Origin of the sequence: Dietzia sp. B32 (genome assembly GCF_024732245.1) — a bacterium.
In the GTDB taxonomy this organism is placed as follows: Bacteria; Actinomycetota; Actinomycetes; order Mycobacteriales; family Mycobacteriaceae; genus Dietzia.
Genome location: NZ_CP093845.1, coordinates 1,425,675 through 1,885,265 on the forward strand (window position 1 = coordinate 1,425,675; position 459,591 = coordinate 1,885,265).

Genomic DNA, 459,591 nt, shown 5'->3' on the forward strand with positions numbered 1-459,591 from the left:
AGGTAGGTGCCGGCGCCTCCCTCCCCGGAGCGAGTCCGGGCGTTCTTGCGGGCGCCGGAGCCGGGCAGGCCGATCTCGGCGCCGGTCAGGGTGCCCGCAGAGAGGGCGGCACCGATGCCGAAGGCGGTGGTCGGGGTCATCGGGACTCCTCGGGGGAAGCGGCGCCCGGCGCCGACGAATCGGGATCAGGTTCGGCGACGCCGGTGGTGGCGGGCCGGTCGGAGGTGGCGGCGCTCGTCGTCGTCGTTGTCGTCGTCGTTGTCGTTGTCATTGCGGGGGTGTCCTTCGCCCGCCGACGCCGCATCACGAACAGCGACGCCAGGCCACCGGGCAGGAACCCCACCACCACGATGAACAAGATCCCCTGCAGGTAGGTCCACTGCGACGGGTAGGCCTCGGAGAACGCGGTCTGCGCCCACGCCACCCCGATCGCGCCGAGCACCGGGCCGAGCAGGGTGGCGCGGCCGCCGATCGCGACGCCGATGAGGAACGCGATCGAGGGCGCGATACCGATCGCCGACGGCGAGATGATCCCGACGATCGGCACGAACAGCGCCCCGGCGAGCCCCGCGGCGAAGGCGGCCACGGCGTAGGCGAACGACTTGACCATCGCCGGGTCGTAGCCGAGGAACCGCACGCGCTCCTCCTGGTCACGGACGGCCACGAGCAGCTCGCCGAACCGGGAGTTCATGAGCTGGCGCACCAGCAGCACCACCAGGAGCAGCGCGCCGCCGGCGAGGAAGTACAGCATCCGCCGGTTGGCAGGGTCGGACAGCGCGAACCCGAAGAACCCGGTGAAGCGGTTGAGCCCGTTGGACCCGCCCAGCTCCGGCCGGCTCACGAGGAAGATCGCGGCGGCCGCGGCCAGGGCCTGCGAGAGGATCGCGAAGTAGGCGCCCTTGACCTTGCGGTTGAACACCAGGTAGCCGAACCCGAACGCCAGCAGCGGCGGCACCAGCAGGATCACCGCGAGCGTGAACCCGGGCGAGGCGAACGGCACCCAGTACCCGGGCAGCGCGCGCATCCCGGCGATCTGCATGAAGTCGGGCAGTGCGTCGGCGCCGCCGCGGTCGCGGGCGTCGGAGATCTTGAGGAACATCGCCATCGCGTACGCGCCCACGCCGAAGTACACGCCCTGGCCCAGGGTGAGCATGCCGCCGCGCCCCCACGCCAGACCGATGCCGCTGGCGACGATCGCGTAGCAGAAGAACTTGGCCAGCAGGCTCAGGCGGAAATCGGACAGCAGCGCGGGCGCGAGGCCGAAGATGATCAGCGCGGCCACCGCGAGCGCGGCCCAGAACGTCCACCGTGGCCGCTCGGCGTCGCCGGTGAGCAGGCGCCGGGCGCGGGTGCGCCGGGGCGGCGCGGCGGCGGGATCGGCGGCGGTGGTGGCAGCGGAGTCGGCGGAGTCGGCGCCGCCAGCCGCTCGGGTGACGGAGATGGTCTTGGTCATGCCAGGCTCCTGGTCTTGACGGCGAACAGGCCCTGCGGGCGCACCTGCAGGAAGATGATGATGGCGACAAAGACGAGCACCTTGGCCACCGACGCGGTGGTGGAGTACTCGAAGAACGAGTGCAGGACCCCGAGCGCGAACGCCGCGATCACGGCGCCCCGCAGCTGGCCGAGGCCTCCCACGACCACCACGAGGAACGCGTCGATGAGGTACGACTGGCCGATCGTGGGGCTGGTCGAGCCGATGAGCGTGAGCGCCACCCCGGCGACGCCGGCCAGGCCGGAGCCGATGAAGAAGGTGGTGATGTCGGTACGGCGGGAGCTGATGCCCGACGACTCGGCGAGGTCACGGTTGAGCGTGACCGCACGGATGCGGCGGCCCATGGGCGTAAACTTCATTGCGGCCATGACCGCGGCGACGCAGGTGATCGCCAGGACGAAGATGAACACGCGAGTCAGCGGCACCGACGCGCCGAGCAGTTCGACACTGCCGCGCAGGAACTCCGGCACCGCCACGTTGACGGCCGGGGCGCCCCAGATGTCGCGGGCGATCTGCTGCAGGACCAGGCCCACACCGAACGTCACGAGCAGAGTGTCGAGTGGACGGGCGTAGAGACGCCTGATGAGCGTCACCTCGAGCAGCACGCCGAGCAGGCCGCCGACGACGAAACCCAGAACCAGGGACAGCAGCAGGCTCATCCCGGAGGCGGCGGTGATCTGCTGGACGACGTAGGCGGTGTAGCAGCCGGCCATGATGAACTCGCCGTGGGCCATGTTGATGACGCCCATCTGGCCGAACGTCAGGCTCAGGCCGAGGGCGGCGAGCAGGAGGATGGAGCCGATGCTCAATCCGGTCGCGAGTTGTCCGATGAGGATGTCCACATCGGCTCCTTTCTCCGGGTCCCGCCCTCCCCTCCGCCGCTCCCGACTGACGGGCCGGGAGCGGGGTGGGTCGGGCGGGATGGGCGGGGCTGGGTGATCCGGGCTGACGGTCGGGCGTCAGTTCCCGGATAGATCGCCGGCCCAGTCGTAGGACTCGAGGAACGGGTCGGGCTCGATCGCCTCGCCGGAGCTCCACACCTCGTAGATCAGGCCGTCGGGGCGGATCTCGCCGACGATCGCGGTCTTAGAGATGTGGTTGTTCTCGCCGTTGATGGTGACGGTGCCCTCAGGGGCGTCGAAGCTGACGCCGTCAGCGGCGTCCTGGATGGCGTCGACGGCGAAGGAGTCCGCCTTCTCGACCGTGTTCTTCCACAGGTAGACCGAGGTGTACGCGGCTTCCATCGGATCGGAGGTGACGCGGTTCGCGCCGTACTTCGCCTTGAACGCCTCGACGAACGCGGTGTTCTCCGGCGAGTCGATCGTCTGGTAGTAGTTCCACGAGGTCAGCTGCCCCTCGATGTTCGCCGCGCCGATGCCCTGGACCTCCTCCTCGGCGATCGACACGCTCACCACCGGGGTGTCCTCGGCGGACAGGCCGGCGTTGGAGTACTCGCGGAAGAACGCCACGTTGGAATCGCCGTTGAGCGTGTTGAACACGGCGTCCGGGTTTGCGGTGCGCACCTTGTTGACGATGGTCGAGAAGTCGGTCGAGCCCAGCGGGGTGTAGTCCTCGCCGAGGATCTCGACCTCGTTCGCCTCGGCCCACGCCTTGATCACGCGGTTGGCGGTCTGCGGGAAGACGTAGTCCGAGCCCACCAGGTACATGGACTTCACACCCTGCTCTTTGAGGTACTCCAGGGCGGGGACGATCTGCTGGTTGGTGGTGGCACCGGTGTAGAAGATGTTCTCCGACGCCTCGAGGCCCTCGTACTGCACCGGGTAGTAGAGCAGCGCGTTGGCGTCCTCGACCACCGGCAGCATCGCCTTGCGGGACGACGAGGTCCAGCCGCCGAAGATCGCCGCCACGCAGTCACTGGTGATGAGCTTCTGCGCCTTCTCCGCGAACACGGCCGGGTCGGACGCGCCGTCCTCCACCACGGGGACGATCTGCTTGCCCAGCACGCCACCCTCGGCGTTGATCTGCTCGATCGCCAGGGCGACCGAGTCACGCACTGTCTTCTCGGAGATGGCCATCGTCCCGGACAGCGAGTGCAGCGAACCGACCTTGATGGTGTCGCCGGAGGTGTCCACACAGGACTCGGCGGCGGCCGCGGCGGTGTCACCGGTCCGGCTGCCGCAGGCGGTGAGCGCTCCCGCGCCCAGGAGCACGAGGCCGGCGGTGGCCAGCGCGCGCCGGGTGCGGGTCGTGCGCGGCGTCTGGCCCGGGCGCGCTGACTTCCCAGAGGAGAGAGAGGTGGAGTTCACGTGGTTGACCTGACCTTCACTGACCGGCTGTCGAGGCCTCCCGCGGGCTGCGGGTCTCGAAGCGCGATGCGGATAAAGGTATGGCCATGATGTGAGTCAGCTGAGTCGCCGGTGTTTCGCCGCCGTTGCCTCTACCGACGTTGTGTGAACGCTGTGTGACGCAGAGTCTGGAGCCGCCGGGCGCGGAGCGCGGTCAGTTCTTGCGCAGGTCCGGCGCCGGGGCGCCCAGCAGGTGCACGCGCGCGGCGGACCAGACCGCGCGCACCGCTGCCTCCACGTTCTCCTGCCCCCGGCCCAGCACCCGCAGCCAGGCGCCGCAGCCGTCCGGCAGGGTGCTCACCCCGCACCGCACCGCCGCATCGGGGTCATCTGAGCCCCGGGCCGCGGCCCCGGCTGCCGCGTCAGCCGCCGCGTCAGCCGCGGCCCGCATGACCGCCGCGAGCGCGTCGGCCGGGCCGGGAGCCACCACGAACAGGGTCCCGATCGCGTCGGCGTCGCCGGTGACCAGCGGATGGCCGGCCTCGGCGCGGGTGATGTGGGTGGTGTCCACGGCGAGCAGGGTGCCGTCGGGGCGGGAGATCTCCACGGCCGAGACGTAGGCGTTCACGTCCCAGCTCTCCCCGCGGGCGACGCGTCCGGCGGTGAGGACGTCAGCCGCGATGAACACGGCGTCGTCGGGGACTTCGGCCCGCAGCCGTTGCTGGAACCGGCTGCCGCCGTACGGGATGAGCGGATCCGGCAGCCACTCGCACACCGCGCCCGCGCCCAGCGTCAGGGAGACGTTCTGGGTGGCATAGCCGACGTCCATCCGGTGCACGCGGTTCGCGGCCTGGGTGGTGACCAGGGCGTGCGCGCCGGCGGCCACCCGGACGTCCATGTCGAGTCGGTCGCCGCCGACGATCCCGCCGCCGGTCGACATCACGTACACCGTCGGCATCTGGCGCAGCACCGGGTCGATGTACAGCGGCCGCATCACCTGCAGCGGGGACTTCTGGAACCGCTCGGCCAGAACCGTCCGCCCGGCGGGGTCGCAGCCGTCGAGACGGAACGCCAGGTCCAGCACGCCGACCTTGCCGGGCGAGCCGACTGGGAGCGCCCCGGGCCCGGTCTGCGGTCCGGCCGCGACCGAGGGCCACACGAACCCCGGGTCGGCGGCGCGGGTCAGCCGGTCGCTCACCGTGCGGGCAGCAGTTCCACCCGGCGGGACTCGAAGTAGTCGAGCACCTCGTCGATGCCCGTCCCGGAGAGGCAGTCGGTGAGCGCGACGGGCTTGCCCGAGCGGACGCGGTCGGCGTCCGAGGACATCACGCCCAGGTCGCAGCGCACGTACTGGGCGATGTCGATCTTGTTGATCACCAGCAGGTCGCACTCGGTGATACCCGGTCCGCGCTTGCGGGGCATCTTCTCCCCCTCGGCGGTGTCCAGAACAAATACGAACAGGTCGACCAGCGCCGGGGAGAAGGTCAGCGTCAGGTTGTCCCCGCCGGACTCGTAGATGAGGGTGTCGACGTCAGGGTGCTCCTCGAGCATCTCCGCTCCCACCGCGAGATTCATGGTGGGGTCATCGCGTACCGCGGTGTGCGGGCACGAGCCGGTCTCCACGCCCACGACCCGGGCGGGATCGAGGACACCGGCCAGGGTGCGGCGGACGTGCTCGGCGTCCTCCTGCGTGTAGATGTCGTTCGTGATCACGGCCGGGGTGCGGCCCCGCGCGATCAACCCCGGAACCAGTGCCTCGATGAGCGCGGTCTTGCCCGAGCCCACCGGCCCGCCGATCCCGATCCGCAACACCTGCTGTGCCTCTGCCATGGACGAGACGCTAATGCAGTCGTGTTTCGATCCTGTTGCGCGCGCTGCTCTAGTTCCTCGGCAGGACCAGCGCGGCCAGCAGGGTCGCGGCGGCGGTCAGGCCCAGCACCATCGCGACGGTTCCCGGCCATCCCGCCACGTGCAGGAAGATCCCGCCCACGAACCCGAACAGCGACGAGCCTCCGTAGTAGCCCAGGTTGTACAGCGACGAAGACTGGGAACGTCCCGCAACGGCCGAGGCCCCCGCCCAGCCGGACGCGACCGCGTGAGAGGCGAAGAACCCCACGGTGAGCACCACCGTCCCGGCGATGATGACCCACGCGTTGGGCACCAGGGTGAGCGCGGTGCCGGCCATCATGGTCAGGTTGCCCGCGATGAGCACCGGCTTCCGGCCGAACCGTGAGGCCATCACACCGGCCCGGGGCGCCGAGAAGGTGCCGGCGAGATAGGCCAGGAAGATGAAGGACACCAGCCAGATGGGCATCGAGAACGGCGGGTCCGCCAGGCGGAAGCCGAGAAAGTTGTACACGGCCACGAACCCGCCCATCGTGAGGCAGCCCTGCAAATAGATCACCAGCAATGCCGGTGATCGCAGGTTTCCCACGAGCGCCCCGACCGCTACCGACAGCCGGGTGACCCGAGGGGTGAAGTTCTGGGCGCGCGGGGCGGTGCGCAGGAAGATGAGCACGCAGAGCACCGCGAGTCCCGTGACCGAGAGCATCCCGAGTTCCCAGCCGATCGCCTGCCCGATGGGCGCGGCGATGATCCGCCCGGCGAGTCCGCCGATGGTCGTGCCGGACACGTACGTGCCCGCCGCGATCGCGGCGACCTTCGGGCTGACCTCCTCGCTCAGGTACGCGACGGCCAGGGCGGGCACCCCGCCCAGCATGAGGCCTTCGACGAACCGCAGGGCGAGCATCCACCAGAACCCGGGCATGATCGTGATCAGCGCCGCGCAGAGGCAGGCCAAGGCAATTGCGGTGAGCATCGCCTGCTTGCGGCCGACCGCGTCGCCGACATACGACCACGGGATCACGCCCAGTGCCACGCCGAGAGTGGCTGCGGAGATCATGAGCGCGGCCCGGTCCGGACTGACCTGCTGCTCGGTCGAGATCAGCGGCAGCAGACCCTGGGGTGAGTACAGCTGCGCGAACGTGGCCACCCCGATGAAGAAGAGCGCGGTCAACAACCGTCGATACGGCGGGGTCCCCGCCTGCAACCTCTGCGACTCCACGTCATCGCTACTCACCATGCGCACACGCATTCCGACTGCACTCGGTCCTTGACGCCCACCTGTACAGGCCCTCCCGCTTCCTCGCGAACGCGGCCAGAGTAGGCCCTCCGCTCGGATGCCTCGACGAGCGCTCCACCCAGTGGGACACCCTGACCCGGGCTGCCCTGGAGGGGGTGTTCAGGGCAGCCCAGGTCAGAGCGGTGCGGGCGGGCCGGCGGACCAGCGGGGTCAGGACGCGAACAGCCGCGCGTCGGCCCGCTCGTGGTGGCAGGAAGCCAGGTCGAGCACCGGCGCGAAGCCGCCGAGCTCCTCGAGTGACCGACTCACGGCGGCGTCCGCGACCTCGGCGATCACCGGGGCCGCACCGCGGACGAGGGCCTGCGCACTGCGGTGATCGGCCAGGCGCAGCCGCAGCGCGGCGCCCGAGAGGCTGATGACCAACGCGGTGAGGTCCGCGGCCACGGCCTCCCGCTGGCTCAGCCCGCCGCGGGCGTAGACCACGCCCATGACCACCGACTGCGAGCCCGGCGATCGGCGGGCCCGGACGTGGCCGTTCCACGCGGACACCACCGGGTCGTCGAGGAGTTCGGCGGCGAGGTCGAGGACCTGCTTGCCGGTGCGGGTGGCGCCGTCGCGGAACTCGCGGGTCAGTCGGGTGGCGTGGAGCCGCCGATCGATGCGGGTCAGCGCGGCGAGCAGCGCGGCGGTGTCAGCGGAAGCAGAGTCAGTGCAAGCAGGATCGGCGGCCGCCGGGTCGCCGGCGTGCTCGCGGGTGGCCGCCCAGGCGAGGGCCAGCGCGGTCGCCTCGGCCGGGCCGGCCGAGTGGCGCAGGATCCCGTGCACGGCCTCGGCCACGGACCGCGCCCCAGTTCCGGCCCCGGCCCCTGCGTCGACGGCGCCCAACTGCCGCAGCCCCTCGAGCCCGTGCGAAAGCGTGTACATGCCCGACGGGAACGACGAGTCCGTGAACTGCAGCGCCAGGAGCAACTGCGAGAGGCCCGGGGTGCCCATCACGCCAGGTAGTGGAGCTGGGCCAGCGGCAACGTGGTGGCGGGGGCGATGGTGGCGGGCTCGCCGTCGACGGTGACGACGTATGTCTCGGGATCCACCTCGATCGTCGGGCAGCGGTCGTTGCGGACCATGTCCTTCTTGCCGATCCCGCGGCACCCGCGCACGGGCAGGCACGGCGAGGTGAGGCCCAATTCTTCGGGCACGCCCGCCTCGATCGCCGCCGCGGACAGGAACGTCACCCGCGTGGACTGCAGCGCCCCGCCGTACGCGCCGAACATCGGGCGGTAGATCACCGGCTGCGGCGTGGGCAGCGACGCGTTGGGATCACCCATCGGCGCCCACACGATCATCCCGCCCTTGATGATGAGCGACGGCTTGGCCGCGAACGAGTCCACGGGCCACACCACGAGGTCCGCGAGCTTGCCGGGTTCGACCGATCCGAGGTGGTCGGCGATGCCCGCGGCGATCGCGGGGTTGATGGTCATCTTGGCGACGTAGCGCAGGACGCGCTCGTTGTCATTGCGGTCGCTGTCCTCGGGCAGCGGACCCCGCTCGACGCGGCAATGGTGGGCGGTCTGGAACGCCCGTTGCCACGACTCCCCGATCCGGCCCATGGCCTGGGAGTCCGAGGAGAAGATGGAGATGATCCCCTCGTCGTGCAGGACGGTCTCGGCGGCGATCGTCTCCGCGCGCACCCGGGAGTCGGCGAAGCTCACGTCCTCCGGGATGTCGTGCGACAGGTGGTGGCACACCATCACCATGTCCAGCAGTTCGTCGACCGAGTTCACGGTGTACGGCAGCGTGGGGTTGGTCGAGGCGGGCAGGACGTTGGGCTCGCCGCACACCCGCAGGATGTCCGGCGCGTGGCCGCCGCCGGCGCCCTCGGAGTGGAAGGTGTGGATGGTGGAGTCGCCGAACGCCGCGCGGGTGTCCTCGTAGAAGCCCGACTCGTTGAGGGTGTCGGTGTGAATCGCGACCTGCACGTCGTACTCGTCAGCCACCTCCTGCACGCAGCGGATCGCCGCGGGCGTGGTGCCCCAGTCCTCGTGGATCTTCAGTCCCGCCGCGCCGGCCACGATCTGCTCGACCGCCGACTCCGGCTGCGACGTGTTGCCCTTGCCCAGCACTCCGATGTTCACCGGCAGCCCGTCGGCGGCCTGCAGCATCCGCCCGATGTTCCAGGCACCCGGCGTGCAGGTGGTGCCCTTGGTGCCCTCGGCCGGCCCGGTGCCGCCGCCGAACAGGGTGGTCACGCCGTTGCTCAGCGCCTCCTCGACCTGCTGCGGCGCGATGTAGTGGATGTGGGTGTCCACTCCGCCGGCGGTGACGATCTTGTGCTCACCCGCCACCACCTCCGTGCCGGGCCCTATCACCAGCTCCGGGTGCACGCCGTCCTGCAGGTGCGGGTTGCCGGCCTTGCCCACGGCCACGATCCGCCCGTCGCGCACCCCGATGTCGCCCTTGACCACACCCAGCACCGCGTCGACGATGATCGCGCCCGTGATCACCATGTCCAACGCCCCCGACGCCCGCGTGCCCGCCGGGTCCTGCGCCATCCCGTCGCGGATCGCCTTGCCGCCGCCGTAGACGGCCTCGTCGCCGTAGCCGCTGCTGCCGTCGGTGGTCACCGCGTTGTGGTCGGTGGCGATCTCGATCACCAGGTCGGTGTCGGCCAGCCGCAGCCGGTCACCGACCGTGGGTCCGTAGATGTCGGTATAGGTCGCCCGCGGGATGACCGTGGGCGAGCCCTCGGCTGCGGGCACACGGTCCGGGACGGGCGCCATCTCGTCGTCGTCGTACTCGGTGAGAAATCCCCGCTCGGCCATCCTCTCCAGCGCGCGCTCGCGCACGGCCGGGTCGTCGAGCGGGCCGTCGACCAGCCCGGAGAACCCGTGGCACACCCGCTTGCCCGCGAAGTCGACCAACCGGACCGTCCGCGTCTGCCCCGGCTCGAACCGCACCGCGAGCCCCGCGCCGATCGCCAGGTGCCGCCCGTAGGCCGCGATCCGGTCGAAGCGCAGCTCCCGGTTGGCCTCGAAGAAGTGGTAGTGCGAACCCACCTGGACGGCGCGGTCGCCGGTGTTGGTCACACGCACCTCGGTGGTCCCGCGGCCGGCGCCCAGCTCGATGTCCCCGTCGCCGTAGAGGTAGTGCACCGAACCGGACATGGGTCGCTCCTAAAGGGTCGTGGGGGCTAGTGGGAGTGGGTGTAGACGGTGCCGTCGGCGGCGACGTGCGAGTGGGCGTAACCGTGGCCGTCCTCGGCGTCGAGGGCGGCATCGATGCCGTCGTCGCCGTGGTCGAGCCGGTGCACGGCCGCGCGGACGCGGGTGTCGATCACGCTGCGCAGCGCGGCCGGGCCGAACAGGTACTCGCCCTCGCCGGGCAGCTCGAGGCCGGTGACCGGCGCGGGGGCGAGGGTCGCCGAGACCAGCACCGGCCGTCGGCCGCCGAGGGCGCGGACGCGCTCGAGCCCCTCGGGAAGGTCGGGGTCGGGTTCGTCGCCGCCGTGGAACGCCACCTCGACCAGGCCGGGCTGCCCGTACTGCCGCGCGAGCCGGGCGAGGCGGTACATCTCGGCGTCGGCGAACGGGTCGATCGCGCGGCTCACCAGAAGCGCCGAGCACACCGCGCCGTGCTTCCGGATCACCGCGCGCAGTCGGGTGACGAGCATGGTCGCGTCGCCGAGCGGCGCGGCCAACGCCACGCGTCCTGGGGCGAGCCGCGCGCGGTCGGTACTGCCCCGGACGTCGCGCAACGTCCGGGAGCAGTCGGCGACCATCGCGGGCGCGCGGCCCAACGTCATGGGGACGACGACGACGACGACACCGGCACCCACTCCTGCCGTATCCGGTCCCCCGGGCCTTCGCGCCTGCTCTTCCACCAGGTCGGCCAGGTCGCGGCCCGGCCGTGCGGCGGGGATGCCCAGGTCCGGCATCTTCTCGGACTCCGGGCCCAGCGCGAGGACGATCCGGGCGGTCTCCGGGTCGGTGTGCTCGTGGCCACTCACGCGCTCTGCTCCACCGGCCCGATGGGGTCGTGCACGGTGACGAGCTTGGTCCCGTCGGGGAACGTGGCCTCGACTTGGATCATCGCCAGCCGCTCGACCACTCCGGCCATCACCCGGCCGGCGTCGAGAACCTGCCGGCCGAGGTCCATGCATTCGGCGACCGTGCGGCCGTCGCGCGCGTGCTCGACGATCTCCCACGAGATGAGCGCGGTGGCCTCGGGGACGTTGAGCAGCACCCCACGCTCGAGCCTGCGACGCGCGACCTCGGCCGCGGTGAACAGGGTGAGCTTGTCCAACTCGCGGGGGGTGAGCTTCATCCTGGGGTCCTCTCGTGCTCGGGCGGCGACGCGTCGACGTTTCTGAACGCTAGCGACGTTGTGTGTCGGCAGTGTTACTTGGTTCCGGCCCGGGCCTTCCTCCCGCCGCACCCCCGCCGCGCCCGCGCTGCGCCCTCGCTGCGCCCTCGCTGCGCGAGCCCCTGACCTGCGGTGCCCTGCGGGAGGCGTGCAGGGCACCGCAGGTCAGGGCGCCGGGGCCGATTGTTACGCCGTGTTACGACTGCCGCGTCGGCGGTGTTCCGGGCCCCTGCCGCTGCGATGATGAGCCCGTGCCCGAGACCACCACACCCCCCGTTTGCTCTCGTTCCGCCGAGACCGTCGATCCCGCCGTGGTCGGGTTCGACGCCGCGCCCACGAACGAGCTGATGCCGGTCCTCACCGAACTCTCCGGGTCGAAGGCCTGGGCGCGAGCGGTGCTGGAGGGGCGGCCGTACTGCTCCCGCGACGCGCTGCACGCCGCGGCCCGGCAGGTGCTCGACAAGCAGGGCGACGCCGAGGTGCTGGCCGCGGTCGACGCGCACCCGCCGATCGGCGCGGGCTCAGGCGGCGGCGCGGGCACGGGCGCGCCCCGGGAGGTCGGGCAGGCCTCCGCTCGGGAGCAGAGCGCAGCCGCCACCGCGGATGCCGAACTCGCACGCCGGCTCGCCGAAGGGCAGAGTCGGCACGCCGAGCACTTCGGCCACGCGTTCCTCGTGTGCGCGACCGGGCTGACCGCGCAGGACATCGTGGCCGAACTCGACCGGAGAATCGACCTCACCGCAGCGGAGGAGCTCGCCACCACCCGCGAGCACCTGGCCGCCATCAACGCCCTGCGGCTGGACCGATTGCTCGACACCGGAGCCCTCTGATGTCGCTCAGCACCCACGCCCTGGACACCGCCACCGGCACCCCGGCGGTCGGCCTGGGCTACCGCCTCACCGACTCCGCCGGCACCGAACTCGCTTCCGGGATCACCGACGCCGACGGCCGGGGACCCGATCTGGCGCGAGTGGAGATCGGGGCCGGCGTGTACCGCTTGGCCTTCGACACCGGCGGCTACCACCGGGCCGCCGGAGTGGCCGGCTTCTACCCGGAGGCGGTGGTGTGCTTCGAGGTGACGGACCCGGCCGCCCACCACCACGTGCCGCTGATCCTGTCGCCGTTCGGGTACAGCACCTACCGCGGATCCTGAGGCGCAGGACTCCCCGACGCTCTGACCTGCGGCGCCCTGCTCCGGCCCAGCAGGGCACCCCAGGTCAGCGCCGGTCAGCGCCGGTCAGCGTCCGATACCCCGCCGGGCGCACTGCTCTCGTAGCTCCGCGGCCAGGGCCCGCTCGTCGGCGGTGACGAGCTCGAAGTCCCGCACCACCACGCGGCCGCCCACCACCACGTGGCGGGGCCGGCGCCCGGGACAGGCCCACAGCAGCCCTCGGATCGGGTCCGCGACCCCGGCGTCGGCGACCCCGGAGACGTCCCACACCACCAGGTCCGCGGCAGACCCCGGCGCGAGCCGGCCCAACTCGGGGCGCCCCAGCCCGTCGGCGCCGCCGGCGGTGATCATCTCCAGCACCTCGAGCGCGTCCAGTGGTCGCCCGGCGAGCGGGGCGACCTGCATCGCCAGGCGCGCATCGGCCAGGAGGTGTCCGGCGTCGTTGCTGCCACCGCCCGAGGTTCCGAGCCCCATGGCCACTCCGGAGTCGCGCAGTCGGGCCACCGGCGCCACTCCCCACCCCATCGGAAGATCGCAGGCGGGGGCGTGGGTCGCGGAGACCCCGCTGCCGGCGATCAGCGCGATCTCGGGGTCCGTGACGTCGCAGAGGTGGGCGAGGGTGACGTCCGGCTCGAGCCAGCCCCACTCCTCCAGCAGATCCAGGGGTCGACGTCCGTACAGCTCGGCGGCGCGGGCCACGTCGACCTGCTCGTTGGCCTGGGTACGCCGGCGGAGCCCGAGCCGGCGCGCGACCTCCCCCAGGGCGGCGAAGGTGGCGGGCCCGTCCGCGTGCACTCCCGACGGCCCCACGGCCAACTGCCGCATCCCGTCGACGGTGACGCCGCCGGTCGCGCCGGGCAGGTGCGCAGCGTGGATCGCCTCGACCGACGCCGCCGCGGCATCCGGGTCGTCACCGGCGGTGCCGCGGACGAAGGCCAGTCGCGATCCGAGTATCTGCGCGCCGGCGTACGCAGCACCGGCGATCTGCACGGGGTCCGCGCCCGTCGGCCACGTGAGGTGGTGGTCGGCCACGGTGGTGACGCCGCACAGCAACGACTCGGCCAGCGCCACGCGGGCGGACAGTTCGACCAGCTCAGGGTCGACCCGCGCGGCGACGTAGGCCTCACGCATCCGGGCCAGCCACCCGGCCATCTCCACGCTGCGGGTACCGGGCAGGGTGCGGAACGCGCTCTGCAGTAGGTGATGGTGGGCGTTGACCAGGCCCGGGGTGACGACGCCGCCGCCGGCGTCGAGGGTCTCGACCACAGCATCGTCCGGCGCCGCGGCGATCCGCCCGTCCACGCACTCCACCGTGGCGGAGCCCGCCGACTCGAGCCCCGGCGACCAGACCGCCGAGGCACCGGTCACCCGCAACACCCGCGCGCTCATGCCCGGCCGCCGATCGACACGGCGGCGGACGGGGTCCGGCTCGTCGCCGCGGGAGCCCGGCCGTCGCGCGGTGCGAACGACCTGATCCACACCAGGTCCGGGGTCAGGGGGATGAGGTCCTGCCGCACCCCGGTGGCCCGCCGGACGGCGATCCCCACGGCCGCGGCGACCGGACAGTACGGGGCCTCGGACATGGACTTGGCGCCCAGGACGCCCTCGGGCTCGACGGTGTCGGCGAAGAACACCTCGGTGCGCGGGACGTCGCCCATGCGGGGTGGGTGGTAGTGCCGCAGTGTCGCGTTGGTGACCGCGCCGGTCTCGTCGAGCATCACTTGCTCGTACAGTGCCGCGCCGAGCGCCTGGGCGACCCCGCCCTCCACCTGCCCTCTCAGCTGCTGCGGGTTGAGGACCCGCCCGGCGTCCACGGCGTGGACACTGTGCAGTACCTTCACCGTCCCGGTGTCGGGACACACGGCCACGCGTACGCCCTGGACGGTGAACGCGGCCTGCCGCCCCAGCCCGTCGGCGCACCCCTCGGCGGACACGGGCAGGTGGGCCCCGGCGCGGAGCAGCTCGGCGACCCGGGTGGCCGCGCGGTACAGGGCGCGCCCACCCACCACGGTGCCGGCGGAGCCGAACGCGCCCGTGTCGTGGGTGAGCAGGGCGGTGTCGGAGGCGTGCAGCACCACCGAGTCGGACGGCACGCCCAGCGCCTCGGCGACGATCTGGGTGTGCACGGTCGCGGTCCCGTTGCCGAACTCGGCCGTGCCCACGTAGGCGTGCACGGTGCCGTCGGCGGTGATCTCGACGCGGGCCGAACCGTGGTGACCCCCGGGCGGATTGGTGGCGATCATGCACAGCGCGACCCCGGTCCCCTCCGCCCACCCGGGCGGCGCGGTCTCCCCGCGACCGGAGGCCAGGGCCCCTGCCACCAGGTCCAGGCAGTGGTCGAGTCCGTAGGAGGACAGGCTCAGCTCGTCGTCGTCGCCAGCGGAGCTCACCAACGCGTCACCCGGGCGCACCACGTTGCGCCGCCGCAGCTCCACGGGGTCCAGCCCGGCGGCGTCGGCGAGTTCGTCCAGCGCGCTCTCCAGGGCGAACCCCACCTCCCCCAGCCCGTACCCGCGGAACGCCCCCGACGGCACGGTGGTCGTGTAGACGGCCTCGGCGGTCACCCGCTTGGCCGGGCATCGGTACAGCTCCACCGACTCGGTGACGGAGTGGAACATCACACCCGCCGAGTGGCCCCCGTACGCGCCGGCGTCGGACAGCACGTCCAGTTCGAGAGCGGTGAGCCGGCCGTCGTCGTCGCAGGCCACGGTGACGGTGGTGCGGTACGGGTGACGCACGGTGGCGGAGGTGAACTGCTCGGCGCGCGAGTACTCCCACACCACGTCACGGCCGGTGCTCAGAGCGGCGAGCACGGCCAGGTCCTCCACGATCATCTCCTGCTTGGCGCCGAACCCGCCGCCCACGCGCGCGGCGTGGACGCGCAGGTCATCGCGGTCCAGGCCGAAGATCCACGCCAACTCGTCACGCACGAGGAACGGCACCTGGGTGGAGGACCGGATGTCGAGTGACCCGCCGACCCGGGGCCCGCCGTCGACGTGCCGCACGATCACCGCGTGGGTCTCCAGGTGCGTGTGCTGGACCCGCGAGGTGCTCCAGGTGCCAGTCACCGTGTGCGCTGCACGGGCGATCCCGGCGTCGACGTCGCCCACCTCACCGGACCAGTCGGCCACCACGTTGCGGGCGGGGTCGGCGATCCGGGAGTCCGGTCCCTTGTCGCCGTGGATCGCGGGCGCTCCGGGGGCGCGCGCGGCCTCGGGACCGAGGACCGACGGCAACACCTCGTAGCGCACCTCGATCAGCTGGCAGGCCCACCGGGCGAGTGCCTCCGACTCGGCCACCACCGCCGCCACGCGCTGACCGTGGTAGCGCACGACCGGGTCGAGCACGCGGGTGTCGTCGGGGTCGTCGGTCCGCCGCTGGTGGCGGGCGGTGGAGAACAGGACGTCGGGGTCGTCGTGGTGGGTGAGCACCGCGACCACACCGTCCATCGCGAGCGCGCGGGAGGCGTCGATCGACACGATGCGGGCGTGCGCGTGCGGGGAGCGCAGCACCGCGAGATGCGCGCAGCCCGTCACGTCGGTGTCCAGGGTGAAGGGCTCCGCGCCGCGCACCACGCGCTCGGTGGCCGGCGCGGCGACCGGGCTCCCGATCCCCCCGGCGGCGCACGCGTTGTGGGCGCCGTCGAGGGCGTCGGAGATCGCCCGGTAGCCCGTGCAGCGGCACAGGTTGCCCTTCATGGCGGCGATCCTCGGCGCGGGGCCGCCGTCCCGGGCGCACGGCGCGTGCCCCAGCCCGGTGACCGTGGTGACCATCCCCGCCGTGCAGAACCCGCACTGGAAGCCGGCGGCGCGGGCGAACGCGGCCGGCACCTCGTCGGGGACCCCGGCGGCCGTGCGGACGTCGGCGCCCTCTGCGCGGTGCGCGGGCAGCACGCAGGAATGGGTGGGCACGCCGTCGACCAGCACGGAACACGCGCCGCAGTCGCCGGTGTCGCAGCCCTTCTTCACCGCGTGCACCCCCGACTCGCGCAGCAGCGTCCGCAGGCACTGCCCGGGGCGCGGGTCGGTCTCCAGCGCCCGTCCGTCGACGGTGATCAGCATGGTGCCTCCCGGTACGTGGGGTGGGTGAGTTCGGCGACGACGGCGGGGGCCGCGATCCCCGCCACGTGACGCCGCCAGCTCGGATCGCCCTGGGGGTCGTCGTGCCAGTGGGGCAGGTCGCGCACGGCGGCCGCGGCCTCGTCGGCGGTGGGGGGCCGGTCCCAGACGAGCACCTGCGGGGCCGGGACGGCGGCGGTCACGACGAGCGTGCAGCGGCCGCCGGGGTCCAGTCGCCCGGTGACCAGGGAGCCGGAGCGGCCGCTGGGCACCAGCGAGTGCCGCCGGACCGCGTAACGCGCCCGGCTCGCCGACGCGGGGATGACGAGCGCGCGCAGGATCTCGCCCGGGGCCAGACAGGTGAGGCCCGGGCCCACCACCACCTCGGCGGCGGGGACGGTGCGGGTGCCGCCGCCCGGGGTCCAGATCTCGGCGGTCGCGTCGAGCGTGCAGGCCGCGGCGGTCCCGGCGCCGGCGGGCAGGGCTGCGCAGAGGTTGCCTCCCCAGGTGCCGCGGCCCCAGATCTTCCACGAGGCGAGCAGGCAGGAGAACGCGTCGTGGAGGAACGGTCGCAGGGGCGCGGTGAGCTGGTGGTCCAACACGGTCCGCAGCGTGGCCGTGGCGGCCACGCGCAGTCCTCCGTCGGGCAATGGTTCGACGTCGGGCCAGCGCAGGTCGAGCAGATCCACCAGCGCGGTGACCGGGGTGGTCTCCCCCGGCGGGGCCGCGGCGCCGGCCGGGTGCAGGTGCGCCTCCCCGTGCAGGGCGGTCCCACCGGCCAGGGCCGTGGCGCCGGCGAGCAGGGCCGCGTGCGCCTCGTCCCGGCTGCGCGGCCGGTGAAGTGCGGTGACGCTGACCAGGTCCACCGCCCTCACCCCGCCCGGGCGAGCAGCCGGCGGCGGGCGGCCACCACGTCGCGGGCCACGGCGTCGGTGTCCACGGTGAGCACGCGCCCGTCGGCCACCACCCGACGGCCCTGCACCCACACCCCGGCCATCGGCGGGCGGGACCCCAGGACGAGCGCGGCCACCGGGTCATCGATCCCCGCGTGGGCCGGGGTGTCCAGGCGCCACAGTGCGACATCCGCCTGGTATCCGACGGCCAGCCGCCCGATCTCACCCTCCCGCCCGAGCGCGCGGGCGCCGTCCACGGTGGCCATCCGCAGCGCCGTGCGCACGTCCATCGCCCGGGGGCCGCGGGTGGCGCGGGCCAGCAGGAGCGCGGTGTGCATCTCCTCCCACAGCACGCCCGACTCGTTGCTCGCCGAGCCGTCCACGCCCAGCCCGACCGGGATCCCCGCGGCGAGCATGTCCGGGACGCGGGCGATTCCGGCGCCCAGGCGGCCGTTGGAGACGGGACAGTGCGCGGCCGCCATCCCGCCGGCGGCCATCGCGGCGATCGCCGGGTCGTCGAGGTGCACGGTGTGGGCGAACCACACGTCCGGGCCCACCCAGCCCACCGTCTCCATGTACTCCATCGGTGTGCTGCCGAAGCGTTCGCGACAAAACTCCTCTTCGTCGTCGGTCTCGGCCAGATGGGTGTGCAGGCGTACGCCCCGCTCGCGGGCGAGATCGGCGCTGGTGCGCAGCAGGTCGCCGGTCACGGAGAACGGTGAGCACGGCGCCACGGCTATGCGGCACATCGAGTCGGGGCCCGCGTCGTGGAACCGGTCGATCACGTCGGCGGTGCCGGCGAGGATCGCGTCGGTGCCCTCCACCACCGAGTCCGGAGGCAGCCCGCCCGAGCTGCGGCCCAGATCCATTGACCCGCGACCGGGGTGGAAGCGCAGGCCCACGGCGGCGGCCGCTTCGATCTCGGCGGCGAACACGTCCCCGGCATCGGCAGGCACCACGTAGTGGTGGTCCGTGGTGGTGGTGCAGCCGCCCAGCGCCAGGTGCGCGAGCCCGCCCAGCGCGGCGGTGCGGACGTCGTCGGCGTCGATGCCCGCCCACACCGGGTACGAGGCCGTGAGCCACTCGAAGAGCGTCGCGTCGGCCGCGAGCCCCCGGGTGAGCCACTGGTACAGGTGGTGATGGGTGTTGACCAGGCCCGGGGTGGCCAGACAACCCGTGCCGTCGACGCGCTCCGCGCCGGCCGGGATCCGCGCCGGATCGCACGGCCCCGCCCCCACCGCGGTGATCCGGCCGCCCTCGAGCAGCACGTGGCCGGTGGTGTACTCGGCACCGGCCCCGGCCCCGATCCCGACCCCGGCCCCGGCCCCGTCCATGGTCGCGACCGCGCAGTTCTCGATGAGCACCGCCGCCCCACCGGAGCTCACGACCGCACCAGGCCGGGCGCGAACGCCGGGGTGAACCCCCGCGACCGGGCCGAGCGGATCATGCGCTCGGTGAGCTGGGCGTCGGCCTCGTCGGCGAGCGGGTGCAGGCTGCGCGCGCCCTCCGCCACCAGGCGTCCGCCCACGTAGACGTGGGTGAGATTGCGCAGCGAGCACGCCAGGACGTACGTGGCGACGGGGTCCCAGATCGGCCCGGTCGCCGGCCTGGTGGGGTCGACGACGACGAGGTCCGCGTGCTTCCCCACCTCCACGCTGCCCACCCGGCCGGACAGGCCGAGGGCGTCCGCGGCCCCGAGGGTGTGCATCCGCAGGACGTCGCGGGCGGCCAGCACCGCGGCGTCGGAGTGGACGGCGCGCTGGGTGTACAGGCCGATCCGCATGTTCTGGAAAGGGTCGGACACGTCGGTGCAGGACTGGTCGTCCAGGCCCATCCCCACGCGGATGCCCGCGTCCCGGTACCGGGTGATGTCGGCGATGCCGGAGCCCAGCCGGCCGTTGGAGGTGGCCTGCCAGATCACGGCGGAGTCGGTCTCCGCGACCCGGCGGACCATGTGGTCGGTGGGGTGGACGAAGTGGCCGAAGGAGAAGTCGGGGCCCAGGACCCCGGCGCGGTCGTACCAGTCGAACTTGGCCCGCTGTACCTCGAGGTGTTCGGCGGTCTCGACGAAGTGCGCCTGGTTGCCCACGCCGTGGGTGGCCATGGCGTGGCGTTCACGCTCGGCGGTGACCGGCGACGACGACCACTGCACCGACCCGAACACCGACCCGCCCAGGTCCAGCTCCCGGGGGACGGTGCGCAGCCGGTGCTCGGTGACGTGGGCGAACGCGTCGAAGCACTCGGCCTCGGGCAGCTGCTCGTCGTCGAGGCGGGTGGAGGTGAGGCACCGGAGACCGGAGTCGGCCTGGGCGTCGACTTGCCGGGTGAGGAAGTCGATGTCGTGGACCCGCTCGGCGACCAGGGTCGAGGTGGAATGGTCGAACACCGCCACCACCCGGCTCTGGGTGAAGTTGTAGGCGCTGGTCACGCCGTTGCGCAGGAAGTCCAGGCAGCCGGCGAGGGTGAACCAGTACAGGTCCTCGGCCTCCGCACCGACCATCATCTCGCCCATCGTCGAGACCCAGCCGTAGAGCGTGTCGTCGGGGGCGGTGCCCCGCATCCCGGCGGTGAACAGGTGGCTGTGGGCGGACACGAATCCGGGGGCGAGGATCGCACCGCCCAGGTCGTGCACCGTGCCCGGCAGGCCGGGCGGCGGGTCGCCGGGGCCGAGTCCGACGATGATGCCGGCGTCGTCCACGTGGACCCAGCCGTGGAACCAGGCGGGGGCGGCCGGGTCCGCGGACACGGGCAGGACCAGCGCGTCGGTGAAGGTGATCATGGGCTCTCTCGTTCTCTCGTCTATCTCACCGCGGGAGGGGTACCGCAGGGGTTCCGCAGGGGTTCAGCCGGGCAACTCCTCGGCCCGCCACCGCTGCCCGTCCGTCACGAACCGGCGGCGATGGGACGGCTCGTCGCGTCCGGCGGCCCAGAAGGTCACGGACCCGGGCCGCAGCCGCATGCCCAGCCACGTCTCGGGCGGCAGCGTCGGCGACGGACCCAGACGGTCGATGGTGGCGGCCCACATCCGGCGCCTGCCCGGCGGCGCGAGCTCGGCCGTCGCCACGTCGTTGGTCCAGGCCAGGAGCTTGAGGTAGTCACTGCGCAGGTGGTAGCTCGCGAGGTGCTCGTCCGGATCGGTGGGCTCCGCGACCCCGGTGACCGTGAGCTGCCGCGTTCGGTCCGCGGAGACCACGACCAGCGTCGCGCGGGGGTCGGCGGCCAGGTCCAGTGCCTTCTGGGACCGCGAGTCGGTGTGGAACGTGGGGCCCTCGGTGGTGGCCCCGGAGACCAGCAGGTGCCGACAGTGCGGGGTGCCGTCCGGGCCGACCGTGGCCAGGACCCCCAGTGGCGGATCCGCCGGGTCGATCGCCAGCCACGCGACCATCGCCTGCAGCGGGTCATCGGCGGGGCCGGGCATGGTGACGACGGGCAGCTCGGTGGAGGTCACGGCGCACCCCCTGCCGCGGCGGCCGGGGCGGCCGGGGCGGTCACGGTGGCGGCGGCGGTCACCCTGCGCGCCGGGTCGAACTCCTCGATCTCCGCGAGCGCGGCGGCCACGGTCTCCACGTGATCGGCCACCAACCGGCGGCCGATCACGGCGTCGGCCCCGGTGGGGTCGCCGATCACCCCGGTGTCGGACAGGTCGTCGGCCAGCCAGCCGAACCTCACGGGGCCGGTGAACCCGATGTGCTGACACTCCGCGATCCCGGCCGGGACCCTCGCCTCGGCCGCCGTCATGTCGACGAGCTCGGGGTGCAGGTGGAGCATCATCGACGTCTCCGCCCACCCGGCGTGGATGCCCATCCCCAGTTCGGTGGGGCCCGGGACCGCGCGCCCGGCGTAGAGGAAGGTGCGCAGTCCGAAGCGGCGGCGCAGTTCGCGCAGCGCCACCTCGAGCAGCGCCGAGTTGCCGCCGTGGCAGTTGACGAACAGCACCCGGGTGAACCCGCTGGCCCGCAGCGCCGAGCCGAGCTCGACCACCTCGCGCATCAGCGTTTCCCCGGAGATCCACAACGCCCCGGTGAGGTTGGCGTGCTCATCACTCTTCGTGTACCCCAGCGCCGGCATGAGCCAGGCGTCGACGCCCGCCTCCGCCGCGGCGGCCACCGCGTGGGCAGCCACGTGCTCGGCGACCAGAAGGTCGGTGGCCAGTGGCAGGTGCGGACCGTGGGGTTCGATCGCGCCGGCCGGGATGACGGCGACGGGGTCACCGGATCCGACCCGGCCCGCCTCGACGGTCGTGAGTTCGGAGTACCGCCGCTGCGGCCCGATCACGCCTCCCACCGCCCGGGGTTGAGCAGGCCATACGGGTCGGTGCGGGCCGCGAGCGCTCGGACTGCCTCGGTGTCGTGGTCCACGCGGTACTGGTGCGGCGAGTGCACGCGCACCCCCAGCTCCTCCAGCACCGGCACACCCGCGTACGCGGCCTCCGGCGAGGTGTAGTGACCGTTGAGCATCCCGAACATCCGCCCGTGTCCCGCCTCCAGGTGCAGGGTCCCGCCGGGGTACACGGCCTCCACCTCGTCGAGGCGTTCCACCAGGGCGTCGCCCTGGCACTCCATGTGGAACCAGGTGTCGGGTTCGGCCTTCTGCAGCCAGTGCGTGGGGTGGTTGTAGGACAGCGTCGAGACCTTGATCGTCTCGTTGACGCCGCTCCGGACCGCCTCGACCACTCCTCCTGCACCGTCGATGATCGCCCAGACCTCGTCCACCGCGGCGGCGTCGACGATCGCCCGCAGGCTCGCCCGGCCGGCGGGGATGGCCTCGTCGGCGGGCAGACACGAGGCCACGTGGGCGCCGTCCGCCGAGCACAGGCGCGGCGCGGGTTCGACGAGGTGGACCCGACGCACCGCCGCGAACGCGTCGTGGTGGTCGTCGAAACTCGCGTACACGCAGCGCCAGTCCTGCAGCGGCTCGATCCGCACCGTGGCGCGCACGATGATCCCGGCGACCCCGTAGGTGTGGACGAACGGCTGGGCGTCGGCGCCCTCCAGGTGCACGATCTCGGCGTTCTCGTCGGCGAAGACCACGTCGAGCGCCTCGACGAACCCCTGGTGGTTGCGACCGTGCACGATCGTCCCGGTGCCCGCCGACCCCCCGGCGAGGAACCCGCCGAGCGTCGACTGCACGGTGGACGGGTACATCCACAGCTGGCTGTCGTAATGGGAGGCGAGCCGCTTCTCCAGGGTCAGCATGCGGACCCCGGCCTCCGCGGTGACCACACCCGCCTCCGTGTCCACGTGGTCGACCCCGCGCAGGGCGGTCAGGTCCAGGACCAGTCCGCCGTGCAGTGGGACCACCTGGCCGTAGTTGCCGGTGCCCTTGCCCCGGGAGGTGATGGGCACCCGGCGCCGCACGGCCGCCCGGACCACGGCGGGGACCTGCTCCACGTCCGTCGGCCGACACACCACCTCGGGCCGGCCGATCGGCCACTGCGCCCGCAGGATCGGGCTGAGGTAGGACCCGTCCACCGATGCCTTGTCCAGGGCGCGGTCGTCGGTGTGCACGGCTTCGGGGCCGAGCAGCTCGAGCAGGTCGTCGACCAGGCCGGGGACGTCTGCGGCCGAGTCTGTCGAGCCGGTGGGAGTGGCGGGTGCGGTGGAGGTCGCGGTCACGAGGGTCTCCGATCGGGTGCGGGGCGGCGGGGTGCGCAAGAGCAGTGGCGGTGTGTGGTCACTTCAGCCCGATGGCCGGGTCGATGAACTGGTTGGTGGCGACGGTCTCGGGCGAGACGTCCTCCGCGGTCGGGACGCCGGCCGCCTCGTAGACGCCCTTGACCTTGGCGACCATGTCGGCGAGCCGCTCGGTGTCGAAGTCACCGATAGTGGCGTTGGGTCCGTTGCCCACCAGTTCGCGCTCGAGCATGGCCTCGACGGCGAAGTCGGCCAGCTCCGCGCTGTAGACCCAGCCGGTGTTGAACTGCTCGACGGCGTCCACGATCACGGCGTTGGTGCGGGCCGGGTCCTCGAAGTACTCGACCTCGGCCTGCTGCAGCACCGGCACCAGCTTCTCCAGGCAGGCCGAGCTGTCCCCGAGCTCGCCGCTGCGCACGGCCATCATCGACTTGTAGATCGGGTAGCCCAGGTCGTGGAGCAGCTGGTACTTCACCGGCTTGCCCCATTCCGCGACCTCGTTCTCGTAGATGAACGGTTCGGCGCTGGCGAAGCCCTGCTGGGCGACCGCACCGCCGGAGGCGACGAAGTTCGAGGGCGAGCCGTCGTAGCTGCCGTCGACCTGGGCGGGGTCGAGGATCCCCTCGCCGAGGAGGTAGTCCATGTAGGCGTTGCCCTCGAAGTACAGGACCCGCGTGTTCTCGTCCTTGAGGTCGCGGACGGTCTCGACCCCCGGGTAGGTCTCGGGGTCCCACATGATCATCTGCGGGTTGATGTCCAGCGGTGCGAAGACGCCGATGGTGGGGTTGTTCAGCGAGTTCTGGACCGCCTGGTCGGCGTCCACGTAGCCGAGCATGATGTCGGTGTCCTGGTACATCTGCGCGGTGACCTGCTGGAACCCGATGGCCGGGCCGCCGGCCCGGATCTCCACGTCCACGCCGGTGTACTCCCCGGAGGCGAAGAGCGGCCCGGAGACCGACTTGGAACCGGCGTCGATGGTCGGCTCGGGTCCGAGCAGTTCGTAGACGTGGCCGTGCTCGGCTTCCGGGTTCCAGTCCGTCTGAACGACGACCTTCTCGGGGCAGACCTCGCTGAGGTCGACCGCGCCGATCTCGCCGGTGTACCCGGAGGAGGCCTCCGCGGACTCGGAGCCGCCGCAGGCGGTGAGGGTGACGGCGCCGAGCGCGCAGAGCGCGGCCACGGAGACGGCGGTACGGGGGGCGGTGGTACGTCGCATGGGTGCTCCTGGGGAGTCGGTGACGAAAAGGGTGGGATGGAAGCGGGTGCTGTATTGATGTGATCAATAAAGAAGAGTGAACCGCTGCCGTGTTTCGGCGGTGTTGCAGGTTCGGTCGTGCGTCGTTACGGCTGGTCGTCGGCGGTTACGACTAGCGGCCGGCCTCGGGGTTGTACCACCGCCCCACGACCTTGCGGGACAGCAGACCGAAGAACAGGAACACGGCCACGCCGAGCACGGAGGCCAGCAGGATCGAGGCGAACAGCTCCGGCGACTGCAGCCGGGCGCGGAAGGTGTCGATGAGGATGCCGATGCCCGGCTCGCCCTGCTTGAAGAAGAAGTCGCCGACGATCGCGCCGACCACCGACAGGCCGGCGGCCACGCGCAACCCCTCGAACAGGGCGGGCAGCGCCGCCGGGGCCTCGAGCTTGCGCAGCACCGTCAGGCGCCCGGCGTGGTGGAGTTTGAACAGCCGGCGCAGGCCCGGGTCCACGGACTTGAGACCGAACAGCGTGTTGGACACGATCGGGAACAGGGCGATCAGCACGCACACGAACACGCGGGCGGTGAACCCGAACCCGAACCAGAAGCCGATCAGCGGCACCAGCGCGAGGATCGGTATGCACTGCAGCACCACCGCGTACGGGAACAGCGAGCGCTCGGCCCACTTCTCCTGGCTCATGACGATCGCCCACACGACGCCGATCACGAACGCGATCGCCAACCCCGTCAGCGCGACGGTCGCGGTGCGCCCGAGTGCCTCCAGCATCCCGGAGATGTTCGGCCCGAGCAGGCCGTCGGTGACCACGACGTGCGGCGCCGGCAGCAGGAACCGCCTCGACGGCTCGAGCACCCCGTAGCTGACGAGGTACCACAGGCCCAATACCGCGGCCAGGACCGCCAACGGGCCGCCGTAGCGGACCACGGGCCCGTCGGCCGAGAGGCGGAACCGGGGGCGGGCGGACTTCGCGGGCGGCGCCCCCCGGGCCGGTTCGGCTCCGCGGCCGGGGCCCACCTCGGCGGCGGTGACCTTGTCGTCGTCGTGGTCGTCGTGGTCGTCGTGGTTCCCGCGGACGGCGTCGGCCTTCGCGGTCGCGCGGGCGGTGGTTGCGTTCATCAGTGTGCCTCTCATCAGTGCGCCTCCTCAAGTGCCTGGGAAACCTCGCCGACGAGGTTGATGTAGTCCGCCGTGTAGCGGATCTCGGGGTCGCGCTCCGGGCCGAACGGCACGTCAACCGAATGTGTGATGCGCCCCGGCCGACCGGACATCACCACCACGCGCGTGGACAGGTACACCGCCTCCGCGACCGAGTGCGTGATGAACAGCCCCGCGAACCGCTTGGCCGCGAACAGCCCCAGCAGCTCGTCGCCGAGTCGCTGCCGGGTGATCTCGTCGAGTGCGCCGAACGGCTCGTCGAACAGGAACAACTCCGGGTCGAGGGTCAGCGACCGGGCCAGCGAGACACGCATCTTCATGCCGCCCGACAGCTCCTGCGGCAGCGACTTCTCGAACCCGGCCAGGCCCACCAGTTCGATCGCCGCCGCCGCGCGGTCACGGCGTTCGGTGCGGCCGATGCCGTCGAGCTCGGCGAGCATCTCCACGTTCTGCTCGACCGTCCGCCACGGCAGCAGGGTCGCGTCCTGGAAGACGTAGCCGATGCGGTCGGTGCCGGTCTGCATGTAGCCGTCGGTGTGGGTGGCGAGCCCGGAGGCGAGGCTAAGCAGCGTGGACTTGCCGCAGCCGGACGGGCCCACGACGCTGACGAACTCGCCCGCGCGGATCCGCAGGTCCACGCCGTCGAGCGCGCGGGTGCCGTTGGGGTAGGTCACGCCGACGCCGTCGAATCCGAGGATCTCGCTGCCGGGCCGGGCGGCCTGCGCCGCCCGCATGTCGGTGGGTGTGGTCATCGGGTCTCCTCGTAGGTGGGTGCCGGTTGGTGGGTGGTGGGGGTTCGGTCGTCGGGCGGTAGGGCACGGGGCGAGGTGCCGCCGCACGGCGCGACACCGGGGTCGACGACGACGAGGACCTCCCTCGCCGCCACCACGCAGCCCGCCCGCAGCACGATCCGGTCGGGTGGCGCGTCGGCGATCACGTCGTCGAGCCCGCCCGCCCGGACCAGCAGCAGGTCGGCCCGGAGGCCCGGCGAGGGGCCGGCGGGCGGCAGACCCATGACCTCGCGGGCGCCGCCCGTGACGAGCTGCCAGGCGGTGTCCATGTCGAGGTGGGCGGCCACGATCAGCAACATCGCCGTCTCGGTGGCGTCGGAGCGGCCGACCGGGTTGAACGGGTCGCGCACGTTGTCGGCGCCGGCGGCCACGGTCACCTCGGTCTCGAGCAGGGCGCGCACCGGGGGCAGGCCGCGCGGGACGGAGGTGCAGCCGGCACGGCCCTGCAGGTACAGGTTGGTGATGGGCAGGGTCACGACGCCCACGTTCGCCCTGCTCAGCGCGCCGGCCGCACGGGACTGGCCCGCCCCGTCGAGCGACCCGATGCGGCAGCAGTGCCCGGCCGTCCGGATCTGCCCCGCCGGCCAGGACGCGACGCGGTCGGTGAACACCTCGAGCATGGCGTGGTCGCCGTCGAGGAACTCGTCCACGTGCAGGTCGATGCCGGTGTCCAGTTCCTCGGCGAGGTCCACCAGCCGGTGCGTCTCGGCGACCGGGTCGGTCGAGATGTGCGGGGCACCGCCGATGAGGTCGGCGCCGGCCGCGATCGCGGCGCGGGCCCGGTCCGCCGGGTCGACCTCGTTGACCATCACCGCGATCTGCAGGTCCATCACCGCGGCGAGCTCGTCGCGGACCCGCACCAGGGCGCGGACGCCGCGCAGCGGGTCGTGGTCGTCGTGCAGGTCGACGTGGCTGCGGACCGCGGTCGTCCCGTTGGCCACCAGCTTGCGGGCCGCGGCGAGGGCGCGGGCGTGGATCTCGTCCTCGTCCACCGTCGCCGCGTAGGCCCTCCACGTACCGATCGCCGCGCCCAGGTCACAGCCCGGCGGCCGCGTCGCTCCCCAGCTCAGCGCCTTGTCGAGGTGGGCGTGCGGCTCGGCGGGCGCGGTGAGCACCAGGTACCCGCGGGCATCGATCACCGAGGCGCCACCCGCGGGACCGCCACGCAACGGGGTGGTCCCCGCATCGGTCACGGCCACGACCACCCCGTCGACGATGTCCACGTCGACCACCCGGCCGCCCTGCAGGCGCGCCCCCTCGATCCGGTCCACGTGCCGCGGCGCGACTCGTCGTGGTTCCATCGTTCCCCTCCTCTGCCGACTAGTGCGTTCCCCGCCGACCCTCCGACCCGGCTCCTCTCGGCAGCCCGGGCTCTCTGATCGGGTGCGGCACTTGTGCATCCGACCCCGGAGCGGGATAGTGACCCCGGGTATTGATCGGATCAATAAGGACGAGTGTGGTGGCCCCGTGTTTCGGAGGCATTACCCCGCTGTTCCGGCGCGGTTCCGGTGCAAGCCGATCCCGCAGCGACCCGCCTACCGACAGGGATATAGCCCCACCAGACCCCGACCCGCCCAGACCCCGACCCGCCCAGACCGCACGGGAGGCCCCATGACCACCGCACGAGGCGACTCGCTGGACCGTCTCGGCGCGCGCATCAGGCACCACCGCCGCCAACTCGGACTGACGCTGGTCGAGGTGGCCGACCAGGCCGGGATCTCGCAACCCTTCCTCAGCCAGATCGAGCGCGGCAAGGCGGCGCCCAGCATGTCCACGCTCGAAGGCCTCGCCCACGCCCTGGGCACGACCCAGGCCCACCTCCTCGACGCGGTCACCGCCGGCGGGGACCCCACCGCCACCGGCCCCGCCGGCCAGGATTCGGGCCCCGGCGACCCGATCCACGTCCAACGCTCCACCGAGGGCGCCACCCTGACCCGGGCGGAGGGCACGGTCGGCGGCCACACCCGACTCCTGCCCGGAGGCCCGGGGGGCACGCAGTTCCTCGAGTTCGTGGAGACCAATCACGTCCCGGGCCGGTTCTTCGAACACCCCGGCCAGGAATGGCTCTACGTCACCCGGGGCACCGTCCTGCTCGAAGTCGGCGACTCGCACAGCCGACTCGAGGCCGGCGACGTCGCGAGATACGACGGCACCCTCCCCCACCGCTGGTACGTGCCCGACGGCGGCGAGGCGTGCCTCATCGTCGCCCGGCCGGGTTGACCGCGACCGGGCCGCCCGACCTGCGCCCGACCTGCGCCCGACCACCGCAACCAGCACGGCCAGCACGACCACCCACCTCCGCCGCCCCGGGACATCCCCGCCCCGGCGCCCTCCCTCGCGCGCCGACCTGGGGCGCCCTGCGGGGGCCGAGCAGGGCACCCCAGGTCAGAGCACCCAAGACCGTGCGCCGCCCACGGCGCCACACCCTTCACCGAACCAGAACCCGGACCCACCACTCCCCCGAGACCGCCCGCACCACGCATGCCCTCTACCTGCGGTGCCCTACGGAGGGTGCGCAGGGCACCGCAGGTCAGCGGGCGCCGCGGTGATTAGCGACGACGACGAGGCCGGGGATCTCCCCGCAATGGGATCACACTCACTCGCGTGTTCGATCCGATCTCCCTGCCCGCGGTGTCAGACCTAGAACATATGGTCGAACCATGACGAGCACCTCCAAGTCCGACGCCCATGATTCCTCCTCCCATGCCGCGGCCGTCCCAGATGCGACCGCCCCCGATGCGACCGCCCCCGATGCGACCGGTGCCCCCGGCCCGTTCGTGCCGCCTAAGGGGTTCACCACGGCGACGGGTCCCGCCGTCGACGTGATCGTTCCGGAGGCCTACTCGCGGTGGGATCCGCATCAACAGCGCGGATATCTCGCACAACGCCTGATCAACGCGGCGGAGGGGCGCACTGTCGCCTTCGCCTATGACTGCGTCCGGGTCGCAGGACAGCGCGACCGCCACCGGGACCCGTGGGAAACCGCCGCCTCGATGGTCAGCGCCTCGATGGCGTTGTCCCGGCACGGCGCCTCGCGTCTGGTCACCACCGCGGTCGAGTTGACCGAGCGCCTCCCCCGTACCGCGGCCCTGCTCACGACCGGGTGGATCGGCATCCTCGCCGCCCACACGATCGCGGAGGAGACCGCGATGGTCGCGGACGAGCTCATGCCCGAGCTCGACAGGCGGATCAGTGAAGCGCTGGCCCCCACCAGACGCCGCACCCACCCACCGAGACTCGGCCCGCTACGGAAAATGCTCACCAAGACCGTCTCGGCGTGCGACCCGGTCGGGGCCGACGCCAGGGCGAGGGAGGCGCGGCGGGACCAGGATGTCGAGATGGTGCCGCTGGCCGACGACAGGGCGCTGATCACCGCGCACCTCACCGCCGAGACGGCTGTCGAGATCGCAGATCGCATCGACGCCCTGGCGCGCACCGCCTCCGAGGACGATCCGCGTTCTCTCGGTGAGCTGCGAGCAGCGGGCCTCCTGGCGCTGAGTCGTGGGTGGGCCTGCCTGCCCGACGTCGACGGCGGACACCCCGGTGATCCGGACGGGCAGGCTGCCGCCCGGCGGGTGACCATCTACGCCTACGACGACGGCAGTCCGGGCAATCGTGGCCTCACGCTGGCCGGGTACGGGCCGATCACCGGCCACACCGCCGAGCAACTGGAGCGCAACGCTCGTCGCCGGATCGACTCACTGGCCGACCTCGCGGACCCCGAATCGGACGCGGCCCGGCGGTACGCGCCCTCCGAGGCGTTGTCGCGCTTCTGCAAGGGCCGGGACGGCACCTGCGTCTTCCCCGGTTGCCAGACGCCCGCGGAGAAGACCGATCTGGACCACATCATCCCGTTCGACCACGACAACCCGGAGTGCGGCGGGCACACCACGTCCGATGATCTCGGCTCCCTCTGCCGCTTCCACCACCGACTCAAGACCGACGGCATCTGGGCCTATTACCGGGACACCGACGGGACCTACGTCTGGCTCCACGGCCCCAACCACCCGGAAGCCGACCCCGGAACGCGCATCACGACGGTCCCCGGCGGACCGCTGGCCGCACTCGCCGCACCGCGCCATCCGGAATCCAGCCGGCGTCAGCAGGAGGCGGCCGAGGCCGGCAGGACCGGCGGCGGTTCACCGATCTCGCGCAGGCGCCCCCACCTGCGTCACCGCCGCGCCGCGGAGCGCAGCAGGCTGCGAGCCCAGGCCCACCACCGTCGACAGGAGGACCGGGCCGGGCGCCCACCGCGTTCCGCCCACCTGCAGGACGACCGGCCGCAGCAGGACCAGCCGCAGTCCTCGGCACTCGACGATGAACCGCCGTTCTGATGCGGTACCTCTCAGAAGCGGGGGCTCGTCGGGTACCAGCCGTCGTCGGGGCGGTGCGGGCCGATCGACCGGACCTCGCGGAACTCGAAGTCCGCGAAGTCGTCCGCGAGGTGGTCCCAGTTCTCGCGGGTGATCGCGGTGGTGACCGCCCCCGCGATTCGACCCACACCACCGTAGATGCCGGACAACTGGTTGCCGGTGACGCCCATGGACGTGCGCGCGCCGGTCGAGAAGTGGTGTAACCGGGCCACCCAGGGCGCGGAGCCCGGTCGGCGTTCGGTGAACTCGAAACCCGGGCCGAGGTAGGGGTTGCGGCCTGCCGGGTGGTCGGAGGCGTAGTCGTGCACGTCGGCCCACAGGGCGATGTCGTCGACGAACTCAGCGAGTTCCGGCCGCAGTCGCAGATCGACCTCGTACCCGGTCGCGGCGATCACCACATCGGCGTGGAAACGGCCGCCGGGGGTGTCGATCGCGAGTTCGGTACCGCCGGCCCCGTCGTCGGCCACCTCGACCGAGTCCCAGCCGCAGCCGGTGTGCAGTGCGAAGCCGGGGTGGGCGAAGCACCGCCACACCGTGTGCTGGGTCGGTGGCTGCGGCAGGCCCCCACTGAGGAGGGTGAAGTCCCACTTCGCCCGATCGTCGAGGTCGTAGAAGCGTTCCTGCATGCCGGGGAACTCCATCCACCGCAGTGGGTTGGAGTCCGGGACGGTGTCCCGCCGCATGAACACCTCAGCTCGAGCGGCGCCGTGGTCGAGGGCGGTGGCGGCGTTGTCGAACCCGGAGGCTCCCCCGCCCAGGACTGCGACCCGCCGGCCGCGAAGTGCCTCGAAGTCGATCGGGTCCTCGGTGTGGAACCAGCGCTCGCGCGGCAGCGCGCGAATCATCTCCGGGACCCGCTGCCCGCCGCCCCCGTTCAGGCCGAGCGCGAACACGATCCGCCTGGCGGTCACGGTCTGTGTGTGCCCGTCCGCGGCGGTCACCTCCACGACGAAGGGGCCATCCGCCGTGGCGGGTCGGTGGACGGCCGCCACCCGCGTCTCATGACGGACCTCGATCCCCGCCGCAGTGCGGTACCAGCGCAGGTAGTCGTTCCAGTCCAGACGCGGCACGAGGTCGATCTCCTGCCACGCCCGCTCGCCGTAGACCGCCTCGAACCAGCGGCGGACATGCAACGACGGGACATCGAACTCGATGCCTCGCATGTGTTTGGGGCTGCGCAGGGTGTGCATCCGTGCGTAGCGGTCCCAGCAGCCCACCCGATCGGCGGGCCCGTCGTCCACCACCAGGACCCGGTCGATCCGTTGACGGCCGAGCGCGAAGGCGGTGCCGAGCCCGGCCTGGCCGCCCCCGATGACGAGCACGTCGAGCTGCGCGGACCCGGGCTCACGCGGGATCCAATCCCGTGCGTGGCTGGTGGTGGCGATGTCCTCGCGGACGCGGGCGGTCAGCGCCGCGAGCCTCGCGTCGGCGTCGGCCAGGCGGCGGGGACCCCGGCCGGCACCGGCGGCGGGGCTTGCGGCGGGGTCGGCTGCGGGGTCGATTGCGCCCGGTGTGGGGAACGTGGGCGCGTCGGGCATCACGGAGGTCATGGACGTCTCCTGCGGCATCGGGGCCCGGGTCCTGTGCCCGGGCGGACACCGCGCCGCTGCCTGACTGATGACTCGGCCGCCGGGGCGTCGGTCGCCCGGCGGCCGGGTCGGCTGCGCCGACCGCACCGTCGCGGTGTCGCCTCCGAGTCTGGCACCAGCGCTTTTCCGCCGTGTTACGCCGAGGTGAGGGCGGTGTGAGGGCGGTGTGAGGGCGGTGTGAGCCGAGCGCGGAGGTCAGTGGTCCGCGGGGACCGCGGAGGCCATCGCGTTCAGGGCAGCCTCTGTCAGCCGGCCGTGGACTCGCAGTCGCGCGATGCCGCCATCGGGGAAGACGTCGAGGCGGACGTACCGGACCTGCTCGGTCGGCGGGACCACGAACCTGTGTCGGCAGTCCGGGAGCAGCGGGGTGCGCGACACCAGGTCGATCCACCGGTCCGGCGAGCCCAGATCGTCGACGCATCGGACGCCCCGCAACGACGCGGCGCCGGGTGCGTTGCCGATGTAGTAGGAGGTGTCGATCTCGACTCGGTCCACCGTTCCCTCCCCCGCCAGTGCCAGGGTGACGTGGTCGTTCCCGTCCCCGCGACGGCGTGCGTTCTCCCATCCCTCGCCCATGTGCCGGGAGCGACCGGGCGCGATGATGTTCTCCGGTGACGAGTAGAACAGGTCGGAGCAGTCCACCACCCTGCCGCCGTTCTCCGCTGCGGCGAGGTCGATGGTGCCGGTGAGGAAGCGTGGGTCCGGGGTCGGTTCGCCGTGAACCCGCAGCCGCGCGACCCCGCCGTCGGGCAGCATCCGCAGGCGGACGTGCGTCACGGGCCGTCGGGCCGGATCCGGCACCTCGAAACTATTGCGGGCGTCCCCGGCTACCGGGCTGGGAGGGACGAGGAGTTGCCACGGCGCGTCGAGCAGGTCGTCCATGGTGGGGTGACCATCGATCCACACACCGTCGACCGCGACCCGGGGCGGGTAGTTGCCGCGGAAGTAGGCGGTGTCGACCACCACGCCGTGGACCCGTCCGGGCACACCGAGTCTGATGATCGCGGTGTCCTCACCAGGGTCGCGTCGGCGCCGTGTCTCCCAGCCGTCGTAGACCTTGCCCTTGAGGCCGAAGAGCGCCGGATCGAATACCGGGTCGCCGGGCAGGATCAGGTTCTCCTTCTCGGCGAAGAACTCGTCGTTCGCCCAGACCACCGCCCCCGCTAGCTCGCGGGAGGCCAGGTCGGGCAGCGAGAAGACGTCCGGCGCGAGGGCGGTGGCAGTCGCGGTGGCAGTCGCGGTGGCAGAAGCAGGGGCGTTGGTCATGATCGGTCTCCGGTCTCGGCGGCGGGGGCGGGCGTGGTGGCGGCGTGGTCCCGGAACACCGTCCGGCCGCGGGCGGGCAGGTCGGGACCGGTCCGCCGACCACCGAGGTAGACCTGCGTCACGACGCCGGCCAGGGCGCGTTCGGCGTAGGCGGTCACGGGGTTCCTGTGCTGGAGACGCTCGGGCAACACCACGAACGCCTCGTCGGGTGCGAGGACCACCAGGTCCGCGCGGGCGCCGGGCCGGATCGCGCCGCGGTCGGACAACCCGGCGAACTCGGCGGGCCCGGAGGCCATCCACCGCACCACGTCGGGCAACCCCATCCCCCGGCGGCGGGCCTCGGACCACATGATCGGCAGCCCCAGCTGGACGGAGGCGATCCCGCCCCACGCCTCGCCGAAGTCGCCGGTGTCGAAGCGCTTGAGCTCCGGCACGCACGGTGAGTGGTCCGAGACGACGAGGTCGATCGTCCCGTCGCGCAGTCCCTCCCACAGCCGCTCCCGGTTGCCGGCCCCGCGGATCGGCGGGCAGCACTTGAAGTGGGTCGCACCGGGCTGGATCTCCTCGGCGAACAGGGACAGGTAGTGAGGGCACGTCTCCACGGTGATGGGCAGCCCCTCTGCCTTGGCGTCGCGGATCAGTGGCAGTGCGTCGGCGGCGGACAGGTGCAGGATGTGCGCCCGGCAGCCCGTGCGGCGGACGCCGTCGATGACCTGCGCGACCGCCCGCACCTCGGCGGCCACCGGCCGGGAGTCCAGGAAACCCTCGTAGTCCGGCCCGGCGGGCGGGGTCTGGGCGTCGATGGTCTCGGCGTTCTCGGCGTGCACGATGAGCAGTCCACCGAACCCCGCGATCTCGGCCATGGCCGACAGCATCTGCGCGCGGTCCAGGGGCGGGAACTCGTCGATACCGGAGTGCAGCAGGAAGCACTTGAACCCGAACACCCCGCGGTCCCAGAGTTCGCGCAGCCGGCCGAGGTTCTCCGGCACCGCGCCGCCCCAGAACCCGGTGTCGACGTGCAGCTTGCCCACCGTGCTGGTGAGCTTGGCGTCGAGCGCGGCCGGGCTGGTGGTCACGGGGCTGGAGTTGAGTGGCATGTCCAGCAGCATGGTGACCCCGCCGCAGGCCGCGGCGCGGGTGGCGCTGGCGAAACCCTCCCAGTCGGTGCGTCCGGGCTCGTTGACGTGCACGTGCGTGTCGACGAGTCCGGGGAGCAGGACGACCTCGCGGGGCAGGGTCACGGTGGGGACGTCGGCGGGTGCCCGGCCGAGTGCACCCGGGTCGACGTCGACGGTCTTGATGGTGCCGTCGGCGACGACGACGAGGGCTTCCCGCTCGACGCCGTCGACGATCGCTCGGTGGGCCTGGAACACCAGGTCGGGGTGGGTCATCTGCTCTCCTCGTGGTCGGCGCCCGGGCGGGTCAGCTCGGCCAGGTCGGCGCGGCCGACGCCGGCGAGGGTGGTGATCTCCTCGCCGGTGACGGCGCCGCAGTCCAAGGCGCGGAGGCAGAACGCGGCAAGCGCGCGGGCGGTGGCGGGTTCATCTAGGTACCCGCCCGCGCCGGGCCCGGCGGTGGTCGTGAGCGTGGTCGTGCCGAGGTAGTTCGCGAGCCGGGCGCAGGCGGTCGGCAGGGACCGCCGGTAAAACGCGTAGGTCGCGGCGTAGCGGGAGACCAGTTGGGCGGGATGCAGGTCCCAGCCCTGGTAGAAGCCGCGGCGCAGTGACCGGTCGATGAGCCGCGCGTGGAGACGCCACCCCGCGCGCACCGCCTCCGCGTCGCCGACGGGCAGCCGGTTGGTGGAGCCGTCGGACAGTGCCACTCCGGTACCGGCGGCGGCAACCTGCATGACGGCCTTGGCGTGGTCGGCGACCGGGTGGTCCATGGCCTGGTATTCGGCGGCGATTCCGCACGCCGCCGAGTAGTCGTAGGTGCCGTAGTGCAGACCGATGCACCGTCTGGCGGATGCATGGATGAGACGGGCGACCATCGCCGACCCGTCGGGGCCGCAGATCGATTGCGGGGTCTCGATCTGGATCTCGAATCGCAGCGTGCGCTCGGGCAGTGCGCAGGCCTGTTCGAGCCGGACGCACAGGTCGACCATCGCCAGGACCTGGTCGACGGAGGTGACCTTGGGCAGGGTGGGCCGGAGTTGCGTGAAGTGTGCCGGCAGCTCGTCGCGGTCCGGTGCCCCGGCCCCTGCCCCGGCGCGGCCGAGAGCGAGCACGAACCGGGTGAACGTCCGGATGCCCCGGTGCCGCGTGGCGGGGTCGAAGGATCCGAACCGCAGACCCCAGAACGGCGGGAGCGCGGCGCGGGCGGTGGACCCGGTCAGTTCGGCGACGATCCGTTCGACGTGGGCGTCCTCGTCGCGGTCGCGGTCGCGGGGTGCGACGCCCCGCTGGGTGAACCCGTCCTCGAAGTCGATCCGTAGGTCCTCGACCGGTTCGCGGAGCAGTTTGGCGCGTACCAGGGCGTGGATTGTCTCCGCGTCGTCGGCCGACAGCAGGGCCGGGTGACCGTCACCGGCCGCCAACACGCCCGCGAGCGCGGCCGGGTCCGGCAGGTGTTCGTCGAACGCCTCGAGCGCGACCCCGCCCACCTCGCTGATGATCCCTGCGTGGACGCGCTCGGCCGGCAGGTAGAGGGTGTGCACCGGCTGGCGGATGACGGGCGTGCCGGGGAACCGGGCGACGAGCTCCGCATCGGGGGCGGCCAGGCGGGCGTCGGCCTCGGCGAGCACGCTCGCGAGGAGGTCACCGCTGGGGTCTACGGTGCCGGGGCTAGTGGAGTTGGCGGGGATGGTCACGAGGCGCCCCCGGCCTGTGTGAGCGCGAGATCCGGGTCGACTGTCGGAGTGGCGGCGAGCGGCGCGTCGGGTCCGGCGGGCGATGCGGCCACCGCGATCGCGAAGTCCGCGATCGCCGCGCTGAGCAGGCCCTGCGCGGACAACTGCGGGGCGTGACCGGTGTGGAGGGTGACGACCCGCGCACCCGGGGTGAGCTGCTGCATGCGGCGCTGTGCGACGATCGGCACGGTGCGGTCCCAGGTCGCCTCGATGTACAGCCTCGGCACCCTGCCGAACCGATCTACGGTCCACCGTGGGGCGATGAGTCGCGCGCTCTCCTGCTGCGGCCGCAGCCGCCTCGAGGCGGCGATCGCCTCCCCCGCCGGGGCATCGTGGAAGAACACCGCCGCGGCCGCCTCGGGAGGGACCGCGGTCACCCGGCCGCCTGCCCCCGGCTCGAGCCACCGGGAGATCCCGACGTCCGCTCGGAGCCCCAGGCCGGCGCACAGTGCGGCGAAGTCCATTCCGGAGGGCAGCATCATGCCCGCGACGAACGCCACCCCGGCGACCCGGTCGGGCATCCGCTCCGCGACCTGGGTGACCACGACACCGCCGCCCGAGTGCCCCACGAGCACGGCGGGCCGCTCCAGCCGCCGCACCAACGCGCACACGTGATCGGTGAGGATGCCGAGGTCGACCACCTCGCCGTCGTCCACCACGCCCTCGACCCCCACGCCCGGTAGCTCGACCACGTGCGGGCGCAGGCCCGCCGCGCGCAACGGACCGGTGACGGTGTCCCACACCCAGCCTCCGGCCCACGCGCCGTGGACCAGGACGACGTCCGTCACGGCGCGATCACCGAGCCGGACGCCGCGAGCACCCGGGCGGCCTCGCGGACCGCGGCGGTGTTGGCCCTGCCGTGGCGGGAGCCGGCGAGCTTCGCGGCGATGTGGTCGCGGACCGAGATGGGCTCGTAGGCGTCCCCGTCGGCGCCGACGAACTCCGGCAGGGTGCCCACCACGGCATCGACGTTGCCGTCGTGGAAGAACGCTGCCGAGCGGCGCCGCACGATGCCGCCGTCCACGACGGGCGGCGCGACGCGGTGCAGGGTCGACATCCAGCGGTCATTGGTCAGCCGCGCGGTGAGGTCACCGAGGTTGACCAGCAGCCCGCCCTCGACGGGCTGGACGTCGTGCCACACGCCGTCGGTGCCGAGGACCTGGAGTCCGGCGACCCGGTCGGCCCACAGGACGGTGACCAGCCCGAAGTCGGTGTGCTCACCCATCCCGCGGAGCTCGCCGTCGAGGGTCACAGGCCCCTCCGGCAGCGCATAGTTCACCATGCGCAGCACGTCGATCGAGTGGTCGGTGAGCTGCTCGAAGATCCCGGGCGGCTGGCCGAGGGCGTCGGCAAAGACGCGGGTCAAGGTCCGGGCGACGCGGGAGGCCTCGGCGAAGTAGGCGTCGATCCGGGCGCGGAAGCCGTCGACCTCCGGCCAGACGTTGATGCCGTAGTCGGCCTCGTCGAGGTCGAGATCCTGCTCGAGCGCGGTGAACGATCGCGCCTCGACGCCCACGTTGAACGCCTCGAAGAAGTCGTTCATCCGCCCGGCTGACTCCACGCCCAGGCTCAGGCTCAGCGCCTCGCTCTTCGGCGGGCTGTACCCGCGGTTCGCGTCGGGCACCCGGTAGGCGTTCTTGGCCTCGAGAGGCAGTGCGAAGAAGGCGTCGATCGCGGTAGCGAGCCCGTCGATGACCGTGGGCGCGATCCCATGGCCGACGATCTGGATGAACCCGACGCTCGAACAGGCCTCGTCGATCTCGCGGGCGACCCGGGCCCGTGCGGTGGCGATCGCCGGGTCGGCGGCCGGGTCTGCAGGTCCGGGTTCGGTGACGTACGGGGAGATGTCGACGATGGGGACGTGGAACGCGGGAGGGGTCATCTGTGTCTCCTGGGGCTGCGCTGACGTTGCGCTACATGTGTATCGACGCGCGGTTCCGGCACGGTCACTGAAGCGTGTCCCCCGTGTTACGTCGCGGGTGGGGTGGCTCGGCGGCCGCGTTCACCGGTGGATCGCGGCGTCCATCCCCACGAGAGGCGACCCGGTTCCGCCCCGGTGGTGGGCGACGAGCTCGGCCGCGATCGACAGTGCCGTCTCCGCCGCCGTGCGGGCGCCGAGGTCCAGCCCGATCGGCGAGTGCACGCGCTGCAGCGCCGCCTCGGGGACCCCCTCCGCGCGCAGGTCCGTCATCCGCTGGGTGTGGGTGCGGCGGCTACCCATCGCCCCGATGTACCCGGCGCGGGTCCGCAGCGCCTCGACCAGCAGCGGGAGGTCGAACCTCGGATCGTGGGTGAGGACGCAGATCGCGGTGGAGGCGTCGACGCGGGTCCCGGCGAGGTACTCGTGTGGCCAGCACCGCACCACCTCGGCGGCCGCCGGGAAGCGCTCGGCAGCCGCGAACACCGGACGGGCATCGCACACCGTCACCCGGTAGCCCAGCTGGGCGCCGAGCGGCACGAGGGCCTCGGCGAACGCCGTCGCCCCGAACACCAGCAGCCGTGGTGGGTCGAGCCGGTGCAGGAATACGCGCGCGGGCAGGCCGGCGGTGGTGAGGCCAGCGGTGGTGACGCCGGTTCCGCGTCCCTCGGCGATCGCCGCGGCCACCGGCCCGCGGGCCCAGGGCGGGGCCTCGTCGTCGTCGACCCCTGTCCCCCCGTCTCCTCCCACCACCATCCACTGCCCGGCGCAGGGGCCGTCCAGGACGGTGGCCGCGACCACGGCGCGGCGCTCGCGCGCGGCGGCGATGAGGCGATCGGCAGGGTGAACGGCGCCCGGGGGTGAGTCCTCGGCGGCGAGGGATTCGACGAAAACCTCGAGCGATCCGCCGCAGGTGGGGCCGACATCGAGTAGTGGGTCGGGGAGCTCGTCGCCGTCCGGACCGAACCGCGCGAGGGCCGGGCGACCGTCGGCGAGGGCCTGCTCGCAGAGGGTGTACACCGCCGCGTCCACGCAGCCACCGGAGACGCCGCCGACCACGTCCCCGGTCGCGGAGACGGCCATCGCGGTGCCCGGGGCCAGCGGCGCCGACCCTCCCGTCGCGACGACCCGGGCCAGCGCGCACGCGATGCCGGCGCTGCGCCAGCGGGCCAGCGTCTCGGCCACGAAGATGTCCATGCGCTCAGGATGGCGAGGTCACGTTGCCGAGGTGTTACCGCCGGGATTCAGTCGTGGCGCGCGCCCATGAGGTGCAGGATCCGGTGCACGGTGTCGTCGACGAGGGTGTAGCGCACGATGCGACCGTCGGCCGCGTCGCGGGTCGCGCTGACCCAGCCCTGCTCGCGCAGGATCCGCAGGGCCTGGGAGGCCGCATTGCGCGTGATGCCGACGGCCCCCGCCAGGTCGGACACCGTCGCGACGCCCGGCCCGGCGTGGTGCATGTGCGCGAGGAGACCGAGGCGGGTGGGGTCGGCGAGCAGGTCGAATCGCGCGGCCCAGTCGTTCACGTCCATCGGCTCACGTCCATCGGTTCCTCCGTAACAGCCGCGACACATTCTGCCTCTACGCTCAGCGCGCTAGGTGTCCGGCCGGACACGTATCTCCCGTGGGCAGGAGACGCACTTGAGACCGTTCTACGCCGTCGTCGGTGTGGGCCTCGCACTGGCCCTGGTCGCATCGGGATGCGCGATGCCGTCCGCCGGCGGTGGCGGCGGTGGCGGCGGTGGCGGCGGCGGCGGCCGGATCGTGCTGGCCGACTCGGGGCCGCTGGGCGAGTTCAACCCGGTCGCCGGGTACGGCTCCACCGGCGTCTCGCCGCTGTACGAGGGGCTGCTGCGCCCGGCTGCCACGGACGACGAGACGCTGCCCGACCTCGTGCCGTCCCTAGCCGCAGCCGACCCGGAGGTCAGCGACGACGGGCTCACCTGGACCGTCCGGTTGCGCGCGGGAGTGCGGTTCCACGACGGCAGCGCGCTGGATTCCGGGGACGTCGCCGCCACCTACCGGGCGGTGGCCGATCCGGTGTCGGGCTCGCCGATCGCGTCGGATTACACCTCGATCGCCCGGATCGCCACGCCGGACCCGCTCACGGTGGAGTTCGGACTCGAGGCACCGGACCCGGGGATGCCCGCGCGACTACTGCTCGGGATCACCCCGTCCGAACTGCTCGCGCCGGGGCCGGCGGCGGAGTCCCCGCTCAACACCGCGCCCGTCGGCACGGGGCCGTACCGGTTGGAGCGACTCTCCCCCGGCGAAGCCGTGCTCGTGGGCGATCCCGACCACCGCGACGGCGCCCCCGACGTCGACACCCTCGTCCTGCGATCGGTGCCCGACGAGAACGCCCGCGCCCAGATGGTCCTCACCGGCGAGGTCGACGGCACCGTCCTGCCGCCCGCACTGGCTGCCGGGCTCGCCGGCCGCGACGGGCTGGAGCTGGTGTCGGTGGGCAGCGCCGACTGGCGGGCCGTGGCCCTGCCCACCGCGCACCCCTTCACCGGCGACCCGGCGGTCCGGCGCGCGTTGTCGCTGGCCGTGGACCGCGAGTCGCTGGTCGAGTACGTCCTGGCCGGACACGGCCGGCCCGCCACCTCGCCGATCACCGACGCCTACCCGGAGCACGAGCCGGAGGGCGAGGCCGGTGAGCAAGCCCACGCGGACCCGGCCGCGCGCCGGGCCGAAGCGCGGGGCCAGCTCGCGGAGGCCGGGTGGCGGCCCGGGCCGGACGGGGTGCTGGTCCGCGGGGGCTCCGCCGACAGGGCAGAGTTCGTGCTGGCCTATCCCGCCGCCGACTCGCTGCGCCGCGAACTCGCCTCGGCGGTGGCCGACCAGCTGCGCGAGGTGGGCGTGGCCGTGGAACTGTGGGGCGGGACGTGGGACGAGATCGAGGCCCGCGCCGGGGAGGTGGCGGTCCTGCTCGGCGGCGGCGACAACCCGTACACCGTCGACACCCAGGCCTACCGGACCCTGCACTCGCCGACCCCGCTGTCCGGACCGCTGGACAACCCCGGCGGCTACGGCGACGCGGACGTCGACCGCGCCCTCGACGCCGCCCGCCGCGCCGCCGACCCGGCCGAACGGACCCGCCTCTACCGGCAGGCCCAGCGGGCGTACCTCCAGAACCCCGGGCACCTGTTCCTCGTGACGCTCGACCACACCTATCTCGTCCGCGACACCGGCCACACCGGCCCCGCCCCGATCCTCGAACCGCACTCCCACGGCTCGACCTGGGGTCCGTGGTGGGCGATCGCGCACTGGACGGCCCGCCCGTGATCCGGCGACTTCGTGAACGGCGGGCCGACCTCGCACGCGTCACGGCCCGCCGGGCGCTCGCCGCGCCGATCGTCGTGCTCGCCGTGACGCTGGCGGCGTTCGTCATGGCCGACGCGTCACCGCTCGACCCGCTGGCCGCCCACCTCGGCGACGGGTACGAACGCCTGACCGACGCCGAGCGCTCGGCCGCCGCCGTCGCCCTCGGCGTCGATCGGCCCTGGTGGCAGGCCTGGACACTGTGGATCGCGGGACTGGCGACCGGCGATGCCGGCTACTCCCCCACGTACCGCCAACCGGTGCTGGACGTGCTCACCGAGCGGCTTCCGTGGACCGTGGGACTGTCGGCGGTGGGGTTGGGGATCGCCCTCGTCGTCGTCGTCCTCTCCGGCCTCATCGCGGCGGCGCGCCCCCACGGCGCGGTCGACCGGGCACTCGCCGGGGCGGCGGTCGCGCTGAGTTCGATTCCGACGTTCGCGCTGGCCCTGGGCTCGGTCGCGGTGTTCTCGGTGGCGCTGGGGTGGCTGCCCGTCTCCGGTGCGGCCCCGCCCGGGCAGTCGGCCACGGTGGGCGGCGTCCTGCGCTACGGCGTGCTGCCCGCGGTCGTGCTGGCCGCCGGGCAGGTGCCGTGGATGCTGCTCGCGTACCGACGGGCGGTGCTCGACGCGGAGGCGTCGCCGGCGGTCGCCGAGGCCCGGGCGCGCGGCCTGAGCGAATGGACCGTCCTGACCGGGCACGTCGCTCCCGTGGCCTGGGCGCCGCTGGTCGCGCTGCTCGGCTCGCGGGTGCCCGAGGTGATGATCGGATCGCTGGTGGTGGAGACGGTGTTCGCCTGGCCCGGGTTGTCGTCCGCGACCGTCGACGCCGCGCTGGGGGCCGACTTCGCCCTGCTCGCGGCGGTGACGGTCGCCGCCGCGCTCACCGTTCTGGTCGGCACGTGGCTCGCCGACTGCCTGCTGCTCATCGCCGACCCGAGGGTGCGGATCGATGCGTGATCGGTCGGTGGCGCGGGGGTCGGTGGCGCGGGGGTCGGTGGCGCGGGGGTTGTCCGGCCGCCGGGCCGCGGGGACCGTGCTGCTGACGGTGCTCGTCGCGTTCGCGCTGGCCTGGCCCGTGATCGCGCCCGCCGGGATGGCGGCGTCGGGCTACCTGTCGGCCGATCTGCCACCGACGTGGGCGCACCCGATGGGCACCGACGGGCTCGGCCAGGACCTGTCCGTGCGGGTGGCTCAGGCGCTGCGGGTGTCATTGGCGGTCGCCGCGGGTGCGGCCGTGCTCGCCGGGGCGCTCGGCGTGGCCGTGGGGGCCGCAGCCGCGGCGGTCGGAGGTCGGATCGATGCCGCACTCATGCGGTGCACCGATGCGGTCGCCGCCGTTCCGCACCTGCTCGCCACCGTCGTGGTGGTGGCGCTGTTCCGGGGCTCGCTCGCCGCCATCGTGACGGCACTGGCGCTGACGCACTGGCCCGCCGTCGCGCGGGTGGTGCGGGCCGAGGCGCAGAAGGTCATGGCCTCGCGATACGTGGCCGCCTCCCGCGTTGCCGGTGCGTCCCCGCTCCAGCTCGCGCGGTGGCACGTGGTTCCGGCCGTGGTGGGGCAGGCCGGCCTGGCGATGGTGCTCATGGTCCCGCACGCGGTGTGGCACGAGTCGACGCTGTCGTTCCTGGGCATCGGGATGCCGCCCGAACGACCGAGCCTGGGCACGCTGATCGCGCTCTCCCAGTCCGGCCTGCTGCTCGGCCGGTGGTGGCCGCTGATCTTCCCCACCGCCGCGCTCATCGCGGTGACCGTGGCGGTGGCGCTGCTGGGGCCCGGGTCTGGGCGCCGGGGGCGCGGGGCGGTGGGGCGAGGAGCGGTGCGGGGCGGGGCGGGGCGGCGAGGAGCGGTGCGGGGCGGGGTGCTGCGGGGCGGGGCCTCCGACCGCGACGACCACAACCCCGACGACGACGAGGTGGGCGCCTGCCGCGCGGGCCTGACGGTGGTCGATCTCGTGGTGGCGCACCCCGGCCGCAGCTCGAACGCGAGGGCGGGCATCGGACCGGACCCGGGCGCGGGGGCCGACCGGGGCCCGGGCACGGTGACGGCCGTCGACGGGGTGTCCCTGAGGATCACGCCGGGCCGGCTCGTAGCGCTCGTCGGTCCCTCGGGCGCCGGCAAGTCCAGCCTGCTCGACGCGTGCGCCGGGCTGACGCCCCCGGGAGCGATCACCACGGGCCGGATGGAGGTGGGCCCCGGTGGGTCGACCGGGCACGTCCCCCAGTCCGCCGCGTACGCGTTCACCCCGACCCGGCACGTGCGGGGCCAACTCGAAGAGGGGCTCGCGGTGACCCGCGGGGGCAGTGGCTCCCGCTGCGCCCGTGACGTCGACGCACTGTGTCGCCTGGTGGGGGTCGATCCCGCCCTGGCCGACCGGTACCCGCATCAGCTCTCCGGCGGCCAACTCCGCCGGATGGCGATCGCGGCCGCCCTGAGCGCCGGGCCCACGGTGCTGCTCGCCGACGAGCCCACCACCGGGCTCGACCCCGACCTGGCCGTGCGCGTCCTGGCCCGGCTTCGCCGCCTCGCCGACGAGACCGGGATCGCCGTGCTCCTCGCGACCCACGATCTGGACGCGCTCGACGCGAGCGGCGTCGCGGACGAGGTCCTCGGAATGCGCGGGGGGCGATTGCAGGGGGCGGCGCCTGACTCCGTGTCAGCAGCGTCGGCGGCGGCGGCGGCGGCGCCTTCCACACCGCCCGCGGAGTTGGTGTCGTCATGACCCTGTCCGCACGCGGGGTCGCCTTCCGGCACGCTGGGCCCGACGGATTCGCGTTGCCACCGACCGACCTGACCGTGCACGGGGGCCGGATCACCGCGCTCGTGGGCCCCTCGGGAACCGGCAAGACCACCCTGGCACACCTGATCACCGGGCTGCTGACACCCGCAGCCGGGTCTGTGACGGTGACCGACGAGCCCGGGACGCTGACCGGCGGCTCGCGTTCCCGGTCGGTGCGGCCCCGGCCGGTGCGACCCCGGCGCGGCCGGCTGCCCGGGCACACGGCACTGCTGGATCAGGACCCCGTGGCGGGAGCGGACCCCCGGATGACGCTCCGGCGGATGATCTCGCTGCCGGGGCGGCTGCGCGGGACCACGGTGGACGTGGACGAACTCGCCCGCGAGGTCGGACTAGACCCCGGCCTACTCGACCGCCGGCCCGGACAGGTCTCCGGCGGACAGCTCCACCGCGCCTGCCTCGCCCGGGCCCTGGCCCAGCGGCCGCGCTACCTGATCGCCGACGAGCCCACCGCGCATCTGGACCCCGAAAGCTCCGAGGCGATCGCGGCGGTCCTGCGGGCTCGCGCCGACCGGGGGCTCGGCGTCCTCGCGATCACCCACGATGAGCGGCTCGCGGCCGGGTGGGCGGACGTCGTCCACACGATGGCGGCCCCGCCGGGTCCGTCGTGACCGCGGCCGTCGCGACGGGTCTAACACAAGTGCCGACACGAAAGCTGGGCCGAAACCACCACAGCCGCGCGCTCCAGAGTCATCCGGACGGGATATATAGCAGCAGGATGACTCTGAGGCGCGCGGCTGTGGGAGACGCGGCTGCGGCCGGCCCGCGGCGACTAGTTCAGACCGGCGTAGGAGTGCAGGCCCGAGACCACGATGTTGATGAAGAACAGGTTGAACACCAGCACCACGAAGCCGGCGATGTTGATCCACGCCGCCTTCTTGGGCCCCCAGCCGGAGGTCGCGCGGGCGTGCAGGTAGCCGGCGTAGAGCACCCACGAGATGAACGACACCGTCTCCTTGGGGTCCCAACCCCAGAAGCGGCCCCACGCACTCTCGGCCCACACGGCGCCGAGCAGGATGCCCACGCCGAAGACCGGGAAGCCGATGACCGTGGTGCGGTAGGCCAGACGGTCGAGGGTCTCGGCGGCCGGCAGCGGGCGAGCCAGGCGGGCACCCCACCCGGACTCCTGGCCCTGCGGCTGCCACACGCGGATGAGGTACATGATCGACACGACACCCGGGATGAGCAGGATGCCGGAGCCCAGCGCGATGATCGACACGTGGATCGGCAGCCAGTACGAGCGCAGCGCCGGCACCACGGGAGCGGCGTCGGAGTACAGGTGCGTCCCGCCGAAGAACAGCAGGACCAGGATCGGCACCAGCAGATACGGCCACACCACCTGCAGCGCGGGCTTGCGCAGCCAGATCAGCCCCGCCGCCACCGCCAACAGCGTGCTACCCAGGATGAACTCGTACATGTTGCCCCACGGGAACCGCTCCGTGGACAGCCCGCGCAGCACGAGCGACCCGGCGTGGAACACGAACCCGAGCACCACGAACAGCTGCGCGATCCGCGCCCAGCGCACGTTGCCGGCCGAGGCCCGCTCCTCGTCGCCGGTGTCGGTGAGGGACCGCGACTCGGTCAGCCCGGTCCCACCGGCCGTGACCAGCTCCTTCTCCGAGACCTTGGCCACGCGGAAACCCGCGTAGTAGATCAGCGACGCGATCAGCGCCAGTGCATAGATCCCGAAGGCCGTCCGGAACGCCAGGTCCGAGTAGGTGGCCAGCGTCTCGTCGATGGGCAGGCCCTGTGCGAGGGTCAGAGTGATCACCGGGTGTCGTCCTTCCGCGCGGCGTCGGCGGCGGTGCCGCGACTAGTTGAAGTGTGGCCCGCGTCGGCATCACCCGGCAACACGGGTGTGACGGACGACGCCGAGACCAGCCGGTCGCGGAGCTCGTCGAACTCGCTCCCCCAGCCCGATCGGTCCGTCTTGGCGAGGCCACCCAGCTCGACGCGGGTGACCTCGTCGTCGTCGACACTCACCCGCGCCCAGATCCTCCGGCGCCGCACCATCAGGCTGAGCACCAGTCCCGCCATCATCACGGCGGCGGACACGCCCACCCAGATCTGCGTGGGGTCGGAGGAGACCTGGATGTTGACGAACTCCTCGGCGCCGTCGAAGCGGACCGTGGTGCCGTCGGCGAGAGTGGTGGTCTCGCCGGGCTTGAGGTTGACGCGGGCCTCGCGGTTGAGCGCGCCGGACTCGATGAGGTCCGGCTCGAGCGAGAAGATCGACTGCGGGCGGCCGGTGTCGAGGCCGGCGTCACCGCGGTAGACGTCGATCGCCACCGCCGGGTCGTCCATGCGGGGGAACCGCGAGCTCAGGAGGGTGCCGTCGAACTGGGCGGTCGGGGCGAACAAGCCCTGGATGGCGATCTGCTGCGTGCGCCGCTCGGCCAGATCCGGGTACAACCCCGCCGGCGGGTCGAAGCGCATGATGCCCGAGGAGAGGAACGTCTGGAGCTCGGTCGGCGACCAGTGCTGGGTGTCCGTGCGGGTCTCGCCGTTCGGGAACGTCACCGTGAACGTCGGCGCGAAACCGTGACCCTGCAGGTAGACGCGGGTGGACCCGATGCGCAGCGGGTGGTTGACCCGCATCTCGAACGGCTCCCACGTGTCGGGGTCGGTGGTGGTGACCTCCTCGGTGTAGCGCACGTTGGAGGTGAACATCTCGGCCTGGCCGTTGGGCAGGTAGTCGGCACGGAAGTCCTCGATCTTGATGCAGAACTGTTCGAGGTCCGTCCCGTCGACCAGTAGGCCGGCGCGGAACGAGTCGTAGGCGCTGGGGGTGGTGTTGCAGAACGCCGGGGAGTCCGGGGTGGCGACGACGACGCGCATGCCCTCGGCGTAGACGAACTTGCCGGCCGCGAACATGATGAGCAGCGCGAGCAGGCCGAAGTGGAACACGATGTTGCCGACCTCGCGTGAGTAGCCGCGCTCGGTGGACAGTTCGATGGTGCCGGGGACACGGCCGTCGCCGTCGTTGCGCCGGACCCGGCCCTTGAGCTCGCGGCGGATCTGATCGGCGGCCTGTTCGGGCGTGGCGGTGGTGCGGTACGCGGCGTGGTGGGGCAGGCGGGACAGGTTGCGCGGGGTCAGCGGCGGCGGCGTGCGCAGCTGGCGGACCAGTTCGAAACAGCGCGGGGTGAGGCAGCCGACCAGCGAGACGAACAGCAGGACGTAGATGGCGGTGAACCACCAGCTGCTGAACACGTCGAACAGTTGGAGCTTGTCGTAGGTCTCGCCCAGCCAGCCGTTCTCGGCGATGTACTCGTTGACGTTGCCCTCGTTGAGACTGCGCTGCGGCAGGAGGGCGCCCGGGATGGCGGCGACGGCCAGCAGGAACAACAGGATCAGCGCCGTGCGCATGGCGGTGAGAGTGCGCCACGCGTTGCGGAGGAACGCGGTGACGGCAGCGGTTCTGGGCATGTGATCCATCTGCGGGTCGCGGCGCGCCGAGGCGGCTCGGCGCCGGTCGCACCCAGGCTAGTAGGGCGACCCTGAGCGGATCCTGGCAGGGTGTGGCCGTTCGGGGTGGGTGTGGCGGCCGTCTCCGTGGGGGGCGGACGGGGTCACTGACGGTTGGCGCCTCCGCCGGTGTAATCGCGGCCGATCACGCGGCCGCGGGCAGGTTCGGGCTGGTCGGGAGTCAGGGAGGCGGGGTCTTCGGCGGGTTTACGGCCGAGCACCGCGGGCGCGACCTTGACCGGGTCGCCGATGATCGCCGTCGTGTTGGTCGCGTTGGTCAGATAGCTCGCGGGGGTGTGCCCGCGACGGTCGTTGTTCTGCCCGGCTCCCGCGGCGCCCATCATTCCGCCCATCGGCATCGCACCGGCTCGCCCAGCCTGGGCCGCACCGGTCGACGACGACGAGAACGCCCCCGCACCCGGTCCCGCAGCACCCGCACCTGCCGAACCGGCCCCGGGGACCCCGGCGGCCGGACCGCCGGAACCGAATCCAGCCAGCGTTCCGGCTCCGCCCATCCGTGACGCGCCGGCACCTGCGCCCGCTGCCGCAGCGCCGCCACCACCGACCAGCCCGGCCGACGACCCGAACCCGCGATCATGGCTCCGATTGTTGCCAGCGGTTGCTCCCCGGATCCCGCGGATGCCGCCCGCACCGGTGGCCCCGGCGCCGGACTGCTGACCGTGCGCACTAGGCACCGGTGCGAACGGTGCCCCGGCAGCGGTGGTGGCCGCGTTGACGCCACCGCCCGCACCCGGATGGCCCGCAGCCGGTGCTGCCGCTCCTCCCCCGTCTCCCGCGCCCGCCCGCGCAGCCAGGAGCGCCTGCTGCGTGGCTGCGTCCGTGGCCGCGGCTGGCGAGTTCGCCGTCGTGACCCCTGCGCCCGCAGCGCCGGGAGCCCAGGCCACACCCTGTCCTCCGACCTCCGCGCCGTCGACACCGCCCGTGATGGCGGCGATCGCAGCCGGGTTCGGCGCTGCGGGTTGGGCTGGCCGCGGGATGCCCTCCGTGTTCCAGATCCGGGCCATGTCGATGCCATTCGGCCCACCCAGGGCCGAGGTCGACACCACCCGGTACGCCGCGGTGAAGTCGAGGTCGTCGAGGTTGGCGTCCATCACCGCCGGGCTGTACTCGGTGTTCACGATCGCCCTGGCCTGCTGTTCTGCCGCCTCGAGCCGTGCCCGCGACGCCGCGGCAGCAGACGGCGCCACCGGACCGTGCTCGTCACCGGAGATCTGCGCGATCCTGGCCTGTGCGGCCTGCTCGGCCACGTTCCTGCGGGTCGTCACGAATCCCTCATGCGCGCGCCCGGCCTTGGCCGCGACCTGCTCCAACTCCCCCGAAAGCGCGATCGCAGAATTCACCAGCCCCGACACCGAATCCTGCGCGCTCGCGGCGAACTCACCCTGCCAGCCGCTGCCAAGCACATTGCCCAATTCGCTCTGAAGCTGAATCGCAGCGGTACTCAAGGCCTCGGCTACGGCGGTGGCCCGCTCCCGGATGTCACTGAATTGGCTCGGTTCCAACGCCTCAGCACACTGCGCGATCCGCTCGAGCGGTGAATTCGACACGTCCTCGGGCCCGACCCGGCCGTACGCGCCCATCACGCACATCTCGTCCAGGGAGAACACATCCGTGTCACTCGCATGGATCAGCCCGAGGCTCTGCAACCCGGCAGGCTCCTCAGCCGCCTTGGACAACGCCCCCGCCAACGCCTCATCCTGCGCCTCGATAAGCCCGCCGGCGGCGGCGAAGAGTAGCGACATTGCCCGTGCTTGATCTACGAACCCATTGAGTAACGTCCTGAGGTCATCATCCGCGAATAGGGAATACACCGTCCCTAGTTGTTTTGCAGTCGAGAAGGCGCCAGTTGAACTTCGGGATGCCTCGACAAACTCGAAGTTGGATGCCGATCTCACTACTGCGGCGAAGTCGTTGCACTTTTGGACGCAGACCCGAGCCACACCATCCTCTAAGTGAAGAGTCACTTGAAGTCCCCCTCTGGCACAAATTTTAGGAGCGGAGCAATTGCCTGGTCGAGGGCGTCACAGGCCTCCACAAAGCGGTTTCCACGAAACTCGCCTAGGCCATTCACCACGTCCACCTTGATCCACGTTGCCCCTCGACTGGTAAAGAACAACTGGAGACATGTACTGCCCGTTTGGTCGCCTACCTCCACCATTCGCATTCTCCGGCCGCCCTGCTCAACCTGCCTAAGGCTCTTATCGTTCAGGAACTGGGCTCTCGATTTCCATGAAGCTGCGGCTGTGACGTGCACTTGTTCGTTCGTCCACCCACATGCCATCAAGCTTCCTGGTTCGTGCCTAGTGAGGCTGCTATTGGGATCGACCTTTGCGCCAACCCCCTCCTCGATAGCCTCGATCGGGATCTCGGCACACGGGTCGAACAGGGCAGGCCTCTGCTCGATCGGCAGGTCCCAGGGATTGCCCGGGTTTTCGGTGACGGTTGGGCTCGTCGTCGTCTCATCCCCCCCGTCAGCCGACGCGCACCCGGACAGCACCACCCCGGCGGTCACCAACGCGGCTACGAAAGCTTTACTTCTTCCCACAACCTGTACGACGGGCCGAGCCGCCGAACGGTTCCCCCGACTTGACGAATCGTCCGCCAGACCGAATCGGCGCAGTTCAGAGGGGATGCGCTCAAGGTGGTAGAGGCTCACGCTCAGAGATCATCGCAGTCGTCACCGGCCGACGGGTGGGTCATCACAGCCGCGGGCCCGGAGAATCCTTCGCCCGCCATGGAACCAGACGGCTGCTTCGCTGCGTCGTACATGCGATTCCGCCCGAAGTGGGCGGGGAGATCATCTGGGGAGAATTCTTCGCCTAGTCCGATACCAGCGGCGGACAACTGCGCTGGACTCGTGATCCGGTCGCGACATACGTGTCAGTCTCAGTTGTTGAGCAGATTCCTGCATTCCTCTTCAGTCGATTGCTCGAGGCACTCCATCCATCGGACCTGCTCATCAACCCAGGGGTGCCGGGCTTCCTGCCCCACATCCTGTCGCCACAGATAGTTGTCACAGAGGATCGCAACCCCACTGGCGTCAACCGCCCTGCGGCCGATATCCGCTCCGATACAACTATCGCCGAGCTGTGGCCCTGCCTGCCGCATCGCCTCGTTGGCTGCCGGGTTCGGTGCCAACTGCGGGTCGCGCGACCACGCGGCACCGTCGGTGTACTGCAGACGGGCGCAATAAGCGGTCACACCGTCGGCGAAGACGGCCTGCGCTCCGCGGGGCCCGCACTCAGCACCCTCGGTCACGATCGCCTGAGCCGGCGCAGCCGGACTGCGGGGCGGCTCGTAAAGCGGTGTCATGGAGGTCGGTGTTGCGACCTCCTTCGAAAGGGGCGATGCGGCCGCGGTCGCAACCGGTGACGACGACGCGGCGGATGTGGGAGCCGGCTCCGGTGCCCCATCAGCGTCTCCTCCGGGACCACCGCACCCGGACGCAACGATGAGCACCGTCGTCATTGCACCGACGCCGATCACTCTGACTCGATCCGTGGCCACGTTCATGTGATCAGTATTGACACCGCCCCCTTGGCCGGGGGCCCTGTTGTACAAATTAGTTGACGCCGCGCTCCTCAAAGACCAGAGGAGTCCGCGTGCAATTGGGCGAGTAGCCCTCGAACACTCGGCGATGACGGCACCGGCGTTCCTCTTTCGCCTACGTGAACTGGGACGACGTGTTTGTGTCGTACCCCGATGATCTAATCGAACACATGAGCGACACCGAGGCGGGAGCGACTGCCAGTAGCGAGCTGACTGCCGTGCTGTCCGCGCTCGATGCACATCTACTGAACGACTGGACCGAGGCGTCCGCCGCTGAGCTACACGCCGAACTGGTCGCGCTCGAACAGGCCCAACGCCGCATCCGCACCGCCCGGCAGATGGGGTTCATCAATGAGCGCCAAATGCTCACCGGCGGCCTCGGACTCGCACCGGGCGATGCCCGCGGCCGGCTCGACGACTCCGCCATCGCCGACACCGCCCGCATGCGCGCCACCGCCGAGGGCACCCTGTCCGCCGGACATCTCAAGGTCATCAACACCGCCCTGGCCGCTCTGCCCGACGACTACGACGACGAGGAGCGCGCCCGCCTGGAAGCGCAGCTGATCGCCCTGGCCGCCGACCAGTGCACGACCCGCCGCCTCCAAGAACACGCGCACCGACTCCTGGACGCTGTCGATCCGGGGCGCACCGAGCGCGGCGCAGAAGATCGAGCTCGCCGCCGCTCGGTCACGTGCGGGGGCCAAGGACTGGACCTGATGGCCCGCGCCTCGATCACCATGGACCCCCAACTGGCCGCGTTGATGCGCGAGGTCCATGCCCGCTGGGGCCAACCCGGCCGCCTGTGGCCAGATCCGGAAGAGAAGGACACCCGCACCGACGGTCAACGAATGCACGATGCGATGGTCCACGCCCTGCAACTCGCCCTCTCGGCGGACGCCACCAAGACCGGCGCTCCGGCAGCGATCGTGGTGCGTGTCGACCTCGACCAGCTCGCCACTCTCGCCGGCTGCGGCGAGACCGACGGAGGGATCCGCGTACCCGTGCCCCAGGCACTGGCCATGGCCCGCGGCAACCACTGGTTCCTGGCGCTGTGCGACAAGGAGATCGACCTGCGGCTGTTCCGGAGTCGCCGCACCGCCTCCCGCTACCAACGCCTGGCTCTGTTCGCCGCCTACGGAGGCTGCACACACCCCGACTGCGACCAGGACGCCAGACATTGCGAAGCCCACCACGCGGGCAGACCCTGGGCCGCCGGCGGCCACACCAACATCGACGAACTCGCACTGGCCAGCGGCGACTGCCACGCGATGATTCACGAGACCGGCTGGTCGACCGAGCCCGACCCGCACGCACCTCAGGGCGTCAGATGGATCCCACCCGCCGGCACACCACGCGCGGCCAACCCACCACCACCGAAACCCGGACCCCCACCACCGACACCACTCGACGCACCGATACTGCCGTACGCCCTCCTCCGCGATCTGGATGCGGCGGTCGCTGACCGGCTCGATTCAGGCCAGGAGGCGGCGTGACGCCGCGCGGTCCGCTCGGGTCAGATGGGCAGCGTGGTGTCGGAGATCGCGAAGTCGCGCAGCCAGTCGATGAACAGCGCCCACCCGCCGGACAGCAGCAGCAGGCCCACGATGATCAGCATGACGCCGCCGAACACCTGGATGGTCCGGGTGTGCCTCTGCAGCCAACCGACGGTTCGCATCGCCCAGGTGGAACCGAACGCCACGATGACGAACGGCAGACCGAGTCCCAGGCAATAGGCCACGATGAGCAGCACCCCGCGTGCGGCGTCGACCCCGGTGCCCGCGGCGACCGACAGGGCTGCGGCCAGCGTCGGTCCCAGACACGGGGTCCAGCCCAGGGCGAACACTGCCCCGAGCATGGGGGCGCCGATCCAGGTGGACAGGGTCTTGGGCTGCATCCGGGTGTCGCGCTGCAGGGTGGGAACGAGGCCGATGAAGACGAGCCCCATGAGGATCGTGACCACGCCACCGAGCCGCTGCAGCAGTTCCTGCTGGGGGGCCAGGTACTGCACGGTCCCCAGAACCATGGCGCTCAGCATCACGAAGACCACGGTGAAACCACCGACGAACAGCAACGACGCGCCCACCACCCGGGCCCGCGAGGATCGTCGGGTGCGCCGCTCCTCCATCGTCAGGGTGGCGGTGGCGGCACGCTGGCGCTCGGCGGCGGCAGCGGTAGCCGGAGGACGCTCGGCGCCCACGACACTCGCGAGGTACGCCAGGTAGCCGGGAACCAGCGGGATCACACACGGCGAGGCGAACGACACGAGTCCCGCCAGCACGCATGCCCCCAACGCCAGCAGGATCGGGCCACTGGCCACGGTCTGCTGGAACGTCTCCCCCACGCTCTGCGCGAGCAGGATCACCTCCGGGTTCACACCGGCTCGACCTCCTCGGCGAGGATCGCGTTGACGGTCTCGCGCAGCTTCTCGTCGGTGATCTCGGCGAGGTACACGGCGGCCACGCGGTGCTGCTTGTCCAGGATGATCGTCGCCGGAACCACGGAGGTCGGGAACCCTCGCAGCGCGGCGACAGCGGCGTTACTGGGATCCCAGATCGAGGGGAACGTGATGCCGTTGTCCTCGACGAAGTCGACCGGCTTCTGCCGGTTGGGGTCGCGCAGGTTGATGCCGAACACCGTGGCGCCCTTCGGCTCGAACTCCTCCTGCAGACGCTGCAGGTCGTCGGACTCGGCGCGGCACGGCCCGCACCACTGGCCCCACAGGTTGAGGATCACGACCCGGCCCTCGAAGTCCTCCTGCACGGTGAGTGTGCGATCGGGGTCGAGCAGGTCGGGCCCGGTGAGCGTGGCGACGGGCTTGCGCTCGGCAGGGGGGTCGTAGTGGATCTCGATCTGCCCGTCGGGGCTGACGAACTCGAACGTCTCCGGGCCCACCACCACGGCGTTATCGCCGGTCGCGCAGCCGGCGGCGAGGGCACCGGTCAGCAACAGGGCCCCGAGGACGGCCTTGGTCTTGCGCATTGTTCAGGCTCCAGTCTGCGACGGGTCGGACGCCCCCGCCGGTTCCGAGTACACGATGTCCCGCAGCGTGGTTCCCTCGAACACCAGCGACGTGATCGAAGCCAGCGAGCACTGCCGCTTGCGCGGGTCGTGCCACAGGCGCCGCCCCTCGAGGAAGCGGCGCGTCGTGTACACCGGCAGCTGGTGGCTCACCAGGACGGCCTCGTGCCCGCGGGCGGTGTCGAGCGTGGAGTAGACGGCGCCGATCATCCGATGCGCGATCTGGAGGTACGGCTCGCCCCACGACGGGCGAAGCGGGTTGAGCAGGATCGGCCAGTACTGCGGGTCGCGCAGGGCGCCGCCGGGGCCGCCCACTTTGCGTCCCTCGAAGCGGTTGTCCGCCTCGATGATGTCGGCGTCGATCCCCACCGGCAGACCGAGAGCCTCGGCCAGCGGGGCGGCGGTCTCCTGGGCGCGCTGCAGCGGCGAGGCCACGATCGACACGATGTCGTGCCCCTGCCCCAGCACCCTGCCGACGGTCTCGGCCTGACTCCGCCCCAGCTCGGAGAGCCGGTAGTTGGGCAGCCGACCGTAGAGGACGCCCTCGGGATTGTGTACCTCGCCGTGGCGCACCAGGTGCACGATCGTCTGCGTCTCACCTGCGCGTGCCGAGGTGTCGCGGGGGGTCGACGACGACGAGACGGGCTGTCCCGGAGCGGCGATCGTCCCCGGCTCGGCCCCGTAGGACGCGGACCCCTCCGGCTGGGTCTCGACGGGAGGTTCCTCCGGGGCCGCGGTGGCCGCGGACCCGCCCAGCGACGGCGGCGCGACGGCGGGCGCCGGATGATCACCGCGGAGGGGGATCGGCAATGAGGTGGGACCCGTCGACGGGACGGCGAGCCGACCGCGCATACCCCGGCCGTCGCGGCTCATCGGCCCGCCTCCGGGGCGGACGCGGCGGCGGCGGCCTGCGCGGCCACCGGCAGGGCGTCGGCGATGTGCTGGAAGTCGTCGTCGGTCAGGGCGGTGGAGACGAACCAGGTCTCGAACGCGCTCGGCGGCGCGTAGATCCCCCGGTCGAGCAGCGTGTTGAAGAACGGCGCGTACCGGAACGTCTCGGCGGCCTTGGCCCCGGCATAGTCGGTGACCTGGTCCTCGGTGAAGAAGACGCTGAGCATGGTGCCCGCCCGCTGGATGGTGTGCGCGACACCCGCGGCCTGCAGGGCGTTGCTGATGAGCGCCTCGAGCCGGTCGGCGTTGGTCTGCAGCGTGTAGTAGCAGGCGTGGTCGGCCAGCCGCAGCGAGGTCAGGCCCGCCGCCACCGCCACCGGGTTACCGGACAGGGTGCCGGCCTGGTAGACGGGCCCGGCCGGCGCGAGGGAGGCCATGACGTCGGCGCGGCCACCGAACGCGGCGGCGGGCAGCCCGCCGGACATGACCTTGCCGAACGTGGTCAGGTCGCCGGCCACGCCGTCGATCCCCCACCAGCCGCGGTCACCGGCACGGAATCCGGTCATGACCTCGTCCATCACGAGCAGGGCGCCGTTTTCGGAGCACAGGGTGCGCAGTTCCTCGTTGAAGCCGGGCAGTGGCGGGACGGTGCCCATGTTGCCGGCGGCTGCCTCGGTGATCACGCAGGCGATCTCGTCGCCGTGGTTGGCGAAGACCAACCGGACGGCGTCGACGTCGTTGTACGGCAGGACGATCGTGTCGTGGGCGGTCGCGCCTGTGACTCCCGGCGAATCCGGGAGGGCGAACGTGGCCAGTCCCGATCCCGCGTCCGCGAGCAGGGCGTCGACGTGCCCGTGATAGCAGCCGGAGAACTTGACGATCTTCGAGCGGCCGGTGAATCCCCGGGCCAGGCGCACGGCGCTCATGGTGGCCTCGGTGCCGGAGTTGACCAGCCGCACTTCCTCGACGGAGGTGCGGGCGACGATCTCGCGGGCGAGGTCGACCTCACCCTCGGTCGGGGTGCCGAAGCTCAGTCCCCGGGTCGCGGCGTCGCGGACGGCGTCGACGATCTCGGGGTGGGCGTGCCCGTGAATCATGGGGCCCCAGGAGCAGACGAGGTCGATGTAGGTGTTGCCGTCGACGTCCGTCATGCGAGAACCCCGCGCTTCACGCATGAAACGCGGGGTTCCGCCGACGGAGTTGAACGCGCGGACCGGGGAGTTGACTCCGCCGGGGATCAGCTCGCGGGCCTCGGCGAAGAGCTCGGCCGATCGGGTGGTGCCGGACATGCCGGACGGGGTCGTGAAGGCATCACTCGAAGAGGTCACCGGACCAGTGTCTCAAAGTCCGGCCGCGAGTACCCCCTCGCGGTGTCAGGCCCGCGGCGGAGCCGGCGGGGCAACCGGTGCGAACAGCGACTTGGCGGCCGCGTCGACCTGGCCCGCGAAGTCGTGGAACGCCTTCTCTGCCTGCTGGTGCAGTTCCTGCGGCGTGGGCAGGGGTGCAGGGGCGGGCACGACCGGAGCAGGTGCGGCTGCCGGCGCGGGCGCGGGGGCGACGCCGGCGTCGCGGTGGGTGCCGTACCAGTCATCGGCCCCGGCGACGGGCGCGGACATGCCCTTCTGTGCGGCGGCGATGCGCTCGGCCTCGCCCCACTTCGGCAACGGCTCCGGGGACGGCTTGCCGTCGACGTGGCCCGGCGTGGCGATCCCGTTCTCGAGGAAGTCCATCACCAGCTTGTCGACGGCCTCGTTGCCCATGCGGAAGGTGCCGTGGTCGCCGCCGCCGACGGTGACCAGCGCGCCGCCCATGGCCTCGGCAACGCGATGCGCACCGGCGATGGGGGTGACCGCGTCGTCCTCGGAGTGCAGCACCAGCGGCTTCTCGTCGAGAGCCTCCCCGTTGGGGTCGATCGTCCGGGCGATCGGCTGCCAGCCCACACAGTCGTCACCGGCGGCCTCGACCGCGGCGCGGGTGGTGAGACGGTTCCCGCCGGTCGCCTTGTCGGCCTTGGCCGCCATGACCCCCAGCTGGTCGGCCGGGGCGGCGGTCTCGTTGCAGGTGATGATCGCGTTCATCTCGATGTCGGTGCGGTACACCGGCGAGCGGCTCTCCTGCGCGGCCAGGATCAGTCCCACGGTCTCGTAGTCGGCGCGCGCGATGGTGCCGCCGTCGTTGTAGTACTTGAGGATGTGGGCGAGCATCGGCCAGGCCTGCTCGGAGTAGGTGGCGCCGACGGTTGCGTCGAAGAGTCCGGTGGTGGCGTTGTTGGTCAGCCCCTGCAGCGCGGCGGCGCGGGCGAAGCCCTCGGCACGGGCGCGGGCGGGCGCGGTCCCGTTGATCACGTCGAGCGCTGGCCGCTCGATCGCGCTGCCGCGGAGCTCGACGGGCAGGTCACCGGTCTGGGCCGGCGGCGGGGTGAGGTTGGCGGGGCCGCCCACCTCCTGGTCGGTGACCCACTTCCAGGAGTGGAAGACCTTCAGCGGGGTGTCCCCGAGGCCGTAGTAGTCGTCGCGCTCGGCGATCCAGGCGAAGATGTCGTTGACCCGCTTCTCCTGGGCCAGCGCCCCCTGCTCGGCCTGCTTGTTCCACCGCCAGTCGGGGTGGGTGTTGGAGTCCAGCACCATGCGGCCGGTGTGCTCGGGGTACAGGGTGGCGAAGTCCGTGCCGATCGCGGTGCCGTAGGACACGCCCACGTAGTCGATCTCGGCCAACTCGAGGGCCTCGCGGACCGCGTTCATGTCGCGGGCGGCGTTCTCGGTGGTCATGGACTTCATGTACTCGGGGTCGGTCCCGTAACACGCGTCGTGGAGGGGATTGACCGCGCCCGGGCCCACGAAGTCCACGTTGCAGACCATGGGATTGGAGCCGTAGAGCCCGCGCGGCTGGACGGCCACGAGGTCGTGGTTCTCGTACAGGCCGGCCGGGCCGGCGCCGTCGAGGGCCGGGCTCCAGAAGTTCAGGGCGTAGTTGCCGGGCCCGCCGGGGTTGCCGAAGACGGTCGATCGCGCCTGCCCGGACGAGGCTTTGATGCGGGTGAGCGCGACCTGGGTCTTGGCGGCGTCGGGGGCGGTGTAGTCGACGGGAACCTCGACGGTCCCGCACTCGAGTCCTGCGGGGACGTACTCGGCCTCGATGCCGAGCATCTCGGTACAGTCCTGCCATTCGATCTGGGCGGCCGAGGCCACTCCCGATCCCAGAAGTGCGATCGCTCCCACGACCGCGGTGGTGCCAACGAAAGTGCTAGACGGCTGCACCGATCCCCGTTTCCATGTGCTGTAGGTGTGACTCCGGCGAATCGGACGCATCGACTGCCCATTTTCACGAGCGTCACATGCGTCCGAACCGACCCAAATGTAGCCTGTGGCCCGCGCCACGAGTCAGCGGCCCGGGCACACTCAGAAAACCGTCATACGATCGTTACCGCCGCACACGGACCGCCCGGAAAAGCCCAGGCAGAAGTAGATCTGTCAGGCTCCGTCCTTCTCCACCCCGGGGGTGCGGCGGAGGATCGCGAGGGTCGTGAGGACCATCGCCATCCCGGCCGCGACGGCGGCGGCCAGGAGCAGCCGGGTGTCGGTGCGGAGACGGTCGAGACTGCCCTCGACGGGCGGGTCGACGATGGGCGGCGCGACGGCCACCACATCCCGGGACAACCACCACAGTGCGACCGCGAGGACGGCGGTGGCGACGGCGGCCACGGCGAGGCGGCGAGAGCTCACTCGGGTCCCGGCTCGCCGCGGGTCGCGGCGACGGCTCCGTCGAGGGCGGCGTGCAGGGCCGCCCGGTTGCGGGCCCAGGCGCGGACCTCGCCGCCGGTGTCCAGGCGCAATCCCACCGCGGCCCGACGTCGGGGCATGTCACGCAACTCGCCGAGGGTTCGGGCGGTCTCCCACGAGGCCTCGGGATCGCCGGCGGCCGGGAGCGGCAGCACCTGTTCAACCCGGTCCAACTCGAGCTGCTCGGTGCCCTGGATGTACACGTCAGGCGTCACGCGGACGCGGCCGTGGACGCGGGTGGCGGCGATCATCACGCCGTGGCAGAGGGCGGACGCGATCGCGCAGACGGTGAGCATCATCCAGTGCACGGGGGCGCCGGTCACCATCTCGAACCCCGCGGCGGCGGCGCAGAAGACGGGGGCGGCGAGGATCCACGCCCAGCTCCACCCGTCCTCGGAGTACAGGATCGGCCCCTCGGGCTCAGTGCCGGGCCGGGTGGCGGCGGGTTCACTTGCCGGCACGCGCGCCGCCTCCCGGGGTCGTGTACTGCATGGCCTCGGGCTTGTGCTGGCGCCACACGGCGGTGGCTGCGCACAGACCGGCGAGGATCTGGAGGGCGATGACGACGAAGCTGACGACGTCTCCCCGCTCCCCCGCCGTCGCGACTCCGCCGAACACGCCGATCACGACGGACACTGCGTCCACGATGAGGAAGATGGCGACGATGTCGAGCATGGTGCGGGCCCAGCCTCTGCCGGCGCGCAGGCGGAAGGCCAGCCACACGGTGACCGCGGCGACGATCAGCGCCAACACGGCGCCCGCGGCCAGGGCGATGGAGAACATGCCCTCGACGGAGATGTCCGCGGATCCGGTGTTGGCGACCGCGTCGCGGAAGGCGTCCCGGGTGGCGGCGGGCAGATCCCCGAAGCTGGCGGTCGCGGAGTTGATCAGCATTCCGATCAGTCCGAACGCGGCGGCGGCCAGCCACAGCACCCACGCGGTGTGGATCTCCTCCGGCGGCGGGCCGACCGGATCGGCGGGCGGCTCGCCGCCGGCGGCACCTTCCGGCCCGGCGGGCCCGGCGGACCCGTCCGGCCCCGGGCCCGTCTGCGCGGGCGGGCGCCACGGCCCGCTGCCGCGGGTCACCGGGCGCCCCACCCCTGTGCGAGGAGGCGTGCGGCATGCAGGGCCCAGTAGGTCAGGACGATGTCCGCGCCGGCGCGGCGGATGGAGATCAGGGATTCCATGACGGCCGGGTCGTGGTCGATCCAGCCGCGTTCTGCGGCGGCGGAGATCATCGCGTACTCGCCGGAGACCTGGTAGGCGGCCACGGGCACGTCGGACAGCTCGGCGGTCTGACGCAGGACGTCGAGGTAGGACATGGCGGGCTTGACCATCACCATGTCGGCGCCCTCCTCGAGGTCGAGCTGCACCTCGCGCAGCGACTCGCGCTGATTGGCCGGGTCCTGCTGGTAGGCGCGCCGGTCACCGCGCAGGGACGAGCCGACGGCCTCGCGGAACGGGCCGTAGAAGGCGCTGGCGTACTTGGCACTGTAGGCCAGCACCGCGACGTCCTGGTACCCCTCCCGGTCCAGGGCCCCCCGGATGGCGGCGATCTGGCCGTCCATCATCCCGCTGGGTGCCACGACGTGCGCGCCGGCGGCGGCCTGGCTGACGGCGAGGTCGTTGTAGGCGACCAGCGTGGCGTCGTTGTCGACGATCTGCTCGCCGCGCGGGTCGGTGCCGAGCACGCCGCAGTGGCCGTGGTCGGTGAACTCGTCGAGGCAGGTGTCGGCCATGATCACGAGGTCGTCACCCACCTCGTCGCGGACGGCGGCCAGGGCGCGGTTGAGGATGCCCTCGGGGTCGGCTCCGCAGCTGCCGGTGGCGTCCTTGTCGGCGTCGAGGGGAACGCCGAACAGCATGATGCCGCCCAGTCCCGCCTCGGCGGCGGCGACGGCCTCGCGTCGCAGCGAATCGACGGTGTGCTGGACGACGCCGGGCAGCGACGAGATGTCACGCGGTGCGTCGATCCCGTCGGCCACGAACGCGGGCAGTACCAGCTGTCGCGGGGCGAGCGTGGACTCGGCGACGAGCCTGCGCATGGCCGGCGTGGAACGCAGGCGACGCGGGCGCACCAGCGGCGCGGGAACGGACGGGGTCTCGTCAGGCGGTGTCGTCACGACCTCCACTGTACGAAAGTCGCCGGTAGTCGGGCGCGGCGCGGACCTGCGTCAGGCCGCGACGCGCCCGCGCACGAGCTCGGCGCCCGATCCGCCGAGGCGGTCGAGATGCGCCGTGCGCCCGGTGAGAACCAGGAACAGGTCCCGCATCGACCCGGTCACCCCGGGTCCGTCGCCGGTGGCCCAGTCGAGGTCGTCGGCGACCAGGCGCACCCCCGCGGTCGACAGCGGGTGGAACACCTTGGCGTTGCCCCGGCCGCCATAGGAGACGACCCGGTCGGCGGCCTCGGCGATCTCCTCGGCGGGGATCGGGATCTCCCGCCCCAGGGGCACGGTGATGTCCTGGGTGTGCCCCACCACGTCGATCAACGCCTCACGGCAGGTCAAGCCGGGGAACGGCCGGTGGTGTCCGATCATGCGACGGAGGGCGTCGACGATCTGTTCGTCGGTCATCCGCCGGGCCAGCGCGGTGGACCCGTCCCGGATCGTTCGGTTGGTGCTCCCCGGGTAGCGCAGGAAGATCGGCACGAGGCGCCACCGCGGGAGCCCGGCGAGCGTCAGGTGCGCGGCGACCTCGCGGACCGTCCACGCATCACACAGGGAGGGCCGGTCCCAGTCGTCGGGCGGGAGTTCGTCGAGGTAGTCGGCGATCGCGCGGCGGCGTCGGTCGACGGCCGCCCAGACCTCGGTGTCGTCCATGACGACCCCTTTCTCCGGTGCGGCCCGACCCCCCGGGCCGCGACTAGTACCATGATAGGACTATCTTCGGACGCCGAACCTGAGGAGTCGCCGTGGACCCCGAGACCCCGGCCGCCGACCCCGCCCCGACGAGCCTGCTCATGTGGCTCGGTTACCGCGCGGCGGAGGACCGGATCGCGGCGGCGCTGGCCGCGGCCGGATTCGGTGACATCACGCGCGCGCAGATCCGCCTGCTCGCGGGGATCGACGACGGCCGTGACAACGACGACGACAACGGCACCCGCCTCGTCGTGTTGGCCGAGCGTGCCCGGATCGCCAAACAGACCGCGACCGCCCTGGTCGACAGGTTGGCGGCGGCGGGGTATGTCCGGCGCGTGGCGGATCCGGACGACGGCCGGGCCCGGTTGGTGCGGCTCACGGCGCGGGGCCGGGAGGTCATCCCGGCCGCCCGGGCCGAGGAGCGACGGATCGACGCCGAGTGGCGGGCGCACCTCGGCGAGGAGCGGATGGCCCAGTTGCGGTCGGCGCTGGCCGAGCTCCGCGGTCTCGTGGACCCCTGAACACGCGCCCGCCCCGCGCGGCTGGTCGGCCGGGCGGGGCGGGCGGGGCGGGCGGTGCGGTCGGGGCGGCTCAGCGGCGCCGGGCGCGGCGGCGCGGCGGCGGCAGTTCGCCGGCGGCACGCAGGTGATCGGCGTGCGCGGCGAGGGCGTCGACCAGCTCGAGCACCGAGGCGTTCTCGGGCTGCACGTCCACGCGCAGGCCGAACTCGGCCGCGGTCTCGGCGGTGCGCGGCCCGATGCAGGCGATGAGCGTGCGGGCATGCGGCTTGCCGGCGATGCCGACCAGGTTGCGGACGGTCGAGGAGCTGGTGAAGCACACGGCGTCGAACCCGCCGGTCTTGATCATCTCGCGGATCTCGGCGGCCGGCGGGGCGGCGCGGACGGTGCGGTAGGCGGTGACGTCCTCGATCTCCCAGCCGCGGCCCGTCAGGCCCTCGGCGAGGGTCTCGGTGGCGATGTCGGCGCGCGGCAGGAGCACCCGGTTGACGGGGTCGAGCACGTCGTCGTAGGGCGGGAACACCTCGAGCAGGCCGAGGCTGGACTGCTCGCCGGTCGGCAGCAGCTCGGGCTGGATACCCAGTTCGCGGACGCGGGCAGCGGTGCCCTCGCCGACGCAGGCGATCTTCACGCCGGAGAAGGCGCGGGCGTCCAGGCCGAACTCGACGAACTTCTCCCACACGGCGCGCACGGCGTTGGAGGACGTGAACACGACCCACTGGTAGCGGCCGTCGACGAGTCCCTTGACGGCGCGCTCCATCTGGGCGGGGCTGCGGGGCGGCTCGACGGCGATGGTGGGCACCTCGACCGGCACGGCGCCGTGCTCGGCGATGCGGTCGCTCATCTCGGCGGACTGCGCCTTGGTGCGGGGCACGAGCACGTTCCAGCCGAACATGGCACGCGACTCCCACCACTGGTGGCGGTGACGCTCACCGGCGGACTTGCCGATGGTGACCACCAGGTCACCATCCATGTCGCGACCGACCTCGGCCATGGTGGCCAGGGTACCGTCGGCGGACTTCTGGGCACAGAGCGATCCGGAGCAGGTGACGGTCACCGGGGTTCCGGCGGCGAGGCCCTGCTCGGCGAGGTTGGAGGCTGCCTCGGCGAGGTGGCGGCCGGTGGTGCGCAGGACGATCGGGCCGGGCGAGCCGACGAGGGCCGCCCAGTCGACCTTGCCGCGGCCGTCGGCGAACACGTAGCCGGAGCCGAGCGCGATGCCGGCGAAGGCGGGCACGGCGGTGGCCTCGGCGACGCCGGGGACGACCTCGAACGGCACGACGGTGCGGCCGACGGAGGCGATCTCGGTGACGGTGGCGTCGGTGGTCATGGGGTCGCCGGTGACGAGGCGGACCACGTCGCGGCCCTTCTTGGCCTCGGCGACGAGCTGCTTGGCCACGGCGGCGGGCTCACCGAGCACGGGGCGGACGTCGGCGGCGGTGGGGGCGGGCAGGGCCTTGAGCCGCTTGACCTCGGCCTTGTCCTCGGCGGCCACGGCGGCGTCCATCTCGGCCCGGCGCGCGTCGAGCAGTTCCTGCGGGACCGGGACCTCCGTGGCGACCAGCGCCAGCACGTCGTCGGAGACGTCGGCGTCGGCGAACACCAGCGGGTTGCCGGCGAGGACCTCGCGGGCCCGGCAGGTGAGCATCCCCGCGTTGCCTGGACCGCCGCCGACGAAGCGGACGGTTCCGGGGCGGGTGGTGCGTGCTCGAGTCATTGTTCGTCTCTCCGTGGGGTGGGTGCCGCGCGCTGGCTGCGCGCGAGATGGGAGTTCGGGGGTCAGGATTCGGTGACGGTCGGTGGCGCCGTCGTGGATTCCCTGGGTACGAGTGGGGCGCGTTGCTCGGGCGATTCCTCGGACATGAGGTCCCGGGCGCCGCGGTCGAGCAGTTCGGCCGCGAGTCGGCGGCCGAGCTCGTCGGCGGCGGCGACCGGCCCGTCCGGGTGGTCGGCGGTTCCGGTGGTGCCCGTCGTGCGCAGGACCGTGGAGCCGTCGTGGGCGGCGACCACCGCGTGCAGCGTCAGTTCGCCCTCCTCGAGCTCGGCGCGCGCGCCGACGGGCGCGGTGCAGCCGGCCTCGAGGTCGCGCAGGAGCCGACGCTCGGCGGTGATCCGTACCCGCGAGGGCAGGTGGTCGACGACGGTGAGGGCCTCGGCGGCCTCGGCGTCATCGGCTCGGCATTCGACGGCGAGTGCACCCTGCGCGGGGGCGGGGAGCATCTCGTCGATGCCGAACCGGTGCGTGGCACGCTCCCCGACACCGGTGCGGTCGAGGCCGGCCGCCGCCAGGACGACCGCGTCGAGGTCGCCGCTGGTGACGTATCCCATCCGCGTGTCGATGTTCCCGCGCAACGGGTGCAGGTCGAGGTCGGGGCGCAGGGCCGCGAGCTGGGAGCGCCGGCGCGGGGCGGAGGTGCCGACGCGGGCCCCCTCGGGCAGCGTGTCCATGGTGAGCCCGTCGCGGGCGATGAGCACGTCGGACGGGTCGACACGCGGCGGCACGGCGATGGGCGCGAACCGGTCGTCGGGCGCGGTCGGCAGGTCCTTGTACGAGTGGACGGCGATGTCGCAGTCCCCGCGCTCGAGGGCGGCGCGCAACTCCAGGGTGAACACGCCCACGCCGATGCGCTCGACCGGGGCCATCACCACGTCGCCACGGGTCCGCACTATCACCAGCTCGGCCGGGTATCCGGCGGCGATGAGGGCGTCGCGGACGTGCCCGGCCTGGGTGGTGGCGAGGGTGCTGCCACGCGTGCCCACCTTCAGGGTCCTGCTCATGACGCCTCCTCGTCCACGTTGTTGTCCAGGTCGAACAGTGTGCGTACGACCGCCGCGTAGTTCTCGCCGTCCGGTTGGGCGGCGAGTTCCTTGAACCGCACCGTGGGCGGGTGCAGGAGTTTGTCGACGACCCGGCGGACGGTGTTGGCGACCTCGTCGCGGACGCGGTCGTCCATGTCCGGCAGCCGGGACTCGAGACGGCGCATCTCGGCGGCGACGACCTGCCCACCGCGGCCACGCAGTTGCCCGATGAGCGGACCGACACCGGCCATGCGCTCGGCCTGGGTGTACGAGGTGAGCTCGGCGTCGACGATCGTGCGGGCGGCGTCGGCGTCCGCGGCGGCGGCGGAGGTGGCGGGGTCGGCCTTGAGCGCCTCGATGCCCAACACCGTGACGCCGGGCAGTCCGGCGACGGCGGGGTCGACGTCGCGCGGCATGCCCAGGTCGCAGATGACGAGCGGGCCGCGGTCCCCGCGGCGGGCCAGCGCGGTGTGCACGTCGCCCAGGGTGACGACGGTGCCGACGGCCCCGGTGCAGGTGAAGAGGATGTCGGCGCGGGCGACCGCGTCGGCGAGCCCGTCGAGTGGGAACGCGGTGGCCGGGGTTCCCGAGTCGCGGGCGATCTCCGACAGGCGGTCGGCCCGCTCCGGGGTGCGGTTGGTGATCTCGATGTGGGAGATCCCGCCCCGGCCGAGGTGCGCGACGGCCAGGCCGCCCATCGCACCGGCCCCGAGCACGACCGCCCGGCGCCCGTCGAGGCCGCGGCTCGCACCATCCGAGAGGATCTCGGCGGCGCGGTCCAGTGCCACCGACACGACCGAGGCGCCGGCCGAGTCGATGCCGGTCTCGGTGTGGACGCGCTTGCCCACGTGCAGCGCCTGCTGGGCGAGCCGGTGCAGGGTGGTGCCGGCCGCGCCGATCTCGGACGCCGACTGGTAGGCGGTGCGGATCTGGCCGATGATCTGCTGCTCGCCCACGACCATCGAATCCAGGCCCGACGCCACGGCGAACAGGTGCTCGGCAGCGGACTCGGAGTAGCGCACGTACAGGTGGCGGCTTAGCTCGTCGGCGCCCAGGCCGGAGTGGCGCGACAGCAGGGCCACCACGTCGTCGAGCGCCGGGTGGAACGCGTCCACGGCGGAGTAGACCTCGACGCGGTTGCAGGTGGTGACGATCATCGCCTCGTCGACGTTCTCGCCGGCGATGAGCTGCTCGGTGAGTTCGTCGCGTTCGGACTCGGAGATGGCGACCGCCTCGAGCAGGGACACCGGCGCACTGTGATGGGACAGCCCCACCAGGAGAATGCTCACAACCGACCCCCGGGCGTCAGGGCCACCGGGGCCCATGCCAGAATGAATGCCAACTCGTCAACTCGGCCGCACGCCGGGTGGCGCGACGACTGCTGGCGAGAAGACGGGGCCCCGCAGGACGAACTCGCGGAACGCTGGTCCACAGTCGGTCGTCTCCCGTCGGTGTGCACGCCTGTCTACACGGCGCTTCCATGCCGGAAATGCCCTGCCGGGACGGCCGTGGCCTCAAGCCTGCGTACGACCCGTAACGGGCTCCACCGTAACCCGCCTGACACCCCGGGACAAAACCGTCACAGGGGCGGATGCTATATCCGGCGACCCTCCCGCGGCGGCCGTGAACAGCGCGGACCCCCACCCACCACCCGCCCACCCGTCGCCCGGGGGCCCACTCTCGGGACACCGCTCACCACAGGGGCTCGTCCGGCGCCGCGGCCGTCCGCCGTACGGTGACGGTCGTGCCCCCTCGTCGCAGGTCCTCCTCAACCATGTCCGCCGCGACCCGTGCCCGCTACGCGAAGCGGCGTCAGCGGCGCCTGTCGCGCGTGGACAACGACCTCACCGACCCGCAGTGGACCCTGATCCTCGACGCGTGGGGCGGCTGCGCCTACTGCACCGCGACCGGGACGGCCCTCCAGAAGGACTGCGTCCAACCCATCTCGCGCGGCGGGCGCTACACCCTGGAGAACGTGGTCCCGGCCTGCGCGTCGTGCAACGCCAGCAAGTACAACAGCGAGGTCACCGGGTGGCTGCGGCGCAAGAAGCTCGACGAGGGCGCGTTCCTGCTCCGGCACGCGACCATCCTGCGGGACCTGCGCGACGCGCGGCGGGAGGAGTGAACGGCGGGCACTGCGACCGCTGCGCCTGCCGGCCGGTTCAGTCCCATCCCGTGAACGGGCGGGGGTCGGCGAGGGTGGCGACGAGCTCGTCGTCGTCGACCTCCCAACACGAGTGTTCCTCGCCGTCGACCAGCACCACCGGCAGGCGGTCGCCGTACTCCGCGGCGAGCTCGCGGTCCGCGGCGTGGTCCACGTCGGTCAGCTCGAGCCGGGCGGCGGCGCGCTCGCACAGCGGGATCAACTGGCCGTGGACGCGGACGCAGCTGCCGCAGCCCTCGCGGGTCAACAGGGTCACCGTGTGCACCATGACTCGATAGTGCACCACCCCTTCGGGGCTGCCCTAGGATGGGGTCCCAGCGCCCTTCAGGAGGTCCCGCCCGGTGAATGACTCCCGCCCGGTGAACGACGACGACGCCGCCGACGCCAGCGGCGCCGACGACAACAGCGACGACGACAACGCGCACACCCCCGGCGTTGAGGGTGTCGCCGGCTCCGCCGAATCCGCGGGGTCGAACCGCTTACGGTCCGGCCCGCGACTTCTCGGCCGGGCCGATCTCGTCTCGGCTCTGGGCCGGCTGGTGTGGCGACGCCGCGACGCGCGGATCCAGCGGCGCGCCGGTGAGGCCTCCGCCCGGCACGCCGTCAAGCTCGAACCCGGCGCCGAGCCCGGTCCCCCACTGGCCGACTACGACCGGAGTGCAGGCTCCGGCACCGCCCTCGCCGATCGGGACGCCACCGACGCGACCCTCACGGAGCCGTTCGAGCCGGACCCGCAGGTCGCGGCGTTCTTCGACGTGGACAACACCCTCATCCAGGGCGCGTCGATCATCCTGCTGGCCCGCGGGCTGGCCAAGCACCGCTTCTTCACCGCGCGAGACGTCGCCGGGTTGGCGTGGTCGCAGGCCAAGTTCCGGATCTCCGGGGAGGAGAACGCCGACGACGTCGCCGCCGGCCGCGACAAGGCCCTGAGCTTCGTCGCGGGCCGCACCGTCGCCGAGCTGACCGAGCTCAGCGAGGAGGTCGTGGACACCTCGATGCTCGACCGGGTCTGGCCGGGCACACGCTCGCTGGTGCAGATGCACCTGGACGCCGGGCAGCAGGTCTGGCTGGTCACGGCGACGCCGGTGATGCTGGCGCGGGTGATCGCCACCCGGCTGGGCCTGTCCGGTGCGCTCGGTACGGTCGCGGAGGAGGAGTACGGCGTCTACACGGGCCGACTCGTGGGAGACATCCTGCACGGGCCCGGTAAGGCGCACGCGATCTCGCGCCTCGCCGAGGCCGAGGGCTTCGATCTGAGCAGGTGCTACGCCTACTCGGACAGCTTCAACGACATGCCGATGCTCACGCTGGTCGGCAACCCGGTCGCCATCAACCCGGATTCGAAGCTGCGCAAGTACGCCTCGGAGAACGGCTGGGACGTCAAGGACTTCCGCACGGTGCGCAAGGCGGCGAAGAGGGCGATGCCCGGTGTTCTCGCGGTCGGCGGCCTCGCCGGTGCGCGAGTGGCCGCGCGCTCGACCTACGGAAGTCGCGCACTGGACCGGGCGCGCCGCATCTTCTGACGCCGGCTCCCCCGCCGCCGGCTCACCCGGCCGGGCGGCGGCTCAGCCGAAGAAGACGCTGCCGCGGCGGGCGAGGTTGCGGAACAGCGTGTTCTGGATGGTCTCGCGCACCTGGTCGGTGATCTCGAAGACCACCATCGGGTCCTCGGCCGCGTCGGGACCCAGATGTGAGGTCTCGATCGGCTCGCCGAACTCCATCGTCCACTTGGTGGGCAGCGGGATGCCACCGAGCGCGCCGAGCAGCGGGAACCCGGGTGTGACGGGCATGTAGGGCAGGCCCAGCAGCCGCGCGAGCGCCGGGACCTCACCGATCTTGGGGTAGATCTCCTCGGAACCGACGACCGAGCACGGGATGATCGGCGCACCGGCGGCCAGCGCGGTGGCCACGAACCCGCCGCGGCCGAAGCGCTGCAGACGGTAGCGGTCGGCGAACGGCTTTCCGAGCCCCTTGAAGCCCTCCGGCCACACGGCCACGACGTGACCGCTCTCCAGCAGCCGCTCGGCGTCGGCGGCGCAGGCCAGGGTCGCACCGGCCCGGCGGGCAAGCGGAGCGGATACCGGCAACGACATGGCCAGGTCGGCGGCGAGCAGGCGTAGTGCGCGTCCGGCATGGTCGTGGACCGCGACGGTGGTCATCATCCCGTCGAGTGGCAGGACGCCGGCGTGGTTGGACACGATCAACCCGGCGCCCTCGGCGGGGATGTTCTCGGCGCCGATCACCTCGACCCGGAACCAGTGCTCGAACAGCGGCCGCCAGAGGGGCAGCCAGATATTGGTGTGGAAGTGCTCGTCGAACCCGAACTCGTCGACCTCGTACCCGCCGGTGACGCGGGTGGCCAGCAGCTCGCCGGCGGCGTTGACCGCCTCGGCCATGCTGGTCAGAGCGCTGACGTCCCCGGTCGCGAGCATCGTGTCGACGCTGCGGGCCAGATCACGGACGGGAGACAGGACCTCGGCGTCGATCGGCAGGGCCTCGACCGCCTGCCCGATCGAGCCACGCATCGAGGTGAGGAACCGGTCGACGATCCGCCCGATCTCGGTGGCCGCGGCATCGCTGCTGGTGGTCTCGCCGACGAATCCCTCGCCGACCGCGCGGTCCCCGCGGGCGTCGCGCCGGCCCTCACCCCAGCGCGGGCCGCCGAGGGGCTGGGACAGGTCGAATTCCGGGCCCTTCACGGCGCCTCCTCCACGGTTGGCTCGAGCGCGCTGGTCTCCGGCGCAGGGGTGTCCGGGGCGCTCGGGTCCGGCGCGCCCGGGTCGGGCAGGGCGCCGATCGACTCGAGCTCGCCGAGGGTGGTGTCCACGCCCGCGCGCAGGCGGCTGGCCACCGGCCCCGGAAGCCTCCTGGCGATCTTGGCGGTCTTGCGCTCCAGCGCGGCCCTGGTGATCAGCGGCTCGGCGCCGGAGTCCACGATGTAGGCGTGCAGCGCCTCCTCGGTCGTGTACCTGGGAGTGAACCCGAACTCGGTGCGCATCCGGGTGGTGTCCAGGGTGCGGCCGTACCGCATGAAGCGCAGCTGCGCCGGCCCGATGTCGCGCAAACCCTGGCTCGAGAGCAACCGGGCTGCCAGCTTGAACGCCTGCGGCATCACCGGCAGCGGGATGTGGCCGGCGCGGCGGATGGCCTGCGTCAGGGTGAGGATGCCGTCGCCGGCGATGTTGTAGGTGCCGGGGGTCGCGCCCCTCGTGGCGTGCAGCAGCGCGTCCAGGGCGTCCTGCGGGTGCAGCAACTGGATGCGCGGGTCGTAGCCGGCCAGGACCGGCGCCACCGACGGCAGCAGCAGTTCGCCCACCACCGTGGGCTCGGGCAGACCGAGGATCGCCGGGATGCGCAGGATCGTCACGTCGATGTCCGGGCGCTTGCGGGACATCCCCCGCACGTAGCCCTCCACGGACGAGTGGTCGAGCGGGATGCCGCCGCTGGGCAGGCGCCGGGCGGCCATGTCCTCGGTGAACATCGCCGGGTCGACGCCGGAGGAACCGTACACCGAGGTCGAGGAGATGAGCACGAAACGCTTCACCGTCGCCGCCCGCCCGCACGCGGCGATCACGTGCATGGAGCCCATGATGTTGGCCTCCTTGACGGCCGCGCGGCCGCCGGGGGCGAAGTCGGTGTGGTGCAGCCCGGCGTGCACGACCGTGTCGATACCGGCCTCGCGCAGGATCCCCTGCAGGCGCGGGGACTGCGGGTCGAGCCGCACGAACTCGGCGTCACGCATACGTCGGCGGTGCTGCGGTGACGGCTTCACCGAGTCGATGGCCAGGACGCGCTCGACGCTCTCGTCGCGCAGCAGCATGCCCACCAGGTGCGCGCCGAGATACCGGCTACCGCCCACGACCGCGACGGCACGGGCCGGGCGACGGTCTGGCAGTTCGGTGTCCACCCGCCCGAGTCTAACCGCGGACCCCCTCGGCCATGTGCGCAGTCCTCACCGCGGGCGCCGTCGGATCCCGCGTCCGCGCACCAGCCCGCCCGCAAATACACCGATGCCCGCCACCACTGCTGGTGACGGGCATCCGCTACAGGCGTGAGTCCGGGCGCTATCGGTGCGCCGCAGAACTCACTTACCGAGCTTGCGACGCTGCACGCGGGTCCGGCGGAGCATCTTGCGGTGCTTCTTCTTGGACATACGCTTGCGGCGCTTCTTGATCACAGAACCCATATCGGGGTCACCTACCTGTCGACTACTGGTCTGGGGCCTTACAGCCCGCGAAGGGCCTTGACTTGCGCTCCGGCATCACGAGCGGGCTCGGGCAGCCGGGACGGAACCCGTCCAGACTACCTCCCGCGCCCCGCTGCCACGAAAACGGGCCGGACACCGCCCCGCCGGGGCGGCTCACCGCGTCAGCCTGCGGAGAAGTACGACGTATCGAGGTACTCGTGCACGGCCTTGGAGTGGACCCGGAACGACCGACCCACCCGCACGGCGGGCAGCTCGCCCGAGTGGACGAGTCTGTAGACCGTCATCTTGGACACGCGCATCAGCGCGGCGACCTCGGCAACGGTGAGGAACTGCGAGCCCCCCGCCGCCTGCGAGCCGCCTTCGGTCTTGTCGGTAGTCGCCATCGTCACAACCCTTCGTGGCACGCGTCGTGCCGCAGGCTTCCCCTCCTGCGGTACGGACACGCACGTGCTGGGTATGAGCCTAGCGTGAATGGTGTGATCAATGCGACGGGAGTGGGCGAATTACATCGACGACACGCCGCCCGATCCCGCCTTCACCCATCCTGAGCTGGGGTTGTGCTAAATAAGCGACCCGCCGGGTGGCTCACATCTCACCCGGCGGGTCGGTTCGGTAGGCGCACACGCGGCCCGTTCGGCCACGGCGGCGACGGGCGGGGCGCGGGTCGGTCAGTCGTCCTCGTCGTCGTCGTCGGAGACCGAGGCCTGGGCCAGCGCCCGCGACCGCGTCGCCGCCGCCTCGACCGCCTCCGCCACGGCCGAGCGCAGTCCCCCGGCCTCGAGCCTGCGGATGGCCGCCGCGGTGGTGCCGCCCGGGGAGCTGACGTTGTAGCGCAGCTCGGCGGGCCCCTCGCCGCCGGCGGTGAGCATCGCGCCCGCGCCGAGCGCCGTGCCGGTCGCCAGCGTGAGCGCCACGTCGCGGGGCAGCCCGCGCTCCACGCCTGCGTCGACCATGGCCTCGGCCAGGAGGAAGAAGTAGGCGGGGCCGGACCCGGACACCGCGGTCACGGCGTCCATCTGGGACTCGGCGACGACGACGACGAGTCCCACGCTCTCCATCATCGTGACCACCTGCGCGAGGTGCTCGTCGCGCGCATAGCGGCCCTTGCAGACCGCGGAGACGCCGTGCCCCACGAGCATCGCCGTGTTGGGCATGACCCGCACGACCGGCGAGCCGGCGCTGAGCTTGTTCTCCAGCACAGTGGTGGGCACGCCCGCCGCGAGCGAGACCACGATCGACTCGTGGACGCTGTCCGAGATGGCCTCGCCGATGCGATCGACCACCGCCGGCACGTCCTGGGGCTTGACGGCCACCACGATCACGTCGGCGCCCTCGCAGCCGATGTCGAGGCTGGTGGACAGGATGTTGTACTTCTTGGCCAACTCGTCGGCGCGGGCCTGCACGGCCTCGATCACCACGATGTCCGAGGCCTCGGTCCCGGACTCGCGGAGCCCCGCGATGAGGGCCTCGCCGATGCGTCCGCCACCGACCACTGCGATTCTCGTCATGCCGTCAACAGTGCCACACGCGATCAGTGCCGCACGCGCGCCGCCGTCGGCCGGCCGTGGGGCTGCCCTCCCGCTCCGGCACCGAACTTCACCTGTCGGAATGCGACTGACCTGCGGGGCCCCTCAGGTCAGTCGCATTCCGACAGGTCAGTCGGGGGCTCCCCCGGGATTCCGGCGCGGGCGGCGGCGGGCAGCCGCGGGCTGACGGGGCGGGCGGCGGGGGGCAGCCGCGGGCTGACGGCGCGGACTGGCGGCCCGGGCCGTCGGCTGGACGCTCATACCGGGCGCCGCCGCAGAGACGACTCCGCCCGCACCTGGTGCAGGTGCGGGCGGAGTGAGGTTCGCGGCCGGGGTCCGGTCAGGTGACCAGCCTGAGCAGGAGCGGACCGCACGTCACGCCGAGACCGACGATCACCGCGAGGGCGATACTGACCGAGTCGTTGGTCCTGCGCAGGACCCGGACCATGGCGACCAGGCCGATGATCACCACGATCGCCAGCGCGAAGGCCACCCACGGCAAGTCGCGCCAGAGCAATTGGAAGCCGATGAACAGGGCCGCGCCCGCGACCGCCGAGGCGAGCACCTGCGCGATGAGGATCAGCCACTGCGATGCCGGTGACCGCTCGGGCTCCGCGCCTCCGGGGGTGTACTCGAAGTCGCGGTATCGCGAGGAATCCGGTTCGCCCGGGGCCTGACGCGGCGCGGCCGCCGGCGCTGAGGCGGTGTCCGCGCGATCGGTGCCCGCACGGTCGGTGTCTGCGCGATCGGTGCCTGCACGGTCGGCGGCGCCGGACGGCTGCTGACCCGCCGACCGCTCTGTCGTCGTCTCGTCGGACTTCGGCCGCTCGGTGCCGGTGCCCGCCCCGGTGACGGCCGCGGCCATCCCCGCGACTCCTGCACCTCCGGCAGCGGCTGCGGTCGCCGCGCCGAGGGCACCCCCGCGCGTGGCGGTGCCGGACTCGCCGTCCTGATCGGCGGGAACCTCGGGGGCACGGTGGGCGGTCGAGCCGCTACCCGACGGCACGCCCCATGCAGGCGCGTCGGCTCCCGCAGGGGCCTTGTCGGCTCCCGCGGGGAACTTGTCGGTCGGGGCGCTCGTCGGTGCTGCCGCGCTCTTGTCAGCCGCAGCGCCCTTGTCAGCCGCCGCGCTCTTGTCAGCCGAGGGCTTGACCCCAGGGGCCGCGGACGAGGCCGGGGCGGGCTTGACCGCAGGGGCCGCGGACGAGGCCGGGGCGGGCTTGACCGCAGGGGCCGCGGACGAGGCCGGGGTGGGCTTGTCGGCACTGTCGGCGGCGGTCTTGTCGGCGGCTGCGGCACCGGCGACACCCGCCGCGCCGGCGCCCGCGACACCTGCAGCAACGGCGCCGGCCGGCCCCACGCCGCCGCGATCAGGTCGATCGGTGGGCGTCGGGCGGGTGGCAGGCGCGGTGGACCCCGACTGCTCCGGCTCCTTGCGCCTGCGGCCGAACAGCCCGCGGAGGCCACCCTTCTTCTCGGGCTGGCCGGTGTCATCGGCGATGTCGGCCCGCGGCTGGGCCGGAGCCGACGGAGCCGACGGGGACGGAGTCGACGACGGCGCGGCGTGCTGCGTCGAGGCGGCCGGCATCCGCGTGGTCGCCTGCTCCGACGCCGATGGGGTCGGGGTCGGCGTGGCGGCCGACGGCGTGGTCGACTTCTCGGCCGACCCGGCGGAGGCGGACGTCGGTGCCCCGGTCTCGGGGGCCCGCCGCCTGCCCGAGGGCTTCGGAGCCTGCTGGCCCTGAGGTGTGGCCGCGCTCGTCGTCGTCGTCCCCGGGGTCTTCTGGGCCGCCGTCACGGCACCGTCCCCGGCGCCCGTCACGGCACCGCCGTCAGCGCCCGCCTCCGCGCCCTGACCTGCGTCGGCACCGGCGGCGGCTGCTTCCTCGGCCTCCCGGGCCCGACGCCGCGCCGCGCGACCACTGAGCACGGTGTCGTCGGTGATCCTGGGGATCTCACCGGTGAGCTCGGAGACGCTGAGCCCGCCGTCCTCATCGGCCCGGCGACGACGACGCCCGGTCGGAGCGGCCTGCTGCTCTGCGCCCATGCGCTTGAGCAGCTCCGCCACGGTGATCTGCTGACCGTCTGAATCCTCGGCCATCGTCAGCTCCCCTTCCCGTCGCCGCCCACGTCCCGGTCGAGACGCTGCAGGATGAGCCCCTCTCGCAGAGCCCACGGACAGATTTTCACACTTTCCAGACCCAACGCACGCATGGACGCCTCCGCCACCAGCGCCCCCGCCACCACCTGATGCGAGCGGTCGGAGCTGATGCCCTCCAACTCTGCCCTGTCCGCGGCCGTCATGCGGGAGATAAACGCGATCACCTGCCGCAGACCGGCAGCCGTGAGGACCCGCTCGGCGCGCGGGCCCTCCGACGACGGCGCCGCACCCGTGAGCCGCGCCAGCATGCGGAACGTCTTGGAGGTGGCGCACGCCAGGTCGGGTTCGCCGGCCGCGCGCAGTTCCCTGGCGGGCCCGTCGAGCTCGGCGTCGATGTAGTCGCGCAGCTGGTTGATCCGCTTGCGTTCCGGCGGGTCGGTCTTGAACCAGTCGTGGGTGAGGCGGCCGGCGCCCAGCTGCAGGCTGTGTGCCTGCTCGGGCAGCTCGTCCTCCCCGGAGGTCATCTCGAGCGACCCACCACCGATGTCGAGGTTGACGATCCGCCCCGCGCTCCAGCCGTACCAGCGGCGCGTGGCGAGGAACGTCATACGCGCCTCGTCCTCGCCGGAGAGGACCCGCAACTCGATCCCGGTCTCTTTCTCCACCTTGGCCAACACGTCGTCCGAGTTGGCGGCGTCCCGCACGGCGGAGGTGGCCAACGCCATGACCTCGCGGCACTTGGTGGCCTCGGCCAGCTCGGCGGCCTCGTTGACGGCGTCGACGAGCCGGGCGATGCCGGTCTTGGAGATGTTGTTGTCCTCGTCCAGGTACTCGATCAGGCGCAACCGGGTCTTGGAATCGTTCATGGGCGTGGGATGGCCACCACGGTGGGCATCGACCACCACGAAATGGACCGTGTTACTTCCCACGTCCAGGACACCTAATCTCACACGCCCACCCTAAACGGTCTACGGTCGCTGGTTGTGACCGCCACCGAACGCCCCTCGACCCCGGGCGCCCCGCTGCCCGAGGTCCCCCTCGACTTCCCGCGCGAGTGGTACACGTTCCCCGACCCCGCGAATGACGAACATCTGATCTCCGCCGACATGACGTGGCTGCTGTCGTCGTGGACGTGTGTCTTCGGTACGCCGGCCTGCCACGGCATCGAGCGCGACCAGCCCGACTCCGGTTGCTGCACCCACGGCGCGTTCCTCTCCGACGACGCCGACCGACAGCGGCTCGAGGCCAACGTCGCGCTGCTGCGGCCGGAGGAATGGCAGCACCGGGACGCCGCCCGGGCCGCCGCGTCGGCCGACGGGAGCGCGCTGGAAGCGTGGCTCGAGGAAGACGAACTGACCGGCGACGACGGCGAGATGGAGCCCGCCCTCAGGACGCGCCGCCTCGGCGGACGGTGCGTGTTCTTCAACGACGTCGGGTGGCCGACCGGGTCGGGCTGCGCCCTGCACCACCTCGCCGGGCGGACGGGGCGGAGCCTGCCCGAGTCCAAGCCGGACGTCTGTTGGCAGCTGCCGATCCACGTGACCCGCGAATGGGAGACCCGCCCCGACGAGGTGGAGATCCTCCACACCCGCGTCGGGGAGTACGACCGTCGCGGCTGGGGCCCGGGCGGGCTGGACCTGGACTGGTACTGCACCGGGTCCCCCGAAGCGCACGTCGGCGTGGACCCCGTCTATATCTCCCTGCGTGACGAGTTGGTCGAACTCCTGGGCGCCCAGTGCTACGAGGTGCTCGCCGCGGCGTGCCGGCGCCGGCGGCAGCTCGGGATCGTGGCCGTGCACCCGGCGACAGAGCGGGCCGGTCAGCCCTCGAACTTGTAGCCCAGCCCGCGGACGGTCACCAGGTGCACCGGCTTGCCGGGATCGGACTCGATCTTCGAGCGCAGGCGCTTGACGTGCACGTCGAGGGTCTTGGTGTCGCCGACGTAGTCCGACCCCCACACGCGGTCGATGAGTTGCCCGCGGGTGAGGACCCGGCCGGAGTTGCGCAGCAGGTACTCCAGTAGGTCGAACTCCTTGAGCGGCAGCGTGACCGCCGACCCCCGGACGAGCACCGTGTGGCGCTCGATGTCCATCCGCACGGGCCCGGACTCCAGGACGCCGATCTCGTCGACCGGTTCGGACTCGGCCTCGGCGCCGCGCCGCAGCACGGCACGGATGCGGGCGATGAGCTCGCGGGCCGAGTACGGCTTGGTGACGTAGTCATCGGCCCCCAGTTCCAGGCCGACGACTTTGTCGATCTCACTGTCCCGGGCGGTCACCATGATCACCGGGACGGTCGAGGTCATCCGCAGTCGCTTGCACACATCCGTGCCGGACATCCCGGGGAGCATGAGGTCGAGCAGCACGATGTCCGCGCCGTCGGACTCGAAGTTCTGCAACGCGGTCGGGCCGTCCCCCGCGACGGTGACCTCGAAGCCTTCCTTGCGGAGGAGGAACGCCAGCGGATCCGCCAACGAGTCCTCGTCCTCCACGATCAGCACCCTGGTCACGGCACCTGGTCCTCTCCTTGTGTGGCCTGCTTGGCGTCGGGTGGTCCCCCGTCGCCGCCCGGCTCCACATGAGCCGGAAGTTCGAGTGTGAAGGTCGACCCGGTACCGGGCCGGCTCCACAGACTGACCGCGCCGTTGTGGTTCTGCGCGACGTGCTTGACGATCGCCAGGCCCAGTCCGGTCCCGCCGGTCGCGCGGGAGCGGGCCTTGTCGACGCGGAAGAACCGCTCGAAGACCCGGGCCTGGTGCTCCGGGGCGATGCCGATGCCGCGGTCGGTGACACGCAGCGTCACGGTGTCGCCGTTGATGCCCCGGGTGATCGACACCGGGGTGTGCTCGGGCGAGTAGTTGATGGCGTTGGAGATGAGGTTGGACACCGCCGTGACCAGCAGGGTCCAGTCGCCCCTGACCTCGAGCCCGGACGGCGCATCGGTGATGAGCTCGATCCCCGCCGCCTCGGCCGCCGAGGCGGACCGGCGCAGCGCCTCGGCCACCACGTCGTCCACGTCCACCGGCTCCGGGTCGCGGATCCGCTCGGCGCCCTGCAGTCGCGAGAGCTCGATGAGCTCGGAGACCATCTTGCCGAGCCGCTGGGCCTCGCTCACCACGCGGCCGCCGAAGTACTCGACAGAGTCCGGGTCATCCTTGGACTCCAGCAGCGCCTCGGCGAGCACAGCCATCGCCCCGACCGGGGTCTTGAGCTCGTGGGAGACGTTGGCGACGAAGTCGCGGCGGGCGGCTTCCATGCGACGGTGTTCGGAGTCGTCGTCGGCGAACACCACGACGAACTGCTCGCCGTTGCCCTCGAGGATCTCCCCGCGTCCACTCACCGACGGGATGCGGCGGCGACCGGGGGCCATCTTGGCCGGCAGGTCGAATCGGGTGGGGTGCCCGTCCGTGAACGTCGACTCGGCGGCGCGCCAAACCGGATCCACCAGCAGGCGGTCGTCCACGATCCCCAGCTCGGCGGCGCGACGGTTGTAGAGGACCACATCCTGGTGGCGGTCCACGACCGCGAGTGCGTACGGCGCCTGCTGATAGACGCCCCGCAGCACGTCCAGCCTACTGGGCCCGGCCTGCTCGGCACGGCGTCGCTCGCCGCGCCGGTGGATCAGTGGGACGACGAAGCCTCCCACGATGAAGCCGATGATCCCGGCGACGATCGCGAGGAAGATCCCCAGACTGACCTGCACGACCCCGATCCTACGGTGTGACGTTCCGTCGCCCGAATCGACAAACCCCCGGCCACCTGCGAGAAGTTCGCGGGATGCCGGGGGTTCGCGACCCGTTCACCGGGCCTTCACCTACTACTTGCCGCCCTGGTTGGCCACGGCCGCGGCGCCGGCGGCGGCGGCCTCCGGGTCGAGGTAGGTACCGCCCGGGTTGGCGACCAGTCCGGTCTCGTCGAAGTGGTAGACCAGCGGGATCCCGGTGGGGATGTTCAGGCCCGCGATGTCGGAGTCCGAGATCCCGTCGAGATGCTTGACGAGCGCACGCAGCGAGTTGCCGTGGGCGGCCACCATCACGGTCTTGCCCTCCGCCAGCTTCGGGGCGATCTCGGCGGCGTAGTACGGGATGAACCGGTCCACGACGTCCTTGAGGCACTCGGTCAGCGGCACCTCGGGCAGGTCGGAGTACCGGATGTCGGAGGTCTGCGAGTACTCGCCCGCCGGGTCGATCGCCGGCGGCGGGGTGTCGTAGCTGCGGCGCCACAGCATGAACTGCTCGTCGCCGTACTGGTCCTTGATCTCCGCCTTGTTCAGACCCTGCAGCTTGCCGTAGTGACGCTCGTTGAGCTTCCAGTGCCGGATCACCGGGACCCAGTGGCGGTCACACGCGTCCAGCGCGATGTTCGCAGTGGTGATCGCGCGCCGCAGCAGCGAGGTGTACAGGATGTCCGGCAGGATCCCCGCCTCGGCGAGGAGCTTGCCGCCGCGGACCGCCTCCTCCCGTCCGAGATCGGTCAGGTCGACGTCGACCCAGCCCGTGAACTGGTTGGATGCGTTCCACGTGGACTGCCCGTGACGCAGGAGGACGAGTGTTCCGTAAGCCATACGGCCATTATGACCCGCGCTCGGAGGACTACGGTGCAGACATGACCACACACGCCGGAGACACCCCCGAATCGAGCGACCGGCCGTGGACCGTCCACTACACGCCGGGAACCACGCATGACCTCGACTACGGCAGCACCACGCTGATCGACCAGTTCGACGACGCCGTCAGCACGTACTCGTCCCGTCCCGCCACCGAGTTCTTCGGCCGCCTGACGACCTATTCGGAGCTAGGCAGTCGCGTGCGCCGCGCGGCGGAGGGTCTGCGCCGCCTGGGGGTCGCGCGCGGTGACCGTGTCGCCGTGCTGCTGCCCAACTGCCCCCAGGGCATCACGGTGTTCTACGCGGCGCTGCGGATCGGCGCGGTGGTCGTGGAGCACAACCCGCTCTACACCGCCGACGAGCTCGAGGCCCCCTTCGCCGATCACGGCGCCAAGGTGGTCGTGACCTGGAACGTCGTCGCGCCGGTGGTGCGGGATCTCGCCGAACGGCCCGGTACCGCGATCGAGCACGTCATCGCCGTCGACCTGCTCGACGAGCTCCCCGCCGTCAAGCGCCTGGCGCTCAGGCGACTTCCCCTCCCGTCTCTGCGGGCCTCCCGGAACAAGCTCTCCCGGCCCGCGCCCGGCACCCTGGACTGGGCCGACTTCGAGACCGGCGCCGAGCTGGACTTCTCGTATCCGCGGCCGGCCGCCGAGGATCCCGCCCTGATCCTCTACACCTCCGGCACCACCGGAACCCCCAAGGGGGCCGTCCTGTCCCACGCCAATCTCGTGGCCAACGCCAAGATGGGCCAGGCGTGGGTGCCCGGGCTCGAGTTCGGCCGCGAGCGGTTCCTGGCCTCGCTGCCGATGTTCCACGCCTACGGGGTGACGCTGTGCGTGGTGATCGGGATCGCCGTCGGCGCGCGGCTGCAGCTGGTGCCGACCCCGGACATGGACCTCATCATGCCGATCATGAAGAAGGACCTGCCCACCTTCATCCCGGCCGTCCCGCCGATCTACACCAAGATCCTCGAGGAGGCGGAGAAGCGGAAGATCCCCCTGCACGGCATCAAGCACTCACTGTCCGGCGCCATGAGCCTGCCCGCCGAGCTCATCGAGCGGTGGGAGGCCGCCACCGGTGGCCTCCTGGTCGAGGGCTACGGGATGACCGAGACCTCCCCCATCACCGTCGGCAACCCGATGTCGACGGCGAGGCGGGCCGGCTCCATCGGCGTCCCGTTCCCGGACACCGACATCCGTGTCGCGGACAAGGACGACCCATCGGTCGACGCACCGGCCGGCGAGCCCGGTGAACTGTTGGTCAAGGGGCCGCAGGTGTTCCCGGGCTACTGGCGCAACGAGAAGGCGACCGCCGAGACCTTCCACGACGGCTGGATCCGCACCGGTGACGTCGTGGTCCAGGACGACGACGGCTTCCTGCACGTGGTGGACCGGATCAAGGAGATGATCGTCACCGGCGGGTTCAACGTCTACCCGTCCGAGGTCGAGGCGGTGCTGCGCACGGCCCCGGGCGTCGCGGACTGTGCCGTGGTGGGCCGCCCGAGTTCCGACGGCGGCGAGAAGGTCATCGCCGCGATCGTGCTGGAGCCCGGCGCCTCACTCGACCCCGACGCCCTGCGCGCGCACTGCAAGGGCTCGCTGGCCGGGTACAAGGTCCCGCGCGATTTCGTCGAACTGGACGAACTGCCCACCAACCCCATGGGCAAGGTCCTGCGCAAGAAGGTCGCCCAGCAGATCAACGCCTGACCGGCACGCTATCCGGGAGTCCGGGGCTACTCCGGCTGGGGCAGGTCCTGGGTGAGGTGGCGGAACGCGTCGAGGTTGCGCAGCGGCTCGCCCCGGGACACGCGCCACTCCCACTCGCGGCGGATCGAGGTGTGGAAGCCCAGCTCGATGAGGATGTTGAAGTCGTGGTCCGCGGCCTCGAGCACCTGGCCCAGCACGCGGTCGAGTTCCTCTTCCGTCACCGCGACCAGCGGCATCCGGCCGACGAGGTAGATGTCGCCGTTGTTGTCCAGCGTGTACGCCACCTGGTACAGCCGACGGTTGCGCCGCAGCATGTACTTGTAGACCTTCTCGAAGTCCTCGTCGGGCTGGCGGCACACGAACGCCTCGATGCGCACGCTCTCCCGGTTCACCGTCAGGTGGCAGGCGGTCTTGAGGCGCTTCTCCCCCGGCAGGATCACGACGAACGTGCGGCCGTCGGCCAGCGTCGACTCGATCTCCCGCTCCACCAGGAAGTTCCGGATCCGTTCGACGGTCGGGGCGTCGACGTCCTCCCGGCTCGCGGCCGGCCCGTCGTCGTCCATGCGCTTGCTCTCGGTGGGGTCGATCATCGTGACTCCTTCGGGGTGGTCGGCTGGGACTCGGGCGGACGGGAGATCAGGACGCGGTGGCGTCGGCACGCCGGGCCCGGTACGCGGCCATCGTGCCCGCGTACGAGGACACGAGCCCCTCGGCCGTGGCGTCCCAGGAGAACCCGGAGGCGTGCACCGGGGCGGCCCGCGACATCGACAGGCGCAGCTCGTCGTCGTCCAACAATCCGGACAACACGCGCGCCCAGACACTCGGATCGTGCCCGTCCACGGTGATCCCGGTCCGGCCGTCGGCGACGGCCGTGGGGAGCCCGCCCACCGCGGCCGCGACGACGGGGGTCCCACACGCCTGCGCCTCGAGGGCCACGAGCCCGAACGACTCCGAGTACGACGGCACCGCCACGATGTCCGCGGCCCGGTAGACGTCCACCAGCTCCGACGGCGGCCGGGGAGCCAGGAAACACACGCGATCGGCCACTCCCAGCTCCTCGGCCAGGTCCATCAACGAGCGCGGCCTGGAGAGCCCCGACCCGCTGGGTCCGCCGACGACCATCAGACGCACGTCACGGCGGGGCTGGGCGCGCACCATCTCGGCGAGCGCCCGCACGATCACGTCGGGGGCCTTGAGCGGCTGGATCCGGCCGACGAAGGCGATCACCTCGGAGTGCTGCCCCAGCCCCAGCGCGCGGCGGGCCTGCTCGGTGCCGCGCCGGGTGCCGGGGGTGTACTGCTCCAGGTCGGCGCCGGGCGAGACGACGTCGACGTCGGCGGGGTCGGCGTCGTAGTACTCGACGAGTTCGCGCAGCTCGCCGGTGGTGTTGACGACGAGCCGGTCCGCGGCGTCCACGATCTGCTGTTCACCGATACGCCGGGACTCGGGCTCGGGGGTGTCCCCCTCGGCGAGGACCGCGTTCTTCACCGCCGCCAGCGTGTGCGCGGTGTGGACCAGCGGCACGCCCCAGTGCTCGGACGCGACCAGCCCGGCCTGGCCGGAGAGCCAGTAGTGGGAGTGGATGAGGTCGTAGTACCCCGGCGCGTGCCCGGCCTCCGCGCGCATCACGCCGGCGACGAACGGGCACAGCTGCGTGGGCAGGTCCTCCTTGCGCAGTCCCTCGAACGGACCGGCCACGATGTTGCGGACCAGGACGCCGTCGCCGGCCTGCTCGACCGGCGGCTGCGACGAGTGGGTGGCGCGGGTGAAGATCTCGACCTCCACGCCGAGGCGGGCCAACCGGCGCGCTGTCTGCAGGACGTACACGTTGAGTCCGCCCGCGTCGCCCGTGCCCGGCTGGGCCAGCGGCGAGGTGTGGAAGGACAGGACCGCGACGCGCCGGGGCAGGGGATGCGCGGCGCCGGGGTCGAGGTCGGTTACGGTCACCCGTCCGATTGTGCCCCTGCCCGCGCCGGGGTGCACGTCGGCCGTGCCCCGCCGCCCTGATGTGACGACGACGAGGTGGGCTCCAGCGCGCCGGGCCCGCCCGTCGCGAATGGCTACAGGGAGGCGGCGAACTCGTCGAGCTCGGCGAGGAAGCGCGGCGTCTCCTCGAGGAACGGCGCGTGTGCGGACTCGGCGAACTCGACGTAGCGGCCGCCGGGGATCATCTCGGCGTTCGCCTGCCCGGCCGACGGCAGCACCACGCCGTCGTGGGCGCCGTGGATGACCAGGGCGGGGATCGACAGGCCGCGCAGGGTGTCGTCGTTGTCCACCTTGCGGGTGAGCAGCGCCTGCCGGACCGCCGGGGGCGTGGACAGCGACAGTCCCAGGATCCGCTGCCCGTCCGGGCCCGATCCCGAGCGCATCATGGCGTTGCCGAAGCTGGTGAACGCCGCCAGCGCGACGGAGGGCTTCTCGTCGAACGCCCCGCCCGAGGTGACCTCCTTCATGGCCGGGCCGATCGCGCCGCCCGCCGAGCGGGAGAGCGAGGTGACCGTGCCGCACAGCACGATCCCGCCGACCCGGCCCTCGCCGCGGGCGGCCAGGTAGTCCGAGACCACCACGCCGCCGTACGACCACCCCAGCAGGATCGCGTCCGAGCCGTCGGTGATCCCGGCGGAGTCGAGGACGGCCTCGACGTCGTCGGCCCACTGCGGTGCCGAGTCGTAGCCGCCGGCCGGGACGTCGGAGTGCCCGTGGCCGCGCAGGTCGATCGCCACCACGCGGAAACGCCGGGCCAGGCCGTTCAGCACGTCCTGCCCCCAGCTCGCGCTCGACTGCGCCCAACCGTGGATGAGCACGAGCGGCCGGGCTGCGGGGTCACCGAGCACGCGGTAGGCGATCGCGGTGCCGTCCGACGAGACGGCCGAGGCGAGGGTGGGCGCGGGCGTCGAGGCTGCGGGCTCGTGGGCTGAGGACTCAGAGGTGGGCGCGGAGGTCATGCGCCTCATGGTGCCAGCCACGCTCCGGGTTATGCGGCCTGTCTGCACGGAATCCACCCGCGTACGCGTGCGGAATGGTCCATAGAGAGCGCGCACCCGCAGTGACGCCGATCGTCACGATCCGACCCCCACACCGCGCCCGCGCCGGTTACCGTTGCGCAATGGCAGCCACCACCACCCGGACCGACCCCGATGTCGTGGTCCGCACGTTCTTCGACGCCCTGATGACCGGGTCCACCACCGCCGCCGGCGACCTGCTCGCCGAGGACGTCTGGTGGGCCAACATCGGCCTGCCGACCATCCGGGGCAAGCGCGCGGTCGTCGGCGCGATCTCCTCGATGAACCGCAGCATCCGCTTCGGAGTGGAGATCCACCACCTCGCGGTGTCGGCGCCCGCGGACCCGACCGACCCGGCGGCCCCCGTCGTGGTGCTCACCGAACGCACCGACTACCTCGGGGTCGGGCGGTTCCGCGTCGGCTTCTGGGTGTGCGGCCGCCTCGAGGTCCGCGATGGCCGGATCTGCGGCTGGCAGGACTACTTCTCCAAGGCCGACATGGCCAGGGGCGCGGTGCGCGGACTCGTCGAGATGGTCACCGGCCGGGGTCGCTGACCTCGTCGTCGTCGCCACCCCGTCGCCCCCGAGGTCGCCGACCCGCCGCAACCTTTTCGCGCGCGGCGCGCACATCTCGTCGACCCCGTCGGACCCGCCGCCTACCCTCTAGGACATGAGCACCGATCACTCCGCCGCCCGTGAGCGGCTCGCCGCCCTGCCCGCCGAGACCCGCGTCGCGGTGGTGACGGGGGCGTCGTCGGGAATCGGTGAGGCGTCCGCGCGCGAGCTGGCCGGACTCGGGTTCCACGTGATCGTCGGGGCGCGTCGGGTCGACCGTCTGGAGTCGCTCGCGGCGGAGATCGGTGGCACCGCCCTCCCGTTGGACGTGACGGACGCCGACTCGTGCGCGGCGTTCTGCGCGGCCATCCCCCGGCTGAACGTGCTGGTCAACAACGCCGGCGGCGCCAAGGGCACGACCAGCGTGATGGATGCCGACGAGGACCAGTGGCGCTGGATGTGGGAGACCAACGTCCTCGGCACGCTGCGCATGGTCCGCGGCCTCATGCCGGTGTTGGTCGACACGGGCGACGGACTGGTCATCACCATCACCTCGATCGCCGCCCTCGAGTCGTACGACAACGGCTCCGGCTACACCTCGGCCAAGCACGCGCAGGCGGTCCTGCACCGCACGCTGCGCGGGGAGCACCTGGGCCAGCCGGTGCGGTTCACCGAGATCGCGCCCGGCATGGTCGAGACCGAGTTCTCCCGCGTGAGGTTCGACGGCGACGACGACAAGGCGGCCGCCGTCTACCGTGGGCTGACCCCGATGGTGGCCGAGGACGTGGCGGAGATCGTCGGGTTCGTGGCGAGCAGGCCCTCGCACGTCAACCTGGACCAGATCGTGGTGAAGCCGCGGGACCAGCACTCCGCGACGCGCGCCCACCGGAACTGACGGGCGCACAGGTGAGGCTGCCCAACGAGGACCCAGGTTAGGCTTACTGACCTGGCAGAACGCCGCCGGCGGCCATAGGCTGGCCCCCTACTGAAAGGGGCCCCCATGGCCAGGAACAAGAACTCATTCGTCGAACTCCTCTCGGCTCAGGTCGGTCACGAGTTCGCCGCCAGTCAGCAGTACATCGCGATCGCCGTGTGGGCGGACGCGCAGGACCTGCCGCAGCTCGCGTCGCGCTTCTACTCGCACAGCCTGGGTGAGCGGAACCACGCGATGATGATGGTCCAGTACATGCTCGACCGCGACATCCCCGTGACCATCCCGGCCGTCCCCGCGCCGCAGCCCGACTTCAGCGGGCCCGCCGACGCCCTGCGTTCGGCGCTGGAGCAGGAGAAGCAGGTGACCCGGCAGATCGAGGCGATGTTCCAGGCCGCCCGCGCCGAGTCCGACCCGCTGGGCGAGCAGTTCATGCTGTGGTTCCTCCGCGAGCAGGTCGAGGAGGTCGCCAACATGAACACGCTGGTGACCATCGCCGAGCGCGCCGCCGACGACTGGTTCCGCATCGAGGAGTACCTGGCCCGCGAGACCGACTCCTCCACCAACACCGGAACCCCGCCCTCGGTCGCCGGCGGCGCGGTCTGATCTACGCCCCCCGAGCGCCGTAGCGCCGTAGCGCCGTAGCGCCATCGAAAAGAGCGTTCCGCTCACATCCGCCGAGCGACGGCGCGCGAAACGCTCTTTTCGATGACAGTCCGGGGACTCGCGATGGCGGTCAGGCGCGGGCGTACTCCACGTAGCTCACCCCGCTGTCGAAGTCATGACGCCGGCCCCGGGTCAGCGCCAGCGGGAGCGCCCCGCCCGCCGCGCCCGGCCCGCCCGTCGCCCGCGCCACCAGCGGGATGCCCGCGCCCAGGACAACCGGGTTGACCTTGAGCCGGAACTCGTCGATCTCGTCGACCAGTTGACCGGCCAGCGAGCCGCCGCCACACAGCCAGACGTCGAGCGCCGAGTCCTCCGACTTGAGCCTGCGGACCAGGGTCACGGGGTCCTCGTCGGACGCGGTCAGCCCCTCCTCGGCGGGCAGCTCGTCCGGCCGGTGGGTCACCACGTACTGGCGCAGGTGCGGGTAACCGCTGGCCAGTCCCTCGTCCACGGCCACCTGATGGGTGGTGCGGCCCATGATCACGGTGTCGAATGCCCGGTGTGGCGTCGTCGTCACGCCGAGGGAGCCGCGGAAGTGCCCGGGTATCGTCTCGGGGTAGTGCTCGATGAGCCAGGGCATGTTCGCGGCTTCGACGGGGAAGACGTCGAACCCTCCGTCCGGGTCGGCGATGAAGCCGTCGATACTGACGGCCACGTAGTAGATGAGCTTGCGCATGGTGGGTCCTCTCTGGGAATGGTGGTGAGCGTCTGCGTCCACCCCGCCGGAGCGGGGTCAGCCGAAGGTGATCACGTCGTCCACCCCCACCCGGTCGCAGAAGCCGTCGTCGTGGGTGACGAGCAGTAGCGCCCCCCGCCACTGCGCGAGTGCGTCGGCGAGCACCCGGACGCCGTCGAGGTCGAGGTTGTTGGTCGGCTCGTCCAGGATCAGCAACTGCGGGATCGGTCGGGCGAACAGCCGCGCCGCCAGCGCCGCACGGAGTCGCTCGCCACCGGACAGATCGCCGAGTCGGCGGAACCCGGCGTCACCGGTGAACAGCAGCCGCGCCGCGTGGGCGTGGGCCTCCTCCGCCGGTGCGTCGGGGCGGACCGCCCGGATCGCGTCGATGACAGACCACCCCGGATGCTCGACACGAAGATCCTGCGGCAGCAGGGCAAACGGGACATGGACTCCCTCGTCGTCGACCCCGTCGCCGCTACCGTCGCCGCCACTAACGCCGCCACTGCCGCTGCCGCTCCCGATGCCCACGAGGCGTCGCAGGAGCGTCGTCTTGCCGCTGCCGTTGGGCCCGGCCACCCGCACGCGCGCGGGTCCGGCGAGGTGCACCCGCCCGGCGACGGGGTCGGCGACATCCAGGACGACGCGGCCGGCGGGCAGTCCCGGGTCGGGGAGCTCGACCCGCAGCAGCTCCTCGCGCCGGATGGCCGCGTCCGCCGCGCGCATCCGCTCCCGCGCCTGCTCGACGCCCCTCTCGTGAGTGGCCCGGTACCGCGCCGCCGACTCCTGCGCCTGCCGCTTGCGCATCCCCATGACGATCTTGGGTTCGCGCCTGTTCGCCTCCATCTTGCGGCCGTACCGTTGGCGCCGCGCCAGCACCACCTGCGCCTCGACCTTGTCCCGCTTCTCGGCACGAAGGTCGTTCCGTGCGCCGGTCAGCGACTGCCGCGCGGCGGCCTGCTCTGCCTCGATCACGTCCCGATAGTGCGGGTACGGCCCGCCGAAGACCCGGCACCCGCCGGCCCGCAGCTCGACCGTCGTCTCGGCGCTGTCCAGCAAGTCCAGATCGTGGCTCACCACCATCACCACGCGGTCCCCGCCCGCAACGAACTCACCGACCGCCGCGAACAGTCGCTCCCGCGCCCGGGCGTCGAGGTTGTTGGTGGGCTCGTCCAGCAGCAGGACCCGCGGCCGCCGGAGAAGCCGACCCGCCACCGCCGCCAGGGTGCGTTCCCCGCCGGACAGCGCGACCACGGGCCGGCCCGGTTCGGTCGGCAGGCCCAGGTCGTCGAGCAGCGCGATCGTGCGCTCTTCCACCGACCAGTCGTCGCCGATGCGGGCGAAGTCGTCGTCGTCGCCCTCACCCGCCTCGATCCGGGCCAGCGCCGCCAGCTGCCGACCCACGCCGAGTTCATCGGCGAGAGTCCGCTCGGCGGGGGCGTCGGCGAGCAGCTGCGGAAGATACGCGACGGTGGGTGGACCCGCGGGCTCGCCGTCGACGCTGATCGAACCGCGCGCCGACCGGAGCTCGCCCGCGACGAGGCGCAGCAGGGTGCTCTTGCCGGCGCCGTTGCGGCCGACGAGTGAGGTCAGACCCGGGCCGACGGCGAGGTCGAGCCCGTCGAAGAGTGGGGTGTCGTCGGGAAACGCGAACGCGACATCCGACAGGACGAGGGAAGACATGCGTGCTCCAGGAGAGGTGGCGTGGGGCCGGGACTCACCTGAGGTTCAGCACTGTCCTTCGATCTCCTCGTCTGGTTCTTCTCGGCTCCGCGCCCCTCGCGGCCCCGGGTCTCCCCGCGGTCGCGCCGTGCGCCTGCCGACTCATCCGGTGACGCTACGCGGTGGACCCGCTGGCGGCAAGGGTCGGTCGATCCGGCAGATCGCGTGGAGGGGTGTGTCGCCGGGGACGTCGGGGGTCAGCTCCGCGTCCGGCAGCCGCCGGAACCCCGCCCGGACCAGCGCGCCCCAGGATCGGGGGTTCTCGATGTTCACGGGCACGATCACGCAGGTCGCCTCGGGGTGGCCGTCCCAGATCCCGGCCACCGCCCGCGCCACCATGGCCGCGCCCGCTCCCCTGCCGCGCGCCGCGGGGTCGGCGATCAGGTAGTCCATGCTCCACGCGTCGGTGGGCACCTCGATCCCGGCCCCGGTGAGCTCGTCCACGCCCGAGGGTTCTGCCGCGATCGGGTATCTCATGAGCATCCCGGCGTCCTCGCCGTCGACGATGACGACCAGGCACTCCGTCTGCCCGTCGTCGAGGAACGGGCCGAAGTCCTGCTCGACCCGGTCCGGCGAGTTCTCGGACCACCACCGCGCGACGAGCGGCTCGGCCAGCCAGCGCGCGAGCGTCGGCAGGTCGTCGCGGGTGAGGGGACGAAACGTCACCTCGGGAGCGGCGGTCTCCACGGCTCCAGCGTAGACCCGGATGGGGCCCCTGCCGCCCGCTCGGCGGCCGACCCTTCCCGCGACCGTTCCCGGCGGGGCCTACATGAACGCGCTGGGTGGCAGGCCCTCGCGGCTCGTCATGGGCAGCTCCTTCTCCAGCCGCTCCATGAAGAAGTGCGACTGCACCGCGGTCCAGACGTTGTTGGTCAGCCAGTACAGGCCGATCGCGATGGGGAAGTTGAAGAAGTACGCGCCCACGATCGGGAAGACCGGGAACAGGTACATCATGATCTTCATCGACTGGTTCATCGACTCGGTCATGGATTCGGCCATCGACTGGAAGTCCTGCGGCTTGGCTGCCGCACCAGTGCCCGGACCGGCCGCGCCGGCAGCACCCGCGGTGGCCGGAGCGCCCGGGGTGCCCGCCGCGCCGTCGCGACGCTCGGCCTCGTCCCCGGACCGGGCGTCGGCGTCGGCGGCGGTGACGGGCTTCTCGCCGTCGATCTCGAGCACCTCGCCGTCGACGAACGGCCCACCGGCCCGATCCTCGGCCTCGACCTGCGCGACCGCCGCCTGCTCGGCCGCCTTGGCCGCCTTCTGCCGGCGGAAGGAGTTCCACATGTTGATGAACGTGGCGATGCCGGCCAGCACGAACAGCGGCACGGCCAGCATGAGGATGTCCTCGCGGACGAGCCCCGGGTGCAGCGAGTCCATGACCTCCTGCGGCATCCGGATGTAGGACGCCAGCGGCACCCCGAAGATCTCGGCGTTGAGGAACGAGGCGACCTGCTCGGGCTGGAACGCCCCGTTGGTCATGGTCGAGGCCTCTTCGATGGACACGCCACGGGGCGAGAAGTTGAGCAGCACGTAGTACAGGCCGAGGAACACGGGGATCTGCACGAACAGCGGCAGACACCCGGCCGCGGGGTTCACCCCGGCCCCGGAGTACAGCTCCTGCATCTCCTTGGCCTGCGCCTGGCGGTCCTCCGGGGACTTGCGGTCCTTGTACTTGAGCTGGAGCTCCTTCATCTTGGGAGCGAGCTGCGCCATCTTGCGCATCGAGTACTGCTGCCGCCACATCGACCGCATGAGCAGCAGCCGCACGGTCACCACCAGCAGTAACACTGAGCCGACCCACGCGATGCCGGAGTCCGGGTCCACGACGAAGCTCAACGCCCAGTGCCAGAACTTCATGACGAGTGACACCGGATACGCGAACAGGTCCACGGGCTTCTCCAACGACGAGCGGCGCCGGGGAGGGCGCACGGGGCGGGACAGACCACAAAGGTCGGGCTCCAGCGTGCCAGGGTGGGCGCCGCAACGGGGAATCAGGGTCAGCCGCCGGAGGTGGGTTCCGGGGCCCGACGCCCTACGATCCGCGCCCGCGATGTCGATGCACCCCCGGGGCCCGCAGCGCGAGTCGTATTCCGAGGGGCGGATCGTGGCAATGAAACGGGCGCCGGGCGGCCCGGGTCAGATGTGGCAGCCCACCCACACCGGCTCGGGGTGCAGTTCCACGCCGAACGCCTCCCGCACGCCGTCGCGGACCTCACGCGCCAGCGCGATCACGTCATCCGACGTGGCCGGCCCCCTGTTGGTCAGCGCCAGCGTGTGTTTGGTGGAAAGACGAGCGGGTGACGACGACGAGGGATGCCCCTTCGAGAAACCGGCCCGCTCGATGAGCCATCCCGCCGAGAGTTTGACGCCCCCGGGCGCGGAGAAGGCGGGCATCTGCTCGGCCTGCGCGGAGCCGAGCCGGTCGGCCACCCGGGAGCGCACCGTGGGGAGTTCGTCCTCGGGCACCACCGGGTTGGTGAAGAACGATCCCGCGGACCAGGTGTCGGAGTCGTCGTCGTCGAGCACCATCCCCTTGCCGCGGCGCAGGTCCAGCACCGTGCGCCGCACCACGGCAGGGTCGGTCCGGTCACCCGGGGCGACGCCGAGGCGGCCGGCGAGTTCGGCGTAGCGGATCGGTTCACTGCGACCGTCGGGGTCGAGGCGGAACTCCACCTCGAGGACCACGGCGCGGTCGGTGTTCTTGAGCACCGACGTCCGGTATTCGAGGCCGAGGGCGTCGGGGGTGACCCATTCGTCGACGCCGGTGGCGCGGTCGAACCAGCGCACGCGGTGCAGGATCTGGGCGACCTCCACCCCGTAGGCGCCGACGTTCTGCACGGGCGTCGCGCCCACGGATCCGGGGATGCCGGACAGGCACTCGAGGCCGCCGTACCCGCGCCCGACCGTGTCGGCGACCAGATCGTCCCACGTCAGGCCCGCGCCCGCGCGGACGACGAGCTGGTCGTCACCGCTGCCGGTGAGGTAGTCGATCTCCCGGTTGCGCAGGGCCACCACCACGAGGTCCAGGTCGTCTCCCGCCACCACGAGGTTCGAACCGCCGCCCAGCACCAGCACCGGCACGTCCGCGGCGTCCAGGGCCCGCACCGCCGAGACGACCGCGTCCGCGGTCGCGCACTCCAGCAGCGCGCGGGGGCGGCCGCCGATGCGCAGGGTGGTCAGGTCCGCGAGGCGGGCACCGGGCACCGGGTCGATCCCGTGGATGTCCGACAGCTCGGCGACGACCGGGTCGGCGGGGTGCGGCGCGGCGCCGGCGGGGTCGGGCTGCGCGGCGGGGTCGGGCGGCGACGGGTTCACACGACCGAGGGTAACCGGCGGCTTGTAGGGTCTGACCCCATGGCGACCCGCTTCTCCCACACCGCACGTATCGACACGCACGTCGAGAACGTGTTCACCTCCTACGGCGACGAGGCCTTCTGGCGCGACCGCATCGCCGCCGTCGGCAGTCCCGAGGACACCCTCGACGACTTCTCCGCCACCGGCGACACGGTCACCGTCACCGTCACCCAGCACATCCCCGACTCCGACATCCCCGACCTGGCCCGCAAGGTCCTGCCCGGGCAGCTGGTGATCGTCCGGACCAGCACCTTCGGCGACTTCGACGGCGAGCGGTTCACCGGAACCGCCCGCGCCGAGGCCGCCGGCGGGCTCGGGATGATCAGCGGCGGCGCCGAGGCCGTCCACCGGGACGGGGCGGCCCACGAATCCGTCTCCGGTCAGGTCAAGGTGTCGGTGCCGCTGCTCGGCGGCAAGCTCGAGAAGCTCGTCGTGGGGCACCTGGACCGACTGTTCGAGGCCGAGTACCAGCATCTGCGCCGCTGGACCGCCGCTCGCTGACCTGCGGCGGGGACGTGGGCACTGCACGCCCGGCCCGGATCGGTGACAATCGGACGAATGCAGCAGCCGCACGACACGCAGCGACTCCCCGCCTACGACCGACCCGGCGTCCAGCACGCCGAGACCCAGCAGTTCCCCACCGCGCGCGGCGACGCGTGGACCCCGGACCCGGCGCCCGCCGCCGACGGCGCCGCCCGGCGCCGACGCGGGCCCATGATCGCGCTCGTCGCGGTGCTCGCCGTGGTGGGACTCATCGCCGGGCTGGTCGGCCTCGAGTTCGGGATGCGGGGCGCCATCAAGAACCGCATGGCCGAGGAGGTCACCGCCAGCCTCGGCTCCCCCGCGCAGGTCGAACTCGGCGCGCGCCCGGTGCTCCTGTCCTACCTCGACGGCAATCTCGGCTCCGTCCGCATCACCACCGACGGCTCCGCGGCCGAGGGGGCCACCGGACCGGCCCCGCAGATCGACATCCGGGCCGACGGCGTGCGATCCGAGGGCGACCTCACCCGCGTGGACTCGCTCACCGGGTCCGCGTTCGTCTCCGAGCAGGCCATGTCCACCGCCGCGCAGCAGGAGAACCCCGCCGGCGGCGGCATGCTCGGCGGGCTGATCCAGGTCCAGGACATCGTCGCCGACCCCGGCGCCGGCACGCTCCGCGTCTCGATCAGTGGACTGGCCGAGGCGGTCGTGACCCCGCGGCTCATCGACGGCGACCTCCAGATGCAGCCCGAGCAGGCCTCGATCTTCGGGTTCCAACTGCCCGCCGAACTGCTCGGCGGGACCATCTCGATGATGGACTCCGCGCTGGCCGAACTGCCCGAGGGAGTGCGGCTGACCGGCGTCCGGGTGGTGCCGGGCGGCATGACCGTCGACATCGCCGGGGAGGACGTCCTGCTCGAGGCGACCCGGTGACCGCGGGCGGCACCCGCCTGCTCATCATCGCCGACACCCACGTCCCGACGCGGGCCCGCGACCTGCCCGCCCGGGTGTGGGACGAGGTCGCCGCCGCCGACGTGGTGATCCACGCGGGCGACTGGATGGACCCCGGGCTGCTCGACACGCTGGAGGCACGCTCGGACCGGCTCATCGCCTGCTGGGGCAACAACGACGGCCCCGAACTCCGCGAGCGGCTGCCCGAGGTGGCCCGCGTGACGATCGAGGGCGTCCGGCTGGCGGTCACCCACGAGGCCGGCGCGTCCGCGGGCCGGGACACACGCATGGCCAAGGCCCACCCGGACACCGACGTCCTGGTGTTCGGCCACTCGCACATCCCGTGGGACACCACCACACCGAGCGCATCCGGCCGGGGCGAGTTGCGGCTGCTCAACCCGGGCTCCCCCACCGACCGACGACGCCAACCGCACTGCACGTACATGACCGCGACCGTCGACGGCGGCCTCCTTCGCGACGTCGAACTGCACCGGCTCTGAGCTCGCCCCGCCGGTCCGGGCCCGACGGGCGTCACCGGGATCCGCCTACCCTGGGCCCATGAGCAACGACACCACCATGCGCGCCGTGCGACAGGACACCCTCGGGGAGCCGGACGTCCTCGCCGTCGTCGACCTCCCCCGCCCCACGCCACGCACCAACGAGGTCCTCGTGCGCGTCGAGGCCGCCAGCGTCAACCCCACCGACTGGAAGCACCGAGCAACCGGCGGCTTCCTCGGCACGCCCCCGTTCGTGCTCGGGTGGGACCTGTCCGGCGTGGTGGAGGAGGTGGGCATCGGCGTCGCGCGGTTCGCCCCCGGCGACGAGGTGTTCGGCATGCTCTCGTACCCGTTCGGCCACGGTGCCCACGCCGAGTACGTCACCGCCCCCGCGGCCTGGTTCGCCCCCAAGCCCGCCTCACTCGACCACGTACAGGCCGCCGCACTTCCACTGGTGTCGCTCACCGCGTGGCAGGCGCTCGTCGAGAACTCACGGATCCAGCCGGGCCAGCGGGTGCTCATCCACGCCGCCGCCGGTGGGGTCGGACACGTGGCCGTGCAGATCGCGAAGGCGCGCGGCGCGTACGTGATCGGCACCGCCAGCGCCGGCAAGCACGACTTCCTGCGCGGGCTCGGGGTCGACGAGGCGATCGACTACCACGACGTCGACATCGCGGAGGCCGTGTCGGACGTCGACGCCGTGCTCGACACGATCGGCGGCAAAACCTCCCTGGAGTCGCTGCGGACGTTGCGCCCCGGCGGGATCGTCGTGTCGATCCTGCCCGTGGGCTCGGACGACTTCTACCGCGAGGCCGAAGAGCTCGGCGTACGCGCGGTCCGGATGCTCGTCGACGCCTCCCGCCACGACCTGGTCTCGATCACCGAGCTGGTCGAGCAGGGTTCGCTGCGGGCGACGATCGCCGATGTCTATCCGCTGGAGCAGGCCGCGGAGGCGCACCGCCGCGGGGAGACCGGCCGGACCACCGGCAAGATGGTGCTCACCACGAGCTGACGCCCCGGCGGCGGGTGCGGGTGCGGGCGGCAGGTGCGATCGCGGGTGCGGTCGGCGGGCGCGGGTGCGGTCGGCGGGCGCGGTCGGCGGGCGCGGTCGCGGGCGCGGTCGCGGGTGCGGTCGGCGGTCGGCGGGCGCTCAGCCAGCACAGCCGGCCCCGGATGCGCTGCGTCGGTGGCTTGCGAGCCCTGAATGGTCCGTACCCGCAGCGCAACACCGTCGAAGGCGTACATTCCGCCATCGCAAGCCAGAGCGCCAGCGCATCCGCCGACGGATGCGCTGGCAAAGTGCTCGGTGCGGCCGGCGTGGGCAGACCAGGCGGCGCAGCTACTCCGGGAAACCCTCCAGCACCGCCCGGCTGCCGCTCAGACCCAGGCGGGTCGCGCCGGCGGCGATCATCGCGCGGGCCGTGTCGGCGTCGCGGATGCCGCCGGACGCCTTGATGCCCAGCTGGCCGCCGACCGCCCGGTGCATGGCCTCGACCGCGCGCACGCTGGCGCCCCCGGCGGGGTGGAAGCCCGTGGAGGTCTTGACGAAGTCGACCCCGGCCCGGGCGACGGCGTGGCACAGCGCCTCGATCCGCTCGTCGCCCGCCTCTTCGCCCAGTGCCTTGTGGATGGCCGCGGTCTCGAGGATGACCTTGATGACCACCGGCGGCGGGACGGCATCCCGCATGGCCAACACGTCGGCCATCACCTCGTCGACGAGCCCGGCGATGGCGGCGCCCACGTCGATCACCATGTCCACCTCGCGGGCCCCCTGGTCCACGGCGAGCCGGCCCTCCATGGCCTTGACCAGCGAGTGGTGCTTGCCGGACGGGAAGCCCGCGACCGTGGCCACGATCTGCTCTCCGGTCCGCACCGGGAGCATGGCGGGGCTCACGCAGACGGCCTTGACGCCCAGCTCGGCGGCCTCCTCTACACAGGCCCGGACGTCCTCCCGGGACGCGTCCGGCGAGAGCAGGGTGTGGTCGATCATGGCGGCGACCCGGGCGCGGGTCAGCTGGTTGGTCGGGGCTGCGTCCATGCGGGCCAGCCTAGCCGGGCCGCCCGCCCGCCCTGCTGGCACAATGGGCACTCATGTCACGACGCTTCGTCCTCACCCTGGGTTGCCCGGACCGCATCGGTATCGTCGCCCGGATCGCCACCTTCCTCGCCGAGCTGGGCGGGACGATCGTGGAAGCGGCCTACCACGCGGACGAGGACTCGAACTGGTTCTTCACCCGCCAGTCCGTCGACGCCGGATCGATCGGCATGGAGATCGAGGAGCTGCGGCGGCGTTTCGAGCGGGTGGCGGCCGAGCTCGGCCCCGAGACCGATTGGCACATCTCGGACTCCTCGGAGCCCAAGGACGTGGTCATCCTGGTCTCCAAGGAGGGTCACTGCCTCCATGACCTGCTGGGTCGGGTGGAGAGCGGCGACTACCCGGCGCGGGTCCGCGCGGTCATCGGCAACCACGAGAACCTGCGGGGGATGGCCGAGTCGCACGGTGCGCCGTTCCATCACGTGCCGTTCCCCGCCGACCCCGCCGAGCGGGGCCCGGCGTTCGCGGAGGTGGCCTCCCTCGTCGACGACATCGACCCGCACGCGATCGTGCTGGCCCGCTTCATGCAGGTCCTTCCGGACGAGTTGTGTACGCAGTGGGCCGGGCGCGCCCTCAACATCCACCACAGCTTCCTGCCCAGCTTCGTGGGTGCCCGCCCCTACCACCAGGCGCACATCCGCGGGGTGAAGCTGATCGGGGCGACCTGCCACTACGTGACGGCCGACCTCGACGAGGGACCGATCATCGAGCAGGACGTCATCCGGGTGGATCACACCGCGACGGTGCGGGACATGGTCCGGCAGGGGCGCGATGCGGAGAAGCTCGTGCTGGCGCGGGGGCTGCGCTGGCACCTCGAGGACCGGGTGTTGGTCCACGGCGGACGAACCGTCGTGTTCACCTAGGTCAGTTCTTGGGGAAGCCGTGCCGCTCGGTGAGCAGGGTCTCGGCCGCCGAGAGGAAGATCAGACGTGCGGCCGCGCCAGCCCGGGGCATGATGCCGGTGACCCGCTTGACGATGACGGACTGGTCCTTCCCGGAGTCGCGCAGGCTCTGCACCAGCACGTCGAGCGCTTCGGCAGCCGTGCTCTGCCCCTCGAGGAACAGTCGGCCGATCCTGTCGACCGCCTCTTCTCCGACGCCGAGGACGATGAGCTCGCGGAAGAGCTCGTACATGTACCGATCCGCGAAGAAGTGGTCGGCGGCGCTCGGCTCGCTGACCAGGCCGATCGCCGAACCCTGGTCGAGGAGGTCCTCGGCGAACTCGAAGCCCGCGACGGCTTCCACTCCGCCCCGGGGGAGTCTGCGGCGGGTGGCGGATCGCCGCTCCGGCAGGACGGTCTCCACGTTCAGCAGCTCGGTGAGCGTGAAACCGTGGCGCTCCGCGATGAACAGCTCCTCGATGGTGGCGAAGGTGTACCCACGGTCGAGCAGCCGCAGGATCTGGGTCAGCCGATGCTTGTGCGCGGGCCCGTAGAACGCGGTGCGGCCGCGGCGGATGGGGGCCGGCAACAGTCCCCGCTCCTGGTAGACGCGGATGTTGCGCACCGTGGTGCCGGAGTCCTCGGCCAGCTCCTCGATCCGCTGGAGCTCCCCGGCCTCCGGCGTCTTCACCTGCGCCGTCCGCCGACTGCGGGCCGGACGTCGGCGAAGAAGACACCCACCGCCACCATGGCGATGATGCCGAGGAAGCTGAACGGGCGGATCGCGAACATGAGGGCGGCCACCGCGCAGATCCCGATCCAGGCGGGCTTGGGCCATTTGCCCTCGATCGAGTACGCCGACGCGGGCGGGAGAACGGCCAGGAGGAGACCGGCCAGCGCCCACACGACGAGCGCGCCCTGGATGCCCAGCTGAACCATGCCCCACGTCCCGGGAAGAGTGTCAATCACGGGACCCAGTGTAGTCGGCACCCCCGACGCAGCAGTGTGGGCATGTGCACGGTGTCCAGATTCGGTGGGGTGCGTGGTCAGACCCCTGGTCGGCCGACAGCAGGACGCCCCGGCCATTCCCGAGGGGGAGGGCCGGGGCGTCCGGTGCCGCGGTATCAGATGCGGTCGGTGCCGGCGGGGGGCAACGGGGTGTCCGCGGTGGTCAGCGCGGGGTCGTTGTCGGCGAGCTCCATGGGCGACGGCGCGTCCGAGTCGCCTCCGGCCGCCTTGCCGGCGGCGGGTTTGCCGGCGGCCGGCTTGCTCGCCGTGGCCTTGGTGGCAGCCGGCTTATCGGCCGCCGTCTTGGTCGCAGCCGTCTTGGTCGCGGCCGTCTTGGTCGCGGTCGGCTTGGCGGCGGTCGTCGTACCCGCCGCCGACGGCGTGGCCGTGGCCTTGGTGGTCGTCGACTTCGCGGCCGCCTTCTTGGCGGGCGCCTTGGTGGCCGGGGCCTTCTTGGCGGCGGCCTTCTTGGCGGGCGCCTTCGTGGCCGGGGCCGTGCGGGCCTCGACCTCGGCGGTGCCACGCGCGACCTCGGCGGACGCCTTGGACGCGGCGGCGTCGACGCGGTCGGCGGCCTTGTCCGCGGTCTTGTCGACCCGCTCGGCCACCTCGTCGACGCGCTCGGCTGCCGAGTCGGCGGCGTCACCTGCGGTCTCGGCCGCCTGGCGGGCGCTCTTGGAGACGCGGCCCGCGGCCTTCACCCCGATGGTGCGGGTCTGACGGGCGACGGTACCGAGGGCCTCCTCGCCCAGCTCGACCTGCTCCTCCATTGCACCCGCGGCACGGGCGACCTGCTCGTTGACGCGGGCGAGACCGGCCTCGAGCTGCGGGTTCTCCTCGCGGAGGCGGCTTACGACGTCCTCACCGCGGGCGGCGAGCCCACCGTAGATCCCGGCCGCGACCTGGACGTACGCGTCGGCGACCTTGCGCAGCTCCTCCGGACGGAAGCGGGCCACGAGCTCCTCGACCTCGGCCGGCAGGGCCTGGACGCGCTCGGGAACCTCGGTCACGCGGTTCTGGACCTCGTTCACGCGGTTCTGCGCCTCGGCGACACGCTCGGTGATGCGGTTCTGCGCCTCGGTCACGCGCTCGGTGACCTTGGACTGCGCGTCGGTGACGGCGTCCTCGGCGCGGCGGCGCAGGTCGGCGACCATCCCGGACACCGCCTGGATCGCGAGGTCGTTGACCCCGACGTAGGCGTAGACCGGGGTGCGCACGGCGGCGATCGCCTGGCCGAGCGGGCCCTCCATGGCCTGCTCCTTCACCGCCTCGCCCTTGGCCTTCTGCTCGACGGCCTCAGCGGTGGTCTTCTTCTTGGAGGTGGGCTTCTTGCTGGTCATCTCGACTCCTCGGTGGTCTGTGCGGGTGTTCTCTTGACGCGGTGTCACGTGGCCCTGCGGGCCGCCGTCCGACATTCCCTCAGGGAACGTCGACGACCTGGTCAGCTGCCGTCGCGTTGTTCGCTCGGAACGACTCGTAGATCTCCACGAGCACCTCCCTCTGTCGCTCGGTGAGGTCCGGGGCGGTGAGGATCGCATCCCTCACCGGGCTCCCCTGCTTGAGCTCGAGGATCCCGGCGCGTGCGTAGAGCACCTCCGCCGACAACCTCAGACCTCGGGCGATCTGACCCAGGACCTCGGCGGACGGCTTGCGCAGTCCGCGCTCGATCTGACTCAGATACGGGTTGGAGACACCGGCACGCTCCGCGAGCTGCCGGATGGACACCTCGGCGGCCTCCCGCTGGGCGCGGATGAACGACCCGATGTCCTGCGACTCGGACGAACGCTTGTCGTCCACGCCGGGCACGGCGAGGTCGCTGTGACGCGGGACCTCACCCGTCGGCTTGTTCCTGCGCGCGAGGGTCGCGGCGGTCGGTTCCTCGACCGGCGCTCCGGTGTGCCCCGCGGCCTCGTCGTGTGGGTGTCCACTCTGTGCGGCCATGGAGTCACCTCCCTCCGGCGTTCGTCTCTCATCGCCTGCACCCAACGCTAGCAACGAGTGCTAGCCACAGCAAGCACTATGTGTACGGTGATGCGGTGTGATGGGTCACACCACCCCGTGACCGGCGCGGCGGACCGGGATCAGCCGAGGATCAGAAGAGGAGCTCGGTGGCGGTGTGAATCGCGAGCCCGGCCAGGGCCCCCACGACCGTGCCGTTGATACGGATGAACTGCAGGTCCTTGCCGGCGAGCAGTTCGATCTTGTCGGAGGCCTCGTCGGCGTCCCACCGTTCGACGGTCTCCGAGATGATCGAGGTGACCTCGCCCGCGTAGTTCTCGGCGACGTAGCGGGCGGTGCGGGTCATGTAGTCGTCGAGCCGGGCCCGCATCTTCTCGTCCCCGACGAGCATCTCGGCCAGGCGACCCAGGAGGTCGTCGATCTTCACCCGCAGCGTGGACGACGAGTCCTCGGTGGCCTCGATGATCATCCGCTTGGCGGCCGCCCACGCCGACCCGGCGGCGCGACGCACCTCGTCGCGGCCCATGACCTCGTGTTTGAACGTCTCGAGCTTCGCCATGGTCGAGGGGTCGTGCTGGAGGTCGCGGGCGAAGTCCTCGACGAACCCGATCAGCGCGACCCGCACCGGGTGCTGCTTGTCGACCTTGATCTGCCAGGTCCACTCGCGCAGTTCGCGGTAGGCGCGCTCGGAGAGCAGTTCGTTGACGAACTGGGGCGCCCAGGTCGGGGCCTTCTCCCGGACCCAACGGTCGATGGTCTCCGGGTTGGCCTCGACCCAGCCGTACGCACGGTCGGCCATCATGTCCATCAGGGGGAGGTGGCGTCCCTCGTCGAGCAGTTCGGCGAGGATCCGGCCCGCCGGCGGTCCCCATTCGGGCTCGGCGATGCGGGCCACGATCGTGCGTTCGATGATCGCGACGGCGTCGTCGTCCCGCAGCACCGCCAGGACGGAACGGATGGCCTTGGCGGCCTGGTCCGAGGCCATCGCGCGGTGGGAGTCCTCCGACAGCCACTCCCCCGCGCGTTCGGGGATGCGGGCGCTGCGGACCTTCTCGCTCACCATCTCCGGGTCGAGGAAGTTCTCCCCCACGAACCCGCCGAGAGAGGTGCCCAGCTGGTCCTTCTTCTTACGGATGAGCGCGGTGTGCGGGATGGGGATGCCGAGGGGGTGCTTGAACAGTGCGGTGACGGCGAACCAGTCGGCCAGCCCACCGACCATCCCGGCCTCGGCGGCGGCGCGGACGTACCCCACCCACGGGTCGGCGCCGTTGTGCAGCGCGTACTCGGCGACCAGGTAGATCAGACCGGCCACGACGAGGAACCCCGTCGCGACCAGCTTCATACGACGGAGGGCGGACCTCCGCTCGGCGTCGGTCGACGGGTCCCCCGCCTTGAGGGCGGGTGCGCCGGCGCCGACGACCGGATCGAGTGTCAGTGCGCGTCCTCGCGGCCGTGCTTACGGAACCCGTACATGCAGATGAACAGGCCGACCAGGAACACGACGGCGGTCGCGACGACGGCGGCGACGACCAGCCCGAGGGAGACGCCGGCGTTCTGCGTGTAGTAGCCGATGGCGGTGATGGGCAGTCCCAGCATGCTCATGCTCAGCAGGAGGATGACCGAGCCCAGGTAGATCGAGGTGGAGTACAGCGGGTAGGTGGGGGCGACCTCCGCGGCGTACTCCGGGTAGTACTCCTCGACGATGGCGGCACCAGTGTGCTCGAGGGTCTGACCGGCCATGATGTCGTCCTCTTCTCTCAACTACCGATCCCGGGTCCGTGACCCGGGACTTGCTCGTGTCCGATCTTATTAGAACCCCGTGGATCCGGGGCAACCGCCCGTCGGATCCGTCGCGCGGCCGCGACCAGATTGCGCAGGCTCGGTTCCAACTGCCAGGTGTAGCGGCTCTTGAGCCCGCCGTCCGGCACCGCCCACAGCCGGTCCACCCCCACCGCGTCCACCCCTCTGAGCAGGCGTTCGTGCAGCAGGTCGATGTCCGGCACGAATCCCGACCTCGACTCGTACACCCCGGGCGCGACCTGCCGGGTCAGCGTGTGGTCGGTCAGGGCGTCGAGCACCCACTCGATCGACCGGGTGGCGACGATCGCCGTGACGTCGGCGTCGAGCTCCTCGATCGCCTCCTTCATCACCTGCAGCGACGAGTAGTTGAGGTGGGTGTGGATCTGGGTGTCCGGTCGGGCCCCTGCCGAGGCCAGCCGGAAGGTCCCCACCGCCCAGTCGAGGTACGCGCGCCGGTCCGCGCCGCGGCGCGGCAGCAGCTCCCGGATGGCGGGTTCGTCGATCTGGATGATCGCCGTCCCCGCCGCCTCCAGGTCCGCCACCTCGTCGCGCACCACCAGCGCCAGCTGGGTGGCGACCTCGGGCAGCGCCAGGTCCGTGCGGCAGAAGGACCGGGCGAGCATCGTCACCGGGCCGGTGACCATCCCCTTGACCGGGCGGTCGGTCAACGACTGCGCGTACCCGGTCCACTCCACGGTCATCGGCGCGGGCCGCGCCACGTCGCCGTACAGGATCGGCGGACGCACGCAGCGCGAGCCGTAGGACTGGACCCAGCCGCTGCGGGTGGCGGCGAACCCGTCGAGCAGTTCGGCGAAGTACTGCACCATGTCATTGCGCTCGACCTCGCCGTGCACCAGCACATCCAGGCCGATGTCCTCCTGCAGCCGGATCACCGAGGCGATCTCCGCGCGCAGGTAGTCGCAGTACCGGTCGTAGTCGATCCGCCCGTCCGCCAGGTCCCTGCGGGCCCGCCGGATCTGCACGGTCTGCGGGAACGATCCGAGGGTCGCCGTGGGCAGTGTGGGAAGTCCGAGCCGGTCGGCCTGCCGAGCAGCCCGCTCGGGGTAGGGGACGCGGACCCTGTCGTCGTCGTCGACCCGGGCGGTCCTCGCCCGCACGTCCTCGCGGCGCGCGCTGGGCAGCACCGGCAACCGGCGCCAGCGCGGCGTGGGGCCGTCGACCAGCGCGTGCGCGAGCGAGACCACCTCGGCGACCTTCTGCTCGGCGAACGCCAGCGAGTCCGCGAGCTCGGCGGGCAGGCCGGTCTCGGCCACCACGTCGTACGGCACGTGCAGCAGCGTGCACGAGGTCGACACCACCACGTCCGGGAAGACCGCCTTGAGTTCGCGCAGGTAGTCCAGGGTCGCGAACTTGTCGGTGCGCCACACGTTCTGGCCGTCCACGACGCCGGCGTAGAGGCGCTTGCCGCGCAGCCCCGGTACGTCCGCGAGCTCGGCGGCCGAGCGCCGCCCGTACACCAGGTCCAGTCCGATCGCCTCGATGCCGGTCGCGGCCAGCGCCGGCAGCGCCTCCCCCAGGTCGCCGTACTCCCCGGTGACGAGGATCCGAGGCCGCGTCGCCACGGCCGACAGTCTGTCGTAGGCACGGCGCAGCGCGGTGATCTCGTCGGCGGTGCGTTCCATCGTCATGCACGGCTCGTTGAACTGCACGCACGTCACGCCGGCGCCGGCCAGCACGTCGAGCAGCGCCTCGTACTCGGCCAGCAGGCGGTCGAGCAGGTCGATCGGTTCGAACCCGGGTGCTGCCGAGGGTGCGGCCGAGGGTGCGGCCTTGCTCAGTAGGAGCAGCGACAGCGGGCCGGTGATCACGGGCCGGATCTCGACGCCCTGTTCCCGCGCCCGCGTCACCTCCGCGAGCAGCTCGTCCGGCCGCAGCCCCAGCTCGGAGGCCTCATCGAACTCGGGCTGCCGGTAGAGGTACGTGGTGCCCTGCAACGAGACCAGCTCGAGCGGTGGCACGTCGGCGCGGCCACGGGCGAGCGCGAACACGGTGTCGACGGGGGTGAGGCCGTCGACGAGCTCGCGGAACCGTGCGGGGACGGCGCCCATGAGCAGGGCGTCGTCCAGGATGTGGTCGTAGAAGGAGAAGGTGTTCCCGGGGATCTGCGTGACGCCCCGGGCGCGCAGGTCGTGCCACGTGGCGTCGCGGAGCCGGCGGCCGGTGGCGAGAAGTTCGGCGCGCGTGCCGTCCCCGTGCCAGTACCGCTCGAGCGCGCGTTTGAGCTCCCTGCGCGGCCCGATGCGCGGGTATCCCAGGACGGACGAGGCGCGGGTGGGTTCGAGGTGCGGTGGCGACGACGGCGTCGGCTGCGGGGACGACGGCGGCGACGACGACGACGACGACACGATCTCAGCGCGCGGCGCGTGCCATCGCCCGCGGCGCGTCATAGCGGTAGAAGCCGTGGCCGCTCTTCTTGCCGAGCCTGCCCGCCTCGACCATCCGCAACAACAGCGGGGGCGGCGAGTACAGCGGCTCGGCGAACTCGGCGTACATCGAGTCGGCGATCGCCTTGATCGTGTCGAGCCCCACGTGGTCGGCCAGGGCGAGCGGGCCCATGGGGTGGGCGCAGCCCAGGACCATGGCCCGGTCGATGTCCTCGGCGGTGGCGTGGCCGGACTCGGCCATCCGCATGGCGGAGAGCAGGTACGGCACGAGCAGGGCGTTGACCACGGCGCCCGCGCGGTCGGCGGAGTGGACGACCTGCTTGCCGAGGACCTGTTCGGCGAACGCCTCGGCGCGTTCCCGGACGGCGACGCCGGTCTCGAGGGTGCTCACCACCTCCACCAGCGGGAGCACGGGGACCGGGTTGAAAAAGTGCATGCCGATCACGCGTCGGGGACTGGCGGTGCAGGTCCCGAGCTTCATGATGGGGATCGACGAGGTGTTGGAGGCCAGTACCGCGTCGGGGTCGGTGACGACCGCGTCGAGCTGCCGGAACACGGCGGTCTTGGCGCCCTCGTCCTCGACGATCGCCTCGATCACCAGCTGGCGGTCGACGAAGTCCCCGAGGTCGGTGGTGAAACGCAGCCGGAGCGCGGCCTGCTCACGCTCGCGGGCGGTGATCTTGCCGGAGGACACTCCCCGGTCGAGGGAGTCGAGGATGCGGGCGCGGCCGCTCGCGGTCAGGTCCCGCGTGGGTTCCCAGACGAGGACGTCGACATGGGCGCGGGCGCACACCTCGGCGATGCCGGCGCCCATCTGCCCGGCGCCCACCACGCCGACGCGGGTGATCCGCTCCGGGTCGGTGCCGTCGCGGGAGCTGCTCATCTGTCCTGGGCCCTTCGGGAGGAGGGAGGTCTGGGGTGGATACGCCACCGGGGGCCGGGCCGCCTCGTCGAGACGGCCGCGGCCCCCGGTGGAGTCTGCGTTCCTTACCGGGTCGACCCGGTGGGGTCAACCAGCGGTCAGTGGAACTGACCCTCCTCGGTGGAGCCCTTCAGCGCCGCGGTGGACGTGTTGGGGTCGACCGTGGTGGCGATGCGGTCGAAGTAGCCGGCGCCGACCTCACGCTGGTGCTTGACGGCGGTGAAGCCACGCTCCTCGGCGGCCTTGAACTCGCGCTGCTGCAGGTCGACGAACGCGGTCATCTGGTTGCGGGCGTAACCGTGGGCCAGATCGAACATGCCGTAGTTGAGCGAGTGGAAGCCGGCCAGGGTGATGAACTGGAACTTGAAGCCCATCGCGCCGAGCTCCTTCTGGAACTTGGCGATGGTGTCGTCGTCCAGGTTCGCCTTCCAGTTGAAGGAGGGCGAGCAGTTGTAGGCCAGGAGCTGGTCCGGGTACTCGGCCTTGACGGCCTCGGCGAACTGCTTGGCGTACTCGAGATCCGGGGTGCCGGTCTCCATCCAGATCATGTCGGCGAACGGGGCGTAGGCCTTCGCGCGCTCGATGCAGGGCTCGATGCCGTTCTTGACATTGTAGAAGCCCTCGGCGGTGCGCTCACCGGTGATGAACGGGCGGTCACGCTCGTCGACATCGGAGGTGATGAGCGTGGCGGCCTCGGCGTCGGTGCGCGCGATGATGACGGACGGCACGTTCGCGACGTCCGAGGCGAGGCGGGCCGAGGTCAGGGTGCGGATGTGCTGGTTGGTCGGGATCAGCACCTTGCCACCGAGGTGGCCGCACTTCTTCTCCGACGCGAGCTGGTCCTCCCAGTGCACACCGGCGGCACCGGCCGCGATCATGGCCTTCTGCAGCTCGTAGGCGTTCAGGGCGCCACCGAAGCCGGCCTCGGCGTCGGCGACGATCGGGGCGAGCCAGTTCTCGACCGAGGTGTCACCCTCGATGCGGGCGATCTCGTCGGCACGCAGCAGGGCGTTGTTGATGCGACGGACGACGGTCGGGACCGAGTTGGCCGGGTACAGCGACTGGTCCGGGTAGGTGTGGCCCGAGAGGTTGGCGTCGCCGGCGACCTGCCAGCCGGAGAGGTACACGGCCTCGAGGCCGGCACGGATCTGCTGGACGGCCTGGTTACCCGTGAGGGCGCCGAGGGAGTTGACGAAGTCCTTGTTGTTGACCTTGTCCCAGAGGATCTCCGCGCCACGACGGGCGAGGGTGTGCTCCTCGACGACGGTGCCCTGCAGCTCCGCGACCTGCTCGGCCGTGTAGTTGCGGGTGATGCCCTTCCAGCGGGGGTTGGTGTCCCAGTCCTGCTGGATCTCTTCAGCGGTACGTGCCTTGCCGATGTTCGACATCGCGACTCTTTTCTGTCTCGGGGTCGGGTCCGGATTCGCACTCTTGCGAGTTACGGCCCCTTACGCCAGACACAATGCCACATGGCGGACAGCGCGTCTACCTGCGACAAGTGCGAATGTGGCGAGTTTCTTTGCCTTCTTTGCAAAGTTTGCGAAGATTGTGGGGCACGACACGGACCTCAGGGGGGAAAGCCGATGACGGCCTCACATATGGGCGCGCGACTACGTCGACTGCGTGAGGAGAACGGCCTGACCCAGGCCGCCTTCGCGCAGACGCTCGGCTTGTCGTCGTCGTACCTCAACCAACTCGAGAAGGACACCCGCCCCGTCACCTCCCGGGTCCTGGTGAAGATCTCCGAGGTCTACGGCGTCGACTCCGCGTTCTTCGCCTCCGACTCGGACACCCGGCTCATCGCAGCGGTCACCGAGGCGCTCACCGACACGCAGCTCTCCGCCGAGGTCCCCGCCGCCGAGGTCGTCGAGCTCGTCCGCGCGCACCCCGCCCTCGCCCGCGCCTTCATGCTGCTGCACCAGCGCTACCGCAACTCGGCGGACCTGCTCGCCGCCCTCACCGAGACCCGCAACGTCCCGGACAACTCGGTGGACCGCTCGGTGCTGTCCATGCCGCACGAGGAGGTGCGCGACTACTTCTACCAGCGGCAGAACTACATCGACTCCCTCGACACCGCCGCCGAGGACCTCACCACCCGCATCCGGCTCAACCGCGGCGATGTGCGCGCCGAACTCGAGCACCGCCTGGCCGAGGCCCACGGGGTCCGCATCGCCCGACGCGTCGACCTGCCCGACGGACTGTGGCACCGCTACTCCACCGAGGACCGGCGCCTCGACCTGTCCGCGCACCTCACGCCCGGGCAGCAGGCGTTCCGCGTGGCCTCCGAGCTGGCCTTCCTCGAGCACCGCGATCTGCTCGACAGCCTCGTCGAGGAGGGCTCGTTCAGCTCCCCCGCCGCCGTCGCGCTCGCCCTGCGCGGACTGGCCAGTTACTTCGCCGCCGCCGTCCTCATGCCCTACCAGCGGTTCCTCGACACCGCCGAGGACTTCCGCTACGACGTCGAGCGGCTCATGGCCTTCCACGCCACCGGCTACGAGACGGTCTGCCACCGACTGTCGACCCTGCAGCGGCCGGGCGCGTCCGGGGTGCCGTTCTCGTTCGTGCGCGTCGACCGCGCCGGCAACATGTCCAAGCGTCAGTCCGCCACCGGGTTCCACTTCACGACCTCCGGCGGCACGTGCCCGCTGTGGAACATCTACGAGTCGTTCTCCTTCCCCGGCAAGATCATGCGGCAGGTCGCGCAGATGCCCGACGACCGTCTCCACCTGTGGGTCTCGCGCACCGTCACCACCCGGCCCATGCGCTTCGGCCAACCGCGCAAGACCTTCGCGATCGGTCTGGGTTGCGAAGCCCGCCACGCCCACCGGACCGTGTACGCGCAGGGCCTGGACCTCGACGACGTCGACGCGGCCACCAAGATCGGCTCCGGTTGCCGCATGTGCGACCGCCCGGCGTGCCCGCAACGGGCCTTCCCGCCGCTCAACCACGCACTGCGGGTCGACGCCCACCGGTCCTCGCTCTCGCCGTACCTCCTCGGTGAACCGGCCTCCCCCGGCGGGGCGGCTGGCCTACCCTGACGGCCATGAGCCAGCCCCACGAGAGCAGCGACAGCCGCGACGGAACCGCCGCGGCTGTCCCCCGCATCCGGCCCGGCGGCCTCCGCGAACTCGGCCCGTTCGGCTGGGCCGTCAACCGGCTCGGCGCACGTGTCACCGGCACCCGCGACGTGCACCTGTTCGCCACCCTCGGCCACGCCCGCCGCCTGTTCCCCGCGTGGCTCGCCTACTCAGGGATGATGATGCCCTTCGGCGTCCTCGACCGCCGCACCACCGAACTGGTCATCCTGCGCGTCGCGCACTTGCGGGGCAGCGCGTACGAGCGGGCCCACCACGAGCGGATCGGGGCGGGAGTAGGACTCGACGACGACGAGATCACCCGCACCACCGCCGACCCCGCCACCGCCGGGTGGCCGAACCGGCTGCGAGCGCTGTTGACCGCGGTCGACGAGCTGGTGCAGACCAAGGACATCTCGGACGACACCTGGGCGGAGCTCTCCTCGCACCTCGGCGACTCCGAGTTGGTGGGGCTGGTGCAGCTGGTGGCGCAGTACGACGGATTGGCCACGTCGCTGCACGCACTCCGGGTCCAGCCGGACCGCCCTGCCTGACCGGCTCCGCCGGCCCGAGTCGAGCCCGGGGCGCGGCGGCGCAGGTCAGACGCGCACGGGTGGCGACAGACAGACGCGGGCCCGCTCGTCGAGCTCCTCGACCACCGTCTGCCCCGCCGGCACCGTCAGCGGACGCCCCTGCACGGTGCACTCGAAGTCGGCGCCGTTGAGGTTCTCGATCGTGATCTCGGCATGCGTGCACCGGACCCGGACGTGCGTACCCCGGACCGTGAGCCGGAAGGTCAGTCCCGACCACTCCGCGGGCACCCGCGGGTCGAACGAGATGTCGCCCCGGTAGTCCCGCATCCCGCCGAACCCGCTCACGAGCGCGGACCAGACCCCGCCGGTGGAGGCCACGTGGATGCCGTCCGCGGCATTGCCGTGCACGTCGGCCAGGTCCACCACGAGCGCCTTCTGGAAGTGCTCGAACGCCTCGTCGCAGTACCCGATCTCGGCGGCGATGATCGACTGCACCACCGCGGACAGCGTGGAGTCACCGGTGGTGAGCGGGTCGTAGTACTCGAAGTTCGCCCGCTTCTCCGCCTCGGAGAACTCGTCGCCGCGCAGGAACATCGCCAGCACCACGTCGGCCTGCTTGAGCACCTGGTGCCGGTAGATCACCAGCGGGTGGAAGTGCAGCAGCAGCGGCCGGCGCGGGTCCTCGAGATCCTGGTCCCAGACCTCCTTGGCGAGGAAATCCTGGTCCTGCGGGTGCACGCCCAGTTCCTCGTCGAACGCGATCACCATGTTCTTGGCGGCGCGCCTCCACTCGGCGATCTCGTCGTCACGGAGGTTCAACCGTCGGCAGATGCCCTCCCACCGGCCGTCGCCGAGGTCGGCGATGCGCTTGCAGGCGATCGACGCGGCGACCAGGTTGAACCGGGCCATCGCGTTGGTGAACAGGTTGTTGTCCACGACGGTGGTGTACTCGTCGGGCCCGGTTACGCCGTGGATGTGGAACATGCCGTCGCCGTCGAAGAACCCGAGCGAGACCCACATCCGTGCGGTCTCGACCAGCATGTCCACGCCCTCGCGGATCATGAACTCCTGGTCGTCGGTGGCCCACAGGTACTTGACCAGGGCGTGCGCGATGTCGGCGTTGATGTGGTACTGCGCGGTACCGGCCTCGTAGTACGCCGACGCCTCCTCGCCGTTGATGGTCCGCCACGGATAGAGGGCGCCCTTGACCGACAGGTACTTGGCCCGGTCGCGTGCCTTGTCCAGCATGTTATAGCGGAAGCGCAGGGCGTTCCGGGCGAACCGCGGCATCGTGTACGTGAGGAACGGCAGGACGTAGGTCTCGGTGTCCCAGAAGTAGTGGCCGGAGTAGCCACTGCCGGTGACGCCCTTGGCGGCGATCCCGTTGTACTCGGCCCGAGCCGATGCCTGGGCCAGCTGGAAGAGGTTGAACCGGATGGCCTGCTGCGTCTCTGTCGGCCCCTCCACCTCGACGTCGGCGCGGTCCCAGAAGTGGTCGTACCAGTCCCGCTGGGTCCGGTGCAGGTCCTCGACCCCGCGTACTCGGGCCCGGCCCAGGGTGCGCGAGCAGCGCTCGGCCAACTCGCTGGCGGGGACGACCTCGGAGGTGTGGTACGCGGCCAGCTTGGTCAGTTTGAGCACGCGCCCCGGCGTGACGTGCGCGTGGTAGACGACCTTGGAGGAGTCGTCGTCGATCTCGTGGCTCATGGCCACGTCGTCCTCGGTCTCGAGCAGGTGGTCGACCGCGACGGCGATCGTCATCCCCGAGTTGGTGCACCGGTAGCCGTGCACGTGGTAGCCGCCCTGCTCCTCGGTGACCTGCGGGTCGAGTACGCGGTGCTCGAGCCCCTCCGCGCGGCGGGGGTCGAAACCCTGTGCCGGGGCACCCTCCGAGGAACTGTACTCGTTCTCGCCGTCCTGCCTGTTGAGGACCTGCGAGGAGATCACGACGGGCCCGGGCTCGTCGGGGAGTTCGATCTCGTAGGTCATCACCGCGAGGTGCTTCTCCACCATCGACACCATCCGGCTGGAGCGGATGACGACCTTCTTGCCGGCGGGCGTACGCCACACCACCTCGCGGCGCAGGACGCCGTCCCGGAAGTCGATGCTGCGCTCGTAGTGCTCGAGGTCGGCCACGGACAGGCGGAGCGGCTCGTCGTCGACGTAGATGCGGATCGTCTTGGTGTCCGGGGCCTGGATCATCGTCTGGCCCTCACGCGCGAGCCCGTAGGCGTCCTCGGCGTGCTGGATGTGCCACGTCTCGTGGAAGCCGTTGACGAAGGTGCCGTGCTGGACCGAGTCGCGACCCTCCTCCGGGTTGCCGCGCATGCCCAGGTAGCCGTTGGCCACCGTGAACTGGGTCTCCGACACGCCGAGCGGCGACGCCTTGGGGCGGGTCTCGACCCAGCGCCACGGGTCGGCGGGGTGGGTGGAGCGGTTGATCTCCGGGACCTCGAGGTGGCTGCGGAGATTGACGCCGTAGGTTGTGCGGATGTTGCCGGGCACGGACTGGCCGACGGTGTCGTGCACCGGGCCTCGCGAGATGGGGATTCGGGTCACCGGTTCGTCTCCGTCAGTCCGGGGATGAGCTCGGCCAGGTCGACGACGACGAGGTCGGCGCCCTCGGCGAGCAGGGTCTCACGCCCGGCCCCGCGGTCCACGCCGACCACCCGGGCGAACCCGCCGGCGGCGCCGGCCTGCACACCGGAGACGGCGTCCTCGATCACCACGCAGCGGTCCGCGGGCACACCGAGCAGCTCGGCTCCCCGCAGGTACGTGTCGGGGCGGGGCTTGCCGGGGATCAAATCGGCGGCCGCGACGAGACCGTCGACGATCACCTCGAACCGGTCCCGCAGTCCGGCCGCGGTGAGCACGGCCTCGGCGTTCTTGGAGCTGGAGACCACGCAGGAAGCGATGCCGGCGGCGTCGAGGGCGTCGAGGTAGGCCACCGACCCGGGGTAGGCCTCGATGCCCTGGTCGAGCAGCTCACGGAAAATGACGTTCTTGCGCAGACCCAGCCCGTGCACGGTGTCGGCGTCCGGGCCGTCGTCGTCGTCGCCCTCGGGGAGGGTGAGTCCCCGCGCGGCGAGCATCGACGCGATGCCCTCCACCCGCGGTTTGCCGTCTATGTAGCGGAAGTAGTCCTCGTCCGAGTACGGGTCGATCCCGCGGGCGTCGAAGTACTCGGTGAACATCCGGTTCCACGCCTGCATGTGCTTCTCCGCCGTGGGGGTGATGACCCCGTCCAGGTCGAAGAGCACGGCGTCCACACCGTCATGGTTCATAGCGTTGTCCTATTTCCGGGTTGGTTTCCGGGTCGGGGTGTTCGTCCGGGGTGCCGATCGGGCACGTCAGGTGACTGACCAAGGTTAGACCCACCGGGCGGTTTCCACCGCTTCCTCCCACCACGGTGACGCCCCCGACTTCGGGCCCCGGTCCGCGCAACGCGCGGACACCGGGCCGCGGCGCGCGCGGGCAGGATGCACAGAACCTCGGGGCCCGGTGGCACTATGTGGGGTAACCGAAAGACAAAGGAGAGAGATGCGCCTGCGCACCCGCACCCCCCGCCGCGTCGCGATCGCCGGTCTCGCGCTGGCCACCGCGGCCGCTCTCACGGCCTGCTCGTCGGATGACGAGAACTCAGGGGGCGCCGAGCCCTCGGGCGATACCCCGACGTCGGCGACCGTGGAGCAGTCCGCCCCGCAGGCGCCCGTCGAGGAACTCGTGTTGGCGGAGGGCGAGGCGCCCGGTGGAGGCGTCGTCCAGGTGATCGACCGCGGGCTCCTGCAGGGGGCGGTCGACAAGCTCGTCGCCGACCAGGGGCGCCAGCTCATGGAGAACCCGGCGTGCGACAAGGTCTCGCGTCTGGAGACCGTCTCCAACCACGCCACCACCGACGGTGTGACGGCGGCCGTCCGCTACAAGCAGTCGGAAGAGGACGAGACCGAGCACCGCTTCGGGATCGGCATGGTGGGCGAGAAGCTCGACGAGTTCATGGACCGGTCGCTGTACGAGGCGTGCACCACCTCGCGCAGCGCGGCCAACCCGAACGTCGAACTGACCATGACCGTCGCGGACGCCCCGGCGATCAACGGCGCCGAGGGCTTCCGGGTCACCAGCGACTTCATCACCACCAAGCCGGACGGCACCCGGTCGCTGAGCCGGGCCATCGCCATCCACGGCTTCGCCCGCGACACCACCGTGAGTGTCGAGTACGCGGCCCGCGGCGACGACCCGGCGGCGGACCCCGTCCTGCCGACCGCGGCCGGTGCCCTCGACGCGATCTACACCGCGCAGATGGAGAAGCTCGTCAACGCCGAGTAGCGCGCACAACCCGACGACAAGAGCGTTCCGCACACGATCCCCGAGAGGGGTCGGTGCGGAACGCTCTTCTCGTTGCGCCGGCGGGCCCGGTGCCGGGCCCGCCGGAGGCGGTCAGAGGTTGATCATGTGGCCGCCGACGCCCTCGACGGCCTCCTTCATGGCCTCGGACAGCGTCGGGTGGGTGTGCACGTTCCGGGCGATGTCCTCGGCGGTGAGATCCCACATCTGCGCCAGGGTCAGCTCGGGCAGCAGCTCGGAGACGTCGGGGCCGATGAGGTGGGCGCCCAGCAGCTCGCCGTGGGTGCCGTCGGCGACGACCTTGACAAATCCGGTCGCATGGCCGAGTCCGTGGGCCTTGCCGTTGGCGGAGAACGGGAACTTGCCGACCTTGACGTCGTAGCCCTCGTCCTTCGCCTGGGCCTCGGTCAGCCCGAACGAGGCGACCTGCGGCTGGCAGAACGTGGCGCGCGGCATCATGCGGTAGTCGCCCAGCGTCTGGGTCTCGGCGCCGGCCATCGTCTCGGCCGCCACCACGCCCTGGGCCTCGGCGACGTGCGCCAGCTGCAGCTTGGCCGTGACGTCGCCGAGCGCGTAGATGCCGTCGACGTTGGTCCGCATGTTGTCGTCGATGTCGATCGCGCCGCGGTCGGTGAGCTCGACGCCGGTGTTCTCCAGTCCGAAGCCCTCGACGCGCGGGGCGAACCCGACGGCCATGAGCACCTTGTCCACGGTCAGGGTCTGGGAATTGCCCTCGTCGCCCTTCTTCTCCACCTCGACCTCGACGGAGTCGCCGTTGTCGGTGACCTTGGTCGTCTTGTGACCGGTCAGGACCTTCACACCGAGCTTCTTGTAGTGCTTGGCGATCTCCTTGGAGACCTCCTCGTCCTCGTTCGGCAGGAGGCGGTCCATGAACTCGATGATCGTCACGTCGACGTCGTAGTTGGCCATGACGTAGGCGAACTCCATACCGATCGCGCCGGCCCCCACGATCACGATCGACTTCGGCAGGTCGCGGGAGAGGATCTGCTCCTCGTAGCTCACCACGTTCTCGCTCAGCTCGATGCCGGGCAGGGTCTTGACCACCGACCCGGTGGCGATGATGCAGTTATCGAACGTGTACTCCGTGCCATCGACCTCGATCGTCTTGGCGTCGACGAACTTGCCGTAGCCGTCGATCTCCGTGATCTTATTCTTCTTCATCAGGAAGTGGACGCCCTTGACGATGCTGTCCGAGACCTTGCGGCTGCGGTCGAAGGCGGCGCCGTAGTCGAAGGAGACGTCTCCGGAGATGCCGAAGGTCTTCGCGTCGCGCAGGACCGTGTTGGCCAACTCCGCGTTGCGCAGAAGGGCCTTGGAGGGGATGCACCCCACGTTGAGGCATACGCCGCCCCAGTACTTCTCCTCGACGACGGCCACCTTGAGGCCGAGCTGCGAGGCGCGGATGGCGGCGACGTAGCCACCGGGGCCCGCGCCGAGGACGATGAGATCGTAATGAGTGTCAGCCACGACACTCAGGGTAGCGCCCCCTACGACACCAGAACGGTGGAGCGGGCCGGAACTGCACCCGAAATGACCGACGCCGCCCCCTCCGTGTGGAGAAGGCGGCGCGGGCGCTCGCGTCAGCGAAGATCAGGACAGGTTGCCCAGGACCGACTTGAGGGCGGTGGCGACCAGGTCGCCGACGGTCTCCGCGATCTGATCGGTGATGGTGCCGGTCGAGGAGCCGGACTCGCCGGAGCCGCTGCTGATGAGGTCGGTGATGGAACCCATATGTGTATCTCCGTTTATCGTGTGCATCCCCGACGCTGTCGAGAATGGCCGGGTCAGTCGACCCGTGGCTACCGCAGATGCTACTGACCTCACGAACGCGTAACAAGAGCCTGTGAACATCTACCGTGCGTTTCGGTCTGTTCGCTTGGTCACGTGCATCATCGAGGCATGACCGACACCGTGATCCCCGACCCCCATCTCCACCTCGAGGCCGTCGACTCCCCCGACGCTCTCGGGTGGGTGCGCGAGCGCAGCGAACAGACGGTCGCCGACCTCGCGGGCGGCGAGCACGCCGAGGCCGCGCACTCCCGGGCACTGGAGATCCTCGACGCCACCGACCGGATCGCGTGGCCCGTCCTGCGCGGCCGCTACGCGTACACGTTGTGGAAGGACGGGGACCACCCCCGCGGGCTGTGGCGCCGGGTGCCGTGGACCGTACTGACCGACGGCGCGCCGGGGGTCGACCACCCGGCGTGGGAGACGCTCGTCGACGTGGGGGCCCTCGCCGACGAGGAGGGCGTCAGCTGGGTGTACTCCGGCACCGTCGTACGACGCCCCGCCGACGACCGGGCGCTCCTGCGGCTGTCCCGCGGTGGCGCGGACGCCGTGGAGGTCCGCGAGTACGACCTCACCGAGCGCCGGTTCGTCCCCGCGTCCGAGGGCGGGTTCCACCTGCCCGAGGCGAAGTGCTCGGTGTCCTGGGTGGACCGCGACACCGTGCTGCTCACCGCGCCACTGGACCCGGCCGGCTCCGACGCCACCGATTCGGGTTATGCGCGCGTGGTCCGACTGTGGCGGCGCGGGACCGATCCCGTCCAGGCGCCCGCGATCTTCGAGGGCCGCACCGACGACGTCGCGGTGGGGGCCTCGCACGATCCGGTCACCGGCAGGTTCCTCGCGAGCCGGGCCCCGGACTTCCACACCTCACAGGAGGTCTTCTGGACCCCGGGCGCCGATCCCCGCTCCACCCCACCCCGTGCGGTCCCCGTGCCCGAGGACTGCGACGTCACCTCGTGCGGCGACTGGCTGCTGCTCCGCCCCCGCACCGACCTCGAGATCGCCGGCGACTCCCATCCCGGCGGGTCGGTGCTCGTCGTGCGGTGGGCCGCCGTCGACGCCGACCCGGAACGGCTGCCCGAGCCGGTCGTGTTGTTCTCCCCCACCCCGTCGACGACCGTCGAGGACATCACGTGGGGCAGGGGCCGGATCCTGCTCACCGTTCTCGACGACACCGAGTCGCGGATCGACGCGTACGCGATCCCGCACGACGCCGAGGGCGAGTGGACCCCGTTGCCCGTGGACGGCCTGCCGGACCACGTCTCGGTCGACGTCCTGTCCTGCGACCGACTGTCCGGGATCGACGACCCGGCCTCCGCGGCGGGCGATCTCGCGGCCCCGGGTTCCGGGAGCGGGCGGCCCCACCCGGATGACGCGGTGCTCGCGGTCTCCGGGCCGGTCGTCCCCCCGTCGCTGGTCCTGCTCCGCGCGGACGGCAGCACCACCACCCTCGGCTCGACCCCGCACCGCTTCGACACCTCCGGGATCGAGGTGACCCGCCACACCGCGGTGAGCGACGACGGCACCGAGGTGCCGTACACCGTCATGCGCGGGCCGGGCCCCGACGGACCGAGGCCGACGATCCTCTACGGCTACGGCGGGTTCGAGGTGTCCATGCGGCCCGCCTACGCCGCCCTGCGCGGCGCGCTCTGGCTCGAGGAGGGCGGGGTGTACGTCGTGGCCGGGATCCGCGGGGGCGGCGAGTACGGTCCGTCGTGGCACCGGGCAGCGGTGCGGGAGAACCGACCCCGGGCGTTCGAGGACTTCGCGTCCGTGGCCCGCGCCCTCGTCGAGACGGGCGTGACGACCCGCGACCAGCTCGGAGCGACCGGCGGGTCCAACGGCGGCCTGCTCATGGGGGTCATGCTCACCCGCTACCCGGAGCTCTTCGGGGCCCTCGCGATCGCCGTGCCCCTGCTGGACATGAAGCGCTACCACCTGCTGCTCGCCGGCGCGTCGTGGATGGCCGAGTACGGGGACCCGGACTCCGCCGACTGGGACGACTTCCTGGGGGCGTACTCGCCGTACCAGCAGATCCGGCCCGCCTCCGAGGTCCGCTACCCTCCGGTGCTCATGACCACCTCGACCCGGGACGACCGCGTCCACCCGGGCCACGCCCGCAAGATGACGGCCGCGCTCGAGGCCGCGGGACACGACGTCCGGTACTACGAGAACATCGAGGGCGGGCACGCCGGCGCCGCGGACAACTCGCAGGAGGCGCGGAAGGCGGTCCTCACGTACGAGTTCTTCAGGCGTCGGCTTCCTCGTCGTCGTCCCGACCTGGGGTGACGGCGCCCAGTTCCCTGTCGATCCACGCCAGCACCCGGGCGACCACCTCCGCGGGACGGCGCGCCCACGCGTTGTGGCCCAGCGCCTCCGGCTCCAGCTCCAGCGTGGTGGGCGCCGACGGGAGCATGGCCAGGAGGTTCCGTGCGGCGCCGGCGGGAGCGAGCTGGTCGTCGGCGATGACCACGGCCAGCGCGGGGACGGTGACGCGGGCCAGACCCGCGCGGTAGTCGATGTCGGCGCGGGCCGGCTGCATGTCGCCGCTTCCGGCGAGCCGCGACCAGTCGCGGACGCGGCTCGCCGGGATCCTGCCCTCGGCGCCGAAGAACTGGCCCGGCACGTGCCCGGACAGCCGGCCCAGCGTCGGCAGGATGATCGAGGCGGCACGCAGCTTCGTCCCCAGCGACCCGGGGAACCCCCGGTGGAACGGGGACTGGGCTGCGACCGCGATCAGGCCGATCACCCGCGGGTCGTGCCGGGCCAGGTGGTAGACGCCGATCTGCGCCCCCATGCTGTGGCCGAGCAGTACGACGGACCGGCAGCCCAGACGCTGCTCCATCGCGTCCAGCGCGAGCGGCACGTCCTCCCCGGCACTCTCGTGATATCCGGCGGGTCCGCTGCGCCGTCCGATGCGGTAGGTGCTCTCCCCCTGGCCGCGCAGCTCGGTGATTGCGACATCCACGCCCTCGGCCGCCAGCGCGCGGGCGACGGGGAGGTAGTAGCGGGCGCCGACGGCGATGCCCGGCAGCAGCAGGATCGCCGGCCGTCTCCCATCCTGCTGATCGGCTTCCACGATCAGCAGCGGGCTGGTGCTGCCGTCCGAGTGCTGCAACTCGACCCGCTGCGGGTACTCGATCTTGGTCATGTGTACAGGATGCCGGACTGCACTCCGATCGGCACGGCAACCCCGGAGACGACGAACCCCGCCCCACCTTTCGTCGGTGGGACGGGGTTCGTGGACGTCCGGGGCGCCGGGTGCGCGGACCTGCCGTGCGGGCGCCTGCGTCAGTCGATCAGATCGCGCCGTAGCGCGCGCCCATCGCCTGGGCCATCATCGGCCACGACTGCTTGAGGTCGTCCTCCCAGTAACCCCACGAGTGCGTGCCGTTGGGCGCGAAGTCGAAGTGGGCCGGGATTCCGAGCTCGCCGAAGCGGCGGGCGAGGTTGGCCGTGCAGTACTGGGTGGCCGCCTCGATGATGCCTCCGACGATCGCCTGGTTGGCCAGCGCCGGGATGCTGTTGCGCAGACGCCAGTTCTCGAGCGACTCGTGCGGCCCGGGCAGTCCGTTGCCGGTGGAGATGAACATGGCGGGCAGCTGGTTCTTCGCGATCTGGTCCTTGAAGCGCCACGCGCCCCACACCGGGTCGTTGTCGGTCCAGCCCGCACCGGGGAAGGGACCCCACATGTTGTCGAGGTTCGCGCCGCCACGCATGCCGGTGACGATGTTGATGAACTGGTACCCGATCGGCGTGGACGTCTCGGCACAGCCGGAGTAGGAGCCGATGGCCTGGAACTTGCCCGGGTGCTTCTGGGCGATCGTCAGGACCGAGGTGGCGGTCATGGAGATCGCGGCGAGTCCACGCTTACGGCCCTGGTAGTTGCCGCCGTACCTGTTCTCGAAGAGGTTCGGGAGCTCCTCGGCGAGGTAGGTCTCGAACGCCATCGGGCGAGTGGTCTCGCGAGCGTAACGGGTCTGCACGTTGGGGTCGTGCTTCTGCCAGTCGGTGTAGTACGAGAAGGCGCCGCCGATCGGGGTGACGGTCCAGGCGTCCTTGTCCGACATGAACTTCTTGACGTCGGACTGCGCCTGCCAGGTGGCCGAGTCCTCGCCGCCACCGGCGCCGTTGATCAGGTACAGCACCGGCGCTCCGGCGTTACCGTCCCGCGGGGGCTGGACGATGTTGGGGACCTCGATCGCCATCTTGTCCGACCACACCGAGACGATCATGCGGCCGTCCGGCAGCCTGGTCTCGACGACCTTGTTCTGGGCCGTGGCCTTGGTGTACTGGATGCTCCCGCCCTGGGCCTGGGCCGTGCCCGTGGCGACGACGGGGACCATGGCCGCAGCGAGGGCCGCTGCCGCGACCTTCGTGCCGAACCGCTTCACTGAACGCATATTTCGACGCCTTACATTCTCGTTGTTCACAGACGGACCCGGGCACGCTCTCACGGAGAACGCTAACCCGATTCCCAGTAGTCACACAAGTCCCATTGAACACACCTGTACCACCGGTGTGTCCCATACTTGCGAATTGCATCCGCAGGGGACTGCCCCGAGGATTCCACATCCGGGCGAGCCGGTGGGAACCGCGGAGCCGGCCGCTGCGGCTCACGTCAACAATATCGACGGCACTTCGGTTCCCGTTACCGATATGAGAAAATTCATAAGCCCGACGGCTCGACCGCCGAGAACGGGGACCGCGCCGCGGCCATGACAAAGGGCCCCGGGCCGCAGCCCGGAGCCCTCATCGAGCCAGTTCGCGACTCAGACCTTCATGAAGCCGTTCGCGATGGCGGTCTGGAGATCGCCACCGGCGAAGTAGCCGATGCCCTTGACGATGTTGTTGATGGCGCCGACGAACGTGCCGCCGAGGTCGAGGAGGCCGCCCTTGCCGGCGACCGGAGCGAGCGAACCGAGGTCGATACCCATGCTGTTCTCCTGAAAAATGGGCCCGGATGAGGAACCGGGCTGCGGTGGTGGAGCTGGAGGTGGTTGCTTTTCGCCACAACCGGGGCGGACGCTGCGATCAGGACCGCGGCGAAGCTGGCGTGCTTCAGGCTGCGTCGGCGCCGCCGCCGAGGCTGGCGAAGGCGGTCTCGAACGCGTCGAGCGTGCCGGTGCCGTTCACCGAACCGAAGACGGCAACGGCGCCATCGATGAGGTTCTTGACCGCGCCGAGCGCGTCGCTGATCGCCTTGAAGTCAGGCATGTGTTTCTCCCTTTAGTGTGGTGTCGCCCCGGCTCACGGGGCCCTGGGTAAGGTTAGCCTAAGTCGCACCCATGTCAATTATGACGTGCGTCTCAGCTCACCCCTCGCACACCGGCAGTGAGCTCGGTGCCGGGCGTGTGCCCTGAGTCACCATAAACTACGAACCCTTAAGAAGTCTCATTAATTGAAGGCATTCGAACGAAGTTCGTCTGGCGCTCACCCGGAGGCCCGTCGGCGCTGGTCAACCGTTCACCGTCGACACCCGCCGTACACCCGGGAGCGCGCTCAGGGGCACCCGCTCCGCAGTAGACCCCGCCCCCGGCGATGGCCGATCCCCAGGCACCGTAGACACGAAACGGCCCGCGCGAGGGAGAATCGCGCGGGCCGTTCCTCTCCGCCGGGGCAGTCGCGTCCCCGGCGGGGGTCATGGCACTACATGAAGCCGCCCGTCAGCGCTTCCTGGAAGTCACCTCCGGTGAAGTACGCAAGGCCGGAGAACAGGTCTTCGAACGCGCCGAGGAAGCCGTTGAGGATGTCCAGCGCGTTGCTGACGCCGGTCAGGGATCCGAACTCGGGAAAAATCATCGTCTACTCCTTGGGTCTGCGAATGTTCGGGGTGGATGGTTGTCGACCGCTACTCAGCGCTGATGCTGGAGATGGCCTCGACGAAGGCGTTGACTCCCGTTTCACCGCCGCCCGCAGATCCCGTGAACACGACGACGGCGCCGAGGATGTCGGTGATCGCCCCGAAGAGGTCGGACAGCTGACCGAAGTTGGGCATGAGGTCTCCGTTCCCAGTTGCTTCATGCGCCCAGTAGAGCGCCTACCGGCAAGAGTAAGAAGCGCTCCATCTCGCCACAAGGTCCGCAACACAATTGTTACCGCGGGTCACATACTGCGTCCGCTGAGCCCCCGAAATGGACTATGGCCCGCACCGGGGGATCCGGTGCGGGCCGTCGGGGCAGTCGCCTCCCCCGACAGGGCCTATCTCACTGGAGGAACCCTCCCGCCAGCGCTTCCTGGAAGTCACCTCCGGTGAAGTACGCGAGTCCGGAGAACACGTCTCCGAACGCGCCGAGGAAGTCGTTGAGGAAGCCCAGTGCGCCACTGACGCCGGCAAGGGATCCGAATTCGGGGAATGTCATCGTCTGCTCCTAGGTAGGTGGTGGTGGTGAGTTACGGGTGGGTAGTGACCGCTATTCGGCGCTGATGCTCGTGATCGCGCCGATGAAGTCGTTGACCCCACCCTCGCCACCCAGGGACCCGGTGAAGAAGACGACGGCGCCGAGGATGTCGGTGATTCCGCCGAAGAGGTCGGACAGTTGACCGAAGTTGGGCATGGGGGTCTCCGTTCTCAGTGTGTTCCGGCGCCCTCCGAGGCGCCTGACACAGACATTAGGGCGGCCGTTCAGCAGCCACCAGAGACGAAACCGTTCATTAACCGCAGGTCACAGACGTTTTACGCGGGGAGGCCCACGTGACGATCGTGTTACGTGACCCGACGCCCCGGGAGAGCCCGACAAAAGCCGTGGCCCGCACCGGATCTCCGGTGCGGGCCACGGCCGCGTGCTGGGGTGGGCTACATCAGAAGCCCATGCCGCCCATCTCGTCGCCACCCGGCATGGCGGGCGCGGCGGGCTCGGGCTTGTCGGCCACGACGGCCTCGGTGGTGAGGAACAGCGCGGCGATCGACGCGGCGTTCTGCAGCGCCGAACGGGTCACCTTGACCGGGTCGTTGATACCGGCCTCGAGGAGGTCCTGGTACTCGCCCGTGGCGGCGTTCAGGCCCTGGGCACCCGGCAGGTTCCGGACCTTCTCGGCCACGACGCCCGGCTCGAGCCCGGCGTTGAAGGCGATCTGCTTGAGCGGGGCGCTGAGCGCGAACTTGACGATGTTCGCGCCGGTGGCCTCCTCACCCTCGAGGGACAGGCCCTCGATGGCGACCTCGGACTTCACCAGGGCGACGCCGCCGCCGGCGACGATGCCCTCCTCGACGGCCGCCTTGGCGTTGCGCACGGCGTCCTCGATGCGGTGCTTGCGCTCCTTGAGCTCCACCTCGGTGGCAGCGCCGGCCTTGATGACGGCGACGCCGCCGGCGAGCTTGGCGAGGCGCTCCTGGAGCTTCTCGCGGTCGTAGTCGGAGTCGGAGTTCTCGATCTCGGCGCGGATCTGGTTGACCCGGCCCTCGATCTGACCCTGGTCCCCGGCGCCCTCGACGATGGTGGTCTCGTCCTTGGTCACGACGACCTTGCGGGCCTTACCGAGCATGGAGATGTCGGCGGTCTCGAGGGAGAGGCCGACCTCCTCGGAGATGACCTGGCCACCGGTGAGGATGGCGATGTCCTGCAGCATGGCCTTGCGGCGGTCACCGAAGCCCGGGGCCTTGACGGCGACGGACTTGAAGGTGCCGCGGATCTTGTTGACGACCAGGGTCGACAGGGCCTCGCCCTCGACGTCCTCGGCGATGATCAGCAGCGACTTGTTCTCGCCGATGACCTTCTCCAGCAGCGGGAGCAGGTCCTTGACGGTGGAGACCTTGCCCGAGACCAGCAGGACGTACGGATCCTCCATGACCGCCTCCTGGCGCTCCGGATCCGTCATGAAGTACTGCGAGATGTAGCCCTTGTCGAAGCGCATGCCCTCGGTGAGCTCGAGGTCCAGACCGAACGTCTGGGACTCCTCGACCGTGATCACACCCTCCTTGCCGACCTTGTCCATGGCCTGGGCGATGAGCTCGCCGATGGCCGGGTCGCCGGCGGAGATGCCCGCGGTCGCAGCGATCTGCTCCTTGGTCTCGATCTCCGTGGCGGAGTCGATCAGGTGCTTGGTGACGGCCTCGACGGCCTTCTCGATGCCGCGCTTGATGCCCATCGGGTTGGCACCCGCGGCGACGTTGCGCAGGCCCTCGCGGACGAGCGCCTGGGCGAGAACGGTGGCGGTGGTGGTTCCGTCGCCGGCGACGTCGTCGGTCTTCTTGGCGACCTCCTTGACCAGCTCGGCGCCGATCTTCTCGTACGGCTCCTCGAGCTCGATCTCCTTGGCGATGGAGACGCCGTCGTTGGTGATCGTGGGGGCGCCCCACTTCTTCTCCAGCACGACGTTGCGGCCCTTGGGGCCGAGGGTGACCTTGACGGCGTCGGCGAGCTGGTTGAGACCGCTCTCCAGGCCGCGCCGGGCCTCTTCGTCGAACGCGATCATCTTTGCCATGGGGTGAATCATCCTCCGGGTATGGGGTGACACGCACGTGGTCAGCGTCGGTGCCCGCGACGGACGGTGCGGACCGTGTCGGATCCGCGCCTCACCTTGCGACCTCAGTTCTCAGATCTTGCTGGCACTCAGGGTAGCCGAGTGCCAATCGCTTTTCTAGCACTCGCCCCCGACGAGTGCAAAGGCCCGGATCGGAAGTTCGCGCTCGGCGAACGCCCCTCATCCGCCCCTGCCCTGCCCTACCATCGAGACGCCGTCCCAGCCATCCGTCGGAAAGGCCCGTCAATGCCCACCGAAGCCGCCACCGAAGGCGCCATCGAGAGTTCCATCGAGATCGACGCCCCACCGGCCCGGGTCTGGGAGGTCATCTCCGAGGTCCGCAACGCCACCCAGTGGAGCAGCCAGGCCTGGAAGATCCTCGCCCTCGGCGGCCGCACCACCAAGGGGACATGGGCACTGAACCTCAACAAGCGGGGGCCGCTCCTCTGGCCCACGACCAGTCGTGTGGTGGAGTTCGAGCCCGGTCGACGTTTCGCGAACCGCATCACGGAGAACACCACGGTATGGGTGTTCGAACTCGAGCCCACCCCGTCCGGCGGCACCCTCCTCACCGAGCGCCGCGAGGTCCCGGACGGGCTCACCTTCATCTCCCGGTTCCTCACCGACAAGCTCTTCGGTGGCCAGCGGTCGTTCACCAGCGAGATGGACCGGGGCGTGTCCGCCTCCCTGCAGCGCATCAAGGCCCTCGCCGAGCGGGGCTGACCCGGGATGACCCGGGCCGCCACGGCCCTCGTCGCCGGTTCCCTCGTCGCGTCGCTCTCCGGGTGCGCCCTGTGGCCGGGGGGCGTCGACGACGCCGACGAGCCCACCCGTGAGCAGCCCGGGCCCACCCTGGCCGCCGGTCCCCCACCCGCCGACTGGCAGGACGTGCGCAGTCCCACCGGGCTCGTGTACTCGGTTCCGCCCGGGTGGGAGGTCGGGGATCCCCTCGGCGGCGACACCGAGGGCGGTGATCCCGGGTCCGACTGGGGCTCGGGGTACGTCACCACCGCCAACGCGATCGCCGACCGGGGCTACTGCCGACTCGGGGGCCTGAGCTTCCGGACGCTGGCCGGCATCAGCGCGACGGTCCTGCCCGGTGAGGCGCGTGAGCAGGCCGAGTCCGCGTCCCGCGCCATGGCGGACTCGATCGACCGGCGGTTCACCGAGGCCGGTGCCGACGTCCCCGTCCCCGAGGCCCGCAGCATCGGAGTCTCGGGGGTGCCCGCCTGGTACGTGTCACTGCGGGGAGAGGTTCGGCCGCCACGCAACGCCTGCACGCCTCCGACCATCCGCTTCGACACCGTCGCGGTGTCCACACGGGGGCCGGACGGCGCACCCGCCTCCATCGTGTTCGTCCTGATGTCCGACGAGGGAGAACCCGGCGTCCAGCCGACCGAGACGGTCGACGCCGTGGTGGCGTCGTTGCGCTACGAGAACTCCGTGTGACGTCGGCTCGGCCGTCGGCGTCAGGCCGCGGTCGCCCTGCCCCTGTCGCCCGTGCCGTCCGCCGCGGGACTCGCGTCTCCGTCCGAGGCCGGGGCGTCTCCCGCGAGACACCCCGCCCAGTTCTGGTCGCACCGCGCCCACGCCCACCCGGCATCTGCGGCGGTATCGGCAGCATCCACCGGGACGGCCAGCCGGTATCGGGGGACGTCCGGTCCGTCCGATGCCTCGATCAGCAGGGTCCGACCGGAGCGTTCATAGCGGAACCAACGCTCGTCGTCGACCCCGAGCTCCAGCCGGTCGCCGTCGATCATCAACTTGCCGATGAGCTGGGACAGGAGTTCACGGGTGACCCACGGCAGGGTCCCGCGCGGCCGTCCGCGGACCGCGTGGTCCGCGATCCCCGCACCCGTCATCGCGGGTCGACGGTGGACGTCGATGTCGATGCGCTCCCGCGGGTCGGCCACCAGTCCCAGCTCGGGCGACGTGACGCGGAGCTGGCGCGGCGCGGCGAAGCGCATGACGGCGTTGACCACGAGTGGGCGCGTGATGACCTCGGGCCGGATGACGACGCCGACGCCCTCGATCTCCGGTCGCGAGCACAGAGCACCGGTCTCGCCGATCGCCTCGGCCTCCGGGAACCGCTCGGACACCTCGTCCCGCAGGGCCTCGAGGTCCGCCCGCACGTGCGCCGGCAGCTCGTCGAGGCTCGCGAGCTCACGAAACTCCCCCTCGGTCGGGGTGACGACGATCACAAAGCTACTCATGTCCCCACCATACTTCATGCTCCGTTCACTTTCCGTTCATGTTGCGATTCGTGTCGGACGCGCGAACTACTCTGGGTGCATGGCCGTCTCCCCCGCGTTCGCCGATGCCCACCCCGACCTCGCCCCGCTCGCCGCCGCGGTCGCCGCCCAGCTCGACCGGGCCCGCTCCGACCTGGCCGACCTCGTGACCCTGCCGTCGGTGCACGGTGCCGAGCCGGAGGCCTGCGCACAGGCCTGTGAGCTGGTCCGCGCGCTGCTCGCGGACCTACCGATCCCCGGCCTCGGACCCGAGTCCGTCGAGGTGATCGAGACATCCGACGGGTCGCGCGCGGTGTTCGCCCACCGCCCGGCCGCGCCCGGCCGACCGACGGTGCTGCTGTACAGCCATTACGACGTCCAGCCGTCGGGGGACCCCGGCGAGTGGACGTCCTCCCCCTGGGAGCTGACCGACCGCGACGGCCGGTGGTACGGCCGGGGGGCCGCGGACTGCAAGGGCAACCTCGTCGTCCACCTCGCCGCTCTGCGCGCCCTCGCCGCGATGGGTGACGACGACGAGGGCGGCGCCCCCGGGCCGGACCCGCTGGACGGCCTGGGGATCCGACTCGTCGTGGAGGGCTCCGAGGAGACCGGCGGAGGGGGGTTGGACGATCTCGTGGCCGATCGGCCCGACCTGGTGGCGGCGGACGCGATCCTCATCGCCGATTCCGGGAACGTCTCGGTCGGCACCCCCACGCTCACGACCAGCCTCCGGGGGATCGCGAACGTCGTCGTCGTCGTCGACACCATGGAGGCCGGGGTCCACTCCGGACAGTTCGGGGGCGCGGCGCCGGATGCGCTGGCCGCCCTCATCTCGATCCTGTCCTCGATGCGCGACCCCCACTCCGGCGCCACGACCGTCGACGGCCTGGACTTCTCCGGCGAGTGGGACGGGCAGGCCTATCCCGAGGAGACCTTCCGCGGCGACGCCGGGGTCCTCGAGGGGGTCGGGGTCTCGACGGCGGCACCGCTCGCGGACCTGGTGTGGTCCCGCCCCGCGGTGACCGTGCTGGGCATCGACTGCCCTCCGGTCGAGGGCGCGATCGCCGCGGTCCAGCCGCGGGCCCGCGCCCTGGTCAACCTGCGGGTGCCGCCGGGGATGGAACCGGAGGACGCGCAGCAGTTGCTGGTCGAGCACATCGAGCGGAGGCGCCCGTGGAACGCCCGGGTGACCGTCGAGAAGGAGACCGTCGGCCACCCGTTCCGCTCGGTCCCGGCCGGCGGCTCGGACCCGGTGCACGACCTGCTCTCGCAGTGCCTGGCGCAGGCCTACGGCGCGGATGAGGTCGCCGTGGTGGGCTCCGGCGGATCGATCCCGCTGTGCACAGCGCTGCAGCGGGCGCATCCCGACGCGAGCATCGCATTGTTCGGCGTCGAGGACCCCGCGGCCGCGATCCACTCCCCCGACGAGAGCGTCGATCCGCGGGAGATCGAGCGCATCGCACTGGCGGAGGCGGCGTTCCTGCAGCGCTACCGCTGAGACCGACCGGTAACAGTGTGACGGGAAGAGCCGATAATGGCTCCAGTGGCGGCAGTCGATCCGCGCCGCCAGTGAGAAGGAGCTGCCATGTCCGTGCCCGCACTCGCCCACCGCGCAGGCCGCGCCCTCCTCGCGACCGCTGCCGCCGCCGCACTGACGGTGGGGCTGCTCCCCGCACCGGCGCAGGCGCAGGCGCTACCGGGATCGATCAGCCCGGAGCAGATCGCCAACGGCGCTCTCGGCGCGGTCTCGCCGGAGAGCCTCAGCCAGCTCCTCTACCTCGGCAACCTGCCGGGCTCGTCCGGGTCCTCGATGATGGGCATCGCCAACCGACTCGGTTTTTCCCCCAACATGTTCGCCGGCCCACCGCCGCCGGCACCGCAACCCAACCCGAACATCACCGAGACCCGTGTCGTGCGCAAGGACGTCGACGGTCGCTACGAACGGTGGCTCATCGACTCGGCCGACATGAAGCGCGGGATCACGGTCGAGGTCCACCGCGCGCCCGACGGCAACCGCAACGCGCCGTTCCTGTACCTCCTCGACGGCGTCGGCTCCGAACTCCCGAGCGGCTTCATGCAGTGGGGCGCGGCCGAGCAGTTCCGCGACGAGAACGTCAACCTCGTCATCCCGACCGGCGGCCAGGGGTCGATGTGGGCGGACTGGAACGAGCCCGACCCGGTGCTGGGCATCAGCAAGTGGGAGGCCTTCATCACCCGCGACCTGCCCGCCCTGATCGAGCCCCAGGTCAGCACCAGTCGCAGCCGCGCGATCGGCGGCATCTCGATGGGCGCCGGAGCGGCCGTGACCATCGCGACGCGCCACCCCGATCTCTACCGGGCCGTGTTCGGCGTCTCGGGCTGCTACTCCACCGACGCGCTCGGCCAGATCCTCACCCGCTACACCGTGGAGAGCCGCGGCGCGACGCTGACCAACATGTGGGGCGAGCCGGGCAACGCGCAATGGGCGGCCCATGACGCGCTGATCAACGCGGAGCAGTTGCGCGGAAAGGCGATCTACCTCTCGTCCGGCACGGGCGTGGCCAACCCGGGCGACTGGGAGGACTACAACGACGACGCCGCCAACTTCGTCGCCGGCATGGCGCTCGAGCAGGCCACCGGGCAGTGCACGCGCGCGGCGGACCGTCGCCTGCGCGAACTGCGCATCCCGGCAAAGATCGACCACCTGCCCACCGGGCTGCACAACTGGTCCTACTACTCGCGCCAGATCCCCGTCGCCTGGAACGCCATCCGCGGCGCGCTGTAGCCGCGCCGGGGCGCAGGGGGCCCGGTGACGGCCGCGATACGCTCACCTCCGTGAACCCCCGCCCGGATCTCGACCTGACCCTGCGACTGTCCGCGTCCGCTGCCGACTCCCGACGGGGGATCGTCCGCGCGCACCCGGAGGTGATCCTCGCGCTCGGGATGCGGGAGTGGGACGCCATCGAGATCATCGGCGCCCGCACCACCGGCGCCGTGGTCGCCGCGGCACCCAGGGGCGCTCCGAGCGGGGTTCTGGTGGTCGACGAGGTGGTGGCCGCCAACTGCGGGCTGGGTGAGGACGCCCGGGTGACCGTGCGGGCCGCACAGGTGACGGGCGCGCAGTCCATCGAGGTCCAGGGCCTCCCGCCGGCCGGCCGCGGCGTCGCCGAGCGGGTGCTGCGCTCGGCGCTGCTGGGCAAGGTGGTGCGCGTCGGCGACTCGGTCACGCTCATGCCGCGCGACCTCGGCCCCGACTTCCCCACCTCCGACACCACCCGCACCCTGCGCAACACCATGGGCGCGGCATGGAGCACCGAACTGCTCACCGTCACCGCGACCGTGCCGGACGGGATCGTCTCCATCCAGCCCACCACCGCGGTGGTGACCGGAGCGGGATCGACGACGAACACGGCCGGCCCGTCCGCTCCCGCCGCCGTGGGATCCCGCGGACCGGGGATGGCCGAACCCACCGGTGCGGCCGGCGGTTCGGCCATCACGGCCGTCGCGCGGGAGGACCTCGTGGGCGTCGCCGACCGGGCCGAGGTGTTGGAGCAGTGGCTCTCGCTCGCGCTGGACCGATCGGAGCTGCTGCGGACGCTGGGCGCGTCGCCGCACCTCGGGGTCCTGGTCGCCGGCCCTCCCGGGGTCGGCAAGGCGACTTTGGTCCGCTCCGTCGCGGGGGACCGTCGACTCGAGGTGCTCGACGGGCCGTCGGTCGGCGCCCTCGACCCCGCCTCGCGACTGGAGGCGGTCCGTGCAGCCGCCGAGCGAACCCGGGACGGCGGCGGGATCCTGCTGGTCACCGACATCGACGCGCTGCTCCCCGCCGAGGCCGAGCCCGTGTCCACCCTGGTCCTCGACCGGCTCCGCTCGGTGGTCGCCACGCCCGGATCGGTGCTGGTGGCGACGTGCGTGCACCCCGAGGCCGCCGACGCGCGGCTGCGCGAGCCCGACGTCTGTGACCGCGTCCTGGACCTGCCCCTGCCGGACGCGGCCGACCGCGCGGCGCTGCTGGAGGTCATGCTCCGCGACGTCCCCACCGCCACGGTGGACCTCGCGGCCGTCGCCGACCGCACGCCCGGATACGTCGCCGGCGACCTCCGGGCGCTCACCCGGGAAGCAGCCCTGCGCGCGGCCGGGCGGGCGTCGGGGGACGACGCCACCGCCCTCTCGTCCGCACGCCTCGAACAGGACGACCTCCTGGGCGCGATCAGTGTGATCCGGCCGCTGTCGAGGTCCGGCACGGAGGAACTGAGCCTGGGGTCCATCACCCTCGACGACGTCGGGGACATGGAGGAGGTGCGTCAGGCGCTCACAGAGACCGTGCTCTGGCCGCTGCAGCACCGGGACTCCTTCGAACGGCTGGGAGTGCAGCCGCCGCGGGGTGTCCTGCTGTACGGCCCGCCGGGCTGCGGCAAGACGTTCGTCGTCCGGGCCCTCGCCTCGAGCGGCCGTCTGACCGTCCACATGGTCAAGGGTGCCGAGCTGATGGACAAGTGGGTCGGGTCGTCGGAGAAGGCCGTGCGCGACCTGTTCCGCAAGGCACGTGACTCGGCGCCGTCGCTGGTGTTCCTCGACGAGATCGACGCCCTGGCCCCGCGCCGGGGCCAGTCCGGCGACTCGGGCGTCGGCGACCGCGTGGTCGCAGCCCTGCTCACCGAACTCGACGGCGCGGAGCCCCTGGGCGACGTCGTGATCCTCGGCGCGACCAACCGGCCCGAGCTCATCGACCCCGCCCTGTTGCGTCCGGGGCGGCTCGAGCGGCTGGTGTTCGTCCCCCCGCCGGACGCCGCGGCCCGCGCCGACATCCTCCGCGCCGCGGGCCGCGACGTCCCGCTGGCCGAGGACGTCGACCTGGCACAGCTCGCCGCCGACCTGGACGGTTACTCGGCCGCGGACTGCGCGGCGCTTCTGCGGGAGTCCGCACTGACCGCGATGCGACGCGACATCGACGCGGCCGAGGTCACCGCCGACGACGTGGCGCGGGCCCGCCGCGCGGTCAAGCCCTCCCTCGACCCGGTACAGGTGGAGGACCTGCGACAGTACGCCGAACGGCGCGAGAGCTGAGGGTCATGGGCTTGCCGTGGTCCACAGCGGCCACCTACAGTGTGTAGCCATGCGGAAGATTCTCGTAGTAACCGGACGTAACGGGGCCTGACAGACCGGCACCCCCGTTGCGTGGTTACTCCTTCTCGTCGGTCACCGCACCGACGTACGAGAAGCGAGAACACCATGTATCCCACCGCGAATCCCCCTCTCGGCCACCGTGCCACCTCCGCCACACCCACGTGTCCCTTCGCCGAGCGATTCGGCCGTCGACTGCCGCGCGGGTTCGCCGCCGAGGCCGCGGGGCTGGACTGGCGCACGCTGGTCGACACCTACGCCCCGTCGTCCGACCACTTCCATCTCGCGGACCTCTCCCGCCGCCCGCTGGGCCGGGGCATCACCGCGTACGAGGCGATCCTGGCCACCCGCGCGCCGGGGGACGCACCCGGGGAGTTCACAGCCCACCGCCTGACCACCGAATCCTGTGGTGACCTCACCGCGATGTCCGACATGCTGGGGCGGGTCGGCGCACGCACGGAGATCGAGCGGTTCCACCAGTACGAGGGCCACCGGTACGGGGACCACTCGTTCGGGGACACCGAGTCGTGGTGCACCATCCTGCGGGCCGGCTGCGGGCGGCGCGAGACGTGGGCCCTCGGGTTCGGCCAGACCTCCTCCGAGGCCTCCATCGCCGCACTCCTCAGCGCCGCTACCCGCCTTCACCTGCGCTGAAGGTGGTCCGGAAACACTGTTCTGTAAAGTGATACCCGAAACCACGCCCCGGTCGACCACCGGCTTCCCGCCGTCTCGCGGCGGGTGCGTCCGCATGTCGTCGTCCGTTCGACGCAAGGAGAGGAGCCGCCGGTGATCGTGATCCTCGCGGCCCACGCCGTGGCCGCCCTGATCGCGATCCCGCTGGTGTTGAGGCTCGGCCGTCGCGCCTTTCCCCTCCTGGCCGTGGTCCCCGCCGCCGGTGCGGTGTGGGTCGCGGCCAACCTCGACCGGGTGCCTACGGAGTCCCTCCAGTGGGCCCCGGGGATCCATCTCACGCTGGACCTGCGGATGGACGCGCTGTCCGCGCTGATGTCCCTCATCGCGCTCGGCGTGGGCGCGCTGGTCCTGTTCTACTGCACCTGGTACTTCGACGACTCCGAACCACGTCTCCACCTGTTCGCGGCAGAGCTCGTCGCCTTCGCGGGCGTCATGTTCGGCCTGGTCGTGGCCGACAACATGATCCTGCTCTACATCTTCTGGGAGATCACCTCCGTACTGAGCTTCCTGTTGGTCGGCCACTACGCGGAGCGCGCCTCGTCCCGCCGCGCCGCCACCCAGGCACTACTCGTCACCACCCTCGGCGGCCTGGCGATGCTCGTCGGCATGATCATCCTCGCGCAGGAGGCCGGGTCGTACCTGCTCAGCGACATCGTCGCGGCCCCGCCGTCCGGAGCCGTCATCCACTGGGCACTCGCGCTCGTCATCATCGGCGCGACGAGCAAGTCCGCCATCGCGCCCCTGCACTTCTGGCTCCCCGGGGCCATGACCGCCCCCACCCCGGTGAGCGCCTACCTCCACTCCGCCGCGATGGTCAAAGCCGGGGTCTTCCTCGTCGCGGCCTTCAGCCCCGGACTGTCCGGCTCGTCCACGTGGCAACTCCCGCTCATCGCACTGGGTCTGGGCTCCCTCCTCATGGCCGGCTGGCGCGCACTGCGCGAGACGGACCTCAAGCTGGTCCTGGCCTTCGGCACGGTCTCCCAGCTGGGCTTCCTGCTGGTCCTGGTGGGCATCGGGTCACGGGACACCATGCTCGCCGGGCTCACCATGCTGCTGGCACACTCGCTGTTCAAATCGTCCCTGTTCATGGCTGTCGGCGTCATCGACAAGACCACCGGCACCCGCGAGATCCGCGAACTGTCGGGGCTCGGCCGCACCCGGCCCGCACTGGCGGTGTTCTTCACCCTCGCCGCCGCCTCGATGGCCGGACTCCCTCCCTTCCTCGGGTTCATCGGCAAGGAGTCCGCGTTCGCCACGGTGCTGGTCGAGGGTCGCCTCCACGGGATGCCGTCGATCGTCGTCACCGCCGGCCTGGTGCTGGGCTCGGTGCTCACGTTCTCCTACACGGCCCGACTGGTCATGGGAGCCTTCCGGGCCAAGCCGTCCTTCCAGGACGGGATCAGCCCCGCGGTCGCCCGTTCGAAGCCCGTCAGCCCGTGGTTCCTCTCGGTGCCCGCGGCCCTCGCCGTCGCCGGCCTGGTGCTCGGCCTGTGGTCGGCCCCCGTCGAGAACCTCCTCGTCCGGTTCGTCGACGTCGCGTTCCCGGCAGGCAGCCCGTGGCGCGGCGAGGAGGACTACCACCTGGGACTGTGGCACGGCTTCGGCATCCCGCTGGCGCTCACCGCGGTCGTCTACGTGCTGGGAACGATGCTCTACGTCGCCCAGCGGACCGTCGAGCGTATGCAGTTCGAGTCGCCCGCCCTGGGTAACGCCGACCGCATCTACGACGCGGTCCTCCGCTTCTTCGACCTGCTGTCGCTCCGCCTCACCGCGAGCATCCAGCGCGGCTCGCTCCCCCTGACGCTCGGCATCATCCTGGTCACCCTGGTGCTGTTCCCGTTCGCGTCACTGATGGTCGGCACCCGCGAGGGCCTGCGTATGGAGCTGGCGAGCAACCCGGTCGTGCTGTTCGTCATGATCCCCATGACCGTCGCCGCGATCGCCGCCACCGTCCTGCGCAACCGCCTCGCCGCGGTGATCAGCACGTCCGTCACCGGCTACGGCGTCGCCATCATCTTCGCCTTCCACGGCGCCCCCGACCTGGCGCTCACCCAGGTGCTGGTCGAGACGCTGCTGATGGTCGCGTTCGTCCTGGTCCTGCGCACCATGCCCGCCGAGGTCCCGCTGTCCGACGGCTTCCGCCGGATGCGCGCCTGGCTCGGCATCGGGGTGGGACTGCTCGTGGTGATCGTCGGCGCGTACGCCATCAACGCCCGCCAGCATCCGGCGGTGTCCAGGGTCTTCCCGGACATCGCCTACGACATCGGCAACGGTGCCAACGCCGTCAACGTCACCCTCGTCGACATCCGCGCCTGGGACACCCTCGGCGAGATCACCGTGCTGCTCGTGGCCGCCACCGGTGTGGCCAGCCTCGTCTTCCGCAATCGGCGCTACGGTTCGGGCCCGCGCCTCGCCGACGCCGACAAGACCCGCTCCGGCCGGCGCGGCATCGAAGCCGCCCGGATCGTCATCGAGGCGCCCGGCGCCTCCCCCGGCCGCTGGTTGGTCGGCGCGACCGTCCGCGATCCGCGGGCCCGCTCCCTCGTCCTCGAGGTCACCACCAGGCTCATCTTCCCGACCATGATGATCCTGAGCCTGTTCTTCTTCTTCGCCGGGCACAACAACCCCGGTGGCGGCTTCGCCGGCGGTCTGGTGGCGGGCCTGGCACTGGTGCTGCGTTACGTCGCCGGTGGCCGATACGAACTCGGCGAGGCCGTGCCGATCGACGCGGGTCGGATCCTCGGGTTCGGGCTCCTGCTGGCCGCCGGCACCGCCACCGCCTCCATGTTCTTCGGCGCACCGCCCCTGTCCAGCGCCACCTTCGAGGGGACGCTCCCGGTGTTCGGGGACGTAAAGTTCGTCACGGCACTGTTCTTCGACGCGGGCGTGTACCTCATCGTCGTCGGACTCGTCCTCGACATCCTCCGCAGCCTCGGTGCGCGACTCGACCTGGACGCCGAGGACCTCGAGGAGCTCCGGGCCGTCTACGTCGACGCCACCGACTCGCCGTCCACCGCCGCCCTGCGTCGCGTCCCCGGTGTCGACGGCGCCGCCCCGCGGTCCGATCTGGCCGCCCGCCGCGCCGCACGCCTCGAGGCCGCCGAGAACCAGGGCTCCACCCCCCAGGGAATGCCATGACCGCCGACTTCGCCCTGCTGCTCCTCGCCGGCATCCTCAGCGCCGCCGGCGTCTACCTGCTGCTCGAGCGGGCGATCATCAAGATCCTCCTGGGCATCATGATCCTGTCCAACGGCGTCAACCTCCTGATCCTGGCTGCCGGCGGTGCCCCGGGGAACCCACCCATCCGCGACCGGACCTGGGGAGACAACTCCATCGACTCTGATCCGCTGTCCCAGGCGATGATCCTCACCGCCATCGTCATCACCGCCGGGGTCGGCGCCTTCATCCTGGCGTTGGCCTACCGCTCGTACCAGTTCACCACCGTGGACGAGGTCGCGGACGACGCCGAGGACACCAAGATCGCCCAGCGCTCCCCCACCGACGCCTGGTCCGCGCCCGACCGCGACGCCTCCGACGACCACACGACCGGTCTGCCCACCGAGCTCGGTGACCACGTCGACTACGACGACGAGGACCTCGAGGAGGCCGAAGCCGAAGCCGCCGCAGAAGCCCGCGCGGAGGCGCAGGCCCGGGCCGAGACCGAGGCCCGGAGAATCGACCTGCGCGAGAAGCGCTACAAGGACGCCGGAAAGGAGGAGGACCTGTGATCTCCCCCGACCTCTTCGGCTACCTCATCCCGTCAGTCGTCCTCGCCCCGCTGCTGGCGGCCGCCCTGTGTCTGGTGGTCTCCCGCCGCCCGCGGATCCAGAACCTCATCACGATCGTCACCTTGACCGCGGTCCTGGTCATCTCGGGCGTCCTGCTGGTGCTGACCGAGCAGCACGGGATGCACACCGTCCAGGTGGGAGGCTGGGACGCCCCGGTCGGCATCACCCTGGTCGCGGACCGACTCAGCGCGCTCATGCTGTGCGTGTCCGCCGTGATCCTGCTGACGGTCATCATCTACGCCGTCGGCCAGGGCGTCCGCGACGGCGACGGTGACCAGCCGATCTCGGTCTTCCTGCCCACCTACCTCGCGCTGGCCGCCGGCCTCAACGCGGCGTTCATCGCAGGCGACCTGTTCAACCTGTTCGTCGGGTTCGAGATGCTGCTGGCCGCGTCCTACGTCCTGCTCACGCTGGGCGCCAGCCAAGAACGTGTCCGCGCGGGAGTGTCCTACACCGTCGTGTCGATGGTGTCCTCCATGGTCTTCCTGCTGGGCATCGCACTGACCTACTCCGCCGCCGGAACGCTCAACCTCGCCCAGCTCGCCGCCCGGATGGCGGAGGTCCCCGAAGGACTGCGGAACACCATCTTCGCCGTGTTCCTCGTGGCGTTCGGCATCAAGGCCGCCGTGTTCCCGCTCTCCACCTGGCTGCCCGACTCGTACCCGACCGCGCCCGCCCCGGTCACCGCGGTGTTCGCGGGCCTGCTCACCAAGGTCGGCGTGTACGCGATCATCCGGTTCCACACCCTGGTGTTCCCCGGCGGCAGCATGGACGGGGTCCTGCTGGTGGCCGGCCTGCTCACGATGGTCGTCGGCATCCTCGGTGCGATCGCCCAGTCGGACATCAAGCGAATACTGTCGTTCACTCTGGTCAGTCACATCGGCTACATGATCTTCGGCGTCGCACTGTCCACCGAGTCCGGGCTCAGCGCCGCGATCTACTACGTCGGCCACCACATCGTCGTGCAGACCACGCTCTTCCTTGTCGTGGGCCTGATCGAGCGCCAGGCGGGATCGTCCTCCCTGCGCCGTCTGGGTTCGCTCGGCGTCGTCAGCCCGGTTCTCGCCGTCACGTTCCTCATCCCGGCGCTCAACCTGGGCGGGATCCCGCCCTTCTCGGGCTTCGTCGGCAAACTCGCCGTCGTCCAGGCGGGTGCCGAGGTCGGTGGCGGACTCATGTGGGTGCTCGTCGCGGGCGCCATGGTCACCAGCCTGCTCACCCTGTACGTCGTGGTCCGCGTGTGGTCCAAGGCGTTCTGGCGGCCCAGGGCCGACGCCCCCGAGGGCGCGATCGCACTGGCCAAGCCGCTCGCACTGCTGCCGTCCGACGAGTACGTCGAGTTCGACGAGCGTGACGAGGTCGGCCGCATGCCGTGGAGCATGCTCGCGCCGACCTGGGCCCTCATCGTGGTGTCCCTGCTGATGACCGTCTTCGCCGGCCCGCTGCTCGCGGTCACCGACGGCGCGGCCGAGAGTCTGATGGAACGCGTCGAGTACCTCGAGACCGTGCCCACCGATGCGACGCCCGAACGCTACGTCGACTCCGTGACGGGGGTGCGCTGACATGGCCCGGAAGATGACGCTGGAGCCCCGGGTGCTCGGCGCCCGCCTGTTCATGATCCTGTGGTTGAGCTTCGCCTGGGTCCTGCTGTGGGGCAGCATCGACATCGGCACCATCGCCGCCGGCCTGCTCGTGTCGATTCTGGTCACGGCGGTGCTCCCGCTCCCCCGCGTCCCCGTCGAGGGACTACTCCGACCGGTGTCCACGGTGTGGCTGGTGATCGTGGTGGCCTACTACCTGGTCCGGTCGTCGTTCACCGTCGCATGGTTGTCGGTCCGCCCCACGGCGCCGCCGCGGTCCGCGGTGCTGCGCGCCCCGATGCGGTTAAAGTCCGACTTCACGCTGGCCCTGGCCGTCAACACCCTGAACCTCATGCCGGGCGGCATCGTCGTCCGCGTCGACCCCGTGGCCCGGTACGTGTACATCCACGTCCTCGACGCCGGTACCGACAAGGCGGTGGAGCAGTTCCGTCACCAGACCGGGCACATCGAGAAGCTGTACCAGCGTGCGTTCGAACGCGACGAGGACTGGAAGCCGAGTCCCGAGCACTACTCCGCGCCCGCCGACAGCGCCCCGACCACCGCCGGCGCGGCCGACGACGCCGGGACCGGCACGGCAGCCGCCACCGACCAGGACCAGGAGGCACCCCGGTGAACACCTTCTCGCTCATCCTGTGGAGTCTGGCGATCATCGCGCTGACCGCCGCGCTGTTCGCCACCATGATCCGACTCGTGGGCGGGCCCAACACCCTCGATCGGCTCATCTCGCTCGACACGCTCGTCGCCGTGGCCCAGGGCGGCATCGGCGTCTACATCGCCTGGACCAAGGACACCACGCCGGCGGCCGCGCTCGTCGCACTCGCGCTGGTCGCGTTCCTCGGCTCGGTGTCCGTGGCCCGCTTCCGCGTCAATGACAGCGTCGGATCCCCCGAGGAGGCCCTCTCATGACCGATGACCTGCGGGAGATCATCTCCGCACTGTTCGTGCTCGCCGGCGCGCTGCTGACGCTGGCCAGCGCGATCGGTCTCGTCCGCTTCCGTGACACCCTCAGCCGCATGCACCCGGCCGCCAAGCCGCAGGTCCTCGGCCTCGTGCTGATCCTGTCCGGTGCCGGGATCCGGATCTTCCCGGACATCGACCTGGGCATGCTCGTACTGGCCGCCATCGTCGCCGTGTGCACCGCGCCGGTGATCGCGAACCGCGTGGGCAACCTCGCCTACCGCGAGAGCGTCGAGGACGGCACCATCACCCACGAGGCCCCCGTGCTGGAGAAATTCATCGGAACCGGCTTCGAGGGCAACGGCGCCAACTGACCCGTCGCCAACTGACCCGGCGCCGACTGGCCCGTCACCGGCCGCTCGACGAGAAGAGCGTCCCGCACAGGCCCCTCTCGGGGGATGTGTGCGGGACGCTCTTCTCGTCGTTTCGGGGTGGTGCCGGCCCGATGGGTCAGGGAGCGGGCTGCGCCGGGGCACCGCCGGCCGGCTGCTCGGCGCCCGGGACCACGACGAGGCCGTCGTCTGTGGTGGCCTGACCGCCACCCTCGTCGCCGCCCTCGCCGGGGATTCCGGTCGGGGTGGTACCGCCCTGGAAGTCCTCGGCACTGTCGACCGCGGTGGTCTCCTGCGTCTCGGGGATCGAGGTCGTCGGCTTGGCGTCCTCGGAGTAGCTGGGCAGCGTGTACGGCGCGTCGGCCTCGGCCGGCTGCTCGTTGGGCGGGCTGCACGCGGCCACGGCGAACGCGAGGGCGAGTGCGGGAGCCGCGACCAGGAGGCGGCGGGCGGTCTGACGCGGGGCCATGTGGGCTCCTTCGATCTCGGGAAGCTGCAAGTCGCTACTGAGCGTGCATCCCGCGGGCGGGATGCCTGGGCTCATCATATCCTCAGGGGTCAGCGATCGAGGTCCTGGGTGACGATCACGATCACCCCTGGTGCCTCGCCCGCCAGATCTGCCGGCCGGGGCTTGGCGGTGATGCCCAGCTGGGCGGCGATCGCCTGGGCGGCCTGCTGCTCACCGGGGCCGGTTCCGTAGAAGGCGGTCGACTCGGCCACGACGCCGCGGTTGGACGGCATGTTGGCCACGTCGCCCACGGCGTAGCCGTTCTCGCGCAACGCCTCGCCGGTGCGTCCGGCCAGGCCGGTGACGGTGCTGTTGTTGAAGATCTGCACGGGCACGGAGGTCACGTCCGGTCCCGCCCCACCGAGCACCTGACCGGCGGGCTGGCCCTGCCCGGGCACCGCGGGGTCGGCGGCCTGCGGGTCCCGCCCGTCGGCGCCCCCACCGGTTGTCCCGTCGCCGTCCCCGACGCGCCCGTCCTGACCGGCGCCGCCGTCGCCCGGGGCGGTCGCGCCGTCGGCACCGTCGGCTCCGGTGCCGCCGTCGGCGTCCTGCCCGCCCTGGCCGTCCTGCTCGACCTGGGAGGTGGTGTCGTCGGCGGTGGGGGCGGAGTCGTCATCGCTCCCGAAGAGCTGGACCAGCCCGACACCGACCGCGAGCACCACCGCGGCCAGCAGGACCATCGCGATGGCGCGGTACGGCGGGCCGGTCGGCTCGTCCATGCCGGGGCCGTCGCCCGGACCGTGGGGATCGTCGGCGCCGTGCGCGTTGCCGTACTCGGGGTCGCCGTACTCGGCATCGCCGGGTTGCGGGCTGTCGTACTGCGGATTTCCGGACTGGGAGCTCACGCCGCCGAGTCTAGGTCAGTCGAGCCGCATTCCCAGGTTGCGCGCCGCGCGTGCCTTCTGTCGGCTGGAACGCATCCGGCGGAGCCGCTTGACGAGGAGCGGGTCCGCGGAGAGGGCCTCGGGGCGGTCGATGAGGTCGTTGAGGATCTGGAAGTAGCGGGTGCCGGACATGTCGAACTGCTGCCGGATCGCCTCCTCCTTGGAGCCGGCGAACTTCCACCACTGCCGCTCGAACTCGAGCATCGCCCGGTCCCGGTCGGACAGGACGGGATCGGCGGCGTGCAGCTCGGCGCGCGGATCCCCGGCATCCTGCCCGCGCTCGACACGCACCTCGCGTGCTGCGGCGGCTGTCCGACCCATGTGCGCGCCTCCTCGCCGTCCCGACGGATCCCTGTGCGGGTTGAAATACTGCCGGTGTGAAATACACCGTTGTGATTCCCCCGTAGTGAACCACACGCCTCCGACACATCGCCATGTCCGGCGCTCTAGAATCGACCACCATGGCCGTCCGTCCCATCGTCATCCTCGGCGATCCCGCGCTCCACGCCCCCACCGAGCCCGTCACCGAGTCCCCCGAGGAACTCGCCGGGCTGGTGCAGGATCTCTACGACACGATGGACGCCGCGAACGGGGTGGGCCTGGCCGCCAACCAGATCGGCGTGCGCAAGCGCCTGTTCGTCTACGACTGCCCCGACCTGGACACCGAGGACGGCGAGGGCGTCACCCGCGAGGAGGTCGAGGCGCGCGGAGGCTGGCTCAACCGCCGCGGGTGCATCGTCAACCCGGTGCTCGAGACCTCCGAGATCCCCGAGACGATGCCGGATCCGGAGGACGACCTCGAGGGCTGCCTGTCCGTCCCCGCGGTCAACTTCCCCCGCGGCCGCGCCTGGTGGGCGCGCGTGACCGGCACCGACGAGCACGGCGAGCCCGTGTCGGTGGAGGGGTACGGACTGTTCGCCCGCTGCCTGCAGCACGAGGTGGGCCATCTCGACGGTTTCCTCTACACCGACGGTCTCATCGGCCGGAACCGCAAGGCCGCCAAGCGGCACATCCGCGACGCCGGGTGGGGCGTGCCCGGCCTGAGCTGGGACCCGGCCACGGATCCGGACCCGTTCGCCGACGAGGAGGACGACTACGACGACGACGAGGTCGTCACCGACCATGGCTGAGCAGGACCGGGGCCTGTCGGAACGGTCCCGGTGGAACGCCGGCCGCCGGGTGGCGGTGGGCGATCGCGTGGTGGTGCGGCGCCATCTGGAGGCGGGCCAGACCTCGCACCTGTACACCGACGTCATCGGTCGCGTGGTCGAACTCGAGCCGGAACTGGTCGTGGCCCGGGAGTCCGGTGAGCAGGTGCGGATCCCCGACGCCGACGTCGCGGTGCTCAAGGTCGTCCCGCCGCGGCCGGTGCGGGCCCGCGACATCCGGGCGCGCGAGTACGCCGGCGCCCTGGCGTGGCCCGGCCGGGAGTACGAGATCGTCGACGGCTGGTTCTGCCGGGCCGGCGACGACTGGTCGTATCGCGGGAACTCGGCCGTGCCCGTCCTTCCGTGGGCCAGCTGTTCCGAACTCGACGGGGTGCGTGACTGGTACGCCGCCCGTGGCCTGCCGCTGCGACTGGTGGACGTGGAACGGCTCGTGACCTCCGACCGGATGACCCTGGGCGGCGTCCCGGTGGACCCGGCACGGATCCACGCCGACCGCGAGCTCCTGCTCTGCACGGTCGCCAGCCGCGACCTGCTCACGGTGGTCGACGAGGCATTCCCCGCGGCCACCCGGCCGCCGGTCACGCTGGTCGATCGTCCCGACGACGACTGGCTGGAGCTCTACCACGCCACCGCCGGCCTCGCCCCCGAGCGCGTCCGGCCCGCGATGCTCGCCACCGCCGGGCTCGTCGGCTCCGGGCCCGACGCCGGTTCCCCCGGCCCCGGCGGCCACGCCGTGTTCGCTCGACTCGAGGAGGACGGGGAGCTGGCCGCGATCGCCCGGGGCGCCGTCACCACCGGTCCCGACGGCGAAGCGCGGATCGCGGTCTCGTGCGTGGAGACCGCGGATGCCCACCGCCGCCGCGGCCTGGCCGAGGTCGTCACCGGCTCGCTCGTCGACTGGGGGCTCGGCCTCGGGGCGCAGGAATGTCACCTGCACGTGTTCGCGGACAACGCCGCCGGACGTGGCCTGTGGGCCAAGCTCGGGCTGGAACCGCACCATTCGCTGCGTCACCTCGTCGTCGTCGACTAGTCACTTCCCGCGGGCGACCGACCACCTACGGGTAATAGACTCGGCCCCATGCGCCTGGCCACCTGGAATGTGAACTCGATCCGAGCCCGACAAGACCGCGTGCTCGCCTGGCTCGAACGCTCCGACGTCGACGTCCTGGCGATGCAGGAGACCAAGTGCAAGGACGAGCAGTTCCCCACCGAGGCCTTCCGGGAGGCCGGTTACGAGATCGCCCATCACGGGCTGAGCCAGTGGAACGGCGTCGCCGTGGCCTCCCGGGTGGGGCTCGAGGACGTGCGCCTGGGCTTCGACGGGATGCCGGGCTTCCACAAGGACCCCGAGGTCTCGCAGGACCCTGAGGCCCGCGCCATCTCGGCGGTCTGCGACGGCGTCCGCGTGTACAGCCTCTACGTCCCCAACGGCCGTGAGCTGGGCGACCCGCACTACACCTACAAGCTGGAGTGGCTGGCCCGCCTGCGCGATCACGCCGCCGCCGAACTGGCCGCCGACTCCGACGCCCAGATCGCCCTGGTGGGTGACTGGAACGTCGCGCCGCTCGACGAGGACGTGTGGGACATGGAGGTCTTCGAGGGCAAGACCCACGTCTCCGGTCCCGAACGTTTGGCGTTCGCCGCGTTCGACGGCGCCGGGTTCCGCGAGGTCACCCGCGAGCACACCCCCGGACCGGGCGTCTACACCTACTGGGACTACACCGGGCTCAGCTTTCCCAAGCGCAAGGGCATGCGCATCGACTTCCAGCTGCACTCCCCCGCCCTGGCCGCACGCGTGACGGGAGCGTCCATCGACCGCGAGGAACGCAAGGGCAAGGGCGCCTCGGACCACGCGCCCGTCGTCGTGGACCTCGACTGAACCATGTCCACGTTCCAGCTGCGGCACTACATCGACCGGCTCCGCGCCGAGGGTTTCACGGTCCGCGACGACCACGGGGAGGACCCGGACCTCATCGACATCGACGGTCGGGCCGTCGACACCTGGCGGGAGAACTACCCGTACGACGAGCGGATGGACCGCAACCAGTACGAGGTCGAGAAGTACCTGCTGCAGATCGAACTGCTGAAGTTCCAGAACTGGCAGGCGGAATCGGGACACCGGCAGGTGATCGTGTTCGAGGGCCGCGACGCCGCCGGCAAGGGCGGGACCATCAAGCGGTTCACCGAGTACATCAACGTCCGGCAGGCCCGGGTCGTCGCGCTTGTCAAGCCCACCGAGACCGAGATGTACCAGTGGTACTTCCAGCGCTACATCGCCCACCTGCCCAGCCGCGGTGAGCTCGTGCTGTTCGACCGCTCCTGGTACAACCGCGCCGGAGTCGAGCGGGTGATGGGGTTCTGTACGCACTCGCAGTACGAGACGTTCATGGAGCAGGCGCCCAACTTCGAGAAGATGCTGGTCGACTCGGGTATCGGGCTGACCAAGTTCTGGTTCTCCGTCACCCGGGAGGAGCAGAAGACCCGGTTCGCGATCCGGCAACTCGACCCTGTCCGACGGTGGAAACTCTCGTCCATGGACCTGCAGTCCCTGGGCAAGTGGGAGGAGTACACGGTCGCCAAGGAGGAGATGTTCCGTCGTACGGACACCGAGTGGGCACCGTGGATCACCATCAAGTCCAACGACAAGAAGCGGGCCCGCATCAACGCGATGCGCTACTTCCTGAACCAGTTCGACTACCCGGACAAGGACCCCCAGGTGGTGTTCGACCCGGACCCGAAGATCGTCCGCCGCGGCAAGGACGCCGTCGGGGACTGACTGAGCCCGCGAAGGAAGCGCCCCGCGCGCAGGCCCGTCGGGGACTGACTGAGCTCAGCCAGGGACCAGCGCGGGGAATGTCCGGGCCGCGCCGGGCCTTGCACTGGGTATGACCCATACCAATGACCCGGCCGTCATCAAGCGCCTGCTCTCCGAGAAGGGGCGGTGGGCCGTCGCCGGCCTCTCCGGCAACACCGGGCGCACCGCCTACCGGATCGCCGCCTATGTCCGCGACCTCGGACACGAGATCGTGCCTGTCCACCCGAAGGCGGAGACGGTGCACGGTCAGCAGGGGTACCCGGATCTCGCGTCCGTCCCCGGCGAGGTCGATGTGGTCGACGTGTTCGTGAACTCGCAGCTCGCGGGCGGCGTGGTCGACGACGCGATCGCCAAGGGGGCGAGGGCCGTGTGGCTGCAGCTGGGCGTGATCGACGAGGCCGCGGCGCAGCGGGCGAAGGACGCGGGGTTGGACGTGGTGATGGATGCGTGCCCCGCGATCGAGGCCCCGCGGCTGGGTCTGGCCTGACGCCCGGGCCCGCCGGGGCCTAGAAGCCGCTCGAGGCCAGCCCCACCATCGCGAAGATGAAGATGAAGTACAGCACGACGAGCACCGCCACGATCGCCAGCGAGATCACGCCGAGCTTCTTGGCGGTCGCGCTGGCCGCCTCGGCCTCGGCGTGGCGGCCGGCGGCCCACAACGGGTAGACCTCCAGAGCGCGGGTCATCGCGACGAACGACAGCGGCCAGAAGCACAGGATCGATGCGACCGCCCAGCCGACGTTCGACGGCGGGCCCGGGCTGGCACCCGCCGGTGCGCCGTACCCACCCGATGCCGCGAATGACGGGGTCTGCGCGCCGAACCCCGTGGGGGTCTGGGCGCTGTAGTCGCTGTGCCCGTACGAGCCGTGTCCGTGCGTTCCCTGTCCGTACGTTCCCTGACCGTAGGCACCCTGACCGTGCGAACTCCGGTCGTACGGGTTCTGGCCGTAGGAACCCCGGTTGGCGTCGTCACCACCGGCGTAGTCGCCGCCGGCACTGTTTCCCTGGGGCGGGTAGGTCATGGCAGTCCTCCGGGTCGCTGGTCGTCTGGGATCAGACTACGTCCGCTCCCCCGACGCCTCTCCACCTGTCGAACGGGACCTCATGTCAGCGGGACCTCGTGTCACTGCGGGGCGACGAGGAGTTGGTACTCCGGGAAGCGGACGAGGAAACGCCTGACATAGCTGCACACCGGACGGATCTTGAGCCCGTCGAGACGCATGCGGGTGAGTACCAGGCTGACCAGCAGACGGGCGATGCCCTGCTGGCCGTACCGCTCCTCGATCACCGTGTGGAGCAGGATGTAGACGTCGCCGTCCTTCTCGTAACCGACGAGGCCCATGAAGGTCTCGCTGTCCCACAGTTCAAAGCGGTCTCTATCGGTGTTGTGGACCAACTTCAGCGACGTTCCAGCGGGCATCAGAACTCCTTCGGCAGGGCGTGTCCCACCCGTGATGCTACTCGTCGGGTTACGCTCGGCCGGCACAATTCCATACTCGTCCACACGGGAGTCCGCTTCGAAGCGCGGGCTGAGAGGACGACCAGCCGGGTCGTCGACCGTAGAACCTGTCCGGATCATGCCGGCGTAGGGAGATCAGGAACCACCATGGGCACAGCTCTATCCACCGACGGCGCCACCGCCACCCCGATCGGGGTCGTGACGTGCGGCCCCATCCATTCCAGCAGCAAGGCCCACCTCGAGGTGCCCGGCGACACCGGGGACGACCAGCGCGTGCCCGTGCGCCGGATCGCGCTCACCACCGGCACGACCTTCGACGTCTACGACACCTCGGGCCCGTACACCGGGTACCAGGGCCCGGCGGACTGCCACGACCTCGCCTCGGGCCTGCCGCCCACCCGTCGCGGCTGGTCCCACCCCGAGGCCGTCCCTGCCTCGGCGGACAACCCCACGCTCGTCCGCACCCAGCTGGCCTGGGCCCGCGCGGGCCTGACCACCCCGGAGATGCGGTTCATCGCCGTGAGGGAAGGGATCGACGTCGAGGTGGTCCGTTCGGAGGTCGCCGCGGGGCGTGCGGTCATCCCGGCCAACCACCGTCACCCGGAGAGCGAGCCGATGATCATCGGAAAGCGCTTCCTGACCAAGATCAACGCCAACATCGGCAACTCGTCGGTCACCAGCTCGATCGCGGAGGAGGTCGAGAAGATGGTGTGGGCGACCCGGTGGGGCGCGGACACCATCATGGACCTGTCCACCGGCCGGGACATCCACGAGACACGCGAGTGGATCCTGCGGAACTCCCCCGTCCCGGTGGGCACCGTGCCCATCTACCAGGCGCTCGAGAAGGTGGGCGGCGACCCGACCAGGTTGACCTGGGAGTTGTATCGCGACACCGTGATCGAACAGTGTGAGCAGGGCGTGGACTACATGACCGTCCACGCCGGAGTGTTGTTGCGTTACGTCCCGCTGGCCGCCAAGCGGGTCACCGGAATCGTGTCCCGGGGCGGTTCGATCATGGCGGCGTGGTGCCTGGCACACCATCGCGAGTCGTTCCTCTACACCCACTTCGACGAACTGTGCGAGATCCTCGCGCGCTACGACGTGACGTTTTCCCTCGGAGACGGCCTTCGCCCGGGATCGATCGCCGACGCCAACGACGAGGCCCAGTTCGCCGAGCTCCGGACGTTGGGCGAGCTCACGCGGGTGGCCAAGCGACACGGCGTCCAGGTGATGATCGAGGGACCGGGACACGTGCCGATGCACATGATCGTGGAGAACGTCCGGCTCGAGGAATTGTGGTGCGAGGAGGCACCCTTCTACACGCTGGGCCCCCTCGCGACGGACATCGCGCCGGGCTACGACCACATCACCTCCGCGATCGGTGCAGCCCGCATCGCCGAGGCCGGCACGGCGATGCTCTGTTACGTCACCCCCAAGGAGCACCTGGGCCTGCCCGACCGGGACGACGTGAAGACCGGCGTGATCACGTACAAGATCGCCGCGCACTCGGCGGACCTGGCCAAGGGACATCCGGGCGCGCAGGCCCGCGACGACGCCCTGAGCACCGCGCGGTTCGAGTTCCGCTGGCGGGACCAGTTCGCCCTGGCCCTCGATCCCGACACCGCCCTGGCGTATCACGACGCGACGCTGCCGGCGGAGCCGGCGAAGACCGCACACTTCTGCTCCATGTGCGGTCCGAAGTTCTGCTCGATGCGCATCTCCCAGGACATCCGCGACTACGCCGCCGAACACGGGATGGAGACGGTGGAGGCGATCGAGGCGGGGATGGCCGAGAAGTCGGCCGAGTTCACCGACCGTGGCGGGCGCGTCTACCTGCCGATCACCGGTCGATAGCCGCTCCGGTCCGGCGAGTCACCCGGCAGGTCGCACGGGTGGAGCGACGGGTCGACCTCGTCGTCGTCACCGACCGCGCCGCCACCCACCAGTCCCCCGACGCGCGAGCCCCGGTGCGACGTCGGATCGGGGCCGGACTCAGGCGTCCCGGCGCAGTGTCATCAGCGCCCCGGCGACCCACAGGGCCACGCAGACGGCGGCGAACCACGCGAACGCCGGCCACTCACCCCACGTGATGTAACCGCGCACGGTCTCGCCCTGGGTCCAGAAGTCACCGTTGGAGAACGGCATCCACGCGGCGAGATCCTCGCCGACCCGCGGGATCAGCGAGATCATGCCCTCGAGCGCCAGTGTCCACACCAGGAACAGCGAGATCGTGCCGGCGGCGTTGCGCATGATGTACGCCAACCCCATCACCGCGAGCGTGCCCAGCGCGGCGTAGACGGGGAAGCGCCACAGGTACTTCAGGCCATCGCCGGAGAACGGGGTCCAGCCCTCGTTGCCGGAGAGCGCCCCGGCCACGAGCAGCGCCAGGATCACCCCGACGGCCGTGACGACCACGGACAGCGCCATGAACAGGACGGTCTTGGCGACGATCGCCGGCCAGCGCGACGGCGTGGTCAGGAACGTGGCCTTGATCGTGTGATAGCGGTACTCGCCGGTCACGCCGACGATCGCGGCGATCCACGCCAGCAGGACGGTGAACGCGCTGACCCCGAGGATCGGGAACAGCGGGTCGCTGCCGCCGCCGGGCGCCCCGGCCATCGGCTCCCCGGTGGCGGACTGCTCGAACTGGCCGATGACCACCGCGAGCACCACGGCCAGGCCGATTCCGATCGCGTACAGCCAGTACGCGCTCTTGGTGGTGGTGACCTTGATCCACTCGGACTTCAGCTGGTTCATCGGGTGGACTCCTGACCGTGGTACTCGACATCCTGGTCCGTGAGGGCCATGAAGGCCTCCTCCAGCGACGCCCGCTTCTCGTGCAGTTCGTGGACGGTGATCCCCAGGCTCGCGGCGAGGTCGCCGACCTGCGGGGCGCCGAGGTTGTCGATGAGGAAGACGCCCTGCTCGGCGTCGAACGTGGCCTCGATGCCCTCGTCGCGCGCGGCGGCGGTGAACTCGTCGACGTGCGGGGTGCGCAGGATCACCGAGGACTTGGCGGCGGAGAGGAACTCCTCGACCGAGGTCTGGGCGCGCAGCTTGCCGCGCCCGATCACGACGAGATCCTGGGCGGTCTGCGCCATCTCCGACAGCAGGTGCGAGGACACGAGCACCGTGCGGCCCTCGGCGGCGCGCGCGTGCATGAAGCGGCGGATCCACAGGATGCCCTCGGGATCGAGCCCGTTGACGGGCTCGTCGAACAGGAGGACCTCCGGGTCACCGAGCATGGCGGTGGCCAGGCCGAGCCGCTGGCGCATCCCGAGCGAGTACCCGCCCACCTTGCGCCCGGCGACGTCGGTCAGGCCCACCAGGCCGAGCACCTCGTCGACGCGGGACGGGGCCACCCCGCCCGCCGCGGCGACCATCTTCAGGTGCGCACCGGCAGAGCGGTTGGCGTGCGTCCAGGACGCGTCGAGCAGGCACCCGACCTTGTGCGCGGGGCGTTCCAGTTCGCGGTACGGGGTCCCGTTGATCAACGCCTCCCCGGAGGTGGGGGTGTCCAGGCCGACGATCATCCGCATCGTCGTGGACTTGCCCGCGCCGTTCGGCCCGAGGAATCCGGTGACGACCCCGGGCCGTACGTCGAAACTGAGGTCGTCCACGGCGGTGGAGGCGCCGAAGCGTTTGGTGAGATTCCGTACCTCGATCATGGCCCCAGTCTGCCTGCCGGGGTGCGGACAGGGTGCGTCCACCTACTCAGCCCGCGTACAGGTCGCGCGGGACTACCCTCGTGACCATGGACGACGCCACGCCCGACCCGGACCGCCACCTGCCTTCGGTACGCGCCTCGGACGCCGAGCGCGACGCCACCGCCAGGCTCCTGCAGGAGTCCTTCTCGGAGGGGCGGCTCACGCTCGCCGAGTTCGACGAGCGGACCTCGCTGGCATACGCCGCGAGGTTCCGGTCCGACCTGATCGAGCTCACGCACGACCTCCCCGTCGCCCACCGCGGCCACGAGTCGACCCCGGAGGCCCGCCCGCGCCGGGCCCCGGAGCGCCGCGTCACCGGCGGCAGCGGGCCGGCCACCTCGCTGGCGGTCATGGGCGGGGTCGAACGCAAGGGGACGTGGACCCTGCCCGCCGTGCACACCGCGTTCGCGATGATGGGCGGCATCGAGATCGACCTGCGCGCCGCCTCGCTGCAGTCCCACGAGACCACGATCCGGGCGTTCGCGGTCATGGGCGGGATCGAGATCCTGGTCCCCGACGACATGCATGTGGAGATCGAGGGCCTGGGGCTGATGGGTGGCTTCGGCGAGGAGTCCGGGAGCTGGAAGCCCGATCCGCGCCCGGTCCGTCAGGCCCCGCCAGGAGCCCCGGTGGTGCGGGTCACCGGGCTGGCGCTCATGGGCGGGATCGGCGTGCGGCGGGTGCCGCGCACCGAGGACTGACCGGGGCGGCCCGACTGGCGCGGGAGGTTCGTGCCCGGAATGCCCGGTTATCGCAGGGCTGCGCGGCGGGAATGGACCATTCCGACCGCGTAAGCCCGGGAGGAGTGGCAGAGGGAACGCATAAGCCCGGACGGGGTGGCTGGCCAGGCGATAGGTCGACCGGCGGGTGCCGCGCACCGAGGACTGACCCGGGAGGGGCTCAGTCGACCGGCGGGCTGGAGGCCTGCGCCCAGAATCGCCTGGGGATGCGCCCGGCGAGTCGGGCGGCGTGCCCGGCCCGGACGGCCTCGCGCATCGCGGCGGCCATGAGCGGCGGGTTCTCCGCCCGGGTGACGGCGGTGGCGAGCAGGACACCGTCGCACCCGAGTTCCATCGCCAGGGCGGCGTCGGAGGCGGTCCCGATCCCCGCGTCGCAGATCACCGGGACGCCGGCGCGCTCGACGATCATCTCCAGGTTGTGCGGGTTGCAGATGCCGAGCCCGGTGCCGATCGGCGCGCCCAGGGGCATGACCGCCGCGCAGCCCACGTCCTCCAGGCGGCGGGCCAGGACGGGGTCGTCGGTGGTGTAGGGGAGGACGACGAAACCGTCGTCGACGAGGTCCTCGGCGGCCTCGAGGAGTTCCACCCCGTCGGGCAGGAGCGTGCGCTCGTCGGCGATCACCTCGAGCTTGACCCAGTTGGTGCCGAGCGCCTCCCGGGCGAGCCGGGCGGTCTTGACGGCCTCGGCGGCACCACGGCAGCCGGCGGTGTTGGGCAGCGGGCGGATCTCGAGCTCCTTCAACATCCCGAGTAGCCCGAGTCCGTCCGAGCCCAGCCGGAGGTCGACCCTGCGGATCGACACGGTGGTCAACGCGGTCCCCGAGGCGATCAGCGCCTCGCGCAGGACCTCCTGATTCCCGGCGCCGCCGGTGCCGGTGATGAGCCGCGAGGAGATCTCCTCGCCCGCGATGACCAGGGGCGAGTCCAGGATCGCGGCGACCGCCGTATCGGCCTCAGCCACCCTGGACCGCCGTGAGGACGTCGACCTCCGCGCCCGCCCCGAGCGGCGCCTCGTCCCAACCCGAGCTGGGCACCACCACGCCGTCGACGGCGATGGCGACGCCCTCGTCGGGCAGGTCCAGGACGGTGACGAGTGTGCGGACGGTCGCGCCGTCGGCCAGCGTGCGGTCCTCGCCGTTCACGGTGACGATCATGGGCCCTCCTGCTTCACATCTGCGGTGTATCCCCACCGTAGTCGGACCGGCCGCGGCACTCATCCCCGAGTGAAGCGGTCCGGCGCGGCCGCTCGCGCCGCCGCCGGGACGGCCAGACCCTGCAGCGTCGCCAGGACCGCCGCCACGGTCACCGGGGTGAGCGCGATGCCGTTGCGGCCGTGCCCGGTGGCGTGGATGAGTCGCGGGTCCGCGGGGTCGGCGCCGAGGAACGGAAGGTTGTCCGGCGACATGGGCCGGAGCCCGGCGATGGCCTCGGCCAGTTCGTACTCTCCGATGCCGGGGAAGACCGTCTCGGCGTCCGCGAGCAGGTCGCGCACCCCGCCGACGGTGACCTGCCGGTCGTCGCCGTGCTCGTACTGGGTGGCGCCGACGACCAGGCCGCCGTCGCGCGGGACCAGGTAGAGCGGGCGCCCGCGCACGAACGCCCGCACGACCCCGCGGGGCGGGTCCTCGCAGCCGGGCCGGGCGCGCAGCCGCAGCACCTCACCCTTGACCGGACGGACCGGCAGCCCCGCCAGAGCGGCGGACCCCGCGCCCGCGGCCAGGACGACGCGGTCCGCGTCGACGTCGTCCACCGAGGCCACCGCACCCCGCACCCACGTCACACCCTCGGCCCGGCACGCCCGCGTCAGGGCGGCCAACAGGACGCGGTTGTCGACGGCCCCCTCGGAGTCCATGCGGTAGGCGACCCGGGCGACGCGGGCCAGGGACGGTTCGGCCTCGCGCAGCTCACGGCGGGTGACGCGGCGCAGGTCCGCGTCGGTGATCCCGAGGGCCGGGCCGGAGTGGGCGGAGTCGGCGGGGTCGGGCTGGCGGGCGGCCCACTCCATGGCCATGTCGAGGTCGCGGGCGTCGGCCTCGTCCACGGCCAGCATGTGGGTGCGGCTGGCGGTGCGGACCGGCGGGCCGGGAGGGACGTGCGGCTCGAGGGCGGCGAGGAATCCCGGCCACCGCCGCAGCGAGTCCACCCCGAGTGCGAACACCGCCTCCTCCCCCGGCCACGCCTCGCTGAAGGGGGCGAGCATGCCGCCGGCCACCCAGGCGGCCCCCTTGGCGGGAACGCCGTCGGGGCCGGAGTCGTCGGGCTCGTGGATCACCACGTCCGTGGCGGGACCGGACCGGGCGATCGACCAGGCGCACGCCAGGCCGATCACCGAACCACCGACCACGGCAACGCGGCGGGCACCGCTCCGCGCGGCGGGACGTTCGGGGTCGTCGATCACGACGACCAGCCTAGTGGGGCCCTGGCCTACGGTTGTGGCCATGACCTCCCGTGCCGACCGTCTCCGTGCCCGCCTCGCCGACGCCCGCCTCTACCTCTGCATCGACGCGCGCCGTCATCTCGACGACCTGGCGCGCGAGCAGGGGTGGGCCGGAGAGTTCCCCGCGCTGCGCCGCGACGTCACCGCGGCACTGGCGGGCGGGGTCGACATCGTCCAACTGCGGGACAAGAACTCCCCCGGCGACCGCGATCTCGGACCGCTCGAGGCCGGTCACGAACTCCGGGCGCTGGCGGTGATGCGCGAGGTGTGCGACTCCCACGGAGCACTGCTCGCGGTGAACGACCGCGCCGACGTCGCCGTCGCCTCGGGGGCGGACGTGCTGCACGTCGGCCAGGACGACCTACCGGTGGAGTGGGCGCGCCGGATCGTCGGCGACGACGTGGTGATCGGACTGTCCTGCCACGCCGCGGACGAGGTCGACAGGGCGGCGGCGAACCCGCAACTGGACTACTTCTGCACCGGCCCCGTATGGCCCACCCCGACCAAGCCGGGCCGCGTCGCGCCGGGCCCGGACCTCGTGCGCCACGCCGCGGGAACCGTCGTGGGGCCGGCCGGGAAGCCGTGGTTCGCCATCGGGGGGATCGATGCGACGAACCTGGCCGAGGTACTGGCCGCGGGCGCCACCCGCGTGGTGGTGGTCCGCGCCGTCACCGGGGCGACCGATCCCACGGCCGCGGCCCGCGAACTCCGCGCCGCACTGGCCTAGAACGCCGCGCTGGCCTGGAACGCTCAGCTGGCCTAGAGCGCGGCCTCCGCCCGGACAGCGGCACCGCGCGACGGCAGGCCCTCCCCGGTCAGCTCCTTGCTCAGCGTCCTGCGCAACACCTGTCGGGGCTTACGCTCGAGCGAATCGCCGTCTCGCCGTCGTCGTCGTCCCCATGAGTCCGGCGCCAGGCCGGGCACCAGGGTGAGGACCTTGCCCAGCCCGAGCGCGGGCCACTCGACGGTGGCGTGGTCGACCTGCACCGAGGCGCGGCGGCCGCGCAGGACGAGGGTCATCACGCCGTTGTCGAACCAGAGGCCGTCGGTGACGCGCCACCGCACCTCGGGCTCGCGCACCCCCACCGCCCGGGACAGTCGACGCGTGAGCGCGGGCACCGGCTCGCGGACCGACAGGCGGTTCACCGCCCGGATCGTCTTCTGTAGAGGGTTCCTGAAGGGCGACATCACCAACTGGTGGACCCGGGTGGGCGAGTCCGCAACCCGCCCGGCGGTGAGGTCCACCTCCTCCAGATAGGAACAGTGCACGTCGCCGCCCAGCAGGAGGATCGAGGCGGGGGCGGGCCGGTGATCACCCGCGGCCACCTCCGTGAGCAGGCCGACCAGGTCGTCGAAGCTGTTCCGGAACGCCGCCCAGTGTTCGAGGTCCACGGCGAGCCGGATCCGCTCCCCGACCCGGGCGGTGAGCCGGGAGCCCGGGCGGCCGCGGGCCACGGCCTCGTTCCAACCCTCGACGTTGTGCAGCGCGGGCAGCATGAACGCCGGCAACGACGACCCGATCACCAGGTGGTCCACCTCCGCATCCGGGTCCAGGCACGCGTCGCGGGTCCACTCCCACTCGCCGGCGTCCATGACCCGTCGGTCCTGCGGATCCAGGTGCCGCGAGGCGCGCACGTCGAGCATCACCACGCGCACCCGACCGAAGTCGCGCTTGAAGCTCCACTGCACGGCGCCGCGTTCGGAGTCGGCGGACTGGGCGAAGTGGTCGAGCAGCGTCTCCCGCTCGGCATCCGAGCCCGCCGAGCGCAGCGACTGGTACATCTCGTTCGCCTCCAGCTCGTCCGGCGCGAGGTTGCCCAGATGCTGGTAGACGAAGTAGCTGCCGAACGCGCCGATCACCCGGTCCCGCCACCACGGCTGGGCCGTCATCTCACAGCGCCACGCGTGCGAGGAGTTCCAGTCGTCGCGCAGGTCGTGGTCGTCGAGGATCATGCAGCTCGGCACGGTCGACAGCAGCCAGCGCACGTCCGCATCGCGCCACGACTCGTGGTACAGCCAGGAGTACTCCTCGAAGTCGCAGATCTCGTCCGAGACGTCGCGGTCGCCGCCGGCCCCCGCGGAATCGCGCACCGACTGCGGTCCCCCGCCCGCGCGCCGGCGCTCGGCCAACCGCTCGGAGATCTCCCTGCTGGGGATGTCGGCGTACACCTGGTCGCCGAGCAGGAGCATCGCGTCCGGCCACTCGTCGTGCGGCGTGTGCGCCATGCGGTGCGAAAGCGCCACCAGCGCGTCGGCGCCGATCTCGCGGAGCGCCACCGGGGTCTGACTCTCACCGCGCCGACACGAGCCGAACGCCAACCGCACCGTGTCGTCCGCGCGGGGCGTGCGGATCACGCTCGGCCGGTCCGGGTCGACGGGCCAGGCGAGCGTGTCGTCGAGCGAGATCTCGTACGGCGTCACCTCACCCTCCCGCAGTCGGCACAGGTGCAGCACCGCGAAGTGGTGACCGTGCACGCCCCACGAGCGCTCGGTGACCACCTCGTCGCCCGCGCGGATCGTCACCTCGCACGGCGCCGACACCTCCACCCACACCGTGGCGTCGGTGCTGTCGACGTACCGCAGCATCGGGCCGACGAGGATCTCAGGGGACGGTGTCATGCGCTCCAGTGTGCACCCGTGCGGCGCGACGCCGCGCGGATCCGGCAGGGCGGTCGAGGTCGGGCGCCTCAATCCAGGTCCGGGTGTTCCGCGTACCGCCCGCCGGCGCCGGTCATACGGACTATCACGAGGACCATTCCGGCCAGCGGCACGAGTATGGCGGGAAGCAGCCACGGCGGCATCCCACCGCTCGCGGAGTGCGCGGCCACGATGATCCCGGCCTGCGCCACGGCCATGAGGAGCAGCCCGACGGCCGCGAGCAGCAGCAGGTCCTCGCGCATCAGCCTTTCGAACCGGCGGAACCGTGCCGGGGTGGCCGTCCACCACTGCCGGTTGGGCGCGCTGATCGCCGCCGGGGACCGGAACAGCACCCACGGCACCAGGGCCGCCGGGAGCGCCAGCACGGCGGTCGTGCCCACCATGACGGCCAGCGTGCCCGCCTTCGACGACCAACTGGTGGGCGGGCCGCCGAACTCGAACTGCGTCGGCACCCGGTCGGGCAGCGCCACGACCGCCCAGACCAGCACGCCGGCCCACAGCACCGCCGCGCCCGCGACGAGGAAGCCGATCCACGCGCTCGTGGGTTCGCGAGGCAGCCCGCGTGCCTCGTCCGCGACCTGGTAGGTGGTCATCCGTGCGCGCCGCTACCCGAGTAGGGCGCGGGGCCCGACGACGAGGACCCCCTCCGGCATCCTGTCCCGCAGTCCCCGATCGGCCGTGACCACCACCACCCGGCGAGGCCCGCCATCCAGCTCGGTGGCCAGCTCGGCGATCGCGTCGTCGCCGGACCCGGGGGCGCGATGCACGACGAACGGGCCGTCGTGCTCGGCCGCGCGGGCGGCGCCCTCGATCACGGCGTGCGCGCGGGCGACCCAGCCGAATCCCCGGGGTGACCCAGCCCCCGGCAGTTCGAGCGTGCGGGGCATGCCGGTACCCAGTTCGTCGAGCAGTCGGGCGGTGGCACCGGCCCGGTCCTTCCACCAACCGTCGGGGCGGGAGCCGAGCACGTTGGCCACGTCCACCACCAGTTCGACCGGCTCGGAGCGCAGTCCGTTGGCCCACGCGTGCGCGAACGCGGGCATGAGCGGCAGCTCGGCCACGCGGGTCTCGGGGACCCAGCGCAATTCGAGACTCTCGTTGTTGGGCACGGTCTCCAGCGCGCGCGGGGCATCCGCGATCACGGTGGTGTACGTCCACTCCACCGCGTCGGGCGATTCCTGGACCAGCGGCGGGATCGTGCGGGGGCGGGTGGACCCCTCGGGCGCCTCGTCGTGACGCTGGTCCGGCCGCATCCGCCGCATCATCTCGGCCACGTGCCGCATGTCCAGTCCGGGCCGGTGCCACACGGTGCCGGGCATGCGGGAGGTCACGACCTCGGCGCGCACCACCACGTCGGCGGGCCGGATCTCGGCCTCCTCCTCCGTCTCGCGCAACGCCGCCACCGGCGCGTCCTCGTAGGAGTCCCGCGCACCGCCCGGCAGCGCCCACGTGTCGCCGGAGGCGGTCCACACGGCGCGGTGTTGCAGCAACACCAGGGGGACGTCGGGATCGGACGGGTCGGCGGCGCGCAGCAGGAGTCCGGCGGCACCGAACCGACCCCACCGACGATCACCGGCGTCGGACACCACCCAGCCGTTGCCGTCACCCTCGCTCGCCGCCACCGGTCCTCCACCTCCCCTGGACCCGTCCACCCCCGGATCGGGCGGAACCTTGAGTCCTCGTCGACCAGTCTGCCCGACTCCGCGCCGCCACTTCACTAACCTGGGACACACTCCCGTCGGATCGTCGGCTCGACGGGCGGAGACCGGGGAGGTGAGCGAACTGATGCGCGCCCCAACCCTCTCGCGACGGCACACCCGCGGCCCCTCCGCTGACACGCCCGCGTCCGCCCCCGGCTCGGGAGGTGAGTCGGTCTCCCCCCTCCAACCCCGCCGGCCGGTCCGCCGCCGCGCCGCCCGCTTCTGGGAGGACGCCCTCACCACGCCGGGCCGGATGTCGGTGTTCGCACTGCTGGCGATCATCACCGTCCTGGCGGGCGGGGTCGTGGCGTCCTCGACCATCACCCAGCGTCAGAGCTACCACGAGACGCTGCTGGCCGAGGTGGAGCCCGTCGCCAACGCCTCGCAGACGCTGTACAGCTCCCTGACGATCGCGGACTCCGCGGCGAACACGGCGTTCATCACCGGCGGTATCGAGCCTGCGGAACTGCGCGAACGCTACCTCCAGGCGATCGCGACCTCGTCGTCGTCGATCATCGCCGCCTCCCAGGGCCTCGACCGCAGCGACACGGAGTCCATCGACCAGCTCGCCGAGATCAATGCGCAGCTGGCCACCTACACCGGCCTCGTGGAGACGGCGCGCACCAACAACCGCGTGGCCAATCCGGTCGGGTCGGCGTATCTGGCGTCGGCGTCGGCGCTGATGCAGGACACGATCCTGCCCGCCGCCGCGGACCTGTACGACCGGCAGTCCACGTCGGTGGGCCAGTCGGACCGGGAGTGGTCCTCGCCGCCGTGGGGGTCGTTCTTCCTGCTGGGGTTGGCGATCGCGGTGCTGGTGCTGCTGCAGCAGTGGCTGTGGCGGCTCACCGGGCGGCGGGTCAATCCCCCCCTCGCGCTGGCCTCGCTGCTCATGGTGGCGACGTTCCTGCTCACCATGATCGCCGGGTTCCTCGCGGCCAACGACAACGCCAAGGGCCTGTCCGAGGGCGCGGCGCCGATGAACGAGCTGACCCGCCAGCGGATCAACGCCCAGAAGGTGCGGGCGCAGGAGACGCTGAACCTGGTGCGGCGTACCGATCCGGAGGGGTCGGCGGCCGAGCGCGCGGCCATCCTGGGCGGCGTGCGGGACACCCTGACCGTGTACCTCGACGACGAGGAGGAGGACTCCACCGGCCGCATCAGCCTCGACTCGCAGGGCGCGGTGACGGGCGCGATCGAGGCGCTCGACGAGTGGATGGCCGCCCAGAATCGCGCCGACTCCCTGTACCAGCAGGGCGACTACCAGGGCGCGATCACCATCTCCTCCGGCCAGTCCGACGGCGACTCGGGCGCGGCGTTCGACGAGTTCGACGAGTCGATGCAGGACGCCATCGAGGAGGCCCGCGACACCCTGCGCACGCGCATCGACAACGCCCGCCGCACCTCCTCCAGCGGGCCGGACCTCATCATCGCGTTGTCCACCCTTGCCGCGTTCGCCGTGGTCGTGGGGATCGCGCCCCGGGTCAGGGAGTACCTGTGACGGCGCGGGCAGGCGTGTGGGCCCGGGTGGCGCTCGGGGGCGCCCTGGTGGCGACCCTGGCGATGGGGGCGGCGTGTGGGGTCGACGACGGCGAGGGCGGCCCCGACACCGGCGGGCCGGAACAGAGTGCCGTGGCCGAGTCGCCCGAGACGGAAGGGGCGGGGATCCCGGAGGTGGACGCGGTGATGCCCCTGCCCGCCGGCGCGGTGATCAGTACGGCCATCCCGGGCGGCCTGCCCGACGAGGACGACGAGAACTGCGACCCGTTGCCCAGTCTGCGGCCGGATGACGCCGTCCCCGCCGAGCGGGTGCCCCGCATCCTGCAGCGGGGCCGGCTGATCGTGGGGCTGGACCAGGGCTCCAATCTGTTCTCCTTCCGCGACCCGGCCAGCGGGCAGCTCACCGGTTTCGACGTGGACCTGGCCCGGGAGATCGCCACCGACATCTTCGGCGACCCCCGGCAGGTCGAGTTCCGCTCGCTGACGTCGTCCAACCGGCTCGAGGCACTCGAGAACGACCAGGTGGACGTGGTGATCCGGTCGATGTCCATCACGTGCGCGCGGCGCGAGCGGGTGACCTTCTCGGTGCCCTACTACCAGGCCTACCAGCGGGTGCTGGCCGTGCGCGGGTCGGGCATCACGGAGATCGAGCACCTCGAGGGCAAGCGCGTGTGTGTCGCGGCGGGCACGACCTCGGCGTCGCGGTTGTGGTCGGAGTTGGAGCGGATCACGGTCCTGTCGGTGAACACGTGGGCGGACTGCCTGGTGGCCATCCAACAGAACCAGGTGGACGCGATCACCACCGACGACGCGATCCTCGTGGGCATCACCGCCCAGGACCCGTACCTGGAGATCGTGGGCCCGCAGCTCGACGCCGAGCCGTACGGGGTGGGAATCGCCAAGTCCACGCCGGGCAACAACACCGACGGGCTGGTCCGACAGGTCAACTCGACGCTCGAGCGGATCCGCACCGACGGCACGTGGAACCGCATGTACTCGACGTGGTTGTCCGGGCTGGGACCGAGCCCCGGGATGCCGGTGCCGAGGTACGTGCCGGAGGAGCAGCGATGAGCTACCGCAAGTGGGACGACCCGCCCGAGGACGGCGAGCCGACCGTCGGCACCCAGGCCACCCTCCGGACCGGGGCGGTCGCGGTGACGGGCGGAGCTGCAGCGACCGGGGTCACCGAGGCCACGGGCGCGATGGAGGCGACCGGGGATCTCGAGGCCACCGGCACGCACGTCCGTACCGGCGCGGACGTCGGTACCGGCGGCATGGCGGGCACCGCAGCGGCCGCGGCGACCGGCGCGATATCGATGACCGGGTTCCTGGCCGAGACCGATCCGCACGCCGGGGACGACGCGGGGGCTGCGGGCACCAGCGGCAGGGGGCACGCCCCGGGCGCGGGCCACGGTCACGATCCCGAGTCACGCACCGAGTCCGTGCCCGGCCCCCGCGCGTTCGTCCGGACCGGAGAGATGACCACCGGCGATCGCGCCACGTCGACGCCGTTCCGACTGCGCCACCCCGACAAGCCGGAGGACCGCCCGAGCCAGGCCGCGGAGGGCCTGGTCGACCTGCCGTACATCATCCCCGTGGACCCCACCTCGGCCATGTTGGAGCCCGAGGACATCGAGGCCGAGTGCGAGGCGTCCGGCGGCAGGCTCCCGCGGCCCGAGCTGCGGCCCGGTGACATCGTCGCCGATCAGTACGAGGTCCGCGGCGCGCTCGCCCACGGCGGGATGGGCTGGATCTACCTCGCGGTCGACCACAACGTGTCCGACCGGTGGGTGGTCCTCAAGGGCCTGCTCCACGCCGACCAGGCCGAGGCCCAGGAGGTCGCGGTCGCCGAGCGGGAGATCCTCGCCGAACTGTCCCACCCGTCGATCGTGCGAATCTACAACTTCATCCACGACGACTGGGCCACCTCGCCGACCCACGGCGGGTACATCGTCATGGAGTACGTCGGCGGGCCCAGCCTGCGGGATGTCCGACGGGCGGCGCCGGGGCGGGTGCTGCCCGTGGAGAAGGCCATCGCCTACGTGCTCGAGGTGCTGCAGGCGCTCTCGTACCTGCACTCGGTGGGACTGGTCTACAACGACCTCAAGCCCGAGAACATCATGCTCACCGAGGACCACGTCAAACTGATCGACATGGGCGCGGTGTCGGGCGTCGGCGACTACGGGCACATCTACGGGACCCCCGGATTCCAGGCCCCGGAGATCCCCCGGACCGGGCCCACCATCGCCTCGGATCTGTACACCGTCGGCCGAACCCTCGCCTCGCTCATCGTGCGGCTGCCGGTGGTCGACGGACGCTACGCAGACGGGATCCCCTCCCCCATGGAAGAGCCGGTGTTCAGCCGGTACGACTCGCTGTACCGGTTCCTCCTGCGTTCCACCCATGAGGAGCCCGACTCGCGGTTCCGCAGCGCCAACGGGATGGCCAACCAGCTCATGGGCGTGCTGCGCGAGGTGCTGGCGCTGCGCACCGGGGTCCCGCACCCGGCGTTCTCCTCGGTGTTCTCCCCCCAGCGATCGACCTTCGGGACGCTGTTCACCGTGGAGCCGACGGACTTCCTCGTCGACGGGCGCGCCCGCGACACGACGCTCACCGGGTCCGAGCTCGTCAACGCGCTCCCGGTGCCACTGATGGAGTCCTCCGATCCCGCCAGCCGCATCCTCGCCGCGACGTCGTACACGTCGGTCGAGCAGCGGATCGACACTCTCCGCGAGCTGTACTCGGACACCGAGTCCGAGGCCCACGAGAGCGTCGGCGTCATCATGTCGCTCACCCGCGCCTACCTCGAGAGCGACGACCTCGCTGCGGCGGAGGCGTTACTGGAGCAGAACGCCCACCGGAAGAGCGCGGAGTGGCGACTGGTCTGGTACGACGGGGTGATCGCCCTGCTCAAGGGGGATCCCGTCCGGGCCTACCCCCAGTTCCAGCGGGTGCTCTCGGCCATGCCGGGAGAGAACGGTCCCAAATTGGCGTTGGCCGCGACGGCCGAACTGATCCTCGACGTGTGCCCGGAGAGCGACCGGGCGCGCTGGGCCCGATCGAGCGAACACTTCTATCGCACGGTGTGGTCGGTCGACCGCTCGGTGATCAGCTCGGCGTTCGGGCTGGCCCGCCAGTTGCAGCGGCGCGGCGAGGTCGCGGCCGCCATCGAGGAACTCGACCGCGTCCCGCCCAACTCGCGGTACTCGGCACTGGCCAACCTCACCGCGATCCTCCTGCTGTGCCAGGGCCGTCCGCTCGGGGAGACCGAGGAATCGCACCTGCGCGAGGCCGCCCGCCGCGTGACCAACCTGTCCGCCGGCGAACACCGGGCGTTCCAGATCCGTCTGACCGTCCTGACCACGGCACTGTCCTGGATCCAGTTGCCGGGCAACGAACCGTCCCCGTCGCCGCTCATGCGGGGCGTGCCGTTCACCGAGTTCGGGCTCCGGTCCGGCGCCGAGACAGTACTGCGGACCCTCGCGCGCTCCACCGAGACCCGGCAGCAGCGGTTCCGGCTGGTCGACCAGGCGAACAGCATCCGCCCCCGCACCCTGTTCTGAGACCGCGGACGCACACGGGGAACGGGGAACGGGGAAGCGCAGGAAAGACTCAGCCTTCGCCGTCCCGGGCGGGGTCGCCCTCAACGAGGTGATGCGCGCCGTGGCGGCGCCTCGCGAACAGGACGAGTGTCGCGCCGGCCGCCGCCGCGGTGAGCGCCCACAGCACGAGCTCGGTACCGCTGACGCCGGTCGTCGCCAGCGACCCACGGACCTCCGAATTGGCGCGGATCCACTCGTCCGACGGCGCCCCCTCGCGTGGGGTCAACGCTCCGTTCGCGACCCGACCGGTGTCGTCGCCCTCGTCCGTGGCGGGGTCCGCATCAGGCGTGGTGGCCGCGGTCGTGGGGGCGGTGGCGGTGGGGGCGGTGGTGCCCGCCAGCGAGTCCGACCCGGCGGAGCCACCGGAGCCACCGGGGCCACCGGGGCCACGCGATCCCCCGGAACCGGATGAACCGGGCGAGTCGGACGACCCGCCGAGCGAACCGGCGAGGGAGCCCAGCCCGGGGCCGAAGATCCCGATCACCACTCCGATGACGCCCCCCACGATGACGGGCCAGACGAAGTCCGGCAGGTCGGAGGAGCCTCCGCCGGAGGCGGGGTGGACCACCACGCGGCGTACCGAGGCGTAGGTGGCACCGCCGGGCATGGTGACCGTGAAACCGATGTCGTAGGTGCCGGGGCGGGTGGGAGTGCCGGTCAGGACACCACCCACGACCCTCATGCCCGGCGGCAGTGTGTCGGCGTCGACGTCGAGCGTGGTGCCCGGCGGCGGTGTCGGGAGGAACGGCTCGGGCCCGTACTCCCTTCCAGCCGTTCCGTCGGGCAGGGGGTTAAGCGGGTCCGCGGGATCGGTGCCGAGCTGGTCCTCGGTGGTGTCGGGCAGTCCGTCGCCGTCGCGGTCGACACCAGCGACATCGGAGAACGACACCCACATCCTCGGGCTGACGCTCTGCCGCTGCGCCGTGTCGGGGACGTCAAGCGGGACGGACACCTCGTCCACCACTCTCGCCGACTCCCCCGGCCCGAGGTCGAGGACTGCCACCGTGGAGCCGCGGGCCGGCGAGCTCCCGGCCTGCCCCGTGCCCGGGCCGTACAGCATCACGGTCCCCGAGTCGGCGGCCGCGGCACCGGCGATGGTCGAGCGCACCGCGAACTCGGCGCCGTCCGACACCACGAAGTCCCCGACCCCCACCTCGTACCGACCGGTTCGGCCCGAGTCGGTGGCGTTGCGGACGTGGTAGCTGCGGTCGACGAACTCGCCCGGGAGCATCGCGCAGGGGTCGACCTCGGGGATGCCGCCGATCGCCCCGGCCGGATCGGGGACCGCGGACCCACCGTCCAGGTCGCATCCCCAGGACCCCAGGACCAGATCCGGGGCGTCCGTCCAGGTGGACCCGTCGAGTGAGAACTCGAGATCGACGTGGGCATCGAGAGGAGCCACCGTCATCGCCTGCGCCACAGACGCACCGGCCAGGACCAGGGTGACGACCGCCGCCAGGATGAGTGGGACGACCCCGCGACTCCTGCGAGGACCCTGCGCCGGGCCCGGGCGCGGAGGGCGCGCGGGCCCGGCGTCCGGGGAGAGAGGTGAGGCGTTCGGCATCGTCCGACTTCGTCAAGCCCGGGCTCGGTCGCCGGGGATCCCCCGCACTCTATATCTAAAAAGGTCCTTAGGAAATGTGGACGGAGTTACTTCCCCAAACCCAGCACCTCGTCACACGCCCGGGCGATCGCCAATTCCTCGTCGGTGGGCACCACGAGGACCGTCACGCGGCTGCCGGGCGCCGAGATGATGCGCTCGCCGGTGCCGTTCTCGTTGGCCTCGGTGTCGATCTCCACGCCCCAGCCGCGCAGGGTGGCGAGCGCGTCGGCCCGCAGGCGGGCGACGTTCTCCCCCACACCGGCGGTGAAGGTGATCGCGTCCACGTCGCCGAGCACCGCCCAGTAGCCGCCGATGTAGCGGCGCAGGCGATGGATCACCACGTCGTAGGCGAGCGTGGCGTCCACGTCGCCGTCATCGACCCGCGCCAGGAGTTCGCGGAAATCGCGCGCGCCCGACAGTCCCTCCAGGCCCGACCTGCGATTGAGCAGGGTGGAGACGTCCTCGGGCGACATGCCGCGGTCACGGATGAGGTGGATGATCAGGCCGGGGTCGAGATCGCCGGGACGGGTGCCCATCACCAGGCCCTCGAGGGGGGTCAGTCCCATGGAGGTGTCCATGGCGCGGCCACCGTCGATCGCCGACGCCGACGCACCGTTACCCAGGTGCAGGACGATCTGGTTGATCTCGCCGTACGGGCGGCCCAGGATGTCGGCGGTGCGGCGGGAGACGAACTCGTGACTGGTGCCGTGGAACCCGTATCGCCGCAGGTCCCACTTGGTGGCCGTCTCGCGGTCGATGGCGTAGGTGTGGGCGGCGGCGGGAAGGGTGTGGAAGAAGCCGGTGTCGAACACGGCGACGTGCGGCAACCCGGGCAGCAGTTCGCGGGCCACCCGGATCCCGCGGAGGTTGGCCGGATTGTGCAGCGGGGCGAGGACCTCGAGCTCCTCGATGTCCGCCTCCACCTCGGGAGTGACCTCGATCGGCTCGTGGAAGGCCGGCCCGCCGTGGACCACCCGGTGTCCGATCGCCTCGACCTCGAGGTCGGTGGGGTGCACGTGGAGCTCCTCCGCCAGCTCCAGCACGCGGCCGAGCGCGGCGGTGTGGTCGGGGAACTCGGCCTCCGCCGTGCGTTCTTCGGCGGGCGCTCCGGTCAGGTCACTGCGGCGCACGGTCAGCGTGCCGACGCTCTCGCTGATTCTCTCGACAAGCGCCCAGGCCAGCTCGCCCTCGACGGCGGTGTCGAGGATCTGCAGCTTCAGCGAGGAGGATCCGGAATTGATGACGAGAACACGGGTCATGAGTCGCTTTCCTGGGAGTTGACGGCGCCCTGCGCCTGGACGGCCGTGATCGCGACCGTGTTGACGATGTCCTCCACCAGCGCGCCGCGGGAGAGGTCGTTGATGGGCTTGCGCAGCCCCTGCAGGACCGGCCCGATCGCGACCGCGCCCGCGGTCCGCTGCACGGCCTTGTAGGTGTTGTTGCCCGTGTTGAGGTCGGGGAAGACGAGGACGGTGGCGCGGCCTGCGACCGGGGAATCCGGCATCTTCTTGGTCGCGACGGTGGGGTCGACGGCGGCGTCGAACTGCAGGGGGCCGTCCACGATGAGGCCGGCCACCGGATCGTCGTCGGTGGCCTCCTCGATCCGGGACCTCACCAGGGCGGTGGCCTCGCGCACCTTGTCGACGTCGGCGCCGCTGCCGGAGTCGCCGGTCGAGTAGGAGAGCAGCGCCACGCGCGGGTCGATCCCGAAGCGGGAGGCGGTCTCGGCGGAGGACACGGCGATGTCGGCGAGCTGCTGGGCGGTGGGGTCGGGCACCACCGCGCAGTCCCCGAACGCCAGTACGTGGTCCGCCAGGCACATGAGGAACACGCTGGACACGGTTTTCACGTCGGGACGGGTCCGGATGATCTCGAGTGCGGGGCGGATGGTGTGTGCGGTGGTGTGGGCGGCGCCGGAGACCATGCCGTCCGCGAGTCCGGTGTGCACCATCATCGTGGCGAAGTACGAGATGTCCAGGATGCGGTCGCGGGCCACGTCCAGCGTCATGCCCTTGTGCTTGCGCAGCTCGGCGTATTCGTCGGCGAACCGGTCGGCGTGCTCGCTCGTGCGCGGGTCCATCAGGGTCGCTCCGCCCAGGTCGATACCCAGTTCGTCGGCGCGCCGGCGGATCGCCTCGGGATCGCCGAGGATCGTCAGGTCCGCCACGTCCCGCCGCAGGAGCCTGCCGGCGGCGTGAAGGATGCGGTCGTCGTCGCCCTCGGGGAGCACGATGTGCCGCTTGTCGGCCCGGGCACGCTCGAGGAGTTGGTGCTCGAACATCTGCGGGGTCATCACGTCCGGTGAATCGACCCGGAGCGGGGCGAGCAACTCCTCCGTGTCGACGTGCTTCTCCATGAGGCTGAGCGCGGTCTCGACCTTGCGCCCCGATCCCGAGTAGACGCGTCCGCGGGTCTCCGCGGCCAGGCGGGCGGTGTCGTAGGTGCCGTGCTTCGTGCACACGATGGGCAGGGTCGAGCGCATGCCGCGGACCAGCTTGTCCATCGCGGCGTTGGGCATGACTCCGCCGTTCCAGATCATCCCGGCCAGGGAGGGGAAGCCCTCGGCGGCGTGGGCGGCCAGGATCGCCAGGAGCGCGTCCGTGCGGTCGGCCGGGACGATGACCACCATCCCGTCGACCAGCCGTTCCAGGATTCTGTCGCCGGTCATGCCGCCGACCATCACGGCCATCGCCTCGCGGTCGAGGAGCGCCGGGTCACCGGAGTAGAGCTCACCGTCGACCGCCTCGAGCAGCTCACCCATCGTGGGGGCGGTGAGCAGTGACTGCGCCGGCAGGGTCCACGCGGGCACGTCGAGCGTGCTGAGTTCGGCCCTGATCTGCTCCATTGCGTCGGGATCGCACCGGTTCGCGACGACCCCCACGGGGTGTGCGTGCTCCGCGCGCAGCTCGTCGAGGGTGAGCCGGGCGTTGGTGCCGATCTCGGTCGGCGAGCGGTCGGCTCCGCGGATCACCAGCAGGACGGGAGCGCCGAGGTTCACGGCGACCGTCGCGTTGAAGTCGAACTCGGTCGGGCTGGGTACCCCGGTGTAGTCGGTGCCGACGATGACCACGACGTCGCACTGGCGGGCCACCGCGTGGTACCGGTCGACGATCTCGCTCAGCGCGGCGTCCCGGTCCTCATGGACGCGCATGTTGGTGACGCCGATGCAATCCTCGTAGTCGAGGTCGACGGTCGCGTGCTGGAGCAGCATCTCCACGATGCGGTCGCGCTCCGGCTCGCCCTCGTCGATGCCCGGAGTGGTGGGGCGGGGTGCGACGGTGACGGGGCGGAACACCCCGACCCGCTGGACGGTCCCGGCGAGGATGCGCAGCAACCCCAGGGCGACGGTCGACTTGCCCGTGTCCCCTTCGGGGGCCACGACGTAGACGGCCGACGAGGAGAGCGGTTCCCCGACCGACTGGGACGGGATCGAGAGCGCGGCGACGTCGGACTCCGACAGCTCGGCCCCGGTCGACACCGCCGCCTCTGGCATGGAGGACTCGGCCGCGGCGGGTTCGGTCGCGGAGGGTTCGGTCCGAGCGGACTCGGTGGCCGGGGAATCGGACGCTGTGGACTCGGGCGGGAGGGAATCGGGCACGGGGGCATTGTGACAGCGCTCGCGTCGCGGCACACCTGGTACACACCCGACGGGCCGATCCCCCACCCCGGTCCGGGGCGGGTCGTCACACATCGGTGAGCCTGTCGACGCCGGGCGGCAGCCACGTGCACAACCCGGGCGAGCACGAGTTCACCACAGTTTTCCACCCACCGGGGCCGTCGCCCACGAAGCCGTGGTGGACGGGACAGCCGAGTGCCCCGTTGGCGACGGTCGTGGGCCCACCTCTGGACCATTCCCGCACGTGGTGGAACTGGCTTCGTCTGGCAGGGGCGGTGCACCCGGGGAAGGTGCAGCCTCCGTGGGCGGCGTAGAGGACCAGTCTCTGGATCGCCGAGGCCAGACGCCGCTCGGGGTGGGCGTCCACGTCGATCCGGTGCAGCTCTTCTCGGCCGTCGCGCAGGAGGGAGACGAACCACGGCATCGTTCCGGCCATGGAGACGGCCTGCCGCACGCTGAGCTGGGTGCCGGCGTCGGTCTGCACGAGCGCCGTGGGGTCCTCGAGCTGCTCGGGGGTCACCCGCACGACGATGGTCGCGATGCCCTTGGGTCGGGCGGGGTCGACGGTCGAGCCGAGCGCCCACTGGTGCACCAGGGCGTCGTGGGCCCGCTGCTCGGGGGTGCGCTCGTCGGATCCCGGTTCGCACTCCACGGCACCGCCGGGGCCGCCGAAGTCGCACAGCGCCCTCTCGGCCAGTGCACGACCGCGTGGCGTGAGCGTCATGGTCAGGGTGCTGGTGCCGTCGGACCGGACGGCGCCGAGCCGTGCGGAACGCTGCCGCTCCTGGTGCTCCTCGCGGTCCCTGCCGCGGTCGGGACTCAGGGCCGCCACGCGGCGTGCGGCCTCGGTCCGCAGGTCGGCGGGCGCGGCCGAGCGGGCGAACTCCGTGAGCTCCTCGGCGAACCGGGCCTTGGCGTCACCGCCCATCGTCCCGGGCAGACCGGAGACGGCTCTCGCGATGATCCGTTCGTGCTCACCCGTGATCTCCCCGCTCGCGGCCGCCCGTCCGGCCGGGGTGGCCTGGCGCCCGCCGGCCTCGATCCGCCCGTGCACCGTGCCCTTCGCCAGTCCCAACTTTTCGGCAAGGAGCGCGGCGACGCCTCCGGCGGTGCGTCCCTTCTGGCGGTGCAGCGCGGCCAACTCCGCGGTGGCCCGGGACCCGCTGGAATCCAACCGACGGGCCACCACCTCCACCCGTCCCACCGCGTTGGCGAGCGCCTCGGCGTCGTGCTCGGACCAGTCGACCGCGCACAGTGTCTCCACGGACGCCTCGAGGAACGCGAGGACGTCGGTCAGCGGAGCCGGCTCGTCATGCCCGGCGCGCCGCACCCCCGCGTCCCATACTCCCTGTTCCATGACCCAAAGCATAGAACACACGTACGACACGGAAGCGCCTGCGAGCACGAACGTGCAGGTCAGCCGAGGGTTACTCGCGAGAGGTCATGAGCCGGAACTTCAGCTCGTCGAGCATCGTGCCGACCTCCATGCTCACCAGCGCGCGGTCCAGGGCGACGAGGCGAGGGATGACGGCATCGGCCGCGTCCAGCCGGTTGCGGTCGAGGTGCTGGGACGCCTGCGAGTGCAGCAGCTCGAACTCGGCGAAGTCCCGCACCCGGTCCGTCGCCAACTCACCCATCCACCGGCACTCACGGCCCCGATCATCTGCCGCATCGATCACGCGCCGAACGGAATCAAGCGTGCCGCGAGCCCCCGCGCTGGCCTCCGTGCCGCGCGCCTCCGCGCTGGCCTCCGTGCCGCGCGCCCCCGCGCCGACCGCCCCCGTCCCACGCGCGTCCACGGAACCACCCATCCGGTCGAGTTCCGAGGCGAGCCGGTCTACCAGCGACGCGATCGCCGCCAGGTCCTCGAGCAGTCCGTTCACGACGTCCCGCGCGGCCGCGACGTGGGCCCCGCTCCGCGCCGCCTCGCCGCGGGTCGCGGCGCGAGCGACCTCGCCGCCCAGCCGGAACAGCTCAGCTGCCGATGAATCGACGGCGACCTCGACCGCGCGGGCATCCTCGAGGAGGCGGCGGGCGCGTTCACCGAGGTCTGATCGGTCTGGGGTGATCACGTCGAGCCCCTCTCCTCGGTGTCTGTGCGGTGTCGACCGGCCGTGCGGCGTCGCGGTGCATCGCTGGACATCACACCTAGTCGACGACGACGAGGACCAGACCGAAGTCCCCGGCGTCGTCAGTCCACACGGTCGGGCCGACGTACCCGTGCCCCGCGAGCTCGGCCACCAGTGCGTCCGGCTCGAACTTCCGCGCGATCTCGGTGCGGATGCCCTCCCCTGCGGACAGGGTTCGCGAGCGCCCCAGCGTCGGGAAGTGGATTCGCACGTCGCGGATCGCCCGCAACCACATCTCGATCCTGCTCTCGCCGGCGTTCCACACGGCCTCGTGGCGGAAGTCCACGCGGTCGAGACCGGCGCACTCGACGGTCCGGGCGATCACGTCGAGCATGTTGAGGTTGAACTCCGCGGTGACGCCGTCGGCGTCGTCGTAGGCCGCGACCAACCGCTCGGGACTCTTCACCAGGTCGAAGCCGAGCGCCACGCGGTCGCCCGGGTCCGTGAGTCCGCGCAGCATCGCGAGGAAGTCCGTGCGTTGGGCGTCGGTGAAGTTGCCGATCGTGCCGCCGAGGAACAACACGAGGCGACCTCCGGGCTCGCCCGGTAGTGGCCCCTCGAGGGCGGTGAGGTCGCCGACGACCGGGACGACCCGCAGCCCGGGGTATTCGGCCGTGAGCGCGCGAGCGGAGCCGAAGAGCATCTCGGTACTGATGTCGACCGGCACGAACAGCGGCCCCGCGGCGGCGGTGTGTGTGTCGGCGCCGGCGTGTGGATCGGCGGCGGGGCTCGCGGCCTCGGCGGGCGAGCCACCGGCAGAGCCACGGCCGGCGAAGACGTCGAGCAGGACCCGCGTCTTCTCGCAGGTCCCGGCGCCGAGCTCGACCATCGTGTCGGCATCGCCGACGATGTCCGCGGCCCGCGCCCGGAGGATCTCCGCCTCCGCGCGGGTGGGGTAGTACTCCGCCAATCGGGTGATCTGGTCGAAGAGGAGACTGCCCTTCTCGTCGTAGAACCAGCGGGGCGGCACGGTCGGCGGGTCGCCGAAGAAGCCGTCGCGCAGGTCGGATTCGAGGGCGGCGGTGTCGGGATCGGCGGTGCTCGTCGTCGTCGCCGTCGTGACCCCGCCCGTCGCCCCGGGCGACCCGTCCGCGCCGCGGTTCGTGGCCACCCCCCGCGCGCCGGTCACCGCGCGAGCCTCACGCCGGCGGCCGCCCACCTCGACCTGGCGGGATAGAAGTTCCGGTACGTGCGGCGGGTGTGTCCTGCCGGCGTGAACGCACTGCCGCCGCGGAGGATGTGCTGGTCGGACATGAACTTGCCGTTGTACTCGCCGGCCGCGCCCTCCTCCGTGACGAACCCCGGGTAGGGCAGGTACGCGCTGGAGGTCCACTCCCACACGCCGCCGATCGCCCGCTCCGCGGCGGGCAGCGGGTGGCACCGGTCGGGGTCGAGCTCGTCGCGGATCTCCCAACCGCTGCTCGCGACCTCCCACTCGAACTCGGTGGGCAGCCTCGCTCCGGCCCAGCGGGCGTAGGCGTCGGCCTCGTAGAAGGAGACGTGGATGACGGGCTCGGCGTCGACGATCGGGCGTCGGCCGCTCAGTGTGAAGGTGGTCCACTCGTCATCGGGGGCGGTCGTGGGATCGGTGATGCCGCCGGCCGGGCCGTCGTCCTCCCGGCGCCAGTACCCGGGCGCGTCCCAGCCCTCCGCCTGCACCGTCGCCCAGCCGTCGGACAACCACAGCTCCGGCCGCGCGTAGCCACCGTCGGCCATGAACTGCTTCCACTCGCCGACGGTGACCTGGCGGGTGGCGACCTCACAGCCGGGGATCCACACGCGGTGGCGGGGGCGTTCGTTGTCGTAGGAGAAGCCGACCGCAGGGCCGGAACCGTCGTCGGCGGCGCCACCCCCACCGCGGACCCCGGCGCCGATCTCCGCGACCCCTTCGTCAACGGCGAGCCACCCCGTCTCCCCCGGCACCGCACCCGCCGGGTCCGCCGACCTGTGGACGTAGACCGGATCGGTGGGGTTGTGGGAGAAGAGGTGCTTGATGTCCATGAGCAGCAACTCCTGGTGCTGCTGCTCGTGATGACAACCGAGCTCGAGCAGCTCGAGGCCGCGCTCGTCGACCCGGCCGGATCCGAGGGCGGCGACGACGGCCTCGTCGACGCGCGCGCGGAAGTCCCCGATCTCCGCCACCGACGGGCGCGTGATGAGTCCACGCTCCGGCCGCGGCTGCCTCGGGCCGACCGCCTCGTAGTAGGAATTGAACAGGAAGCGGAACACCGGCTCGGGTGAGGTGTACCCCAGCACCCTGCCCAGCACGAACTCCTCGAAGAACCACGTCGTGTGCGCCCGGTGCCAGGCGGCGGGGCTGGCGGCGGTCATCGACTGGGGGATCTGGTCCTCGGGACTGAGCCGGGACGCGAGCAGGTCGGTGAGCCCCCGCACCCGCTGGAACTTCTCGGCCACACCTTCGGTGCGCGTGGCGGTGGCGACGGATCCGACGGTCATGGCTTCCCCCGTGGGTGGTGGTCGACGGCAGTCGTTCGGCGCCAGCGGGACCTCGGCCCCCGACGCTGACCGCCACACTAACCACGGGGTGGCCGCTGTCCCACCGCTCGCGGCGACTGTCCGAAGCGCAACGCCGGGAACAGCGGTGACGGCTACCGGAACGGAAGCGGCCCGGCCTTCCCGGCGCGCTCGGCGGCGACGTTGCGACGCTCGTGCTCGAGCAACCGCAGCCGGTACTCGGGACAGTTGCCCATGCCGCCGTCGGCGCGGATCACGCGATGGACAGGGATGACGAACGGCACCGGCACCAGCGTGCACAGTCGGCCGACACGACGGGCGTTGCGGGGCCGTCCCGCGTCGATGCTGACCTGCCCGTAACTGGAGGTCTCGCCGTAGGGGATGTGCTGGATCTCGCGGTAGACCTCGCGCGAGAACTCGTCATGGACCCCGGCGGCGGCCCAGTCCAGCGGGACGTCGAACTCGCGGCGCCTCCCGGCCAGGTAACCCTCCACCTGTTCCGCCAGGTGGGCGAGGTGCTCCGCCGCTGCGCCGGGCTCGAGATCGTGCCCCTCGTCGTCGTCGTGATGTTTCACGTTGAACCAGGTCGGGGCGGCTTCGTCGTGGTCGAGCCGGTCGGCGTCCACCTGATCCGCATCCACCTGAACCAGTCGGGCGATGCCGTCGGGCGTGGCCTCGACGATCATCAGCCCGGCCGCGGTGTCGAGCAGGCGGGCCACGCCGCCGGGCGTCCGGGGCGCGGGCGCGCTCACACGAGCCCCACTCACACCACGCTCGGGCGGTCCGGGTTGGTCACATCGGCGTCGGCGGTGTCGAGCCGCTCGAACAGGGCGTCGGCGCCGTCGCGGCCGATGGCCGACATCTCCGCGGTGGTGATCGGCACGGCCTGCAGCCGCGTGAGCAGGGGTCCGGTGCCGTCGGGGCCGCCGGTCTCGTCGACGACCTGCAGGTCGGGCCACAGGAACGGCGGCGTGAGGACCAGGTGCTCGCACTTGCGGCCGGGATCGACCAGGCCGACCGCGTTGGGGATCACCGCGCCGGGCGCCACGTGGATGGAACCGGTGGCCACGGCGAGCGCGCACGCGTCCAGGACGTCGGCCATGGCGCGGTGGCCGGTGCGGCCGACGGTGACGAACTCGGAGCGGATCTGTCGCCCCTCGGGCGTGGTGACGTTGGTGGGGAGCTCGCGGGCGCCCACGGTGGCGTAGGTGGAGAAGCCGGGCGCGGGAACGTCGTCGACGACGACGATGTCGCAATGCCACTCCGTGGTCTGACCCTCTTCATCCGGCTCGGTCTCGTGCGGATAGCGCAGGACGCGGACCGATTCCTTGTGGCCGAGGATGCCCTCGAGGCCGGAGAGATCGGCCGTGTCCGGGCCGGGGAGGTTGTTCTCGTTACTCATGCAAGGGCTCGCAGTCGCGGTTCGAGGTCGGATGTGAACAGGTCGAGGAAGCGTTTCTGGTCGTGTCCGGGCGCGTGGAAGACCAGATGGTTGAGGCCCGCGTCGACGTACTTCTTGACCTGCTCGACGGCGTCGTCGGGGTCCGAGGCGACGATCCAGCGCTTGGCGACCTGCTCGATCGGCAGCTCATCCGCGAGCCGCTCCATCTCGCGCGGCGAATCCACCGAATGCTTCTGCTCCGGGGTCAGGGACAGCGGGGCCCAGAAGCGGCAGTTCTCCAGCGCGGCGGCCGGGTCGGGGTCGTAGGAGATCTTGATCTCGATCATTCGGTCGATCTGCGCCGAGTCCCGCCCATTGATCTGCGCTCCCTCCTCCACGGCCGGAAGCAACTTGTCGGTGTAGAGCTCCATCCCCTTGCCGGAGGTGCAGATGAAGCCGTCACCGACGCGGCCGGCGTACTTGGCCACCACCGGGCCGCCCGCCGCCACATAGACAGGCACCCCGCCCTCGGGAACGTCGTAGAGGAACGCATCCTTGGTCGAGTAGTAGTCACCCTCGAAGCTGGTCGTTTCGCCGGTCCACAACTCGCGCATCAGCCGGACCGACTCGCGCAGGCGCGCGAACCGCTCCTTGAACTCCGGCCACTCGCCCTGATGACCGGTGGCGATCTCGTTGAGCGCCTCGCCGGTGCCCACCCCCAGGAAGACGCGGCCCGGGTAGAGGCACGCCATGGTGGCGAACGCCTGGGCGAGCACGGCGGGGTTGTAGCGAAACGTCGGCGTCAGGACCGAGGTGCCGAGTTGCAGCCGCTCGGTGCGCTCGCCCACCGCCGTCATCCACGCCAACGAGAACGGCGCGTGGCCGCCGTCGTGGCGCCAGGGCTGGAAATGATCCGACACCGTCGCCGAATCCATCCCCGCCTGCTCCGCCATCACGGCGAACTCCACCAGATCACGCGGACCGAACTGCTCGGCCGACGCCTTGTAACCGAGCTTCAGGGACGGGGTCTCGGGCATCGGCTTCTCCTGCAGGTAGGCATGTGACCAGATTCACCTCTGGCGCGCGCGGGGCACGGGGCCGAGTATGCCAGCGAGCCAGGTTGGGGGTGCACGGGTTGACAGCGGCTCCCCCTTGCACCGCGCTGACCTCCGTAAATGGCGGAGCACACTCCAAATCCAAGTCAACACTAATATTGACGGCACCTAACAAGCGCGTACCGAGCGACCGATCGGTGCATTGCGCTGGGAGAATAAACCCAAGTTCATGGTTGCATCAACGGTAACTTTTTCGTAATGTGTGCGGCGGGCCACCGCAGTGTCCCGGTGTCGATCAAGTCCCATCCCCGTACGAGGCCGACACATCCCACCCCCCGGGATCGTCGCGTGGTCCCCTCGGAAAGGCAGGGCGCACATGGACGCCACCGGGTTGATCGCCCACATGCCTTTGCCAACGATGGTCGAGGGTGTGTCGCCGTGCCACCTCTCGGCGGGTCGACTCTTGCCCCTTACCTCCTATCTGTCGAGATCCCGGGGTCTCACTTCGGCTCCACGAGACTCTGAAACCGACCATTCCCCAGGACAAATTGGCTGGGCAATCTCGTGCAGCTGACTTCTGCTCCGTCATCAATCCCGCGAAAGGTCGGATCGTTAGCCCTGGTGGGCGTAGTGGTCGCTGCTGTCACTGGCGTTGCGCGCGGGCTTCCGGACCCCGGACTGATGTCGAATCTTGACAACAACTGCCTCCAGTTCTCTCAGAACGGGGGAACCATCTGGGGAACCGTCAACGAGATCACGCTGGACGACTCGTTTGTTCCCGCTCCGGGAGGCGAGTACCTCCAGGGGGAGTTCCTGGCCCGCAACATCTGCAACGTCGCTGCCACCCTCCGCGTGTACGCCGGCATGTGGGATGTCTCCGACGGGGCAAGGGGGACATGGCGGGCCGATCTGTCCGGGCCCGCGGGAGAGGCGGTGCCGCTCGCCGGCCCGTCACGCGAGGACGAGTGGGGGGTCCTGATCGGCGAGACGCAGGCACCTCGGAACCTGGCGATCCCCGTGAAGCTGTATATCGGCATCCCGGCGGCCGAGACCATCCAGAGTTTCTCGATCACCCCAGGGTGGGCTTTCGCCCTTGGGAAGGCGGCTCCGAGTTCCGTCCCCGACGCCCCGTCCGGCCTCTCTGCTCAGCCTCAGTCCCCCACCACCGATCACAGCGTGACGGTCACCGGGACGGCGGAACCAGGGTCGACAGTGGAAGTGACCGTTGACGGAGTGGTCCGCTGCACCACCACGGCCACCGGCGCGGGCACGTTCACCTGCGACGCGGGGCGGCTGACGCGCGGAAACCACGTAATTTCTGCCACCGCGACCAACCAGGTGGGCACGTCGGATCCGGCCCAACCCCTCGCTGTGACCGTCCGAGACACCGGTTGGGGTTGGGGATCGCTGGGCGGCTTGTTCGCCTGGGGTTCGCTCGGCGGCCTCGGCAGCCTGAGTTCGCTCGGCAGCCTCGGGTCTGCCGGCAGCCACGGAAGCCTGGGATCCACCGAGGACGAGCGGCCACCGGCGGGCGGGGCCGGCGGCAGCGCACACGGGAGCAGCCAGGGCAGCCAGGGCGGCCAGGGCGGCCAGGGCGGCCAGGGCGGCCAGGGCGGCCAGGGCGAATCTCGGTCTGGGAGCGGCTCCGGGAACAGCCCAGCGGGCAACCCGCTCGGGAGCGCGCCCGGCTCGGGAGGCGCGAACTCCGGCGAGTCGGCGGGAGGCTCGGGCCAAGTCGGACCCGGCTCGGGCGGCGCCGTTCAGAGCGGCTCGTCCAGCACCGGCATCCTCTCCGGGCACGCACTGGGACTGGGCCCGACCGGCCAGGGGGGGTCGGGACCCGCCCCGACCGGCGAGGGCGGAAACCCTCCCCCCCGTCTCGGATCCGACTCGGCCGCCAGCTCCGCCAGCCTCGGTAGCGCCACCTCCATGGACCGCCTGATCCACCTCGGTGGTCCCACCGTCCGGGTGAATCCCGGATGAGCACCACACAGGACTTCGGTTCTCGGGTCAGCAACCCGGGTTCCGAGCGGTTGCGGACGCAGCCGTACGCACGAGACCGCGCCGCGGCCGTGAACCCCCTCGACACCGCGACCGCGGCGTCCAGCACTAAGGAATCTCAATGAAGAAGACGACCAAGGGCGCACTCGCCGCTGGCGCGGCCGCCGTCCTCCTTGCCGGTGGCGCCGGAACGTACGCGGCGTGGACCGCGAGCGTGACCGCCCCGAATGCCACCACCATCGACGCGGGCCACCTCAAGATCACGCAGACCGGAACGGGCGCGTGGCACTGGGGCACCGCCACCGGAGATGTGCTCACTACGGGCCAGACCATCGTCCCGGGCGACACCGTCGTCTACGTCGCGAACTACGCCCTCGACATCAAGGGCACCAACCTCACGGCTGCGGCAACCCTCACCGGAACCGCTACCGCCACAGACGCCGACGCCCCTGTGCCCGCCGGACTCGCCGACGAGCTGACCGTCACCTCGGCCCAGACCGTGTCGGGAGGCGCTGACCTCGCCGACCTCGATGAGACCGACACCGGCGAGACCATCACGGTGGCCACCACCGTGGTCTTCGACCCGAACATCACCGTCGGTAATCAGGCCGGCATGGACGGCAAGGTGTCGATCTCGAACGTCGGCGTCGTCCTCAAGCAGACCGCCCCGACGCTGGCTCCGTAAGGCGACTCTGTGAAGTCCCACATCACGTGGGCGCTCGTGGGGGCGTCGGTCGTCACACTGGGGTTCTCCTCCGTGATGGCGACCGGCGCCGCCTGGCGGGCGTCCGCGCCCGCCAGCAGCGGAGCGAACTTGTCCGCCGGCAGGCTCGACATCTCATCCGGAGCCTCCGGCAACGCGGCGTACACGTTGGCAGATTTCGGCCTGGTCAACATGGGAAGCTCCAGCGCCGTGGCCAAGCCCCTTCAAGTGTTCAACTCCGGCAACGTGCCGATGAAGTACGGAATCCAGTCCGTGACCGTGGCGCCGCAGGCTCCGGCGACGACCGCGCCGCCGCTCACCCTCGTCATCACCTCGGTGGCCAACGCAGGTGCCTGCACCACCGCAACAACCGGAGGAAACGTGTACAACGGCCCGATGAGCGGCGCCTCGACGTCGACCGATCGTCCGGTCGCCGCCGCCGGCTCGGAGTTCCTGTGCCTGGTGGCCTCGCTAGGGGCCGGTGCCGCGGCGGGCCAGTCCGGTAAGGCCACCTTCACGTTCCGGGCTCTAGTAAACCGGTGATGGCGATGACCGAGCAGGACACCAGCAGCAGCGCGCACCGTGGGGCCGGTGCGCCACCCGCCGGCGGAGACGGGACCACCACAGTCCTGTGGTGGCTCCGAACCATCGGCGGATGGCTGCTCCTCCTGGTGTTCGGGTTCATATTGGTCGTCATGGTGGTGGTCCCGCGAGCCACCGGCGCCCAGGCGTACACCGTGCTCACCGGGTCGATGGAACCGGAGATCTCGCCGGGCGCGCTCGTCGTGGTCAGACCCACGCCCGCCCACGAGCTGCGCACGGACGACGTGATCACCTTCCAACCGTATTCCGGCAACCCCGCCGTGGTCACCCACCGCATCACCGGGATCTTCTACGACGGCGTCGGCCGCATGCGTCTCTACACCCAGGGTGATGCCAACAACACGCCCGATGACTGGGCTCTGCTGCCCGAGCAGGTCCGCGGTGTGATGTGGTACTCCGTGCCCCAACTCGGCAGGCTGAACGTGCTGCTCACCGGAGAAAGTCGCGCGGTCGCGATCACCATCGTGGCCGGGGGACTGATCGTCTACGCGGTGTTGATGATCGGCGGTGGTCTCCGAGATGGATCCCGCGAGAAGCGGGCCGCTCGGGCGGAACTCGACAAGGGAGAGGGCACACGTGATGGGCGGGAAGGAGCCGGCGATGAGTAGCAGCAACCACAGGTCCGGGCGCGGCCACCGCTGCCCTGAGTCCGCGTGGACCCGTATCCGAGCGGTGGCATCCCTGGGGATGGTCTTCGGGTTGGGCGCGGTCGGGACCATGGCGTACTGGGTCGACAACGCGACCATGACGACTGGCGCGTTCAGCGTAGCGAACATCGATCTGCAGGTGAACGACACGAAGTCCTACACGACGTGGACCCTCGGCGGGACCGGCTTGATGCCGGGCGACACCCGGGCCGCGACGCTGCCGGTGCAGAATAAGGGCGGAGTGGACTTCACCTACACGGCGACGCTCAACGCCTCAGGAGAAGCGGTTCTCGCTCCGTTCATCACCGTCACCGCGTATGCGGGTGGGAACGTTGCGTCAAACAAGTGCAACGGCGGATCGGCTATCGCCGGCGCATCCAAGACACTGACGGTCGGCACCGCCCAGGCCTTCATCTCCACCCCGCGCACACTGACCACGTCCTCCACCACCGAGACCCTCTGCTTTGAGGCGCAGGTCTCCAATGCGATAACCAAGTCCGCCTCGAACAAGGCCGTAAGAGTCATCCTGCAATTCACGGCGGTGGGGTGATCGTGGGAATGCATGGTGCGGTCGATGCCGCCCCCAAGGCCGGCGCCACAACCGGGCACCGTCGCGGGGCGCTGGTGAGTGCCGCGCTCAACGTAGGCGCCCTCGCGGGGGTCGTGTGCATCCTCTTCGCTGCGCTCTCCGCGTCCCTGGGGGTGAGCCCGCTGGTATTCCGCTCCGGCTCCATGGCACCCGAGATCACGACCGGCTCCCTGGCATTCGCGAAGTCCGTCCCCGGGTCTGAGATCCGGGTCGGTGACATCATCACGGTCGCCGATGACCGCGGGGAGTCGATTACTCACCGTGTCATGTCGGTCGCCGACGGTGGCGGAGGCGCGGTGAGCGTCACGCTCAAAGGCGACGCCAACCCGGTGGAAGACCCCGCCCCGTACACGATCACCGAGGCCAAGCGGGTGTTCTTCCATCTACCGGCGCTGGGGTTCGTGGCCGCGTGGATGTCGAGCACGACCATGGTCTTCCTCGCCGGACTGTTGGCCGGGATCTTGATCATGGTGGCGTTCGGTCCGGCCAGGCCGGGCGAACCTTCGGACGAGAGCACAACACAGGAGCCCTCAGATGCGTGAGTCAGTGAAACGACCCAAGATCCTTGCCGCCATTGTCGCGGCCAGCCTCTGCCTGGGGTTCATCGGGCTCCCCCAGGCGACCATGACCACCGCCGCGCTCACCGACAGCGCCAATGCGACCTCGCAGAACTTGGCGACGGCAAGCGATCTATTGCCGAGGCCGGATGAAATTACCTGCAATAACTACGAGAATTTGAACTGGGCGGGTATTCGATTTGCGGTGAAGAAGAAGCGACCCGAGCAGCGCTACAGGATGTATATCGTCCAGGACAACGGAGACGTTCGGCGACTGGGTTCCAATGGCCCTTATAGTTGGTCCCCGCAGGGGCAATTCCCCTACCCAGACGATTGGGTTACATTCGACCGTTTGACCAACGACCAGTTGGGCTCGAATACAAGTGGCTGGCATTTCACAGCCAAGATTTACTCAGTGAATCCAGCCGGCGAAGAATCCGACAATTGGATCGGTTGGTATTTTAGCCACTCGAGCCTTTTGATTTACCGCTGTACTACCGACGGGGCCCAGCAACGTAGCGGAAATGGCCCCCCCGGAAATATCCCCGCAGATTTTACTAACGAGGCCAAGCATGACGAATTCGTTTCGCTCGCCGGCAAGCCAACGCCTAGCGAACTGGCCGGTGATCTCTCGGCCGAGAAGTCGCCCTACCCAGAAGACCCAATAGATGCCGCGCAGCCAACAACAAGTCCAGCTGCCAGCGTTTCCGAGTCGCTTGCCCGTTCAACTAAGTCGCCGTCGCCGACAACCACGGTTTCAACCGGGCAGCGCGACAATTCAACTTCGTCTACTTTCCCGACTGCGTCGATTAACGCCTCGCCTAAGCGCTCTCCAGCAAGTCGCCCCACTCCAGCGACCACCACCCCGCCGGCCACGCAGGTGACCACCTCGACATCGGCGGCCCCCGCGATCGTGATCCCCGACGAGCCCGCGCCCCTTTCTCCCGCGGCCCGGATCGAAGATGTCGGGACTGTCGAGGTCGGCGGGGAAGACCTTGTCGTCGTCGTCCCCGGTGACACCGTCCCCACCGGGACCCGCACGGCCCTGCCTGCGCTGGAGACGTGGATCAACGACGGCCGCCAGCCCAGCGGGGACTGGACCACCTTCACCTCGACCGACCCGGACTCCGACGGGTGGCGCTGGGCCGCCATCAACGGCACGACCGGCGCGGTCGTGTACATCCGCTGACATGACCGGCGAACGGCACCCCGGCGGGGCCTCGCAGAACGGGATCCCCCACTCACCGGGATGCGGTGTAACGACTCACACGGCGCCGACCATATTCTCTGTAGATCGGAAGTCACCGCGAGTACCGCCCGCGCCCAGAACTCTTATCTGGGACGGCCTCCGTGCAAGCAGGCTTTCGGAGGCGTCATGAGGATCAGGCACGCGGCCACCGCACTGGTGGCCCTCGGTGCCGCCTCAGCCTGCACCCTCGGAGCGACCGTCATCGTCCAGGACCGCGGAAACGACGAGCGCGAATCGGAACTGCGCAGCTCCACCTGGTCAGTCCAGGCGTCCACCGACTTCGGCACCACCTGGACCGCCCCCATCTCGTCCTACGGCGGCCACTTCCCCGTCCGCGTGGACACGGCCGGCCTGCGCAACCGTTCCGCCTACCAGCCGCTGACCCTGCGGACCACCGTCGACTCCCGGTCCGACGCCCACGTCGACATCGGCGAGGGCGCCCTCGTCGAGGGAGACCCCGAGACCGCGTCCCATGTACGGGTCCGGGCCGTCTCGGCCCGCGGCGGAGCGTGCGCCGCGCCGGCGTTCGATCTCGACTCGCCCAGCATCCTCGCCGGCGACAGTGACCGCCCGGTGCCACTCGACGCGCCGACGGTCGACGAACCGCTGGTCCTGCCCGGCGCCACCCGCACCACGCCCGGATCCCCGGTCACCGTGTGTCTCGAGCTGAGCATGGACGCGGCCGCCCCGGCCACCGACTCGATGCTCACGCTGGCCTGGCCGGTCGACATCGCCCGCGGCGACGCCGATTCCTAGCCGGCCCGGCGCAGCCCCCAGCCCGGCCCGGCCGAGCGCAGCCACCACCCCACCGCGCGCCGGCCCGACCCCGGACGCTCAGCGGCGCCCGGCGGCCTCGTCGTAGATCCGCGCATGGGCCGCGATGACACTCGTCGGATCAGCGCCCGCGACCCGCGGCGGGACGGCCCGGGGATTCTCCAACGCCGCCCGCACCGCCACCGCCACCGCGGACGGATCGCGGGGATCGTAGATCTCCCCGGAATGATCACCCGGATCGCAACGGTCGAACCACTGCTCCCGCAGGAACCCCACCGCCGGGAACACCGGCGACACGCCCAGATCGCGGCACAACTCCAACCAGGTGGAATGGGTGGCGAACCGGTACGGCAACACGCACACGTCGAGCGCGGCGAACTCGGGCAGCAACGGCGCCAGGTCCAGCGACTCGTACCTCACCAACCGCACCGACTCCCAGCCGCCCTCGGCCGCCAGCTCCGCCACCAGATGGTGCCCGCCGGCCTCGCGGTCCTCGCCGCACGCATCGCGCCACGCCTGCGCCTCCACGACGATCCGCAGGTGCGCGCCCCGCCGCCCGTGGGCGACGGGCGCCAGCTGGTCCAGCAGCTCCGGGCCGTCGATGTTCTCGCCCATCCGCTCCAGCAACACCCCCACCACCACCGGATCGCCGGGACCGCGCAGGTGCTTGCCGGCGCGGATGGCGGAGGAGACCTCGTCCTCGTCCAGTAGCCGCGGGTGCGGCACGACCACCGGCTCGACGCCCCACCGCACCCACAGTTCGTGCGCCGCCACCTCGGTCAGCGTGACCACGGCAGCGGCGGCCTCGACCAGCGTGCCGGTGTGGTCGCGGTGCGGGAGTTCGTCCTCGTGGGACGGGTAGACGATGTCGTGGACGGTGAGCACCATCGGCACCTCGGCCCGCGACAGGTGCTCCACCACCCCGTCCACGCTCTCCGGCTCGAGGTAGTCGTAACCGAAGTGCACGTGCGCCAGGTCGACGCCGGCCAGCGGGTCGCCGTCGCGCTGGATCTCTCCCGACGCCTCGTGGCCGGGATCGAACTCCGCGGGGGTCACCGCCTCGGGCGGGGTCTGCCCGTTCACCACCCCGGGCCGGACGGGCACCAGCTCTACGTGCCGGGCGCCGTCCAGGCCGGTGATCCGGCGAACCGCGGGATGGGCGGCGGGAAGCACCGCCACCCGGGTCCGGGAATGTTCACCCCGATCATCCATACGGCCAATCTAGACCGTCATCCCAGGCCGCGTCGCAGGTCCTCAATCAGGTCTCCGGCGAACTCCAGCCCCACGGACAGGCGGACCACGTTGTCGCCGATGCCCACCGCGGCGCGGGCCTCGGGCTCCATGGACGCGTGGGTCGTGGTCGCGGGATGGGTCACCAGAGTCTTTGCGTCGCCCAGGTTGTTGGAGATGTCGATGACCTCCAACGAGTTGAGCAGGGAGAAGCACTCCTTCTTGCCGCGGCCGCCCTTGTCGTCGTCGTCCCGGCCACCGTCACCACCGTCGGCGTCGTACTTCAACCCGAACGTCACCACCGACCCGCCGCCGGACATCTGTGCCCGCGCCAGCTCGTACTGGGGGTGCGACTCGAGCATCGGGTACGTCACCCAGTCCACGGCCGAGTGGGATTCCAGGAACCGCGCCACCTCCAACGCGTTGGCACTCATCCGCTCCACCCGCAGGCTCATGGTCTCCAGCCCCTTGAGCAGGACCCACGCGTTGAACGCGCTCATCCCGAACCCGGCGTGACGCATGAGGTTCTGCACCGGCCCGGAGATGTACTCCTCGGTGCCCAGCACGGCGCCGCCGAGGACGCGGCCCTGGCCGTCGATGTGCTTGGTGGTGGAGTAGACGACGATGTCCGCGCCCAGCTCGAGCGGCTTCTGGTGCAGGACGGTGGCGAAGACGTTGTCCACCACGACCTGCGCGCCGGCGGCGTGGGCGAGGTTGCACACCGCGCGGACGTCGACCAGCTCCTGCATGGGGTTGGAGGGGGTCTCGAAGAACACCGCGTCGGTGGGCTCGCTGAGCGCCTCGCGCCACTGGTCGAGGTCGGCGCCGTCGACGAACACCGTCTCCACGCCCCAGCGCGGCAGGATCTCCGCGCAGATGACGTAACAGGAGCCGAACAGCGCGCGCGAGGCCACCAGTCGGGAGCCGTTGCCGCACAGGGCGGCCAGTGCGACGAACACCGCGGACATGCCGGAGGAGGTGGCGAAGCACGCCTCGGCGCCCTCGATCTGCCGCAGGCGCTCCTGGAACATCGCGACCGTGGGGTTGCCGTAGCGGGAGTAGACGAATCGCTTGAGATCGCCGTTGAACGAGGCCTCGGCCGCCTCGGCGGAGGAGTAGACGTAGCCGGAGTTGAGGAACATCGGCTCGGTGGTCTCCTCGAAGCCGGTGCGCATCTGCCCGGCCCGGACCCCCAGGGTGTCGGGGTGGAGACCGTCGGGGAGCTCGTTGTTTCTCATCGCTGCTTTCTTGTGTGTGGTGCGTGGGTGGGGCCGTTGGGCGGCGGGGCGGGGGGCGTTGGAGCGTGCAGGGCGTACGGGTCAGGACTGGCGCCAGGCCAGACCCGCGACCTTCCAGCCGTTGACTGTGCCGCGGTGTCCGGCGGCGTCCGGGTCGCCCTCGAACCCCTCGGCCACGTTGTAGGCGGTGCGGTATCCGGCGGCGGTGGCCAGGCTCGCGGCGGCGGCCGACCGGCCACCACTGCGGCACAGGAACAACACCGGGGCCTGCGTGTCGACGCCGGCCTCGCCGAGGTGCTCGACGAACCGCTCGTTGGGCTGGCCCGCCGAGGTCATCCACTCGATGCCCAGCGTGCGCTTGCCCAGCTCCGACAGATCGGCGCCGCCGACCCACTGCCATTCGGCGCTCGTCCGGACGTCGACCAGCACGGCGTCGGGATCGGAGGCGAGCAGATCCCAGGCCTGGCTGGGCGAGAGGTCCCCGGCGTAGTCGCTCATGGGTGTCGATTATGCTCCCCCGACCGCTGATCGGCGGGGTCGAGGTACCCCGGTCGCCGTTCTGTGCGACGATCGCGGACATGACGTCCGTCACAGAGAACCCGTTCCGTGTGGCTGTCGTGGGCTCCGGCCCGGCGGGTGTGTACGCCAGCGAGGCCCTGTTGGACTGGAGCGACAACCGCGATCCGTCCGGGCGCGGCATCGTGGTGGACCTGATCGACCGGCTGCCCGTGCCCTACGGTCTGCTGCGCCACGGCGTGGCCCCCGATCACCCCCGGATCAAGGGCATCGCCCGCACGCTGGAGGGGATCGCCGCCGATCCGCGCATCCGGTTCCTCGGCAACGTCGAGTTCGGCCGCGACCTCACCCTGGACGACGTGCACCGCTTCTACCACGCGATCGTCTTCTCCACCGGTGCACTCTCGGACCGTCGGCTCGGCATCCCGGGCGAGGACCTGGAGGGCTCGTACGGGGCCGCCGAGTTCGTCACCTGGTACGACGGCCACCCCGATTCCCACCCGGAGTGGGCGCTGTCCGCCGAGCGGGCGGCCGTGGTGGGCGTGGGTAACGTCGCGCTCGACGTGGCGCGCATGCTGGTGCGCAGCCCCGAGCAGCTCGAGCCCACCGACATCCCCGAGCACGTCCGCACCGGGTTCGGCACCAACACGACCCGGGTGGTGTCGGTGATCGGCCGCCGCGGCCCCGTCCACGCCAAGTTCACCCCACTCGAGCTGCGGGAGATGGCCAAGGTGGAGGGCGTCACCGTGGTGGTGGACCCGGCCGACCTGGAGTACGACGACGACGAGGCGCGCACTCTCCGGGACACCGATCGCCGGGTCGGGCAGGTGTGCACGCAACTCGAGAAATGGGCCGGGGCGCAGCGAGAGGCCGGTCTGGAGACGGCGGATGAGGCCGAGGCCGCAGCCCTCGCGGCCGGCGAGCGGGTGGTGCGGTTCCGCTTCCACCGGTCCCCGGTCGAGATCCTGGGTTCCGACGGCCGGGTGTCCGGGCTGCGCCTGGAGCTGACCGAGCCCGTCCCCGGACCCGAGGGCGCCGGCGGGCGCGTACGCACCAGCGGGCGCACGGAGGACCTGCAGGTCGAGGCGGTCTACCGGGCCGTCGGGTACCGCTCCGCCGCCCTGGAGGGCGTGCCTTTCGACGCGGATTCCGCGACCATCCCCAACGACTCCGGCCGCGTCCTGGACTCCCCGGGCGGCCGGCACCTCCCAGGCCTGTTCACCGCCGGCTGGGTCAAGCGCGGCCCCTCCGGCGTGATCGGCACCAATCGCTCCTGCGCCGTGGAGACGGTCGGGCAGCTGGCCACCGAGCTCGAGTCCGGCACGCTGCCCGAACCCGCCGAGCCGGACCCGCACGCCGTGCGCGACTTGCTCACCGACCGCGGCGTGGACCTCGTCGACGGCGACGCCTGGCTGGAGATCGACGCCCACGAGCGCGGCCTCGGCGAGGCGGCGGGCCGCGAGCGCACCAAGCTGCCGGGCCGGGCGGAGATGCTCGAGATCGCCCGCACCGCGCGCTCCTCCGCCCGCTGACCCTTCCCTCCCCTGTCGGATCCGCTCCACCGCCAGCCCCGGATGAATCCGCTACTCGAATTCCCGATCCGCTACCCGAATCCGGGTAGCGGATCCGGAGACGGGGTAGCGAATTCTGCGGGGGGTCGGTTTTTCCGGCCGGGCCGGTCGATGCGGGGCGCAGACGGTGTCGGGGATGCGGGGATCTGTCATTACCGGGGTCAGTCGGTCTCGGCGATAAGTCGGCCGATCTCGGCCAGCGACACCGTGCCCGGGTCGAAGTAGCGGGAGTGGGCGTCGCGCACCGACCCCGCACCAGCGCCCGGTTCGGTGACGTCCACCGCGAGGCCTCCGAACTCGTCCGTTCCCGGCCGTTCGCCCAGCACGCCGGTGACCGACCACCACGGCACCGGATCCCAGCGGGAGGCGACGCCGACCACCTCGCCCTCCCCCGCCGGGCGCGCGGTCCCGGCCTCGTCCACCCACTGCTCGGCGATCGACCCGACACCCGCGCCGGGGCTGCCGACGTGGATCATCCGGTCGACCGCCACCCCGCGCGGGTCCGCGGCGGCCGCCCCGAGGACCGCCGAACCGTAGCTGTACCCGACGGCGGCGTGTGGGGAGTCGTCGCCGTCCATGCGCTCGACCGCGTCCAGGCCCGCCGCGAACGTCCGCAGGTCCGCGGCATGCGCTCGCGCGGGTGCCGTCGCAGTCCCGGCGGTGGCGACGTCCGCGGGCGCGTCGTAGCCCTGCCACGACACCGCGACGCACGACTCGACCGGCGCATCCGTCGTCGAGACCGTCGCCCCGGTTCCCGGGCCGGCCGCCTCGCACACCGCCTCCGCCCGTTCTCCGGTACGGCCGAGCGTCTCCACCGAGGACCCCGTCCCCGGGATGAGCGTGACCACCCGGTCCGCGGTGTCGGGGTCGGCGCTCGCGACCACCGCGCGGCCGTCCGGGCGCAGGTCGAGCAGGTGCCGCCGCGGATCGGCCTCGAGGTACGCGGTAAGAGCGGCCAGCGCCGGCGCGACGCCGCCGAGGTCGGCCCCGCCTCCGCCGCTGTCCGCCGCGTCGAGCATGCGGCGCAACCGGGTCCGGTTGATCGCGTCCCGCGTTGCCGACGACAGTCCGTCCACCGAGCCCAGGTCCGGGTGATCGCGGGCCAGCCGGGCCCGGTCGGCCGGCCCCAGCGCGTGCCACAGGCCTGCGACCGCTCGCGGATCGTCGTCGGTCGACCCCGACAGGTCGATGCACGGCCTGGACGCGGGGTCCACGTGGCCTGCGAGGTGCTCGGCGGCCTCCCGCAGGCGCACGGCGAGGCCGCGGTCTGCCTCCTCTACGGCGGTGGAGTCTCCCGCGCCGGGCGTCGCGAGTTCATCGTCGCTCCAGTTGATCACCGTCCGCGCCAACCGGGAGCCCTCGGCCCGCAGCACATCCGCCAGGTAGAGACAGTTGCCCGAGAGCATCCTCGCCTCCGCGGCCGCGTCACCCACGCGGCTGCGTGCCCGCGCACCCGCCTGACCGGACCACCCGCCACCCACCGCTCCGGCATCACCGACAGCGCCACCACCGACAGCGCTACCACCCGCCGCGCCGCCGATCCTGCGGGCGACGGTCTCCAGGTCCTCGGCGGACTCCGCGATTCGCCGACCCACCGCCGCAGCCCTCGATTCGGCGTGGTCGAGCGCCACGACCAGCGCCTCAGCCCGTTGCCCCGGCGACACTGCGGGCCACCTCCTCATCCGCCTCCACGAGGAGTCCGGCGGCCCGGACCATCGCCTGGGCGATCCGCCGGCTCTCCGCCTCGTGCTCCCGGGCCCGCCGGGCGAGCAGAGCCGCGCATTCGGCCAGCGCGGGACCGGTGAGCAGCGTCGTCCGCGCCCCGGCCCCCATTCCGGCAGCCGCCGCGGACGCCTCCTCGAGTGCCGCCACCAGGCCAGCCGCACTGTCGGCCGTGTCCGCGCCCGCCTCGCGGACCCGCGCGGCCTCGGCCGTCACGGCCACCTGCTCGAACGCCAGCAGAACCGCCCCCAGCGGCCCCGCCACAGCCGCCTCATCCGCCTCAGCCGCCTCTACCGCCTCAGCCTCCGCGGCGGGCACCGCGCCCCCTGACCCCGGTCGTCCGTCCTGCCCTGCCATCGCCCCGCTCCCCTCCGGCCCGGATGTCCGCGCCGTTCGAAGGTCACGCTAGGGGCGGAGTCCGTCACGGACGGGCCCGGAACGAGGCCCTGTGGATGGGGTCGACGACCATCCACAGGGGACTCCGAGCAGGGCGTCGCGAGCCGGTCAGTCGAGGTCGGGCTGGTCGGCGTACCGTCCACCGACCAGCATCCGCGCGAGTACCGCCGCCAGCCCGACGAGGAACACCATCAGAGCGCCCGGCAGCGCCCACCCCGGCATCCGGTCGGCACCGGACTGCGCGGCGACCACGATGCCCACCTGCCCCGCCACCAGTAGGGCGAGCGTCATCACGGTGATGAGCCACAGGTCCTCCCGCACCAGCCTCTCGAACCTGCGCAGCCGGGCTCCGGAGGCCGTCCACCACTCCTTGTTGGGGGCGTTGATGAACTCGGGAGCCGACACCACCAGCCTCGACATGAGCGGAATCGGCAGAACCACCAGCAACGGCAGGAACGCCGAGAAGGCGAGCGCGCCGTTCCTGCTCGACCAGCCGTCGGCCTCGCCGCCGGCACCGAAATGCGTCGGCACCCGCTCCGGCAGAGCGGCCACCTGCCAGGCCAGCACACCGAGCCACACCAGGATCACCGCCGCCGACAGCGCCAGGATCCACGGCGCGGTCGGCTCCTTCGGCAGATCGCGGGCGTCGTCAGCGGCGGACCTCGTCGTCGTCATCGGGCGGAGCCTTCCCACCACCTCGCGGTGACCGGCGGCACCTACCTCACCACCGTCACGCACGACGCGGCCTCGCGCGCCCGGTCGCGGGCGAGGTCCACGTCCTCGGCGGTCGCCACGGCCACGCCCATCCGGCGGAACCGGCTGGCGGACGGCTTGCCGAACAGGCGGACATCGGACTCCGGCACGGCGAGCGCGCGGGCGACCCCGGCGAAGCCGACGCCCTCGACGGTCCCGCTGTCCGCCGCGCCGCCCTCGGCGATTCCCGCGCCGCCGTAGATCACCGCGGACGCGCCCGGACTCGCCATGGTGGTGACCACCGGCAGGCCGAGGACGGCGCGCGCGTGCATCTCGAACTCGCTGAGCACCTGGCTGCGCAGCGTCACCAGGCCGGTGTCGTGGGGGCGGGGGCTGACCTCGGAGAAGTAGACGTCGACGCCCTTGACGAACAACTCCACGCCGAACACGCCGACCCCGCCGAGCGCGCCCGTCACCCGCGCCGCGACCGACCGCGCCGAGTCGTAGGCGTCCTGGGTCATGGGCTGCGGCTGCCAGGACTCCACGTAGTCGCCGCGCTCCTGGCGGTGGCCGATCGGCTCGCAGAAATCGGTGCGGATCTGCCCAGTCTCCGGGTCGACGCTCCGGACGGTGAGCAAGGTGATCTCGTACTCGAAGTCCACGAACGACTCCACGATCACGCGCGCGCCAGCGACCCGCGCGCCGGACTGCGCGTACTGCCAGGCACGTTCCACGTCCTCGGGACCGTGGAGGGACGACTGTCCCTTACCCGACGACGACATGGTGGGCTTGACCAGGCACGGGAACCCGATCCGGGAGCACGCCTCCTGCAGTTCCTCCAACGAGGACGCGAACGCGTAGCGGCTCGTGGGCAGGCCCAGTTCCTCGGCGGCGAGGCGCCGGATGCCCTCGCGGTCCATCGTCAGACGCACCGCGCGGGCGGTGGGCACGACGCGGGCGAGACCATCCTCCTCGATCTGCGCGAGCGCGGCCGTCGCGATGGCTTCGATCTCCGGCAGGATCACCTCCGGCTTCTCCAGCTCGACGACCCGGCGTACCTCGTCGGCGTCGGTCATGTCGATGGTGTGCGACCGGTGCGCGACCTGGTGGGCCGGGGCTCCGTCGTAGCGGTCGACCGCGATGACCTCGACCCCCAGCCGCTGCAGCGCGATGGTCACCTCCTTGCCCAGCTCCCCCGAGCCGAGCAGCATCACGCGGGTCGCGGTCGGCGTGCCCGGTGTGCCGAAGCGGTCCACGGCGGGCGGGGCGAGGGGATCGTGAGCGGCGGTCATGGCACACAGGCTAGTAGGCCTGCGGTGACGATCCTGTCCGGGCCGAACGAACGCCCGGGCCCCGGCACCGTGTGGTGCCGGGGCCCGGGCTGTAACCTGGCGAACTGAGCCGAGATCACTCCACCGGCTCGAGCGGCGGGAGCTCGCCGGTGTCATCCCCGCCGCTTCCGCCCTCACTGGCGCCCGAGCTCGCGGCCGCGCTGCCGGCGTCGGCCTCCTCCCCATCGGCGGGCTCGTCCTCCGAGCTGGCCGCGGCGAGCGAGCCGAGGAGGTTCGCACCCGTCGCGACACTGCCGCCGGAAATGGATCCGGCGGAGACGGGCTCCACAGAACCTCCGGGGATCCTGCCGTTGATCTGGTCCGCGACGACCTGCGGGTCGATACCGAAGTTGGTCTCCAACCCTCCGAGCGTGCCGTCCTCGTTCACGGGGACACAGAGGACGATGCCGACCGCCGGGGTCTCCGGCGACAACGCGGTCCAGCTGACATCCGCCCCGGCCTCGACCAGGACAGAGCGGCCCGGCTGACCGAATACGAACGGGAGAACGTTCTGAACGACGTTGTTCTCGACCACGGGATCGTCGAGCTCCACTGCCGGAGCCCCCTCGTCGTCGGCGAGGAGGTGGGTCAGCCCACCGCCGGCCTCGATGGCAGTGATGAGCGCGATGCCAGCCGCGAGGTCGCCCTCCGGGTAGTCGGTCTCGAGGTCGTTGTCTTCGATCGTCGAGTACGGGGCGGTGGCCCCCAGGCAGCGCTGGTCGGCATCCGACTCGTTGGTATAGGTGACAGTCGGGCCACCCTCCTCATTCGGCGCGACCGTGACGGGTCCACTGAGGGCCTCGCCAGCGGTCTCGAGATCACCGGCGATCTCTCCGAGATCGATCGAGCTACTGCCCAGCGAGCCCGTCGACTCCTCATCGTCCTGGGCGGAGGCGATGCCGGCGCCGGCGAGGCTGGCCCCGGCGGCCAGGGCCACGGCCGAGGCTCCGGCAAGTATCCGATTTCGAGCGAACATGAGATCTCCTTGCAGTGAGGGAAAGTCACCACTTCGAGGACCGCGGTGACACGTGCCGACGTCTGGGAGACGCCTGAGCGGAGTGTTACATGGGTCACATCCCCACATCGCGTGAGCTGTGGAAACTTTATGGTAGATAACTTCTTATTAACCTTATTCATCCTCGACTGTCACTCAAAGCACTTGCGTCCCATTCGGACATGCGGCGGGCATCGCGATGTGAGCCGCAGGGGATTCGCCGCGTGACGGTCGCCCGCCGGCGAGACCCCCGCCGTTCCCTCGGTCGCCGACCTCCGTCTAAGTGCCCGACTCCTGTGCGGCAGGAAGACAGAAGACCCCGGAAGGTTCGCCACCCGACGGCGGCGAACCTTCCGGGGTCGCCCGGTGTAGGTGTCGCGGTGATCAGGTCGATCACAGCCACACCACGAGTCACTCGACGACGGGCGGCTCCCCCTCCCCGTCGGCGAGCGAGCCGAGGGCGCCCGCGCCGACCGCGACGCTGCCGCCGGAGATCGACCCCGCCGAGACGGGTTCGACCGATCCGCCCGGGATCTTGCCGTTGATCTGGTCCGCGACCACCTGCTTGTCGATGCCGAAATTGATGGCCAGTACCGAAGTCGCGCTACTGGGACTGATGATGCAAATCACTCCGGCGGCTGCTGGGGATTCGGGTACCGACGGGGTCCAGGAAACGGTCTCGCCCGGCGCCACGTCCACACTGTTCGCCGGATACTCAGTGTTCAGGTACTCGTACTGCAGCCCGACGACCTCCATCACGATGTTCTCGGCGAAGTCGGGATCGTCAGCCTGCACGATCGGAGCCCCGTTCTCGTCGCCCAGCAGGAGCGTGACATCGGGGCCCGCCTCGATCGCATTGAGAAGCGCGAGCCCGGCGGCCAGGTTTGAGGTGTCGAACCCCACGTCGAGGTCGTTGTCGACGATTGTCGAGTAGGGCGCGGTGAAGCCCACGCACTCCTCCGCGGCATTCCCTTTGTTGGTGTAGGTGACCGTGGGACCGCCGGTCTCGTTGGGCGTGACGGTGACCGGGCCGTTCAGAGCCTTGGCCGCGACGGCGAGATCTCCGATCGCGTCACCGAGTCCCAGGCCACTGCTGGAAAGAGATCCGGCCGATCCGGACTCGTCGATCTGGGCGAACGCGGTTCCGCCTCCCGTCGTGACGGCGAGCAGGGCAGCAGCGGTGACCGCGGTGCCCGCGCGTGTACGCAGTTGCATAAGAATCCTAACGCGAGGGGCGCGGTTGAATTCTTCCCGCACCGGACGAGGTGACGTCGGTTTGGCGCCAACAGGAGTGTTACACGTCACACCTAGTCGTTACATCTGGAATACGCCATTCTCAGCATTCGCATCCGAATCACAAGCCGGGAGTCCCCGGACTCGTGCCGACGGCCGGGGCTACCGGGTTTCCGACGCGGGGCCGCTGTACAGAACCGACCTGACAGGTTGATCGGTCCATGGAGGCGATAACGTGTGTGCAACGCCACACGAAAGGGCATTTCTGTGACCACTGCCTCCTCCGGTCCCCTCGCGGGCATCCGCGTCGTCGAACTCAACGGCATCGGCCCCGGCCCGCACGCCTGCATGATGCTGGCCGATCTCGGCGCCGACGTCGTGACTGTCATGCGCCCCGGCGAGCTCGACACCCAGGTCGGCGGCTGGGCGCACATCACCCGTCGCAGCCGGACCGTGGTGGAGGCCAACCTCAAGAGCGATGAGGGCCTGTCGCAGGTGCGCGGGCTCATCGCCAAGGCCGACGTGCTGGTCGAGGGGTTCCGTCCCGGGGTCACCGAACGGATGGGTCTGGGTCCGGACGAGTGCCTCGAGATCAACCCGCGCCTGGTCTACGCCCGGATGACCGGGTGGGGCCAGCACGGCCCGCTGGCACACACCGCCGGCCATGACCTCAATTACATCTCGCTGACCGGCCACCTCAACGCCACCGCCCGCAAGGGCGAGCGCCCCGTGCCGCCGCTCAACCTCGTCGGTGACTTCGGCGGCGGGTCGATGTTCCTCATCCAGGGCATCCTCGCCGCGATCATCGAGCGCGCCACCTCGGGCAAGGGGCAGGTCATCGACGCCGCCATGACCGACGGAGCCTCGGTGCTGGGCCAGTTCCAGTGGGCGATGCGCGCCCGGGGCCAGTGGTCGGACGTCGCCGGGACCAACATGCTCGACACCGGGTACCCGTTCTACGACGTCTATACCTGCTCGGACGGCAGATTCATGGCCGTCGGCTGCCTCGAGCCGCAGTTCTACGCCGAGTTCGCCCGACTGTTGGGTATCGACGGCGAGGGAATGCCCGGCCAGTTCGACATGGACCGCTGGGATGAACTGCGCGAGATCATCTCCGGGAAGTTCGCCGAGAAGACGCGTGACGAGTGGGCAGAAGTGTTCTACGGAACCGACGCGTGCACGACGCCGGTACTGACCTACACCGAGGCGCTCGACCACCCGCACAACGTTGCCCGCCAGACCTTCGTCGAGGTGTCGGGCGATGCCGGGCCCGCCCCCGCGCCCCGCTTCTCCCGCACCCCGGCTGCTCCGGTCCCGGCCGCTCCGCCGCGCGAGGTCACCGCGATCGACAAGGTGTGGTCCTGAACGATGGGTGAGCCGGTCTCCGGTCCCGGCGCCGGGGGCTCCCGCGTCGCGGGTGTGGTGCTCCGCGTAGACCCCGCTTCCGGTGACGCACCGTTTCGCCAGCTCAAGGACCAGATCGTCGAGGCGATCCGGCTCGGAGAACTGGCCACGGGGACTCGGATGCCCCCGGTCCGCCGACTCGCCCAGGAGGTGGGCGTCGCCACGGCCACCGCCGCCAAGGTGTACCGCGAATTGGAGGAGTCCGGCCAGCTGGAAGGTCGCGGCCGCTCGGGCACGTTCGTCGCCGCCCCAGATCTGCCGTCGGACGCGCTCGCCCGGGCCGCGGTGGAGTTCGCGGCCCAGGCGGCGGGTGCCGGATTCTCCGAGGCCGAGGCCGTGGACGCCGTCAGAGCCGCCTTCGCCCAGCGCGGGTGAACCGACCAGATCATCGCTCCCGCGCATTCGATGAGCGAGCGATGAGATGGTCGCCGCCGCCACCGCTGCCGCCTCCGCCCGTGCTGGACGTCTCGAGCTCGGCGTAGGTAAGCCCCTCGTCGCCGTCCTCGGAGAACGCGCACACCGTGACGATCTCGGGCGAGAAGGCCTTGTCCGAGAGTTGTTGGAGCGGTGTGGGAACCAGCACGACATCTCCGTCCTGGCCTTCCTCCGGGTTGACGAATGTCACCGGACCCGACGCTCCGTTCTCCAGCGCGAAGACACCCACCACCCCTCGGACGCCGAGCTCTTCGCCTATCGTCCCGACGTCAGTCGCGGGCGGGAAGATGTCGAGGTCCCCGGAGAACCCCGCCTCGACATGGACGTCGTAGAGCACCTCAACCGTTCGGGGAGTACCGATATACGCGTAGCAGAGAAGGTCGTGATTCGACCGGTTGTCATACGACACGACGAGATCACCGCCCTCGTCACGTTCGACGAAGACCGTGCTGGGGCTGTCGAGCCGCCAGGCAGTCGAGTTCTGAGCACCGGCCATCCCGACCCCGGCGAGGGCCGACGTCCCGGCCAGTGCTGTGGTCGCGGCGATGACGCCGAGGCGTCTGAGGGATCGCATTGGGAACTCCGATCTTTGAGCGTGTACGGCCCGGCGGCCGCGGCGTGGTCCATTAGACGCCCGGGTCAACGGCGTCGCTGTCGTACGTTCGTATGACCACAGGCGTCCAAGGCGACTGTCCACCGCCCCCGCCCCACGCAGACCTCGCCCCCGGCCTTCGCAGAGGCCGGGGGCGAGGTCTGCAGAGACACGCCTGCTGTCAGCTCCCGAGTGAACCCGTCGTCTCGGCGACCGAACCTGAACTCCCGAGCCCCGCCAGGGCGGAGTCCAGCGACCCGAGGCCGGTGGGGACGCCGGCCCCCGCGGAGCTCTCGATTTCGACGTATTCCCCGCCATCGGGATTCATACAGATGGCCATCGCGGCCGGTGTGAACGAACCGTCGGTGAGTCCCACGGCCCCGTCCGGAAGCTCCAGCCCGGGGAGGTCGAAGGCCGACGGGAGAACAGCGCTCTGACCGTCGTCGACCGTGCCCATGTACAGGCCGAGCTTTCCCGTCGTGAGCGCGGTCAGCATCCGCAGGTTCAGTTCGGCGGGGAGCTCGGCCCCGCCGGTGTCCCCGGTCTTCTTGGTGTAGCTGTAGAAGTCGGCAATCAACCGATCTGGGCCGGCGAACGCGGTACACAGGAGATCGCGCTCGGACTCGTTCCGATAGGTGACCTTGGTGCTCGCGCCCTTGCCTTCGACACTGACACTGCTGGGGCTGTTGAAGACGGGGGAAGCGACCTGGGCGTTGGCCAGCGCCGCTCCGGAGAGGGCGGTGGCTGACGCGATCGCGGTGGCCGCGGCGGTGACGGCCATTCGGGAGAGGGGACGCATGTGCTGCTCCGATGCTCGGGGAACGGCGGCCTACCGACCGCCTGTCATCGACTCAACCGCACAGCCGTGACCTGCGCTGTCCCCTGTTCGCATGGCATGTGTCATACGTACACATGAAAGCTCGCCCCACCGGTCCCGCTGTCCCCGCTCGTCCCGTCTACCCCAGGATGTCGCGCCGCACCACGTTCTGGTCGCGTCCCGGGCCCACGCCGATGTACGACATGTGGCAGCCGGCTAGCTCCTCGAGCCGCAGTACGTAGGCCTGCGCCTCGGGCGGCAGGTCGCTGAACTCCCGCGCCCCGGTGATGTCCTCTTCCCAGCCGGGCATGGTCTCGTAGATCGGTGTGGCGTGGTGGAAGTCGGTCTGCGTCATGGGCATCTCGTCGTGCCGGACGCCGTCCACGTCGTAGGCCACGCAGATCGGGATCTCGCCGATGCCGGTGAGCACGTCGAGCTTGGTGAGGAAGTAGTCGGTGAAGCCGTTGACGCGCGCGGCGTAGCGGGCGATCACGGCGTCGTACCACCCACAGCGGCGGGTGCGGCCGGTGTTCACGCCCACCTCACCACCGGTGACCTGCAGGTACTCGCCCCACTTGTCGGACAGCTCGGTGGGGAACGGTCCGGCGCCCACGCGGGTGGTGTACGCCTTGACGATGCCCAACGAGTGGGTGATCCGGGTGGGCCCGATGCCCGCGCCCACGCAGGCGCCGCCGGCGGTGGGATTGGACGAGGTGACGAACGGGTAGGTGCCGTGGTCGACGTCGAGCATGGTGGCCTGCCCGCCCTCCATGAGGACGGACTCGCCGCGGTCCAGCGCCTGGTTGAGCATCAGGGTGGCGTCGCAGACCATGGGCCGCAGTCGGTCGGCGTAGCCGAGGAAGTACTCGACCATCTCCTCGACCTCGACCGCCCGACGGTTGTAGATCTTCACCAGGATCTGGTTCTTGAGGTGCAGTGAGCCCTCGATCTTCTGGCGCAGGATCGACTCGTCGAAGATGTCCTGCACGCGGATGCCCACCCGCGAGACCTTGTCGGCGTAGGTGGGGCCGATGCCGCGGCCGGTGGTACCGATGGCCTTCTTGCCCAGGAATCGCTCGGTGACCTTGTCCAGCGCCTGGTGGTACGGGGCCACGAGGTGGGCGTCGGCGGAGATCCGCAGCCGGGAGGTGTCGGCGCCGCGGGCCTCGAGCCCGTCGATCTCCTCGAACAGGGCCTCGAGGTTGACCACCACCCCGTTTCCGATGACCGGGGTCGCCGAGGGCGACAGGATGCCGGCGGGAAGGAGCTTGAGCTCGTACTTCTCGCCGCCCACCACCACGGTGTGGCCCGCGTTGTTCCCGCCGTTGGGCTTGACCACGTACTCGACGCGGCCGCCCAGGATGTCGGTGGCCTTACCCTTGCCCTCGTCGCCCCACTGGGCGCCGATCAGAACGATCGCTGGCATGGTTCGCTTTCACCTCGAAATGAGTCGTCTACACGGTGAGGGACGGGCACATTCTCGTGATTCCGCGCACACCAGCGCTCCAGAATAGTCGCATTCGCGCTCTCACCCTAGTCGCCGACCCCCCGCAGCCTGCGCAGTCGCACGGGCGTTCCGGGCAGGAGCTGCGAGATCCTGTCCGCCGAGCGGGCGGTGAGCACCCCGATCACCGGGTAGCCGCCGGTGACGGGGTGGTCGGGCCCGAACACCACGGGCGAACCGTCGGCGGGGATCTGCACCGCTCCGCGCACCATGCCCTCGCTGGGGATCTCACCGCGTCGCAGTCGGGGCACGGGGCGGGCGGGGTCGATGCGGACGCCCACCCTGTCCGCGTGCCCGCTGACGTGTCCGGTCGCGGCGAGTACGTCCCACGCGCCGGCCGGGAACAGGTCGTCGCGAGGACCGGGGATGACCTCCAGGTCGACGGGGTGCCTGCCGTCCCCACCCGGGCCCTGCGCGACGGCGGCGTGCCACCCGTCGGCCCAGGGCCCCACGACGGCGTCGCCGACGCCCAGCACGTCACCGGTCACGACGGGTGGCGGGCCCAGCCCCGCGAGGGTGTCGCGCGACCGACTGCCCAGCACCGCCGGTACGTCGATTCCCCCGCGGACGCCCACGTAACTGCGCACCCCGGTGACGGGCCGGCCGATCTCCAGGCTCGCCCCGGCCTCCAGCCGGAGGACCTCACCGGTGGCGGCGGTGCGTCGGGAACCGCCCGGGGTCACGACGACGACGAGGGCCTCCGCCCCCGTGACCGCCACGATCGCGGGCGCGTCCGTCATGAGCGTGAGCCCGCCGAGCAGCACCTCGAGCACTGCGGCCGCCGGGTCGGTGCCGACGGCCCGCAGGGCGGTGGCCGCGGCGGCGCGGTCGGCGGCCCCGGAGGCCGTCACCCCGAGAGAGGCGTGGCCGGGACGACCGAGGTCCTGCACGAGCGCGGACGGCCCGGCCCGCAGCACCAGCAGACTCATCGGGGTCGTTCCGGGCTCATCGGGGCCCGCCTTCCTCACGGAAGCGGACCGTCATCCCCGGGGCGAGCAGGGCGGGGTACGGACGGTCGAGGTCCCAGAGCGGGGCGTCGGTGGTGCCGAGGAGCTGCCACCCGCCCGGGGAGGCACCCGGGTAGACGGCGCAGAAGCGGTCCGCCAATCCCACCGATCCGGCCGGGACCCGCGCGCGCGGCGAGCCCAGCCGCGGCACCGCAGGCAGGGCGGGTGTCGGCGCCGGGGCCTCGGCCGGCCCGCCCACATCCGGCCGGCCCGCATCCCGCGCGCCCGCATCCAGCTCCCGCGCGTCGACGAGGTAGAAGAACCCCGGTGCGAACCCACCGAACGCGGCCCGCCACGTGATCGACGTGTGGGTGCGGACCAGCGCCTCGGTCGACATCCCGGCGAGGTCGGCGACGGCGGCCAGGTCGGGCCCGTCGTAGCGGACGCCGATCGTCACCTCCCGCCCCCCACCTCCCACCGAATCCGCTACTCCCCTTCCGGATCCGCTATTCGGATCAGAGGCGCCGATCCGGTTTTCGGATAGCGGATTTCGGGAGGGTGGCGCAGCGGCGGGCGGATCCTGGGCGAGCAGAGCCTCGAGCCGCCGACGCAGCCCCCGCAGGGCGGAGGCGTCCCGCGCGGTCACCAGCACCGTGCGGGCCGCCGCGACCACATCGAGCGCCTCGGGCCGCAACTGCTCGATCCTCCCGGCCAGCGCGACGGCCTCGGCCAGATCGGCACAGTCGAGCAACAGCGCCGTCTCCCCGCAGCGGCGGATCCTCGTCGTCGTCATCCCGTGCCCGGCTCCCCCACCACGCCGCGCCCCAGCGCGCCGCCCGGCCGGGTGAACGGCGCCACCTCCACCCCGGCCGACTCGAGCGACGCGCGCACGCGGCGGGCGAGGTCGACGGCACCGGGGGTGTCACCGTGCACGCACACCGAGGCAGCGGTGACCACCACCCGCGCGCCCTCGTGGGTGGTGATCGCCCGGCCGGTCGCCATCGCCACCACGCGGTCGGCGACCTCGTCGCCATCGGTGATCACCGCACCCGGCTCACCGCGTGGGACCAGGGTGCCGTCGGGCCGGTACCCGCGGTCGGCGAACGCCTCCGTCACCGCGGGGACGCCGGCCGCCTCGGCATGGGCGAGCACCACCGCACCGGGCAGGCCGAGGATCGGCAGCGGCTCCTCGTCGGCGAGGTCGGCGTACCGGAGGACGGCATCCACGACGCCCGCGGCCTGCTCGGCATCCCGCACAATACGGTTGTAGAGGGCGCCGTGGGGCTTGACGTACCGCACCCGGGTGCCGCGCCGTCGAGCCGCCATGTCCAGCTCCACCAACTGGAACTCCACCAGCCGGGCGACCTCCTCCCGGTCCAGCTCGTGCTCGATCCGGCCGAAGTTCGCGCCGTCCCGGTATGACGGGTGCGCACCCAGCGCGACCCCCCGCTGCGCGGCCGCGGCGGCGGTGGCGTTCATGGTGGGCCGGTTGCCGGCATGGAAGCCGCACGCGACGTTGGCGGAGGTCACCACATCGAGAAGCGCGGCGTCATCGGGATCCGGTCCGGCGGAGGGGGCGAGCGACGCGGTCCAGCGCGGCGTCCCCCGGCGGGCCTCGCCGAGGTCGCAGTTGAGATCGATCCTGCGCGCCTGTCCAACCACCCTTCCATCCTGCCCCAGGTTCACCCCTGGCAGCAGGGGCGGTCATGATGGAGGTCATGATCGTCATCCGCTGCGGCTCGTCGCCGGTCCCGACGGTTCTCGGAGAACGTCCCCGTATCCAGGTCAGCGAGGTGCCGACCAAGGATGAGGTCAACCGGGCCCTCGCCGAGGTGGGCCCGGGCCGCCGCCTCGTGCTCTGCGGCACCGACGCCGCGCTGGCCGCACTGCTCACCCGCCTCCTGCGGACCGAGAACCTCGACGCCGAGGTCGCCTACGTCGCCGACGAGCCCACCCCCGCCACCCGCGCCTACGGCCTACCGACCGGGTCGGAGGCCGCCAAGCTCGGCGTCCGGGGCACGGCCCGCGAGGTTCCGCTCGTGCGCGACGAGACCGGGACGGTCCTCGTCGGCGAGGCCCTCGTGCACGGGACCGGGGGCGCCCGACTCGTGGGCGAGGCCTACGCCGACGACACCGTGGTCTTCTCCGGGGAGACCGCCACCCTCACCGTCCGGCCCACGCTCGAGATGCCGGGGGTCCGCGCCACCGCCGCCCGGCCACGCAGGCTGCGACGCCGTCAGTGGGTGGCGGCCCGGGCGGTACAACTGGGCACCGAGGCCGGGTTGCTCACCCGTGACGGGGTGACCGGCAGGCGCGCCATCAAGAGGACGACTTTCTATCGTCATACCGAGCCATGGAGGCTCGTGTCGCCCTGAGCGGCGGCATCACCGACGTGGGCCGGTCCGGCGAGTCCGGCCATTCCTCCAGCAACTCCGGCTCGACCGCGGGCCTACGCACGGTCGGCGGCAGGGTGGCCAGCGCCGAGATCTTGCTGAGCCCCGCGACCTGCATCATGTCCACGAGGATCGACCGCAGCTGAGCCAGCATGACGGTCTCGGTCAGGCCCGATCCCGCGACCAGTTCCCGCTTGGCGCGGGACGCCACCGCCCGCAACTCCCGGTGGACCTCGGCGTCCGTGGGGGCGTCGGGGTCCGCGGCCACCCGCCTCGTGAGCACCTCCAGCGCCCCTGCCAGCCCCGCGATCAACGAGCTCAGCGCAGGCGGCACGTCTACCTGGTCGTCGGCCGCCACGATCGCCCGGCGCGCGAGGACGCGGATGTTGCGGATGCCGTTGTCCAGCGGGTTGAGCATGCTCGTCAGGACGATCTCCTCCGGGCGCCGTCGCCGGTAGAACGGGGAGATCCGCACCAACTCGCGCGCTCCCGCGAGCTGCTCGGAGATCGCGTCGACGGCGGGCTGGGTGTCCCGGGCGTCCTGCAGGGCGGAACGTATGAGCTCGGAGTCCCGCCGTTCCAACCCGTCCGCGACCTCGGCGAGCACCGACGAGGCCACCCCCAACAGCGACGCCGCCTCCCGGCGGGCGCGGCGCAGCGGATGGACGGGCATGAGCGCCATCGCGGCCAGTGCCACCACGCCGCCCACCGCCGCATCGAGCATCCGTTCGTACCCGCCCGCACTGCCCGGCGGCAGGATGGTGGCCACGAGGATGGCCGAGGAGGCCGACTGGGTGCCGGTGATGGCCCCGCGGTCGACGAACACCGCCGCCGACATCGCGAGGATCACCACGACGACGATCTGCCACGCGCCGGAGCCGATCTCCCGGATAAGCAGGTCGCCCAACCCGACGCCGACGATGACGCCGAGCACCAACTCCGCCCCCCTGCGCACACGACGCCCCATGCCGGTGCCCAGGGCGATGGCGGCCGCGATGGGCGCGAAGAAGGGTGCCGCGTGGTTCAGCACGTCGTGGGCGAGGAACCACGCCAGCCCCGCGGCGAGGCCGCACTGCAGGATCGGCAGGAACGCGTAACCGAGACGCCGGGTGCGCGCCCTCAGCGGGCCCGGAAGCGCGGCGTAGACGCCCAGCGCGCGGGCGTCCAGCCGGTCACGCCAGGCCGAGAGGCGCGGCGGCGTGCGGGTCTGACTCATTGACCAGGTCCAGGCAGCGGATGTACTCGTCCTCCTCACCGATCGACTGCGCGGCGCGGGCCAGCGCGGCGACGCAACGGAGGAAGCCACGGTTGGGCTCATGGTCGTACGGCACGGGGCCGAAGCCCTTCCAGCCGTGGCGGCGAAGCTGGTCCAGCCCGCGGTGATAACCGGTGCGGGCGAACGCGTAGGCGCTGATCACCTCGCCGGAGTCGAGCGCACGCTCGGCGAGCTCGGCCCAGGCGATCGACGCGGTGGGGTGGGAGGCCGCCACGGTGCGGGGATCCTCACCGGCGGCGACGGCGGCCTCCGCCTCCGGGTCACCGGTGAGACGGGTGGGCGGGGGGCCGAGGAGATCTCCGAACTGGGTCATGACCCCATTGTCCATGAATCCGCCGGATCGCCACCTTCGGCCCCGTTGGCTATGGTGGAGGGCATACGGCGTCCCCGCGGGGGGCGCCGTGCGCTCGTCGCGGGCAGCAATGCACGCCCCTTCGGAGCGATCATGGTCCCGGTGTCGAGGCCCCGTAACGCGGAGTACCAGAACGCGTCGGACGAGCTTCCACCGGAACCGGACGGAGTCAACGGACAGGCCGCACGTGGGCCGGAAGGAAACCTGTGTCACGACAGCGTATTGCGATCATCGGAGCCGGCCCCAGTGGGATGGCGGCCCTCAGGGCCTTCGAGTCGGCCCAGCGGTCCGGGGCCAAGATCCCCGAGATCGTGGCCTACGAGAAGCAGGACGACTGGGGCGGCCAGTGGAACTACAACTGGCGGTCGGGCACCGACAAGTACGGCGAGCCGGTGCACTCCTCCATGTACCGCAACCTGTGGTCGAACGGCCCCAAGGAGGCGCTCGAGTTCGCCGAGTACACGTTCGACGAGCACTTCGGCAGGCCGATCTCGTCCTACCCGCCGCGTGAGGTCCTGTGGGACTACATCGACGGACGGGTCCAGGGTTCGAACGTCAAGGACAAGGTCCAGTTCTCCACGGCCGTCCGCTGGGTAGACTACGACCGCGAGCTGGACACCTTCACCGTCACGGTGGAGAATCTCAAGTCCGGGAAGACGACCTCGTCGGAGTTCGACCGGATCATCGTCTCCACCGGGCATTTCTCGTACCCGAACATCCCGGACTTCACGGGGATCGAGACCTTCCCCGGGTCGATCCGCCACGCCCACGACTTCCGCGGAGCCGAGAAGTTAGCAGACAAGCGCGTCCTGCTGATCGGCGCCTCCTACTCGGCCGAGGACATCGGGGTCCAGGCCTTCAAGATGGGCGCCCGCTCGGTGACGATCTCCTATCGCACCGCCCCCATGGGCTACGACTGGCCGGACGGGATGGAGGAACTGCCACTCGTCCGGCGGTTCGACGGCGAGACCGTCCACTTCACCGGCGGCCAGACCCGCGAGTTCGACGCCGTGATCCTGTGCACCGGTTACCTCCACAAGTACCCGTTCCTGCCCGCGGAGCTGGCCCTGCAGTCGCCCAACAACATCTATCCCGCGGGCCTGTACCGCGGTGTGGTGTGGCAGAAGAACCCCAAGGTCTACTACCTGGGCGCCCAGGACCAGTGGTTCACGTTCAACATGTTCGACGCCCAGGCCTGGTACGTCCGCGACCTCATCCTGAGCCGGGCCAAGTTGCCGTCCGCCGAGGAGCGGGTCGCCCACATGCGGGCCTGGCGGAACCGCTTCCAGGAGTTGGAAGGGGACGCCGACGACGTGCGCTTCCAGGCCGATTACGTCCGCGACCTCATCGAGGCCACGGACTACCCGATGTTCGACCTCGACCAGGTGGTCGAGATCTTCCTCGCCTGGAAGGAGGACAAGAAGAAGAACATCCTGACCTACCGGGACAAGCCGTACCGGTCCGTCCTCACCGGGACCATGGCGTCCGTCCATCACACCCCGTGGCTCCAGGAGTTGGACGACTCCCGCGAGCGGTACCTCTCGACGCCGGCGAAGACCGAGATCGAGGAGCTCGTGGTCGGGGACCAACTCGCGGCGGGAGCCGACTCCGCAGCGGAAGTGGACGTCCCCGTCGCCGGGGAGTGAACCCTCGGTGACGTCTGGGGGCGAATCCGCTGCCGGGCCCGACCCGAGGAGACAGACTTGAGCGCGTGACCGCGTCTCCTGCCTCCTCGCCCGCGCCCTCCTCGCCCGCTCCCCCCGGGTCCACGGAGTCCGCCCACCCCACCGCCGGCATCGGCCGTCGCTCCCTGCTCAAGGCGGGAGCCCTGGCCGGCGCCGCGGTGGGGACCGGCGTGCTGGCGGGCCACTCCGCTCTCGCCGGAGCAGCGCCCGGCGTCGTCTTCCGGCACGGTGTGGCCTCGGGCGACCCCATGGCGGACCGCGTCATCCTGTGGACGCGGGTGACGCCCACCCCGCAGGCGAGCCCCGGTTCCGGGATCGGTGACCCCGTCGTCGTCGCGTGGGAGGTCGCCACCGACCCCGGTTTCACCTCGCCCGTGCGCACCGGGTCCCTCGTCACCGACGCCGGCCGCGACCACACGGTCAAGGTCGACTGCACCGGCCTGGCGCCGGACCGCTGGTACCACTACCGGTTCCGCGCGCTCGGCGAGGTCTCGCGAACCGGCCGCACCCGCACCGCCCCCGCCGACGGCGCCATGCCCACGACCGGTCGCTGGCGGGTGGGCGTGGTCTCCTGTTCCAACTGGGAGGCCGGGTACTTCTCCGGTTACCGTCACCTCGAGGCGCGCGGGGACCTGGACGCGATCATCGAACTGGGCGACTACATCTACGAGTACGGCCGCGGCGAGTACACCGCCGCCGCCGGGGCGATCCGCCCGCACGAGCCGCCGCACGAGATCGTCACCCTGGCCGACTACCGGATCCGGCTGGCGCAGTACCACACCGATTCCGACCTGCAGTCCCTGCACGCGCACGTGCCGTGGATCTGCACGTGGGACGACCACGAGGTCGCCAACGACTCCTGGGAGCACGGCGCTGAGAACCACCAGCCGCACGAGGGACCGTTCCACGATCGCAAGGCCGCGTCCGCGCAGGCCTACTTCGAGTGGATGCCCGTCCGGCCGGAGTCCCTGCGCGATGGCGGTCACCTGTACCGACGCCTGCGCTGGGGGTCGTTGGCCGAGATCTCCATGCTCGACCTGCGCTCCTATCGTTCCAAGAGCCCCGACCGGCTCGACGGCCGCGCGATCGACCAGACCAACACGATGACCGGCCCGGAGCAGTTCGACTGGTTGGCCCGCGGGCTGAATTCGTCGACGGCCCGCTGGAACGTCATCGGGAATTCGGTGATGGTCACGCCCGTGCTCATCCCGCCGCTGGACCCGCGCACGACCGGCGCACTCACCGAACTGCTGGGCGTCCCCCGCGAGGGCATCACCTACAACTCCGATCAGTGGGACGGTTACGCCGGTGAGCGTCGACGCCTGTTCGAGGTGATCCGCGGCACCGGTAACCGGAACCACGTCTTCCTCACCGGGGACATCCACACGTCCTGGGCGAACGAGGTGCCGTTCGATCCGGCCGACTACCCGGGGGCCGGCACCGGTGCGGTCGAATTCGTCACCCCGTCCATCACGAGCAACAACATCAACGACATGGTGGGCGGGCTTCCCGAGGGCAACCCGCTCTCCCAGGCTGCCCAGGGTGCGCTGACCGGCGTGAACCGGCACGTACGCTGGGCGGACCTCGACCGCCACGGCTTCACCGTCGTCGAGTTCACCCGTGACTACGCCCACGCCGACTACTGGGCCCTCGTCGCGCGCGAGGACCCGAACAGTGGCGCGTATCCGATGGCCAGCTGGCGCTCCCCGCACGGCACCGACCGCCTGGAACCCGCTGGACTGCTCCCCTGAACGGCGGGGCCGGTCCCCCGAACGGCATGGCCACTCGCCCGATCCGGCGGGGCCCCTGCACCCCCGGAATCACAGGTCGGTCGGCTACGGTGGCGGGTCGACGCGGCCCGTCCGGGGCCGGCGACGCGCACCGGGAGTAGTAGATGACGACGACGAGCCAGCAGCCGGCCGCCGGGGATCCGAACCCCGCGGGACAGTCGGGCGGGGGCCCGGAGGGTGGGGCACGTCCGGGCAGTGGCCAGCTGGGCGGTCGCGGCGGGCGGGGCCGTGGCGCCGTCGCGGCGGCCGTGGTGGTGGCGCTCCTCGTGATCGCCGCGCTCGCATGGCTCGTCCTCGCCGGACCGCTGTCGTCGTCCGCGCGGGCCGAGCGGGAGGTCGAGCAGACGCTGGAGAGCATGAGCTCGGCGGAGTCGTTCGCCGAGTTCAACGGTCACATGTGTGCGGAGAACCGCGTCCCGCAGGAGCTCGTGGACACCATCACCGCGTCGAGCGAGGCGACGGGTTCCGACCTCGACTCGATGTTCCGCGAGTCGATCGCGGGGTCGTTCCCCCAGGATCTCGAGGTCCTCGGGGTGGAAATCTCGGGCGACGGGACCGAGGCCACCGCGACCGTCGAGTCGGAGTCGGACGGTTCGGGCCCGGAGCAGATCCATATGCGCGACGAGGACGGTGCGTGGAAGATGTGCCAGCCCGGCGTCGGGATGGGTGCCGTCCCGCAGGACCAGCAGCCGGGCTGAGCCGCCCCGCCGGCCGTCAGGAGGTGGCCCGGCCGCCCGGCGACCTGCCGACGCTCAGGCTGGCCGGGTCGGCCGCTGACCGTTGCGGCTGTCCCGCTCGATGCTGGGCGGGTTGGTGAAGTGGCCGTCATCGGCGATGAGGCGGTCGAGGTGAAGTCGCCACTGGTGGTCGAGAATCCGGTCACGTGCCTGGGCCAGTGGCCCGTGGGGTGTGGTGCGGTGTTCGTGTCCGGTTTCGGTGATGATCGTCAGCTCGCCCAGAGGCCCCGGCCGGTAGGCGCAGTGGCCGAAGGTTTTCTCCCGGTGGTGCTTCCGGCAGTGGCAGAACAGATTCCACTCGGCCGTAGGCCCGCCCAGCTCAGGACGCTGGTGGTCGAAGGCGATGGCATGGTCGATCTCGCAGTCATACGCGTCCACCGTGCAGCCGGGGTGACGGCAGGTCCCGTCGCGTAGCCGGATCCGCTCGGCCAGCGCCGGGGTGATGGCGTACTTGAGCATCGCGTCCGGCTTGTCCTGGGCCCCCGGCTGCGGGTCGATCAGTTCGAACCTCACCTTCGCGTCGCCGCCGGACAGGAGTTCCTCGCACAGCCAGTCGAAGCTCGAGTAGGCGCCGTTGACGAACTGCACGCGGTTGGGCAGTCCCTGGGCGACGCTGTCGATGACGGAGATCCGGATGGGCTGCTCCGTGCCCCACGACGCGCCCAGCTGCGGCCTGCCGGCGCCGGCCGGGGCGGTGTCGGCGGAGGCGGTGTCGGCAGGGGCGTCGCCGGCGCGGGCGGCGGCAGCAGAAGCAGCAGCATCCGTGTCGCTGCCGCTGTCGGCGGGCCCTTCCGGGTCGTACAGGCTGGTGCCGATGTCGTCGGTGGTCGGGTCCCCGAGTGCGCAGAGCGCGTCGGCGCGCAGTTGGTCCCGCGTGCGGGGGTGGCCCGCCTCGGAGGCGGCGCGGGCGGCGGCGTCGATCCGGCGGCGCAACTTCTCGGCGTCGCCACTGGGCAGCGAGGCCCACATGCTGGTCATGCCGTCGCGTGCCGGACGGAACCGGACCGTGCGCTGCTCCATGGCGGCGGCCACAGCATCGCCGGCGGCCTGCGGGTCGTGACGCTCCCGGGACGCGTCGACCGCGGTGTCCAGTGCCACCCGGCTTGGCCGGTGACCACCGTCGAGGTCTCGGGTCAGGGCGCCGACGACGTCCGATTCCACCGCGCCGATGATCTGGTCGGGAACCCCTGCCAGGCGACAGGCGGCGTCGATCGCCAACTGTTCGGGGACCAGTCCCCGTTCGACCGCCTTGCGCAGCCGCGGTAGCCGGGTGTGGATCTGCACGCCGGCCGTGACCAGCCGCGCGGCGTGCCACCCGGTCAGCGACATGGCCGCGGCCAGATGATCGCGCGCCCGATCGGCGGGCTCGAGCCGGGAATAGTCGGGACGGGAGTCGGTGGACTGCTGCCCGTGCGCCGACTCCCGGGCCTCCCGGTCGAGACGCCCCATTGCCTCGACCAGCAGGTGGGCAGCGTGCAGCCGGGTCGCCGCTGCCAGGTTCTGTGCCAGCGTGGCCGAGCGCGCCACCTCGCTCAGCGCCTCGGCGCCCAGCGTGTCGAGGGGTTCCGACACGGCGCGAAGCGCCCCGGCGGAGGCCGAGCTCGTCGTCGTTCCCGTTTTCTCGCTCATCACCGCACCCCCTCCGACGCCGCGCCGTAATCGAACATACAAGCGATTGTACCGGCGCTGCGGAACTAGCACAAGAGTTCGACCCCGGAAGGGTCCGCGTACGACAGCGGCGCCCCTCCGAGTGGAGGAGCGCCGCTGGTGGGGCGGGGTCGGACCGCGGTGAGGACTGATCGGTCAGACGGGCGGGATCAGGCCGTACCGATCAGGCCGCGTTCGATCAAGCAGCGGCACCCTTGGACTTACCCGCCGACTTCAGGTCGTTGCACGCCTCGACAACGCGCTCGGACATGGCCTGCTCGGCCTTCTTCAGGTACGAACGCGGGTCGTAGACCTTCTTGTTGCCGACCTCGCCGTCGACCTTGAGCACACCGTCGTAGTTGCCGAACATGTGAGCGGCGATCGGACGGGTGAACGCGTACTGGGTGTCGGTGTCTACGTTCATCTTGATGACGCCGTAGGACAGCGCCTCCTCGATCTCGCTCTTGGCCGAGCCCGAACCGCCGTGGAAGACGAAGTCAAACGGCAGGTCACCGGCGTTGAGCCCCAGCTTCTCGACCGCGACGTCCTGGCCCATCTTCAGCACCTCGGGCTTGAGCTTGACGTTGCCCGGCTTGTAGACACCGTGGACGTTGCCGAAGGTCGCGGCCAGCAGATAACGCTGCCCGGTGTTGCCGGCGCCGAGTGCGTCGATGGTGGCCTCGAAGTCCTCACGGGAGGTGTAGAGCTTCTCGTTGATCTCGTTCTCGACACCGTCCTCCTCGCCGCCGACGACGCCGATCTCGATCTCGAGGATCTGCTTGGCGTTGGCCGTCTTCTCGAGCAGCTCCTTGGCGATCTCGAGGTTGCGGTCGAGCGGGGTGGCCGAGCCGTCCCACATGTGCGACTGGAACAGCGGGTTCTCGCCGCGGTCGACGCGCGCCTGGGAGATCTCGATGAGCGGTCGTACGAAGCCGTCGAGCTTGTCCTCGGGGCAGTGGTCGGTGTGCAGCGCGACCAGGATGTCGTACTTCGCAGCGATGACGTGCGCGAACTCGGCGAGCGCGACCGCGCCGGTGACCATGTCCTTGACGTTCAGGCCCGAGCCGAACTCGGAACCGCCGGTGGAGAACTGGATGATGCCATCGGACCCGGCGTCGGCGAAGCCCTTGATGGCCGCGTTGATGGTCTCCGAGGACGTGCAGTTGATCGCCGGGTAGGCGAAGCCCTCGTTACGGGCCCGGTCGAGCATGTCCTTGTACTGTTCGGGAGTTGCGATGGGCATGTGGTCTCCTCCAGGGTTCTCGGCTGTGCGACGTGCGCATCTCGGGGCGCCGCACCCCTGTGGAGGTGGGCGCACACCCTCCAGCCTAGGCCAGCGTGACGGGGCGCACCCGCGAGCCGGGTGCGACACGCTACCGGCGGAGCAGTTCGGCGAGCGCGGTGTCGGCCCGGGCGAGGTCGTCGCGGTCGAATGTCGAGGTCGAGGCCATGATCTCGTCGGCCCCGGTCCGCTCCACCAGCGCGGCGAGCTCCCCCGCCACTTTCCCGGCTTCCCCGTGGAGGGCCCCCGCCATCCAGTCCTCCATCCGACGGAGCTGCTGCGGACGGAATCTTCGGTCCAGGATCTCCGCCGGCGACCGGAGCGGGCCGAACACCCCGGTCTCCCGCGACTCGGCCATCGCCCAGGCCTCCGGCAGCAGCAGGCCCCTCGCGTCCTCGATGGAGTCGGCGACCATCACCTCCAGGCTCACCACCACGTACGGTTCCGGCGTGGCGTCGCTCGGCCGGAACGTCTCGCGGTAGCGGTCCAGCGGCGTGGGGTCGGCGAGCAGTCGCGGTCCCCCGACCACGACGGGCAGGCCGGCGCGCGCGGCGACCTCGAGGCCCCGGCCGGTGGCGAGCACGAACACCGGGGGCGGGTCCTCGACGACCGGCAGCGAGGTGACGGGGCCGCGGCCGTGGAGGAAGTCGAGTACGGCCGTGATGTCGCGGGCGAAGGCGTCGGTGCCGTAGTCGGTGACACCGAGCGCCTCGCGGACCGGCGCGGTGAACCCGAGCGAACGCCCCACCCCCAGGTCGATCCGGCCCGGGTGCATGGCCTCGAGCATGGCGAACTGCTCGGCGACGACCAGCGGCCGGTGATGGGCGAGCATCACGCCCCCGGAGCCGAGCCGGATGCGCGTGGTGCGCGCGGCGGCGGCCGCGACCAGTAGGGGCGGGCTCCCGCTCGCGATGCCGGGGACGGAGTGGTGCTCCGCCGTCCAGTAGCGGTGGAACCCCAGGGCGTCGGCCCGCTCCGCGCGGACCAGCGTGCCCTCGATCGCGGCGGCGTGGGACTCGCCGACGCGGGTCCGCGACCTGTCCAGGAGGGACAGTCGGAGGGTGTCCGGCAGGTCTGTGGGGGCCACGACCCCACCGTAGCGCCGCGGGTGGCGGGGTCCCGCGCGCTGCAGGATCACGGGCGGGCGGATTGTGATGCCCCGGTGATCACGCACCTCCTGGCCGAGCAGGCCCCTCAGGTTCTCGCGCTGGGCCCCGGCTTCATGGATCCCGAGTTCTGGCTGTCCGGCGACGGGCCGTTCGGCAAGGCCATCCTCCCGGCACTGCTGTCCGTGGTCTTCATCGAGTCCGGCCTCCTGTTCCCGTTCCTGCCCGGGGACTCCCTGCTGTTCACGGCGGGCCTGCTCACACAGCAGGACAATCCCTTCGCCCCACTGTGGGTGGTGCTGGTGACCGCGCCGATCGCGGCATTCCTCGGTGACCAGGTGGGGTATTTCATCGGCAACCGCTGGGGACATCACCTGCGGGAGCGGCCGGACGGGCGGTTCTTCAAGCAGGCCTACATCCACGAGTCCCACGAGTTCTTCGAGAAGTGGGGCCCTGCGACCATCATCCTGTGCCGCTTCGTGCCGATCGTCCGCACCTATGCGCCACTGGTCGCGGGCATGGCCGGGATGCGCTACCGGGTCTTCGTCGCGTTCAACGTGATCGGGGCCCTGTTGTGGGCGGCGGGCGTGACCGCGCTCGGCGCGTGGCTCGGCCAGTTCACCTTCATCAAGGAGCACATCGATCTCATCCTCATCGGGATCGTGCTGGTGTCGGTGCTGCCGATGCTGATCACCGCGGGACCGAAGCTCCTCGCCCGGATCCGCAACGGGCCGGCCGCCCCGGCCGCCTGAGTCGTCGCCGGCCCGCCGCCTAGTCCGGCCCGCGCCGCCCCGGCCCTCGCCACCCCGGTCCGCGCCAGCGCAGCGCGGCGACCGTCGCCCCGATCACCACGAGCACCCCGATCCCCTGCAGCCCCGGGGAGTCGTCGGCCTCGCCGAGAACGACCGCCGTCGCCCCCAGCGCGATCGCGACCAGCACGGCGGTCAGCACCAGTGCGAAGTGCAGCGCGCGCCTCATTCCTCCACCCACTCCAGCAGGTCCCCGGGCTGGCACTCGAGGACGCGGCACATGGCCTCGAGAGTGCTGAACCGCACAGCCTTGGCCCGGCCGTTCTTCAGCACCGAGACGTTCGCCGGCGTCAGTCCCACCCGCTCCGCGAACTCGCCGACGCTCATCTTGCGCCTGGCCAGTTCCACGTCGATCCGCACGACGATCGGCATCAGACCACCGCGTCCATCTCGGAGCGCAGGGAGGTGGCCTGCCGCAGCAGGGCGCGCATGACCACCATGAGAAGCGCGGCGACCGTGATGACGACGACGACGAGGAAGAGCAGGAGCGGGAGACCGGGGTCATCAGCGTTGATGCCGACCAGCACCAGCACGACCACGAGCATCACCCAGGCCGCGACGATCGCCCCCAGGATCACATCGACCCAGACCAGGGACGCGTCCGTGAAGATGCGGTCGGCCTTGACCATCGAGAGCAACTTCCAGGTGGCCACGACCACGACCTGGATGCACACCACCCAGTAGATCGATACGGCCGTCAGCGGCCAGCGCAGATGCGCCGCCTCCGGCGTCGTCTCCGCCATGTGCGCGAACTGACCCGGCAGCGACATCACCTCGAACAGGACCAGGATCGCGAACAGCACCACCAGGAACACCCGCAGCGGAAGTACCGCTCGTCTTTCGATCTCCATGCAACGACTATGGGCCACTATCTATCGAAAATCAATAGGCGTCGCCCGGGCGAGGCGCTCAGGGCGAGGCGCTCAGGCCGGAGCGGCGTGTTCGCGGATCCAGGCGTGCATCGCGATCCCGGCGGCCACCCCCGCGTTGATCGACCGGGTCGAGCCGAACTGGGCGATGGAGACGGTCTTCGCGGCACGCAGGCGGGCGTCGTCGCTCACCCCGGGGCCCTCCTGACCGAAGAGCAGGACGCAGGCGCGCGGCAGGCGAGCGGTCTCCAGCGGCTCGGCGCCGGGAAGGTTGTCGACGGCGACGACCGGCAGCCCCTCGGACTCGGCCCAGTCCATGAGCGCGGCCACGTCCTCGTGGTGACGCAGATGCTGGTAGCGGTCGGTGACCATGGCTCCGCGCCGGTTCCAGCGTCGCCGCCCCACGATGTGCACCTCGGCCGCCAGGAAGGCGTTGGCGGTGCGCACCACGGTGCCGATGTTGGCGTCGTGCCCGAAGTTCTCGATCGCCACGTGGAACGGGTGCCGCCGGGTGTCGAGGTCGGCGACGATCGCTTCGCGGCGCCAGTACCGGTAGCGGTCGACCACGTTGCGGCGATCCCCCTGGTCGAGGAGGTCGGGATCCCACCGGTCGCCGACCGGACGCGGCTCGTCCGGGTGCTCGAGCTCCCACGGGCCGACGCCGACCGCGCCCTCGCCCCATTCGGTGGGGCCCGCCGCGGGCTCCGTGGAGTCCGCCGGGCCCTGCGGATCCACTTCCGTCACGAGGTCAGGCGCCGGTTGGACAGCTTGACCAGGCGACCCGGGGCGACCTGCGAGGCGAGATACATGGCGGTGGCCTGCGCCCCGACCGGTCGATGGACCTCGCGGCCCAGCGCGCTGCGGATCCGGCCCACCATCCCGGTGGGCCTCCGTCGCGTCTGCTCGGCCAGGTCGAGGACCTCGCCGGCGACGTCGCCCTCGGTGAGGCGCACGCCCATGGTGCGCATCCCGGCGGTGTCGACGCCCTCGAGCATCCCCGTGCCCACGTACAGTGGCCACACCGAGCACACCCTGATGCCGTGGGGCGCCCACTCCAGGTCCAGGGCCTCGGTGATACCGCGGACCGCGAACTTGGTGGCCGAGTACGTCGCCATCTCGGCCTGGCCGTAGATCGCCGACGCCGAACAGAGGTTCACCACGGTGGGGGTGGAGGCCTTCCGCAGGAACGGGAACGCGGCCCGACAGCCGTAGAGGACGCCCTTGACGTTGACGTCCACCAGCGCGGAGTCCTTCTCGAAGCTCGCGTCCATGAACGGCGTGCCGTAGAGCAGGCCGGCATTGTTGACCAGCACGTCCAACGCGCCGCCGCTGCGGGAGGTGAGCTCGGCCAGAGCTGCTTCCCACGCGCCCGGGTCTGTGACATCGAGGGCACCGGTGACGATGCGGTCGTCGCTCTCGGCCCATGCGCAGGGCTCGAGGTCGTACGCGCCGACCAGGTAGCCGGCGTCGGCGAACCGGCGGGCGGTCGCCTCGCCGATCCCGCGCCCGGCACCGGTGACGAGGACGGTGCGGGGGGTTCCGGAGGCGGTCACGGCCTGCTCCCGGCGTTCCGGGCGGCCGCGGCGGTGCCGGTGAGCAGCAGGAGCGCCGCCGTGGCGTAGGTGTCGATCACTCCGACGTCCAGCGACCGGGCGAGGGCGGTCCCGCCCTCGGCCCGGCGGCGGGCCAGGATGAGCGAATCGCTGAGCAGGAACACGGGCCCGGCGACCGCCAACACCGAGGCCGCCGGGCCGTGCGAACGGTCGACGGAGGTGGCGAGCGCGGACAGCGTGGCGAGCAGCCCGCCGTATGCCGCGAGCGGGGCATTGCGGCGGTTCTCCGTGAGGAGCACCGCACCGGCGACACCGGCGACCACGCCGTGCACGGCGGATTGCACCGGCTTGAACCGCAGCCCCGAACGCAGCATCAGTCCACCGAGTGCGAGGTGCCCCACCCCGAACGCCGCGGCCCCCGCAACGAGACGGGACGTCGACCGGCTCGCGTGGCCGCCGCCGAGCATGAGGATCGCGTCGCCCGCCGTGTACCCCGCCCCGGTGACCGACAGCAGGGCGGTGTCGACCGCGGAGAGCCGGCCGTCGCGTAGGGCGATCGTCAGCGCCGCCGGCACGATCACCGGCTTGCACAGCTTCTCCAGCGCGCCGACCCCGGTGGCCTTGGCGATCTCCGTCCCCGCGGTGGCCGCGAGGAACGCGGGCCCCTCCGGGCGGGAGGTGTCGGCGAGCGAGCCCACCCGCTCCGTCAGCGCCTGCACCAGGCGATCGCGGAATGCCCTCGTCGTCGTCGTATCCATGCTGGTCACTCCAGTCCCAGGTCGGTCAGGCCCAGCAGCGCGCGGTACTCCACGCCCTCGGCGCGGATCACCTCGTCGGCGCCGGTCGCGCGGTCCACCACGGTGGCCACGCCCACGACCTCGGCGCCCGCCTCGCGCAGGGCGGTGACGGCGGTGAGGGGCGAGTTCCCGGTGGTGGTGGTGTCCTCGACGACGAGGACCCGCCTGCCCACGATGTCAGGGCCCTCGATGCGACGCTGCATGCCGTGTTTCTTGGCCTCCTTGCGCACCACGAACGCGTTGATCGGCCGGCCGGGCGCGTGCATGATCGCGGTGGCCACCGGATCCGCGCCGAGCGTCAACCCACCGACTGCGTCGAAATCCCAGTCCTCGGTGAGCTCGCGCAGCAGCCGCCCGATCAACGGCGAGGCCTCGTGGTGCAGCGTGGCGCGGCGGAGGTCGACGTAGTAGTCGGCCTCCCGCCCCGACGAGAGGGTGACTCGACCGTGGACGATGGCCAATTCGGCGACCAGCTCGGCGAGCCTGCGGCGCGGATCGGGATCGATATCGGTGGCGGCGGGCATACAGCTCCCTCGGTGGTGGCAATGTCACGACGGTGGGACGGGAATCGATCCCGTCGACCACGACTCTAGACCGGCCCCCGGACAGCAGTGGACGGGTCGACCGCTCGGTGCGGTCGACCCGTCCACTCCCGGAGCGCGGGCGGGATTCAGCTGTGGGCGTCAGCCCTCGCCGCCGGTGCCCCCACCCGTGTCGTCGCCACCGGTGTCGTCACCGCCCGTGTCGTCACCGCCGGTGTCGTCACCGCCACCGACCGGAGGCGTGGGACCGGAACCGCTGCTGCCGAGCGATCCCAGGGAACCGCTGTCGAGGGTGCCGCTCTCCTCGGGCTCGACGACCGGCGGGGGCCAGCCCTCCTCGTACGCCGACCACGCGTAGAGCTGCGCGGTGCCCTGCGCGGCCGCCGAGTTGGCGCCCTGCGCACACACCGTGAAGAAGCCGACCTTGTCCGTCCCACGGGGGCTGGTGGCCGGCGGGCCGAGGGTGATGGTCCGGGTGGTGTTGGCACCGTTGTTCAGCGCGAACGCGGTGGTGGTACCGAACAGGCCCTTGACCTTGGCGTCGGTGTTACCGGCGGTGATCTGGCTCCGCAGCGTCACCGCCTGGCTGGCCATGTTGCCGAGACTGCCCTGCGGGAGGAGCTGGAAGAGCGGCCACAGCGGCACCCGCATGGTGCCGGAGGAACCGGCCACCTGCATCGTGATCGCCACCTCCTCGGCCTTGGAGTTCTGGAACTTCGAGTAGTACTCGATCGACTGCTCCACGACCGTGGCCGTCGAGATGGACCCTCCGGGGCGGTTGGCCGCGTCCTGGCTCGGCGCCTCGCAGTAGACCTGGAAGCCCGTGTTGTTGGTCATGGTGACCTGGGCGGTTCCCGCCGCTCGATCGACGGAGACGACGTCGACGGCCATCCCGGGATGGTTGACGACGATGGTCCGTCCGTCGCCGTTGTCCCCGGGGACCACGGTGACGACGTCCTGCGCGGATGCGGCGCCGGCGCCGGCGGCCGCGATCGCCGCGCCGACCGAGACCACCGCGAGGCCCTTCGTGAATTTCGAGGTAGACATGGTGCTCCTTGACTAGTGGGCGGCGGGCTCAGGATCCGAGAGAACCGGAGCTGAGGCTGCCGGTGTTCTCGGGCTCGGGAGCGGGGTTCGGGTCCTCGATGTCCTCGAGACCGGTGTAGAGGAACCAATCGCCGGTGACGTTGTTCTTGCACATGAACAGTGCCGCGGCCTTCCACTGGCCGCGATCACCCGTCGCCGGGACCCCGAGGGTGGCGGTGTAGTTCACGGTGGCGCCCGCGGCGACGTCGAACTGGAGGTTGCCGCCGACCCGGGGGTCCCCGGTCCGACCGGCCACCCGCGCCTCGTTGTGCGCCTGGCGGGTATCGGCCTCGGACGAACCGACGGAGCTCCCCGCAGGGAAGACGTCGTACAACGAGCCCATGGACACCAGATCACCGTTGGCGTTGGTGTCGGACGGCCCGGTGAAGACCTGGGTGCGGTAGTACTCCCGCACTTCACGCGCCGCGGCGGCCGTGGTGACCTGGCCGTAACCGACCGGCGTGGTCTTGTCGCCCTTGGCGAAGGCCGGCACCTCGCACCGGAACGCCTGACCGGTGGTGTTGGCGATCGTTCCCGTGACCACCGTCGGGGTGTCCCCCTTGGGATCGACCGAGACGATGAGAGAGGTGTCGTCCACCTTGACGACGTAGCCCGCGAATCCGCCTCCGGGCACCTGTGCCATGGCCGGCGCGGCACCGGCGGTCAGTGCGAGAGCCGCGGCGGCGACCGTCGCCCTACGCGTCGCACTACGGATAGATAGTGTCATTCTGATTCTCCTGTCAGTCCGACACCCGGGCGGGGTCGGTGTGCTCTGCCGTGTCTGTCCGCGGATCCCATCCGCATGCCGGGTGCCTAACTGCCGAGACCCACACTGGCGAGGGATCCCTGGGCGGTGTTGCCGCCGTACTGGGGCTTGATCTCGCCCTCATAGGCGTGGAACGCGTACCGCTGACCACCGAGCTGGCACGTCAGGAACACGCCCGTCTGGAAGTCGGCGCGGGTGCCCTCACTGGGGTGGTCCAGCCGCACGGTCCGGACGACGGCCTGGCTCGCGGGCAGCGACAACGCGGAGGGGATCACCCCGTACTGCCCGGCCAGCCGGGCATCGGTCAGAGCGGCACCGCTGGCGTCCAGGGCCGCCCACTCCGGGTTCATGAACTCGCCCGCGCTGCCGATCTGGTCCGTGACCGACCCGAGGGGGATCGTCTGGTTGCCGATCTGTGGGATCTGAAGGGTGAGATCGGCGAGGGTCGTGTTCGGGAACTGCGTGTAGAAGTCCACGGATCGCGCCACGACCTCGGCCGTCGTCACCGTGGCGGCGGGTCCGCCACCGACTCCGGTGCAGCTCACCGAGGCGGCGGTGTTGTTCTGGATCGTCACCTGCACCGTGCCGTCAGCCTCGTTGAGACCGTCGACCTCGATCAGGATTCGCGGGTCGTCCACCGGGAACACCTCGGTTTGCGGATTGTTCCCCGGGATCTGCGCCTGCGCAGCCGGCGCGATGGCAGCGCCGATGGCCGCCGCCACTCCGAGTGCCGCCACACGAGCGACGGGATGCCACGTTCGTGCCATCTTGGAATCTCCTTTGCGTTTGCAATAATTCCGATAAGTACAGCGCCGATCCAGATCTATCCGGACCCCGGACACCGCCTCACCAGCAGACCGCCTCAGTGTGACATGTCGCACAAAGCTGTTACGCACTCGACGTATAACGAAATTATTACAAGACATCACTTTCGCCCCTTCCGTTACAAATGACACTTCCCCCACATTTCAGAAGCTGACGAAACATGTACCACCCGCCAACTGGTGCAATTTGTGTTTCTTTACTCCGTCAGCGGGGCGTCTCGAAAAATCCGGCCCGTTCAACTCGTTGCTCTATAAGACTGGATTCACCGCGTGTTTCATGTCACACTCTGTGCGTCTTTGTGTCACCGCACTCCCGACGGAGACACGACACCGCCCCCGGGCCCGCTTTCATGTCGAGGATCCAACGGCCCCTCGGCCGGCCCCCCTCAGAAAAGAGGATATTTATGTTCAGGAGACGCGCTCTAGCACTCGCGGCCTGCGCCGCCCTGCCGCTCGGTGCGGCCGTCGGGCTCGCGCCGGCCGCCGGAGCCCAGGCAGGTGCCGAGATCATCAATCAGACCGTGGATGTCACCTACAGCTGCATCGCTGCCAACACCAGCAACATCGGCGGTAACGCACCGTTCACCAACTCCGTGTCCGTCAGCTACCCGGAGACCGTCGCCCCCGGCGAGGTCTTCGAGGTGACGCTCCAGCCCGGGTCCATGCAGCCGGTCCAGGCTCGGACCGGCCGCGTCACCTACGACATCCAGCTGCCGACGAACGCCTACGTCGTCAGCTCGGCACTGGCCGGTGGAGAGTCCGGATTCAACAGCGGCACCCCCGCGATCGCCAAGATCAACGCCACATCCAAGGCGACCGACGCCGCCGGGACCGCGCTGCGGATCTGGGGCGGCGCCTCGGCCCGTTACGGCTCGAGCACCGGCACCTCCACCAACGCAGGTCTCCAGAAGACCAGCAACGCCGCCTTCAGGCTCCCCGCGGTGAAGATCACCATGCGCGCGCCCCTGACCCCGGGCGAGGACATCGTGGTGGGTCTGCCCGGCGCCGGAGCGGCGTCGGCCAACAACGGGGCCAACACCCAGTTCGCCTACACCCGCGGTACCAACAACACCGGAACCTATGTCGACTGCGCGGTGAGCCAGAACGCCGCCAGCCTGATCACCGTCCCTGTCACCGATTCCGCGCCGGTCACGATCGACTCCACGACCAACGTGGTGGGCGGCGATCAGACCGCGGACTCCTCCATCCCCGTCAACCTGACCGCCCAGGTCACGGCGCAGAACGTCAGCCCCTCCGACATCTCGCAGGGAACGGTCACCTTCCGTGACCAGGAGACCAACCTCGTCGTGGGAACGGCCAACCCGAACGCATCGGGCATGGCCACCGTCACCCACCAGTTCCCGCGGATCCCGGACGGTGATCCGGACCAGGTCCGGACCGTCATCGCCGAGTACTCCGGCGTGGCCGGCAACGTAAACCCGAGCTCGGACACGATCCAGCTCACCCTGACCGAGAAGCCCACGGTGTTCTACAACACGACCTTCACCGTCGCCGCGCGCGTGGGAACGCTCACCGACACCACACAACCGGTCTCCGTCACGGCCACCTTCGCCCGGCCCGCGACCAACTTCCCCGCGACCACGCAGGTGCAGTTGTACCGTGACGGCGAGGCGGTCGGCGCTCCCGTCACCATGCCGGCGTCCGGGACGACCGTGACCCTGACGGACGAGGTCTCGCGCAGCGAGCTCGCCACCGTCCACTACTACACCGTGGAGCTGGTGACGATCTGGGAGGACTACAAGGAGTGGAAGGGTTCCACCGCCACCCCCTCGCCTGTCGTCGTGAGGGGCCTGAACGGCGAGACCATCACCCCACCGCCCGCTCCCGGCTCGCTGGACCTGAGCGGGATCACCAACCCGATCACCGGCAGCCTGAGCGACCTCGTGGGGCATGACGTGGCCCCGCTGTCGAGCCCCACGGTCACCGGCATGCTCAGCTCGGCGTCCTGATCTCGTCCCCACCGGGAGCCTGACGCACGAAACCGGAAGGCCCGTCCACGCATGAGCGTGGGCGGGCCTTCTGCCGTTCAGAGATCAGTCCCGGATGTCGGGCGGGAGCCGGAGCCGCGCGGTCTGCTCGACGTCCGGATCGACGCCGGGGCGCTCCCGGCCGGCGTCTGTGCCCTCGGCCCCCGCGTCGTCGGACCGGGCGTCGTCGGACCGGGCGTCAGCCTGGTCATCGGTCTGCTCCCCGGCCTCCGCATCCGGCTCCGCGCGGCGACGATGACGCCGACCACTCGACGGCGTCGCCCCCACCTTGGCCGCGAGGTCCGCGACGGTGAGCCGGCCCGTCTCCCCTCCGGCTCCCTGTTCGGCGGACTCGGAATCGTGTCGACCGCCCGACGCGTGGTCGAGGTCGGAGCCACCGTCGATGCGAGCGGCGTCGAACCGCTCGACCTCGTCGCGGATCTCGTCCTCGTCGTCCTCCGACCCGAGTGGCTTGATGCCGGCGGCGCCGGTCGTCGCACCGGCGGCGAGCGGCGGGACCGACGCGTCCTCGGGATAGGCCTGCCCGATACCGCGGGTCGGGCGCGACAGCGGGGGTCTCGGTGCCAGGTGATCGGCGGCGACGTCCCCGCGGGCCGGGACCGGGCCCGACGGCTCCATGATCTCGGCGAACGGGTCGGATTCCTCGATGGTCTCGTCGCCCACTGTGACGTGCGCGGTGAGGTCCTCCACGCCGTCCGCGGTGTCGTCCGCTGTGTCGTCGGAGGTGTCCCCCCGGTCGGCCACGACGGGCACGTCGGTCAGGTCGCGTACGCCTCTGCGGTCGGGGACCAGGCGTAGGTGGCCGGCCCGCCGGGGCTCGGGTGCCGGCGCGGAGGCCTCCGCGGCGGAGGAGTCGCCGGCGACATCCTCCGGTTGTCCGTCGGTGTCGGTGTCGGTGGTATCGCCGGCCACCGGGTCGGTGCCCTCGTCGTCGACGACGGCGAAGTCCTCCGGGTCGGGCAGCGCGGCGGTCGCCGGGGCGCCGTTCGTGCCGGTGCCGATCTCGCCGTCCATCCCGACGGTGGGGTCGGCCTCGGGTCCCGCCGCGGCACCGGGCGACCCGGGATCGATCTCCGAGGGCAGCGCGCGGGCCCGCCCACCGATAGGCGGAAACGGGGCCAACACATCGGCCGCCCCGTGTAGCGCCACCACCACGTCATCCCAGGTGGAGGGATCGTCGACGCCGTCGATCGTCGCCGCGACCCACTCGCCCTCGGCCCAGACGCGCCGCACCCCGGCAGGGACCCCGCGGACGGAGTCGGCCAGTCGGTCGCGGTCGATGAGGTCCAGACGTCCGTAGTCCGAGGTCCGGGCCTCCAGTGCGCCGACCTCGCCGGCGTCGTGGAATCCGGGTTCGGCGTCGACGTCCGGGCGGCTCAGGTCGAGGACCACGTCGGAGGCCGTGTCGCGGCGCAGCGCGAGGACGGTACGCCCCCCGGTGACGCCCATGATCGCCCGGCGGCCCCGGAACACGCCGTGGGACACCGTGCCCAGGGCGCTGAGCCCACCGGCGAAGTCGCCGTGCATGAACTCCGGCGCCGGCGTGGGGGTGGGCGCGAACTCGCGGTCCTCCAGCCAGCGCACGACCGGCGAATCGGCCAGCGGGTCGGTGGGGCGCTCCGCGACCGGCTCCGGGGCGGTGCCCCGCGTCCGTCGCGCGGGCAGCAGCGCGCGGACCCGGTCCAGCAGCCGCGGAGACGACTCCGCCGTGGGCTCGGCCGGATCGAGCGGCGCGGGAGCGGCCGGACCGGTCAGCGCGTTAGGCCCGGCATCGGCGTCGGCGTGCACGTCCGCTACGGCGTCCGCGCCGGAGTCGGTGTCGACGTCGGCGTCGGCGTCGGCGTCGGCGTCGGGACCTTCAGGAGCGACGACGGCCGCGGCGGGCTCCGGCAGGTCGTCCACCGCCGGCTCCGCGCCGCCGTCGGTCACCCCGCCCCCTGCCACCCCGCCCGCTGCCATCTCGCCCTCGATGCCGGGCGCCTCGGACCGCTGGAACGGCGCGAGACGGGGCTCCCCCGACCGATCGGCGGACCCGGCGTCCTGCTCGACCTCGCCCGCCGGCGCGCCGACGAGCGGGTCCTCGTCGTCGTCCCGGTTGTCGTCGTATGCGTCGGCGTCATCGCCCGGCGCCTCCCCCACCGGCGACGAGGCGACAGCCCGCCGCTTCTCGCGACGAGGGATGCCCGGCGCGCCGCCGCGTTGCTTGGCGTCCAGGCGCAACAGGACGAGCGCCGCGGCGAGCAGCACGAGGGCCACGAGGAACCAGATCCAGACCATGCCCTCAAGGGTAGTCAGCGGCGGCGGTCTGCCCGGCCAGGCGCAGCGGCGCGTGGGGGCGCGACCGGCGTGAGGACGGGCGTGGGGTGGAGCGGAGGGCGACTAGCGGGGCTGATCACCGATCGCGACGGGCCGCATCCGGTCCGCCGACCACTGCGACCACGAACCCGGGAACAACCGGCCCGTCTCGAGCCCCGCGACCTCCATGGCCGCCAACGCGTGGCAGGCGTGGATGCCCGAACCGCAGTACACGACCGCGTCCGACCCACTGGCGACGCCCACGTCGGCGAACATCTTCCGGATCTCCTCGGCCGGCAGGAAGTGGCCGCGCTCGTCGAGGAAGTTCCCCGTCGGCATGTTGACCGCACCCGGGATGTGCCCGGCCCGTGAGTCCATCGGCTCGGTGCGACCCGCGTAACGCTCCGGGGTGCGGGCGTCGATGAGCACTCCCCGCTCGGGCCACGCGCCGGCGTCCTCGATGCCGACGGTGAGCATGTGGTCCAGGTCGAAGGTGACGTTGCCGCGAGAGACCGGGTTCCCGGGCCCCACCGCCAGGTCCTCGCCCTCCGCGATCCACGCCTTGAGCCCGCCGTCGAGCAGGTAGACGTCCTTCTTGCCGGCCCAGCGCATGAGCCACCAGGCGCGCGCCGCGGAGGTGTTGCCGCAGTCGTCGTAGATCACCACGCGACTGTCCTCGTCGATCCCGACCCGGCGCATCGCGTCCTCGAAGTCCTCCGGCGACGGGAGCGGGTGACGGCCCTCGCGGACGTTGCGCTGCCCCGCGAGGTCACCGGGCAGGTCCAGGTACTGCGCACCGGGGATGTGACCGGACCAGTAGTGCTCGCGGCCGCGGGTGTCGCCCAACTGCCAGCGCACGTCGAGGATGACGGGGGTCGGCAGCGTGGCGACGTCCTCGATCAGCTCGCGGGCCGTGACGAGAAGGGGACTGACCTGGGTGGTGGGGGCGGGGGCGGGTTCTCTGGTCACGTGGCCAGGATAGTCCTTGTGACGACGAGGTGACCCCTCCCCGCAGCGCCGCGGAGGACAGGCGTCGCGGGGACGCCGGGGAAGGCCGGGAATCCACCCTCGGGACCGGAAATGACGGGTGCCCCGCGGGGAAGGCCGCGGGGCACCCGGTCAGGAATCGTAGGTCAGATCGGCGAGGCGACCGGCTGGCCGCTGGCCGCGTAGATCGCCTCGAACACGGTCGAGAGCAGGCCGACAACGCTGCCGGAGCCGCCGCCGAGGATGCCTCCGAGCGAACCGCCCGCGGCTTCGACGCTGCCCTGTACGACGCCGAAGATGTTGTCAATCGAACCGAAAAGCATTGTGCACTCCTTCGATGAATGGAACTCAGGTGAACGACAGATCTGGTTGAGACGTGTGAAGTCAGGCGCCGCCGCCGACGCCGATCATCGCACCGAGCGAACCGAAGAGTGCACCGACGAGCCCGTCGATGCCGCCGATGACCGTCAACAGGTCAAGCAAGAAATCGTCGCCCGCAGCTTCCGCGGACCCTGCAAAGGAACCCATCGTCAATCTCCTCACCCTCGTGACGCGACCAACCGGACGGTGGCCGCAGACCGAACCGGTCTGGTGAAGGAATCTATATCAATGTGGCGTTGGTCACAATACTTATACACAAGCCCGCTGTTCCCCGCCCTTCGACGGGGCGGGGAACAGCGATGATGGGAGGGACCGGATCGAGTCCGGCGTCAGCGGAGAATGAGCGACTCGCCGTCCTCCGCCAGCGAGACCGTGACGGTGTCGCCGTCGCGGATGTCGCCACCGAGCAGGGCGCGGGCGAGCTTGTCGCCGATCGCCTGCTGCACCAGCCTGCGCAGCGGGCGGGCGCCGTAGGCGGGGTCGTAACCCCGGCGGGCGAGCCAACCCTTGGCCGCGTCGTCGACCTCCAGGACCAGTCGCCGGCCCTTGAGGCGCCGCGCGAGCTCGTCGATCTGGATGTCGACGATGTGCTCGAGCTGCTCCTCGCTGAGCGGGTCGAACATCACCACGTCGTCGAGTCGGTTGATGAACTCCGGCTTGAACGCACGCTTGACCGCGTCCATCATCTGCTCCCGCGTGCCGCCCGCGCCCAGGTTGGACGTGAGGACCAGGATGGTGTTGCGGAAGTCGACCGTGCGGCCCTGACCGTCCGTGAGGCGACCGTCGTCGAGCACCTGCAGCAGGATGTCGAAGACGTCGGGGTGCGCCTTCTCGACCTCGTCGAGCAGGACGATCGTGTACGGCCTGCGCCGGACCGCCTCGGTGAGCTGGCCGCCGGACTCGTAGCCGACGTAGCCCGGAGGGGCACCCACGAGCCGCGAGACGCTGTGCTTCTCGGAGTACTCGCTCATGTCGATGCGGACCATCGCCCGCTCGTCGTCGAACAAGAACTCGGCGAGCGCCTTGGCCAGCTCGGTCTTGCCCACGCCGGTCGGACCGAGGAAGAGGAACGAGCCGGTGGGGCGGTTGGGGTCGGCGACCCCGGCACGGGCCCGGCGCACGGCGTCGGACACGGCCCGAACCGCCTCACCCTGGCCGACGACCCGGCGGCCGATCTCGTCCTCCATGCGCAGCAGCTTCTCGGTCTCGCCCTCGAGCATCTTGCCCACGGGGATCCCGGTCCAGGCGGAGACGACCTCGGCGACGTCCTCCGGGCCGACCTCCTCCTTGAGCATCGCGCCGGCCGCGGCCTCCGACTCCTCTGCGTCGGCGAGTTGCTTCTCCAGCTCCGGAAGCCGGCCGTAGCGGATCTCGGCCACCCGGGCATAGTCGCCGTCGCGCTCTGCCTTCTCGGATTCGGTGCGCAACGCGTCGAGTTCCTCCTTGATCAGCTGCACACCCTGGATCGCGGTCTTCTCGTTCTGCCAGCGGGCCGTGAGCTCGGAGAGCTTCTCCTTGGCGTCCGCGAGCTCGGCCTGCAGAGCCACGAGACGATCCCGGGACGCCGCGTCGGTCTCCTTCTGCAACGCCACCTCCTCGATCTCGAGTCGGCGGACGATCCGCTCGGCGGCGTCGATCTCCTCGGGCCGCGAGTCGATCTCCATCTTCAGACGACTGGCGGCCTCGTCGACCAGGTCGATCGCCTTGTCGGGCAGGAACCGCTGGGTGATGTAGCGGTCCGAGAGCGCGGCGGCGGAGACCAGCGCGGAGTCGGTGATGCGCACACCGTGGTGCACCTCGTACCGCTCCTTGAGACCACGCAGGATCCCCACGGTGTCCTCGACGCTCGGCTCGCCCACGTACACCTGCTGGAAGCGGCGCTCCAGAGCAGCGTCCTTCTCGATGTACTTGCGGTACTCGTCGAGTGTCGTGGCGCCGACCAGCCGCAGCTCACCGCGGGCGAGCATCGGCTTGATCATGTTGCCGGCGTCCATCGAGCCCTCGCCGGTCGCGCCGGCGCCGACGATCGTGTGGATCTCGTCGATGAAGGTGATGATCTGCCCCTCGGCGGCGGTGATCTCGTCGAGCACCGCCTTGAGGCGCTCCTCGAACTCACCGCGGTATTTGGCGCCGGCGACCATCGACCCCAGGTCGAGCGAGAGCAGGGTCTTGCCCTTGAGGGACTCGGGGACGTCACCGGCGACGATGCGGCGGGCAAGTCCCTCGACGATGGCGGTCTTGCCGACGCCGGGTTCGCCGATGAGCACCGGGTTGTTCTTGGTGCGGCGGCTCAGGACCTGGACCACGCGCCGGATCTCCGAATCGCGCCCGATCACCGGGTCGATCTTGCCCTCACGGGCGCGGGCGGTGAGGTCAGTGGCGTACTTCTCCAGCGCCTGGTACTGGTCCTCCGGGTTCTCGGAGGTCACGCGCGTGTTCCCGCGGACGGCCGTGAACGCCTCCTTGAGGGCGGACTCCGTGGCCCCGATTTCGGTGAGGAGCTTGGCCGCGTCGCCACCGGTGTGACCGGCGGCGATGCCCACGAGGACGTGCTCGGTGGAGACGTAGTCGTCGCCCATCTCCGCCGCGAGGGTCTGGGAGTAGTTGATGACGGCGAGGGCGTCACGGTTGAAGTTGGGGGCGGCGAGACCGGAGCCGGACGCCTTGGGGTATCCGCCGACGAGGCCCTTCGCCTGGGTCATGGCGAGCTGCGGGTCCACCCCGCAGGCCTGGAGGAGGGGCCCCGCGATCCCGTCCCGCTGTTCGAGCAGGGCGACCAGCAGGTGCCCCGGACGCACATCCGGATTGCCCGCGGCGGAGGCGGCTTGGACAGCGGCCGACAGAGCCGCCTGGGTCTTGGTCGTGGGGTTGAACTGGCTCATCGACCGGTCCTTTCTTCGACGTATGGTTGAGCGTACGTGAATCAACACCGGCTCGGATCCGGCCGGACACTCTCTTCAACCACAGTTGCCTTGAGTCTATTCCACTCAAGTCGTGCGATGTGATGTGAACGCCGTCCGCAATGAGTACACTCTTAGATTCCAACGGGCGCCCTCACCCGTTCCACCCTCGAGCCGCAGGCAGATCCCGTGAACCACGTCCCCATGCCCTCCACTGTCCCGACGACGATCGCACCCGGCCGGTTCCGTACCCCCGGCAGACCGCGGGCCGCCGCCGCACTCGCCGCCCTCGTCGTCGTCACCACCGCCTGCTCCCCCGGCGACGATCCGCAGATCGCCGCGCAGGCGGCGGACGCGGTGACCGTCACCGCCACCACGACGAGCACCGTGACGAGGGAGGTCACCGTCACCGCTGGCCCCACCGGGTCCACCGCTACCGCCGCCGCGACGGACACCGTCGTCCCCGCCGCCACCACCGCGGCTCCCGCGGCCGTACCCCGAGCCGGAACAGGAGTCAGCGCCGGTCAGCGCAATGCGGCGAGGTCGGCCGAGCAGTACCTGTCGATCTACGGGTTCTCGCGTTCCGGTCTGATCGGGCAGCTCGGGTACGAGGGTTATTCCGCCGCGGACGCCGCCGCCGCGGTGGACTCTCTGACGGTGGACTGGAACGTCCAGGCCGCCCGATCGGCCGAGCAGTACCTGTCGATCTCGGGATTCTCGCGCTCAGGCCTCATCGAACAGCTCCAGTACGAGGGCTACTCCGCGGACCAGGCCGCCCACGGGGCGACCGCGGCCGGGCTGTAGCGAGGTGGATTACTACAGTCCCGTCGCACGGGCCACACGAGGCGTCATCTACTTCCTGGCGGTCACCGTTCCGGTGGCGATTGCCCTAGCGGTAATCGGAACGACCCCGTCCCTTCTGGACAAGGTGCCGGAACAGCACCGCGACACGATCGCCGCGATCGGCGACGGCGCGGTCCGGCTCTCCGGCGGCGACGGCGGGATCTTCCGCGCCGGCGACGCGCACGCCGTGGACACCACCATCCCGGGCGCGCCGGTGCCACTGCAGGGGGAATGGTCACCTCGACGCCCGGAGGACTACCGGCCACCTGCCGGGCTCATCGACGGGGTCGACTACTCCATCGAGACCGGCGACGACGGATTCATCGCACACTGGCCGTGCGGACACGAGATCCCGGTTCGGTCCTACCAGGCGCCCCCGGGCAGCGCCGCGGACCTGGCCTGGGCCGTCGAGACGCTCGCTTTCGCCAGTGGGCTGCCCCTGCGATTCGTCGGGCCGGGTTCGGGGGCCGACAAAGAGGGCCAGGGGGCCATCTCCGTCACGTACGGGGACCATCCGGACTTCCACGGGACGGACGTGGCCGGCATCGGGGGTGTCACGGTCTGGCCACGCGGGTTGGTACTCCAGGGATTCGTCACCCTTCGGCCCGAACACGTCGCCCCCGTCCCCGGCGACGCCTGGACCCGGAGCCTCACTCTGCACGAACTCATGCACGCACTGGGGGTCACCCATGCGGTGCCGTACGGGCCCGAGGTCATGGCCGAGCGGCCGGGTCACCAGCCGCAGGTTCTCCTCGGCTATGGCGACCACTTCGCGCTACACGTAGTCGGTTGCCCGGGTGCACCCACCAGCTGAGGTGCCCGTCGCCGACCACGTGGAACGTCAGAGTGTCTCGACGACCTCGTCGATGTCGAGTCGGGGCAACCGGTCGAACCAGGCGTCCTCGGCGGGCTTGCCGATGTTGACCGCCACGAGGACCTGGTGGCGACCGTCCGGGAAGAACTCCCGGGACACGGCCTCCGCGTCGAATCCCGCCATCGGGCCGGCGGCGAGTCCGGCGGCACGGATGCCGATGATGGCGTAGCCGATCTGCAGTCCGGCGTTGAGTCGAGCGGCGTCCGCGCGGGTCGCCTCGTCGCCGACGAAGAGGTCGCGCGCGCCGGGGAAATGCGGGAAGAGTGTGGGCAGCTCGTCGTGGAAGTCGATGTCGGCGGCGAGCAGCGCGACAACCGGGGCATTGGAGGTCTTGGCCCTGTTCCCCGCCGCCAGGTGCGGAAGCAACCGGGCCTTGGCCTCGTCGGACCGGATGACCACCACCCGGAGGGGCTGGGTGTTCATCGCAGTCGGAGCCCACTTGACCAGGTCGAAGATCGCGGCGATCTGCTCATCTGTGACGGGCTCGTCGGTGAACGCGTTGGCGGAACGGGCCTCGCGGAACAGCAGGTCCTGAGCCTGCTCGTCCAGAACGAGGGGATGCCGGGTATCGATAGATGTAGCCATATCCACAATCAACGGTGGAACGACTTCGCCCATGCCCGACACCCGCGTGAGATCGGGCACACCCCCGTTGTACGAAGTCATCACCCAGCCCGCGCCGCGGCCGCTACGAATGAGAGGTGAGAATGGTGATGGGAGAACCGGAGGTGCAGCGATGAGGAACGGCGTCGTCGTCGACATCGGCGGCAGTGGCACACGGATCGGCGCGGTCGTCGACGGCAACGTCGTCGGCGTTCACGGGGCCGAGGTCGCCACCGCCGAGGACCTCGCCGCAGCGGTCCTCGCCGTCGACGACTCCCCCGCGGGCGTGGGCGTCTCGCTCAACGGCCACGTCGACGCCGACCGGGGCCACGTCGTCTTCTCACGGGCCGCGGCCTGGGCGGAGGGCGAACTGCGCACCGAACTCGTCTCGCTGATCGACGCACCGGTGTCGGTCATCGGCGACGGTGACGCCCACGCCCTGGCTCTGACGCGGCTCCCGGATGTCGAGTTCGGCGGGATCGCCATCTCGCTCGGATCGTCCCTGGCGTTCGGCGCCCTCAACCACCACGGCGCGCTCATCCACCCGTGCGGTCACACCGGCTGGGATCTCGGGCACTGGCGCATCGTCGGGGACGGCACCAACACCGAGGCCTGGTGGGGGCTCGGCGGGCACGGGCTGTACGACCTCGAGCGGGAGCACGGCGACGGTGCCGCCGAGATCTACGCCTACCGACTCGGCTCGTTCCTCGTGGACGCCGTCCAGCTGTTCCGCCCGCAGACCGTCCTGCTCACCGGCGGGATCGTGGTGGGCCTCGGCAAGGCGCTGCACGGTCCGGTCGCCGAGCAGCTGCAGTCGCTGCCGAACTCGGTGTCCACCCCGCGGGTGGTCTACTCACCCTCGCGTGACACCGCCCTGTTCGGGGCGGCCGTGGCCGCGGGGCTCGCCTTCCCCGAGCGGCGCTGAGTTCACGCCCGGGGCCGGTCCCCCGACACCCGGCCGGCCGTTTCTAGTCGAGCAACCCCCGCAGGTCGTCGGCGGTGAGCGCGGCGGAGAAGTGCTCACCGCTGTCCAGGACCGACGCGAACAGTTCCGCCTTGCGGCGCTGCAGCTCGACCACGCGTTCCTCGATGGTGTCGCGGGCGACCATCCGGTATACCAGCACCGGCCGGGTCTGGCCGATGCGGTGCGCCCGGTCGACGGCCTGCGCCTCGGTCGCCGGGTTCCACCACGGGTCCAGCAGGAACACGTAGTCGGCGCCCACGAGGTTCAGCCCCACGCCGCCGGCCTTGAGGCTGAGGCAGAACACCTGGGCACCGCCCTCGGTGAACTCCCCCACTGCGCCGGCGCGGTCGGTGGTCCGGCCGTCGAGGTGGGCCACGGTGATCCCCTCGTCGCGCAGCCTGTCGACCACCGTGTCGAGGTAGGTGGTGAACTGGCTGAACACCAGCGCGCGGTGCCCTTCGGCCACCACCTCCCGCAGCGAGGCGATGAGCTCATCGGTCTTGGCCGAGCCGACCCCGGCGTGGTCCGGGTCGATCAGCGAGGCGTCCAGACACAACCGCCGGAGCACCGTGAGCCCGGCGAGAATGCTGATGCGGTTGGCCTCGAAGTCGTCGAGCAACGCCAGTAGGGATGCCCGCTGCCTGGCCAGTTCCCGCTCGTAGATCCGGCGGTGCGTCGCCGAGAGTTCGATCTCCATCACCGCATCGGTGCGCGGGGGCAGATCGCCGGCCACGAGTTCCTTGCGACGCCTCAGCAGGAACGGTCGCAGCCGCCGCCGCAATCGTTCCAGCGCAGCGGCGTCACCGTACTTCTCGATGGGCGTGCGGTACTGGGACCGGAAGTCCCTGGCGTCGGGCAGGACACTGCGGCACGACAGCGCCGCGACCGCCCACAGCTCCGTGAGGTTGTTCTCCATCGGCGTGCCGGTCACGGCCAGCAGGAAGTCGGCGCGCAGCCCGGCCAGCGCCGCGAAGAGTTTGGAGGTGGGATTCTTGGCCTGCTGGGCCTCGTCGAGGATCACCCCGGCCCAGTCGATGCCGGCGTAGGACTCGGCGTCCAGACGCAGCACGGTCGCGGAGGTCACCACGATGTCGTGCGCGCGGGCGTCCTCGGCGACCGTGGAGGCGGATTTGGCCTCGGTCGCCGATCGTCGCGCCACGCGGAGTGAGGGGACGAACCGGCAGGCCTCGGCCTCCCAGTTGGGCACGACCGACGACGGCGCCACCACCAGGAACGGGCCCGGCGATCCGGCCTCGTCGACCCCGGCCGGTGCGGCGCAGGCCGTCTCGTGCGCGTGGGCGATCAGCGCGAGCGCCTGCACGGTCTTGCCCAGGCCCATGTCGTCGGCGAGGATGCCTCCGATCCGGTGGCGCCACAGCATCGCCAGCCAGTCCAGACCGTGCTGTTGGTACGGCCGCAGGTCGGCCTCGAGCATCGCGGGGACCGGCACGGGGGCGGGCGTGTCGGAGGCCAGTTCGAGCAACGCCTCGGCGCGGCCCGAGGGCGGGGCCAGGTCGTCGGCCAACTCGGCCAGGTCCGCGAGCAGGCCCGCCTGACCCAGGCCGATCCGCACGCCCGTGGAGTTCGGCCCCCTGCCCACCCGGTCGGCCGCGGCCTCCATCGCCTCCTCGAGCAGCACGCGCAGCTCCCCGAACCGTTCGAGGTCCACCGGGACGAGCAGCCCGTCGTCGGTGATGAACTCCTCCTGGCCGGTGACGACCGCCCGGAACACCGCCGCGAACGGCACCGGGCGTCCCTCCACCGTCACCGTGACCGTCAGCCCGAGCCAGTCGATCCCGGACCTGTCGTCCTCGGTCGCCACATGGATCCGCGGTCCCTCGGTGGCCCGCCGGATCTGTGGGACGCCGTCGAGCACCGTCACCCGGATGCCGTCCAGGGCACCGAGCTCCCTGATCCCGTCGGTGAGCACCATCCCGGCATCGCGCCCGGAGACCCGGATGGCGCCCTCCGCGATCGTCCATTCCCAACCCGCGACCTTGACCGTGGCGGCCAGCGTGACAACGGCGGGATCGGCAGGGGCAGGCCTCCGCTCGCCCAGGTCGGCCGCGGTCAGCGGCCGCCGGCGCTCCGCCTCGGAGCCGTCGGACATCCGCATCACGTCGACGCGCTGCCATTGCAGGACCAGCTCGAGGCCCTGCCCCGCAGTGGCCGCCGCACCGGCGCCGCCTGCGCCCGCTCCCGCGAGGGGGCGGATCGTCAGCTCGAGCTCCACGCGGTCGAATTCGGGCAGTTCGAGCCGCCCGACCCGGTCGACCACCGGGAACCGGTCGGCTAGGTCGGGGAGGAAGTCGGCGCAGAACTCCCCGACCGCCTCGTCCGGGATGGTCAGCGTCTGCCAGTCGCGGAGCCGCCGGGCCACGCCGGGGTCGAGACGCCCGACGGGGCAGAGTTCCAGCACGCGGCCCCTGACCAGGGCGACCATGTCCCCGTGCTCCCCCACGAGGGCGCCGGGCAGGGGACGGTCGATGACCTCGTCGTCGTCGCCCTCGTCGTCGCCGTCGTCGCCCGGTTCCGGTTCCACCTCTGCCGCGGCGACCAACACGAGCTCCGCGCCGTCGGGGCTCCACGCCGTCAGTCCCACGCGGCGCGGTGGTCCGGGCACGACCTCCCTCAGGCCGTCACCGGGGACGATCTCGATCTCCGCCTCCGCCGCGGTGGCGATGAGCGGCCACAGCGCCGGGACCTCGGCGTCGCACAGGTCCAGCCACACGCGCGCCTGACGGTGACTCCGCGCGAGGGCGTCGACGGCGCGAAACCAGCCGGCCTGCGCCATCGACAGTGCACCGTCCCAGCCGTAGCGCAGCCGGTCCCACTCCACGCCGGCCGATTTCCAGCGCCCACCGCTGCCCGGCACGACGATCCGGGCCTTGAGGCGGTTGCCCAGCCCGGGACGCAACCCGCCCGAGCCGTCGTCCGGTGCCAGCTCGTCCCGGACCACCGAGAGCTGGAGTCCGACCACCGGGGCCTCGGGCTGCCGAAGCGGGGCGTCGAGCGCGCGCAGCGACTCCTCCGCCTGGCGGCGCCAGGCCGGGACCGACTCGTCGTGGTTCGCCTGCGCTCCCGCGAAGAGCATGAGTGCGGCGGCGTGTTTGCAGTTCAGCGCGACGGGACACGAACACATGCTGCGCAGCGGGCGGGCCGAGCCATCCGCGGCCGGCGCGGTGAGGTGGACGCTCGTGGAGTACCAACCACGGCCGCCCCTGCCTCCGCTGCCCTCGACGTTCGCGGTGAGCCGGTGGGTGCCGGCGTCGTACGCGACGTCGCGGACCCGCGTCGCGTTCGCGTAGGCGCGGGCACGTCCCAGCGCCGCGGAGCCCACGAAGGACGCGACGTGGGATTCGGGAACCCGGGGGATCGATGCCGGCACGCCGCCAGGCTAGAGGACGACGACGACGAGATGCCCGGACACCGGATCCGGTAAGCCGATTCCCTGTGGAGGCGGAACGGGTTGTGGAGAACCGGGTGCGGACAGCGTTTCCGACCGACTATTGACCGTGACCGACCACCGGCCTATCGTGATACCACATGGTTTCATATCGAGCACACGAAGTGGACCACAGTGGGCCGGACTTCAGCGACGACGAGGTGGACCGGATCTTCCGGGCCCTGGCCGACGCGACCCGGCGGGACATCCTCCGGCGCACCCTGGCCGGCGAATCCTCCGTCTCCGAACTCGCGGACCACTACGACATGTCGTTCGCGGCCGTCCGCAAACACGTCAACGTACTGGAGGAGGCGGGGCTGATCACAGACCACCGGATCGGGCGTGAACGCCGGATCCGAGGAGACCTCAGGGCGATCCGCGGGGCGCAACGCCTGCTCGACGCCTACGAGGACATCTGGCGGGGACGCATCGACAGGCTCGACGCCCTCCTCGCCGAGGACTGACCCATCACATCGACAGTATCACGAGAAAAGAGGCAGGCCATGCCTGTGACTTCCGTAGACAGAGACCTCGACCGGCTGACCCTGACCATCACCGCGGAGTTCCCGGTGCCGGTCCGCCGCCTGTGGGACGCGTACGTCGACCCGCGCCAGCTCGAGAAGTTCTGGGGGCCGCCCACCTGGCCGGCCACCTTCACCCGGCACGACGTCTTCCCCGGCGGCCGCTCGGACTACTACATGACCGGCCCGGACGGCACCCGGGCCGGCGGGTACTGGGAATTCCTGTCCGTGGACGAGGGCCGCTCGTTCGAGGTGCTCGACGGCTTCAGCCACGACGACGGCCGCCCGAACACCGATCTGCCCACCACGCGCGCGGTGTTCACCTTCGGCGAGACGGCCACCGGCTCCCGCCTCGAGACCACCACCCACTTCAACAGCGTGGACGAACTCGAGAAGCTCATCGAGATGGGCATCGAGGAGGGCACCCGTGAGGCGATGGGCCAGATCGAGGCCGTGGTCACCGACGACGCCACCTTCGCGGCCGACACCGGCACGCAGTCCCGGTTCCTCGACGACCGGACGGTGCGGTTCTCCCGCATCCTGCGCGGCACGCCGCAACAGGTCTGGGACGCCCACCACGATCCGGAGCTGCTGGACAGGTGGTTCCACGGGCCCGACGGCTGGGCCCTGGTCGACTGCCGCGTCGCCTCGGCGCCCGGTGAGACCACTCGATTCGAGTGGGCCCCCGACGACGGCGTCGAGGGTGAAGCGTTCGCGCTCACCGGGGAGCTCGTCTCGACCGATCCCCCGCACCGCGAGGTGTTCACCGAGACGATGGAGGGGGCCGGCGCGCCCCCGACGCTCAACGAACAGACCCTCACGGCCGTCGAGGGCGGGACCCTCATGACACTCGTCATCACCTACGACAGCGCCGAGCTCCGCGACATGATCCTCGGCACCGGCATGGTCGACGGGATGGAGACCGGATACCGGAGGTTGGAGTCGGAGGTACTCACGCGCACCTGACCGCCGCCCGATCGGCTACGCCCTACCCGCGGTCCTCGAGTGCGGAGGCCCGCGGGTCGGGGTCGGTGGTGGCGGTCCTGTCCGCGAACACCCGCTCGACGGCCAGCACGATCAGCACCACGACGATGCCCGCGGCCACGGCGGCCAGGACCGCCGGCCAGTCGGCGCCGGGGGCCAGGACCTCGGCCTCCTCGGTCTGCCACGGCCACAGCGCACGCAGCGACCCCAGCATCAGGCCGGCCATGGCCACCAGCGTGGGCTTGCGGAAATCCTCGAGCAGGCGGTCGAGGACCTTGACGAACAGGGAGATACCGACGAGCGCGCCCAGCGCGAACACACCGAGGTAGGCGAAGTTCCGGTCGTCGACGGCGCCGAGGGTCGGGGCGTAGAGCCCCATCGCCAGGAGAAGGTACGACCCGGAGACGCCGGGCAGGACCAGTGCGCAGATCGCCACCGCCGCCGCGACGAACACCAACAGGTAGGAGGGGTCGCTGATCGACCCGCTCGGCAACCCGGACAGGACGAACGCGAACGCGGCGCCGAGCACGAAGATCAGGCCCAGCACCCAGTTGCGCCCACCCGGGGTGGCCCGCGCCATCCCCAGCGGCACGGCGACGCTCGCCGCGACCATGCCGAGGAACAGTCCTCGGGCGATCTCGGGACTGCCCTCGACGAACCCCTTCATCACACCGGCCATGGTGAAGACCATCGCGAGCATGCCCAGCGCCAGCGGCAACAGCAGCCACCAGTCGACGTGCCGGAACGCCGCGCGGGTGCGGGCCCGGCGCTCCGGCCCCAGAGCGGCCGAGCGCAGACCGTCCACGACGTGAGCCCCGGAGTCCAGCAAGCGCGGATAGACGCCGGTCACCAGTGCCACCGTGCCACCCGAGACGCCGGGCACGAGCTCGGCCATCCCGATGAGCGCGCCACGGACGACGTTGCCGACCATCCCCAGCGGACCGGGCCGGACCGGCACCGGCGTGCCGGGGTCGAGATCGGCGTCGTCGACCGGGTCATGGATGGACCGGACCGGGTCGTGGTGGTCGCGGGTGGGCCTCGACGAATCGGCAGTCATTCCTCCAGCTTCCCCGAACCGCGCCCCGGGGTCCAAGCGGCTCACCCACGACCCGTCGTGATGACTAGGCTCGGGGGCCAGCGGCGCGTCATCCGGCGACGTGCCCCCGGGTCGGCGCGGGAGGTCGGGACATGCCGATGCACTACCCCCCGCTGTCCGACGGCACCTACCGCTGCGGCGACCCGCCCCGGCCACTGCCATCCCCGGTCCCGGGGCCGGATCCGGACACCCCCGCGACCCCCGGGACACCCGTGGCCCCCGATGGCCGCCCCGGCGACGGCCCACCGCCCGCCGTTGCCCCGGCAGAGGACCGCCCGCGCGGCACCGGCGCGGCCGCGGCGATCATCGGGGTGGCGGCCCTCGTCGTCGTCGTGGCTCTGGGCGTGGTCTTCCTCGGACCAGGATCCGACCCCGGCCGCCGCACCGACCCCTCGCGCGGCCCCTTCCCCCAGGTCCTCCCCCCGGCCGACAGCGCGCCGGGGTCCGGGTCATTCACCGTCGACGGCACGTTCACCGTCGTCTCGACCCCCGCAGAACCCGTCTCGGGCGACCGCACCGGCTGCGATATGCCCATCACACTGTCCGATATCGGCGAGGGCACCACCATCACGCTCATCGAGGGCGGCACCACGCAGATCGGCACCGCCATGCTCGTCTACTCCGGCGGCGACCTGTCCTCGTGCACTTTCACCTTCGAGTTCCCCGACGTCCCCGCCGGTGGCTCGTTCTACATGGTGGAACTGGCCGGCCGCGGCCAACTGACCTACACCGAGGACGAACTGCGCGCGGGGGTCGACATCACCCTGGGCCGGTGAGCCGCCCTGATCAGTGAGCCGCCCTGATCAGTGACCGGGCGGGCGGGTCTCGTGCGCGGATAGGGTGGGGCCAGCGGACGGCGCGAGGACGACGCCCGCGAGAACCACAGCAGCGACGACCAGAGCGACGACGACGAGGACGGAGGCGTGCGACGGTGAGCAACGGCCCCGGACCGGACCATGCCGAGGAACCGTTCCGTGCCTCCGAGCTGGAGCGCCTCGTGGGAGACATCGACCTGGACCCGTTCCTCGGCACGCCCGTCGATCCGTTGGCCGAGCCGCTCGAGCAGCCGGTCCCCGTCGAGGCGCAGACCCCGCCGCTGCTCGCTCTACGCGACCTGCTGGCCGACGAGCGGTTCCCCGCGTTGTTCGCCCGGGCCCTGCGGGTGGCCGACCCCGACTTTCGTGAATTGTTCCCCCGCGACGCCACACCGGTGCTCCGGGACTTCGCGCGGGCGATGCGGTGGGCGTTCGAGACCACCGAGCACGCGCGCGGCGACCGGGACAAGGTGGAGGAGGTGGTCGAGTTCGCCCGCGACCTGGGAGCCGACCACCGCAAGCTCGAACTGACGCCCGGGCATCACCAGCGCTTCGGGGAGGCGCTGGCCCACACTCTGCGCCACCTCGCCGGACGCGGCTGGGACGACCGGCTCGAGACGACCCTGGGCACCGCTTACCGGGTGCTGTCGACCGCGCTGCAGCAGGGCGCCTCCGCCGACGACCGGGGGCCCGCGCGCGTCGGAGCGACCGTGGTGGAGGTCCTCCGGCCGACCCGAGATGTGGTGGTGGTGCGGCTCCTCAGCGACGTGATGGTCGACTACCACCCGGGGCAGTACCTCAGCGTGCTCACGCCCTACGCTCCCGGCGTGTGGCGACGGCTCAGCCCGTCGATCCCGTCGAACCCGGCCGGCCAGATCGAATTCCACATCCGCGACGTACCCGGCGGCGCGCTGAGCGGATCCCTGGTCCGCGGCGTGGGGGTGGGCGACCGCTGGGTGGTCGCCCGCCCGCTCGGACTGCTCGAGGTGGACCGGACCGAGCCGTTCCGCGACGTGCTCATGATCGGCGGCGGGACCGGGATCGCCCCCTTGCGGTGCCTGCTGCTGGACATGATGCGCCACGCCCACAACCCGCGGGTGCACCTGTTCTACGGGGCCCGCTACCCCGGTGACCTCTACGACCTGCCGACCCTGGTCGACCTCGCCGCCACCGCCCCGTGGCTGACCATCCAGCCCGTCTCCGAGTCCGACGAGGACCCCTGGTGGGCCGGCCCCCGGCAGGAACTGCCCCGCACGCTGCACCGACGGCAGTCCGGGACCCTGGTCGAGGCCGTCACGCAGTGGGGATCGTGGGCCGACCGGCAGGTGATCGTCTCGGGCTCGCCCGACATGCTGCGTGCCACGATCCGCGGCCTGGTCGCGGCGGGCACCCCGCGGGAGAACATCAGCTACGACCGCCCCTGAGCGGCGCGGGCCTGCCAGTCGCCGCCGATTCGCCGCCGATCCGCGGTCGATTCGCGGTCGATAAGACAGTTCCGCACACGACGTCCGAGAGCGGACGCGCGGAAGTGTCTTCTCGATGCAGGAACGCCGCGGCGGCCGGGTCAGCGCGCCGATGGGACGGTGTCGGCGCCGTTGTCGGCGCCGGTCGCGCCCTATCCGGCGTCCGCGGCCGCCTCATCGGCCGCGGTGTCGCCATCAGCGGTCTCGCCATCAGCTCCGTCCCCGCCGTCAGCTCCGTCACCGTTGCCGGGCTCGGGCTGGCCCGCCGGCGGGCCGGGGGTCTCGGTGCTGCTCGAGGTGCCCGTCGTGGTGGTGGGACTCGTCGGGCTGGTCGGCGAGGTGCTGGGGCTGGTGATCACGTCGCAGGGCTGGAACACGCGTCGGAACCGGTCGGGAACGCCCAGCTGCTGGAGCTGCTCGCGGCACACCTCCGAGGTGGGTTCGGCCAGGAACGCCCAGGCGTCATCCCGCCACGTGAGCAGCTCGATCTCGCCGTCGTCACGGGTGACCAGCAGGAAGCGCTCGTCGCATTCCCGCACCGTCGTGCCGCTGCCCAGTGCATCGGCCACGAACCCCGGGCGGCAGCGCTCCGCCGGGCTCGGCGGGCCGGTGGTCGTGGGCGTGGTCGGTGGGGTGGTCCGGCTGGTCTGCGAGGTGGTCGTCTGCGTCGTCGTGGTGGGCGCGGCAACCGGGTCCTCGGTCCCGCCGGTCGCCGAGACGAGCCACACCACCAGGGCCGCCACCAACGCCACCGCGAGGAGGATGGCGGCGATCATCCACGGTGTGGACCCGTCGCCGCCGCCCCCGCCGTCGTCCCAGGCGTCGTCGTCATCCGGCGGCGGGACATCACCGGGCGGGGGAACGTCCCCGGTGGGGTGGCCGGGAGCGGGATGACCCGCGGTGGCCGGGTAGCCGGGGTACTGCGACCACGCCGTGCTGCCCTCCCCCGCGCCGACCGGCGGGAGGTGCTCGGTCGGCGGATCGGCGCGCGGATCGGCGGGCGGCAGGTGCTGCGTCGGCGGATCGGCGGCCTGGTTCGGCTCGGTGACGGCGTCGTCGCCCGGCCGCTCGGAGTCTGCGGGCCCCTCGCCCCGGTTCTGGTCGCCCGGCCCGGTCACCGCGGGACCTCCCCGGCCGGGGACTCCGTGACCCGTCCGTTGGCGAGCACCGGGATCACCTTCCGGATGCCGGAGACCTCGTCGTCGTCGACATCCACCACCAACAGTTCCGACCCGGCACCGGCTTCGGCACGCACGGTCCCGTCCGGGCCGACGAGCAGGGAGTGGCCGACGCCGGTGGGGGCACCGGGCTTGACCTCGACGCCCTCGGCCTCGGGATCGGCCTGGCCCACGGCCAGCAGGAACGTGGTCGAGTCCAGCGCGCGGGCCCGCGACAGCAGCCGCCACTGGTCGATCTTGCCCTCGCCGGCGCCCCACGAGGCGCTGCACAGGATGACCCGTGCGCCGTCGTCCGCGAGGGCGCGGTACTGGCCCGGGAAACGGATGTCGTAGCAGACGCTCAGGCCCACCCCGACGCCGTCGACGGACACGACGCGCGTCGCATCGCCCGGCTCGACGGTGTCGGACTCGGCGAACCCGAACGCGTCGAACAGGTGGATCTTGTCGTAACCCAGGTGGACGTCCCCGCCCTGCCCTTTAGCGCCCTGCCCCTCACCGGCGGATCCTCCCCCGGCGTCGCCGGCCGGGCCGGTGACCAGGAGGGTGTTGCGCACGCGGCCGCCCTGCCCGGGCGTGAACATGCCGACGACGACGAGGACACCGTGCTGCCGTGCGCTCTCGGCCACCGCGGTCGCCCACGGGCCGTCGAGGGGTTCGGCGATCTCGTCCAGGCGGCCGGCACCGAACGCCCGCATGGTGGCCTCGGGCAGCACCACGATCCGGGCCCCTTGCGCTGCGGCCCCGGCCACCGACTCGCGGACCAGTCGCAGGTTGTCCTGCGGGTCGCGTCCGGTCAGGATCTGGGCTGCGGCGATGCGCACGGCGTTCCTCCTCGGGGCTCGGGGTGGTCACCTCGCGTGAGATGGGTACACGGTCCGATGGCGCCGTCTCGTCCCGCCGACCCCGTCGAACGCCCTCGACGCTACCGCTGCCAGTTCGGGGGCGGGCTGTCAGCCGTCACCTTGGCCACCGCTCGGGAGAGGAGTTCCTCCGCCGGCCCCTTGGCGTGACGTCGCCGCCAGAGCGAGGCCAGGACGGGGAACGCGATGATCGACGCCGCCAGGAGCGCCCACTTGGCGAGGGTCGTCTCGACCATCCAGGCCATGAGCAGCTCCATCGCCTGCTCGTGTTCGGGTCCCGCGGTGGTCACCGAGGTCATGAGCAACTCCATGAACTCGGTCTTCTGCCAGAAGAACAGCTTCGCGACGACTGCGGCGGTGAGCACGTGGAGGATGTAGATCGTCAGCGGCATCGCCCCCGCCGCCCGCATGGGCGCCGTGAGACGGAGGACGCGCTCGTTCCGGCAGGCGAGGAGGCACATGCCCAGCACCGCCAGCGCCACCCCGAGGGAGCCCATGAGATCGAGCACCCCTCCCGAGTGGGCGTCCGGCGACAGCAGGATGAACTGCCAGTCCGAGACGGGTGCGGCGAGCTCGACCATTCCCAGGTCCGTCACCGCGGGCTGCGGTTCGCCCGACGCGAACTCCTCGATCCCCGGAAGCGAGACGTGCGTCCAGGTGCGCGAGACCACGGCGCCCAGGGCGTAGGCGACGAGCGCCATCGAGGCCCCGGTCGCGGTCACGCGACGCTGCACCACCGGGTCGTGCAGACCCAGGCGCATGACGGCCATGCCCACCAGCCCGTATCCGATCCAGATGAACACCGGATACATGCCGCCCACGAACACCCGGACGATGACGCCGTTGGGCTCCCACACCGAGGTGGGCACCAGGTCCGCCACGAGCACCGAGAGGGTGCCGAGCACCATCGACCCGGCGGCCAGGGCGAACAGCCGCCGGGGCCCCTGTCGCACGAGGAGGGCGAGGGCGATGAAGACGAATCCGTAGACGGTGAGGACCACCGCGATCGCGTACTGCAGCTCCTCGAGGACCACCCCGATCCCGGCGATCACGACGCCGCGGGTCATGAGGTTCAGCCGCAGCCGGGGGACCTCGGCCCCTCCCAGTGTCAGGGGTCTGCGGGAGACGATCGCGACCGAGACGCCGGCGAGCAGGCCGAACAGTGCGGCGGAGCGGCCGTCGAAGACCGCCGCCCACGCACCCGGATTGAGCAGTGACGAGGGCTCCGTGATCTCGAAGGCGTCGCTGACCCACAGGTGGGCGGTCATCATCCCGACGATGGCCAGGAACCGGGCGAGGTCGATGCCGTCGATACGTGGTCGCGGCCGGTCCGTGGCGTGCCCCGGTCGGGCCGCCTCTTCAGTTGTCGTCATGAGAGATCATTTAACTGCAGCCGAGGGGGCGGGTGGGGAGAACCGCGGCGCGTTACCGGTGTTGACGGCGTCCCCGACCCCGGGCGGCGGCCCGCCGCGCGATCGCCGTGCCGCGTTCCCACAGCCACCACGCGCACACCCCCACCGCCAGCGAGGCCGCCCATGACACCCACGGGTGGCCCGCGTCCCGGATCGGCGGGTAGACGAGGAAGTGGGTCAGATAGATGAACAGCGAGGCCGCTGCTAGAGGGGTCACCACCCGCACCACCGGCCGGGGCAACCGGACCGAGGGGATCCAGATCAGCGCGAGGATCCCGGCCACGATCACCACTTCCCGCTCCGGGTGGCCGAACCAACCCGGCACGCACACGAGCGCGACCGCCGAGCAGGCGAGCCGCGCCCACGTCGCGGCCGGGACCGCGCGATGTGGGCCCGGTGCGGACCCCCCGGGCTCGGCCCGCGCCACCGCCCAGCCGAGGCCGAACAACCACAGCACCGCCGGCGCCGAGTACCACACGAGGGGTCCCCCGCCGAGGTCGATGACGGCGAAGCGCACGAGCAGTCCGAGCCCGACCAGCGTGGCGGGCAGCGCGAACGGCCACCGCCTGTCGAGTCTGCTGACCGCGGGGACCGCCATGAGCGCGGCCACGCCGAGCAGGAGATAGACGGTCGCCTCGACGAACCACATCTGCCACGGGTTCCACCAGCGGTCGTCGGACCAGGACCGGGGACCGAGGAAGTGGGTGGCCAGCAGCGGCGAGTACCAGTGATAGCGACTGGTCAGAGGAGTGACGAGCAGCAGCCAGACGACTGCGGGGACCGCGATCCTCCCGGCCGTCGTGAGCACGCCGCGGGCCCGCTGGCGGGCGCTGGTGGAGTGCAGCCGGAAGCGGGCCAGGGAGTAGCCGGTCAGGGCCACCAGGACGTGCGCGCCGCCGTAGACCGCGAACGCCCGGGTGTGCCCGCCGACGATCGTGAGGATGAACAGGGCGCGCAGCACCACCGAGGTGTCGACGCGGGCCCACGCTCTCCAGGGAGTCCAGCGGGAGGCCGCCGGCGGACGCGGTCCGGCCGCCCGGGTGTCGAGTTCACCCAGCGGGCGCAGGTGCCAATCGCGGGGCAGGTCGGGCACCCGCTCCTCGAGCCGGGTCGAGAGGACCACATAGGTGAGGGAGTCCCCGCCCAGGTCGACGAACGTGGCCTCCGGCGGGCACGCGTCGAGTCCGAGCGCGCGGACCACGAGCGAGCTGGGCGGGTCGGTGTCCGACCCGGCGCCGGCCCGGTCGCGACCGGCGACGAGTGCGCGCAGCGCGGCCTGGTCGATCTTGCCGGCGGGGGTACGGGGAGGGTCGACGACGACGAACTGTTCGATCGCCGACGTGGGCAGACCCGAGGCCGACGCGGCGGCGGTGACGAGGGCGTTCGAGCGCTCACGGGACACCACGACCAAGCGGTCGGGCTCACCGACGCACCAGGCGTCGACACCACCGTCCGCGAGGGAGGACTCCACGCGACCCAGGTCGATCCGGTGTCCGAAGATCTTCGTCTCGCGCCCCATCCGCCCGACGATCTCCACGAGACCGTCGGCGGCGATGCGGGCGAGGTCGCCGGTCCGCAGCTCTTCCAGCTCCGGCCCCCGCGCGAGGTCGGCAGACGACCGGGCGTACCCCATCATCACGTTGGGGCCGCGATAGACGAGCTCCCCCGGGTCGTCGGGCCCGGCCCCCTGCGGACGGTCGACGCGGAACGACCCGCCGGGGATCGCGATCCCGATCGCACCCGCCCGGGTCCGCGCGAGTTGCGGTGGGAGGTACCCCATGCGGGCCGTCGCCTCGGTCTGTCCGTACATCACCACGAGTTCGGCGCCCCGCATCTCCAGGTGTGCGGCCAGACGGCGGACCGCGTCCGGCGCCAGCCGGCCACCGGCCTGGGTGAGGTAGCGCAGGTGGGTGAGCCGGTCCAGGTGCTCGAGGCCGGCACGCTCGAGGAGCTCGACCGTGTGCGGTACGGCGGCGAACGTCGTCACCTGCCGGCTCTCGGCCCGGGCCCAGAACGCCGGCGTGGAGACGGAATCGGAGTTGAGCACCACGGACGCGCCGGCCAGCAGATGGCTGTGCAGTACCGACAGGCCGTAGCAGTAGTGCGGCGGCAGGGTGGTGATCGCCCGGTCCCCCGGCACGATGCCGAGGTAGTCCACGATCGAGCGCGCGTTGGCCAGCACGGCCCGGCGGGACTGCCGGACCAGCTTGGGCGCGCCCGTGGAGCCGGAGGTGCTCATGAGCAGGGCCAGGTCGGGGTGCAGTTCGTGCCGCGGCGGCGCCGTGTCCACACCGCCCGGGAGTGGCCGGCCGTCCCCGGCGACCACGTCGGGGTGCCAGGCCGCGAGGAGGTGGTCCGTCGCCGCGCCGTCCGGCGGGAGGAGCAGCACGACGTGCCCGGCCTCGTGGGCGGCGAGGTAGTCCACCAGGAACTCGACGGTGTTCGTCGCCATCAGACCGATCATGCGGCGACCGGTCGTCACGGACGGGTACTCGGCCGCGCGCTCGGCACTCATCCGGGCGAGCTCCGCGTAGGTGTACTCCGCCCGGTCGGTCACCACGGCGACCGCTCCACCGCGCCCGGCCGGCCGGGCGGGCAACCCGAGCGGGGCGTGCCCCTGTTCCATACGCGCGGCGGTCACGCGCCGAACTATATTAGGTGAGGCTTCGCTACGAAAGTCGGGCGGACACGGTCATCGGTCGTCGCTGATGTCGGCGTCCCGCTTGTGCCGGGGCCGCCACACCACGACGGAGGTCGACCGGGGCACGTGGACGAGCTGGCCGCCCATCCGCGCGGAACCGCCGGAACGGCGACGGAGCTCGGCCACTTCCTCGACCAGCTCGGACACACGGCCACGCAGGGCGTCGACCTGGTTGGTCAGTTCGATGATCCGTTTGATGCCGGCGAGGTTGACGCCCTCCTCCTGGCTGAGGCGCTGGACCTCACGGAGCATGGCCACGTCCCGCAGCGAGTAGCGTCGCCCGCCGCCGCTGGTGCGCTCGGGCGTGACGAGCCCCAGCCGGTCGTAGGTGCGCAGGGTCTGGGCGTGCAACCCGGACAGTTCGGCGGCCACGGAGATCACCAGGACGCTGTCGTCGGGTCCCAGCTCCCCGACGTCCCGCCGGGGAGTCATGCCGACCCGGCCCAGCCCGACCGTGGATCGAAGCCGGCGGCGCGCAACGCGTCGTCATAGGCGGCGAGCTCGGCTTCGGCCATCCCGGCGGGGGGCGTGGCCACCCGGAGGGTGACCTTGAGGTCACCGGTTCCGGTCTTGCGTGCGATCCCCCGGCCACGTACCCGCAGGATCTGGCCGTCGCGGGAACCGGCGGGGATCTTGACGGTCACCCGTCCGGTGAGGGTGGGCACCGACACCTGGGCGCCGCGGACCAGCTCCGGGTAGGACACCGGCAGGTCGACGAGCAGGTCGGCCCCGTCCCGGTCGAACACCTGGTCCTTCTGGACGGTGACCGTGACGTACAGGTCGCCCGACGGCGCGCCACGGAAACCCGCCTCACCCTGGCCCGAGAGGCGGATGCGCTGGCCGTCGGAGACGCCGGCCGGGACCTTGACGTTGATGGTGCGGACGCGATCCGTGACCCCGCTGCCCGCGCACTCGGCGCACGGGTCGTCGATCTTGGATCCGGTGCCGCCGCAGTCGGTGCAGGGCTCGGCGAACCCGAACGCACCCTGGGTGCGCTGGGTGACGCCCGCACCGTGGCAGGTCCCACACACCTTGGGGCTGGTCCCCGGCCTCGCGCCACTGCCGTGGCAGATCAGGCAGGGCGAGGCCGAGGAGAGCTTGATCTGGACCGTCTCACCGAGGGCCGCCTCACGGAAGGACAGGGTCAGTGCGGTCTCGACGTCCTGACCCCCGCGCGGGCGCTGCGACCGGCCGCGACCGGCGCCGCCGCCCCCGCCCGGGCGGGCCTGGTTGAACAGGCCGCCGAACAGGTCCGAGAACCCGCCGGCGCCACCCGCGGGCCCGCCGCCACCGAAGAGGTCGTTGATGTCGAAGTCACCGGACGTTGTGTATCTGCCCCCGCCGCCCGGGGCGAAGCCGCTGAACCCGCCGGAGGAGACCTGGGCGCGGAACGCGTCGTACTCCTTGCGTCGGGCGGGGTCACCGATGACGTCGTTCGCCTCGCTGATCCGCTTGAACTTCTCCTCCGCCGCCGCGTTGCCCGGGTTGGAGTCCGGGTGGTTCTCCCGCGCGAGCTTGCGGTAGGCCTTGCGGATCTCGTCCTGGGTGGCGGACTTGGAGACGCCCAGTTCGGCGTAGTAGTCCTTCTCGACCCATTCGCGCTGACTCACCAGACGCCTCCCTTCTGCATAGTCGTAGTCGTTGTCGTAGTCGTCGTCGTTGTGGTGCGGTGTTCCGGTTGTCGCAGTCTCCCAGCCCCGGCGTGGCCGAGGCGGGTCGGCGTGCGGGTGCGACCCGAGGTCGTCTCGGGACGCACCCGCACGCCGGGATGGTGAGGCGCCCGACTCAGCGGACGATCACCATCGCCGTCCGCAGGGTCCGCTCGCCGTGGCGGTAGCCCTTGCGCAGTACCGTGCCCAGCACGGGCTCGGACCCCTCGGACTCGTCCTGCACGGCCTCGTGCAGGGCCGGGTCGAACGCGTCGCCCTCGGCACCGAAGGCCTCGACACCCTGGGCGGTGAGCAGTGCGCGGACCTTGTCGGCGAAGACCTTGAGCGGCCCCTCCGCGAGGTCACCGTGCGCCTCGGCGCGGTCGAGGTCGTCGACGACTCCCAGCAACTCGATCAGGACCGAGCCCTTGGCGGTGTCGATGATCGACTGGCGGTCCCGCTCGACGCGGCGGCGGTAGTTGGCGAACTCCGCCGACACCCGCTGCAGGTCCGCGGTCCGCTCGTCGAGCTGCGCCTGCAGCGCGGCGGTCGGGTCCTCCGTCTGGACGTCACCGGTCGGGGCGCCCCCCGCGTCAGCGGCGTCGGCTGCGGTGCCGTCGCCGGCCGGCGCGGTGCCGTCGTCGACGATCTCGGCCTCGACGGCCTCGGCGGCCTGCTCGGCCTCGTCGTCAGCGCCGGCCCACGCGGCCTTCTCGGAGGCGTCGGTCTGCTCGGGGCGGGTCACTTGGACTCATCCTTCGACTCGTCCTCGTCGACCACCTCGGCGTCGACGACGTCATCGTCGGCCGAGCCCGCGCCCGACGCGTCTCCGGCCTCGGCACCCTCGGCCGCGGAGGCCTCGTAGATGGCCTGGCCGACGGCCTGGGCCTCGGTGTTGACCTTCTCGACCGCGGACTTGATGGCGTCGACGTCCGTGCCCTCGAGGGCCGTCTTGGCGTCGGCGATCGCGGCCTGGAGCGACTCCTTCTTGTCGGCCGGGATCTTGTCCTCGTTCTCCGAGACGAACTTCTCCGTCTGGTAGATCGTGGACTCGGCCTGGTTGCGGGCGTCCGCCTCCTCGCGGCGCTTGTGGTCCTCCTCCGCGTGGGCCTCGGCGTCCTTGATCATCTGGTCGATCTCCTCCTTGGACAGGCCGGAGCCGTCCTGGATGATGATCGTGTTCTCCTTGCCGGTGCCCTTGTCCTTGGCGGTGACGTGGACGATGCCGTTGGCGTCGATGTCGAAGGTGACCTCGATCTGCGGCACGCCGCGCGGCGCGGGAGCGATGCCGGCCAGCTCGAACGAGCCGAGCAGCTTGTTCTGCGCCGCCATCTCGCGCTCGCCCTGGAAGACCTGGATCTGCACGGACGGCTGGTTGTCGTCCGCGGTGGTGAAGGTCTCCGAACGCTTGGTCGGGATGGTGGTGTTGCGCTCGATGAGCTTGGTCATCACGCCACCCTTGGTCTCGATGCCCAGCGACAGCGGGGTCACGTCGAGCAGGAGGACGTCCTTGACCTCACCGCGGAGCACGCCGGCCTGCAGCGCGGCACCCACGGCGACGACCTCGTCGGGGTTGACGCCCTTGTTGGGCTCCTTGCCGCCGGTGAGCTCCTTGACCAGGTCGGTCACGGCGGGCATACGGGTCGAGCCGCCGACCAGCACCACGTGGTCGATGGAGCCGACCGAGATGCCGGCGTCCTTGATCACGGCCTGGAAGGGGTTGCGGCACCGGTCGAGCAGGTCCTGCGTGATCTTCTGGAACTCGGCGCGCGAGAGCGTCTCGTCCAGGAAGAGCGGGTTCTTGTCCGCGTCGACGGTGATGTACGGCAGGTTGATCGAGGTGGACTGTCCGCTGGACAGCTCGATCTTGGCCTTCTCCGCCGCCTCGCGCAGGCGCTGCAGGGCCATCTTGTCCTTGGTCAGGTCGATGCCGTTCTGCGCCTTGAACTTGTCGACGAGCCAGTTGACGATCCGCTGGTCCCAGTCATCGCCACCGAGGTGGTTGTCACCCGAGGTCGCGCGGACCTCCACGACGCCGTCGCCGATGTCGAGCAGGGAGACGTCGAAGGTGCCGCCACCGAGGTCGAAGACCAGGATGGTCTGTTCCTTGTCGCCCTTGTCGAGGCCGTAGGCCAGGGCGGCCGCGGTGGGCTCGTTGACGATCCGCAGGACGTTGAGGCCGGCGATCTGGCCGGCGTCCTTGGTGGCCTGGCGCTGGGCGTCGTTGAAGTAGGCCGGAACGGTGATCACGGCGTCGGTGACGTCCTCACCGAGGTAGGACTCCGCGTCGCGCTTGAGCTTCTGCAGCGTGCGCGCGCTGATCTCCTGCGGGGTGTAGGTCTTGTCGTCGATCGAGTCCGACTTCCAGTCCGTGCCGATGTGGCGCTTGACCGAGCGGATGGTGCGGTCGACGTTGGTGACCGCCTGGTTCTTCGCCGGCTGGCCGACGAGGACCTCGCCGTTCTTGGCGAACGCGACCACCGACGGGGTCGTGCGCGCGCCCTCCGCGTTGGCGATGACGGTCGCGTCGCCGCCCTCGAGGACCGCGACGGCCGAGTTGGTGGTTCCGAGGTCGATACCTACTGCACGTCCCATGGTGTTCTCCTTCTACTGCGTGTACGAATCGCTTCGCGTACGGATGCTCGTTAAGCGGACCCGACTCAAGGCTCGGATCGATGGTTCCACCCTGCCTGCCGGTGGCCCGTCGAGTCAACCCGACTTGAGTCCGGCTCGCTGAGGTTTGTCGACCCTTATAACCGGCACCCCGTCGAATCCATTCCGGCAGTGGCGCAACTCACACACACAATTGAGCCGAGGGGACTCAATGAACGACGAAGAGCGCCCCGGCCACCGCCTCGGGGCGGTGGCGTCCGGGACGCTCTACGGTCGGAGATTCGGGAAGGTGCGACGACGACAAAGGTGCGACGACGACGACGACGCGGCACGCCGCCACCGGGAACGGATCAGATGACACCCTGCGCGAGCATGGCGTCGGCGACCTTGCGGAACGCGGCGATGTTGGCGCCCGCGACCAGGTCACCCGGGACGCCGTACTCCTCGGCGGTCGCGGCGGCGGTGGCGTGGATCGTGGTCATGATCCGGTCGAGCTCGGAGTCCACCCGCTCGAAGTCCCACAGCAGCCGGCCCGCGTTCTGCCGCATCTCGAGACCGCTGGTGGCCACTCCGCCCGCATTGGCGGCCTTCGCGGGTCCGAAGAGGATTCCCCGCTCGTGGATGACCTGCACGGCCTCCTCGGTGCACGGCATGTTGGCACCTTCGGCGATCACCCGGCAACCGTTGTCGGCCAGCAGTCGCGCGGCCTCGCCGTCGAGCTCGTTCTGGGTGGCACAGGGCAGCGCGATGTCGCACTCGACCTCCCACACCGAACGCCCGTCGACGTACTTGCAGTTGCCGCGCTCCTCGGCGTACGCGGTGAGCCGCTCGCGGCGCACGTCCTTGATGTCCGAGAGCAGGTCCAGGTCGAGGCCGTCCTCGTCGACGACGTAGCCCTGGCTGTCGGAGCAGGCCACGACGGTCGCGCCGAGCTGGGCGGCCTTCTTGGCCGCGTAGATCGCGACGTTGCCGGAGCCGGAGACGACCACCCGGGAGCCCTCGAGGCTGTACTCCGTGTCGCGGAGCATCTCGCGGACGAAGTAGACGAGCCCGTAGCCGGTGGCCTCGGTTCGTGCCCACGAGCCGCCGTACCCGACACCCTTACCCGTGATGACTCCGGCCTCGTTACGTCCGGTGACCTTGCGGTACTGGCCGTACAGGTACCCGATCTCGCGGCCGCCCACGCCGATGTCACCGGCGGGCACGTCGAGATCGGCGCCGATGTGATGGGCGAGCTCGGCCATGAACGACTGGCAGAAGCGCATCACCTCGGCGTCACTCTTACCGTGGGGGTCGAAGTCCGATCCGCCCTTGCCGCCGCCCAGGCCGAGGCCGGTGAGGGCGTTCTTGAAGACCTGCTCGAAGCCGAGGAACTTCAGGGTGTCCTCGTCCACCGACTTGTGGAACCGCAGACCACCCTTGTACGGACCCAGGTCGGAGCTGAACTGCACGCGGAACCCGCGCTGGACTTGGACCACGCCCGCGTCGTCGACCCACGGCACGCGGAAGGAGACGACCCGCTCGGGCTCGATGATCCGCTTGAGGATGCCGCCCTCGACGTACTCGGGGTGCTGCCTGACCACGGGCGCCAGGGATTCCAGGACCTCGTGCACTGCCTGGCGGAAGAGGTGCTGTCCGGGATTGCGTCGCACCACGGTGTCAAGGGCGTCGTGGAGTGCGGCGTCGGCATCGGACATGGGACCTCCGGTCGATAAGTCTTTTGGTGAAGACGCGTGCGTCGTTGCCGAAGAGGCAGCCTAGCGGCAGGTCCCCCGAATCTCCGACTCAGCTCCGCTTCATCAATCGCCAGTCAAATCCCACCAATCACACGTGTCACACTGGACTCACTAATCACATCTCCGTAATCTGAGCCGCAACACACCGAACCGCGGCCGGTGGGCCCGTCGCCGACCAGCCGTGCATTCCGGAAGGCCATCATGCGCATCACCTCGAAGTTCGCCGCCGTCGCCGCCGCCGCGGCGCTGGTGGTCACCGCGACCCCCGCCGGGGCGGCGCCCGCTCCCACACCGGGAAACCCGGCTCCCTCCGCCGCCCGACCCGCCGTCGAGCAGCCTCTTCCCGCGCTCGCCGACGCCCTCGCTCCACAGCTCACGTCGCTCGTCGAGGCACTGCGACGTGATCTCGGACTCACTCCCGAGCAGTTCCTGACCCAGGCCGGGATCGGTGAGCGACTCTCCGCGGCACAACCGAGGTGGGAGCAGCAGTTCCGCGAGGCGTTCGGGGGCGTCTGGCTCGACGACGAGGGCACCGGTCTCGTCGGCGTCGTCGCGGGCGCGGCCGGCGAGGACCTGCGCCGCGAGGCCACCCGGGCCGGCTTCACCGTCAAGGACGTCGCCCTCAGCACGAGTGAGCTCGAGGCACGGGAGCGTCAGGTCGTCACGATCATCGAGGGATTCCCCGAGGACCTACGGGAGCTCGTCACCGACGTCCGCGTCGATCCCACCCGCAACACGGTCGTCGTCACCACCCGCGGCGGCGAGGCGGCCCAGCTCGGCAACCTCGACGCCCGCCTGCGCGACCTCGCCGAGATCGACATGATCGAGGCTCCGGACCCGGCGTTCGACACCGCCCCGTTCGGCAGCGAGGGAGGCACCGAGTCCGACGGCGAGCCGACGATGGACGGGCTCGAACCTGCGACGACCCGCACCGGCGCCCGGGCCGGAGCGCCGGAGACACCCGGGAGCGGTGGCGACTCCGGATCGCTCGGCAGCCTGGCCCTGCTCAATGACGCGGGCTTCGTCCCCGAGGGACCGATGCGCACGATCGTCGACCTCCTGGCCGGGCTGACCCCCGGCACCGGGTCGATCATCGACGGGATGATGGGCCAGACCATGGTCGACCCCGCGACCCCGGTTCCCGCCGACCAGCGCCGCGCCATCCAGACGGCCCCGACCCCGGCGGGGCCACTCGTGGGCGGCACCGCCTACCAGGTGGGGGTCCCCGGAGGGATCCTCGAGTGCTCCACCGGGTTCAACGGTGAACTCGACGGCAAGCCCGTCGTCATCACCGCGGCGCACTGCGCCGGCGCCGACGGCACCCGCGCCGCCCTCGCCGACGGCGAGGAGTTCGGCACCATGACCCGCACCAAGCGCGAGAACATCGACACCGCGCTCATCGCGGTCGACGACGAGGTGGCGGACCGGTTCCGTTCCAACCTGGTGGGTACCGGGCCGGACAGCACCCAGGCGATCGTCGGCACCGCGGCTCCGGTCGTCGGCCAGAAGGCCTGCAAGACCGGTTTCCGGACCGGCTTCTCCTGCGGCACGATCTCGCAGGTCGGCACCACCATCGACGTGTCGGGCTCGCGGACCATCGCAGGCGCCTTCACCGTGGACCTGTGCGCGCTCCCCGGGGACAGCGGCGGCGTCGTCTTCTCCGGGGACCGGGCCCTGGGCATCTCGAGCGCGTCCAACGTCGCGGAGTCCGGTACCTGCGCCGATGCCGACGCCGTGGCCCGTGCGGCCGGGATCACCCCGCGCCTGTCCGCCGTCCCGATCGCGGACGTGCTGGCGGCCCACCCCGGGCTGACACTCCGGACCAACTGATCCCCCCTTCCCACGCGGGCCCCGCCTGCCGAGTGGAGTCTGCTCCGGTAAGGGCAGCCTCAACTCGGCAGACGGGGCCCGCGTGGCTTACCTTTGACCTCGACACAGTCGACGGGCGCCCACAGGGTCCTATGAGTGCTCGTGCGTCGAGAAGTGCGACGAAAGGCCGCGAACCATGTCAGGCGTGACCATCACACTCGGGACGATCGGCGTCCTGCTCAGTCTGTTCTGTTGGGCATCCTTCATAGGCGGCGTCACGCGCATGGTGCGCAGCCTGTTCCTGGGACAGAAGGACGGATTCGACCGGCTACGGCCGATCCTGCCCCGGGTGAAGAACGTCATCGTCGAGGTGGGCGCCCACACCCGGATGGCCCGCAAACGTTCGGTGGGCTTCTTCCACTGGTTCGTCATGGTGGGCTTCCTGCTCGGCTCGATCGTCTGGTTCGAGGCCTACATCCAGACGTTCAACCCCCGCGGCGGCTGGCCCTGGTTGTCCGACCAGGCCTGGTACCACGCCGTCGACGAGTTCCTGGGCCTGGGCACCGTCATCGGTATCACCGTGCTGATCATCATCCGCCAGGTCAACCAGCGTCGCGGCCTCAACCGCTTCGTCGGCTCCGACCGTAAGGCTGCCTACTTCGTCGAGACCGTCGTGCTCCTCGAGGGCCTGGGCATGATCTTCGTCAAGGCCGGCAAGCTCTCGCTGCAGGCCGCCGACGGGTACCACTTCCACTGGTCCACCGACTGGGTCACCGGCCCGCTGTCGACGATCCTGCCGGCCAACGAACTCATGGTCTCGGTCTTCGCGCTGATCAAGCTGCTCACCGGCATGATCTGGCTGTACGTCGTGGGCCGCAACATCACGTGGGGCGTCGCCTGGCACCGCTTCTCCGCGTTCTTCAACATCTACTTCAAGCGCGAGGCCGACGGCCGCACCGCGCTGGGCCCCCTCAAGCCGATGACCATGGACGGCGTCGCGCTGACCATGGAGAAGGTCGAGGAACTCACCGAGGCCGACGAGGACTTCGAGCCCAAGCTGGGCGCGGGCGCCATCGAGGACTTCTCGTGGAAGGGCTGGCTGGACTTCTCCACCTGCACCGAGTGTGGCCGCTGCCAGGAGCAGTGTCCCGCGTGGAACACCGGCAAGCCGCTGAGCCCCAAGCTCATGATCATGTCCCTGCGAGACCACGGTGCCGCCAAGGCGCCCTATCTCCTCGCGGGTGGCAAGACCACCATGGGTGAGGAGACCGGCCTGGTCGACGCCGAGGGCAACCCGGACGAGGCCAAGCTCGCCAAGATCCCCGAGGCCGCGCGCCTGGAGGCCCAGCGTCCCCTGGTCGGCCACACCACCGCCGACGTCTCCGACGACCCGATGGCCGCCGGCATCATCGACCCCGAGGCCCTGTGGTCCTGCACCACCTGTGGCGCGTGCGTCGAGCAGTGCCCGGTGGACATCGAGCACGTCGACCACTTCATCGACATGCGCCGCTACCAGGTGCTCATCGAGTCGGAGTTCCCGACCGAGCTCGCGGGCCTGTTCAAGAACCTCGAGAACAAGGGCAACCCCTGGGGCCAGAACAACTCCGGTCGCGACGACTGGATGAACGCCCTCGACTTCGAGATCCCCGTGATCGGCAAGGACATCGAGAACTTCGCTGACACCGAGTACCTGTTCTGGGTGGGCTGTGCCGGTGCCTTCGAGGACCGTGCCAAGAAGACCACCCAGGCCGTCGCCTCCTTGCTGCACACCGCCGGTGTGAAGTTCGCCGTGCTGGGCCAGGGGGAGACCTGTACCGGTGACTCGGCCCGCCGCGCGGGCAACGAGTTCCTGTTCCAGATGCTCGCCCAGCAGAACATCGAGGTCATGAACGACGCGTTCGACGGCGTGCCCGCCGCGCAGCGCAAGGTCGTCGTGACGTGTGCCCACTGCCTCAACGCGCTGAAGAACGAGTACGGCGACTTCGGCGGCGACTACCAGGTCGTCCACCACACGCAGCTCCTCAACCGTCTCGTGCGCGAGAAGCGCCTCGTGCCGGTGGCCCCCATCGACGGCGGCGTCACCTACCACGACCCGTGCTACCTCGGTCGCCACAACCAGGTCTACGAGGCTCCGCGCGAGCTCATGGACGGGTCGGGCGTGACCCTCACGGAGATGCCCCGTCACGGGCAGCGGTCCATGTGCTGTGGCGCCGGTGGCGCGCGCATGTGGATGGAGGAGACGGTCGGCAAGCGGATCAACATCGACCGTGTCGACGAGGCGCTGTCGACCAAGGCCACCAAGATCGCCACGGGCTGCCCCTTCTGCCGCGTGATGCTCTCGGACGGTGCCACCGCCCAGACCGACGGCACCGAGCAGGAGGGCCAGGTCGAGGTCGTGGACGTCGCCCAGCTGCTGCTGGAGTCGGTCTCCCGCGACGGTGGCCTGCCCGAGCCGCGCCAGGCCGAGTGGCTGGAGCAGCCCAAGCGCGAGAAGACGAAGGCGGAGAAGGAAGCCGAGCAGGCCGAGCGCGACGCCGCCGAGGCGGAGACCGCGCAGGCCGCCACGGCCACCGCGCCCGCTGCCCCGGCCGAGGCCGCGCCGGACAACGCCGTCGTCGACAAGGGCGAGGGTGCGGAGGTCGCCGCCGCCGGCTCCGGCGGCGCCGCCAGCGCCGCCGAGGCCGGCCCGTCGGCCGCCGATTCGACCGGCGCACCGAAGTCGGGTGGCCTCAAGCTGGGTGGCGGCGGCAAGGCCCCCGGCGGCCCCAAGGCCCCCGGCGGCCCGAAGGCCCCGGGCGCTCCCAAGGCCCCGGGTGCAGCCAAGGGCGGGGAGTCCGCCACCGAGGCGCAGTCTGCGGTCAAGGACGCCGAACGCACCGAGGAGACCCGCGAGGCCGCCCAGGGTTCCGCTCCGGCCACCACCGGGGCTCCCAAGCCGAGCGCCGGCGCACCGAAGTCGGGCGGCCTCACGCTCGGCGGCGGGGCCAAGGCTCCGGGCGGGGCGAAGGCTCCGGGCACCGCCAAGGCTCCGGGCACGGCCAAGGCAGCGGCCGCCGCGCCGTCCGCGGGCGAGTCCGCCGCCGCGCAGACCGAGACCGCCGATGCCGGGTCCGCCACGGACACCGCACCGGCCGCGCCCGCGAAGCCGGCCGTCGGCCTGGGCCTCAAGGGTGGAGCGAAGGCGCCCGGCGCGCCCAGGGCACCCGGTGCTCCGAAGGCCCCGGCCGCCGCCCCGGCGACCGAGGCCCCGGACAAGGCCGAGCCCGCCGACTCCGCCGCCCAGGCTGAGCCGACCGAGGCAGGGTCGACCGAGGCAGGGTCGACCGAGGCTGAGTCAACGGACGCCGAGCCGACCGACTCCCCGGCGAAGCCCGCATCGAACGGGGCGATCCCCCGTTCGAAGAAGTCGGGAGGGTACGGCCTCTCCCTGGGCTGACGCCCACCGGACGCCACCGCGGCCCGTGATCAGGACTCCTGATCACGGGCCGCGGTCATTTCATCTCCGTACTCGCCACCGTCAACAGGTGTGGTGAGCCTCCTGCAGCTTGTAGACGGGCGTCGGAATACCCTCCATCCGGGCCTTGAGCTGCAGCGCGAGATACCTCGAGTAGTGGCGGGACTGATGCAGGTTGCCCCCGTGGATCCACAGTTGCTCGACGTTGGTCGGCTTCCACATGTTGCGCAGCTCGCCCTCCCACGGTCCCGGGTCGCGCGTCGTGTCCGACCCGTAACCCCACACCTTGCCCACCCGGTCGGCAACTTCTTCAGAGACCAGGTCCACGAGCCACTGGTTCATCGATCCGTACCCGGTGGCGTACACGATGATGTCCGCCGGAAGGGTCCGGCCGTCGTCGAGCTCGACGCCGTCGGGCAGGATCCGCGACACCTGCCCGCTCTCGAGCGCGACCTCACCGTCGATCAACAGCTGACTCGCACCGACGTCGATGTAGTAACCCGACCCGCGCCTGAGGTACTTGAGGAACAGACCGGAACCGTCCTCCCCGAAGTCGAGGTCGAATCCCACCTCGCGCAACTGCTGGTAGAACTCCGCGTCCTTCTCCGCCATCTGCTCGTAGACCGGGATCTGCGCCCCCGGGAGCAGCCGGTAGGGCCACGAGGCGAAGAGCATGTCCGCCTTCTCCGTGGTCACACCGGCATCGAGAGCCTCTTCCGAGTAGAGAGGACCCAGTGCGAGGGACATCAGGGATTCACTGCGGGAGATGTGCGTGGATGAGCGCTGCACCATCGTGACGTGCGCACCGTGATCCCACAGAGCGGCGCAGATGTCGTGAGCCGAGTTGTTCGATCCGATCACCACGGCCCGCTTGCCCGCGACGTCGCCCTCGCCCGTGAACTCGGACGAGTGCCACTGCTGGCCGGTGAAGTCCTCCGAGCCCTCGAACCGCGGGACGTTCGGGTATCCCGACACCCCGAGCGCAAACACGAGTTGGGTCGGGCGCAGCGTGACCTTCTCGCCACGGCGGTCGACCTCGACCCGCCACGTCCCGGAGTCCTCGTCGAAGTCCGCCCTGAGGCACTCCGTCCCTGACCAGTAGTCGAGATCCATGATCGCGGTGTAGTGCTCGAGCCAGTCACCGACCTTGTCCTTCGCGGGGAACACCGGCCAGTCTTCGGGGAAAGGGATGTACGGCAGGTGGTCGTACCAGACCGGGTCGTGCAGGTGGAGCGACTTGTAGCGCTTGCGCCATGAGTCACCCGCCCGTTCGTTCTTCTCGATGACGATGGTGGGCACCCCGAGGCGCTTGAGACGAGCGGCGAGCCCGATACCACCCTGGCCTCCGCCGATGATGACGGCGTAGGGCTGCTCGGTGTACCCGAGGGTCTCCTGGCGCTCGGTCTTCTGTTCGAGCCAGGTCTTCCGGCCCCGGGTGACGACGTGCTCCACCCCCTGGTCGCGACTGTGCCGCTTTTTCTCCTCGTGGCCCTTGAGTTCCTGCAAGGTCGTCAGGAGCGTCCATGCCCGCCCGTCCCGTAGGCGCAGATGGCCCCACCCGCGGCCCGCGCCCGTCTCGAAACGCACCCACGCCTCCACCACCCCGTCGCTGTCGGTGGCGGGCTCGTCGAGGGCCCACCCGGACGGTTCGACGGCGGCGAGCTGGTCGCTCAGCATGTCGCGGATCTGGTCGCGACCCTCGAGTGTCCTGAGGTTCCAGGTGAAGGCGACGAAGTCGCGCCAGTACCCGTCGGTGTCGAACAGCTCGGCCGCCCGACCCGGGTCCCCCGACTGCAGGGCATCGTCGAAGGCCGTCAACCACCGTTCGGCCACTGTGTCCGGTTGAACGCGGTCGACGTCCGGACCCCCGGGGCCGCGGTCTGCCGGTGCTTGCTGAGTCTCGGTCATGTCCACTCCTCCACTTCCTGTAGCTTCTGGGATGACGTAGATCACACTTTCTTCCCAAGGGGGTGGCAATGTCGTTGCACGCGACGTTGCGGTTCTCCGACCCGGGGGCGTTCGCGGCGCAGTCGATCAGGGCGCACGAGTCCGCCCTGGCCGGTGGGCTCCCCCCCGATCTGGACTCACGGCTCCTGCGCGCATGGAGGCGCAGCGGGGAGGCCGGCGTCTCCCCCGACCAGGAACTCCCGGCGAGCGTGCTGTCCGGCGACGAACTCGTGACCGCTCGAGCGGACACCCCGCTGCGTCACATCGCGGACGACGTCGTCTCCTCACTGGCGGACACCTCCGCGGCCGGGCGACACGTGGTCGTCGTCTCCGATGTCCGTGGTCGCGTGCTCTGGCGCTCGGGCAGTGCGCAGGTGCTCCGTCGGGCGGACTCGATCGCGTTCGCCGAGGGGGCCGACTGGTCCGAGCGGGGTATCGGCGCCAACGGGATCTCGATGGCGCTGGACGCAGGGACGCTCACGCACGCCACTGCGGGGGAGCACTTCGTGCGCGCCCACCACGGGTGGACGTGTACGGCGAGTCCCATCAGGGACCCCCACGGACGGGTCCTCGGTGTCCTCGACGTCTCGCATCCCCTCCGGTTCTCGTGCGCCGAGACCGTCTCGCTGGTCCGGTGCGGTGTCCGGCTCGCCGAGACGCTGTTGACCGCCCGGGGCACCGCGACCCCCGCCGTCGCCCCCGGGCCGGATGCCCCCGGCCCGCACGACCCACATTCCGAACCCGATGGGACGCGCTCCCCCGTGACCTCGATCCGTCTTCTCGGGTGGAAGCCGGCGGTGGTCCGTGCCGACGGGACCTCCGTCGCCCTGACCCCGAGGCGGGCAGAACTCCTCGCGCTCCTGGCCTCGCGGGAGGCGTGGTCAGCGCGCGCCCTGTCCGAGGCCCTCTATGACGACGGGTCCGCCACGACCACGGTGAGGGGCGAGGTCCGGAGACTTCGCCAGGCCACCGGTCTGAGCATCGGATCGCAGCCCTACTGTCTGGCGGCGCACGAGCGGCAGTGTGTGGACTACTTGTCCGTCGAGCATCCTGATGACCTCCTGCCGGACTCGGAAATCCCGGCGATCGTCGACCTGCGGTACGGGATCTGACCCCGCACCCCTCCCGGCCGGTCCGTGACACCGGACACGCGGACCGAGGTGGCACAATCGCAAGGTATGACGCCTGAGACCACGGGACGAACGCTCCACCAGCTGCGCACTCTCGACCAGTCCTCCAAGCTCAAGGACGTCCTCTACGAGATCCGCGGGCCGGTACTGGCCAGGGCCAACCAGCTCGAGGCCGAAGGTCACCGCATCCTCAAGCTGAACATCGGCAACCCCGCGCCGTTCGGGTTCGAGGCGCCGGACGTGATCATGCGCGACATGATCGCCGCGCTCCCCCACGCGCAGGGCTACTCGGAGTCCAAGGGCATCCTGTCGGCCCGCCGGGCGATCTTCACGCGCTACGAGCTGGTCCCGGACTTCCCCCGTCTCAGCGTGGACGACATCTACCTCGGCAACGGCGTGTCCGAGCTCATCACCATGACGATGCAGGCGCTGCTGGACGACGGCGACGAAGTCCTCATCCCCGCACCGGACTACCCGCTGTGGACCGCCATGACCTCACTCGCCGGGGGCAGGCCCGTCCACTACCTCGCCGACGAGCAGGACGACTGGAACCCGTCGCTCGAGGACATCGCCTCCAAGATCACCCCGCGAACCAAGGCCATCGTGGTGATCAACCCCAACAACCCGACCGGCGCGGTCTACTCGCGTGAGGTCCTGCAGGGGATCGTCGATCTCGCCCGCGAGCACAGTCTGCTCATCCTGGCGGACGAGATATACGACCGGATCGTTTACGACGAGGCCGAGCACACCTCCATCGCCACCCTCGCCCACGACCTGCTCGTGCTGACCTTCAACGGACTGTCCAAGACCTACCGTGTGGCGGGCTACCGGGCGGGCTGGCTGGCGATCACGGGCCCCAAGGCTCACGCGGCCGGCTTCCTCGAGGGGTTGGAGCTCCTCGCGTCCACCCGACTGTGCCCGAACGTCCCGGCGCAGCACGCTATCCAGGTGGCGCTCGGTGGCTATCAGTCGATCAACGAGCTCATCGAGCCCGGCGGCCGGCTGCACGAGCAGCGGGGCATCGCGTGGGAGAAGCTCAACACGATCCCGGGCGTGAGCTGCGTCAAGCCCATGGGCGCGCTGTACGCCTTCCCCAAGCTGGACCCGAACGTCCACGAGATCCACGACGACCGGCTGTTCGCCCTCGACCTGCTCGAGCAGGAGCGGATCCTCATCACCCAGGGCACGGGTTTCAACTGGCCGGACCCCGACCACTTCCGGGTGGTCACCCTTCCCGCCTCCCGCGATCTGGGCGTGGCGATCGAGCGGATCGGCAACTTCCTGGCCTCGTACCGGCAGTAGCCCGGGGGCCGCGTCGGCCGGTGTCAGGTCGGCCGGGGTCAGGTCGACGGGTGTCCGGAGCGCATCGACGGGACGACCCCCGGCCCGGCGGGGGCCGCCCCAGTGCGGCGGGCGGCGCCCTCCGCCGGCACCCCGCGGCCGAGGGCGCGGTAGGTCCATCCGGCGGCGCGCCACAGGTCGGCGGGCATGCAGTTGCGCCCGTCCAACAGGACCCGACCTCGCGCCACCCCGGTGACCGCGGTCGGGTCCAGCTCGACGAACTCCGGCCACTCGGTGGCCACCAGCACCACGTCCGCGCCCTCACAGGCGGCCAACGCCGACTCGGCGTAGGTCAGCGTGGGGAACAACGCCCGGGCGTTGTCCAGGGCCTGCGGGTCGTACACCACCGCACTGGCACCCTTGAGCGAGAGCATCCCCGCCACGTTCAGCGCCGGCGAGTCCCGCACGTCGTCGGAGTTCGGCTTGAACGCCGCCCCCAACACCGCGACCGTCCGCCCGATGACGGTCCCGCCACACGCCTCGACGGTTAGGTCGACCATCCGCTCGCGCCGACGCATGTTGATCGAGTCGACCTCCCGTAGGAACGTCATCGCCTCGTCCGCACCCAGCTCACCGGCCCGCGCCATGAACGCCCGGATGTCCTTGGGCAGACAACCGCCACCGAAGCCCAGCCCGGCGTTGAGGAAGCGCCGCCCGATCCGCTTGTCCATACCGATCGCATCGGCCAGCACCGTCACATCGGCGCCGGCGGCCTCACACACCTCCGACACCGCGTTGATGAAGCTGATCTTGGTCGCCAGGAACGCGTTCGCGCTGACCTTGACCAGCTCGGCCGTCGCCAGGTCCGTCACGATCACCGGGCAGGGATCCGAGGCCAGGACCGGCGCGTACGCCTCCTCCACCCGGTCCCGCGCGAGCCCCTGCGCCCCCTCGCCACCGGCCAGACCGATCACGATCCGATCCGGCGTCAGGGTGTCCGCCACTGCGAAGCCCTCGCGGAGGAACTCCGGGTTCCACAGCACCTCGACGCGCACCCCGTCCGGGGCGCGGGAGTCGGCGATCTGTTGCAGCCGCGCGGCCGTGCCCACCGGCACCGTCGACTTGCCCACCACCGCCGCATCCGCGGACAGCAGGGGCGTCAGCCGCGCCACGACGTCCTCCACGTGCGAGGTGTCGGCGGCGAACTCACCCTTGCGCTGCGGGGTCCCGACCCCGATGAAGTGCAGGTCCGCGAACGCGGCCGCCTCGGCGTAGTCGGTGGTGAACCGCAACCGCCCCGACTCCACGTGCCGCAGCAGGATCTCCGGCAGCCCCGGCTCGTAGAACGGCACCTCGCCCCGGCGCAGCCGCTCGATCTTGGCCTCGTCGACGTCCACCCCCAGCACCTCGTGGCCCAGCTCGGCCATGCAGGCGGCGTGGGTGGCACCGAGGTACCCGGTCCCGAACACGGTCATACGCATGGCGCTGTTCTACCCCGTCGACGCGGCGCGGTGGGAACGGGCTGGTGAACGGAGGGCGAGCAGTGCGCGCCGGATGGCCGCCGCCGTCCGCCGGGTCACCGGAAGTTCAGGTACGCCTTGGAGGCGGTGGGGCCGCGCTGGCCCTGGTACTTCGAGCCCACGGAGGCACTGCCGTACGGGGTCTCGGCGGGACTGGAGAGCCGGAACAGGCACAGCTGGCCGATCTTCATCCCGGGCCACAGCGTGATGGGCAGGTTCGCCACGTTCGACAGCTCGAGGGTGATGTGGCCGTCGAACCCGGGGTCGATGAAGCCGGCGGTGGAGTGCGTGAGCAGCCCGAGCCGACCGAGTGAGGACTTGCCCTCGAGTCGCCCGGCCAGGTCATCGGGGAGCCGGAGCCGCTCGAGGGTGGCACCCAACACGAACTCGCCGGGGTGCAGGACGAACGGGTCCCCTTCGGCGGGTTCGACCAGCTCGGTGAGCTCGTCCTGCTGCTGCGCCGGGTCGATATGCGTGTAGCGGGAGTTGTTGAAGACGCGGAACATCCGATCGAGGCGGACGTCGATACTCGACGGCTGGATCAGCTCGGGGTCGAGGGGGTCGATGCCCAGCCGCCCGTCGGCGAGCTCGGAACGGAGGTCACGGTCGGAGAGCAGCACGGTCCTGAGGGTACCGCGCGCCTCCGGCGAGCAAGCGGAGCTGGGTCCCGAGCTCGGTGACGCTCGTGCACGCCTCGGCGAACGGCAGGCGTTCGCGCCGGGCGCGGCCCTCGCGGTCCGTCAGCTCGAGGTCGACGCCGGCACGGTCGATGCCGATCAGGAGGGGACGCTCGGAGGGTAGGCAGCGGCAGACGCGCAGGGCCAGCCGCGGGACCACCTGGCAGCGCGGGTCGTTGAGGTGATCGAGCCAGTGTCCCTCGAGGTCGGTGAAGGGGTCCGGTCCGGACGTGGCGAGGTCGTCGGGGGTGATGGCGGTGACGCCGGAGTCGTCGGTGAGCAGGATCGTGTCCGCCCGTAGCCGGACGAGGGCGGAATCGGACCCCACGCCGAGGAGTGCGGAGTCGGGGAGGTCTCGCGCGATGTGGCCGACGGCGACGCGCTGGGCGCGCGTGCCGAGCTGTTCAACCCGACCGTCGACGACGACGAGGCGGCGACACCGGCCCCGGGCCGCGCCCCCGAGGATCTCGTCGATCACCTCGAGACGGGCATGCACTCCGCCGAAGGGGATGGCGGCGGTGTCGGCCATCGGGATGACGAGACCGAGGTCGGCCGTTCCGGGCGTGCGGTGCACGAGGGCGACCGGGGGCGTGGCCGTGTCGGCGGAACCTGCGGCCACCGTCCCGGGCGAGGGGGAGGTGCCCAGGCTCAGCGTGGCCCTCGGGCAGCGCCGCAGTGCGGAGTCCGCCCGCTCGGCCGGCTCGGGGACGGGTCCCACCAGTGATCGCATGCCTCAACCCTCTCGCCATCGTGGTCCCGGCCTTTTCCGTTCCGGCGCCTCGGGGATGGTGGCGCCGGAACGGAAAAAACCGGAGCGGGGACGTGACTACCCGCAGCGATGAACTTAGGTAAGGCTTACCTGTATTGCAAGGGTTTTCCGGAAATCGTCGCGGAACGGCTCACCCGGACAGTGCCGCGAGTGCGCCCAGCACCTGTTCGGAGTCGTCGCAGACCTGCGGGAACGGCAGTCGGACGACGTCGCCGAACCCGCCCCCTGTCGAACGGAGGGAGAGGTCGACCCCATACCGGTCGATCGCCACGAGGCGCGGAGCCGTACCCGCGATCTGATGTCCCGCGCGCAGGGCGAGTCGGGACGCGAGGCCGGTGTCGGCCGCGAGACGGCGCAGCCACACCTGTTCGTCGACGCCGATCGGGTCGACCGACGCAGCGGCGAGGGCCGCGCGGGGCACCACGTGGACGCCGTCCGCGGCGAGGTAGGTGATCTCCAGCGGCTGCAGATCGCTCAGCCGGAGCGACCCACCCTCGGAGTTCGGGCCCGTCCCGCCCCCGTCGGCGGTGACCAGCCTGCGCCGACGTGCCGCGGACGAGGCCGTCACGATTCCGGAGATGATGACGACGCCCCGGGCGACGGTGCACTCGTCGTCGTCGCCCCCGGCACCTCGTCCCCCGCCCCGACCCGCGCCGCACGACGCGGGGCGGCCGTCCAGGGCGAACGACGGCCGCGGCGCGGATTCCCGGCACCGTCCGGTACAGACCGCGTCGACGATCTCGACCGTCGCGGTGGCACCGGCGGCGGCGATCCGGTCGGCGTCACCGGCGTCGCGCGACATGCCGCCGACATCGACCACCAGGACGACGACGCCGTCATCGCGCACCCGCGCGGAACGCAGCGGCCGCCTGAGCAACCCGGCCTCGACCGTGCCCGCCGCACCCCGGGCGAGCACCGTCCGTACCCGTTCGGCGATCGGCCGCTCGTTGACGTCGTCCACCACGCACCTCCTGAAAGGCTGCTTCCGCCGACCGGATCTCCGGTCGCTCAAAACGGACTGTCCTCCAGTTCAGCGCACGGCGGGTGCCTTTCGTTCCCGAACGGCCCCGGAAACCACGTGAGACCTGCCACATTCCTGGACCCCCGCGACCGGGCGGACCCCCCGGGAGCATTGGCGGATATGCACCGACCCTCGCTGACGTGGTGAAATGGGCGCATGGACGAGTTCAGGGACGAGCCCTCGAAGTACTTCTGGCGCTGGACCCAGTGGTCGTGGGTGTGCGTCGGCGTCGCCGTACTCATCGTGCTGATGGGGATCACCGGCGGCGGATCGGTCACGCCGTGGATCATCGGCGCGGTCGCCGTGGCGGTGATCGGTGGCGTGGCGTTCGGATTCGTCCCCCGCGCGTCACTGAACCAGCCCAAGCGGCCGATGACCACGAGCGCGAAGCGTCGGTCCGCCCGGAAGTGACCCCACCGCGCCTGCGGCCACCGGGGCTCGTGCTAACCTGAACCGGCATCCAGCAGGCACTGCCGATGTAGTTCAATGGTAGAACTTCTGCTTCCCAAGCAGACAGCGCGGGTTCGATTCCCGTCATCGGCTCCGCAGCCCGTACGGGCACCACGAGGGGCACCTCCATCACGGAGGTGCCCCTCAGTCGTCTCCTCGATCGGCCGCCAACGCGGGCCCTCTCCGACCACAGGCACCCTCTAGTGCACCGTGCACTACTCAAGACGTGAAGTTCGTCACATCTACCGATGTGTGGCCCGTCCGATCTCCGTAGTGTCCGAGATCACACCGGCGCTGACGAGGAGTAGATGTGCAACCCGGATACCTCCCCCGAACCCTGGCGGATCGCTTCGGCGACGCCCCCAGCATCAGGGATGACGCCACGCAGATGACCTTCCGCGAACTCGACCGGAAGGTGACCTCCGTCGCCGCCCAGTTCCGCGAACACGGTGTCACCAGGGGGGATGTGATCGCAGTGATGCTCCCCAACCGGAGCGAACTGGTGATCTCCATCTTTGCGGCCTGGTACCTCGGCGCAGCGGCCACCCCGATCAACCCGAACTTCACCCACGACGAGGCCGATCACCAGATCAACGACGCCGACGCCGCGCTCGTCGTGAACTCCGCACCTGACGCCCCCTCCGGCGGGCGACCGACGATTAGCGTCGATGACCTAAGGACGTCTGGAGGCGGCGCCGAGCTCGGCCCCGTTGGTCTGGCGGACGACGACCTCGCCCTGGTGATCTATACCAGCGGATCCACCGGGCGCCCCAAGGGCGTCATGCTGACCCACGCCAATGCCACGGCGATGTCCCGGACCATGGCCGACACCATGCGGATGACCGCCGAGGACCACTGCTTGCTCCTCCTTCCACTGTTCCACGTGAACGCCCTGATGGTCAGTCTCCTGGCACCCCTCCAGGTCGGTGCGCAACTGACGATCATGGGCGGCTTCGACGCCCCGAAGTTCTACGACACCGTCGAGCGCCTGCGGCCCACCTACTTCTCCGCCGTACCCACCATCTACGCACTGCTGCTCACCAGGGCGGGGGGCCGGCGACCGGACATGTCCTCGCTCAGGTTCGCCGTCTGCGGCGCGGCTCCGGCCACGCGAGAACTCCTGGCCGCGGCCGAGGACTTCTTCGACGTGCCCATCCTCGAGGGCTACGGCTTGACCGAGGCCACCTGCGCCTCGGCGGTCAACCCGATCGACGGCCCGCGCAAACCCGGCACCGTGGGACCGGCGCTACCCGGCCAGCGGATCCGGATCGTCGACGACGAGCTCCGTGACGTCCCCACCGGGCAGACCGGGGAGGTGCTGATCACCGGGGCCGTCGTGATGGCCGGCTACCTCAACATGCCGGAGGCGACCGCGTCGACGATCGTCGACGGATGGGTGCGCACAGGTGACGTGGGCCGGCTCGACGAGGACGGCTACCTCAGCATCGTCGACCGGATCAAGGACATGATCATCCGGGGCGGGGAGAACCTGTACCCCAAGGAGATCGAGAACGCCATCGGCAGCCTGCCGGGAGTACTCGAGGTCGCCGTGGTCGGCCGCCGGGATGACGTGCTCGGTGAGGTCCCCGTGGCCTTCGTCGTCCCCTACCCCGGCACGGAGCTGACACCCGACGCCGTGATCGCACACTGCCGTGAACGCCTCACCCGGGTGAAGGTGCCCGTCGAGGTGACCATCACGTCGGAACTGCCCAAGAACCCGGTCGGGAAGATCGACAAACCGCGCCTGCGCACCTCCCTCGTCGCCTGACCCTTCACCCCTCGTTCCCTCAACCTCACCCCCTCAACCCAACCCGAGAAGGAGTCCCCCATGGGGTTTCTACAAGCCGATGTCCCGGACATCGATCCCGCCAAGTTCGAGTCCATCCCGACGATGGAACGGATGAAACTGCTCGCTCACCACTGGGTGGAATTCGGATTCGGCGCGCCGAAGATCATGCACTCCCTGTATCTCATCAAGGGGCTGGTCTTCTTCATCGGCGGCTGGCTCGCCATCGGACTCTCCACGCCCGGACTCCCGCTGACCGACCTCGGCGCGTGGTGGGGCGAGGTGATCGTCTACCAGAAGGCCATGATCTGGGTGATCCTCTGGTCCGCCACCGGGTTCAACGAATCGTGGGGCCCGCTGGCGTTCAAGTTCAAGCCCAACACCGCCGGGTACCGCTACTGGATGCGGACCGGCACGCTGCGGCTCCCGCCCTGGCCGGACAAGGTCCCCTTCACCAAGGGGGATGAGCGCAGGGCCATCGACGTCGCGCTCTACTTCGCGATGCTCGCCACCCTCGCGCTGGGCCTGGTCCTGCCCGGGCAGCAGACCGCCGCCGCCTACAGCGAGGCCGGGCTCGTGCCCCTGTGGCCGTTCGTCACGTTCGTCGCGATCCAGCTGGTGATGGGCCTGCGGGACAGGGTCACGTTCCTGGCCTCCCGGCCGGAGCAGTACTCCGTCATCATGCTCGGCTTCGGTGTGCTCACCACCTTCGGCGCCGGCCACGTGGACATGATCATCGTCGCCAAGATCGCGATGTTCGCGGTGTGGTGGGGTGCGTTCATCTCCAAGATCGGTGTCCACTTCACGCCCACCGTGCAGACCATGCTCACCAACGGTCCGCTCATCAAGTCCAAGGCGCTGCGCCGGTCGCTCTACCGCAACGCCCCCGAGGACCTCATGCCCACCAAGGTGGCCTTCTTCGCCGCGCACGTCATGGGCACGATCGTCGAGTTCGTCGTCCCGCTCATCCTGCTGTTCACCACCAACTGGACCGTCGCGGTCCTGGCCGCCGCGTTCATGATGTGCTTCCACGTATTCATCTACTCGATGTTCGCGCTGGCCATGCCGCAGGAGTGGAACCTCTTCTACGTGTTCGCGACACCGATCGTGTTCCTGGCCTTCTTCGCCGGCGACGGGTACGCCCTGTGGGACGCGAGCAGCGTCTGGGTCGTGGTGGTCGCCGCGGTCCTCACCCTGACCGGTCCGATAGTCGGCAACTTCCGGCCCGACAAGATCTCGTTCCTCATCGGAATGCGTCAGTACGCCGGCAACTGGGCCTCCTCCACGATGGCGTTCCGCAACAACGGGTGCGAGGCCAAGTTGGACAACCCGGCCTTCGTGACGTCCATGACGTCCCCGCACAACCAGCTGTCGGCGCTGTTCGGCCCCGAGGGCGCGGAGATGTTCCTGCAGAAGACCACCGCGTTCCGGATGATGAACACCCAGGGCCGTGGCCACATGTCGATCATGCCGTCGGTCCTGGACAGCATGGAGAACTACCGCTTCCGCGAGGGCGAGGTGCTGTGCACCTTCTTCTCCGGGTGGCAGTTCGGCGACGGGCACCTGTTCGACGAGCGGACGATCGCGGCAGTGCAGAAGCGGTGCAACTTCGAACCGGGTGAGTTCATCAGCGTCTGGACCGAGTCTCAGCCGCTGCACAAGAAGACCATCGAGTACCGCGTGATCGACGCGGCCCTCGGGGTCGTCGAGCGTGGCCACTACGACGTCCGCGACGTGGTCACGGAGCAGCCGTGGCTTCCGAACGGACCCATCCCGTTCACCGTGACCTGGCGCCACCCGGAGTACCTGCCGGCCGATCAGCGGGCGTCCGCGAGCGTTCCCTCCTCCCCCGGCGCCGAGGGCCCGCTCACCGAGGTCTCCCTCACGGACGGTCGCGACGAGTCCACGGTCGGGATGAGCTGAGTCCATGCCTTCAGCGATCATCGTCGGTAGCGGACCCAACGGTCTCGCAGCCGCGTTGACACTGGCCGCCGATGGGGTCGATGTGACCGTTCTGGAAGCATCCGACTCCATCGGCGGCGGCACCAGGTCCGGCGAGATGACCTCGCCGGGCCTGCTGCACGACCAGTGTTCGGGATTCCACCCCCTCGCCGTCGACACCGGCTTCAGCCGCCAGTTCGACCTCGAGGCCCACGGCCTACGGTGGGCACTCCCGGAGGTCCAGTACTCGCACCCCCTCGACGGTGGCAGGGGCGCGGCGGTCTGGAGATCGGTCGACCGGACGGCCTCACACCTCGGCGCCGACGGCCAGTCCTACCGACGGATGTTCGGTGCACTCGACGCCCGGTTCCCCCAGATCGCCGAGGAGTTCCTCCAACCCCTCCTGCACATCCCGAACCATCCCCTCGTCCTCGCCCGCTTCGGGGCCTACGCCGCGATGCCGGCCAGCCTCCTCGCCCGCCGATGGCACGGCGACGAGGCCAGGGCACTGTTCGGGGGCGTCGCCGCGCACGCCTTCCGCCCGCTCGATTCCGTGATGTCCTCGGCGATCGGCGTCGCACTGGGCACGGCCGCGCACCGGTTCGGCTGGCCGGTCGCCGTGGGGGGGTCGGCGACGATCGCGACCACCATGGCGACGATGCTGGACGGACTCGGCGGCCGGATCGAAACGGGGATCACCGTTCGCGACCACCGGGAGCTCGGAAGGCCGGACGTGATCATGCTCGACACCTCTCCAGTCGCAGCTGCCCGGATCCTCGCCGGCATCCTGCCCCGGCGGGTCGACCGCGCCTACCGACGCTTCCGACACGGACCGGCCGCGTTCCAGGTCGCGTTCGCGGTCGAAGGCGGAATACCGTGGTCGCACGAGCCGTCCCGGGCGGCCGGCACCGTCCACGTGGGAGGCACCTTCGCCGAGATCGCCGCCGCCGAGCGGCAGGTCGTCCGAGGGGAGATGCCGCAGCGGCCCTTCATCCTGGTCGGCCAACAGTCCGTCGCCGACCCCGCCCGCGCGAAGAACGGGCTCCATCCCGTCGACGCCTACGCCCACGTCCCAGCCGGATGGACGGGCGACGCCACCCAGACGATCATCGACCAGATCGAACGATTCGCCCCCGGATTCCGCGACCGGGTCCACCAGATCCACACGCGCTCGACCCATGAACTCGAAGAGCACAACCCGAACTACGTGGGCGGGGATATCGTGACGGGTGCCAACGACCCTCGACAACTGGTGTTCCGGCCCCGGGTCGCCCTCGACCCCTACTCGACGGGAGTGCCCGGGATCTACATCTGCTCGGCGGCCGCCCCGCCCGGGGCGGGCGCCCACGGGATGGTCGGGTGGAACGCGGCGCGTTCCGCCCTGTCGTACCTGTCCAGACGGTGATCACGGAGGGAGGACACGGCGGGACCTGAGTCACCAGACTGACTCGATTCTGCCCGCACCCATGCTCAGCACAACACCACAAGATCCCGAGCGTCTCCGTGAACTGACCCGCCGCATCGGTCTCAGGCTCAGTTCACGGACCGCGGCGATCTCCGACAGCATGACCGCGGCCATCGAGGACGCCATCGGCGAGCTGACCGAGGAGGACACCCACACCGCTCTCCACGCCAGTGTGGCGAACAACGTCGAGGTCATCATCGATATGCTGACGCACACCAAGGACGCACACGACCTCCCTCCCCTGCCCGACGCCCTCCACTACGCCGTCGCGCTCGCCCGGAGGGACGTCTCCAGTGCCTCCCTCCGGCGCGCCTATCACGTCGGCTCCGACTGCCTCCTGGCCCACGTGTTCGACCAGGTGCAGGAGGTCGACTGCGAGGACCACGAGAAGCTGCCGCTCTACCATCACCTCGCCGGATGGCTGTTCCAGTACGTGGACGAGATAACCCGTACCGTCATCGCCGCGCACGAGGAGGAGCTGCGCTATTCCCACAACCAGGCGGCCCGTTCGATCAACGTGATCGTCAACCGGGTCCTGGAGCGGGAGGACATCGACCCCGCGGAGTTCGAGAGGGTCACGGGATACCGCCTGGGCCAGACACACGTCGCGTGCCGGGTGTGGATCGACGACTTCGGTGCCGTCGCCGATCAATCGCGACTCCTCGAGAACGTCGTGACCACTCTCGCCGGGAGGCTGGAGGTGAGCCGTGCGCCGCTGATGATCGCCACGGGCCGAGCCTCCGCCGAGGTGTGGTTCGGCATGGAGGGGCGCCGGCCCACGGTGGACACCCGGGTCATCGCGCCGATAGCTGCGGCGACCCCCGGTGCCCGGGTCTCCTTCGGAGCACCCGGCGCCGGGATCGAGGGGTTCCGGACCACCCGCACCCAGGCGGCGTTCGCCGCGACAGTCGCGCAGGTCTCCACCAGCGACGTGGCCCACGTGGTCTCGTACGCGGACGCCGGGATCCCCGTCATCGCGCGACTGGCCGAGGACATCGCGTCCACTCGCCGCTGGGTCCGCGAGGTTCTCGGCCGCCTGGCCCACGACACCGAGGATGCCGCCAGACAACGGGAGACGGTTCGGGTGTTCCTCGACTCGGCGGAGAACTACTCCGAGACGGCGGCCCACCTTCTCCTGCACAGGAACACGGTCAAGTACCGGCTGACCAAGGCGGAGCACGAACTGGGCAGACCACCGGGGTCCAGGCGGTTGGACACGCACCTGGCCCTCGCCGTCTGCCACGCCCTGGGCGGCGTGGTCCTGACTCCGGACGACCGCACGTCATCCGGCTGAGCACGCACACTGGTGGCGGACTCGACGGGCGCCGTTCGGAGTTCGGGCGTCGGTGCGATCAGATCCGGTCCGGAGTCGCGGGTCCGGGACTCGGCCGCTCAGTCGATTTGCCGTTGTCCCCGCCGCGACGGCGCAGCAGCTGGAACCCGGGGATGCCCGCGACGGCCTCGAGGCACTGTTGCGCCACCTCGAGTATCTGGTGGACCTCGGGCGCGACGGTGTCCAGGGAGGCCAGGACGGGCATGACGTCGTTCTCGAGGGAGTTGCCCAGTGCCGGCAGGTGGTCGATGAACTGGATGACCGCCTTGACCTCCTCGGGGTCGACCGACTCGAGGACGTCGTCGGCGATCGGCTCGAGCAGCCGGATCGTCTTGTCCGCCCACGCCAGGACCTCGGTCAGGCGGGTCGCCACGAGCCTGGCCTTGTCCGCATCCAGGTCCGCGTCCACGAGCAGCGCCTCCACGACGGGCTTGACCTGTGCCAACGCAGAATCCGCGAAGTCGACGAGGGGCACGACACGCTCGATGAGCCCGCCGGCGTCGAGCACCAGATCGTCGGCGGTGTCCACCGTCGTCCGGACGCGAGCCACCACGGTCTCCGCGGAGTCGATAGTGCTTCCCACCCGCACGACCACGCCCTCGGCGGAGTCGATCGTGCCGTCGACCCGGCGCACCACGCCCTCGGCGGAGTCGATCGTGCCGTCGACCCGGCGCACCACACCCTCGGCGGAGTCGATCGTGCCGTCGACCCGGCGCACCACACCCTCGGCGGAGTCGACGGTCGTCCCCACCCGGCCGACGATCCCGTCCGCGGCGGACACCGTGGCCTCCACCTCGTCGACCACGCGGTTGGCCTTGGCCACCGTGGTGCGGACACCGTCAACCGTGTCGACGGCCGTGGCCACGATCCCGTCGATCGCGCGCACCGTCCTGTTGACCTCGTCGAGGAGGTCCTGGATGCGCTCGACCACGTCCTCGACGTCGGCGAGAAGTGCGAGCACCCGGGCGGGCAGCAGGAGCAGCTCCCTGGCCATTCTCAACTCCCACTCCACGACTCGGAACGCCGTCCCCACCACGGAGGAGGCGGAGGGGACGCGGAGCTGGATGTCGGCCATGCGCTGATTGTGCCTGAACCGCCCACACCGGGCGGCCGGTCTGCACACCATGGGGACAGTCACGGTCCCGACCCTTCGGGCCGCGATCACAAAGGGGCGAGAGATGAACACACGCTGGGTCGCCGATTTCGCCGAGCTGCGGCTCGCCGACGCTCCGGAGTACGGCGGGAAGTCCGCCAATCTCGGGGAGATGACGGGCGCGGGGTTCCCCGTACCGCCGGGGTTCTCGGTGGGCCAATCCGCCTACCTCGCCGCGATGGACGCGGCCGGGGTCCGGACCCGTCTCCACGACCGCCGCGTCCCGGAGGAGGGGCTGAGCGAGGCGGACCTGATGTCCCTCGCGGCGGAGCTCAGCGGCACCGTCGCCGCGGTGGAGATGCCGCCCCGCCTGCGCGAGGACATCCTGGCCCACTACCGGTCGCTGGGGTCGGACGTCCCCGTGGCGGTCCGCAGTTCCGCGCCCGCGGAGGACGCCGGTGACACCTCGTTCGCGGGTATCCACGAGTCGTACACGGACGTGGTGGGCGAGGAGTCGGTGCTCGAGGCCGTGCGGGACTGTTGGTGTTCGCTGTGGACGCCGCGCGCCATGACCTACCGGGCGGTGACGGGGTACGACGACGAACCGTCGATCGCGGTGGTGGTGCAGAAGATGGTCCGTTCCGACACCTCGGGCGTGGCCTTCACCGCCGATCCCCGCACCTCCCAGGTCGACCGGGTGGTGATAGAGGCGGCGTTCGGGCTCGGCGAGGTGGTGGTGGGCGGCAAGGTCGAGCCCGACACCTACGTCGTGTCCAAAGCCGACCTGCGGATCCTCGCCGTGCACGTGGGCCGGAAGGTCGCCCGGATCGTCGCGGGCCGCACGGCGGACGGGCTCGTCCCCGTCCCGGAGGCCGAGCAGCTGAACCGTGTGCTCGACGACGACCAGGTGCGCCAGGTGGCCCGCCTGGCCGTCATGTCGGAGCAGCACTACGGCCTGCCGCAGGACACCGAGTTCGCCTTCGAGGACGGTGAGCTCTACATCGTGCAGACCCGCCCGATCACCACGCTGGACACCGATGCCGCCCACGCGGATGCTCCGGTCGGCACCGGGGGCGCCGGGGACGGGGTGGCGCCGATCGTCTCCGGCCTCGGCGCGGGGCCGGGCACCGCGATCGGGACCGCGCGGGTCCTGACGGAACTGGCGGACGGGGTGAACCTGGCCGCCGGCGAGATCCTGGTGGCGACGATGACCGATCCCGACTGGTTGCCGATCCTCCAGCGCGCCGCCGCGATCGTCACCGATGAGGGCGGCGTCACCTGTCACGCCGCCATCGTCGGGCGCGAACTGGGGCGCCCGGTGATCGTGGGCACGCGGTCCGCGACGACCGACATCGCCGACGGGCAGACCATCACCGTCGACGGCACCGCCGGCGTCGTCTACCCCGGAGAGGTCCGCGAGGCCGCACCACCGCAGGCTCCCGCCGATGCCGCCGCGGCTCCCGAGGTGCGTACCCGGGAGATCACCGCCACGGCCGTCTACGTCAACCTCGCGACCCCGGACGCCGCGGCGCGGGTCGCGGCGATGGACGTCGACGGCGTGGGCCTGCTGAGAGCGGAGTTCCTCATCACGAGCGCGCTGCAGGGGCTGCACCCGCGCAGGCTCGTCGAGGAGGGCAGAGCCGAGGAGTACGTGGAACGGATGGCCGCGGGGATCAGCACCATCGCCGCCGCCTTCGATCCCAGGCCCGTGGTGTACCGGGCCACCGACCTGCGATCCAACGAGTTCCGGGGACTGCTCGGCGGGGAGGTGGAGGCCGAGGAACGCAATCCGATGATCGGGTACCGCGGCTGCTTCCGCTACACCCGGGAACCGGACCTGTTCCGGTTGGAGCTCGATGCGCTCGCCCGGGTGCGGCAGCGGCACCGGAACCTGCACCTGATGATCCCGTTCGTCCGGACCGGCTGGGAACTGCGTGCCTGCCTGGACATAATCGACGCACACCCGATCGGGCGCGACACCGGGCTCAGGCGATGGATCATGGCCGAGGTCCCCTCGGTGGTGCACTGGATCCCCGAGTACGCGGCGATGGGCATCCACGGGGTGTCGATCGGCTCCAACGATCTCACCCAGCTGACGTTGGGGGTCGACCGTGACTCGGAGGTGTGTGCGGACCTGTTCGACTCGATGGACCCGGCGGTCCTGGCCTTCATCGACCAGATCATCGACCGCTGCCACGAGTCGGGCCTCACCGTGTCGCTGTGCGGACAGGCCGCGTCGACCGATCCCCGTATGGCGGAACACCTCGTCCGCAAGGGGGTCACGTCCGTCTCCGTCACGCCGGACTACGCGGAGTTGACCCGGCGGACCGTCGCCCGGGCCGAGCGGACCATCCTGCTCGATGCCGCCCGAGCGGTCCCCCGCCCGGGACGTGACCGACCCACCGGGCGCTCTCGCAGGTCCTCGCCGTAATCAGAGCCTTTCCTCACCTTGGACTGATTGCTGACAACGCACTAGCATCTGTCTTGTTACCGGCGAGTAGGTTCCGGCGTACCAGTGGTTGCGGGCACCGGCTCCTCGGGCGCGACACATTTCATGACACCGCACTCCGAACGGAGAAGACCGTTATGGGTCACTACAAGAGCAACGTCCGGGATCTCGAGTTCAACATGTTCGAGGTCCTTCGTATGAACGAGGCACTCGACGCCGGCGAGTTCGGCGACATGGACACCGAGACCGCCAAGGGCATCCTCGCCGAGGTCGCCACCCTCGCCGAGGGGCCGGTCGCCGAGTCCTTCGCGTCCGCCGACCGCAACCCTCCGGTGTTCGACCCGGAGACCCACTCGGTCTCGATCCCCGAGGACTTCAAGAAGTCGTTCAAGGCCTGGTTCGACGCCGGTTACTGGTCCATGGGCCTGCCCGAGGAGATCGGCGGCATGCCGGCTCCCCGCGCCATGGTCTGGGCCACGGGCGAGATGATGCTCGGCGCCAACCCGCCGGCGTTCATGTACTCGGCCGGCCCGTCGTTCGCCGCGGTGCTCTTCGAGAACGGCACCGAGGAGCAGAAGAAGTGGGCCGCGACCTGTGCCGAGCGCGGCTGGGGCGCCACCATGGTGCTCACCGAGCCCGACGCGGGTTCGGACGTCGGTGCCGGCCGCACCAAGGCGATCCAGCAGGACGACGGTTCCTGGCACATCGAGGGCGTCAAGCGCTTCATCACCTCGGCCGACGCCGACGACATGTTCGAGAACATCTTCCACCTGGTCCTCGCTCGCCCCGAGGGTGCCGGCCCCGGCACCAAGGGCCTGTCGCTGTTCTTCGTGCCGAAGTTCCACTTCGACTTCGAGAAGAACGAGATGGGCGAGCGCAACGGCGTGTTCGTCACCGGTGTCGAGCACAAGATGGGCATCAAGGCTTCCACCACGTGTGAGGTCACCTTCGGCGGCCACGGTGTCCCCGCCAAGGGCTGGATGGTCGGCGGTGACGTGCTCAACCAGGGCATCCGTCAGATGTTCGACGTCATCGAGCACGCCCGCATGATGGTCGGAACCAAGGCCATCTCGACCCTGTCGACCGGGTACCTCAACGCTCTGGAGTTCGCCAAGGAGCGCGTCCAGGGTGGCGACATGACCGAGATGGCCGACAAGACCGCTCCGCGCGTGACCATCACCCACCACCCGGACGTGCGTCGTGCGCTGATCCGCCAGAAGGCGTTCGCCGAGGGCCTGCGCGCCGTGTACATGTACACCGCCGCCCACCAGGACCCCGAGACCGCCCTGCGGGCGTCCGGCGCAGACGCCGAACTCGCCCACCGGGTCAACGACCTGCTGCTGCCGATCGTCAAGGGCGTCGGCTCCGAGCGCGCCTACGAGCTGCTCACCGAGTCCCTGCAGACGTTCGGCGGGTCGGGCTTCCTGCAGGACTACCCGATCGAGCAGTACATCCGCGACGCCAAGATCGACTCCCTCTACGAGGGCACCACCGCGATCCAGGCCCAGGACTTCTTCTTCCGCAAGATCGCCCGTGACCGCGGCACCGCCGTGGGCCACGTGTCGGCGCAGATCAAGAAGTTCCTGGCCGAGGACGCGTGCGGCGGCCAGCTGTCCGCTGAGCGTGAGCTGCTGGCGACCGCCCTCGCGGACGTCGAGGCCATGATCGGCACCTGCTTCGATCACCTCATGGGCTCGCAGGAGGACCCCAAGCGTCTGTACACGGTCGGGCTCGCCTCGGTCCGCGTGCTCATGGGCTTCGGTGACCTCATGATGGGCTGGCGTCTGCTGGTCGGCGCCGAGGTCGCCCTCGGCGCACTGGACGGGGCGTCCGACGACGACAAGGACTTCTACAACGGCAAGATCGCCGCGGCCCGGTGGTTCGCGACGAACGAGCTGCCCCTGCTCACCGCCACCCGCGGGATCGTCGCCGGTCTCGGCAACGAGCTCATGGAGCTGGACGAGTCCGCGTTCTGATCCCCACCTGACGGGCCCGTCCGGGTCCTCACCGTCGATCCGCCGCCCACGCCCGGGCGGCGGATCGACCCGTTTCGCCGGGCGCGAGCGGCCCGCCACCCACGAATCCGCTACCCGGATTCCGGATCCGCTACGCCTATGGGAGTAGCGGATCCGGAATCCGGGTAGCGGATTTCTGGTTCTAATTGCCGGGCAGGCCGGGGATGCGGATCTCCGGCAGGCCCGGGATGCGGATCGGGCCGCCGGGTCCCGGCAGCGGCGGCGGTGGCGGGGCGGGGTCGTCGCGGGGCGCCGGTGGCTCGACCCGACACTCGATGCGGTCCCGCGGTGCGTAGGAGGACGAGACGGTGTCCGTACTGACGGTCTCGTCGCCTCGCAGGACGACCCGCGTCACGCGTGCGGTGTACCCGTCCTCGCCCGCGCTCGGGGTGCAGCCGGCGGTGGTGACGACCCGGGTCTGGGCCCGCCGGATGTCGGTACGGGGAGCCGTCGACACCCTCACTGTGTACTCGGGCGTCCCCCACAGCCGGACCGTCACCGAGTTGCCGCTGCCCGAGGCGTCGATCACCAGCCCGGCGCCCTGGGCGTTGCGGAACCCGACGTCGGCCGAGGCGGTGGCATCGCGGCCGGCCGGGAACGCGTCGCCGTCGACGCCCCGGGAGCTGTGCACGAGGTCCTGTGCTCCGGCCTCGAAGGCCGCGTTGAACAGGGCGGTGGCCACGGCATCCGCGGAGACGTCCCCGGAGACGGTGCCGGCGACCTCCGCCATGGAGAAGCTCTCGCCGGCGGGGATGTAGTGCCCGGCCAGAGAGGCGATCATGGACTGGGCCCGGCCGCTCGCGCCGACGGTGACTGTGAACTGGCCGACGGGCTCGCGGATGCCCGCCCGTTCGGCCTCCTCCGTGGTCAGCTCGGGGTCGCGACCCACGTACCCGACGGGGAGCACCCGCGGGCCCTCGACGTCGGTGAGCTGACCGGGCAGCGCCCCCAGCAGCGGCCCCCACTCGACGGTTCGCCCCTGCACCGCGGGCACGACCGTGGCTCTCGTGCCGCTGAACTCGAAGGACGCGTCCCTGCCCTCCTGTTCGGTCACCTCGAGCAGCGGGTCCAGAATCCCCTTGGCCGCGTCGGCGTCGAAGCGGGGCTCGAGGACCCCGCCCACACGGACGAAGCTGAGGTACTCCCCGATCCGATCACGCGGGAACTGCACCGGCACCGCGCCCGGGTCCTCCGGCTCGACCATCTCGATCTCCCGCTCGGCGGGTTCGGGCCGCTCACGTCCCGGCGCCGGCGGCGGGGCCGGGAGCCTGGTCGTGATCGTCGTGGTCGCCGGTTCGGTACCGTCGTCGCGCATCCGCGAGGCCATCAGCGTCAGGTCCCGGGACGCGGCGGGCTCGGCGATGTCCCGGATGAGGGCGCGCACCTGCTCGGCGTCCGTCTCGGTGGGCGTGAAGTCGACGGACAGGTCCACACCGTCGTCGTCGAGCCAGTGCTCGAGCACCGCGTCGCGCGAGTCTTCGATCCGGAGACGCTGCCCGTCGAGTGGGATGGCCGACCGGACCTCGTCGCGGTCGAACCAGATGGCGCCCTCGCGGGGTTCGAAGTCCGCCTGGAGGGCGAGTCGCTCGAGGAAGTCGGTCAGGCGGGCGTCCGGGATGACGCTGGCGATGCCCACCTCGGTCGACCACACCAGGCTGATCAGCCGCTTCAGCGGGTTGAGGGGCTGCTCACCACCGCGGTCGAGCGTGCCCTGCCAGTCCACCGACAGCCCGACCGACCGGGGGTCCAACGTGGTCGTGACGGCCCCGGCGCGGAGGTCCACCTCGTCGTCGACCCTCGGTCCGAGTTCGGTGATCAGTCGCTGCTCGGCGTCGGCCGTGCGCATCCCGCCCACCTGGATCCCGGCGACCTCGGTGCCGCGCGGGACCCGGCCGATGCTCTGCACCAGGTCGAAGCCGTACAGCACCGCTAGCGCCATGAACAGGCCGACGCCGGTGTGGAGCCACCGCGAGCGCACCCGGTAGCGCCGCCGATCGGACGCGGCCGGGTGTCGGCCCGCACCCTCGATCTCGACGGGGCGTGCCGGGGCGTTGTCGTCGGGGAACTCGTCCACGCGCTATCCGCCTCCTCCCGAGCGGGGGACGACGGAACCCGGCGGGCCGTCGACCGGGATGTCCCCGCCCGAACCACTGTGAACACACTATGACCGACTGGCACCGAGGAGTGCAGCCCCCGCGCCGGACGCGGGGGCTGCACTTTCACGGGCGATGCTCCGCGGGCTCGACCCGCAGGCGGATGTTCCAGGGGCGGGGTCAGCGCTCCACGATCGCGGTGACGCCCTGGCCTCCGGCGGCGCAGACGGAGATCAGCGCCCGGCCGGAGCCCTTCTGCTCCAGCAGCTTGGCCGTGGCGGCCAGGATGCGGCCGCCGGTGGCGGCGAACGGGTGGCCGGCCGCCAGCGAGGAACCGTTGACGTTGAGCTTGGAGCGGTCGATCGAGCCCAGGGCCTTGTCCAGTCCCAGCCGCTCCGTGCAGTACTCGTCGGACTCCCACGCGGCCAGGGTGGCCAGCACCTGCGAGGCGAACGCCTCGTGGATCTCGTAGTAGTCGAAGTCCTGGAGGGTGAGGCCGTTGCGGGCCAACAGACGCGGCACCGCGTAGGTGGGGGCCATGAGCAGCCCGTCGGGCGTACGGCCGTCGTGACCGTGGACGAAGTCGACCGACGCGGTCTCGGAGTCCACCAGGTACGCGCGGACCGGGAGCTTGTTCTCCCTGGCCCACTCCTCGCTGGCCAGCAGCACGGCGGACGCGCCGTCGGTGAGCGGGGTGGAGTTGCCGGCGGTCATGGTCGCCTCGGTGCCGTGGGCCTCGGCGTCGCGCTTGCCGAAGACGGGCTTGAGCTTGGCCAGCTTCTCCTCGGAGGAGTCGGGCCGCATGTTGTCGTCGCGGGCCACGCCGAGGTAAGGGGTCACCAGGTCGTCCTGGAAGCCGGACTCGTAGGAGGCGGCGAGGTTGTGGTGGCTGGCGGCGGCCAGGGCGTCCTGGTCCGCGCGGGTGACGCCCATCTCGCGGGCGGTGATGGCGGCGTGCTCACCCATCGACAGACCGGTGCGCGGCTCGGCGTTCTGCGGCTGCTCGGGCACGAGACCCTGCGGACGGATCTCGCCGAGGAGCTTGAGTCGGTCGACCGTCGACTTGGCGGAGCTGACCTTGATGAGCGTCTTGCGCAGGTCGTCGTTGACCGCCAGCGGCGCGTCCGAGGTGGTGTCGGTGCCGCCGGCGATGCCGGACTCGATGCGACCGAGGGCGATAGCGTCGGCCACCTGGATGGCGGCGGCCAGGCCGGTTCCGCAGGCCTGCTGCACGTCGTAGGCCGGGCTCGACGAGTCCAGCACGGAACCGATGACCGATTCCCGGGTGAGGTTGAAGTCGCGGGAGTGCTTGAGCACGGCACCCGCGACGACCGACCCGATGCGCTTGCCCTGGAGGTTGTAGCGGCTCGCCAGTCCGTCGATCGCGGCGGTGAGCATGTCCTGGTTGGAGGCGTCCGCGTACTTGCCGTTCGAGCGGGCGAAGGGGATTCGGTTGCCGCCGACGATGGCGACCTTGCGGGGGCTGGTGGTCACGTGTGTCACTCCCGTTTGATTCTCGGTGTCCGGTGGCCCGAAGCGCGGCCCTGCACGTATTGTTACTCAGCAGTAAGTTACTTGTCGACCCGTAGTACCGCACCTCTCCAGGAGATGATCGCCATGGCACAGGGCAACCTCGACCTCTACTCGCAGTTCGTGACCTCGGCCCCCGGGTCGTTCATCGCCGGCAAGGTCGGCCTCCCGCAGCCGGAGCAGCTGCGACGGTACGAGGCCGGACAGCCCGCCCTGCACGGTCCCGTCCTCATCGGCGGCGAGGGCCGCCTGGTCGAGCCCGTCCGCGAGATGCTCGCCGGCGACTACGAGCTGGCCGGCGCCGGCGCGGAGGGCAAGTTCGCGGGCCTCGTCTTCGACGCCACCTCGCTGCGCCGCGCCGAGGACCTCAAGGCCCTGTTCGAGTTCTTCAACCCGGTGGTGCGCAACGTGGCCGCCAGCGGCCGCATCGTCGTGCTCGGCACCACCCCGGAGGAGACCGGTTCGGTCGAGGAGCGCATCGCCCAGCGGGCCCTCGAGGGCTTCACCCGCTCGCTCGGCAAGGAGATGAAGCGCGGCTCCACCGTCCAGCTCGTGTACGTCTCCCCCGACGCCGACGCGGGCGCCTCCGGGCTCGAGTCCACCCTGCGGTTCATCCTGTCCGCCAAGTCGGCGTACGTCGACGCGCAGGTGTTCCGCGTGGGCGCCGGTTCTGCCACCGCCCCGGCGTCGTGGGACCGTCCGCTCGAGGGCAAGCTCGCCGTCGTCACCGGCGCCGCGCGCGGTATCGGCGCGGAGATCGCGGCCGTGCTCTCCCGGGACGGCGCCCACGTGATCTGCTGCGACATCCCCGCCGCCGGCGAGTCGCTGTCGGCCACCGCCAACAAAGTCGGCGGCACCTCGCTGCCGCTGGACGTCACCGCCGCGGACGCCGCCGAGGTCCTGGCCAAGCACGTGACCGAGCGCCACGACGGCCGCGTCGACGTGCTCGTCCACAACGCCGGCATCACCCGCGACAAGACGCTGGCCGGCATGGACGGCGCCCGCTGGGACTCCGTCATGGCCGTCAACCTCATCGCGCCGGAGCGCATCACCGCCGAGCTCGCCGAGAAGGGCATCCTGGGCGAGGGTTCGCGCGTCGTGGGTGTGTCCTCGATGGCGGGTATCGCCGGCAACCGCGGCCAGACCAACTACGCCGCGTCCAAGGCCGGCGTGATCGGGTTCGTCAACGGCGCCTCCGCCGAGCTGGCCTCGAAGAACGTCACCGTCAACGCCGTGGCCCCGGGCTTCATCGAGACCCAGATGACCGCCGCCATCCCGTTCGCCACCCGCGAGGCCGGCCGCCGCATGAACTCCATGCAGCAGGGCGGCCTGCCGGTCGACGTGGCCGAGACCATCGCCTACTTCGCCAACCCCGCATCGTCCGCGGTCACCGACAACGTGATCCGCGTGTGCGGCCAGTCGCTGCTGGGTGCGTGAGCTGACGTGGAGTACACCCGGCTTCCCGCCATCCCCAACCTGCTGGCCCAGTACGGAAAGGCAGCGCTGGGCGCGATGCCCGTCGTGGGCGGTTCCCGCGACGGCAAGTCCATGCCCGCCAAGGGCGTCGAGGTCTCCGGCGTGCGGGTGGACGTCGCCAACCTGGCCGCCTACGCCCGCGTCTGCGGCCTGCGGCTGACCGACGAGCTGCCGCTGACCTACCCGTTCACGCTGGCGTTCCCGCTGAGCATGCAGCTCATGCTGGACCCGGACTACCCGGTGCCGGCGATGGGGTCGGTGCACCTGACCAACGAGATCGAATCGCGCCGCGCGCTGCGGGTCGGCGACGAGCTCACCATCCGGGCACACGCCGAGAACCTGCGCGAGCACCCCGCCGGGTTGCTGCTGGACATGGTCACCGAGATCAGGACCGGCGACGACGACGAGCCCGCCTGGGTGCAGCGGTCGGGCCTGCTCTCGAAGCGGCGGACCTCGCTCAGCCCCGCCAAGGACGCCCCGCGCCCGCCGAAGCCCGCACCGCCGACCGCGGCCGAGATCGGCGACCCCACCCTGGTGAAGTCGGTGTCCGAGGCGCAGATCGCCGAGTACGCGGCCGTGTCCGGTGACCGCAACCCGATCCACGTGTCCAAGGTGGGTGCGAAGGCGTTCGGATTCCCCAACGTCATCGCCCACGGCATGTGGACGGCTGCCACGCTGCTCGGCACGGTCGAGGGCGGAATCCCCGAGCGGGCCCGCTTCTCGGTGGAGTTCGGCAAGCCCGTGATCCTGCCGGCCAAGCTGGGTATCTATGCCCGCCGCGGCGGCGCCGGCGACCCGGCATGGTCGCTGACGGTGCGCAATCCCAAGAAGCTGGGCACCGTGCACGCGACCGCGAGCATCGACGAGCTGTAATCTTCGGCGGTACCCGCCGGCGGGTACCGCCGGCGTCGAGAAGACCGTTCCGCACACATCGCCCGAGAGGCGGGTGTGCGGAACGGTCTTCTCGTTCGCGTGGACCACCAGGTCCGGTGTCGCACCCTCCGCGGGTCGAATAGGTTCGGCCTCACGGGGCGCCTCACCGGATCCCCCATCCAGCCCAGCCCACCCCAGGAGCGACTGTGAACCGCACCGAGTTCCCCCGCTCCCTCACCGGGTTGGCCGCCCTCCTGGCGGTGGTGGTGGCGGTCCCGCTCGCCGCGTGCTCGACGACCGACGGCGGGGACGACGGGGACGGCGGCGGGTCCGTGAGCAGCAGCCCGGCCGGATCGTCGACCTCCGGGCGACCCCTCACGCCCGGCCCCGCCGTCGAGGTGGAGGTGGTCGCGGACGGGCTGACGATCCCGTGGGACGTGGTCCGCGACCCCGAGGGCGTCATCATCACCGGCGAGCGGGGCTCGGGAACCCTGTACGCGATCCGCGAGGGTCGTGAGAGGACCCTCGTCGAGGCGGACCTCGGCGAGGTGTACGACCGGGGAGAGAGCGGGCTGATGGGGATCGCCCTGGCTGCCGATTTCGCCAGCAGCCGCGAGGTGTACACCTGCCACTCCGACGCCGCGGCGGGAGACAACCGCGTCACCGCGTGGACCGCAGCAGAGGACTGGTCCGCCCTCGGGTCACCGCGCGTCCTCGTGGACGGGATCCTCCTGGCCGAGCGGGGGCTGCACTCGGGGTGCCGCATCCTCGCCCACCCCGACGGCACCCTGTACATCGGCACCGGCGATGCGTTCACCGGCCCGGCGCCCCAGGACCCCGATTCGCTCTCGGGCAAGATCCTGCACGTCACCCGCACCGGTGCGCCCGCCGATGACACCATCGACGGCTCGCGGGTCCTGACCTACGGGCACCGCAACGTGCAGGGGTTGGCGCTACGGCCGAGTTCGGGCCAGATCGTCTCCGCCGAGCACGGGCCGAACGTCGACGACGAGGTGAACCTCGTGCTTCCGGGGTCGAATTACGGGTGGGCGCCGGATTCGGGCGGCCGGTACGACCAGGACGTGCCGATGACCGACGTCGACCGCTTCCCCGATGCCGTGGAGGCATCGTGGCGGTCGGGGGCTCCGACGCTCGCACCCGGCGGAATCGCGTTCCTCGACGACCCCGCGTGGGGTGAGTGGGACGGCGCCCTGGCGGTGGCGATGCTCAAGACCAGCCAGATCGTCCTCGTGACCCTGTCCGAGGACGGCTCCACCGTCACCCGGTCCGCGGCGATCCTGCGCGACGAGCACGGCCGCCTGCGGTCGATCACCCCGGAGCCCGGAGGGTCGCTTCTCGTGAGCACCTCCAACGGTGACGGCGACGACGAGATCCTCCGTGTCCGTCCCTCCGGCTGACCCCTCTCCCTGTCCGGTACCGCCGGTGCCACTTCACGCATATGTTGTGGGCCGCAACACCCTTCGTGCCCCCGTCCCCAGGGAGATCCCCGTGCCGTTCAGCTCCGCCCGCCGCGCGTCCCGCGCCACCACCCGCTCCCGCGCCCGATCCGTCGTCGGTCTCGCCGCCGCTGCCACCGCCGTCACCCTCGCGCTCCCCGCCGTGGCATCCGCCCAGCTCGGCTCCCTCGGGGCCGGTTCGGCCGGCCTGGTGGACACGGGTTCCGTCCCGCCGGGCGTGCTGTTCCCGCCGACCCCCGGCATCGGTGCCGGGGAGAGCGTCAGTGTCGTCGACGGCCCGGCCGTCGAGACCGGGGTCGTCATGGAGGGGCTCAATATCCCCTGGGACGTGGTCCGCACGCCGGACGGGACCGTCCTCACCGGCGAGCGCGGAGGCCGGATGGTCGTCCACCGCCCGGGCGAGGGGCAGCGCACGGTCGCGATAGACCTGCCCGGCCTCGTCCGCCAGTCCGAGAGCGGCCTGATGGGCATGGCCGTGGACGCGGGCTTCGAGCAGAACCGCGAGATCCACGTGTGCTGGTCGCGGGCGGTCGGCGGCGAACGTGACAACCGGATCACCACGTTCGAGGTCGACGAGGACTGGACCACCATGGCCAAGGTCCGGGACACGCTCACCGGGATGCCGCTGGGAGTCGAGGGCATCCACAGCGGCTGCCGACTGGCCACCGCTCCCGACGGGTCGATCTACGTGGGCACCGGCGACACCTACGGCCCGACCGGGCCCCAGTCGCTCGAGTCGCTCGCCGGTAAGACCCTGCACATCACCCCTGACGGCGACCCCGCGACGGGCGACTCGGTGATCCACACGATCGGCCACCGCAACGTCCAGGGCCTGGCGATCGAACCGGGCACCGGCCGCGTCTACTCCGCCGAACACGGCCCGGACGTCGACGATGAGGTCAACCTCCTCCAGCCCGGCGGTAACTACGGCTGGAACCCCAACGTCGGCGGGCAGTACAACCAGAACGTGCCGATGACCGACACGGCCAGGTTCCCCGACGCGGTCGAGGCCGTCTGGTCGTCCGGCGAGCCGACCCTCGCGCCCGCCGACATCGAGTTCCTCGGGCCCGAGTGGGGCGAGTGGGAGGGTGCGCTGGCCATGGCCAATCTCAAGACCCAGAAGTTGGTCCTGCTCCGGCTGAGTGAGGACGGGCGCTCGGTCGTCGACGCGTCAGTTCTGCTCGAGGGCGAGTTCGGCCGCCTGCGTTCCCTGGCCCCCGAGCCCGACGGCTCGCTGCTGGTGACGACCTCCGACGCCGACGGCCGGGATCAGGTGCTGCGCATCAGCCCGGCAGCGGGCTGACCGGCCTAGAGCCGCAGCACCCGCCGGGCGGCGTCGGCCAGCGCGATCGCGTAGCCGGCGCCGTGCCCGGCCGAGTGCGTGGCCAACGGGTGCAGCTGGTGCAGCGGGATCCTGTCGCGCCAGCCCTCCCGCAGCGGGTGCGCCTCGTCGTACCCGCTCACGATGTCCGCCAGGTGCGGGGCACCGAACAGCGCCAGCATCGCCAGATCGGTCTCGCGGTGCCCCCCGTGCGCGGCGGGGTCGATGAGCACGGCCCGGGCCTGCTCACCGGATCCGGTCCACAGGACGTTGCCCGTCCACAGGTCGCCGTGGATGCGTGCCGGGACGTCGTCGGGATCGTCGAGATCGCCTGACGCGACGCGGTCGCAGGCTCGCTCGACCACCGCCAGGTCCGCGCCACCGAGAACGCCGAGGTCCACGGCGATCCGCATAAACGGCCGGACCCGCTGCTCGGCGTAGAACTCGCCCCACGACCCGGAGGGGACGCACTCCTGGGGACGGTTCCCGATGAAGCACCGGCCCGCCCAGCCGTCGGCGGGTGCGCCCCAGGCGGCAGCGCCCGCATCGTGCATGGCCGCCAGCGACCGACCGAACCGCAGAGCCGCTCGCGTCGTCGCGCGACCTGCGGGGATCCGTTCGAGGACGATCTCGTCGTCGTCGACCCCCACCACCCGGGCCACCTTCGGCCCGCCGGGGGCCGCGGCGAGCCACGCGAGACCCGCGGCCTCGTGCCGGAAGAAGTCGGGCCCGTGGCGGCAGCCCTTCTTGACGAACACCCGGTCATTCACGTCGTCACTCACGTCACGGCCTCCCCGTGATCGGTGCGGTCCGCCCGGCCGAGCAGCGGCCCGGCGAGCGCGGCGATGAGGACTCCGCCCACGAGCATCGGCACGACGGTCCAGCGCAACCCGGCGTGCTCGGCGATGAGACCGACCAGCGGCGGGGAGGCCAGGAAACCCAGGCGGAGGACCCAGTTGAGAACGGCCAGCCCGGCGCCCGGGGCGAGGCCGGGGACGGAGTCGGCGCCGACCATCGCGCCCGGGATCACGGTGGCGATCCCCCAGCCGGCCAGCACGAACCCGACGAGCAGCACCGCCAGCAGGACGGGGCCGTCGAGGAGGAACGAGGCGGCGAACACCGAGCCGATGCCCACCACGACGCACACCCCTCCCATCCGGCCGACGCGCGCGGCCCCCACGCCCTCGACCAGTCGGTCGCCCGTGAAGCGCCCGACGAGCTGCGCGCCCTGCACCGCGATGAACCCGAGTCCGGCCAACCCGGCGCCCGCGATCGTGGTCTCGCGCAGGTAGAGCGCGGACCAGGTCTGGGCGAAGTCCTCGACGATCGTGGCGCAGCAGGCGAGCAACCCCAGTGCCAGCAGGAGCAGTAGCGCGCGCCGGCCCGGAACGCGGCGCCCGGTGGGGGACGGCGCCGCGGCCGGCGCGGGCGCCCTGTCTGCGGGCACCCTGTCTGCGGGCACGGCGTCGAGATCGCGGCCGACCTCGTCCTCGGCGACAGCCGGGCCCAACCGGAGAGGGAACGCGGCCAGCGCGGCGAGTGCGCAGACGGCGCCCGCGGCGATCATCTGTCCCACCGCCGGCGTGCCGGCCCCCGCGGCCACCGATCCCCCCGCCGCCCCGAGCGCCGCGCCGAGCGACCACACCGCGTGGAAGCGGTTGATGACGGACCGACCGTGGCGCAGCTGCACGCGGATGCCGTGCGCGTTCATCGCCACGTCGGTGATCGCGTCGCACAGCCCGAACAGCAGCAGCAACCCCGCGAACACGGCCACCACGGGCGAGAATCCGACGAGTGCCGCGATGGTGGACGCCACGACCATCGCGGCGACGGCGACCGTCCCGTCCGACCGCCGTCGCATGAACGCGGGGGTGAGGAGCCCGCCCACCAGCGCGCCGGCCGGGTAACAGCCCATGGCCAGGCCGAAGGCGGCCGGGCCCAGGTCGAGGGCGTCCTTGAGGTCGGGCAGACGGGGCACGATCGCGCCGAAGATCGCCCCGTTGGCGGCGAAGAGCAGTGCGGTGGCGGCGATCGGCCCTCGGACTGCTCCGGCCCGGGCACTGCCGCCACCCTCTCGCGTCCGGGTCGTCGAGGTCACGACCGCCACACTACGTCCCGCGCCCACGAGGGCCCGGGCGCTCGGCGGTAGCGTTGCGGCCGAGAGCAGCGGACCGGTGAGGGGAGAGCGCCCGTGTACGACGTGACGGCAGGGATCGAGACCGAGGACGGTGGTCGGCGCGTGGCGTGCCGGGTGCCGCTGCCCGTGGCACCCACGGTGGTGTGGGACGCGGTGGCCACCGGTGAGGGGATCTCGTCCTGGTTCGTCCCGTGCGCCCTGGAACCGCAGGTGGCGGGGAGGATCGTGCAGTTCGCCGACCCCGGTGCCCCCGACCCCACGGCCGGCCCGGAGGCCGCCGCCGAGGCGATGCTCACCGCGACGGTCGGCGAGATCACCGCCTACACGCCACCCGCCGGGAGCGTCCCCGGACTGTTCTCCTACTCCGAGCGGGACTGGATGGGCGAGGGTGTCCCGGTGCCGCCGTGGGAGACGTCCTGTGAGGTCGTCGACGACGGCGAGGGCGGCAGCGTGCTCACCCTGCGGTCGGGGTTCGGCTCCGGCGGGCAACTGGCGGAGGAGTCGGTGGACGGCAGTGTCGACGGCTGGGTGCAGGCACTGACGGTGCTGGCCCACCGGCTCACCCATCGCCCGGCCGACGGGGTGGTGACCGTGGACGCCGCAACCGAGCCGGTCGAGTCGAGTGTGCCGGAGCTGTGGCAGCGGGTGACCACGGCGCTGATCGCCCCGGCGTCCGGTGCCGGGGGGAACCCGGGCGACGGTGGCGCGGTGGCCAGGTCCGGTGAGGTGGGCGGGATCGTCGCGGCCGAGTCGCAGGCCTCGCGGACACTCATCCTGTCCGCGCCGGCCGACGGCATGCTCGAACTGTTCGCGTTCCCCGCCGGGGAGACGCACGAGGACGCCGCGGGCCGGGCCGCGTTGGCGGTGCGGGTGTTCGAGTACGTCGACGCCCCCGGTGGCGACGGTCTCCCGCTCGGCGCCGCGGCCGTCGACGTCACGCCCACCTGGGACGCGCCGCGCTGGCGCGAGTGGCTGGACGAGCTCACCCGGGGCTGAGCCGGGCCCTCACAGGGGTGGGCCCTGACAGGGGGCGAAACGTCGCGGTCGTATCCGCCGATGTTCTCACCGACCGCAGTACTGTTGCGGGGAAGTATCGTGACGGGCCGCGCGAGCACGGCCCGTTCCCGAACCGCACACCGACGAGGAGCTACATCCGTATGGCGGATTCCAACGAGACCGTGACCATCGCGACCGGCGTGGGCGCACCCGGGTCCACCCTGCTGGGTATCGGCGCGTACCGCCCCGGTCGCGTGGTGAGCAACGAGGAGATCTGCGAGACGATCGACTCGAACAGCGAGTGGATCTACGAGCGGTCCGGGATTCTCAACCGTCGTTTCGCGAGCGCCGACGAGTCGATCGTCATGATGTCCACCGAGGCAGCGAAGAAGGCCGTGGCCTCCGCCGGGATCGACCCCGAGCTCGTCGACGCGGTCATCCTGTGCACGTCGACCAACTGGACCCAGGTGCCCCACGCGGCTCCCCAGGTGGCCACGAACCTCGGACGCAACGGCATCGCCGCGTTCGACCTCACCGCCGGCTGCGCCGGGTTCGGGTACGGCCTGGCGGTCGCGACCAACATGATCCGCGGCGGCGCCTCCCGGTACGTCGTGGTGATCGGCGTGGAGAAGATGAGCGACGGCATCGACTTCACCGACCGCAACACCTCGTTCATCTTCGGCGACGGCGCCGGCGCTGTGGTGGTGGGCCCGTCCGACACCAACGACATCAGCCCGGTGGTCTGGGGTTCCGACGGCGAGCAGGGTGGCGCGATCAGCCAGACCAAGGACTTCAAGGCCTACGTCGACGAGGTCGACTCCGGTGCCGACGACGTCCGGCAGCCCTACCTGACCATGAACGGGTCCAAGGTCTTCCGCTGGGCCGCCGTGCAGGTCTCCAAGGTGTGTGCCGAGACGCTGGAGACGGCCGGCGTGACCGCCGAGCAGATCCAGGCGTTCGTCCCGCACCAGGCCAACGGCCGTATCAACTCGGCCATGGCCAAGCACCTCGGCCTGCCCGAGAGCGTGGCGATCGCCAACGACATCGAGCAGACCGGCAACACCTCGGCCGCCTCGATCCCGCTGGCCATGGAGACCATGCTGCGCGAGGGCCAGTCCAAGCAGGGCGACGTGGCACTGTGCATCGGCTTCGGTGCCGGCCTGTCCTACGCCGGCCAGGTGGTCCGCCTCCCCGCGGCCCCGCCCGTCGACTGACGGCCCCGGCGTCCCTCCCGGAGTGACCGTGAGGTCCTCGGGAGGGTCGCCCAACTAGACACGTGTTCATGAGAAGGTGACCTCATGCACACGTCTCGTTCCCGGCGCGTCACGCGCCGCCTGGTCTCCGGTGCCGCGGCTGCCACCGTCGTTCTGCTGACCCCCCTGCTGGCCCCGCTACTGGCCGCGCCCGCGGGGGCCGCGCCCGCCATCCCCGGCCCCGTCGCGCCGCAGGCCTCCCCACTCGAGCTCGCCGGCGGATCCGCGCAGACGCTGGGTGGCAACATCGCCGGACAGGTCACGGGCACGGAAATCGGTCCGTCCGTCCTCTCCGGACCCGGCACCGGCCCGTCCAAGTACGTGGCCCTCGGTGACTCCTACGCCGCGGTCGGCAGGATCGCGCCCGGTGCGTGGGGCGCCGGTCCCGTCGCGTGCGTGCGCACCGACGACGCCTACCCCACCGTGGTCGCCCGTGAGCTGGGGGTGGGCACATTCGTCAACGCGAGCTGCGGCGGCGCGGTGGCCGACGACTTCCTGGCGGTTGGCCGGACCGGAGCCCCGCCGCAGTTCGACGCCCTCGACGCAGACACCGACCTGGTGACCATGACGATCGGCGGCAATGACGTGGGCTTCGCCGCCGTGATCGTGGCGTGCGCGCTGCGGCCCAACACCGCGCCCGAGCTGCTGCCGCTCGTCGACGGTGCCACCGCGAGCCTGTCCAAGGGGTTCGATCCCACCGCAGGCTGTTCGGACGTGGTGGACCGCCAGGCCGCCCGCGCGCTCGCGGATCTGGACCAGCGCATGGACGCGGTGTACGCCGGGATCGCCGAGCGCGCACCGCGGGCCCGCGTTGTGACCGTCGGCTACCTGGCCGCGGTGCCCGAGGACGACCGGATCATCCAGCAGTCCCCCGCCTGCGCACCGTTCATGGCGATCAGCCGGGAGGAGCGGGCCAAGGTCCGCGGCTTCCAGGACAGCATCAACCGGGTGGTCCGCGACGCCGCCGAGCGCAACGGCGCCACGGTCGTGATCCCCGACGAGCCGGGGCACTCGATGTGCACCTCCCCCGAGACCCGCTGGGTCGACTTCACAGGACTGGAGACGGGCGCGGTGCCGGTCCACCCGACCAGCGCCGGTCACGCGCACGTCGCCGACCGGGTACTGGCCGCACTCGACGGCTGACGAACGGACCCGATACCTGACGCCTGTCCAATTGGGACCGATCTGGTCACGAAGCGGCGTCGATGAGAGAACATTGATCCCATGTTCACCTCTCATCGTCGCCGCTTCGGCAGCTCTCGTTCCCTCACCACGTCCCTCGCCCTGGCGGCCTCGATCGCGCTCACAGTGGCTCCCCTCGCCAACGCCCAGTCCACAGCCCGGGCGAACGGCACCATCGCCGTCAGTTCACTGGGCACGACCAATACCGCCCCCGGCAGCGTCGCCGGCTCGCTGGAGGCCGTCGGTTCGCTGACCCGGGCGACCTACGACGAGTACGTGGCGCTCGGCGACTCCTATGCCGCGTTCGGCGACCAGAGCCAGTCCGCCGGAGGGCCGGCGCAGTGCGCCCGGAGCCTGACCAACTACCCGACCGTCCTCGACGCCGACCCGCGCGTCGGCGAACTCACGGACGTCACGTGTGGCGGGGCCATCATCCCCAGCCTGACGGGTTCCCAGCACGAGGGAGTCCCCGCCCAGCTCAACGCCATCGACGCCGACACCGATCTGGTGACCCTGTCGATCGGCGGCAACGACGTCGGGTTCGGCAAGATCGTCAACTGCATCACCAAGCAGGCTCCCTACACCGCCACCCCGAGCTGTCGGGTCACGCTCGACGACGACATCACCGCCGCCATCGACAACGTCTTCGGCGCGGGTGCCGAGGAGGACGTACCGGTCGCGACGAAGGTCGACACGATCTACGCCCTGATCGCCGAGCGGTCGCCCGGCGCCACGGTCGTCGCAACCCAATACCTGCCACTCATGCCCGCCGAGGGTGAGAGCTGCGCGTTCACCGAGCGGCTCGTTCCGGACGACGTGAAGTGGGCCCGCGAGGTGACCGCGAAGATCAACGCCGCCGTCGACGCCGCCGCCCGCCGCAACAACCACATCTCGGTCCTGCCCGTCGACCCCACCGTGGACCGCAGTGCGTGCGGCGACGCCGATGAGCGCTGGACCGACTTCCTCGGCGGGGCCCCGACCGGCGCCTACCCGATGCACCCCACTGCCCTGGGCCAGGAGGCCATGGCGTCCGCCATCGCTGCGGCCATCTGACCGCCGTCACCCCGATGCGGCCACAGCCGCCCTCCGGCATGGCGTCTCGCGCGCACCGCGGTGCAGGCGAGACGCCATCGCGGCGCGCGGCTGCCGTGTGAGCGGGCGGCTGCGTCGTGAGCGGGCGCCCGTCAGCCGCCGAACAACCCCTGGCCCACGTACCCGCCCTCGGGTGCGCCGGGCGGGAGCGCGAACACCGCCGACCCGATGGGGACGGTCCACGTGTTGAGCGAGTCCTGCTCGGCGAGCCGCTGCTGGACGGGGATGTACGTGCGGACCGGATCGGCCTGGTAGGCGGTGAACAGCAGCCCGGAGTTGCTGATCTCGCCGCCCTCCGGCGGGTCGTCGTAGTTGTACGGCCGCCGGAGCATCGCCTCACTCCGCTCGAGCTGCCTGGCTCGCGCGATGTGGGACTCCGCTGGGATCACCGGCAGGCCCACCTCGTCGATCGCCTCGAAGTCGGCCGGATCGTGCTCGGCCGTCCCGGTCAACGGCGCGCCGGTGTCGAGCCGCCGGCCCACGCTCAGCTCGCGGGAGGTGCGGTCGATCTCCTCCCACGTGTCCATCGTCATGCGAATTCGCCGCAGCACGAGCGAGGACCCGCCCCGCATCCACCGCTGGACCTGCCCGTCAGAAGAGCTGCCGTCGGAGAACAGGATCTGGTCGAAGTCCACGTCCTCCTCGGTGGGGTTGACGGTGCCGTCGATCTGACCGAACAGATTGCGCTGGGTCCGCCCGCTCGGGTCGGTGCCGACGGCCTTGCGGAAGCCCCGCTGCGCCCACTTCTGGCGGGCCACCCCCCGGACGCCGGAGGCGAGGATCCGTGCGGCGTGGGAGACGATCACCGGGTCGTCGGCGCAGATCTGCAGCAGCAGGTCTCCTTCGGACCACCGGTCCTCGAGCTTGTCGATCTGCGGGAACGCCGGCAACTGAGCGAGCCACGAGGGACGTTTGTCCGGCATCCCGATCGCGTCGAACAGTCCGGGGCCGAACCCGATCGTCACCGTGAGCCGTGCCGGGTCCTCGGCCAGTTCCGGTTCGAGGTCGGCGAGTCCGCCGCGGCCCTGCGTGAGCCGGGCGGCGTCCTGGGACCACGCCCTCAGGACACCCTCGATCTCCGAGCGCGTCGCTCCCGGGACGATGTCGAACGCCACGAACGCGGCATGTGATTGCGGTGGCGTGGTGATGCCGGCCTGGCGCGGGCCGTGGAACGGTTCGGTGGTCGCCCCGACGACTCGCGAGTCGGCGACGGTCTTCCAGTCTCCGATCGCCTCGCCGTCGTCGACGACACCTCTCCCCGCGTAACCCGCAGCGCCGCCCACCACCGCGCCACCGACGACGCCGCCACCGACCATGGCCGCGACGCCGCCGGTGAGGACCGATCGCCTGGACAGACCTCGACGGGCCTGGTCAGCCATCGTGGTTCATGCCTCCCGCATCGGTATCGGCCGTCGCGCCGCCGTGCCCGCCGCCGACGTACTCCTCCTCGCCGCCACGGAAATCGCGGGCGGAGACGGTGACGTCCTGCTCGGCGCCGTCGAACTCGAGGGTGAGGGTGATCTGCTGGCCGGTCGTGATGGGGCGCGCCAGCTCCATGAGCATGATGTGGTTACCGCCGGGCGCCAGGACGAGTTCACCACCGGCCGGGATGACGAAGCCCTCTTCGCGTTCCTGCATCATCATCCCGCTGGCGCCGGGGACGGTCTCGTGCAGTTCGGTGCTGCCGCCGAGGTCGCTGTCGACGCCGGTCAGGTGCAGGTCGGTGTCACCGGTGTTGGTGATCGTGCCGAAGACGCCGGACATCTCCGAGTCGGTGGCCTTGGCCCAGCCGTCGTCGAAGGTGATCGTGGCTGTGCTGGCGGCGGTGTCGGCGGTGGTGGTGGTGACGGCACCGTCGGCGTCGTCGGTCGAGCAGGCCGCGGTGAGGGCGAGCGTCAGTGCGGTGGCCGCGGCGAGGGCGGTCCGGGTGTGGGTACGCATGGCGTGGGTGTCCTAGGTGTGGTGTGTGTGGGCGCCCGGCAGCGCGGGGCGCGTACCGGTGCAGGGGTCGTCACACAGTCACGGGCGGCGCACGGGTTCCCCCGCGCGCCAGGAGGAACCGTCCGCGGAGGGTGTAGGCGTCGTACGAGGCCAGGAGCCTGGCGACGACGACGAGGTGAGCCGTCGCCGGAATGGGCCGTACCCGGGCCGCCAGCCAGGACAGAGTCCCGGAGAGGATCGCGACCAGCACGAGCGTGGTGGCGATCGCTGCCACGTGGGCGCCGAGCATTGCCGGCGTGAGCAGTGCCGCTGCCGAGGATGCCGGGGCCAGGCCGACGCTGTCCATCGCGGCCCGGAGCGCCTCCGGGTCGGTGGTGTGGTGGCCGGATGCTCCGGCTGCGCCGTGGGTGTGCCCGGAGGCCAGGACGACGTGGACGAGTCCCTGCCCTGCGATCAGTCCGGCCGCAGCCGTGAGGGCCGGGGCCCGATGGCGGGCGAGCGCGGCGGTGACCGCTCCGACCCCGGCACTCGCGGCCGCGACGGAGAGGACCTGACCCGACGTGGGCGGGCCGGCCAGGACGCCGGCGGCCAGTCCGTGGGCACTGATGCCGAACACGCCGCTGACCAGCGCCACCACGATGCCCACGACCGCGGTCACCGCGGGTGGGACCTCGGCGCGAAGGCAGTCAGCGGACATGACCCGATTCTAATGCGCCCCTCCGACAGGGCCTATCCGGCGGTGGAGCCCTCGGTGGTGGTGACGATGCGGGCGCGCTCCTCGTCTGCCAGCCCGGCCTCGATCCGGGCGAGCATGTGGGGCCGCATCTCCGGCAGGTCGTCGACTCCGAACCAGCGGACGTCGGTGTTCTCGCCGTCGGCCGCGTGCGGGTCGCCGCTCAGGTAGGTGCAGGCGAAGGTGTGGTCGATGTACTGGGCGCGGTCGCCGTTGTCGTAGGTGACCATGCGGGAGACACCGATGGAGGCGACGCGGTCGACGCGGATGATCACGGCGGCTTCCTCACGGGCCTCGCGGACGGCGGCGTCGGCGGGGTGTTCGCCTGGGTCGACGATGCCGGTGACGGGGGTCCACCAGCCATTGTCGCTGCGCCGGACCAGGAGCACGCGGGCATTCTCCGCGTCCCGGATGACCGCGGTCGCTCCGGCGAGCCAGAGCGGGGCGGAACCCACGTGCTTGCGGAGCTCGAGGACGAAGTCGGGGGTGGCCATGTCGGAGAGCGTATCCGGGGGTCGAAATGGCGGATCCCCCGCCGACCGTGTGGTCGACGGGGAATCGCCGGGGTGCTATCCGATTGCTGACTCAGTCAGCGTGGAAGGGCAGAACCTCAGTTCTGCTGCTCCTCGGGCTCGCACTCGTCCTGCTCCATGGAGCCGTTGGACTTGAGGAAGTCGATGGCCTCCGGCGGGAGGTTGCAGACGATGCCCAGGTTGATCTCGGGAAGCGGCGGGAGGTTGACGCCACCGGAGACGACGATGGCGATGCCGATGCCGGCAGCGGCCAGCGAGCCGAGCGCGAGCGCCTCCTCGGTGGAGCCGGTGCCCGTCCCGCCCGTGGAACCCTCGATGACGGAGCCAAGATTGATGTCCCCGGAGCCCGAGTCAGACCCCGTGCCGGTCGAACCGGCGAGGATGGGGGCAAGCGAACCCCCCGCCAGCGAGTCCGAGTCAGAACCGGTGCCCAGCGAGGCCGGGTCAAGCGAATCCGAGTCCGAACCCGTACCCAGCGACGCCGGGTCAAGCGAATCCGAGTCCGAACCCGTACCCAGCGACGCGGGATCGAGCGACTCCGTGTCCGAGCCGGTACCCAGCGACGCGGGATCGAGCGACTCCGTGTCCGAGCCGGTACCCAGCGAATCGGTCAGCGAACCGAGGTCTTCCGAACCGCCCGAGGAGGCCGCCTCAAGCTGCGCGAGGATCGAGGTGAGCGATCCGCCACCGAGGGAATCGGTGTCGGAGCCGGTGCCCAGCGACGCCGGATCCAGCGAGTCCGTGTCCGAACCCGTACCCAGCGACGCCGGATCCAGCGACTCCGTGTCCGAACCCGTACCCAGCGACGCCGGATCCAGCGACTCGGTGTCGGAACCGGTGCCCAGCGACGCCGGATCGAGCGACTCCGTGTCCGAACCCGTACCCAGCGACGCCGGATCCAGCGAATCGGTCGCCGAACCGGAGATGCCCTCGAGGGAGCCCGACAGCGGGCTGTCCGCGCCGGTCGAGCCGACGAAGAGGTCGAGACCGAGGTTGACCGAGCCACCGAGCAGATCGGTACCGAGGTCGAGATCGAGCAGGTTGCTGCCCTGGGCGTTGGCGATACCCGGCATGCCGCCGAGCACGAGTCCGGAGGCCGCGATGACGGCCATCATCCGCTTGGTGTTCTTCATAGGAATTGCCTTCCTGTTGTCGTTGACGACCCGGCGCTCAGGAAACTCCCCCCGCCCACCGGCCCGGCGTGTGGCCTTGACCACCTACCGTTCGATCGTGTCATCACCCTATCGAGGGAATCTTCAGGCCTGTTACACGTGACTCGCATATGACACAGGAACAGGGCATTGTCCCGGGATTACTTAGCCTCGCAGCTAGACGGCTCAGGCGAAGTGCCACAGCAGGTCTCGGCCGACTACCACGGGCTATGCGATTCCTAACAAATAAGCGCGCATTAATTAAGCGGCTATTGAATAGTCGCGAGTGACTTTAATCACATCTTCTACCCACGTTGCTGAGTGGCAGGCCGAGAGTGAGCCATCACGGGCCGCCCAGGGCGAACTTGAGGCTAACCTCGTGTTGCATCCCCACCTACCAGGAGCGTCATGGCACAGAGCACCACCGGAGTCCTCTTCCCCACCGATTCCGCCGGAGCGCGCTCGAGCGGCCGATTGGCCAAGGACGTCATCGCCGACGCGCTCGCCACCGTGGACCCGTCCGCCGCCGAGCGGGTCCACCGGATCAAGGACTGGCGCAAGGGCTACATCGAGCCCTTCACCGAACTCGTCGGGGTCGGGGTGTCAGATCCGGCAGCCTGGGACGGTGTCGCACGGGCCGCGCTCGAGTCGCTGCAGTCCCGCATGGTCGGCGTGCACGACGTGGACGGACAGCCCGTGGAGACCCCGATGGCGGACTACCTCGCCGTCGTCGCCCCCACCACCACCCCGGCCACCGACACGATCCACGGCACGGCGACCCCCGTCCGCGAGCTGTCCATCCCCTTCCGCGGCGAGGAACTGACTGGCGACCTCCTCCGCGCCCGACTGGACAAGTGGGTCGCGGCCGGCGTGATCGAGCCCAGCTGCGCCGACGCCCTGAAACTCGTCCAGGACAACCCGGAGTGGCTCTCCCTGCCCGGTCGCGCCATGCTCGTCCTGGGCCTGGGCTCCGAGATGGGTCCCGCCCGAAATCTCCTGCGCTGGGGCGCCGACGTGATGGGCGTCGACCTGCCGTCGAGCCCCGCGTGGGAGCGGTTCCGCGGCGAGGCCGCGACGTTCGCCGGGCGACTGCACGTCCCCACCGGCCCGGACGGCCGTCCCGGTATCGACCTGCTGACCCAGCTCCCCGAACTCGCGGCGTGGGCCAGAGCCGCGGCCCCGGCGCCGCTCACCGTCGGCAGCTACTTCTACGCGGACGGCGGAACCCACGTCCAGCTCTCCTCCGCCGCGGACGCGCTCGTGGTCGACCTCCTCCGCGACAACACCGCCGACGCGCTCGCCTACCTCGCCACCCCGATGGACACCTTCGTCGTCCCCGCCGACGTGCGGGAGGCCTCCAACGCGGCCCTGGCGGCGCGCAGGATCACCGACGTCAAGCGACTCGTCGGTTCCGTCGCCCGCGGCAAGGTGTTCGCCCGCAACTACCCCTCCGGACACGGCCCGGCGGTGCACGACGCCCTGGTCCCCCAGCAGGGCCCGAACTACACACTCGCCAAGCGGGTCCAGCGCTGGCGCGCCACCACCGCCTTCGCCGACGGTCACACCGTCTCGGTCAACGTCGCCCCCGCCACCGACACCCACTCGGTGACCAAGAACAAGATCCTCGCGGCCACCTACAAGGGCGCCTACGCCTTCGGGATCGAGATCTTCGCGCCCGACACCTCCGCCGCCCTGCTCGCCGCGCTGATGGTCCACGACCTCAACGTGGGCCGGCCGCAGGTGGACGTGCAGTGGCAGCACGAGTCCTCGGGAGCGGCGTCCGGCGGGCTGTGGCGTCAGCCGTACCTGCCGCGGACCGCCCTGCCGGTGGCCGCGCTCATCGGTACCGTCAAGAGGTAGGAACACGCTCGCCAGACGCCTGCCCGCACCTGACGTCACCCGACGCCGAGAAACCTAAGGACGCCGCCATGCCGAACCCCTTCGCCAAGGGCTGGAACTACCTCAAGGCCTCGCTGGACAAGACGGTCGATGACAACGCGGATCCCAAGATCCTCGTGCACCAGGCCATGAACAACGCGCGCGAGCAGCACAAGTCGGTCGCCGATCAAGCTGCCGCGGTGATCGGCAACGCCAAGCAGCTCGAGATCGCCATGGGCACCAAGACGCGGCAGCTCGACGAGGTGCAGGGACAGATCCGCCAGACCCTGCAGGTGGCCGAGCAGGCCCGCACCGAGGGCGACACCGCCCGGGCCCAGCAGTTCGACACCCAGGCCGAGCAGCTGGCCGGGCGGCTGGTGGCGCTGGAACAGGACCTGGACAACACCAAGCAGCTGCACGGTCAGGCGGTGCAGGCCGCCGAACACGCCAAGCAAGCGGTCAAGGAGTCCGAGCACCGACTGCGCGAGACCCTCGCCCAGGAGGACCAGCTGCTCCTGCAGGCCACCCAGGCCGAGATGCAGCACCGGACCACCGAGTCCATGACCTCCTTGCAGGGCGCCGGCGGCGGCAACTCCCCGACCTTCGACGAGATCCGCGCCAAGATCGAGGGCCGCTACACCACCGCACTGGGTAGGCAGGAGCTCGCCGAGGCGACCGGCGCGCCGTCCACCGCGCAACTCGACGCCGCCGCGTTCACGCGCGAGTCGGAGGGCAAGAGCAAGCTGGAGCAGATCCGCGCCTCGATGGGCCTGGGTTCCGGCTCCGACGCGGGCTCCGACCGCCAGCTCACCGGGGGCGAGGGCAGCGACGGGTCGGCGGCGGGCCCGGCCGGCGCGCCGGAGCAGGCCGACCCGGAGAAGCCCAGGGACCCCGACGAGGCGACCGACCAGCCGAGCCCCGAGGACCTCTCCGGCCCCACTCTCCCGCGGGACACCAGAGAGTAGGGTTCCCGCTCTCCACCCGGGCGACATATCGTGTGACGGTGCCCAGTCACCGCTCACCTCGTGCCCTGTCGCTGCTCGCCCCCGCGCTCGCCGCGGCACTGATCGGCGGAATGGCGGCACCGGCCCTCGCGCAGTCCCTGCCCGCCGGTTCCACACCGGGTATCGGGTCGCTGACGACGGTCGACGGGAGCGTCGACCCGTCGAGCGCGGCCGCGGGCGCGGCGACGATCGGTTCCACCGGATCCACCGGCACGGAGTCGCTGACCGGCTCGGGCACCCTCCCGCCACTGGGGACCGGCTCGCAGAACACCACCGCCACCCCGCCGATCGGCATGGAGTCAGAGCCCGTCACCGTCAGCGAGGTGCGGCGCGTGGAGATCGGCGACCCCCTGGTGGCCGGCGGCGATCCCCGCTTCGAACGCTGGTGGGTGGCGTCGAAGTCGATGAACCGCGTCCTGCCCGTGGAGATCTGGCGCCCGGCCACCGACGCACCGGCACCGATGCTGTACCTCCTCGACGGCGTGGACTCCCCCTCCCCGAGCGGGTGGCTCCTGCCCGGCGGGGTCGAGCGCACCTTCGCCGGTGAGCACGTCACGCTCGTCATGCCGGCCCGGGCCGACGGTTCACTGCACGCCGACTGGCAGCGCGATGACCCGGTCCTGAGCCGCAACAAGTGGCAGACCTTCCTCACCGACGAGCTCCGACCGCTGCTGGAGGCCGGCGACATCCCGTTCAACGGCAAGCGCGGGATGGCGGGCCTGTCGATGGGCGCGGCGAGCGCCGTCACCATCGCCGAGCTGCGCCCGGACCTGTATGACGCCGTGGGCGCGATCGCCGGCTGCTACACGGCGCGGGACGATCTCGGGTTCATCCTCGCCAAGATCGTCACCGAGACCCGCGGCGGCGACATCGCCAACATGTGGGGCCCGCGCACGGACCCCGCCTACCGGGCCAACGACGGGCTCCTCCACGCCGAGAAGCTCAGGGGCAAGGCGCTCTACTTCGCCACCGCCACCGGCCGACCCGACGCGGGCGAATGGGACCGCAACGGCCGCGACCTGCTGCGGTTCACCCAGGGTGCGGGGCTCGAGGTCGCCACCCATGCCTGCACCGTGGAGATGGACCGGCGGCTCGACGAACTGGGCATCGACGCCCGGGTCGACTACCTGCCCACCGGCCTGCACAACTGGGACAATTTCGGCCGATTCGTCGCCCCGATGCGCGATACGCTGATGCCAGCGCTGCGCTGATCTCCGCGGCGCCCCTCACGTGAGGAGTCGCCATGACCACCACACCCCGGGCCTCCGGATATCTCGCCCCGTCGGGTGCCGTGGTCTTCCCCCGCCGACTGCCACTGTCCCGGGAACAGGCGTGGGCGGCCGTCACCGATCCGGCCCGCACCGCGCGCTGGATCGGGTCGTGGTCGGGCGACCCGGCGTCGGGCACCGTCGAGATGACGATGTCCGCCGAGGAGGGTTCGCCCGCCGAGTCCGTCGCGGTACTGCGGTGTGAGGCGCCGGACCTCATCGTCGTCAGGATCGGTCCCGACGGCTGGGTGATCACCGTGAGGATCGAGGGTGACGACGACGAGGTCACCATCTCCCTGGAACAGGACATCGCGGACGCCGACGCCGCGTCCGACATCGGTCCCGGCTGGGACTTCTATCTGGACCGGTTGGTCGAGGCCGAGGCGGGCCGGGATCCGGAGGCACTCCGCTTCTCCCCCGACTACCACCCCGCGTTGGCCCAGCACTACCGGGCGTTGCTGGGCGGCTGAGCCGGGGCACTGCCCGACTGTCCCCGCACACGTACTTTCGCAGGTCAGACAGCTGTGTCGTACCCAGTTGCTAGCGTTTCCCCAATCGAACACACGAGCGATACCAGGCGGCCCGGCTCGCCGAGGGGGTTCACATGCGGGAGGCAACTACCGACGACGGCGGTGCCGATGATCCCGGCGTCGATGATCCCAGCTCCGACGATCCCAGCGCCGTGGCAGCCAGCCCCTCCGTCACCGACGCCAGCTCCGCCGCCGTGGCCGCGCTGCACGCCGAGAACCGCGCCGCCGCCGCCAGACTGCGGGCCTGCCACGACCTGTGGGCGATCTGCCGCGAAGAACAGGAACTGCGCGACATCGCCGCCGGCTACGGACCGGGCCTGGACCAACGCCCCGAACACGCCGTCATCGACCCACTGACCATCGCCACCAGCCAGATCGTCGCCGCCTACGGCGTCCACCACAACCGCGCCCGCAACCTGCTCACCCTGGCCATCACCCTGGTCACCAAGTTCCCCGACCTCGTCGAGGCCATGGACACCGGCCGGCTCGACGAGGCCACCGCCACCCTGCTCGCCCGCCAGATGCGCACCGTGGACTCCCTCCACCGCGACGACGTCCAACGAGAGGTCATCGCATGGCTCCTGGACGCCCTCGCAGCCGGCAGACGCCCCGGACGCGACGCGATCCTGTCCCACACCGACCGCATCATCGCCGCCCACGACCCCGCGGGCGTACGCCTGCGCCGCGCCGCCGCCGTGCGCGCCCGCCGCATCCGCATCCGCCGCGGCCCGGACGGCATGGCCGACCTGCACGCCCACCTGACCGCCACCGAAGCCTTCGCCATCCACACCCTCCTGCAGACGATGGCCACCGACCAACACCACCGCGACCGCCGGACCCGCGTCGAGACCACCCGCCGCCACGGCGCAGACTCCCTCGACCCCGAATTCATCCGCAGCATGGACGAACTGCGTGCCGACGCCCTCGTCGCCACCCTCCTCGGCACCACCACAAACCAAGACACAGCCACGGGCCCAGACGCCGCCGCGGGCACGGGCGGCGGTCACCGGCCGCCCGCCACCCAGATCCGCCCCACCATCACCGTGCTCGCACCCCCGGGCCCCGACGGCGACCCCGAGGTCTACCTCCCCCGCGGCGGCCCCGCCACCATCGACGCCCTCATCGAACTGCTGTCCCGCAGCACCGGCGCCACCATCACCGTGCCCGACACCGAACCCGGCACCGCCGACACCCCCCACGGCGCCCGCCGCTACCGCATCAGCGCCGACCTGGCCCGCCGCATCCGCCTACGCGACGGCACCTGCCGCCACCCCGGCTGCTCCGTCCCCGCCGACGACTGCGACATCGACCACGTCCGCCCCTTCAACCACACCGACCCCACGGCAGGCGGCCCGACCACCGAGAACAACCTCGCCTGCCTGTGCCGACACCACCACCGCTTCAAAACCTTCCACGGCTGGCACTACCACCTCGCCCACGACGGCACCCTGACCGTGACCACCGACACCGGCCACACCATCACCACCCACCCCGACGGACCCCTCGCCCGCTGGCGCCACCGCACCACCAACCCCGACCACGCGGCCGGCACCGACAGCGACAGCTACGTTCCACCCCCACGCCGACCCTGGCTCGACCCCCGACCCCAAAGCACCCACTGGCACCGCCGCGCCCAACGCCTGGCCGCCGAACGCAAAGCCAACACCATGGCCCCACAAGCACAAACCCACCCCGACGGACCCGACCACGACACCGACCCCCCACCCTTCTGACCGGACGGAGCGGTGTCAGCGGTGCTTGAGCAGGACCGCTCGAATTCCCTCGTGGAATCCGTCGCGCAGGCGCACCCGCTGAGCTTCCGTCAGGGTGAACTCGTTGAGCATCTGGCAGGCGAACTGCAGCAGCGGGCGGTCGATCGCCGGAGGGAGGACTCCGCCCGAGAGGAGATGCGCCTGGTCGCGCTGCTCCTCACTCGCGGCCCGCTCGTACCACCACGTGGCGTACTGCTGCCCCACATCGAAGGGGGTCTGCTCGCCGGAGGAGGTCCAGACCTCGTCGGGCAGCGGGACGAACTTGGACCGCAGCGGCCGACGATGGGGAGCCATCATCGAGGGATTCGGCCGGGACGACCCATGGGACGACGCGTCCGAATCCGGAGTGGCCCCGACCGCGGCGACGGCCTCCGCGGCCGGCTCGACCTGCTCGGTCTTCGAGGGGCGCCCGGTGTGCGCGCTCAACTGGGCGGGTGAGGGGCCCGCGTCCGGTGCGGCCGCAGGCTCTGGCGTCGGCGTCGGCGCTTGCGTCGGTCGCGCGGTCTCCGCGGGCGCGGGCGCGGGCTGCTCCGACTCGGCGCGCGCAACGCACTCCTGCTCGTCCGCGGCCAGTTCCTCCGCGTCGGCGGCGCGTTCCTCCTCGGCGGCGGTGAGGCGTGTCTCGTCGGCGACAGAGGTGGCCGAGGCGCGATCCGAGCGCAGGACGACGTCGGCCATACCCACCGACTCCTCGGTCTCGTGTCCGTCCTCCCCGGGATGCACCGGGGTCGCCGCCGGGGTCCGCACCTTCGGAGGGATGGGGCCCTCGAGGACCCTGATCTGCATGGCGTCGTGGAAATCGGTGCGGGGATCGAGCACGGTCGTGGTGTCGCAGGCATGACGCAGCGCAGAGGAGATGGAATCCCAGCCGAAGCCCACGAGATGCATTCGGACACCGGCGTCCACGGCGATCCGCACCCCCGGGATCATGTCGGCATCCCCGGTGACCAGGACCATATCGGAACACTGCCCCTTGTAGGCCGCCTGGATCATGTCCGCCACGAGGAGGGTGTCGACGGCCTTCTGGGTGCGTCTCTCACCCCACTCGATCAACTGCCCGGCGCGCAACTGGACGCCCTCGATCACGCGCAGCGTGCGCTGATAGCGGTGGGGTCCCGAATCCGGGATGCCGTCGTACCAGTTCTGGCGCTGGACCGGCTGGTCCACCAGACCGTGGGCTACCTGGTCTAAACGGTGCACGACCGTGGCCAGGGATATCTCCAACTGGCCGCGCGCACCCTCCTCCCACGAGTTGTAAAAGCTAGCCAGTAGATACGACGTATCCACGAGGACCAGAGTCCGTTCAAGCATGATGATCACTACCTGTTCTGATTGTTTACGTTGACTTCCAGCATGCCGCAGGGCGAGCGACCCCGCAGGGTCCGCCGCCGAACCACGTCAGGAGCCCCGATGACCAACGCCGTCCCCACCCCGGCCGAGCTGAGCGGAAGAGTGGTGCTGGTCACCGGTGCCGCACGTGGCCAGGGACGAGCCCACTGCGAGGCGTTCGCGGCCGCCGGGTGCGACGTGATCGCCCTGGACCTGTGCAGGGACATCGACACGGTCCCCTACCCGATGGCCACCCCGGAGGACCTCGAGGCCACTGCCGAGGCCGTTCGGGCCCTCGGCCGCCGCTGCGTCACCGGGGAGGTGGACGTCCGCGACCTGATCGGTATGCGCGAGGCCGTCGACGCCGCGGTCGCCGAGCTCGGCGGCCTGGACTTCGTCATCGCCAACGCCGGGGTCTCGCCCGAGCCGGCGGCGTCCTGGGAGCGGAGCGAAGAGGAGTGGGATACGACCCTCGACATCAACCTCAAGGGCACCTGGGTGACCACGACGGCGGCGATCCCCCACATCCTGTCCACCGGCCGCGGCGGCTCGGTGGTGCTCATCAGCTCGATGGTGGGACTGCGGGGCGGTTCCTTCACCGCCAGCTACGGGACGTCCAAGTGGGCCGTGCGCGGGCTGGCCAAGGCCCTGGCCGGCGAGCTCGGGTTCTCAGGCGTCCGGTGCAACTCGATCCACCCCGGCAACGTGCGCACGCCGATGATCGAGAACCCGTCGATGATCGCGATGATGACGGGCGGGAAGGGAACCACGCTCGAGGACGCGGCGGAGACTTTCGGCGGGATGAACCAGATGCCGCAGCCGTGGGTCGAAGCATCGGCGATCGCGTCCATGGCCGTCTACCTGTGCAGCGACGCGGGCGCGGGCATCACCGGCGCCTCGATCCCGATCGACCTGGGAGGCAGCGAGAAGTTCGGCCTCTGAGTCGGCTGGTCCGGCCGAACGCGGGCCACATCGCGGAAACGCGGCAGCCCGCTCCCTCTGGCGAGGGGGCGGGCTGCCGCGGAGGCTGTCGGGAGATGAACCCGGCGGTCGAACCGATCAGGCGGTCTCGACGGGAGCGTTCGGGCGGGGAACGCTGATGGTCGAACCGGTGGCGGTCCACACCAGCGACCAGAAGATGTCGATGACGGGCTGGATGGCCTGCAGGAAGATGTCGTTGGCGTTGCTCATGATGTGTCCCCTCGTGAGTACTGCTGCGTACTGAGTCGTACTGCGGAATATGGCTGCGAAATCGGACTTCGTGTCGTGTTCCCCATGTGACGCGAAGTATGTCGTCACGCACTCCGTCGACGTTACACAACCGTGATGTAGTGCGTGGCATCCCCGGGCTCCCGCGCAGGCCACACCCGCTTCGGCGTCCGAAAAATAGTTTCCGGCCACACCGGAACGGGCCGAAGCCCCTTCGCCCGACACCGAGCCAAAGGTGTGACCCACGCAACCAAACGTACCTACGCGACCGTAGGTTACGGTACCGTAGCTTCATGGCCATCACCGACATCCCTGAATTCGCGCACCTCTCCGAGGCTGACATCGAATCTCTCGGCGCGGAGCTCGAGCAGATCCGCCAGGACATCATCGGCTCGCTGGGCGAGCGCGACGCCAAGTACATCCACAACACGATCCGGTTCCAGCGTGGACTCGAGATCGCAGCTCGGGCGCTGCTGCTCGTGGGCTCGCGCAACCGCACGGCCTGGGCGGTCGGGGCAGGCACTCTCGGCGTCGCCAAGATCGTCGAGAACATGGAACTCGGCCACAACATCATGCACGGGCAGTGGGACTGGATGAACGACCCCGAGATCCACTCCACCACCTGGGAGTGGGACATCGTGGGCACCGCCGAGCACTGGAAGCAGACCCACAACTACATCCACCACAAGTACACCAACATCGTCGGCCTGGACGACGACGTGGGGTACGGCGTTCTCCGGGTGACCCGCGACCAGCGTTGGCACCCCTTCTTCTACGGGAACATCGCCTACAACGCGGCCCTCGCGCTGCTGTTCCAGTGGGGCGTCGGTATCCAGCACCTCGAGCTGGGCAAGGTCGCCAAGGGTCGCGACGACCGTCGCGAGACCATGAACAAGCTCAAGTTGTTCGGCAAGAAGGCCGGCCGCCAGCTCGCCAAGGATTACGTCTTCTACCCGCTGCTGTCCGGCAAGGGCTGGAAGTCCACGGCCACCGCCAACCTGGTCGCCAACGGGATCCGCAACGTCTGGACCAACGCGGTGATCTTCTGTGGTCACTTCCCCGACGGCGCCGAGAAGTTCACCAAGAAGGACGTGGAGAACGAGACGCAGGCGGAGTGGTACCTGCGGCAGATGCTCGGTTCCGCCAACATCACCGGCGGTCCGGTGATCGACTTCATGTCCGGCAACCTGTCGTATCAGATCGAGCACCACATCTACCCGGACATGTCGTCCAACCGGCTCGCGGAGGCGTCCATCCGGGTGCGCGAGGTGTGCCGCAAGTACGACCTGCCCTACGTGGCCGGTCCCCTGCCGGTGCAGTACTTCAAGACCTGGCGGACCATCGCCAAGCTGTCACTGCCCAACCACCTGCTGCGCGACACCACCGACGACGCGCCGGAGACCCACTCCGAGCGGATGTTCGCCGACCTGCCCAAGCCGCTGCCGACCGTGGAGGGCCAGCGGGCGGGCCTGAAGACCGCGCTGCAGCACCACCGCGCCACGCGGCGGGCCCGCAAGGTCGCCGCCGTGGCCTGACCAGCAACCGCCTGATTGACGCCAGGGACGCCCCGGCACCGGATACCGGTGCCGGGGCGTCCGTGATTCCGTCGCCCACGCCCCCGCACGGCGATAGGCTGACGCTCGAGTCGGCGGAACCCGTCGACGGCCGGCGCTACAGCGGTCGAGCCGGATGCCAGGTGGAACACGACGACGGGAGCCCCCATGGAGGACCGGCGCATGCTCATCGCCGATTCCGCGATCGAGGTCGTGGCGAGGGACGGGGTCCGCGCCCTCACCCACCGCGCCGTCGACTCGGAGGCGGGGCTGCCCTCGGGATCCACCTCCTACTACTGCCGCACCCGTGCGCAGCTGCTGACGCTCACCGTCGACCGACTCACGTCGCTGCTGCGGGGATTCGTGGAGGTCTCCGGCATCCAGGAGCTGGCGTCCACCGATCCGGACGACGTGCTGGCCCTGCTCGCGCGCATGGTCGACGGGCTACTGGGCGACTACCGCGGTGAACTGGCGGCCAGGTCGGCGTTGATCGTCGAGCTCGCCGGCAAGGAGGACACCACGGATCTCGTGGCCGCCCTGCTCGATCCGAGCGACCTGGTCGGCGCACTCGACGCCGCCGGGCTGCGGGACCCGGCCGCCGCCTCCCTGGACCTGTTGACCGTGTACGAGGGCCTGCTGTGGGAGCGCACCGTCGGCAGGCTGGCGGGCGTCGGGATCGACCAGAAGCACGACGCCGACGTGTTGGGCGCGGTCCTCTCCCGCCACGAGCACCGCGGCCCCCGCAACCTCTTCGGTCTGCGCCGCTAGCGGGGGCCGCGATCGCCGCTAGTCCGAGATCGCCTCGAGCGGGTCGGTCTTGGCGGCCCGGTGCGCGGGCCACAGCGAGGCCAACACCCCGACGACGGCCGAGGCCGCCAGCACGATCCCGATGCTGCCCCACGGGATGGTCGTCTCCGTCAGGCCGCTGTCGGCGAGCACGGTGACGAACGCCCAGCCGAGGTAGACGCCCACCGCCGCGCCGATCAACGCGCCGAAGACCGCGATCTGCGTGGACTCGAGGTTGATCGTGCGGCGGACCTGCGAACGCTGCATGCCCACCGCCCGGAGCATCCCGATCTCGGTGCGACGTTCGATCACCGACAGCGCGAGGGTGTTGACGATGCCCAGGACGGCGATGACCAGGGCCAATCCGAGCAGGGCGTAGATGATCGACAGCAGTTGGTCGATACCGCCGGTCTGCGTGTCGATGTACTGCTGCTTGCTCTGGACCATGGCGATCGGGATGTCGGTGAGCTCGTCGGTCACCGCGGCGAGGACCTCGTCCTGCCCGACCCCGTCGGCCGCGGCGACGAGCACGTTGAAGGTCGAGCGCAGGTTTTCCGGCACCAGACGTTCGTAGACGTCCATCCCGGTGTAGAACTGCCCGAGGATCTGGGAGTCCTCGTAGACGCCGGTGACCCGGAGGGTGCTCTCGCTCCCGTCGGGCCCGACGAGCGGCACGGAGGCGCCCATCGTCCACCCCTTGTCCCGGGCGACTGTCCGGGACACGACGAGCGAGTCGGGGCCCGGGTCGAGCGAACCGTCGACCACCGTGGCGTCGATCATCTCCCCGACGGGTCCGCCCGCGGCCGACAGCGCCTGCGGCTCCCCGGAGAGCTGGGCGAAGGCGAACGCCAGCCACGCCACGTCACCGACCTCGTCGACGTCCGCGATCCGCTGCTCGATGCCGCCGGGCAGCGGGGTCGGCGGGCCCTGGGAAGCCACGCCCTGGACCACGACGTCGGCGTTGATGTCCTGGTCGATGACGCCGCTGACGCTCTCCTTGGTGGTGGCGCCCAGGGTGCCGAACGCCGCCACCAGGGTCAGTCCCAGGGTGAGCGCGAACGCGGTCGCGGCGGTACGACGGGTGTTGCGCCCGGCGTTGGTGGCGGCGAGTCTGCCGACCGCGCCGAACGGCGCGCCTATCACTCTGCCGATGCCTCCCGCGATGGGCTTGGCCAGCGCGGGCATCACCAGGAAACTGCCGATGATCAGAGCGGCCGCGCCGACGCCGACCGTGATCGCGCCGGACTTGGTCGTGTCCTGCCACGTACCTATCACCGCCAGCAGGAGGCCACTCACCACGGCGAGCAGGCCGACGGAGGTACGCCACCCGCCGCCGGCCTCCGTGGAGGCCGATCCCACCCGCATGCCCTGGACGGGCGCGACGCGTCCGGCCCGACGGGCGGGCGCCCACGCGGAGAACACCGTGACGACGAAGCCCAGCACGAGCGGGGTGACGACCGACATCGGGGTGAGCGCGAGGGCTCCGGACGGGATGCCCAGGTCGAAGGCCTCGAGCACCACGAAGATCAGCTTGGCCAGGCCGAAGCCCGCGACCACGCCGATGGCGGAGCCGACGAGCCCGGTCACGGCGGCCTCGGCCATCACCGACCGCGTGAGCTGTCCGCGGGAGGCACCGATCGCGCGCAGGAGGGCGAGTTCCCGCAGGCGCTGGGCGACGAGCATGGAGAAGGTGTTGTAGATGATGAACGTGCCGACCAGAAGCGCGATCAGCCCGAAGGCGACGAAGAAGTAGTTGATGAAGTCGAGGACGGTCGACAGCTGGTCTGACAGTCGCTCCTTGATCTCCTCGCCGGTGCTGACGCTGTATTCGGGGAACTCGGCCGCGATCGTGTCGCGGACCTCCTCCTGACTCACGCCGGGTGCGGCGCGGACAGAGATGTCGGAGGCGTTCTCACCGTCGGTGAACAGGGCACGGGCCCGCTCGGAGGAGAACCCGACGCCCACGTACCCGCCGATGTCGGTCTCGCTGGCGTAGGCGCCCACGACGGTCACCTCAAGCATGCCCTGCCCGGTGGTGTAGACCTCGGCGGTGTCGCCGACGGCCAGGCCGGCGGCGGTGAGCACGGTCTCGGGGAGCACCACCTCGTCGTCCGCGGCGGGCGCGCGACCGTTCGTGATCCAGTTGCTGTCCCCGACCGCGTCATCGGGGTCTATCCAGGCCAGGCCCTCCGACGGCGCGCCCCCGGATTGGTACGGGGTGCCGTCGGCGTTGAAGAGCACGACGGTGCCGGACACGCCGGGCATGGCCGCCTCGACGCCCGGAAGCTCGAGGACCTGCTCTGCCACCTCGAATGGCACGCCGGCCCCGCGCGGGTCCTCGGGTTCGATCATCGCGGCGAGATCCGCGGTGCCCTGGTCGAGCAGCCCGTCGAAGGTGCTCTTGAGGGTGGAGGTGAAGACCAGCGAACCGGTGACGAACGCGGTGCCCAGCACCACGGCCAGCACCGACAGCACCAGGCGGAGCTTGTGGGCGGCGATGTTGCGCAGTGAGACGCGCAACATCGGGCGTGTGTGGCGGGGCGCGTGCGCCGAGTGGCGTGCGGGCGCCATCACCGCTCCTCGAGGGCGCCCATGGCGGACAGGATCTCGTCGGCGGTGGGGTGGGTGAGCTCGCGGACGACCCGGCCGTCGGCGAGCAGGAGGACGCGGTCGGCGTAGGTGGCGGCGCGCGGATCGTGGGTGACGATCACGACGGTCTGGCCGAAGTCGTCGGCGGCGCTGCGCAGGATGGCCAGCACCTCGGCCGAGGAGGTGGAGTCGAGGTTGCCGGTCGGCTCGTCACCGAAGAGGATGTCGGGGCGACCGACCAGGGCGCGCGCACACGCGACGCGCTGCTGCTGGCCGCCGGAGAGCTCGGACGGGCGGTGCGAGAGCCGGTCGGCGATCCCCAGGCGACCGATCACCTCGTCGAACCAGGCGCGGTCGATGGTGTGGCCGGCGATGTCCTGGGGAAGGGTGATGTTCTCCTCGGCGGTCAGGGTCGGGACGAGGTTGAAGGACTGGAACACGAACCCGATCCGGTCGCGGCGCAGCGCCGTGAGTTCCTGGTCCGGCAGGCCGACGAGCTCGGTCTCGCCGATCCGCACCGACCCGGAGCTCGGCCGGTCGAGGCCCGCCATGCAGTGCATGAGCGTCGACTTCCCCGAGCCGGAGGGGCCCATGATCGCCGTGAACCGTCCCCGTTCGAAGGTCGCGGAGACGTGGTCGAGTGCACGGACCTCGGTCTCACCCTCCCCGTAGGTCATGACGAGGTCGGTGGCGACGGCGGCTGCGGAGTCCGGCGCGCCGGCGGGTTGGTGGGTCTCGGCCTGGGTGGTCATGTGCTCCCTCGGATCATGGTGGTCGACCTAAAGCTTGCAGGAATTCGGAGCGGATGCCGATGGGGGATTGCCCTGGTGTGCACCCTGATCCCGCCCTCGGGTCCAGGCGTCGAGGGTCCGACGGGTGGTGAACTCGCGTGTCTCGCCCGAGACGGGGTCGGTGAAGGCGATCGAGGAGGCCAGCAACTGCAGGGGGTCGGAGAAGTCGCCGGGGGTCACGTCGCGGACACGGGGGTAGAGGTCGTCGCCGAGGATCGGGGTCCCGAGCGCGTTCATGTGCACGCGGAGCTGGTGGGTCCGGCCGGTGGTGGGTTCGAGCCGGTAGAGCCCGATCCGCGTCCCATCGGGTCCGGCACCGTCGCGGACGTCCAGGAGGGTGATGCGGGTGTGGGCGTCGGGTTCGCCCTCGACCTCGGCCGCCTGGAGGATCCCGCGGGTCTTGACGATCCGGCTGGATCGGTCCTGCACGTCGGGGACCCCGTCGGGGGCCGCGGCGACCGCCAGGTAGGTCTTGGTGACCCGGCGGGCGGCGAAGAGTTCCTGGTAGGCGCCCCGGTACGCGGGGTCGACGGTGAAGACCAGGACGCCGGCGGTGAGGCGGTCGAGGCGGTGGGCGGGCGCCAGGTCGTCCAGCGCGAGGTCGCGCCGGAGTCGGACGAGCGCGGTCTCGGTGACGTGCCCCGCGCGCGGGGTGGTGGCGAGGAAGTGGGGTTTGTCGACGACGACGAGGCGGTCGTCGGAGTACAGCACGTCGATCTGATGCGGGACGGGGATCTCGGGCTCCGGCGTCCGGTACATCCACACGTCCATCCCCCGGTGTCGCCGGGTGGCGGCGGTGACCGGCGCTCCGTCGGCGGTGACGACCTGCCCCGCCTCGAGGGCCTCGGTCAGCTCGGCGAGCCGGTCGGGGAAGCGCCGGCGCAGCTCCTCGGTGATGCTGCGGGGCCCCTGTCCGGGGTCGGCCAGCCGGATGCGGACCGGGTCCACCCCGTCGCGCAACGGGAGAGGCCGCCCGCGGCGCCTGGAGCTGGACATGTCCACGAGCCTAGTCGCTGGGTTACACTCACTCGCGCACCATCTGTCCCACGCAACACTTTGGGAACCATCACCTTGAGATTTCGGGAGTGCCCATGATCGACGCCGTCGTCGACTTCTTCCTCTTCGGTCCCGGCCGCGCCGTCCTCCCGGCGTTCCAGGGCAGCTTCAACATGGCGTATCCGGCCAACGCGCCGTTCCCGGACCAGCTGTAGGAACGGGCGCTCCTAAACCCCGGTCCGACGTCGTACCCCGGCGGTAGGGTCGGGGCCATGGCCTCCCTCGAGAACACCGTCGTCGTCGGCGTCGACGGCTCCGCCGCCTCCATCGGCGCGGTCGCGTACGCCGCCAACACCGCCGCCACCCGGCGCATCCCACTCCTGCTCGTGACCAGTTACACGATGCCGGCCGCGATGTTCGCCGAGGGAATGATCCCCCCACAGCCCGTCTATGACGAGCTGGAACGCGAGTGCGTGCCCATCATCGAGAAGGCGAAGGCGACCGCGGCCAAGGTCGCGCCCGGCATCGAGGTCTCGCACGCGATCGTCGAGGGCAACCCCGCGCAGGTGCTCATCGACTACTCGCGCAAGGCGAAGCTCATCGTCCTGGGCTCCCGCGGCCTGGGCGGTATCAAGGGCATGGTGCTGGGATCGGTCTCCGCCTCGGTGGCCAGCCACGCGTTCTGTCCGGTCGTGGTGACCCGGGAGGACACGGACGACCCGGACCGCAGCGGCCCCGTCGTGGTGGGCATCGACGGCTCCGAGATCAGCGCCAAGGCCACCGAGTGGGCGTTCGCCGAGGCCTCCGCGCGCTCTACCCCGCTCGTCGCCGTGCACACCTGGATGGACCCGCAGGTCCAGGCCGCGGCCGCCGGGATCTCCCTGACGGAGGAGGACTGGAAGCAACTCGAGGAGCAGCAGCTCCAGACGCTGTCCGAACGACTGGCGGGATTCTCCGACCGCTACCCCGATGTCGAGGTGAAGCGCTACGTCACCCGTGACCGCGCGGTCCGGGCACTCGTCGAGCAGGCCACGAACGCCCAGCTCGTCGTCGTCGGCTCGCACGGGCGGGGCGGCTTCACCGGCATGGTCCTCGGCTCCACCTCCCGCGCGCTCCTGCAGGCGGCGCCGTGCCCGGTGATGGTCGTCCGTCCGGAGTCCCATTCATGAGCAGCGAAGGCAACGTTCAGGTTCGGCGGGACAGCGTCGCGGGGCGTTTCGAGATCCTGGTGGATGACGTCGTGGCGGGATACGCCGACTACTCGGACGGCACGGACGGCGTCCGGGAGTTCCCCCACACCGTCGTCGCGTCCGAGTTCGGTGGGCGCGGTCTCGCCGGGGAACTGGTCGGTGAGGCGCTGCGCGTGACCAGAGACGAGAACCTGCGGGTGCGGCCGACGTGCTCGTTCGTCGCCGGATACCTCGAGAAGCATCCGGAGGCGGCGGACGTCGCCTGAGGCTCTACCGCCGCATTGCCGGACGGACACGGGCCGGTAACGAGTGAGCGACGTTTAACGCCGCACCGCGCCCGACCGGAAGCATTCGTGTCGTCGTCGTGTTCTCCTGAGAGAGCGGCCCGTCCCGGGCCGAGTACGACTCTCGGGAAAGGACCAACCACAATGCTGTGGAGCATCATCTCCTGGATCATCGTCGGCGGCCTCGCTGGCTGGATCGCTTCCATGATCATGGGCAAGAACGCACAGATGGGCCTTGTCGCCAACATCCTCGCGGGTGTCGTCGGCGCTTTCGTCGTGGGTCTCATCGTGTCGCTCGTCACCGGCGGCGGTGGCATGCCGGAGGCCTTCTCCATCTGGGGCTTCGTCGCTGCCATCATCGGTGCCTGCCTGCTGATCTTCATCATCTCGGCCGTCAAGGGCCGCGGGCGCACCCGGGTCTGACCCCGGCGCCGGACGCCAGAAACACCGCACCATCCGGACGGCCCGGCCCCTCGACGGGCCGGGCCGTTCGTGTTGACCTACATGGAAGGAGCCTGACATGGGATTTCTCGACAAGGCGAAGGACTTCGCGGGCAAGAACCCCGACAAGGTGAAGTCCGCCCTCGACAAGGTCGGCGACGCGTTCGACAAGCGGACCGGCGGCAAGCACGTACATCACACCGACACGGCCCAGCAGAAGGCCGGCGAGTTCCTCACGGGCCGCACGGCGGACGCCCCGGCCGGGGACCCGGCCACCGACCCGGCTGAAGGCCGGGCCGCCGATCCGGCCGAGAGGCCCGGGCCGGGCGGCGAGCAGCCCCCGCTCTAGATCCGTGCAGGACTTCGGGGCCGGTGTCGCAGCATGCGGCACCGGCCCCGTGGTGTCAGCGGTCACTGCCGATAGGCTGTCACCGTGACGAGCACACGGTCGACCAAGCCCGGGCCGCGGGAGCGGCTCCTGGCGACGGCGACCCGCCTGTTCTCCACCGACGGTATCCGTGCGGTCGGGATCGACCGGATCCTGCGCGAAGCCGGGGTGGCCAAGGCCAGCCTCTACAACACGTACGGGTCCAAGGACGAGCTCGTGGTCGCCTATCTGCGATCAGTGGCCGAGCGGGACCGTGACCTGTGGACGCGCCGCGCCGACCTCGCGCCGGACGCCCGGGGCCGGATTCTGGCCCTGTTCGACATCGTCCGCGAGCAGGTCGAGCCCGCGATGCCCGGTTCCTGCCATCTCGCAGCGGCGATCGAGTTCCCCAGCCCGGCAACCGACGGCGAACGCGCCATCCGCGCCGCCGTGACGGATCAGCGACAGTGGGTCGCGGAGACCCTGCGTGCCGAACTGGCCGGCATGGGACTGCAGGACCCGGACAACATCGACGACCTGGCCGACCGGCTCGCCCTCCTGCACGACGGATCTGTCACCGCCGCGATGCTCGGCGAGGTCCGGACCACGGCGATGACCGCCCGCAGCATGGCCGAACTCATCCTGGGGATGGTCACCGACCCGGCGTGAGCCGGGTCAGCCCGCCACCCGGGGAGCGGCGAGCTCGGCGATCCGCTGGACCGTCATCGAGTCCTCCTGCGTGGACTGCACGGCCAGCACCCGCGCATCGCGGGCCATCACCAGCAGTGCTCCGCCCGGGCCCGCCGTGCGACCACCGCTCCAGCCTCCCTCCGCCTCCGACGGCTCGGCCTCGGCCGCGGGCGCCGACTCCTGCACCAGTTCCATCGCCCGCTCCGGGGACGCGACCGAGTACACGGTGGTCGTGAGCTGCACGGCGCCGTCGCCGTCGTAGAAGAAACACGCCGCGGGCTCGACACCGTCGTCGATCCGCACGTCGGTGACCGGCGCGCCGTTCAGCCGCGAGACCTCCTCGGCGGACAGGTACGGGCAGTCCGCCTTCGCGACCGGTTCGACCGACGGCAGTTCCGGCGCACTGGTCTCGGGCGGGGCCGTACGGATGGTGCCCATCTCCGTGGCCGGCTCGGATCCGCCACCGCATCCGGCGAGAACACCGAGCAGGACCGCGGACACCGGGACGAGGGCTGTGGGGACGGGTTTGCGCATACCGTCAGGATAGTTGCCGGGCCGGTCAGTAATGTTGACCGCGGCGGCCCGGCGGAGCGCCGGAGACGGGAACGACAGCGGGAGGTGGGCGATGAGCGGTTTCCCCGACACCACGGCGGGAGCCGACCGCGCGGAGGACCGCCGGAGCGAGCTGCGCGGCGCCATCTCGGCGGCCGCGGTCGACCTCGTCATCGAGCGGGGGCTCGACGCGGTGACGGTCGACGAGATCGCCAGGGCCGCCAACGTATCGCGTCGGACGTTCTTCAACTACTTCCCGTCCAAGGCTGCCGCGTGCATCCCGGACACTCCCCCGGCCGGTCGTGACGCCGTCAAGGAGTTCCTCACCGACCGCAGCGTGCCCACCATGACCGCCCTGGCCCGGCTCATGTGGCACCAGGTGTCCAACGCACGGCGACAGAGCCGGGCCTTCGACCGGTTCCATGACATGTGGCGGCGGGAGCCGAGTGTCCGGACCCAGGTCTACGAGATCCTGGCGGGTACCGAGAGGGAGCTGGCGCACCTCGTCGCACGCCGGGAGGGCCGGGCCCCCGACTCCGTGGAGGCCGCGACGGTGGCTGCGGCGTCCATCGCGATCCTCCGGATCGCCGTGGAACGGTGGCGGACCGACGAGCCCGGGGCGTTGCTGGAATACCGCATCCGGGAATCGTTCGACGCGATCCGGGCGTCGGTGGCGGAACCGGCCGACAGCGCCTGAGGGCGAGCAGGCAGGCTATTGCGCGGGGCCGAGCGCCCGGAGCAGTCGTGAGCCGAGGCGTTCGTAGGCGCGTTCCTCGCGGGCGGCCGCGCCGGGCAGCACGTAGAAGGTACGGGGACGCCACATGGTTCGGACGGTGGCGGTGACCTCGGCGGTGCCGGGCTGCAGGTCGAGGTGGCAGCGGTGCTCGGCCACCGCCGAATTGCCCTCGAGGGTGCCGACGACGAGGCCCTGCCGCAACGACTCGTCGATCCGGTCGACGAGCCGGCAGGGTCCACGCATCGGCCCGTCGAGCACCACCAGGTCCGACGGCAGGGGCGGATCTGCCGGCGCCGTCCTGATCCCCGCGCGGTCGTGGGCGGTCAGGCTCAGCAGGTCGTCCGCCGAGGTGTCGAACAGCTCGATCCCCTCGCCGAGCACGGTGCACGCCACGACCTCCCTCCACCCCTCGGGGAGCCGCCTGTGCCCGTTCAGGTCTGAGCGCCGGTAGCCGAGAGCACGGCCGGGCAGCTGCAGCTCACCTCGACGGGGTCTCGACTCCACATCCGGCAGTCTCGCCGGACGAGGTGAGCGCCGGGCGCACACGCGGTGAACGCCGGACGTCGGGGCGGTGGCCGCGGGGCCGACCCGTAGGATCGGGCCATGCGATCGCAGCGACCCCGACCGGCCCACGGCCGCCGCTTCGCTCCCGGGTTCGTCGCCCTCGCGGCGGTCGTGACAGTCGCCGGGTGCTCCGGCGCCGGTCCCGAATCCGACCCCGGACCACCGAGGCTGACCCCGAATCCCCAGCACGAGATCGCCGCCGGGATGGTCGGGGGGCGACCCGCGCCCGAGGCGCGGCTCAACGCCTGCGGACTCCTCGAGCTGACGACCGAGGAGGTCATCGAGCTCACAGGTGCCGACATGCCGGAGGTCGACCCGACCGGCTCCGGTGACCTCGGCCTGCTGTGCACCTACGGCGGCCCCGGTTCACCCGAGAGGTACGAGGCCGCCCGCGCCGAGGTCGATTCGACCGACTCCTCGGCGCCGGAGGCCACCGCGACCGCCGACGGCACCGACACCGACACCGACACCTCGACCGATGCCTCGATTACCCCGTCGACCACGCCGACGATCACCCAGTCGATCACGCCGCCGGCGTTCGACCCGGACATCGTCCCCGACACCTTCGCCGCCGGGGTCGTGACGCCCCGCGGCGGTGCCGGGGCCGCGCTCGCCGGTCAGGCGACATTGCTGGGAGTCCGATACGCGTGCTCGGAGATCCGCGGATCGGAAGGGGCGGAGCCCGGGTCGGCGGGTCCGGGCGCTCCCGAAGCTCCCGCGATCGTGGAACCGCAGCCCGACACGATGTACATCGACTGCGCGGCGGCGCCCGCCGGCGGCGGCGTCGAGGTGCACACGATCCTGGTGTCCGGCGACGAGTTGTGGCACATCACCCTGCTCAAGCCGGAGACGCCCCGGTCACCGGAGGCCGAGGCGACCGCTCTGGCAGGGCTCCACCGGGTGGCGGACGAGATCATCGCCCGGGCGTGAGGTCCGTTGCGCCCGGAACCCCGGGCTGAAATGACGGGAACGGCGCCGGAGCCCCTCAGCATCCGACGCCGTTCCACCATCTGACAGATCGCGTACGATCCGGCCTCCACACCGCCCTCTCGGGCAGCGGGTCGGCACCCCCCAGGTGCCCCGGTCGGCATGACCGGCCCCTCGCAATGTGAAGTCGCAGCCCCTCAGCAACCACTTCACTTCGCCACCCACCCCTCGGCGGTGACTGAGATGACCCTATGTTGCATCTGCCGTTCGATCAAGCCGATGAACAGGCATTTCGTCGTTGACTTCAGCTCAACGAGAGCGGCCACATGGATCTACCAGCGGTTCTCCCCGCGGGGATACCAACGAACGTTGGAAAGGTGTCCGGCGACGTGTGGGCGGATCCGCGTCCGGGCGGCGGGCCCGGCCGGGATCCCCTCTCGCACACGGGATGTACAGGCGTGGCGATCTGAATGTACTGTTACGGATGTTACTGATGTGGCGCATGAGGTCGGCCCCCCGGCCTCCCGCCACCCTGTCGTCGCCGCCCTGTCGCGGCACCCGCTCCGAGGAGAACGATGTCGCGCCGCAGTCGGTCCATCGCCACACTTCTGGCCGCAGCAGGCCTCGTCGTCGTCGGCCTCTCGCCCGCCGCCTCCGCGCAGTCCCTCATGGGCTCGACCGGATCCACCGGGTCGGTCGGCGCGCTCGGCCTGGAGTCGGCGCCGATCCCCACGCCCGCGATCCCCGGACTGTCCGGTGTGCTGACGATCCCCGTCCCCGCCCCGGAACGACGGCAGACGGAGACCACGGTGGCCTCGGTCTACCCCACCTCCGGCGAGACGGTGGGCGTCGCGCAACCGGTGATGATCCGGTTCGACCAGCCCGTCACCGACCGAGCCCGCGCCGAGGCGTCGGTGGGGATCCGGACCGCGCCCGCCGTCGACGGCAAGTTCTACTGGGTCGGTGACACGGAACTGCGCTGGCGACCGCTCGAATTCTGGCCCGCCCACACCTCCGTGACCGTGTGGGCCGGCGGCCGCGAGACCGTCTTCCGCACCGGCGACGCCGTGGTATCGACCTACGACGACCACACCCACACCGTCACCGTGACCCGCAACGGGCAGGTGGTGCGCACCATGAAGGCCTCCGCGGGCCGCGACGCCTATGCCACCCACAACGGTGTCTACTACAACGGGTGGCGCGCCCGCGAGGTGCGGATGGACTCGGAGACCTGGGGACTGTCCAGGACCGCCGGCGGATACGACACGACGGTGGCCAACGGGGTGCGGTTGAGCTACGACGGCATCTTCATCCACTCGGCGCCGTGGTCGGTGGCCGACCAGGGAGTCCGCAACGTCTCCCACGGCTGCATCAACCTCAGCCCCGAGGATGCCGCCTGGTACTTCGACAACACCCGCAACGGCGACCCGTTCATCGTCAGCGGTGGCCCCGGCCGGCAGTTCGGCGCCTTCGACGGTCAGGGCGACTGGAACTACTGATCCCCGCGGGTCGACGAAACACTTCGGTTGTGGCGCACGACATATCCGGGTAGAAGTCTGTTCCAACCCCCAGAGAACCGCCCGTCGCCCTCAGGAGCCCCTCACATGACCCGTGCCTCCCTACCTTCGGCGGCCGCCGCGGTCCTCGCCGCGATCGCTCTCCTCATGGGGGTCTCGGTCGGTACGGGCACCACCCCGACCGCCGGGGCCCAGTCGGTGATGCCGCTGAGCCCGCCCGGGGTGCCGCAGCTCGAGAACGCGCCCCTGCCCACCCCGGCCATCCCGGGTGTCGGCGCCATGCCCGTGCTGACCTACCCGGTCATCGGTCCGCCGCGGCCGACCACCGAATACGGCGACGTCAACGTCTTCCCCACCCCGAACGAGATCGTGGGCGTGGCGCAGCCCGTCATGTTCTTCTTCGACCGCCCGATCCGCGACCGGGCACGGGCCGAGGCCACGATCGGTATCCGCACCGAGCCGCCGGTCGCGGGCAAGTTCTACTGGGTGGGTGACCGCGAGCTGCGCTGGCGGCCCCACACCTTCTGGCCCGTCAACTCCTCGGTCACCGTGTGGGCCGGCGGGAAGCGCCAGCAGTCGTTCCGGACCGGCGACGCCGTGATCGCCGAGTTCGACGACCGCACCAAGCTCGTCACCGTCACCCGCAACGGCCAGCACGTCCGCACCATGCGCGCCTCCGCCGGGCGGCCCGGCTGGGACACCTACAACGGCGTCTACTACACGGGCCAGCGCGGGCGGGCGGTCCGCATGAACTCCGCCGCCTTCGGCCTGCGGATCGAGGACGGCGGGTACGACTCGATCGTCAACGACGCGGTCCGGCTCTCCTACGACGGGATCTACATCCACTCCGCGCCGTGGTCGATCGCCGACCAGGGGGTTCGCAACGTCTCCCACGGCTGTATCAACGTCAGTCCCGCCGACGCCCGCTGGTACTACGACACCAGCCGCAACGGCGACCCGTTCATCGTCAAGAACGGACCCGGACGCCCCTTCGGCGCCTTCGACGGCCAGGGAGATTGGAACTACTGACACCACCCGCCGCTGTAGTGGAAGTGAAAACCCCCGGCGCGCCGCGGTTTTCAACATCTGTACCGTTTAGCCCTCTGTAGGCCACCGGTGGTCTATCGTCCGGACAAGAAACGTTCATTCGTGACGGCGAGGCTTCCACCGTGCAGACGACGAACCCCCCGGCGGCCGAGAGATCGGACGTCGCCACCCCGCCCGGGACTGCGGCACGACGCCGACGTGTCCGCCTGGGCGGTTCGGCGGGTGAGAAGCTGCTGTTCCTCGCGCTCGTCCTGCCCAACCTCGCACTGCTCGGGATGTTCGTCTACCGCCCGCTGATCGACAACATCCGTCTGAGCTTCTTCGACTGGAACATCTCGTCGCCGAACTCCACCTTCATCGGTTGGTCCAACTACATCGAGTGGTGGAACCGCGGCGACAGCTGGGTGGTCGTACAGAACACCGTGATCTTCACCGTGGCCGCGGTCGTCGGATCGATGGTGCTGGGACTGGCGCTGGCACTGCTCCTGGACCAACAACTGGTCGGGCGGGGGATCGTGCGGTCGGCCGTCTTCGCGCCGTTCGTGATCGCCGGCGCCGCGATCGGTGTCGCGTTCCAGTTCATCTTCGACCCGCGCTTCGGCATGATCTCGGCCCTGCTCACGATGGTCGACCTGCCGGTGCCGAACTTCTACCAGGACCCGGACTGGGCGCTGTTCATGGTGACCGTGACCTACATCTGGAAGAACCTCGGCTACAGCTTCGTCATCTACCTCGCCGCTCTGCAGGCCAAGCCCGCCGAACTCTACGAGGCCGCCGAGATGGACGGCGCGGGACGCTGGTCGACGTTCCGCTCGGTCACCCTGCCGCTGCTGCGTCCCACCACGTTCTTCCTGTCGATCACCGTCATGCTGAACTCCCTGCAGGTGTTCGACATCATCTACGTGATGACCCGCGGCGGTCCGCAGGGCAACGGCACCACCACCATGGTGTTCCAGGTGTACCAGGAGACCTTCCAGAACTTCCGTGCCGGCTACGGCGCCACCGTCGCGACGGTCATGTTCCTGGTCCTGCTCATCGTCACCGCGATCCAGGTGCGCGTGATGGACAGGAAGACGATATGAACCCGATCTCCGGCCCGTCCCGGGCGATGAAGGTGGCCGGTTACCTGGCCATGTTCCTGGTGCTCGCCATCATCGCGCTGCCGCTGTACTGGGTCATCGTCACGTCGTTCAAGACTCCCGACATGGTGTACATCCAGCCGCCCGCCTGGTGGCCGGACCCGGTCACCGCGGACCCGTACTCACGTGTTGTCGAGCAGGTGCCGTTCCTGAAGTACTTCGCCAACTCGCTGATCATCACGGGCGCGCTGGTCACCGCCAAACTGGTCTTGGGGATCCTCAGCGCGTACGCGTTCGTCTACCTGCGCTTCCCCGGGCGCGGCGTGGTCTTCATGCTGGTCCTGGCGGCGCTGATGGTGCCCAACCAGATCACCGTCATCTCCAACTACGCCCTGATCTCCCAACTGGGCTGGATCAACACCTTCCAGGGCATCATCTTCCCGCTCGCCGGGGTCGCGTTCGGCACGTTCCTCATGCGCAACCACTTCCTCACCCTGCCGTTCGAGATCGTCGAGGCCGCGCGCATGGACGGCTGCGGCCACATGAAGCTGCTGCTGCGGGTCCTGCTGCCGATGAGCTGGCCCACGGTCGTGGCGTTCGCGCTCATCACGATCGTCAACGAGTGGAACGAATACCTCTGGCCGTTCCTCGTGGCGTCCGACGAGACGGTGGCCCCACTGCAGGTCGGGCTGGCGCGCCTCATCTCCACCGACGCCTACATCGACTGGCCGATGGTCATGGCCGCCACGATCCTCACCATCACCCCGATCCTCGTCGTGTTCCTGCTCCTGCAGCGCCACATGATCAAGGGCCTCACCTCCGGCGCGGTCAAGGGCTGACCCGCCGCCACACTCCACCCGTCCCCCATACACCCACCGTCCGTACACCCACCGTCAGGTTCGACCTCGAGAAAGGCATCACCGCCATGAATCCCCTGAACCGCAGGCTATTCCTGGGTCTCCTCGGCGCATCCGCCGCCACCGTCACCGTCGCCGGCTGCGCCGGGACCGGTGGCGACGACTCCTCCGGCGACACCGGTGGATCCGGTGGCGGCGGCGGTGACACGGGCACCATCACCTTCTGGTCCAACCACCCCGGCGACTCCAAGGACGTCGAGGAGCAGCTCATCGACACCTTCCAGAAGGAGAACCCCGGGCTCAGCGTCAACCTCGTCGACGGCGGCAAGAACTACGAGGAGGTCGCCCAGAAGCTCAACGCGGCCCTGACCGGCAACGACGTCCCCGACGTCGTGGTGGTCTCCGACGTCACCTGGTTCAACTTCGCGCTCAACGACCAGCTCACCCCGCTGGACGACCTGTTCGCCGAGGCCGGGGTGGACACCGGCAGCTACGTCGACGCACTCTTCGGCGACTACGAACTCCAGGGCAAGACCTACGGCCTGCCGTTCGCCCGGTCGACGCCGTTGTTCTACTACAACAAGCAGATCTGGGAGCAGGCCGGCCTGCCCGACCGCGGCCCCGAGAGCTGGGACGAGTTCATGGACTGGGCCCCGCGCATCCAGGACGCGATCGGCGAGGGCAAGCACGCGATCGCCATGTACGACGGCTCCAACTATCTCGACTGGACCATGCAGAACATGGTGTGGGACGAGGGCGGCGCCTTCTCCCGCGAGTGGGAGGCCACGTTCACCGACCCCGCCACCATCGCCGGCGTCGAGCGGCTCAAGCAGATCAACGACGAGGGCTTCCTCGTGGTGTCCGCGGACTCGATCACCGAGTTCGGTTCCGGCCTGGCCGCCTGCGCCATGGCCTCCACCGGCTCCCTGCGCACCGCCACCGAGAACGCACAGTTCCCGTTCGGCACCGCCTTCCTCCCGGGCGCGCAGGCCAACTCCTCCTGCCCCACCGGTGGAGCCGGACTGGCGATCCCGGCCAAGATCTCCGACGAGCGCAAGATCAACGCGCTCAAATTCATCGACTCGATCACCTCCACCCAGAGCACCGCGAAGTTCGCGCAGGCGACCGGGTACATGCCGGTCCGCAAGAACGCCCGCGAGGCCCAGGAGATCCGGGACTACCTGGCGGAGACCCCGCAGGCCGGCACCGCGATCGACCAGCTGGAGTTCACCCGCCCGCAGGACAACGCCCGGGTGTTCGTCCCGAACGGCGGCAACCGGATCGGCGGCGGTCTGGACAAGGTGCTCGCCGGCGAGGACGTCCGTCAGGTGATGGAGCAGCTCCAGACCGAGACCCAGCAGATCATCGACACCCAGCTCACGCCGAAGCTCGGCTGAGCGGCTCACCTCCCGCCACCTCGGCGGAAGCCCGAGCCCGCGGGCCGTGGGGGTCGACGGCGGACCTCGTCGTCGTCGACCCCCTCGCGCCCTCCCACCGCCCCGCCCCAGGAGACCCACCGACCATGGCCACCGTCCGGTTCGACCACGCCACCAGGCGCTTCGACACGTCATCGGCGCCCGCCGTCGACTCGCTCGACATCGACATCGACGACGGCGAGTTCCTCGTCCTGGTGGGGCCGTCCGGGTGCGGCAAGTCCACGAGCCTGCGCATGCTGGCCGGGCTCGAGCCGATCGACTCCGGTCGGGTGCTCATCGACGGCCAGGACATGAACCGCGTCGCCCCGCGGGACCGCGACGTGGCCATGGTCTTCCAGAACTACGCGCTGTACCCCACCATGACGGTCGCCCAGAACATGGGCTTCGCCCTGCGCAACGCCGGCGTGAACAAGGCGGACACCCGACGGCAGGTCGAGGAGGCCGCCCGGGTGCTGCAACTGGAGGACCTGCTCGACCGAAAGCCGTCCCAACTGTCCGGCGGGCAGCGGCAGCGCGTGGCGATGGGGCGCGCGATCGTGCGCCGCCCCAAGGTCTTCTGCATGGACGAACCGCTGTCCAACCTCGACGCCAAGCTCCGGGTCTCCACCCGCGGCGAGATCGCCGGACTGCAGCGCCGACTCGGGGTCACCACCGTCTACGTCACCCACGACCAGGTCGAGGCGATGACGATGGGCACCCGGGTGGCGGTGCTCAACGCGGGCGTCCTGCAGCAGGTCGCGGCCCCGCGCGAGCTGTACGACCGACCGGTCAACGCGTTCGTCGCCGGGTTCATCGGCACGCCCGCCATGAACCTCGTCGAGGTGGCGGTCGAGGGCGGGCGCGCGCGGGTCGGCGACGCCGAGGTCGAGGTCCCGGCCGCGCTCGACGGGCGCGACCGGATCACCCTGGGCGCCCGCCCCGAGGACCTGCGCCCGGTCGGGCCGGGCGAGCCGGGGTTCGACCTCACCGTGGACCTCGTCGAGGAACTCGGCGCCGAGGCCTTCGCCTACGGCCACACCGACGCCGGCGAACGGACCGCCATCCGCCTCGACCGCGGACACGGCACGGTCGTCGGCGAGCGGATCCGGGTACGGCACGACGACGCGGCGGTCCACGCCTTCGACATCGAGACCGGCCTGCGCCTCGACTGACCTGGGCCTGGACTGACCTGCGGGTCAGCGCGGCGGCACGGGCGCGAGCACGCCCAGCAGCTGATCCGCGACCACGCACCGCGGAGCAGACGCAGCACCGCGCGGCCCGCCCAGGGCGTCGACCACCAGGTCCACCGCCCGCGGTGAGGCCAGCACCGTCAGGTGCCCCGATCGATCGACCTCGCACCCGTCCTGGAGCCGCACCACGTCCAGGTCCACGAAGTCCGGTACCTCCGGCGCCACGACCGGCCCGGTGAGCTCGTCGTAGTCCGAGGACACCGCCACGTACCGCACGCCGCGCGCGAAGGGCACGCCCTCCTCGCCCAGCCACGCCAGTGTCGCCTCGGCATCCCGCTGCGCCGTGTCGGGAGACAGCACGCCGAGCAGGTCGGTGACGAACTCCGGCGGCCCGTCTCCCGACCGGGCGGGGTCGGCGCCCAGCGTGGCGACGGTCCGCACGGCGTCGCCCCGGGTGGTCGCGGCGACGTAGGAGGCGATTATCGCGCCCTGCGAGTGCCCCACCAGGTCCACGTCAGACGCCCCGGTGATCGCGCGGACGCGGTCGATCTCGGCGGCGAGCTGCGGTGCCGAGGCCCCGGTGAGCGAGTCGATCCCGCCCACCGATCCGGGTCCGCCACCCGGTCCGGGGGGCGCTCCCACGGTGGGGGCCCACACGCAGTACCCCTCCGCGGCCAGTGCGGCACCGAGGGTGGCCCACGAGTTGCCGCCGTTCAGGCCGGTGCCGTGCACGAGGATCACCGGCACGGGGTGGTGCGCCGTCGGCCGGCAGTCATCGCGGTTGATGCCCGGAGGGTCGGTCAGGTTGTGGGTGAGTTGGTGCACCGCGCCGTCCCACCACCGCCACGGCACCTGCGCGTGCGTGGGTGCGGGGGCCGCCACACCGGGGACGACGACGAGGGCCGCAGCCGCGAGCAGACCCGCGATCCCGGGCCGGATCACGATCCCGGCAGCGTGGGGACCGGTCCCAGGTAGGGAGCCACCGCCTCACATCGCGGTACACGCTGGTCGGCGGGGTCCAGCGCACCCAGGATGAAGTCGGCGGTGCGGCCGTCGGAGGCGATGGCCAGATGCTCGGCGTGGTTCTGCTCGCACCCGTCCTGGATGGTGATGTTGGTGGCCTGCGGGCCCTCGACGACACCGGAGGTGTACGGCTGGACCAGCTGGTCGTACCGGGTCACGAGGTTGAGGTAGGTCACGCCCGGTGCATAGGGGGTGCCGCCCGCCCACAGGAGTTCGAGCGTCTCCGACCCTGCGGCCATCTGGCCGAGGGACGGGGCGATCTCGACCGCGCGTCCGCGGTCCCCGCTGGCCAGCGCGGTGCCGATCGCCCCGGACCCGGTCCCGCGGGAGCCGTGCCACAGGGGGGCTATCGCGGCGACGGTGTTCACCTTGCCGGGTCGGCCCACCTTGGCCACCAGGCCGGAGACGAGCGTCCCCTGCGAGTGCCCGATGAGGTCCACCTGCTCGGCACCGGTCGAGGCGAGGACACGGTCGACGAACTCGCCGACCTGCGGCACCGAGACCTCCGTGATGTCCGACAGGCCGCCCAGCATGCTCACCGGCCACGGCTGGCCGGGCAGCGCACCGTAGGTGAGCGTGTAGACGCAGTAGCCCTCGTTGTGCAGCAGGGGTCCGTAGGTGGCCCAGTTGGTGACCGCACAGCCGGAGGTGCCGTGGACCAGCACGACCGGGCGCGGCTTGTCGGCGGTGGGGCGGCACGACCAGTCGTTGGCCCCGGGTAGCTCCGACCCCGGGGCGGTGAGCGCCTGAACCGCTCCGGTGAAGAACGAGTACGGCACCGGCAGCGGCGCCCGCGTCGACGGGTCGGTGGCGTTCGCGGCGCCCGCGCCCGTCACTGCGAGGAGCGCGGCGGCGGTGACGGCCAGGGCGGCCCGCAGGGTTCTCATGTGCTCATTAAGCCACGCCCGGTGATCATCGGCAGGTCCTTCGCGTAGACCAGTCCGGGCTCGGCCGCCACGACCGCCTCGACCGCGTTGACCAGCCGCATCGCGGTGATGAGCATGCCGGAGACATTATGGTCTCCGTGCTCGGCGTGGTGGCCGAACTCCACCCGCATCGCGGGCTCGCCGGCGATCTCGACGCGGTAGCAACCGTCCCCGTGGTCGGGCCGGGGCCAGTCGGGAGCCTGGTCGGGCGCGGTGCGGGTGACGTGTTCCAGGACGATGCGGTCCTCGCCGTCGACCTGTCCCACCACCTCGAACCGCAACGCCGCCTGCGTCCCCGCCGGGACCTCACACGCCAGCAGGGTCAGGTCGCGGTTCGCGGGCAGACGTTCGTGACGCTCTACCAGCGGCTCGTCCAGCGTCACGTCGAGCGCGGCGGCGAGCTGGCGGATCACCGATCCCCACCCCGCCGCGAGCATCCCCGGCCGCAGGAGCGGAGGCAGCGTGTCCATGGGGCCGCCGAAGCCGAACAGCCGCCGCATGGTCTCGCCCTGGTGGTACACGGAATAGTCCGCGATCTCGCCCACACGGATGTGGTCGATACGCCGGGACAGGCTCGTCATGGCCAGTGGGAGCACGTCGTTGGCGAAGCCCGGGTCGATGCCGTTGACATGCAGCGTCGCGCCGCCCTCCCGCCCGGCGGCGACCAGCTCGGAGATCATCTCCTCGGGCAGCGTGCCGTGCGGGTACTGGAGCAGGACGGGGCCGGAGGCCACCACGTTGACGCCCGCGCGCAGGAAGCGGTCGAAGTCGGAGATCGCCTCCATGAACCGGGTCTCGGTCTCAGCGGTGTAGACCACCACGTCCGGCTCCAGCGCGAGCAGCGCGGCCCGGTCGTCGGTCGCGGGCACACCCAGGTCGCGGTCCATCCCGGCGAGCCGACCGGCGTCCACGCCGACCTTGGCCCGGTCGGAGACGAAGACGCCCACCAGCTCCAACTCGGGCCGGGCATCGATCGCCTCGACGGCCATCCGGCCCAGATACCCCGTCGACCATTCCACCACCCGGATCGTCATGGGCACCGACACTATCCGTCGCCCCGACCCGGCGGTTGCCGCTTCCACACACCGGCCCTACGGTCAACTCCTGTGGGGAGAGGGCCCCCGGTCGGCGACATCCTTCGCCGCGTCGGGGTCCTGCGCCTGTCGGAAGCCGCCGACGTGGGCCTCGTCGCGCATCCGCTCGCTCATGTGTGGGTAGTGCAGCTCGAACGCGGGGCGCTCGGAGCGGATCCGGGGCAACACCGCGAAGTTGTGGCGCGGCGGCGGGCAGGAGGTCGCCCACTCGAGGGAGTTGCCCGCGCCCCACGGGTCGTCGACGGTGACAATCGGACCGTAGCGCCAGCTCTTGATGATGTTCCAGATGAACGGGAGCATCGCGATGCCGAGGATGAACGAGCCGACCGTGGAGATCTGGTTGAGGACCGTGAAATTGTCCGTTGCCAGGTAGTCGGCGTAGCGGCGCGGCATGCCCTGGTTGCCCAGCCAGTGCTGGACGAGAAAAGTCGTGTGGAAGCCGATGAACATCAGCCAGAAGTGCCACTTGCCCAGTGTCTCGTCGTACATCCGGCCCGTCATCTTGGGGAACCAGAAGTACACGCCGGCGAAGGTGGCGAACACGATGGTGCCGAAGAGCGTGTAGTGGAAGTGCGCCACGATGAAATACGAGTCGTGGATGTGGAAGTCGATCGGCGCCGACGCCATCATGATGCCGGTCAGCCCGCCGAACAGGAACGTGACCATGAACCCGAGCGCGAACAGCATCGGAGTCTCGAAGGTGATCTTGCCCTTCCAGATTGTGCCGATCCAGTTGAAGAACTTCACGCCGGTCGGGACCGCGATCAGATAGGACATGAACGAGAAGAACGGCAGCAGGACCGCACCGGTGGCGAACATGTGGTGCGCCCACACCGCCATCGACAGCGCCGCGATCGCCAGGGTCGCGAAGACAAGTCCGGCGTAGCCGAACAGCGGCTTGCGCGCGAAGACCGGAAAGACCTCGGAGACGATGCCGAAGAACGGCAATGCCACCACGTACACCTCGGGGTGGCCGAAGAACCAGAACAGGTGCTGCCAGAGGATGGCGCCCCCGTTCCCGGGGTCGTAGATGCGCCCGCCGAAGGTGCGGTCGTAGAACACCCCCATGGCCGCAGCGGTGAGCAGCGGGAAGATCAGAAGGATCAGAACCGACGTGATCAGCACATTCCAGGTGAAGATCGGCATCCGGAACATGGTCATACCCGGCGCACGAAGGCAGATGATGGTGGTGACGAAGTTGACTGCACCGAGGATGGTGCCGATCCCGCCGATGCCGACACCGAGGATCCACAGGTCCGCGCCCACGTTCGGGGAATGGATCTTGTCCGCCAGCGGCATGTACATGGTCCAGCCGAAAGCGGCCGCGCCGCCGGGGGTCAGGAAACCGGTAAGCGCCACAGTCGCGCCGAACGTGAAGAGCCAGAAGCCGAACGCGTTGAGTCGCGGGAACGCGACGTCGGGCGCGCCGATCTGGAGCGGCATCACGTAGTTGCCGATGCCGATCACGATGGGGGTGGCATAGAAGAGCAGCATCACGGTGCCGTGCATGGTGAACAGCTGGTTGTACTGCTCATTCGACAGGAACTGCATCCCCGGAAGGAAGAGCTCAGCGCGGATGAGCAGCGCCATGAGCCCGCCGGCGAAGAAGAACACGAAGCACGTGACGATGTACATGATGCCGATCAGCTTGTGATCGGTCGTCGTCAGCATCTTCCACACGAACGCGCCCGGCCGACCTCCACCTGTGGGGACCCCCGGCGGGTGGTCGAGCTGGTGGGCCAGGCGCGTGGGCGGTACGAGAACTTCCGACATGTCGCTCTCCGTTCGTTCGTGCACCTGAAACTAGGGCGACTCCCTCGAAAGCGCATTGACCTAGGTCAACATTGTGTGAGGAACGACACAGGGAACGATCTGCGCGCCCACACTGGAGGTATGACCGCACACGAGCACGACTCCGGGTTCGCCGGGTCCGCACTGTTCGCGGGCTCGATCCTGTTCGCCTCGCTGCCGGCCCGGTGCGGGGCCGCCCTGGCCGCCTCGTCGCGGACGAGTACGGCGAGGCCGGGTGCGGTGGTGCAGGTCACCGGGGAACCCGTGGGCCGTCTGGTGGTGATCACGGCCGGGGCCCTCCACCTCGCCCGGGAGGACCGGTCCGGCCACCAGCGTCACGTTCGGGTCCTCGGCCCCGGGAGCCATCTCGGACTGGTGGAGTTCGCCCTGGGCTGCCCTGCCCGTCACACCGTCGTCGCCGCGGAGGCCACCACATTGACCAGCGTCTCGCATGACGCGCTCCGATCAGCTGCCGCCGCGTGCCCGGTGCTCAACGACTCGATCACCCGCGAACTGGCGTGGAAGGTGGTCGAGTGCGAACAGCACCTCGCGTCCTTCGCCTCGGAGGACGTGCTCACGCGACTGTCCACCTACCTCGTGTCGTTGCCCGGGTCGCCCCGCCCGGACGGGAGGATCCGGGTGCGCCTGCCGATGGCTCAGTCCGACCTCGCCACGCACCTGGGGACGACCCCGGAGACGCTGAGCCGTCGACTGCACGACCTCATCGACTCCCGGGCCGTCGAGAGGGTCGCGCGGCGGGAGTTCGACCTCGATCACCGGCGGCTCTCCGGCGCCTGAGCACATTCACCAGATGCTGACGCGTTCCTCGGGGGCGAGCCACAGCCCGTCGCCCTCGGTGACACCGAAGGCGGCGTGGAAGTCCTCGAGGTTCTTCACCACCTGGTTGCAGCGGAACTCCGGCGGGGAGTGCGGGTCCACGGCGAGCCGGCGGGCCGCCTCCTCGGCGCGGGTCTTGGTGCGCCACACGATCGCCCACGAGGTGATGAGCCGCTGGATGCCGGTCATCCCGTCGATCTCCGGGCCCACGTCGGCGCCGTCGGCGGGCTCACCGTCGGCGCCCTGCGCCAGCCGGTAGGCCAGCAGCGCGATCGTGAGACCGCCCAGGTCACCGATGTTCTCCCCCACCGTGAAGGCCCCGTTGACGTGGTCCTTGGCAGTGTCCAGGCCATCCGGGGTGAGGCCCTCGTACTGTGCGATCAGCGCCTCCACGCGGGTTCCGAACGCCGCGCGATCGTCGTCGGTCCACCAGTCGACCAGGTTGCCGTCGCCGTCGTACTTCGATCCCTGATCGTCGAAACCGTGACCGATCTCGTGCCCGATCACGGCACCGATCGCGCCGTAGTTCGCGGCGTCGTCCGCGTCGGCGTCGAAGAACGGCGGCTGCAGGATGGCGGCCGGGAAGACGATCTCGTTCATCACCGGGTTGTAGTACGCGTTGACCGTCTGCGGGGTCATGTGCCACTCGTCGCGATCGACCGGGCCTCCGAGCTTGCCCAGCTCGTAACCGTGCTCGAACTCGGCGGAGCGGCGGACATTGCCTACCAGATCGTCGGCGCGGACCTCTAGCGCCGAGTAGTCACGCCACTTCTCGGGGTAGCCGATCTTGGGCACGAACGCCTCGAGCTTCGCGAGCGCGCGCTCGCGGGTGGCCGGGGTCATCCACGGCAGCGCGCTGATGGAGTACCGGTAGGCGGCGGTGAGGTTCTCGACCAGCTCGACCATGCGGGCCTTGTGGCCGGGAGGGAAGTGTCGGGCGACGTATTCCTTGCCCACCTCCTCGCCAAGGGCGGCCTCGACCGCGCCGACGCCACGCTTCCAGCGGGCCTTGATCTCCTCGGTGCCGGACATGGCGGTGCCGTAGAAGCGGAAGTTCTCGTCCACCAGCTCGGCGGTCAGGTACGGCGCGCGGGAGGAGACGGTCCGCCAGCGCAGCCACTGCTTCCACGTCTCTAGTGGTTCGGTGGCCCACAGTCCGGCCACAGCGGTGAGGAAGTCCGGCTGCATCGCGACGAGCCGGCCGAACGTCTCCTCGGTACCGCCGAGCTCGCGGGCCCACTCATGCCACGGGAAGCCGGGCGCCAGTTGCGGCAGCTCGTCCCAGGTGACGGGGTTGTAGGTCTTGTCGGCGTCGCGGCGGGCCACGACGTCCCAGTGCGCGGCGGCGATCCGGGTCTCCAGCGCGACGATCTGCTCGGCGGTCTGCCGGGCCCCGGCCCCTCCGTCCGCGTCGTCGACCAGTCCGGCGAGGTCGAGCATCCGGGCGATGTGCTCGGTGTACTGCTCGCGCATCTCCGCGTACTGGTCCTCGCGGTAGAAGGACTCGTCGGGCAGCCCGATGCCGTACTGGACCAGGTAGAGGATGTACTCGCTCGAGTTCTTGGCGTCGTTGTTGACGTAGGCGCCGATCAGCCCGCCGACGCCCACCTTCTCCAGCCGCGCCATGGCCAGGGCGAGGGAGTCGGCGTCGCTCGCGCCGTCGATCTCGGCCAGGTCGGGGGCGAGCGCCGCCACGCCCGCGGCCTCGACGGCGTCGGTGTCCATGAAGGACGCGTAGAACGCGCCGATCCGCGAGTCGACCGGGGCGTCGGTGATGATGTCTCGCACCCGCTCCTCGGACAGGTCGCGCAGGGCGAGGAACGCCCCGTCGATCGGCCGGTCGGCGGGGATCACGTGATCACGGATCCAGGTGCCGTTGACGTGCTGGTAGAGGTCGTCCTGGGGTCGGACGTCCGGGTCGACGTACTGCAGGTCGAGGCCCGAGGGACGAGGGGCGTCGGTGGTGGGGATCTCGGTGGCTGTCATGTGAACAGGTTACGGAATGGTCGCGGGGCGGGCGGGCCGGACGACGACGACGAGGCGGCGCGCGTGGTCAGGGCAGGCCGTGGCGGGCGTTGTGGTCCTTGGCGCCCCGGTACGCGTCGATCATCCCCCAGATCCAGAACCCGAACATGATCGGCAGTCCGATCAGCACCACGGACAGTACGAGCCCCACGAAGTAGCCGCCGAGGATGCCGATCCCCTTGCCGACCTGCCCGTTGAGCATCGTCCCCAGGCCCGGCACGAGGAGGGACGCCACCAGCATCAGTGCCGGGTCCTTGCGGGCTGCCGGCGGGAACTGCCCGTAGGGCTGCATCGCTCCGTACTGCGGGTTGTGGGGCTGCATCCCGAACGGTTGCTGCCCGCCGTAGGCCTGCGCGGCCCCGTAGAACGGCTGCGCGCCGTAGTGGCCCGGGTCGAACTGGCCACCGTACTGCGAGTCGCCGTACTGAGGGTTTCGGTATTGCGGGTCGCCGTACTGGGGGTTTCCGTACTGCGGACTGCCGTACTGCTGCCCGCCGTCTGGGCTACCGCCGTACGGGTTGCCGTACCCCGAGTCGTACCCCGAGCCGTAGCCGGGCCACTGATCGTCGCCCCGGCCGCCGAACGGGTCGTCGGGCCGGTCGGAGGCGTTGCCGTCAGCGGGAGTGTTCATGAATCCACAGTAACGCGGTCCCACGACAGCCGGCGGCCACGACGACGCCCGCCGAGCCGGAGAGGGGGCAGCCGGCCAACACAATCAGCCCCGGATACGCTGCGTCTCTGCCCCACGCTGCGCCAGTGCACGATCTTGGAGGGGTTGCGATGCGGGATTGGACCATTCCGCGATCGCAAGCCGACGAGACAGCACACCTCTGGCCGGGTGCGCTGGCGCGCTGCCACCCGCGGCCCGGCTGACCGGGGACGACGGGCTGACCGGGGACGACGGGCCGCGACCAGCGCGTCGGGACGAGCGTGGGCGCGAGCGGTCGTCAGTTCCGGGCGGTCATCCCGGGCCGTGCCCAGATGTCCGCGCAATCCACGCACGCGTCCTCCGAGACGATGCCGACCCGCTGGAGCTGCCCGTACATCCAGCAACCCAGGCAGAATCCGAGCGCCGCCTCGGCGAGCGCGGCGGCGACGAGCACGCCGAGCACGACGCTGCCGGCCACGCCGAACCCGGCGAGGAACAGCCCGAATGCGATCGACGACATCACCAGGCCGATCATCTGCGCGAAGCGCTTGGGTGCGCCGGCGACCATCTTGGGCTCGTCGCTCACCCGGGGTGCGAGCACATGCACCGAGAGTCGGCCGAACGGCGAGTACCGCGGGCCGCCCGCCACGCGGAGCGCGAAGCCCACCGCCAGCGCCCCGGCCAACCAGGTCTGGGCCGGCGCGGGGACGATGATCGTCACGATCGCGAGCGTCACCACGAGCGCGGCCGTGCACCGTGCTGCGTAGTCGTTGACGATTTCGGGGAAGGCGAAGGCCTCTCGCACACTCACAGTCTCGCTCCTCACACATGCATCGATAGACCGATCGGTCTACCACTCGGTCGACAGTACTCCTCCACCCGCGCGATCGCAGATACCGCAGAGCGCCGGGCCATGACCCCCGCCAGAGCACCCGACCTAGGCTGGATGTCGTGCCCCCACCGTTGCGTCGCCGTTCCAGCTCGCCCCGCCCGCCGGCCGCCCCCGCCCTCCCGAGGCGCGAGCAGCTCGGGCCGCCGCGCACCGAGCTCGAGGCGGACGGGGTCTGGGACGGCGTGCTGGCCTCCGTTGATCACGCACCCGGCCCGGACGAGGGCGCAGCCCAGATCGGCGGGATGGAGATCCGGGAGTCCGTCCTCGAGGGCCTGCGCCTGAGCGGTGCGCGTGCCGACGGCCTGCGCCTGACCGATGTGGTCGTGAGCGGCGGCGACCTCTCCGGCATGGTGGCCGACGGCGCCTCCCTGACCCGGGTGAGATTCGTGGGCTGTCGGCTGACGGGGGTCGTACTGTCCGATGCACGCCTGACCGACGTGTCGTTCGAGGACTGCCACGCCGACCTGATCAATCTGCGGATGGCGCGCCTCCAGCGGGTGCGCCTGGCCTCGACCCGGTGCAGGCAGGCGGACCTACTCGAAGCGCGCGTCGCCGATCTCACCACCGAGGGCGTCGATCTGCGCGGGGCCGCGTTCGACCGGGCCAGCCTGGCTGCCGCGGACCTGCGGGGAGCCGACCTCGAGGACATCCGTGGGGCGTCGGCGCTGCGGGGCGCGCTCATCTCACCCGAGCAGGTGCTGGGCGTCGGCCTGGCGCTGATCGGCGAGGCGGGGATCCGGGTCGAGTAGCGCGACCCACCCGGACAGGCTCTCCCGGACAGGCCCCGCCGGACGGGCGACGGGCCGGGGATTCGTCGGAACGGTGAACGTCAGGCCAGGTGCGAGGCGGACTCGCGCCACTGGTTGACGGCCCGGTTGATGATGGCCTGGAGTTGCAGGATCTGGTCCCGATCGGTGAGCGTGATGCCCTCGACCCCGGTACACACCCGCAGCTCGGGCACCCCACGCCCCGCGCCGTCCTCGTCGAGCATCACGGTCTCGGCAACCGACACCTGCAGGTAGGGGTCGTCGTCCGGGCCGTCGACCTCGGTGACGAGGTCCTGGCGGAATCGAGGGGTGGTCAGATCGATCGCGTTGTTCATGAGGGGCACTCCCGACTGGTCGGTGGGATTGCCTTAATAGTAGGTGAGAAACAGAGGTCAACACACGCGTGGGACAGCGTGTTACAGGTTGTGATGAACCCGTGACCCACACCACTCGCCGCGGCCCCCACCTCGCCTTCTCCCCCGGCCGGTCCTGGACGGATGTGAGAAAAGTTGCGTGAGTTGCTTGTGTGACTGGAGGGGCTGACACATACTCACCCCATGACTTCTGCCGGACCATTGGCCCGACGTGCTCTCCTCCCCCGACTTCTCGTCGCCGTGGCCTCTGCAGCCGCTCTGGCACTCGGCCTCCTCGTCGTCGTCATCTCTCCCCGCGCCGACGCCGGCGTCCCCCTGGCGCCCGCCTATCACGGGCTCGCACAGGGCGTGGACGCGGCGAGTTGGCAGCACCCGCACGGTGCCGCGGTCGACTGGCACGCGGCGGCGGCGTCCGGCCAGTCCTTCGCGTTCATCAAGGCCACCGAGGGCACCGGGCCGGCCAACAGGTACTACGAGTCCGATGTCGCCGATGCCCGCGCCGCCGGCATGCTCATCGGCAGCTATCACAAGGCGCGCCCCGGCATGGACCCCGCGCAGCAGGCCCACGCGTTCGCCGATCGCCTGCAGTCGGTCGGCGGCCCCCAGCTCCCACCCGTCCTCGACCTCGAGGTGGACGAGGGACTCGATCCCGCGCGGTTGGCGGAGTGGACGCAGGTCTTCCTCGACACGCTCGGCCACCGCACCGGGCGCGCACCGATCATCTACACCTACCGCTACTTCTGGATCGACAGGATGGCCAACACGCCCCGCTTCGCCGAGTACCCGCTGTGGCTCGCCGAGTACGGCGTCTCCGAGCCCACGCGGCCCGTGATCGGCGGCTGGAACGAGTGGCTGTTCTGGCAGCGCTCCGAGACCGGGGAGGTGCCCGGTTTCACCGACGCCGTGGACCTCAACGTCTTCGCCGGCACCCGCGCCGACCTGGACGCGTGGCTGGGTCCGGTCGAACCCGCACCCGCACCCGCACCCGCGCCGGAGCCCGTTCCCGAGCCTGCTCCCGCGCCGATCGCCGACGGCCCGATCGTCGAGGCGCCCGCCGGGATCCCGCCGGAGGTGCCCGTGCCCGTCGAGCCGTTCACCGTCGCGGTCCCGCGCGACCTGCCGACCCCGGACGGGGTGCGGCTCCCGGACACCATCGAGGTGCCCCGCGAGGTCGTGGCACAACTGCCGCCGGGGATGCGCTGACCCTCGCCTGACGCTCGCCCGGACGGCTCGCCACCCGGGCTCCGCTAGCGCGGTGCGGCCCCGCGTCGCCGCAGCACCGCGGCCCGGACCGCGCGCCACCCGATGAGGAACACGGCGGTAACGACGCCCGCCACGATGATGAAGCTCCAGTGCGGCACGCGCCCGTCGCCCAGCCCGCGGATGACCATGCCCACCACGAGCGTCGACAGCCACAGCAGCACGCCCGACCCCGTGGCCGCCGGAGCACGGCGGGTCGCCAGCAGGATCAGCCACCCCACGGCCAGCCCGATGAGGAACGGCCACGCCGTGCCCCACACCTGCGCCGCGCCGAGCCCCTCGGAGTGCGCTCCCCGGCCGAAGGTCGAGAACACCACCACCAGCACCGCGTCGACCAGGACCATCACCGGTAGGGCCACGGGCTCACCGCTCCTTCTCATCGCGTGGATCGCTGTCGCCGTTGCTGACCGAGCAGGAGGCGTCGCCCGCCTCGTCGTCCACGACGCCGTCCTCACGCACGCGCAACAGTGGGATGGGGCCTGAGTCGTGGGGCACGTGGGGGCGCCACGGCGTGCCCCTGAGCGGCCACATCGCCGAGAGCCCGGCCGGCGGGGCCGCCGCGACGGTCTCACGCGGCGCCGCGGGATACGCCGCCGAGGGGGACGACGAGGGCGACGACGACGAGGTCTTCTCCCCCGGATCCTCGTCCTCGGCCGGGTCCGCATCGGGGTCGACGTCCACGGCACCCCGGTAGAAGAGGAAGAAGACCACCCAGCCGGCCAGGGCGACCAGCACGAAGCTGGCGATGCGGTAGACGAACACCGTCGCGAACGCCTGATGCGCGCCGAGCCCGCCCGCGGTCAGGGTTGTGATGAGCGCGAACTCCACGGTGCCGAGCCCACCGGGCGTGATGGGCGCGCTGGCCACGATCTTGCCGGTCACGTAGGCGATGCACAGGCCGCCGATGCTGTGCTGGGCCCCGACCGCGTTGGCCGCCGCCCACAGGCAGCCGATGTCGGCGACCCAGTTGAGCAGCGAGAAGGCGAAGGCCTTGGACAGCTGGGTCTTGGTCAGGTCGACGGCCTCGGCCTGTTCCACGACCTTGCGCACCGCGGCGGCACCGTGGTCGGCGGGCTTGCGGCGGCGGGCGTTGAGCCATTCGAGGATCGACAGCAGCGACCCCTCGATCCGGTCCGGGTTGCGGGCGGCCCACTGGACCACCACGACGATCCCCACCAGGCCCAGCGCGGAGAGCACCAGCAGGAACGGGTTGGACACCGAGCCCACCAGGAAGAAGCCGAGCAACGCCAGCAGCACGATGCCGACGGTCGACAGCACCCCGGAGATGACCAGCTGCCACGAGGCGACGACGCGCGTCGCGCCCCACTGCCGGGTCTTGCGGTAGGTCAGGGTGGTGCCGAAGACCTGCCCGCCGGGAATGCTCGTGGAGAACGCGTTGGCGGAGAAGATCAGCCCGACGCTCGCCCAATACCCCACGTCGACGCCCGCGGACTGCAACAGCAGCTTCTGCACCGAGCCGTAGCTCGACATCGACAGATAGGCGAACACGAGCGCGGCGGCGACCCAGCCCCAGTGCGGGCTGGTGACGGCCTCGAACCCCTCGGCGAAGAACGGCATCTGGCCCCGGAGCCAGTAGAGGACCAAACCGAGGACAGCCAGGGTCGCGATGGCCTTGAACCACGGGTTGCCCAGGACCATCCGGATTCGACGCCGCGTCGCAGCGCCCCGCGTCCCCGTCATCGACTCACCATAACCAGAGCACCGGACCCCGCCCAGGCCCCACACCGAGGGGGCCGGGCGGGCGTCACGCGTCGCGTCCCTGCTGACGTTCCCGCATCAGGCGGGCGATCAGCTCCGAGGCGGGGATCCTGCCCTCGTCGGCCGGGTCGGGCTCCTCGTCGTACTCGGTGTCGTAGACCGGCTCGAACTCCGACTCCGGTTCGACGTCAGCGTCCGGCTCGACGTCAGCGTCCGGCTCGAACCCAGCGTCCGGCTCGCGTTCGAGCACACCGATCGCGGTGGCGGGTCCGTCGGCCCCGGCCTGCGCGGACCCCGCGGACAGCGGCGACGTTCCGTGGACCTCGGCCCGTGCCGGTTCGGCCGTGCCGGTGGTGGCGGGTCGGCCGGTGATCAGCTCGGGCTCGTCATCGATCTCCGCCTCGCCCAGGCCGATCCGCTCCTGGACGCGCTTCATCCACTTCGGCGCCCACCAGTTATCCGTGCCGAGCATCTGCATCACCGCCGGCACGAGCAGCATGCGGATGACGGTGGCGTCGATGATGAGCGCCGCGATCATGCCGAACGCGATGTATTTCATCATCACGATCTCGGAGAACGCGAACGCGCCGGTCACCACGATGAGGATGAGCGCGGCCGAGGTGATGATCCGGCCCGTGTTGGCGACGCCGCTGCGGATCGCCTCCGCCGTGCGGGCGCCGCGCGAACGGGCCTCCACCATCCGCGAGACCAGGAAGACCTCGTAGTCGGTGGACAGCCCGTAGATGATCGCCATGAGCAGCACCACGACCGGGGAGGTGAGCGGGCCGGGCGTGAAGCCGAGCAGCCCGGACAGGTGCCCGTCGACGAAGATCCAGGTGAGGATGCCGAGGGTGGCGCCCAGGCCGAGCAGGTTCATGATCGCGGCCTTGATCGGCAGCACCAGTGACCCGAACGCCAGGAACATCAGGATCGTGGTGGCCAGCAGGACGTAGAGCACGAACCACGGCAGGCCGTCGACCAGGGCGTCGACGGAATCGCGCTCCATGGCCGGGTTACCGCCGACGTAGACCTCGGTGCCGTCGGGGATCGGGAACGACTGCAGGTAGTCGACGGTGTCGGCGGCCGCGTTCCGGTCGATCACGCCGGTCTGCAGCACCACCACGTCGCGTCCCTGTGCGTCCTGCTCACCCGAGCGGGCGAACTGGAACGGGCCGGTCAGACCCGGCGCCTCGTTGGCCGCCGAGCGGATCTGCGACAGGGTGCCGCCATCGGAGCCGATCACCACGAGCTTGACCGGGTCGGTGCGGGTGCCGGGGAAGTTCTCGTCGTACTGCTCCTGCGCGACGCGCGTGGTGTTGTCCGGCGGGAGGTAGGTCTCGTTGATGCCGCCGAACTTCACGCCGGAGAACGGGATGATGAGCGCGACCAGCACCACGACGACCGGGATGGCCACGGCCACCGGTCGCTTCATGGAGAAGTCGGCGACGCGGCCGAACAGTCCGTTCTCGACCTGCTCGCGGGAGCGGTGACGCTGGAGGCGAGCGATGCCGAGCATGTCGACCCGGCGACCGAGCAGCATCAGCACCGCCGGCAGGAGGGTCACCGACAGCACGGCGGCGAGGACCACCGCGGCGATCGCGCCGTAGGCGACGGACTTGAGGAAGGCCTGCGGGAAGATGAGCAGGCCGGACAGGGTCACGCCCACCATGACGGCCGAGAACACCACGGTCCGTCCCGCGGTCGCCACCGCCCGGCGCACGGCGGCGTCCGGTGGGTAGCCCTCGGCCATCTCCTCCCGGAACCGGCTCACGACGAAGAGCCCGTAGTCGATCGCCAGACCCAGGCCGATCAGCGTCACCACGTTCTGCGCGAAGGAGTTCACGGGCGTGACCAGTGACAGCAGGTGCAGTGCCCCGAGCGAGCCGAGAATGGTCAGGACCCCCACCGCGACCGGCAGGAACGCGGCCACGACTCCGCCGAACACCACGATGAGCAGGAGGAACACCAGCGGGAGCGCGATGAGCTCGGCGCGCACGAGGTCCGCGTCCATACCGTCCTGCAGGGCTCCGGCGACGGCCTGGACGCCCGCGACGTCGGTCTGGATGCCGTCGAGGGCGATCCGGTCCTCGATCACCCGGAAGTTCTCGAGGATCTCCTCGTCCTCGCCGGCGATCTGGATGGAGGCCACGGCGATGCCCTCGTCCCGGTTGACCAGGGCCGGGGACTGGTTGAACACGAAGCTGGTGACGCCGGTGACCTGGTCCGGGAACTCGGTGCGGATCGACTCGAGCGACTCGCGGATCGGGTCCTGGAAGGCCGGATCGTCGACCGAGGTGCCCTCGGGGGCGTGGTACGACACCACGACGTCGCCGAGCGCGTCGCGTCCGTATGCCTCCTGCTCGAGTTGTTCGGCGGTCGCCCACCCGCTCTCGGGGTCCTCGAAGCCACCCTGACCGAACGGGTTGCCGAACGCGGTTCCGGCGAGGCTGATGAACGCCATGACCAGAACCGAGCACACCAGGACCAGCACGCGGCGGTGGGCGACGAACCGCCCGAGTGAGTTGAACACCGGGGAACTCCTAGCGCGAGGTGAGCAGGGCCGTGAGCGGCCGCAGCGGCTGCAGCCAGGCGCCCTCGTCGGGCAGGTTCTCGAGGCTGACCCGGGGCAGCGGCTCGCGGAACACACCGGGGATGTCCTCGAGGTCGAGGAACGTGATGGTGTCGTGCTGGACGGCCCAGGTGGCGTGCTCACGGAACCCGATCACCGAGACCGGGATGTCGCGGGCCAGGTCCTCCAGCGGCTCGCGGAACGCCTGGCCGTCGGCCGAGGCCACCACCACACCCGCGAGTCGCCCGGAGGCGGCGCGCAGGTCGATGTGCTGCAGCATGTCCTCGTCGACATCGGAGTCGTCGCTGGTCTTGGGCTTGGCGAACACGGCGAAGCCGACGTTGCGCAGTGCCTCGACCCACGGTCGGACGTTGTCCGAGGTGCCCTGGACGATGTTGGTGAAGACCGTCGCCTCGGCCTCGAGGGTGTCCTCGGTCTGCAGGGACAGGTCCGCGGTGTACCCGAGGAGCCAGCGGCCGAGCGCGTCGAACCGCGGGCGGTACACCGCGGTGGGTCGGCCACCGAGGATGGAGCCCAGCCCCATGTCCACGTTGGGCGCGTCCCACACCAGGAGCACCACCCCCGGGGCGTCGGGCGTGACCACGTCCGCCGTGTCGTGGTTGCGCATCTCATCTGGGGGGGTCATCGCGTCCGCCTCGGTTGTCGTCGTCGGGGGGCTGGAAAGAAAGGGGCGTCAGTTCTGACGACGCCAGTGGAATTCGTTGATCACTCGCTCCTCCTGCAGCCCCTTGCCCTCGAACTTCGTCACGGGTCTGTCCAGACTGAACGGTACGTGCCCGAGGTCGGTCGCGGGGTCCAGCCGTCTCAGCGCCGGCTCGGCGTCGCCGGTCTCGCCGATCCACTCGGCGTAGTCGGCATGGTCGGTGGCCACGTGGAGCACGCCGCCCGGCGCCAGACGCGAGGCGATGAGCTCGAAAGTCCCGGACTGCAACAGCCGCCGCTTGTGGTGGCGGGCCTTGGGCCAGGGATCGGGGAAGAACACGCGGACCCCCGTCAGGCTCGCCGGCGCGATCATGTTGGTGAGCACGTCCACGCCGTCACCGCGGATCATGCGGACGTTCTCGAGCCCCTCGCGCAGGATCATCCCCAGCAGCTGGGCCAGTCCCGGCTGGTAGACCTCCACGGCGATCACGTCGACGTCCGGCTCGGCGGCGGCCATCGCGGCGGTCGAGGTCCCGGTCCCGGACCCGATCTCCACGATCAGTGGAGCCGTGCGGCCGAACATCTTCCCCGGGTCCACGATCTCGTCGGAGACGTTGCGCCCGTAGGTCGGCCAGTGCTCCTCCCAGTTGCGCTGCTGCCCCGGCCGCAGTGTTCCGCGCCGGAACCGGTAGGCCGTCACCCGGGGGAACAGGCGGGCGCTGTCGTCGGGGGTCGCACCGTCGTCAGGGGTCGCACTGCCGTCAGGAGTCGCACCGCCGTCAGGAGTCGCACCGTCGTCAGGGGTCCCGTCGGCCGCCGGGGCGGGGTTCTCGCTCTGGTTCACCGGGCCATCATCCCGTAATCCGTGGTCGGGTTACGAATCCGATCGGCGCGCCCGTCCTCCCCACGGGGCCGCCCACAGCGCCGCGCGGGTGACCCTGCCTGGGGGAAGGTCTTGCCGCGGGCAGGGCACCGCGTCACGATGATCGCGTGCCGACCGTGACGCGTGACACCGAGCCCCGGGGCCCGGTGCGCCCCGAGAGACCGGATCCCGCCGCGCGGGTCCGGCGCCTGGTCGGTTCCGCGTGGGAACGGTCCGCGAGGTCGACCGACACCGCGATCGACCCGGACGGGTGCGGCCCGGTGGAGGCCGCACTGGCGCGATTCGACGCTCCCGTCGACATCCGCATCCGTGGCGGACTCGGATCGGGGCGGCGCACCCTCGCCGCCGCGCTGCGGGCGCGTCGCGGGTGGCGCGCGCAGATCGACGACCTGGACGTGCTCGCCGCGCCCGGCGCCCCGGCCGCCGCCGCGCCCGACGTGGAGATCCTGTGCCTGCGCACCGCCCCCTGCCGTCATGAGGAGGCGTGGACGCGGCGCCCGCGCCGCCACGCCCTGCTGGTGGTGGCGACGGGCGTCGGCGACGGCGACGGCGGCGACCGCGGCCACGACCGTGACGACGACCGTGACGACGACGAGGCCCCGCCACGGTGGGCCCGTGGGCTGCCCGCCGTGGACGCGCGGGAGCCCGAGCACCGGTCGGTCGATCGCGTCGTGTCCTTCGTCGACCGCGCCCTGGAGACCCTGGCGACCGTCCGCGTGGCCCGTCTCGAGGCGGAGCTGGAGCGACTCGCGGTCCACGACGAGGTGGGAGACCTCGCCGAGGCCGCCCTGTGTGCGCTCACCGGACCGGATCCGTCGTGACCGCCGCGACAGCCCCGCCCCGTGACGTCCCCGCCGGCGATCCCCCGTCCCGCGGGCTGACGATCGCGGTCCTGGGAGCGCGGGACTCCGCCGCACCCGCCGTCGCGCGGGCGCTCTCCACCGCGTCCCCCGCCGGCGGGGACGGACCCCGTCTCCGCGTGCTCGTCGACGCCGCACCCGAGGACCGTCCCGACGCCGCGGTCCTCGTCGTCGACGCCGTGTGCCCGGTACGTCCCGACGACGTCGAGGTCGCCCGCGGCGTGGCCGCCCGCCTGCCGATGGCCGTCGCCCTGGCCGGGCGAGCCGACCAGTGCGGCGCCGAGGTCCTGGCGGAGACGGTCGACGTCACCACCCGGCGCCTGGCGGACGCGGGCGTGACCGCACCGGTCCACGTCGTCGTCGACGGCCGGCCCGGCGCCCCCGCCGCTCTGCTCGCCGACCTGATCTCCGCCGTGCGCCGCCCCCGACCGGCGCGCGCCGTGCCCGACGCCGGGCCTGCGGCCGACCCGGGCGTGGCGACCGTCGACTGGCTCCTCGCCCGCCGCACGGAGGCCATCACCACTCGCTCCCAGGCCCTGCGTCAGGACGTGCAGGCGTTGCGGATGCACGTCGTCCAGGATCTGCACCGGTCGGTGCGCGACCTCGGCGGGCGGGCCCGCGAGGAACTCGCGGCCGCGCCCCGCGCCCGTGTCGACGACCTGGTCCTCCAGCTGGCCGCCGACGCCGACGCCGCGGTGGCGGGGGCCTTTGCCCGCGCGGATCGGCGGGCCGAGGCCCTCGTCGCCCGGCACCTCGGCTCCGCCGCACCGGCTGGCCCCCGCATGCCCGTCCCCACCAGCGGCATCGCCCCGGGCCGCCCGCCCCGGAACACCGGGGAGGAACTGCTCGTCATGGTGATGGGCGCCGCCGGCGGGACCGGGGTGGGGCGCATGCTGCTGTCCCCGCTCGCCGAGATCCCCGGGCTCGCGGCCGTGGTCGTCCCGCTCGCGCTGTTGTGCGGGCTGGTGCTGGGATGGATCACCGTCACGGTCCGCCGGACGCAGGCGCTGCGCACCCATTCCATCGCGGCGGTGGCGGACCGGCTCGCGGCCCTGAGGTCCGAGGCCGAGCAGTCCCTCGGCTCGAGGATCCTCGCCGCCGAGGCGACCATCACCGACGGGTTCGTCCACGACCCCGGCCCCCGGGTGGCCGATCTCGAACGGCGCATCCGCGCCGCCCGGGCCGGCCGGGTCGTAGCGACTCCGCCCCCACCGACCGTGCCCACCACAGGGAGCCCCTCATGACCGATCCGTTGTTCGGCGCGGACCCCTTCGACCACCACCCGGCGCCCGACGTGTGCGGACTCCAGGACGCTCAGCTGGCCGAGCCCTCGTCCCTGGGCCTGCACGTGCCCGTGGGGGAGGATGTCCTCGACCTCGGCTCCCCCGAGGCCGACCTCGACGGCGACGGCTTCATGGAGGCGGTGACGCTCGGCGACGACCGGGGTCTGACCGTCTACACGGACGCTGATGGGGACGGCACCGTCGACCACGTCTCGACCGTGCGGTTCGACGGCAGCTATGACTCGTGGCGGCTGGCGAACCCGACGGAGGGAGTGCCCTTCGGGGGGTTCACCAACGAGGCCCGTGACGACACGACCGGCGGTGCCGCCGCTCCCGCCCGCTGGGAGCGCATCGACCACGGCCACATCTGAGGTGCGGCACACGACACCCCACCGGCGACCTGAGGGTTTCCTCACCTCTGGGTGTGCAAAGGGGGCTGGGAGTCGGCACCCGATAACGCTTGACGATACTCTGTGACTAACACCATGCACCACGCGCGAGGAGCTGTGATGACCACCACCACCATTCCCGGCCTCGAGGGGCAGGCACCAACCGATCACGCGGAGATGCTCGCGTGGATCGCCGAGGTCGCCGAGCTCACCCAGCCGGACCGGGTCGTGTTCGCCGACGGCTCCGATGCGGAATGGGATCGCCTCACCTCCGAGATGGTGGAGGCCGGGACCTTCGTCAAGCTCAACGAGCAGAAGAAGCCCAACTCCTTCCTGGCCCAGTCCGACCCGAAGGACGTCGCCCGCGTCGAGTCGCGGACCTTCATCTGCTCGGAGACCGAGGAGGGTGCCGGCCCGACCAACAACTGGCGCGACCCGGCCGAGATGCGCGCCCAGATGACCGACCTGTTCCGCGGCAGCATGCGTGGTCGCACGATGTACGTCGTGCCGTACTGCATGGGCCCGCTCGAGGCGGAGGATCCCAAGCTCGGCATCGAGCTGACCGACTCGGCGTACGTCGTGGTCTCGATGAAGATCATGACCCGCATGGGCGCTGCGGCCCTGGCCAAGATCGGCACGGACGGCGAGTACGTCAAGGGACTGCACTCCGTGGGCGCGCCGCTCGCCGAGGGCGAGCAGGACGTGCCCTGGCCGTGCAACGAGGAGAAGTACATCACCCACTTCCCGGAGACCCGGGAGATCTGGTCCTACGGCTCCGGGTACGGCGGTAACGCCCTGCTGGGCAAGAAGTGCTTCGCGCTGCGCATCGCCTCCGCCATGGCCCGCGACGAGGGCTGGATGGCCGAGCACATGCTCATCCTCAAGCTCATCTCGCCCACCGACGAGGTGCACTTCATCGCCGCCGCCTTCCCGTCCGCCTGCGGCAAGACCAACCTGGCGATGCTGCAGCCGACCATCGAGGGCTGGCGCGCCGAGGTCGTGGGCGACGACATCGCGTGGATGCGCTTCGGAGCCGACGGTCGGCTGTACGCGGTCAACCCGGAGTACGGCTTCTTCGGCGTGGCCCCCGGCACCAACTACTCGTCCAACCCCAACGCCATGAAGACCCTGGAGCCGGGCAACGCGATCTACACCAACGTCGCGCTGACCGACGACGGTGACGTGTGGTGGGAGGACCTCGAGGGCACCCCGGACCACCTCATCGACTGGCTGGGCAACGACTGGACCCCCGAGGGCGACGGGAAGGCCGGCAACGCCGCGCACCCCAACTCGCGCTACTGCGTGCCGATCAACCAGTGCCCGGTCACCGCGCCCGAGTTCAACTCCCCCGAGGGTGTGCCGATCTCGGCGATCCTGTTCGGTGGCCGCCGGGCCGACACCGTCCCGCTGGTCAGCGAGGCGTACTCGTGGAACCACGGCGTCTACATCGGCGCGACCCTGTCCTCCGGGCAGACCGCCGCCGCCGAGGGCAAGGTCGGGGCCGTGCGCCGCGATCCGATGGCCATGCTGCCGTTCGTCGGCTACAACGTCGGCGACTACTTCCAGCACTGGGTCGACATGGGCGCCCGCGGTGGCGACAAGATGCCCAAGATCTTCCTGGTCAACTGGTTCCGTAAGGGCGCGGACGGCCGCTTCCTGTGGCCGGGCTTCGGCGAGAACAGCCGTGTCCTCAAGTGGGTCGTGGATCGTATCGAGGGTCGCGTCGAGGGCGAGGAGACCGCCGCCGGCCTCACCGCCCGTGCGGCCGACATCGACATGACCGGCCTCGACACCCCGCTCGAGGATCTCGAGGCCGCCCTGGCCGTGGATCCCGAGGAGTGGCGTCGGGAGCTGCCGCTCATCACCGAGTGGCTCGAGTTCTGCGGCCCCAAGGTGCCGACCGAGGTCCACGAGCAGTTCGCCGCCCTCAAGGAGCGGCTGGGCTGACGCCTCCACCTGCAGCGAAACCCTCGCGGACGGGCCACACCATTTCCTGGTGTGGCCCGTCCGCCTCTAGAATCTGGGCAAAGCCCTGTACTACGGCCCTTGTTGATGTCACAGTTACTCGCTGTGCGGGCCACAGCGTTTCCGCCCGGAAGGAGGGGCATGAGAGCCAGCGTGATCGGCCTCATCGCGCTCCCGATCGCGGCGAGCGGGGTCGCGGCGGCCACCGTGGTGGGTTACGGACTCTCCGATCCGCCGACCTCTCCGGTCGGGCAGACCGCCACCGCCGGGGTGACCGGCGAGGCGACGGATGAGGCTCCCCTGGTCCGCGAGGGTGGCGGGGGCACCGCCATCGACGGAGCCAAGCCCTATCTCACGGTCATCGACGGCATGGACACCGTGCCCGTCCCGGCGCCGATCCCCTCGTACCTGGCGCAGCTCACGGCACCGTCCGTGAGCCTGGCGCCGCTTCCCGCGCCCGGCGGGCCCGCGGGCACCGGCGGAGCGCGGACCGGATCGGCCCCGGGCGATGTCCACGCACCCCATGTCCATGCACCCCACGGCGCCCCGACGCAACCCGGTTCCGGGCGCGGCGACCAGCCGGTCGTCGTCGATCCCCGCTCCGACTCCGGGAGCGACCGGGACGACCGCCCCGGAAACGACGTGCCCGGCGGCGATCCCGCCACGCCGACACCCGGCATCGGCCGTCCTCCGGTGCAGGCCCCCAGCCCGCCGGGAGCCGGCAGCCCGCCGGGTGGTCCCCCACCGCATGCCGGCGAGACGGGCCCGCCCCCGCATGCCGGCGAGACGGGCCCGCCCCCGCATGCCGGCGAGACGGGTCGGCCCCCGCACGCCGGCGAGACGGGTCGGCCCCCGCACGCCGGTGGGCCGGGTGGGTCGCCCCATGCCGCCCGCGGGGGGCTCGACACTCCCGCCGCCGCCCCGGCGCGCGGACTGCCCCTCACGGAAGTTCCCGTCCCGGGCGGACGCACGACGACGACGCCCGATGCGGGGCCCCCCGCCGAGACCACCGCGGCGGCGGACGCGCCCGCCACGGGCGATACCGCCCCCGCGGGGACTGCCGACGCCCGCCCGGCACAGAGGTGAACGCCTCGATCCGGACGGCGGCCCCGATCCGTTGGTGGCACTCCGCACGACTGCGCATCACCCTCGGCATCACCCTCATCACGGCCGCGGTGTTCGCCGCGATGATGGTGTTCACCTTCCAGTTGCTCAATCTCAGCACCGAACGAGTCATGGATTCCAGGCTCAACCGCGAGGCCGCCGACTTCTCCACCTTCATGTCGGCGGGGATCCTGCCGTCGTTCGAATCGGAGAACCCCACCGTCGAGCAACTCATCCGCGCATACCTGGCCCAGCAGTATCCGTCGTCAGAACTACTACTGGTCGGGACCGCCAACGAGTCGGGGACCCAGTTCACGCTCTCCCGCTACGGGCCCGACGAGGACCAGCTCTTCCCGCCGGCGATGAGGTCCCAGATCCAGAAGATCGGACTGGGGGCCACCGAGAGTTCGGGAATCCTCGACGACTCGGTCCGGTGGCGCAAGACCACCGTCGAGAGCCCCGCGGGACTGGCCAACATCGTCGTGGCCGTCAACGACCGGGGCACCCATGAGGAGACCCGGCGAGTGGTCTTCTACATGCGCTGGGCCAGCGCCGGCGGCATGGTCGTCAGCGCGGTGTTGGCCTGGTGGATCGCCGGACGGATGCTCGTCCCGGTGCGCCGCATCCGCGAGGCGGCGGAGACGATCTCCGCCGCGGACCTGTCGAGGCGGGTCCCCTCCGACGGTCCGGACGAGATCGTCTCCCTCGCCGACACCGTCAACGCCATGCTCCAACGCGTCGAGGAGGCCTACCGGACCCAGCGGGAGTTCCTCGACGACGCCGGACACGAACTGCGCACCCCGCTGACCGTCGTGCAGGGCAACCTCGACCTCATGCCCGACGATCCCGAGGGGCGCGCCGAGGCCACCCGCCTCATGCAGGACGAGCTGTCGCGGATGACCCGCATCGTGGAGGACCTGCTCACCCTCGCCCGGGCCGACCGGCCCGACTTCCTCCAGACCGTCCCCACCGATGTCGCCGAACTCGTTCTGGACGTGGAGGCGAAGATCGAGGTGGTCGCCGACCGCGACTGGCGGGTGCTCCCCTACGCCGAGGGGGTGGCCCGGTTGGACCAACACCGGATCACCCAGGCCCTCATGCAGTTCTGCTCCAACGCGGTCCGCTTCACGGAGTCCGGCGACACCATCGAGATCGGGTGCCGCATCATCGAGCCGGGGGACCCCACCGTGCCGGACGGGTTCGCGGCGGGTCCTGTCTCCCCGGCCCCCAAGCGGGAGGACTACCGCCGTCGCCTGCTGTGGTGGGTCCGCGATCACGGCGCCGGCATTCCTCAGGGGGAGGAGGAGAGCATCTTCCAACGGTTCCACACCGCCCGTGGGCAACTACGCGACGGCCGCGGAGGGACCGGCCTGGGACTTGCCATCGTCTCCACCATCGCCAAGGCCCACGGGGGCCGTGCGTTCGCGTTCAACGCCGAGGGTGGGGGCGCGGCGTTCTGCATCGTCGTCCCCTTCATCGCGCCGCCACCCGAGAAGCGCTCCCGCGGCGTCACGGACGACCGCGGGTCGCATCCGGCCGACCACGGGAAGTCCTGAGCCGGACCCGGTCCGTCCCCGAAAGGGCCAACACGGTCCCTTGCAGCGACCAACTGGTCTCCCCGCGTGGAATACTCCGGGGTCGGAGAAGGAGGATGCATGACGAATGTTCTCGTCGTGGAGGATGATGACCTCATCCGCTCGGTGTTGGTGAAAGCACTCGGCGGCGCGGAGTACACCGCGCTCGAGGCGGTGGACGGGGAGAGCGCCCGGGCGATCCTGTCGACCATCTCCGACATCGACCTGATGCTGCTCGACATCGGCTTGCCGGACACGGACGGGCTGACCCTCCTGCGCGAGGCCCGCGACCGCGGGTTCGACGCACCCGTCATCATCCTAACGGCCCGGGACAGCGTCGCGAACACCGTCGAGGGGTTGGACTCCGGCGCCAACGACTACATGGTCAAGCCCTTCCGCGTTCCCGAGCTGCTCGCCCGCATCCGCCTCCGGCTGCGTGAGCACGAGGCGACCGAGGACCCGGGCATTCTCGAGCACGCCGGGATGCGTCTGGACATCCGCACCCGCCGTGTCGAGGTGGACGGCCGCATCCAGGAGCTGACCAACCGCGAGTACTCGCTGCTGGAGATGCTGCTTCGGAACAAGGGCGAGACCATCAGCCGCGAGCAGCTGCTCGAGAGCGTCTGGGGCATGGACTTCGACCCGGGCTCCAACATCGTCAACGTCTACATCCGTTCGCTGCGCCGCAAGATCGGCGAGAACAAGGTGCAGACCGTCCGCGGCGTCGGCTACCGCGTGGAGTGACCCCGGCCGGTCGGCCCGGCGCCGGCCCGTCCGGCACGAGAAGACCCCCGGCCGCGGCCGGGGGTCTTCTCGTGGCTGGTGGGCCGGCGGGTGTGGTCAGTCTCGCTGCGGGGCGGCCTTGACGAACAGCGAGCAGACGACCGCGACCGTCGCGAGGATCCCGCCCGCGAGGAACGCGGTGCGCGCCCCGCCGAACAGCCCGTCGACCAGCCGCGCCCCGTCGTCGGTCCGCCCCAGGGCGACCGTGCTCATGACGGTGACGAAGATCGTGGTGCCGATCGCGCCGCCGAGTTGCTGGGCCGTGTTGAAGATCGCCGAGCCGTGGCCGTAGAGCTCCCGGGGGACATCGCTCAACGCCGCGGAGAGCAGGCCCGTCATGAGCATGGCGAGGCCCGTGCAGAAGATCGTGTGGAAGACGACCATCAACCCGAGCGCCGTCTCCGGGTCGATCGTGGTGAACAACCACTGCCCCAGGGCCAGCAGGAGGGCGCCCGGGATGAGCACCGGCCGCGGGCCGTGGCGGTCGAAGACCCGTCCGAAGACCGGGCCCACAGCGACCTGCACGAGGCCACCGGGCAGCAGCATGAGTCCGATGGTCAGCGCGCTCAGGCCGCTCCCGTTCTGGAGGAGGATCGGCAGGATGACCACCGTGCCGAGCAGGGTGCCCATGGCGATCATGATCATGACGACGCTCACCGAGAAGGTGCGGTTCCTGAACGGGGCCGGGTCGAGCAGTTCGCCCCCGGTGCGGGCCAGCCCGATCTGCCGGGAGATGAACAGCGCGAGCGCCACGAGACCCACTGCGGCGCTGGCCAGCGGCAGCAGGGGCTCGCTGAGCACGTCCCCGAAGATCGAGACCGAATAGACGAGCCCGCCGAACGCGAGGACCGACAGGGCCACGGAGGGCACGTCGAGGGGCGCCCTGCGCGTGGCGGTGGGGATCTTGATGAAGACGATGCCCAGGACGAGGATGAGCACGGCCAGAGGGGTCATGCCGACGAAGATCCAGTGCCAGGACGCCGTGTTGACGACAATGCCGGACACGGTAGGGCCGATGGCCGGGCCGACCGCGATCACGATGGAGTTCAGGCCCATGACCGTGCCCCGGTGCTGCAGCGGGACCAAGGTCAGGGTGGTGTTCATGAGCAGCGGCATGAGGATCGCGGTGCCGACGGCCTGCAGGACACGGGCGGCCAGCAGGACGCCGAAGACCGGGGCGACGATCGCGAGCACGGTGCCCACCAGGAAGCTGACCAGAGCGGCGATGAACAGGGCGCGTATCCCGAAGCGCTGGAGCAGGAAGCCAGTGGTGGGGATCACCACGGCCATCGTGAGCAGGAACCCGGTGGTGAGCCACTGTCCGGTCGCGGCGGAGATCCCGTAGTCGGCCATGATCGACGGCAACGCCACCGTCAGGACCGTCTCGTTGAGGATCATCAGGAACGCGCCCAGGGCGAGCGACCCGATGATCCCGGTGAGCTGTCGTCGGGGCAGGGTCGGCGGGGCGGAGGTCGGCGGGGCTGGCGGAGCGGCGTCGCCCTCGGCGATAGTCGTCATCGGCGAATCATGTCACTCACTGACAGAATCGGTAAGCTGAAGGTGACAGAGTGTGACACAACTAATGATCAGGAGGTCGAGCGCCGTGGGAATCCGCGACGATCACCGCGCCCGGATGCTGCGCGAAATCCAGCGCGCGGCCCTCGACCTGGTCGAGCAGAACGGGCTGGACTCCACCACGGTCGCCGACATCGCCGCGCGGGTGGGCATCTCCGAACGAACGGTCTTCCGGTACTACACCTCGAAGGTGCACGCGCTGATGCCCGGGCAACAGGGATTGATCGATGCGCTGGTGGCGGTGGAGAGCGCTCGCTCCGACCCGGCCGGGATCCTCGCCGATCTCCTCGCCGCGAGCCGCGAGGTGTTCGCCTCCGAGGTGGAGAGGCGCGTCTTCCGCAGGGTCTCCCGCCTGCTGATCCGGGAGCCGGACCTGCTGCAAGTGGTGGCGCAGCAGGAGCGCGCCCTGGTGGAGTCCCTCAGCGCCGCCCTGCAGGAGCGGGGGGCTCTGGGCCACCTGCAGTCGCTCGTCGTGGCCGAGGTCGTGACCATGGCCTGGCGAGTGGCGTGGAAGTCCTTCGCCCGTGAGGAGCTCGAGGGGCGGGAGTGCGACCCGCTGGCCCTGTTCGACGACACGGTGCGCGAACTGGGCGGCCTGCTGGACGGCTGACGGCCCCCACCCTGGAGTGGGGGCCGTCAGCCGGGCCCGCGGGGTTCAGCCCTCGGTGGGCTCCCAGCCGAACGGCATGAGGACACTCTGCAGCTCGCAGTAGGCGTCCAGCCCCTCGGGGCCGTTCTCGCGGCCCAGGCCCGAATTCTTGAATCCGCCGAAGGGCGCGCTCGGGTCGAAGGCGTACCAGTTGATGCCCATCGTGCCGGTGCGCACCCGCTGCGCCACGGCGAGCGCGGCGTCGGGGTCGGCGGAGTACACCGCGCCGGCGAGGCCGAACTCGGAGTCGTTGGCGATCTGCACGGCCTCGTCGACCGTGTCGTACGCGATGACCTGCAGGACCGGCCCGAAGATCTCCTCCTGGGCGATCGTCATGGAGTTGTCGACGTCCCGGAACACGGTCGGCTGGACGTAGGCGCCCTCGGCGACCCCCTCGGGCAGGCCCTCGACCTTCCCGCCGCCGTAGGCGATGGTCGCGCCCTCCTCGACACCCTTGCGGATGTAGCCCTCGACGGACTGCTTCTGCTTGTGGTTGGCCAGCGGGCCGAAGGCGGTGCCGTCGTCGGCCGGGTCACCCACGGGCATGGCCTTGACGTTCTCGACCAGCGCATCGACGACCTCGTCGTACTTCGACCGCGGCGCGAGGATGCGGTTCTGCGACACACACGCCTGGCCGGAGTTCATGAGCGCGGAGAACACCATGGTGCCGGCGTGCGCGGCGATGTCCGCGTCCTCGAGCACGATGGCGGCGCTCTTGCCACCCAGCTCCAGCGAGCACCGCTTGAGGCTCTGGGCGGCGATCCCGGCGATGTGCTTGCCCACGCCGGTGGAGCCGGTGAACGAGATCTTGTCGACGTCCACGTGGGAGACGAGGTGGTCGCCCACCGAGCTGGGGCCGGTGACCACGGACAGCACACCCTCGGGCAGCCCGGCCTCACGGAACAGGTCGGCCAGCCACAGCGCGGACAGCGGCGTGGCCGAGGACGGCTTGAGGACCACCGAACTGCCGGACAGCAACGCGGGCGCCAGCTTGGCGGTGTTGAGGTAGAGCGGGACGTTCCACGCCGTGATGGCGGCGACGACGCCGACGGGCTGGCGGGTGACCACGGAGGCGCCGAAGTCGCCGTGGCGCACCTCGGACCACGGGAAGGTCTCGGCCAGGCGGGCGTAGTAGCGCAGCACGCCCAGGGTCGGCGTCACCTGGATCATGGCGGCGGTGCCGGGCGGGGTGCCCATCTCGTCGGAGAGGATCTGGCACACCTCTGCCTGGCGCTCCTCGAGCATGTCGGCCACGCGTGCCAGCAGGGCGCCGCGCTCGGCGGGCGGGGTGGAGCGCCACACGCCGGACTCGAACGAGTCGCGCGCCTGGCTGACCATCTCGTCCAGGTCCTCGGTGGTGGTCTCGGCGACCCGGCCCACGACGGCGTTGGTGGCCGGCGAGGTCACCTCGAGGACGCCGGTGGTGATGGGATCGGTCCAGCGGGTGCCGGAGAAGAGCTTGTCATGGACGACGACCACGGGAGGACCTCCGGGAGGTAGAAAACAAGAACGTGTTCCACCTCACTGTAGTCGAGGGTCCGCCGCGGCGTGGGTGCCTACTCAGCCCGCAACACCAGAACCAGATTGGACACGAGCGCCTCGCGGACGCCGGGCACCCGCACCAGCCACCACGCCCACCGCGGGTGGTAGCGCGGGAACGCCGCCAGCAGCTCGCCCGAGGACGTGCTGCGCGCCCACTCGAGCCCCTCGGCGCACCCCACCTCGAACAGCGATTCCCCGTAGACGTTCTTCGGCGGGCGGCCGTGGCGCCGCTCGTACATCCGCCGTGCCCGCTCGCCGCCGAGGTAGTGGGTCAGCCCCATCTCATGGCCGCCGAAGGGTCCGTACCAGAGCGTGTAGGAGACGACGACGAGGCCGCCCGGTCGCGTGACGCGGCACATCTCCTCGGCCATCGTCCAGGGCTCGGGGACGTGTTCGGCCACATTGGACGAGATGCAGACGTCGACGGCATCCGACCTGATCGGCAGCGACATGCCGCTGCCGCGGATCGAGCCCGCCTGGTCCAGGCCCGCGGCCGACATCTCGCCGACGTCCGGCTCGACCGACACGTACCGCGCCCCCTCGGCGGCGTAGGCATCCGAGAAGTAGCCCGGCCCGCCGCCGACGTCCAGCACCGTGAGCCCCGGCAGCCTGCCGGTGCCCGGCCCGGTGCCCGGCTCGGCCGCCCGGTCCCCCGAGCGCTCCCACAGGTCGGCCACCAGTTCCACCGTGTCGTGGGCCAGGCCGGAGTAGAAGACGTCCGGGGCGGACTGCTCGAGCGGGAACGAGCGCAGTAGTCCGAGCGACCGCCCGAGGGTGGCGCGGCGGGCCACCGAACGCAGTGCGGTCGAGCGGTGGAGCGGGTCGGTGATCACGGCGGTGACGATACCGGCGGCAGCGCTGACCACCCCGTCGGCGGTCCCGCCGCCCGCGTACAGTGTCCGCGTGGCTCGAATCCTGCTGCTGTGCTGGCGCGACAGCACCCATCCCCAGGGCGGCGGCAGCGAACGCTACCTCGAACACGTCGCCGACGGCCTCGCCGACGCCGGGCACACCGTCATCTACCGGACCTCACGCTCGCGGGGTGCGGCCCGCTCCACCACGACCGGGTCCGGGGTGACGTTCAGCCGGGCCGGTGGGCGCTTCACGGTCTACCCGCGCGCCCTGCTGGCCATCCTGTTCGGCAGGGTCGGACTGGGGCCGCTCGGCTCGCTGCGGCGGCCCGACGTCGTCGTCGACACCCAGAACGGCGTCCCCTTCTTCTCCCGCCTGGCCACCACGGCACCCGTCGTGGTCCTGGTCCACCACATCCACCGCGAGCAGTGGCCGGTCGCCGGGTGGCTCGTCGCGCGGATCGGCTGGTGGATCGAGTCGCGGCTGTCCCCGTGGGTGCACCGGCGCAGCCAGTACGTCACCGTGTCGCTGCCGTCCGCCGACGAGCTCGCCGGGCTCGGCGTGGACCCCGCCCGGATCGCGGTGGTGCGCAACGGCCTCGACCCACTGCCGGCCGGCATCGAGCCCGGCGGGCCGGCCACCCGAGTCGGCGGCCCCCGTCTGGTGGTGCTGTCGCGCCTGGTGCCGCACAAGCACGTCGAGGACGCCCTCGACGTCGTCACCACCCTGCGCGCGAGCCGCCCCGACCTGGTGCTGGACGTCATCGGCAGTGGCTGGTGGTCCGACCGCCTCCGTGAGTACGCCGCCGAGCGCGGGCTCCTCGTCCCCGCGCCGGGCTCGGGTGCCGGCACGGGCCCCGGCCCGGACGCGGGTTCGGTCGTGTTCCACGGGCACGTCGACGAGGCCACCAAGCACCGCATCCTCGCCGGCGCCACCGTCCACCTCATGCCCTCGCGCAAGGAGGGCTGGGGCCTGGCCGTGTCCGAGGCCGCGCAGCACGGGGTGCCCACCGTCGGCTACCACCACGCGGCGGGACTACGCGACTCGATCGACGACGGCGAGACCGGCGTCCTCGTGGACGATGTCGCGGCCATGACCCTGGCCACCGACCGCCTGCTCGCCGACCCCGACCTGTGCGGACGCATGGGTGAGGCCGCCCGCCGCAAGGCCGCGGGGATGTCGTGGCCCGCCACCGGATCGGCGATGGCGCAGGTCCTCCGGGCCGTCACCGAGGGCCGGCGCGTGAGCGGTGTGATGAGCCGTGAGGTCACCGGCGACGCCGACCGCGCCCGCGGCTGACCACCCCGCCGAGCGCGACCGCCCCACCGAGCGCCAGCGTGAGCAGCCACAGCGCGTGCGCCGCCAGCACCACCGCGCGGGCCGGGCCCGGGGCGGCGGGCTCGGCGGCCGCCTCCCATCGGGCATCGGCCCCGCCCGGCCCGTTCGGCGGGCTCAGCTCGTGCAGGACGAGTTCGGGACCCGCGAACCTCGTCGTCGTCGGTGCCCACGGCGTCCCGGCCAGCACCCGTTCCGACTCGCCGCGGGGGCCTGCGGAGGTGCGCTCGTCGAGCACCCACCGCACCCCCAGGTCGATCAGGGCCCGCGGATCGTCCCCTCGCAGCAGCGCCTCGGCCGCCCGCCGCGCGCGATCGCCCTCGCCCGGCACCGCCGCGGCATCGTCGCCTGCCGCTCCGCCCACGACCAGGTCGCCGGGCACCAGCACACGGGTGTCGAGCAACCGGGGCGCCGGGTCGAGCACCGCCGCGCCACCGGCCCACAGCGGCGTCGACCGGAACGACCCCGCCGGCAGGACCAGCAGGTCACCGGGCCTGCCGTCGACGATCCGCGCCACCTGCTCCCAGTCCTGCCCGTAGACGACCGGCCGCAGGTGGTCCCGCAGGGCGGTCGGGGCGTCGGGCACGGCGGCGACGGCCACCGCGGTGAGCAGCAGGCCCGCTCCGGCCGGTCGGAGTCGCCCGGCCGGTGCTCGAGTGGCCTGTGCACGGGTGGCCGGGTCCGGGCCGGCCAGCTCGCGGGCGGCGAAGCCCAGCGCCAGCACGGTCGCCGGGAGCGCCAACGCGACGCACTTCTGGGTGTCGCGCAGCAGGCCCGCGCCCGGGACGGCGGAGACGAAGGCGTCCATCACGACCAGGCCCGGCCCCGTCGCGGCGGCCGCCACCAGCAGCCACGTCCCGACCGCCAGGGGCACCGTCGCCCGCACCACCGGGTCGCGGCGCGCCCGCCACAGGCCGGGAGCCGCCAGTGTCCACACCAGGAGCACCAGCACGAGCGCCGCGGCCGTCCACCACGTCGTCCGCGACGGCGGCACCGCCTCCGAGTTCCAGATACCGCCCAGGGCGACGACGGACCCGAGGGTGCCGATGCCGGGCTCGGCGCGGGCGGCGAACGCGCTCACGCCCGTGGCGGCGGTCGGCGCGGTGCCGGTCCCGGCCGGGGCGAGCGCGGTCGCGAGCAGCCACGGCAGCGCGGTCACCACGGCCATGGCGGCCAACGGCAGCGCCGCCCGGGTGCGTCGGCCCGGCCGCGCGGCGGAACCGGCACCGGCACTAGCACCGCCACCGCCACTGACCAGGGACACCACCGCGGCGACGACCGCGAGGACCCAGCCCGTCGGCGTGAGGCCCGCCGCGGCCAGCGCCGCGCACGCCGCCGCCACCCGGCGCCGGCCGGGAGCCCCACCGAGCGCGCCACCGAGGGCCCGAGACGGGGCCAGCAGCACCGGCATCGACATCACCGCCGCCGCCCCGGCCAGCACCGACCAGTGCCCCTGCAGCAGCCGCTCCACCACGAACGGGTTCCACACCGCCCCCACCACGGCGGGCAGCCGCAGCCAGAGCCCGGGCAGCCCCGCGGCCCCGTCGCCGGGCAGGATCCGGCGCACCAGCGCCCCCGCAGCCACCGCCAGCCAGATGCAGAACACGGCGGTGAGCACGCCGGTCAGCGGCCATACCGGCAACCCCACCGCCTGCAGCCCGCGGGTCGCCCACACCACCGCCACGTCCTGGGGCACCGCCCGCGCCGCCGACTCCCCCAGCCCGAGCGCGGCATCCGACAGCGGCGGCGACGGGGTGGCCACCCAATCCCTGAGCAGCGGGAACCCGGGCCTCGCCAGCCCCGCCAGCAGCAGGGCGGTCACCACCGCACCCACGGCCGCATCGACCGCCGCATCCCGCACGGCGTCCCGGCCCGCGGGTCGCGTGATCTCGCGACGAGAACCGAGAGCCGAGGACATGCGCTCATTCCACCACGCATGGCGTGCGGGCCCGACCGCCGCCGCGCGGCCGGCCCGGCGGCGGCCAGCCACCGGGCCACCGCGGCGGCCCCCTACGATTCCCGGTGTGGACCATCAGGCGCGCGAGGCAGCACCCGGCTCCGCCACCAGGCGCTTCCTGACCGGCGCGGGAGCGGTGACGGCCGGCTCGATGCTGGCCAACATCGCCGCCTACCTGCTGCACCTTCCGGCCTCCCGGTGGCTCGGCCCCGAGGGGTACGGCGCGTTCGCCGCCTTGCTGTCCGCGCAACTCCTGGTGGCCGTGCCGTCGCTGGCGCTGCAGGCGGTCGTCGCCCGCGAACACGTCCGCGGGGTTCCGCACGACGTGCTGCGGACGCTCGGCAGGCGCGTCGCGCTCCTGGTCGCGGTGGTCGCCGCGCTGGCGGTCGTCCCGGTGTCGCTGCTGCTGGACACCCCCCTCCCGGCCACCGCCGCCGCGCTGGCCCCAGGCCCGGTGCTCTGTCTGCTCACCACCGAGCAGGGCCTGCTGCAGGGCGCCGAGCGGTTCCGCGCCCTCGGTGGAGTGCTCGCCCTGGCCGGCGCCGGCAAGGTGGTGCCCGCCGTCGCGGTCCTCGCCGCGGGCGGGGGCGTGGGGCTCGCGCTCGCGGCCGGGGCCGTCTGCGTGACGGTGGCCTGGGTGGTGGCGACGTGGATCTCGACACGCGGGTCCGAGGCGCGGCGACCGCCGACCGGGACCTCGTCGACCTCACCCGGCGTCGCGGCCGTACTCGCGGCCGGCCAGGTGCAGCTCGTGATGATGGCCTTGACCTCCGTCGACCTGCTCCTCGCACGCGCGCTGCTGTCCCCCGAGGACGCCGGCCGCTACGCGCTCGGGGCGGTCGCCGCCAAGGCCGCGTTCTGGCTGCCCCAGGCCGTGGGCACAGTGCTCTATCCGCGGATGGCCGATCCGGCGGGGCACCGGGGCGCGGTCCGTTCCGCGGTGGGCGTCCTGCTGGGCATCGGTACCGTCGTGGTGATCGGTGCCGCCGCGGCCGCACCGCTCGTGCCGGTGGTCGTCGGCGAGGACTACCGGCCCGTGGCCGGCCTGCTGTGGGCGTTCGCCGCCCTGGGCGTGACGCTGAGCGTGCTGCAGGCGTTCCTGCTGGCGAGCATCGCCTCCGACCGGACGGTGGAGGCCGCGATCGCCTGGTGCGGTCTGGTGCTCACCGCCGTCGCGGTGTGGTTCGCGCCCCGCGACGTCGAGGGCGTCCTGGGCGCGACGCTCGTCGCGGTCGCCCTCACCACGGTCGCCGCCGGCTGGCGGGCGCTCCGCGTCCGCCCCGCCTGAGGCGAGGGCGCCGAGCGGGCCGCGCCCTCGAGCCGAGCCACGTCGCCTGTCCGTTGGCGACTCACCTACGGGATCCGCTAGGTGGCGCGTGATCCGATAGGCGAAGCGGCCGGCGGAGCGGGATCGTCGAGGCCGGCCTCGGGTTCGCAGCGCCCGATCCGAGGGACAGATCGCGGGAGCCGGGCGGCTGGTGTCCCCGACGGTCGCGCGGCGGTCGCGGTCGGCTGTGCGGCGGCTGCGCGACGGTCGCGGGTCCGTCACCCAACGAGAAGAGCGTTCCGCACACTCCCACTCGGGTGTCGTGTGCGGAACGCTCTTGGCGATGCTCCGGGTGCGGCCCCCGCCCCGGTCAGGCGGGCGGCCGCGGGGTCGGACAGGTCAGGCGCGGGTCCGGGTGGTCCGTCCGCCGGTGCGACCGCCGCCGCGCAGGCCCAGCACGAGGCCACCGATCAGCGAGAGCAGACCGAGGATGCCCAGCACGGCCGGGACGACGCGGCCGAAGGTGTTGAGCGTGTCGGCGCTCTCCTGCGCGCCGGCGAGGGTGTTGTCCTGGGTCTCCTCGTTCCAACCGGACTGGAAGCGGACGGCCGTGCGGGTGGGCTCGGACTTCTCCTCCTCCATGCGGGCCTTGTCGTTGAAGAAGGTTTCGGCCTCGTCCTGGTCCTCGGCGAAGAACTGGTAGATGTCCTCCTTGCCGTTGATGATCTGGCCGGTGGCCGGGTTCACGTACACCGTGCGGGTGTTGGTGTAGAAGCGGCGCATGTCGACCTCGCGCTCCGGGTCACCCTCGAGGCCCCACTGGCCGGCCGTCATGCCCTCGCGGCGGTAGCTGGCCAGGACCGACTCCACGGCGGGGTCGTAGCCGTCGGAGATCGAGGCGAAGTGGTCGCGGATCGAGGACCACATGTCGATCGGGCCGAGCTCCTGCGTGAACTCGTAGGCCTCGATCCCACCGACACTCGTCTCCCCGACGAACTCGATCGGGTTGGTGGTGAAGGTGCTGGCGTCGAAGTAGTCGTACGCGCGCTGCTCGGTGTCGAACGGGAACTTGTACTGCAGCCCGTTGCGGGCGAAGCCCGCGGGAGCGGCGTCGTCGCCCCCGCCGGCCACGACCTGCAGGGTGCTGGTGGCCTCGTCGACCGGCATGGCCGACACGCGGTCGACGGTCACACGGTCGACGGTGGCGTTGATCAGGGCCTCGACGTCCTCGCCGCCCGCGATGTCCTCGCGCAGCAGCGACTGGGCGGCCTGCAGGGTGATGACGTCGGAGTCCGACGGCTCGACGGCCATGACACGGCGCTGCGAGTACAGCGGGATGTCGTTGTCGATGAAGCACGAGACCGGGAACGCCTGCTCGGTCTCCGCCTCGGCGGCCTCACCCTCGGGTGCGTCGCCCTCGGCCTCGCCGCCGGCCGCGGCCCCGCCCTCGGGACGGCACTCCGGCCGGTCGGAGTTGAGATCCGTGGGGGTGTTGCCCGCCAGCGCCTTGCCCACGAGGACCGCCCCCGGCGCGACCTCGGTGACCGTCGTGGAGTTGATGTCCAACGGCGTCTTCTTCTGGCCGGGCACCACGAAGAACACGAGTGCCAGTGCGATAGTGATCAAGAATGCGCCGAGCCCGACGAGGACCAGTGCGGGCACTGAGGACCTCCGTCCCGCGGAACTGCTCTGTCGTGCCATCGGTTGTCCTCCTGGAGTCGCGCCCTCGGTCCGTGGGTTACGCCCGGGTAACTTCCCGGGTCGCCTGCCAGACCGGACCATCATCAGGAGAAGATTAACAGTGATGAAGAACGCATTCGGCACCCCCGACCAACGAGTCGGAACTCTCCCTTCCGCGACGGGCTTCGTCCCGGCGCTCGAGGGGCTCCGCGCCGTGGCCGCGTTCGCTGTTCTCACAACACATGTCGCGTTCCAGACGGGGGCCTCGACGGGATCGTTCCTCAACCGGGTCTGGGGTCGGTTCGACCTGTCCGTGGCCGTATTCTTCGCCCTGTCGGGATTCCTCCTGTGGCGCGCGCACGCCCTGCACGCCCGTCGGGGAACCCCGGGGACGGCGCGGTCCGCCCGTGTCTATCTGCGCTCCCGCCTCGTCCGGATCATGCCTGCCTATCTGGTCCTGGTGGCCGCCGTCTTCCTGCTGATCCCCCGGAACGCCCGCAGCTCGGCCAGCACATGGACGTCCAACCTGACGCTCACACAGGTGTTCGTGCCGGATTCCCTGGTGGAGGGGCTCACGCACGCGTGGTCGTTGTCCGTGGAGATGAGCTTCTATCTGGTGCTGCCCCTGCTGTGGTGGGCCCTCGCCCGGTTACGCGGTCGGGCGGCGCGGTGGCGCATCCCGGTGATCGCGGGGGTGGGGGTGGCGAGTCTCGCGTGGGCGCTCGTTCCGTGGTACGACCTCGGCCTGCACGAGCGGATCAACGACCAGATCCTGCCGCCGGCGTTCGCGTCGTGGTTCGCGGCGGGGATGATCCTGGCCGAACTCGCCTGCGCCCCACCCGGCCGCGCGGCGGCACTGGCCCGTCACCGGCACGCGCGGTGGGGGTGGTGGGCGGTCGCGGCCACCGCGTTCCTCGTGAGCACGGCGCCGCAGTGGTTCGCCGAGGGCTTCGTCCACCCGGCGGGCCCGGAGTTCGCGGCCCGCACCGCGCTGGGCGCGATGGTCGCGTTCTGCCTGCTCGCCCCGGTCGCACTGGCCCCCGCGGTCCCGGACGACGGCGGCCCGCACTTCGCGGTCCTGGGCTCGACCCTGTTCACCACGCTGGGCCGGTGGTCGTACGGCGTGTTCCTGTGGCATGTGCTGGTGCTGCATTTCGCGTTCCAAATCGCCGCGGTGCCCATGTTCTCCGGACAGATGCTGCGGGTCTGGGTGGTCACCGCGGTGGTCTCGACGGTGGTCGCGGCCGCCGGTTACGCGCTGGTGGAGGTCCCTGCCGGGCGCTGGCTGGCACCTCGACGCGCACCGCGCGGGCGGCCCGCGGACGGCCAGCTCGCGGCCAACCCGGCGCACACGAGTCCGGCCACCGTCGCGACCTGAGGACCCCACCCGTCCCCGGCGTAGCCGAGTGGATCCGGCCAGGGCGCGCGGGCCAGCAGCGCGGCACCGGCGACGATCCCCACCCCGGAGCCGACGACCAGCAGGGTCCGCGCGTTCCCCGCCCCCAGATGGCGGCTGGCCACCAGGGCGCCGACGGTCAGGCCGGCGGTGAGCCCGAGCCCGACCGGTCCGGCCACCGCGAATCCGACCCCGGCGGTCGCGGCGATCGTCAGCAGTCCGCGGCCCCGCCACGACGTCGCTCGGGTCCCGGCCCTGTCGCGGCTGCCGCGCACGAGGAACAGCAGCAGGACCAGCAGCAGCGCGAGCGGTCCGGTGAGCAGCGCCCAGCGGTAGGGAGCGTCGAGGGGCACGGTGAGCACGAGGGTCGCCCCTGTGGTGGTGGCGGGCAGGACCCACCCCTGTTTCCACCCGTCGACGGTCACCGGGCGCGGGTCGGCCAGCTCGGAGCCGTCGTCGGCGACGAGCCGGGCCCGCCACGCGGGGGTGACGGATTCGGGGATAACCAGGACCCGTTCGCGCGGCGCGGACGGCACGCGGAGTTCGCGCCGCGAGTCGTCCCACAGCGCGGTGGTGACGGCCCGGGTGGGTTGCGGGGCACCGCCGAGGATGGGCGCGGGGCCGCCGCGGGTGCCGCCCGTGCCGGTTCCGGCCGCGGGGTCGACGACGACGAGGCCCACCGTGTCCACGGAGAACGCCTCACCCGGGTCCACCGAGACCTCCTGCGGTCCCGCGGGCAGCGGGACCGAGGAGTCGTCGCAGGGTTCGGCCGTCACCGCGCGACCCTCGAGCAGTGCGCGGCGGGTGGCGGTGATCCGCGTGCCGACGACCCGGTCTCCGATGTGCACCCGCGGCCCGTCCCGGCAGGTCAGCGTGACGGGGTCGTCGTCGGCGGCGGGCAGCGCGCCGATCCGGGCGCCCGTCGGGTCCTGCACCCACACCTCGGCGATTCCGGTGGGCAGCTGTGCGCCGGCGGGGCCGCGCACGTCCCGGGTGTCGTCGACGCGGACGGTGATCCGGTCGGTGTGGTCGGCGGGGACGTCGACGACGACGGAACCGTCCGCCTCCGGGGTGAGCGTGGACAGGTCGACCCGGGTGCGCTGGACGCCGGTGTCGATGGTGATGAGCTCGGGCGCGGCCGGGGTCTCGGAGCGGGGCGCCCAGAGGCGGAGCGAGCCGACGAGCTGGCGACCGGGCAGGCCCAGTGCGAGCGACGGCGCGGGCACGTCCGGTGCGTGCCAGCTGGTGGAGCGGTCACCGTCGACGGCGGCGGACGGCCTGCCCGCGGGGTCGGTCACGAGTGACTCGCCCGTGGCGCGGACCTGTCGGGCGCGGGAGGCCGGGTCGCCGCGCAGCACGTCGTCCAGGGCGGCCCCGGGGCGCGGGCGGACGAGCAGTTGCGGGACCACGGCGGTGGCGGTGGGGACGTCGAGCAGGCGGGCGAACCGGCGCGGCTCCTCGGGGTCGATCGCCAACTCGGGGGCGCAGCGGGCGGCGCCGGTCGCCTCCTCGGCCCCGGCCAGTCCCTCGACCGGGCGGCCACCGTGGACGCAGTCCGAGCGGCCGGACAGTTCCTGGCGCAGCAACCATCCCGACGGGGGCCGCGAGTCCTCGGGCCGGTCCGGCAGGGCGATGGTCCGCAACAGCGGGAGGTCCTGCCCGCCCGCGGTCAGCCCGATCTCGGAGACCTCGAAGTAGGTGCCGCGACCGCCGTCCGCGAAACCCGTCACCGTCACCCGGACCCGCTGCGTGGCGCCGGGCGGCAGCGGCACGGTGGTCTCCTCGCCCACCGACGGGAACACCGTGGTGGTGCCGGTGTCGGTGCGCACCTGCAGGGTGCTGACCTGCGGGCCGGCGACCGGGGTCGGGATGGTCAGCGTGAGCACGCCGCGGTCGACGGGTTCGGGGAGCTCTATCTCCATCCATTCGCCGAACGCCGACCCGTACCCGCCGGAACGCCAGGCGGTCCCGGGATCACCGTCGACGGCGGCCGCGACGGAGTTCGACGGCCGCACCGGCCCGGTCTGGGCCGAGTCGGAGGCCGAGGACGACACCGCCACCCGGGCATCCCACCACCGGGCCCGGGTCAGGGGCGGATCGTCCGGCGCGACCGTGGCCGCGTAGTCGGGGACCGTCCCGCGGCTGCGCCGGGGGTCGCCGTCGGCGCGGACGGCGGACGAGTTGTGATCGAGGCGCCCGAAGTCGGTCTCGCGGTCGGTCGGCGAGTCGGTGAGAACCGGGGCGGTGGAGTTCAGCGGCCGAGGACGCGGGAACGGGTCGGAGGCCGGGTCGACCCCGGCCGCGAGGGCGTCGGCCTCGAGCAGGCGCGTGACCCGGGACGGCGAGCCGATCGAGTCCTGCGCCGCCAGCAGATCGTCCAGCCGGGACAGCGCCTCGGGCCCGCCCGCGACGACCGGCAGGTCGCGGACCTCCACAGTGTAGGGGGCCGTGGCCGACCGCGCCGGTCCGGGCGGCGTCGCGTCCGATCCCAGTCGGGAGTCGACCCGGTAGATCTCGATCGCCGGATAGGCCGGCCGCAGCCCGGAATCGGGGACCACGACCACCTCGTCGTCGTCGTCGTCCTCACTCCCGCCGTCTCCGTCCCCGACCCGGGATCCCCCGACGGGGTCGCCGAACTCGGCGACCTTCACCAGCCCCGGCGAGCCGTCGATCGCCTGGTGCACCAACGCCGGGCGCGGCGCCGCGGAGTCCTCCGACAGGTCGTTGCGCACCACCAGAAACCCCACGCCCAGCGACGCCAACGTCGCGGCCATCCCCGGCGCGGCGCGACCGTCCGCCAGCCGGCGCTGCACGGCGTCGAGGGCACGGATCGCGGGGGCCGGCTGCAGCGGCACGGAGTCGCGGACCGCCCAGGGTGTCCCGGCCAGCGGCTGCAGGGGTTCGTCGCGGGTGACACCCCACACCTGACGGCCGAACGACGCCCCGGGGACCACGAGCGCGCGGGTGGTGGCGGCCGGATCGTGGTCCCCGTCCGCGCCGGGCCGGTCCACCGGCGCGTTCTCCGACAGCCACGCGGCAGCGGCGGGCCAGTGGTCGGGCAGCGCCTCGTGGGCCCCGACCGGCGCGAGCCGCCCCAGCCACGCCGGGGCGAGAGACACGCCCGCCGCCAGCACGACGACCATCGCCACGGCCACGGGCCGGTGACGCTCGGGGTGCGACACCGCGTCGACGACCCGGGCCCGGGCGGGGCGGTCGCCGACGAGCCCCGCGAGCAGACGGGACAGCAGGTGGGCGACGCCCAGTACCAGCGGCAACCGCAGCAGCGGCTCGAACTTGTGGACGTTGCGCAGCGCGGCACCCGGGCCGTCGAGGAAGGCGCGCAGCGTCTCGGCGAGGCCGCCGCCGGCCGGTCCGACCCACGGTGCCGCCATCGCCACCAGCCCGACGGCCGCGATCACCAGCAGCCGACCGCGCGCGGGCATCCCGCGCCACAGCAGCCCCACGACCCCGGCTGCCGCGAGCGCCCCGGTCGCCAGGGCGAACACCGGCTCGCTCGTGAGGTCCGCCCCGGCGGTCCGGTCGGTCGAGACGAACGGCACCCACGTCGCGGCGCCGCGCAGCACCTCGGTCACCGAGGACCAGCGGGTGGTGACCTCGGCGGACTCGATGTGGTCGAGGAACGGCGGCGAGACCCGGCCGAGCAGCACCAACGGCACCGCCCACCACACGCACACCGCCACGGACAGCGGCATCCACCACGCGGCCAGCCGACCCCACGTGCGATTCGGACGGTGCAGGGCCCACCACAGGATCGCGGGCAGGCAGGCGGCGGCGGTGGCGACGGCGTTGACGGCGCCCATGAGCGCCAACGCGAGCGCGGCACCGGCCCCGCCCCGCCGCGGCGACATCCGCCCCTGCAGGACCCGGATGACCGGCAGCAGCACCCAGGGGGCGAGGGCGACAGGCCAGATCTCCGACGAGATCGACCCGAGATCGCCGAGCATGCGCGGCGCGAGAGCGTAGAGGACTCCCGCCACGACCCGGGTCTGGCGGGTGCCGACGCGCAGGGCGGCGGCCACGCGGACCACGCCGGTGAAGGCGACGGTGAGCACGACGGCCCACCACAGGCGTTGAGTCAGCCAGGCGGGCATCCCGACCAGGTCGAACAGTGCGAAGAAGGGCCCCTGGGGGAACAGATAGCCGTACGCCTGGTTCTGGACCTGGCCGCCGAAGGACAGCCCGGTCCAGAGGTGAGTGGCCTGGGCGAGGAAGCGCCCGGGGTCCACGACGAGGTCGTACTTGGTGTCCGGGACGACCAGGCCCGGGGCCTGGAGGCAGGCCAGCAGGAGGAAGGTAAGGAACGCGACGACCGCGTCACGCGCGCCGGCGCCGAGACGGACCCCGCTGATCACCTACGCCGGTGTGAGGGCTCGACGGCGGCGCGGGGTCAGCGCGCGCCGTATTCGACCTGGCCGAGCAGGGCCTGGTCGGCGGGCGGCTGCGCCACCTCGGGGATGGAGTTCTCGGCCATGGCGGAGCTGACTCCGAAGGCGACGATGCCGCCGAGGACAATTCCGCCGACTGCGCTGGCGAGCGCTCCGGTACCGAAGCTCATCGGGTTCTCCCTGCGGTTCACGTGACAGTGTCTTCCGGTGGTGCCGTGGAGCACACCGACGCCGGAAGAGTAGCACCCACCTCACGTCAGATCGGTGGAGCGGCTCCCATAAGTCCTTACCGGCGGGTAAGTTGGTGGCATTCGACACCGCGCCCGCCGGGAGGAGACCTGTGACCACGGGGACCAAACGCATCCCACGCGCGATCCGCGAGCAACAGATGCTCGATTCCGCGATCAGCGTGTTCTCCGATCTCGGCTACCGGTCGGCCTCGATGGACACCATCGCCCGTCACGCGAGCATCTCCAAGCCGATGCTGTACCTCTACTACGGCTCCAAGGAGGAGTTGTTCGCCGCGTGCGTGGTCCGCGAGTCCGGCCGGCTCATCGACCACCTCACCACCGCCGCGACCGGCAGCGCCGGCCCGCGGGGGCGACTCCAGGGAGTCGTCGAGGCGTTCCTGGAGTTCGTCGATGAGCACACGGACTCGTGGAACGTCGTCTACCGTCAGGCCTTCGCGGAACCCCAGTTCCGGGAGGAGGTCGAGAAGACCCGGTCGGTCCTGGTGGACCTGACCACCGACCTGCTCGAGCAGAACTCGGTCGACCAGCGCAGTCGCGAGGTGCTCGAGGTGGTCGCCACCGCCCTCGTCGGGGCGGGCGAGGCCGTCGCGGACCGCGTCGCGCACCGCTCGATCCCCCGATCGGTGGCCGCCGGGGTCGTCGTCGAGCTCGCCTGGCGTGGCCTCGCGGGCGATCCAGCGAAGTCACTCACCACCGCCACAGAGGAGAAGCCGTGACCGACTCGTCCACTGCCACCGCCCGCCGGTCCGAGGCCGCCCGGACCCTCAGCCCGGTCGATCTCGCCAAGGGTCTGCCCTCCCTCACCGCCGACCTGCCGTCGGTCCTCAACGGGTTGCGCATCGTGCGTACGTCCCGCAGCAGCCACAAGGTGTCGATCGGCCGGCGCTTCCAGAAGCTCGCGGCGGCCCGGCCCGACGCACCGTTCCTCAAGTTCCTCGGCTCCGAGGTCTCCTACGGTGAGGCCAACCGGCGGGCGAACCGCTTCGCCGAGGTTCTCAGGGCGCGCGGGGTCGAGCGGGGTGACACCGTCGGCATCTGCATGGTCAACCGCACCGAGGTCCTGCTCGCGATCCTGGGCGCGGTCAAGGTCGGCGCGTCGGTGGGCCTGCTCAACCACCAGCAGCGCGGGGAGGTCCTCGACCACTCGCAGAAGATCCTCGGATCCAAGCTCGTCCTGGTCGGCGCCGAGTGCGCGGAGGCGGTCCAGTCCGTGCCCCGCGAGAACTGGATCGGGGAGCTCGTCGCCGTCAGCTCCCAGGTCGACCTGCCCTACCGCGAGTTCACCGCCGGGCACCGTCCGGAGGAACTGTCCGACCTGACGTGGCTGGAGGACGAGCTCGAGGCGCTGGGCGACGACGTGGGTGAGGTCAACCCGCCGGAGGCCGACGAGACCGTGGGCGAGGAGACGGCGTACTACGTCTTCACGTCGGGGACGACGGGCCTGCCCAAGGCCTCGACGATGTCCCACTACCGCTGGAACAAGGCGATGGCCGGGTTCGGCCTGTCGGGTGTGCGGCTGAAGAAGGACGACGTCCTGCTCTGCCCGCTGCCGATGTACCACAACAACGCGCTCACCGTGGCCCTCGGCTGCGTCCTAGCCTCCGGGGCGTGCCTGGCGATCGAGGAGCATTTCTCCGCGACCAAGTTCTGGGACCAGGCCCGCGCGGCCGGGGCCACGGCCGCGATCTACATCGGCGAGATCTGCCGGTACCTGCTCAACCAGGACCCCGGCCCGGGCGATCGTGACCACTCCGTCCGCGTGATGACCGGCAACGGCCTGCGGCCCGAGATCTGGGACGAATTCCAGGAGCGGTTCGGGGTGGGCCGGATCTGTGAGTTCTACGCGGCCAGCGAGTGCAACATCGCCTTCGTCAACGCCTTCAACGTTCCCCGGACCACCGGTTACTGCCCGATGGACTTCGCGATCGTCGACTACGACCCCGAGACGGGCGAGCCCCGCCGCGGTGACGACGGCCGGCTGACCCGGGTGGGCAAGGGGAAGACCGGCCTGCTGATCAGCGGCATCTCCGACTCGCAGCCCTTCGACGGATACACCGACAAGGAGGCCACGGAGAAGAAGATCGTCCGCGACGCCTTCAGCGACGGCGACGCGTGGTTCGTCTCCGGTGACCTCATGCTCAACCAGGGGCTCAAGCACGCGTCCTTCGTCGACCGTCTGGGGGACACCTTCCGCTGGAAGGGCGAGAACGTCGCCACCACCGAGGTCGAGGCCGCGGTCAGTTCCCTCCCCGAGGTGGACCAGGCCGTGGTCTACGGCGTGGCCGTGCCCGACGCCGACGGCAAGGCGGGCATGGCGGCGGTGCGCCTGCACGACAAATCCGACTTCGACGGCGCGGCACTGGCCGAGCACCTACGGGCATCGCTGCCCTCGTACGCGGTGCCCCTGTTCATCCGGCTGTCCAAGGAGCTCGAACACACCTCGACCTACAAGAGCCGCAAGACCGAACTCCGCGAGCAGGCCTTCGACACCTCGAAGTTCGACGACCCGCTCTACGTGTTGTCCAAGGAGAAGGGGTACGTCCCGTTCTACGATGGCGCGGAGAACGACGTCGTCGCCGGCACCGCCTGAGATTTACTGCCTGAACCCCGGGCCGACCGGCTCCCCCGACCAGGAGGTCCCGCCGCCGCATGCCCAGCCCCCGATCGTCCGGCCGCCGCTCGCCCGGTCGCCGCGCCCGGCCCGATCTGTCCCGCCGGTCCCTGCTGGTCGGCTTGTCCGCGGTTCTCGGCGGGGCGGCGGGGTGGGCGTTGACCTCGGTGATCGCCGGGGATGACGACGACGAGGAGTTCGCCTCCGGCCAGGGTTCGGACTCGGTGGCACCGCGCCCGTACGTTGCGCCGGAGGGCGCCGTCCGGGTGCGGGAGCCCCGTCGCTTCTACTACACCGATCCGGGCGACACCGACGGCCAGACGTTCGGCGACCTGTACCTGCCCGATTCGGCCAACCCGGCGCTGCCGGTGGTGGTGCTCATCCACGGCGGAGGTTGGCGGGACTCGCTCGGCCTGGCGTACATGGAGAACCATGCGCGCGACCTGGCGTCCTTCGACGTAGCTGTGTGGAACGTCGAGTACCGCCGGGTGGACTCCGGTGGCGGCTGGCCCACCACCGTGGCGGACGTCTGCGACGCGGTGGACCACCTCGTCGAGGTCTCCGCCCGGGTCGACGACCGGCTCGACCTGCGTCGCGTGGTGGTGGCCGGGCATTCCTCCGGCGGCCATCTCGCGCTGTGGGTCGCAGGGCGGGCCCGGCTGCCGTCCTCGCTTCCGGGGTCGCGACCCGCGGTGCCCGTCTCCGGCTGCGTCTCCCTGGCCGGGGTGGCGGACCTCCTCGCGGCCGAGCGCGCCGGCGACCGCTACGTCCACGAACTCCTCGGCGGCCGGCCGGACGATCGCCGCCAGCGCTACGTTGACGCCTCGCCGACGACCCACCTGCCCACGGGCCTGCCGGTGGTGTGCGTCCACGGCCGCGACGACAAGGTCGTGCCCCCCGAGCAGTCGGAGGCGTACGTTCGGGCGGCCCGCCGCGCCGGGGACCCGGCCCGCGTCTCGCTCGTGCCGGGCGGCCACGACCCGTGGGGCGACATCACCGGCACCGTGTGGCACGACACCCGCGACACCCTGCTCTCCATGGCGCGCCGCAGTCCCAACCCGGCGGGCTAGTTCCAGCCGGTGTCCACCCGGATCCGTTCGAGCCTCCGGTACGCGATCAGCCAGCGCCCGTCCACCCGGCGGTAGCGCTCGTGGTAGTGCCCCCAGCCGTGGAGCCAGCGCTCGCGGCCGTCGACCGACCACCACAGCCGGTCCTCCATCGCCCAGACGCCGGTGGCCGTGGCCTCGCCGGTGGTCGGGTCCGGGCCCGTCAGCTCCAGCAGCGGGGTGTGCCCGTGGTGGACGCTCGTCACCGGGTTCGGCCCGTCGAGGGTGTCGCGGATCGCGGCGGTGAGCGCCTCGCGACCGCGCACCTGCGCGGCACCGCCGCTGGCGGCCCAGGATTCGCTGACCACGTCCTCGGTGTGGCACGGACCGTAGCCGTCCCACTGCTTGGTGTCCATGACGTACAGGCGGCGGGCGAAGACGGCCCGGATCGCCTCGAGGTCTGCGGCGGTGCCAGCCGACCCGACCCCGCTCACGTCGTGTAGTCGGCGTTGATCGAGATGTACTCGCGGGTGAGGTCGCAGCCGTAGACCGTGCAGCTCCCGTCGGCGGCGCCACCCTCCACTCCCAGGTCGACCGCGATGGTGACCTCCTCGGCCTGCATGATCTCGGTGAGCCGTTCGAGCTCGGCCTCGCCCGGGAACGCGGGATACGTCTCGAGGTCGCCGAACACGATCCGCACCCGCTCGGGGTCGATGTCCGTGTCGTCGTGACACTTGCCGATCGCCATCGCCACCCGGCCCCAGTTGGGGTCGGCGCCGTGCACCGCGGTCTTGACCAGTGGGGAGTTGAGGATCGCCTTGGCGACCCGCTTGGCCTGCGCGCGGTCACGCGCGCCGGTCACCTCGACGGTCAGGAGTTTGGTGGCGCCCTCGCCGTCGCGCGCCAGCTGGCGGGTCAGGTCCAGGCAGATCGCCGCGAACGCCTCGCGCAGTTCGTCCTCCCCGACCGGGTCACCCGACCCGCTCGCCAACGCGATCGCGGTGTCGGAGGTCGAGGTGTCCGTATCGACGGACAAGCAGTTGAAGGTCTCGTCCACCGCGGCCCTGAACGCGGCGTCCAGCACACCCGGCTCCACTGCGGCATCGGTGAACAGCACCGCGATCATCGTCGCCATGTCCGGTTCGATCATCCCGACGCCCTTGGCGATGCCCACGATCTCAGCCGTGCCGCCCGTCGTCGTCGTCATCTCCACCCGCGCGGTCTTGGGGTGGGTGTCCGTGGTCATCATCGCGCCGGCCAGGGCGACGGCGTCGGCATCGAACTCGGCGTCGGCCAACCCGTCGAGGTGCGTGCGCAGCAGGTCCATCGGGTAGCGCCGCCCGATGACCCCGGTGGAGGCGATGAGCATCTCCTCCGGCTCGGCGCCCACCGCGCCGGCCGCGTGCTCGAGCACCTCGCGCGCGTCGGCCATGCCCTGCTCACCGGTCGCGACGTTGGCGTTCTTGGCCACCACCACGACGCCGCGCGCCCGACCGCTCTGTGCGTTGGCGCGGCTGAGCACGACCGACGGGCCGGCGAAGAGGGACCGGGTGAACACCGCGGACGACGCCGGGGAGGGGCCGTCGTTGACGACGACGAAGACGTCATCCCCGCGCTCGCGCAGTCCGGCGGCACCCGCGCGGGCGCGGAAGCCCTGCGGGAGCGGGATCGTCTGGGCGGTGTCGGCGGCGTTCGGCGGCGTCATGGCCACCATTCTCCCCCGTACCCGCCCGCGGTGGCACCCGGGCGTCCGATGGCCCGTCTAACGCGTCCCCGCTCCCCGAGTTTTTTCGCGAATGTGACTCCCCTAACAAAAGAAAGTTCGAGAGGCTCATTATCTGCGTGGATAAAGACATGTGTGCTGTCCCGGGGGCCCCGAAACCGAGCTGTAGGTAGAAATTCCGCGATCGCTGCGTAACGTCCTCCAGCGGATTCGGGATGTACATCGCGAGTCCGAAAGCAGGACTGCACCACGAGTGCGGCGCACCCTCGCGCCGCCCGCAGACGAAAGGATCATCACATGATCGAGCAGATCTTCACCGGTTTCCTCAACTTCTTCAACAGCCTGATCGGCACCGGCTCCACCGCCGCCGAGGGCTTCGTCAACACCGGCTCCGCCGCTGCCGAGGGTGTCTACGGCACCGTCACCGGCTCGCTCGGCAACGTCGTGGGCTCGCTCTGAGCTGAGTGACGCTGGACCCGCGAGGTCCTGGTCGCATTCAACGCCGACATTCTCTTTCGAGAATGTCGGCGTTGTGCATTTATCAGCCCATTCTTCTCCCGCCTTCCGGGCTTTTCCGGGAAAGCCCGGCACGCCTTTCGGCAATGAATGTGGCGCAGATCACATTAAACCGCGAGTGCCTGCCAACCAGCGAAAGTAAAGAGCTTTCCCCGTGAACCGCCCGCGCGCGACACTGATCCGGGTGAATCCTGCTGCAGCCCTACGTAGCGTCCAGAGGTGAGTTCCCGATGAGCCCCGAGCCCACCGGGAACCACGCACACCGATCGACGCACCAGGCGTCGCATCCCCGACGAAAGGACCATCTCATGGGTTCCATCGAGACCTTCCTCCCCGGCCTCGCGACCGGCTCCAGCGCTGTCAGCACCGGTTCGCAGGTCGTCGACGGCGGTGCCGACCTGGCCGCCAACGTCCTCCAGTTCTTCGGCGGCCTCGTCAGCACGGTCACCGACGCCCTCGGTTCCTGAGCCGACGCGCCTGACGGCGCCTCGCCCGGGCCCGGCTGCGGTCGGCCCGAGTGCACCGTGAGACCGGCCCCCGCTCCGGCGGGGGCCGGTCTCCGCGTTTCCGCGACCCGTTCTGTCGCGACCCGTTCCGTCCGGAGGCGCCGGTACCGTGGAGACATGGAACTCGACCTGACCCGCCACGTCGCCGCCGACCCCGCGACCGTGTGGGCCGTGCTCGCCGACATCCCGGAGGCGCACCGCACGCTCAGCGGGGTGCAGGCGGTCGAGATCCTCACGCCCGGCCCGTACCAGCCCGGTCTGCGCTGGCGCGAGACCCGCACGATGTTCGGCATGAAGGCCACCGAGGAGATGATGGTGGTGGCCGTCGAGCCGCCGCACTCCACCACGATCGTCGCCGAAAACGGCGGCACCGAGTACAAGACCGTCTTCACTGTCACCCCGGACGCCGACGGTGGCTCGACCCTGCGGATGCGGTTCAGGGCGCACACCGCGCACGCTCCCGCGGTCTCCCGCGTCGTGATGACCGTGATGGGCCGGTTCGCGGAGAAGTCCACCCGCAAGACGATGGAGCAGGACCTGGCCGACATCGCCGCCGAGGCCGAACGCCGGGCCGCCTGACCCCCGCTTTCTCCCGACTCGCCGGGGTCCCCTAACCGCGCTGCTGGACCGCCCGGTCCCAGAGGTCCGCGACGACCTCGGCTGCCGGTCGATCGGCGTAGGCGTCGGCCTCCCGCCAGCGGGAGCCGGCCCACAGCGGCGGCACCTCGGGGTCGCCGGCCTGCGCGGCGGCCTTCCGCATGGGTCCGGTGAGCAGGTGGAGATGCGGGTACGCCGGGGGCGCGGCCGCGTCGAACTCGTCCACGAACTCGTTGACCAGTGACCGTGCGAAGCGGCCGGTGTAGCAGCGGGTCGGCCGCGACTCGGTGAACCGGGGGTCCCCGAGCGCGGCCCGGTGCAGGGCACTCGTACCCGCCTCCGGCGTGCGCAGCAGGACGGTGCCCACCTGGACCCCGTCCGCCCCGGCGGCCAGAACGGCGGCGACGTCCTCGGGCGTACTGATCCCGCCCGCCGCCACGAACTCCGTCTCCGGCAACTCCTCGCGCACCGCCCGCACCAGTGCCAGCGTCGTGATGTCGTCGGGCTCCTCCCCGACCGTCGTCGTGGACCGGTGACCGCCGGCCTCCGCGCTCTGCACCGACAGCCAGTCCGCGCCCACCTCGACCGCACGGCGCGCGTCCGCGACCCCGGCCACCGTGACGACCACGGCCGACCCCACGTCCTGCAACGCCCGGACCACCCCGGGGTCCGGGATGCCGAAGGTGAAGGAGACCACCGCGACCGGGTCCTCGACCAGGGCGTCCAGGGTGGCGTCCTGGTCGAAGTCGGTGAACTCCGGCCCCGGAGTGAGTGCGACCCCCAGCCGCTGTGCGACCGGTCCGATCGCGGCCGCGAACTCCGCCACCACGCCGGGGCCACCCGCCGCGGACAGCGCGGCGTCGGAGTCCGCGCGGTCGAGGAGGAAGACGTTGACCCCGAACGGCGCGTCGGTGAGTTCACGGACGCGAGCCATCTCCGCCCGGGTGCCGGCGGCGTCGAGGTAACCGGAGCCGATCATCGCGATCCCGCCCGCCTCTCCGACGGCGGCGATGAGCTCCGGTGTCGTGGGCCCGCCCGCCATGGGCGCCCCGATCACGGCGCGGCGCAGGTGGGACGGGAGCAGACGGGCCCGGGCGGGGCGGGAGTCGACGCGAGTCATGCCTGTGACGCTACGCCCGGGGGCACCGCCCGGCGGCGCGTGACCGCGTAGACCCCGCCCCCGACGACGAAGACGACGACACCCCCGGCCACGGATTGCCAGGGCAGACTCCCCGCCACCATCACGCACCCGATCGCGCCCAGCAGCGGAATCCACGCCGGCAGCCGCCGACGTCGCCGATCGAGACGAAGAGCCGCCGCGTTCGCGACGAGGTAGTAGGCGAGCACGGCGAAGGATGAGAACCCGATCGCCTGGCGGACATCCGCGACCAGCACGATCACCGCCACCAGTACGCCCACGCAGAGCTCGGCGACGTACGGCGTCCGCGTGGTCGGGTGCACGGCCGCCAGCGGCGTGGGCAGGTGCCGGTCGCGGGCCATCGCCAGCGTCGTCCGGGACACGCCGAGCACCCCGCCGAGCAACGCCCCGAGCGCGGCGAACCCGGCGGCGACCCGGACCAGGGTGGCGAGCACACCGCCACCGTGCTCACCTCCGCCGCCGTACTCACCTCCGCCGTGCTCACCGCCGAGCTGCGCGGCCGCGTCGAGCACAGGCGCGGCGCTGGCGGCCACCCCGCCCACCCCGAGGACGTGCACCGTGGTGGCCAACACCGCCGCGTAGACCGCGATCACCACGGAGATCGCCACGACCACCGCCCGGGGGATCGTGCGGGCGGGCTCGCGCACCTCCTCCCCGAGGGTCGCGATGCGGGCGTACCCCGCGAAGGCGAAGAAGCAGAACCCGGCGCCGCCGAACACCCCGAGGATCCGGGCGGGCCACGCCTCCGCGTCGACGGCGGGCATCGGCGCCGTCGGCCCGGTGGCGGGGGATCCCGTCGCCCATGCCACCACGACGAACGCCGCCAGGACCGTCAGCACCATCCCGACCAGGACCTTGGACGCGGTGGCAGTGCGCTGCACGCCGAGCACGGAGAGGATCGTCAACGCGAGCACCGCCGCGGCCGCGACGAGGGCGGCGTGCCCGGGCCAGATGTAGAGCCCCACGGTGAGTGCCATCGCCGCGCAGGACGCGGTCTTGCCCACCACGAAGCCCCAGCCGGCGAGGAACCCCGGTAGCGGCCCGAGGAGCTCTCGCCCGTAGACGTACGTCCCGCCCGCCGAGGGGAACTGCGCCGCCAACCGGGCCGACGACAACGCGTTGCACACCGCCACCACCGCGGCCACCGCCAGCGAGGCCCACACCAGCGAACCCGCCCGGGCCGCGGCGGGCGCGAACGCCACGAACACCCCGGCGCCGATCATCGCCCCGAGGCCCACCACGACGGCGTCCGACAATCCCAGCCTGCGTTCGAGAGTCGATGTCACCGCGCCACCATCACAGACCCTGGTGGACAGCAGGTGAACGCGCCCCCGGGCCCCTGCGCGGATCCGGTCGCCCCGCCCGGCCGGTTACATTGGACGTCGTGTCCTTCTCCCGCCGGCTCCGTGGGACGGCCGCAGTCCTCGTCGCCGGGCTGGTGCTGTCCGGGTGCGGCGCCGACGAGCCCGCTGAACCGGCGCCCGTCAGCGCTGCCGGCACTGCCGGCACTGCCGGCACTGCCGGCACTGCCGGCTCTGCCCACGACACGGCCGCCACCCCGGGGCCGCCGGCGCCACAGTGCGAGTCCCCGCTCGATTCGCTGACCCAGCGGGAGCGCATCGCGCAACTGTTCACCGTCGGCGTGAGCTCGATGGCCGATGCCCGACAGGCGGTGGAGCAGCACGGGATCGGGGGGATCTTCCTCGGCGGGGGCGTGGTGGGCGAGGTGGTCTCCGGCGACGGGCTCGCCCGGCTCCAGAACGACTCACCCCTTCCCCTGCTGGTGGCGATCGACGAGGAGGGCGGGCGGGTCTCGCGCATCGCGCCCTTCGCCGGCCCCCTGCCGTCCGCCCGGGTCATGGCCGCCACCATGACTCCCGAGCAGGTCCGGTCGGCCGCCCGGACCCGCGGTGAGTTCCTGCGCGGGATGGGCGTCACCGTCGACTTCGCCCCGTCACTCGACGTCTCCGAGCAACCGGACGGCGCGGTGATCGGCGACCGGTCCTTCTCCCCCGATCCCGCGCGCGTCGTGAGCTATGCCCGCGCCTTCGCGACCGGACTGCAGGACGCCGGCGTGACCCCGGTGTTCAAGCACTTCCCCGGCCACGGCAGGTCCTCCGGCGACAGCCACCACCAGTCGGTGACGGTGCCGCCGTTGGACCAACTCGTCCCCCACGACCTGCACCCCTTCGCCGAGCTCGCCGAGACCTCCGGTGCCGGCATGATGCTGGGCCACCAGCAGGTCCCCGGCCTGACCGGGGTGGACCGTCCGGCCTCGCTCTCCCCGGCCGCGTACCAACTTCTCCGCGACGGCCACGGCTACGGGGCGCCGCCGTTCGACGGCCCGATCTTCACCGACGACCTGTCCGGCATGCGTGCCGTCACCGACGCGTACCCCCTTCCCCGTGCGGTGGCCGAGTCCCTCGTCGCCGGCGCCGACTCCCCGCTGTGGATCACCACCACCGGGATCCCCGATGCCCTCGACGCGGTCGAGCACGCCGTGTCCGTGGGGGCACTGAGCCGGGCCGACCTCGACCGGTCCCTCGCACGCATGGCCGCCCTGCGCGGGATCCCCGGCTGCCTGGGTGGCCCCGCCACCGGGCAGGTCGACGAGGCCGGCCCACTGGCCGTGTCACTGCCCGACCTGCCCACCCCGGCCGGACTGCCCGGACTGCCCGGACCACCCGGGCTGCCGAGCCTGTCCACACCGCCCGCGGCGCCCGCATCACCCGCTCCGCCCGCGGCGCCCCGCTAGCTCCCCGGGCCCCCGGTCACCGGGTGCCCTCCGGCGTCCACACCCCCGAGCTGCCGCGACGGTGCGAGTCCACCAGATGGGTGTCGACCACCCCGATGGCCTCCATCAGCGCGTAGATGGTCACCGGCCCCACGAAGGTAAAGCCCCGGCGCTTGAGTTCCCCGGCCAGCGCCTCCGACTCCGGCGAGCGGCTGGGCACCTCGTCGATGGTGCGCGGGTGCGGGGTGGTCTCCGGCCGGTACGACCAGATCAGCTCCGCGAGCCCTCCGTCGGCCCGCAGCGCGACCACGGCACGGGCGTTGGCGACGGTGGCGTCGATCTTGCGGCGGTTGCGCACGATCCGCTCGTCGTTCATCAACCTGGCGACGTCGTCGTCGTCGAAGGCGGCGACGACGTCCGGGTCGAACCCCGCGAACGCCTCCCGGAACGCCGGGCGTTTGCGGAGGATCGTCACCCAGCTCAGACCGGACTGGAAGCCCTCGAGGACCAGCCGCTCGAACAGCCCGGCCTCGTCGTGGACGGGCATGCCCCACTCCGTGTCGTAGTACTCCCGCAGCAGCGGATCCCGCGCCGCCCAGGGAGGTCGCATCAGCCCGTCCTCGCACAGCACGGCGCCCGCGGTGGGGGCGGTGGGGGCGGCGTCGGTCGCGGTCCCGGCGACGGTGGGCGTCGAGACGTCTGCGGTGGTCGAATCGTGCGTCTGCATGGGGTCTCCCGGGTTCATCGGACCACCCGTGCGGTGGTCGCCCGTCACCCTAGGGCCGCGCTACGACAACACACCCGTTAGCTGGACGATCCGGACCGCGGCGAGGACCAGCAGAGCCACGCCCACGACGAGGGTGAGCACGCGGCCCGCCACGCGGCCGTACGACAGGAACCGGTCGATGCGGCGGGTGGCCGCACCGATCCCGCCCGAGCGGACCCGCGACAGCGCGATGATCAACCCGGCACTGGGCAGGATCGCGATGACCGCGAAGAACAGGATCTGCAGCAGCTTGGACCACCACGGGGTCTCGGCGAACGAGATGAGCACCATCCCCGCCGCGAACGGCGCCGACGTGCCGGACTGGATGACCCCCAGGACGACGCCCGTGGCCATGATCCCGAACTTCTGCAGGACGTTCTGGGTGAGCGGGCCCTCGACGTTCTCTTCCTTCGCCTCGGCCGGCCTGCGCAGGCCCATGACGGTGATGACCAGGCCGACCACCCCGAGCACGACCATCGCCCACACGTTGTGGAACAGGCTGCGGACGAGCTCCTGGTTGTTGCCGATCACCCACACCGAGATCAGCGAGAGCAGGACGATGCCGCAGAACGCACCACCGGTGAACCGGGCCGCCCGCGGGGCGAACGCGATCCCGCGGCCGGCGGACGTCAGCCACAGACCCGCGATGACGGCGAAGGCCAGGAGGTTGACCGAGTCGATCGCCGCGAAGCCCAGCAGGCTGAGGTAGTACTGCACCGGACAACCCTACCGACGTCGGCCCGGCCGGAAGCCTCGGCCGCCGTCGGGATGGCCGCCGCTGCCGGGATCGCTGCCCTCGTCGTCGTCGTTCTCGCCGTCGCTCTCGCCGTCGCCGGGGCTCCCCTCCCGCCGCGGACGGCCGAACACCGACCGTTCCCGGTGCCGGAGCACGTCGAGGTCACGCACGGTCCAGCTGCGCACGGGCGCCGGGACACGCCACTGTCGGCGCCAGGCGACCATGCGGAAGGCGAACACGAGGAACGACAGTGCGGTCGCGGCGACCGGACCCCAGGTCCCCGTCCCGACGGCGAGCGCGGTCAACGCTGCGCCGGCAGCGGCCGGGATGACGTACAGGTTGGATCCGCTGAACACGGCGGGGATCTCGTTTGCCACGACGTCGCGCAGCAACCCACCGCCCACCGCGGTGACCACTCCCAGCAGCAGCGCCGACGCGACCGGCATCCCGTGGTCCAGCGCGCGCGCCGTGCCGAAGGTGCAGAACAGTCCGAGACCGGCGGCGTCGAAGGCGACGATCAGCGTCTGCACGCGATGGATGAACGAGCCGAGCAGGTAGACGACCGCCGCCGCGACCAACGGCGGCACCAGATAGACGGGCTGCGAGAGCGACAGCGGGGTGACACCCAGCAGGACGTCGCGGATGATGCCGCCGCCGAGGCCGGCGAGCAGCCCCAACACGAGGCCACCGGTGATGTCGATGTCCTTTTGTGCCGCCAACAGGTTGCCGGACAACGCGAAGAAGAACACGCCCATCAGGTCGAACCACAGGACCAGTGACGACGTCTCCACGACCGGGCCTAGACCACCGCGTCGGCGGCGTCCGTCGCACCCGTTGCGTCCGTCGCGTCCGCGGTGGACCGCGCGTGGTGACGGTTACGCACCGCGCGGAAGGTCCAGAGCTTGTTGACGACGAAGTTGATCGGCATCGTGATGAGAATCGTCAGCAGCTGACCCCAGTACTCGCGGGAGTTGATCCCGGCGTCCTCGTGGAACAGGGGCTCCGGCAGGTAGAACGGGCTGGTGGGATTGGTGAACGCCAGCTTGATGAAGATGCCCGCGGCGGCCGCCACCGACCCCACCACGAGGAACGGCCAGAACTCCTGCCAGGCCGGCGCCTTGTGCCCCTTGCCGAACGTCCAGTGCCGGTTGAGCAGGAAGTTGTAGACGTTCGCCACGAGGAACGCCACGATCCACACCAGTGTGGTGAAACGGAAGTTGAACTCCGTGCCCACGAGGGGGAAGAGGATGTCCTGGGCGTTCTGCGTACCGCCGTTGGCCTTGTTCATCAGGACCGTGACGATCATGTTGACGACCATCCCGGAGCCGCCCACGATCCCGAACATGAGGAACTGTCGGGCGCCACGACGGTAGCGGCCGGGTTCGGCGGGGGCTGGGGTCACAGGTGGTGAGTCTAGGCGTTCACCCGGCTCTCAGGCCGCGCCGTGCCCTTCCGGGACGCGTTCCGCCGGGTTCGCGATGGGCCCGGGTGCGGTGCCGTCGCCGAACGGACGACCCCCCAGCTCCTCCCGGTGGTGCGGGGTGAGCAGGCCGGACAGGTCCGGCCCCTTGGGGACCACTCCCGTGGGGTTCACGTCCCGGTGGACGTTGTAGTAGTGCTCCTTGATCTGCGGGAAGTCGCACGTGTCACCGAAGCCGGGGGTCTGGAACAGGTCCCGGAGGTAACCCCACAGCGCGGGCATCTCGCTGATCTTGCTGCGGTTGGCCTTGAAGTGGCCGTGGTAGACGGCGTCGAAGCGGACCAGCGTGGTGAACAGCCGGATGTCCGCGACGGTGATCGTGTCGCCGACGAGGTAGCGGCGCGTGGACAACCTCTCCTCGAGCCGGTCCAACGACTCCCACAGCTCGTCGTACGCCTGCTCGTACGCGTCCTGGTCCGCCGCGAAGCCGCAGCGGTAGACGCCGTTGTTCACGGTGGGGTAGATCCACGAGTCGAGCTCGTCGATCTCGTCCCGGTGCTCGGACGGGTACAGGTCCGGGGCACCCTCCCGGTGGAACTCCGTCCACTCGGAGAGGAGGTCGAAGTTGAGCTTCTGGTAGGCGTTGGTCACCACCGACTTCGTGGGCAGGTCGACCAGCGCGGGGACCGTGATCCCCCGCGGGTAGTCGGGGATCCGGTTGAAATACGCCTCCTGCAGGCGGTGCAAGCCGGTCTCGGGGTCCTTCTCCTCCGGGTCGAGATCGAAGACCCAGGAGTTGACGTCGTGCGTCGGGCCCGCCAGGCCCATCGAGATCGCATCCTCGAGTCCCATCAGGCGGCGCACGATGATGGTGCGGCTGGCCCACGGGCAGGCCCGGGCGGCCATGAGGCGATAACGGCCGGCCTCCACCGGCCACCGCATCTCGCCTATCCTCTCCCCCACCGGGTCCGAGCCGGCCGGGAGGCCCGTCACCACGCGATCGTTGATGTAGGTGGCATCGCGGACGAACTCGCCGTCGGTCGAGGCGTTCCGGGCGGGCGTGAAGTCGGTGGTGGCAGTCATGTCGTCTCCGCGTGTCGTCTCAATGTTATTGATGCATCACCAACATACCCGCTCGGATGGGTCCAGGCCACCCCTCCTCGCCCCGGGGGTGTGCGACGCTGGACCCATGGACTCCGCGCACGTCGACGACGTCCCCACCCGCTACTCCGACTTCGCCGAGTTCGAGGTCCGCGGACGCACCCCGGTCTACCTCTCCTGGGCACGCGGCATCGCCGAGGACCCGGACACGAGTGGCCTCATCGCCTCACTGCCGCGGATCAAGCGTCAGCCCGCGCTCGTCTTTGCCGCCGCCCGGCATGCCGGCGCACCCGAGACCGAGGACTACCCGGCCTTCCGCGACTTCGTCCACGCCCGGTGGTCGGAGATCGAGCAGGTCACCCTCACCCACTCCACCCAGACCAACGAGGCCAAGCGCTGCGCGGTGCTGCTGCCGTTCCTGTCCCTGCTGCCCGGACCGCTCTCGCTGGTGGAGATGGGCGCCTCCGCCGGCCTGTGCCTGTACCCGGACCGCTACGCCTACCGTTTCACCCTCGACGGCGGCCGGGTGCACGACCTGGTGCCCACCGCCGGCGACGCCACAACGGAGCCCCCGGTCCTCGACTGCGACCTGCGGGACGGCGTCCCGCTGCCCCGCACACTGCCGGACGTCGTCCACCGCGGCGGCGTCGACCTGTCCCCCATCGACCCCGCCGACGCCGACTCGCGGGCCTGGCTGCAGAGCCTGATCTGGCCCGGACAGCAGGCACAGCGCGGTCCCCGGCTGGACGCCGCGCTCGACATCGCCGCCGCGGATCCGCCGCAGATCATCGCGGGCGACCTCGTCGAGAAGCTGGAGGCCTCGGTCGCCGCCTGCCCCCCGGGATCGACTCCGGTGGTGTTCCACACCGCCGTGCTCGGATACCTCGAGCCGCCGGCCCGCGCCGCGTTCGTCCGCCGGGTCACCGAGCTGGACTGCGTGTGGATCTCGGTCGAGGGCGTGACCCTCCTGCCCGACGTCGCCGCGCAGGTCCCGGAGTCGATCCGCCGGCACAAGGGCATCTTCGTCGTCGCCGTCAACGGCCGCCCCCTTGCCACGGCCCACGGCCACGGCGACTGGGTCCGCGCCCTCGACATGTCCTGACGCCGGCCCGCTCAGCCGAACGGCCACCCGCGCCGCATCGGCGCGTCCGTTCCGGAGCCACCCACCTCGGGCTCGATGAGGTACTCCGTACCGAACGCCACGGCGTAGATGTCCAGCGGGAAGGCCAGCATCATGCCGATGTCGCTGGTCTGACTGGCGTGGCACTGCATCGCGCGGCGCTTGAGGTCGATCACGTCCGCCGGCAGGTCGACCGCCCACGCGATCTCCGACTCCGCGACACCGATCGGTTGACCGTCGTCCCCGGTGAGGATCGCCTGCCGGATCCGGTCCACGTCGAGGTCCATCCCACCGGGCGCCAGCGCCTGCATGAACTCCGCCGCCTCGGGACTGTCGAGCATCGCCAGTTGGGCGTCCCGGTTGGTCGTCGCCTCGAGCAGACGGGGGCGCCGCGCGGCCAGCTCCACCGCACGGCGGGCGATCCGGTGCACCGCGATGTGGTCGGGGTGCCCGTAGTTGCCGTGATGGTCGTACCCCACCAGGACGTCGGCGTCCTCCCGGTCGAGGATCCGAGCCACCCGCGCCGCGGCGTCGTCGACGTCGGCGCGGTGCAGGCACAGCGGGTCATCGTTCTGTTCCCACCCGGTCATCCCCGAGTCGCGGTATCCCAGCCAGTCGATCCGGGCCACGCCCAGTACCGCCGCTGCCGCCCGGGCCTCCCCGCGTCGGTACTCGACCAGGTCGCCGTCGGGTCCGAGGTGCTCGGGACGCTCGCCGTGGTCGCCGTCGGTGGCGAACACCGTCACCACGCGGTGCCCGTCGCGGGAGGCGAGCGCCATCATCCCCGCGGTCTGCGAGGTTTCGTCGTCGGGATGGGCGTGGAGGAACACGATGGTCGACACCCGGACATTCTGCCCTGCCCGACCGCCCGGCGCGGGGCGGGGCCGGGCAGCTCAGGCGCGGGCGGCGGGGTGGCCGGCGAGCCAGCGGTCGAACGCCTCGGCGCTGGTGAGCTCGGGCGTGTAGCCGAAGACCTCGCGGAGCCGGCTGTTGTCGAGCACCGGCCGGTAGCGCAGGAAACCGGTCTGTTCCGGACCGTAGCGACTGACCCGCAGCGCGCTTCCCACCGCGAGAACCGCCTTGAGCACCGTCTCGGGGATCTCGAGGGTGCGCTTGCCGAGCCGCGCAGCGATCTGGTCGATGGTGAGCGTTCCCGTGCCGGCGACGTTGTAGACACCGGCCGGCCCGTCGCCCACGGCGCGCACGATGATCGCCACGAGGTCGGTGTCCCAGATGAAGACGAACGGCGAGTCCGACCCCCGGACGGCGAGCAATCGTCGGCGGTGGAACAGGTCGGTGATCTGGTTGTCCACGGTGTCGCCGAGGATCGTGCCGATGCGCAACACGACCTGGTCGAGCTCGGGGTGCTCGCGGCGGGCGTCGGCCAGCATGTGCTCGACGAGCGCCTTGTGGTGGCTGTAGGCGAACGCGCTGGTGCCGCGGACGGAGTGGTCCTCGGTGATCGGCACGGGGTTGTCGGCGTGGTAGCCGTAGGCCGCTCCCGAGGAGGACACCACGAGCCGTCCGACCCCGTGCTCGATTCAGGCGTCGAGGACGTGCCGGGAGCCGTCGACGTCCACCCGGTAGGCGGCGTCGCGCCCCATACCGTCAGGGTCGACGACCGAGGCCAGGTGCACCACCGCGTGGTGGCCCGCGACGGCGCGGGTCACCGCGTGGGCGTCGGTCACGTCGAGTCGGATGTGCTGCACGCCCGGGGCGGCGGCGTCACCCGGCACCCGCAGGTCCCCGCTGGTGACCTGGTGCCCGGCGGCGGAGAGCCCGGCCACCACCCCGCGCCCGAGGAATCCGCTTCCGCCCGTCACCAGTATCTTCACGCCGCTACCTCCTGTGCCGTGGCGCCCGCCCTGCTGTGCCGCGCCCACATCACCGCGACCACCAGCCCGGCGATGATGTCCCACACGCCCCACCACGCCGCGACGAGCGCCATCCCTCCGAGCCCGTCGAAGAAGCTGAACACGAACAGCAGCCCGAGCCCGGCGTTGCGGATGCCCACCTCGAAGGTCATGGCCTTGCGGGCGGGCACATCGAGCCGGAACCCGCGCGCGATGCCGTACCCGAGGCCCAGCGCGAGCGCGTCGTGGAGGAACACCGCCACCGCGACCACGCCGATGTAGGCCACGAACAGCGCCCAGTTGTTGGCGACCGCGATCACGATGATCCCGCCGAGCGCCACGAACGAGGCGATCCCCACCACGCGGTGGGTGCGCGCGGCGACCTGCGGCAGCAGGTGCGAGACGGTCAGCCCCAGCGCGAACGGCAGCGCGATGACCAGCAGCACCTCGCTGAGCATGTCCCACGGGGCCACGGAGATCTCATTGAAGTACTCGCGACCGGTGGGGTGCAGGTGACCCCAGAACGCGAAGTTCAGCGGCAGCATCACGATCGCCAGGACATTGCCCACCGCGGTCATCGACACCGACAGCGCCACGTCGCCCCGCGCCCGGTGGGTGAGGATGTTGGAGACGTTGCCGGGTGGGCAGCACGCCACGAGGATCATGCCGAGTGCGACCGAGCCCTGCACGCCGAGCAGCAGGGTGAGCAGGAACGTCAGCGCGGGCAGCAGTGCGAACTGTGCCGCCACGGCCACCGCGAACGCCTTGGGTTTACGCAGCGCCAGCCGGAAGTCGGAGAGCCGGGTGTCCATGGCTATGCCGAACAGGATCAGCCCCAGAACGATCTTCAGCGTGGTGAGGGACCCGGAGTCGAACGCGATCCGGATGTCGTCGACGTTCACGAGCCGGCCCCCTGAGTCTGCGCGGCGTCGATGCGCGCGACCAGCCCGGTCACAGCGCCGCGGTACGCGCTCTTGTTGACGTAGTAGGCCATCCGGTCCAGCCCGAGGTACCTGTAGCCGCCGGTGAGGTCCGGGCGGGGACCGCGCCGGGAGGAGTCGACGACGGCGAGGGCCGCACGCCCGGCCGGTGAATCGTCACGGTGCGCGGCGAGGTAGCGGGCGACGAGGTCGGCCTGTTCGTAGCGGCCCTGCCAGCCGATGCCGGAGGCCTCGAGCATGCCGAGCACCGCGAGGTCGTCGCGGGCCGACGGGAAGATGTTGAGGTGCAGGTCCGGGGCGGCGGCGCCCGCGGCCCAGTCGAGGTGTCGCCGGTCAATGAACGGGTAGTCCAGCACATAGCCGGTGGCGAGCATGACCAGGTCGTACTCGCCGGAAGTCCCATCGACGAAATGCACGGTGCGCCCGTCGAAGCGGCTGATGTCGCCGCGCACCCCGACGTCGCCGTGGCCCACGTGCTGCAGGATCAGACTGTTGACGACGGGGTGGGACTCGTAGATCTTGTGGTCGGGCTCCGGGAAGCCGAACCGGGTCGGGTCGCCGGTGAAGGCCTTGAGTACCCGTGAGTCGACGAACTGCTTGATCCGCGGCGGCAGGGGTCGGCCGCCCGACCCGAGGGTGTCAGCAGGCTTGCCGAAGAGGTACTTGGGCACGAAGTGGTAGCCGCGCCGAACGCTGATGTCGACGGACGCGGCGTGGTGCACCGCGTCGACCGCGATGTCGCAGCCACTGTTGCCGCCGCCCACCACGAGGACCCGCTTCCCCGCGAGCTCGCTGGGGTACTTGTAGCGGCTGGTGTGGCGGACCTCGCCACTGAAGTGCCCCGCGAATTCCGGGATCTTGGGCTCGGAGAGGGTGCCGTTCGCGATCACCAGGGCCGAGAATTCCCCGGCGTCAGCCTCGCGCGCGGGGCCCACCTCGTCGTCGTCGCCCCCTCTCCCACCCGCGCCGGTGGCGCGCACGGTCAGTCGCCACCCGGAGTCGCGCTCGCCGCTCACCGGTTCCGCGCGGACCACTTCGGTAGCGAAGCGGAACCGGTCGCGCAGGCCGAAGTGATCGGCGAAGTCGCGGAAATAGGCCAGCAGGCGGCGGTGGTCCGGGTAGTCGGGGGTGTCGGCCGGCATGGGGAACTCGGCGAACTCCGTGGTCCGGGCCGAGGAGATGAGGTGTGCCGAGGCGTAGACCGTACTGCGCGGGGAGTCGATGTTCCACAGTCCGCCGACGTCGTCGGCGAGGTCGAAGCCCACCCAGTCGACGCCCTGGCGGTCGAGGTTCCGCGCCGCGGCCAAGCCGGAGGGGCCGGCTCCGATGATCGCGATTGGACGGGTGTCAGGATTGGGCACGGGTACAGATCTTGCCCCAGAACGCGACGCTCCCCGGCCGGTTTCGTTCGCACTGAACGAAATCGACCGGGGAGGGCGTGGCGCGGGTCCGGAAAGGGCCGGCCGGCTACTTCTCGCGAACGACCGTGCCGTCGTCCTGCAGGCGCAGGAGCGGGTAGATGCCGTTCTCGTCGTGGTTCTCGTCGCCGACGACCGGGGGGTTGAAGACGCAGAGCATCTGCATCTCCTCCTCCACGATGACCTGGTGCTTCTCGTTGCCGTTGAGCAGGTACATGGAGCCCGCCTCAAGCGGGTACTCCTTGTCGTTGGTCAGGTCACGCAGGGTGCCCTTGCCGCGGGTCAGCCAGACGGCTTCGATGTGGTTGGCGTAGTGGAAGTCGTTGGTCGTGCCGGCGGCGATGGTGGTCTCGTGGAACGAGAACCCGACGCGGTCGTCGGCCAGTACGATGCGCTTGGACTCCCAGTTGCCGTTGTTGCCCTTGATGTGGCGGTCGGTGTCGGTGATCTCTGCGGTGGTGCGAACGATCATGCGGTGCCTCCTCGTCGAGGGTGTGTGTGGTCGTGTCCGGCGCGCGGGCCGGGATCAGGCGTACTGCTGTGCCAGGACGTGGTCGACGGCCTCGTAGCAGATCTCGATGCCGCGGTCGCGCTCTTCGTCGGTCAGGGTGAGCGGAGCGAGGAACTTGACGACCTCGTCGCTCGGGCCGGCGGTCTCGACCAGCATCTTGTTGTCGAAGCAGCGGGCCATGACCTGTCCCGCCAACTCCGGCGTCTCGAGGAACGCGATACCGAACGCCATGCCGCGGCCCCGGAGCTCGAGCTTGCCCTCGTACTTGTAGATCAGCGGGGAGAAACGCTCGCGCAGGATACGGCCGTTCTCCAAGGTGCGGTTCTGGAGCGAGTCGTCGGACCAGTACTTGCGCAGCGCGACGTCGGCGGTGATGAACGCCATGTTGTTGCCGCGGAAGGTGCCGTTGTGCTCACCCGGGGTCCACTCGTCGAGCTCACGGTTGAACAGCGTGACCGCGAGCGGGAGTCCGTAGCCCCCGATCGACTTCGACAGACAGACGATGTCCGGCTTGATGCCCGCGAACTCGAACGAGAAGAACTCGCCGGTGCGGCCGCACCCCATCTGGACGTCGTCGACGATCAGCAGGATCTCGTGGCGCTTGCACAGCTCGTCGAGGGCCTTCAGCCATTCGGCGCGTGCCGCGTTGATGCCGCCCTCGCCCTGGACGCACTCGACGATCACGGCCGCCGGGCGGTTCATGCCGGAGCCGGAGTCGACGAGGACTCGCTCCATCCACTGGAAGTCCTCGGTGACGCCGCCGAAGTAGTTGTCGTACGGCATCGGCGTCGCGTGGACCAGCGGGATGCCGGCGCCGGCGCGCTTCATCGAGTTACCCGTCACGGACAGCGACCCGAGGGTCATCCCGTGGAACGAGTTGGTGAAGTTGATGATGGCCTCGCGGCCGGTGACCTTGCGGGCCAGCTTGAGCGCCGACTCGACGGCGTTGGTGCCGGTCGGCCCGGGGAACATCACCTTGTAGTCGAGCCCGCGCGGCTCGAGGATCTTCGAGGTGAAGGTCTCCAGGAAGGCGCGCTTGGCGACCGTGAACTTGTCGAGCGAATGGGTGACGCCGTCGCGCTGGATGTAATCCAGCAGGGCGCTCTTCATGTCGTCGTCGTTGTGGCCATAGTTCAGCGCGCCCGCGCCACCGAAGAAGTCGAGGTAATCGTCTCCGTCAACGGTCGTGAGCGTCGCACCCTTGGCGGTGTCGAACACCACCGGCCAGTTGCGCGAGTAGCTACGGACCTCCGACTCGCGGTCGGAGAAGATGTCCGTGTTCGTGCTGGTGTCGTGCGTGGACTCGGTCATGGTCTTCAGATCACTCCATTTGTGAAGAGGCGGGCGACGGTGGCGGGCCGGGCGGCCCGCGCGCCCTCGTCTAGGAAATCGTGTAGAGGTCTTCTTGCTCGTGACCTTCTCCGAGCAGCTCGGCGCTCAGGTAGTCCTCGTCGGACAGCGTCATCCCGCGGTCGCGGGCGACGGCGCCGAAGGTGCGCTGCGAGGCCTCGTTGTCCGGGCTGATCGTGGTGCGCAGGCGCACCACGCCACGTTCGGCCAGCCGGTCCATGAGGTGGTGCAGCAAGCGCGCCGCCAGTCCCTTGCCACGCTGGTCGGCGTCCACGCCGACCTGCCACACGAAGATCGTGTCCGGCTCCGACGGGCGGATGAATCCGGTGACGAAACCGACGACCCGGCCTTCGACCTCGACCACGACGGAGCTCTCCGAGAACTCCGCCCCCCACAACACGTAGGCATAGGACGAGTTGAGGTCGAGGACGCCGCTGTCACGAGCGATCTCCCACATGCGGGTTCCGTCGGCCGCGGTGGGCACACGGAACACCGCGTCGGACGAATCAGGGTTACGGGGTACTTCTCGTTCTCCTGGGCTCATAGTCGGTTTCCACCGTAGTGAGGTCCCCACGTTGGTGCATCACCCTTCCCCGATTCGTTACCTGAAAACACGATGAGTGTGCAGGTGGCCGATAGGGAGTGAGGTCGGTCACGGTCGATCCCGGTTCTCCGGTTCCGAAGGCGGTCCCGGGGTGGCAGAATCAGACCATGGACGCCAACCCGGTCACCGAACTCGACGAGGCGCACAGCCTGCAGCTCCTGGCCACCGTCTCCCTGGGTCGCCTGGTCACCGTCACCGACGGTCACGCGGACATCTTCCCCGTCAACTACGCATTGTCCGCCGACGGCAAGGTGTACTTCCGCACCGCCGAGGGCACCAAACTGGCCGGGATCACGGTGCACCCGGACGTCGTGTTCCAGGTCGACCACATCGAGGGCGACAAGGCGTGGTCGATCGTCGTCCGCGGGACGGCGCGACGGCTCGACGGTTTCACCGAGATCAACCGCGCGGAGAAGCTCGACCTCTCACCGTGGATCCCGACCCTGAAGTACAACTTCGTCGAGATCACGCCCGAGTCGATCTCCGGTCGCGGGTTCACCTTCGGTGAGGAGCCGGAGCGCTACACCGGTTACTGATCCGCCCTACCGCTTCCGCCCTACCGCTCGGCGTCCAACTCCGCCCACAGCGCGGCGACGCGTGCCGCGATGTCATCCCTGATGAGGGCCATCCTCTCGGCCCCGTCGATGCCGTGCTCACCCGGTTCGACGGTCTCCCACACCTCGATTCCGGACCGCATTCCGTCGACCGGGTCGAGTCGAGCCGCAGTGCCCAGGACCACCACCCGATCGGCGCGTCGCAGCACGTCGTCGTCGACGGGTGTGGCCGTGGCCGCGGACATGTCGACCCCCAGGTCGGCGAGGGCTGCGACCGACTCCGCGTTCGGCCCCTTCCCGACCGCCGGGAGCGTTCCCGCCGAGTAGATCTCGACCGCGTCGTCCCCGGCCAGCGAGCGCAACAGAGCCTCGGCCATCTGGGACTTGCCACGGTTGGATTTGCAGACGAACAGGACGGTGGGACGGGAGGGGGTTCCGGACCGCGTCATCAGTGATCGGCCCCTGCTGCTCGGGCGGTGGTGGACTCGTCTGGGACCGCCGCGTTCGGAACCGTCGGATCCCCCTTAAAGAGGCGCTTCCCCGCCCACAGGCTCACGTAGACCAAACCGACCAGTACCGGAACCTCGATGAGCGGACCGACGACACCGGCCAGTGCCTGCCCCGAGGCGACGCCCCATGTGCCGATCGCGACGGCGATCGCCAACTCGAAGTTGTTGCCGGCGGCCGTGAACGCAATGGCGGTGGACTTGGCGTAGTTGAGGCCGATCGCGCGGGCGGCCAGGAGTCCGCCCGTGAACATGAGGACGAAGTAGGCGAGCAAAGGAAGTGCGATGCGGGCGACGTCGAGCGGCCGGTCGGTGATGGCGTCGCCCTGGAAGGCGAAGAGCACGACGATGGTGAAGAGCAGGCCGTAGAGAGCCCACGGGCCGATCCTGGGCAGGAACGTCCCCTCGTACCACTCGCGCCCCTTCGCCTTCTCCCCGTAGCGGCGGGTGAGGAACCCCGCGAGCAGGGGTATGCCGAGGAACACGAGCACACTGAGCGCGATCGCGGCCACCGAGAACTCGGCGGAGGTCGTCTCCAGCCCCAGCCAGCCGGGTAGCACCTGCAGGTAGAACCACCCGAGGCCGGCGAAGGCGATCACCTGGAACACCGAGTTAATCGCGACGAGGACAGCCGCCGCCTCGCGGTCTCCGCAGGCGAGGTCGTTCCAGATGAACACCATCGCGATGCAGCGCGCGAGGCCCACCACGATGAGCCCGGTTCGGTACTCGGGGAGATCAGGCAGCATCAACCACGCCAGCACGAACATCAGCGCGGGACCGACGAGCCAGTTCAGCGTGAGAGACAGCGCGAGAAGCCGCCGGTCGCCGGTGACGCGGTGGGTCTCGTCGTAGCGGACCTTCGCCAGGACGGGGTACATCATCACGAGCAGCCCCAGCGCGATCGGCACGGAGATCCCGCCGATCTCGACGGCCTCGAGCGCCTCGGCGATCCCCGGCACGACACGGCCCAGCAGCAGCCCCAGTGCCATGGCGGCGATGATCCAGACCGCGAGGTAGCGATCCAGGAGGGACATCCTCGCCGCCACAGGCGTGTCGAGATCTGCAGTGGTCGAAGGGCCGGCGGTCGCCGAAGGCTGGAGGTTCACGCCCCGACAGTATGGGATGCATCGATGACCGTCAATGCATAGGAGGCGGGGCCCGACTGCCCGGCTTCCGGCTGCGTCGTCAGAAGGGTGGTGGGTCGATGATGTCGTCGAGGCGTTGGCGGTGGTGGTCGAGTAGGAGGGTGCGGATGCCGAGTTCGATGGTGCTGGCGTGTGGGGCGTTGCGGTCCCACCAGCGGCTGGACTCGGCCGGTGGGGTGGGGATGGTGTCGGTGGCGGCGGCGGTGTCCCCTGTTGCGGTGCGGGCACGTTCGGTGCGGTGGCGTTCGGCGTTGTGGCGGGCGGCGCGGCGGGACCAGTAGGTCGGTTCGGCGTCGGCCCGTTCGTCGCCGGCGGGGTCGGGGGTGCGGCGTTGCTGACGGGCCCAGGCCTGGGTCTCGGTGTGGGCGTGTTCGCGCCGGTAGTCGGCCAGTGGGCCGGAGGGTCGGGTGAGCATGGTCGAGCCCTCGGGGGTGGTCACGGTCAGGGTGCCATCGGGGTGGAGGTGGTAGCGCCAGTCGGAGAAGGTCTTGAACCGGTGGTGGCGCCGGCACATCGCGGCGAGGTTGGCCTCGGTGGTGTGCCCGCCACGCTCGGGGTCGGCGTGATCGAACGGCACCACATGGTCCAGATCACAGGCCTCGGCCGGGATCGCGCAGCCGGGGTGGCGGCAGGTGCCGTCGCGCAGTCGGATGCGGCGGGCCAGGTCGGCGCCGGGCCGATAGGTCAGGGCGGCCCGGGCGTCGTCGGCGGCCCCGATCCGCGGATCGACGGCCTCAAACGTGGCCCCGTCGCTGGTGGCGAGCATGTCGAGCAGGGCCTGCAGGGCGGCCTGGCCGGTGCGGGTGAACTCCACCCGGGCCCCGCCGTCGTCGCGGGCGTGATTGCCGGTGGCGATGACGGTGACCCGTGGCCGCAACGGCGCCACCCCGGCACCCGCGGTGGCGGACTGGCCCGCGGCGGAGGGCTGGCCGGGGCCGACGTCGCCGCACACCAGAGACATCAACGCGTCGGCGCGGCGTTCGGCCAGGGAGTAGTCGTCGACCTCACCGGCGGCCTCACCATCACCGTCGCCATCGCGGGCGTTGGCGGCGGCGTCGGCGGCAGCTGCGGCGTCGGCGGCCCGGTGGTCGGCCACGCGCTGGTCGAGGGCCTCGGCCAGGACGGCGGCTTCCTCGGTTGCCAGGATCGCCGAGATGGTGGACATCCCGTCGATGCCTTTGTTCACGCGTACCCCGCGGGTGCGGGCGGCTTCCTGGCGGCGCAGGCGGATCCCATTGGCGTCGTAGCCGGCGATGATGGCATCGACGTTGCTGCGGATGGCTTTCTCGCCCAGGCGGATCCCGCCCTCGATCGCGGCGAGGTACTCGTCGACGACCTGTTGCTGCACCAAATCGAGCACGTCGACGTGGACGGTGGCCATTTGTGAGGCGAGCACCTCGGCGGCGCGCTGGTCCAGACGCCCCTGCGCCATCGCGGTCAGGATCGCCGGGTACCGGGTGTGCAGGTCGAAGGCGAAGGAGATCATGGTGGTGGCCCGCCGGGACGAGATCGCCATCGCCTCAACCACGTACCCGGTCGCGACGTCGATGGGATCGACCACCGCATGCCCGGGCCGGCATTCACCGCCGCCCGCCCCGGACTCCTCCCGGCGCTGGCATTCGAGGAACAACTCGTAACACGCCACGAACCGGCGTGCCGCTGCACGATTCTCGCCCATCCAGCCCGCACGCGCCGCCGCCCGCAGACCCGACAACGAACTCGAGGAACCAGACGAGGCGGACGAGCCGGGCGAGGCGGGCGAGGCGGGGCCAGCGGCCGCGCGATCCGCGTCCTCCTGCATCCACCCACCCCCTCCGTCGTCGCCAACCCGGTATCGAACCTGTGTTCTATTGTACGTACAGACGTTCGAACTTTCAAGGGTTGACCCACTCATGTATGCGAGGGCCCCGGCCGCGCGTAACCTGGAGACATGACCACGCCCGTTCCCGCCGACGCCTGCTGCATCGCGGGCGAGAACGGGCCCCTGGGCCAGACCGAGGCCGAGGCCGCCGCCTCCCGCTTCAAGGCCCTGGCGGACCCCATGCGGCTACGCCTGCTCTCGCAGATCGCCGCGGCCAACTGCAGCGACGTGTGCGGCTGCACGCTGACCGAACCCCTCGGGATCACGCAGCCCACGGTCAGTCATCACATGAAGAAGCTCGTCGAAGCCGGCCTGGTGACCCGCGAGCAGCGGGGTCGGATGGCGCACTACAGCATCGTCCCGGAGGCGTTCGATCAGATCCGGGACATCGTCGACGTGCGCGGGTCCGCGCGGGACTGATCGCTGCCCGCTCAGAAACCCCCGCCGAGGTTGCCCGACAGCTTTTCGAGCCGCTCCTGACTGGCGCCGTCCAGGCCGATCACCGAGAGGGTCTTCCCCTTGGCCGCGTACTTCTGTTGCACGGCGTCGAGGGTGGCGACGGTGGAGGCGTCCCAGATATCGGCCTCGGTGAGGTCGAGGATGACGTGCTCCGGGTCGCCGGCGTAGTCGAACTGGTAGACCAGATCGTTGCTCGACGCCCAGAACAGTTCGCCGGTGACCCGGTAGGTGCGGGTGTCCACCTCGCCGTCGTCGTCGGTGTCCAGCTCGGCCACCTTCTCCACGGTGGTCATCCGCGCGACGCGTCGCGCGAACATCACCATGGCGGTGAGGACCCCCGCCACGACACCGATCGCCAGGTTGCTCGTCCACACCGTCGCCACGACGGTGACCAGCATGACGAGCGTCTCCGACAGCGGCATCAGGCGCAGCGTGCGCGGGTGGATCGAATGCCAGTCCAGCGTGCCGACGGAGACCATGACCATCACCGCGACCAGTGCGGCCATGGGGATGAGTCCGACGATGTCGCCCAGGACGACGACGAGGACCAGCAGGAACACGCCGGCGAGCAGGGTGGACAGTCGCGTGCGGGCGCGGGACTCCTTGACGTTGATCATCGTCTGCCCGATCATCGCGCAGCCGCCCATCCCGCCGAAGAAGCCGGTGACGAGGTTGGCGACGCCCTGGCCCAGACCCTCGCGCGTCTTGTCGGAGTGGGTCTCGGTGATGTCGTCGACCAGCTTGGCGGTCATCAGGGACTCCATCAGCCCGACCAGCGCCATCGCCAGGGCGTAGGGGGCGATGATCCGGAGGGTCTCCAGCGTGAGGGGGACGTCGGGGAAAAGCAACGACGGCAGGGAGGTCGGGAGCTCACCCTGTTCGGACACGTCGGGAACGGACCAGCCCACCATGAGGACGACCGCCGTGATCGCGACGATGGCGATGAGCGGCGCCGGGACGACCGTGGTGACGCGGGGGAAGCCGACCATGATGACGATGCCCACCGCGACCAGCGGGTAGACCAGCCACGGCACACCCACCAGGTGCGGGATCTGCGCCATGAAGATGAGGATGGCCAGGGAGTTGACGAACCCGATCATCACCGAGCGCGGGATGAAGCGCATCAGCTTGGCCACGCCCAGCAGACTCAAGGCGATCTGGATGACACCACCGAGGAGGACGGTGGCGATGAGGTAGTCGAGCCCGTGGTCGGCAACGACCGGCGCGATCACCAGCGCGATCGCACCGGTGGCGGCGGAGATCATGGCGGGGCGGCCGCCGGTGAACGCGATGGTGACGGCCATCGTCACCGAGGCGAACAGTCCGACGCGGGGGTCGACCCCGGCGAGGATCGAGAACGAGATCGCCTCCGGGATGAGCGCCAGCGCGACCACCAGACCGGCCAGCACCTCGGTGCGCACTCTCGCAGGGGAGGAGAACGCGGCGCGGAAGGACGCCGCCACACCGGTCGGGAACTGCTCGCTCACGGATCACCTACAGTCGTCGTCAGACCCTCACGAAGCGTGAGGAACGAAAGCTACCGTAACGGGAGAGTTGTGACCGGGCCAAACGGCGGCGATCAGTACCAGGCCGAGCAGACCATGAAGATCGGCGAGGTCGCCGAACGCACCGAGCTGTCGATCCGCAGTCTGCGGCACTGGGACGAGGTGGGACTGGTGAGCCCGTCCGTCTACTCCCCCGGTGGCTTCCGGCTCTACACCGAGGCCGACGTCGAGCGGATCCTGCTCATCAGGCGCATGAAACCGCTGGGATTCAGCCTGGAGCGGATGCGGGAGTTCTGCCGGGCACTCGACGACGCCGACACCGACGCCTCCGCCGCCGTCATCGCCGAGGTCCACGCCGAGACGACAGAGCGGCTCGGGCGACTCCGCACACACCTGGCGTACGCGGAGGAGTTCATGGAGATCGTCGGGCGACTGGCGTGAGCTGCCGGGTTCACGCCAGCGCCGAGGTCACCGCCGCCTTCGCCCACTGCCCCACCCCGATGAGGGTCGCCGACGCCGCGCCGCACCAGTCGCCGTAACCGAGCAGGAACAGTCCCGGGACGCCCTGGACCTCGACTCCGCGGGTGACGACCCGACCGTCCCGCCGCGGCAGCAGCCCGCGCAGGTGCCCCAACTCCGGCCGGAAGCCCGTGCACCACACCACCGTGTCGACCGGCTCGCGTCGGCCGTCCGACCACTCCACCCCGTCGGAGGTGAACCGCTCGAACATCGGTATCGCCTCCAGGAGCCCGGCGTCGCGGGCCGCGCGGACCGGCGGAACCGCCACGATGTCGCCCAGGTCGGCGATACCGCCGGAGTCACCGACACCCCGGATGGCGGCGTTGGCGACGCGGAAGAGCTCGCGGCCGTCGACATCGTCGGGCAGGTAGCGGGGCGGGCCGGTGGTGCACCAGATGAGCGATCCGCCGGAACCGGCGAGCGGCCGCACGAGATCCGCCGCGATCTGCGCCCCCGAGTTGGCCCCGCCCACCACCACGACGCGCTCGCCCTCGAACCCCGCCGGGCCGCGGTACTCGGCACTGTGCAGCTGCCGGCCGCGGAAGTCTGTGGCTCCGGGATAGGTGGGGACGAACGGGCGCGAGAAGGTGCCGGTCGCGGAGATCACCGCCCGTGCGCGCCACGAGCGACCGTCGGCGGCCCGGACGAGGAAACCCTCGTCGTCGTCGCCCTCCCGCCCCGGTCCGAACCGTTCCACCGAGACCACCCGCACCCCGCGCCGCACGGGGAAGTCGTAGTACTCCTCGTATCCGCGCAGGTAATCCACGACGTGGGCGGCATCGGGATTGGCGCCGTCATCGGTGCGGGGCATGCGGCGACCCGGGAGGGAGGAGAAGTCGGCGGGCGAGAACAACCGCAGCGACGGCCAGGTGTGCGGCCACGCTCCGCCGGGCCCGTCCGAGGCGTCGAGGATCTCGAAGTCCGCGCCCGCGCGGCGGAGGTAGAAGCCGGCGGCCAGGCCCGACTGACCGCCGCCGATCACCACGATGTCGTGATGGGTCACGCTGGACCGGTACACGAATCGGTTCACCGGGCGGGCGCCGTCACAGCGCCCGGCCGATGACCTCCTTCATGATCTCGTTCGTGCCGCCGTAGATGCGCATGACGCGGGCCGCGGCGAACTTCTGCGCGATCGGGTACTCCATCATGTAGCCGTAACCGCCGAACAGCTGGAGGCAGCGGTCAGCGACGTCGTCGAGCATGTCGGTGGCCTGGAGCTTGGCCATCGAGGCGGTGACGGCGTCGAGCTCGCCGGCGATCTCGCGGGAGATGCAGTGGTCGACGAACGTGCGGGTGGCCATGATCTGGGTCTTGCAGTGCGCGAGCTCGAAGCGGGTGTTCTGGAAGTCCAGGACCGGCTTGCCGAACGCCTGTCGCTCGCGGGTGTACTCCAGCGTCTCCACGACGGCGGCCTCGGCCATCGCCAGCGCGTCCACCGCGATGGCCAGGCGCTCGCGCGGGAGTTGGTTCATGAGCTGGTAGAAACCCTGCCCCTCCTCGCCACCGAGGAGGTTGGCGGCGGGCACCCGCATGTCGTTGAAGAACAGCTCGGCGGTGTCGGCGCCGTGGCGGCCCATCTTCTCCAGGACGCGGCCGCGCTCGAAGCCGGGGGTCGAGGCCTCCACGGCGAACAGGGCCATGCCCTTGTGCCCGGCGTCCAGGTCGGTCTTGGCCACGACCACCACGAAGTCGGCGGAGCCACCGTTGGAGATGAAGGTCTTGGAGCCGTTGATGACGTACTCATCGCCGTCCCGCTTGGCGGTCGTGCGCACGCCCTGCAGGTCGGACCCGGCGCCGGGCTCGGTCATGGCGATCGCGGAGATCCACTCACCCGAGCAGATCTTCGGCAGCCACTCGCGCTTCTGCTCCTCGGTGGCGTAGTTCGCCACGTAGTGGGGGGTGATGGTGGAGCCGACGCCCATGCCGAAGGCGGTGTCACCGGAGTAGACGAGCTCCTCTGTGACGAGGTATTCCATGCCCGGGTCGCCGCCCTGGCCGCCGAACTCCTCGGGCACGTCGAGGCAGATCAGGCCCGCCTCGCCGGTGCGCAGCCAGGTCTCGCGGTCCACGAACTTCTGCTTGGACCACTTCTCCTGGTTGGGCGTCATCTCCTTGGCGAAGAACGCACGCGCGTGCTCGCGGAGCAGCCGGTGGTCGTCGGTCTCCCAGGAGGGGCGGTAGTCGGGGAAGAGTGCGGACACGGCAGGGCCTCCATGAGGGGATGACGACGACGACGAGGTTCGCGGCAAGTTTACGTGTGCCCGTTCCGGCGACGGCGGGCACGCGGGCACCGAGGAGGGCCATACTCGGGTCATGAACGATTCCCCGGACCGGCCAGAGAACGCAGCCCAGCCCGAGAAGGCCGCCACCCCGGCGTCCTCGAACCACTCCGTGCCCGAGTCGTTTCCCACCGACTGGACCCGGGGCCTGGTCCTGGTGGCGCACCCCGACGACCCCGAGTACGGGATGTCCGCCGCGGTGGCCCGCTGGACAACCGAGGGTCGCAGCATCGTCTACGTCCTGGCCTCCAGCGGCGAGGCCGGCATCGAGGGGATGGCGCCGGCGATCGCGGGGCCGATCCGCGAGGAGGAGCAGCGGCGGTCCTCGGCGATCGTCGGTGTTGACCAGGTGGAGTTCCTGGGCTTCCCGGACAGTCGGATCGTCAACGACGCCGAACTGCGCGACGCGGTGGCCGACTCGATCCGCCGCCACCGCCCGGACATCGTGATCTCACTGTTCTCCGGCGAGGAGTTCGGGCCGGGGATGCCCAACCAGAGCGACCACATGGAGTTCGGCGCGGCCGTGGGGGCCGCGTACGACGACCTGGTCGCCGCGGTCGGGGTGGACGCCGCGGAGGGTCGCCCGCAGATGTGGTTCGAGTCCTCGCCCGAGATGACGCACTACGTGGACGTGAAGGGGTTCGTCGAGCCGGCGGTCGACGCGCTGGCCGAGCACTCCGAGTACCTGTCGGTGCTCGATCCCGGGACGCCGGTGCGGGACCAGGCCCGCACGCAGGTCGAGGCCGTGTGCGCGCCGCGGGACGGACTGGCCGGCGGGAACCCGGTGGTGGGCTTCCGGCGCATGCGGCCCTGAGCCGGCCTCAGGCCGGTTCGGCGGTCGATTCCCCCGGGCCGAGCGGAGCGTAGTAGGTCTCCGACGGCCGCAGGCGCTCGACGATCTCGTCCGCCCACTCGGCGTGGGGGGAGGACATGGTGCCGTCGCCCGGGAGACCGATATAGGTGAGCCAGTAGCGCCGGGCGCCCTCCCCGACGACCGCCGAGTACACCAGCGCGCCCTCCGGGCCGATGAGGTCCTGCCGGACGGCGGGGAGCACCCGGAAGGACACGGACCAACCGTCGCCGGCGCGGCTGGAGATCTGCTCCCTTCGCTCCTCGACCGGCCGCCCCGGGACCGGGAGGAGGAACTGCCCCATCCCGTTGGCCAGTGAGAACGCGGCAAGTTGATTGTCGGGGTCACCCGTGTCGAACAGGTCGTCGGTGAGTACGCCCGCCAGCACGACGCCGTCCGGACCATCAGCCGGCGGAGCCCCCGGGTCCCCGTCCCCGACCGGGGTCAGGGCGGTGCTGCCGAACACCAGCTCACCCGACTCGGCGCGCCATCCCTCGGGGACGCGGATCACCAGGCCCGCGAGGGGGTCGACGTGATCGGCACCCGCAGCAACCTGGGTCTTCGGCGACAGGGTGCGGCCCCCCGGGGAGTATGTCGCCGACGAGACGACCACCGTCACGACCGCGGCGACCACCGCCAGGGCGGCGACCAGGGCCACCAGGAGGAGGGTCCGGTTACGGCCGGTCGACGGGTTCTGTCCTGAGGTCATCCGCCCAGCGTAGGCGGGCGGGTCTCACGCAGCGTGATGTTGACCCGCCCCGGCTCGGCGCCCAGCACCTCCCGGCACCATGCCGGGGCGGTGCCGTCGAAGACCTTCGGGACGCCGTGGAAGGCCATCCTCGAGGGTCCGCCGAACACGACCAGGTCGCCCGATTCCAGGCGGACGTCCGTGTACGGGCGACCGCGGTTCTCGGGGGTACCGAAGCGGAATGTGCACGAGTCGCCCAGGCTCAGTGAGACGACGGGCGCCGAGCTGGCCTCGTCGCGGTCCTGGTGCAGGCCCATGGTTGATCCACGGCCGTAGAGGTTCACCAGTGCCGTGTCCGGGGTGTAGGCCGAATCGGGTGCGCCGGCCGGGTCGGGTGTGCCGGCCGAGTCGGGTGAGCCGGCCGAGTCGTTGGGCGCCACGACCGCCGGATCCACCGCCGCCGCGGCCCCGAGCCCGTTCCGCGCCGCCCGCACCAGCCAGTCCGGGACCGGCGGGACCACCTCGTCGTCGTCGTACCGGTACGGCACCCAGTGGCGCCCCAGGCTGAACGTGCGCACCGACATCCGGCCCCCGCCGGGCAGCACGATCGAGCGCGGCGCGCGCACCGCCGCCCAGTCCAGGCACGCCCGGAGGAGGAACTCCTGCTGCTCCCGGCTCAGCCAATCGGGCACGTGCACCGAACCGGGGCCCAGGATGGTCGGCTCGCGGTCGACGCCGAAGAGCGGCTCGGTCACCTCTCGATGCTCTCCTGTCCCCGGTCATCGGTCCTGTTGTCATCGGTGCTGTTGTCTTCGGCCGGGTCCGCCGCGGTCATGGGTGCCGCGATGTCCTCGAGCGACTCCCCCTCCGCGTCCACGCCGAGGAAGATCTCGGCGATCCCGCCGACCGCCATGATGCCGGCGGCGATGAGGAAGCCCAGCCCCACCAGGCCGCGGTCACCGCTCTCGATGAAGTTACCGAACAACAGCGGGCCGATCATGCCGCCGACGGCCGTGCCGATCGCGTAGAAGAATGCGATCGCCAACGCACGGGTCTCCATCGGGAAGATCTCCGAGACCGTGAGATAGGCGGCCGAGGCTCCCGCGGTGGCGATGAAGAACGTCAGCGACAGCAGCGCCACGAAGCCCCAGAGCCCGCCGGTCTCACTGAGGAACACGAAGTACAGCGGCACCGTCACCAGCGCCGAGCCGAGGTAGGTGCCGGAGATCATCTTCCTGCGCCCGACCTTGTCGAACAGCGGCCCCAGGGTGAGTGCCCCGAGGAAGTTGACGATCGCGAACAGTGCCAACAGCAGCGGGGCGCGGCCGGCGTCGATGCCGTAGTAGTTCTGGTAGAGCGTGCCCAGGTTGAAGGTGATGCCGTTGTAGAGGAAGGCCTGGCCGATGAACAACGCCAAGCACAGGACCGCCCGCTTCGGGTACGTGCCGAACGCCGTCCTGGCGATCTCGGAGAACGGGATGCTGGCCCGCTGGTGGATGGTGATCTGGTCCTCGCGACCGACCTCGTCGAGCGGTTCGTCCTTCTCCTCCTCGACCTGCTCCTCGATGCCCTCCACGATCTCGTCGGCCTCGTCCTCCCGCCCGTGGATGAACAACCATCTCGGACTCTCCGGGACGTGTCGGCGGACGAAGATGATCACCACGCCCAGGAGCGCACCCACCCCGAGCGCGAAGCGCCAACCCAGGTTCTCGGCGAACATCGCGGTGTTGAGGAAGAACAGCGAATAGAACGAGCCGAACGTCGCGCCCAGCCAGTAGGTGCCGTTGATGAGGATGTCGACGCGCCCGCGGTAGGCGGCGGGGATCAACTCGTCGACAGCGGAGTTGATGGCCGCGTACTCGCCACCGATGCCCGCCCCGGTGAAGAACCGGCAGACGAAGAACATCCAGGGCTCAACCGTGAAGGCCGTCGCGAACGTGGCCACGCAGTACACGACCAGCGTGAGCATGAAGAGCTTCTTGCGGCCCCACTTGTCGGTCAGGCGGCCGAAGAACAACGCGCCCAGGCATGCTCCGAGGATGTAGATGGACGCCGCCAGACCGATCTGGCCCTCGGTGATCGGCAGGCCACTGCCCGGTTCGACCAGGCGCGCGGCCAGCGAACCGATGAGCGTGACCTCGAGACCGTCGAGGATCCACACCGTCCCCAGGCCCACGATGACCTTCCAGTGGATTCCCGCCCAGGGCAGTCGGTCCATCCTCGCGGGGACGGCGGTCCTGATGGTCCCGAGCGCGCCCTTGCGCTTGCCGGACCCTGACCCGGTGTCGGGGGACGCTTCACCCCGGGGATGTCGCTCCATGAATAGGTTGTAGCCAAATGGGACGCACGTCGCATCCGGTCGGGACGGCACTAGCGCGACGACCTCGCGTGTGGAGGATGCGCACAGCCGAGATCTAGGGCCGCAGCACCGCCCACGCCTGCTCGGCCAGCTCCGCGGTGGCGGCCGCCACGACGGTGCCGCCCTCGAGGGGCTGGCCTCCGTCCGGGCCGCTGATGACGCCGCCCGCGGCCTCGATGATCGGGATCAGCGCCACGATGTCGTACGAGTTCAGGTCGGCCTCCACGACCAGATCGACGCGCCCCGCGGCGAGCATGCAGTAGGCGTAGCAGTCCCCGCCGAAGCGCTGCAGGCGGACCCGGCGGCCGAGCTCGTCGTAGCGGCTGCGCACCTCGCCGTCGTCACCGAACATCGATGGGTGGGTGGTGTACATGATCGCTTCGGACAGCTCGGTGCACCCCGATGCGCGCAGTTCGACGGCCTCCGGGCCGTCGGCGCGGCGCCGCACGGTCGCGCGGCCGTGCACCGCCGCGAAGGTCTCACCCAGGACCGGCTGGTCCATCCAGCCGGCCACGGCGCGGCCGTCCTCCACCACGCCGACGAGCGTGCCCCACCCGGCCATGCCGGTGAGGAACGCCTTGGTCCCGTCGATCGGGTCCAGGTACCAGGTGCGGGCGGCGTCGGCGGGGCCGGACACGCCGCTCTCCTCCCCCACCACCCGGTCGCCCGGCGCCATCGCCGAGATCCCCGCCCGCAGCAGCTCCTCGATCGCGCGGTCCGCCTCGGTCACGGGGTCGTAGCGCCCGCCCGGGCCACCGCCCCCGGCCCCGTCGGCACCGGCCCCACCCTGACCGGCCGGGCCGTTCTTGTCCGAGGCGGCGAGCGATTCGAGATCGCCGTGGAAATGCCGACGGGCGATGCGGCCGGTGGCGGCGAGGAGCTCGTCGAGTCGCTCCGTGAGGTCGTGATCCAGGGGTCGGGCGGGCCGTGGCGTCATGCCCCCATGGTGCCCCACGGCCGCGCGGCGCCCCGCCGGATCCCGCGTCTGCCCCCTCTACGTCCGCCGATGCGGCTACCGTGAGCGCACCCGACCCGGACTACACCACCCACCAACGGAGCCGAGATGCGATGACCGCCCTGATGGACTTCATCTCCACCCGTCGGGTCCAGCTCGCGACCGACTCGTGGCAGCACGTCAGCGCCACCGTGCAGGCGGTGCTCATCGCGACGCTGCTCTCGGTCGCCCTCGGTGTGGCCGTTCACCGCAGCCGCTCCGGATCCGCGATCGCCACCGGCCTGGCCGCCACCGCCCTGACCGTTCCGTCGTTCGCCCTGCTCGGACTGCTCATCCCGGTTCTCGGCCTGGGCGTGCTGCCCACCATGACCGCGCTGGTGATCTACGCGGTGCTGCCGATCCTGCGCAACACCATCGTCGGTCTGGTCGCCGTGCCCGCGGCCACCGTCGACGCCGCCCGCGGGGTGGGGATGAGCCGGCTGGGGGTGCTCGGCCGGGTCGAGATCCCGCTGGCGTGGCCGTCGATCCTCGCCGGGATCCGCATCTCCACCCAGATGTCGATGGGCATCCTCGCGATCGCCGCCTACGCCAAGGGTCCGGGCCTGGGCAACCTCATCTTCGCAGCCTTGTCCCGGGTCGGTACGCCCACGGCGCTCCCGATGGCACTCACCGCGACCGTGCTCATCGTCGTCCTCGCGCTCGTCCTCGACGCACTCCTCGTCCTCCTCGGACGCCTCACCATCAAGGGGAACCAGTGAGCACCTCAGAACCCGTCTCCGGCGTACCGATCGTGCTCGACGACGTCACCAAGGTCTACCCCGGCCAGGAGCGCCCGGCGGTGGACCACGTCTCGCTCGAGTTGCCGGCCGGGCAGACCACCGTGTTCGTGGGACCGTCGGGCTGCGGAAAGACCACCACGATGCGGATGATCAACCGCCTCATCGAGCCCTCCTCCGGCACCATCACGATCGACGGCGAGGACAACCGGACACTCGACGCCGACACCCTCCGCCGCAGCATCGGCTACGCCATCCAGGCCTCCGGCCTGTTCCCGCACATGACGGTCGCACAGAACGTCGCCACGGTGCCTCGGCTGCTCAGATGGAAGAAGTCGCGCATCACCGAGCGCGTGGACCAGATGCTCGAGCTGGTCGGCCTGGACCCGTCGGACTACCGCGACCGCTACCCCGCGCAGCTCTCCGGAGGTCAGCAGCAACGCGTCGGGGTGGCACGGGCGCTGGCCGCGGACCCGCCGGTGCTGCTCATGGACGAACCGTTCGGAGCGGTGGACCCGATCACGCGCGCGTCACTCCAGGACGAACTGGTCCGGCTGCAGGAGGAACTGCGCAAGACCATCGTCTTCGTCACCCACGACTTCTCCGAGGCCGTGAAGCTCGGGGACCGGATCGCCGTGCTCGGCCCCGGTTCGTCGGTGCTGCAGTTCGACACCCCGGAGGCGATCCTGACCAACCCCGCCGATGCCACGGTGAGCGGGTTCATCGGCGACGACGCCGCGCTGAAGACACTGACCCTCCGGCGCGTGGGCGACGTGGAACTGCAGGAGGCGACGACGGCGAGGGCCACCGAGAGCCCGACCGACTTCGCCGCCCGGTTGCGCGGAACCAGCGACGAGTGGGCCGTGGTGCTCGACGACGCGGGCCGCCCGCTCCGATGGGTGCGGGGGGACCGGGTGTCCCAGCTGTCGGACCTGGGCTCGGGCGGGATGCCGGTGACCGGCACCGTGACGGTCGACTCCTCGCTGCAGGAGGCCCTCGACGGGCTGCTGTCCACGGCGAGTGCGACCACGGTGGTGGTGGACCGGGACGGGGTCTACCGCGGCACCATCGGGATCGACGACCTGGTCGCCGAGCTGCGGCGCATCAACAACCGGCACAACGACGGTGGTAGCCCGGACGGTGGCAACTCGGACAGTGGCAACTCGGAGGGTGGCCACTCGGACCCCGAGGCGGCGCCGTGAGCGCCCCCACCACGGCAGCCCGCGGGGCCCCCTCCCGCGGGGTGGCCGCCCTCCAGGACTCCGCGCGGTTGATCGTGCAGCCACTCCTCATCGTGGCCGCGGCCGTGGGCGTGCTGTGGTGGGCGTTCTCCAGCGAGCTGGACGAGACGCAGCGCGCCTCGCTCAACGCCGCCTCGCTCACCCAACGGACTGTCGAACACGTGCAGATCACCGTGACGGTCGTGGCGATCGTCGTGGCGGTCGGCGTGCCTCTGGGGATCCTGCTCACCCGCCGGCGGACGCGGTTCCTCGCGCCGGTGGCCGTGGGGTTCGCCAACATCGGTCAGGCGGCGCCGGCGATCGGGCTGATCGTGCTGCTGTTCCTGGCCACCAATCGGACGGGGTTCTGGATCGGCGTGCTCCCGGTGGCGTTCTACTCCCTCCTGCCGGTCCTGCGGAACACCATCGTCGGGATACGCAACGTCGACCCCGCGATCATCGATGCCGCACGAGGCCAGGGGATGTCGACCGGACGCGTCCTGCGCACCGTCGAGCTGCCGCTCGCGGTGCCGTTCATCCTCGCCGGCCTGCGCACCACCCTCGTGTTGGCGGTCGGTACGGCCACGCTGAGCTTCCTCGTGGACGCCGGCGGGCTGGGGATCTTCATCGACACCGGGTACCGACTGCAGGACTACACCACCCTCGTGGTGGGGTCGGTGCTCGCGGTGTGCCTGGCACTGTTCGTGGACTGGCTCGGCGGGGTCGGCGAGATCCTGTTCAATCCGAAGGGGTTGCGATGACGCGCAGCGGGCTGACATCGTCCAGGCGCCTGGTCGCCGCCCTGCTCACGGCCGTGATGATGGCGACCGGGTGCGGGTTGAACAACGGCGGCTCCGTCCCGCTGCCCGTCGCGCCCGGCCCCGGCGGCACCGTCCCCGCGCTGGAGGGGGTGCGCATCACCGTCGGCGGAAAGGACTTCACCGAGGGCGTCATCGCCAGCTACCTCGTGGAGTTCCTGCTGGCCGCGGCCGGGATGGACGTGTCGGACATGTCGTCGCTGGCCGGGTCCAACAGTTTCCGCCAGGCGTTGGTGACCGGGCAGGTCGACATCGGCATGGAGTACACCGGCACCGCGTGGATGAGCTACCTGGGCAACTCCGAGCCCATCCGCGACCCGCGGGGGCAGTGGGAGGCCGTGCGTGACGCCGACCTCGCCGAACACGACCTGCGCTGGATGGCCCCCACCACCGTCGACAACACCTACTCGTTCGCGATGAACCGGGCCACCGCCGAGGAGACGGGGGTGCGTACGTTCACCGAGTACGCCGAGTTGGTCCGCACCGATCCCGAATCGGCCACGACCTGCATGGAGACGGAGTTCTCGGTCCGACGCGACGGCTGGCCCGGGCTGGCGGAGGCCTACGGGTTCGACGCGGCCACCGTGCCCACGCCGATCATGCAGCCGGGGATCATCTACCAGGCCACCTCGGTCGGTCGCGAGTGCCGGTTCGGCGAGGTCTACACCACGGACGGACGGGTCAAGGGCCTGGACCTGGTGGTGCTCGAGGACGACAAGCGCTTCTTCCCCGTCTACAACCTCGCGACGGTCGTCCGCGGCGACGTGCTCGCGGCTCACCCGGAGATCGAGGAGGTCCTCGCGCCGCTGGTGGACATCCTCACCAATGAGGTGATGGTGGAGATGAACATGCGTGTGGACGTCGACGGCGAGGACCCCGCGCTGGTCGCGAGGGATTTCCTCCGGGACCGGGGGCTGGTCTCGGTGGACTGATCCCACGTGCGTGCGCGTCGGCCGGATGCGCCCGCCCGTCCGGTGCCACACAATTCCGGTGACACACAGTTCCGGTGACATACAAACGGGTTCCACAACCAGGAGGTCCCCAGTGCCCAGGAGGTCGATCGTCTCGCTGCCGCGGACGGCCGCGAGACTGCCGCGGATGATCCCCGACCTGGCGCACCTGCCGCCCGGGCGGATCGTCACTCTCGCCGATGGCGTCACCACGAAGGTCCACGACACCGGCGAGGAGCACCTCGCACCGGCGATCCTGCTGCACGGGATGGCTGCCACCGGGATGTTGAACTGGTACCAGACGTTCGAGCGACTGCGCGGCGAGTACCGGCTCATCACGTTCGACCAACGTTGGCACGGCAAGGGTTTCCACGGGGACTTCCGGTTCGACACCCTCGCCGAGGACGTGCTGCGGGTCGCCGACCACCTGGACCTCGACGCCCCGGTCGTCGGCGGGTACTCGATGGGCGGGATCGTCGCGCAGCTCGCGGCCCGGCGCGACCCTTCCCGGCTCGGCGGCCTCGTGTTGGCCGCCACCGGGACGGGCGCTCAGCGCAACGCCCTCGAGAAGGTCGCACTCGGCGGGTTCACCCGCTCCCAACCGCTGCTCAACGCGGTGCCCGAGGGGGTCGGCGACGTGGTCGAAGAGCAGGTCGACGACGAGGCACTCCGGCCCCACGCGTGGGCGCTGCGCGAGTTGTCGTCGGTCTCGCTCGCCACGCACCGCACCGTGATCGCCCAGGTGGCCGGGTTCAACTCGACGGCCTGGCTGCACGAACTCACCCTGCCCGTCGCGGTGGTCAAGACCACCCGTGACCTCGCGTTCCCGCAGTGGATCCAGGACGAGATGGCCGACCTCCTGCCGCACAGCGCCGTGTTTCCGATCCACGCCGGACACGCCGTCTGCGCCACCCACCCCGGCACGTTCGCACGCCGGATGCGCACCGCGATCGGTTGGGTCGTGTCGAACGTGCGCTAGAGCGCCGAGTACCGCACCGCGGTCACCAGGAACACCACCAGGGCGATCCCGCCCAGGACCACGCCGGCCAGGGCGCGTCGTGGGTTCGACTCCTCGTTGGCGAGCCAGCCGGTGGGCCAGCGGGCGAGGAGTCCGAATGCGACCGCCATCAGCCCCGCGAGAAACGCGATGATGTTGAGCACCGGCACCCAGGAGATCGCCAGGGACCCGATGCCCAGTACCAGCGCGCGTGTCCCCAGGTCCATGCGCCCAGCCTAATCGCGCGGTCGTCCCCGCAGCTCGTCCAGTCTGGCCACGCGTCGCACCCCGGCAGTCTGGCGGTACGAGGACTCCACCAGTTCGGCCACCTCGTCCCAGTCGACCTCCTGCCCGCCACCGTCCAGGGGGAGCGCCAGCCACCCGGCCGGTCCGTAGTACGCCGGGACATGGAAACGCCGGTCCTGCTCCAGTGCCGCCCGCTCCGCCCGGTCGGGGAGGAACAGCAGCGCCCGGGCCAACAGCGGATCCGCGTGGTCGCCTTTGACCGAACCGCCGTAGACCGCGAACACCTTGGTCGTGTACCAGTTGGGCCGACCGTGCGAGATCTTCTCCGCGGCGTCGGGCAGCGCGAGACAGACCCGCCGCAGGTCTGCGAGCAGCGGGTCCTCGGCGTCGAACATGATCGGGTGCCCCACGCTGCCGAGGATACGACTCGGAACGCGTTACCCTGCGCGAATGGCCCGGATACGTAGTGTGAGCCGACTCCGCGAGGTCGTCGGTCGTCCCGAGGTGACCACGGATCTGATGCAGATCGTCAAGAGCGTCATCGCCACCACGGTCGCCTGGTGGATCTCGGTGAACGTCCTCGACTCCCCGCTGCCCTTCCTCGCCCCGTGGACCGCCCTGCTCACCGTCCACGCCACCGTCTACAGGTCCCTCTCCCACGGATTGCAGACCACCGTCTCCTCGGCGATCGGGGTGGCGATGTCGTTCCTCATCGGGTCCTACCTGGGGGTGAACGTGTGGACGTTCGCGCTGGCGATCCTGGTGGGGCTGGCGGGTTCGCGCATCTCGTGGATCCGGGACGAGGGCGTCGCCATCGCCACCACGGCCGTGTTCGTGCTCGGAAGCGGGTTTTCCGAGCAGCAGCCCCTCCTGCTCGACCGCATCACCGAGGTCGCCGTGGGCGTGGCGATCGGCGTCCTCGTCAACCTCCTGGTGATCCCGCCGCTGCGGGACCAGCAGGCCCGCACCCACGTCGACTCCATCAACCGGCGGCTGGGCGAGATCCTGATCAACATGGCCGACGAGTTCGCCGAGTCCTGGGAGACCGACGCCGCCGATCGGTGGCGCGCAGAGATCGAGTCGGTCGACGAGGAGGTCGACACGGCATGGCGGACGGTGAGCTTCGCCCGCGAGAGCTGGCGGACCAATCCTCGGCGGCTCACGGCCGGGCGGCGCCGACGCACCACGGCGCGGCCGGACATCGGGTACGAGGACATCCTGCCGAGGGTCGACGAGACGGTCTCCCACCTACGGCATCTCATCCGGACCCTCCGTGACGCCGACTACTCGGAGGGGTCGTGGGACGACACGTTCCGCGAGAAGTGGTCCGCGGTGGTCCGCGACGCCGGCCACAAGATCGCGACCCCGGACGCGGAGGTCGACTCGATCTCGGACCGGCTCGACGCGGTCGCGGGCACCATGTCGGACGAGAACGGCCTACCCCGTCGGACGTGGCCGCTGTACGGGTCGCTGATCACCAGCATGTTCCACATCGCGACACTCGTCGACGACGTGACCACCGCGCAGGAGGTGCGGGAGGCCGACTGACCCCGGGCGGTCGGATCGGGGCGCCCGGATCACAGGTGCACGTCGTTGTACGCGCGTTCGTCCTCGATGGGCTCGAGATGGGTGGTGATGTGCGAGTTCGGCAGGGCCGCGTGGATCTCCTGCTCCACGGCCTCCACCAGATCGTGCCCGCGTTCGACGCTCCACTGCCCGGGCACGAGCGCGTGGAACTCCACGAAACGCCACTTGCCCGACTCCCTGGTCCGCAGCTCGTGGAAGTCGACCCGGCCGGGTTCGCGGTGACGGTCGAGCACCTCCTCGATCACCCGGTTGTCCTGGTCGGGAAGCGTGGCGTCCATCAACCCCATGCCCGATTCATGCACCAGTCGGTAGCCGATGAACAGGATGTTCAGGCCCACGCCGATCGCGACTAGGGGGTCGAGCACGTCCCAGCCGGTGGCCCAGGCCAGGGCCAGTCCGGCGACGACCCCGACCGAGGTGACGACGTCGGTGATGAGGTGCTTGCCGTCGGCCTTGAGAGTGGGAGACCTGTGGCGGGTCCCGGCCCGCACGAGCGCCACACCCACCACGCCGTTGATCACGGCGGCGACGACCGAGATGGCGAGGCCCAGACCAAGCGCCTCCAGAGGTTCGGGGTTGATCAGCCGCTCGACGCTGACCACGAGGATGAACGCCGCCGCGACGAAGATCATGGCGCCCTCGACACCTGCGGAGAAGTACTCGGCCTTGGAGTGGCCGTACTGGTGGTCGTCGTCGGCCGGGCGCTCCGCGACGGTGATGGCACCGAGAGCGATGACCGCCGCCACGAGGTTGACCACCGACTCCGCGGCGTCGGACAACAGGCCGACCGATCCGGTGACCCACCAGGCCCCGATCTTGAGCAGGATGGTCACGATCGCCGTGGCCACGGACAGCCACGCGAACTTCTTCAGAGTCGACACGTCGCAGTAGCGTAGTCCGCCACCGGCTGGCCCCCCTGCCGTCGTCCCGAAGTCGGTAGTGTCGGTGACATGCATGTGGGACTGATCTGGCTCGGCGCAGCGGTGCTGCTCGCCGCCGGAGAAGCAGCAGGGGGCGAGCTGTTCATGCTCATGCTCGCCGCCGGCGCCCTCGGCGGTTCGGCCGCCGCGTTCCTGGGCGCACCGATCTGGGGTCAGGCCCTGGCGTTCGCTCTCGTGTCCGTGATCCTCGTCGTGGGGGTCCGCCCCATCGTCCGTCGGCGGCTGCTCGCAGCGTTGCCCGAGCACGACACCAACACCGCCGCGCTCACCGGGCGGGGCGGCACGGTGGTCGAGGCGATCGGCGCGAAGGGTGGCCTGGTCGAGATCGCGGGTGACACCTGGACCGCGCGGCCGCTCATCGAGGGCGAGACGTTCGAGGCGGGCGACAAGGTCCTCGTGCACCAGATAGAGGGCGCCACGGCCATCGTCATGCGTGGCATCTAGAACGCGCTGGTCGGTTCACAGCGGCCTCGCACGAGACAACCGGAGGAAACCATGGGCGGATTAGTCTTCCTTGCCGTCATCGTCATCCTGATCGCCTCGGTGGTGGCGAGCTCGGTGAAGCTCATCCCCCAGGCGGAGGCCGCGGTGATCGAGCGGCTCGGCCGCTACCAGCGCACGGTGAGCGGGCAGCTCGCCCTGATCATCCCCTTCATCGACCGCGTACGCGCGAAGGTCGACCTGCGTGAGCGCGTCGTCACCTTCCCGCCGCAGTCGATGATCACCGAGGACAACCTCACGCTGAGCATCGACACCGTCGTCTACTTCCAGGTCACCGATCCCAAGTCGGCCGTGTACGAGATCAACAACTACATCGTGGCCGTCGAGCAGCTGGCGACCACCACCCTGCGCAACGTGGTCGGCGGGCTCACCCTCGAGCAGACCCTCACCAGCCGCGACATGATCAACAAGCAACTGCGCGGGGTCCTCGACTCCGAGACCGGCCGCTGGGGCCTGCGCGTCGCCCGCGTCGAGCTGCGCTCGATCGATCCGCCGCCCTCCATCCAGGAGTCCATGGAGAAGCAGATGAAGGCGGACCGCGAGAAGCGCGCGATCATCCTCACCGCGGAGGGCCAGCGCGAAGCCGCCATCACCACCGCCCAGGGTGCCAAGCAGGCCGCCATCCTCGATGCCGAGGGCAACAAGCAGGCCTCGATCCTCAACGCCGAGGCCGAGCGTCAGTCCCGCATGCTCCGCGCCCAGGGTGAGCGGGCCGCGCGCTACCTCGTCGCAGAAGGCCAGGCGGCCGCGATCGCGCGCGTCAACGCGTCCATCAAGGCCTCCAGGCCGACGCCGGAGATGCTCGCCTACCAGTACGTCCAGAACCTGCCCGAGATGGCCAAGGGTGACGCCGCCACCATGTGGATGATCCCCTCACAGTTCGGGGATTCGCTCGAGAACTTCGCCAAGGCCGTCGCCAAGAAGGACGACGACGGGGTGTTCCGGTACGAGCCCGCCGAGAATGATTCCGACGCGGAACTTCCCTCCGCCCCCGATCACTGGTTCGACACCTCCACCGACCCGGAGATCGCCCGGTCCGTGGCCGCGGCCGAGGCGGCAGCGCAGGGCGCGTCCTCGATCTCGGATGAGGAACCCCGCAAGGCCAAGCCGAAGCCGGGGGTGTTCGACATGGTGCCGGAGTCGGAGGGCGGCGTGGCCCCCGACACCACCTCGACGGAGGCACCGGGTCCGGGTACCCCCGCGCTCGGTGGGCCCCAGGCCCCGGCACCCGGACAGCCGACAGGTTTCGACCGGCCCGCTGACCAGCGCGCGGGCCACGATGCCTACCCCCTCGAGGGCGACGATCAGCCCCTTCGGTAACCCCGAATCGGTGGCGTGCGGTGTCGTCACCTCCGCCGATCGCCGTAACATGTGGGCGTGACCCGTAACAGCGGCCGAGGTGACGACCGCACGCCCGACGCCGAGGACGTGCGGCTGATCGAGACGGCGTCCGCGGTCTTCGCCGAGCGCGGCATCAAGGGCACGAGCACCGACGACATCGCCCGTGCCGCCGGGGTCACCCGCGTGACCCTCTATCGCCGACTGGGGCCGCGCGACAGCATCCTGCGGGCGATCTACGCGCACGAGGCGCAGCGTCTGATGATGACCGTGAACTCGCGTTACACACCGTTCGAATCCCTGCAGTGGGACCCGGTGCGGCACATCGAGGACCTCCTCGTGGGCACCGTGTTCGACATCCGGCAGAACGAGTTGCTGCGTCGGCTCATCGAGGTCGACAAGGTCGAGGCGATGGCGCTGCTCGCGGGCCAGTCCGACACGGTCCTGGATCCGATCACCGAGATGGTCGCGCACTTCGTCCGCAACACGTGGAACGCGGACGTGCACACACGGCAGATGGACGACGAGGAGTGCGAGCAGCTGTCCCGTGAGGTCGCCGGCGTCGTGGGGCGATTCCTGCACTCACTGGTCGTGATGCCGGACGGCCCACCCGCGGTCGACACGGAGGAGCAGATCCGGGCGCTGGCACGCCGGGTGCTCGTCCCGATGATCCTGCAGCGCTGAGCCCCCGGCGCTGAGCGCGCGCCCGCCCTACAGCTCTGCCGGGAGTTCCTCTGCGCCCAGTTCGTGGGCCAGCGCGTCCGCGAGGACCGGATGTCGGAAGTGGTGGCCGACACCGGTGAGCGCCCGGGGCAGGATCCGCTGATCCGCCAGGGCGAGCTCATCTGAGCCCCTCCCGCCCAGTAGGAGCGCAGGGGCCCACCCGGGGACGGGCACGATGGTCGGACGATGTAGGACCGACCCGAGCACGCGGGTGAACTCCGAGTTGGACACCGGGCCCGGGGCGACGGCGTTGACCGGCCCCGACATCTCGGGGTCGACGATCGCGCGCAGGTAGATGTCGGTGAGGTCGTCGAGCGAGATCCAGGACATCCACTGCCGACCCGACCCGAGTCGACCGCCGAGACCCGACCGGGTGATCGCGGCCAGCGGCGGGAGCATCCCGCCCGCACCGGACAGCACGATGCCGGTGCGGACGTTCACCACCCTGGCACCGGCGAGCCGGGCGGGCTCACAGGCGCGTTCCCAGTCGATGACGATGTCGGCGACCGGCCCGGTGCCGGGATCGGAGTCCTCGACCAGCCGCTCACCGGCCCGGTCGGCGCCGTAGTAACCGATCGCGGAGGCGGACACGAGGGTGGTGGCCCCGCCACGGGCGGCGACCAGTTCGGCGAGGCGGCGGGTGGGGCCCACCCGACTGTCACGGACGAGCGCGAGGTGCCGGTCGGTGAAGCGACCCGCTATGGGAGCCCCGGCGAGGTGCACCAGGACGTCGACGTCGTCGAGGAGGTCAGCCGCCGGCTCCGAGGTGTCCCAGTGCCGCTCATCCGCTCCCCGGGGTTCGCCGCGGACGAGGGTGATGACCCGGTGTCCGGCGACCCCGAGCAGGGCGGCGAGTGCGGTGCCCACGAGTCCGGACGCGCCGCTGATGGCGACGGTCAGTGTCCGGCTGCCGTACCGGGTGAGACTGTCGAGGTCGGCGGCCATCTGCCGGTAGCGATAGGCGAACACCGGGGAGAGCATCCTGCCGGGCACCCGGGCGTCGACCCTGTCCCCGATTCGGGCGTCGCCGTCCGGTGTGGCCGTCACCGTGTGGGTGTGGACCCACCCGGTCGCCGCGGCGTACGGCTGCGAGACGCAGCGGTCGACGAACCGCTCCCCCTCGACGAAGCCCGCGGCGTCGTGCTGCGCGTGCCAGCGGGGACCGAACCGCACCCCGAGCGGGCCCGGCAGCGCGGTCCTCGGCTCGAGGACCGCCACGCCATCCCGCAGGGAGTCGGCCTGCTCGACCGGTCGCAGCGGCATGAACGGCGGCGAGAGCCGGAGGAACGCTCCCGGCGAGGAGAAGTACCGCCACGCCTCGCCGGGGCTGACGGGGATCGTGCAGGTGAGATCGATACTCATCGGGGATGCACCGGGCCGCAGCTCATCAGGGCAGCAGGCAGAGCGGCGTCACGTCGCCGCGCCCGCCCGCCATCGGAACGGTGAGGAAGGCGCACGACCACCAGCCGCGGTTCTCGATCACGCCGCGCACGGTGGACCACTGCTCCGCGCTGAGCGCGGGCTGCCGGCTGAGCACGAACCCGGATGACCGGGTGGGATCACCCACGATGGCGAGCGAGTAGTCGTCGGCGAGGTAGGTGATCCGGTAGTTGACGGGACCGTTCTCGTCCTGGAACGGCACCATCGGGAAGTTCACGCGCAGCGATGCGTTGGTGGCGGTGTCCCGCACCTTCGCCTCTCCCTCGATCACCGAGTCCGAGCTGATGGCGGAGCCGCAGGTGTTGCGCACCGAGACGGTACCGGGGGCGGTGACCGCGTACTCGGCCTTGGTGTCGTTGGTGCACTGCAGCGTGTAGGGCTGCGGGAGGGCGGCGACCTGGTACCACTCGCCCTTGTACCGCTCGAGGTCGACGGACTCGACCTGGGTGAGCTCGGGACCCCCGAGGGAGCCGATGGCGACGCCGTCCGGCAGGAGCTGCGAGGAGCCACCACCGAGGCGACCGCCATCGGTGACGTCCTGTGCGCCGGCCACCGGGGCGGCGCCCAGGCCTGCCGCGAGGAGCGGGGCGACGACCACGGCCGTCGCCAGTGCCCGCAGGCGGGAGCGGGAGCGGGCGGGTCGGAAGTTGACGGGTGTACTCATGAGCGGATCTCCTCGGTGGTGGTGTCGGGACCGTTCTGACCGGTCCCGGTGCGGCGGGCGGTGCCGTCGGATGCAGCGCGAGCGGATGCCGGGCCGTCGGATTCCGGGTCGACGGATGCCGGGTCGACGGACGCGGTGTCGGCGTCGCCGCCACGGCGGGCCTTGCCGCGCGGATCGCCCGGCCACCACACCTTGTCCCCCACGAGGGTGAACAGGGCGGGCACGACCAGGGTGCGCACGACGAAGGTGTCGAGCAACACGCCGAGGGCGACGATCACGCCGACCTGGGTGAGGACGATGAGCGGCAGGACGCCGAGCACCACGAACACCGAGGCGAGCACGATACCGGCGGAGGTGATGACGCCGCCCGTCAGAGCGACGGCGCGGACCATCGCCTCCCGTGTGGCGTGGGTGCCTGCCTCCTCCCGCGCCCGGATGGTGAGGAAGATCGAGTAGTCCACGCCCAGCGCGACCAGGAACAGGAAGCTGTAGAGCGGAACGGACACGTCCAGGCCCGGGAAGCCCAGGATCTGGGTGGTGACGAAGGTGCCGAGCCCCAGAGCGGCCAGCGACGACAGCACGGTGGCGGTCATCACCAGCAGCGGTGCGACGACCGCCCGCAGGACCAGCACCAGCACGACGAACACCACGAGCAGGATGAGCGGGGCGATCAGGGTGAGGTCGCGGAGATTGCCCTGGGAGGTGTCCACGGCCTCGGCCACCGACCCGCCGACGATCGCCTCGGAACCGGGGACCGTGTCGACGACCTCGCGCAGTGCGACGACGCTGTCCTCGGAACGATCGGTCGCGGGCGCGGCATCGAGGACCACGGTGACGCGGCTCCAGCCGGTGCCGGACTCGCCCGCCGGCTGGGCGGACACGACTCCCTCGACGTCCCGGACCGCCTCGACGACCTCACCCTCGGTGCCGGTACGGGTGAGGACCGTGACCGGATCGGTGACGCCGGCCGGGAAGTGCTGGGCGGCGGTCTCCAGTCCGGCGGCCGACTCGGACGCGGTGCGGAACTGCTCGGTCTGGCTCAGTCCGATGCGGGTTCCGATGAGTCCGAGGGACAGTACGGCCAGGAGGAGGACACAGGCGACCAGGAACGTCACGGGGCGCCTGACGACGCGCGCGGCGATGCGGCCCCACACGCCCGGCGGGATGTCCTCGTCGAAATTCTCCGGGGTCACGGGGGCGGACCCGCTCTCATGCTTGCCGGCCTTCTCGCCCGGGCGGGGGATGAACGGCCAGAACAGGCCGCGGCCACACACGGCCAGGGCCGCGGGGAGGGCCACGAGCGCGTAGACCAGTGCGACGAGCAGGCCCACGGCCGCGGAGGCACCGAGCGAGCGGTAGTTGGGCAGGGTCGCCAGCAGCAGGGTGAGCAGTGCGAGGACGACCGTGACGTTGCTGGCGATGATGGCGGGGACGGCGCCCCGGTACGCGTCGCGCAGAGCGGTCCGCCGGTCGCGAGTCTTGCGCAGTTCCTCCCGGTAGCGGGACACGAGGAGCAGGGCGTAGTTGGTGCCGGCGCCGAAGACGAGGACGGAGACGATGCCGGAGGTGGAGGCGTCGACGGTGATGTCGAGGGCCTCGCCGACCCGGGAGACCAGCAGGGCCGCGACGCGGTCCGCGACACCGATGATGATCAGCGGGACGAGCCACAGCACCGGCGAGCGGTAGGTGACGATGAGCAACACGGCGACGACCAGAGCGGTGGCCGCCAGGAGGCGGAAGTCGGCGCCCTCGAACGCGGCGGCGGTGTCGGCGGCGAACCCCGGCCCACCGGTGAGCTGGGCGTTCACACCCTCGTCGAGACCGCCCGCGACGGCGTCACGCATGTCGCCCACGAGTTCGCCGGCCTCGCCCCCCGAGAGGAGCTGGGCGTCGACGGGGACCAGCATGAGTGCGGCGGCGTCGTCCTCGGACGGGATCGGCCCCTGCGCGGGCGCGCCCACGACCTCGGACATCCGTTCGCCGGCGCCGACGGCCGCGGCGATGCCCTCGGGGCCCAGCTCACCGCCGTCCTCGCGCGTCACGACGAGGACGGCCGGGACGGACTCGGAGCCGGGGAACTCACGTTGGATCTGGGAGACGAGGGCGGCCTCGGAATCGTCCGGGAGTGTCTGCGGTCCCTCCGACGACCCCTCGGACGAGGCGAACGCGAAGACCGCGCCACTCACGAGGATGACGACCACGAGCATCAGCCACGCGGACAGCTTTCCCGTGACCAGACCCACCCAGCCGCTGGCCGACCCCGACTCGTCCGTCGACCCTGACTTCCCTACCGCCGAGCGCTCAGCCCTCATCGTTTCCCTTGTCTTCACACATCGTATTCGGAGAGGAACGCCTCGAGGATGGTGTTGACCTCATCCGGGCGTTCCATACTGGGCGAGTGTCCCGCACCGGGGATCTCGTGGTACCTCGAGCCCGCGATCAGCTCGGTGACCCGCCTGGCCTTGTCCGGAGGCGTGGCCGCGTCCTCGCTGCCCACCACGACCAGCGTCGGGGCGATGATGCGGATGGCCTCGTCCTCACACGGGTCACGGTCGGCGACCGACTCGATGGCCTTGACCAGCCCCGCACGGTCGGTGCGCTCGAGCTGGGCCATCCACTCCTGCACCCAGGGGGCGTCGAGATTGCGCTCGGCGAGCATGATGGGCGCCACCCGGGCGCGCAGGGGCTTCATCCCGGCCACGCGGTACACCTTGGACAGCGTCTTGTACTTGCTGCGGTTGGCCGGCTCCTCCGCGGTGGCCGCGGTGTCCATGAGGGTAAGGGTGTGCACGATCTCTGGGTTACGGGCCGCCAGCCGCATTCCGACGAACCCGCCCATCGACAGGCCCACGAAGTTCACCACCGGGATCTGCAGATGCCGGAGGAGTTCGGCCACGTCCACCGCGAGGGTGTCCATGTCGTAGCCGCCCATCGCCCGCGGGGAGTTGCCCTGACCGCGGAAATCGATCGTCACGCACCGGTACCTCCCCCGCAGGTGGGCGATCTGGTGCTGGAACATCCAGCCCGAGAACAGCAGCCCGTGGGCGAAGAACACCACCGGGGCGTCCTCGCGGCCCGCCGGGGCGCCGGTGTCCGTGTAGGCGATCGTCGTGTGGCCGCGCTGGAAGGTGGGCATCGTGGCGTGCTCCTGACGTGGTCCCGGCCGCCTGGAACGGCCTCTACGGTCGTACGATACGACGCCCGCCGTTCCACGAGGCGGCCTCGAGACGAACCGGCGTGCTCACTGGGGACATCCTCACCTGAGGGTGACCAGTCGGCGCGGGTGCCCGGGGCCGGCTGCACGCTCGAGGTGCTGGTGCTCGTTGACCGCGATGCACGTCATCCCGCCCCGGCCCACCACGACCCGGGCGGTCCCGGTGTTCACCGTGACGCGCTGCAGCCGGGTCCACAACCCGACGACCCCCTCCGGGTCGGCCAGCAGACCCGCGACCGCCAGGGAGATGGTGCCGGCGGAGGAGACCACGACGGTCGTCCGGCCGGTCCCGGACCTGGCGGCGGCGTCGGCCAGTGCGGAGTCGGCGTCGCGTCGGTACTCGGCGAACGCCTCGAGTCCCGCCCAGTGTCCGAGGGCGGCGTCGAGTTGCCGCTGGAACGCCTGCTTGGCCTCGTCGGAGGACCCGGCCGAGTCGAGGGTCCCGTGGTCGGCCGTCAGGCCGGCCACGCGCGCCGCCTCGAGCACCGCGTCGGCGTCATACTCGGCCCAGCGCTCGTCGACCTCCACGGCCACGTCCCGGTCGCTGTGGGCGCGCAGGCCGTCGAGCAGGCCCTCCGCGGTCTCGCGTTGCCGACGCAGGCCGCCGTGGATGATCACATCGGGGCGCAGGCCGCGGCAGGCCATGTCCTCGCCCGCCAGGCGCGCCTGCAGATGACCGGTCTCGGACAACCGGTCGTAGTCGCCGCTGCCGAACGAGGCCTGACCGTGGCGGACGAGGTGGATGGCACCCATCAGCGACCACCGCCCGACGTGCCGGTCGGTCGCCCACCGATCACGGGGAGATCGCCGATCACCGGCAGGCCTCCGAGCAGACCCGTCACCTTGCCCCGGACGTCGTGGACGCCCCCGGCGAGCAACGGGAGCACGACCCGGGGGACGCCGAGCAGTTCCGGGACCAGGTCACGCGGGGAGACCCGGGTCGGTGTGAGGCGGCCGTCGCCCGTGCGGATGATGCGCAGGCACCGTTGTTCGAGGAACGCCACTCCGGGTCGGAAGGCGCGGAACGCCGGGTTGGTGGTCTGCCCGTGGAAGTAGCGGTGGTTGATCTGCTGGGCGATCACCGCCAGACGGAACAGACCGAACACCTCGTAGAAGCGCCACTGCTCCTCGGTGATCTCCAGACCGGCCCGGCGGGCGTACCGCGCGACGACCTGCTGGCGGGTGAGCATCCCGGGCGCGTGGGTGGGCTGGCGGCGGAACGCCTTGAACAGCGGGCCGTCGTCGTCCTGCACCCAGTAGGCCAGCGCGCCGCCGAGGTCCATGAGCGGGTCGCCGACGCCTCCCATCTCCCAGTCCAGGACGCCGATGACGTGGGTGACGTCCTCGGGATCCAGCACGAGGTTGTCGAAGCGGAAGTCGTTGTGCACCAGACAGTGCCCCACGTCGTCGGGCTGATTGGCGCGGAGCCACTTCATCACCGGCGCGAAGTCGGGCACGTCCGGGGTGCGGGCGCGCCGGTAGCGAGCGGACCACCCCTCGACCTGGCGGCGCACGTACCCCTCACCGCGGTCGAGATCGCCCAGGCCCGCAGCCCCGACGTCCACCGAGTGGAGGTCGGCGAGCGCGTCGACGGCCGCCTCGGCGAGGTGCCGGGTGGTGACCCGGTCCATGAGCAGCTCGCGGGGCAGCTCCTTGCGCAGGATGGTGCCCTCCATCCGCTCCATCACGTAGAAGTCCGAGCCGATCACCGAGTGGTCGCCGCAGAACCCGACCATCCGCGGTACCAGCGGGTACACCGGCCGCAGTGCCGACTGGACGCGGTACTCGCGCTTCATGTCGTGGGCACCGCGGGCCTTGGTCCCGGCCGGCGGGCGGCGCAGGACGAGGTCCGCGCCCGGGTAGCGCAGCAGGTAGGTGAGGTTGGACGCGCCACCGGTGTACTGCCGCACCTCCGGGATGACCGGCTCGTCGTCGTCGCCGAGGTTCACGCCCGCCAGCACGGTGGGGTCGTCGGGCGCGATCGACCGCAACCACGCGGCCACCGCCTCGACGTCGAACGCGTCCTCGCTGCGCACCGCGTCTGTTCCGGGGACGCGGCGCCGCAGGGCGGCCTCGGTGTCGCGGGGGGCGTCGTCCCCGGCGGGCGCGCCGTCGCGGGCGCTCATCGGGTCGTCCCGGTCTTCTCGGTGCCACCGGTGGTGGCGGCGTCGCGGTAGGGCGCGAGCAGGGCGCGGGCGACGACGCCGAGGTGGACCTCGTCGGGACCGTCCGCCAGTCGCAGCGACCGCGCGGTGGCGTACGCCCCGGCCAGCGGGAAGTCGTCGCTCATGCCGCCGCCACCGTGGAGCTGCAGGGCCATGTCGATGACGTGCTGCGCCATCTTCGGGACGGCGGCCTTGATGGCGCTGACCTCGACGGCGGCCTGCCCCTCGGTGTCGAGTTTCCAGGCGGCGTGCTGGACCAGCAGTCGGGCCTGGTCGATCGCGATGCGCGCCTCGGCGAGACGCTCGCGGTTCCCGCCGAGGTTGACGATGGGTTTGCCGAAGGCCACGCGGCCGGAGGCGCGGCGGCAGGCCAGGTCCAGCGCCATCTCGGACAGGCCGATCAGTCGCATGCAGTGGTGGATGCGCCCGGGTCCGAGGCGTCCCTGGGCGATCTCGGCGGCCCTGCCCGGACCGGAGATGATGTTGGACACCGGCAGCCGCACGCCGTCGAGGGTCACCTCGCCGTGGCCGAGCGGTTCGTCGTAGACCCCCTGGGCGGTGAGCATGCGCTCGACGCGGACCCCGGGGGCGTCCATCGGCACCAGGACCATCGAGTGCCGCAGGTAGCGGTGGGCGTCCGGATCGGACACGCCCATGAAGATGCCCACCTCGCAGTCCGGGTGGCCGACGCCCGTGGACCACCATTTGCGGCCGTCGAGGACGACCTCGTCACCCTCGATACGGGCACTCGCGGCCATGTTCGAGGCGTCCGAGGAGGCCACATCCGGCTCGGTCATGAGGAAGGCGCTGCGGATCTTCCCGTCGAGCAGCGGGTCCAGCCACCGGTCCTTCTGCTCCTCGGAGCCGTACTTGAGCAGGACCTCCATGTTCCCGGTGTCCGGGGCGTTGCAGTTGAACACCAGCGGGGCGAGGAAGGAGCGGCCCATCTCCTCGGCGACCGGCGCGTAGTCGGTGTTGCTCAGGCCGGCGGCGCCGTGGGTGCCGTAGCGCTCTGCGTAGGGCCCCTCGTGTCCGGCCGGGAGGAAGAGGTTCCACAGTCCCTGCTCGCGGGCGCGGGCCTGGAGCTCCGGCACCCGCGGATCGACGGCCCACGGATCCTCCCCGGCCAGCCGACGACGGGCGATGTCGGCGTGGATCTCCGGCTCCACCGGGGCGATGTGGGTGTCGATGAACTCGCGGACGGCTGAGGTGAGCTCAGCGGCGCGGGGCGAGGAGGAGAAGTCCATGGGTTCATCGTGGCACAGCCGGGGGAACGGGTTCCCGTGTCGTGGCTCACGCGGTGACGGCGCCCCGGCCACCCGCCCGTCGGCTCTGGCAGGATCGCGGTCGTGACCGAGGACTCGCGTACGACTCTCGCGGACCGGCTCGACCCGGCCCGTGCCTGGTCGGCGCGTAGGACCTACCGCGCCGCCGACTTCCGCCCCGGCGACCTCGTCGCGGCCAAGGCGGGCCGCCGCATCTCGGTGGTACTGCCGGCCCGCAACGAGCAGTCGACGGTCGGGGCGATCGTCGCCGCCCTGCGTTCCGAGCTGGTGGACCGGGTCCCGCTGATCGACGAGCTCGTCGTCGTCGACTCCCACAGCACCGACGCCACCGCGCACGTGGCCCGTTCCGCCGGGGCCCGCGTCGTCGCGCAGGGCGACGTCCTGCCCGCGCTCGGCGACGTCCCCGGCAAGGGCGAAGCCCTGTGGAAGTCGTTGGCCGCCACGGACGGCGACATCGTCGCCTTCCTGGACTCCGACCTGCGGGACTTCGACCCCGCGTTCGTGACCGGTCTACTGGGGCCGCTGCTCACCGAGCCGGGAGTGGTGTTCAGCAAGGGCGCGTACGAGCGGCCCCTCGACGACGGCCGCACCGTCCTGCCTGCCGGTGGGGGCCGGGTGACCGAGCTCGTGGCGCGTCCCCTGCTGGCCGCGCACTGGCCCTCCCTCAGCGGGTTCGTGCAGCCGCTCGCCGGGGAGTACGCGGGGACGCGGGAGGCGCTCGAATCGATCCCCTTCGCGGGCGCGTACGGGGTGGACATCGGGATCCTCATCGACCTCGTGGAGTCCTACGGGCTCGACGCGCTCGCCCAGGTGGACCTCGGTCGACGGACCCACCGCCACTCCCCCGACTCCGCCCTGTCGGTGATGGCGATGCACCAGCAGCTGGCCGTGCTCAGTCGACTGCAACGGTACGGACGGGTCGTGGGCGCCGACGCCCCCGGCGACACACTGACCCTGCACCACCGGGACCCGATCAGCGGGGGATTCCGCTCCGAGACCGTCGAGGTGGCCCCGGGCGAGCGCCCGCCGATGCGCGAGGTGCGGGCGGGGCTGTAGCGCCGGGCGTCACATCGTTCGAGCGCGGCCGGTCAGCATCGGCGTCAGCGGTACCACCGGCGGGAACGGACGGGTCCGCAGGTCGGAGACGTCGAAACCCGCCTCCGCGACGTGGCGAGCGGTGTCGCGGTTCGGGTGACACCCGCCTCCGAGCCGGCTCCACACGGGTGCGATCCGGTCGGCGATGCGACCCAGCCGGCCGTCGGCCCGGACGTGCTCGAGCAGCCGCAGCTCACCGTGCGGGGCGAGCACCCGACGGGCCTCGGTCAGTGCGGCCGGGACGTCGGGGACGGTGCACAGGACGAGCCCGAACACCACGGCGTCGGCCTCACCGTCGGCGAGCGGGAGCGACTCCGCCACCGTGTCCACCACCTCGACCGGGACCGCGGCGCCCCGCGCGTGCCGACGGGCGTATGCGCGCAGGTGCGGGTCCGGCTCGACCGCAACCACCCGGGTGACCTCCGGCGGGTAGTGCTCGAAGGTCACCCCGCTGCCGGCGCCGACCTCCACCACCGTGCCGGACAGGCCCTCCACCAGCCGACGACGTGACCTGCCCAGGCCGACGCGTTCCAGCACCGGGCTGGCCACCACCCATCCGCGGGCGAAGAGGGAGACATCCGATCGTTCGCGAGACGTACCCATGAAACGATACGGTACCGGGTATCTGCTGGTCCCGGAACCGGGCCAGCCGTTCCCACCACTACAGGGAGGTCCGACGCGATGCGTACGACGACCGGGCTACCGGACTGGGACACGGTCCTGGCGGTGGTCGCCCATCCCGATGACGAGTCATTCGGCCTCGGCGCGATCCTGTCCACCTTCGCCGGCGCCGGTGCCGCCGTCCACGTCCTCTGCCTGACCCGGGGCGAGGCCTCGACCCTCCACGGCGCCCGTGGAGAGGAGATCGAGGGCGATCTCTCCCTCATCCGTGAGCACGAGTTGCGCGCGGCCGCCGACGCGCTCGGTGCCCGCGGGGTCACCCTCCGCGATCTCCCCGACGGCGGACTGACGGCGCTCGGTGCGGACGGGCTCGACGACGAGGTCGAGCGGGAGATCGAGGCGGTGAGGCCGGACGGGCTGGTCGCCTTCGACTCCACCGGCATCAGCGGTCACCCCGACCACGTGGCCGCCACTGCGGCGGCCGTCAGAGCAGGCGAGCGCCACGCCCTGGGGGTCCTGGCGTGGGTCCTGCCCGACGACATCTGCGCCACACTCGCGGGCGAGGGATACGCCGGGTTCCTCGGACGCCCGGCCGCCGAGATCGACCTGGCCCTGACCGTCCACCGTGCCGCCCAGCAGGCCGCCGTGGAATGCCACCCCAGCCAGGCCGTCCCGGGCAGCGTGCTGTGGAGGAGACTGGAACTGCAGGGGGACACCGAACACCTCCGATGGCTCCGCCGCCCCTGACCGCCCTGCCCGACCGAACCACCGAACCAGCCGCCGGCGAACCGGCCCTCCGAACCGAAAGGACCACCGCCCGTGGACGCCTCCGCATGGAACGCCCGCTACCTCGCGCAGCCCGATGCGTGGGGCACGACCCCCGCCGCCAGGATCGTCGCCGAGGTGACGGCCGCCGAGGACGCGGGGCTGACCGTGGGCACCGCCGTCGACCTCGCGTGCGGCGACGGCCGGCACGCGCGGTGGCTCGCCGCACACGGATGGCGCGTCCGGGCGGTCGACTTCTCCGAGGTCGCCATCGAACAGGCCCGATCCAAGGACTCCGACGACGGACGCAGCGGCAGCGTCGACTGGGTGGTCGGCGACGCCACCGCCTGGACACCGCCCGAGGCCGTCGACCTCGTCGTCGTCGGATTCCTCCACCTGGACCTCCCCGAACTGACCGGCGTCCTGCGCAACGCCGGTTCGTGGCTCCGCCCCGGCGGCCACCTGGTCTACCTCGGTCACGCCGCGGAGAACCTCCGCCGCGGCGTCGGCGGCCCGCAGGACCCCACCGTGCTGCCCGGCATCACCGACCTCGCGCGCGGCGCCGAGGGGCTCGAGGTGGTCTCGCTCCGGCATGACCTGCGGCCCGCGGGCAAGGCCACCGCCGTCGACGTACTCCTGCACGCCCGGACCTGGGGCGGGGCGTGACCCGCGCCGGCGACGCCATGCACACCGCGCGGGAGGCGGGCCGGGCGACGGCGCAGCGGCGGATCCTCACCGTCCTCGTCCTGGCGCAGCTGCTCGCCGGGGCCGGACTCGCTGCGGGCATCACCGTGGGCGCACTGCTCGCCGAGGACCTGCTCGGTGGCCCCGGCCTGTCCGGGCTGCCGTCGGCACTGTTCACCGGTGGCTCCGCCCTCGCCGCGATCGCCGTGGGCAGACTCTCGCAGGCCCGCGGCCGCCGCCCGGGCCTGGCCGCCGGATTCGCGGTCGGCGCACTCGGCGCACTCGGCATCGTCGCGGCCACCGCCCTCGAGTCGCTGCCGCTGCTGTTCCTGTCGTTCGTCATCTACGGATCCGGCACGGCCACCAACCTGCAGGCCCGCTACGCCGGTGCCGACCTCGCCACCGACGCCACCCGCGCCCGGTCCCTGTCCTACGTCCTGCTCGGCACCACCGCCGGTGCCGTCGCCGGGCCCAACCTCGTGGGGCCCACCGGCGGCGTCGCCGAGGCGCTGGGCCTGGCCCCGCTCGCGGGACCGTTCCTGCTCGCCGCCGCGGCGTACGGTGGCGCGGCACTTGTCATCTCCCTGCTGCTGCGGCCCGATCCCCTGCTCGAGGCGCGCAGGATGGAGATCGAGACGGCGGAGGCGGCGCTCACCTCGTCGTCGTCGTCGTCCCCCGCCGCGGACGCCGCCGCAGCAGCCGACGGCGCGGACCGGGCGACCGTGGCGCCCGTACCGACCCGCATCTGGACGGCCGACGTCATCACCGGTGTCGTGGTGATGGCGCTGACCCAGTTCGTCATGGTCGGGCTCATGACCATGACCCCCGTGCACATGCGCGCCCACGACCACACCGTGACCGTGGTGGGCGTCGTGATCTCGCTGCACGTGGCGGCGATGTTCCTGCCCGCACCCCTGTCCGGACTGCTCGTGGACAAGTTCGGCACCCGCGCCGTAGCGGTGTCCGCGGGCCTCGTGCTGTTGGGCTCCGGCGTCCTCGCCGCCGTGGCCCCTCCCGCGTCAACGCTGCTGGTCACCGTCGCGCTGATCCTGCTGGGACTGGGGTGGAGCCTGGGGCTGGTGGCCGGCACGACCGTGCTCACGACGTCCGTGCCGACCGCCGTGCGCGCCGGCGTCCAGGGGCAGGCCGACGTGGCCGTGGCCCTGTCCGGCGCGGCCGGCGGTCTGCTGTCGGGCCTGGTGTTCGCGTGGATCGACTTCCGCGGGCTGGGCTTCACGCTCGCCGCCCTGTCGCTCGTCGTGGTGGCGGCCGTGCGCCCGCGGCGCGTGTCCGGTCCCGCCCGGGACGCCGCCCGGGCGAGCTGACGGTCCGCAGCCTCCGCCGGCGCCGCCGGGTCCGCGCGAACGGCATCGCCCACGCACTGGCGGGCCCCGGGCCCCGGGCCCCGGATCAGCCGACCGGCAGGTGCTCCCGCCGCCGCCCGACGGGACCGTCGGAACCGGCGGCGTCCGCGCGCTCGGACAGATCCACGCGCCACCACACCACGAAGCCCCAGATGACGAACGCCCCGTACACGAGGTACAACGCCGCCGACGGGTAGTACCCCGCCTTGAGCAGCAGTGGCACGCCCACGATGTCGACGCCGATCCACAGCAGCCAGAACTCGGTCCAGCCGCGGGCCATGCCGTAGGTGGCGAGGATCGACCCGGTGAAGATCCACGCGTCGGCCCACGGCCCCCACGATCCGAGCTGGGCGAAGATCCAACCGAAGACCAGAGTGCCGGTCACCATGCCGATGACGAGTCCGGCCCGCTGACGACCGGTCGCCCAGTGGGGATGGACGGCCACCGCGTCAGCGGCCGAGCCTCCGGGCAGGGAAGCGCTCGCCCGCCTGGACTGCGACCACCGCCACCAGCCGTAGACGCCCACCGCCAGGAACATGACCTGACGGCCGGCCTGACCGTAGAGGTCCACGTCCTGCGGGGTGTGGAAGACGCCGCCGAGGAAGACGGTCAGAAGGGTGAGGTTGCCGACGATTCCCACCGGCCACGCCCACACCACCCGGCGCATGCCACCGATGGCGGCGGCCAGGCCGAAGACGTTGCCGACGATCTCGCGCCACAGGATCGGCACGCCGCCGATCATCAACTGGGCGTCGAGGAATTCCACGAGAAGGCTCATCGTGTGCCCCTTTCACGGGCTCTACACAGACGGCCCAGGGCTTGTGACGCGACGCCCGCCCGGCCACGGTCGTCGTCGACCGGGACCGCGTCGGGTGACGCGGGGTTCTCTTCCATCCGGACTATGACCGTCGGCCCCGGGATCACACCGGGTCTGCTGACCCCCGCGTGCGTGGAGTGGCCGGACCGGGAGTCCAGCCGCACCGCGCATGCGGGGCGCTCGCGGGCTCGCCGCCGACCATGGGGCCGGTGACATCACCGCCGGTGGGGAGTTTCACCCCGCCCTGAGAACGTGTTCCCGTTGTACCCCTGAACGTGGCCGCGCCGCAAGCCGAGGTCTCGCCGGCGGGGCTGGCGGGTGCGGCCGGCCGGGCGGCGTCAGCCGAGGGTGAGCTGCCCCCCGGACTCGGTCACCGCGATGGCGTCGAGCGGGCGCGGGGCCGGGGCGAGGGTGTTGCGGCCGTCGGTGGCGTCGTACTCGGCGCCGTGGAGCGGGCAGCGCAGGGACATGCCCTCGATCACCTGGACCACCCCGCCCTGGTGGGTGCAGCGGGCGGAGTAGGCGACGAACTCGCCCGCGACGGGCTGCGCGACGATCACGGTCGAGTCGCCCGCCTTGAACTGCTTGGCCGTGCCCGGCGGGATCTCGGCGGCCGGGATCGTGGTCGCCGGCACCGTGGTGGTCTGCTGCACGGTCGACGGGGGCTGCGCCGGCTCGGTCATTCCGCAGGCCGAGGCGATTCCCGGCAGCAGGATGATCCCGGGCAGGGCGGCCAACACCGCGCGGCGTTGGGTGCACGGCCCCACTGTGCCGGCCCGGCCCGAGGTGGTGGCCGGACGGCCGGTGGCGGCTCTGCCCATCGAGGCGGACGTGGCGGCGGCGAGGGGCTCGGTCATGACGTCCATCGTATCGCCCATCCCGGCCCGCCCTAGGCTGCCCGCATGACGGTCCGCAGACTCCGACCCCACGCCACGACGATCTTCTCCGAGGTCTCGCAGCTGGCCACCCGCTTCGACGCCATCAACCTGGGCCAGGGTTTCCCCGATACCGACGGGCCGGAGTCCATGATCGAGGCGGCCGCGCGCGCCATGCGCGAGGGCCACAACCAGTACCCGCCGGGCATCGGCACCCCGGAGATGCGCCGCGCGGCCGCCGACCACGAGACCGCCCACACCGGTCTGGTGCACGACCCGGACACCGAGGTGTTGGTGACGGTCGGCGCGACCGAGGCGATCGCCGCCGCGGTGGTGGGCCTGGTGGAGCACGACGACGAGGTGGTCGTGATCGAACCGTATTACGACTCCTACGCCGCCACGGTGGCGATGGCCGGCGCCACCCGTCGCGCCGCCAGGATGATCCGCTCAGGCGGCGAATTCCGACTCGACGTGGACTCGTTGCGGGACGCGTTCTCCCCGCGGACGCGGGCCGTGCTGGTGAACACGCCCCACAATCCCACCGGGGCCGTCCTGCCGCGGGAGGACCTCGAGCAGATCGCCGCACTGTGCCACGAGTTCGACGCGATCGCCATCTCCGACGAGGTGTACTCCCACCTCACCTACGACGGGGTGGAGCACGTGTCGATCGCGACCCTGCCGGGGATGGCCGAGCGGACCCTGCGCATCTCCAGCGCGGGCAAACTGCTCAACTGCACCGGGTGGAAGATCGGGTGGCTCACCGGGCCCCCGGACCTCGTGGCGGGAGCGCGTACCGCGCGGCAGTACATGAGCTTCACCGTCGCCTCGCCGCTGCAACTGGGCGTCGCGCACGCCCTGCGCCACGAGCAGGAGTGGATCGCCTCGCTGCGGCAGGACATGCAGGCTCGGCGGGACCAGCTGGCGGACACCCTCACGAGCGTCGGGTTCGACCTCGTCGTCGCACAGGGCACGTACTTCCTCACCGCCGACCCGCGCCCCCTCGGGGTGACCGACGCGGCGGCCTGGTGCCTCGAACTGCCGGAACGGATCGGCGTGGCGGCGGTCCCGTTCGCCCCGTTCACCGACGCGTTCTCGGACGACTGGTCCCACCTCGTGCGGTTCGCGTTCTGCAAACGTCCCGAGGTGCTCGACGAGGCGGGTCGGCGGTTACGAGCACTGCACGGGTAATCGGACCGGTAACCGGCACCGATACCGACACCGGCAGCCAGCTTTCGGAGTGCGGTCCGGAAAATTCGCCTACCCCCGCGGGTCGTGCTCTACCGTGGGCACCTGGTGCGCCGTCCGGCGCGGACCACCGTCGTCGGAAAGGCCCCGCGTGTCCCACTACCGCAGCAACCCACGTGACCTGGAGTTCGTCCTGTTCGACGTGTTCGGACTCGACGAGATCCTCGAGCGCGACGAGTCCACCGAACTCGACGGTGAGACCGTCCGGACGATGCTGCGCGAGGCCGCAGCCCTGGCCGAGGGGCCGGTCGCCGCGTCGTTCACCACCGCCGACCGCAACCCGCCCACCTTCGACCCCGAGACCCACGAGGTCACCCTCCACCCCGACTACGTGGCCTCCGTCCGCGCCTGGCAGGACGGCGGCTGGGGTCTCGTCGGCGTGGACCCGGCCGTCGGCGGCGTGGCCGCCCCCCGCCTGGTCACCTGGGCGATCAGCGAGTTCCTCGTGGGTGCCAACCCCTCCATCTTCATGTACCTGTCCGGGCCGCTGTTCGCCGGGATCATGCACTCGATCGGCAACGAGCAGCAGAAGAAGTGGGCCACCAAGATCATCGAGCGCAACCACGGCTCGTCCATGATGCTCACCGAGGCCGAGGTCGGCTCCGACGTGGGCGCCGTGCGCGCCAAGGCGATCCAGCAGCCCGACGGCACCTGGCACATCGAGGGCACCAAGCGGTTCATCACCGGCGCCGACACCGGTGACCTCTTCGAGAACATCTGGCACCAGGTTCTCGCCCGGCCCGAGGGCGCGGGCCCCGGCACCAAGGGCCTGAGCTACTTCCTCGTGCCCAAGTACATGCCGGACCCGGAGACCGCCGCGCCGGGTAAGCGCAACGGCGTCTACGTCACCGGCATCGAGAAGAAGATGGGCCTGGCCGCCTCCGCGACCTGCGAGGTGGCGTTCGGCGCGCACGGCCGCCCCGCGGTGGGGTTCCTGGCCGGCGACGTCCACCTGGGCATCAAGCAGATGTTCAAGACCATCGAGGCCGCCCGGATGATGGTCGGCACCAAGGCCATCTCCACCCTGTCGACCGGCTACCTGGGCGCGCTCGAGTTCGCGCGCGAGCGGGTCCAGGGCAACGACATGGCCGATGCCGGGAATCCCGACGCCAAGAAGGTCACGGTCATCCACCACCCGGACGTGCGCCGGTCGCTCCTCACGCAGAAGGCATACGCGGAGGGACTGCGCGCGGTGTACCTCTACGCCGCCGCCCACCAGGACATCGTGTCCGCCGAGGTCGTCTCCGGCGCCGGACCCGAGCTCGCGCACACGGTCAACGACCTGCTCCTGCCGATCGTCAAGGGCGTGGGCTCCGAGCGGTCCTACCAGTGCCTCGCCGAGTCGCTGCAGTGCTTCGGCGGCTCCGGGTACCTCAAGGATTACCCCATCGAGCAGTACATCCGCGACGCCAAGATCGACTCCCTCTACGAGGGCACCACCGCGATCCAGGCGCAGGACTTCTTCTTCCGCAAGATCATCCGCGACGGCGGCACCGCGCTCGGGCACGTCGCCGCGCAGATCCACCGCACCGTGGACGAGGCCGGTCCCGCCGAGCTCGAGACCGCGCGCACCGGGGTGGCCGGCGCGCTGGCCGATGTCGAGTCGATGGTCGGCACCCTCACCGAGCACCTCATGGGCGCCCAGGAGGACCCCGAGAAGCTGTACCTGATCGGACTCGGGGCGGTCCCGCTGCTCATGGCCGTGGGCGACCTCATGGTGGGCTGGATGCTCCTGCGCGAGGCCGGCGTGGCGCTGGACCGGCTGCCCGAGGCGACCGGCGACGACCACGACTTCTACACCGGCAAGGTGACGGTGGCGAACTTCTTCGCCCGCGCCCACCTGCCGCAGGTCGGCGCCGCGCGGGCCACGATCGAGGCGCTCGACGTGGACGTCATGCACATGCCCGAGGGCGCGTTCTAGGCCGGCCCGCCCCGCCAGCTCGTCGAGAAGAGCGTTCCGCACACATCCGCCGAGAGCGGGGTGCGCGGAACGCTCTTCTCGTTGGTGGGTTACGCGGACGGGACGGCTCAGCGGCCGGTGGTGAGGACGATCTTGCCCACGGCCCCGCGGCCGTCCATGAGCTCGAGCGCCTCCGAGGCCCGGTCGAGGGGGAACTCGGCGCCGACTAGGGGATCGAGCTTGCCCGCGGCCAGCAGCGGCCCGACCTCGGCCCACTGCTTCTGCAGGTAGCCGGGGTTGGACATCCAGTACTCGCCCCACCCCACGCCCACCGCGCTCTTGTTTCCCAGCAACAGCCGGTTGACCTTGACCGTGGGGATCTCGCCGCCGGTGAACCCGATGACGAGGATCCGTCCCTCCTGACCGAGGGCGCGGATGGAGTCGGTGAACCGGTCACCGCCCACGGGGTCGACGACGATGTCGACCCCCTTGCCGCCGGTGAGCTCCTTCACGGCGTCCTTGAAACCCTCGGGCGCGATCGCGTCGGCCGCCCCGGCCTTCAGTGCCAGGTCCCGCTTCTCCTGCGTCGAGGCCACCGCGATGACACGGGCACCCATCGCGGTCGCGAACTGGGTGGCCGCGATGCCGATACCACCGCCCGCCCCGTGGACCAGCACCGTCTCCCCCGCCTGCAACCGGCCGCGGTGGGCCAGGGCGAAGTGGACGGTGAGCACGTTCATCGGGATCGAGGCGCCCTGGGTGAAGGACAGGCTGTCGGGAAGGTGGAACACCTGGCCGGGATCGGCGGAGACCACCTCGGCGAACCCGCCCAGACCGGGGAACGCGCACACGCGGTCGCCGGCGGCGAACCCCGACCCCTCGGGCGCCGACCGCACCACGCCCGCGACCTCCGAACCCGGCACGAACGGCAGCGGCGGGGAGATCTGGTACTTGCCGCGGGTCTGCAGGACCTCGGGGAAGGTCACCCCCGCGGCGTGGACGTCGATCAGTACTGCGCCCGGCTCGGGCTCGGGGACGTCGACCACCTCGAGGGCGGCGGGTCCGTCATGGCTGGAGATGTGGATGGCACGCATGCCGTCCATAGTGTCAGCCCGTCACCGCGTACGCGCGCCCTCCGCCTCGCGCTGGTGTCGCCGACGCCGGAGCAGGTGCAGGGTCAGTCCCAGGGCCACGACCACCTGGCCGATCTGGAAGGCCAGCGCCATGACGATGAATTCCCGACCGAACGTCGTGGGCGAGATGAGGAGGGCGGCGCAGATCCCCAGCAGGACGACCGTGATCAGTTGCCCGCCCGCCAGGAACCGCCGCGGGTTGGTGGTGAGCTGCCGGCGGAATGCCATCAACAGAGAACTGAGGGCCACCAGCAGGCACACCGGCACGCCGATCTGGGACGGGAAGAGGAACAACACCACGAACATCGGGTGCGAACTGAGAGTGACCGTCCCGTCGAGCAGATACTGCGGAACGCTCCACAGGGCCGTGAGCAGTGCACAGAGCACCGTGATCCACGAGCCGCCCACGAGGATCCTCACGCGGAGAGGATAACCCTGCTGATCACTCCCTCGTCAGCGCCTCACCGACGGGGATCTCACCGTCCGAGAACTCGATGGTGCGTCGGGCGGTGTCCGGGCGGCGCAGGACCGCCGCGATGACAGCGGCCACCGAGTCCCTGCTGGTCGCGCGGTCATCGCGCTTGTCCTCGCCCACCCCGATGCTCTCGCCACCGGGCTCGTCGGTCAGTGCGCCCGGCCCGAGGATGGTCCACCCCAGGTCGGCGTCGCGCAGGTGGGCGTCCGCGGCGGCCTTGGCCTCGGCGTACGGGAAGAAGGCGTTGTCCTCCGGGACGCCGTGCTCGGGACCGGCGCCGTCGTAGGAGACCATCACGTACCGCTCGACGCCCTCGGCGACGCTCGCGTCCACCGAGCGGATCGCGGCGTCGCGGTCCACCGCGTAGGTACGGTCGGGGTTCCCGCCGCCGGCCCCGGCGGACCAGACCACGGCGCCGCTGCCCCGCACGACCTCGCGGAGACCGTCGACGTCGAGCGACTCCACGTCCGCGACGACCGGGGTCGCGCCCGCAGCGCGGATCTCGTCGGCGTGGTCGGGGTTCCGGATCACCGAGAACACCTCGGCCCCCGCCTCGGAGAGGATCTTGGCGGCACGGAGGCCGACCTTGCCGTGGCCGCCGATGATGGTCACAGGTTTGTCGATACTCATGTGTCCGTTGTACGCGTCCGGCACCGGTGGCGCCTCCGCTCACGCAGGACGACGCCAGCGAGACGGAGGTCACACCGAGTGTCTGGCGGGGCCCTCCCGGCGATCACAACTCCACAACGACTGGGGCTGCGTAGCGTTTCCGATTGGCCCCGTGTCAGACCCGGAGTGCATCATGTGGACATAAGCCGGGACTCACCGGCGCCCCCACGCTCGTTCTTTCGGAGTTCTGCATGTCGCTGCCCAGGTCTGGAACCTTCCCGCGTTCGGCGGTACCGGGCCCCCTCGCCCTGATCGCCGCACTTCTCGCCCTGATTCTCGTCGTCGCCGGATGCACCGTCCCCGTGCCCAGCGGCTCCGCCGGGGAGACGACCCCCACGACGCCGGCGTCCCGGGTACCCGCCCCCGCCACGCTAAAGGTGACCCCGGCCGACGGGGCGACGGAGGTCGCCGTGGTGGACGGTGTCCGGGCCACGGTGGAGAACGGGACCATCACGAACGCCCTGCTCACCAACGATGCCGGGAAGGAGATCGAGGGCGAGCTCGCCCGCGACGGGTCGCACTGGGAACCGTCCGTCACCCTGGGATACGGGCGTACCTACACGCTCGAGATCACCTATGAGGGACCGGTGGGCGGCAGCAGGACCGACACCCGCACGTTCACCATGGCCAGCCCGCAGGCCGTCGTCACGCCCAGCCTCGTCACCACCGGTGGGGCCGCCCTCGAGTCGGACCGGGAGTACGGCGTCGGCATCATCGTCGCGGCCCGGTTCGACCAACCGATCAGCGATCGCGCCGAGGCTGAGAAGTACATGAAGGTCACGACGACCCCCGCGGTCGAGGGGAACTGGTTCTGGCTGAACGACTCGACCGCGCACTGGCGGCCCCGCGACTACTACGAGCCCGGGACGCGCGTCCGGGTCGCACTCGACGTCGAGGGCCGCGACCTCGGCGGTGGCCAGTGGGGTGGCGCGAGCACGGAGGCCGACTTCACGATCGGCGACCGTCGCGTGGCGATCGCCGATGACACCACCAAGACCGTCACGGTGTTCCACAACCAGAAGCCCGTCAAGGTCATGCCCACCTCGATGGGCAAGGGCGGATGGGCCACCTACGGCAACGTGACCATGCATTTCTGGACCCAGCCCGGGAACTACACCGTGTTGGACAAGGCCAGCTCCGTGGTGATGGATTCCTCGACCTACGGCCTGCCGCTGTCCGCCGGGTACAAGGTGACCGTCGACCACGGCGTGCGCCTGACGAACGACGGCATCTACTTCCACGCGCTCGAATCGTCGATGTGGGCGCAGGGCAACACCAACACCTCGCACGGGTGCCTCAACCTGTCCCCCGCGGACGCGAAGTGGTATTTCGACCAGGCCGTGACCGGTGACGTCGTCGAGGTGAAGGGCACCGGCGGGCCGCAACTCGAGGTGTGGCAGAACGGTGACTGGTCCGTTCCGTGGGAGGTCTGGCAGTCCGGCTCCGCCGACTGACGTCCCCCCACGCGGCCCACGCGGCCCACGCATCCCACGCGGCCTACGAGGCCTACGCGGCCTACGAAATCCGCTATCCGGACTCCTGATCGGCGCTCCCGAATGGAGTAGCCGATCCGGAATCCGGATAGCGGATCTTCTTGTCTCTTGTTATCTGGGGGCTAGGTCAGCGAACGCCCATCATGTTCTTCCTGATCCATGGCGCGAGTGCGGCCACCACGGCCGCCACCACGATCGAGGCGATGCCCAGGATGAGGAAGTAGGAGCGCTCGGCTCCGGCGTCGGTGGGGTCGTAGTACCCGGCGAGCACGCCGGACAGCGCGCTGCCGATCGAGACGGTGAGGAAGAACAGCGCGACCATCTGCGTCTTGAACGCCTCGGGCGCCAGCTTGGTGGCCAGGGACTGACCGACCGGCGACAGAAGCAGCTCGGCCATCGTGAACAGGAACAGGATGCCGACGATGCCCAGCAACGGGGTCGCGGCACTGCCCACGAAGAACAGGAAGACCAGGTAGGCCACGCCCATGATGAGGTTCGCCAGCGCGAACTTCATCGGGCTGGACGGCTGACGGTCACCGAGCTTGACCCACATCGCCGCGAACACGGCCGCGAAGATGATGATGAACAGCGGGTTGATGGACTGCACCCAGCTCGCCGGCATCTCCCACCCGCCCAGATTGCGGTCCAGCCGCTGGTCCGAATAGATCGCGATCACCGTGAACTGCTGCTGGAACAGTGCCCAGAACGCCACCGACGCCACGAACATCGGGATGAAGGAGATCACCCGACGACGCTCGTCGGGCAGCGTCTTGGCGCTGCCGATGAGCAGCGCGAACAGTGCCACCGCGCCGATCGCTGCGACGGCGGTGACGATGTTGGCCAGCCACTCCAACGGGACCAACCCGGTGCCGAACGCCACTGCGACGGCCGCGACGACGACGAGGCCGATCACCAGGTAACGCACGCGCTGCGGGCGCGGCAGCGGGTCGGGGGCGGTCGCACCGATGCCCCGGAGGGTGGAACCGCGCATGAGGACGTACTGGACGAGTCCGACGAACATGCCCGCGGCCGCGGCACCGAAGCCCCAGTGGAAGCCCCGGGTGTCCCACAGGGCCCCGGTGACCAACGGGCCGGTCAGACCGCCGATGTTGACCGCCATGTAGTAGATCGAGAACGCGGCGTCCCGCCGGTCGTCGGTCCGGCGGTACATGTCGCCGACCACCGTGGAGGTGGTGGCCTTGAGGGTGCCGGCGCCCACGCCGACGAAGATCAGGCCGACGCCCAGGCCGAACGGACCCGGGACGAGCGCCAGCGACAGGTGACCGAGCATGATCATCACGGCCGCCCCGAACAGCGTGCGTTCGGCACCGAAGAGGCGGTCGGAAACCCACCCGCCCAGGATGGCGGACGCGTAGACCAGACCGCCGTACGCGCCGACGATCGAGGTGGCGATCTGCTCGGAGTAGCCGAGTCCGCCGTCACCGACCGCGTAGTAGATGTAGTAGGCCAACAGGCCCTGCATGCCGTAGAAACTGAACCGCTCCCACAGTTCGATCCCCGACAGGTTCGCCAATCCGAGTGGGTGGCCGAAGAACCTGCGGTCCGAATCGGCGAGAGCCACCTCGGCATTCCGAGTTGTCATGTCAGTCAGTGATACTCCTCCTTTCCGGAGAGACAAAACCGTGCCGCCCGGGCCGCCCGCCAGGGGTGGGAGTCGACAACTGGCGCGGCGAGCGGGAGAATCGGAGAGATCAGCCCGGGCGACCGGCTCCGGGCATAATCGAGAAGCGCAGGAGCACCTCCAGTGAGCCGAGCCGACACCCCGGCCCGATCTATCAGCCCCCTTCATCGAAGGGGGAACACCGGATGAGCATCGCGCTCTCACTCCTGGTCGGCGTCATCGTCGTCCTGGCCATCACCGCGCTCACGGGTTATTTCGTGGCGCAGGAATTCGCCTTCATGGCCGTTGATCGTTCGCGGATGGGGGCTGCTGCGGAGAAGGGCGACCCCGTCGCCGACCGCGTCCTCGGGGTCACCAAACGGACCTCGTTCATGTTGTCCGGCGCGCAGCTGGGCATCACCGTCACCACCCTGATCGTCGGTTACGTCGCCGAGCCGCTCATCGGACGGGCACTGGGCGAGCTGCTCGGCCTGGCCTCGGTGCCCCAGGCCATCGGCGTGGGCGTCGGCACGGTCCTGGCCCTGCTGTTCTCGACCATTGTTCAGATGCTCTTCGGCGAGCTCGTGCCCAAGAACCTGGCGATCGCCAAGCCGGAGCCCGTCGCCCGCTGGCTGGCACGATCGACCACGGTCTACCTGGCCCTGTTCGGCTGGCTCATCGGCCTGTTCGACAAGGCGTCCGAGGCCCTGCTCCGGGCCGTCGGCATCGAACCGGTGCACGACAAGGAACACTCCGCCACCGCCCGCGACCTCGAGCACATCGTCCACGAGTCCAGCGAGACCGGCGAGCTCTCCCCCGAGCTCAGCCGCCTGTTGGACCGCATGCTCGACTTCCCCGGGCAGCCGGCCGAGCACGCGATGATCCCGCGCTCCCGTACCGACGTGGTGCGCGGCGAGGACTCCGTCCCGGACGTGCTGTCGAAGATGGCCACCGGCCACACCCGCTACCCCGTGGTCGGCGAGGACTCCGATGACGTCATCGGGATCGTCGACCTGCACGACCTGCTGGTGATGTGCGACGACGATCGCGACACCTCCCTGACCCTGGTGTCGGAGGTCATGCGGGCCCCGATCGTCGTGCCCACGTCCCTGCCGCTGCCCGAGGTGGCCGCCCGGCTGAGCGAACAGAAGGCCGAGATGGCCGTGGTCGTCGACGAGTACGGCGGGTTCGCCGGGGTCGTGACCATGGAGGACATGGCCGAGGAGATCGTCGGGGAGATCGCCGACGAGCACGACCCGCAGGCCGCCGCCGACGTCCCGATCAGCGAGGGGCTGGGCTGGGTGCTGGGCGGCGACACCCACCTGGACGAGGTCGAGCGCCTGCTCGACATCACGCTCCCCGAGGTCGACGCCGAGACCCTCGGCGGATTGGTCGTCGAGACGCTCGGTGACCTGCCGGACGTCGGCGACCGGGTCGACATCCCGCTGCCGGACACCGACATCCTGGAGGAGGTCTCGGCCGACCGCATCCTGCGGACCGAGGTCCGCCGTGTCGAGCGCCGCGTCCCCGCCGAGCTGCACATCGTGGTCGAGGAGGCCACTCGATGACCCCCACCACGACCCTGCTCGCCGCCGAGGCCCAGTCAGGACTCATGAGCAATCCCTGGGTGGTCCTGGCCGCGACCGTCCTGCTCATCGCCGCGTCCGCGTTCTTCGTGGCCGTCGAGTTCTCCCTCATCTCCGCGCGGCGCCACCGCCTGGAGGACGCCGCCGCCACCAGCAGGGCCGCCAGGGCGGCCCTGCGCAACGCCTCCGAACTCACCCTCCTGCTGGCAGGAGCGCAGCTGGGCATCACGCTCTGCGCGCTGGCGCTGGGTTCGATCACCAAGCCGGCCCTGCACCACTGGCTCACCCCGGTCTTCTCCGGCTGGGGCCTGCCGCTGTGGACCGCCGACGTCATCGCGTTCATCCTCGCGCTGATCATCGTGACGTTCCTGCACCTCGTGGTGGGCGAGATGGCCCCGAAGTCGTGGTCGATCACGCATCCCGAGTACTCGGCCACCCTGTTGGCGCTGCCGATGCGGGCGTTCCTGTGGATCACCCGGCCGCTGCTGGTCGCCCTCAACGCCATGGCCAACTCCATCCTGCACCGGCTGGGGGTGGAGTCGCGGGACGAGGTCTCCGCAGGTCAGGACGCCGACTCGTTGCGCGAGCTCGTCCGACACTCCGGCGAGGCGGGGACCCTCGACGACACCCATCAGCGCCAGCTGCTCAGCGCTCTCGAGCTCCAGGAACTCACCGTGGGCGACCTGCTCGGGGAGCGCGGGGTCGACACGCCCGCCAGGCCGGAGGAGATGTCCTCGGTCGGCGTGGACGCCACCCCGGAGGAGATCCGCGACACCGCCCGCCGCACGGGCCACCTGCGGCTGCTGGTCCTCGAGAACGAGACCGCGGTCGGCGTGGTCCACGCGCGGGATGCCATCGACGTGGAGGGGCCGGCCACCGCCCGGGAACTCATGCGGTCGAGCCTGTCGCTCGAGCACGATCTGACGGTCGCCGAAGCGTTCCGCCGGATGCGCGATGCACGGGCCCACCTCGTCGTCGTCGAACAATCCGGCGGGCACCCGGGGACCCACGTCTCCGAGGTCCGCGGCGTCCTCACCCTGGACGACGTCGTCCGGCGCCTCCTGCCCGTCGCCTCGGGGTAGATCGGCGCAGGGTGAATCGGCGCAGGGTAGATCGGCGCAGGGCAGATCAGGCGCGGGTCAGATCACTCCGATGAGCCGGATCAGGCCCCACAGCGCCAGGCCGGCCATTCCGAGCAGCATGAGGAGCATGAGTCCGACGGCGCCGACCGCCCGCAGCAGGTAACCGCGGGCGTCGGCGTCGACGCGCTTGCCGTCGGCGATGGTGCGGTCGACCAGCCGCAGGTTCTTGGACGTGGCCTTGTGGGCGGCGTCGGCCACGTCCCCGACGAAGGGGATCAGCCCGAGCGCCGCGTCGACCAGGTAGTTCCAGCCCATCCGGAAGAGGATCCGCACGGGCACCCTGTTGCGCACCGCCTCGGCGAACACGGCCGCCGCGAACACCGTGCCCACCGCGTCGCCGACCACCGGGACCAGCCCGATCACCGGGTCCAGACCCACGCGGTGGCGGGTGCCGGGGATGCGGACGAGGTCGTCGAGCACGCGCGCGAGCCCGGTGGTGATCGGCGACGCTCCCGTGCGTCCGGCGGGTACCGGGGCGGGCCCGGGGCGGTCGGGTTTCACGGCCCCGAGCCTACGGCCCGGGCGGGTCGTCGCCACCGTGACCGGGCCCGGGACAGTGCGTGTGGGCGGACCCGGCGCGCTCCCTGTGCGCCCGGGCCAGGGATCTGGTTTCGTTGAGAGATGACGCCCACGCCCCTCCGTCAGCCGTCTCCCCGCCCACCGCGGCCCCACCGCGGGATCCGCACATCCCGGCGCCGGAATCGTCGCGCCGGAGGCCTCGTGGCGGCGGCCCTCGCCGTCGTCGTGGTGGGGTCGGGGTGCGCCGCCCTCACCGGTGACACCGGTGCCGACGAGGTGGACCAGTTCCTGGCCGCACTCACCCGCGGCGACGTGGCGGGCGCGGCCGCGCTGACCACCGACCCGGCCGCCGCGGAGGAGACCATCATCGCGAGCGTCGAGGGGATGGGGCTGCCCGGGATCTCCGCGGCCACCACCGGCGACGACGGGCGTCCCGACCGCGACCCGGTGACGGTGGAGATCACGTGGGACATGGGCACCGCCGGCGGCGACCGGGACGAGCCGGCCGACGCCGGGACCCGCAGCGTGACCACCCGCGGCGAGGTGCGGACGACCGAGGTGGGCGACCAGTGGAAGGTGCAGTGGGCGCCGACGGTGCTCGACACCCGGCTGGCGGAGGGGGGCCGGCTCACGTTCGCCGAGGAACTCGACTGGGACACCGACATCCTCGACCGGACCGGCGAGCCGCTCATGCAGTGGACGCCCGTCACGGCGGTGACGCTCGCACCGGACGCGGTCGGCTCGGCGGATGCTGTCGCCGCACTGGTGAGCGGGGCCGCACCGACGATCACCGGGCAGACGATCCGAGACGGGATGGCCGAGGCCGGCGACCAGCCGTACCAGGTCGTGGCGCTGCGCCCGGCGGACGCCGACCCGATCCGCGACCAGCTCGCCGCGGTACCCGGTGTGAGCCTGCCCGAGCAGGGCCAGCTCATCCGCACCGACCGCGACCTGGACTCCCCCGCTCTCGACGGCCTGCCGAACGCCTGGACCGAGGCGCTGCAGGCGGAGGGTGGCTGGTCGGCGCAGATCGTCAACCCCGGCGCCGAGCCGATCGAGCTCGGCGGCGCCCCGGCCGGGGACGTCGACGACCTGGTCTCGACGGTCCAGATCTCGATGCAACGCGAGGCGCAGCGGGCCGTCGACGGCAGCGGGTTGGCCGCGTCGATCGTGGCGATCCAACCCTCGACCGGCGGCGTACTGGCGGTGGCCCAGAACTCCGCCGCCGACCGGCAGGGACCGGTGTCCCTCGAGGGCCGCTTCCCGCCGGGGTCCACGTTCAAGGTGGTCACCACCGCCGCCGCGCTCTCCGCCGGGGTCGTGGGCCCCGACGAGATCGTGCCGTGCCCGGCGTCGGTCACCGTCTCGGGCCGGACGATCCCCAACGACGACGACTTCGAGCTGGGCCCCGTCCCCATGGAGACGGCCTTCGCCCGCTCGTGCAACACCACCCAGGCCGTCATCAGCGACCGCCTGGAACCCGGGGCGATGAAGGACACCGCCGCCAGGCTGGGCCTCGGCGTCGGGTTCTTCACCCCGGGACTGAGCACCTACACCGGTGAGGTGCCCGTCACCGAGCAGGGCCCGGGTCGAGTCGAGGCGTCGATCGGGCAGGGCGAGGTACTGGCCAGCCCGTTCGGCATGGCGGTGATGACGGCCTCGCTCGCGAACGGAGGCCGGATGATCCTGCCGCAGCTCATCGACGGGATGCCCGCGGTCGCCGACGACTCCCCCGAGCCGCTCGACCCGGCCGTGGTCGACACCCTGCGCCGCTACATGGTGCAGACCGTGCAGTCGGGCACCGCGACGGCCGCGAGGTCCGTGCCCGGACTCGGCGGCAAGACCGGCACCGCCGAGGTGGGCAGCGGGCCATCGCACGGCTGGTTCGTGGGCTTCACAGGGGACATCGCGGTGGCGGTTCTCATCGAGGGCGCCGACTCCTCCGGCCCGGCGGTGGAGATGGCCGCCGACTTCCTCGGGGGTGTCGGACAACCGGCACCGCTGGCGGCTCGGTAGTTTCAGCACATGCGCCTGCCCAAGGTCACCCTGCCCGATCTCCCCCTGTCGGCCCTGCCGCTGCCCGGCCTGGACCGGCTGCCGTTCGCGTCGTCGTCGCCGTCCCCCGCCGACACCCACCGACGCGTCCTGGTCACCGGAGGCGCCTCCGGCCTCGGCCTGGCCCTGGCGACGGCGTTCCTCGAGCGCGGTGACCGGGTGATCGTCGCCGACCTCGCCCCCACCGACGACCGCCCCGACTCCGTGCCCGCCGACGCCCACTACCTGCGGCTCGACGTGCGCTCGGAGGACGAGTGGCAGGCCGCCCGCGCCGAGGTCGAGAAGATCTGGGGCGGCCTGGACGTGCTGGTCAACAACGCCGGCATCGCCCAGGGCGGCCGCATCGAGATGCTCACCGAGGACGACTGGCGGCAGATCGTCGACATCAACCTGCTCGGCGTCGCCCGAGGATGCCGCACCTTCGTCCCGATGTTCAAGACGCAGGGCAGCGGGCACCTGGTGAACACCGCCTCGCTCGCCGGTCTCGTCCACCCGCCCACCATGTCCTCCTACACGGCGGTCAAGGCGGCGGTCGTGGCGATCTCCGAGAGCCTGCGGTGGGAACTCGAGCCGTTCGGCGTGGACGTGTCGGTGCTGTGCCCGTCCTTCTTCCGCACCAACCTCGCCTCGAGCCTCAACGCCTCCGACCCCGCCGCCAGCGGGTTCGCGAGCAAGCTCATCGATCGTTCCGAGCGGGGCGCCGACGAGATCGCCGCCGAGGTGATGACGGGCCTGGACGCCAAGCAGTTCCTCATCCTCCCCGACCCCGACGCCCGGAAGTCCTACCGCGCCAAGCGGTTCCTGCCCGCCGCCTACGCCAAGACCATGCTCGGGATGGGCCAGAAGTTCGCCCGCGCCACCGGCGGGACGGGCGCGACGGGCGCGTGAACACCGGGAGCGGCGCGCGCTAGTACCCTGCGGGGCATGACCCCCTCGCACCTGCTTTCCCGCGCCGACCTCGACTTCCTCCTGCACGACTGGCTCCGCGTGGCCGAACTGTGCGACCGGGAGCGGTACGCGGAGCACTCGCGCGAGACGATCGACTCCGTGGTGGACCTGTCCGCCGAGCTGGCCGAGAAGTACTTCGCGCCCCACTTCCGCAAGGCCGACCTCACCGAGCCCCGGTTGGTCGGCGAGGAGGTGGAACTCATCCCCGAGATCGGCGAGGCGCTGGCGAAGTTCGCCGAGGCCGACCTCGTGGGCGCGGCGATGGACGAGCGGGTCGGCGGGATGCAGCTGCCCTACACCGCCTACCTGGCGTGCATGGCCTGGTTCTACGCCGCGAACATCTCCACCGCGGCCTACCCGCTGCTCACCACCGGCAACGCGAACCTGCTCATCGAACACGGCTCCGACGAGCAGATCGAGCGGTACGTCAAGCCGATGATCGAGGGCCGCTTCACCGGGACGATGTGCCTGTCCGAGCCGCAGGCCGGGTCCAACCTCGCCGACATCACCACCAGGGCCGAGCCGCAGCCCGACGGCACGTACCGACTGTTCGGACAGAAGATGTGGATCTCCGGCGGCGAGCACCAGATGGCCGAGAACATCGTGCACCTGGTCCTGGCGAAGGTCCCCGGGTCCCCCGCGGGCACCCGCGGCATCAGCCTGTTCGTGGTGCCGAAGTTCCTGGTCTCCGACGACGGCACGATCGGCGAGCGCAACGACATCGTCATCACCGGCCTCAACCACAAGATGGGCTTCCGCGGCACGGTCAACACCATGCCCACGCTCGGCCAGGGCATGCACACGCCCGGCGGACGGGCGGGCGCAGTCGGGTACCTCGTCGGCGAGGAGAACACCGGCCTCAAGAAGATGTTCACCATGATGAACGAGGCCCGCCTCGGCGTGGGCCTCGGCGCGACCGCCATCGGCTACACCGGGTACCTCAAGTCGCTGGACTACGCCCGGAACCGGCCCCAGGGCCGGCAGGTCGGGGCGGACCCGTCGTCGCCACAGGTCATGCTCACCGGCCACGCGGACGTGCGCCGCATGCTGCTGGCGCAGAAATCGTACGTGGAGGGCGCCCTCGCCCTGGGGCTGTACTGCGCGCGACTGGTCGACGACGAGAAGACCGGATCCCCGGAGGAGTCGGCGGCCGCGAAGATGCTGCTCGACGTCCTCACCCCGATCGCCAAGTCGTGGCCCTCGCAGTGGTGCCTCAAGGCCAACGAGCTCGCGGTGCAGGTGCTCGGCGGGGCCGGGTACACCATCGACTACGACGTGGAACAGCACTACCGCGACAACCGTCTCAACCCGATCCACGAGGGCACGCACGGCATCCAGGGCCAGGACCTGCTGGGACGCAAGGTCATGGCCGGCGGCGGCGCCGGGCTGGCCGCGCTCACCGGACGCATCACTCAGGCGTGTGACCGGGCCGCCGCGGCGGGCGGGCCCGCCGCGGACATGGCCGCCGCACTACGTCCGCGTGTCACCCGCCTCATCGAGGTCACCACCATGCTCGCGGAGGTGGGCGCCACGGATCCGGTGGCGTTCCTCGCCGACGCGTCCGAATACCTCGAGGCCGCGGGGCACGTGGTGATCGCCTGGATCTGGGTCGAGCAGGTGATGGCACTGGGCGCGCGCACCGGTGACGAGGACGACGCCTTCGCCTCGGGCAAGCTCAAGACCGCGGAGTACTTCCTGCGCCGCGAACTGCCGATCGTGGACGCGAAGTTCGACCTGCTGGCCGCGGCGGACCGGACGACGCTGGACATGCGCGACCACTGGTTCTGACCCCGCGGCGGCCAGAACTCGCTGCGGCCCGGACGGGCAGCCCTCAAGGCCCGGGCCGCCATACGACGAGGCCCGGGCCGGCGCTCTCGCGTCGGCCCGGGCCTCGTCTCGTCTCGTCGACCTCACCGGATGGGCGGGAGTTCAGGGCACCCGTCCGCGGCGATCGATCAGATCACTCCTCGGGGATGAGGACCTGGTCGATGAGGTAGACGGTGGCGTTGGCGGTCTCGACGCCACCGCAGACCACGTTGGCACCGTTGACCATGAGCTCGTCCCCGGAACCGGTCACGTCGACGTCAGCACCGTTGAGCGTGGTCTGCATCCCGGCGATCTCGTCGGGCGTGATCTGGCCCTCCACGACGTGGTAGGTCAGGATGCCGGTGAGCAGGTCGGCGTCGGTCTTGAGCGCCTCCATGGTCGCGTCGTCGATCTGCGCGAACGCGTCATCGACGGGGGCGAAGACGGTGTACTCGCCGTTGTTGAGGGTGTCGACGAGGTTGACGTCCGGGTTGACCCCGCCGGACACGGCGGCGGTGAGGGTCGTCAGGAGCGGGTTGTTGGAGGCGGCCGTGGCGACCGGCTCCATTGCCATGCCGTCGACCGAGCCCGGGCCCTCCGGGTTGGCCTCGGCGTAGTCCGCGCAACCGGGGCCGACGAGCATGCCGGCCGGCTCGGCCGCCATGGACGAGGTCTCGGAGGAGGCGGTGGTGCTCATCATGGAGCTGGCGGTGCCCTCGGCGGTGGTCTCGGTGTCGCTTCCGTCATCGGTCGAGCAGCCGGCGAGGACGAGTCCGGAGACCGCGGCGGCTGCGGCGATCGAGGCGACGCGGCGGGAGATCGTGATGCCCATTGTGCTGTCCTTTCGGTGGAGCCCCTGTGGTGTGGGGCTCTGTGCGGTGGGTCACCAGTGCTTCGCCGCACCCCGCGATCCGGATGGGTCCGGCCCGGAATTTTTTTCGAGCCGCCGGCCGCAGCCGTCTGCCGCCGCCCGTCACGATGGCGTCTCGCGGGCACAGATACTGACCGTGCAGACCCGCCGGGCCGTCCGATCGGGCACCGGCTCCGAATCAAGGACGTGAACACTCCACAACCCCGATCCCGCCACGCGGCCAGAGCCGGAGCGGGCCTTCTCGCGACCGGTCTCGCCGTCGCGGTGGGTCATGCCGTCGCCGGAGTCGTGGCCCCCGGGTCGTCACCGTTCCTCGCGGTGGCCGACTCTGTGGTCGACCGCGCGCCGGCGGCCGTGCGCGAGGTGACCATCGACGCCCTCGGCACCGCTGACAAGCCCGCGCTCATGGCCGGGCTGGCCGCGATCCTCGTCGTGACGGGCGTGGTGGTGGGCCTCGTCGAGCGCCGGGGGCGTCCCGCCGGCACGATCGTGCTCGTCCTCTTCGGACTCATCGGGACCGTCGCGGCGGTGTCCCGGCCGACAGCGGGACCGCTGTGGGCGCTCCCGACGGTGGCCGGCACCGTCGTCGCCGTCCTCGCGCTGCGGGCGATGATCGGCGCCCTGTTCCCCGCGGCGGATGAGGACGCCGCCCGGGGGACGGGGACGCGGCGTGACCCCGACCGCCGACGCTTCCTCATCCTGGCCGGGTCCGCCGCTGCCGTCATGGTGGCGGCCGGGACCACGGGGATCGCCCTGACCCGCCGCGCCGCCGAGGCGGTGGCCGAGCGGACAGGGCTTCGCCTCCCCCGTGTCCTCGCCCGCAACGCGGCACCGGCCGTCCCGCCGGGAGTCGCTCCGGACGTGCCCGGCGTGACCCCGTTCCTCACCGACAACGACGAGTTCTACCGGATCGACACCGCGCTGCGTGTCCCCTCGCTGAGCACCTCCGACTGGCGGCTGCGCATCCACGGGATGGTGGAGCGCGAGATCGAGCTCGACTGGCAGTCGCTGGTCGAGCGCGAGGCCCGGGAGCGGATCGTCACCATGACCTGCGTATCCAACGAGGTCGGGGGCGACCTGGTCGGTACCGCGAGCTGGACCGGCTTCTCCATCGCTGACCTGCTGGCCGAGGCCGGGCCGCTGCCCGGGGCCGACATGCTGCTGTCGACGTCGGTCGACGGTTGGACCGCCGGCACCCCTCTGGACGCCCTGACCGACGGGCGTGACGCCCTGTTGGCGGTGGGGATGAACGGCGAACCGCTGCCCTTCGAACACGGGTACCCGGTCCGGCAGGTCGTCCCCGGGCTCTACGGGTACGTCTCGGCGACCAAGTGGGTCGTGGACTGGGAGGTCACCCGCTTCGACCGGGCCAGTGCGTACTGGACGGATCGTGGCTGGGCCGAGAAGGGCCCGATCCGGACGGCCAGCCGCATCGACCGCCCCGCGCCCCTGGCCGAGTTGTCTCCCGGGCCGGTCGTGGTGGCGGGCACCGCGTGGGCACAGCGTCGTGGCGTCGAGCGGGTCGAGGTCCGGGTCGACGACGGCCCGTGGCGCGATGCCCGTCTGGCAGAGGAGTACTCGGCCGACACCTGGCGGATGTGGTCGTGGACCTGGGACGCCGAACCCGGCCTGCACACCCTCCACGTCCGGGCGACGGACTCGACCGGCCGGGTGCAGCCCGAGGAACGCCGGGCCCCCGTCCCGAGCGGCGCCACCGGATGGCACAGCCGGACGTTCCGGGTGGTGGCGGCATGACCCTCATGGACCTCCGCAGACCGGGGACACGACCGTCACGCGACCCGGAGCTGATTGGCCCTAGACTGGTGACCGTGTCCGAGCCAGTTGCCCCGCCACTGACCGACCCGGGGCGCCTGCTCGAGCTCGCCGCTTCCGGCGACCTCCAGGCCTTCGGTCGCTTCTACGACCTCATGTCCCCGCGCGTCTACGGCCTGGCCCTGCGAGTCCTGCGGGACCCGGGCTACGCCGAGGAGACCGTGCAGGAGGTCTTTCTCCAGGTCTGGAAGCAGGCATCCGACTACCGGCCCAGCCTCGGATCGGTGCAGTCCTGGGTGCTGACCATCACGCACCGTCGGGCGGTGGACCGGGTCCGTTCGGAGACCTCCGCCGCCCGGCGGGACGAGGTCGACGCCGCGGCGGACATCACCCAGTCCGGCGACATCGCGGAGCAGGTCACCGAACAGATCTCCCGCGACGAGAACGCCGCGGAGGTCCGCAGATGCCTGGGAACCCTCACGGACAACCAGCGCGAATCCATCGAGATGGCCTATTTCTCCGGCCAGACCTACCGCGAGGTCGCCGACCAGCTCGGCACCGCGCTACCCACCATCAAATCGCGAATACGCGACGGACTCCGTCGCCTGAAGAACTGCCTGGGAGGTGAGCTGTCATGAGCACTCGACACCACGATCACCCGTCGACCGACGACAGCGTCCGTCCCGAGGACCTCGACCTCTATGCCCTGGACGCCCTGACCGAGCACGAGGCCGAGGCCGTCGAGATGGCGCTGGTTGCCGCGTCGCCCGAGGACAAGTCGTCGATGCTGGCGCACATCGCGTCGACGCGCGAGGTCGTGGCGGGCATCGTCGCCGACGCCGGTCTCGACACGGCGCCCCCGCCACATCTGCGGGAACGCGTCCTCGAGCTGGCCGCGGCCGACAGCCAGGAGGCCCCCACCCCGCCCACCGGCACCGGCGACGCCGACCGGGGTGAACCACGCGGGGGCGCCGACGTCGTGGACCTCAGCCGCGAGCGCGAGCGGAGGCGGCCCGGCCCGCTGTCGTTCCTGGCGGCCGCGGCGGCTGCCGTGGTGCTGGTCGCCGGTGGCGTGACCATCGGCCGCATCACCGACGGCGCGGGGGCCGAGAACTCGGTGCCCGTCGCGGCCCCGCCGTCCATGCCCGGCAAGGTCACCTCGCTGCTGGCGGCCGAAGACCTCGCTGTGGTCCGCGGCCAGGTCGGTGGGGCCGGTACCGCCACCGTCCTGGCGTCCAAGACGGCGGACATGGCGGTCATCTCGATGACCGATCTGCCCGAGCCGGCCACGGGACGCGCCTATCAGCTGTGGCTGATGGGTGACCACGAGCCCATCTCGGCGGGGACGATGGAGGCTGGCCAGGTCGGCCCGTCGCCCTCGGCGCAGATCGCCGGCATCCGGAACTCGGAGCAGATCGGCATCACCGAGGAGCCCGCGGGAGGATCGCCGGCGCCGACCGGGCAGGTCCTGCTGGCCCTCGACATCGACTGATCCGGCGGTCCGGCTGCGCAGGCGATGCCCGCGCGGGCGTCCTGTCTCGTCGAGAAGAGCGTTTCGCACATCGCCACTCGGTGGATGCGGGCGAAACGGTCTTATCGACGAGTGCGTCCTGTCGCTCAGGCCTGCCACCACGGCCGCAGCGGCACGTCCCAGGTCATGGTGTCGCCCAGCCGAACGGCGAGGATCTGGTGCAGCTGGATCTTGTTGTGCTCGAACCCGTATTGGCAGGCACCCATGTACAGCCCCCACAGCTTGGCCATGGGTTCGCCGACCTCCTCGACCGCCTCGTCCCAGTGCTCGACCAGGTTGGCGCACCAATCCCGCAGGGTGAACGCGTAGTGCTGGCGCAGGTTCTCCTCGTGCACCACTTCGAAGCCGGCGTTCTCGGCCTCCAGGTGCACGGTCCCGGCACCGGCGAGCTCACCGTCGGGGAAGATGTACCGGTCGATGAACTGCCCGGCCTTGACCGTCCGGGAGTTGTCCGGGCGGGTGATGCAGTGGTTGAGCAGACGTCCGCCGGGCCTGAGGTAGCCGTGCAGCCGGGTGAAGTAGTCGTGGTAGTTCTTGCGCCCGATGTGCTCGGTGATGCCGATGGAGCTGATGGCGTCGAAGTCGCGTTCGGGCACGTCCCGGTAGTCCTGCAGGCGGATCTGCGCCAGGTCGCCTAGCCCGTCGGCCTCGATGGCGGCCTGCCCCCACTCGACCTGTTCCTTGGACAGGGTCACGCCGATCACGCGCACGCCCCGCGCGGCCGCGTAGCGGACCATGCCACCCCAGCCACATCCCACGTCGAGGAGCCGGTCGCCAGCCTCGAGACCCAGCTTGTCGAACACCAGGCGGTACTTGTTCTCCTGCGCCGTCTCCAGCGAGGCCCCGGCGTCCGGATAGCAGGCGCACGTGTACGTCATCGACGGGCCGAGGATCCACCGGTAGAAGCGGTTCGACACGTCGTAGTGGTAGCTGACGACCTCGGAGTCCCGCTCCTTGGAATGCCGGCGCATCCCCGACACAACCCGCTTCCACGCCGGCTTGACCTCCATGGGCGGAGTGGGCAGGAACCTGACGTTCTCCGTGCCCACCGCACGGGCGATACGGGCGAGGGTCCGCACGTCGGGGGTGCGGGTCATGTGCTTGCGGAACACCTCGAGCGCGCCGAACACGTCGTGGGGCGCCCCGGGGTGCACGCCGTCCATGACGAGGTCACCCATGAGGTAGGCGCGCGCCAGTCCGAGGTCGCCGGGGGCGGTGACGAAGTACTGGAGCGCACGCTCACTGGTCAGGCGGAGGACCAGCGCACTGTCGGCGGGGCCGATCGAGGAACCGTCGTACGCCTCGATCCGCAGGGGCGGTTCACCGGTGGCGAAGGCGCCGATGATCTCGCCGATCGTCATCCTGTCCGCGCCCGCGGGTCCAGCGGTTCCTGTGCTCTTCGTGGTCACCGTGCACCCACCGCCTTGTCATAGAGGGTCGCGAACCGGCCCCCGGGATCGAATTCCGTCTTGAGCCTGCCCGCGTGGTCACCGCCGTAGAGCTGGGCGAACTCCTCGCGGGAGTAGAAGACCTCCGAGTACAGCGACTTGTGTCCACCGAGGCGGGAGACCTCCTCCTCGATGCGTCGGTTCCACGCCCCCTCGGCCATGCCGGGTTCGACGGGCGCCGAGGACCAGAACCCGATGTTGACGTAGGTGGTCTCCGGGGCCAGCGGGTACAGCGGCCACGGCCGGTCGGAGCCGGGTCCGCCGCCCACGCCGGGCGAGGGGCTGGATTCGCGCAGCCGCAGCGGACAGATCCACAGCGGTTCGATGGGCACCTCGCGCAGGAACCACTCGAGGAACTCGGCGGTGTGGTCGATGGTGACCTCGACGTCCTGCACCACCCGCTCGCGTGGGCCCTCGCCCTTGAGCGCGCCGATCCTGTTGCCCAGGTCGTACTTGTGGTCCAGCCCGATGATCTTCCAGTAGGTCGAGGACCGCAACAGCTGCTGCGGCCAGAACCTGCGGATGCGCGGGTTCTGCACGCCGAACGCCCGCGAGCACCAGAACCAGTCGGTGTCCCATCGCCACAGGTAGTCGCGGATGGTCAGGCGGTCGCGCCGCACCGAGCCGGCGGGACCTCCGTGCTGAATCGAGCGATAGAAGACAGCCTGCTTGTCGGCCACACCGGAGTAGTCCGAGACTGGCCCGGGTTCGTCGGACCGCCGCCCCAGACACAGGTACGACTCGTCGGCCGAGAACACGACCCCGTCGAGGAAATCGACATCCTCGTCGTCGTACCGCTTCTCCTCGCTGATCCGCGCCAACGCCGACTCGAGCGCGGTGAGGGAGTCGAACCGCACGTGGCGCAGTTCCACGAAGCGCCCCACCGGTTCGAGCGCGATCCGCAGCCGTACCGCGTAGCCGAGCGAGCCGTACGAGTTGGGGAAACCACGGAAGAGCGCGCGCTGCCGCTCGGTGCCGTCGGGGCGGGCGGTGACGATCTCGCCGGTGCCGGTGAGCACGTCCATCTCGAGCACCGATTCGTGCGGTAGGCCGAGGCGGAACGAGGAGGACTCGATGCCCAGGCCGGTGACGGCGCCGCCGAGGGTGATGGTCTTGAGCTGCGGCACGACATACGGCATGAGCCCGTAGGCGAGGGTCGCATCGACCAGATCCTCGTAGGTGCACATGCCCTGGACGTCGGCGGTGCGGGCATCCGGGTCGACGGAGATGACGCGCGTGAGACCGGAGGTGTCGAGACCGGGCGACGACGACGAGGCGCGCGGCCGGAACAGGTTGGACGTGCGCTTGGCCAGCCGAACCGGCTCGCCTACGGGCACGGCCCGGAAGCTCTCCAGCAGGCGCCGCACGCCGTCGTCGTGCCGGGTGGCTCCCACGACGAGTGGGTCGGCGAGACGAACGGCGTTTCCCATGCGCCCCACCCTAGTGCGGCCCGGGCACCCCCGCGGATGTTCCGGAGGCGGGCACCGCCGACGATGTTGACGCCGCCGTGCCCGCTCCCGCCACCGACGCTCCCGCCACCGATGCTCGTGCCACCGATGCTCCGGCCGTCGGCCTCCACCCCGGCGGGCCGAACGCGTACCCGAGCCGCTCGCGCCAGGTCGTCGCGTCGCGGACGTCCCGCCAGATGGCGACGTACTCGTGCAGCTGGAGCCAGAACGGGTTGTGCGAGTTCACCGGTGTGGTGAGCCCGTAGGTGGGCCGATGTGTCTCGGGACGGAAGGTGCCGAACAGGCGGTCCCAGATGATGAGGATCCCGCCGTAGTTCCGGTCGAGGTACTCGGAGTCGCTGCCGTGATGCACGCGGTGGTGCGAGGGGGTGTTGAACAGGAACTCGATCGGCGCGGGGAGACGACCGACCCGCTCGGTGTGCACGAAGAACTGATAGATGAGCGAGACGGAGAAGCCGGTGAAGACCATCCACGGCGGCACCCCCAACAACGGCAGGGGGAGCCACGCGACGATCTCCCCGGAGTTGTTCCACTTCTGGCGCAGGGCGGTGGCGAAGTTGTAGTACTCGCTCGAATGGTGGGCCTGGTGCGTGGCCCAGACCACCCGGATCCGGTGGGCACCGCGGTGGTACCAGTAGTAGAGGAAGTCCGTCCCGACGATCGCGAGCACCCAGGTGTACCAGGCGTTCGACGGCAGGTGCCACGGCGCGAGATACACCCACACCGCCGCGTAGATCACCAGACCGATCAGTTTGCCGGCCAGCCAGAACAGCTGCGAACTCGCGCCCATGACGAGAGAGGTGACGGCGTCGCGGGGGTGGTAGCCGCCCGGTTCACGCGCCTCGAGCACCCGCGCCGAGACCCACTCGATGGCGACGAACGCGATGAAGACCGGGAACGCCAGCAGCACCGGCTCGTGCAACGGATCCGCCAGCGCCCCCAGTGCCCGCCCCAGCGACTCGCCGTACCCCATCTCGTCCACGTCTCGATTGTGACACCACTCACAGACATTCCGGCAATCCCGCCCGAGGGGGCCTCGCCCGTGTCGTACCCTCTCGGCATCACCGGCACCCGCGTGCAGGTGTCGCACAGCCGACGTCAGAGGAGGACCCGCCGTGGCCGTCACACCCCGGTCCGCACGCTCCACCCGTTCCCGCGCTCTCGCCGCCGCCTCCGGCCTCGCCGCCCTGGCGCTGACCCTGGGGGCCTGCGGCGAGGAGGGCAGTGCCGAGCAGGCGGTCGGAGAGGCCACCAGCGCGGTGGGATCCGTCGCCGCCGAGGCCACGTCGGCGGTGGGCGACGCGACGAACAACGACGGCGAGGGTGGCGAGGGAGCCACGACCGGCAACGGCCCCCGGCCCGAGGCGTCCGAGGAGGGCCGGAGCGAGAGCCCGAACCCGGACGAGGAGTTCCTGAACGACATCCGGCGCGTGGGCGTCGATGTCCCGGACGAGCAGGACTACCTCACCCGCGGCCGCGACGCGTGTGCCTCCCTCGATGGCGGCACCGGCTACGTCGACGTCCTCCGGCAGTACAACGACGCCCATCCCGACGCCCCGGTCACCGAGGCGCCGGCCGTGGTGACGGCCGCGGTCAAGGCACTCTGCTCGCAGCACCTGCCGCTCGTCGGCGAGGACGCCGGGGGCGGCGGCGCCTAGGCCCCGGCCCCGGTGGGTGCCGGCCGGGTCGGCTCTCCGCAGCGGTCAGACCCCCGCGCGGTCGAGGGCCTCCGCGGTGAGCCGGCGGCCGAGTTCGATGAGCTCGTCCGCGCGGTGGAAGTCGAACGTCGAGCACGCGTCCGAGGGCACCTCGACCAGGACGTCGGGGCGGTTTCCGGCCATGCGGTAGGCGGTGACGATGCTCTCCATCGCCTCGATGGTGTGGGTGACCACGTCGAAGATGCGCAGCGATCCGGGTAGGGCCTCCTCGCCGCCGTCCGCGGCGACCTCCTGTTCGCCCTCCTCGACGACCTCCTCCACCACGTCCGAGGGCTGGACCCGCACCCGCTCGTCGGAAGCGGCGTGGTCCGCGGCGTGGACGGCGTCCGGGGAGTCGTCGTCGGGGCCGTCCTGGTCCTGACCGAACCGCGCGGCGATCAGTCGCACCAGGTCGGCGTCCCGGACGTCGGCCGCGGCGGTCCGGATCCGGCCGGTCAGCCTGCCCCCCGGCTTCGCCCCGACCGGGGTGCCCCTGCGGGAGATCCTCGGCTCGGAGTCCGCGGACACCTCGTCCGGGTCCGAGCTCTCCTGGAACGTCGACCCGCGGATCCCGGACCGGCGCCCCGTCAACGAGACCGCGAGCAGCAGATCGCTGCTGATCGGCGCCAGCGGTTCCAGCGGGACGGGGTTGGTGACGCCGCCGTCGACGATCAACCGCCCGCCCACCAGCGCCGGGGTGATGACGCTGGGGATCGCGAACGACGCCCGCACCGCCACATCCGCGGGGCCGCGGGTGAACCACACCTCCCGGCGGGCCCGCAGATCGGTGGCGACCGCGGTGAACGGGATCTCGAGGTCCTCGATGCGGACATCGTCCAGCATCGCGCCGATCACCGCCATGATCCTGTTCGCCCGGATCGCGCCGCCGCCGGCGAAGGAGACGTCGAGGAGCCGCAGGACGGCGGGCTGGGTCAGGCCCCGCACCCATTCCTCGAAATCGTCGAGCTTGCCCGCCGCGTAGAGAGCGCCCACGACGGCACCCATCGACGCCCCGGAGACCCCGACCACCTCGTGGCCGCGGGCCTGCAGCTCGCGGATCACGCCGATGTGCGTGTACCCACGCGCTCCGCCCGAACCCAGTGCCAGCGTGACCCTCATCGGCGCCCCTCCCCGTCGAACCCGCCACGCGTCCCCCGCGCGGTCCGCACCCAGTGTGCACCCGGTCCGGCCGCCCACCGTGGGCCATGTCCGCCGTCCGTGTCGTAGGTGGGATCTACCGTCAGCACCGCATCGAGCACATGTTCGACGCCGGGCCGAGGGCCCGACACACGCACACAGAGGAGATCCCATGTCCTACACCGCCATCCCGCTCCGCGCCGGTTCCGCGTCCGCCTCCGCCCTCGCGGTCGACCGCGACATGCTCCGGGTCGCGGCGGACCTCGACCGATACGGGATGCACGTCGTCCACGTCGGCGAGGGCTGCGACTGCGGTGACTGCACCGCCACACCGCTCCCACCGGACCAGAGGTTCGGCTACACCATCGGTCTCACCGACCTGGGACACCCCGAACTGCTGGTCCGGGGCCTGACCGGCAGGGAGACCGCCGAACTGCTGGTCCGGTGGGGTGACACGGTCCTGGCCGGCCAGGTCTTCGACGCGGGCCACCTGCTGTGTGAGGGGTCCGGTGGGCCGACCTGGGAGCTGGTCCCCGTACGGCGCCCGTCCCGAACGCTGCGCTGGGCCGGTAGGTACTACGGCACCAGCGGAACCGGGGGACTGTCCGCACTGGAGTTGATCCCCGCCCGCAGGCCGTGTCCCTGCGAGGGGTGTAGCTGACGGGCCGGGCCCGAGGGGGGTCGTCGTAGGGTCTAGCCATGCCCCGTCATCAGTTGCGCCTGGATGCGCGTTCGCCGTCGATCATCGTGCCGATCACCGCGAGCGACCTCGCACAACTGGACCGGCAGGCGGCCGCCCTGGCCGGCGATCCCGTGGTCGACCTGGTCGAGTGGCGGGTGGACCTGTACGAACCGTCACCTACCGGGGCCGCGACGACCCCCGCCGGGACGGCCTCCGCCGGAGCCGCGGCATGGAACGATCCGGCTCCGGCGGTGGCCGCGCTCGAGACGCTGGCCGACGCGCTGCCGGACACCCCGATCCTGGCGACGTTCAGGACCACGGCCGAGGGCGGCGGCGCGGAGATCGCCGACGATGCCTACGTCGCGTTGATCGACGCGCTCGCCGCGACCGGCCTGGCCGCCGCCGTGGACGTCGAATACCGACACCCGCGGGCTGCCGCGGCGATCGAGACCGCCCATGCCCGCGGAACCGCCGTGGTGGCGTCGAATCACGACTTCGGCGCGACCCCGGCGGCCGCGGAGATCGTCGCGCGACTCGAGGCCATGGAGGTCGCCGGGGCGGACGTGGCCAAGATCGCCGTCATGCCCCGCTCGGCCGCCGACGTGGTGACGCTCATCGCCGCCACCGAGACCCGCTACCGCGCCGCGGGGATCCCGCTGATCACCATGTCGATGGGCGCACTGGGAGCGGTCACCCGCATCGGTGGCGGCACCTTCGGCTCGGCGGCGACGTTCGCCACCGTGGGCGAGGCCTCGGCCCCGGGTCAGTTGCCGGCGATCGGGGTGCGGGCGGCGCTCGACCTCCTGGGTCAGCCGTAGCGCCGGAGGACCTCGTCGCGCAGACCCGAGGTCGCCACGTCGGCGATGTGCTTCTGGGCTTTCTTGACCACCATGCCGGGGAGTCTGATCTTGAGGTCCACCTCGAGGTCGAAGACCACCTCGGTGGTGCCGTCACCCTTGTCGGTCAGCACGTAGCGCGCGTTCTGCACGTTCTGGGTGCTGCTCTCGACGAGCGACCAGCTCACCTCGCCGTCGTACCACTCGTACCGCACGACCATCTCGTCGGCGACGCCGTACTGCGAGATCTTCTCCCACACGACGATCGGCCATCCCTCGTCGTCGGCCTCGCGGATCTCGACCTCGCGGTGGGCATCCGACCAGTCGACGAGGGACTCGACGTCGGCTAGGACTTCCATGATCTCCGGGATGCCGGCCTCGATCGTGGTCACGGACTGCACTGACACTGCCATGGTCCGAAAGTTACCCTCGCGGGTCCGCCCGTGGTGCGAGGATCGGAACATGAACGCCACAGCCGGTCACGCCGGGACGAGCGGAGATCGCAAGGTCGCGTTGCTGCGGGGAATCAACGTGGGCAGGTCGGCCAGGATCGCGATGGCGGACCTGCGTGCCTGCACCGAGGAAGCGGGATGCGGCGAGGTGAGGACCGTGCTGGCCACCGGGAACGTCGTGCTCACCGACCCGCGATCGGAGGACGAGCTGCGAACGGTGCTCGAGGCCGCCTACGCGGACAGATTCGGCTACCACGCGGTGGTGCAGGTCCTCCCCCGCGATGCCGTCCGGGATGCGGTGGCCCGGTACCCGTTCGAGTCCCTCGACGAGCATCACGACTACATCGTGTTCTCCGACGACCAGGCGGTGGCGGAGGCTGTCGCGGAGGCGATGGGAGCGGCGATCGAGCCGGAAGGCACCGAGGCGGTGACCGCGGGAGCGGGGTGCGTGTACTGGCGGGTCCCCAGGGGCGCGACCCTGAGCTCGGCTGCGGCCAGAGCTCCCGGGAACCGCGTGCACGAACGCCACCTGACCACCAGGAACCTCAGGACGCTGCACAAGATCCTCGCGGTGGGGTGACCCCACCGAGGTGCGATCCGGCCGGGGCGAGCGTCAGGGTCCCTGGACGGACGCGCCGATCGTGTCGACGAACGCGGCGAGGGGCCCGAAGACGGCGGGGAAGATCCCGTCCCACATGGCCTGGAGCTGGGAGAGGTCGAACGGGGGCATCGGTCACGCTCCTTCTGCAGGAGGGGCGGCGTACGGGCTCTCCGTCGGCGCCGGGTTCCCTCCGCAGCACAGGATCCACCGAACGCGCGCTCGGGCGCAACCCCTCGGTCGTGGCAGACTGCGGGCGATGCCCCACCGCCCGCCCCCCGGAACCCCTGCCGCCGCCCTGGTCGTGGTGGTGGCCGCGGCGCTGGCGGCTGGCGCGTGTTCGCCCCGGGCGGAGGAACCGGCGCCCCGGACGGCCCGGGACGCCACGACGGAGCGGCCCGCGCCCACCCGGTCGCGCGAGGTCCCTGGGGATACCCGCACGCCGCCCGCGCCGCCGTTCATCGAGGCGGCGACCTGGGCCGACTCCGACTACGGGGTGACCCTCGAGGTGGCCCCGTCCACCGCCGGCCGCGGGGCGTCCGGGATCGACGACTCGTACGCGGCCTGGCAGGAGGTGCTGCGACTCGTTCCCGAGGCCGACGCCCCGGGGATGTGGGAGCAGTTCGACTGCCACTGGACGTGGGCGCGGCTGCTCGAACCGGACAAGCCCACCTGGAACGTCGAACCGTGGCGGCCGGTGGTCTCTCCCGAGCGCATGCTGGCCGAGGGCTGCAACCCGGGAGGTCCGGAGGTATGAGCACGATCCGTCCGGCCACCGTCGCGGACGCCGCCGGATGTCGCGAGGTGTACGCGCCGTTCGTCCGCGACACGACGGTGACGTTCGAGGCCGAGGTGCCTCCGGTCGAGGAGTTCGAGCAGCGGATCTCCCGGGCGCTGGAGCGCTTCGACTGGCTGGTCGCCGAGCTCGACGGGCGGATCGTCGGATACGCCTACGCCGGACCGGTCAAGGAACGCGCGGCGTACCGCTGGTCCTGCGAGGTGAGCGTCTACGTGGCCGCTGACGCGCAGGGACACGGACTGGGGCGGACGCTGTACCGGGAGCTGTTCGCCCGGTTGGACGCGGCCGGTTTCCGCCGACTTCTGGCGATCGTCGCCCTACCCAACGAGCCGAGCCTGGCGCTGCACTCGGCGATGGGTTTCCGTGAGGCGGGCCGGTTGGAGCGGATCGGGTTCAAGCACGGGCGGTGGCTCGACGTGGCGTGGCTGCAGGCCGACCTGGGGCCGGAGTCCGGGCCGCCGCCTCTCTGACCTGCCCGCGTGGCCCGACCTCATCGGCCACCGACGTCGCGCGTCGGATCAGCCCCGTGCACAACTCGTCGAGCCAGCCGCCGACGGAGTCGCGGGCGGCGTCGGTACCCGGATAGCGGCACCGCACGTGCAGCCCCGAGGCGCTGACGACGAACCACACCATCACCCCGTCGGTGCGGATCGCGGCCGACACGTGCTGCGGGTTCAGGCTCAGGTCCACGTCCACCGGCAGGCGGCGGTGGTCGAGCCACGAGATCGCGAACATCCCCGGGGTGTGGGGCATCCCGCCGTAGGGGGCGAGGATCGGCCCCAGCGCGTGCGAACCCAGGTCGACGGCCTCCCGCACCGCCGCCGCGCACACCGTCGGGTCGGGGTCATCGCATTCGATCACGGAGTTGGTGATGAACCATCCCACCGAGTCGTTCCAGCGGGAGGTGCGTACGTCGTGGCGGGAGTGCACCGGCAGCACCGCGCGCAGCCCCACCCCGGCGCGGCGCCGGAACACGTCAGTCATCTCGGCGATCGCGACCGAGATCATCCGCACCCCGTCGACGGCGGCCGCGTCCTCGAGCGCCGCGACCCCGGCCGGATCGAGCACGTCACGTACCTCCACCACCTCCTCACGCGGGGAGGAGATGTCGCCCAGATCGAGGGGGAACACCGGCATCTCCCCGCCGCCGCGCGCGAGGATCTCCGCCCAGCGTCGGTGCACGTCGTCCGGCGCGGGCGGGCGGGCACCGAGCTCGGCGGTGTGCTCGGAGAACGGCGCCGCCGGAGACAGGCAGGTGCCGGGTTCGAGGCCGCAGGCCAGGTCGTCGAGGCAGGAGCAGAAGTCGCGCATCAACACCAGCAGCGACCAGGCGTCGACGTGGCTGTGGTCGAGCCCGATCACGACCACCGGACGCTCCTGCTCGTCTCGCGGCTCCACCAGGCACAGCGCGTGCGCCGGCTGGGCGAACGGGCAGCACGCCTCGTCGAACACCCGGCGCAGGACGGCCCTCGGATCCTCCCCCGGTTCCGCGGGCGGGGTCCGCCACCCGAGTGACTGCACGGTCACGGGCCGCAGGCGCAGCTCGTCGTCGTCGCGGTCGGGTCTTCCCTCGTGGTCGTCTCGGTCGTGCCCGCCTCCGGTGAGCACCGTGCGCAGCGTCCCGTGGCGCGCGATCACCGCCAGCCACGCGCGCGCGATGTGGTCGCGGTCGGCCGGGAACGGCAGCGCGAACGCGACGGCCATCCACGAGCCCGCGCGGGGACCGAGCGAGGCATGACGCGCCTGGTCGAACGAGGGCGGCCGATCACTTCCCTGAGCTGGGGTGACATCGGTCGCAAACCGGTGCACGACGCCGTCGGGGAGCGACATCCGCGTTACGGTGGTGAGCCTCATGGCCCGCACGGTAGGGGCGGCGTGTTACGGGGAAAGGCGCGAAGTGTGACGACGACGAGACGGCCGGACTCCCGGCCCGGCGGCACCGGGCCCGCGCTCGCCCGCGACGTGCGGGGCGACGGGCTGCCGGTGGTGCAGTTGCACGGGCTCAGCTCGAGCCGGCGCCGCGACGAGGTGTTCGGGCTCGATCTCACGGCGGGCCGCGGCGGTCTACGTGTGGTGCGCTACGACGCCCGCGGTCACGGACGGTCGCCGGGCACC

General features: G+C 71.1%; 425 protein-coding genes, 1 tRNA gene, 2 pseudogenes and 2 riboswitches (2 of these 430 running past the window's edge). Of the genes and pseudogenes, 172 read left to right on the plus strand and 256 right to left on the minus strand.

Going from position 1 to position 459,591, the window contains the following annotated elements:
- From urtD to L8M95_RS06890, 11 genes are all read right to left on the minus strand, one after another.
- Positions 1-140 carry the start of an urea ABC transporter ATP-binding protein UrtD gene (gene urtD, locus L8M95_RS06840; protein WP_260488734.1) on the minus strand. It extends 763 nt beyond the left edge of the window, so the window shows 140 of its 903 coding nt (coding positions 1-140); it begins with the start codon at positions 138-140; the stop codon falls past the left edge of the window.
- Positions 137-1,453 carry an urea ABC transporter permease subunit UrtC gene (gene urtC, locus L8M95_RS06845; protein WP_260488735.1) on the minus strand — a complete coding sequence of 439 codons (1,317 nt, stop codon included), beginning with the start codon at positions 1,451-1,453 and terminating at the stop codon, positions 137-139. The genes urtD and urtC overlap by 4 nt, the downstream gene beginning before the upstream one ends.
- Complete coding sequence (gene urtB, locus L8M95_RS06850) at positions 1,450-2,334, minus strand: urea ABC transporter permease subunit UrtB (RefSeq protein WP_253002373.1); 885 nt, start codon at positions 2,332-2,334, stop codon at positions 1,450-1,452. Before urtB ends, urtC begins: the two co-directional genes overlap by 4 nt.
- A gap of 117 nt (positions 2,335-2,451) precedes the next feature.
- Positions 2,452-3,681: an urea ABC transporter substrate-binding protein gene (gene urtA, locus L8M95_RS06855; protein WP_260489186.1), complete on the minus strand. Its 1,230-nt coding sequence runs from the start codon at positions 3,679-3,681 to the stop codon at positions 2,452-2,454.
- A gap of 271 nt (positions 3,682-3,952) precedes the next feature.
- Positions 3,953-4,936 (minus strand): urease accessory protein UreD, encoded by a 984-nt coding sequence (locus L8M95_RS06860; protein ID WP_260488736.1) that lies wholly within the window; start codon positions 4,934-4,936, stop codon positions 3,953-3,955.
- A complete protein-coding gene (gene ureG, locus L8M95_RS06865; RefSeq protein WP_260488737.1) occupies positions 4,933-5,568 on the minus strand; it encodes an urease accessory protein UreG in 636 nt (211 codons plus the stop codon). The genes L8M95_RS06860 and ureG overlap by 4 nt, the downstream gene beginning before the upstream one ends.
- 49 nt (positions 5,569-5,617) lie before the next feature.
- A complete protein-coding gene (locus L8M95_RS06870) occupies positions 5,618-6,820 on the minus strand; it encodes an MFS transporter (RefSeq protein ID WP_260488738.1) in 1,203 nt (400 codons plus the stop codon).
- A gap of 210 nt (positions 6,821-7,030) precedes the next feature.
- Positions 7,031-7,813, minus strand: coding sequence for an urease accessory protein UreF (locus tag L8M95_RS06875; protein WP_260489187.1), 783 nt, complete (start codon positions 7,811-7,813; stop codon positions 7,031-7,033).
- Positions 7,813-9,981 (minus strand): urease subunit alpha, encoded by a 2,169-nt coding sequence (gene ureC / locus L8M95_RS06880; RefSeq protein WP_260488739.1) that lies wholly within the window; start codon positions 9,979-9,981, stop codon positions 7,813-7,815. Before ureC ends, L8M95_RS06875 begins: the two co-directional genes overlap by 1 nt.
- A 26-nt stretch (positions 9,982-10,007) precedes the next feature.
- Positions 10,008-10,823, minus strand: coding sequence for a hypothetical protein (locus L8M95_RS06885; RefSeq protein WP_260488740.1), 816 nt, complete (start codon positions 10,821-10,823; stop codon positions 10,008-10,010).
- Positions 10,820-11,140 (minus strand): urease subunit gamma, encoded by a 321-nt coding sequence (locus L8M95_RS06890; protein WP_260488741.1) that lies wholly within the window; start codon positions 11,138-11,140, stop codon positions 10,820-10,822. Before L8M95_RS06890 ends, L8M95_RS06885 begins: the two co-directional genes overlap by 4 nt.
- A gap of 290 nt (positions 11,141-11,430) precedes the next feature.
- Between L8M95_RS06890 and L8M95_RS06895 the strand changes: the two genes are divergently transcribed.
- Together L8M95_RS06895 and uraH are read left to right on the plus strand one after the other, a co-directional pair.
- Entirely contained in the window at positions 11,431-12,009 is a 579-nt protein-coding gene (locus tag L8M95_RS06895; protein ID WP_260488742.1) for a 2-oxo-4-hydroxy-4-carboxy-5-ureidoimidazoline decarboxylase, read from the plus strand.
- Positions 12,009-12,332, plus strand: coding sequence for a hydroxyisourate hydrolase (gene uraH / locus L8M95_RS06900; RefSeq protein ID WP_260488743.1), 324 nt, complete (start codon positions 12,009-12,011; stop codon positions 12,330-12,332). Before L8M95_RS06895 ends, uraH begins: the two co-directional genes overlap by 1 nt.
- Before the next feature lie 84 nt (positions 12,333-12,416).
- On the opposite strand, the gene L8M95_RS06905 is transcribed toward uraH, so the two are convergent.
- The 12 genes from L8M95_RS06905 to L8M95_RS06960 form a co-directional block, all read right to left on the minus strand.
- Positions 12,417-13,739: an amidohydrolase family protein gene (locus L8M95_RS06905; RefSeq protein WP_260488744.1), complete on the minus strand. Its 1,323-nt coding sequence runs from the start codon at positions 13,737-13,739 to the stop codon at positions 12,417-12,419.
- On the minus strand, positions 13,736-16,411 hold the full coding sequence (locus L8M95_RS06910) for a molybdopterin cofactor-binding domain-containing protein (protein WP_260488745.1): 2,676 nt from the start codon (positions 16,409-16,411) through the stop codon (positions 13,736-13,738). Before L8M95_RS06910 ends, L8M95_RS06905 begins: the two co-directional genes overlap by 4 nt.
- Entirely contained in the window at positions 16,405-17,274 is an 870-nt protein-coding gene (locus tag L8M95_RS06915) for an FAD binding domain-containing protein (RefSeq protein WP_260488746.1), read from the minus strand. Before L8M95_RS06915 ends, L8M95_RS06910 begins: the two co-directional genes overlap by 7 nt.
- Before the next feature lie 5 nt (positions 17,275-17,279).
- Positions 17,280-18,686 (minus strand): 8-oxoguanine deaminase, encoded by a 1,407-nt coding sequence (locus L8M95_RS06920; RefSeq protein WP_260488747.1) that lies wholly within the window; start codon positions 18,684-18,686, stop codon positions 17,280-17,282.
- Entirely contained in the window at positions 18,683-20,080 is a 1,398-nt protein-coding gene (locus tag L8M95_RS06925; RefSeq protein WP_260488748.1) for an amidohydrolase family protein, read from the minus strand. Before L8M95_RS06925 ends, L8M95_RS06920 begins: the two co-directional genes overlap by 4 nt.
- 63 nt (positions 20,081-20,143) lie before the next feature.
- Positions 20,144-20,749 (minus strand): pyridoxamine 5'-phosphate oxidase family protein, encoded by a 606-nt coding sequence (locus L8M95_RS06930; RefSeq protein WP_260488749.1) that lies wholly within the window; start codon positions 20,747-20,749, stop codon positions 20,144-20,146.
- Positions 20,746-21,585, minus strand: a complete 840-nt coding sequence (locus L8M95_RS06935) for a creatininase family protein (protein ID WP_260488750.1) — start codon at positions 21,583-21,585, stop codon at positions 20,746-20,748. Before L8M95_RS06935 ends, L8M95_RS06930 begins: the two co-directional genes overlap by 4 nt.
- Positions 21,573-22,916 (minus strand): FAD-binding oxidoreductase, encoded by a 1,344-nt coding sequence (locus L8M95_RS06940; protein ID WP_260488751.1) that lies wholly within the window; start codon positions 22,914-22,916, stop codon positions 21,573-21,575. Before L8M95_RS06940 ends, L8M95_RS06935 begins: the two co-directional genes overlap by 13 nt.
- A gap of 58 nt (positions 22,917-22,974) precedes the next feature.
- The gene (locus L8M95_RS06945) at positions 22,975-24,150 is read right to left on the minus strand and encodes an ABC transporter substrate-binding protein (protein WP_260488752.1); all 1,176 of its coding nucleotides are present in this window, start codon (positions 24,148-24,150) and stop codon (positions 22,975-22,977) included.
- Between the two features lie 151 nt (positions 24,151-24,301).
- Positions 24,302-25,282 (minus strand): ABC transporter permease, encoded by a 981-nt coding sequence (locus L8M95_RS06950; protein WP_260488753.1) that lies wholly within the window; start codon positions 25,280-25,282, stop codon positions 24,302-24,304.
- Positions 25,282-26,058: an ABC transporter ATP-binding protein gene (locus tag L8M95_RS06955; protein ID WP_260488754.1), complete on the minus strand. Its 777-nt coding sequence runs from the start codon at positions 26,056-26,058 to the stop codon at positions 25,282-25,284. The genes L8M95_RS06950 and L8M95_RS06955 overlap by 1 nt, the downstream gene beginning before the upstream one ends.
- Positions 26,055-27,398 (minus strand): amidohydrolase family protein, encoded by a 1,344-nt coding sequence (locus tag L8M95_RS06960; protein ID WP_260488755.1) that lies wholly within the window; start codon positions 27,396-27,398, stop codon positions 26,055-26,057. Before L8M95_RS06960 ends, L8M95_RS06955 begins: the two co-directional genes overlap by 4 nt.
- Before the next feature lie 310 nt (positions 27,399-27,708).
- Here L8M95_RS06960 and L8M95_RS06965 point away from each other — a divergent pair, with 310 nt between their 5' ends.
- Positions 27,709-28,317: a helix-turn-helix domain-containing protein gene (locus tag L8M95_RS06965; protein WP_260488756.1), complete on the plus strand. Its 609-nt coding sequence runs from the start codon at positions 27,709-27,711 to the stop codon at positions 28,315-28,317.
- 440 nt (positions 28,318-28,757) lie between these two features.
- Positions 28,758-30,431 (plus strand): HNH endonuclease signature motif containing protein, encoded by a 1,674-nt coding sequence (locus tag L8M95_RS06970; protein WP_260488757.1) that lies wholly within the window; start codon positions 28,758-28,760, stop codon positions 30,429-30,431.
- A gap of 11 nt (positions 30,432-30,442) precedes the next feature.
- On the opposite strand, the gene L8M95_RS06975 is transcribed toward L8M95_RS06970, so the two are convergent.
- The 8 genes from L8M95_RS06975 to L8M95_RS07010 all read right to left on the minus strand — a co-directional run bounded on the left by L8M95_RS06975 (position 30,443) and on the right by L8M95_RS07010 (position 39,623).
- On the minus strand, positions 30,443-32,020 hold the full coding sequence (locus tag L8M95_RS06975; protein WP_260488758.1) for a SidA/IucD/PvdA family monooxygenase: 1,578 nt from the start codon (positions 32,018-32,020) through the stop codon (positions 30,443-30,445).
- 234 nt (positions 32,021-32,254) lie between these two features.
- Positions 32,255-33,325 carry an allantoicase gene (gene alc, locus L8M95_RS06980; protein WP_260488759.1) on the minus strand — a complete coding sequence of 357 codons (1,071 nt, stop codon included), beginning with the start codon at positions 33,323-33,325 and terminating at the stop codon, positions 32,255-32,257.
- Complete coding sequence (gene allB, locus L8M95_RS06985) at positions 33,322-34,716, minus strand: allantoinase AllB (RefSeq protein WP_260488760.1); 1,395 nt, start codon at positions 34,714-34,716, stop codon at positions 33,322-33,324. Before allB ends, alc begins: the two co-directional genes overlap by 4 nt.
- Positions 34,713-36,068, minus strand: coding sequence for a DUF6986 family protein (locus tag L8M95_RS06990; protein WP_396119763.1), 1,356 nt, complete (start codon positions 36,066-36,068; stop codon positions 34,713-34,715). Before L8M95_RS06990 ends, allB begins: the two co-directional genes overlap by 4 nt.
- A 62-nt stretch (positions 36,069-36,130) precedes the next feature.
- A complete protein-coding gene (locus tag L8M95_RS06995; protein WP_260488762.1) occupies positions 36,131-36,961 on the minus strand; it encodes an alpha/beta fold hydrolase in 831 nt (276 codons plus the stop codon).
- Complete coding sequence (locus L8M95_RS07000; protein ID WP_260488763.1) at positions 36,958-38,055, minus strand: isopenicillin N synthase family oxygenase; 1,098 nt, start codon at positions 38,053-38,055, stop codon at positions 36,958-36,960. The genes L8M95_RS06995 and L8M95_RS07000 overlap by 4 nt, the downstream gene beginning before the upstream one ends.
- A gap of 120 nt (positions 38,056-38,175) precedes the next feature.
- A complete protein-coding gene (locus L8M95_RS07005) occupies positions 38,176-39,288 on the minus strand; it encodes an XdhC family protein (protein WP_260488764.1) in 1,113 nt (370 codons plus the stop codon).
- A gap of 47 nt (positions 39,289-39,335) precedes the next feature.
- Positions 39,336-39,623, minus strand: a complete 288-nt coding sequence (locus tag L8M95_RS07010) for a helix-turn-helix transcriptional regulator (protein ID WP_260488765.1) — start codon at positions 39,621-39,623, stop codon at positions 39,336-39,338.
- 109 nt (positions 39,624-39,732) lie between these two features.
- Here L8M95_RS07010 and L8M95_RS07015 point away from each other — a divergent pair, with 109 nt between their 5' ends.
- From L8M95_RS07015 to L8M95_RS07030, 4 genes are read left to right on the plus strand one after another with little or no spacing between them, the layout of a single operon-like run.
- On the plus strand, positions 39,733-41,379 hold the full coding sequence (locus L8M95_RS07015; RefSeq protein WP_260488766.1) for an ABC transporter substrate-binding protein: 1,647 nt from the start codon (positions 39,733-39,735) through the stop codon (positions 41,377-41,379).
- Positions 41,346-42,371: an ABC transporter permease gene (locus L8M95_RS07020; protein ID WP_260488767.1), complete on the plus strand. Its 1,026-nt coding sequence runs from the start codon at positions 41,346-41,348 to the stop codon at positions 42,369-42,371. Before L8M95_RS07015 ends, L8M95_RS07020 begins: the two co-directional genes overlap by 34 nt.
- Positions 42,364-44,133, plus strand: a complete 1,770-nt coding sequence (locus tag L8M95_RS07025; RefSeq protein ID WP_260488768.1) for an ATP-binding cassette domain-containing protein — start codon at positions 42,364-42,366, stop codon at positions 44,131-44,133. Before L8M95_RS07020 ends, L8M95_RS07025 begins: the two co-directional genes overlap by 8 nt.
- Positions 44,130-44,819: an ABC transporter ATP-binding protein gene (locus L8M95_RS07030; protein ID WP_260488769.1), complete on the plus strand. Its 690-nt coding sequence runs from the start codon at positions 44,130-44,132 to the stop codon at positions 44,817-44,819. The genes L8M95_RS07025 and L8M95_RS07030 overlap by 4 nt, the downstream gene beginning before the upstream one ends.
- Before the next feature lie 161 nt (positions 44,820-44,980).
- Here L8M95_RS07030 and ccsB read toward each other — a convergent pair whose 3' ends face one another.
- The 5 genes from ccsB to L8M95_RS07055 all read right to left on the minus strand — a co-directional run bounded on the left by ccsB (position 44,981) and on the right by L8M95_RS07055 (position 51,009).
- Positions 44,981-45,979 (minus strand): c-type cytochrome biogenesis protein CcsB, encoded by a 999-nt coding sequence (gene ccsB / locus L8M95_RS07035; RefSeq protein WP_260488770.1) that lies wholly within the window; start codon positions 45,977-45,979, stop codon positions 44,981-44,983.
- A complete protein-coding gene (locus L8M95_RS07040; RefSeq protein WP_260488771.1) occupies positions 45,976-47,637 on the minus strand; it encodes a cytochrome c biogenesis protein ResB in 1,662 nt (553 codons plus the stop codon). The genes ccsB and L8M95_RS07040 overlap by 4 nt, the downstream gene beginning before the upstream one ends.
- A gap of 143 nt (positions 47,638-47,780) precedes the next feature.
- Positions 47,781-49,439, minus strand: coding sequence for a hypothetical protein (locus tag L8M95_RS07045; protein WP_260489310.1), 1,659 nt, complete (start codon positions 49,437-49,439; stop codon positions 47,781-47,783).
- A gap of 218 nt (positions 49,440-49,657) precedes the next feature.
- On the minus strand, positions 49,658-50,209 hold the full coding sequence (locus tag L8M95_RS07050) for a DUF3558 domain-containing protein (RefSeq protein WP_260488772.1): 552 nt from the start codon (positions 50,207-50,209) through the stop codon (positions 49,658-49,660).
- Between the two features lie 374 nt (positions 50,210-50,583).
- A complete protein-coding gene (locus L8M95_RS07055) occupies positions 50,584-51,009 on the minus strand; it encodes a hypothetical protein (protein WP_260488773.1) in 426 nt (141 codons plus the stop codon).
- A 407-nt stretch (positions 51,010-51,416) separates the two neighbouring features.
- Between L8M95_RS07055 and L8M95_RS07060 the strand changes: the two genes are divergently transcribed.
- Positions 51,417-52,739, plus strand: a complete 1,323-nt coding sequence (locus tag L8M95_RS07060; protein ID WP_260488774.1) for an HNH endonuclease signature motif containing protein — start codon at positions 51,417-51,419, stop codon at positions 52,737-52,739.
- 20 nt (positions 52,740-52,759) lie between these two features.
- On the opposite strand, the gene L8M95_RS07065 is transcribed toward L8M95_RS07060, so the two are convergent.
- From L8M95_RS07065 to L8M95_RS07110, 10 genes are all read right to left on the minus strand, one after another.
- The gene (locus L8M95_RS07065) at positions 52,760-53,620 is read right to left on the minus strand and encodes a cytochrome c biogenesis CcdA family protein (protein WP_260488775.1); all 861 of its coding nucleotides are present in this window, start codon (positions 53,618-53,620) and stop codon (positions 52,760-52,762) included.
- A complete protein-coding gene (locus L8M95_RS07070) occupies positions 53,617-54,225 on the minus strand; it encodes a TlpA disulfide reductase family protein (RefSeq protein WP_260488776.1) in 609 nt (202 codons plus the stop codon). The genes L8M95_RS07065 and L8M95_RS07070 overlap by 4 nt, the downstream gene beginning before the upstream one ends.
- A gap of 3 nt (positions 54,226-54,228) precedes the next feature.
- Positions 54,229-54,849, minus strand: coding sequence for a histidine phosphatase family protein (locus tag L8M95_RS07075; RefSeq protein WP_312027456.1), 621 nt, complete (start codon positions 54,847-54,849; stop codon positions 54,229-54,231).
- 284 nt (positions 54,850-55,133) lie between these two features.
- Entirely contained in the window at positions 55,134-56,444 is a 1,311-nt protein-coding gene (gene hemL, locus L8M95_RS07080; protein ID WP_260489188.1) for a glutamate-1-semialdehyde 2,1-aminomutase, read from the minus strand.
- Positions 56,445-56,528: 84 nt separating this feature from the next.
- A complete protein-coding gene (locus tag L8M95_RS07085; RefSeq protein ID WP_260488778.1) occupies positions 56,529-58,373 on the minus strand; it encodes an alpha/beta hydrolase in 1,845 nt (614 codons plus the stop codon).
- A 252-nt stretch (positions 58,374-58,625) separates the two neighbouring features.
- Entirely contained in the window at positions 58,626-58,877 is a 252-nt protein-coding gene (locus tag L8M95_RS07090; RefSeq protein WP_260488779.1) for a hypothetical protein, read from the minus strand.
- A complete protein-coding gene (locus tag L8M95_RS07095; RefSeq protein ID WP_260488780.1) occupies positions 58,874-59,395 on the minus strand; it encodes a hypothetical protein in 522 nt (173 codons plus the stop codon). The genes L8M95_RS07090 and L8M95_RS07095 overlap by 4 nt, the downstream gene beginning before the upstream one ends.
- Complete coding sequence (locus L8M95_RS07100; protein WP_260488781.1) at positions 59,382-60,020, minus strand: hypothetical protein; 639 nt, start codon at positions 60,018-60,020, stop codon at positions 59,382-59,384. The genes L8M95_RS07095 and L8M95_RS07100 overlap by 14 nt, the downstream gene beginning before the upstream one ends.
- The gene (gene hemB / locus L8M95_RS07105; RefSeq protein WP_260488782.1) at positions 60,017-61,057 is read right to left on the minus strand and encodes a porphobilinogen synthase; all 1,041 of its coding nucleotides are present in this window, start codon (positions 61,055-61,057) and stop codon (positions 60,017-60,019) included. Before hemB ends, L8M95_RS07100 begins: the two co-directional genes overlap by 4 nt.
- A gap of 51 nt (positions 61,058-61,108) precedes the next feature.
- Positions 61,109-61,756: a maleylpyruvate isomerase family mycothiol-dependent enzyme gene (locus tag L8M95_RS07110; protein WP_260488783.1), complete on the minus strand. Its 648-nt coding sequence runs from the start codon at positions 61,754-61,756 to the stop codon at positions 61,109-61,111.
- 92 nt (positions 61,757-61,848) lie between these two features.
- Between L8M95_RS07110 and L8M95_RS07115 the strand changes: the two genes are divergently transcribed.
- Positions 61,849-62,316: a MarR family winged helix-turn-helix transcriptional regulator gene (locus tag L8M95_RS07115; RefSeq protein ID WP_260488784.1), complete on the plus strand. Its 468-nt coding sequence runs from the start codon at positions 61,849-61,851 to the stop codon at positions 62,314-62,316.
- A 70-nt stretch (positions 62,317-62,386) separates the two neighbouring features.
- Here L8M95_RS07115 and L8M95_RS07120 read toward each other — a convergent pair whose 3' ends face one another.
- The 3 genes from L8M95_RS07120 to L8M95_RS07130 form a co-directional block, all read right to left on the minus strand.
- Entirely contained in the window at positions 62,387-64,030 is a 1,644-nt protein-coding gene (locus L8M95_RS07120; protein WP_260488785.1) for a bifunctional uroporphyrinogen-III C-methyltransferase/uroporphyrinogen-III synthase, read from the minus strand.
- A 62-nt stretch (positions 64,031-64,092) separates the two neighbouring features.
- Positions 64,093-65,091, minus strand: coding sequence for a hydroxymethylbilane synthase (hemC, locus tag L8M95_RS07125; protein WP_260488786.1), 999 nt, complete (start codon positions 65,089-65,091; stop codon positions 64,093-64,095).
- Complete coding sequence (locus L8M95_RS07130; RefSeq protein ID WP_260488787.1) at positions 65,088-66,401, minus strand: glutamyl-tRNA reductase; 1,314 nt, start codon at positions 66,399-66,401, stop codon at positions 65,088-65,090. The genes hemC and L8M95_RS07130 overlap by 4 nt, the downstream gene beginning before the upstream one ends.
- 485 nt (positions 66,402-66,886) lie before the next feature.
- Here L8M95_RS07130 and L8M95_RS07135 point away from each other — a divergent pair, with 485 nt between their 5' ends.
- Positions 66,887-67,237, plus strand: coding sequence for an HNH endonuclease (locus L8M95_RS07135; RefSeq protein WP_260488788.1), 351 nt, complete (start codon positions 66,887-66,889; stop codon positions 67,235-67,237).
- A gap of 37 nt (positions 67,238-67,274) precedes the next feature.
- Here L8M95_RS07135 and L8M95_RS07140 read toward each other — a convergent pair whose 3' ends face one another.
- Positions 67,275-67,544, minus strand: coding sequence for a glutaredoxin family protein (locus L8M95_RS07140; protein ID WP_260488789.1), 270 nt, complete (start codon positions 67,542-67,544; stop codon positions 67,275-67,277).
- A 73-nt stretch (positions 67,545-67,617) separates the two neighbouring features.
- On the opposite strand from L8M95_RS07140, the gene L8M95_RS07145 reads away from it, so the two are divergent.
- A complete protein-coding gene (locus L8M95_RS07145; RefSeq protein WP_260488790.1) occupies positions 67,618-68,799 on the plus strand; it encodes an HAD family phosphatase in 1,182 nt (393 codons plus the stop codon).
- Between the two features lie 42 nt (positions 68,800-68,841).
- On the opposite strand, the gene L8M95_RS07150 is transcribed toward L8M95_RS07145, so the two are convergent.
- From L8M95_RS07150 to L8M95_RS07180, 7 genes are all read right to left on the minus strand, one after another.
- Entirely contained in the window at positions 68,842-69,975 is a 1,134-nt protein-coding gene (locus tag L8M95_RS07150; protein WP_260488791.1) for a lysophospholipid acyltransferase family protein, read from the minus strand.
- Positions 69,972-71,183, minus strand: a complete 1,212-nt coding sequence (locus L8M95_RS07155; RefSeq protein WP_260488792.1) for an NAD-dependent epimerase/dehydratase family protein — start codon at positions 71,181-71,183, stop codon at positions 69,972-69,974. Before L8M95_RS07155 ends, L8M95_RS07150 begins: the two co-directional genes overlap by 4 nt.
- Before the next feature lie 177 nt (positions 71,184-71,360).
- Positions 71,361-71,462, minus strand: a complete 102-nt coding sequence (locus L8M95_RS07160; RefSeq protein WP_003855542.1) for a 30S ribosomal protein bS22 — start codon at positions 71,460-71,462, stop codon at positions 71,361-71,363.
- 182 nt (positions 71,463-71,644) lie between these two features.
- Positions 71,645-71,866 (minus strand): helix-turn-helix domain-containing protein, encoded by a 222-nt coding sequence (locus L8M95_RS07165; RefSeq protein ID WP_010540934.1) that lies wholly within the window; start codon positions 71,864-71,866, stop codon positions 71,645-71,647.
- Between the two features lie 285 nt (positions 71,867-72,151).
- A complete protein-coding gene (gene proC, locus L8M95_RS07170) occupies positions 72,152-72,991 on the minus strand; it encodes a pyrroline-5-carboxylate reductase (RefSeq protein ID WP_260488793.1) in 840 nt (279 codons plus the stop codon).
- A gap of 358 nt (positions 72,992-73,349) precedes the next feature.
- The gene (locus tag L8M95_RS07175) at positions 73,350-75,110 is read right to left on the minus strand and encodes a hypothetical protein (protein ID WP_260488794.1); all 1,761 of its coding nucleotides are present in this window, start codon (positions 75,108-75,110) and stop codon (positions 73,350-73,352) included.
- 2 nt (positions 75,111-75,112) lie between these two features.
- The gene (locus tag L8M95_RS07180) at positions 75,113-76,060 is read right to left on the minus strand and encodes a Ppx/GppA phosphatase family protein (protein ID WP_260488795.1); all 948 of its coding nucleotides are present in this window, start codon (positions 76,058-76,060) and stop codon (positions 75,113-75,115) included.
- A 33-nt stretch (positions 76,061-76,093) separates the two neighbouring features.
- Between L8M95_RS07180 and L8M95_RS07185 the strand changes: the two genes are divergently transcribed.
- The gene (locus L8M95_RS07185) at positions 76,094-76,948 is read left to right on the plus strand and encodes a hypothetical protein (protein ID WP_260488796.1); all 855 of its coding nucleotides are present in this window, start codon (positions 76,094-76,096) and stop codon (positions 76,946-76,948) included.
- Here L8M95_RS07185 and L8M95_RS07190 read toward each other — a convergent pair.
- From L8M95_RS07190 to L8M95_RS07200, 3 genes are all read right to left on the minus strand, one after another.
- Positions 76,930-77,619, minus strand: coding sequence for a response regulator transcription factor (locus L8M95_RS07190; RefSeq protein WP_260488797.1), 690 nt, complete (start codon positions 77,617-77,619; stop codon positions 76,930-76,932). The genes L8M95_RS07185 and L8M95_RS07190 overlap by 19 nt on opposite strands.
- On the minus strand, positions 77,616-78,812 hold the full coding sequence (locus L8M95_RS07195) for a cell wall metabolism sensor histidine kinase WalK (RefSeq protein ID WP_260488798.1): 1,197 nt from the start codon (positions 78,810-78,812) through the stop codon (positions 77,616-77,618). The genes L8M95_RS07190 and L8M95_RS07195 overlap by 4 nt, the downstream gene beginning before the upstream one ends.
- Positions 78,813-78,926: 114 nt before the next feature.
- Positions 78,927-79,673, minus strand: a complete 747-nt coding sequence (locus L8M95_RS07200; protein WP_260488799.1) for a phosphoglyceromutase — start codon at positions 79,671-79,673, stop codon at positions 78,927-78,929.
- A 41-nt stretch (positions 79,674-79,714) separates the two neighbouring features.
- On the opposite strand from L8M95_RS07200, the gene L8M95_RS07205 reads away from it, so the two are divergent.
- Complete coding sequence (locus L8M95_RS07205) at positions 79,715-81,424, plus strand: long-chain-fatty-acid--CoA ligase (protein WP_260488800.1); 1,710 nt, start codon at positions 79,715-79,717, stop codon at positions 81,422-81,424.
- A 26-nt stretch (positions 81,425-81,450) separates the two neighbouring features.
- Here the strand turns inward: L8M95_RS07205 and L8M95_RS07210 are convergent, their stop codons facing one another.
- The 3 genes from L8M95_RS07210 to L8M95_RS07220 all read right to left on the minus strand — a co-directional run bounded on the left by L8M95_RS07210 (position 81,451) and on the right by L8M95_RS07220 (position 84,369).
- Complete coding sequence (locus L8M95_RS07210) at positions 81,451-81,987, minus strand: YbjN domain-containing protein (protein WP_260489189.1); 537 nt, start codon at positions 81,985-81,987, stop codon at positions 81,451-81,453.
- Between the two features lie 73 nt (positions 81,988-82,060).
- Complete coding sequence (mshA, locus tag L8M95_RS07215) at positions 82,061-83,371, minus strand: D-inositol-3-phosphate glycosyltransferase (RefSeq protein WP_260488801.1); 1,311 nt, start codon at positions 83,369-83,371, stop codon at positions 82,061-82,063.
- A 113-nt stretch (positions 83,372-83,484) separates the two neighbouring features.
- The gene (locus tag L8M95_RS07220; protein WP_260488802.1) at positions 83,485-84,369 is read right to left on the minus strand and encodes an alpha/beta fold hydrolase; all 885 of its coding nucleotides are present in this window, start codon (positions 84,367-84,369) and stop codon (positions 83,485-83,487) included.
- Between the two features lie 161 nt (positions 84,370-84,530).
- Here L8M95_RS07220 and L8M95_RS07225 point away from each other — a divergent pair, with 161 nt between their 5' ends.
- From L8M95_RS07225 to L8M95_RS07235, 3 genes are all read left to right on the plus strand, one after another.
- Positions 84,531-84,980: a limonene-1,2-epoxide hydrolase family protein gene (locus L8M95_RS07225; protein WP_260488803.1), complete on the plus strand. Its 450-nt coding sequence runs from the start codon at positions 84,531-84,533 to the stop codon at positions 84,978-84,980.
- A gap of 115 nt (positions 84,981-85,095) precedes the next feature.
- A complete protein-coding gene (locus tag L8M95_RS07230) occupies positions 85,096-85,875 on the plus strand; it encodes an SDR family NAD(P)-dependent oxidoreductase (RefSeq protein WP_260488804.1) in 780 nt (259 codons plus the stop codon).
- A 105-nt stretch (positions 85,876-85,980) separates the two neighbouring features.
- A complete protein-coding gene (locus tag L8M95_RS07235) occupies positions 85,981-86,517 on the plus strand; it encodes a ferritin (protein ID WP_260488805.1) in 537 nt (178 codons plus the stop codon).
- A gap of 130 nt (positions 86,518-86,647) precedes the next feature.
- Here the strand turns inward: L8M95_RS07235 and L8M95_RS07240 are convergent, their stop codons facing one another.
- The 5 genes from L8M95_RS07240 to L8M95_RS07260 form a co-directional block, all read right to left on the minus strand.
- The gene (locus tag L8M95_RS07240) at positions 86,648-87,253 is read right to left on the minus strand and encodes a dihydrofolate reductase family protein (RefSeq protein WP_260488806.1); all 606 of its coding nucleotides are present in this window, start codon (positions 87,251-87,253) and stop codon (positions 86,648-86,650) included.
- A 57-nt stretch (positions 87,254-87,310) separates the two neighbouring features.
- Positions 87,311-88,936 (minus strand): ATP-binding cassette domain-containing protein, encoded by a 1,626-nt coding sequence (locus tag L8M95_RS07245; RefSeq protein WP_260488807.1) that lies wholly within the window; start codon positions 88,934-88,936, stop codon positions 87,311-87,313.
- A 141-nt stretch (positions 88,937-89,077) separates the two neighbouring features.
- Positions 89,078-89,662 carry an acetyltransferase gene (locus tag L8M95_RS07250; RefSeq protein ID WP_260488808.1) on the minus strand — a complete coding sequence of 195 codons (585 nt, stop codon included), beginning with the start codon at positions 89,660-89,662 and terminating at the stop codon, positions 89,078-89,080.
- Positions 89,663-89,740: 78 nt separating this feature from the next.
- The gene (gene yidC, locus L8M95_RS07255) at positions 89,741-90,868 is read right to left on the minus strand and encodes a membrane protein insertase YidC (protein ID WP_260488809.1); all 1,128 of its coding nucleotides are present in this window, start codon (positions 90,866-90,868) and stop codon (positions 89,741-89,743) included.
- 246 nt (positions 90,869-91,114) lie between these two features.
- Positions 91,115-92,209 carry a UDP-N-acetylmuramate dehydrogenase gene (locus tag L8M95_RS07260; protein ID WP_260489190.1) on the minus strand — a complete coding sequence of 365 codons (1,095 nt, stop codon included), beginning with the start codon at positions 92,207-92,209 and terminating at the stop codon, positions 91,115-91,117.
- A 123-nt stretch (positions 92,210-92,332) separates the two neighbouring features.
- On the opposite strand from L8M95_RS07260, the gene L8M95_RS07265 reads away from it, so the two are divergent.
- Genes L8M95_RS07265 through L8M95_RS07280 form a run of 4 tightly spaced genes read left to right on the plus strand, consistent with a single transcriptional unit; the run spans position 92,333 to position 95,272 of the window.
- Positions 92,333-92,833 (plus strand): DUF2505 domain-containing protein, encoded by a 501-nt coding sequence (locus tag L8M95_RS07265; protein ID WP_260488810.1) that lies wholly within the window; start codon positions 92,333-92,335, stop codon positions 92,831-92,833.
- A gap of 57 nt (positions 92,834-92,890) precedes the next feature.
- Positions 92,891-93,745, plus strand: coding sequence for a DUF2993 domain-containing protein (locus tag L8M95_RS07270; RefSeq protein WP_260488811.1), 855 nt, complete (start codon positions 92,891-92,893; stop codon positions 93,743-93,745).
- The gene (locus L8M95_RS07275; protein WP_260488812.1) at positions 93,742-94,263 is read left to right on the plus strand and encodes a metallophosphoesterase; all 522 of its coding nucleotides are present in this window, start codon (positions 93,742-93,744) and stop codon (positions 94,261-94,263) included. Before L8M95_RS07270 ends, L8M95_RS07275 begins: the two co-directional genes overlap by 4 nt.
- A 58-nt stretch (positions 94,264-94,321) precedes the next feature.
- Complete coding sequence (locus tag L8M95_RS07280) at positions 94,322-95,272, plus strand: NADP-dependent oxidoreductase (RefSeq protein WP_260488813.1); 951 nt, start codon at positions 94,322-94,324, stop codon at positions 95,270-95,272.
- A gap of 327 nt (positions 95,273-95,599) precedes the next feature.
- Here the strand turns inward: L8M95_RS07280 and deoC are convergent, their stop codons facing one another.
- Positions 95,600-96,298, minus strand: a complete 699-nt coding sequence (gene deoC, locus L8M95_RS07285; RefSeq protein ID WP_260488814.1) for a deoxyribose-phosphate aldolase — start codon at positions 96,296-96,298, stop codon at positions 95,600-95,602.
- A gap of 53 nt (positions 96,299-96,351) precedes the next feature.
- Between deoC and purU the strand changes: the two genes are divergently transcribed.
- Positions 96,352-97,218: a formyltetrahydrofolate deformylase gene (gene purU / locus L8M95_RS07290; protein WP_260488815.1), complete on the plus strand. Its 867-nt coding sequence runs from the start codon at positions 96,352-96,354 to the stop codon at positions 97,216-97,218.
- Between the two features lies 1 nt (position 97,219).
- Here the strand turns inward: purU and L8M95_RS07295 are convergent, their stop codons facing one another.
- The 9 genes from L8M95_RS07295 to aceA form a co-directional block, all read right to left on the minus strand.
- Positions 97,220-97,927 carry a MerR family transcriptional regulator gene (locus L8M95_RS07295; protein ID WP_260488816.1) on the minus strand — a complete coding sequence of 236 codons (708 nt, stop codon included), beginning with the start codon at positions 97,925-97,927 and terminating at the stop codon, positions 97,220-97,222.
- On the minus strand, positions 97,924-98,205 hold the full coding sequence (locus L8M95_RS07300; RefSeq protein ID WP_260488817.1) for a DUF2516 family protein: 282 nt from the start codon (positions 98,203-98,205) through the stop codon (positions 97,924-97,926). Before L8M95_RS07300 ends, L8M95_RS07295 begins: the two co-directional genes overlap by 4 nt.
- Before the next feature lie 155 nt (positions 98,206-98,360).
- A complete protein-coding gene (locus L8M95_RS07305) occupies positions 98,361-99,584 on the minus strand; it encodes a hypothetical protein (protein WP_260488818.1) in 1,224 nt (407 codons plus the stop codon).
- 79 nt (positions 99,585-99,663) lie between these two features.
- On the minus strand, positions 99,664-100,185 hold the full coding sequence (locus L8M95_RS07310) for a helix-turn-helix domain-containing protein (RefSeq protein WP_260488819.1): 522 nt from the start codon (positions 100,183-100,185) through the stop codon (positions 99,664-99,666).
- 151 nt (positions 100,186-100,336) lie between these two features.
- Positions 100,337-101,545 carry a DUF445 domain-containing protein gene (locus L8M95_RS07315; RefSeq protein ID WP_260488820.1) on the minus strand — a complete coding sequence of 403 codons (1,209 nt, stop codon included), beginning with the start codon at positions 101,543-101,545 and terminating at the stop codon, positions 100,337-100,339.
- An 89-nt stretch (positions 101,546-101,634) separates the two neighbouring features.
- Entirely contained in the window at positions 101,635-101,943 is a 309-nt protein-coding gene (locus tag L8M95_RS07320; RefSeq protein WP_260488821.1) for a hypothetical protein, read from the minus strand.
- Positions 101,944-101,960: 17 nt separating this feature from the next.
- On the minus strand, positions 101,961-104,411 hold the full coding sequence (gene metE / locus L8M95_RS07325) for a 5-methyltetrahydropteroyltriglutamate--homocysteine S-methyltransferase (RefSeq protein WP_260488822.1): 2,451 nt from the start codon (positions 104,409-104,411) through the stop codon (positions 101,961-101,963).
- Positions 104,374-105,291, minus strand: coding sequence for a 3-hydroxybutyryl-CoA dehydrogenase (locus L8M95_RS07330; protein WP_260488823.1), 918 nt, complete (start codon positions 105,289-105,291; stop codon positions 104,374-104,376). The genes metE and L8M95_RS07330 overlap by 38 nt, the downstream gene beginning before the upstream one ends.
- 137 nt (positions 105,292-105,428) lie before the next feature.
- On the minus strand, positions 105,429-106,718 hold the full coding sequence (gene aceA / locus L8M95_RS07335) for an isocitrate lyase (protein WP_260488824.1): 1,290 nt from the start codon (positions 106,716-106,718) through the stop codon (positions 105,429-105,431).
- A 195-nt stretch (positions 106,719-106,913) separates the two neighbouring features.
- Here aceA and ramB point away from each other — a divergent pair, with 195 nt between their 5' ends.
- Together ramB and L8M95_RS07345 are read left to right on the plus strand one after the other, a co-directional pair.
- Positions 106,914-108,368, plus strand: coding sequence for an acetate metabolism transcriptional regulator RamB (gene ramB / locus L8M95_RS07340; RefSeq protein WP_260488825.1), 1,455 nt, complete (start codon positions 106,914-106,916; stop codon positions 108,366-108,368).
- A gap of 5 nt (positions 108,369-108,373) precedes the next feature.
- Entirely contained in the window at positions 108,374-108,958 is a 585-nt protein-coding gene (locus L8M95_RS07345; protein WP_260488826.1) for a carboxymuconolactone decarboxylase family protein, read from the plus strand.
- A 45-nt stretch (positions 108,959-109,003) separates the two neighbouring features.
- Here the strand turns inward: L8M95_RS07345 and L8M95_RS07350 are convergent, their stop codons facing one another.
- Complete coding sequence (locus L8M95_RS07350) at positions 109,004-111,496, minus strand: glycoside hydrolase family 65 protein (protein ID WP_260488827.1); 2,493 nt, start codon at positions 111,494-111,496, stop codon at positions 109,004-109,006.
- Complete coding sequence (locus L8M95_RS07355) at positions 111,493-112,221, minus strand: HAD family phosphatase (RefSeq protein WP_260488828.1); 729 nt, start codon at positions 112,219-112,221, stop codon at positions 111,493-111,495. The genes L8M95_RS07350 and L8M95_RS07355 overlap by 4 nt, the downstream gene beginning before the upstream one ends.
- Before the next feature lie 256 nt (positions 112,222-112,477).
- Here L8M95_RS07355 and L8M95_RS07360 point away from each other — a divergent pair, with 256 nt between their 5' ends.
- Positions 112,478-113,260 carry a hypothetical protein gene (locus L8M95_RS07360; RefSeq protein ID WP_260488829.1) on the plus strand — a complete coding sequence of 261 codons (783 nt, stop codon included), beginning with the start codon at positions 112,478-112,480 and terminating at the stop codon, positions 113,258-113,260.
- 111 nt (positions 113,261-113,371) lie between these two features.
- On the opposite strand, the gene lpdA is transcribed toward L8M95_RS07360, so the two are convergent.
- The gene (gene lpdA / locus L8M95_RS07365; RefSeq protein WP_260488830.1) at positions 113,372-114,766 is read right to left on the minus strand and encodes a dihydrolipoyl dehydrogenase; all 1,395 of its coding nucleotides are present in this window, start codon (positions 114,764-114,766) and stop codon (positions 113,372-113,374) included.
- A 123-nt stretch (positions 114,767-114,889) separates the two neighbouring features.
- Entirely contained in the window at positions 114,890-115,030 is a 141-nt protein-coding gene (locus L8M95_RS07370) for a hypothetical protein (RefSeq protein ID WP_260488831.1), read from the minus strand.
- 168 nt (positions 115,031-115,198) lie between these two features.
- Between L8M95_RS07370 and L8M95_RS07375 the strand changes: the two genes are divergently transcribed.
- Positions 115,199-117,376, plus strand: coding sequence for a prolyl oligopeptidase family protein (locus L8M95_RS07375; protein ID WP_260488832.1), 2,178 nt, complete (start codon positions 115,199-115,201; stop codon positions 117,374-117,376).
- Here L8M95_RS07375 and L8M95_RS07380 read toward each other — a convergent pair.
- The 9 genes from L8M95_RS07380 to groL all read right to left on the minus strand — a co-directional run bounded on the left by L8M95_RS07380 (position 117,336) and on the right by groL (position 123,511).
- Positions 117,336-118,238, minus strand: a complete 903-nt coding sequence (locus L8M95_RS07380; RefSeq protein ID WP_260488833.1) for an alpha/beta fold hydrolase — start codon at positions 118,236-118,238, stop codon at positions 117,336-117,338. The two genes, L8M95_RS07375 and L8M95_RS07380, sit on opposite strands and share 41 nt — an antisense overlap.
- A 148-nt stretch (positions 118,239-118,386) precedes the next feature.
- Positions 118,387-119,490 carry an alpha/beta hydrolase family protein gene (locus L8M95_RS07385; RefSeq protein ID WP_260488834.1) on the minus strand — a complete coding sequence of 368 codons (1,104 nt, stop codon included), beginning with the start codon at positions 119,488-119,490 and terminating at the stop codon, positions 118,387-118,389.
- A gap of 369 nt (positions 119,491-119,859) precedes the next feature.
- A complete protein-coding gene (locus L8M95_RS07390) occupies positions 119,860-120,024 on the minus strand; it encodes a hypothetical protein (protein WP_260488835.1) in 165 nt (54 codons plus the stop codon).
- A 124-nt stretch (positions 120,025-120,148) separates the two neighbouring features.
- Positions 120,149-120,304, minus strand: a complete 156-nt coding sequence (locus L8M95_RS07395; RefSeq protein ID WP_260488836.1) for a hypothetical protein — start codon at positions 120,302-120,304, stop codon at positions 120,149-120,151.
- Positions 120,305-120,736: 432 nt separating this feature from the next.
- Positions 120,737-120,889, minus strand: a complete 153-nt coding sequence (locus L8M95_RS07400) for a hypothetical protein (protein ID WP_260488837.1) — start codon at positions 120,887-120,889, stop codon at positions 120,737-120,739.
- A gap of 49 nt (positions 120,890-120,938) precedes the next feature.
- Positions 120,939-121,085, minus strand: coding sequence for a hypothetical protein (locus tag L8M95_RS07405; RefSeq protein ID WP_260488838.1), 147 nt, complete (start codon positions 121,083-121,085; stop codon positions 120,939-120,941).
- A 208-nt stretch (positions 121,086-121,293) separates the two neighbouring features.
- The gene (locus L8M95_RS07410) at positions 121,294-121,449 is read right to left on the minus strand and encodes a hypothetical protein (RefSeq protein WP_260488839.1); all 156 of its coding nucleotides are present in this window, start codon (positions 121,447-121,449) and stop codon (positions 121,294-121,296) included.
- Between the two features lie 51 nt (positions 121,450-121,500).
- Positions 121,501-121,644 (minus strand): hypothetical protein, encoded by a 144-nt coding sequence (locus L8M95_RS07415; RefSeq protein WP_167457909.1) that lies wholly within the window; start codon positions 121,642-121,644, stop codon positions 121,501-121,503.
- Positions 121,645-121,888: 244 nt separating this feature from the next.
- Positions 121,889-123,511: a chaperonin GroEL gene (gene groL / locus L8M95_RS07420; protein WP_260488840.1), complete on the minus strand. Its 1,623-nt coding sequence runs from the start codon at positions 123,509-123,511 to the stop codon at positions 121,889-121,891.
- 285 nt (positions 123,512-123,796) lie between these two features.
- Here groL and L8M95_RS07425 point away from each other — a divergent pair, with 285 nt between their 5' ends.
- A complete protein-coding gene (locus tag L8M95_RS07425; protein ID WP_260488841.1) occupies positions 123,797-124,273 on the plus strand; it encodes an SRPBCC family protein in 477 nt (158 codons plus the stop codon).
- A gap of 6 nt (positions 124,274-124,279) precedes the next feature.
- Positions 124,280-124,999: a hypothetical protein gene (locus L8M95_RS07430; RefSeq protein ID WP_260488842.1), complete on the plus strand. Its 720-nt coding sequence runs from the start codon at positions 124,280-124,282 to the stop codon at positions 124,997-124,999.
- 20 nt (positions 125,000-125,019) lie between these two features.
- Here the strand turns inward: L8M95_RS07430 and L8M95_RS07435 are convergent, their stop codons facing one another.
- A complete protein-coding gene (locus L8M95_RS07435) occupies positions 125,020-125,763 on the minus strand; it encodes a hypothetical protein (RefSeq protein ID WP_260488843.1) in 744 nt (247 codons plus the stop codon).
- A gap of 79 nt (positions 125,764-125,842) precedes the next feature.
- Here L8M95_RS07435 and L8M95_RS07440 point away from each other — a divergent pair, with 79 nt between their 5' ends.
- From L8M95_RS07440 to L8M95_RS07485, 10 genes are all read left to right on the plus strand, one after another.
- Positions 125,843-127,279 (plus strand): M20/M25/M40 family metallo-hydrolase, encoded by a 1,437-nt coding sequence (locus tag L8M95_RS07440; RefSeq protein ID WP_260488844.1) that lies wholly within the window; start codon positions 125,843-125,845, stop codon positions 127,277-127,279.
- 87 nt (positions 127,280-127,366) lie between these two features.
- Complete coding sequence (locus L8M95_RS07445) at positions 127,367-128,545, plus strand: alpha/beta hydrolase family protein (protein WP_260488845.1); 1,179 nt, start codon at positions 127,367-127,369, stop codon at positions 128,543-128,545.
- A 50-nt stretch (positions 128,546-128,595) separates the two neighbouring features.
- Positions 128,596-130,827, plus strand: a complete 2,232-nt coding sequence (locus L8M95_RS07450; RefSeq protein WP_260488846.1) for an AAA family ATPase — start codon at positions 128,596-128,598, stop codon at positions 130,825-130,827.
- A gap of 165 nt (positions 130,828-130,992) precedes the next feature.
- Positions 130,993-131,538 (plus strand): hypothetical protein, encoded by a 546-nt coding sequence (locus L8M95_RS07455; protein ID WP_260488847.1) that lies wholly within the window; start codon positions 130,993-130,995, stop codon positions 131,536-131,538.
- Positions 131,539-131,670: 132 nt separating this feature from the next.
- The gene (locus L8M95_RS07460) at positions 131,671-134,715 is read left to right on the plus strand and encodes a Na+/H+ antiporter subunit A (protein WP_260488848.1); all 3,045 of its coding nucleotides are present in this window, start codon (positions 131,671-131,673) and stop codon (positions 134,713-134,715) included.
- The gene (locus tag L8M95_RS07465; RefSeq protein WP_260488849.1) at positions 134,712-135,305 is read left to right on the plus strand and encodes a Na(+)/H(+) antiporter subunit C; all 594 of its coding nucleotides are present in this window, start codon (positions 134,712-134,714) and stop codon (positions 135,303-135,305) included. Before L8M95_RS07460 ends, L8M95_RS07465 begins: the two co-directional genes overlap by 4 nt.
- Positions 135,302-136,927, plus strand: a complete 1,626-nt coding sequence (locus L8M95_RS07470; protein WP_260488850.1) for a Na+/H+ antiporter subunit D — start codon at positions 135,302-135,304, stop codon at positions 136,925-136,927. Before L8M95_RS07465 ends, L8M95_RS07470 begins: the two co-directional genes overlap by 4 nt.
- 1 nt (position 136,928) lies before the next feature.
- A complete protein-coding gene (locus L8M95_RS07475) occupies positions 136,929-137,579 on the plus strand; it encodes a Na+/H+ antiporter subunit E (protein WP_260488851.1) in 651 nt (216 codons plus the stop codon).
- On the plus strand, positions 137,576-137,872 hold the full coding sequence (locus L8M95_RS07480) for a monovalent cation/H+ antiporter complex subunit F (protein WP_260488852.1): 297 nt from the start codon (positions 137,576-137,578) through the stop codon (positions 137,870-137,872). Before L8M95_RS07475 ends, L8M95_RS07480 begins: the two co-directional genes overlap by 4 nt.
- Positions 137,869-138,237, plus strand: a complete 369-nt coding sequence (locus L8M95_RS07485; protein ID WP_260488853.1) for a monovalent cation/H(+) antiporter subunit G — start codon at positions 137,869-137,871, stop codon at positions 138,235-138,237. The genes L8M95_RS07480 and L8M95_RS07485 overlap by 4 nt, the downstream gene beginning before the upstream one ends.
- 136 nt (positions 138,238-138,373) lie before the next feature.
- Here the strand turns inward: L8M95_RS07485 and L8M95_RS07490 are convergent, their stop codons facing one another.
- The 3 genes from L8M95_RS07490 to L8M95_RS07500 all read right to left on the minus strand — a co-directional run bounded on the left by L8M95_RS07490 (position 138,374) and on the right by L8M95_RS07500 (position 139,968).
- Entirely contained in the window at positions 138,374-138,724 is a 351-nt protein-coding gene (locus L8M95_RS07490; protein WP_260488854.1) for a hypothetical protein, read from the minus strand.
- Between the two features lie 89 nt (positions 138,725-138,813).
- Complete coding sequence (locus L8M95_RS07495) at positions 138,814-139,608, minus strand: LytR C-terminal domain-containing protein (protein WP_260488855.1); 795 nt, start codon at positions 139,606-139,608, stop codon at positions 138,814-138,816.
- A gap of 15 nt (positions 139,609-139,623) precedes the next feature.
- Entirely contained in the window at positions 139,624-139,968 is a 345-nt protein-coding gene (locus L8M95_RS07500; RefSeq protein WP_260488856.1) for a DUF3263 domain-containing protein, read from the minus strand.
- 140 nt (positions 139,969-140,108) lie between these two features.
- Between L8M95_RS07500 and L8M95_RS07505 the strand changes: the two genes are divergently transcribed.
- From L8M95_RS07505 to L8M95_RS07525, 5 genes are all read left to right on the plus strand, one after another.
- The gene (locus tag L8M95_RS07505) at positions 140,109-140,777 is read left to right on the plus strand and encodes a peptide deformylase (RefSeq protein ID WP_260488857.1); all 669 of its coding nucleotides are present in this window, start codon (positions 140,109-140,111) and stop codon (positions 140,775-140,777) included.
- Positions 140,770-141,846: a GNAT family N-acetyltransferase gene (locus L8M95_RS07510; protein ID WP_260488858.1), complete on the plus strand. Its 1,077-nt coding sequence runs from the start codon at positions 140,770-140,772 to the stop codon at positions 141,844-141,846. The genes L8M95_RS07505 and L8M95_RS07510 overlap by 8 nt, the downstream gene beginning before the upstream one ends.
- A 48-nt stretch (positions 141,847-141,894) precedes the next feature.
- Positions 141,895-142,695 carry an exodeoxyribonuclease III gene (locus L8M95_RS07515; protein ID WP_260488859.1) on the plus strand — a complete coding sequence of 267 codons (801 nt, stop codon included), beginning with the start codon at positions 141,895-141,897 and terminating at the stop codon, positions 142,693-142,695.
- 3 nt (positions 142,696-142,698) lie between these two features.
- Complete coding sequence (ppk2, locus tag L8M95_RS07520; RefSeq protein ID WP_260488860.1) at positions 142,699-143,592, plus strand: polyphosphate kinase 2; 894 nt, start codon at positions 142,699-142,701, stop codon at positions 143,590-143,592.
- A 109-nt stretch (positions 143,593-143,701) separates the two neighbouring features.
- On the plus strand, positions 143,702-144,118 hold the full coding sequence (locus L8M95_RS07525; protein WP_260488861.1) for a CoA-binding protein: 417 nt from the start codon (positions 143,702-143,704) through the stop codon (positions 144,116-144,118).
- Positions 144,119-144,137: 19 nt separating this feature from the next.
- Here L8M95_RS07525 and L8M95_RS07530 read toward each other — a convergent pair whose 3' ends face one another.
- Positions 144,138-144,653 (minus strand): CD225/dispanin family protein, encoded by a 516-nt coding sequence (locus L8M95_RS07530; RefSeq protein ID WP_260488862.1) that lies wholly within the window; start codon positions 144,651-144,653, stop codon positions 144,138-144,140.
- A 101-nt stretch (positions 144,654-144,754) separates the two neighbouring features.
- Positions 144,755-145,051, minus strand: coding sequence for a GNAT family N-acetyltransferase (locus L8M95_RS07535; RefSeq protein WP_260488863.1), 297 nt, complete (start codon positions 145,049-145,051; stop codon positions 144,755-144,757).
- Between the two features lie 74 nt (positions 145,052-145,125).
- Positions 145,126-145,240: riboswitch (TPP riboswitch) on the plus strand.
- Here L8M95_RS07535 and thiC point away from each other — a divergent pair.
- Positions 145,238-146,944 carry a phosphomethylpyrimidine synthase ThiC gene (gene thiC, locus L8M95_RS07540; RefSeq protein WP_260488864.1) on the plus strand — a complete coding sequence of 569 codons (1,707 nt, stop codon included), beginning with the start codon at positions 145,238-145,240 and terminating at the stop codon, positions 146,942-146,944. Its footprint overlaps the riboswitch before it by 3 nt.
- Before the next feature lie 138 nt (positions 146,945-147,082).
- Here thiC and L8M95_RS07545 read toward each other — a convergent pair whose 3' ends face one another.
- Positions 147,083-147,847, minus strand: coding sequence for an ABC transporter permease (locus L8M95_RS07545; RefSeq protein WP_260488865.1), 765 nt, complete (start codon positions 147,845-147,847; stop codon positions 147,083-147,085).
- Complete coding sequence (locus L8M95_RS07550; RefSeq protein WP_260488866.1) at positions 147,844-148,758, minus strand: ABC transporter ATP-binding protein; 915 nt, start codon at positions 148,756-148,758, stop codon at positions 147,844-147,846. Before L8M95_RS07550 ends, L8M95_RS07545 begins: the two co-directional genes overlap by 4 nt.
- A gap of 86 nt (positions 148,759-148,844) precedes the next feature.
- Between L8M95_RS07550 and L8M95_RS07555 the strand changes: the two genes are divergently transcribed.
- Positions 148,845-149,498 (plus strand): DUF1707 domain-containing protein, encoded by a 654-nt coding sequence (locus L8M95_RS07555; protein ID WP_260488867.1) that lies wholly within the window; start codon positions 148,845-148,847, stop codon positions 149,496-149,498.
- A 199-nt stretch (positions 149,499-149,697) separates the two neighbouring features.
- On the opposite strand, the gene L8M95_RS07560 is transcribed toward L8M95_RS07555, so the two are convergent.
- From L8M95_RS07560 to thiO, 3 genes are read right to left on the minus strand one after another with little or no spacing between them, the layout of a single operon-like run.
- Positions 149,698-150,468, minus strand: a complete 771-nt coding sequence (locus L8M95_RS07560; protein ID WP_260489191.1) for a thiazole synthase — start codon at positions 150,466-150,468, stop codon at positions 149,698-149,700.
- A 22-nt stretch (positions 150,469-150,490) separates the two neighbouring features.
- Positions 150,491-150,691 carry a sulfur carrier protein ThiS gene (gene thiS, locus L8M95_RS07565; protein ID WP_260488868.1) on the minus strand — a complete coding sequence of 67 codons (201 nt, stop codon included), beginning with the start codon at positions 150,689-150,691 and terminating at the stop codon, positions 150,491-150,493.
- Between the two features lie 59 nt (positions 150,692-150,750).
- A complete protein-coding gene (gene thiO, locus L8M95_RS07570) occupies positions 150,751-151,932 on the minus strand; it encodes a glycine oxidase ThiO (RefSeq protein WP_396119767.1) in 1,182 nt (393 codons plus the stop codon).
- 43 nt (positions 151,933-151,975) lie between these two features.
- On the opposite strand from thiO, the gene thiE reads away from it, so the two are divergent.
- On the plus strand, positions 151,976-152,701 hold the full coding sequence (gene thiE / locus L8M95_RS07575) for a thiamine phosphate synthase (RefSeq protein ID WP_260488870.1): 726 nt from the start codon (positions 151,976-151,978) through the stop codon (positions 152,699-152,701).
- 32 nt (positions 152,702-152,733) lie between these two features.
- On the opposite strand, the gene L8M95_RS07580 is transcribed toward thiE, so the two are convergent.
- The 3 genes from L8M95_RS07580 to L8M95_RS07590 form a co-directional block, all read right to left on the minus strand.
- Positions 152,734-154,593 (minus strand): alkaline phosphatase D family protein, encoded by a 1,860-nt coding sequence (locus tag L8M95_RS07580; protein ID WP_260488871.1) that lies wholly within the window; start codon positions 154,591-154,593, stop codon positions 152,734-152,736.
- A 68-nt stretch (positions 154,594-154,661) separates the two neighbouring features.
- Entirely contained in the window at positions 154,662-155,225 is a 564-nt protein-coding gene (locus tag L8M95_RS07585) for a DUF1648 domain-containing protein (RefSeq protein ID WP_260488872.1), read from the minus strand.
- A 12-nt stretch (positions 155,226-155,237) separates the two neighbouring features.
- Positions 155,238-156,254 carry an NUDIX domain-containing protein gene (locus L8M95_RS07590; RefSeq protein WP_260488873.1) on the minus strand — a complete coding sequence of 339 codons (1,017 nt, stop codon included), beginning with the start codon at positions 156,252-156,254 and terminating at the stop codon, positions 155,238-155,240.
- A gap of 163 nt (positions 156,255-156,417) precedes the next feature.
- Here L8M95_RS07590 and L8M95_RS17505 point away from each other — a divergent pair, with 163 nt between their 5' ends.
- The 3 genes from L8M95_RS17505 to L8M95_RS07605 all read left to right on the plus strand — a co-directional run bounded on the left by L8M95_RS17505 (position 156,418) and on the right by L8M95_RS07605 (position 161,395).
- On the plus strand, positions 156,418-157,833 hold the full coding sequence (locus tag L8M95_RS17505) for a hypothetical protein (protein WP_312027450.1): 1,416 nt from the start codon (positions 156,418-156,420) through the stop codon (positions 157,831-157,833).
- A gap of 62 nt (positions 157,834-157,895) precedes the next feature.
- On the plus strand, positions 157,896-158,903 hold the full coding sequence (locus tag L8M95_RS07600; protein WP_396119769.1) for a glutamate ABC transporter substrate-binding protein: 1,008 nt from the start codon (positions 157,896-157,898) through the stop codon (positions 158,901-158,903).
- Positions 158,900-161,395 (plus strand): serine/threonine protein kinase, encoded by a 2,496-nt coding sequence (locus tag L8M95_RS07605; RefSeq protein ID WP_260488875.1) that lies wholly within the window; start codon positions 158,900-158,902, stop codon positions 161,393-161,395. The genes L8M95_RS07600 and L8M95_RS07605 overlap by 4 nt, the downstream gene beginning before the upstream one ends.
- Before the next feature lie 49 nt (positions 161,396-161,444).
- Here L8M95_RS07605 and L8M95_RS07610 read toward each other — a convergent pair whose 3' ends face one another.
- The 10 genes from L8M95_RS07610 to fgd form a co-directional block, all read right to left on the minus strand.
- Entirely contained in the window at positions 161,445-162,836 is a 1,392-nt protein-coding gene (locus L8M95_RS07610) for a thrombospondin type 3 repeat-containing protein (RefSeq protein ID WP_260488876.1), read from the minus strand.
- Between the two features lie 248 nt (positions 162,837-163,084).
- The gene (locus L8M95_RS07615; RefSeq protein ID WP_260488877.1) at positions 163,085-164,296 is read right to left on the minus strand and encodes an acetate/propionate family kinase; all 1,212 of its coding nucleotides are present in this window, start codon (positions 164,294-164,296) and stop codon (positions 163,085-163,087) included.
- A complete protein-coding gene (pta, locus tag L8M95_RS07620) occupies positions 164,293-166,635 on the minus strand; it encodes a phosphate acetyltransferase (RefSeq protein ID WP_396119638.1) in 2,343 nt (780 codons plus the stop codon). Before pta ends, L8M95_RS07615 begins: the two co-directional genes overlap by 4 nt.
- A gap of 85 nt (positions 166,636-166,720) precedes the next feature.
- A complete protein-coding gene (locus L8M95_RS07625) occupies positions 166,721-168,010 on the minus strand; it encodes an HNH endonuclease signature motif containing protein (protein WP_260488878.1) in 1,290 nt (429 codons plus the stop codon).
- Positions 168,011-168,080: 70 nt separating this feature from the next.
- Positions 168,081-168,725: a hypothetical protein gene (locus L8M95_RS07630; protein WP_260488879.1), complete on the minus strand. Its 645-nt coding sequence runs from the start codon at positions 168,723-168,725 to the stop codon at positions 168,081-168,083.
- A gap of 76 nt (positions 168,726-168,801) precedes the next feature.
- Positions 168,802-169,911, minus strand: a complete 1,110-nt coding sequence (locus tag L8M95_RS07635) for an L-histidine N(alpha)-methyltransferase (RefSeq protein ID WP_260488880.1) — start codon at positions 169,909-169,911, stop codon at positions 168,802-168,804.
- The gene (gene egtB / locus L8M95_RS07640) at positions 169,908-171,239 is read right to left on the minus strand and encodes an ergothioneine biosynthesis protein EgtB (protein ID WP_260488881.1); all 1,332 of its coding nucleotides are present in this window, start codon (positions 171,237-171,239) and stop codon (positions 169,908-169,910) included. Before egtB ends, L8M95_RS07635 begins: the two co-directional genes overlap by 4 nt.
- Before the next feature lie 152 nt (positions 171,240-171,391).
- Complete coding sequence (locus tag L8M95_RS07645; protein ID WP_260488882.1) at positions 171,392-172,009, minus strand: methylated-DNA--[protein]-cysteine S-methyltransferase; 618 nt, start codon at positions 172,007-172,009, stop codon at positions 171,392-171,394.
- 11 nt (positions 172,010-172,020) lie between these two features.
- Positions 172,021-172,659, minus strand: coding sequence for a suppressor of fused domain protein (locus L8M95_RS07650; RefSeq protein ID WP_260488883.1), 639 nt, complete (start codon positions 172,657-172,659; stop codon positions 172,021-172,023).
- Positions 172,656-173,675, minus strand: a complete 1,020-nt coding sequence (gene fgd, locus L8M95_RS07655; RefSeq protein WP_260488884.1) for a glucose-6-phosphate dehydrogenase (coenzyme-F420) — start codon at positions 173,673-173,675, stop codon at positions 172,656-172,658. The genes L8M95_RS07650 and fgd overlap by 4 nt, the downstream gene beginning before the upstream one ends.
- A 699-nt stretch (positions 173,676-174,374) precedes the next feature.
- On the opposite strand from fgd, the gene L8M95_RS07660 reads away from it, so the two are divergent.
- From L8M95_RS07660 to L8M95_RS07695, 8 genes are all read left to right on the plus strand, one after another.
- On the plus strand, positions 174,375-175,676 hold the full coding sequence (locus tag L8M95_RS07660; protein WP_260488885.1) for an Ig-like domain-containing protein: 1,302 nt from the start codon (positions 174,375-174,377) through the stop codon (positions 175,674-175,676).
- A gap of 139 nt (positions 175,677-175,815) precedes the next feature.
- Positions 175,816-176,379, plus strand: coding sequence for an alternate-type signal peptide domain-containing protein (locus tag L8M95_RS07665; protein ID WP_260488886.1), 564 nt, complete (start codon positions 175,816-175,818; stop codon positions 176,377-176,379).
- Positions 176,380-176,388: 9 nt separating this feature from the next.
- Positions 176,389-176,940 carry a hypothetical protein gene (locus L8M95_RS07670; RefSeq protein ID WP_260488887.1) on the plus strand — a complete coding sequence of 184 codons (552 nt, stop codon included), beginning with the start codon at positions 176,389-176,391 and terminating at the stop codon, positions 176,938-176,940.
- Positions 176,941-176,945: 5 nt separating this feature from the next.
- A complete protein-coding gene (locus L8M95_RS07675; RefSeq protein WP_260488888.1) occupies positions 176,946-177,608 on the plus strand; it encodes a signal peptidase I in 663 nt (220 codons plus the stop codon).
- A gap of 109 nt (positions 177,609-177,717) precedes the next feature.
- The gene (locus L8M95_RS07680; protein ID WP_260488889.1) at positions 177,718-178,197 is read left to right on the plus strand and encodes a hypothetical protein; all 480 of its coding nucleotides are present in this window, start codon (positions 177,718-177,720) and stop codon (positions 178,195-178,197) included.
- Between the two features lie 8 nt (positions 178,198-178,205).
- Positions 178,206-178,778 carry a signal peptidase I gene (locus L8M95_RS07685; RefSeq protein WP_260489193.1) on the plus strand — a complete coding sequence of 191 codons (573 nt, stop codon included), beginning with the start codon at positions 178,206-178,208 and terminating at the stop codon, positions 178,776-178,778.
- Positions 178,771-179,982, plus strand: a complete 1,212-nt coding sequence (locus tag L8M95_RS07690; RefSeq protein ID WP_260488890.1) for a hypothetical protein — start codon at positions 178,771-178,773, stop codon at positions 179,980-179,982. The genes L8M95_RS07685 and L8M95_RS07690 overlap by 8 nt, the downstream gene beginning before the upstream one ends.
- 186 nt (positions 179,983-180,168) lie before the next feature.
- A complete protein-coding gene (locus L8M95_RS07695) occupies positions 180,169-180,798 on the plus strand; it encodes a hypothetical protein (protein ID WP_260488891.1) in 630 nt (209 codons plus the stop codon).
- A 78-nt stretch (positions 180,799-180,876) separates the two neighbouring features.
- Here the strand turns inward: L8M95_RS07695 and L8M95_RS07700 are convergent, their stop codons facing one another.
- The 3 genes and pseudogenes from L8M95_RS07700 to L8M95_RS07710 all read right to left on the minus strand — a co-directional run bounded on the left by L8M95_RS07700 (position 180,877) and on the right by L8M95_RS07710 (position 183,782).
- Complete coding sequence (locus tag L8M95_RS07700) at positions 180,877-182,028, minus strand: hypothetical protein (protein WP_260488892.1); 1,152 nt, start codon at positions 182,026-182,028, stop codon at positions 180,877-180,879.
- A 17-nt stretch (positions 182,029-182,045) separates the two neighbouring features.
- A pseudogene (locus L8M95_RS07705) lies at positions 182,046-183,335 on the minus strand (O-succinylhomoserine sulfhydrylase); the annotation flags it as partial.
- 30 nt (positions 183,336-183,365) lie between these two features.
- On the minus strand, positions 183,366-183,782 hold the full coding sequence (locus L8M95_RS07710) for a rhodanese-like domain-containing protein (protein ID WP_260488893.1): 417 nt from the start codon (positions 183,780-183,782) through the stop codon (positions 183,366-183,368).
- Between the two features lie 80 nt (positions 183,783-183,862).
- Between L8M95_RS07710 and L8M95_RS07715 the strand changes: the two genes are divergently transcribed.
- Positions 183,863-185,332, plus strand: a complete 1,470-nt coding sequence (locus tag L8M95_RS07715; RefSeq protein ID WP_260488894.1) for an FAD-dependent oxidoreductase — start codon at positions 183,863-183,865, stop codon at positions 185,330-185,332.
- Between the two features lie 200 nt (positions 185,333-185,532).
- On the opposite strand, the gene L8M95_RS07720 is transcribed toward L8M95_RS07715, so the two are convergent.
- From L8M95_RS07720 to L8M95_RS07745, 6 genes are all read right to left on the minus strand, one after another.
- On the minus strand, positions 185,533-187,035 hold the full coding sequence (locus L8M95_RS07720; RefSeq protein WP_260488895.1) for an alpha/beta hydrolase family protein: 1,503 nt from the start codon (positions 187,033-187,035) through the stop codon (positions 185,533-185,535).
- Positions 187,013-187,450: a hypothetical protein gene (locus L8M95_RS07725; RefSeq protein WP_260488896.1), complete on the minus strand. Its 438-nt coding sequence runs from the start codon at positions 187,448-187,450 to the stop codon at positions 187,013-187,015. The genes L8M95_RS07720 and L8M95_RS07725 overlap by 23 nt, the downstream gene beginning before the upstream one ends.
- A gap of 147 nt (positions 187,451-187,597) precedes the next feature.
- A complete protein-coding gene (locus L8M95_RS07730) occupies positions 187,598-188,164 on the minus strand; it encodes a DUF1648 domain-containing protein (RefSeq protein ID WP_260488897.1) in 567 nt (188 codons plus the stop codon).
- A 41-nt stretch (positions 188,165-188,205) separates the two neighbouring features.
- Positions 188,206-189,474, minus strand: a complete 1,269-nt coding sequence (gene purT, locus L8M95_RS07735; protein ID WP_260488898.1) for a formate-dependent phosphoribosylglycinamide formyltransferase — start codon at positions 189,472-189,474, stop codon at positions 188,206-188,208.
- 115 nt (positions 189,475-189,589) lie between these two features.
- The gene (locus L8M95_RS07740; RefSeq protein WP_260488899.1) at positions 189,590-190,489 is read right to left on the minus strand and encodes a hypothetical protein; all 900 of its coding nucleotides are present in this window, start codon (positions 190,487-190,489) and stop codon (positions 189,590-189,592) included.
- A gap of 429 nt (positions 190,490-190,918) precedes the next feature.
- The gene (locus L8M95_RS07745; RefSeq protein WP_260488900.1) at positions 190,919-191,722 is read right to left on the minus strand and encodes a hypothetical protein; all 804 of its coding nucleotides are present in this window, start codon (positions 191,720-191,722) and stop codon (positions 190,919-190,921) included.
- 285 nt (positions 191,723-192,007) lie between these two features.
- Here L8M95_RS07745 and L8M95_RS07750 point away from each other — a divergent pair, with 285 nt between their 5' ends.
- Positions 192,008-193,105 (plus strand): CaiB/BaiF CoA-transferase family protein, encoded by a 1,098-nt coding sequence (locus L8M95_RS07750; protein WP_260488901.1) that lies wholly within the window; start codon positions 192,008-192,010, stop codon positions 193,103-193,105.
- A 3-nt stretch (positions 193,106-193,108) separates the two neighbouring features.
- Positions 193,109-193,519: a GntR family transcriptional regulator gene (locus tag L8M95_RS07755; protein WP_260488902.1), complete on the plus strand. Its 411-nt coding sequence runs from the start codon at positions 193,109-193,111 to the stop codon at positions 193,517-193,519.
- Positions 193,520-193,529: 10 nt separating this feature from the next.
- On the opposite strand, the gene L8M95_RS07760 is transcribed toward L8M95_RS07755, so the two are convergent.
- From L8M95_RS07760 to L8M95_RS07785, 6 genes are all read right to left on the minus strand, one after another.
- Entirely contained in the window at positions 193,530-194,075 is a 546-nt protein-coding gene (locus tag L8M95_RS07760) for a hypothetical protein (protein WP_260488903.1), read from the minus strand.
- Positions 194,076-194,352: 277 nt separating this feature from the next.
- Positions 194,353-194,952 carry a hypothetical protein gene (locus L8M95_RS07765; RefSeq protein ID WP_260488904.1) on the minus strand — a complete coding sequence of 200 codons (600 nt, stop codon included), beginning with the start codon at positions 194,950-194,952 and terminating at the stop codon, positions 194,353-194,355.
- Between the two features lie 175 nt (positions 194,953-195,127).
- Positions 195,128-196,414: an adenylosuccinate synthase gene (locus tag L8M95_RS07770; RefSeq protein WP_260488905.1), complete on the minus strand. Its 1,287-nt coding sequence runs from the start codon at positions 196,412-196,414 to the stop codon at positions 195,128-195,130.
- A 107-nt stretch (positions 196,415-196,521) separates the two neighbouring features.
- Positions 196,522-197,421, minus strand: a complete 900-nt coding sequence (locus L8M95_RS07775) for a biotin-dependent carboxyltransferase family protein (protein WP_260488906.1) — start codon at positions 197,419-197,421, stop codon at positions 196,522-196,524.
- 16 nt (positions 197,422-197,437) lie between these two features.
- Complete coding sequence (locus L8M95_RS07780; RefSeq protein WP_260488907.1) at positions 197,438-198,232, minus strand: allophanate hydrolase subunit 1; 795 nt, start codon at positions 198,230-198,232, stop codon at positions 197,438-197,440.
- Positions 198,229-199,101 carry a LamB/YcsF family protein gene (locus L8M95_RS07785; RefSeq protein WP_260488908.1) on the minus strand — a complete coding sequence of 291 codons (873 nt, stop codon included), beginning with the start codon at positions 199,099-199,101 and terminating at the stop codon, positions 198,229-198,231. The genes L8M95_RS07780 and L8M95_RS07785 overlap by 4 nt, the downstream gene beginning before the upstream one ends.
- A 44-nt stretch (positions 199,102-199,145) precedes the next feature.
- Between L8M95_RS07785 and L8M95_RS07790 the strand changes: the two genes are divergently transcribed.
- Positions 199,146-199,814, plus strand: coding sequence for a hypothetical protein (locus tag L8M95_RS07790; protein WP_260488909.1), 669 nt, complete (start codon positions 199,146-199,148; stop codon positions 199,812-199,814).
- Here L8M95_RS07790 and L8M95_RS07795 read toward each other — a convergent pair.
- Both L8M95_RS07795 and L8M95_RS07800 read right to left on the minus strand, forming a co-directional pair.
- Positions 199,759-201,048, minus strand: a complete 1,290-nt coding sequence (locus L8M95_RS07795; protein WP_260488910.1) for an aromatic acid exporter family protein — start codon at positions 201,046-201,048, stop codon at positions 199,759-199,761. The two genes, L8M95_RS07790 and L8M95_RS07795, sit on opposite strands and share 56 nt — an antisense overlap.
- Positions 201,005-201,421, minus strand: coding sequence for a DUF3151 domain-containing protein (locus L8M95_RS07800; protein WP_260488911.1), 417 nt, complete (start codon positions 201,419-201,421; stop codon positions 201,005-201,007). The genes L8M95_RS07795 and L8M95_RS07800 overlap by 44 nt, the downstream gene beginning before the upstream one ends.
- A gap of 245 nt (positions 201,422-201,666) precedes the next feature.
- On the opposite strand from L8M95_RS07800, the gene L8M95_RS07805 reads away from it, so the two are divergent.
- The 3 genes from L8M95_RS07805 to L8M95_RS07815 all read left to right on the plus strand — a co-directional run bounded on the left by L8M95_RS07805 (position 201,667) and on the right by L8M95_RS07815 (position 205,633).
- On the plus strand, positions 201,667-203,106 hold the full coding sequence (locus L8M95_RS07805) for an NAD(P)-binding domain-containing protein (RefSeq protein WP_260488912.1): 1,440 nt from the start codon (positions 201,667-201,669) through the stop codon (positions 203,104-203,106).
- Positions 203,107-203,171: 65 nt separating this feature from the next.
- Positions 203,172-204,896 (plus strand): alkaline phosphatase D family protein, encoded by a 1,725-nt coding sequence (locus tag L8M95_RS07810; RefSeq protein WP_396119649.1) that lies wholly within the window; start codon positions 203,172-203,174, stop codon positions 204,894-204,896.
- 143 nt (positions 204,897-205,039) lie between these two features.
- Positions 205,040-205,633, plus strand: coding sequence for a hypothetical protein (locus L8M95_RS07815; protein ID WP_260488913.1), 594 nt, complete (start codon positions 205,040-205,042; stop codon positions 205,631-205,633).
- Positions 205,634-205,687: 54 nt separating this feature from the next.
- Here the strand turns inward: L8M95_RS07815 and L8M95_RS07820 are convergent, their stop codons facing one another.
- The 3 genes from L8M95_RS07820 to L8M95_RS07830 form a co-directional block, all read right to left on the minus strand.
- Complete coding sequence (locus L8M95_RS07820; RefSeq protein ID WP_260488914.1) at positions 205,688-207,301, minus strand: HNH endonuclease signature motif containing protein; 1,614 nt, start codon at positions 207,299-207,301, stop codon at positions 205,688-205,690.
- A gap of 217 nt (positions 207,302-207,518) precedes the next feature.
- Positions 207,519-208,562, minus strand: a complete 1,044-nt coding sequence (gene fbaA / locus L8M95_RS07825) for a class II fructose-bisphosphate aldolase (RefSeq protein WP_260488915.1) — start codon at positions 208,560-208,562, stop codon at positions 207,519-207,521.
- 130 nt (positions 208,563-208,692) lie between these two features.
- Positions 208,693-209,688 (minus strand): MsnO8 family LLM class oxidoreductase, encoded by a 996-nt coding sequence (locus L8M95_RS07830; protein WP_260488916.1) that lies wholly within the window; start codon positions 209,686-209,688, stop codon positions 208,693-208,695.
- Between the two features lie 78 nt (positions 209,689-209,766).
- On the opposite strand from L8M95_RS07830, the gene L8M95_RS07835 reads away from it, so the two are divergent.
- Entirely contained in the window at positions 209,767-210,459 is a 693-nt protein-coding gene (locus L8M95_RS07835; RefSeq protein WP_260489195.1) for a DedA family protein, read from the plus strand.
- A 19-nt stretch (positions 210,460-210,478) separates the two neighbouring features.
- On the opposite strand, the gene L8M95_RS07840 is transcribed toward L8M95_RS07835, so the two are convergent.
- The 10 genes from L8M95_RS07840 to L8M95_RS07885 all read right to left on the minus strand — a co-directional run bounded on the left by L8M95_RS07840 (position 210,479) and on the right by L8M95_RS07885 (position 216,896).
- Positions 210,479-210,685 (minus strand): hypothetical protein, encoded by a 207-nt coding sequence (locus L8M95_RS07840; RefSeq protein WP_260488917.1) that lies wholly within the window; start codon positions 210,683-210,685, stop codon positions 210,479-210,481.
- Positions 210,682-210,888, minus strand: coding sequence for a helix-turn-helix transcriptional regulator (locus L8M95_RS07845; RefSeq protein WP_260488918.1), 207 nt, complete (start codon positions 210,886-210,888; stop codon positions 210,682-210,684). The genes L8M95_RS07840 and L8M95_RS07845 overlap by 4 nt, the downstream gene beginning before the upstream one ends.
- On the minus strand, positions 210,888-211,367 hold the full coding sequence (locus tag L8M95_RS07850) for a DUF2975 domain-containing protein (RefSeq protein WP_260488919.1): 480 nt from the start codon (positions 211,365-211,367) through the stop codon (positions 210,888-210,890). The genes L8M95_RS07845 and L8M95_RS07850 overlap by 1 nt, the downstream gene beginning before the upstream one ends.
- A 72-nt stretch (positions 211,368-211,439) precedes the next feature.
- Positions 211,440-212,129 carry an RNA methyltransferase gene (locus tag L8M95_RS07855; protein ID WP_260488920.1) on the minus strand — a complete coding sequence of 230 codons (690 nt, stop codon included), beginning with the start codon at positions 212,127-212,129 and terminating at the stop codon, positions 211,440-211,442.
- Positions 212,126-212,938 (minus strand): SDR family oxidoreductase, encoded by an 813-nt coding sequence (locus L8M95_RS07860; protein WP_260488921.1) that lies wholly within the window; start codon positions 212,936-212,938, stop codon positions 212,126-212,128. The genes L8M95_RS07855 and L8M95_RS07860 overlap by 4 nt, the downstream gene beginning before the upstream one ends.
- Entirely contained in the window at positions 212,935-213,696 is a 762-nt protein-coding gene (locus tag L8M95_RS07865; protein WP_260488922.1) for a lysoplasmalogenase, read from the minus strand. Before L8M95_RS07865 ends, L8M95_RS07860 begins: the two co-directional genes overlap by 4 nt.
- 5 nt (positions 213,697-213,701) lie before the next feature.
- Complete coding sequence (pyrE, locus tag L8M95_RS07870; protein WP_260488923.1) at positions 213,702-214,259, minus strand: orotate phosphoribosyltransferase; 558 nt, start codon at positions 214,257-214,259, stop codon at positions 213,702-213,704.
- Between the two features lie 159 nt (positions 214,260-214,418).
- Complete coding sequence (locus tag L8M95_RS07875) at positions 214,419-215,324, minus strand: hypothetical protein (RefSeq protein ID WP_260488924.1); 906 nt, start codon at positions 215,322-215,324, stop codon at positions 214,419-214,421.
- Positions 215,325-215,352: 28 nt separating this feature from the next.
- A complete protein-coding gene (locus L8M95_RS07880; RefSeq protein WP_260488925.1) occupies positions 215,353-216,090 on the minus strand; it encodes a hypothetical protein in 738 nt (245 codons plus the stop codon).
- A gap of 86 nt (positions 216,091-216,176) precedes the next feature.
- Entirely contained in the window at positions 216,177-216,896 is a 720-nt protein-coding gene (locus L8M95_RS07885) for a hypothetical protein (protein ID WP_260488926.1), read from the minus strand.
- Positions 216,897-217,357: 461 nt separating this feature from the next.
- Between L8M95_RS07885 and L8M95_RS07890 the strand changes: the two genes are divergently transcribed.
- The gene (locus L8M95_RS07890) at positions 217,358-218,923 is read left to right on the plus strand and encodes a hypothetical protein (RefSeq protein WP_260488927.1); all 1,566 of its coding nucleotides are present in this window, start codon (positions 217,358-217,360) and stop codon (positions 218,921-218,923) included.
- An 84-nt stretch (positions 218,924-219,007) separates the two neighbouring features.
- Here L8M95_RS07890 and L8M95_RS07895 read toward each other — a convergent pair whose 3' ends face one another.
- The 5 genes from L8M95_RS07895 to clpB form a co-directional block, all read right to left on the minus strand.
- The gene (locus L8M95_RS07895) at positions 219,008-221,239 is read right to left on the minus strand and encodes a hypothetical protein (protein WP_260488928.1); all 2,232 of its coding nucleotides are present in this window, start codon (positions 221,237-221,239) and stop codon (positions 219,008-219,010) included.
- Between the two features lie 102 nt (positions 221,240-221,341).
- Entirely contained in the window at positions 221,342-222,226 is an 885-nt protein-coding gene (locus L8M95_RS07900) for a sulfurtransferase (protein ID WP_260488929.1), read from the minus strand.
- A gap of 164 nt (positions 222,227-222,390) precedes the next feature.
- A complete protein-coding gene (locus tag L8M95_RS07905; RefSeq protein WP_260488930.1) occupies positions 222,391-222,567 on the minus strand; it encodes a hypothetical protein in 177 nt (58 codons plus the stop codon).
- 61 nt (positions 222,568-222,628) lie between these two features.
- A complete protein-coding gene (locus L8M95_RS07910) occupies positions 222,629-222,772 on the minus strand; it encodes a hypothetical protein (RefSeq protein WP_260488931.1) in 144 nt (47 codons plus the stop codon).
- A 182-nt stretch (positions 222,773-222,954) separates the two neighbouring features.
- On the minus strand, positions 222,955-225,507 hold the full coding sequence (gene clpB, locus L8M95_RS07915; protein ID WP_260488932.1) for an ATP-dependent chaperone ClpB: 2,553 nt from the start codon (positions 225,505-225,507) through the stop codon (positions 222,955-222,957).
- Between the two features lie 222 nt (positions 225,508-225,729).
- On the opposite strand from clpB, the gene L8M95_RS07920 reads away from it, so the two are divergent.
- Both L8M95_RS07920 and L8M95_RS07925 read left to right on the plus strand, forming a co-directional pair.
- A complete protein-coding gene (locus tag L8M95_RS07920) occupies positions 225,730-226,329 on the plus strand; it encodes an Ltp family lipoprotein (protein ID WP_260488933.1) in 600 nt (199 codons plus the stop codon).
- 124 nt (positions 226,330-226,453) lie between these two features.
- On the plus strand, positions 226,454-227,182 hold the full coding sequence (locus L8M95_RS07925) for a hypothetical protein (protein ID WP_260488934.1): 729 nt from the start codon (positions 226,454-226,456) through the stop codon (positions 227,180-227,182).
- A gap of 27 nt (positions 227,183-227,209) precedes the next feature.
- On the opposite strand, the gene L8M95_RS07930 is transcribed toward L8M95_RS07925, so the two are convergent.
- Positions 227,210-227,827, minus strand: a complete 618-nt coding sequence (locus L8M95_RS07930; protein ID WP_260488935.1) for a malonic semialdehyde reductase — start codon at positions 227,825-227,827, stop codon at positions 227,210-227,212.
- Between the two features lie 151 nt (positions 227,828-227,978).
- Between L8M95_RS07930 and L8M95_RS07935 the strand changes: the two genes are divergently transcribed.
- Positions 227,979-228,770: an ROK family protein gene (locus L8M95_RS07935; RefSeq protein WP_260488936.1), complete on the plus strand. Its 792-nt coding sequence runs from the start codon at positions 227,979-227,981 to the stop codon at positions 228,768-228,770.
- A 43-nt stretch (positions 228,771-228,813) separates the two neighbouring features.
- Here L8M95_RS07935 and L8M95_RS17510 read toward each other — a convergent pair whose 3' ends face one another.
- Positions 228,814-232,197, minus strand: a complete 3,384-nt coding sequence (locus L8M95_RS17510; RefSeq protein WP_312027451.1) for a DEAD/DEAH box helicase — start codon at positions 232,195-232,197, stop codon at positions 228,814-228,816.
- A gap of 158 nt (positions 232,198-232,355) precedes the next feature.
- On the opposite strand from L8M95_RS17510, the gene L8M95_RS07945 reads away from it, so the two are divergent.
- Entirely contained in the window at positions 232,356-232,718 is a 363-nt protein-coding gene (locus L8M95_RS07945; protein ID WP_260488937.1) for a metalloregulator ArsR/SmtB family transcription factor, read from the plus strand.
- Between the two features lie 39 nt (positions 232,719-232,757).
- Positions 232,758-233,741 carry an SRPBCC family protein gene (locus L8M95_RS07950; RefSeq protein WP_260488938.1) on the plus strand — a complete coding sequence of 328 codons (984 nt, stop codon included), beginning with the start codon at positions 232,758-232,760 and terminating at the stop codon, positions 233,739-233,741.
- A gap of 22 nt (positions 233,742-233,763) precedes the next feature.
- Here the strand turns inward: L8M95_RS07950 and L8M95_RS07955 are convergent, their stop codons facing one another.
- Positions 233,764-234,816, minus strand: a complete 1,053-nt coding sequence (locus tag L8M95_RS07955; protein ID WP_260488939.1) for a DUF368 domain-containing protein — start codon at positions 234,814-234,816, stop codon at positions 233,764-233,766.
- 131 nt (positions 234,817-234,947) lie between these two features.
- Between L8M95_RS07955 and L8M95_RS07960 the strand changes: the two genes are divergently transcribed.
- Positions 234,948-235,631 (plus strand): hypothetical protein, encoded by a 684-nt coding sequence (locus L8M95_RS07960; protein WP_260488940.1) that lies wholly within the window; start codon positions 234,948-234,950, stop codon positions 235,629-235,631.
- Positions 235,632-235,786: 155 nt separating this feature from the next.
- Positions 235,787-237,094 carry an FAD-binding oxidoreductase gene (locus L8M95_RS07965; protein ID WP_260488941.1) on the plus strand — a complete coding sequence of 436 codons (1,308 nt, stop codon included), beginning with the start codon at positions 235,787-235,789 and terminating at the stop codon, positions 237,092-237,094.
- 191 nt (positions 237,095-237,285) lie between these two features.
- Here L8M95_RS07965 and L8M95_RS07970 read toward each other — a convergent pair whose 3' ends face one another.
- The 8 genes from L8M95_RS07970 to dnaK all read right to left on the minus strand — a co-directional run bounded on the left by L8M95_RS07970 (position 237,286) and on the right by dnaK (position 247,528).
- Positions 237,286-238,251 (minus strand): hypothetical protein, encoded by a 966-nt coding sequence (locus L8M95_RS07970; protein WP_260488942.1) that lies wholly within the window; start codon positions 238,249-238,251, stop codon positions 237,286-237,288.
- The gene (locus L8M95_RS07975) at positions 238,248-239,132 is read right to left on the minus strand and encodes a nitrilase-related carbon-nitrogen hydrolase (protein WP_260488943.1); all 885 of its coding nucleotides are present in this window, start codon (positions 239,130-239,132) and stop codon (positions 238,248-238,250) included. The genes L8M95_RS07970 and L8M95_RS07975 overlap by 4 nt, the downstream gene beginning before the upstream one ends.
- 101 nt (positions 239,133-239,233) lie before the next feature.
- A complete protein-coding gene (locus tag L8M95_RS07980; RefSeq protein ID WP_260488944.1) occupies positions 239,234-240,544 on the minus strand; it encodes a DUF1624 domain-containing protein in 1,311 nt (436 codons plus the stop codon).
- A 52-nt stretch (positions 240,545-240,596) separates the two neighbouring features.
- Positions 240,597-243,224 (minus strand): AMP-binding protein, encoded by a 2,628-nt coding sequence (locus L8M95_RS07985; protein WP_260488945.1) that lies wholly within the window; start codon positions 243,222-243,224, stop codon positions 240,597-240,599.
- Positions 243,225-243,275: 51 nt separating this feature from the next.
- Entirely contained in the window at positions 243,276-243,716 is a 441-nt protein-coding gene (locus tag L8M95_RS07990; RefSeq protein WP_260488946.1) for a heat shock protein transcriptional repressor HspR, read from the minus strand.
- The gene (gene dnaJ, locus L8M95_RS07995) at positions 243,713-244,894 is read right to left on the minus strand and encodes a molecular chaperone DnaJ (RefSeq protein WP_260488947.1); all 1,182 of its coding nucleotides are present in this window, start codon (positions 244,892-244,894) and stop codon (positions 243,713-243,715) included. The genes L8M95_RS07990 and dnaJ overlap by 4 nt, the downstream gene beginning before the upstream one ends.
- A gap of 175 nt (positions 244,895-245,069) precedes the next feature.
- Positions 245,070-245,678 (minus strand): nucleotide exchange factor GrpE, encoded by a 609-nt coding sequence (gene grpE / locus L8M95_RS08000; protein WP_260488948.1) that lies wholly within the window; start codon positions 245,676-245,678, stop codon positions 245,070-245,072.
- Entirely contained in the window at positions 245,675-247,528 is a 1,854-nt protein-coding gene (dnaK, locus tag L8M95_RS08005) for a molecular chaperone DnaK (protein WP_260488949.1), read from the minus strand. The genes grpE and dnaK overlap by 4 nt, the downstream gene beginning before the upstream one ends.
- Before the next feature lie 229 nt (positions 247,529-247,757).
- Here dnaK and L8M95_RS08010 point away from each other — a divergent pair, with 229 nt between their 5' ends.
- Positions 247,758-247,904: a hypothetical protein gene (locus L8M95_RS08010; RefSeq protein ID WP_260488950.1), complete on the plus strand. Its 147-nt coding sequence runs from the start codon at positions 247,758-247,760 to the stop codon at positions 247,902-247,904.
- Here the strand turns inward: L8M95_RS08010 and gdhA are convergent.
- Entirely contained in the window at positions 247,897-249,243 is a 1,347-nt protein-coding gene (gene gdhA, locus L8M95_RS08015) for an NADP-specific glutamate dehydrogenase (protein WP_260488951.1), read from the minus strand. The two genes, L8M95_RS08010 and gdhA, sit on opposite strands and share 8 nt — an antisense overlap.
- 240 nt (positions 249,244-249,483) lie before the next feature.
- On the opposite strand from gdhA, the gene L8M95_RS08020 reads away from it, so the two are divergent.
- The gene (locus tag L8M95_RS08020) at positions 249,484-251,112 is read left to right on the plus strand and encodes a S1 family peptidase (protein ID WP_260488952.1); all 1,629 of its coding nucleotides are present in this window, start codon (positions 249,484-249,486) and stop codon (positions 251,110-251,112) included.
- Between the two features lie 175 nt (positions 251,113-251,287).
- Positions 251,288-254,527 (plus strand): (Fe-S)-binding protein, encoded by a 3,240-nt coding sequence (locus L8M95_RS08025; RefSeq protein WP_260488953.1) that lies wholly within the window; start codon positions 251,288-251,290, stop codon positions 254,525-254,527.
- Positions 254,528-254,608: 81 nt separating this feature from the next.
- Here the strand turns inward: L8M95_RS08025 and L8M95_RS08030 are convergent, their stop codons facing one another.
- Complete coding sequence (locus L8M95_RS08030; RefSeq protein WP_260488954.1) at positions 254,609-256,453, minus strand: NAD(P)/FAD-dependent oxidoreductase; 1,845 nt, start codon at positions 256,451-256,453, stop codon at positions 254,609-254,611.
- A 68-nt stretch (positions 256,454-256,521) separates the two neighbouring features.
- Here L8M95_RS08030 and L8M95_RS08035 point away from each other — a divergent pair, with 68 nt between their 5' ends.
- A complete protein-coding gene (locus L8M95_RS08035; protein ID WP_260488955.1) occupies positions 256,522-257,604 on the plus strand; it encodes a helix-turn-helix domain-containing protein in 1,083 nt (360 codons plus the stop codon).
- A 66-nt stretch (positions 257,605-257,670) separates the two neighbouring features.
- Entirely contained in the window at positions 257,671-258,924 is a 1,254-nt protein-coding gene (locus L8M95_RS08040) for a pyridoxal phosphate-dependent aminotransferase (protein WP_312027452.1), read from the plus strand.
- A 38-nt stretch (positions 258,925-258,962) separates the two neighbouring features.
- On the opposite strand, the gene L8M95_RS08045 is transcribed toward L8M95_RS08040, so the two are convergent.
- From L8M95_RS08045 to L8M95_RS08060, 4 genes are all read right to left on the minus strand, one after another.
- The gene (locus tag L8M95_RS08045) at positions 258,963-260,384 is read right to left on the minus strand and encodes a UDP-glucose/GDP-mannose dehydrogenase family protein (RefSeq protein WP_260488956.1); all 1,422 of its coding nucleotides are present in this window, start codon (positions 260,382-260,384) and stop codon (positions 258,963-258,965) included.
- A gap of 95 nt (positions 260,385-260,479) precedes the next feature.
- Positions 260,480-261,043 (minus strand): dCTP deaminase, encoded by a 564-nt coding sequence (gene dcd / locus L8M95_RS08050; protein WP_260488957.1) that lies wholly within the window; start codon positions 261,041-261,043, stop codon positions 260,480-260,482.
- Positions 261,024-261,830: a hypothetical protein gene (locus tag L8M95_RS08055; RefSeq protein WP_260488958.1), complete on the minus strand. Its 807-nt coding sequence runs from the start codon at positions 261,828-261,830 to the stop codon at positions 261,024-261,026. The genes dcd and L8M95_RS08055 overlap by 20 nt, the downstream gene beginning before the upstream one ends.
- Positions 261,831-261,999: 169 nt before the next feature.
- Positions 262,000-262,830: a DUF2470 domain-containing protein gene (locus L8M95_RS08060; protein ID WP_260488959.1), complete on the minus strand. Its 831-nt coding sequence runs from the start codon at positions 262,828-262,830 to the stop codon at positions 262,000-262,002.
- A 216-nt stretch (positions 262,831-263,046) separates the two neighbouring features.
- Here L8M95_RS08060 and L8M95_RS08065 point away from each other — a divergent pair, with 216 nt between their 5' ends.
- From L8M95_RS08065 to L8M95_RS08090, 6 genes are all read left to right on the plus strand, one after another.
- On the plus strand, positions 263,047-263,301 hold the full coding sequence (locus tag L8M95_RS08065; protein ID WP_260488960.1) for a hypothetical protein: 255 nt from the start codon (positions 263,047-263,049) through the stop codon (positions 263,299-263,301).
- A 61-nt stretch (positions 263,302-263,362) separates the two neighbouring features.
- A tRNA-Gly gene (locus L8M95_RS08070) sits at positions 263,363-263,433 on the plus strand.
- Between the two features lie 217 nt (positions 263,434-263,650).
- Positions 263,651-265,108 carry a class I adenylate-forming enzyme family protein gene (locus L8M95_RS08075; protein ID WP_260488961.1) on the plus strand — a complete coding sequence of 486 codons (1,458 nt, stop codon included), beginning with the start codon at positions 263,651-263,653 and terminating at the stop codon, positions 265,106-265,108.
- Between the two features lie 60 nt (positions 265,109-265,168).
- Entirely contained in the window at positions 265,169-267,049 is a 1,881-nt protein-coding gene (locus tag L8M95_RS08080; RefSeq protein ID WP_260488962.1) for a DUF3556 domain-containing protein, read from the plus strand.
- A gap of 4 nt (positions 267,050-267,053) precedes the next feature.
- Positions 267,054-268,472, plus strand: coding sequence for an NAD(P)/FAD-dependent oxidoreductase (locus L8M95_RS08085; RefSeq protein ID WP_260488963.1), 1,419 nt, complete (start codon positions 267,054-267,056; stop codon positions 268,470-268,472).
- A 61-nt stretch (positions 268,473-268,533) separates the two neighbouring features.
- Positions 268,534-269,826, plus strand: coding sequence for a CdaR family transcriptional regulator (locus L8M95_RS08090; protein ID WP_260488964.1), 1,293 nt, complete (start codon positions 268,534-268,536; stop codon positions 269,824-269,826).
- Between the two features lie 58 nt (positions 269,827-269,884).
- Here L8M95_RS08090 and L8M95_RS08095 read toward each other — a convergent pair whose 3' ends face one another.
- The gene (locus tag L8M95_RS08095) at positions 269,885-270,940 is read right to left on the minus strand and encodes a methyl-accepting chemotaxis protein (RefSeq protein ID WP_260488965.1); all 1,056 of its coding nucleotides are present in this window, start codon (positions 270,938-270,940) and stop codon (positions 269,885-269,887) included.
- Between the two features lie 103 nt (positions 270,941-271,043).
- Between L8M95_RS08095 and ppsA the strand changes: the two genes are divergently transcribed.
- A complete protein-coding gene (gene ppsA, locus L8M95_RS08100) occupies positions 271,044-273,389 on the plus strand; it encodes a phosphoenolpyruvate synthase (protein ID WP_260488966.1) in 2,346 nt (781 codons plus the stop codon).
- A gap of 155 nt (positions 273,390-273,544) precedes the next feature.
- Complete coding sequence (locus L8M95_RS08105; RefSeq protein ID WP_260488967.1) at positions 273,545-275,383, plus strand: acyl-CoA dehydrogenase; 1,839 nt, start codon at positions 273,545-273,547, stop codon at positions 275,381-275,383.
- Between the two features lie 181 nt (positions 275,384-275,564).
- Here L8M95_RS08105 and L8M95_RS08110 read toward each other — a convergent pair whose 3' ends face one another.
- Positions 275,565-277,496 carry a VanW family protein gene (locus tag L8M95_RS08110; protein WP_260488968.1) on the minus strand — a complete coding sequence of 644 codons (1,932 nt, stop codon included), beginning with the start codon at positions 277,494-277,496 and terminating at the stop codon, positions 275,565-275,567.
- 199 nt (positions 277,497-277,695) lie between these two features.
- Complete coding sequence (locus tag L8M95_RS08115) at positions 277,696-279,009, minus strand: acetyl-CoA C-acetyltransferase (RefSeq protein ID WP_260488969.1); 1,314 nt, start codon at positions 279,007-279,009, stop codon at positions 277,696-277,698.
- A gap of 123 nt (positions 279,010-279,132) precedes the next feature.
- Between L8M95_RS08115 and L8M95_RS08120 the strand changes: the two genes are divergently transcribed.
- From L8M95_RS08120 to L8M95_RS08135, 4 genes are all read left to right on the plus strand, one after another.
- A complete protein-coding gene (locus L8M95_RS08120) occupies positions 279,133-280,482 on the plus strand; it encodes a 3-oxoacyl-ACP reductase (RefSeq protein ID WP_396119668.1) in 1,350 nt (449 codons plus the stop codon).
- Positions 280,483-280,488: 6 nt separating this feature from the next.
- The gene (locus L8M95_RS08125) at positions 280,489-281,394 is read left to right on the plus strand and encodes a MaoC/PaaZ C-terminal domain-containing protein (protein ID WP_260488970.1); all 906 of its coding nucleotides are present in this window, start codon (positions 280,489-280,491) and stop codon (positions 281,392-281,394) included.
- A 206-nt stretch (positions 281,395-281,600) separates the two neighbouring features.
- Positions 281,601-282,812: a sorbosone dehydrogenase family protein gene (locus tag L8M95_RS08130; RefSeq protein WP_260488971.1), complete on the plus strand. Its 1,212-nt coding sequence runs from the start codon at positions 281,601-281,603 to the stop codon at positions 282,810-282,812.
- Positions 282,813-282,903: 91 nt separating this feature from the next.
- A complete protein-coding gene (locus tag L8M95_RS08135; RefSeq protein WP_260488972.1) occupies positions 282,904-284,175 on the plus strand; it encodes a sorbosone dehydrogenase family protein in 1,272 nt (423 codons plus the stop codon).
- 5 nt (positions 284,176-284,180) lie between these two features.
- On the opposite strand, the gene L8M95_RS08140 is transcribed toward L8M95_RS08135, so the two are convergent.
- Both L8M95_RS08140 and L8M95_RS08145 read right to left on the minus strand, forming a co-directional pair.
- Positions 284,181-284,975 (minus strand): fructosamine kinase family protein, encoded by a 795-nt coding sequence (locus L8M95_RS08140; protein ID WP_396119671.1) that lies wholly within the window; start codon positions 284,973-284,975, stop codon positions 284,181-284,183.
- Positions 284,972-286,291 carry an MFS transporter gene (locus L8M95_RS08145; protein WP_260488973.1) on the minus strand — a complete coding sequence of 440 codons (1,320 nt, stop codon included), beginning with the start codon at positions 286,289-286,291 and terminating at the stop codon, positions 284,972-284,974. The genes L8M95_RS08140 and L8M95_RS08145 overlap by 4 nt, the downstream gene beginning before the upstream one ends.
- A 93-nt stretch (positions 286,292-286,384) precedes the next feature.
- Between L8M95_RS08145 and L8M95_RS08150 the strand changes: the two genes are divergently transcribed.
- The 4 genes from L8M95_RS08150 to L8M95_RS08165 all read left to right on the plus strand — a co-directional run bounded on the left by L8M95_RS08150 (position 286,385) and on the right by L8M95_RS08165 (position 290,814).
- Complete coding sequence (locus tag L8M95_RS08150) at positions 286,385-287,326, plus strand: SRPBCC domain-containing protein (protein WP_260488974.1); 942 nt, start codon at positions 286,385-286,387, stop codon at positions 287,324-287,326.
- Positions 287,327-287,487: 161 nt separating this feature from the next.
- The gene (locus tag L8M95_RS08155) at positions 287,488-288,540 is read left to right on the plus strand and encodes a beta-ketoacyl-ACP synthase III (RefSeq protein WP_260488975.1); all 1,053 of its coding nucleotides are present in this window, start codon (positions 287,488-287,490) and stop codon (positions 288,538-288,540) included.
- A gap of 84 nt (positions 288,541-288,624) precedes the next feature.
- On the plus strand, positions 288,625-289,722 hold the full coding sequence (locus tag L8M95_RS08160; RefSeq protein ID WP_260488976.1) for an SGNH/GDSL hydrolase family protein: 1,098 nt from the start codon (positions 288,625-288,627) through the stop codon (positions 289,720-289,722).
- A gap of 81 nt (positions 289,723-289,803) precedes the next feature.
- Positions 289,804-290,814 (plus strand): SGNH/GDSL hydrolase family protein, encoded by a 1,011-nt coding sequence (locus L8M95_RS08165; RefSeq protein WP_260488977.1) that lies wholly within the window; start codon positions 289,804-289,806, stop codon positions 290,812-290,814.
- Positions 290,815-290,945: 131 nt separating this feature from the next.
- Here the strand turns inward: L8M95_RS08165 and L8M95_RS08170 are convergent, their stop codons facing one another.
- The 5 genes from L8M95_RS08170 to L8M95_RS08190 form a co-directional block, all read right to left on the minus strand.
- Positions 290,946-292,232, minus strand: a complete 1,287-nt coding sequence (locus L8M95_RS08170; protein WP_260488978.1) for a Dyp-type peroxidase — start codon at positions 292,230-292,232, stop codon at positions 290,946-290,948.
- A complete protein-coding gene (locus L8M95_RS08175; RefSeq protein ID WP_260488979.1) occupies positions 292,225-292,794 on the minus strand; it encodes a copper chaperone PCu(A)C in 570 nt (189 codons plus the stop codon). The genes L8M95_RS08170 and L8M95_RS08175 overlap by 8 nt, the downstream gene beginning before the upstream one ends.
- 70 nt (positions 292,795-292,864) lie before the next feature.
- Complete coding sequence (locus tag L8M95_RS08180; RefSeq protein WP_260488980.1) at positions 292,865-293,491, minus strand: hypothetical protein; 627 nt, start codon at positions 293,489-293,491, stop codon at positions 292,865-292,867.
- Between the two features lie 32 nt (positions 293,492-293,523).
- On the minus strand, positions 293,524-294,021 hold the full coding sequence (locus L8M95_RS08185; protein ID WP_260488981.1) for an NUDIX domain-containing protein: 498 nt from the start codon (positions 294,019-294,021) through the stop codon (positions 293,524-293,526).
- Positions 294,022-294,137: 116 nt separating this feature from the next.
- Positions 294,138-295,193, minus strand: coding sequence for a hypothetical protein (locus L8M95_RS08190; RefSeq protein ID WP_260488982.1), 1,056 nt, complete (start codon positions 295,191-295,193; stop codon positions 294,138-294,140).
- Between the two features lie 426 nt (positions 295,194-295,619).
- Here L8M95_RS08190 and L8M95_RS08195 point away from each other — a divergent pair, with 426 nt between their 5' ends.
- The 5 genes from L8M95_RS08195 to L8M95_RS08215 all read left to right on the plus strand — a co-directional run bounded on the left by L8M95_RS08195 (position 295,620) and on the right by L8M95_RS08215 (position 301,624).
- The gene (locus L8M95_RS08195; RefSeq protein ID WP_260488983.1) at positions 295,620-297,071 is read left to right on the plus strand and encodes a hypothetical protein; all 1,452 of its coding nucleotides are present in this window, start codon (positions 295,620-295,622) and stop codon (positions 297,069-297,071) included.
- A 68-nt stretch (positions 297,072-297,139) separates the two neighbouring features.
- The gene (locus tag L8M95_RS08200; protein WP_260488984.1) at positions 297,140-298,054 is read left to right on the plus strand and encodes a PspA/IM30 family protein; all 915 of its coding nucleotides are present in this window, start codon (positions 297,140-297,142) and stop codon (positions 298,052-298,054) included.
- Between the two features lie 38 nt (positions 298,055-298,092).
- Positions 298,093-299,304: an alpha/beta hydrolase family protein gene (locus tag L8M95_RS08205; protein WP_260488985.1), complete on the plus strand. Its 1,212-nt coding sequence runs from the start codon at positions 298,093-298,095 to the stop codon at positions 299,302-299,304.
- Between the two features lie 32 nt (positions 299,305-299,336).
- Positions 299,337-299,831, plus strand: a complete 495-nt coding sequence (locus tag L8M95_RS08210) for an SRPBCC domain-containing protein (protein WP_260488986.1) — start codon at positions 299,337-299,339, stop codon at positions 299,829-299,831.
- Between the two features lie 134 nt (positions 299,832-299,965).
- On the plus strand, positions 299,966-301,624 hold the full coding sequence (locus L8M95_RS08215; protein ID WP_260488987.1) for an HNH endonuclease signature motif containing protein: 1,659 nt from the start codon (positions 299,966-299,968) through the stop codon (positions 301,622-301,624).
- A gap of 15 nt (positions 301,625-301,639) precedes the next feature.
- On the opposite strand, the gene L8M95_RS08220 is transcribed toward L8M95_RS08215, so the two are convergent.
- On the minus strand, positions 301,640-302,974 hold the full coding sequence (locus L8M95_RS08220; protein WP_260488988.1) for an NYN domain-containing protein: 1,335 nt from the start codon (positions 302,972-302,974) through the stop codon (positions 301,640-301,642).
- Between the two features lie 99 nt (positions 302,975-303,073).
- Between L8M95_RS08220 and L8M95_RS08225 the strand changes: the two genes are divergently transcribed.
- Complete coding sequence (locus L8M95_RS08225) at positions 303,074-303,934, plus strand: mycofactocin-coupled SDR family oxidoreductase (RefSeq protein ID WP_260488989.1); 861 nt, start codon at positions 303,074-303,076, stop codon at positions 303,932-303,934.
- 117 nt (positions 303,935-304,051) lie between these two features.
- Here L8M95_RS08225 and L8M95_RS08230 read toward each other — a convergent pair whose 3' ends face one another.
- Positions 304,052-304,183, minus strand: coding sequence for a hypothetical protein (locus L8M95_RS08230; protein ID WP_260488990.1), 132 nt, complete (start codon positions 304,181-304,183; stop codon positions 304,052-304,054).
- Between the two features lie 311 nt (positions 304,184-304,494).
- Here L8M95_RS08230 and L8M95_RS08235 point away from each other — a divergent pair, with 311 nt between their 5' ends.
- Both L8M95_RS08235 and L8M95_RS08240 read left to right on the plus strand, forming a co-directional pair.
- Entirely contained in the window at positions 304,495-305,736 is a 1,242-nt protein-coding gene (locus tag L8M95_RS08235; protein WP_260488991.1) for an acyl-CoA desaturase, read from the plus strand.
- Positions 305,737-305,922: 186 nt separating this feature from the next.
- Entirely contained in the window at positions 305,923-306,522 is a 600-nt protein-coding gene (locus L8M95_RS08240; protein ID WP_260488992.1) for a TetR/AcrR family transcriptional regulator, read from the plus strand.
- Between the two features lie 18 nt (positions 306,523-306,540).
- Here the strand turns inward: L8M95_RS08240 and L8M95_RS08245 are convergent, their stop codons facing one another.
- The 3 genes from L8M95_RS08245 to L8M95_RS08255 are packed head-to-tail and all read right to left on the minus strand — an operon-like array spanning position 306,541 to position 310,916.
- Positions 306,541-309,063, minus strand: coding sequence for an ABC transporter permease (locus L8M95_RS08245; protein WP_260488993.1), 2,523 nt, complete (start codon positions 309,061-309,063; stop codon positions 306,541-306,543).
- A gap of 47 nt (positions 309,064-309,110) precedes the next feature.
- The gene (locus L8M95_RS08250; protein ID WP_260488994.1) at positions 309,111-309,881 is read right to left on the minus strand and encodes an ABC transporter ATP-binding protein; all 771 of its coding nucleotides are present in this window, start codon (positions 309,879-309,881) and stop codon (positions 309,111-309,113) included.
- Positions 309,882-309,908: 27 nt separating this feature from the next.
- Positions 309,909-310,916 (minus strand): pseudouridine synthase, encoded by a 1,008-nt coding sequence (locus L8M95_RS08255; protein ID WP_260488995.1) that lies wholly within the window; start codon positions 310,914-310,916, stop codon positions 309,909-309,911.
- Positions 310,917-311,188: 272 nt separating this feature from the next.
- Between L8M95_RS08255 and L8M95_RS08260 the strand changes: the two genes are divergently transcribed.
- From L8M95_RS08260 to L8M95_RS08280, 5 genes are all read left to right on the plus strand, one after another.
- Positions 311,189-312,085 (plus strand): universal stress protein, encoded by an 897-nt coding sequence (locus tag L8M95_RS08260; RefSeq protein ID WP_260488996.1) that lies wholly within the window; start codon positions 311,189-311,191, stop codon positions 312,083-312,085.
- Positions 312,082-312,372 (plus strand): GNAT family N-acetyltransferase, encoded by a 291-nt coding sequence (locus L8M95_RS08265; protein WP_260488997.1) that lies wholly within the window; start codon positions 312,082-312,084, stop codon positions 312,370-312,372. The genes L8M95_RS08260 and L8M95_RS08265 overlap by 4 nt, the downstream gene beginning before the upstream one ends.
- A gap of 162 nt (positions 312,373-312,534) precedes the next feature.
- Complete coding sequence (locus L8M95_RS08270; protein ID WP_260488998.1) at positions 312,535-312,813, plus strand: GlsB/YeaQ/YmgE family stress response membrane protein; 279 nt, start codon at positions 312,535-312,537, stop codon at positions 312,811-312,813.
- 97 nt (positions 312,814-312,910) lie between these two features.
- Positions 312,911-313,180 (plus strand): antitoxin, encoded by a 270-nt coding sequence (locus L8M95_RS08275; RefSeq protein WP_260488999.1) that lies wholly within the window; start codon positions 312,911-312,913, stop codon positions 313,178-313,180.
- An 84-nt stretch (positions 313,181-313,264) separates the two neighbouring features.
- Entirely contained in the window at positions 313,265-313,867 is a 603-nt protein-coding gene (locus L8M95_RS08280; protein ID WP_260489000.1) for a TetR/AcrR family transcriptional regulator, read from the plus strand.
- Positions 313,868-313,873: 6 nt separating this feature from the next.
- On the opposite strand, the gene L8M95_RS08285 is transcribed toward L8M95_RS08280, so the two are convergent.
- Positions 313,874-314,422 (minus strand): DUF2020 domain-containing protein, encoded by a 549-nt coding sequence (locus tag L8M95_RS08285; protein ID WP_260489001.1) that lies wholly within the window; start codon positions 314,420-314,422, stop codon positions 313,874-313,876.
- Between the two features lie 91 nt (positions 314,423-314,513).
- On the opposite strand from L8M95_RS08285, the gene L8M95_RS08290 reads away from it, so the two are divergent.
- Entirely contained in the window at positions 314,514-315,137 is a 624-nt protein-coding gene (locus tag L8M95_RS08290; protein WP_260489002.1) for a TetR/AcrR family transcriptional regulator, read from the plus strand.
- 15 nt (positions 315,138-315,152) lie between these two features.
- On the opposite strand, the gene L8M95_RS08295 is transcribed toward L8M95_RS08290, so the two are convergent.
- Positions 315,153-315,680 carry a DUF1990 family protein gene (locus tag L8M95_RS08295; protein ID WP_260489003.1) on the minus strand — a complete coding sequence of 176 codons (528 nt, stop codon included), beginning with the start codon at positions 315,678-315,680 and terminating at the stop codon, positions 315,153-315,155.
- Positions 315,681-315,779: 99 nt separating this feature from the next.
- Here L8M95_RS08295 and L8M95_RS08300 point away from each other — a divergent pair, with 99 nt between their 5' ends.
- The 7 genes from L8M95_RS08300 (at position 315,780) to L8M95_RS08330 (ending at position 323,754) form a co-directional block, all read left to right on the plus strand.
- Entirely contained in the window at positions 315,780-316,670 is an 891-nt protein-coding gene (locus L8M95_RS08300; RefSeq protein ID WP_260489004.1) for a hypothetical protein, read from the plus strand.
- 572 nt (positions 316,671-317,242) lie between these two features.
- The gene (locus tag L8M95_RS08305; protein ID WP_260489006.1) at positions 317,243-318,166 is read left to right on the plus strand and encodes a L,D-transpeptidase; all 924 of its coding nucleotides are present in this window, start codon (positions 317,243-317,245) and stop codon (positions 318,164-318,166) included.
- A 105-nt stretch (positions 318,167-318,271) separates the two neighbouring features.
- Positions 318,272-319,213, plus strand: a complete 942-nt coding sequence (locus tag L8M95_RS08310) for a L,D-transpeptidase (protein WP_260489007.1) — start codon at positions 318,272-318,274, stop codon at positions 319,211-319,213.
- Positions 319,214-319,437: 224 nt separating this feature from the next.
- Positions 319,438-320,313, plus strand: a complete 876-nt coding sequence (locus L8M95_RS08315) for a carbohydrate ABC transporter permease (protein ID WP_260489200.1) — start codon at positions 319,438-319,440, stop codon at positions 320,311-320,313.
- A complete protein-coding gene (locus L8M95_RS08320; protein ID WP_260489008.1) occupies positions 320,310-321,149 on the plus strand; it encodes a carbohydrate ABC transporter permease in 840 nt (279 codons plus the stop codon). Before L8M95_RS08315 ends, L8M95_RS08320 begins: the two co-directional genes overlap by 4 nt.
- A gap of 86 nt (positions 321,150-321,235) precedes the next feature.
- Positions 321,236-322,564, plus strand: a complete 1,329-nt coding sequence (locus L8M95_RS08325) for an ABC transporter substrate-binding protein (RefSeq protein ID WP_260489009.1) — start codon at positions 321,236-321,238, stop codon at positions 322,562-322,564.
- A gap of 125 nt (positions 322,565-322,689) precedes the next feature.
- Positions 322,690-323,754: an ABC transporter ATP-binding protein gene (locus L8M95_RS08330; RefSeq protein WP_260489010.1), complete on the plus strand. Its 1,065-nt coding sequence runs from the start codon at positions 322,690-322,692 to the stop codon at positions 323,752-323,754.
- Positions 323,755-323,778: 24 nt separating this feature from the next.
- Here the strand turns inward: L8M95_RS08330 and L8M95_RS08335 are convergent, their stop codons facing one another.
- The 4 genes from L8M95_RS08335 to ctaD all read right to left on the minus strand — a co-directional run bounded on the left by L8M95_RS08335 (position 323,779) and on the right by ctaD (position 328,486).
- Entirely contained in the window at positions 323,779-324,714 is a 936-nt protein-coding gene (locus L8M95_RS08335; protein ID WP_260489011.1) for a triacylglycerol lipase, read from the minus strand.
- Positions 324,711-325,682: a triacylglycerol lipase gene (locus L8M95_RS08340; RefSeq protein ID WP_260489012.1), complete on the minus strand. Its 972-nt coding sequence runs from the start codon at positions 325,680-325,682 to the stop codon at positions 324,711-324,713. The genes L8M95_RS08335 and L8M95_RS08340 overlap by 4 nt, the downstream gene beginning before the upstream one ends.
- Entirely contained in the window at positions 325,679-326,755 is a 1,077-nt protein-coding gene (locus L8M95_RS08345; protein ID WP_260489013.1) for a diacylglycerol kinase, read from the minus strand. Before L8M95_RS08345 ends, L8M95_RS08340 begins: the two co-directional genes overlap by 4 nt.
- Before the next feature lie 63 nt (positions 326,756-326,818).
- Positions 326,819-328,486, minus strand: coding sequence for a cytochrome c oxidase subunit I (gene ctaD, locus L8M95_RS08350; protein ID WP_396119772.1), 1,668 nt, complete (start codon positions 328,484-328,486; stop codon positions 326,819-326,821).
- A 222-nt stretch (positions 328,487-328,708) separates the two neighbouring features.
- On the opposite strand from ctaD, the gene L8M95_RS08355 reads away from it, so the two are divergent.
- Positions 328,709-329,404: a Crp/Fnr family transcriptional regulator gene (locus L8M95_RS08355; RefSeq protein ID WP_260489015.1), complete on the plus strand. Its 696-nt coding sequence runs from the start codon at positions 328,709-328,711 to the stop codon at positions 329,402-329,404.
- A gap of 6 nt (positions 329,405-329,410) precedes the next feature.
- Here L8M95_RS08355 and L8M95_RS08360 read toward each other — a convergent pair whose 3' ends face one another.
- The 3 genes from L8M95_RS08360 to L8M95_RS08370 form a co-directional block, all read right to left on the minus strand.
- A complete protein-coding gene (locus tag L8M95_RS08360) occupies positions 329,411-331,429 on the minus strand; it encodes a M13 family metallopeptidase (protein ID WP_260489016.1) in 2,019 nt (672 codons plus the stop codon).
- 67 nt (positions 331,430-331,496) lie between these two features.
- Positions 331,497-332,099 carry a hypothetical protein gene (locus tag L8M95_RS08365; protein WP_260489017.1) on the minus strand — a complete coding sequence of 201 codons (603 nt, stop codon included), beginning with the start codon at positions 332,097-332,099 and terminating at the stop codon, positions 331,497-331,499.
- Positions 332,100-332,415: 316 nt separating this feature from the next.
- The gene (locus L8M95_RS08370) at positions 332,416-332,928 is read right to left on the minus strand and encodes a DUF4395 domain-containing protein (protein WP_260489018.1); all 513 of its coding nucleotides are present in this window, start codon (positions 332,926-332,928) and stop codon (positions 332,416-332,418) included.
- 140 nt (positions 332,929-333,068) lie between these two features.
- Here L8M95_RS08370 and L8M95_RS08375 point away from each other — a divergent pair, with 140 nt between their 5' ends.
- On the plus strand, positions 333,069-333,758 hold the full coding sequence (locus L8M95_RS08375; protein ID WP_260489019.1) for a pentapeptide repeat-containing protein: 690 nt from the start codon (positions 333,069-333,071) through the stop codon (positions 333,756-333,758).
- Between the two features lie 80 nt (positions 333,759-333,838).
- On the opposite strand, the gene L8M95_RS08380 is transcribed toward L8M95_RS08375, so the two are convergent.
- On the minus strand, positions 333,839-334,111 hold the full coding sequence (locus tag L8M95_RS08380; RefSeq protein ID WP_260489020.1) for a hypothetical protein: 273 nt from the start codon (positions 334,109-334,111) through the stop codon (positions 333,839-333,841).
- Between the two features lie 222 nt (positions 334,112-334,333).
- On the opposite strand from L8M95_RS08380, the gene L8M95_RS17515 reads away from it, so the two are divergent.
- Complete coding sequence (locus L8M95_RS17515; protein ID WP_312027453.1) at positions 334,334-335,353, plus strand: glycoside hydrolase family 25 protein; 1,020 nt, start codon at positions 334,334-334,336, stop codon at positions 335,351-335,353.
- Positions 335,354-335,397: 44 nt separating this feature from the next.
- On the opposite strand, the gene L8M95_RS08390 is transcribed toward L8M95_RS17515, so the two are convergent.
- The 5 genes from L8M95_RS08390 to trmB form a co-directional block, all read right to left on the minus strand.
- Entirely contained in the window at positions 335,398-335,769 is a 372-nt protein-coding gene (locus L8M95_RS08390) for a DUF3054 domain-containing protein (protein ID WP_260489021.1), read from the minus strand.
- Positions 335,770-335,773: 4 nt separating this feature from the next.
- On the minus strand, positions 335,774-337,111 hold the full coding sequence (locus tag L8M95_RS08395; RefSeq protein ID WP_260489022.1) for a YbhN family protein: 1,338 nt from the start codon (positions 337,109-337,111) through the stop codon (positions 335,774-335,776).
- 64 nt (positions 337,112-337,175) lie between these two features.
- Complete coding sequence (locus L8M95_RS08400) at positions 337,176-339,659, minus strand: MMPL family transporter (RefSeq protein WP_260489023.1); 2,484 nt, start codon at positions 339,657-339,659, stop codon at positions 337,176-337,178.
- 10 nt (positions 339,660-339,669) lie between these two features.
- Complete coding sequence (locus L8M95_RS08405; protein WP_396119687.1) at positions 339,670-340,344, minus strand: NYN domain-containing protein; 675 nt, start codon at positions 340,342-340,344, stop codon at positions 339,670-339,672.
- A gap of 48 nt (positions 340,345-340,392) precedes the next feature.
- Positions 340,393-341,205, minus strand: a complete 813-nt coding sequence (gene trmB / locus L8M95_RS08410) for a tRNA (guanosine(46)-N7)-methyltransferase TrmB (RefSeq protein WP_260489024.1) — start codon at positions 341,203-341,205, stop codon at positions 340,393-340,395.
- A gap of 146 nt (positions 341,206-341,351) precedes the next feature.
- Between trmB and L8M95_RS08415 the strand changes: the two genes are divergently transcribed.
- The 7 genes from L8M95_RS08415 (at position 341,352) to L8M95_RS08445 (ending at position 349,163) form a co-directional block, all read left to right on the plus strand.
- On the plus strand, positions 341,352-342,065 hold the full coding sequence (locus tag L8M95_RS08415) for a hypothetical protein (RefSeq protein WP_260489025.1): 714 nt from the start codon (positions 341,352-341,354) through the stop codon (positions 342,063-342,065).
- Positions 342,062-343,348, plus strand: a complete 1,287-nt coding sequence (locus L8M95_RS08420; protein WP_260489026.1) for a hypothetical protein — start codon at positions 342,062-342,064, stop codon at positions 343,346-343,348. Before L8M95_RS08415 ends, L8M95_RS08420 begins: the two co-directional genes overlap by 4 nt.
- Positions 343,345-343,758, plus strand: coding sequence for a DUF6802 family protein (locus tag L8M95_RS08425; protein WP_260489027.1), 414 nt, complete (start codon positions 343,345-343,347; stop codon positions 343,756-343,758). Before L8M95_RS08420 ends, L8M95_RS08425 begins: the two co-directional genes overlap by 4 nt.
- Before the next feature lie 138 nt (positions 343,759-343,896).
- Complete coding sequence (locus L8M95_RS08430; protein ID WP_260489028.1) at positions 343,897-345,723, plus strand: phosphoenolpyruvate carboxykinase (GTP); 1,827 nt, start codon at positions 343,897-343,899, stop codon at positions 345,721-345,723.
- Between the two features lie 159 nt (positions 345,724-345,882).
- Complete coding sequence (locus L8M95_RS08435) at positions 345,883-346,827, plus strand: hypothetical protein (RefSeq protein WP_260489029.1); 945 nt, start codon at positions 345,883-345,885, stop codon at positions 346,825-346,827.
- Positions 346,824-348,401 (plus strand): histidine kinase dimerization/phospho-acceptor domain-containing protein, encoded by a 1,578-nt coding sequence (locus tag L8M95_RS08440; protein WP_260489030.1) that lies wholly within the window; start codon positions 346,824-346,826, stop codon positions 348,399-348,401. The genes L8M95_RS08435 and L8M95_RS08440 overlap by 4 nt, the downstream gene beginning before the upstream one ends.
- 99 nt (positions 348,402-348,500) lie before the next feature.
- Positions 348,501-349,163, plus strand: coding sequence for a response regulator transcription factor (locus L8M95_RS08445; RefSeq protein ID WP_260489031.1), 663 nt, complete (start codon positions 348,501-348,503; stop codon positions 349,161-349,163).
- Between the two features lie 96 nt (positions 349,164-349,259).
- On the opposite strand, the gene L8M95_RS08450 is transcribed toward L8M95_RS08445, so the two are convergent.
- Entirely contained in the window at positions 349,260-350,720 is a 1,461-nt protein-coding gene (locus tag L8M95_RS08450) for an MDR family MFS transporter (protein ID WP_260489032.1), read from the minus strand.
- An 85-nt stretch (positions 350,721-350,805) separates the two neighbouring features.
- Here L8M95_RS08450 and L8M95_RS08455 point away from each other — a divergent pair, with 85 nt between their 5' ends.
- Complete coding sequence (locus L8M95_RS08455) at positions 350,806-351,387, plus strand: TetR/AcrR family transcriptional regulator (RefSeq protein ID WP_260489033.1); 582 nt, start codon at positions 350,806-350,808, stop codon at positions 351,385-351,387.
- A 45-nt stretch (positions 351,388-351,432) separates the two neighbouring features.
- Here the strand turns inward: L8M95_RS08455 and L8M95_RS08460 are convergent, their stop codons facing one another.
- Entirely contained in the window at positions 351,433-352,905 is a 1,473-nt protein-coding gene (locus tag L8M95_RS08460; RefSeq protein ID WP_260489034.1) for an aldehyde dehydrogenase, read from the minus strand.
- 77 nt (positions 352,906-352,982) lie between these two features.
- Positions 352,983-353,801 (minus strand): class I SAM-dependent methyltransferase, encoded by an 819-nt coding sequence (locus L8M95_RS08465; protein WP_260489035.1) that lies wholly within the window; start codon positions 353,799-353,801, stop codon positions 352,983-352,985.
- A 70-nt stretch (positions 353,802-353,871) separates the two neighbouring features.
- Here L8M95_RS08465 and L8M95_RS08470 point away from each other — a divergent pair, with 70 nt between their 5' ends.
- Positions 353,872-355,119 carry a glycosyltransferase family 4 protein gene (locus tag L8M95_RS08470; protein ID WP_260489036.1) on the plus strand — a complete coding sequence of 416 codons (1,248 nt, stop codon included), beginning with the start codon at positions 353,872-353,874 and terminating at the stop codon, positions 355,117-355,119.
- On the opposite strand, the gene L8M95_RS08475 is transcribed toward L8M95_RS08470, so the two are convergent.
- Entirely contained in the window at positions 355,088-357,073 is a 1,986-nt protein-coding gene (locus L8M95_RS08475) for a hypothetical protein (RefSeq protein WP_260489037.1), read from the minus strand. The two genes, L8M95_RS08470 and L8M95_RS08475, sit on opposite strands and share 32 nt — an antisense overlap.
- 106 nt (positions 357,074-357,179) lie before the next feature.
- Here L8M95_RS08475 and L8M95_RS08480 point away from each other — a divergent pair, with 106 nt between their 5' ends.
- Positions 357,180-358,400 carry a polysaccharide biosynthesis protein gene (locus L8M95_RS08480; RefSeq protein WP_260489038.1) on the plus strand — a complete coding sequence of 407 codons (1,221 nt, stop codon included), beginning with the start codon at positions 357,180-357,182 and terminating at the stop codon, positions 358,398-358,400.
- 378 nt (positions 358,401-358,778) lie between these two features.
- Here L8M95_RS08480 and L8M95_RS08485 read toward each other — a convergent pair whose 3' ends face one another.
- Positions 358,779-360,041, minus strand: coding sequence for a DUF3068 domain-containing protein (locus tag L8M95_RS08485; protein ID WP_260489039.1), 1,263 nt, complete (start codon positions 360,039-360,041; stop codon positions 358,779-358,781).
- A 142-nt stretch (positions 360,042-360,183) separates the two neighbouring features.
- Here L8M95_RS08485 and L8M95_RS08490 point away from each other — a divergent pair, with 142 nt between their 5' ends.
- Complete coding sequence (locus L8M95_RS08490; protein WP_260489040.1) at positions 360,184-361,437, plus strand: acyltransferase; 1,254 nt, start codon at positions 360,184-360,186, stop codon at positions 361,435-361,437.
- 2,168 nt (positions 361,438-363,605) lie between these two features.
- Here the strand turns inward: L8M95_RS08490 and L8M95_RS08495 are convergent.
- Together L8M95_RS08495 and L8M95_RS08500 are read right to left on the minus strand one after the other, a co-directional pair.
- Positions 363,606-365,828, minus strand: a pseudogene (locus tag L8M95_RS08495) (alpha-(1->3)-arabinofuranosyltransferase family protein); the annotation flags it as partial.
- A gap of 35 nt (positions 365,829-365,863) precedes the next feature.
- Positions 365,864-366,052, minus strand: coding sequence for a DUF2613 domain-containing protein (locus L8M95_RS08500; RefSeq protein WP_396119694.1), 189 nt, complete (start codon positions 366,050-366,052; stop codon positions 365,864-365,866).
- Between the two features lie 149 nt (positions 366,053-366,201).
- Here L8M95_RS08500 and L8M95_RS08505 point away from each other — a divergent pair, with 149 nt between their 5' ends.
- From L8M95_RS08505 to L8M95_RS08515, 3 genes are read left to right on the plus strand one after another with little or no spacing between them, the layout of a single operon-like run.
- The gene (locus L8M95_RS08505; protein ID WP_260489041.1) at positions 366,202-366,828 is read left to right on the plus strand and encodes a TetR/AcrR family transcriptional regulator; all 627 of its coding nucleotides are present in this window, start codon (positions 366,202-366,204) and stop codon (positions 366,826-366,828) included.
- The gene (locus tag L8M95_RS08510) at positions 366,825-368,702 is read left to right on the plus strand and encodes a long-chain-acyl-CoA synthetase (protein ID WP_260489042.1); all 1,878 of its coding nucleotides are present in this window, start codon (positions 366,825-366,827) and stop codon (positions 368,700-368,702) included. Before L8M95_RS08505 ends, L8M95_RS08510 begins: the two co-directional genes overlap by 4 nt.
- Positions 368,703-368,761: 59 nt before the next feature.
- Positions 368,762-369,793 carry an alpha/beta hydrolase gene (locus L8M95_RS08515; protein ID WP_260489043.1) on the plus strand — a complete coding sequence of 344 codons (1,032 nt, stop codon included), beginning with the start codon at positions 368,762-368,764 and terminating at the stop codon, positions 369,791-369,793.
- Here L8M95_RS08515 and L8M95_RS08520 read toward each other — a convergent pair.
- Together L8M95_RS08520 and argJ are read right to left on the minus strand one after the other, a co-directional pair.
- Complete coding sequence (locus tag L8M95_RS08520; RefSeq protein WP_260489044.1) at positions 369,790-370,263, minus strand: nuclear transport factor 2 family protein; 474 nt, start codon at positions 370,261-370,263, stop codon at positions 369,790-369,792. The two genes, L8M95_RS08515 and L8M95_RS08520, sit on opposite strands and share 4 nt — an antisense overlap.
- Positions 370,260-371,474, minus strand: coding sequence for a bifunctional glutamate N-acetyltransferase/amino-acid acetyltransferase ArgJ (gene argJ, locus L8M95_RS08525; RefSeq protein WP_260489045.1), 1,215 nt, complete (start codon positions 371,472-371,474; stop codon positions 370,260-370,262). Before argJ ends, L8M95_RS08520 begins: the two co-directional genes overlap by 4 nt.
- Before the next feature lie 315 nt (positions 371,475-371,789).
- On the opposite strand from argJ, the gene L8M95_RS08530 reads away from it, so the two are divergent.
- The 3 genes from L8M95_RS08530 (at position 371,790) to L8M95_RS08540 (ending at position 373,093) form a co-directional block, all read left to right on the plus strand.
- Positions 371,790-371,951: a hypothetical protein gene (locus L8M95_RS08530; RefSeq protein WP_260489046.1), complete on the plus strand. Its 162-nt coding sequence runs from the start codon at positions 371,790-371,792 to the stop codon at positions 371,949-371,951.
- A 365-nt stretch (positions 371,952-372,316) separates the two neighbouring features.
- Positions 372,317-372,475, plus strand: a complete 159-nt coding sequence (locus tag L8M95_RS08535; protein WP_260489047.1) for a hypothetical protein — start codon at positions 372,317-372,319, stop codon at positions 372,473-372,475.
- Positions 372,476-372,631: 156 nt separating this feature from the next.
- Positions 372,632-373,093: an SRPBCC family protein gene (locus L8M95_RS08540; protein WP_260489048.1), complete on the plus strand. Its 462-nt coding sequence runs from the start codon at positions 372,632-372,634 to the stop codon at positions 373,091-373,093.
- Positions 373,094-373,124: 31 nt separating this feature from the next.
- Here L8M95_RS08540 and L8M95_RS08545 read toward each other — a convergent pair whose 3' ends face one another.
- Both L8M95_RS08545 and L8M95_RS08550 read right to left on the minus strand, forming a co-directional pair.
- Positions 373,125-374,231, minus strand: a complete 1,107-nt coding sequence (locus L8M95_RS08545) for a nitronate monooxygenase family protein (protein WP_260489049.1) — start codon at positions 374,229-374,231, stop codon at positions 373,125-373,127.
- Positions 374,228-375,556 (minus strand): APC family permease, encoded by a 1,329-nt coding sequence (locus L8M95_RS08550; RefSeq protein ID WP_260489050.1) that lies wholly within the window; start codon positions 375,554-375,556, stop codon positions 374,228-374,230. The genes L8M95_RS08545 and L8M95_RS08550 overlap by 4 nt, the downstream gene beginning before the upstream one ends.
- Before the next feature lie 98 nt (positions 375,557-375,654).
- On the opposite strand from L8M95_RS08550, the gene L8M95_RS08555 reads away from it, so the two are divergent.
- Positions 375,655-377,025, plus strand: a complete 1,371-nt coding sequence (locus L8M95_RS08555) for a glycoside hydrolase family 3 N-terminal domain-containing protein (protein WP_260489051.1) — start codon at positions 375,655-375,657, stop codon at positions 377,023-377,025.
- A 16-nt stretch (positions 377,026-377,041) separates the two neighbouring features.
- On the opposite strand, the gene L8M95_RS08560 is transcribed toward L8M95_RS08555, so the two are convergent.
- Genes L8M95_RS08560 through L8M95_RS08580 form a run of 5 tightly spaced genes read right to left on the minus strand, consistent with a single transcriptional unit; the run spans position 377,042 to position 381,009 of the window.
- A complete protein-coding gene (locus L8M95_RS08560) occupies positions 377,042-377,731 on the minus strand; it encodes a DNA-3-methyladenine glycosylase I (protein WP_396119700.1) in 690 nt (229 codons plus the stop codon).
- Positions 377,732-377,791: 60 nt separating this feature from the next.
- On the minus strand, positions 377,792-378,487 hold the full coding sequence (locus L8M95_RS08565; protein WP_260489052.1) for a hypothetical protein: 696 nt from the start codon (positions 378,485-378,487) through the stop codon (positions 377,792-377,794).
- A gap of 9 nt (positions 378,488-378,496) precedes the next feature.
- A complete protein-coding gene (locus L8M95_RS08570; protein ID WP_260489053.1) occupies positions 378,497-379,297 on the minus strand; it encodes a trimeric intracellular cation channel family protein in 801 nt (266 codons plus the stop codon).
- A gap of 8 nt (positions 379,298-379,305) precedes the next feature.
- Positions 379,306-379,908, minus strand: a complete 603-nt coding sequence (locus L8M95_RS08575; RefSeq protein WP_260489054.1) for a GtrA family protein — start codon at positions 379,906-379,908, stop codon at positions 379,306-379,308.
- A gap of 30 nt (positions 379,909-379,938) precedes the next feature.
- Positions 379,939-381,009 (minus strand): glutathione S-transferase family protein, encoded by a 1,071-nt coding sequence (locus tag L8M95_RS08580; RefSeq protein WP_260489055.1) that lies wholly within the window; start codon positions 381,007-381,009, stop codon positions 379,939-379,941.
- 106 nt (positions 381,010-381,115) lie between these two features.
- On the opposite strand from L8M95_RS08580, the gene L8M95_RS08585 reads away from it, so the two are divergent.
- Positions 381,116-382,129, plus strand: coding sequence for a DUF2332 domain-containing protein (locus L8M95_RS08585; protein ID WP_260489056.1), 1,014 nt, complete (start codon positions 381,116-381,118; stop codon positions 382,127-382,129).
- 11 nt (positions 382,130-382,140) lie between these two features.
- Here L8M95_RS08585 and L8M95_RS08590 read toward each other — a convergent pair whose 3' ends face one another.
- From L8M95_RS08590 to ectA, 8 genes are all read right to left on the minus strand, one after another.
- Positions 382,141-382,989, minus strand: coding sequence for a PIG-L family deacetylase (locus L8M95_RS08590; RefSeq protein ID WP_260489057.1), 849 nt, complete (start codon positions 382,987-382,989; stop codon positions 382,141-382,143).
- Between the two features lie 51 nt (positions 382,990-383,040).
- Positions 383,041-383,688 carry an NAD-dependent epimerase/dehydratase family protein gene (locus L8M95_RS08595; protein WP_260489204.1) on the minus strand — a complete coding sequence of 216 codons (648 nt, stop codon included), beginning with the start codon at positions 383,686-383,688 and terminating at the stop codon, positions 383,041-383,043.
- Positions 383,689-383,982 (minus strand): NAD(P)-dependent oxidoreductase, encoded by a 294-nt coding sequence (locus L8M95_RS08600; protein WP_260489058.1) that lies wholly within the window; start codon positions 383,980-383,982, stop codon positions 383,689-383,691.
- Positions 383,979-384,902 (minus strand): bile acid:sodium symporter family protein, encoded by a 924-nt coding sequence (locus L8M95_RS08605; protein WP_260489059.1) that lies wholly within the window; start codon positions 384,900-384,902, stop codon positions 383,979-383,981. The genes L8M95_RS08600 and L8M95_RS08605 overlap by 4 nt, the downstream gene beginning before the upstream one ends.
- A complete protein-coding gene (locus L8M95_RS08610; RefSeq protein ID WP_260489060.1) occupies positions 384,899-386,302 on the minus strand; it encodes an NAD(P)/FAD-dependent oxidoreductase in 1,404 nt (467 codons plus the stop codon). The genes L8M95_RS08605 and L8M95_RS08610 overlap by 4 nt, the downstream gene beginning before the upstream one ends.
- Before the next feature lie 106 nt (positions 386,303-386,408).
- The gene (locus L8M95_RS08615) at positions 386,409-386,831 is read right to left on the minus strand and encodes an ectoine synthase (RefSeq protein ID WP_260489061.1); all 423 of its coding nucleotides are present in this window, start codon (positions 386,829-386,831) and stop codon (positions 386,409-386,411) included.
- Between the two features lie 54 nt (positions 386,832-386,885).
- Entirely contained in the window at positions 386,886-388,181 is a 1,296-nt protein-coding gene (gene ectB, locus L8M95_RS08620) for a diaminobutyrate--2-oxoglutarate transaminase (RefSeq protein WP_260489062.1), read from the minus strand.
- A 70-nt stretch (positions 388,182-388,251) separates the two neighbouring features.
- A complete protein-coding gene (gene ectA, locus L8M95_RS08625) occupies positions 388,252-388,764 on the minus strand; it encodes a diaminobutyrate acetyltransferase (protein ID WP_260489063.1) in 513 nt (170 codons plus the stop codon).
- Positions 388,765-388,931: 167 nt separating this feature from the next.
- On the opposite strand from ectA, the gene L8M95_RS08630 reads away from it, so the two are divergent.
- Complete coding sequence (locus L8M95_RS08630; RefSeq protein ID WP_260489064.1) at positions 388,932-389,360, plus strand: pyridoxamine 5'-phosphate oxidase family protein; 429 nt, start codon at positions 388,932-388,934, stop codon at positions 389,358-389,360.
- A gap of 20 nt (positions 389,361-389,380) precedes the next feature.
- On the opposite strand, the gene L8M95_RS08635 is transcribed toward L8M95_RS08630, so the two are convergent.
- The 3 genes from L8M95_RS08635 to L8M95_RS08645 all read right to left on the minus strand — a co-directional run bounded on the left by L8M95_RS08635 (position 389,381) and on the right by L8M95_RS08645 (position 392,830).
- Entirely contained in the window at positions 389,381-389,827 is a 447-nt protein-coding gene (locus L8M95_RS08635) for a low molecular weight phosphatase family protein (RefSeq protein ID WP_260489065.1), read from the minus strand.
- A complete protein-coding gene (gene arsB / locus L8M95_RS08640; protein WP_260489066.1) occupies positions 389,827-390,918 on the minus strand; it encodes an ACR3 family arsenite efflux transporter in 1,092 nt (363 codons plus the stop codon). The genes L8M95_RS08635 and arsB overlap by 1 nt, the downstream gene beginning before the upstream one ends.
- Before the next feature lie 151 nt (positions 390,919-391,069).
- Complete coding sequence (locus tag L8M95_RS08645; protein ID WP_260489067.1) at positions 391,070-392,830, minus strand: HNH endonuclease signature motif containing protein; 1,761 nt, start codon at positions 392,828-392,830, stop codon at positions 391,070-391,072.
- 129 nt (positions 392,831-392,959) lie between these two features.
- Here L8M95_RS08645 and L8M95_RS08650 point away from each other — a divergent pair, with 129 nt between their 5' ends.
- Entirely contained in the window at positions 392,960-393,310 is a 351-nt protein-coding gene (locus L8M95_RS08650; protein WP_260489068.1) for a metalloregulator ArsR/SmtB family transcription factor, read from the plus strand.
- 11 nt (positions 393,311-393,321) lie between these two features.
- On the opposite strand, the gene L8M95_RS08655 is transcribed toward L8M95_RS08650, so the two are convergent.
- Positions 393,322-394,836 (minus strand): SulP family inorganic anion transporter, encoded by a 1,515-nt coding sequence (locus L8M95_RS08655; RefSeq protein WP_260489069.1) that lies wholly within the window; start codon positions 394,834-394,836, stop codon positions 393,322-393,324.
- Between the two features lie 114 nt (positions 394,837-394,950).
- Between L8M95_RS08655 and L8M95_RS08660 the strand changes: the two genes are divergently transcribed.
- Positions 394,951-395,295 (plus strand): MerR family transcriptional regulator, encoded by a 345-nt coding sequence (locus tag L8M95_RS08660; RefSeq protein WP_260489205.1) that lies wholly within the window; start codon positions 394,951-394,953, stop codon positions 395,293-395,295.
- Between the two features lie 10 nt (positions 395,296-395,305).
- Here the strand turns inward: L8M95_RS08660 and L8M95_RS08665 are convergent, their stop codons facing one another.
- Positions 395,306-396,376 (minus strand): ArsO family NAD(P)H-dependent flavin-containing monooxygenase, encoded by a 1,071-nt coding sequence (locus L8M95_RS08665; protein ID WP_260489070.1) that lies wholly within the window; start codon positions 396,374-396,376, stop codon positions 395,306-395,308.
- A gap of 40 nt (positions 396,377-396,416) precedes the next feature.
- Entirely contained in the window at positions 396,417-397,574 is a 1,158-nt protein-coding gene (locus L8M95_RS08670) for an acyl-CoA dehydrogenase family protein (protein WP_260489071.1), read from the minus strand.
- Between the two features lie 112 nt (positions 397,575-397,686).
- On the opposite strand from L8M95_RS08670, the gene L8M95_RS08675 reads away from it, so the two are divergent.
- Positions 397,687-398,466, plus strand: a complete 780-nt coding sequence (locus L8M95_RS08675; protein WP_260489072.1) for a PIG-L deacetylase family protein — start codon at positions 397,687-397,689, stop codon at positions 398,464-398,466.
- A 7-nt stretch (positions 398,467-398,473) separates the two neighbouring features.
- On the opposite strand, the gene L8M95_RS08680 is transcribed toward L8M95_RS08675, so the two are convergent.
- The 4 genes from L8M95_RS08680 to L8M95_RS08695 all read right to left on the minus strand — a co-directional run bounded on the left by L8M95_RS08680 (position 398,474) and on the right by L8M95_RS08695 (position 402,486).
- Positions 398,474-399,211: an APA family fibronectin-binding glycoprotein gene (locus L8M95_RS08680; RefSeq protein ID WP_260489073.1), complete on the minus strand. Its 738-nt coding sequence runs from the start codon at positions 399,209-399,211 to the stop codon at positions 398,474-398,476.
- Positions 399,208-399,945 carry an alpha-ketoglutarate-dependent dioxygenase AlkB gene (locus tag L8M95_RS08685; protein ID WP_260489074.1) on the minus strand — a complete coding sequence of 246 codons (738 nt, stop codon included), beginning with the start codon at positions 399,943-399,945 and terminating at the stop codon, positions 399,208-399,210. The genes L8M95_RS08680 and L8M95_RS08685 overlap by 4 nt, the downstream gene beginning before the upstream one ends.
- Complete coding sequence (locus L8M95_RS08690) at positions 399,942-401,408, minus strand: MFS transporter (RefSeq protein WP_260489206.1); 1,467 nt, start codon at positions 401,406-401,408, stop codon at positions 399,942-399,944. Before L8M95_RS08690 ends, L8M95_RS08685 begins: the two co-directional genes overlap by 4 nt.
- 196 nt (positions 401,409-401,604) lie before the next feature.
- Positions 401,605-402,486 carry an inositol monophosphatase family protein gene (locus L8M95_RS08695; protein WP_260489075.1) on the minus strand — a complete coding sequence of 294 codons (882 nt, stop codon included), beginning with the start codon at positions 402,484-402,486 and terminating at the stop codon, positions 401,605-401,607.
- A 131-nt stretch (positions 402,487-402,617) separates the two neighbouring features.
- Between L8M95_RS08695 and L8M95_RS08700 the strand changes: the two genes are divergently transcribed.
- From L8M95_RS08700 to L8M95_RS08720, 5 genes are all read left to right on the plus strand, one after another.
- Positions 402,618-403,262, plus strand: a complete 645-nt coding sequence (locus L8M95_RS08700; RefSeq protein WP_260489076.1) for an ABC transporter permease — start codon at positions 402,618-402,620, stop codon at positions 403,260-403,262.
- The gene (locus L8M95_RS08705; protein ID WP_260489077.1) at positions 403,259-404,482 is read left to right on the plus strand and encodes an ABC transporter ATP-binding protein; all 1,224 of its coding nucleotides are present in this window, start codon (positions 403,259-403,261) and stop codon (positions 404,480-404,482) included. Before L8M95_RS08700 ends, L8M95_RS08705 begins: the two co-directional genes overlap by 4 nt.
- Before the next feature lie 41 nt (positions 404,483-404,523).
- A complete protein-coding gene (locus tag L8M95_RS08710; protein ID WP_396119775.1) occupies positions 404,524-405,261 on the plus strand; it encodes an ABC transporter permease in 738 nt (245 codons plus the stop codon).
- The gene (locus L8M95_RS08715) at positions 405,258-406,250 is read left to right on the plus strand and encodes a glycine betaine ABC transporter substrate-binding protein (protein ID WP_260489079.1); all 993 of its coding nucleotides are present in this window, start codon (positions 405,258-405,260) and stop codon (positions 406,248-406,250) included. Before L8M95_RS08710 ends, L8M95_RS08715 begins: the two co-directional genes overlap by 4 nt.
- Positions 406,251-406,362: 112 nt before the next feature.
- Complete coding sequence (locus L8M95_RS08720; protein WP_260489080.1) at positions 406,363-407,247, plus strand: alpha/beta fold hydrolase; 885 nt, start codon at positions 406,363-406,365, stop codon at positions 407,245-407,247.
- Here L8M95_RS08720 and L8M95_RS08725 read toward each other — a convergent pair.
- Entirely contained in the window at positions 407,244-407,492 is a 249-nt protein-coding gene (locus tag L8M95_RS08725; protein ID WP_260489081.1) for a hypothetical protein, read from the minus strand. The genes L8M95_RS08720 and L8M95_RS08725 overlap by 4 nt on opposite strands.
- Before the next feature lie 9 nt (positions 407,493-407,501).
- Positions 407,502-407,921: an MmcQ/YjbR family DNA-binding protein gene (locus L8M95_RS08730; RefSeq protein WP_260489082.1), complete on the minus strand. Its 420-nt coding sequence runs from the start codon at positions 407,919-407,921 to the stop codon at positions 407,502-407,504.
- Between the two features lie 58 nt (positions 407,922-407,979).
- On the opposite strand from L8M95_RS08730, the gene L8M95_RS08735 reads away from it, so the two are divergent.
- Positions 407,980-409,059: an aromatic acid exporter family protein gene (locus L8M95_RS08735; RefSeq protein ID WP_260489083.1), complete on the plus strand. Its 1,080-nt coding sequence runs from the start codon at positions 407,980-407,982 to the stop codon at positions 409,057-409,059.
- A 29-nt stretch (positions 409,060-409,088) separates the two neighbouring features.
- Here L8M95_RS08735 and L8M95_RS08740 read toward each other — a convergent pair whose 3' ends face one another.
- Entirely contained in the window at positions 409,089-409,979 is an 891-nt protein-coding gene (locus tag L8M95_RS08740) for a cation diffusion facilitator family transporter (protein WP_260489084.1), read from the minus strand.
- A gap of 69 nt (positions 409,980-410,048) precedes the next feature.
- Here L8M95_RS08740 and L8M95_RS08745 point away from each other — a divergent pair, with 69 nt between their 5' ends.
- The 3 genes from L8M95_RS08745 to L8M95_RS08755 are packed head-to-tail and all read left to right on the plus strand — an operon-like array spanning position 410,049 to position 412,562.
- Entirely contained in the window at positions 410,049-410,483 is a 435-nt protein-coding gene (locus L8M95_RS08745) for an NfeD family protein (RefSeq protein ID WP_260489085.1), read from the plus strand.
- 51 nt (positions 410,484-410,534) lie between these two features.
- Positions 410,535-411,860 carry an SPFH domain-containing protein gene (locus tag L8M95_RS08750; RefSeq protein ID WP_260489086.1) on the plus strand — a complete coding sequence of 442 codons (1,326 nt, stop codon included), beginning with the start codon at positions 410,535-410,537 and terminating at the stop codon, positions 411,858-411,860.
- 57 nt (positions 411,861-411,917) lie between these two features.
- Positions 411,918-412,562 carry a TetR/AcrR family transcriptional regulator gene (locus L8M95_RS08755; RefSeq protein ID WP_260489087.1) on the plus strand — a complete coding sequence of 215 codons (645 nt, stop codon included), beginning with the start codon at positions 411,918-411,920 and terminating at the stop codon, positions 412,560-412,562.
- 27 nt (positions 412,563-412,589) lie between these two features.
- Here L8M95_RS08755 and L8M95_RS08760 read toward each other — a convergent pair whose 3' ends face one another.
- The 7 genes from L8M95_RS08760 to L8M95_RS08790 form a co-directional block, all read right to left on the minus strand.
- Positions 412,590-413,963 (minus strand): TIGR01777 family oxidoreductase, encoded by a 1,374-nt coding sequence (locus L8M95_RS08760; RefSeq protein ID WP_260489088.1) that lies wholly within the window; start codon positions 413,961-413,963, stop codon positions 412,590-412,592.
- Positions 413,964-413,988: 25 nt separating this feature from the next.
- Positions 413,989-414,660 (minus strand): lipocalin family protein, encoded by a 672-nt coding sequence (locus L8M95_RS08765; protein WP_396119777.1) that lies wholly within the window; start codon positions 414,658-414,660, stop codon positions 413,989-413,991.
- Between the two features lie 41 nt (positions 414,661-414,701).
- Positions 414,702-416,912 (minus strand): MMPL family transporter, encoded by a 2,211-nt coding sequence (locus tag L8M95_RS08770; RefSeq protein ID WP_260489207.1) that lies wholly within the window; start codon positions 416,910-416,912, stop codon positions 414,702-414,704.
- Between the two features lie 119 nt (positions 416,913-417,031).
- Positions 417,032-417,841, minus strand: coding sequence for an alpha/beta fold hydrolase (locus L8M95_RS08775; RefSeq protein WP_260489090.1), 810 nt, complete (start codon positions 417,839-417,841; stop codon positions 417,032-417,034).
- A gap of 120 nt (positions 417,842-417,961) precedes the next feature.
- Positions 417,962-418,672 (minus strand): histidine phosphatase family protein, encoded by a 711-nt coding sequence (locus L8M95_RS08780; RefSeq protein WP_260489091.1) that lies wholly within the window; start codon positions 418,670-418,672, stop codon positions 417,962-417,964.
- Positions 418,672-420,045 (minus strand): phosphotransferase family protein, encoded by a 1,374-nt coding sequence (locus L8M95_RS08785; protein WP_260489092.1) that lies wholly within the window; start codon positions 420,043-420,045, stop codon positions 418,672-418,674. The genes L8M95_RS08780 and L8M95_RS08785 overlap by 1 nt, the downstream gene beginning before the upstream one ends.
- Positions 420,042-421,331, minus strand: a complete 1,290-nt coding sequence (locus L8M95_RS08790; RefSeq protein WP_260489093.1) for an acyl-CoA dehydrogenase family protein — start codon at positions 421,329-421,331, stop codon at positions 420,042-420,044. The genes L8M95_RS08785 and L8M95_RS08790 overlap by 4 nt, the downstream gene beginning before the upstream one ends.
- Positions 421,332-421,433: 102 nt before the next feature.
- Here L8M95_RS08790 and L8M95_RS08795 point away from each other — a divergent pair, with 102 nt between their 5' ends.
- Positions 421,434-422,426 carry a glucosyl-3-phosphoglycerate synthase gene (locus tag L8M95_RS08795; protein WP_260489094.1) on the plus strand — a complete coding sequence of 331 codons (993 nt, stop codon included), beginning with the start codon at positions 421,434-421,436 and terminating at the stop codon, positions 422,424-422,426.
- A 9-nt stretch (positions 422,427-422,435) separates the two neighbouring features.
- Here the strand turns inward: L8M95_RS08795 and L8M95_RS08800 are convergent, their stop codons facing one another.
- Positions 422,436-423,068 carry a class I SAM-dependent methyltransferase gene (locus L8M95_RS08800; protein WP_260489095.1) on the minus strand — a complete coding sequence of 211 codons (633 nt, stop codon included), beginning with the start codon at positions 423,066-423,068 and terminating at the stop codon, positions 422,436-422,438.
- 78 nt (positions 423,069-423,146) lie between these two features.
- Here L8M95_RS08800 and L8M95_RS08805 point away from each other — a divergent pair, with 78 nt between their 5' ends.
- From L8M95_RS08805 to L8M95_RS08815, 3 genes are all read left to right on the plus strand, one after another.
- Positions 423,147-423,833 (plus strand): PIG-L family deacetylase, encoded by a 687-nt coding sequence (locus tag L8M95_RS08805; protein ID WP_260489096.1) that lies wholly within the window; start codon positions 423,147-423,149, stop codon positions 423,831-423,833.
- 72 nt (positions 423,834-423,905) lie between these two features.
- Complete coding sequence (locus L8M95_RS08810; RefSeq protein ID WP_260489097.1) at positions 423,906-424,517, plus strand: bifunctional 2-polyprenyl-6-hydroxyphenol methylase/3-demethylubiquinol 3-O-methyltransferase UbiG; 612 nt, start codon at positions 423,906-423,908, stop codon at positions 424,515-424,517.
- 17 nt (positions 424,518-424,534) lie between these two features.
- Positions 424,535-425,860: an MFS transporter gene (locus tag L8M95_RS08815; protein ID WP_260489208.1), complete on the plus strand. Its 1,326-nt coding sequence runs from the start codon at positions 424,535-424,537 to the stop codon at positions 425,858-425,860.
- 85 nt (positions 425,861-425,945) lie between these two features.
- Here the strand turns inward: L8M95_RS08815 and L8M95_RS08820 are convergent, their stop codons facing one another.
- Positions 425,946-426,677, minus strand: coding sequence for a nicotinamide mononucleotide transporter family protein (locus L8M95_RS08820; RefSeq protein WP_260489098.1), 732 nt, complete (start codon positions 426,675-426,677; stop codon positions 425,946-425,948).
- Between the two features lie 100 nt (positions 426,678-426,777).
- Positions 426,778-426,972, minus strand: a riboswitch (FMN riboswitch).
- Between the two features lie 82 nt (positions 426,973-427,054).
- The gene (locus tag L8M95_RS08825) at positions 427,055-427,573 is read right to left on the minus strand and encodes a Rieske 2Fe-2S domain-containing protein (protein WP_260489099.1); all 519 of its coding nucleotides are present in this window, start codon (positions 427,571-427,573) and stop codon (positions 427,055-427,057) included.
- Positions 427,574-427,618: 45 nt separating this feature from the next.
- Between L8M95_RS08825 and L8M95_RS08830 the strand changes: the two genes are divergently transcribed.
- Together L8M95_RS08830 and L8M95_RS08835 are read left to right on the plus strand one after the other, a co-directional pair.
- Positions 427,619-428,779 carry a pyridoxal phosphate-dependent aminotransferase gene (locus L8M95_RS08830; RefSeq protein ID WP_260489100.1) on the plus strand — a complete coding sequence of 387 codons (1,161 nt, stop codon included), beginning with the start codon at positions 427,619-427,621 and terminating at the stop codon, positions 428,777-428,779.
- Positions 428,780-428,927: 148 nt separating this feature from the next.
- A complete protein-coding gene (locus L8M95_RS08835) occupies positions 428,928-430,757 on the plus strand; it encodes an acyl-CoA dehydrogenase (RefSeq protein WP_260489101.1) in 1,830 nt (609 codons plus the stop codon).
- A 107-nt stretch (positions 430,758-430,864) separates the two neighbouring features.
- On the opposite strand, the gene L8M95_RS08840 is transcribed toward L8M95_RS08835, so the two are convergent.
- Genes L8M95_RS08840 through L8M95_RS08850 form a run of 3 tightly spaced genes read right to left on the minus strand, consistent with a single transcriptional unit; the run spans position 430,865 to position 432,974 of the window.
- Positions 430,865-431,830, minus strand: a complete 966-nt coding sequence (locus L8M95_RS08840) for an NADPH:quinone oxidoreductase family protein (protein ID WP_260489102.1) — start codon at positions 431,828-431,830, stop codon at positions 430,865-430,867.
- 21 nt (positions 431,831-431,851) lie between these two features.
- On the minus strand, positions 431,852-432,289 hold the full coding sequence (locus L8M95_RS08845; protein ID WP_260489103.1) for a hypothetical protein: 438 nt from the start codon (positions 432,287-432,289) through the stop codon (positions 431,852-431,854).
- A gap of 22 nt (positions 432,290-432,311) precedes the next feature.
- Entirely contained in the window at positions 432,312-432,974 is a 663-nt protein-coding gene (locus tag L8M95_RS08850; protein ID WP_260489104.1) for an NAD(P)H-binding protein, read from the minus strand.
- 230 nt (positions 432,975-433,204) lie between these two features.
- Between L8M95_RS08850 and L8M95_RS08855 the strand changes: the two genes are divergently transcribed.
- Entirely contained in the window at positions 433,205-434,467 is a 1,263-nt protein-coding gene (locus L8M95_RS08855; RefSeq protein WP_260489105.1) for an Ig-like domain-containing protein, read from the plus strand.
- Positions 434,468-434,633: 166 nt separating this feature from the next.
- Here L8M95_RS08855 and L8M95_RS08860 read toward each other — a convergent pair whose 3' ends face one another.
- Positions 434,634-436,109: a peptide MFS transporter gene (locus L8M95_RS08860; protein WP_260489106.1), complete on the minus strand. Its 1,476-nt coding sequence runs from the start codon at positions 436,107-436,109 to the stop codon at positions 434,634-434,636.
- A 224-nt stretch (positions 436,110-436,333) separates the two neighbouring features.
- Here L8M95_RS08860 and L8M95_RS08865 point away from each other — a divergent pair, with 224 nt between their 5' ends.
- Positions 436,334-437,695, plus strand: a complete 1,362-nt coding sequence (locus tag L8M95_RS08865; RefSeq protein ID WP_260489107.1) for a hemolysin family protein — start codon at positions 436,334-436,336, stop codon at positions 437,693-437,695.
- Positions 437,692-438,795 (plus strand): hemolysin family protein, encoded by a 1,104-nt coding sequence (locus tag L8M95_RS08870; RefSeq protein ID WP_260485788.1) that lies wholly within the window; start codon positions 437,692-437,694, stop codon positions 438,793-438,795. Before L8M95_RS08865 ends, L8M95_RS08870 begins: the two co-directional genes overlap by 4 nt.
- 57 nt (positions 438,796-438,852) lie before the next feature.
- Here the strand turns inward: L8M95_RS08870 and L8M95_RS08875 are convergent, their stop codons facing one another.
- Positions 438,853-439,356 (minus strand): DUF4112 domain-containing protein, encoded by a 504-nt coding sequence (locus tag L8M95_RS08875; RefSeq protein WP_260485789.1) that lies wholly within the window; start codon positions 439,354-439,356, stop codon positions 438,853-438,855.
- A 219-nt stretch (positions 439,357-439,575) separates the two neighbouring features.
- On the opposite strand from L8M95_RS08875, the gene L8M95_RS08880 reads away from it, so the two are divergent.
- Genes L8M95_RS08880 through L8M95_RS08890 form a run of 3 tightly spaced genes read left to right on the plus strand, consistent with a single transcriptional unit; the run spans position 439,576 to position 444,165 of the window.
- Complete coding sequence (locus L8M95_RS08880; RefSeq protein ID WP_260485790.1) at positions 439,576-441,390, plus strand: penicillin-binding transpeptidase domain-containing protein; 1,815 nt, start codon at positions 439,576-439,578, stop codon at positions 441,388-441,390.
- Positions 441,391-441,399: 9 nt separating this feature from the next.
- Complete coding sequence (locus L8M95_RS08885; RefSeq protein WP_260485791.1) at positions 441,400-442,317, plus strand: SDR family NAD(P)-dependent oxidoreductase; 918 nt, start codon at positions 441,400-441,402, stop codon at positions 442,315-442,317.
- Positions 442,318-442,353: 36 nt separating this feature from the next.
- Positions 442,354-444,165: an acyl-CoA dehydrogenase gene (locus L8M95_RS08890; protein WP_260485792.1), complete on the plus strand. Its 1,812-nt coding sequence runs from the start codon at positions 442,354-442,356 to the stop codon at positions 444,163-444,165.
- Positions 444,166-444,337: 172 nt separating this feature from the next.
- On the opposite strand, the gene L8M95_RS08895 is transcribed toward L8M95_RS08890, so the two are convergent.
- Positions 444,338-445,015 (minus strand): fasciclin domain-containing protein, encoded by a 678-nt coding sequence (locus L8M95_RS08895; protein ID WP_260485793.1) that lies wholly within the window; start codon positions 445,013-445,015, stop codon positions 444,338-444,340.
- A gap of 225 nt (positions 445,016-445,240) precedes the next feature.
- Here L8M95_RS08895 and L8M95_RS08900 point away from each other — a divergent pair, with 225 nt between their 5' ends.
- The 3 genes from L8M95_RS08900 (at position 445,241) to L8M95_RS08910 (ending at position 448,319) form a co-directional block, all read left to right on the plus strand.
- Positions 445,241-446,809: a molybdopterin-dependent oxidoreductase gene (locus L8M95_RS08900; protein ID WP_260485794.1), complete on the plus strand. Its 1,569-nt coding sequence runs from the start codon at positions 445,241-445,243 to the stop codon at positions 446,807-446,809.
- 74 nt (positions 446,810-446,883) lie between these two features.
- A complete protein-coding gene (sigK, locus tag L8M95_RS08905; RefSeq protein WP_260485795.1) occupies positions 446,884-447,465 on the plus strand; it encodes an ECF RNA polymerase sigma factor SigK in 582 nt (193 codons plus the stop codon).
- Positions 447,462-448,319 carry an anti-sigma factor gene (locus L8M95_RS08910; RefSeq protein WP_260485796.1) on the plus strand — a complete coding sequence of 286 codons (858 nt, stop codon included), beginning with the start codon at positions 447,462-447,464 and terminating at the stop codon, positions 448,317-448,319. Before sigK ends, L8M95_RS08910 begins: the two co-directional genes overlap by 4 nt.
- A gap of 125 nt (positions 448,320-448,444) precedes the next feature.
- Here L8M95_RS08910 and L8M95_RS08915 read toward each other — a convergent pair whose 3' ends face one another.
- From L8M95_RS08915 to L8M95_RS08925, 3 genes are read right to left on the minus strand one after another with little or no spacing between them, the layout of a single operon-like run.
- Positions 448,445-449,719 carry a class I SAM-dependent methyltransferase gene (locus L8M95_RS08915; protein WP_260489209.1) on the minus strand — a complete coding sequence of 425 codons (1,275 nt, stop codon included), beginning with the start codon at positions 449,717-449,719 and terminating at the stop codon, positions 448,445-448,447.
- 44 nt (positions 449,720-449,763) lie between these two features.
- Positions 449,764-451,236 carry an FAD-binding oxidoreductase gene (locus L8M95_RS08920; RefSeq protein WP_260485797.1) on the minus strand — a complete coding sequence of 491 codons (1,473 nt, stop codon included), beginning with the start codon at positions 451,234-451,236 and terminating at the stop codon, positions 449,764-449,766.
- 10 nt (positions 451,237-451,246) lie between these two features.
- Entirely contained in the window at positions 451,247-452,248 is a 1,002-nt protein-coding gene (locus L8M95_RS08925) for a sterol desaturase family protein (protein WP_260489210.1), read from the minus strand.
- 142 nt (positions 452,249-452,390) lie between these two features.
- On the opposite strand from L8M95_RS08925, the gene L8M95_RS08930 reads away from it, so the two are divergent.
- Positions 452,391-452,933 (plus strand): DUF732 domain-containing protein, encoded by a 543-nt coding sequence (locus tag L8M95_RS08930; RefSeq protein ID WP_260485798.1) that lies wholly within the window; start codon positions 452,391-452,393, stop codon positions 452,931-452,933.
- A 45-nt stretch (positions 452,934-452,978) separates the two neighbouring features.
- Here the strand turns inward: L8M95_RS08930 and L8M95_RS08935 are convergent, their stop codons facing one another.
- A complete protein-coding gene (locus L8M95_RS08935) occupies positions 452,979-454,091 on the minus strand; it encodes a patatin-like phospholipase family protein (RefSeq protein ID WP_260485799.1) in 1,113 nt (370 codons plus the stop codon).
- A gap of 190 nt (positions 454,092-454,281) precedes the next feature.
- Between L8M95_RS08935 and L8M95_RS08940 the strand changes: the two genes are divergently transcribed.
- Positions 454,282-454,770: a DUF4262 domain-containing protein gene (locus L8M95_RS08940; protein WP_260485800.1), complete on the plus strand. Its 489-nt coding sequence runs from the start codon at positions 454,282-454,284 to the stop codon at positions 454,768-454,770.
- Between the two features lie 38 nt (positions 454,771-454,808).
- Complete coding sequence (gene aroD, locus L8M95_RS08945) at positions 454,809-455,609, plus strand: type I 3-dehydroquinate dehydratase (protein ID WP_260485801.1); 801 nt, start codon at positions 454,809-454,811, stop codon at positions 455,607-455,609.
- Here aroD and L8M95_RS08950 read toward each other — a convergent pair.
- Positions 455,600-456,040, minus strand: a complete 441-nt coding sequence (locus L8M95_RS08950; RefSeq protein ID WP_260485802.1) for an SRPBCC family protein — start codon at positions 456,038-456,040, stop codon at positions 455,600-455,602. The two genes, aroD and L8M95_RS08950, sit on opposite strands and share 10 nt — an antisense overlap.
- Before the next feature lie 49 nt (positions 456,041-456,089).
- On the opposite strand from L8M95_RS08950, the gene L8M95_RS08955 reads away from it, so the two are divergent.
- From L8M95_RS08955 to L8M95_RS08965, 3 genes are all read left to right on the plus strand, one after another.
- The gene (locus L8M95_RS08955) at positions 456,090-456,659 is read left to right on the plus strand and encodes a DUF1697 domain-containing protein (RefSeq protein ID WP_260485803.1); all 570 of its coding nucleotides are present in this window, start codon (positions 456,090-456,092) and stop codon (positions 456,657-456,659) included.
- A 277-nt stretch (positions 456,660-456,936) separates the two neighbouring features.
- Positions 456,937-457,434, plus strand: coding sequence for a DUF2599 domain-containing protein (locus L8M95_RS08960; protein ID WP_260485804.1), 498 nt, complete (start codon positions 456,937-456,939; stop codon positions 457,432-457,434).
- A complete protein-coding gene (locus L8M95_RS08965; RefSeq protein WP_260485805.1) occupies positions 457,431-457,946 on the plus strand; it encodes a GNAT family N-acetyltransferase in 516 nt (171 codons plus the stop codon). The genes L8M95_RS08960 and L8M95_RS08965 overlap by 4 nt, the downstream gene beginning before the upstream one ends.
- Here the strand turns inward: L8M95_RS08965 and L8M95_RS08970 are convergent.
- Entirely contained in the window at positions 457,870-459,330 is a 1,461-nt protein-coding gene (locus L8M95_RS08970) for a hypothetical protein (protein WP_260485806.1), read from the minus strand. The genes L8M95_RS08965 and L8M95_RS08970 overlap by 77 nt on opposite strands.
- A 45-nt stretch (positions 459,331-459,375) precedes the next feature.
- Between L8M95_RS08970 and L8M95_RS08975 the strand changes: the two genes are divergently transcribed.
- A protein-coding gene (locus tag L8M95_RS08975; RefSeq protein ID WP_260485807.1) for an alpha/beta fold hydrolase crosses the window boundary here: on the plus strand, positions 459,376-459,591 show its 5' portion. It continues 588 nt past the right edge of the window; the window shows 216 of its 804 coding nt (coding positions 1-216); the start codon lies at positions 459,376-459,378; its stop codon lies beyond the right edge, outside the window.

Coding starts and splice junctions, on each gene's coding strand:
- L8M95_RS07140 (WP_260488789.1), bottom strand. CDS start 67,544: ATGGTGCACACGGTGACCCTGTTGACCCGCGAGGGCTGCGGCAGCTGC.
- L8M95_RS08855 (WP_260489105.1), top strand. CDS start 433,205: ATGTCGCTGCCCAGGTCTGGAACCTTCCCGCGTTCGGCGGTACCGGGC.
- L8M95_RS08840 (WP_260489102.1), bottom strand. CDS start 431,830: ATGCGTGCCATCCACATCTCCAGCCATGACGGACCCGCCGCCCTCGAG.
- L8M95_RS07110 (WP_260488783.1), bottom strand. CDS start 61,756: ATGGACGACACCGAGGTCTGGGCGGCCGTCGACCGACGCCGCCGCGCG.
- L8M95_RS08195 (WP_260488983.1), top strand. CDS start 295,620: ATGGCACAGAGCACCACCGGAGTCCTCTTCCCCACCGATTCCGCCGGA.
- L8M95_RS07510 (WP_260488858.1), top strand. CDS start 140,770: ATGGCTGAGCAGGACCGGGGCCTGTCGGAACGGTCCCGGTGGAACGCC.
- L8M95_RS07765 (WP_260488904.1), bottom strand. CDS start 194,952: ATGGCCGTCACCGCCGCGGCCACCGCGATCGCGTCAGCCACCGCCCTC.
- L8M95_RS08430 (WP_260489028.1), top strand. CDS start 343,897: ATGACCACCACCACCATTCCCGGCCTCGAGGGGCAGGCACCAACCGAT.
- ppk2 (WP_260488860.1), top strand. CDS start 142,699: ATGTCCACGTTCCAGCTGCGGCACTACATCGACCGGCTCCGCGCCGAG.
- L8M95_RS08760 (WP_260489088.1), bottom strand. CDS start 413,963: ATGAGTATCGATCTCACCTGCACGATCCCCGTCAGCCCCGGCGAGGCG.
- L8M95_RS08365 (WP_260489017.1), bottom strand. CDS start 332,099: ATGAACACTCCCGCTGACGGCAACGCCTCCGACCGGCCCGACGACCCG.
- L8M95_RS07400 (WP_260488837.1), bottom strand. CDS start 120,889: ATGATTTTTCCCGAGTTCGGATCCCTGACCGGCGTCAGCAACGCGCTG.
- L8M95_RS08235 (WP_260488991.1), top strand. CDS start 304,495: ATGGCCATCACCGACATCCCTGAATTCGCGCACCTCTCCGAGGCTGAC.
- L8M95_RS07440 (WP_260488844.1), top strand. CDS start 125,843: ATGGCCGTCTCCCCCGCGTTCGCCGATGCCCACCCCGACCTCGCCCCG.
- L8M95_RS08020 (WP_260488952.1), top strand. CDS start 249,484: ATGCGCATCACCTCGAAGTTCGCCGCCGTCGCCGCCGCCGCGGCGCTG.
- L8M95_RS07745 (WP_260488900.1), bottom strand. CDS start 191,722: ATGCAACTGCGTACACGCGCGGGCACCGCGGTCACCGCTGCTGCCCTG.
- L8M95_RS08265 (WP_260488997.1), top strand. CDS start 312,082: ATGAGCAGCGAAGGCAACGTTCAGGTTCGGCGGGACAGCGTCGCGGGG.
- L8M95_RS08345 (WP_260489013.1), bottom strand. CDS start 326,755: ATGACGATCCGGGTGGTGGAATGGTCGACGGGGTATCTGGGCCGGATG.
- L8M95_RS08615 (WP_260489061.1), bottom strand. CDS start 386,831: ATGATCGTTCGCACCACCGCAGAGATCACCGACACCGACCGCCACATC.
- L8M95_RS07500 (WP_260488856.1), bottom strand. CDS start 139,968: ATGGGTCGGACAGCCGCCGCAGCACGCGAGGTGCGTGTCGAGCGCGGG.
- metE (WP_260488822.1), bottom strand. CDS start 104,411: ATGACGCGCCGCGGGCGATGGCACGCGCCGCGCGCTGAGATCGTGTCG.
- L8M95_RS08580 (WP_260489055.1), bottom strand. CDS start 381,009: ATGACTGCCACCACCGACTTCACGCCCGCCCGGAACGCCTCGACCGAC.
- L8M95_RS08660 (WP_260489205.1), top strand. CDS start 394,951: ATGAAGATCGGCGAGGTCGCCGAACGCACCGAGCTGTCGATCCGCAGT.
- L8M95_RS06875 (WP_260489187.1), bottom strand. CDS start 7,813: ATGGGCACCCCGGGCCTCTCGCAGTTGCTCCTGGCGCTGCAGTTCACG.
- L8M95_RS07330 (WP_260488823.1), bottom strand. CDS start 105,291: ATGAGCAGCTCCCGCGACGGCACCGACCCGGAGCGGATCACCCGCGTC.
- L8M95_RS06965 (WP_260488756.1), top strand. CDS start 27,709: ATGACCACCGCACGAGGCGACTCGCTGGACCGTCTCGGCGCGCGCATC.
- L8M95_RS07800 (WP_260488911.1), bottom strand. CDS start 201,421: ATGACCCAGTTCGGAGATCTCCTCGGCCCCCCGCCCACCCGTCTCACC.
- L8M95_RS07370 (WP_260488831.1), bottom strand. CDS start 115,030: ATGGGTTCCATCACCGACCTCATCAGCAGCGGCTCCGGCGAGTCCGGC.
- L8M95_RS06960 (WP_260488755.1), bottom strand. CDS start 27,398: ATGGAACCACGACGAGTCGCGCCGCGGCACGTGGACCGGATCGAGGGG.
- L8M95_RS07960 (WP_260488940.1), top strand. CDS start 234,948: ATGCCGATGCACTACCCCCCGCTGTCCGACGGCACCTACCGCTGCGGC.
- L8M95_RS07550 (WP_260488866.1), bottom strand. CDS start 148,758: ATGATCGAGGTACGGAATCTCACCAAACGCTTCGGCGCCTCCACCGCC.
- ureG (WP_260488737.1), bottom strand. CDS start 5,568: ATGGCAGAGGCACAGCAGGTGTTGCGGATCGGGATCGGCGGGCCGGTG.
- purT (WP_260488898.1), bottom strand. CDS start 189,474: ATGACCGCCGCTCACGATCCCCTCGCCCCGCCCGCCGTGGACCGCTTC.
- L8M95_RS07010 (WP_260488765.1), bottom strand. CDS start 39,623: ATGGACGTGAACGACTGGGCCGCGCGATTCGACCTGCTCGCCGACCCC.
- L8M95_RS06945 (WP_260488752.1), bottom strand. CDS start 24,150: ATGCGACGTACCACCGCCCCCCGTACCGCCGTCTCCGTGGCCGCGCTC.
- L8M95_RS06950 (WP_260488753.1), bottom strand. CDS start 25,282: ATGAGAGGCACACTGATGAACGCAACCACCGCCCGCGCGACCGCGAAG.
- L8M95_RS08560 (WP_396119700.1), bottom strand. CDS start 377,731: ATGCAGACGCACGATTCGACCACCGCAGACGTCTCGACGCCCACCGTC.
- L8M95_RS07820 (WP_260488914.1), bottom strand. CDS start 207,301: ATGAGCGAGAAAACGGGAACGACGACGAGCTCGGCCTCCGCCGGGGCG.
- L8M95_RS08475 (WP_260489037.1), bottom strand. CDS start 357,073: ATGTCCTCGGCTCTCGGTTCTCGTCGCGAGATCACGCGACCCGCGGGC.
- L8M95_RS07505 (WP_260488857.1), top strand. CDS start 140,109: ATGGCCGTCCGTCCCATCGTCATCCTCGGCGATCCCGCGCTCCACGCC.
- L8M95_RS07945 (WP_260488937.1), top strand. CDS start 232,356: ATGGTTTCATATCGAGCACACGAAGTGGACCACAGTGGGCCGGACTTC.
- L8M95_RS07045 (WP_260489310.1), bottom strand. CDS start 49,439: ATGTCGCTACTCTTCGCCGCCGCCGGCGGGCTTATCGAGGCGCAGGAT.
- L8M95_RS08450 (WP_260489032.1), bottom strand. CDS start 350,720: ATGACGACTATCGCCGAGGGCGACGCCGCTCCGCCAGCCCCGCCGACC.
- L8M95_RS08290 (WP_260489002.1), top strand. CDS start 314,514: ATGAGCGGTTTCCCCGACACCACGGCGGGAGCCGACCGCGCGGAGGAC.
- L8M95_RS08040 (WP_312027452.1), top strand. CDS start 257,671: ATGACGCCTGAGACCACGGGACGAACGCTCCACCAGCTGCGCACTCTC.
- L8M95_RS08285 (WP_260489001.1), bottom strand. CDS start 314,422: ATGCGCAAACCCGTCCCCACAGCCCTCGTCCCGGTGTCCGCGGTCCTG.
- L8M95_RS08340 (WP_260489012.1), bottom strand. CDS start 325,682: ATGAGAACCCTGCGGGCCGCCCTGGCCGTCACCGCCGCCGCGCTCCTC.
- L8M95_RS08270 (WP_260488998.1), top strand. CDS start 312,535: ATGCTGTGGAGCATCATCTCCTGGATCATCGTCGGCGGCCTCGCTGGC.
- L8M95_RS07980 (WP_260488944.1), bottom strand. CDS start 240,544: ATGACGACAACTGAAGAGGCGGCCCGACCGGGGCACGCCACGGACCGG.
- L8M95_RS08010 (WP_260488950.1), top strand. CDS start 247,758: ATGAACGACGAAGAGCGCCCCGGCCACCGCCTCGGGGCGGTGGCGTCC.
- L8M95_RS07580 (WP_260488871.1), bottom strand. CDS start 154,593: ATGACACCGTCCCCTGAGATCCTCGTCGGCCCGATGCTGCGGTACGTC.
- L8M95_RS07675 (WP_260488888.1), top strand. CDS start 176,946: ATGACCGAGCAGGACACCAGCAGCAGCGCGCACCGTGGGGCCGGTGCG.
- L8M95_RS07175 (WP_260488794.1), bottom strand. CDS start 75,110: ATGGCCGAGGATTCAGACGGTCAGCAGATCACCGTGGCGGAGCTGCTC.
- L8M95_RS08095 (WP_260488965.1), bottom strand. CDS start 270,940: ATGGCCGACATCCAGCTCCGCGTCCCCTCCGCCTCCTCCGTGGTGGGG.
- L8M95_RS07245 (WP_260488807.1), bottom strand. CDS start 88,936: ATGTCTTCCCTCGTCCTGTCGGATGTCGCGTTCGCGTTTCCCGACGAC.
- L8M95_RS07665 (WP_260488886.1), top strand. CDS start 175,816: ATGAAGAAGACGACCAAGGGCGCACTCGCCGCTGGCGCGGCCGCCGTC.
- L8M95_RS07690 (WP_260488890.1), top strand. CDS start 178,771: ATGCGTGAGTCAGTGAAACGACCCAAGATCCTTGCCGCCATTGTCGCG.
- L8M95_RS07425 (WP_260488841.1), top strand. CDS start 123,797: ATGCCCACCGAAGCCGCCACCGAAGGCGCCATCGAGAGTTCCATCGAG.
- L8M95_RS07345 (WP_260488826.1), top strand. CDS start 108,374: ATGAGCCAGCCCCACGAGAGCAGCGACAGCCGCGACGGAACCGCCGCG.
- L8M95_RS07680 (WP_260488889.1), top strand. CDS start 177,718: ATGGCGTACTGGGTCGACAACGCGACCATGACGACTGGCGCGTTCAGC.
- L8M95_RS08960 (WP_260485804.1), top strand. CDS start 456,937: ATGCCCCACCGCCCGCCCCCCGGAACCCCTGCCGCCGCCCTGGTCGTG.
- L8M95_RS07165 (WP_010540934.1), bottom strand. CDS start 71,866: ATGGCGACTACCGACAAGACCGAAGGCGGCTCGCAGGCGGCGGGGGGC.
- L8M95_RS07005 (WP_260488764.1), bottom strand. CDS start 39,288: ATGGACATCTTCGTGGCCGAGACGCTGGCCCGCTGGCGCAGCGCCGGC.
- L8M95_RS08240 (WP_260488992.1), top strand. CDS start 305,923: ATGGAGGACCGGCGCATGCTCATCGCCGATTCCGCGATCGAGGTCGTG.
- L8M95_RS08260 (WP_260488996.1), top strand. CDS start 311,189: ATGGCCTCCCTCGAGAACACCGTCGTCGTCGGCGTCGACGGCTCCGCC.
- L8M95_RS08320 (WP_260489008.1), top strand. CDS start 320,310: ATGAACCCGATCTCCGGCCCGTCCCGGGCGATGAAGGTGGCCGGTTAC.
- L8M95_RS07880 (WP_260488925.1), bottom strand. CDS start 216,090: ATGACACTATCTATCCGTAGTGCGACGCGTAGGGCGACGGTCGCCGCC.
- ectB (WP_260489062.1), bottom strand. CDS start 388,181: ATGACCGAGTCCACGCACGACACCAGCACGAACACGGACATCTTCTCC.
- L8M95_RS07545 (WP_260488865.1), bottom strand. CDS start 147,847: ATGAACCAGCTGAAGTCCGAGTGGATCAAGGTCACCACCACCAAGAGC.
- L8M95_RS06925 (WP_260488748.1), bottom strand. CDS start 20,080: ATGATCACCTTCACCGACGCGCTGGTCCTGCCCGTGTCCGCGGACCCG.
- L8M95_RS08675 (WP_260489072.1), top strand. CDS start 397,687: ATGAACGATTCCCCGGACCGGCCAGAGAACGCAGCCCAGCCCGAGAAG.
- L8M95_RS08690 (WP_260489206.1), bottom strand. CDS start 401,408: ATGGACCGACTGCCCTGGGCGGGAATCCACTGGAAGGTCATCGTGGGC.
- L8M95_RS07390 (WP_260488835.1), bottom strand. CDS start 120,024: ATGGGTATCGACCTCGGTTCGCTCGCTCCGGTCGCCGGCAAGGGCGGC.
- L8M95_RS07405 (WP_260488838.1), bottom strand. CDS start 121,085: ATGCCCAACTTCGGTCAGCTGTCCGACCTCTTCGGGGCGATCACCGAC.
- L8M95_RS07070 (WP_260488776.1), bottom strand. CDS start 54,225: ATGCGCAAGACCAAGGCCGTCCTCGGGGCCCTGTTGCTGACCGGTGCC.
- L8M95_RS08190 (WP_260488982.1), bottom strand. CDS start 295,193: ATGAAGAACACCAAGCGGATGATGGCCGTCATCGCGGCCTCCGGACTC.
- L8M95_RS07525 (WP_260488861.1), top strand. CDS start 143,702: ATGACCCATACCAATGACCCGGCCGTCATCAAGCGCCTGCTCTCCGAG.
- dnaK (WP_260488949.1), bottom strand. CDS start 247,528: ATGGGACGTGCAGTAGGTATCGACCTCGGAACCACCAACTCGGCCGTC.
- L8M95_RS08220 (WP_260488988.1), bottom strand. CDS start 302,974: ATGCTTGAACGGACTCTGGTCCTCGTGGATACGTCGTATCTACTGGCT.
- L8M95_RS08830 (WP_260489100.1), top strand. CDS start 427,619: ATGACGGTCCGCAGACTCCGACCCCACGCCACGACGATCTTCTCCGAG.
- L8M95_RS07120 (WP_260488785.1), bottom strand. CDS start 64,030: ATGACTCGAGCACGCACCACCCGCCCCGGAACCGTCCGCTTCGTCGGC.
- L8M95_RS07385 (WP_260488834.1), bottom strand. CDS start 119,490: ATGCGTTCAGTGAAGCGGTTCGGCACGAAGGTCGCGGCAGCGGCCCTC.
- L8M95_RS08910 (WP_260485796.1), top strand. CDS start 447,462: ATGAGCACTCGACACCACGATCACCCGTCGACCGACGACAGCGTCCGT.
- L8M95_RS07310 (WP_260488819.1), bottom strand. CDS start 100,185: ATGGCCGCACAGAGTGGACACCCACACGACGAGGCCGCGGGGCACACC.
- L8M95_RS07950 (WP_260488938.1), top strand. CDS start 232,758: ATGCCTGTGACTTCCGTAGACAGAGACCTCGACCGGCTGACCCTGACC.
- L8M95_RS08805 (WP_260489096.1), top strand. CDS start 423,147: ATGCGTACGACGACCGGGCTACCGGACTGGGACACGGTCCTGGCGGTG.
- L8M95_RS08080 (WP_260488962.1), top strand. CDS start 265,169: ATGGGGTTTCTACAAGCCGATGTCCCGGACATCGATCCCGCCAAGTTC.
- L8M95_RS07615 (WP_260488877.1), bottom strand. CDS start 164,296: ATGACCCGTGTTCTCGTCATCAATTCCGGATCCTCCTCGCTGAAGCTG.
- L8M95_RS07380 (WP_260488833.1), bottom strand. CDS start 118,238: ATGACCAAGATCGAGTACCCGCAGCGGGTCGAGTTGCAGCACTCGGAC.
- L8M95_RS08530 (WP_260489046.1), top strand. CDS start 371,790: ATGATCGAGCAGATCTTCACCGGTTTCCTCAACTTCTTCAACAGCCTG.
- L8M95_RS07060 (WP_260488774.1), top strand. CDS start 51,417: ATGAGCGACACCGAGGCGGGAGCGACTGCCAGTAGCGAGCTGACTGCC.
- L8M95_RS07025 (WP_260488768.1), top strand. CDS start 42,364: ATGCGTGATCGGTCGGTGGCGCGGGGGTCGGTGGCGCGGGGGTCGGTG.
- L8M95_RS06890 (WP_260488741.1), bottom strand. CDS start 11,140: ATGAAGCTCACCCCCCGCGAGTTGGACAAGCTCACCCTGTTCACCGCG.
- L8M95_RS08915 (WP_260489209.1), bottom strand. CDS start 449,719: ATGACGATCGGCGAGATCATCGGCGCCTTCGCCACCGGTGAACCGCCC.
- fgd (WP_260488884.1), bottom strand. CDS start 173,675: ATGCCCGAGACCCCGTCCCTGAAGCTCGGTTACAAGGCGTCGGCCGAG.
- L8M95_RS07030 (WP_260488769.1), top strand. CDS start 44,130: ATGACCCTGTCCGCACGCGGGGTCGCCTTCCGGCACGCTGGGCCCGAC.
- clpB (WP_260488932.1), bottom strand. CDS start 225,507: ATGAGCCAGTTCAACCCCACGACCAAGACCCAGGCGGCTCTGTCGGCC.
- L8M95_RS08825 (WP_260489099.1), bottom strand. CDS start 427,573: ATGACCGAGCCCCTCGCCGCCGCCACGTCCGCCTCGATGGGCAGAGCC.
- L8M95_RS07605 (WP_260488875.1), top strand. CDS start 158,900: ATGAGCTACCGCAAGTGGGACGACCCGCCCGAGGACGGCGAGCCGACC.
- thiS (WP_260488868.1), bottom strand. CDS start 150,691: ATGATCGTCACCGTGAACGGCGAGGACCGCACGCTGGCCGACGGCGCG.
- L8M95_RS08360 (WP_260489016.1), bottom strand. CDS start 331,429: ATGACAGCCACCGAGATCCCCACCACCGACGCCCCTCGTCCCTCGGGC.
- L8M95_RS08090 (WP_260488964.1), top strand. CDS start 268,534: ATGCTCAGCACAACACCACAAGATCCCGAGCGTCTCCGTGAACTGACC.
- L8M95_RS08055 (WP_260488958.1), bottom strand. CDS start 261,830: ATGCGATCACTGGTGGGACCCGTCCCCGAGCCGGCCGAGCGGGCGGAC.
- L8M95_RS07730 (WP_260488897.1), bottom strand. CDS start 188,164: ATGACGACGACGAGGTCCGCCGCTGACGACGCCCGCGATCTGCCGAAG.
- pyrE (WP_260488923.1), bottom strand. CDS start 214,259: ATGCCCGCCGCCACCGATATCGATCCCGATCCGCGCCGCAGGCTCGCC.
- hemL (WP_260489188.1), bottom strand. CDS start 56,444: ATGTCCGGCACCACCCGATCGGCCGAGCTCTTCGCCGAGGCCCGCGAG.
- L8M95_RS07235 (WP_260488805.1), top strand. CDS start 85,981: ATGGCCAGGAACAAGAACTCATTCGTCGAACTCCTCTCGGCTCAGGTC.
- L8M95_RS07040 (WP_260488771.1), bottom strand. CDS start 47,637: ATGCCCAGAACCGCTGCCGTCACCGCGTTCCTCCGCAACGCGTGGCGC.
- L8M95_RS07930 (WP_260488935.1), bottom strand. CDS start 227,827: ATGGCTACATCTATCGATACCCGGCATCCCCTCGTTCTGGACGAGCAG.
- L8M95_RS08180 (WP_260488980.1), bottom strand. CDS start 293,491: ATGTCCGCTGACTGCCTTCGCGCCGAGGTCCCACCCGCGGTGACCGCG.
- L8M95_RS08215 (WP_260488987.1), top strand. CDS start 299,966: ATGCGGGAGGCAACTACCGACGACGGCGGTGCCGATGATCCCGGCGTC.
- L8M95_RS07000 (WP_260488763.1), bottom strand. CDS start 38,055: ATGACCCCTCCCGCGTTCCACGTCCCCATCGTCGACATCTCCCCGTAC.
- deoC (WP_260488814.1), bottom strand. CDS start 96,298: ATGGACGCAGCCCCGACCAACCAGCTGACCCGCGCCCGGGTCGCCGCC.
- L8M95_RS08885 (WP_260485791.1), top strand. CDS start 441,400: ATGCGCCTGCCCAAGGTCACCCTGCCCGATCTCCCCCTGTCGGCCCTG.
- L8M95_RS07755 (WP_260488902.1), top strand. CDS start 193,109: ATGGGTGAGCCGGTCTCCGGTCCCGGCGCCGGGGGCTCCCGCGTCGCG.
- L8M95_RS06970 (WP_260488757.1), top strand. CDS start 28,758: ATGACGAGCACCTCCAAGTCCGACGCCCATGATTCCTCCTCCCATGCC.
- L8M95_RS08185 (WP_260488981.1), bottom strand. CDS start 294,021: ATGGCCACCCCCGACTTCGTCCTCGAGCTCCGCAAGCACGTGGGTTCC.
- L8M95_RS07230 (WP_260488804.1), top strand. CDS start 85,096: ATGAGCACCGATCACTCCGCCGCCCGTGAGCGGCTCGCCGCCCTGCCC.
- L8M95_RS08230 (WP_260488990.1), bottom strand. CDS start 304,183: ATGAGCAACGCCAACGACATCTTCCTGCAGGCCATCCAGCCCGTCATC.
- L8M95_RS07585 (WP_260488872.1), bottom strand. CDS start 155,225: ATGACCACCTACCAGGTCGCGGACGAGGCACGCGGGCTGCCTCGCGAA.
- L8M95_RS08535 (WP_260489047.1), top strand. CDS start 372,317: ATGGGTTCCATCGAGACCTTCCTCCCCGGCCTCGCGACCGGCTCCAGC.
- L8M95_RS08225 (WP_260488989.1), top strand. CDS start 303,074: ATGACCAACGCCGTCCCCACCCCGGCCGAGCTGAGCGGAAGAGTGGTG.
- L8M95_RS08065 (WP_260488960.1), top strand. CDS start 263,047: ATGGACGAGTTCAGGGACGAGCCCTCGAAGTACTTCTGGCGCTGGACC.
- L8M95_RS08120 (WP_396119668.1), top strand. CDS start 279,133: ATGGCACAGGGCAACCTCGACCTCTACTCGCAGTTCGTGACCTCGGCC.
- L8M95_RS08490 (WP_260489040.1), top strand. CDS start 360,184: ATGAAGAACGCATTCGGCACCCCCGACCAACGAGTCGGAACTCTCCCT.
- L8M95_RS07710 (WP_260488893.1), bottom strand. CDS start 183,782: ATGAGCGACTACGCCGGGGACCTCTCGCCCAGCCAGGCCTGGGATCTG.
- L8M95_RS08160 (WP_260488976.1), top strand. CDS start 288,625: ATGCACACGTCTCGTTCCCGGCGCGTCACGCGCCGCCTGGTCTCCGGT.
- L8M95_RS08435 (WP_260489029.1), top strand. CDS start 345,883: ATGAGAGCCAGCGTGATCGGCCTCATCGCGCTCCCGATCGCGGCGAGC.
- L8M95_RS07445 (WP_260488845.1), top strand. CDS start 127,367: ATGTCCGTGCCCGCACTCGCCCACCGCGCAGGCCGCGCCCTCCTCGCG.
- L8M95_RS08245 (WP_260488993.1), bottom strand. CDS start 309,063: ATGTTGCGCGTCTCACTGCGCAACATCGCCGCCCACAAGCTCCGCCTG.
- L8M95_RS08165 (WP_260488977.1), top strand. CDS start 289,804: ATGTTCACCTCTCATCGTCGCCGCTTCGGCAGCTCTCGTTCCCTCACC.
- L8M95_RS07760 (WP_260488903.1), bottom strand. CDS start 194,075: ATGGCCGGTGCTCAGAACTCGACTGCCTGGCGGCTCGACAGCCCCAGC.
- L8M95_RS08820 (WP_260489098.1), bottom strand. CDS start 426,677: ATGAGCCTTCTCGTGGAATTCCTCGACGCCCAGTTGATGATCGGCGGC.
- L8M95_RS07955 (WP_260488939.1), bottom strand. CDS start 234,816: ATGACTGCCGATTCGTCGAGGCCCACCCGCGACCACCACGACCCGGTC.
- urtC (WP_260488735.1), bottom strand. CDS start 1,453: ATGACCAAGACCATCTCCGTCACCCGAGCGGCTGGCGGCGCCGACTCC.
- L8M95_RS08865 (WP_260489107.1), top strand. CDS start 436,334: ATGAGCATCGCGCTCTCACTCCTGGTCGGCGTCATCGTCGTCCTGGCC.
- L8M95_RS07200 (WP_260488799.1), bottom strand. CDS start 79,673: ATGGCTTACGGAACACTCGTCCTCCTGCGTCACGGGCAGTCCACGTGG.
- L8M95_RS08920 (WP_260485797.1), bottom strand. CDS start 451,236: ATGGGAAACGCCGTTCGTCTCGCCGACCCACTCGTCGTGGGAGCCACC.
- L8M95_RS06905 (WP_260488744.1), bottom strand. CDS start 13,739: ATGAGCGCGCGGGTGTTGCGGGTGACCGGTGCCTCGGCGGTCTGGTCG.
- L8M95_RS08540 (WP_260489048.1), top strand. CDS start 372,632: ATGGAACTCGACCTGACCCGCCACGTCGCCGCCGACCCCGCGACCGTG.
- L8M95_RS07555 (WP_260488867.1), top strand. CDS start 148,845: ATGGACGACGCCACGCCCGACCCGGACCGCCACCTGCCTTCGGTACGC.
- gdhA (WP_260488951.1), bottom strand. CDS start 249,243: ATGTCCGATGCCGACGCCGCACTCCACGACGCCCTTGACACCGTGGTG.
- ectA (WP_260489063.1), bottom strand. CDS start 388,764: ATGAGCCCAGGAGAACGAGAAGTACCCCGTAACCCTGATTCGTCCGAC.
- proC (WP_260488793.1), bottom strand. CDS start 72,991: ATGACGAGAATCGCAGTGGTCGGTGGCGGACGCATCGGCGAGGCCCTC.
- L8M95_RS07790 (WP_260488909.1), top strand. CDS start 199,146: ATGATGGAGGTCATGATCGTCATCCGCTGCGGCTCGTCGCCGGTCCCG.
- L8M95_RS06870 (WP_260488738.1), bottom strand. CDS start 6,820: ATGGTGAGTAGCGATGACGTGGAGTCGCAGAGGTTGCAGGCGGGGACC.
- L8M95_RS08035 (WP_260488955.1), top strand. CDS start 256,522: ATGTCGTTGCACGCGACGTTGCGGTTCTCCGACCCGGGGGCGTTCGCG.
- L8M95_RS08395 (WP_260489022.1), bottom strand. CDS start 337,111: ATGACGGGGACGCGGGGCGCTGCGACGCGGCGTCGAATCCGGATGGTC.
- L8M95_RS08300 (WP_260489004.1), top strand. CDS start 315,780: ATGCGATCGCAGCGACCCCGACCGGCCCACGGCCGCCGCTTCGCTCCC.
- L8M95_RS07395 (WP_260488836.1), bottom strand. CDS start 120,304: ATGCCTGACTTCAAGGCGATCAGCGACGCGCTCGGCGCGGTCAAGAAC.
- L8M95_RS07360 (WP_260488829.1), top strand. CDS start 112,478: ATGCGCCTGCGCACCCGCACCCCCCGCCGCGTCGCGATCGCCGGTCTC.
- L8M95_RS07905 (WP_260488930.1), bottom strand. CDS start 222,567: ATGCTTTTCGGTTCGATTGACAACATCTTCGGCGTCGTACAGGGCAGC.
- L8M95_RS08515 (WP_260489043.1), top strand. CDS start 368,762: ATGCCCAGCCCCCGATCGTCCGGCCGCCGCTCGCCCGGTCGCCGCGCC.
- L8M95_RS08635 (WP_260489065.1), bottom strand. CDS start 389,827: ATGACGCGGTCCGGAACCCCCTCCCGTCCCACCGTCCTGTTCGTCTGC.
- L8M95_RS08785 (WP_260489092.1), bottom strand. CDS start 420,045: ATGAGCGCCCGCGACGGCGCGCCCGCCGGGGACGACGCCCCCCGCGAC.
- thiC (WP_260488864.1), top strand. CDS start 145,238: ATGGGCACAGCTCTATCCACCGACGGCGCCACCGCCACCCCGATCGGG.
- L8M95_RS07485 (WP_260488853.1), top strand. CDS start 137,869: ATGACCGATGACCTGCGGGAGATCATCTCCGCACTGTTCGTGCTCGCC.
- L8M95_RS07430 (WP_260488842.1), top strand. CDS start 124,280: ATGACCCGGGCCGCCACGGCCCTCGTCGCCGGTTCCCTCGTCGCGTCG.
- L8M95_RS07740 (WP_260488899.1), bottom strand. CDS start 190,489: ATGTTCGCTCGAAATCGGATACTTGCCGGAGCCTCGGCCGTGGCCCTG.
- L8M95_RS07475 (WP_260488851.1), top strand. CDS start 136,929: ATGGCCCGGAAGATGACGCTGGAGCCCCGGGTGCTCGGCGCCCGCCTG.
- ctaD (WP_396119772.1), bottom strand. CDS start 328,486: ATGCTGACGACGACCGATCACAAGCTGATCGGCATCATGTACATCGTC.
- groL (WP_260488840.1), bottom strand. CDS start 123,511: ATGGCAAAGATGATCGCGTTCGACGAAGAGGCCCGGCGCGGCCTGGAG.
- L8M95_RS08030 (WP_260488954.1), bottom strand. CDS start 256,453: ATGACCGAGACTCAGCAAGCACCGGCAGACCGCGGCCCCGGGGGTCCG.
- L8M95_RS07625 (WP_260488878.1), bottom strand. CDS start 168,010: ATGGAACAGGGAGTATGGGACGCGGGGGTGCGGCGCGCCGGGCATGAC.
- L8M95_RS08155 (WP_260488975.1), top strand. CDS start 287,488: ATGGCGGATTCCAACGAGACCGTGACCATCGCGACCGGCGTGGGCGCA.
- L8M95_RS08405 (WP_396119687.1), bottom strand. CDS start 340,344: ATGACCCCCCCAGATGAGATGCGCAACCACGACACGGCGGACGTGGTC.
- arsB (WP_260489066.1), bottom strand. CDS start 390,918: ATGTCCCTCCTGGATCGCTACCTCGCGGTCTGGATCATCGCCGCCATG.
- L8M95_RS07695 (WP_260488891.1), top strand. CDS start 180,169: ATGAGGATCAGGCACGCGGCCACCGCACTGGTGGCCCTCGGTGCCGCC.
- L8M95_RS17505 (WP_312027450.1), top strand. CDS start 156,418: ATGCGCGCCCCAACCCTCTCGCGACGGCACACCCGCGGCCCCTCCGCT.
- L8M95_RS08650 (WP_260489068.1), top strand. CDS start 392,960: ATGACCACGCCCGTTCCCGCCGACGCCTGCTGCATCGCGGGCGAGAAC.
- argJ (WP_260489045.1), bottom strand. CDS start 371,474: ATGACGCCGCCGAACGCCGCCGACACCGCCCAGACGATCCCGCTCCCG.
- L8M95_RS07910 (WP_260488931.1), bottom strand. CDS start 222,772: ATGGGTTCCTTTGCAGGGTCCGCGGAAGCTGCGGGCGACGATTTCTTG.
- L8M95_RS07815 (WP_260488913.1), top strand. CDS start 205,040: ATGACGACGACGAGCCAGCAGCCGGCCGCCGGGGATCCGAACCCCGCG.
- L8M95_RS07875 (WP_260488924.1), bottom strand. CDS start 215,324: ATGTCTACCTCGAAATTCACGAAGGGCCTCGCGGTGGTCTCGGTCGGC.
- L8M95_RS08105 (WP_260488967.1), top strand. CDS start 273,545: ATGGGTCACTACAAGAGCAACGTCCGGGATCTCGAGTTCAACATGTTC.
- L8M95_RS07305 (WP_260488818.1), bottom strand. CDS start 99,584: ATGACCAGCAAGAAGCCCACCTCCAAGAAGAAGACCACCGCTGAGGCC.
- L8M95_RS08780 (WP_260489091.1), bottom strand. CDS start 418,672: ATGGGTGCCATCCACCTCGTCCGCCACGGTCAGGCCTCGTTCGGCAGC.
- ureC (WP_260488739.1), bottom strand. CDS start 9,981: ATGTCCGGTTCGGTGCACTACCTCTACGGCGACGGGGACATCGAGCTG.
- L8M95_RS07715 (WP_260488894.1), top strand. CDS start 183,863: ATGACGTCCGTCACAGAGAACCCGTTCCGTGTGGCTGTCGTGGGCTCC.
- L8M95_RS07530 (WP_260488862.1), bottom strand. CDS start 144,653: ATGACCTACCCGCCCCAGGGAAACAGTGCCGGCGGCGACTACGCCGGT.
- L8M95_RS08045 (WP_260488956.1), bottom strand. CDS start 260,384: ATGCGTATGACCGTGTTCGGGACCGGGTACCTCGGTGCCACCCACGCC.
- L8M95_RS08890 (WP_260485792.1), top strand. CDS start 442,354: ATGACCCCCTCGCACCTGCTTTCCCGCGCCGACCTCGACTTCCTCCTG.
- L8M95_RS06955 (WP_260488754.1), bottom strand. CDS start 26,058: ATGACCACACCCACCGACATGCGGGCGGCGCAGGCCGCCCGGCCCGGC.
- L8M95_RS08800 (WP_260489095.1), bottom strand. CDS start 423,068: ATGGGTACGTCTCGCGAACGATCGGATGTCTCCCTCTTCGCCCGCGGA.
- L8M95_RS07270 (WP_260488811.1), top strand. CDS start 92,891: ATGCAGCAGCCGCACGACACGCAGCGACTCCCCGCCTACGACCGACCC.
- L8M95_RS07865 (WP_260488922.1), bottom strand. CDS start 213,696: ATGGATACGACGACGACGAGGGCATTCCGCGATCGCCTGGTGCAGGCG.
- L8M95_RS07240 (WP_260488806.1), bottom strand. CDS start 87,253: ATGCGCAAGCTCATCTACTACGTGGCCGTCAGTATCGACGGCTTCATC.
- L8M95_RS08860 (WP_260489106.1), bottom strand. CDS start 436,109: ATGACAACTCGGAATGCCGAGGTGGCTCTCGCCGATTCGGACCGCAGG.
- L8M95_RS07315 (WP_260488820.1), bottom strand. CDS start 101,545: ATGAAGCTGGTCGCGACGGGGTTCCTCGTCGTGGCCGGTCTGATCTAC.
- L8M95_RS07455 (WP_260488847.1), top strand. CDS start 130,993: ATGTATCCCACCGCGAATCCCCCTCTCGGCCACCGTGCCACCTCCGCC.
- L8M95_RS07725 (WP_260488896.1), bottom strand. CDS start 187,450: ATGGCAGGGCAGGACGGACGACCGGGGTCAGGGGGCGCGGTGCCCGCC.
- L8M95_RS08725 (WP_260489081.1), bottom strand. CDS start 407,492: ATGGACCTGGGGACACGCGCGCTGGTACTGGGCATCGGGTCCCTGGCG.
- L8M95_RS08085 (WP_260488963.1), top strand. CDS start 267,054: ATGCCTTCAGCGATCATCGTCGGTAGCGGACCCAACGGTCTCGCAGCC.
- L8M95_RS07490 (WP_260488854.1), bottom strand. CDS start 138,724: ATGGCCCCGCGTCAGACCGCCCGCCGCCTCCTGGTCGCGGCTCCCGCA.
- L8M95_RS07845 (WP_260488918.1), bottom strand. CDS start 210,888: ATGCCGATCGTCGTGCGGATCGACGTGGAACTGGCCAGGCGCAAGATG.
- L8M95_RS08715 (WP_260489079.1), top strand. CDS start 405,258: ATGACGCGCAGCGGGCTGACATCGTCCAGGCGCCTGGTCGCCGCCCTG.
- L8M95_RS08275 (WP_260488999.1), top strand. CDS start 312,911: ATGGGATTTCTCGACAAGGCGAAGGACTTCGCGGGCAAGAACCCCGAC.
- L8M95_RS08545 (WP_260489049.1), bottom strand. CDS start 374,231: ATGACTCGCGTCGACTCCCGCCCCGCCCGGGCCCGTCTGCTCCCGTCC.
- L8M95_RS07410 (WP_260488839.1), bottom strand. CDS start 121,449: ATGACATTCCCCGAATTCGGATCCCTTGCCGGCGTCAGTGGCGCACTG.
- L8M95_RS07515 (WP_260488859.1), top strand. CDS start 141,895: ATGCGCCTGGCCACCTGGAATGTGAACTCGATCCGAGCCCGACAAGAC.
- L8M95_RS07775 (WP_260488906.1), bottom strand. CDS start 197,421: ATGAGTCTGCTGGTGCTGCGGGCCGGGCCGTCCGCGCTCGTGCAGGAC.
- L8M95_RS07920 (WP_260488933.1), top strand. CDS start 225,730: ATGCCCTCCACTGTCCCGACGACGATCGCACCCGGCCGGTTCCGTACC.
- L8M95_RS07685 (WP_260489193.1), top strand. CDS start 178,206: ATGCATGGTGCGGTCGATGCCGCCCCCAAGGCCGGCGCCACAACCGGG.
- aroD (WP_260485801.1), top strand. CDS start 454,809: ATGCCCCGTCATCAGTTGCGCCTGGATGCGCGTTCGCCGTCGATCATC.
- L8M95_RS07435 (WP_260488843.1), bottom strand. CDS start 125,763: ATGAGTAGCTTTGTGATCGTCGTCACCCCGACCGAGGGGGAGTTTCGT.
- L8M95_RS07935 (WP_260488936.1), top strand. CDS start 227,979: ATGAGGAACGGCGTCGTCGTCGACATCGGCGGCAGTGGCACACGGATC.
- L8M95_RS08170 (WP_260488978.1), bottom strand. CDS start 292,232: ATGGCTGACCAGGCCCGTCGAGGTCTGTCCAGGCGATCGGTCCTCACC.
- L8M95_RS07885 (WP_260488926.1), bottom strand. CDS start 216,896: ATGGCACGAACGTGGCATCCCGTCGCTCGTGTGGCGGCACTCGGAGTG.
- L8M95_RS07220 (WP_260488802.1), bottom strand. CDS start 84,369: ATGACCTCCGCGCCCACCTCTGAGTCCTCAGCCCACGAGCCCGCAGCC.
- L8M95_RS08955 (WP_260485803.1), top strand. CDS start 456,090: ATGAACGCCACAGCCGGTCACGCCGGGACGAGCGGAGATCGCAAGGTC.
- L8M95_RS07225 (WP_260488803.1), top strand. CDS start 84,531: ATGGCAGCCACCACCACCCGGACCGACCCCGATGTCGTGGTCCGCACG.
- alc (WP_260488759.1), bottom strand. CDS start 33,325: ATGACCAACGCCCCTGCTTCTGCCACCGCGACTGCCACCGCGACTGCC.
- L8M95_RS08380 (WP_260489020.1), bottom strand. CDS start 334,111: ATGAACAACGCGATCGATCTGACCACCCCTCGATTCCGCCAGGACCTC.
- L8M95_RS08175 (WP_260488979.1), bottom strand. CDS start 292,794: ATGCGTACCCACACCCGGACCGCCCTCGCCGCGGCCACCGCACTGACG.
- L8M95_RS08355 (WP_260489015.1), top strand. CDS start 328,709: ATGACCGCACACGAGCACGACTCCGGGTTCGCCGGGTCCGCACTGTTC.
- L8M95_RS08935 (WP_260485799.1), bottom strand. CDS start 454,091: ATGAGGGTCACGCTGGCACTGGGTTCGGGCGGAGCGCGTGGGTACACG.
- L8M95_RS08680 (WP_260489073.1), bottom strand. CDS start 399,211: ATGACCTCAGGACAGAACCCGTCGACCGGCCGTAACCGGACCCTCCTC.
- L8M95_RS17515 (WP_312027453.1), top strand. CDS start 334,334: ATGACTTCTGCCGGACCATTGGCCCGACGTGCTCTCCTCCCCCGACTT.
- L8M95_RS07895 (WP_260488928.1), bottom strand. CDS start 221,239: ATGGTCTGGATCTGGTTCCTCGTGGCCCTCGTGCTGCTCGCCGCGGCG.
- L8M95_RS07280 (WP_260488813.1), top strand. CDS start 94,322: ATGAGCAACGACACCACCATGCGCGCCGTGCGACAGGACACCCTCGGG.
- L8M95_RS07160 (WP_003855542.1), bottom strand. CDS start 71,462: ATGGGTTCTGTGATCAAGAAGCGCCGCAAGCGTATGTCCAAGAAGAAG.
- L8M95_RS06975 (WP_260488758.1), bottom strand. CDS start 32,020: ATGACCTCCGTGATGCCCGACGCGCCCACGTTCCCCACACCGGGCGCA.
- L8M95_RS08425 (WP_260489027.1), top strand. CDS start 343,345: ATGACCGATCCGTTGTTCGGCGCGGACCCCTTCGACCACCACCCGGCG.
- allB (WP_260488760.1), bottom strand. CDS start 34,716: ATGACCCACCCCGACCTGGTGTTCCAGGCCCACCGAGCGATCGTCGAC.
- L8M95_RS08025 (WP_260488953.1), top strand. CDS start 251,288: ATGTCAGGCGTGACCATCACACTCGGGACGATCGGCGTCCTGCTCAGT.
- L8M95_RS06910 (WP_260488745.1), bottom strand. CDS start 16,411: ATGCTGATCACCGTCGACGGACGGGCGCTGGAGACCGACCCGCGCCCC.
- purU (WP_260488815.1), top strand. CDS start 96,352: ATGTCACGACGCTTCGTCCTCACCCTGGGTTGCCCGGACCGCATCGGT.
- uraH (WP_260488743.1), top strand. CDS start 12,009: ATGTCGCTCAGCACCCACGCCCTGGACACCGCCACCGGCACCCCGGCG.
- L8M95_RS08770 (WP_260489207.1), bottom strand. CDS start 416,912: ATGCTCGTGGTCGTCATCCTCGTGAGTGGCGCGGTCTTCGCGTTCGCC.
- L8M95_RS08210 (WP_260488986.1), top strand. CDS start 299,337: ATGACCACCACACCCCGGGCCTCCGGATATCTCGCCCCGTCGGGTGCC.
- L8M95_RS07355 (WP_260488828.1), bottom strand. CDS start 112,221: ATGAACCATGACGGTGTGGACGCCGTGCTCTTCGACCTGGACGGGGTC.
- L8M95_RS07055 (WP_260488773.1), bottom strand. CDS start 51,009: ATGACACCGCTTTACGAGCCGCCCCGCAGTCCGGCTGCGCCGGCTCAG.
- L8M95_RS08965 (WP_260485805.1), top strand. CDS start 457,431: ATGAGCACGATCCGTCCGGCCACCGTCGCGGACGCCGCCGGATGTCGC.
- L8M95_RS07890 (WP_260488927.1), top strand. CDS start 217,358: ATGTTCAGGAGACGCGCTCTAGCACTCGCGGCCTGCGCCGCCCTGCCG.
- L8M95_RS07795 (WP_260488910.1), bottom strand. CDS start 201,048: ATGAGTCAGACCCGCACGCCGCCGCGCCTCTCGGCCTGGCGTGACCGG.
- L8M95_RS08745 (WP_260489085.1), top strand. CDS start 410,049: ATGCATGTGGGACTGATCTGGCTCGGCGCAGCGGTGCTGCTCGCCGCC.
- L8M95_RS07465 (WP_260488849.1), top strand. CDS start 134,712: ATGACCGCCGACTTCGCCCTGCTGCTCCTCGCCGGCATCCTCAGCGCC.
- L8M95_RS07990 (WP_260488946.1), bottom strand. CDS start 243,716: ATGACTCCCCGGCGGGACGTCGGGGAGCTGGGACCCGACGACAGCGTC.
- L8M95_RS07135 (WP_260488788.1), top strand. CDS start 66,887: ATGTCCGCCGCGACCCGTGCCCGCTACGCGAAGCGGCGTCAGCGGCGC.
- L8M95_RS08870 (WP_260485788.1), top strand. CDS start 437,692: ATGACCCCCACCACGACCCTGCTCGCCGCCGAGGCCCAGTCAGGACTC.
- L8M95_RS07205 (WP_260488800.1), top strand. CDS start 79,715: ATGACCACACACGCCGGAGACACCCCCGAATCGAGCGACCGGCCGTGG.
- L8M95_RS07210 (WP_260489189.1), bottom strand. CDS start 81,987: ATGGACGACGACGGGCCGGCCGCGAGCCGGGAGGACGTCGACGCCCCG.
- ppsA (WP_260488966.1), top strand. CDS start 271,044: ATGAACACACGCTGGGTCGCCGATTTCGCCGAGCTGCGGCTCGCCGAC.
- ramB (WP_260488825.1), top strand. CDS start 106,914: ATGACGGCCTCACATATGGGCGCGCGACTACGTCGACTGCGTGAGGAG.
- L8M95_RS07650 (WP_260488883.1), bottom strand. CDS start 172,659: ATGAGTAACGAGAACAACCTCCCCGGCCCGGACACGGCCGATCTCTCC.
- L8M95_RS08645 (WP_260489067.1), bottom strand. CDS start 392,830: ATGCAGGAGGACGCGGATCGCGCGGCCGCTGGCCCCGCCTCGCCCGCC.
- L8M95_RS08950 (WP_260485802.1), bottom strand. CDS start 456,040: ATGGCAGTGTCAGTGCAGTCCGTGACCACGATCGAGGCCGGCATCCCG.
- L8M95_RS07840 (WP_260488917.1), bottom strand. CDS start 210,685: ATGAGGCGCGCGCTGCACTTCGCACTGGTGCTGACCGCCGTGCTGGTC.
- L8M95_RS07770 (WP_260488905.1), bottom strand. CDS start 196,414: ATGCCAGCGATCGTTCTGATCGGCGCCCAGTGGGGCGACGAGGGCAAG.
- L8M95_RS08330 (WP_260489010.1), top strand. CDS start 322,690: ATGGCCACCGTCCGGTTCGACCACGCCACCAGGCGCTTCGACACGTCA.
- hemC (WP_260488786.1), bottom strand. CDS start 65,091: ATGAGCAGGACCCTGAAGGTGGGCACGCGTGGCAGCACCCTCGCCACC.
- thiE (WP_260488870.1), top strand. CDS start 151,976: ATGACCTCCCGTGCCGACCGTCTCCGTGCCCGCCTCGCCGACGCCCGC.
- L8M95_RS08895 (WP_260485793.1), bottom strand. CDS start 445,015: ATGGGCATCACGATCTCCCGCCGCGTCGCCTCGATCGCCGCAGCCGCC.
- L8M95_RS08695 (WP_260489075.1), bottom strand. CDS start 402,486: ATGACGCCACGGCCCGCCCGACCCCTGGATCACGACCTCACGGAGCGA.
- L8M95_RS08790 (WP_260489093.1), bottom strand. CDS start 421,331: ATGGACTTCTCCTCCTCGCCCCGCGCCGCTGAGCTCACCTCAGCCGTC.
- L8M95_RS07660 (WP_260488885.1), top strand. CDS start 174,375: ATGTCGAATCTTGACAACAACTGCCTCCAGTTCTCTCAGAACGGGGGA.
- L8M95_RS07375 (WP_260488832.1), top strand. CDS start 115,199: ATGACCGACACCGTGATCCCCGACCCCCATCTCCACCTCGAGGCCGTC.
- fbaA (WP_260488915.1), bottom strand. CDS start 208,562: ATGCCCATCGCAACTCCCGAACAGTACAAGGACATGCTCGACCGGGCC.
- L8M95_RS07535 (WP_260488863.1), bottom strand. CDS start 145,051: ATGCCCGCTGGAACGTCGCTGAAGTTGGTCCACAACACCGATAGAGAC.
- L8M95_RS07265 (WP_260488810.1), top strand. CDS start 92,333: ATGGCGACCCGCTTCTCCCACACCGCACGTATCGACACGCACGTCGAG.
- L8M95_RS08970 (WP_260485806.1), bottom strand. CDS start 459,330: ATGAGGCTCACCACCGTAACGCGGATGTCGCTCCCCGACGGCGTCGTG.
- L8M95_RS08815 (WP_260489208.1), top strand. CDS start 424,535: ATGCACACCGCGCGGGAGGCGGGCCGGGCGACGGCGCAGCGGCGGATC.
- L8M95_RS08850 (WP_260489104.1), bottom strand. CDS start 432,974: ATGAGTATCGACAAACCTGTGACCATCATCGGCGGCCACGGCAAGGTC.
- L8M95_RS08940 (WP_260485800.1), top strand. CDS start 454,282: ATGTCCTACACCGCCATCCCGCTCCGCGCCGGTTCCGCGTCCGCCTCC.
- L8M95_RS08775 (WP_260489090.1), bottom strand. CDS start 417,841: ATGCCCACCTTCCAGCGCGGCCACACGACGATCGCCTACACGGACACC.
- L8M95_RS07600 (WP_396119769.1), top strand. CDS start 157,896: ATGGGGGCGGCGTGTGGGGTCGACGACGGCGAGGGCGGCCCCGACACC.
- egtB (WP_260488881.1), bottom strand. CDS start 171,239: ATGACCGTCGGATCCGTCGCCACCGCCACGCGCACCGAAGGTGTGGCC.
- L8M95_RS08200 (WP_260488984.1), top strand. CDS start 297,140: ATGCCGAACCCCTTCGCCAAGGGCTGGAACTACCTCAAGGCCTCGCTG.
- L8M95_RS07850 (WP_260488919.1), bottom strand. CDS start 211,367: ATGGAGATCGAAAGACGAGCGGTACTTCCGCTGCGGGTGTTCCTGGTG.
- L8M95_RS08750 (WP_260489086.1), top strand. CDS start 410,535: ATGGGCGGATTAGTCTTCCTTGCCGTCATCGTCATCCTGATCGCCTCG.
- L8M95_RS08255 (WP_260488995.1), bottom strand. CDS start 310,916: ATGTCCAGCTCCAGGCGCCGCGGGCGGCCTCTCCCGTTGCGCGACGGG.
- L8M95_RS08700 (WP_260489076.1), top strand. CDS start 402,618: ATGACCGCCCTGATGGACTTCATCTCCACCCGTCGGGTCCAGCTCGCG.
- L8M95_RS08325 (WP_260489009.1), top strand. CDS start 321,236: ATGAATCCCCTGAACCGCAGGCTATTCCTGGGTCTCCTCGGCGCATCC.
- L8M95_RS08925 (WP_260489210.1), bottom strand. CDS start 452,248: ATGGGGTACGGCGAGTCGCTGGGGCGGGCACTGGGGGCGCTGGCGGAT.
- L8M95_RS07780 (WP_260488907.1), bottom strand. CDS start 198,232: ATGACGACGACGAGGATCCGCCGCTGCGGGGAGACGGCGCTGTTGCTC.
- L8M95_RS08250 (WP_260488994.1), bottom strand. CDS start 309,881: ATGACCACCCAGGCCGAGACCCACCAACCCGCCGGCGCGCCGGACTCC.
- L8M95_RS07415 (WP_167457909.1), bottom strand. CDS start 121,644: ATGCCCAACTTCGGTCAACTGTCCGACCTCTTCGGCGGAATCACCGAC.
- L8M95_RS08305 (WP_260489006.1), top strand. CDS start 317,243: ATGTCGCGCCGCAGTCGGTCCATCGCCACACTTCTGGCCGCAGCAGGC.
- aceA (WP_260488824.1), bottom strand. CDS start 106,718: ATGTCGAACATCGGCAAGGCACGTACCGCTGAAGAGATCCAGCAGGAC.
- L8M95_RS08585 (WP_260489056.1), top strand. CDS start 381,116: ATGGACTCCGCGCACGTCGACGACGTCCCCACCCGCTACTCCGACTTC.
- L8M95_RS08445 (WP_260489031.1), top strand. CDS start 348,501: ATGACGAATGTTCTCGTCGTGGAGGATGATGACCTCATCCGCTCGGTG.
- L8M95_RS07700 (WP_260488892.1), bottom strand. CDS start 182,028: ATGGATGATCGGGGTGAACATTCCCGGACCCGGGTGGCGGTGCTTCCC.
- L8M95_RS08630 (WP_260489064.1), top strand. CDS start 388,932: ATGGACGCCAACCCGGTCACCGAACTCGACGAGGCGCACAGCCTGCAG.
- L8M95_RS07320 (WP_260488821.1), bottom strand. CDS start 101,943: ATGGCCGGTCAGACCCTCGAGCACACTGGTGCCGCCATCGTCGAGGAG.
- L8M95_RS08310 (WP_260489007.1), top strand. CDS start 318,272: ATGACCCGTGCCTCCCTACCTTCGGCGGCCGCCGCGGTCCTCGCCGCG.